This window comes from Chitinophaga varians (genome assembly GCF_014529945.1).
GTDB lineage: Bacteria > Bacteroidota > Bacteroidia > Chitinophagales > Chitinophagaceae > Chitinophaga > Chitinophaga varians.
The window spans coordinates 346,029-713,196 of sequence record NZ_JACVFB010000005.1; the positions used below are offsets into that span (position 1 = coordinate 346,029).

Annotated in this window: 296 protein-coding genes and 7 tRNA genes (1 of these 303 running past the window's edge); 166 read left to right on the forward strand and 137 right to left on the reverse strand. The window is 49.0% G+C overall.

Annotated features, from left to right (window positions below):
- The 3 genes from ICL55_RS24900 to ICL55_RS24910 form a co-directional block, all read right to left on the reverse strand.
- Nucleotides 1-422, reverse strand: partial view of a class I SAM-dependent methyltransferase gene (locus tag ICL55_RS24900; RefSeq protein ID WP_246496560.1) — the 5' portion only. The gene continues 520 nt to the left of window position 1, outside the view; the window shows 422 of its 942 coding nt (coding positions 1-422); the start codon lies at nucleotides 420-422; its stop codon lies beyond the left edge, outside the window.
- A gap of 120 nt (nucleotides 423-542) precedes the next feature.
- Entirely contained in the window at nucleotides 543-1,706 is a 1,164-nt protein-coding gene (gene dnaJ, locus ICL55_RS24905) for a molecular chaperone DnaJ (RefSeq protein ID WP_188102561.1), read from the reverse strand.
- A gap of 108 nt (nucleotides 1,707-1,814) precedes the next feature.
- Nucleotides 1,815-2,408, reverse strand: coding sequence for a nucleotide exchange factor GrpE (locus ICL55_RS24910; protein ID WP_246496569.1), 594 nt, complete (start codon nucleotides 2,406-2,408; stop codon nucleotides 1,815-1,817).
- A 238-nt stretch (nucleotides 2,409-2,646) separates the two neighbouring features.
- Here ICL55_RS24910 and ICL55_RS24915 point away from each other — a divergent pair, with 238 nt between their 5' ends.
- Complete coding sequence (locus ICL55_RS24915) at nucleotides 2,647-3,819, forward strand: class I SAM-dependent rRNA methyltransferase (RefSeq protein WP_188102563.1); 1,173 nt, start codon at nucleotides 2,647-2,649, stop codon at nucleotides 3,817-3,819.
- Between the two features lie 84 nt (nucleotides 3,820-3,903).
- Here ICL55_RS24915 and ICL55_RS24920 read toward each other — a convergent pair whose 3' ends face one another.
- From ICL55_RS24920 to ICL55_RS24940, 5 genes are all read right to left on the reverse strand, one after another.
- Nucleotides 3,904-4,257: a T9SS type A sorting domain-containing protein gene (locus ICL55_RS24920; RefSeq protein ID WP_246496571.1), complete on the reverse strand. Its 354-nt coding sequence runs from the start codon at nucleotides 4,255-4,257 to the stop codon at nucleotides 3,904-3,906.
- A 184-nt stretch (nucleotides 4,258-4,441) separates the two neighbouring features.
- On the reverse strand, nucleotides 4,442-5,473 hold the full coding sequence (locus ICL55_RS24925) for a PorP/SprF family type IX secretion system membrane protein (RefSeq protein WP_188102568.1): 1,032 nt from the start codon (nucleotides 5,471-5,473) through the stop codon (nucleotides 4,442-4,444).
- Nucleotides 5,474-5,488: 15 nt separating this feature from the next.
- Entirely contained in the window at nucleotides 5,489-8,341 is a 2,853-nt protein-coding gene (locus ICL55_RS24930; RefSeq protein ID WP_188102570.1) for a PKD domain-containing protein, read from the reverse strand.
- 108 nt (nucleotides 8,342-8,449) lie between these two features.
- Nucleotides 8,450-13,303, reverse strand: a complete 4,854-nt coding sequence (locus tag ICL55_RS24935; RefSeq protein WP_188102572.1) for a PKD domain-containing protein — start codon at nucleotides 13,301-13,303, stop codon at nucleotides 8,450-8,452.
- A 91-nt stretch (nucleotides 13,304-13,394) separates the two neighbouring features.
- Entirely contained in the window at nucleotides 13,395-18,230 is a 4,836-nt protein-coding gene (locus ICL55_RS24940) for a PKD domain-containing protein (RefSeq protein ID WP_188102574.1), read from the reverse strand.
- A 47-nt stretch (nucleotides 18,231-18,277) separates the two neighbouring features.
- Here ICL55_RS24940 and ICL55_RS24945 point away from each other — a divergent pair, with 47 nt between their 5' ends.
- Both ICL55_RS24945 and ICL55_RS24950 read left to right on the forward strand, forming a co-directional pair.
- Nucleotides 18,278-18,895, forward strand: coding sequence for a methyltransferase (locus tag ICL55_RS24945; protein ID WP_246496573.1), 618 nt, complete (start codon nucleotides 18,278-18,280; stop codon nucleotides 18,893-18,895).
- A gap of 6 nt (nucleotides 18,896-18,901) precedes the next feature.
- Nucleotides 18,902-19,588, forward strand: a complete 687-nt coding sequence (locus ICL55_RS24950) for a rhodanese-like domain-containing protein (protein WP_188102576.1) — start codon at nucleotides 18,902-18,904, stop codon at nucleotides 19,586-19,588.
- Nucleotides 19,589-19,656: 68 nt separating this feature from the next.
- On the opposite strand, the gene ICL55_RS24955 is transcribed toward ICL55_RS24950, so the two are convergent.
- Both ICL55_RS24955 and ICL55_RS24960 read right to left on the reverse strand, forming a co-directional pair.
- Entirely contained in the window at nucleotides 19,657-20,448 is a 792-nt protein-coding gene (locus ICL55_RS24955) for a DUF4382 domain-containing protein (protein WP_188102578.1), read from the reverse strand.
- A 254-nt stretch (nucleotides 20,449-20,702) separates the two neighbouring features.
- Nucleotides 20,703-22,214, reverse strand: coding sequence for a carboxypeptidase M32 (locus tag ICL55_RS24960; RefSeq protein ID WP_188102581.1), 1,512 nt, complete (start codon nucleotides 22,212-22,214; stop codon nucleotides 20,703-20,705).
- A 43-nt stretch (nucleotides 22,215-22,257) separates the two neighbouring features.
- Here ICL55_RS24960 and ICL55_RS24965 point away from each other — a divergent pair, with 43 nt between their 5' ends.
- From ICL55_RS24965 to ICL55_RS24985, 5 genes are all read left to right on the forward strand, one after another.
- On the forward strand, nucleotides 22,258-23,352 hold the full coding sequence (locus tag ICL55_RS24965; protein ID WP_188102582.1) for a Nif3-like dinuclear metal center hexameric protein: 1,095 nt from the start codon (nucleotides 22,258-22,260) through the stop codon (nucleotides 23,350-23,352).
- A 3-nt stretch (nucleotides 23,353-23,355) separates the two neighbouring features.
- On the forward strand, nucleotides 23,356-24,108 hold the full coding sequence (locus ICL55_RS24970; protein ID WP_168810381.1) for a zinc ribbon domain-containing protein: 753 nt from the start codon (nucleotides 23,356-23,358) through the stop codon (nucleotides 24,106-24,108).
- A 283-nt stretch (nucleotides 24,109-24,391) separates the two neighbouring features.
- Nucleotides 24,392-25,879 (forward strand): tetratricopeptide repeat protein, encoded by a 1,488-nt coding sequence (locus ICL55_RS24975; protein WP_188102584.1) that lies wholly within the window; start codon nucleotides 24,392-24,394, stop codon nucleotides 25,877-25,879.
- A gap of 39 nt (nucleotides 25,880-25,918) precedes the next feature.
- Nucleotides 25,919-27,565 (forward strand): DNA repair protein RecN, encoded by a 1,647-nt coding sequence (gene recN, locus ICL55_RS24980; RefSeq protein ID WP_188102586.1) that lies wholly within the window; start codon nucleotides 25,919-25,921, stop codon nucleotides 27,563-27,565.
- Between the two features lie 115 nt (nucleotides 27,566-27,680).
- The gene (locus tag ICL55_RS24985; RefSeq protein WP_188102588.1) at nucleotides 27,681-28,493 is read left to right on the forward strand and encodes an enoyl-ACP reductase FabI; all 813 of its coding nucleotides are present in this window, start codon (nucleotides 27,681-27,683) and stop codon (nucleotides 28,491-28,493) included.
- Nucleotides 28,494-28,664: 171 nt separating this feature from the next.
- Here ICL55_RS24985 and ICL55_RS24990 read toward each other — a convergent pair whose 3' ends face one another.
- On the reverse strand, nucleotides 28,665-28,886 hold the full coding sequence (locus tag ICL55_RS24990) for a DUF2795 domain-containing protein (RefSeq protein WP_012794455.1): 222 nt from the start codon (nucleotides 28,884-28,886) through the stop codon (nucleotides 28,665-28,667).
- 100 nt (nucleotides 28,887-28,986) lie between these two features.
- On the opposite strand from ICL55_RS24990, the gene ICL55_RS24995 reads away from it, so the two are divergent.
- Nucleotides 28,987-29,637 (forward strand): ABC transporter ATP-binding protein, encoded by a 651-nt coding sequence (locus ICL55_RS24995; RefSeq protein ID WP_188102590.1) that lies wholly within the window; start codon nucleotides 28,987-28,989, stop codon nucleotides 29,635-29,637.
- Between the two features lie 111 nt (nucleotides 29,638-29,748).
- Here ICL55_RS24995 and ICL55_RS25000 read toward each other — a convergent pair whose 3' ends face one another.
- From ICL55_RS25000 to ICL55_RS25010, 3 genes are read right to left on the reverse strand one after another with little or no spacing between them, the layout of a single operon-like run.
- Entirely contained in the window at nucleotides 29,749-30,651 is a 903-nt protein-coding gene (locus ICL55_RS25000) for a histone deacetylase family protein (protein ID WP_188102592.1), read from the reverse strand.
- Nucleotides 30,652-30,665: 14 nt separating this feature from the next.
- Nucleotides 30,666-31,331: a ligase-associated DNA damage response endonuclease PdeM gene (gene pdeM / locus ICL55_RS25005; protein ID WP_188102594.1), complete on the reverse strand. Its 666-nt coding sequence runs from the start codon at nucleotides 31,329-31,331 to the stop codon at nucleotides 30,666-30,668.
- 20 nt (nucleotides 31,332-31,351) lie between these two features.
- Nucleotides 31,352-33,802, reverse strand: coding sequence for a ligase-associated DNA damage response DEXH box helicase (locus tag ICL55_RS25010; RefSeq protein ID WP_188102596.1), 2,451 nt, complete (start codon nucleotides 33,800-33,802; stop codon nucleotides 31,352-31,354).
- Nucleotides 33,803-33,853: 51 nt separating this feature from the next.
- Here ICL55_RS25010 and ICL55_RS25015 point away from each other — a divergent pair, with 51 nt between their 5' ends.
- Nucleotides 33,854-35,176 carry an NCS2 family permease gene (locus ICL55_RS25015; protein WP_188102598.1) on the forward strand — a complete coding sequence of 441 codons (1,323 nt, stop codon included), beginning with the start codon at nucleotides 33,854-33,856 and terminating at the stop codon, nucleotides 35,174-35,176.
- On the opposite strand, the gene ICL55_RS25020 is transcribed toward ICL55_RS25015, so the two are convergent.
- Nucleotides 35,177-36,208 (reverse strand): S66 peptidase family protein, encoded by a 1,032-nt coding sequence (locus ICL55_RS25020; RefSeq protein ID WP_188102600.1) that lies wholly within the window; start codon nucleotides 36,206-36,208, stop codon nucleotides 35,177-35,179.
- Nucleotides 36,209-36,426: 218 nt separating this feature from the next.
- Nucleotides 36,427-37,008, reverse strand: a complete 582-nt coding sequence (locus ICL55_RS25025; RefSeq protein ID WP_188102603.1) for a porin family protein — start codon at nucleotides 37,006-37,008, stop codon at nucleotides 36,427-36,429.
- 196 nt (nucleotides 37,009-37,204) lie between these two features.
- On the opposite strand from ICL55_RS25025, the gene ICL55_RS25030 reads away from it, so the two are divergent.
- On the forward strand, nucleotides 37,205-37,789 hold the full coding sequence (locus ICL55_RS25030) for a hypothetical protein (RefSeq protein WP_188102606.1): 585 nt from the start codon (nucleotides 37,205-37,207) through the stop codon (nucleotides 37,787-37,789).
- Here ICL55_RS25030 and ICL55_RS25035 read toward each other — a convergent pair.
- The gene (locus ICL55_RS25035; RefSeq protein WP_188102608.1) at nucleotides 37,786-38,391 is read right to left on the reverse strand and encodes a hypothetical protein; all 606 of its coding nucleotides are present in this window, start codon (nucleotides 38,389-38,391) and stop codon (nucleotides 37,786-37,788) included. The two genes, ICL55_RS25030 and ICL55_RS25035, sit on opposite strands and share 4 nt — an antisense overlap.
- Before the next feature lie 42 nt (nucleotides 38,392-38,433).
- A complete protein-coding gene (locus ICL55_RS25040) occupies nucleotides 38,434-38,922 on the reverse strand; it encodes an Lrp/AsnC family transcriptional regulator (protein WP_188102610.1) in 489 nt (162 codons plus the stop codon).
- Between the two features lie 120 nt (nucleotides 38,923-39,042).
- On the opposite strand from ICL55_RS25040, the gene ICL55_RS25045 reads away from it, so the two are divergent.
- Nucleotides 39,043-40,434 carry an MFS transporter gene (locus ICL55_RS25045; RefSeq protein WP_188102612.1) on the forward strand — a complete coding sequence of 464 codons (1,392 nt, stop codon included), beginning with the start codon at nucleotides 39,043-39,045 and terminating at the stop codon, nucleotides 40,432-40,434.
- Between the two features lie 6 nt (nucleotides 40,435-40,440).
- Here the strand turns inward: ICL55_RS25045 and ICL55_RS25050 are convergent, their stop codons facing one another.
- The 4 genes from ICL55_RS25050 to guaA form a co-directional block, all read right to left on the reverse strand.
- The gene (locus ICL55_RS25050; RefSeq protein ID WP_188102614.1) at nucleotides 40,441-42,042 is read right to left on the reverse strand and encodes an ATP-dependent DNA ligase; all 1,602 of its coding nucleotides are present in this window, start codon (nucleotides 42,040-42,042) and stop codon (nucleotides 40,441-40,443) included.
- 4 nt (nucleotides 42,043-42,046) lie between these two features.
- Entirely contained in the window at nucleotides 42,047-43,054 is a 1,008-nt protein-coding gene (locus ICL55_RS25055; protein WP_188102616.1) for a ligase-associated DNA damage response exonuclease, read from the reverse strand.
- Between the two features lie 87 nt (nucleotides 43,055-43,141).
- A complete protein-coding gene (locus tag ICL55_RS25060) occupies nucleotides 43,142-44,452 on the reverse strand; it encodes an ABC transporter substrate-binding protein (RefSeq protein WP_188102618.1) in 1,311 nt (436 codons plus the stop codon).
- Nucleotides 44,453-44,576: 124 nt separating this feature from the next.
- On the reverse strand, nucleotides 44,577-46,115 hold the full coding sequence (gene guaA, locus ICL55_RS25065; protein ID WP_188102620.1) for a glutamine-hydrolyzing GMP synthase: 1,539 nt from the start codon (nucleotides 46,113-46,115) through the stop codon (nucleotides 44,577-44,579).
- 94 nt (nucleotides 46,116-46,209) lie between these two features.
- Between guaA and ICL55_RS25070 the strand changes: the two genes are divergently transcribed.
- The 10 genes from ICL55_RS25070 (at nucleotide 46,210) to ICL55_RS25115 (ending at nucleotide 55,802) form a co-directional block, all read left to right on the forward strand.
- Nucleotides 46,210-46,938: a head GIN domain-containing protein gene (locus ICL55_RS25070; protein WP_188102622.1), complete on the forward strand. Its 729-nt coding sequence runs from the start codon at nucleotides 46,210-46,212 to the stop codon at nucleotides 46,936-46,938.
- Nucleotides 46,939-47,221: 283 nt separating this feature from the next.
- The gene (locus tag ICL55_RS25075; protein ID WP_188102624.1) at nucleotides 47,222-48,142 is read left to right on the forward strand and encodes a dialkylrecorsinol condensing enzyme; all 921 of its coding nucleotides are present in this window, start codon (nucleotides 47,222-47,224) and stop codon (nucleotides 48,140-48,142) included.
- 181 nt (nucleotides 48,143-48,323) lie between these two features.
- Nucleotides 48,324-49,460 carry a dialkylresorcinol biosynthesis protein DarB gene (gene darB, locus ICL55_RS25080; RefSeq protein ID WP_188102627.1) on the forward strand — a complete coding sequence of 379 codons (1,137 nt, stop codon included), beginning with the start codon at nucleotides 48,324-48,326 and terminating at the stop codon, nucleotides 49,458-49,460.
- 24 nt (nucleotides 49,461-49,484) lie between these two features.
- On the forward strand, nucleotides 49,485-49,883 hold the full coding sequence (gene DarG / locus ICL55_RS25085; protein ID WP_188102629.1) for a flexirubin biosynthesis protein DarG: 399 nt from the start codon (nucleotides 49,485-49,487) through the stop codon (nucleotides 49,881-49,883).
- A 107-nt stretch (nucleotides 49,884-49,990) separates the two neighbouring features.
- Nucleotides 49,991-50,989, forward strand: coding sequence for a BtrH-related acyltransferase DarH (darH, locus tag ICL55_RS25090; protein ID WP_188102631.1), 999 nt, complete (start codon nucleotides 49,991-49,993; stop codon nucleotides 50,987-50,989).
- A 151-nt stretch (nucleotides 50,990-51,140) separates the two neighbouring features.
- Nucleotides 51,141-51,881, forward strand: a complete 741-nt coding sequence (locus ICL55_RS25095; protein ID WP_188102634.1) for an ABC transporter ATP-binding protein — start codon at nucleotides 51,141-51,143, stop codon at nucleotides 51,879-51,881.
- Nucleotides 51,882-51,898: 17 nt separating this feature from the next.
- Complete coding sequence (locus tag ICL55_RS25100; RefSeq protein WP_188102636.1) at nucleotides 51,899-53,191, forward strand: ABC transporter permease; 1,293 nt, start codon at nucleotides 51,899-51,901, stop codon at nucleotides 53,189-53,191.
- 92 nt (nucleotides 53,192-53,283) lie between these two features.
- Nucleotides 53,284-53,541 (forward strand): phosphopantetheine-binding protein, encoded by a 258-nt coding sequence (locus tag ICL55_RS25105; protein ID WP_168810432.1) that lies wholly within the window; start codon nucleotides 53,284-53,286, stop codon nucleotides 53,539-53,541.
- Between the two features lie 13 nt (nucleotides 53,542-53,554).
- On the forward strand, nucleotides 53,555-54,769 hold the full coding sequence (locus ICL55_RS25110) for a beta-ketoacyl-[acyl-carrier-protein] synthase family protein (protein WP_188102638.1): 1,215 nt from the start codon (nucleotides 53,555-53,557) through the stop codon (nucleotides 54,767-54,769).
- Between the two features lie 16 nt (nucleotides 54,770-54,785).
- On the forward strand, nucleotides 54,786-55,802 hold the full coding sequence (locus tag ICL55_RS25115) for a beta-ketoacyl synthase chain length factor (protein ID WP_188102640.1): 1,017 nt from the start codon (nucleotides 54,786-54,788) through the stop codon (nucleotides 55,800-55,802).
- Nucleotides 55,803-55,895: 93 nt separating this feature from the next.
- On the opposite strand, the gene ICL55_RS25120 is transcribed toward ICL55_RS25115, so the two are convergent.
- Together ICL55_RS25120 and rpsT are read right to left on the reverse strand one after the other, a co-directional pair.
- A complete protein-coding gene (locus tag ICL55_RS25120) occupies nucleotides 55,896-57,626 on the reverse strand; it encodes a M14 family metallopeptidase (protein WP_188102643.1) in 1,731 nt (576 codons plus the stop codon).
- Nucleotides 57,627-57,714: 88 nt separating this feature from the next.
- Entirely contained in the window at nucleotides 57,715-57,969 is a 255-nt protein-coding gene (gene rpsT, locus ICL55_RS25125) for a 30S ribosomal protein S20 (RefSeq protein ID WP_168810442.1), read from the reverse strand.
- Nucleotides 57,970-58,222: 253 nt separating this feature from the next.
- Between rpsT and ICL55_RS25130 the strand changes: the two genes are divergently transcribed.
- The 5 genes from ICL55_RS25130 to ICL55_RS25150 all read left to right on the forward strand — a co-directional run bounded on the left by ICL55_RS25130 (nucleotide 58,223) and on the right by ICL55_RS25150 (nucleotide 67,099).
- Complete coding sequence (locus tag ICL55_RS25130) at nucleotides 58,223-60,979, forward strand: 2-oxoglutarate dehydrogenase E1 component (protein WP_188102645.1); 2,757 nt, start codon at nucleotides 58,223-58,225, stop codon at nucleotides 60,977-60,979.
- A gap of 102 nt (nucleotides 60,980-61,081) precedes the next feature.
- The gene (odhB, locus tag ICL55_RS25135) at nucleotides 61,082-62,647 is read left to right on the forward strand and encodes a 2-oxoglutarate dehydrogenase complex dihydrolipoyllysine-residue succinyltransferase (protein ID WP_188102647.1); all 1,566 of its coding nucleotides are present in this window, start codon (nucleotides 61,082-61,084) and stop codon (nucleotides 62,645-62,647) included.
- Between the two features lie 69 nt (nucleotides 62,648-62,716).
- Complete coding sequence (locus tag ICL55_RS25140; RefSeq protein ID WP_188102650.1) at nucleotides 62,717-63,874, forward strand: RsmB/NOP family class I SAM-dependent RNA methyltransferase; 1,158 nt, start codon at nucleotides 62,717-62,719, stop codon at nucleotides 63,872-63,874.
- Between the two features lie 90 nt (nucleotides 63,875-63,964).
- On the forward strand, nucleotides 63,965-65,140 hold the full coding sequence (locus tag ICL55_RS25145; protein WP_188102652.1) for an ATP-binding protein: 1,176 nt from the start codon (nucleotides 63,965-63,967) through the stop codon (nucleotides 65,138-65,140).
- A gap of 3 nt (nucleotides 65,141-65,143) precedes the next feature.
- Nucleotides 65,144-67,099, forward strand: a complete 1,956-nt coding sequence (locus ICL55_RS25150) for an ATP-binding protein (protein WP_188102654.1) — start codon at nucleotides 65,144-65,146, stop codon at nucleotides 67,097-67,099.
- Nucleotides 67,100-67,107: 8 nt separating this feature from the next.
- Here the strand turns inward: ICL55_RS25150 and ICL55_RS25155 are convergent, their stop codons facing one another.
- Together ICL55_RS25155 and mnmA are read right to left on the reverse strand one after the other, a co-directional pair.
- Complete coding sequence (locus ICL55_RS25155) at nucleotides 67,108-67,650, reverse strand: GNAT family N-acetyltransferase (protein WP_188102657.1); 543 nt, start codon at nucleotides 67,648-67,650, stop codon at nucleotides 67,108-67,110.
- Nucleotides 67,651-67,729: 79 nt separating this feature from the next.
- Nucleotides 67,730-68,842: a tRNA 2-thiouridine(34) synthase MnmA gene (gene mnmA, locus ICL55_RS25160; RefSeq protein WP_188102659.1), complete on the reverse strand. Its 1,113-nt coding sequence runs from the start codon at nucleotides 68,840-68,842 to the stop codon at nucleotides 67,730-67,732.
- Between the two features lie 201 nt (nucleotides 68,843-69,043).
- On the opposite strand from mnmA, the gene ICL55_RS25165 reads away from it, so the two are divergent.
- The 5 genes from ICL55_RS25165 to ICL55_RS25185 are packed head-to-tail and all read left to right on the forward strand — an operon-like array spanning nucleotide 69,044 to nucleotide 74,927.
- Entirely contained in the window at nucleotides 69,044-70,534 is a 1,491-nt protein-coding gene (locus tag ICL55_RS25165) for a tagaturonate reductase (protein ID WP_188102662.1), read from the forward strand.
- Between the two features lie 10 nt (nucleotides 70,535-70,544).
- Entirely contained in the window at nucleotides 70,545-71,939 is a 1,395-nt protein-coding gene (uxaC, locus tag ICL55_RS25170) for a glucuronate isomerase (protein ID WP_188102664.1), read from the forward strand.
- Complete coding sequence (locus ICL55_RS25175; protein WP_188102666.1) at nucleotides 71,940-72,938, forward strand: sugar kinase; 999 nt, start codon at nucleotides 71,940-71,942, stop codon at nucleotides 72,936-72,938.
- 3 nt (nucleotides 72,939-72,941) lie between these two features.
- Entirely contained in the window at nucleotides 72,942-73,604 is a 663-nt protein-coding gene (locus ICL55_RS25180; RefSeq protein WP_188102668.1) for a beta/alpha barrel domain-containing protein, read from the forward strand.
- A 36-nt stretch (nucleotides 73,605-73,640) separates the two neighbouring features.
- Nucleotides 73,641-74,927 (forward strand): MFS transporter, encoded by a 1,287-nt coding sequence (locus ICL55_RS25185; RefSeq protein ID WP_188102671.1) that lies wholly within the window; start codon nucleotides 73,641-73,643, stop codon nucleotides 74,925-74,927.
- A 250-nt stretch (nucleotides 74,928-75,177) separates the two neighbouring features.
- On the opposite strand, the gene ICL55_RS25190 is transcribed toward ICL55_RS25185, so the two are convergent.
- Entirely contained in the window at nucleotides 75,178-76,824 is a 1,647-nt protein-coding gene (locus tag ICL55_RS25190; protein ID WP_188102673.1) for a UxaA family hydrolase, read from the reverse strand.
- A gap of 295 nt (nucleotides 76,825-77,119) precedes the next feature.
- Here ICL55_RS25190 and ICL55_RS25195 point away from each other — a divergent pair, with 295 nt between their 5' ends.
- The 7 genes from ICL55_RS25195 (at nucleotide 77,120) to ICL55_RS25225 (ending at nucleotide 86,915) form a co-directional block, all read left to right on the forward strand.
- Nucleotides 77,120-79,072: a heparinase II/III domain-containing protein gene (locus ICL55_RS25195; protein ID WP_188102675.1), complete on the forward strand. Its 1,953-nt coding sequence runs from the start codon at nucleotides 77,120-77,122 to the stop codon at nucleotides 79,070-79,072.
- 376 nt (nucleotides 79,073-79,448) lie between these two features.
- Entirely contained in the window at nucleotides 79,449-80,291 is an 843-nt protein-coding gene (kduI, locus tag ICL55_RS25200) for a 5-dehydro-4-deoxy-D-glucuronate isomerase (protein WP_188102677.1), read from the forward strand.
- Between the two features lie 27 nt (nucleotides 80,292-80,318).
- Nucleotides 80,319-82,532, forward strand: a complete 2,214-nt coding sequence (locus tag ICL55_RS25205; protein ID WP_223151587.1) for a DUF4861 family protein — start codon at nucleotides 80,319-80,321, stop codon at nucleotides 82,530-82,532.
- A gap of 9 nt (nucleotides 82,533-82,541) precedes the next feature.
- Nucleotides 82,542-83,303: an SDR family oxidoreductase gene (locus ICL55_RS25210; RefSeq protein ID WP_188102681.1), complete on the forward strand. Its 762-nt coding sequence runs from the start codon at nucleotides 82,542-82,544 to the stop codon at nucleotides 83,301-83,303.
- A gap of 26 nt (nucleotides 83,304-83,329) precedes the next feature.
- Nucleotides 83,330-84,382 (forward strand): LacI family DNA-binding transcriptional regulator, encoded by a 1,053-nt coding sequence (locus ICL55_RS25215; RefSeq protein WP_188102683.1) that lies wholly within the window; start codon nucleotides 83,330-83,332, stop codon nucleotides 84,380-84,382.
- 73 nt (nucleotides 84,383-84,455) lie between these two features.
- A complete protein-coding gene (locus tag ICL55_RS25220) occupies nucleotides 84,456-85,649 on the forward strand; it encodes a glycoside hydrolase family 88 protein (RefSeq protein WP_188102686.1) in 1,194 nt (397 codons plus the stop codon).
- Between the two features lie 9 nt (nucleotides 85,650-85,658).
- On the forward strand, nucleotides 85,659-86,915 hold the full coding sequence (locus tag ICL55_RS25225; RefSeq protein WP_188102688.1) for a DUF2264 domain-containing protein: 1,257 nt from the start codon (nucleotides 85,659-85,661) through the stop codon (nucleotides 86,913-86,915).
- Nucleotides 86,916-87,079: 164 nt separating this feature from the next.
- Here ICL55_RS25225 and ICL55_RS25230 read toward each other — a convergent pair whose 3' ends face one another.
- The 3 genes from ICL55_RS25230 to ICL55_RS25240 all read right to left on the reverse strand — a co-directional run bounded on the left by ICL55_RS25230 (nucleotide 87,080) and on the right by ICL55_RS25240 (nucleotide 92,288).
- The gene (locus ICL55_RS25230; RefSeq protein ID WP_188102690.1) at nucleotides 87,080-87,595 is read right to left on the reverse strand and encodes a GNAT family N-acetyltransferase; all 516 of its coding nucleotides are present in this window, start codon (nucleotides 87,593-87,595) and stop codon (nucleotides 87,080-87,082) included.
- Between the two features lie 9 nt (nucleotides 87,596-87,604).
- Nucleotides 87,605-91,561, reverse strand: a complete 3,957-nt coding sequence (locus tag ICL55_RS25235; RefSeq protein ID WP_223151588.1) for a Pls/PosA family non-ribosomal peptide synthetase — start codon at nucleotides 91,559-91,561, stop codon at nucleotides 87,605-87,607.
- A 307-nt stretch (nucleotides 91,562-91,868) separates the two neighbouring features.
- Entirely contained in the window at nucleotides 91,869-92,288 is a 420-nt protein-coding gene (locus tag ICL55_RS25240) for an SRPBCC domain-containing protein (RefSeq protein ID WP_188102692.1), read from the reverse strand.
- Nucleotides 92,289-92,788: 500 nt separating this feature from the next.
- On the opposite strand from ICL55_RS25240, the gene ICL55_RS25245 reads away from it, so the two are divergent.
- Complete coding sequence (locus ICL55_RS25245; RefSeq protein ID WP_188102694.1) at nucleotides 92,789-95,917, forward strand: SusC/RagA family TonB-linked outer membrane protein; 3,129 nt, start codon at nucleotides 92,789-92,791, stop codon at nucleotides 95,915-95,917.
- A gap of 11 nt (nucleotides 95,918-95,928) precedes the next feature.
- The gene (locus ICL55_RS25250) at nucleotides 95,929-97,392 is read left to right on the forward strand and encodes a RagB/SusD family nutrient uptake outer membrane protein (RefSeq protein WP_188102696.1); all 1,464 of its coding nucleotides are present in this window, start codon (nucleotides 95,929-95,931) and stop codon (nucleotides 97,390-97,392) included.
- A 177-nt stretch (nucleotides 97,393-97,569) separates the two neighbouring features.
- On the opposite strand, the gene ICL55_RS25255 is transcribed toward ICL55_RS25250, so the two are convergent.
- A complete protein-coding gene (locus tag ICL55_RS25255; protein WP_188102698.1) occupies nucleotides 97,570-98,400 on the reverse strand; it encodes a methylated-DNA--[protein]-cysteine S-methyltransferase in 831 nt (276 codons plus the stop codon).
- 230 nt (nucleotides 98,401-98,630) lie between these two features.
- On the opposite strand from ICL55_RS25255, the gene ICL55_RS25260 reads away from it, so the two are divergent.
- A complete protein-coding gene (locus ICL55_RS25260) occupies nucleotides 98,631-99,044 on the forward strand; it encodes a c-type cytochrome (RefSeq protein ID WP_188102700.1) in 414 nt (137 codons plus the stop codon).
- 270 nt (nucleotides 99,045-99,314) lie between these two features.
- A complete protein-coding gene (locus ICL55_RS25265) occupies nucleotides 99,315-100,583 on the forward strand; it encodes a DEAD/DEAH box helicase (protein WP_188102702.1) in 1,269 nt (422 codons plus the stop codon).
- Nucleotides 100,584-100,796: 213 nt separating this feature from the next.
- On the opposite strand, the gene ICL55_RS25270 is transcribed toward ICL55_RS25265, so the two are convergent.
- Together ICL55_RS25270 and ICL55_RS25275 are read right to left on the reverse strand one after the other, a co-directional pair.
- On the reverse strand, nucleotides 100,797-102,131 hold the full coding sequence (locus tag ICL55_RS25270; protein ID WP_188102704.1) for a DUF2252 domain-containing protein: 1,335 nt from the start codon (nucleotides 102,129-102,131) through the stop codon (nucleotides 100,797-100,799).
- 90 nt (nucleotides 102,132-102,221) lie between these two features.
- Complete coding sequence (locus ICL55_RS25275; protein ID WP_246496576.1) at nucleotides 102,222-102,473, reverse strand: KTSC domain-containing protein; 252 nt, start codon at nucleotides 102,471-102,473, stop codon at nucleotides 102,222-102,224.
- Nucleotides 102,474-102,584: 111 nt separating this feature from the next.
- On the opposite strand from ICL55_RS25275, the gene ICL55_RS25280 reads away from it, so the two are divergent.
- The 7 genes from ICL55_RS25280 to ICL55_RS25310 all read left to right on the forward strand — a co-directional run bounded on the left by ICL55_RS25280 (nucleotide 102,585) and on the right by ICL55_RS25310 (nucleotide 109,354).
- Nucleotides 102,585-103,592: a GlxA family transcriptional regulator gene (locus ICL55_RS25280; protein WP_188102706.1), complete on the forward strand. Its 1,008-nt coding sequence runs from the start codon at nucleotides 102,585-102,587 to the stop codon at nucleotides 103,590-103,592.
- 208 nt (nucleotides 103,593-103,800) lie between these two features.
- Nucleotides 103,801-105,633, forward strand: a complete 1,833-nt coding sequence (locus ICL55_RS25285) for a tetratricopeptide repeat-containing sensor histidine kinase (protein ID WP_188102708.1) — start codon at nucleotides 103,801-103,803, stop codon at nucleotides 105,631-105,633.
- A 14-nt stretch (nucleotides 105,634-105,647) separates the two neighbouring features.
- Entirely contained in the window at nucleotides 105,648-106,385 is a 738-nt protein-coding gene (locus ICL55_RS25290) for a LytR/AlgR family response regulator transcription factor (protein ID WP_188102710.1), read from the forward strand.
- A 131-nt stretch (nucleotides 106,386-106,516) separates the two neighbouring features.
- On the forward strand, nucleotides 106,517-107,098 hold the full coding sequence (locus tag ICL55_RS25295; RefSeq protein ID WP_188102712.1) for a hypothetical protein: 582 nt from the start codon (nucleotides 106,517-106,519) through the stop codon (nucleotides 107,096-107,098).
- Between the two features lie 35 nt (nucleotides 107,099-107,133).
- Nucleotides 107,134-108,117: a hypothetical protein gene (locus tag ICL55_RS25300; RefSeq protein WP_188102713.1), complete on the forward strand. Its 984-nt coding sequence runs from the start codon at nucleotides 107,134-107,136 to the stop codon at nucleotides 108,115-108,117.
- A gap of 5 nt (nucleotides 108,118-108,122) precedes the next feature.
- The gene (locus ICL55_RS25305; protein ID WP_188102716.1) at nucleotides 108,123-108,821 is read left to right on the forward strand and encodes a hypothetical protein; all 699 of its coding nucleotides are present in this window, start codon (nucleotides 108,123-108,125) and stop codon (nucleotides 108,819-108,821) included.
- Nucleotides 108,821-109,354, forward strand: a complete 534-nt coding sequence (locus ICL55_RS25310) for a hypothetical protein (RefSeq protein WP_188102718.1) — start codon at nucleotides 108,821-108,823, stop codon at nucleotides 109,352-109,354. The genes ICL55_RS25305 and ICL55_RS25310 overlap by 1 nt, the downstream gene beginning before the upstream one ends.
- 933 nt (nucleotides 109,355-110,287) lie before the next feature.
- Here ICL55_RS25310 and ICL55_RS25315 read toward each other — a convergent pair.
- Nucleotides 110,288-111,808: a TROVE domain-containing protein gene (locus ICL55_RS25315; RefSeq protein WP_188102720.1), complete on the reverse strand. Its 1,521-nt coding sequence runs from the start codon at nucleotides 111,806-111,808 to the stop codon at nucleotides 110,288-110,290.
- A 107-nt stretch (nucleotides 111,809-111,915) separates the two neighbouring features.
- Between ICL55_RS25315 and ICL55_RS25320 the strand changes: the two genes are divergently transcribed.
- On the forward strand, nucleotides 111,916-112,938 hold the full coding sequence (locus ICL55_RS25320) for a helix-turn-helix transcriptional regulator (protein ID WP_188102722.1): 1,023 nt from the start codon (nucleotides 111,916-111,918) through the stop codon (nucleotides 112,936-112,938).
- A gap of 62 nt (nucleotides 112,939-113,000) precedes the next feature.
- Here the strand turns inward: ICL55_RS25320 and ICL55_RS25325 are convergent, their stop codons facing one another.
- From ICL55_RS25325 to ICL55_RS25345, 5 genes are read right to left on the reverse strand one after another with little or no spacing between them, the layout of a single operon-like run.
- Nucleotides 113,001-114,041 (reverse strand): family 16 glycosylhydrolase, encoded by a 1,041-nt coding sequence (locus ICL55_RS25325; protein WP_188102725.1) that lies wholly within the window; start codon nucleotides 114,039-114,041, stop codon nucleotides 113,001-113,003.
- Nucleotides 114,042-114,044: 3 nt separating this feature from the next.
- Nucleotides 114,045-114,926 carry a PKD domain-containing protein gene (locus tag ICL55_RS25330; protein ID WP_188102726.1) on the reverse strand — a complete coding sequence of 294 codons (882 nt, stop codon included), beginning with the start codon at nucleotides 114,924-114,926 and terminating at the stop codon, nucleotides 114,045-114,047.
- A gap of 13 nt (nucleotides 114,927-114,939) precedes the next feature.
- On the reverse strand, nucleotides 114,940-116,028 hold the full coding sequence (locus ICL55_RS25335) for a PKD domain-containing protein (RefSeq protein WP_188102729.1): 1,089 nt from the start codon (nucleotides 116,026-116,028) through the stop codon (nucleotides 114,940-114,942).
- 18 nt (nucleotides 116,029-116,046) lie between these two features.
- Nucleotides 116,047-117,546, reverse strand: coding sequence for a RagB/SusD family nutrient uptake outer membrane protein (locus tag ICL55_RS25340; RefSeq protein WP_188102730.1), 1,500 nt, complete (start codon nucleotides 117,544-117,546; stop codon nucleotides 116,047-116,049).
- Nucleotides 117,547-117,558: 12 nt separating this feature from the next.
- On the reverse strand, nucleotides 117,559-120,774 hold the full coding sequence (locus ICL55_RS25345; RefSeq protein ID WP_188102732.1) for a SusC/RagA family TonB-linked outer membrane protein: 3,216 nt from the start codon (nucleotides 120,772-120,774) through the stop codon (nucleotides 117,559-117,561).
- 260 nt (nucleotides 120,775-121,034) lie between these two features.
- On the opposite strand from ICL55_RS25345, the gene ICL55_RS25350 reads away from it, so the two are divergent.
- From ICL55_RS25350 to ICL55_RS25365, 4 genes are all read left to right on the forward strand, one after another.
- Nucleotides 121,035-123,926 (forward strand): triple tyrosine motif-containing protein, encoded by a 2,892-nt coding sequence (locus ICL55_RS25350; RefSeq protein WP_188102734.1) that lies wholly within the window; start codon nucleotides 121,035-121,037, stop codon nucleotides 123,924-123,926.
- Nucleotides 123,927-124,352: 426 nt separating this feature from the next.
- Nucleotides 124,353-125,543, forward strand: a complete 1,191-nt coding sequence (locus tag ICL55_RS25355; protein WP_188102736.1) for an ROK family protein — start codon at nucleotides 124,353-124,355, stop codon at nucleotides 125,541-125,543.
- A gap of 125 nt (nucleotides 125,544-125,668) precedes the next feature.
- Nucleotides 125,669-128,782, forward strand: coding sequence for a SusC/RagA family TonB-linked outer membrane protein (locus tag ICL55_RS25360; protein WP_188102738.1), 3,114 nt, complete (start codon nucleotides 125,669-125,671; stop codon nucleotides 128,780-128,782).
- A gap of 19 nt (nucleotides 128,783-128,801) precedes the next feature.
- A complete protein-coding gene (locus ICL55_RS25365) occupies nucleotides 128,802-130,718 on the forward strand; it encodes a SusD/RagB family nutrient-binding outer membrane lipoprotein (RefSeq protein ID WP_188102740.1) in 1,917 nt (638 codons plus the stop codon).
- A 64-nt stretch (nucleotides 130,719-130,782) separates the two neighbouring features.
- On the opposite strand, the gene ICL55_RS25370 is transcribed toward ICL55_RS25365, so the two are convergent.
- Nucleotides 130,783-131,718: a LysR family transcriptional regulator gene (locus ICL55_RS25370; RefSeq protein WP_188102742.1), complete on the reverse strand. Its 936-nt coding sequence runs from the start codon at nucleotides 131,716-131,718 to the stop codon at nucleotides 130,783-130,785.
- Between the two features lie 105 nt (nucleotides 131,719-131,823).
- Here ICL55_RS25370 and ICL55_RS25375 point away from each other — a divergent pair, with 105 nt between their 5' ends.
- From ICL55_RS25375 to ICL55_RS25385, 3 genes are all read left to right on the forward strand, one after another.
- On the forward strand, nucleotides 131,824-132,945 hold the full coding sequence (locus ICL55_RS25375) for an alkene reductase (RefSeq protein WP_188102744.1): 1,122 nt from the start codon (nucleotides 131,824-131,826) through the stop codon (nucleotides 132,943-132,945).
- A 112-nt stretch (nucleotides 132,946-133,057) separates the two neighbouring features.
- On the forward strand, nucleotides 133,058-133,459 hold the full coding sequence (locus tag ICL55_RS25380; protein WP_188102747.1) for a hypothetical protein: 402 nt from the start codon (nucleotides 133,058-133,060) through the stop codon (nucleotides 133,457-133,459).
- Nucleotides 133,460-133,549: 90 nt separating this feature from the next.
- The gene (locus ICL55_RS25385; protein WP_188102749.1) at nucleotides 133,550-135,058 is read left to right on the forward strand and encodes a rhomboid family intramembrane serine protease; all 1,509 of its coding nucleotides are present in this window, start codon (nucleotides 133,550-133,552) and stop codon (nucleotides 135,056-135,058) included.
- A 35-nt stretch (nucleotides 135,059-135,093) separates the two neighbouring features.
- On the opposite strand, the gene ICL55_RS25390 is transcribed toward ICL55_RS25385, so the two are convergent.
- A complete protein-coding gene (locus ICL55_RS25390; protein ID WP_188102751.1) occupies nucleotides 135,094-135,822 on the reverse strand; it encodes a hypothetical protein in 729 nt (242 codons plus the stop codon).
- Nucleotides 135,823-136,138: 316 nt separating this feature from the next.
- On the opposite strand from ICL55_RS25390, the gene ICL55_RS25395 reads away from it, so the two are divergent.
- The 3 genes from ICL55_RS25395 to ICL55_RS25405 all read left to right on the forward strand — a co-directional run bounded on the left by ICL55_RS25395 (nucleotide 136,139) and on the right by ICL55_RS25405 (nucleotide 140,223).
- The gene (locus ICL55_RS25395; protein WP_188102753.1) at nucleotides 136,139-138,538 is read left to right on the forward strand and encodes a DUF5686 family protein; all 2,400 of its coding nucleotides are present in this window, start codon (nucleotides 136,139-136,141) and stop codon (nucleotides 138,536-138,538) included.
- Between the two features lie 244 nt (nucleotides 138,539-138,782).
- Nucleotides 138,783-138,986 carry a hypothetical protein gene (locus ICL55_RS25400; protein WP_188102754.1) on the forward strand — a complete coding sequence of 68 codons (204 nt, stop codon included), beginning with the start codon at nucleotides 138,783-138,785 and terminating at the stop codon, nucleotides 138,984-138,986.
- 121 nt (nucleotides 138,987-139,107) lie between these two features.
- Nucleotides 139,108-140,223, forward strand: coding sequence for a PDDEXK nuclease domain-containing protein (locus tag ICL55_RS25405; RefSeq protein WP_188102756.1), 1,116 nt, complete (start codon nucleotides 139,108-139,110; stop codon nucleotides 140,221-140,223).
- Nucleotide 140,224: 1 nt separating this feature from the next.
- Here ICL55_RS25405 and ICL55_RS25410 read toward each other — a convergent pair whose 3' ends face one another.
- From ICL55_RS25410 to ICL55_RS25420, 3 genes are read right to left on the reverse strand one after another with little or no spacing between them, the layout of a single operon-like run.
- Entirely contained in the window at nucleotides 140,225-140,671 is a 447-nt protein-coding gene (locus ICL55_RS25410) for a DUF1569 domain-containing protein (protein ID WP_188102758.1), read from the reverse strand.
- 2 nt (nucleotides 140,672-140,673) lie between these two features.
- Complete coding sequence (locus tag ICL55_RS25415) at nucleotides 140,674-141,081, reverse strand: VOC family protein (protein WP_188102760.1); 408 nt, start codon at nucleotides 141,079-141,081, stop codon at nucleotides 140,674-140,676.
- Nucleotides 141,082-141,138: 57 nt separating this feature from the next.
- The gene (locus tag ICL55_RS25420) at nucleotides 141,139-141,576 is read right to left on the reverse strand and encodes a helix-turn-helix domain-containing protein (protein WP_188102762.1); all 438 of its coding nucleotides are present in this window, start codon (nucleotides 141,574-141,576) and stop codon (nucleotides 141,139-141,141) included.
- Nucleotides 141,577-141,749: 173 nt separating this feature from the next.
- Here ICL55_RS25420 and ICL55_RS25425 point away from each other — a divergent pair, with 173 nt between their 5' ends.
- From ICL55_RS25425 to ICL55_RS25450, 6 genes are all read left to right on the forward strand, one after another.
- Nucleotides 141,750-141,986 carry a GlsB/YeaQ/YmgE family stress response membrane protein gene (locus ICL55_RS25425; RefSeq protein ID WP_188102765.1) on the forward strand — a complete coding sequence of 79 codons (237 nt, stop codon included), beginning with the start codon at nucleotides 141,750-141,752 and terminating at the stop codon, nucleotides 141,984-141,986.
- 441 nt (nucleotides 141,987-142,427) lie between these two features.
- Complete coding sequence (locus ICL55_RS25430) at nucleotides 142,428-142,925, forward strand: DUF4402 domain-containing protein (RefSeq protein WP_246496580.1); 498 nt, start codon at nucleotides 142,428-142,430, stop codon at nucleotides 142,923-142,925.
- 255 nt (nucleotides 142,926-143,180) lie between these two features.
- Nucleotides 143,181-143,912, forward strand: coding sequence for a fimbrial biogenesis chaperone (locus ICL55_RS25435; RefSeq protein WP_188102769.1), 732 nt, complete (start codon nucleotides 143,181-143,183; stop codon nucleotides 143,910-143,912).
- A 75-nt stretch (nucleotides 143,913-143,987) separates the two neighbouring features.
- Nucleotides 143,988-151,994: a hypothetical protein gene (locus ICL55_RS25440; RefSeq protein ID WP_188102771.1), complete on the forward strand. Its 8,007-nt coding sequence runs from the start codon at nucleotides 143,988-143,990 to the stop codon at nucleotides 151,992-151,994.
- A gap of 8 nt (nucleotides 151,995-152,002) precedes the next feature.
- A complete protein-coding gene (locus ICL55_RS25445) occupies nucleotides 152,003-152,515 on the forward strand; it encodes a DUF4402 domain-containing protein (protein WP_188102773.1) in 513 nt (170 codons plus the stop codon).
- Nucleotides 152,512-155,157 carry a hypothetical protein gene (locus tag ICL55_RS25450; RefSeq protein ID WP_188102775.1) on the forward strand — a complete coding sequence of 882 codons (2,646 nt, stop codon included), beginning with the start codon at nucleotides 152,512-152,514 and terminating at the stop codon, nucleotides 155,155-155,157. Before ICL55_RS25445 ends, ICL55_RS25450 begins: the two co-directional genes overlap by 4 nt.
- A gap of 62 nt (nucleotides 155,158-155,219) precedes the next feature.
- Here the strand turns inward: ICL55_RS25450 and ICL55_RS25455 are convergent, their stop codons facing one another.
- The 5 genes from ICL55_RS25455 to ICL55_RS25475 form a co-directional block, all read right to left on the reverse strand.
- Entirely contained in the window at nucleotides 155,220-155,633 is a 414-nt protein-coding gene (locus ICL55_RS25455) for a DsrE family protein (protein ID WP_188102777.1), read from the reverse strand.
- Between the two features lie 25 nt (nucleotides 155,634-155,658).
- Complete coding sequence (locus ICL55_RS25460) at nucleotides 155,659-156,594, reverse strand: c-type cytochrome (RefSeq protein ID WP_188102779.1); 936 nt, start codon at nucleotides 156,592-156,594, stop codon at nucleotides 155,659-155,661.
- Nucleotides 156,591-157,274: a hypothetical protein gene (locus tag ICL55_RS25465; protein WP_188102781.1), complete on the reverse strand. Its 684-nt coding sequence runs from the start codon at nucleotides 157,272-157,274 to the stop codon at nucleotides 156,591-156,593. Before ICL55_RS25465 ends, ICL55_RS25460 begins: the two co-directional genes overlap by 4 nt.
- Before the next feature lie 100 nt (nucleotides 157,275-157,374).
- Nucleotides 157,375-158,193 (reverse strand): AraC family transcriptional regulator, encoded by an 819-nt coding sequence (locus ICL55_RS25470; RefSeq protein ID WP_188102783.1) that lies wholly within the window; start codon nucleotides 158,191-158,193, stop codon nucleotides 157,375-157,377.
- A 302-nt stretch (nucleotides 158,194-158,495) separates the two neighbouring features.
- Nucleotides 158,496-159,707: a Gfo/Idh/MocA family protein gene (locus tag ICL55_RS25475; protein WP_188102785.1), complete on the reverse strand. Its 1,212-nt coding sequence runs from the start codon at nucleotides 159,705-159,707 to the stop codon at nucleotides 158,496-158,498.
- A gap of 130 nt (nucleotides 159,708-159,837) precedes the next feature.
- On the opposite strand from ICL55_RS25475, the gene ICL55_RS25480 reads away from it, so the two are divergent.
- Together ICL55_RS25480 and ICL55_RS25485 are read left to right on the forward strand one after the other, a co-directional pair.
- A complete protein-coding gene (locus ICL55_RS25480) occupies nucleotides 159,838-161,247 on the forward strand; it encodes a Gfo/Idh/MocA family protein (protein WP_188102788.1) in 1,410 nt (469 codons plus the stop codon).
- 18 nt (nucleotides 161,248-161,265) lie between these two features.
- Nucleotides 161,266-162,030, forward strand: coding sequence for a rhamnogalacturonan acetylesterase (locus ICL55_RS25485; RefSeq protein ID WP_188102790.1), 765 nt, complete (start codon nucleotides 161,266-161,268; stop codon nucleotides 162,028-162,030).
- A gap of 81 nt (nucleotides 162,031-162,111) precedes the next feature.
- Here the strand turns inward: ICL55_RS25485 and ICL55_RS25490 are convergent, their stop codons facing one another.
- The 4 genes from ICL55_RS25490 to ICL55_RS25505 form a co-directional block, all read right to left on the reverse strand.
- Nucleotides 162,112-163,881: a RagB/SusD family nutrient uptake outer membrane protein gene (locus tag ICL55_RS25490; RefSeq protein ID WP_223151589.1), complete on the reverse strand. Its 1,770-nt coding sequence runs from the start codon at nucleotides 163,879-163,881 to the stop codon at nucleotides 162,112-162,114.
- Nucleotides 163,878-167,138, reverse strand: coding sequence for a SusC/RagA family TonB-linked outer membrane protein (locus tag ICL55_RS25495; protein ID WP_223151590.1), 3,261 nt, complete (start codon nucleotides 167,136-167,138; stop codon nucleotides 163,878-163,880). The genes ICL55_RS25490 and ICL55_RS25495 overlap by 4 nt, the downstream gene beginning before the upstream one ends.
- A gap of 5 nt (nucleotides 167,139-167,143) precedes the next feature.
- Nucleotides 167,144-170,725 (reverse strand): T9SS type A sorting domain-containing protein, encoded by a 3,582-nt coding sequence (locus ICL55_RS25500; RefSeq protein WP_188102792.1) that lies wholly within the window; start codon nucleotides 170,723-170,725, stop codon nucleotides 167,144-167,146.
- A 317-nt stretch (nucleotides 170,726-171,042) separates the two neighbouring features.
- Entirely contained in the window at nucleotides 171,043-171,939 is an 897-nt protein-coding gene (locus ICL55_RS25505; RefSeq protein WP_188102794.1) for an archaemetzincin, read from the reverse strand.
- A 172-nt stretch (nucleotides 171,940-172,111) separates the two neighbouring features.
- On the opposite strand from ICL55_RS25505, the gene ICL55_RS25510 reads away from it, so the two are divergent.
- The 4 genes from ICL55_RS25510 to ICL55_RS25525 all read left to right on the forward strand — a co-directional run bounded on the left by ICL55_RS25510 (nucleotide 172,112) and on the right by ICL55_RS25525 (nucleotide 175,212).
- Entirely contained in the window at nucleotides 172,112-173,089 is a 978-nt protein-coding gene (locus tag ICL55_RS25510) for a gliding motility protein GldB-related protein (RefSeq protein ID WP_188102797.1), read from the forward strand.
- Nucleotides 173,090-173,203: 114 nt separating this feature from the next.
- Nucleotides 173,204-174,148, forward strand: a complete 945-nt coding sequence (locus ICL55_RS25515) for an FkbM family methyltransferase (protein ID WP_188102799.1) — start codon at nucleotides 173,204-173,206, stop codon at nucleotides 174,146-174,148.
- A 285-nt stretch (nucleotides 174,149-174,433) separates the two neighbouring features.
- Nucleotides 174,434-174,784 (forward strand): DoxX family protein, encoded by a 351-nt coding sequence (locus ICL55_RS25520; RefSeq protein WP_188102801.1) that lies wholly within the window; start codon nucleotides 174,434-174,436, stop codon nucleotides 174,782-174,784.
- 2 nt (nucleotides 174,785-174,786) lie between these two features.
- Entirely contained in the window at nucleotides 174,787-175,212 is a 426-nt protein-coding gene (locus ICL55_RS25525) for a hypothetical protein (protein ID WP_246496582.1), read from the forward strand.
- 44 nt (nucleotides 175,213-175,256) lie between these two features.
- On the opposite strand, the gene ICL55_RS25530 is transcribed toward ICL55_RS25525, so the two are convergent.
- From ICL55_RS25530 to ICL55_RS25550, 5 genes are all read right to left on the reverse strand, one after another.
- Nucleotides 175,257-176,261, reverse strand: a complete 1,005-nt coding sequence (locus ICL55_RS25530; RefSeq protein ID WP_188102803.1) for a metallophosphoesterase family protein — start codon at nucleotides 176,259-176,261, stop codon at nucleotides 175,257-175,259.
- Nucleotides 176,262-176,434: 173 nt separating this feature from the next.
- A complete protein-coding gene (locus tag ICL55_RS25535; protein WP_188102806.1) occupies nucleotides 176,435-177,394 on the reverse strand; it encodes a cyclase family protein in 960 nt (319 codons plus the stop codon).
- A gap of 13 nt (nucleotides 177,395-177,407) precedes the next feature.
- Entirely contained in the window at nucleotides 177,408-178,388 is a 981-nt protein-coding gene (locus ICL55_RS25540) for an aldo/keto reductase (protein ID WP_188102808.1), read from the reverse strand.
- Nucleotides 178,389-178,558: 170 nt separating this feature from the next.
- A complete protein-coding gene (locus ICL55_RS25545; RefSeq protein ID WP_188102810.1) occupies nucleotides 178,559-179,269 on the reverse strand; it encodes a hypothetical protein in 711 nt (236 codons plus the stop codon).
- A 68-nt stretch (nucleotides 179,270-179,337) separates the two neighbouring features.
- Nucleotides 179,338-179,949: a Crp/Fnr family transcriptional regulator gene (locus tag ICL55_RS25550; protein WP_188102812.1), complete on the reverse strand. Its 612-nt coding sequence runs from the start codon at nucleotides 179,947-179,949 to the stop codon at nucleotides 179,338-179,340.
- A 119-nt stretch (nucleotides 179,950-180,068) separates the two neighbouring features.
- Between ICL55_RS25550 and ICL55_RS25555 the strand changes: the two genes are divergently transcribed.
- The 3 genes from ICL55_RS25555 to ICL55_RS25565 all read left to right on the forward strand — a co-directional run bounded on the left by ICL55_RS25555 (nucleotide 180,069) and on the right by ICL55_RS25565 (nucleotide 184,958).
- Nucleotides 180,069-180,938, forward strand: coding sequence for an MBL fold metallo-hydrolase (locus tag ICL55_RS25555; RefSeq protein ID WP_188102814.1), 870 nt, complete (start codon nucleotides 180,069-180,071; stop codon nucleotides 180,936-180,938).
- 290 nt (nucleotides 180,939-181,228) lie between these two features.
- Nucleotides 181,229-183,592: a mechanosensitive ion channel family protein gene (locus tag ICL55_RS25560; protein ID WP_188102816.1), complete on the forward strand. Its 2,364-nt coding sequence runs from the start codon at nucleotides 181,229-181,231 to the stop codon at nucleotides 183,590-183,592.
- A 262-nt stretch (nucleotides 183,593-183,854) separates the two neighbouring features.
- Nucleotides 183,855-184,958, forward strand: coding sequence for a DUF2911 domain-containing protein (locus ICL55_RS25565; protein ID WP_188102818.1), 1,104 nt, complete (start codon nucleotides 183,855-183,857; stop codon nucleotides 184,956-184,958).
- Nucleotides 184,959-184,997: 39 nt separating this feature from the next.
- Here ICL55_RS25565 and ICL55_RS25570 read toward each other — a convergent pair whose 3' ends face one another.
- Nucleotides 184,998-186,221, reverse strand: coding sequence for an MFS transporter (locus ICL55_RS25570; RefSeq protein ID WP_188102821.1), 1,224 nt, complete (start codon nucleotides 186,219-186,221; stop codon nucleotides 184,998-185,000).
- 10 nt (nucleotides 186,222-186,231) lie between these two features.
- Nucleotides 186,232-187,158, reverse strand: a complete 927-nt coding sequence (locus ICL55_RS25575) for an NADP-dependent oxidoreductase (protein WP_223151591.1) — start codon at nucleotides 187,156-187,158, stop codon at nucleotides 186,232-186,234.
- Between the two features lie 87 nt (nucleotides 187,159-187,245).
- On the opposite strand from ICL55_RS25575, the gene ICL55_RS25580 reads away from it, so the two are divergent.
- The gene (locus ICL55_RS25580; protein ID WP_188102823.1) at nucleotides 187,246-188,196 is read left to right on the forward strand and encodes a helix-turn-helix domain-containing protein; all 951 of its coding nucleotides are present in this window, start codon (nucleotides 187,246-187,248) and stop codon (nucleotides 188,194-188,196) included.
- Between the two features lie 16 nt (nucleotides 188,197-188,212).
- Here ICL55_RS25580 and ICL55_RS25585 read toward each other — a convergent pair whose 3' ends face one another.
- A complete protein-coding gene (locus tag ICL55_RS25585) occupies nucleotides 188,213-188,764 on the reverse strand; it encodes a dihydrofolate reductase family protein (RefSeq protein WP_188102826.1) in 552 nt (183 codons plus the stop codon).
- Nucleotides 188,765-188,899: 135 nt separating this feature from the next.
- On the opposite strand from ICL55_RS25585, the gene ICL55_RS25590 reads away from it, so the two are divergent.
- Entirely contained in the window at nucleotides 188,900-189,835 is a 936-nt protein-coding gene (locus tag ICL55_RS25590) for a gliding motility protein GldB-related protein (RefSeq protein WP_188102828.1), read from the forward strand.
- Between the two features lie 49 nt (nucleotides 189,836-189,884).
- Here ICL55_RS25590 and ICL55_RS25595 read toward each other — a convergent pair whose 3' ends face one another.
- Nucleotides 189,885-190,259 carry a winged helix-turn-helix transcriptional regulator gene (locus ICL55_RS25595; RefSeq protein WP_188102830.1) on the reverse strand — a complete coding sequence of 125 codons (375 nt, stop codon included), beginning with the start codon at nucleotides 190,257-190,259 and terminating at the stop codon, nucleotides 189,885-189,887.
- A 96-nt stretch (nucleotides 190,260-190,355) separates the two neighbouring features.
- On the opposite strand from ICL55_RS25595, the gene ICL55_RS25600 reads away from it, so the two are divergent.
- Both ICL55_RS25600 and ICL55_RS25605 read left to right on the forward strand, forming a co-directional pair.
- Nucleotides 190,356-191,192: an MBL fold metallo-hydrolase gene (locus tag ICL55_RS25600; protein ID WP_188102832.1), complete on the forward strand. Its 837-nt coding sequence runs from the start codon at nucleotides 190,356-190,358 to the stop codon at nucleotides 191,190-191,192.
- A gap of 17 nt (nucleotides 191,193-191,209) precedes the next feature.
- Nucleotides 191,210-191,863, forward strand: a complete 654-nt coding sequence (locus tag ICL55_RS25605; RefSeq protein ID WP_188102834.1) for an NADPH-dependent F420 reductase — start codon at nucleotides 191,210-191,212, stop codon at nucleotides 191,861-191,863.
- Between the two features lie 99 nt (nucleotides 191,864-191,962).
- On the opposite strand, the gene ICL55_RS25610 is transcribed toward ICL55_RS25605, so the two are convergent.
- Both ICL55_RS25610 and ICL55_RS25615 read right to left on the reverse strand, forming a co-directional pair.
- A complete protein-coding gene (locus ICL55_RS25610) occupies nucleotides 191,963-192,637 on the reverse strand; it encodes a hypothetical protein (RefSeq protein WP_188102836.1) in 675 nt (224 codons plus the stop codon).
- A 34-nt stretch (nucleotides 192,638-192,671) separates the two neighbouring features.
- Nucleotides 192,672-193,445, reverse strand: coding sequence for an AraC family transcriptional regulator (locus ICL55_RS25615; protein WP_188102838.1), 774 nt, complete (start codon nucleotides 193,443-193,445; stop codon nucleotides 192,672-192,674).
- A gap of 114 nt (nucleotides 193,446-193,559) precedes the next feature.
- Between ICL55_RS25615 and ICL55_RS25620 the strand changes: the two genes are divergently transcribed.
- Complete coding sequence (locus ICL55_RS25620) at nucleotides 193,560-194,027, forward strand: hypothetical protein (RefSeq protein ID WP_188102841.1); 468 nt, start codon at nucleotides 193,560-193,562, stop codon at nucleotides 194,025-194,027.
- Nucleotides 194,028-194,144: 117 nt separating this feature from the next.
- On the opposite strand, the gene ICL55_RS25625 is transcribed toward ICL55_RS25620, so the two are convergent.
- The 3 genes from ICL55_RS25625 to ICL55_RS25635 form a co-directional block, all read right to left on the reverse strand.
- Nucleotides 194,145-195,113 carry a nitrilase family protein gene (locus ICL55_RS25625; protein WP_188102844.1) on the reverse strand — a complete coding sequence of 323 codons (969 nt, stop codon included), beginning with the start codon at nucleotides 195,111-195,113 and terminating at the stop codon, nucleotides 194,145-194,147.
- A 66-nt stretch (nucleotides 195,114-195,179) separates the two neighbouring features.
- Nucleotides 195,180-195,971, reverse strand: coding sequence for a helix-turn-helix domain-containing protein (locus tag ICL55_RS25630; protein ID WP_188102847.1), 792 nt, complete (start codon nucleotides 195,969-195,971; stop codon nucleotides 195,180-195,182).
- Nucleotides 195,972-196,173: 202 nt separating this feature from the next.
- A tRNA-Asp gene (locus ICL55_RS25635) sits at nucleotides 196,174-196,247 on the reverse strand.
- A 183-nt stretch (nucleotides 196,248-196,430) separates the two neighbouring features.
- Between ICL55_RS25635 and ICL55_RS25640 the strand changes: the two genes are divergently transcribed.
- From ICL55_RS25640 to ICL55_RS25655, 4 genes are all read left to right on the forward strand, one after another.
- The gene (locus ICL55_RS25640; RefSeq protein ID WP_343067882.1) at nucleotides 196,431-197,318 is read left to right on the forward strand and encodes a glutamate--tRNA ligase family protein; all 888 of its coding nucleotides are present in this window, start codon (nucleotides 196,431-196,433) and stop codon (nucleotides 197,316-197,318) included.
- A gap of 68 nt (nucleotides 197,319-197,386) precedes the next feature.
- Entirely contained in the window at nucleotides 197,387-198,583 is a 1,197-nt protein-coding gene (locus tag ICL55_RS25645) for a helix-turn-helix domain-containing protein (RefSeq protein WP_188102849.1), read from the forward strand.
- 155 nt (nucleotides 198,584-198,738) lie between these two features.
- Nucleotides 198,739-201,525 (forward strand): TonB-dependent receptor, encoded by a 2,787-nt coding sequence (locus ICL55_RS25650; RefSeq protein ID WP_188102852.1) that lies wholly within the window; start codon nucleotides 198,739-198,741, stop codon nucleotides 201,523-201,525.
- A gap of 20 nt (nucleotides 201,526-201,545) precedes the next feature.
- On the forward strand, nucleotides 201,546-202,733 hold the full coding sequence (locus ICL55_RS25655) for a Ca2+-dependent phosphoinositide-specific phospholipase C (protein ID WP_188102854.1): 1,188 nt from the start codon (nucleotides 201,546-201,548) through the stop codon (nucleotides 202,731-202,733).
- Here ICL55_RS25655 and ICL55_RS25660 read toward each other — a convergent pair whose 3' ends face one another.
- Nucleotides 202,734-202,979: a hypothetical protein gene (locus tag ICL55_RS25660; protein ID WP_188102856.1), complete on the reverse strand. Its 246-nt coding sequence runs from the start codon at nucleotides 202,977-202,979 to the stop codon at nucleotides 202,734-202,736. It lies immediately after the preceding gene.
- Between the two features lie 164 nt (nucleotides 202,980-203,143).
- Here ICL55_RS25660 and ICL55_RS25665 point away from each other — a divergent pair, with 164 nt between their 5' ends.
- Nucleotides 203,144-204,040: a DUF1266 domain-containing protein gene (locus ICL55_RS25665; protein WP_188102859.1), complete on the forward strand. Its 897-nt coding sequence runs from the start codon at nucleotides 203,144-203,146 to the stop codon at nucleotides 204,038-204,040.
- 1 nt (nucleotide 204,041) lies between these two features.
- Here ICL55_RS25665 and ICL55_RS25670 read toward each other — a convergent pair whose 3' ends face one another.
- The 5 genes from ICL55_RS25670 to ICL55_RS25690 form a co-directional block, all read right to left on the reverse strand.
- The gene (locus tag ICL55_RS25670) at nucleotides 204,042-205,271 is read right to left on the reverse strand and encodes an ROK family transcriptional regulator (RefSeq protein ID WP_188102861.1); all 1,230 of its coding nucleotides are present in this window, start codon (nucleotides 205,269-205,271) and stop codon (nucleotides 204,042-204,044) included.
- Between the two features lie 168 nt (nucleotides 205,272-205,439).
- Nucleotides 205,440-206,357 (reverse strand): bestrophin family protein, encoded by a 918-nt coding sequence (locus tag ICL55_RS25675; protein ID WP_188102863.1) that lies wholly within the window; start codon nucleotides 206,355-206,357, stop codon nucleotides 205,440-205,442.
- A gap of 21 nt (nucleotides 206,358-206,378) precedes the next feature.
- A complete protein-coding gene (locus tag ICL55_RS25680) occupies nucleotides 206,379-206,867 on the reverse strand; it encodes a hypothetical protein (protein WP_188102865.1) in 489 nt (162 codons plus the stop codon).
- A 109-nt stretch (nucleotides 206,868-206,976) separates the two neighbouring features.
- Complete coding sequence (locus tag ICL55_RS25685; protein ID WP_188102867.1) at nucleotides 206,977-208,335, reverse strand: sensor histidine kinase; 1,359 nt, start codon at nucleotides 208,333-208,335, stop codon at nucleotides 206,977-206,979.
- Nucleotides 208,319-209,038, reverse strand: coding sequence for a response regulator transcription factor (locus ICL55_RS25690; RefSeq protein WP_188102869.1), 720 nt, complete (start codon nucleotides 209,036-209,038; stop codon nucleotides 208,319-208,321). Before ICL55_RS25690 ends, ICL55_RS25685 begins: the two co-directional genes overlap by 17 nt.
- 97 nt (nucleotides 209,039-209,135) lie before the next feature.
- On the opposite strand from ICL55_RS25690, the gene ICL55_RS25695 reads away from it, so the two are divergent.
- Nucleotides 209,136-209,888, forward strand: a complete 753-nt coding sequence (locus tag ICL55_RS25695; protein WP_188102871.1) for a patatin-like phospholipase family protein — start codon at nucleotides 209,136-209,138, stop codon at nucleotides 209,886-209,888.
- Nucleotides 209,889-209,935: 47 nt separating this feature from the next.
- Here ICL55_RS25695 and ICL55_RS25700 read toward each other — a convergent pair whose 3' ends face one another.
- The 4 genes from ICL55_RS25700 to ICL55_RS25715 form a co-directional block, all read right to left on the reverse strand.
- A complete protein-coding gene (locus ICL55_RS25700; RefSeq protein ID WP_188102873.1) occupies nucleotides 209,936-210,361 on the reverse strand; it encodes an SRPBCC family protein in 426 nt (141 codons plus the stop codon).
- A gap of 221 nt (nucleotides 210,362-210,582) precedes the next feature.
- A complete protein-coding gene (locus tag ICL55_RS25705) occupies nucleotides 210,583-212,019 on the reverse strand; it encodes a RagB/SusD family nutrient uptake outer membrane protein (RefSeq protein WP_188102875.1) in 1,437 nt (478 codons plus the stop codon).
- A gap of 11 nt (nucleotides 212,020-212,030) precedes the next feature.
- Nucleotides 212,031-215,096: a SusC/RagA family TonB-linked outer membrane protein gene (locus ICL55_RS25710; protein ID WP_188102877.1), complete on the reverse strand. Its 3,066-nt coding sequence runs from the start codon at nucleotides 215,094-215,096 to the stop codon at nucleotides 212,031-212,033.
- 224 nt (nucleotides 215,097-215,320) lie between these two features.
- On the reverse strand, nucleotides 215,321-215,989 hold the full coding sequence (locus tag ICL55_RS25715; RefSeq protein ID WP_188102879.1) for a response regulator: 669 nt from the start codon (nucleotides 215,987-215,989) through the stop codon (nucleotides 215,321-215,323).
- A gap of 180 nt (nucleotides 215,990-216,169) precedes the next feature.
- On the opposite strand from ICL55_RS25715, the gene ICL55_RS25720 reads away from it, so the two are divergent.
- Nucleotides 216,170-216,907 (forward strand): DUF4397 domain-containing protein, encoded by a 738-nt coding sequence (locus ICL55_RS25720; RefSeq protein WP_188102881.1) that lies wholly within the window; start codon nucleotides 216,170-216,172, stop codon nucleotides 216,905-216,907.
- 5 nt (nucleotides 216,908-216,912) lie between these two features.
- Here the strand turns inward: ICL55_RS25720 and ICL55_RS25725 are convergent, their stop codons facing one another.
- Both ICL55_RS25725 and ICL55_RS25730 read right to left on the reverse strand, forming a co-directional pair.
- Entirely contained in the window at nucleotides 216,913-217,758 is an 846-nt protein-coding gene (locus ICL55_RS25725; RefSeq protein WP_188102883.1) for a carboxylesterase family protein, read from the reverse strand.
- Between the two features lie 87 nt (nucleotides 217,759-217,845).
- A complete protein-coding gene (locus ICL55_RS25730; RefSeq protein ID WP_188102885.1) occupies nucleotides 217,846-218,889 on the reverse strand; it encodes an ArsO family NAD(P)H-dependent flavin-containing monooxygenase in 1,044 nt (347 codons plus the stop codon).
- 202 nt (nucleotides 218,890-219,091) lie between these two features.
- On the opposite strand from ICL55_RS25730, the gene ICL55_RS25735 reads away from it, so the two are divergent.
- From ICL55_RS25735 to ICL55_RS25755, 5 genes are all read left to right on the forward strand, one after another.
- The gene (locus ICL55_RS25735) at nucleotides 219,092-219,682 is read left to right on the forward strand and encodes an RNA polymerase sigma factor (protein WP_188102887.1); all 591 of its coding nucleotides are present in this window, start codon (nucleotides 219,092-219,094) and stop codon (nucleotides 219,680-219,682) included.
- A gap of 46 nt (nucleotides 219,683-219,728) precedes the next feature.
- A complete protein-coding gene (locus ICL55_RS25740) occupies nucleotides 219,729-220,769 on the forward strand; it encodes a FecR family protein (RefSeq protein WP_188102889.1) in 1,041 nt (346 codons plus the stop codon).
- A 34-nt stretch (nucleotides 220,770-220,803) separates the two neighbouring features.
- Nucleotides 220,804-224,193 (forward strand): SusC/RagA family TonB-linked outer membrane protein, encoded by a 3,390-nt coding sequence (locus ICL55_RS25745; RefSeq protein WP_246496584.1) that lies wholly within the window; start codon nucleotides 220,804-220,806, stop codon nucleotides 224,191-224,193.
- 14 nt (nucleotides 224,194-224,207) lie between these two features.
- A complete protein-coding gene (locus tag ICL55_RS25750; protein WP_188102892.1) occupies nucleotides 224,208-225,806 on the forward strand; it encodes a RagB/SusD family nutrient uptake outer membrane protein in 1,599 nt (532 codons plus the stop codon).
- 113 nt (nucleotides 225,807-225,919) lie between these two features.
- Nucleotides 225,920-226,405: an anthrone oxygenase family protein gene (locus ICL55_RS25755; protein WP_188102894.1), complete on the forward strand. Its 486-nt coding sequence runs from the start codon at nucleotides 225,920-225,922 to the stop codon at nucleotides 226,403-226,405.
- Between the two features lie 96 nt (nucleotides 226,406-226,501).
- On the opposite strand, the gene ICL55_RS25760 is transcribed toward ICL55_RS25755, so the two are convergent.
- Nucleotides 226,502-227,605 (reverse strand): TIGR03118 family protein, encoded by a 1,104-nt coding sequence (locus ICL55_RS25760; RefSeq protein ID WP_188102896.1) that lies wholly within the window; start codon nucleotides 227,603-227,605, stop codon nucleotides 226,502-226,504.
- Between the two features lie 329 nt (nucleotides 227,606-227,934).
- Between ICL55_RS25760 and ICL55_RS25765 the strand changes: the two genes are divergently transcribed.
- The 9 genes from ICL55_RS25765 to ICL55_RS25805 all read left to right on the forward strand — a co-directional run bounded on the left by ICL55_RS25765 (nucleotide 227,935) and on the right by ICL55_RS25805 (nucleotide 240,254).
- Nucleotides 227,935-228,432, forward strand: coding sequence for an RICIN domain-containing protein (locus ICL55_RS25765; protein WP_188102898.1), 498 nt, complete (start codon nucleotides 227,935-227,937; stop codon nucleotides 228,430-228,432).
- A 53-nt stretch (nucleotides 228,433-228,485) separates the two neighbouring features.
- Nucleotides 228,486-229,454: a dimethylarginine dimethylaminohydrolase family protein gene (locus ICL55_RS25770; RefSeq protein ID WP_188102900.1), complete on the forward strand. Its 969-nt coding sequence runs from the start codon at nucleotides 228,486-228,488 to the stop codon at nucleotides 229,452-229,454.
- Nucleotides 229,455-229,697: 243 nt separating this feature from the next.
- Nucleotides 229,698-231,806: a tetratricopeptide repeat-containing sensor histidine kinase gene (locus tag ICL55_RS25775; protein WP_223151593.1), complete on the forward strand. Its 2,109-nt coding sequence runs from the start codon at nucleotides 229,698-229,700 to the stop codon at nucleotides 231,804-231,806.
- A gap of 219 nt (nucleotides 231,807-232,025) precedes the next feature.
- Nucleotides 232,026-232,958, forward strand: a complete 933-nt coding sequence (locus ICL55_RS25780) for an FHA domain-containing protein (RefSeq protein ID WP_188102904.1) — start codon at nucleotides 232,026-232,028, stop codon at nucleotides 232,956-232,958.
- A 35-nt stretch (nucleotides 232,959-232,993) separates the two neighbouring features.
- Nucleotides 232,994-236,584: a TOMM system kinase/cyclase fusion protein gene (locus ICL55_RS25785; RefSeq protein WP_188102906.1), complete on the forward strand. Its 3,591-nt coding sequence runs from the start codon at nucleotides 232,994-232,996 to the stop codon at nucleotides 236,582-236,584.
- A gap of 182 nt (nucleotides 236,585-236,766) precedes the next feature.
- Nucleotides 236,767-237,438 carry a hypothetical protein gene (locus ICL55_RS25790; protein ID WP_188102909.1) on the forward strand — a complete coding sequence of 224 codons (672 nt, stop codon included), beginning with the start codon at nucleotides 236,767-236,769 and terminating at the stop codon, nucleotides 237,436-237,438.
- Between the two features lie 41 nt (nucleotides 237,439-237,479).
- Complete coding sequence (locus tag ICL55_RS25795; protein ID WP_188102911.1) at nucleotides 237,480-238,502, forward strand: hypothetical protein; 1,023 nt, start codon at nucleotides 237,480-237,482, stop codon at nucleotides 238,500-238,502.
- A 29-nt stretch (nucleotides 238,503-238,531) separates the two neighbouring features.
- Nucleotides 238,532-239,077, forward strand: coding sequence for a hypothetical protein (locus tag ICL55_RS25800; protein WP_188102913.1), 546 nt, complete (start codon nucleotides 238,532-238,534; stop codon nucleotides 239,075-239,077).
- Between the two features lie 154 nt (nucleotides 239,078-239,231).
- Nucleotides 239,232-240,254 carry an endo alpha-1,4 polygalactosaminidase gene (locus tag ICL55_RS25805; RefSeq protein ID WP_188102915.1) on the forward strand — a complete coding sequence of 341 codons (1,023 nt, stop codon included), beginning with the start codon at nucleotides 239,232-239,234 and terminating at the stop codon, nucleotides 240,252-240,254.
- Nucleotides 240,255-240,321: 67 nt separating this feature from the next.
- Here the strand turns inward: ICL55_RS25805 and ICL55_RS25810 are convergent, their stop codons facing one another.
- Complete coding sequence (locus ICL55_RS25810; protein WP_188102917.1) at nucleotides 240,322-242,082, reverse strand: M57 family metalloprotease; 1,761 nt, start codon at nucleotides 242,080-242,082, stop codon at nucleotides 240,322-240,324.
- A gap of 654 nt (nucleotides 242,083-242,736) precedes the next feature.
- On the opposite strand from ICL55_RS25810, the gene ICL55_RS25815 reads away from it, so the two are divergent.
- A complete protein-coding gene (locus ICL55_RS25815) occupies nucleotides 242,737-244,104 on the forward strand; it encodes a DUF4236 domain-containing protein (RefSeq protein WP_188102919.1) in 1,368 nt (455 codons plus the stop codon).
- 89 nt (nucleotides 244,105-244,193) lie between these two features.
- Here ICL55_RS25815 and ICL55_RS25820 read toward each other — a convergent pair whose 3' ends face one another.
- The gene (locus ICL55_RS25820; RefSeq protein ID WP_188102921.1) at nucleotides 244,194-245,192 is read right to left on the reverse strand and encodes a hypothetical protein; all 999 of its coding nucleotides are present in this window, start codon (nucleotides 245,190-245,192) and stop codon (nucleotides 244,194-244,196) included.
- A 360-nt stretch (nucleotides 245,193-245,552) separates the two neighbouring features.
- Here ICL55_RS25820 and ICL55_RS25825 point away from each other — a divergent pair, with 360 nt between their 5' ends.
- From ICL55_RS25825 to ICL55_RS25855, 7 genes are all read left to right on the forward strand, one after another.
- Complete coding sequence (locus tag ICL55_RS25825) at nucleotides 245,553-245,702, forward strand: hypothetical protein (protein WP_188102923.1); 150 nt, start codon at nucleotides 245,553-245,555, stop codon at nucleotides 245,700-245,702.
- Nucleotides 245,703-245,808: 106 nt separating this feature from the next.
- Nucleotides 245,809-247,476 carry a tetratricopeptide repeat protein gene (locus ICL55_RS25830; RefSeq protein WP_188102925.1) on the forward strand — a complete coding sequence of 556 codons (1,668 nt, stop codon included), beginning with the start codon at nucleotides 245,809-245,811 and terminating at the stop codon, nucleotides 247,474-247,476.
- A 5-nt stretch (nucleotides 247,477-247,481) separates the two neighbouring features.
- Entirely contained in the window at nucleotides 247,482-248,147 is a 666-nt protein-coding gene (locus ICL55_RS25835) for a response regulator (protein WP_188102927.1), read from the forward strand.
- Nucleotides 248,148-248,254: 107 nt separating this feature from the next.
- A complete protein-coding gene (locus tag ICL55_RS25840; RefSeq protein WP_188102929.1) occupies nucleotides 248,255-248,464 on the forward strand; it encodes a hypothetical protein in 210 nt (69 codons plus the stop codon).
- Nucleotides 248,465-248,763: 299 nt separating this feature from the next.
- Nucleotides 248,764-249,168 (forward strand): hypothetical protein, encoded by a 405-nt coding sequence (locus ICL55_RS25845; RefSeq protein WP_246496586.1) that lies wholly within the window; start codon nucleotides 248,764-248,766, stop codon nucleotides 249,166-249,168.
- A 10-nt stretch (nucleotides 249,169-249,178) separates the two neighbouring features.
- Nucleotides 249,179-249,745 (forward strand): hypothetical protein, encoded by a 567-nt coding sequence (locus ICL55_RS25850; protein ID WP_188102931.1) that lies wholly within the window; start codon nucleotides 249,179-249,181, stop codon nucleotides 249,743-249,745.
- Between the two features lie 11 nt (nucleotides 249,746-249,756).
- Nucleotides 249,757-250,746, forward strand: a complete 990-nt coding sequence (locus tag ICL55_RS25855) for a DUF4407 domain-containing protein (RefSeq protein ID WP_188102934.1) — start codon at nucleotides 249,757-249,759, stop codon at nucleotides 250,744-250,746.
- Between the two features lie 75 nt (nucleotides 250,747-250,821).
- Here the strand turns inward: ICL55_RS25855 and ICL55_RS25860 are convergent, their stop codons facing one another.
- The 5 genes from ICL55_RS25860 to nfi all read right to left on the reverse strand — a co-directional run bounded on the left by ICL55_RS25860 (nucleotide 250,822) and on the right by nfi (nucleotide 255,154).
- Nucleotides 250,822-251,862, reverse strand: a complete 1,041-nt coding sequence (locus ICL55_RS25860) for a PDDEXK nuclease domain-containing protein (RefSeq protein ID WP_188102936.1) — start codon at nucleotides 251,860-251,862, stop codon at nucleotides 250,822-250,824.
- Nucleotides 251,863-251,895: 33 nt separating this feature from the next.
- On the reverse strand, nucleotides 251,896-252,546 hold the full coding sequence (locus ICL55_RS25865) for an ATPase (protein WP_188102939.1): 651 nt from the start codon (nucleotides 252,544-252,546) through the stop codon (nucleotides 251,896-251,898).
- A 183-nt stretch (nucleotides 252,547-252,729) separates the two neighbouring features.
- Complete coding sequence (locus ICL55_RS25870) at nucleotides 252,730-253,956, reverse strand: hypothetical protein (RefSeq protein WP_188102941.1); 1,227 nt, start codon at nucleotides 253,954-253,956, stop codon at nucleotides 252,730-252,732.
- Between the two features lie 323 nt (nucleotides 253,957-254,279).
- Nucleotides 254,280-254,353, reverse strand: a tRNA-Asp gene (locus tag ICL55_RS25875).
- Nucleotides 254,354-254,464: 111 nt separating this feature from the next.
- Nucleotides 254,465-255,154: a deoxyribonuclease V gene (gene nfi, locus ICL55_RS25880; RefSeq protein WP_188102942.1), complete on the reverse strand. Its 690-nt coding sequence runs from the start codon at nucleotides 255,152-255,154 to the stop codon at nucleotides 254,465-254,467.
- Between the two features lie 99 nt (nucleotides 255,155-255,253).
- On the opposite strand from nfi, the gene ICL55_RS25885 reads away from it, so the two are divergent.
- From ICL55_RS25885 to ICL55_RS25915, 7 genes are all read left to right on the forward strand, one after another.
- Nucleotides 255,254-255,517, forward strand: coding sequence for a UBP-type zinc finger domain-containing protein (locus ICL55_RS25885; protein ID WP_188102944.1), 264 nt, complete (start codon nucleotides 255,254-255,256; stop codon nucleotides 255,515-255,517).
- A gap of 119 nt (nucleotides 255,518-255,636) precedes the next feature.
- Nucleotides 255,637-256,218, forward strand: coding sequence for an RNA polymerase sigma-70 factor (locus tag ICL55_RS25890; protein ID WP_188102946.1), 582 nt, complete (start codon nucleotides 255,637-255,639; stop codon nucleotides 256,216-256,218).
- A 66-nt stretch (nucleotides 256,219-256,284) separates the two neighbouring features.
- On the forward strand, nucleotides 256,285-257,241 hold the full coding sequence (locus tag ICL55_RS25895; protein WP_188102949.1) for a FecR family protein: 957 nt from the start codon (nucleotides 256,285-256,287) through the stop codon (nucleotides 257,239-257,241).
- 46 nt (nucleotides 257,242-257,287) lie between these two features.
- Nucleotides 257,288-260,635, forward strand: coding sequence for a SusC/RagA family TonB-linked outer membrane protein (locus ICL55_RS25900; RefSeq protein ID WP_223151594.1), 3,348 nt, complete (start codon nucleotides 257,288-257,290; stop codon nucleotides 260,633-260,635).
- A gap of 30 nt (nucleotides 260,636-260,665) precedes the next feature.
- Nucleotides 260,666-262,471, forward strand: a complete 1,806-nt coding sequence (locus ICL55_RS25905) for a RagB/SusD family nutrient uptake outer membrane protein (protein ID WP_188102951.1) — start codon at nucleotides 260,666-260,668, stop codon at nucleotides 262,469-262,471.
- 32 nt (nucleotides 262,472-262,503) lie between these two features.
- A complete protein-coding gene (locus tag ICL55_RS25910) occupies nucleotides 262,504-263,469 on the forward strand; it encodes a BT_3987 domain-containing protein (RefSeq protein WP_188102953.1) in 966 nt (321 codons plus the stop codon).
- A gap of 9 nt (nucleotides 263,470-263,478) precedes the next feature.
- Complete coding sequence (locus ICL55_RS25915; protein WP_188102955.1) at nucleotides 263,479-264,312, forward strand: endonuclease/exonuclease/phosphatase family protein; 834 nt, start codon at nucleotides 263,479-263,481, stop codon at nucleotides 264,310-264,312.
- Nucleotides 264,313-264,376: 64 nt separating this feature from the next.
- Here the strand turns inward: ICL55_RS25915 and ICL55_RS25920 are convergent, their stop codons facing one another.
- From ICL55_RS25920 to ICL55_RS25930, 3 genes are read right to left on the reverse strand one after another with little or no spacing between them, the layout of a single operon-like run.
- A complete protein-coding gene (locus ICL55_RS25920; protein WP_188102957.1) occupies nucleotides 264,377-264,943 on the reverse strand; it encodes a hypothetical protein in 567 nt (188 codons plus the stop codon).
- Nucleotides 264,931-265,542, reverse strand: a complete 612-nt coding sequence (locus ICL55_RS25925) for a hypothetical protein (protein WP_188102959.1) — start codon at nucleotides 265,540-265,542, stop codon at nucleotides 264,931-264,933. Before ICL55_RS25925 ends, ICL55_RS25920 begins: the two co-directional genes overlap by 13 nt.
- Nucleotides 265,543-265,555: 13 nt before the next feature.
- Nucleotides 265,556-265,792 (reverse strand): hypothetical protein, encoded by a 237-nt coding sequence (locus ICL55_RS25930; protein ID WP_188102961.1) that lies wholly within the window; start codon nucleotides 265,790-265,792, stop codon nucleotides 265,556-265,558.
- Nucleotides 265,793-265,863: 71 nt separating this feature from the next.
- Between ICL55_RS25930 and ICL55_RS25935 the strand changes: the two genes are divergently transcribed.
- The gene (locus tag ICL55_RS25935) at nucleotides 265,864-266,601 is read left to right on the forward strand and encodes a c-type cytochrome (RefSeq protein WP_188102963.1); all 738 of its coding nucleotides are present in this window, start codon (nucleotides 265,864-265,866) and stop codon (nucleotides 266,599-266,601) included.
- A gap of 223 nt (nucleotides 266,602-266,824) precedes the next feature.
- Nucleotides 266,825-267,163, forward strand: coding sequence for a hypothetical protein (locus ICL55_RS25940; RefSeq protein ID WP_188102965.1), 339 nt, complete (start codon nucleotides 266,825-266,827; stop codon nucleotides 267,161-267,163).
- Between the two features lie 34 nt (nucleotides 267,164-267,197).
- Here the strand turns inward: ICL55_RS25940 and ICL55_RS25945 are convergent, their stop codons facing one another.
- Complete coding sequence (locus ICL55_RS25945; RefSeq protein WP_188102967.1) at nucleotides 267,198-267,752, reverse strand: carboxymuconolactone decarboxylase family protein; 555 nt, start codon at nucleotides 267,750-267,752, stop codon at nucleotides 267,198-267,200.
- Between the two features lie 198 nt (nucleotides 267,753-267,950).
- Between ICL55_RS25945 and ICL55_RS25950 the strand changes: the two genes are divergently transcribed.
- The 5 genes from ICL55_RS25950 (at nucleotide 267,951) to ICL55_RS25970 (ending at nucleotide 271,457) form a co-directional block, all read left to right on the forward strand.
- Complete coding sequence (locus tag ICL55_RS25950) at nucleotides 267,951-269,066, forward strand: hypothetical protein (protein ID WP_188102971.1); 1,116 nt, start codon at nucleotides 267,951-267,953, stop codon at nucleotides 269,064-269,066.
- Complete coding sequence (locus tag ICL55_RS25955; protein ID WP_223151595.1) at nucleotides 269,059-269,505, forward strand: DMP19 family protein; 447 nt, start codon at nucleotides 269,059-269,061, stop codon at nucleotides 269,503-269,505. The genes ICL55_RS25950 and ICL55_RS25955 overlap by 8 nt, the downstream gene beginning before the upstream one ends.
- On the forward strand, nucleotides 269,498-270,088 hold the full coding sequence (locus ICL55_RS25960; protein WP_188102975.1) for a hypothetical protein: 591 nt from the start codon (nucleotides 269,498-269,500) through the stop codon (nucleotides 270,086-270,088). The genes ICL55_RS25955 and ICL55_RS25960 overlap by 8 nt, the downstream gene beginning before the upstream one ends.
- Before the next feature lie 169 nt (nucleotides 270,089-270,257).
- Nucleotides 270,258-271,085, forward strand: a complete 828-nt coding sequence (locus ICL55_RS25965) for a hypothetical protein (protein WP_188102977.1) — start codon at nucleotides 270,258-270,260, stop codon at nucleotides 271,083-271,085.
- A gap of 54 nt (nucleotides 271,086-271,139) precedes the next feature.
- Nucleotides 271,140-271,457: a DUF1493 family protein gene (locus tag ICL55_RS25970; RefSeq protein WP_188102979.1), complete on the forward strand. Its 318-nt coding sequence runs from the start codon at nucleotides 271,140-271,142 to the stop codon at nucleotides 271,455-271,457.
- A gap of 121 nt (nucleotides 271,458-271,578) precedes the next feature.
- Here the strand turns inward: ICL55_RS25970 and ICL55_RS25975 are convergent, their stop codons facing one another.
- The 10 genes from ICL55_RS25975 to ICL55_RS26020 all read right to left on the reverse strand — a co-directional run bounded on the left by ICL55_RS25975 (nucleotide 271,579) and on the right by ICL55_RS26020 (nucleotide 281,426).
- Entirely contained in the window at nucleotides 271,579-272,025 is a 447-nt protein-coding gene (locus ICL55_RS25975) for a hypothetical protein (protein WP_188102982.1), read from the reverse strand.
- A 211-nt stretch (nucleotides 272,026-272,236) separates the two neighbouring features.
- Nucleotides 272,237-273,355: a serine hydrolase domain-containing protein gene (locus ICL55_RS25980; protein WP_223151596.1), complete on the reverse strand. Its 1,119-nt coding sequence runs from the start codon at nucleotides 273,353-273,355 to the stop codon at nucleotides 272,237-272,239.
- A 132-nt stretch (nucleotides 273,356-273,487) separates the two neighbouring features.
- Nucleotides 273,488-274,297, reverse strand: coding sequence for a hypothetical protein (locus ICL55_RS25985; RefSeq protein ID WP_188102984.1), 810 nt, complete (start codon nucleotides 274,295-274,297; stop codon nucleotides 273,488-273,490).
- Between the two features lie 12 nt (nucleotides 274,298-274,309).
- On the reverse strand, nucleotides 274,310-275,095 hold the full coding sequence (locus tag ICL55_RS25990; protein WP_188102986.1) for a hypothetical protein: 786 nt from the start codon (nucleotides 275,093-275,095) through the stop codon (nucleotides 274,310-274,312).
- Between the two features lie 29 nt (nucleotides 275,096-275,124).
- Nucleotides 275,125-278,592, reverse strand: a complete 3,468-nt coding sequence (locus tag ICL55_RS25995; protein WP_223151597.1) for a carboxypeptidase regulatory-like domain-containing protein — start codon at nucleotides 278,590-278,592, stop codon at nucleotides 275,125-275,127.
- Between the two features lie 109 nt (nucleotides 278,593-278,701).
- Nucleotides 278,702-279,715: a FecR family protein gene (locus ICL55_RS26000; RefSeq protein WP_188102988.1), complete on the reverse strand. Its 1,014-nt coding sequence runs from the start codon at nucleotides 279,713-279,715 to the stop codon at nucleotides 278,702-278,704.
- Between the two features lie 83 nt (nucleotides 279,716-279,798).
- Complete coding sequence (locus tag ICL55_RS26005; RefSeq protein ID WP_188102991.1) at nucleotides 279,799-280,353, reverse strand: RNA polymerase sigma-70 factor; 555 nt, start codon at nucleotides 280,351-280,353, stop codon at nucleotides 279,799-279,801.
- Between the two features lie 115 nt (nucleotides 280,354-280,468).
- Nucleotides 280,469-280,666 (reverse strand): hypothetical protein, encoded by a 198-nt coding sequence (locus ICL55_RS26010; RefSeq protein WP_188102994.1) that lies wholly within the window; start codon nucleotides 280,664-280,666, stop codon nucleotides 280,469-280,471.
- A gap of 542 nt (nucleotides 280,667-281,208) precedes the next feature.
- Nucleotides 281,209-281,291: transfer RNA gene (locus tag ICL55_RS26015), tRNA-Tyr, on the reverse strand.
- Nucleotides 281,292-281,352: 61 nt separating this feature from the next.
- Nucleotides 281,353-281,426, reverse strand: a tRNA-Asp gene (locus tag ICL55_RS26020).
- A gap of 172 nt (nucleotides 281,427-281,598) precedes the next feature.
- Between ICL55_RS26020 and ICL55_RS26025 the strand changes: the two genes are divergently transcribed.
- Nucleotides 281,599-282,552, forward strand: a complete 954-nt coding sequence (locus tag ICL55_RS26025; RefSeq protein ID WP_188102996.1) for an acetyl-CoA carboxylase carboxyltransferase subunit alpha — start codon at nucleotides 281,599-281,601, stop codon at nucleotides 282,550-282,552.
- An 81-nt stretch (nucleotides 282,553-282,633) separates the two neighbouring features.
- Nucleotides 282,634-283,509 carry a 4-hydroxy-tetrahydrodipicolinate synthase gene (gene dapA / locus ICL55_RS26030; RefSeq protein ID WP_188102998.1) on the forward strand — a complete coding sequence of 292 codons (876 nt, stop codon included), beginning with the start codon at nucleotides 282,634-282,636 and terminating at the stop codon, nucleotides 283,507-283,509.
- Nucleotides 283,510-283,629: 120 nt separating this feature from the next.
- Here the strand turns inward: dapA and ICL55_RS26035 are convergent, their stop codons facing one another.
- Both ICL55_RS26035 and ICL55_RS26040 read right to left on the reverse strand, forming a co-directional pair.
- On the reverse strand, nucleotides 283,630-284,538 hold the full coding sequence (locus ICL55_RS26035; protein WP_188103000.1) for a ribonuclease Z: 909 nt from the start codon (nucleotides 284,536-284,538) through the stop codon (nucleotides 283,630-283,632).
- 76 nt (nucleotides 284,539-284,614) lie between these two features.
- Nucleotides 284,615-284,989, reverse strand: a complete 375-nt coding sequence (locus ICL55_RS26040) for an STAS domain-containing protein (RefSeq protein WP_188103002.1) — start codon at nucleotides 284,987-284,989, stop codon at nucleotides 284,615-284,617.
- A gap of 304 nt (nucleotides 284,990-285,293) precedes the next feature.
- Between ICL55_RS26040 and ICL55_RS26045 the strand changes: the two genes are divergently transcribed.
- The 7 genes from ICL55_RS26045 (at nucleotide 285,294) to ICL55_RS26075 (ending at nucleotide 298,012) form a co-directional block, all read left to right on the forward strand.
- The gene (locus tag ICL55_RS26045) at nucleotides 285,294-287,828 is read left to right on the forward strand and encodes an ATP-dependent Clp protease ATP-binding subunit (RefSeq protein ID WP_168810692.1); all 2,535 of its coding nucleotides are present in this window, start codon (nucleotides 285,294-285,296) and stop codon (nucleotides 287,826-287,828) included.
- Nucleotides 287,829-288,527: 699 nt separating this feature from the next.
- Nucleotides 288,528-290,204, forward strand: a complete 1,677-nt coding sequence (locus tag ICL55_RS26050) for an autotransporter outer membrane beta-barrel domain-containing protein (RefSeq protein ID WP_188103004.1) — start codon at nucleotides 288,528-288,530, stop codon at nucleotides 290,202-290,204.
- A 99-nt stretch (nucleotides 290,205-290,303) separates the two neighbouring features.
- A complete protein-coding gene (locus tag ICL55_RS26055) occupies nucleotides 290,304-292,253 on the forward strand; it encodes a hypothetical protein (protein ID WP_188103006.1) in 1,950 nt (649 codons plus the stop codon).
- A gap of 9 nt (nucleotides 292,254-292,262) precedes the next feature.
- On the forward strand, nucleotides 292,263-293,840 hold the full coding sequence (locus ICL55_RS26060; protein ID WP_188103008.1) for a T9SS type A sorting domain-containing protein: 1,578 nt from the start codon (nucleotides 292,263-292,265) through the stop codon (nucleotides 293,838-293,840).
- Between the two features lie 74 nt (nucleotides 293,841-293,914).
- Nucleotides 293,915-294,604, forward strand: a complete 690-nt coding sequence (gene cmk / locus ICL55_RS26065; protein WP_188103010.1) for a (d)CMP kinase — start codon at nucleotides 293,915-293,917, stop codon at nucleotides 294,602-294,604.
- A gap of 638 nt (nucleotides 294,605-295,242) precedes the next feature.
- Complete coding sequence (locus ICL55_RS26070) at nucleotides 295,243-297,192, forward strand: tetratricopeptide repeat-containing sensor histidine kinase (protein ID WP_188103013.1); 1,950 nt, start codon at nucleotides 295,243-295,245, stop codon at nucleotides 297,190-297,192.
- Between the two features lie 52 nt (nucleotides 297,193-297,244).
- Complete coding sequence (locus ICL55_RS26075; protein WP_188103015.1) at nucleotides 297,245-298,012, forward strand: LytR/AlgR family response regulator transcription factor; 768 nt, start codon at nucleotides 297,245-297,247, stop codon at nucleotides 298,010-298,012.
- A gap of 310 nt (nucleotides 298,013-298,322) precedes the next feature.
- Here the strand turns inward: ICL55_RS26075 and ICL55_RS26080 are convergent, their stop codons facing one another.
- Nucleotides 298,323-299,546 carry a 4-hydroxy-3-methylbut-2-enyl diphosphate reductase gene (locus ICL55_RS26080; protein ID WP_188103017.1) on the reverse strand — a complete coding sequence of 408 codons (1,224 nt, stop codon included), beginning with the start codon at nucleotides 299,544-299,546 and terminating at the stop codon, nucleotides 298,323-298,325.
- 35 nt (nucleotides 299,547-299,581) lie between these two features.
- Nucleotides 299,582-300,448, reverse strand: coding sequence for a rhomboid family intramembrane serine protease (locus tag ICL55_RS26085; protein WP_188103025.1), 867 nt, complete (start codon nucleotides 300,446-300,448; stop codon nucleotides 299,582-299,584).
- A 348-nt stretch (nucleotides 300,449-300,796) separates the two neighbouring features.
- On the opposite strand from ICL55_RS26085, the gene rpsA reads away from it, so the two are divergent.
- Complete coding sequence (rpsA, locus tag ICL55_RS26090; protein WP_168869769.1) at nucleotides 300,797-302,692, forward strand: 30S ribosomal protein S1; 1,896 nt, start codon at nucleotides 300,797-300,799, stop codon at nucleotides 302,690-302,692.
- Between the two features lie 172 nt (nucleotides 302,693-302,864).
- On the opposite strand, the gene ICL55_RS26095 is transcribed toward rpsA, so the two are convergent.
- From ICL55_RS26095 to ICL55_RS26105, 3 genes are all read right to left on the reverse strand, one after another.
- Entirely contained in the window at nucleotides 302,865-303,626 is a 762-nt protein-coding gene (locus tag ICL55_RS26095; protein WP_188103028.1) for a cyclase family protein, read from the reverse strand.
- 29 nt (nucleotides 303,627-303,655) lie between these two features.
- A complete protein-coding gene (hxpB, locus tag ICL55_RS26100) occupies nucleotides 303,656-304,318 on the reverse strand; it encodes a hexitol phosphatase HxpB (RefSeq protein ID WP_188103037.1) in 663 nt (220 codons plus the stop codon).
- Between the two features lie 161 nt (nucleotides 304,319-304,479).
- Nucleotides 304,480-304,629, reverse strand: coding sequence for a hypothetical protein (locus ICL55_RS26105; RefSeq protein WP_188103039.1), 150 nt, complete (start codon nucleotides 304,627-304,629; stop codon nucleotides 304,480-304,482).
- A 605-nt stretch (nucleotides 304,630-305,234) separates the two neighbouring features.
- Between ICL55_RS26105 and ICL55_RS26110 the strand changes: the two genes are divergently transcribed.
- From ICL55_RS26110 to ICL55_RS26120, 3 genes are read left to right on the forward strand one after another with little or no spacing between them, the layout of a single operon-like run.
- A complete protein-coding gene (locus ICL55_RS26110; protein WP_188103042.1) occupies nucleotides 305,235-307,346 on the forward strand; it encodes a nitrite reductase in 2,112 nt (703 codons plus the stop codon).
- Between the two features lie 28 nt (nucleotides 307,347-307,374).
- Nucleotides 307,375-308,151 (forward strand): uroporphyrinogen-III C-methyltransferase, encoded by a 777-nt coding sequence (gene cobA / locus ICL55_RS26115; protein WP_188103044.1) that lies wholly within the window; start codon nucleotides 307,375-307,377, stop codon nucleotides 308,149-308,151.
- The gene (locus ICL55_RS26120) at nucleotides 308,152-308,733 is read left to right on the forward strand and encodes a precorrin-2 dehydrogenase/sirohydrochlorin ferrochelatase family protein (RefSeq protein WP_188103047.1); all 582 of its coding nucleotides are present in this window, start codon (nucleotides 308,152-308,154) and stop codon (nucleotides 308,731-308,733) included.
- Nucleotides 308,734-308,742: 9 nt separating this feature from the next.
- Here ICL55_RS26120 and ICL55_RS26125 read toward each other — a convergent pair whose 3' ends face one another.
- Nucleotides 308,743-309,084, reverse strand: coding sequence for a DUF488 domain-containing protein (locus ICL55_RS26125; protein WP_188103049.1), 342 nt, complete (start codon nucleotides 309,082-309,084; stop codon nucleotides 308,743-308,745).
- Nucleotides 309,085-309,137: 53 nt separating this feature from the next.
- Between ICL55_RS26125 and ICL55_RS26130 the strand changes: the two genes are divergently transcribed.
- On the forward strand, nucleotides 309,138-309,788 hold the full coding sequence (locus ICL55_RS26130; protein WP_188103051.1) for an HD domain-containing protein: 651 nt from the start codon (nucleotides 309,138-309,140) through the stop codon (nucleotides 309,786-309,788).
- Between the two features lie 149 nt (nucleotides 309,789-309,937).
- Here ICL55_RS26130 and ICL55_RS26135 read toward each other — a convergent pair whose 3' ends face one another.
- The gene (locus ICL55_RS26135; protein ID WP_168869759.1) at nucleotides 309,938-310,459 is read right to left on the reverse strand and encodes an acyl-CoA thioesterase; all 522 of its coding nucleotides are present in this window, start codon (nucleotides 310,457-310,459) and stop codon (nucleotides 309,938-309,940) included.
- A 338-nt stretch (nucleotides 310,460-310,797) separates the two neighbouring features.
- Between ICL55_RS26135 and pyrG the strand changes: the two genes are divergently transcribed.
- The 3 genes from pyrG to ICL55_RS26150 all read left to right on the forward strand — a co-directional run bounded on the left by pyrG (nucleotide 310,798) and on the right by ICL55_RS26150 (nucleotide 315,541).
- Nucleotides 310,798-312,450 (forward strand): CTP synthase, encoded by a 1,653-nt coding sequence (gene pyrG / locus ICL55_RS26140; protein ID WP_188103054.1) that lies wholly within the window; start codon nucleotides 310,798-310,800, stop codon nucleotides 312,448-312,450.
- A 238-nt stretch (nucleotides 312,451-312,688) separates the two neighbouring features.
- Entirely contained in the window at nucleotides 312,689-314,533 is a 1,845-nt protein-coding gene (gene yidC / locus ICL55_RS26145) for a membrane protein insertase YidC (RefSeq protein ID WP_188103056.1), read from the forward strand.
- A 75-nt stretch (nucleotides 314,534-314,608) separates the two neighbouring features.
- Nucleotides 314,609-315,541 (forward strand): M20/M25/M40 family metallo-hydrolase, encoded by a 933-nt coding sequence (locus ICL55_RS26150; RefSeq protein ID WP_246496589.1) that lies wholly within the window; start codon nucleotides 314,609-314,611, stop codon nucleotides 315,539-315,541.
- A gap of 13 nt (nucleotides 315,542-315,554) precedes the next feature.
- On the opposite strand, the gene ICL55_RS26155 is transcribed toward ICL55_RS26150, so the two are convergent.
- The 5 genes from ICL55_RS26155 to ICL55_RS26175 form a co-directional block, all read right to left on the reverse strand.
- Entirely contained in the window at nucleotides 315,555-316,175 is a 621-nt protein-coding gene (locus tag ICL55_RS26155) for a SprT-like domain-containing protein (RefSeq protein ID WP_188103058.1), read from the reverse strand.
- Nucleotides 316,176-316,181: 6 nt separating this feature from the next.
- The gene (locus ICL55_RS26160) at nucleotides 316,182-316,511 is read right to left on the reverse strand and encodes a hypothetical protein (RefSeq protein ID WP_188103060.1); all 330 of its coding nucleotides are present in this window, start codon (nucleotides 316,509-316,511) and stop codon (nucleotides 316,182-316,184) included.
- Nucleotides 316,512-316,567: 56 nt separating this feature from the next.
- The gene (locus tag ICL55_RS35670) at nucleotides 316,568-316,834 is read right to left on the reverse strand and encodes an AtpZ/AtpI family protein (RefSeq protein WP_425489545.1); all 267 of its coding nucleotides are present in this window, start codon (nucleotides 316,832-316,834) and stop codon (nucleotides 316,568-316,570) included.
- A complete protein-coding gene (locus ICL55_RS26170; RefSeq protein ID WP_168869752.1) occupies nucleotides 316,758-317,177 on the reverse strand; it encodes a bactofilin family protein in 420 nt (139 codons plus the stop codon). Before ICL55_RS26170 ends, ICL55_RS35670 begins: the two co-directional genes overlap by 77 nt.
- 158 nt (nucleotides 317,178-317,335) lie before the next feature.
- The gene (locus ICL55_RS26175) at nucleotides 317,336-317,668 is read right to left on the reverse strand and encodes a hypothetical protein (protein ID WP_246496591.1); all 333 of its coding nucleotides are present in this window, start codon (nucleotides 317,666-317,668) and stop codon (nucleotides 317,336-317,338) included.
- A 273-nt stretch (nucleotides 317,669-317,941) separates the two neighbouring features.
- Between ICL55_RS26175 and porW the strand changes: the two genes are divergently transcribed.
- The 3 genes from porW (at nucleotide 317,942) to ICL55_RS26190 (ending at nucleotide 325,046) form a co-directional block, all read left to right on the forward strand.
- Nucleotides 317,942-320,992, forward strand: a complete 3,051-nt coding sequence (gene porW, locus ICL55_RS26180) for a type IX secretion system periplasmic lipoprotein PorW/SprE (protein ID WP_188103064.1) — start codon at nucleotides 317,942-317,944, stop codon at nucleotides 320,990-320,992.
- A 337-nt stretch (nucleotides 320,993-321,329) separates the two neighbouring features.
- Entirely contained in the window at nucleotides 321,330-323,732 is a 2,403-nt protein-coding gene (locus ICL55_RS26185; RefSeq protein ID WP_188103071.1) for a transglycosylase domain-containing protein, read from the forward strand.
- A 156-nt stretch (nucleotides 323,733-323,888) separates the two neighbouring features.
- Nucleotides 323,889-325,046 carry a thioredoxin family protein gene (locus tag ICL55_RS26190; RefSeq protein WP_188103073.1) on the forward strand — a complete coding sequence of 386 codons (1,158 nt, stop codon included), beginning with the start codon at nucleotides 323,889-323,891 and terminating at the stop codon, nucleotides 325,044-325,046.
- Nucleotides 325,047-325,149: 103 nt separating this feature from the next.
- On the opposite strand, the gene sucC is transcribed toward ICL55_RS26190, so the two are convergent.
- A complete protein-coding gene (gene sucC / locus ICL55_RS26195; RefSeq protein WP_168869747.1) occupies nucleotides 325,150-326,361 on the reverse strand; it encodes an ADP-forming succinate--CoA ligase subunit beta in 1,212 nt (403 codons plus the stop codon).
- A gap of 127 nt (nucleotides 326,362-326,488) precedes the next feature.
- Between sucC and ICL55_RS26200 the strand changes: the two genes are divergently transcribed.
- The 7 genes from ICL55_RS26200 to ICL55_RS26230 all read left to right on the forward strand — a co-directional run bounded on the left by ICL55_RS26200 (nucleotide 326,489) and on the right by ICL55_RS26230 (nucleotide 333,889).
- Nucleotides 326,489-327,310: a purine-nucleoside phosphorylase gene (locus ICL55_RS26200; protein ID WP_188103075.1), complete on the forward strand. Its 822-nt coding sequence runs from the start codon at nucleotides 326,489-326,491 to the stop codon at nucleotides 327,308-327,310.
- A gap of 72 nt (nucleotides 327,311-327,382) precedes the next feature.
- On the forward strand, nucleotides 327,383-329,308 hold the full coding sequence (locus tag ICL55_RS26205) for a putative porin (RefSeq protein ID WP_188103077.1): 1,926 nt from the start codon (nucleotides 327,383-327,385) through the stop codon (nucleotides 329,306-329,308).
- A 182-nt stretch (nucleotides 329,309-329,490) separates the two neighbouring features.
- Complete coding sequence (locus tag ICL55_RS26210; protein ID WP_188103079.1) at nucleotides 329,491-329,886, forward strand: HYC_CC_PP family protein; 396 nt, start codon at nucleotides 329,491-329,493, stop codon at nucleotides 329,884-329,886.
- Nucleotides 329,887-329,966: 80 nt separating this feature from the next.
- On the forward strand, nucleotides 329,967-330,512 hold the full coding sequence (locus ICL55_RS26215; RefSeq protein ID WP_188103082.1) for a heavy-metal-associated domain-containing protein: 546 nt from the start codon (nucleotides 329,967-329,969) through the stop codon (nucleotides 330,510-330,512).
- 18 nt (nucleotides 330,513-330,530) lie between these two features.
- Nucleotides 330,531-331,385: a transporter family protein gene (locus ICL55_RS26220; protein ID WP_188103084.1), complete on the forward strand. Its 855-nt coding sequence runs from the start codon at nucleotides 330,531-330,533 to the stop codon at nucleotides 331,383-331,385.
- 6 nt (nucleotides 331,386-331,391) lie between these two features.
- Entirely contained in the window at nucleotides 331,392-331,961 is a 570-nt protein-coding gene (locus ICL55_RS26225; protein ID WP_317166536.1) for a helix-turn-helix domain-containing protein, read from the forward strand.
- A 254-nt stretch (nucleotides 331,962-332,215) separates the two neighbouring features.
- Nucleotides 332,216-333,889 (forward strand): L,D-transpeptidase family protein, encoded by a 1,674-nt coding sequence (locus tag ICL55_RS26230; RefSeq protein WP_188103086.1) that lies wholly within the window; start codon nucleotides 332,216-332,218, stop codon nucleotides 333,887-333,889.
- Between the two features lie 127 nt (nucleotides 333,890-334,016).
- Here the strand turns inward: ICL55_RS26230 and ICL55_RS26235 are convergent, their stop codons facing one another.
- On the reverse strand, nucleotides 334,017-335,246 hold the full coding sequence (locus ICL55_RS26235) for an NADP-dependent isocitrate dehydrogenase (protein ID WP_188103088.1): 1,230 nt from the start codon (nucleotides 335,244-335,246) through the stop codon (nucleotides 334,017-334,019).
- Nucleotides 335,247-335,575: 329 nt separating this feature from the next.
- Nucleotides 335,576-336,847 (reverse strand): NADP-dependent isocitrate dehydrogenase, encoded by a 1,272-nt coding sequence (gene icd, locus ICL55_RS26240; protein WP_188103090.1) that lies wholly within the window; start codon nucleotides 336,845-336,847, stop codon nucleotides 335,576-335,578.
- A gap of 191 nt (nucleotides 336,848-337,038) precedes the next feature.
- Here icd and ICL55_RS26245 point away from each other — a divergent pair, with 191 nt between their 5' ends.
- The 6 genes from ICL55_RS26245 to ICL55_RS26270 all read left to right on the forward strand — a co-directional run bounded on the left by ICL55_RS26245 (nucleotide 337,039) and on the right by ICL55_RS26270 (nucleotide 341,593).
- Nucleotides 337,039-337,644: an SGNH/GDSL hydrolase family protein gene (locus ICL55_RS26245; protein ID WP_188103093.1), complete on the forward strand. Its 606-nt coding sequence runs from the start codon at nucleotides 337,039-337,041 to the stop codon at nucleotides 337,642-337,644.
- Nucleotides 337,645-337,687: 43 nt separating this feature from the next.
- Nucleotides 337,688-338,356: an FAD-binding oxidoreductase gene (locus tag ICL55_RS26250; protein WP_188103095.1), complete on the forward strand. Its 669-nt coding sequence runs from the start codon at nucleotides 337,688-337,690 to the stop codon at nucleotides 338,354-338,356.
- A 296-nt stretch (nucleotides 338,357-338,652) separates the two neighbouring features.
- A complete protein-coding gene (locus ICL55_RS26255; RefSeq protein WP_188103097.1) occupies nucleotides 338,653-339,393 on the forward strand; it encodes a LiaF transmembrane domain-containing protein in 741 nt (246 codons plus the stop codon).
- A 46-nt stretch (nucleotides 339,394-339,439) separates the two neighbouring features.
- Nucleotides 339,440-339,793: a DUF4288 domain-containing protein gene (locus ICL55_RS26260; RefSeq protein WP_078671871.1), complete on the forward strand. Its 354-nt coding sequence runs from the start codon at nucleotides 339,440-339,442 to the stop codon at nucleotides 339,791-339,793.
- A gap of 20 nt (nucleotides 339,794-339,813) precedes the next feature.
- Nucleotides 339,814-340,878, forward strand: coding sequence for a sensor histidine kinase (locus ICL55_RS26265; protein WP_188103099.1), 1,065 nt, complete (start codon nucleotides 339,814-339,816; stop codon nucleotides 340,876-340,878).
- Entirely contained in the window at nucleotides 340,856-341,593 is a 738-nt protein-coding gene (locus ICL55_RS26270) for a LytR/AlgR family response regulator transcription factor (RefSeq protein WP_188103102.1), read from the forward strand. Before ICL55_RS26265 ends, ICL55_RS26270 begins: the two co-directional genes overlap by 23 nt.
- Here ICL55_RS26270 and ICL55_RS26275 read toward each other — a convergent pair.
- The 3 genes from ICL55_RS26275 to ICL55_RS26285 form a co-directional block, all read right to left on the reverse strand.
- The gene (locus tag ICL55_RS26275; protein ID WP_188103103.1) at nucleotides 341,588-341,977 is read right to left on the reverse strand and encodes a thioesterase family protein; all 390 of its coding nucleotides are present in this window, start codon (nucleotides 341,975-341,977) and stop codon (nucleotides 341,588-341,590) included. The two genes, ICL55_RS26270 and ICL55_RS26275, sit on opposite strands and share 6 nt — an antisense overlap.
- A 59-nt stretch (nucleotides 341,978-342,036) precedes the next feature.
- Nucleotides 342,037-343,908, reverse strand: coding sequence for an Nramp family divalent metal transporter (locus tag ICL55_RS26280; protein WP_188103104.1), 1,872 nt, complete (start codon nucleotides 343,906-343,908; stop codon nucleotides 342,037-342,039).
- 88 nt (nucleotides 343,909-343,996) lie between these two features.
- On the reverse strand, nucleotides 343,997-344,656 hold the full coding sequence (locus ICL55_RS26285) for a metal-dependent transcriptional regulator (protein ID WP_188103105.1): 660 nt from the start codon (nucleotides 344,654-344,656) through the stop codon (nucleotides 343,997-343,999).
- Between the two features lie 129 nt (nucleotides 344,657-344,785).
- On the opposite strand from ICL55_RS26285, the gene ICL55_RS26290 reads away from it, so the two are divergent.
- Entirely contained in the window at nucleotides 344,786-345,736 is a 951-nt protein-coding gene (locus tag ICL55_RS26290) for a hypothetical protein (protein ID WP_188103107.1), read from the forward strand.
- A gap of 126 nt (nucleotides 345,737-345,862) precedes the next feature.
- Here ICL55_RS26290 and ICL55_RS26295 read toward each other — a convergent pair whose 3' ends face one another.
- The 5 genes from ICL55_RS26295 to ICL55_RS26315 all read right to left on the reverse strand — a co-directional run bounded on the left by ICL55_RS26295 (nucleotide 345,863) and on the right by ICL55_RS26315 (nucleotide 349,268).
- A complete protein-coding gene (locus ICL55_RS26295; RefSeq protein ID WP_188103110.1) occupies nucleotides 345,863-346,525 on the reverse strand; it encodes a phosphate/phosphite/phosphonate ABC transporter substrate-binding protein in 663 nt (220 codons plus the stop codon).
- Between the two features lie 91 nt (nucleotides 346,526-346,616).
- A tRNA-Val gene (locus ICL55_RS26300) sits at nucleotides 346,617-346,691 on the reverse strand.
- A gap of 32 nt (nucleotides 346,692-346,723) precedes the next feature.
- A tRNA-Val gene (locus ICL55_RS26305) sits at nucleotides 346,724-346,798 on the reverse strand.
- A gap of 40 nt (nucleotides 346,799-346,838) precedes the next feature.
- Nucleotides 346,839-346,913: transfer RNA gene (locus ICL55_RS26310), tRNA-Val, on the reverse strand.
- A gap of 192 nt (nucleotides 346,914-347,105) precedes the next feature.
- Entirely contained in the window at nucleotides 347,106-349,268 is a 2,163-nt protein-coding gene (locus ICL55_RS26315; protein ID WP_188103112.1) for a cation:proton antiporter, read from the reverse strand.
- 168 nt (nucleotides 349,269-349,436) lie between these two features.
- On the opposite strand from ICL55_RS26315, the gene ICL55_RS26320 reads away from it, so the two are divergent.
- From ICL55_RS26320 to ICL55_RS26330, 3 genes are read left to right on the forward strand one after another with little or no spacing between them, the layout of a single operon-like run.
- A complete protein-coding gene (locus ICL55_RS26320; protein WP_188103114.1) occupies nucleotides 349,437-349,745 on the forward strand; it encodes an ATP-dependent Clp protease adaptor ClpS in 309 nt (102 codons plus the stop codon).
- Nucleotides 349,746-349,760: 15 nt separating this feature from the next.
- Nucleotides 349,761-350,399 carry a leucyl/phenylalanyl-tRNA--protein transferase gene (aat, locus tag ICL55_RS26325; RefSeq protein ID WP_188103116.1) on the forward strand — a complete coding sequence of 213 codons (639 nt, stop codon included), beginning with the start codon at nucleotides 349,761-349,763 and terminating at the stop codon, nucleotides 350,397-350,399.
- 56 nt (nucleotides 350,400-350,455) lie between these two features.
- A complete protein-coding gene (locus ICL55_RS26330; protein ID WP_188103118.1) occupies nucleotides 350,456-351,067 on the forward strand; it encodes a DinB family protein in 612 nt (203 codons plus the stop codon).
- A gap of 15 nt (nucleotides 351,068-351,082) precedes the next feature.
- Here the strand turns inward: ICL55_RS26330 and mtaB are convergent, their stop codons facing one another.
- A complete protein-coding gene (mtaB, locus tag ICL55_RS26335) occupies nucleotides 351,083-352,360 on the reverse strand; it encodes a tRNA (N(6)-L-threonylcarbamoyladenosine(37)-C(2))-methylthiotransferase MtaB (RefSeq protein WP_188103120.1) in 1,278 nt (425 codons plus the stop codon).
- A 104-nt stretch (nucleotides 352,361-352,464) separates the two neighbouring features.
- On the opposite strand from mtaB, the gene ICL55_RS26340 reads away from it, so the two are divergent.
- The 3 genes from ICL55_RS26340 (at nucleotide 352,465) to priA (ending at nucleotide 356,293) form a co-directional block, all read left to right on the forward strand.
- Nucleotides 352,465-352,914 (forward strand): DUF4258 domain-containing protein, encoded by a 450-nt coding sequence (locus tag ICL55_RS26340; protein ID WP_188103122.1) that lies wholly within the window; start codon nucleotides 352,465-352,467, stop codon nucleotides 352,912-352,914.
- 167 nt (nucleotides 352,915-353,081) lie between these two features.
- Nucleotides 353,082-353,855: a lysophospholipid acyltransferase family protein gene (locus ICL55_RS26345; RefSeq protein ID WP_188103123.1), complete on the forward strand. Its 774-nt coding sequence runs from the start codon at nucleotides 353,082-353,084 to the stop codon at nucleotides 353,853-353,855.
- Nucleotides 353,852-356,293 (forward strand): replication restart helicase PriA, encoded by a 2,442-nt coding sequence (gene priA / locus ICL55_RS26350; protein WP_188103126.1) that lies wholly within the window; start codon nucleotides 353,852-353,854, stop codon nucleotides 356,291-356,293. Before ICL55_RS26345 ends, priA begins: the two co-directional genes overlap by 4 nt.
- Here the strand turns inward: priA and ICL55_RS26355 are convergent, their stop codons facing one another.
- Entirely contained in the window at nucleotides 356,294-358,267 is a 1,974-nt protein-coding gene (locus ICL55_RS26355) for a hypothetical protein (protein WP_188103128.1), read from the reverse strand.
- Nucleotides 358,268-358,281: 14 nt separating this feature from the next.
- Nucleotides 358,282-358,938, reverse strand: coding sequence for an oxidoreductase (locus ICL55_RS26360; RefSeq protein WP_188103130.1), 657 nt, complete (start codon nucleotides 358,936-358,938; stop codon nucleotides 358,282-358,284).
- Nucleotides 358,939-358,980: 42 nt separating this feature from the next.
- Between ICL55_RS26360 and murB the strand changes: the two genes are divergently transcribed.
- Nucleotides 358,981-359,994, forward strand: a complete 1,014-nt coding sequence (gene murB, locus ICL55_RS26365; protein ID WP_188103132.1) for a UDP-N-acetylmuramate dehydrogenase — start codon at nucleotides 358,981-358,983, stop codon at nucleotides 359,992-359,994.
- Between the two features lie 103 nt (nucleotides 359,995-360,097).
- On the opposite strand, the gene ICL55_RS26370 is transcribed toward murB, so the two are convergent.
- The 5 genes from ICL55_RS26370 to ICL55_RS26390 form a co-directional block, all read right to left on the reverse strand.
- Nucleotides 360,098-361,060, reverse strand: a complete 963-nt coding sequence (locus ICL55_RS26370) for a YpdA family putative bacillithiol disulfide reductase (protein WP_188103134.1) — start codon at nucleotides 361,058-361,060, stop codon at nucleotides 360,098-360,100.
- Nucleotides 361,061-361,072: 12 nt separating this feature from the next.
- Entirely contained in the window at nucleotides 361,073-361,765 is a 693-nt protein-coding gene (locus ICL55_RS26375) for a type 1 glutamine amidotransferase (RefSeq protein WP_188103136.1), read from the reverse strand.
- A 79-nt stretch (nucleotides 361,766-361,844) separates the two neighbouring features.
- Nucleotides 361,845-362,732 carry a class I SAM-dependent methyltransferase gene (locus ICL55_RS26380; protein ID WP_188103138.1) on the reverse strand — a complete coding sequence of 296 codons (888 nt, stop codon included), beginning with the start codon at nucleotides 362,730-362,732 and terminating at the stop codon, nucleotides 361,845-361,847.
- 140 nt (nucleotides 362,733-362,872) lie between these two features.
- Complete coding sequence (locus ICL55_RS26385) at nucleotides 362,873-363,832, reverse strand: YeiH family protein (RefSeq protein WP_188103140.1); 960 nt, start codon at nucleotides 363,830-363,832, stop codon at nucleotides 362,873-362,875.
- Between the two features lie 96 nt (nucleotides 363,833-363,928).
- Nucleotides 363,929-364,768: a hypothetical protein gene (locus ICL55_RS26390; protein WP_188103142.1), complete on the reverse strand. Its 840-nt coding sequence runs from the start codon at nucleotides 364,766-364,768 to the stop codon at nucleotides 363,929-363,931.
- A 179-nt stretch (nucleotides 364,769-364,947) separates the two neighbouring features.
- Here ICL55_RS26390 and ICL55_RS26395 point away from each other — a divergent pair, with 179 nt between their 5' ends.
- Nucleotides 364,948-365,472: a hypothetical protein gene (locus tag ICL55_RS26395; RefSeq protein WP_188103144.1), complete on the forward strand. Its 525-nt coding sequence runs from the start codon at nucleotides 364,948-364,950 to the stop codon at nucleotides 365,470-365,472.
- A 3-nt stretch (nucleotides 365,473-365,475) separates the two neighbouring features.
- Here the strand turns inward: ICL55_RS26395 and ICL55_RS26400 are convergent, their stop codons facing one another.
- The 3 genes from ICL55_RS26400 to ICL55_RS26410 form a co-directional block, all read right to left on the reverse strand.
- Entirely contained in the window at nucleotides 365,476-365,853 is a 378-nt protein-coding gene (locus tag ICL55_RS26400; protein ID WP_188103146.1) for a hypothetical protein, read from the reverse strand.
- A gap of 105 nt (nucleotides 365,854-365,958) precedes the next feature.
- Complete coding sequence (locus ICL55_RS26405; protein WP_188103148.1) at nucleotides 365,959-366,534, reverse strand: hypothetical protein; 576 nt, start codon at nucleotides 366,532-366,534, stop codon at nucleotides 365,959-365,961.
- 55 nt (nucleotides 366,535-366,589) lie between these two features.
- Nucleotides 366,590-367,027: a phosphohydrolase gene (locus tag ICL55_RS26410; protein ID WP_188103150.1), complete on the reverse strand. Its 438-nt coding sequence runs from the start codon at nucleotides 367,025-367,027 to the stop codon at nucleotides 366,590-366,592.
- Nucleotides 367,028-367,168: the final 141 nt, after the last annotated feature.

Below are 367,168 nucleotides of genomic sequence, written 5' to 3' on the forward strand. Positions count from 1 at the left end.
CGATGATCGAGGAACAGGCCGGTGTCGAGATAATCGGACAGGTTGATCTTAAATTTCAGTCCGCTTTCATTTACCGTCATTTCCCGGCTCTCCGTGCTGAGTTTTTCGTATTGGCTCTGGCGGTTTTCTTTCCGTTGCCGTTGTTTCACCCAGATATGGGAGGGAGGCACGTTCAGTACTTTGCTGATCAGTTCCAGACAGGTGTCGAGCCAGGCTTCATGATCGGCTTCTTCCATGCCGTGGCGGCGTTGATATTCGGCGATATATACGTGGTCTTCATACATCTCGATGCTGAAGGGGAATTCGGGAATATCGTCATCATACACCCGGTAACAGGTGATGTTTTGTCGCTTGGCCAGTTTGGAAATATGCCGGAATACTTTGGTGAGCCGGTTCTCGAACATCTGCAGTTTGGAATCCATCTTATTTTGATATTTGGTTATTTGGCTATTTAATCATTTAAAAGCGAAGACCACAGCGAACAGAAATCCGCTATGGTCTTCGCTTTTATAACTAAATAAAAAAATATTCAAATAGTAAAATTAACTAAATATGTCTCTGACTTTTTCAAAGAAACCTTTTTCCGATTTTTCGGGATTAGGTTTGAAGTTGTCAGAAGACTGGAGCTTGTCGAGCATGGCCCGTTCTTCCGCGCTGACGTGTTGCGGCGTCCATACGTTTACATGTATAAGCTGGTCGCCTTTTTCGTAGGAATTGACAGAGGGGAATCCTTTGCCTTTGAGGCGGAAGATTTTACCGCTTTGTGTTCCCGCTGGTATTTTGATTTTCGCTTTACCGTCGATGGTAGGTACTTCCACCTGTGTGCCGTATACAGCATCGGGGAAGGAGATGTGCAGGTCGTAGGCTACATTGAGGCCATCGCGCTGCAGTTCCGGATGTGGCTCTTCTTCGATGAGAATGAGCAGGTCGCCGGGTGCGCCGCCTCTTTCGCCGGCATTGCCTTTGCCACTCATGCTGAGCTGCATACCTTCCTGTACGCCTGCCGGGATATCGATGCTCACCATTTCTTCGCCATACATGCGGCCTTCACCTTTACAGTGGCCACATTTGCTGGTGATGATCTGGCCTTCACCATGACAGGTAGGGCAGGTGGTAACAGTCTGCATCTGGCCGAGGAAGGTTTGGGTCACCTTTCTTACCTGGCCGGAGCCGCCGCAGGTGTTACAGGTCTGGAATGCGTTCTTATCTTTCGCGCCCAGGCCGCCACAATGCTGACAGGGAACGTATTTCTTTACTTTGATTTTTTTGTTGGCGCCTTTGGCGATTTCCTCGTAGGTGAGACGGATTTTCACGCGCAGATTGGAGCCACGGGTACCACGACCACGACGGCCACCGCCGCCGGCGCGACCACCTCCGAAGAAGCTGCCGAAAATGTCGTCATTACCGAAAATGTCACCGAAATTGGAGAAGATGTCTTCCATGTTCATGCCACCACCTCCAAAACCACCACGGCCGCCATTCATGCCAGCATGCCCGAAACGGTCATATTGTGCCCGTTTGTCCGCATCGCTTAATACCTCATAGGCTTCAGCTGCTTCCTTGAACTTTTCTTCCGCTTCCGTATTGTTGGGATTGCGGTCAGGGTGAAACTGCATGGCCACCTTCCGGTAAGCTTTCTTGATTTCATCCTGGGAGGCGGATTTGGAAACACCCAGTATTTCGTAATAATCTCTCTTGGTAGACATTATAAAATCACTTATAACCGGTGCCAGGCACCGGTTTTTTTCAGTAAAAAATATTGTTTTACATCTGCACAGGCGATCGCTGCGGGACATGCCACATCGTCACATCTCTTATTTACCTACTATCACCTTGGCATGACGGATTAGCTTGTCATTCAGGTAATAGCCTTCCTGTAACACGTCTACCACTTTACCCTGAAGATCTGGCGTTGGGGCCGGAATCTCCGTAATAGCATCGTGCAGGTCTGTATCAAAGGTGGCGTGCAGGCTTTCCATAGGTTTCAGTCCTTTGGCCTGCAGGGTGGTTTTCAACTTGTTGAATACCAGGTTTACCCCGTCTTTGAGAGAAGCGATATCGTTGGCAGTGCTCAGCTGTTTGGCAGCCCGCTCTGAATCATCCAGTACGTCCAGCAAAGATATGATAACTTCTTTACCCGCCGTCTGCAACAGCTCCAGTCTTTCCTTGGCTGTGCGCTTACGGAAGTTATCAAACTCAGCCTGCAGACGAAGGTATTTATCCCGCATTTCATTCAGTTGCTGATCTTTCTTGATCAGCTCCTCTTCAGGTTCTACCTCTAATGCATTAGTCATATGAGATGTTTCACTGATATTTTCTTCAGCATTGAAATCAGGCATGCCTTTTTCGTTTTCTCCAGCATTGTTTGCCTGTCCGTTTGTCTGCATGTCTTGGTCTTTTTCTGTCATAATTGTAATGATTATCTGCAATGGTGCTTAGTCAATTATTTTGCCAACCCGTGTTTTGCCGCCAAAAAGACAGCATCAATTACGAATGACGAATGATGAATTACAAATTCAGGGCTTTCTGAAAGCTTGTTTATATATTTAAATTTTTAAATATGAATAGCAGGGTATGCTCGGTTCGTAATTCGTAATTCGTAATTCGTAATTGTTTAGTGTAGTTTTGCGGTTCGAAATAATGTCAATGACCAAGGTTTTTTTAAAGAAACAGATACAAAACAGGGTATTACTGGGCCATCCCTGGATCTTCGGCAATGAAGTAGGCGAAATCAAAGGGGAAGTTGTTCCGGGTGATATCGTGGATGTGCATACGCATCAGGGCTCTTTTCTCGGCAGAGGGTATATCAACCCACAATCCCAGATCCTGGTACGCCTGCTGACACGCGACAAAAGCGAGGAAATCAATCCGGAATTTTTCTACCGTCGATTGCTCAAATGCTGGGAATACCGCCAGAAACTGGGATATGTGGAAAACTGCCGCCTCGTTTTCGGGGAAGCAGACGATCTGCCTGCACTGGTAATCGATAAGTTCAACGACTATTTTGTGCTGCAAACCCTGGCACTGGGCATAGAGAAATGGAAACCTGCCATCGTGGATGCACTGAACCGCATATTTTCCCCCAAAGGCATATATGAGCGCAATGACGTGCCGGTAAGGGAACTGGAGGGCATGGAACAACAGAAAGGCTTCCTCAGCGCGCCTTTCGATACCAATGTCATCATCAATGAAAATGGGCTGAAGTTCCATGTGGATATCGTCAATGGCCAGAAAACCGGCTATTTCCTGGACCAGCAGGACAACCGCCGCGAAATACGCCAGATCGTGAAAGATGCCAATGTGCTGGAAGCCTTCTGCTATACCGGCACCTTCTCCTGCCATGCGGGTTATTATGGCGCTAAAAGCGTACTGGGACTGGACATTTCGGAACATGCTGTGGAAACTGCGCGTCGCAATGCGGAGCTCAACAATCTGCAGGATGTATGTAAATTCCAGGCAGTAAACGCATTCGATCAACTGAAACAATATACCCGGGAAGATCGCAAATTTGATGTGGTCATACTGGACCCGCCAGCCTTCACCAAAAGCCGTGAAAATATCCGGAAAGCCGTTACCGGTTATAAGGAAATCAATCTCCGGGGCATGAAACTGCTCAATCAGGGAGGTTTTCTGGTCACTGCTTCCTGTACCAATCTGGTATCACCGGAACTGTTCCTGGAAACCATCGACGCTGCTGCAAAGGACGCCAAAAAACGCCTCCGCCAGGTCACTTTCCAGACACAGGCAAAAGATCACCCCATTTTGAGGAATATTGAGAATACAACGTACCTGAAATTTTTGATCGTAGAGATCGCGTAAAAAAGATAAGTAGAGTAGCTTTCGGTATAGGCTTTCTTTAGGATAAAGTAATCATCTGCTTGAGGGAAAGTCAATAGCTGAAAGCTATTTTACAACATTAAACTTGCCGGATTCCACCAGATTGCCCCGCTGATCGCGTAGCTGGAAGATATAAAGACCATTGTAGTAGTTGTCGAGATTGACAGTGGTACGACTGCTGATGCTCTTTATCTGATCAATTTTTTTCCCGAGAAAATTGTACACAATAAGATCGTATATGCGGTCGTTATTATGCTGTTGAATTTCAAAATTGATGAAGTTGGTGGCAGGGTTGGGATAAAGTTTTACAATTTGCCTACCCCCCTCCGGATTATTCGGTAGGGACCCGCTTTGAGCTTTACCCACAAGGGATAAGAGGCAGAAAACTGTAAGAAAAATGAGGGTAGAGGTTTTCCACATAGTATTATAAAAATAAAGTTTTTTTCAAATATTTCCCAATTTTTGTTTGTTAATAACAGCGCATTAGCCCTTTGTCTCACTCATAAAATTAACAAACTATGCGCCATTTTGTTAGGTTTACTGCTTTTTTAGAAAAAATTTAACGGTTTTAATTTGGTGATATAAATTATTGTTTATCAATGATTTAGAATCTTGGGCAATTCAGACGCTCTAAAGTGCTGTTCCGGCTGTTAAGGAAACCCTTGAAAACCAATGACACCTCAAATCCGCCAAAGCTCTGGCTGGCGGTCCGCAACTGCGAAATATTGGCATCATAACTCATGGCCACCTCAAATTTTTCCATATCTATTTTGATAGTGGGGATGATGGCATCGTTCCAGCGCAGAAATAACCCGCCATAAATAGCCCGGGTAGACTCCAACCCTTCGTTCATCAGGCCGTAACCAATCAGCGCGCCGCCAATATATTCGGAATAGCCGCCCTGATGCAACTGATTATAATGCGCAATCAGCTTTACCCGCTCTTCCAGCGGGATGGTAATACCAGCATTGAAGGTCAACTTAGGCGCCAGCTCGATATTTTTGTCGTTGTAGAAAGAAATCTTTGCCCGGTTAAAGTGATACAAGGCTGCCCCGATGAAGTAGGCCACATCTTCTCCGATCACGCTGTTATAGCTCAAGCCCACACCGGCATCAAGATAAGTATACCCCTTCAGCGCCAGTTTGCCCTCTTCACCGGTAGGCGCTGCCGGGTCAAAACGGCCACTGGTGTACTGGTTATTGAACGTCATATTGGTGGGATCAAACTGCCGCTGTACCAGGCCGCCCATAAAGCCCAGAGAGAGGAAACTTGTCTTGTCTTCGTTCAGTGACTTGTGATAGTTGACCGCCGGAAAGATCTGTGTGGATTGCAGTTTGGAAGTACCTGCCCGGTCATAGGTCAGCTGCAGCCCGGTGGTAATATAGTCGTTGCTGTTACCCACGGGGAACTTGATCTCACCGCTCATTGTGCCGGTTTGATAAGGAATGGTCACACTGTTCCACTGGTTGCGGTATACAGCCTGAAAGCGCACATCACCATTGAAAATACCGATCAGGGCCGGATTACGGAGTATCGGTGTTTCATAAAACTGTGACAGATGTATGTCCTGTGCCTTCAGCTGTAATCCACAGCTGAAGCAAATGACTGTCAATAAGACTTTATATACAGTTTTCATATAGACCGCTTTTTATTATCTGAGTAATGTTACGTTGCCTTTCAGGCGGAAAAATTCGTTGGCGTCGCAATAAGCTTCCACGAAGTAAATATATACGTCTGACCCCTGTGGCTGCCCGTTGAAGGTGCCATTCCAGCCGGCATTGACATCTTCCACCTGAATATTTTCCCGATGGAACACTTCCTGTCCGAGGCGGTTAAAGACGCGGAACGACTTCACCAGGCTGATGCCTTTACCGCGCAGGTAAAAGATATCGTTCACACCGTCCCCGTTAGGGGTGAAAGTATTGGGAATGAATATCAGGTCGGTATTGCAGACGAGATCGATTTTTACCACGTCACTCTTCGTACATCCGTATTGGTTAGTTCCTGTAATCGCGTAAGAGATAGATTTCCTGACCGCCGCACTGGTAAAGGGCGACGTTGGATTGTCGAGGTAATCTGCGGGTGACCATTGCCATTTCACGATATCGGCGCTGCCATTGGCCATGAGGCGGACAACATCTCCTGCCATCACGGTCTGGTCGTTGCCGGCGCTGATAGTGGGCACCTGTTTTACAGACACTTTAACAGATAGCGGCGCGCTCATGGGGCACAAGGCGTCGTTGGTGCCGGTTACCTGATAGGTAATATCTGCAATAGGCGTAGAAACCGGATTAGCGATGGTGTTGTTGGTCAGGCCGGTTACCGGCGTCCAGTTGTAGATGGCAGCACCGCTGGCTTTCAGCTGAACAGAAGAGCCATAGCAGGCGATCGTGTCTTTGCTGACAGTGAGATTTACTTTGGGTACCACAGCAATATCGGTGGAATCCCTTGTCGTGCAACCGTATACGTTAGACGCTTCCACGAGATAGCGGGTGTTGGTCACCGGAGAAGCTACCGGGTCAGGGCAGTATACACAGCTAAGGCTGGCAGCGTTGAACCATTGCACAGTGCCATCGGACTGGGCATGCAGGGTAACGTTGCTTCCTTCGCATATTTTGGGCTGCGCAGCAGAGGCGCGGACAAAAGGTGTTGCATTGATGTTGATATCTTTTGTCACAGAGTCCTGGCAGTTGCGCGCATCGGTGATAACCAGTTTCACCGGATATCCGCCGGAGGCGGAATAAGTGGTGGCAGGCGGTGTTTGCGCGGAAGACACTTTACCATTGCCAAAGTCCCATTGCCAGCCGGCAATAGGGATGTTCGGCGAAGGGGTGGAGTTATTGGCAAAAGAAACCGGTTGCCCTGCACAGGTAGTTGATGCAATAGTAAAATCTGCCTGTGGCGCCAGAATGTTGATATTATCCGTTTTGGTAACCACATCGTCGCAGTAGGCCGGGTCTTTATAACGGATGGTCAGCTGGTCGGTGAAAATGCCGGCGGTGGCCCATGTTTTCACAAACCGCTGATCGGTGGTGGTATAGGTGGAACCGTCGCCAAACTGCCAGGTGTAATCGGCCACCAGGTTAACGGGCACGTTCAGTACCTCGTAGGTAGCTTTACTGCCGCGGCAGATGCTGCTCACGCCGGCAGAAAAGTCCGCCTTGAAATAATATGCCGTCTGATAGCTGCTATGGCTGCAGTTGCTGCCATTATCGCTGATGGTCAGGCGTACGGTGTATTTGTCCGGCGTGGTGTAGGCGTGGGTAGCATTCAGACCGGTAGTCACCGGGGTGTTATCTCCAAAGTCCCACTGGTAGGTGGTGGTGGGAGTAGTGCCGGTAGAAGTGTTGGTGAAAATAAATTTGCTCTTATCGTTGCAATCCCTGGTAACGGTGAACTGTGATACCGGGCCTGTGATGTTGACCATGACCGGAGCTGCCGGTGTATAACAGCCGTTGCTGCCGGCTTTCATATTGATGGTGATAATACCGTTAGTGGTAAAGCCGTGGCGGATATCGTTGGTAAATACTTCTTCTTTGGTGCCGTCGCCATAATCCCAGCTGTAGCTGTCAGCATATTTGGCGTTGGCCAGCAGCCTTACGGGCGCTCCCACGCAGGCACTGGCGGGCGTAGCGGTGAAACTCACTTCCGAGGGAGGGTTGCCGGTGCGTACGTGTTTGTCGAATGTCTTGCTGATCTCACAGCCGCCATTGGTGCGGACGGTCAACACTACATTGTAGGTGCCGGTTTGCACATAGGCATGGGAGGCCGTGCCGGCGGTGGTGGTGGCAGAGCCGCCGTCGCCAAACGTCCATTTCCATTCGGCCACAGGATCATTGAGGTCGTTGGTGGAGGTGGCATTGAATGTAGCGGTATAAGGCACGCAACCGCTCACCGGAGCGTCTATGGATATTTGTGGCTGGGAGATGGTGATGTAGGCCGCTTTTTTCAACACAGACTGGCAACCGTTGCTATTGGTAACCGTGAGGGTGACATCGTACTTGCCTGCTTTCGTATAGGCATGTGAAATAAATGCGTTGCTGGTGGTAACAGGAGCCGTGCCGTCGCCAAAGTCCCAGATACGGGCCATAGCATTAGGAGTGGCATCTGTAAAGTTGGCGGTATAGAGCTTGCAGCTGTTGGTCACATCAGCGCTGAAAGCTACCTGAGGGGTAGCTCCCACCTCAAAGGTGCGGTAATAGGTGCTGGTGCCGTTGGCGAAAGTGGCTACCAGCGTCACTTTTTTAGGCCCCGGCGCCGTATAGGTGATCTGTGGATCGACGTCGTGAGAGGTCCTGCCGTCGCCGAAATCCCAGCTGTAGGCGGTGGGACTGCCGGTACTGTTGTTTTTAAACGTGAGTGTAACCGGATTGCATAATGTAGCCGGTGAGGAGGTATAGGAAAAGTCGGCCTGCTGTGCCAGCAAATAGTTGCCCGGCACGAGGAACATCAAAAGCAATACGATGCTCAGACATTTAACCTGGTGGTATTTCAGAGGATACATACCACAAATTAACTAAAAATATTATATATGTAATTTATTAATTTAAGCTTTTTTGAATTATTTCCTGTCTTTTGGCTGTCTGTGCGGCGTTGTAGCGGTCTAAACCGGTTACCGGAGCAGCGTGATATTTCCTTTCAAAATGGTTGATTCACCGTTGTCACAAATAATTTCTGCATAGTAGATGAACACGTCCGGGTTGAGCAGGACTCCTTTGTAACGTCCGTCCCATCCGGCGGAAACGTCATCGGTGGCCAGGCCGAAGCGTTCAAACATCACCTGTCCCAGGCGATTATAGATCCTGAAAACGCGCACGCTCTGCAAACCGGTTCCCCGGATGTAGAAAACATCGTTCATTCCGTCCCCGTTAGGAGAAAAAGTATTGGGAATGAAGATGTTGGCCCCATTACAAAGGGTGGTGATGTGGATATCATCCCCGGCAATGCAGCCGTATTGGTTCATCACGCTGATATGGTAGGTAATAGACGATTTGGGAATAGCCACCGGTGTCAGACAGTCGTTACAGCTCAGGCCTGTAGCAGGTTGCCATACTATACCGGTGATATCGCTGCTTCCTTTAGCGGTAATGGGCACTTTGGTGCCGGTAGACACTACCACGTCGGGTCCGGCATCTATCTGTGGCAACGGATTTACCGTGACGGTGGCAGAGGCGGTATCCGTGAAGCATCCTGCCTGATCAAATCCTACTACCTGGTAGGTGATGGTGCGGGACGGACTGGCAATAGGTTCGGCTATATCGGGGTGGTCCAGTCCTTCGGTAGGAGACCATTGATACCGGAAGGCACCGCCAGTCTGCATTTGTATGCTTTTCCCGAAACAGATACGGGCATCCAGCACAAACATTTTGAATGGCTGTATCACACTGACGGCGACAGAGGCTTCATTTTTACAACCGAATTCGCTGACTGCTTTCACCGTATAGGTGGTATCCTGGTCTGGTTTTACCACCGGTGTTTTGCTGGTGGCGCTGGAGATATTGTACGGCGTCCAGCTGACTGTGGCAGCAGGGTCGGTATTAGCAGACAGTTGGAGGGCGGCACCCTTACAGATAGTGGCTGTTGCCGGTGTAGGACGGAGGTTGGGCGCCGGATGAACAACGATATTGGTATTGGCCATTCCTGGGCATGATCCATCTGCATTGGTAATGGTGAGTGTCACCGGCGTAATACCAACAGTATTAAAGTTGATGTCTGGTGGACTGGGGACATTGAATTGCTGGCCATCGCCCAGTTGCCATTTCCACAGCGTGCCGGGCAGGTTCCTGTTGTCTGTGCCGCGAAGTTGTACCGTGCCGGCCACGCACAATTCCGGGATAGGCGTAATGATGGGTTGCGGTTGTGTAGGGACCAATACAGGCAATGTTTTGCTGTCTTTGCAACCGTAGTTGCTCGTCATTTCAAGCGTTACCTGATAGGTGCCGGTGTTGGCATAAGTAAATGCGCCATCTGTATTCGTGGAAGTGCTGCCATCGCTATAGGTCCATTTGCTGCTGTAAGGGAGATGGAGTAAATCGTTGGTAACGGAAGTGCTGGTGTTTTTAAACGAGACGTTTCCTCCGCCGCAGGCAGCGCTGTTGTCTACAGTGAAATTGGCCGTCATTTTATCTGCCACGATCTTGTAATTGCCGTCAGCTTTCACGGCGCAGCCTCTGTTGTCTACTAATGAAACGCGCGGGGTATAGATGCCGGGCTGGGTATAGGTATGTGGGGGTGCTGTTGGTGTTGGTGTAGTGAGTACAATGCCATCGTCGAAGTCCCATTGGTAGGTGACGGTTTTATTGGCCGTTGCTGTCATCGTTACCGGTAGCGGGACACAGCCATTCACAGGGGTAGCGGTAAATGACCCCACCGGGCCTTCTACTATCAGTGGCACCGTTTTGACGGACGAACAGTTGCCATCTGCATAAACGGTGAGGGTAACATTGTATGTTCCCGGTTTGACATAGATGTGCGCACCGGGATCGTTTTGGGCGGAAGTGCTGTTGTCGCCGAAATCCCATACTGACCTGGTAAAGCCGCTGGAAGTATTCGTAAACTGTACCTTCACCGGCGGACAGAGTTCCTGGATAGACGGAAAGGTGAAATCCGCTATCGGATTGGGCACCTGTAACACACCGGCCTTACTGACCTGGTCCGTACAACCTATACGGGATGTTACTTTCAGGGTAACGGTATAAGTACCGGGAGCGCTATAGGTTTTCACCGGATTAGCGCCTGTGCCGGTGGTGTTGTCGCCGAAATCCCATACATAGTCTACAATGTCGCCGGTTGACTTGCTGGTAAAGGTGATAGGGCTGTTTTTACAGGCTACGCCTGACTGAAGGGAGAAGTCCGCTTTAATAACTTCCACATTCACTGTTTGCTGCATTTTTGTTTGGCAGCCATATTGATCGGTAGCCGTCAGCGTGACGACGTAAGCATTAAAATCCGTGTATCGGTGCGTTGTCTGTAAAGGTTGTGTGGTGCTGCTTTCCTCCGGGCTGCCATCACCGAAGTTCCATGTCCAGTTGACGATGCTGTTGCCGGCATCAATGGTCGATTTATCCGCAAAAGTAAGCAGGTTGTTTTTGCAGGGTTGCCCGGTGACCGTGAAATTGGTCATGGCGCCGTGTACGGTGATGGTTACAGGCGTGGCAATCCGTTTACATCTGTTGGAATCGCCGAGGGTGAGCTGAATCACATAGGTGCCGGACTGTTGGTAGGTATGCGATAGTCCTTTCGCAGGATCAATATCGGTGCCTGCGAGTTCCAGTATTGTCCCATCTCCCCAATCCCAGAAATAGTATCTGATATTAGCAGGATTCACCGGCCCTATGCCCACATGCAGTGATTTGCCAAGACATATCTGAGTGGTGTCTGGTAGTAATACCGGCTTTTCATCGATGATATAGATGTCGGTAGACGTTGTTGATTTACAGACACCGTCGTATATCGTCAGGGTGACGGTTTTTTTGCCGGGAGTGGTATACCGGAAATCCGGACTTTGTAGTGTAGATGTGGCGCCATCCTCGCCGAAATTCCAGAGCCATTGCTTCTGGGCTACCGGCTCCGGCCCAAAACTGGATTGATCGGTAAACTTCCGGTGGTAGAAGTCATCACAATCGGGCGTAGTGGTAAACTCTGCTTTGGGAGGCTGAATTTTGATATACCGGGATTTGACGAGCTGGCTGATACACCCGTTGTTATTAACGATCAGGCGAATATCGTGCAGGCCGGGCTCCGTAAACCGATGCGCCGGATTTTCTTCCGTACTGGAGCTGTGGTCCTGCGGGAATATCCACAGATAGGTTACGCCCGTTCCTTTGGGGGTGGAGAGGTTCGTGAATTGTACCGGCTCCATAGGACAGGATTGCAGCGGTGACGCCGTGAAGTCGATGACTGGCGGCGTGCCCACGCGGAAAGCAACGGTAGCATTCACCACACAGCCCAGAGCCGATTTTGCCCGGAGGGCAACCGTATAAGTGCCTTGTTGTGTATAGGTATGGGAGGGGTTGGACAAAGTAGAAGTGGTACCATCGCCAAAATCCCATTGATAGTCTGTGATGGCTTCCGTGGGATTAAGGCTGCCGGTAAAGCTCACGTTATAGGGAATACACCCTGAGTCGCCTGAGGGTGTAATGGTAAGCGCCGGCAGTGAAATGTTGATGTAATTGGTACGGGTCACGGTAGTGGCGCAACCTACACTGTTGGCAGCTGTCAGCGTCACGGAAAAAGTACCGCTGCTGTTATAGGTGTGGAAGGGATCTTTTGCGGTAGCGGTAGTACCATCACCAAAATCCCATTGCCAGGAGTCGGCATACTGTGATTGTGCCTGAAAGGATGTTGTAAAAGGCGCCATACAGCCACGCAGGGGGGTAGCGATCGGGTCTATGACCGGACGGGGATCAATCACCACTGGCTGTTGAATTTCCCGGGAACAGCTACCAAACGTGAGTGCCATTTTCACAGTATAGGACCCTGGCGCACCGACAATAAAATGAGCGGTCGTTCCACTGGCAGTAGTGCCATCCGGCAGTGTCCAGGTGATATTGTCCGGTGTTGGCGTGGTGGTGCTGGTCAGTGTTACCTGATCGCCGGGGCATTTTGTTTGCGCTGAAAACCCCGGAACAATTCTCTGGATGATGATGTAGTCTTTTTTCTGCAGGGGTGTTGCACAGCTGTTGGGCGTTGTTGGTATCAGTGTTACAGTGTAACTGCCTTCTGCCGTATAGGTATGGCTGGCATCGGTACCCGTGGTGCCGTCACCGTAGTCCCATGTATACGAAATGGGCGTACCGCTATTATTGGTGGTCGTATTTTGGAACGTGACGGTGAATGGGGCAGAACAACTTTTGGTCTGGTCTGCCGTAAAAGATAACACGGGTATTTCTTTCACGGTGATGCTTACCGGATTGCCGGAGGCTTTGCAGCCCTGACTATTGGTGACCAGACTGATGACGTTATAAGTGCCCGGGGATGTGAACTGGTGGGTAACCGTTGTCCCCTGGTCAGCGGCGCCATCACCGAAGTTCCAGAGAATGTTGGCAATAGTGGTTCCCTGGCCGGGGTCAGATTGATCCGTAAAATGAGCAGTCAAAGGTGCACACCCGGTGGTATTGTCCACGGTAAACGAAACCTGTGGATTGTTAAAGACGTTAATGTCTACTGATTTGACTATTTGAGTTGTCGGATATTTAACGGTTAAGGTAACGTGATAGGTACCTGGTGTGGTGAATATCCTGGAGGGTGACAGGTTGCCGGTTACCTTCGCGCCTACACCAAAATCCCATTCTATGCTGGTATAACCCGGATCGGCTTTGCCGTTGAAATTCACCGTTAGCGGAGCGCAACCACTGGTTTTATCGGTAAGGATCTGCACACTTTGCGCTAACAGCGCGCTGGTCGGGACCAGCGGGATGAGGAAAGTGCTGAGAAGCACCATGAGGGGTATACTCGTGTTTTTCATCGGGGCAGTAGGTGTCAGTCGGCTTAAGTACCATAGTCATAACGCCTACGCCCCTATTATAGTTCAAAGGACCAGATAACGGGATGGCCTGTTACCTGATCAGTGTCACGTTGCCCTTCATGATGATTGATTCTCCGCTGTCACAGATGACTTCTGCGTAATACACATATACGTCCGGATTGAGCAAGGTGCCTTTGAAACGGCCATCCCAACCGAAGGAGGGATCATCGCCGGTGATACCGAAGCGTTCAAACATCACCTGGCCCCAACGGTTGTAGATACGGAACACACGAACGGTCTGCATACCACGGCCACGGATATAGAAGACATCATTCATGCCATCGCCATTGGGCGAGAAGGTATTGGGAATGAAGATATTACCCCCGTTGCAGATAGTTTTGATGTGGATATCATCGCTGGCGATGCAGCCGTAGCGGTTCATTACGGTGACGTGATAGATGGTGCTGCCTTTAGGCGTTACCACCGGAGCAAGGCAGGTGTTGCAGCTCAGGTTGTTGATAGGCGTCCATTCTACCTGCGTGATGTCGCTGCTGCCTACGGCGGGTATGGGTATAATGCTGCCGGCAGCAACTTCCATGTCCGGCCCGAGGTTGACCTGCGGCGATGGTTGTACCGTTACTTTGGCCAGCACGGTATCAGTAAAGCAACCGATATCATCATATCCTACTACCTGGTAGTTGGTGGTGGTAGCCGGGGTGGCCACCGGGTCTGCAATATTGGCGTTGTCGAGGCCGGTGGTGGGTATCCATTTATAACGATAGGCACCGCCTGACTGCATTTGTACACTTTTGCCGGCGCAGATGGTAGCGTCGAGTGCAAACATCCGGAAAGGTTGTATCACCGTAACGCGCACACTGCCAGTACTTTTACATCCAAACTCGCTGACGGCCTGTATGGTATAGACCATATCCTTGTCAGGTTTTACGGTAGGTGTTTTACTGGTGGCGCTGGAAATATTGTAAGGCGTCCAACTTACTGTGGCATTATCATCCGTATTGGCAAACAGTTGCAGTGAGGCGCCTTTACAGATGCTGGACTCCAGCGGCGTTGGTTGCAGGTTGGGAGCAGGATGTACCACGATGTTGGCGGTGGCACTAGCAGGACAGGAGCCATCCGCATTGGTGATCGTCAGTTTAACCGGCGTTACGCCAATGGTGTTGAAATCCATATCCGGTGGCGACGGTATGTCGAATTCCTGGCCATTGCCCAACTGCCATTTCCATTTGGTGGCCGGAAGGTTTTTGGTGTCGCTGCCACGCAGCTGTACTTTTCCTGCCACACATAACTCAGGGATGGCGGCAATAGCGGGCTGCGGCTGCGGTGGTATCACCACCGGCAGTGTTTTCTGGTCTTTACAACCGTAGTTACTGGTTATTTCCAATGTCACGTTGTAGTTGCCGGGCTGGGGATAATTAAAGGAGCCGTCTTTCCCGGTGCCGGTGTTGGTCGGTGTATAAGTCCATTTGCTGGCGAAAGGAAGTCCCAGCAGATCATTGGTCACAGCGGTGCTGGTGTTTTTGAACAACACATTACCACCACCACAGGCGGCACTGTTGTCTATCGTGAAATCAGCCACAGCATTGTCTGCCACTATCTTGTCGTCGCCTTCCGCTTTGACGGCACATCCTTTATCATCGATCAACGATACCCGTGGGGTATAAATACCTGGTTTGGTGTAGGTATGTGCGGGGGCAACAGGGGCTGTTGTTTTTAATACGGTGCCATCATCAAAGTCCCACTGGAAATTAGTGGTTTTATTGGCAACGGCTGTAATGCTTACTGCCAGCGGCACGCAGCCGGTTGCCGGCGTAGCGGTAAAGGAGCCGTCAGGTCCTTCTATCGTAACAGGAATTGTTTTGCTGGCGGGACAATCACCTTCTGAATATACGGTCAGTTTAACGTTGTATGTTTTGGCGCGCACATAGATGTGATTACCAGGATCATTTTTGGAGGAGGTGCTGTTATCACCGAACTCCCAGAGGGACTTCACATAGTCGCTGGACTTGTTGGTAAACGGTACGGTTACCGGAGGACAAAGTTCCAGGTTGGGCGGAAACGAAAAGTCGGCTACGGGATCGGGTATACGAAGTGCCTGTTTTTTGGTGATCTGGTCGGTACATCCTTCCCGTGTGGTAATTTTCAGCGTAACATCATAAGTGCCGGAAGCGGTGTAGGTCTTGGCCGGATTATCGCCGGTACCGGTAGTGTTATCCCCAAAGTCCCACGCATAGTCTACAACGCTGCCTGCGGACCTGCTGTTGAAATAGAACCGGCTGCCTTTGCACACCACGTTGGCCGGCTGGGAAAAATCAGCTTTCACGGCTTCGAGGTACACCTGCTGTTGCGCCGGAATGATACAGCCATATTGATCGGTGGTGGTGAGTGTTACTGTATAGGATTTGAAGTTGGTATAAGTGTGTTTGCTGTTGAGGGGCTGTATGTTGTTGCTTTCCACGGGACTGCCGTCGCCGAAATCCCATGTCCAGTTGACGATTTTGTTACCAGCATCGATGGTGGATTTATCGGTAAACGTAAGCTCATCTTTTATACATTTTCTGCCGGTAACAGTAAAATCTGCTACAGCACCATGTACATCCACTGTAACGGGAACGGCTGTACGTACGCAGCCATTTTTATCCACAATAGTGAGCTTGATGGTATAGGTGCCTGACTTCCGGTAAATATGAGACAGGCCTTTAGAGGGGTCCATCTCATAACCCATGAAGTACAGCTGCGTGTTATCGCCCCAATCCCATGCATAGGAGTTGATATTACCGGCAGTCAGCGGACCAAGGCTCACGTGCAATGATTTACCAATACATACCCATGGTACGTCCGGCATCAGTACTGGTTTTTCATCTATAATGTTGATGTTGATGATGGTATCGGATTTACAAACGCCATTGTCTACACGTAGTTTTACCGTTTTGCTGCCGGTAGTGGTATAGTGGAATTCCGGGTTTTGCAGCGTAGAGGTGGCGCCGCCTTCTCCAAAATCCCAGAACCATTTTTTCTGTGGCGCCGGTTCAGGCCCGAAATCGGAGGCATCTTTGAACTGCCGGTGATAAGGGTCCACACAGTCCGGAACGACGGAGAACCGGGCTTGGGGCGGTAATATCTGAATATATTTTGGTTTGAGCAGTTCACGGATACAGCCGTTGTTATTCACTACCAGGCGTACGTCGTGCTGGCCGATATGATTAAAGCTGTAGCTGGGGTCTTTGCCGGTGATGGTACCATTGTCCTGCGGAAAAATCCACATGTAGGTAACATAAGGCCCAACAGGTGTGGACAGGTTGGTAAACTGCACGGGGTCTATCGCACAGGATATGAGTGGCGTTGCCGTAAAGTCCACTACGGGCGGTGCTCCGGTATGGAAAGTAGTTTTAGCTTCTGCAGTACAACCACCAACGGTCGTTATTTTCAGTGTGACTATAAAAATTCCTTCTTTGTCAAAAACATGCGTGGGATTGGCCTCGTTGGAGGTGGTGCCATCTCCGAAGTCCCATGCATAGCTGGCCACGGCATCGATACTGGTCACCTGCGCGTTAAACGGAATGGTCATCGGTAGGCAGCCTTCCGTGCCGGCGGGGAAGATCGTGGCAGATGGCGGGGTGATGAGGATGTAGCCGTTTTTGCCCGCTGTTGTTGTACAATTGCTGCCATTGGAAGCCTGGAGCGTAATGCTATATGAACCGTAGCGGTTATAGGTATGTGTTGGATTTTCTTCCGTAGAGGTGGTGCCGTCGCCAAAGTCCCATAACCAGGAAGTCGCGTTCTGCGACTGTGCTTTAAAGCTGGTGGTGAGCGGGGCTGCGCAAGACCTGGTAGGAGTGCCTATGGGATCGATCGTAGGGCGTTCGTTGATATGTACTGTTTGTTCAATATCCTGAGAGCAGGTACCGATGGTGGCGCTCATCTTCACCTTGTAATCACCGGCAGCGGCAGCAAAAAAGGAAGAGTTGAAGCCGGTAACAGTGCTGCCGTCCGGCAGGGTCCACGTAATCTTATCAGGTACAGGGGTGGTAGTGCTGGACAATGTGGCCAGCGTGCCGGCACATCCTTGTTTCAGCTCGAAGCCGGGCGTTAGTTTTTTGATGACAACAAAATCCTTTTTCACCAGTGGCGCCGCGCAGCTGTTGGTGCTGGTGGGAAGGAGCGTGACGGTAAAACTGCCTTCTGTGGTATAGGTGTGAACGGCGTCTGTGCCCGTAGTACCGTCACCGTAGTCCCACACATACGAGATCGGATCTCCGGTGGTGTTGGTGCTTGTGTTCTGGAAGGTGACTGTTAGCGGCGCTACGCAGCTCTGTGTTTTGTCTGCCGTGAAAGAGAGTACCGGCGCTTCTTTGGCGGTGATGGTCACCGGATCGCTGCTGGTGCGGCATCCTTTGCTGTTGGTTACCAGGCTGATAACGTTGTATGAACCGGTTTCCGTGAATTCGTGGGAAACGGTGGGGCCTCCGTCAGCAGCACCGTCGCCGAAGTTCCAGATGATGCTTTCGATGGTGCCGTCGCCGGGGGTGGAGTGGTCGGTAAAATTAACCTTCAGCGGTTTACAGCCGCTGGTTTTATCCACCGTAAAGGAAACGACCGGTCTGTTGTACACGGTAATGTCTACTGTTTTGGTGATTTTTTTTCCTGAATAATCCACTGTGAGAACGACGTGATATACGCCCGGATCAGGGAATATTCTGGAAGGAGTGGGGTTGCCGGTCACCTTGGCGCCGATACCGAAATCCCATTCCAGGCTGGTATAGCCGGGATCGAGACGGGTATTGAAAGCAACCGTAAAAGGAGGACAATCGGCAGTTTTATCTGGTAAAATCTCTACGTTTTGCGCTAACAGGTCACAGGAAAATACAAGCAGGAGTAGCAAAACGATGGCAATCCTAGTGTTTTTCATCAGGCATAGGGTGGTCAATCGGGAAATAAAGTATAAAAATAACAATTATGTTTGTAAATAGCGATTTTAAGCGGAATGATAATATGGAGACTACAGACCCTCAATACTGGAATAACCGTTATTTGACAGGAGATATCGGTTGGGATATGGGCCGGGTGTCACCTCCCCTGCAAGCGTATATTGATCAGCTGGAGGACCGGGACCTGGAAATACTGATACCGGGCGCCGGCAACAGTTACGAAGCGGCTTACCTGCTGGAGAAAGGATTTCGCCGGGTAACGGTACTGGATATAGCACCGGCGCTGATCGGGCAATTGCGACAGACTTTTGCCGGTACAGCTTTGCAAATAGTGGAAGATGATTTTTTTCAGCATCAGGGAAAGTATGATGTGGTATTGGAACAGACCTTCTTTTGCGCGCTGGACCCCTCTTTCCGCCAGGACTATGTAACGCACATGCATACACTGATCAAGCCCGGTGGTCATCTGGCCGGCGTATTGTTTAACAGAAGTTTTTCACACGATGGCCCGCCTTTTGGGGGGAGTGAGGCTGAGTACCGGGAATTGTTTGCACCATTATTCAAACTGAAAACATTAGCAGCGTGCTATAATTCTCACCCTGCCCGACAGGGGACCGAAGTGTTTATTAATTTTTTACCGAAATAATCCAGTATGTACCGTTTTTTGATGGCCGCCCTGCTGTTGTGCACGGGTGGCGCTTTACAAGCCCAACAGCCGCAACAGGAAGATGCGACGACTTTTGCCAAAGACATTCAACAACCTGGTGTACAGGTATTTGATGTGCGTACGGCAGCAGAATTTAACACTGGTCATCTGCCTCATGCTTTACAGGCGGATTATACCAACAAACCGGAATTTAATGAGCGGGTGAAATATCTCGACAAACAGAAGCCCGTGTATATCTATTGCCTCAGCGGAGGGCGCAGCAATAAAGCGGCACAATGGATGCGGGAGAATGGTTTCAGCAAAGTAGTGGAACTGGAAAATGGCGTGAATGCCTGGAAACAGGCTGGTTTACAGTTGGAAGGCGTGCATGCTAAAAAGCCACAACTGACGATGGACGCTTACAACAAAGGAATCGCTAAAGGTGTGGTGCTGACAGATGTAGGTGCTGAATGGTGTCCTCCCTGTAAACAGCTGGAACCAATATTGGCCGCGTTTCTGAAAGGTCATCAACAGGTGAAGCTGGTGAAAGTAGATGGAGGCAATGATACCGAGGTGATGAAAGCTATAGGAGCCAAAGGATTGCCGACGCTGATCGTGTATAAAGATGGTAAAGAAGTGTGGAGGAAGCAGGGCGTTGCTACAGCAGAGGAGTTGGCCGCAGCCGTGAAATAAAGTAGAAAACAATATTCAAATAAAAACCCCGGGTCACTTTATTGCCCGGGGCTTTTTTATGTTATAAATTATAAATGAAGTGTGATGGCGTTGACAGTAGTTACCTGGCCGGTAGTGACGTTTACATTGGTGACGAGGGTATCTTTTACGGTACCATCACCCACAATGGAAACGTTATAAGCACCTGCGCTCAGGCCCGGGATCAGGTAGGTACCTGTTAACGGGTCGGGTTTAGCAGCTGCTATTGTATCCATATTTTGAATAGCATAAATGCCGGACACATGGAGCAGCGGTAATGCGATGCCTTTGATGGAGCCGCTGGTAGCCTGTGTATACGTGCGGATCACCGGTTTCAGCACGTAGCCGCCATTGCCGGTTGTTACCACAGAGCGGTTAGCATCGAAATCGAGCCAGAGACGGTATTCAATGCCGGCTGTCAGGGTAGCGTGCACATTGAGTTTCAGGCCTGACTGTTGCGCGGAAGGTGTAGACAACGGATAGGAGGTGCCTTTTACTACCACGCTGTTATTGGTACCCAGTATTAGTCTGATTTGGGAAATGTTGCCGGCCGGTATATCCTGTGACGCCAGCACGGTATCAAGGCCGTTGCTGAAATTCAGCAGGTTGTAAATACCAAGGCGCAGCAGATGGATGGATTGCCAGCCGTTGTCAGTATTGGAGGCGTTCACCTGTACGTCCTGAATGTCTATGTTCACCGCGTCATAGTTGGCGGGAGCGTCGGTAAGATATACCGTCATTTTAGCTTTACCACTGTTGTCAGAATCATTTTTGTTGCAGGCAGTAAATAACAGTGCAAGTGCAGGCAGGGCTACAATAGCGGCCCAGGTTCGGTTTTTCATGATTTAAATGTTTAGACAGAGATTGAATTGCAAAAATAATATAATCTATAAAGTATGGCGTTTCGACGATCTACTGGTATTCATTTGGCTGTCTGATGATTTGCATTCCAACATTCGTTTACGTTATAACAAACCACAGGCCAATTCCTGTGACTGCTTATCTGTAGGGAGGTTTAGCGATGTGGATAACTGAAACGGGCCCACTGAATGGCATCAGTGGGCCCGTTTTCGGGTATTGTCGTACCGGCGTGAATTTACCAGTTGTAAATACCGGCATATTTTTTCGCTGCGTAGTCGAGGAAATAACTGAATTGTAGTTCCTGGCCGGTCACTTTCTTACAGAGTTCATTGGAAGTATAGAACCGTCCGAAGGGATGGATATTGGCGCGCAGCCATTCGAGCAGCGAATGGTAGTTGCCCTGGCTGATCGCATTGTCCAGCCCTGGTACCTGCTTTTGGGCGGTGGTAAAGAACTGGGCGGCATAGAAGCTGCCGAGGGAGTAGGTAGGGAAATAACCGAAGCTGCCGTGTGACCAGTGGATGTCCTGTAAAACGCCCTGTACGTCATCCGGTACAGTTACGTGCAGGTATTGCCGGTAGTGCTCATTCCATACCTGTTGCAGATCGTTGACCGGAATACTGCCATCCATCAGTCCTTTTTCTATTTCATAGCGGATCATGATGTGAAAATGGTAGGTTAGTTCATCCGCTTCCGTACGGATCAGGGATGGCTGCACCTGATTGATGGCCTGATAGAATCTTTCCACTGATACGTTGCCCAGGTTTTCGGGGAAGAGCTGCTGTAGGCGGGCGTAGTGGAATTTCCAGAAGTTCAGGCTGCGGCCCACGTTGTTTTCCCAGAGGCGGGATTGTGATTCGTGGATGCCGAGGCTGGCAGCTTCTCCGCAGGGGAGGCCGTATTGTTCTGCCGGGAGGCCTTGTTCGTAGAGGGCGTGGCCGCCTTCATGGATGCAGCTCCAGGTCATATTGCCGAAGTCATTCTCATCGATGCGGGTGGTGACGCGTACATCGTGGGGGTTGAAGCTGGTAGTGAAAGGGTGCTCGGAGATATCCTGCCTGCCGGCCTGGAGATCGTAACCCATTTCTTTCAGCAGATCGAGGCCCAGCTGCCACTGTTTATCGCGATCATAGTGTTTTAGCAGGAAATCTTTTTCTACCTGTGGTCTGGCTTCAATTTTCGCCAGCAGGGGGGAGAGGGCTTTTTTCACGTCCTCAAAGATTTTGTCCAGCATGGTAGTGGTGGCGCCTTTCTCGTATTCGTTGAGCAGGGCGTTATAGGGATGGCCTTCATATCCCAGGATGGTGGTTTCCTGTTTTTTGAGGGCGATCATTTTGGTGAGGGCCGGCGCAAAGATGCTGTAGTCGTTGGCTTTACGGGCTTTGATCCAGGCGTGGTAGCATTCGTTGGTGGTATTGGACATCTCTGCCACGAACGATGCCGGATATTTTTTGTTTTTATCGTAGTCTTCCAGGGAGAGGGCGATGTTTTTCTGCTGGAGGGCGTCGAGTTCGCTGTGGTTGTGCAGTTGCCGGAGCAGGTCGCCGAGGGCGTCTTCGGTGAACAGTTCATGGGCGATGCCGCTGAGGGTGGTCAGTTGCTGGCCTCTGAAGGCGGCGCCTTTTTCAGGCAGGTATGTTTCCTGGTCCCAGCCCAATACAGCCATGGTGTTTCTTACGTCTGCAATTTTTTGCATCTTTGACTGGTACCCGGTATATTGTTCTGCAGTAGATTTGCTTCCTGTCATAACTGGATTTTTTGCAAATGTACAGGATACCAATTGCTTTGCTATGAAGATAAAAGAGATCATACAGGTACTGGAGGCCTATGCGCCTTTACCGTACCAGGAAAGTTACGATAACGCCGGCCTGATCTTCGGTGATCCGTCGTGGGAGGTGACCAATGTGTTGTTGACGCTGGATGCCACCGAGGCGGTGATCGATGAGGCGATGGCGCGGGGATGCAACCTGGTGGTGGCCCATCATCCTATTGTTTTCGGCGGACTGAAAAAGATTAACGGCCGTTCCTATGTGGAGCGGGTGGCTATTAAGGCTATCAAGCATGATATTGCCGTGTATGCAGCGCATACCAATCTGGATAATGTGCGTAACGGCGTATGTGCGCAGATGGCGGACCGGCTGGGGCTGGAGCGGTGCAGGGTATTGCAGCCGAAGACCGGTCTGTTGAAGAAACTGTATACTTTTGTGCCGGTAGCGGACGCGGAGAAGGTAAGGGCTGCTTTGTTTACCGCCGGCGCCGGACATATCGGCGATTACAGCGAATGCAGCTTTAATGCCGAAGGGCAGGGCACTTTCAGGGGAGGGGCAGGTACCGATCCGTATGTAGGCACCCCTGGTGAACGACATTTTGAGACTGAAATAAAGTTGGAAGTGATTTTTCCGGTATATTTGGAATCCGGGATTGTACAGGCCCTGTTGGCAAGCCATCCCTATGAAGAGGTGGCTTACGATGTGGTGACGCTGGACAATGCTTACCAGCAGGTAGGTTCCGGGTTGGTGGGCGAGCTGCCGGAGGCGATGGAGGAGCAGGCGTTCCTGGCGTGGGTGAAGCAGCAGTTCCAGACCGGTTGTGTGCGGTATACCCCGTTGAGGGGCCGTCCGGTAAAGAAGGTGGCTTTGTGCGGGGGAGCAGGTAGCTTTCTGCTAAAGCGGGCCATTGCGGCGGGGGCGGATGCCTATATTTCCGCGGATTTTAAATATCATGAATTTTTTGACGCTGATAATCAAATAGTTATAGCAGACATCGGACATTTCGAGAGTGAGCAGTTCACAGTGGAATTATTTTATCATATATTGACTGAAAAATTCCGTAATTTTGCGCCTCTTAAATCTACGATTAAAACAAACCCGGTAAATTATTTATAATACATGGCTACCGTAAAAGAATACTCCGTTGAAGAAAAATTAGCATCTGTGCTCAAGCTGCAGAAGATTGATTCCAAGCTGGATGAAATCCAGGTGTTGAAAGGGGAGTTGCCGATTGAAGTAAAGGACCTGGAAGATGAGATCGAAGGGTTAAATACACGTCAGTCTCATATCGAAAATGAGATCAAAGGTATCCAGGACTTCGTTGCCAGCAAGAAAACTGCTATTAAAGATGCAGAAGCGCTGATCAAGAAGTATGAGAAGCAGCAGGACAATGTGAAGAACAACCGTGAGTTTGAGGCGATCACCAAGGAAATGGAGATGCAGTCACTGGAGATCAAACTGGCTGAAAAGCATATCAAAGACGCGAACGAAGAGATAAAAGAAAAATCCCGCACCCTGGAAGTGGCTAAAAAGGCGATCGCCGACAAAGAGGCTAACCTGAAGCACAAGAAAGGGGAACTGGAGAAAATCGTAGCAGAAACGGAGAAAGAGGAAAAAGCTTTCCGCAAGGAAAGTGAAGACGCTAAAGCCAAGGTAGACCCCCGTTTACTGGCTGCTTACGAGAAAATCCGCAAAAACTACCGTAACGGCCTGGCCGTGGTAACGGTAGAGCGTGACTCCTGCGGCGGTTGCTACAACGCGATCCCTCCTCAACGTCAGGCAGAGATCCGTCAACACAAAAAAATCATCGTTTGTGAGCACTGCGGCCGTATCCTGGTAGACAACGACCTCGAGGCGACTGTTACCATCTGATGCGATCAGGCACACCGAAAACATTGAAAAAGGGCATCCATGGATGCCCTTTTTTCGTATAGGTGTTATCGTTATAAAAATATACTAATTTATTTAGCTTTGTTTTACTAAATATGTTAGCTTTGCCCCTGTACACCATACGCAGGTAGTTTGCGTAGCAGTTCTTTTAATTTGTGGCAGGAAATTGGATGGGGCATGCAACATTTAAAAAATGTGAATTGTTAATTTGGGATTTGTGGAATTGTTGTGTGAGATTTGAGATTATTCCAGGAATTTTGCCCTTATGCGTATTATTTTTTCTTTGATTCTTTTGCTGGGATTAGGATTTACCGTTGAAGCAAGACAGAAGACCTATGATTTCAACAGCCGTTGTGAACAGGCGTATGAAGCCATCATGGAATTACGGTTGAACGCCGGCAAGGCGCTGTTGGAAGCAGAAAAGAAAGAAAACCCGGACAACCTGGTGCCTTATTTTCTGGATAACTACGTGGACTTTTTCCCGTTGTTTTTCAATGAAGACCCGGCAGAATACGCCCGGAAAAGAGGCATGCGCTCCATCCGGCTGGATATGATGCTGGAAGGATCACCGGATTCTCCCTATTATCTGTATACACAGGCGGCCATCAAGTTTCAATGGGCGATGATCAAAATCAAGTTCAATGAAAAATGGGACGCTACCTGGGAGATCCGCAAAGCTTACATGACCCTGAAGGAAAACCAGCGCCGGTTTCCGGACTTTATGCCTAACCGCTTATTACTGGGAGCCATGCAAACGGTTTTCGGCACTATCCCGGAGGGGTATAAGTGGATTACCAACATTCTGGGAATGAAGGGAAGTATCCATCAGGGCATGGAAAATGTGAATGCTTTTATTGAAAGCAATGCGCCGGAAGCTAAACTGTTCAGGGAAGAATCCTATTATTACTATTGTTATCTGATGCTCTTTATTGTGAATAAACCCGAGGACACCTGGGCTTTTCTGCAAAAAAAGCAGCTGGATACCAAGAATAACTACCTGTATGCCCTGATGGTGGCCAACCTGTCACTGAACAACCAGAAGGCAGCCAATGGCATCCGGGTACTGGAAGAACGGCATGACTCCAATGAATATGCAGATATAGAATACTATAACTATGTGTTCGGATTGTTGAAACTGACCCGGCTCGACAGCGATGCGCACGTATACCTGGAGCGGTTCGTCAACGATTTTAAAGGGAAGTTCTATGTGAAGGAGTGCCTGCAACGGTTAAGCTGGTTCTATTACCTGGAAGGCAATCAGACCATGGCCAACAAATACAGGAACATGATCCTGAGCCGGGGCGGTACGGAAACAGATGCCGACAAACAGGCGCTGAAGGAAGCGGAAAGCGGCAAATGGCCCAATCCCTTCCTGTTGAAAGTGCGATTGCAGAGCGACGGCGGGTTCTTTAATGAGGCACTGAAACTGCTGCTGACAAAAAAAGCGTCCGATTTCCCTGCCATGGAAGACAAACTGGAATATGCCTATCGCCTTGGCCGTATCTATGATGAAACCGGACAAGACGACAAAGCCATTACCATGTACGAAGTGACGATCAAGGTAGGAGCTAACAGGCCGGAGTATTATGCCGCCAGAGCTTCCCTGCAATTAGGGTATATTTACGAAAAACGAAAAGATAAAACCAAAGCCATTCAATGTTATCAGCAATGTATGGACATGAAAGGCCACGATTATAAAAACTCCCTCGACCAACGGGCAAAAGCAGGCATACAACGTGTAAACGGCAGTTGAACGGGGAGGAAAATTGTGATTCAAGTTATTTCCTGACTTATGTTACAGCGACTAATCATTAAAAACTACGCCATTATTGACCACCTGGAAGTGGATTTTTCAGGTAACCTTAATGTCATTACCGGTGAAACCGGTGCCGGTAAATCTATCCTGCTGGGCGCCCTTTCCATGATCCTGGGAGAACGCGCTGATCCCGGAGTACTGTTCGATAAAACCGGCAAATGTGTGATTGAAGGCATCTTCAAGGTGAAAAAAACACAGGTGGCCGCTTTTTTTCAGCAACATGAACTGGACCTGGAAGACCCGCTGATCATCCGTCGGGAAATCAGCGCTGCCGGCAAATCAAGGGCGTTTGTAAATGATACTCCTGTTAACATATCCCAGCTGTCTGAGCTGGCAGGCTACCTGGTAGACCTGCACCAGCAATTTGATACCCTGGAACTGGGCAACGCCGATTTTCAGCGGGAAGTAATTGACGCACTGGCCAAACCATCTGCTTTACAGGTTTACCATAACCTGTTCCTGCAATACCTGCAGGTGCAGAAAAAATACAAACAGCTGCAGGATGACCGCGATCAGGCCAACAAAGAGCTGGACTATAACAAATTCCTCCTGGATGAGCTGCTGGAAGCGGATTTCAGTCCCAATGAAGTGGAAGAGCTGGACAATGAGCTGCAGCTGCTGACACATGCGGAAGAGATCAAAAATACCCTGAACCGGGTATTTTTCCAGCTGAAGGAAGATGAACAACCCATCCTGCAACAGCTGAAACAACTACAATCCTCCATTCAACATATTTCCTCGTTCCACAAAGACATGCCGGCCGTATCGGAAAGGATGCTGTCTGCCTATCTGGAACTACAGGACATTGCCGGTGAAGTAGACAGTATCAACGATCAGGTACATTACGACGCACAACGCATTGAGCAGGTAAATGAACGGATGACGCTGGGATATCGGCTCTTCAAGAAACACGGCGTACAGACCACCGACGAACTGCTGGTCATCAAAGACACGCTGGCTGCAAAAGTAGATGGTGTGCTGAACCTCGATGAGCAGCTGGCGACGCTGGAAAAAGAACAGGCGCAGCTATACGAGGCGCTGGTGAAGGATGCGGCGGCCATTACAGCCGAAAGGCAGGAGCAGGTGGCGCCTTTTGAGAAAAAGGTAAACTCGCTGCTGGCGCAGGTAGGCATGCCCAATGCGCGCCTTAAGGTAGATATTGTACAGGGAGAGCTGAACCCTTACGGACAAGATACCATCGAGTTCCTGTTTGATGCCAACCGCAGCAACCAGTTTGCACCGGTAGGCAAAGTGGCTTCCGGTGGTGAGTTGAGCCGTCTGATGCTCTGCATCAAATCACTGGTGGCGCAATCAGTTGCATTGCCTACCCTCATCTTCGATGAAATTGATACCGGTATTTCCGGTGAAGCTGCCAGACAGGTGGGCGTTATCCTGAAAGACCTGGCCAAGGCACATCAGATCATCTGTATTACGCACCAGCCGCAGATTGCCGGTAAAGCTGACGCACATTATTTTGTATATAAAGATGCCCGTGCGGAAAAAGTGACCACCAGCGTAAGGCTGCTCTCTATGGAAGAGAGAATAGACAAGATCGCGCAAATGCTCAGTGGAGAACGGCCTACAGCCGCTGCCCTTGAAAATGCCCGCGAAATGGTAAGATAACACAGGCGTAACCGTTATTGCTTCCCTGCCCGAATGCTAAAAAGCCATGGCAGGGAAGCAATAACTTTTTTTTTCAACTATAACGACTATTTTTGCCAAAATTAATTTTGACCAAATGGCTCATAACTTATTAAAAGGAAAGAAAGGTATCATCTTTGGTGCACTGGACGAAAAGTCTCTGGCCTGGAGAACTGCGCTCCGTTGTGTGGAAGAAGGCGCTGAAATAGTGCTCACCAATGCACCTGTCGCGCTGCGTATGGGTGAGATCAACAAACTGGCTGAAATCTGCAAGGCCCCTGTTATTCCGGCAGATGTAACCATCACGGATGACCTGAAAAATCTTTTTACCAAATCCATGGAGCATTTTGGCGGTAAAATAGATTTTGTACTCCACTCTGTGGGCATGAGCCTGAACGTTCGTAAAGGACGCTCTTATACAGACCTGGACTATGACTTTTCGCTGAAAACCCTCAATATTTCCGCACTGTCTTTACACCGTGTGCTGCAAACCGCTTATCAGATGGACGCCATCAACGAATGGGGTTCTGTAGTGGCACTCACTTATATCGCTGCACAACGTGCATTCCCTGACTATAGTGAAATGGCTGATGCTAAAGCGATGCTGGAATCCGTGGCCCGCAGCTTCGGTTACCACTATGGTATCAAAAATAAAGTACGTGTGAACACGGTATCCCAGTCCCCTACGCCGACTACTGCCGGCAGCGGTGTGAAAGGTTTCGGTGGTTTCATCGGCTACGCAGAAAAAATGAGCCCGCTGGGCAACGCTTCTGCTGACAACTGCGCTGATTACCTGGTGACCCTGTTCTCCGATATGACCAGAATGGTAACGATGCAGAACCTCTATCATGACGGCGGATTCTCCTTCACCGGTGTTTCCAATGCTATCATGGAAGCATTAGACAAATAATAACATTTAGCCATTTAGTTATTTGATTATTTAGGGATTTTCCCTTTCAGAAAATACTTAAATAATCAGATAACTAAATAACCAAATAAAAAAGCCGTTACAACAGTAACGGCTTTAATTTTTTATCAGGCACAGGGTGCCGGGGAGTAGTACACTATAAACGCTCAGGATCTAGTACTCATCTTCATTAAAGAAGAAGTCGTCTTGCGACGGATAATCAGACCAGATATCTTCAATCCCCTCATAAATTTCTCCCTCATCCTCCAGCTCCTGCAAATTCTCGATTACTTCGATCGGTGCACCGGAACGAATGGCGTAATCAATAAGTTCGTCTTTAGTAGCTGGCCATGGAGCGTCCTCCAGGTATGAAGCTAATTCTAATGTCCAGTACATCTTATTAAAATTTTTACTTTTTAATTTTCCGCAAAAGTATTATTTAATTTGAAATAAACAACTTTTACTATTTTATCGGTTATTTACTTTTCTTTGGGTTATGCTAACCGCTCGCAATGTTACCAAAAATTATTCCAACTTACCGATTCTCAGGGGAGTAGATATTACTGTCAGTAAAGGTGAGATCGTAACGATCGTTGGGTCGTCCGGGGCAGGCAAAAGTACGCTGCTGCATATACTCGGAACACTGGACCAGCCCACCCAGGGCGAGATCTGGCTGAATAATGTCAATCTGACGGGTTTAAGCGGCAATGAGCTGGCTGACTTCCGGAACCGACATATTGGCTTTATCTTTCAGTTCCATCACCTGCTGCCTGAATTCAGTGCGCTGGAGAATGTCTGCATCCCCGGTTTTATTGCCGGTACCCGCAGAAGCGAGGTAAAGGAAAAAGCAGCGTTTTTACTGAAAACCCTCGGCCTGGGGCATCGTTTGGAGCACAAACCAAATGCGCTCTCCGGTGGCGAACAACAGCGGGTGGCTGTGGCGCGTGCGCTGATCAACAACCCCGACGTGGTAATGGCCGATGAGCCTACCGGTAACCTCGACTCCCACAACGCCCGGGAGCTGCACAATATGTTCCTTCAACTGAGAGATCAGTTTCAGCAAACCTTTATTATCGTTACGCACAACGAAGAGCTGGCTCCGTTGAGCGACCGGCAATTACTGATGAAAGACGGACGGATCATTTAGAAATTCTGATATTTTGTCATTTTGATATTAATAGGGTTCTTAAACGGCATCGCCCTGTTATTCAGGGTTATAGCCGATAAAGGATCTGCTAAATATCAAAATCTCTAAATATCAAAATCCGTAAATGCTCAGTCCTGTTTTGAAGGTATGGCAATGCGCGTTCACAATATCGCTGATGCGGGTGGAATAACCGCCACCCATGGCCACAGCGCAGGGGATGCCGTGCCTGTGCAGCAGGCTGAAAACGATTTCGTCCCGCTGCCGGCAGCCTTCAGCGGTTAGTTTAAGTTTACCAAACCGGTCTGTTTCCAGCACATCCACCCCTGAGAGATAACATACGATATCGGGCTTTACCTGCTCTATCAGCCGTGGCAGCGCTTCTTCCAGCAGTTGCAGGTAGGTGCTGTCTGTGATGCCATCCGGCAGCGGGATGTCCAGATCGGAGGTCTCTTTATGGAAGGGATAGTTATGGGCGCCATGCATGCTGAACGTAAACACCCGGTCGTTGCCGGCAAACAAGGCAGCGGTGCCGTTGCCCTGATGTACGTCCAGGTCGGTGATCAGCACTTTTTTCACTTTCTTTTGTTGCAGCAGATAATTGGCCGCTATGGCGAAGTCGTTGAGCAGGCAGAAGCCTTCTCCCCGGTCGGCGAAGGCGTGGTGGGTGCCACCGGCCACATTGAAGCCGATGCCGTGGTCCAGTGCGTGCAGCGCAATATCGATGGTGCCCTGTGCGATAACGATCTCCCGTTGGGTAAGCCGGGGCGACTGGCGGAAGCCGATATGCCGTTGCTCTTTGTCCGACAGTGTTTGATCGCGCAGCTTCTCCCACCAGTCGGCGGTGTGGGTGGCCAGTATCACTTCTTCGGGGGCTGGTTCCGGCATAAACAGCTGTTCATGGCTGATAACGCCTTCCCGCAGCAACTGTGCCGGTATCAGCTCGTATTTTACCATCGGAAAACGATGATCGGCCGGTAACGGATGAGCATATATGTCGTGGTAAGCTATCTTCATGATGATCGGAAAACTTATTGCGTCCGGATAATCGATTTTCCGGCGATTACAAACACCGGTTCGTCCGGATAAGGGTCCAGGGTCGCCAGGCCGGTAAAGTCGCCAAAAGCGGGTAAAATGCCGCAATGCCGGCCAAAATAAAAGCAGGGTAGACGGAGCCGTTGTTTGGCAGGGCCGGCCATCACCACTGCAGGGTGCAGGTGGCCGGAAAACGTGTACTGATAACCGTTGTTGTCACCGCAAGGCTCATGGATAAAATGAATATCCCGGACGGTCAGGGTATCATGGGTATTTACCTCCAGCTGGCTGTATACTTCTTCGGCCATGATGTCATGGTTGCCCAATACCAGGTCTACCCGGATATGGGAAAACTGGCCGCGCCATATTTTGAAATACTGTACTTCGTTATTGTGACGGCTATGGAACATATCGCCGACAATAATGAGCCGTACCGGCAGATAGCGTGTAATCAGCTGTTGCAGCCGGAACAGGTCTTCCTGCATAATACCTGCCGGCACGGCAATGCCGGCTTTACGGAAATGGGCTGATTTACCCAGGTGCAGGTCAGAAAGGATCAGTGCTTTTTCTTCTTCCCAGTAGATCGCCTTTTCCGGCAACAGATGCCAGTGTTGTTGTTTGAACCGGAATATTTCCCCCGCCGCGGTGTCCTTGTTTTGCATGGGCTGCAAATTATTAATTCTTATCCGTTGACGGCAATCAATTTTTTAATCCTGTCTTCCAGTTTCTCGCTGGTCATGGTGTCCCGCAGGCTGTCTACCTTGATGGGGAAGCAGAAAGGCGTCAGTTTATCCGGCTCCGTGATCACGATATGGCTTTGTGCGATACGCTCCAGCGTTTCGCGGAGGCGCGCTTCTTCCATCTGGTAGAAAAAGGCTTCGTTGAAAGCCTGCTTCAGCAGCAGGTTCTGCGGGTCGTAGTCTTTAAACACATTGAACAATAACGAGGCAGACGACTGAAGGTGCCGATTCGCTTTGTGTTTGCCCGGATATCCCTGAAAGATCAGGCCGGCGATGACAGCGATATCGCGGAATTTGCGGCGCGCCATCTCTGTGGCGTTCACGCTGGTTTGCAGCTCTGTCAGCAGGTTGTCGGTCGTAAACAATGCTTTGGCGTTTTCTGCGGTCAGCGGTATCGGCTGGTCAGACAGCAACTCAAAGCCATAGTCGTTCATGGCGATGGAGAAGGTGATGGGCTGTATACGGCTGATACGGTAAGCCAGCAGGGCGGCCATTACTTCATGTACCAGCCGGCCTTCAAAGGGATATACGAAAAGATGGTAACCATCTTTGGTGGTAATTTTTTCGATCAGCAGCTCGTTGTCTTTCGGAATACGGGACAGCTCTTCCTGGCGGCGGAACAGCGGTTGCAAGGCTATCAGCTCCGGGTCTTTCGTCTTGCGGGAAAGCGCCTCATTGAATTTCTGGCGCAACATCCGGCCCAGGTTGGACGACAGCGGGATGCGCCCGCCCATATAACTGGGCACGATGGTCCGTTTGGCGTTGGACTTGCGCACCAGCACGGTCATGTCTTTGATCATCACAAACTCGAGGTTGCGGCCGGCGAGGGTGAAGCTGTCGCCCGGCGTGAGCCGGGAGATAAAGCTTTCTTCGATCACGCCCACATAGCCGCCGCTCATGAATTTCACTTTGAGCATGGCATCGCTGACGATGGTGCCGATATGCAGCCGGTGCCGCATGGCCAGCATACGGCTTTTGCAGTAGTAGTGGCTGCCTTGCCGTTCCAGTTTGCGGAATTCATCGTAGCTGCCAAGCGCATCGCCGCCGGTGGTGAGGAAAGCGAGTATCCACTGCCATTCATCTTCTGTGAGATGTTGATAGCAAAAGGTTTTACGGACTTCCTCGTAGATCTCCGGTGCATGGAAGCCGTCAGAAACGGCGAGTGTCATGAGGTATTGCAGCAATACATCGTATGCCAACAATACGGGCATGCGACTTTCTATCAGATCTTCTTCCATGGCTGCTTTGAGCGCAGCGGCTTCCACCAGCTCGAGGGCGTGGGTGGGCAGGAAAAAGATGCGGCTGATGGCGCCCGGCTGGTGGCCGCTACGGCCTGCCCGTTGCAGGAAGCGGGCCACCCCCTTGGGGCTGCCTACCTGTATCACGGTATCTACCGGGCGGAAATCCACCCCCAGGTCGAGGCTGGCGGTACATACCACCGCTTTCAGGATACCGTTGTGCAGCGCTTCTTCCACCCATATACGCAGTTCCATATCGATGGAGCCGTGGTGGAGCGCCAGCGCACCGGCCAGCATGGGCTCGTGCTTGAGCAGCGACTGGTACCATATCTCCGATTGTGAGCGGGTGTTGGTGAACACCAGGGTCGTCTGGCTATTGTCGATGATAGGCAATGCCTGCGGCAGCATGCGGATGCCAAGGTGGCCGGCCCATGGATAGTTTTCTATCTCATGAGGAATCACGCTTTGCAGGGCGATGTTCTTTTTCAGATCGGCGCGGATGATCAGCCCACCGTTGTGATAGGGGCCCAGCAGTACTTCCAGGGCTTCATCGAGATTACCGATGGTAGCGGAGATGCCCCATATTTTCAGCGATGGCCGTAACCCGCGCAGGCGGCTTAGTCCCAGCTCCACCATCACGCCTCTTTTGCTGCCCAGCAGTTCATGCCATTCGTCCACTACCACCGTGTGCAGGTGTTTGAAAACAGCGGGGTATTCCTTTTGGGCCAGCAACAGGTGCAGGCTTTCGGGCGTGATGATCAGCACCTCCGGCATTTGTAATTTCTGGCGGGCGCGGGTGGCCACAGGGGTGTCACCACTGCGGATGCCTACTTCCCAGGGGATGTCCAGTTCCCGCAATACCTCGTCCATGGCGCGCCCCAGATCTTTGGCCAGCGCACGGAGCGGTGTTACCCACAGCAGCTGCAGGCCATTCTTAGCTTTTTTCCGGTAGTCTTTTGGATGGGCATCAATCCAGGCGATCACGGCGCCGAGGAAGAGCGAGAAGGTTTTGCCAAACCCGGTAGGCGCATTCACGATCCCCGACTGGCCCTGCAGGTATGCCTCCCAGGCATCTTCCTGGAACCTGAAAGGCTGAAGGCCCTTCTCTGCCAGCCATCCGGTAATCACTTTCCATCCACGCGAATGTTGTTGCATGAAATGAAATTAGGATAAAATGATAAATCGTGAATCGCTTATTTTTGCAGCATGCTCGCAAAATTTTTCAGGCTCTCCGAAAACAACACTACGGTAAAGAAAGAAGTACTCGCCGGATTGACCACCTTTTCTACCATGGCATATATTCTTGCCGTGAACCCCAGCATCCTGTCCAGGACGGGGATGGATTTTAACGCATTGATCACGGCAACAGCGCTGGCAGCGGCCATTGGCACGCTGGTGATGGCACTGTATGCGCGCCTGCCCATTGGCGTGGCGCCGGGCATGGGGCTGAATGCTTTTTTCGCTTATACCATTGTATCGGGTATGGGCTATAGCTGGCAGTTTGCGCTGACAGCGGTTTTCCTGGAAGGGATCATTTTCATCATTCTATCGATGTTCCGGATACGGGAGGCAATTATCAACAGTATACCGGAAAACCTCAAACATGCTATCTCTGTGGGTATCGGACTATTGATAGCGCTGATCGGGATGGCCAATGCCGGTATTATTGAAACCGGTATGCGGCATGTAGGGGATGGCCGGCTGGAGGGCGTGATCCTGAAAATGGGGGATGTAACCAGTCTCGGGCCATTGATTGCGTTGATAGGCCTGATCATCAGCGCCGTGCTGATGTACCGGAAGGTAAACGCTGCTTTGCTGATCGGAATTTTGGCGGCCACGGTAGTCGGCATCCCATTAGGTATTACCCATCTGCCCGAAGGGCACCTGGTAAGCCTGCCACCCTCTGTGACGCCTATCGCTTTTAAACTGCAATTTGACAAGATATTCAGCCTGGATATGGTGATGATTTTATTCACCCTGTTGATGGTCAACCTGTTTGATACCGTGGGGACCCTGATCGGCCTTTGCAATAAAGCCGGACTGCTGGATGAAAATGGCCGGCTGCCCCGGGCCAAGCAGGCGCTGATGGCGGATGCGGTGGGTACTACTGCCGCCGGTCTGTTAGGTACCAGTGTGGTAACTGCCTACGTGGAAAGCGCCAGCGGCGTGGCCGCAGGTGGAAGAACGGGATTAACGGCACTCACCATATCCGTGATGTTTTTACTGTCGCTGTTTTTTGCGCCGGTATTTGCCATGATACCGCAGGCGGCTACAGCGCCGGCGTTGATCATTGTGGGCATGCTGATGATGGGTTCGGTGGTGAAAATTGATTTTAATGATGTGACGGAAGCCATCCCGGCGTTCCTGGCCATTGTGATGATGCCTTATACCTATAGCATTGCCGAAGGCATCGTGTTCGGTATGTTGTCTTATGTATTGTTGAAAGTGTTGACGGGCCAATACAAACAGATCAGTCCAGTGATGTATGTACTGGCCATTCTGTTTATCGTCACTTTTATGGTGAAATAGTTATTCCTTTAACAGCACCTTATCGTCCGCCACTGTCAGCGTATGCATCATGCCACATTTAAGGGCATAGTTGTTTTTCTGGTGTCCTGACGGGAAATTGAAGCACACCGGGTATTTGAAGTTTTTTACTTTTTCCATCACGATGTCGTATACCGTGCGACCGAATTCTTCGCCGGGATCATCTGGTTTTATTCTGTTGAAACCACCGATAATGAGCCCGGCGAGGTTGTCCAGTTTATGAGAGCGCTGCAGGGTGTTCAGCATACGGTCGATGTTGTAAAGATATTCCCCCACTTCTTCCAGAAAAAGAATTTTACCGTTGGTGTCAATTTCAGAATCAGTTCCTGAAATGCTTTGTATCACCGACAGGTTGCCTCCTATCAATACACCTCGGGCCGTGCCTTTGCGGTTGTTGGCATCCGTAGGTACTGTATACTGCATCTTCTTCCCGGTCAGCGCCTGATAGATAGACATGATCGTGTCCTGTATGATCGGTTCTGCTTTATTAAAATCGTCCGGGAAGCTATTACACATTTTGGAATGCAGGGTAGCAATACCAAAGTGTCGATTGACATGGCAATGCAAAGCGGTGATATCACTAAAACCGATGATCCATTTGGGATGGTGCTGAAAGCGGGAGAAGTCCAGCTGGTCCAGTATCCGCGCTGTTCCGTATCCACCGCGGCCGCACATGATGGCTTTTACGTTAGGGTCATTGAGCATGACCTGCAGGTCTTTGGTCCTCTCTGCGTCTGTGCCGCCAAAGGAATAATCCCGCATACCAACGGTATTGCCTATACGAATATTGAATCCCCATCTCTCCATCATACGCAGCGAGGGTAGTATTTCTTCTTTGTTGATATAACCGGCGGGGCAGGTGATACCAATGATGTCTCCGGGTTTAAGGTAAGGAGGGATTTGTGGTTCTTTAGCGGGGGCAGTACCGGTAATACCCATGGCAGCCAGACTTTGGGTGGCGGGTATACCGATACCGGCGGTCATCAGGGTGGATAAAAAATGTTTACGGTTCATGGAATTAAAATAGCATATTTTCTCGCAAAGCACGCAAAGATTTTTCACGCAAAGCAGCAAAGCAGCAAAGCAGCAAAGATTTTTTTAAGATTAATAAGAAAGCAAAGAAGTGGAGATCACATTTAATCTTCGCTCCTTTGCTTTCTCTGCTTACTTATATAGTCTTTGTTGCTTTGCTGCTTTGCGACTTTGCGTGAACAAACAATGGGAAAGGCCTGCTATTTGCCCTCAAAGGTATAGGTGATACCGACTTTGCCGGTGTTATTATAGAAGGTGGCATTTTCACGTGTTTGTACGCCGAGGGAGTACCGGGCATTCACGCCAAAGCCGCGGGGAAGCTGATAGCCAATGCCCAGGGAACCACTTACATTGAGCCGGTTGTAATGTCCGATAATGCTATGTGTGTCGCCATAGATATCTTCTTTGGCATCGATGAGGTAATTCACTTCAGGACCGGCTTCCACGTATAGTTTAGGTTTGGCGTAATATTTTACCATCAGCGGGATGCTGATATAGTCTTCTTTTCTTTTAGCTTGTGCTACATGATCATCCGGCGTGGTATAATACTGTCCCGGGTTCTGGTTACGGTAATATACCAGTTCCGGTTGTACCGCCCAGTGTTTATTCAGTTTAATTTCTGTAAAGCCGCCGGCATAGGCACCTGGCCGGAAGTTATCAAATCGTGCATCGTTGTTAGAAATATTCAGACCGCCTTTCAAGCCAAAGTTCACTTTTTTCTGGGCGTAGGCGCCCGCTGCCGCTGACATGGCTGCCAGCGATACAAATAGCATTTTTTTCATTTTACAGTGTTTGACAGGTGATGTAAATACGACTATATAGGTTGTGACAGTAACGCATTACGGTTGTAAAAGTAACCGCGCAAATGTTAAGGAAATCCTTACAACACGGTTTTTGATTTTTTTTAACGTAACTGATAAGTTGGCTTTGAAAACGAGCATGGCAACGTTTTTGCAGCGTATGGGCAAAACTTCGTATATGCGCTGTCTGTTTGCTTTAGTCGGATTGCTGTTCACCACGTGTGTTGTAAACGCTCAACAGGAAGCCTGGCAGATTGTGCCGGGAGCGTCTGTGGGGCATGTAAAACTGGAGATGCCCGCCAATGAGCTGGCATCGCTGGGTAAACCGGATGCCGGTGATGCGGCCATGATGAAAGCATGGCGCATATGGTATGGTCATAAGAAAGACGGTACAACGGATTCATCGTCTGTACTGGCAGTATTTACCGCCATGCGTACGCAGGATACCCAGTATGTGAAAGAGATCAGGGTTACCTCTCTCCGGTTCCGGACAGCCAAAAATGTAGGTGCCGGCAGTACCATGAGCGCTATCAGAAAAGCCTATCCCGGATTACATTTGGCTAAAGTATACGTATCCAAAAACAAGGCCCGCCGCATTGAAGTATATGATGATGAACAACTGGGGATAGCTTTTGAAACGGCTAATTCCCGCAGCAGCCGCGCATTGTGCAGCATGGTGGTGGTGCATACGCCGGGCGAAGCGCCGGGCAGTTACCTCGATTATCACATTGGTTTCGACAACCTGCTACCGTCAAAACGTTAAATACCCCTGCGGACAGCATGAATATTGTAGGAAAGCCCTGCGCTACCGATACCGTATATATCAGGATTGTATTGGTTACTGTTGAACAGATAGCTGAAATGAAGCCCCAGTGATGTATGGCCGATCAGAAAACGGCAACCGGTAGTAAACACCGGGCCGGACACATGCACCTGATCGGTAATGCCTTCTTCTTCGTCCACGTCATTGATATTGCGGCTGCCATTATGGAAGCCATAACCGGCACCGGTAAAGATGCCCAGCCGGGTATGTGCGCCGGACGTGGCAAAGGTGCCATAGTTGTAGGTCACGAGCAAAGGCACATCCGCCATAAAAAAGCTGGTGGAGTTACCGCCCGAATAACGGTTGTAGCTGGAGCGCAAGCTCCCGCCCAGCGCGAGTTGTGTGCCTATCGCAAAGGCGGAACGGCTGGAGATAACGCCGAAATTAAATCGCGGTGAATAAATAATGCCTCCGGCAAAATGATTGTTACCGGTATACAAGCCGGCGCCCACGGAATGCGCGAAATAGCGCGACTGCCCGCTGGCCGGCATAACGGTAAATAAAAGACATAGTGCATACAGCCATGTGTATAGCTTTAACATAGGTTCGCGGTGTAGGTTTAGGGTATGAATTACTGTCCACCACTAATATACGACCTGATGTGTTTCTTTTATAACAGAGATCACAAAAATACTTTGGGTATGACTCAAATTGTCTAATTCTCCCAGTTTATTCACATAAAACTCGCGGTATTCGTCCATGTCTTTTACCTGTACTTTGATCATAAAATCAAATTCCCCGGAGATATTGAGGCATTCTGTCACTTCCTGAAATGAAACGATTTCCTGAATGAATTTTTTGCCGTTTTTTTTGTTGTGCTCTTTAAGGGTGATGTACACCAGCACTGTCATTCCTTTATTGATTTTCCTGGGGTCCACGATGGCGGCATACTGTCTGATCACCCCTGCCTGCTCCATTTTGCGGATGCGTTCATACACCGGCGTTGTACTCAGATTCAGTTGCCGGGCAATATCGCGGATCGTCATTTTAGCATCCTGTTGCAACAGGCGAAGTATGCCCATGTCTTTTTCATCCAGTGTCAGTGGTGGCGTCTGTTCTTTTTTATGGTCCATTTTATGATGTTTTTAGAAAAATAATCTATCGGTAGATATAATTGTGTGTGTTTGTTCCAAAATTATTAAAATTGATCGATTGGTGTTCTAAAATTCTAGGTTTGTGGCGAAAATGGAACTATGGAAAAGCGAATTATTCTGACGGTGGCCTGCATGGCAATTTTTTTTGAAGCACTGGACGTATCAGTGTTGAACATGGCATTGCCGGGCATGCAGGCGTATTTCCATTTTGGTCCTGACGCCATTCAGTGGGTACAAACCGTATATGTATTGTTTTATGCGGGGTTTGTATTGTTGGGTGGCCGGTTGTCGGACACCATGGGAAGAAGGAAGATATTTATCACCGGCGCTATTCTGTTTGTGTTGGCCTCATTGGGAGCCGGCTTTTCCATGTCATTTGCCTGGTTGTTGTGTTTCCGCGCCCTGCAGGGCTTAGGTGTAGCGTTAGCCATACCTGCGGCCATGGCCATTATCAGCCATACCTTTACGGAACCGGCAGAGAAGAACAGGGCTTTCGGCATCTTCGGCGCGATGGCGGGTATCGGTTTCGCTACCGGACTGGCCATCGGTGGACTGATCAGCGCCTGGATGGGATGGCAGTGGGTTTTCTTTATCAATGTGCCGGTGATTGGCGGTGCTATTGTGTTGGCATTCCGGTTTATTCCGCGTGACCGGCAGCAGGAGCGGCAACAGGACAGCAACCTGCTAAGCGGGATATTGATTACCCTGCTGCTGATGCTGTCGGCCTGGCTGATACACGATCTGGGCCATATTGCGGCGCATCCTGCTGCTTTTGGGTTATCACTGGCATCGCTGCTGGCAGCCGGGATTTATTTTGTCCGGAGAGAACGCGTACATGCGTCGCCGTTAGTCGACTTTGACCTTTTCCGGTTGAAGGGAGTGGTGACCGGCAATATTGGCGCCACCTTGCTGGGTAGTACCTTCCTGCCCTATATTTTTCTGCTGACACTGTATTTGCAGGAAGTGCTGGGCTTTAGTTCCTCACAGGCGGGGTTATTATTGTTTCCCTTCAGTATCTTATCCGGACTGATATCCAAATATGTACTTCCTCATTTGTTTCATAAGCTGGGTATCACCCGCACCGGCATAACGGGCAGTTGTTTCATGTTAGGTGGTATCCTGTTTTTTGCGTTGAGTTATTTCACGGCCTGGCATGTACCGTTTATGCTGCTGGCGGTATTATGTATCAATTCACTGGGCATGTCTATCACCTTTCCTGCGATCACGATCCTGGCCATACAGGCTGTTCCGGAAACGCAGCATGGACTGGCTTCGGGCATCAATGGTACCTGCAATGCCATGGGTGGTGGATTGGGATTGTCGCTGGTAGGACTAATGATGCAATTGGCGGTTACGAATCGTTGGAACAGTTATGCCGCAGGGCTTATTGTACTGGCGCTGATAGCCATGGGGGCGATATTGCAGCTTTGTCGTTTCTGGTGGCGGGAGTCTTCCGTGGCCCAACCGCAGTTGGTAGAAGTACCGTCCTGATAAGGCTTATATTTCCATTCCGCCGCTTTGCCGCAGCAGTGCTTTCAGATCATCGAGGGTATTAATTTCTGCTACCGGTTTATCCTGCCTCCATCTGTTGATACGCGGGAAACGCAGGGCTACGCCCGATTTGTGCCGGTTGGAAGCCGCAATGCCTTCAAATGCAATTTCAAATACCAGCTGCGGCTGTACCGTACGCACCGGCCCGAATTTCTCCAGCGAATGCCGTTTGATCCAGTTGTCCACTTCTGCAATTTCTTTGTCCGTGAGGCCGGAATAGGCTTTGGTAAAGGGTACCAGCTGATCGCCGTCTTTTACGGCGAAGGTATAGTCGGTGTAAAGGTTGGAGCGGCGCCCATGTCCTTTCTGCGCATATATCATCACTGCATCGATGGTATATGGATCTATTTTCCATTTCCACCAGTCGCCACGCTTGCGACCTACCTGATAGGGGGCGCTTCTTTTTTTCAGCATGAGTCCTTCGCTGACCTGATCGCGCGCCAGTTCCCGTATCTGAGCCAGATTGTCCCATGAGGCAGCCGTTACTTCCGGCGACAGTAGCAGGGCTGGTTGTTGCTGCATATGGATCAGTTGTGTCAGTAATGTTCTCCTTTCTATCAGTGGTTTTTCTCTGATATCGGCGCCTTCCCATTCCAGCAGATCGTAGCTGAGAAAGGCCACCGGCGCTTCCTGCAGCTGTTTACGGGTGACATTTTTTCTGCCGATGCGTGTTTGCAGTGTCTGAAAGGGCAAGGGTCTTTCGTTGGCGTAGGTGAGGATTTCACCGTCTATCACCGTACCGTCGGGGAGGGTGTTTGTGAGTGGTATGAATTCAGGGAATTTATCGGTAATAAGTTCTTCACCGCGTGACCATACAAACAGTTGTCCTTCTCTTTTGATGATTTGTCCGCGGATACCGTCCCATTTCCATTCCGCCTGCCAGGCTTCGATGGGGCCGAGGCTGGCGGGAGCTTCCTCCAGCGCATAAGCGAGGTAGAAAGGGTAGGGCCGTGAGGCGTCTGCGCCGCTGGTGCTCTGGTGCAGCAGCGCTTCAATGGTCACGGTGCCGGGGTCCCAGCTGCCGCTGATCATATGCGAGAGGGTAGCGGCCGGGATATCGTAGGTTTTGGCGAGTGCGTTGACCATCATTTTCTGTGATACCCCGATGCGGAAACCGCCGGTGATCAGTTTATTGAAGACGAAGCGCTCTCCATCGTCCAGTGTGTCCCATGTTTGCAGGATGAAAGTTTGTTTTTCCGCTTCCGTCGCTTTCTCCAGCAGTTGCAGTTGCTGTAGCCAGTAATGTAACGGATGACTGGCGGGATGGGTACGTGGCGGCAACAGGAGGGCGATCGTTTCGGCGAGATCACCAACGGTGAGGTAGCATTCGTTGAACAGCCATTCGGGCAGTCCTGTGGCCTGTATGCACCATGTTTTCAGCTGTGTGCTGTTGACCGTGCGTTTAGGTCTGCGGCCGGAAAACAGTGCCAGTACCCAGGTTTTGTCTTTATCCGGGGCGGTGGCGAAATACTGGCTTAGTGCTTCCAGTTTTTCGTTGGTTTTGGTGCTGTTGCTCAGCACTTTGACGAGTTGGGCGAACTGCTGCACGGTATTATGTTTCCGGGTTAGTAATGGTTTCCTCGTCACCGTAGGCGGTGCTCACTTCTCTGGCGTCGATACCTTTTTCGCTGAGATAGCGGGCAAATACGCTGCTGAAGCCATGGGTGGCGTATACGCGTGTGGCACCTGTGGCGGCTACCGCTTCCAGCAGTCCGTTCCAGTCTGCATGATCTGATAGCGCAAAACCGGCGTCGGCATTGCGTCTGCGCATATGACCCCTTACCTGCATCCAGCCGCTGCACACGCCCAGCGAGTAGGGGTTGAAGCGGCGCATCCAGGCCGAATCATCTGCCGAAGGCGGTGCTATGATAACCGCATTTTTAAAAGCTGCTTTAGGTGTATCTGGTGTTATTCTTTCGATATGGGGTAATGGATACCCCTGTTCTATCAACAGGTCGTTTACGTTGGTGATGGCACCGTGGCCCATCATACGGGTAACTTTATCCTTTAGATGAAAGAGCAGCCGTTGGGCTTTACCGAGACTGTAAGCGGTGATGACCGATGCTTTGTTGGCCTGCTGATTTTCGTATATCCAGTTGGTGATTCGGGAGAACAGCTGCTGTTGCGGTTCCCAGCGGTAAATAGGCAAACCGAAAGTAGACTCTGTGATGAAGGTATGGCAGCGTACCGGTTCAAAGGGAGCGGAGATACCATCGGTTTCCAGTTTGTAGTCTCCGCTGGCCACCCATATTTCCCCGTTCAGTTCCACCCTTACCTGTGCAGAGCCGATCATGTGGCCGGCAGGATGTAACGACAGTCTGACACCGTTAAAATAAATACTTTCCCCATAGGCGATGCCCTGCACATGGATATCCGGGCCCAGCCGCAGTTTGAGCAGCGGGATACTGGTTTGCTCACAGAGGTAGTACTGGTTGCCCCAGCGGGCATGATCGGAATGCGCATGCGTGATCACCGCACGTTGTACGGGTTTCCAGGGATCGATATAAAAATCGCCTGCTGCGCACCAGATGCCTTTGTCGGTAAATTGAAGCAGCTCCATATACATGAATATACAAAAAAAGGCCATGGCTGCTGCCATGGCCGTGTTCGACTCAACAAGCTATCACCTGGACAGCTGTAAAAGCGTTTATTGATTCATTTTCACATCCGAGCTGTCGCCTTTCTGGATGATGAAGATGTTTTTGTTTTCGAAGTAGGAAGGTGTTTGTTCGCCATCGCGCACATACACCGGTTGGAAATTAAAGCGGGTGATGACAGACGGAGACGCTTCCACAGCGCTGTTGAAATATACGCCGTTGCTGTGCAGCAGCCGTACGAAATAGAAGGTGAGGTCAAAACCTTTGTACGCCATATCGGAAGGGCGTGCTTTGTATGTTCTGCGGAAATAGTCGCTCAGGTAGCGGCTATAGGAATCCGATTTGTCGTTGAAGTAGGGAGAAGAGTAGAATACCTGGAGGCTTTTGAATTCCGGCTCTTTCAGCTTCAGCACGTCCCAGGTAGGCATACCGAATATCTGCATCGGGTAGTTGGTATTGGCTGCCGCGAGTTTGCGCAGGATGCTTTTGGCGCCGGCTTCATCGAGTGCAGTAACGATCACGATGTTAGGACGGTCGGTGAGCAGGTATTTGGAAAGCTCTTCCGGGGTAGTGCTTTCGTTCCAGATAGCTTCGCGGATCCTGGACTTTTTCGGGCTGTTCATTTTGTCGTAGGAGCCTTTGAAATCGGCCGCGAGGCGGTTTTCAAAAGTGGTGTTCCGGCGGAGCAGCACGATATTTTTATTGGAGAAAGCCTCCTGTACGTAGTTGTGGATGGCTTCGCAGTGTGTTTTCAGGGTGCTGTTGGGAATAAAGAGGAAAGGATTGTCGCTGATGCCGGCATCATTGGGCAGTACCCCGGATACCAGGTTGATCTCTTTCTTTTTGGCGAAGTCGCTTGTTTCCTTCAGTTCCGGGTTGCTGAACGAACCGATGATGAGGTCGGTGGCATCGAGGGCTTTGCTGTTGATCAGTGAAGCAATGCTCTGGCGGCCTTTGGTGTCGTATACATTGACTTTCAGGTTATAGCCCAGTTGTTGGAGGCTGTCGAGCGCCAGTTGGGCGCCTTCATAAAATTCAAGGCCGGCCATTACATAGCGGGGCATGGTGCGACCGGGAATATCGTTGGAGTTGGCAAATACGGAGTCGAGATACAGCGGGGCAAAGAGCGCGATGTTATAAGTGGGTTTCTTCACCTCGCGGGCGAAGGCCGGTACGTTGAACGGGGCTGCCTTAGCAGTTTCGTTTTTGTTTTCCGGTTTCTTTTCCGGTGTAGGCTTGCTCAGAGAGGGTGGGGGACCGTCAACACGGCTGGTGCTCTTTCTGGAGGAAGAACAGGCTGTGAACAGTACCGACAGAGCCAATCCGGCCAGCAGGTTTTTAACAGATATCAATTGGTTCATAATGGGCGCTAATTTACAAAAATCATTCCGGGGTAGTGCACGCAAAGTAAAATAAGAAAGCAAAGGCGCAAAAAGATAAAATACATCCCTTGTGCCTTTGCTTTCGGTATTGTTCAGGGAAGTACTATTCCCATTCGATCGTAGCAGGTGGTTTGGAGCTGATGTCGTATACCACGCGGTTGATACCTTTTACCCGGTTGATGATGTCGTTGGACATTTTAGCCAGGAATTCGTAAGGCAGGTGAGCCCAGTCGGCCGTCATACCGTCGGTAGACGTTACCGCTCTCAGGGCCACGGTAAATTCGTAAGTACGTTCGTCGCCCATTACGCCTACGCTTTGTACGGGGAGGAGGATGGTGCCTGCCTGCCATACTTTATCATAGAGACCGGCTTCACGCAGTCCTTCGATATAGATAGCGTCAGCTTCCTGGAGCATGGCCACTTTATCAGGAGAGATAGCGCCGAGGATACGGATCGCGAGGCCTGGTCCGGGGAACGGATGGCGGCCGAGGAATACTTCGCTGATACCGATTTCGCGGCCTACGCGGCGTACTTCGTCTTTAAAGAGGAAACGCAGCGGCTCTACCAGCTGCATGTTCATTTTTTCCGGCAGTCCGCCCACGTTGTGGTGGGATTTGATGGTCACGGAAGGTCCGTTTACAGATACGGATTCGATCACATCAGGGTAGATGGTGCCTTGTCCGAGGAAGGAGATATCGGTCAGTTGCGCTGACTCATGCTGGAACACCTCGATGAAGAGGCGGCCGATGATTTTGCGTTTTTTCTCCGGATCGGTAACACCGTCGAGCTGGCCGTAAAACATGTCTTTTGCGTTGACACCTTTTACATTGAGGCCCATATGTTTGTAAGATTCCAGTACTGTTTCGTATTCATTTTTACGTAACAGGCCGTTGTCTACGAAGATGCAGAAGAGGTTTTTGCCGATAGCTTTGTGGATCAGTTCAGCAGCCACGGTAGAATCCACACCGCCGCTGAGGGCCATTACCACTCTTTTATCGCCTACCTGGGCTTTGATTTTTTCGATGGTTTCCTGCACAAAAGCTGCCGGGGTCCAGTCCTGCTGGCAGTTACAGATGTGTACGAGGAAGTTGCGGAGGATCTGTTTACCTTCCAGGGAGTGGGTCACTTCCGGGTGGAACTGCAGGCCGAAGATCGGATGGGCAGCGAGGGTAGTGCTTTTGAAGGCGGCTACCGGGATATTTTCGGTGGTAGCGATGATCTGGAAGCTTTCCGGGATACGTTTGATAGTATCGGAGTGGCTCATCCAAACCTGGCTTTTGCCGGAGATGTCGTATAATAATTTTTCCTCTTTGTCATTGTGCTCCATAAAAGCGCGGCCATATTCACGGATGTTGCTTTTGGCTACTTCACCGCCGAAGTTTTTGGCCATCAGCTGGGCGCCGTAGCAGATACCGAGTACCGGTACTTTGGCGGCGATGGCAGCGATGTCGAGGGTAGGCGCTTTCTCGTCGTTTACGGAGAAAGGACTGCCGGACAAAATAACGCCTTTGATGGAATCGTCCCAGGCAATTGGCTGGAGACAAGGTTTAATTTCGCAATAAACATTCAGTTCCCGGACGCTGCGCGCGATCAGCTGTGTGTATTGGGAACCGAAATCGAGGATAAGTATCTTTTCTGTCATGGTGGTGCAAAGATAAAGTCCTTCCTCCAATTTCGGATTCTGAAAATAGAAAATAGGAAATCTAGTTGTATCTTTCTCTTTATAATCTAAACTTATGCAAACCAAAATCACCCTGTGCTGCATGACAGTAGCCCTGTCCATAGCGGGCCTTTTCAGTGCCTGTATCGGCCAAAACCGCGTAAAAGGTAGTGGCAATGTTATCAAAGAAGAAAGAGAGGCCCCTTCCTTTCACCGAATCAAAATAGAAGGCAGTATGAACGTGTTTCTTTCTCAGGGAGCAGCCAAAAAAGCCGTGATAGAGGCGGAGGATAATATCGCGCCGCTGGTAGAGCTGGTGAATGAAGACGGCCGGCTGAAGGTGCGTTTCCGCCATAATACGGATGTTTCCACCCGCAAAGGCGTAAACGTATACCTCACTACCCCGGAAGTAGACGAAGTGGCGCTGGCAGGCGCCGGCGACGTGAAGCTGGTAGATAAGTTTAACAGTAAAGAGGAGATGAAAATCACCCTGTCAGGCTCCGGTAACCTGAACGGCACCATCAACGCGCCGGAAGTAAAAGCTTCCATTGCCGGTTCGGGTAATATGAATCTGCAGGGAGAAACAAAAGCAGTGAGGGTTTCCATTGCCGGTAGCGGCGATTATGTGGGTGATGACCTGCTGTCTGAAGAAGCGGAAGTAAAAATTGCCGGTAGCGGTGACGCCAGTGTACATGCGAGCGTAAAACTGGAGGCAAAGATTGCCGGGTCCGGTGATGTGAAATATAAAGGAAATCCCAATGTGTCCAGTTCTGTAGCGGGTTCCGGCTCTGTCAGGAAAATCTAGCCGAACAATATTTACAAATTTTTAACAGTTTTAAAATCATATCGAAAGCAGTTTTGCTGTTATTTACATTGATTTTCAAAAAAATCTAAAGTCCTTTTGTCCAGATACTGCCGCAGCAATAACAAGCCGGCTGAGGCAGTATCTGGCTGGGGCACAAGCCAACTGAGAATGCTCCCCCACCCCAAAGCTCAGCCTTACATCTGTCAAATTATTATTAAATGACATAAATAATACTCCTTTTTTGTATGTTTACAGTTTGGATTGTTGAACTCCTATTCCTTTTATGAACGAAAGACCGAAGGTCCTGGTGGTTTATTATACCCAGACAGGCCAATTAAAAAGGATTATTGATCATGTGTTGGCGCCACTGGCAAACACGGTGGATATTACATACGAAGAGCTGGTTCCTGAAACGCCTTTCCCTTTTCCATGGGGAAAGCAACAGTTTTATGATACAATGCCGGAAACAGTACAGGACACGCCGCGCGGCATCCGGCCGCTGAAGGTGGATGTGAATGCACATTTTGACTTGGTGTTGCTGGCATATCAGCCCTGGTTCCTGTCGCCCTCCCAGCCAACAGCCGCTTTCCTGCAAAGTGAGGCAGCGGCCCGCCTGTTGAAAGGTAAGCAGGTGATCACGCTGTTGGGCAGCCGCAACATGTGGCTCAATGCACAGGAAAGAGTAAAAGGATATCTGCACAGGATGGGAGCCAACCTCGTGGGAAATATTGTGCTGGTAGATAAATCGCCTAACCTGATTTCCCTGATCACCATTCTGCGTTGGGCTTTCAAAGGAAAAAAAGAAGCCACCCGTTTCCTACCACAGGCGGGAGTACAGGAAAATGAGATCGTCACCGCCAACCGATTTGCCGGTCCTATCTCCGCGGCGCTGGAAACACGGAAGTGGCAGGACCTGCATCCACAGCTGATGTCGCTGGATGCGGTAGAGTTGTTGCCTAATCTCGTACTGCTGGAAAATAATGGTATCAGCGCCTTCCGTTTCTGGGCCAAATTCATCAGTGCCAAAGGAGGACCTGGGGCTGAGGCTCGTCAGGGAAGAGTAACGATGTACAGATCATTATTGTTGGTGGGGATCTTTGTGTTAACACCGATCACATTGATTTCCTCGTTCATCAAACTCAACCTGAAACGAAACGAGTTGAAACGGGAGGTGGATTATTACAAGGGCATTACTTTGCGTTAACCTTTACCCGTACCGGAAGATCAGTGGTGGCGTGATAATTGTAATTCCGTTTAGAGTTATATATTTACGTCCGCTTAATAAGTATACAAAACAAAACATGTTTATCACCGCAGAAAGGCTGGCCATTAAACGGTTGTCACTATGGGATTGCATGCGGCCTTAAAAGACGAATTATTTTCAAATGAAGGAAGTTTATATTACCAGGCTATCTAAATTCTTACCCAACAAGCCTGTTGAAAATGAAGAGATGGAAAGCATCCTTGGCATGGTAGACGGAAGACCTTCCCGTGCACGGTTGAAGATTTTGGGCAACAACAAAATCAAAAACCGCTATTATTCTCTGGATCAAGACGGCAATTCCACTCATTCCAACGCTGAGATGACCGCCAACGCTGTCAGCGCATTGTTTGATGAAAAATTCCCCATCAGCAAATTACAATTACTGGCCTGCGGTACTACCTCGCCCGACCAGCTGCTGCCTAACCACGCCGCGATGGTGCATGGTCTGCTGAAATGCCAGCCTGTGGAACTGATCGCAGCTACCGGCGCATGCGCTGCAGGTATGCAGGCTTTTAAATATGCCTGGATGTCTATCCGTTGTGGTAACACTGCCAACGCGGTAAGCACCGGTTCTGAAAAATTCTCTGCCTGGATGCTCGCTCAGAAATTCCAGCCGGAAGCAGAGAACCTGAAAGCGCTGGATGAAAATCCGATCATCGCTTTCGAAAAAGACTTTCTCCGCTGGATGTTGTCTGACGGCGCCAGCGCTGCCCTTTTCCAGGACAAACCGAATGAAGAAGGCCTCTCCCTGCGTGTAGACTGGGTGGAGATCCTGTCTTATGCCAACGAGCTGGAGACCTGCATGTATGCCGGCTCTATCAAAAATCCGGACGGCAGCACCAAAGGCTGGATTGACATGACCCCCGACGAGTGGGCGCAACACAGCGTATTCTCCTTCAAACAAGATACCCGTCTGTTGGGTAAAAATATAGTGCCTTCCGGCGCTCAGATGTGGAAAGAACTGGTGGAAAGACACAACATCAACCTCGATGAAATTGATTTCTTCCTGCCGCATTTGTCTTCCGAATTTTTCCGTTTAAAGATCGACGAAGAAATTACCCGCCTCGGTGTTCCTATTCCGCTGGAAAAATGGTTCACCAACCTGGCCTGGGTAGGTAACGTAGGAACCGCTTCTCCTTACCTGATGCTGGAAGAGCTGATGAACGCCGGCCGCTTCAAAAAAGGACAGAAAGTGGTGATGATGGTACCGGAAAGCGCACGTTTTTCCTATGCTTATGCACACATCACCGTTGTATAGGCATTCACTTCTAAAACTGCAGTCATGAAAAAAGACGAAGTGCCACAGGATAGTGATAACCTGCACGAAGGCACATTCAAACAGATTATGTATGCGGTAGATAACACCGGGAATTATGTACAGGTGCAGAGTGCAGGGTGGGAACCGGAGAACATTGCCCTTACACAGGCCTGGGAGGAAGTAAACGAGAAAGTAGCAGCCGCCAAAGTACTGGTGCAGTCCGGCGAAATCAGCCCTGTTGCCTACTACATGGAAAAGAACCTCATGGACCTGGCCTTGCTGGCCAATTACGTAGGGAAGTTCCAGTGGCAGGTAAAGCGGCATATGAAACCGGCCGTATTCCGGGGACTGAGCGATAAAATGCTGCAGCGCTATGCAGATGCCTTTAAGATTAGTAAGGACGATTTATTGCATATCAAATAATGCATTATCACGCAAAGCAGCAAAGCAACAAAGCAGCAAAGATCATTGAACATACATTTCTTTGCTGCTTTGTTGCTTTGCTGCTTTGCGTGAACACATAAACAACTATGAATAGTCATCAATTTCATCATACGCAGACAGCCCACTGTGAAAGTGGTGTGATCTCCAATCTGCTGGGGCACCATGGCCTGAAGATCAGTGAGCCGATGGCCTTCGGTATTGGCGCCGGCATTTTTTTCGGACACCTGCCGTTTGTGAAAGTCAACGGTGTGCCGGGCACAACTTACCGCATCTGGCCCGGCGCTATTTTTCAGCGGGTATGTAAGCGGCTGGGCGTAAAAATGGAGACGGCCAAATTTTCCTCTCCGGAAAAAGGAATGGCGGCACTGGACCAGGTAATCGCCAACGGCACGCCTGTAGGCCTGCTTTCCAGCGTTTATTACCTGCCTTATTTCCCTCCTTCCTATCGTTTTCACTTCAATGCACATAACCTGGTTGTATATGGCAAACGTGAAGATCAATATCTGGTGAGTGATCCGGTGATGGACACCGTTACCGAAATAGATCCCGAAAGCCTGGCGCAGGCCCGCTTTGCCAAAGGTTTCCCGGCTCCCAAAGGGAAAATGTATTACCCGGTACATGTTCCCGGAAAAGCATCTTTCGAAAAACCGATCAAAGAAGGGATTGCGCAGAGCTGTCATTATATGCTGAAAATACCGCTCCCTATGTTTGGCGTAAAGGGTATCCGTTTTCTGGCCAATCGTGTAAAAGACTATCCGCAGAAAGTGGGAGAGCGCAAATCCGCGCTGTATCTGGGTAACGTTATCCGGATGCAGGAGGAGATCGGTACCGGCGGCGCCGGCTTCCGTTTCGTATATGCCGCGTTCCTGCAGGAATCGGCTGTGTTGCTGAACAAACCGGAACTGAGCCGTCTGGCTACAGAACTGACACAGGCGGGAGACCTTTGGCGTAATTTTGCCTTTGCAGCGGGCAGGGTATGTAAAAGCAGATCTGCCGACAACGTGTCCTACAAAGAGTTGAGCGAGATGTTAATGCAATGTGCGGCAACAGAAGAAACCTTTTTCAAAAAACTGGCGAGAATTTAGAAATTTTAATATTTAGCTGTTTTTTTATTGGATTTTGGAATTTTTTGATTTAGAGATTGAAACAACCCGGAGATAATGTTATGTCCATCTTCGCTTATTAAATCCCAAAATCCGTAAATCCAATAAAAAAATAACCCAATAACCAAATGATATGCTGGCAGTAAAGGAATTGTGCAAAACCTACAAAGGTGCGGCAGAAGCCACCCTTAAAGGGTTAACCTTTGCCTTTCCGGAAGGGAAAATCGGTGGGCTGCTGGGCCCTAACGGCGCCGGTAAAACAACCACTATCTCTATTCTGTGCGGCCTGGTACAGGCAGATAGCGGACAGGTGATGATACATGGCCTGCCACAGGACGCTGCCCACCGGGAACAGATCAAAAAAATCATCGGTATTGTACCGCAACAGATAGCCCTTTATCCCCAGCTGTCGGCTGTGGAAAACCTGACGTATTTCGGTAATCTGTACGGACTGAAGGGCAAAGCGTTGTATGAAAAGATCATGCATTATCTCGAAGTGTTTGGTCTGGAAAAGAGCGCTCATAAAGAAATTCATAAATATTCAGGGGGCATGAAACGCCGTGCGAACATCATCGCAGCTATCCTGCACGACCCCGATCTGCTGATCCTGGACGAGCCCACCGCAGGGGTGGACGTACAGTCACGCAGCATGATCCTGCAATTCCTGCGCCGCTACAACGAGCAGGGCGCCAGTATCCTGTACACCTCCCACCTGCTGGAAGAAGCGCAATCACTTTGTGATGAGGTGGCCATTATGGACGAGGGTAAAATGATACTCCAGGGCAAGCCTGAACTGTTGATCGACGAGCTGCCGGAGTGCCGCAACCTGGAAGATGTTTTTTTACACTATACCGGGCATGCGTTGCGGGACTAACAAAATGAAAGAAAGCTATGCTTAGATTACTGGCTACCATAAGAAAAGAATGGCAGCTGCTGTTGCGCGACAAAACGGGGCTTACGCTGCTGTTTGTGATGCCGGTGGTACTCATCACCGTGATGGCCCTGATACAGGACGCGCCTTTTAAGGACTATCAGGACGTGAAGTTTGATATATTAACGGTAGACAATGACCACGGGCGTTTGGGCAAATATATCCGGGAAGGACTGGCATCCGGCGGGCAGTTCAATATTATCGATACGCTGGACGGGCGTCCTGTCACCGAACAGCAGGCCCGTGAGCTGGTCAACAATGGCCGCTATAAAATCAGCATCATTGTGCCGGCTGGCTCCACGGCGGCGATTGTCAGCAATGCGAACCGGATCGTGAATGATATCACGCAGCGTATGGGCATGAGCGTGTCGCTACCGGTGAAACAACACGCCGACTCGCTGAATGTGGTCATCTATTTTGACCCGGCGGCCAAAAAGGCTTTTAAAGGTGCTATTCATCAGGCGCTGGACAATTTCCTGACGCAGGTGGAAACAGATATGCTGTTGGGGCGTATACAGCAACAGTTGCGCCGCAAAGACACAACAGCAACGCCCAATGACACCCTGCCCATCCGTTTACAGGCAGTGGGGCTGAAAGAGCATGCCACCGGTACCAGCAAACAGCTGGACGTGGTGTCTAACTCAGTACAACATAACGTGCCTGCCTGGAGCATTTTTGCGATGTTTTTTATCGTTATCCCTATTGCCGGCAACATGATCCGGGAGCGGGAAGACGGTAGTCTGTTGAGGATGAAGCTGATACCGGGCTCTTATCTGTTGATTCTGGCGGGAAAAATGTTGTTTTTCGTAGGTATCTGCCTGTTACAGTTTTACCTGATGATGCTGGTAGGTATCTATGCCATGCCTTTGCTGGACCTGCCAAAGCTGGTAATGGGGCACTACCAGGGCGCCACGCTGCTGGTGGCCGGCGCCATAGGATTGGCTGCCACGGCATATGGCATACTGATCGGCACGCTTTTTAAAACGCCTAATCAGGCCCTGAATTTCGGCGCTATTTCCATTGTGATCCTGTCGGCCATCGGCGGCATCTGGATACCATTGGAAGTGATGCCGGGCAATATGCAGGTGATCGGCCATTTATCGCCGCTCAGCTGGGGCCTGGACGCCATCAATGATCTTTACCTGCGTAACGGCGATATAGGATATGTGTGGAAGAATGTGTTGCGGCTGGTGTTGACAGGCGGGGTTATGCTGGCAGTAGCCGGATTTGTCGAAAAACGAAGAATGAACTGATAAACTATTTTCTAAACAACAGTAAAACTGTATTTTTACTCCCCACAAAGGGAATCTCCGTGTACAGCCGGGGATAAACCTACAACTTTATTATGGAAGATTTAAAAAGCAAACTCAAAGCGCAGATCATTGAAGCATTAAATCTGCAGGATACCAAACCGGAAGATATTGACGACAATGCCCCTTTATTTGGCGAAGGGCTGGGCCTGGACAGCATTGACTCGCTGGAGCTGATGGTGTTGCTGGAAAGACAATATCATATCAAAGTGGAAGATCCCCGCGAAGGACGTAAAATCCTGCAGTCTGTGCAATCCATGGCTGACTTTATCCAATCCAAACAGCCGGCATAAGTAAGAAGCTGACATGGCGGAAAGAGTGTTTATAACAGGGATGGGAATGATCACCGCCATAGGTGATAATGTGGCTGAAAATCTGGGGCAATTGCGGCAACAACGCAGTGGTCTCGGTTTTACCAGTTATATCGATACCATATACCAACAGGTGTTGCCGGTAGCGGAAGTGAAGCATAACAACGATGCTTTGTTTGCCCTTGCCGGCATCACTTCCCACGAAGGATATACCCGTACCACCCTGCTGGGGCTGACCGCCATGCGGGAAGCGCTGCGGCAGGCCGGTATTACAGATGTACAGACAGCTCCTACCGGTTTTATCAATGCCAGTACGGTAGGCGGTATGTGTGATACCGAAAAAGTTTATTTTGATATTGTTGATCCCACCAAAAGTGGCACTTTTCTGCAATATATTGATACGCTTGACTGTGCCGACTGTACACAACGTATCGCTGACACCGTGGGTTTCACTGAGCATATTGCTACTATCAGTACGGCTTGTTCTTCATCGGCCAACGCACTGATGTTTGGCGCCCGTATGATCAAACAGGGTTTCATGCCCCGGATGGTGTGCGGCGGAACAGAAGCGCTGACCCGTTTTACCCTGAACGGTTTCAACTCGTTGAAGAACGTAGACAAACAATTCTGCCGGCCGTTTGATCAGCAGCGAACAGGACTGAACCTCGGCGAAGGCGCCGCTTACCTCGTACTGGAAAGCGAATCATTTGCAAAAGCCAACAACAGCCGTATCCTGGCGGAATTCACCGGATACTGCAATGCCAACGAGGCGTTCCATCCCACCTCTCCCTCTCCGGATGGCGACGGTGCTTACGAAGCCATGAAAGCGGCACTGGCCATGAGTGGCAGAACGCTGGAGGAGGTAGATTATATCAACGTGCATGGCACCGCCACGCTCAACAATGACGTGTCAGAAGGAAAAGCGCTGGAACGGCTATTCGGCAACAACGTGCCGTTGTTCAGTTCCACAAAACCCTTTACCGGCCACACTTTGGCCGCAGCAGGCGCTATAGAAGCCATCTACGCTGTACTAGCCATTCAACAGGGATTGATCTTCCCGAATCTCAACTTTAAAGAAAAAATGGAAGAGCTGAACATCTCCCCGGTAACGGAGCTGATGGAAGGCGTTTCCGTGAACAATGTTATTTCAAACTCATTCGGCTTTGGAGGTAACAATGCCTCCCTGGTGATCAGCAAATATGAAGGTTAAGTGTTACATACAAGGAATGGCGGCTATTTCCCCGCAAGCTACTTTTGAGGGGGATGTTTTTTCTGCGCCGCTGGTGCATACGGACAGTAATCTGCTTACCTGTATGGAACCTGACTACAAGCCGTTTATTCCTGCTAATAGCCTGCGTCGCATGACGCGATTGCTGAAAATGGGATTGACCACCGCGTTGCAAAGCATTCGTGACAGCGGTGTGGAAGCCATCGGTCCTATCGTGACCGGCACCGGCAAAGGCAGTCTTCAGGACACCGAAAAATTCATCCGGGAGATAGAGCAGTACAAGGAAACAGCCCTGAATCCTACTCCTTTTATTCAATCCACCTATAATTCTGTCAACGGTCTTATTGCCCTGCAGGTAAAAGGTACCGCTTACAACAATACATTCGTGCACCGCGGCTTTTCTTTTGAAAATGCGTTGCTGGACAGTATGATGTTATTGGCTGAAGGCGCGCCCAATACCCTTACCGGGGCGCTGGAAGAAATGACGGCAGAACATTTCTACATCAAGAGCCGTATCGGTTTCTGGAAATCGACACCTACAGATAGCCGTCAGTTATACGTGCAGCAGTCGCCCGGCAGCATCGCCGGAGAAGGCGCTACCTTTTTTGTACTAACGGGAACGCCTACTGCCCATAGTAAAGCAGCCCTAACCGGCTTTAAAATGTTGTATAAACCCACGGAAGCCAAGGTGGCTGCCGGTTTGGCGGAGTTTAAAGAAAATGTTGATCTGGTACTGACCGGTCGGAATGGCGACAGTCGGTATGAACATTTTTACCGCCAGGTAGACACGCTGTTTCCCGGAGTCCCTCAGTTGCCGTTTAAACATCTTTGCGGTGAGCACGATACCGCCGGCGCTTTTGGTATGTGGCTGGCAGCGCAGATATTGCATACGCAGCAGGTACCAGCGCAGTGGTTTCCGATGTTGGAGGCGTTGCCTGCCAACATTAACAGGATATTACTCTACAATCATTTTTACGGAGAACAGCATACGATGATTGTGCTGGAGCGGGTGTAATCGTTAGACAATTACTTTATCAAAATAATGAAATAAAAAAAGGAGACACAACATCGTTGTGTCTCCTTTTTTTATTGAAACAGATTTTATCCGCTACAACACCCTATACACCGGATACCGCATGTATTCCGGCTCTGCGTAGGGCGTATTTTTGTAGACGAAATTCAGTTGAGCGCTGGCACTGTTGGCAAAAGCGGTATCAGCAGCTTTTTTCTTGTCCAGCAACGTTTGTAGTTCGGGGTGATTTTTCAGGTATTCGGCGGCGGTATCTTCGAAAACGTAGGGTGAGTAACCTTCTTTCTGACCCAGGACAGCATCAAAGAAATTCCAGGCGAAGAAAGAATCACCGCCGGTGGGCTCCAGTGTTTCCATGAGGAAGCGGTTGGCTGTCTGGTTCATGGGAATGTAGTAGTCGCCGCTGCGGAAGTGCATAGAGTCTTTGGTGCTGGTGACTTTGATGTCAGTATGGAGATAGTGTTTCTCATATGGCTTCGGATAGGTTTTGAAATCGCCGATATGATACACTTCCACATAGATGGTGGTGTCTTTTTGCAGTCGCCGCATCTGTATGTGATTATTTTTCAGCTGATCGATGACGGCCCACCAGCCTTGCGGAATGATGTATGCCTGTGGTTTGTCCACATAGTTTTCCGCGTTGGCGTAGTTGTAGAATTTTATCTGCTTTTCATAAGGTTTGCTACGATCGTAGTACAGACGTGGCAGCCCGGAGATAGCGCTGGGCTTGTGACCGGACGCGAACCCCCTGAAGGTGATGAGGCTGTATTTGTTCATATCAAACTCCCAGGAGAGGGGGAAGCTTTTCTGCGTAATAACGCTTTGTTTCGTTTGATCGCGCAGTTGTTTGATGGTGGCGCTGTTCTCGCTGGTGAACTGTATAAAGGCTTCCATCAGGGCGTAGGTGGCTTTTACGCGCTGTGGGTATGGTTTCAGCATATGTGTTTCCGGTACAAATCCGAAAGTATGGAAGAGGGTAGTGTAGCCGGAGGAGTAGCGGGGAAGGTCGGAGAATTCGACCCATCCGCTGTCGGGTGTTTCATCGAAGTGGTTCACGTAGGGGACCAGATCGTATCCTTTCGTCTTCATCAATTTATATAGACCAGGTTCGAAGGAGTTGTGCATGAACTCGCCCATGGGACCGCCCAATTTGTTGTACTGGGTGGAGAGGAGGGTGATGATATGTTGATAATCGGCGCCGTTGCTAACGTGGTTGTCGATAAACACGTCGGGGTCGGTGAGATGATATATTTCCTGGAATGCCTTCGCATTTTTGGAGTCGGTTTTAATAAAATCGCGGTTTAAGTCGAGATTTTGGCCATTTCCGCGGGAACCGAAGGCGTCGGGACCGTTCTGGTCTACCCGATAATAGGTTGAACGGTTGAGTGCGCCACCGATATTGTACACCGGAATTACTGCGAGAACGATGTTATCCGGTAATTTGGTTTTGCCTTGTGCAATATCGCGGAGCAACATCATGGAGGCGTCTATTCCATCTGGTTCGCCGGGATGTATCCCGTTGTTGATGAGCAGTATCCGTTTATTCTTACGGTGGAGGCTGTTAAAATCAAAATCTTTGGCAGGGGAGCAGATGACCAGGTGGAGGGGGAATCCGGCGTCCGTAGCACCTATCGTGATCATTTTCAGCAATTGTGGATAACGGGCGGTCAGTTGCTGGTAATATTGGATGACTTCGGGATAGGTGGCTGTTTCGTTGCCGTTTGTTTTTTCATAGCGGGTGGTGAACTGCTGGGCGGGTGTGGTGGCCCACGTCAGCATAAGCACTATGATAGTGAATAGCTTTCTCATAAGAAGAATATATATATGAAGGCAATAGGAAAAACAAAAAGCCCTTCCTTTGGTAAGGAAGAGCTGTAAATATTTGTTACTGAAAGGACTAAGCCAGGGTAGCTATTTTCTTAGCCAGCTTGCTTTTCAGATTTGCAGCTTTGTTTTTGTGGATAACGTTACGTTTAGCCAGCTTGTCAATCATAGATGCCACATCAGATAATTCTTTCTCAGCTTGCGCTTTGTCAGTTATCGCCTTCAGGTCACGGATGGCATTACGAGTAGTTTTACCGTAGTAACGGTTACGCTCATTACGCTTTCTGCTTTGACGTACGTCTTTTTTCGTTGCTTTATGATTTGCCATTTTTCAAATTTCAAGTTTCGGACGGCAAAGGTAAGGATATTCCAAATACCAAACAAACAAAAAACAACTTTTCCGTCCGACGACAAAAGTAAGGCATTGAACCATATTTACAATCAACCTAAATCATATGATATTTTCTCATTTTTTCCATCCTCTGTATTAAAAAACGTGCGATATTTGCAATCCCATATATTAATATATCGGGCACCAACAGAAAAGTATTTGAACTGAAGATCAGCAAAACTCGTTGTAAATGAAGGACTTCTCATTTGTCACTAACTCACATCCTGCTTACATTGAATCGTTATACCAGGATTTCCTCAAAGATCCCAATTCTGTAGACCCTGATTGGGTAAAATTTTTTGAAGGATTTGATTTTGCGGTTTCCAACGCAAATGGTAAAGCGGCAGGTGCGGCTCCGGCAGCAGGCGGCGGCTCTATGCCGGTGAGTGGTGATCAACAAGCCAGGGAACTGGGCGTATACCGCCTTATCCAGGCATACCGCAAAAAGGGCCATCTCATTGCTAAAACCAATCCTATCCGCGAAAGAAAAGACAGAAGGGCCAATCTCGATCTGGCCAGCTACGGACTGGGAGATGCTGATCTCAAAACCCGGTTCTATGCAGGCATCGTGGTAGGACTGAAAGACGCCACACTGGAAGAGATTGTGGCGCACATGAAAAAGATCTACGCCGGCTCCGTTGGTATTCAGTATACCTATATCAATGACCGCGATAAATCCAAATGGCTGGAAAAAGAATTTGAAGCCATTATGACCCAGCCGATGTCTCTGGAGCAACGCCGCAGGGTGTTACAGAAACTGAACCAGGGCGTTATTTTTGAAAAATTCCTGCATACCAAATATATCGGTCAGAAACGTTTTGGCCTGGAAGGGGGCGAGTCCACTATTCCGGCGCTGGACGCGATGATCAATGTGGCGGCCGAATATGGCGTGAAAGAATCTGTGATCGGTATGGCGCACCGTGGCCGTTTGAACGTACTGGCCAATATTCTGGGTAAAACCTATGAGCAGATCTTCAATGAATTTGAAGGCCTGGCCGTTCCGGATATGACCATGGGCAGCGGCGACGTGAAATATCACCTCGGTTTCCGTTCCCAGGTCAGCACTCCTTCCGGCAACACGGTGAACCTGCAGCTGATGCCGAACCCATCACACCTGGAAGTGGTAGACCCGATCGTGATCGGTTTCTCCCGCAGCAAGGCTGATGTGATCTATGACAGTGACTATGACAAGATATTGCCTATCCTGATCCATGGCGACGCTGCCGTGGCAGGTCAGGGCATTGTATATGAAGTGGAACAGATGAGCAAACTGAAAGGTTACTACACCGGTGGTACCATTCACTTTGTGATCAACAACCAGATCGGCTTCACCACCGATTTTGATGACGCCCGCTCTTCTGATTACTGTACCAGCGTTGCCTCTATCGTGCAGGCGCCGGTATTCCACGTGAATGGTGATGACACTGAAGCCGTAGTGAAAGTAGCCCAGCTGGCTGCCCGCTACCGTCAGGAGTTCAACGAGGACATCTACATCGACATGGTTTGCTATCGCAAACATGGCCATAACGAAGGTGATGAGCCTAAATTCACCCAACCCAGCCTGTATGCGCTGATCGATAAGCATCCGAATCCGCGTGAGGTATATACCCAGTATCTGCTCAACAACGGTGAATCCGATGCGCAGGCACTGGCCAAAGAAATGGAGACAGCCTTCTGGGCTGATCTGCAGGCCCGCCTGGATGAAGTAAAACAACATCCGCTGCCTTACTCCAACCAGAAGCCGGAAGAATGGTGGCAGGCGCTGCGTAAAGCGACACCACAGGACTTCGACAGCTCTCCGGTTACCGCCATCAAAGAAGAGGACTTCAAACGCCTGTTTGACGCCCTGATGAAATGGCCGGAAAATTTTGTGCCGCTGCGTAAAGTGAGCAAACTGCTGCAGGACAAAATCAAACTGTATCAGGAAGAAGGTAAAGTGGACTGGGCTACCGGTGAACTGTTGGCTTATGCCAGCCTGCTGATTGAAGGTAAAGATGTGCGCATGAGCGGAGAAGACGTGAAACGCGGTACTTTCTCCCACCGTCATGCTGTACTGTTTGATGAAAATACCAACGAAACGTATAACCGTTTAGGTGAGCTGGCCGAAAAACAAGGCAAGTTCAGAATATACAACTCCCTGTTGAGCGAATATGGCGTACTGGGCTTTGAATATGGCTATGCGATGGCCAACCCGAACGCCCTGGTACTCTGGGAAGCACAGTATGGCGACTTTGTAAACGGCGCGCAGACTGTGATTGACCAGTATATCAGCAGTGCTGAACAGAAATGGACGACCCAGAATGGTCTGGTGATGTTGCTGCCTCATGGTTATGAAGGTGGTGGCCCGGATCACTCCAATGCCCGTCCGGAGCGTTTCCTGCAGACCTGTGCGGAAGAGAACATGGTGATCACCAATATCACCACTGCTGCCAACTTCTTCCACGCGCTGCGTCGTCAGTTGACCTGGCAGTTCCGCAAACCATTGATCAATTTCTCACCGAAAGCCAACCTGCGTCATACCGGTGCTTATTCCACCATGGATGAATTCACGCAGGGTGGGTTTAAAGAAGTACTGGACGATCCGTTCATTACAGATGCTTCCGTGGTGAAGAAAGTGTTGCTCTGTACCGGTAAAATGTATTTTGACCTGAGCGACAAACAGATGAAGGAAGACCGTAAAGATGTGGCCATTGTAAGGCTGGAACAGCTGTATCCGCTGCCGGTAAAACAGCTGGAAGCGATTGCGCAGAAATACAAGGGCGCTACTTTCTTCTGGGTACAGGAAGAGCCGCTGAACATGGGCGCTGCAGCTTATCTGCAGATGAACCTGAAGCAGATCAACTATGGTGTTATCAGCCGTAATCCAAGTGCGTCTACCGCTACCGGTTATGCGAAAGTGCATGCCCGCGAGCAGCAGCAGATCATCGATACAGCTTTTAACATCTAACTAAAACAGCAAACAATAAACAGAAACGAGTGTTCAGCTGTTAGCCTTTAGCGACGAAGATTGTCAGCAGCTAAACACTGGTTCACCATCAACTGATAAAATATGGTTATCGAAATCAAAGTCCCTACGGTAGGAGAATCTATTAGCGAGGTAACAATTGCAAAGTGGTTGAAAAAAGACGGAGATTATGTGCAGCAGGACGAAGTGTTGTGTGAAATGGAATCAGAGAAGGCCACCTTTGAACTGAATGCAGAAAAAGCAGGTATCCTGAAAATTGCAGCACAGGAAGGAGCCACGCTGAAGATTGGTGATGTGGCTTGTACCATTGATACCGCTGCGGCAGCGCCTGCACAGGACGCAGCACCAGCACCGGCCGCACCGGTTGCCGCCGCCGCTCCGGCAGCAGCAGCTGAAGCGCCTGCAGCACCGGCAGTCAACAAAGGGGTCATTGAGATGAAAGTGCCTACAGTAGGTGAGTCTATCAGCGAAGTAACCCTGGTAAAGTGGACTAAAAAGGAAGGCGACTATGTGGAAAGAGATGAAGTGCTGTGTGAACTGGAATCAGAGAAAGCTACTTTTGAACTGAACGCAGAAGAAGCCGGTGTACTGAGCCTCGTAGCCAAAGAAGGTGATACTTTAAAAATAGGCGATGTAGCCTGCAAAATAGATACCGGCGCACCGCGTCCGGCAGGTAAAGCCGCGCCAGCTGCTGCGCCGGCCGCTCAGCCAGCAAAAGCTGCCGCGCCACAGGCCCAACAGGCCCCGGTGACCAGCATCCCGAATGATATCCGCACTACGCCGGTAGCGGCCGCAGTGATTGCCGATAAACAAGTAGATCCGGCTACCATCAAAGGTTCCGGCGCTCACGGCAAAATCATGAAAGATGATGTGTATGCTGCCCTGAAGAACCCGGGCGTAGCCATCGGCCAGGAAATGTTCTCCCGCAACGAACGTCGCGAGAAAATGAGCAACCTGCGTAAAACCGTTTCCCGCCGCCTGGTAGAAGCTAAAAACACCACCGCTATGCTCACTACCTTCAACGAGGTAGACATGACCAACATCATGGCGCTGCGTGCTAAATACAAAGACATTTTCAAAAAACAGCATGAGGTGAACCTGGGCTTTATGAGCTTCTTCACCAAAGCCTGCTGCTTCGCATTACAGGAATTCCCTTCCGTAAATGCCTATATCGATGGCGAAGAGCTGGTATACCACGATTACTGTGATGTTTCCATCGCAGTATCTGCCCCTAAAGGCCTGGTAGTACCGGTGATCCGTAACGCAGAAAGCCTGGACATGGCCGGTATCGAAAAAGCAGTGTTGGAACTGGCTACCAAAGCCCGTGAAAACAAGCTGACGATTCCTGAAATGACCGGTGGTACTTTCACCATCACCAACGGTGGCGTATTCGGTTCCCTGATGAGCACGCCGATCATCAACATCCCGCAATCTGCGATCCTGGGCATGCACAAAATCCAGGACCGTCCGATGGCTGTTAATGGTCAGGTAGTGATCCGCCCCATGATGTACATCGCGCTGAGCTACGACCACCGTATCATCGACGGCCGTGAGTCTGTAAGCTTCCTCGTCAGAGTGAAAGAAATGCTGGAAAATCCTGAGCAACTGCTGTTCGGTAAAGATCCGCTGAAAGCGCTGCTGAAACTCTAATAACAGCTTTAAAAAATATAGCGGGGCGAAGAGCAATCTTCGCCCCGTTTTTTTAGGATACCTTTGTATATGACCCGTTGGGAGAATTATGTAGCATCCGCTACCAAAATTATCGGCGCCTATCAGGGCAGCCTGCCATTGCATCATTTCCTGAAAGCTTTTTTCAAGGAACACCCTTATATGGGCAGCCGCGACCGGCGCTGGATTTCGCAGTTGGTATATCACTACTACCGCCTCGGCGACTGGGGCCGGGAATTGCCCACAGCAGAGCGTTTGACGGCAGGCACTTTTCTGTGCGAACATACCTCCACCGATCTGCTTAAAGCATTGAAACCTGAATGGGATGAACAGATTACCCTGCCGGTGGCAGAGAAAGCTGCCTTGTTGAAACTACCGGTAACGGCTACACGTATTTTCCCGTTGCTGGATGAATTGTCCCCCGCGATGGATGCAGAAGCTTTCGGACTATCGTTTCTGCAACAGCCACGGTTGTTTATCCGTGTGCGGAACGGCAGGCTGGACAAGGTATTGAAGCTGTTGAAGGAAGCTGCTGTGCCATACGAAGTAGCTGAAAACAATGCCACCGTGGCCCTGCCCAATGGTACTAAAGTAGAGACACTGTTGACCGAAAAAAGCTGGTACGAAGTACAGGATGCTTCCAGTCAACAGACCGGTACCTTATTCCACCCCGCGCCTAACCAGCGCTGGTGGGACTGCTGCGCCGCCAGCGGTGGTAAGTCCATCCTGCTGAAAGACCAGCAGCCCAATGTACAATTGCTTGTCAGTGATGTACGGCGGTCTATCCTCGAAAACCTGCAGCAACGTTTTACGGCCGCCGGTATCAAAAATTACGAAGCACGTGTTGCTGACCTTACCGCCGAGCGTTTTCCTGAAACGATGGGGCAGCAACGGTTTGACGGGATCATCCTCGATGCGCCCTGCAGCGGTTCCGGTACCTGGGGCCGTACACCGGAAAGCGTCAGTTTCTTCAAACGGGAAGAGATCGGCAAATATCAGCAGTTACAAAAACGTATAGCCCATAACGTTATACCCTTCCTGAAAAAGGGCGGTTCACTGATTTACATTACCTGTTCCGTGTTCCGGCAGGAGAATGAAGATGTGGTGAAATATATTGAAGAAAATAGCGAGCTGCGGCAGCAGGAAGGAGGCGTTATTGCCGGATATGGCAAGGGCGCGGATACCATGTTTGCCGTAAGATTTTCGTAATCAATCATTTGTATTTTTGACAATAGAAATTTTGTTAAATATTTTGACAATAGATTTTTTGTCATTTAATTTGACAAAAAATCCATTGTCATGAAAAACCTCATTGGTATCCCCGCCCGACTCGATAACTTTTATCAGCGTCAACGCGAAGTAGATCTCGTTGACCGCTCATTATCGAACGGGAATAATATTCAGATAGCCGCACCCCGCAGGGTGGGCAAAACTTCGATTCTTTGTTATCTACTGGATAACAGCGTTTCTGGTCGACATTATGTATACATTGATACGGAGAGTGTAACCGAGTCGTATCAATTTTATAAAAAGATGCTAGAGGCGATTGTGAGATCGCCGGTTATATCGAAAACCGTGAAACTTGCTGCCGGGTTAAAGGACAAAAGCGGCCGTTTTTTCAATAAAATCAAAAGCATCTCTATCCTCAATAATTCCGTGGAGTTTAATAACGATATGGCTCCAAGGGACTATCATGCGGAGTTTTACCATTTTTTGCTGGCTTATGCCGAAGCAGAGGAGACGCCACTGGTATTGCTGATAGATGAATTTCCGCAAACCATCCAGAATATTGGTAATACAGATCCTGCTACAGCTGTTGTTTTCCTGCAACAGAACAGGGAAATCAGGCTAGATCCGGTGGTTTCACAAAAAGTCCGTTTCGTATATACAGGGTCAATAGGCCTGAACCAGACCGTAGCTGCATTGAATGCTACTGCTACTATTAACGACCTGGCTTCGCTGGAGGTAAAGCCGCTTACTGAGGAAGAAGCGCTGGACTTATTTCATTTGTTGTTGCGCCAGGAACAGAGAACAGCTGATAATAGTGGGAACGCCGCTTTTAAGGAGATGGTACGGTGGTTTATTCCATTTCACATTCAGCTGGTGGTACAGGAGGCTCTGCTAATTAGCCAACCTGGAACGGTCATTACCCGGCAAAAAATTGTTTCCGCAATAAAAGAGGTGTTAAGCCTGAAACATAAAAATCACTTTGCACATTATCATACCCGGTTGAAAATGCACTTCAAAAATGGGGCTTTTCTTTATGCAGAAGAGTTTTTGAAACAACTAGCCACAAGAAAACGATTAGATAAAACTGCAGCCGCAGCATTGGCAACCACTTGCAGGGTAACTGATTATCGCCTGGTCATCGAAAACCTCATATATGATGGTTACATTGAGTTTGATGATGACTCACAAAACTATCTTTTTAATTCCCCCATTCTTATGCGATGGTGGGAGCTCCATATATGTTAGCTTATGAGCATCTTCTTATATAATCCTGACAAAAAGGACAAACCTGCGTTTTTGGACGAATTTGTTATCCGTACCCGCATATTTGATGATATGTTTCGGGAGATCAGCACGGATAAAATGATTGTACCCGAACAGCATTACATGATCGTGGGTCCACGAGGGGCAGGGAAAACCAGTATGCTGCTACGGCTGAAATATGCTGTGGAAGATGACCCTGTATTATCCAGACGGGTGATCCCGGTGATGTTTGGAGAAGAGCAGTATAATATTGGAGAGCTGGGGAACTTATGGGAACGTATTGCGGAATATCTTGAAGATTATCATGGTTTCGAAGATATTACGGGAGAAATAAGGAAGCATATTCACCGGGATGATTATGAGGAAGCTACTTTCAGAATATTGATCAAATATCTGGATCAACGACAGCAGGATAGAATCTTGCTGCTGATTGATAACATTGGTCAGCTGTTTGATAAGTTCGACATCAACGAAATCAGGCGTCTACGGGAGGTATTGCAGACATTTCCACACATTAGGCTGGTAGCGGGTTCTCCAACGATACTACACTATGTCGTTGATTACGATCAACCTCTGCATGAGTTTTTTAAAATCATACGATTAAACAGCCTTACTGATGAAGAAGCGACGATACTATTGCGTAAGCTAGGTGTTGTTCATCATGAAGAAGAAAAGATAGAACGGATACTTGCTCAAATGCCGGAACGTGTAGCAACGTTAAATACTTTATCAGGCGGAATTCCCAGAACAGTTGTTTTGTTATTTAAGGTGTTCGTAGACAATGAACATGGTAACGCATTAAGTGATCTGGAAAATATTTTGGATGCTGTAACGCCCTTATATAAACATAGAATGGATGACCTTCCACCGCAGCAACAGAAAATCGTTGATGCTGTAGCATTACATTGGGAACCGATAGAAGTGAAAGACTTGACAAAGGCGATTAGGTTGGAAAGTAAAGTAATATCAGCCCAATTGAGGCAACTGGAGAAAAACCAGGTGATAGAAAAGTACCGGACTAAAACCAAAAACCATCAGTACCAGTTGAAGGAGCGTTTCTTTAATATCTGGTATTTGATGCGTTATGGTCGGAAAATGGACCGGAATAAGGTAATATGGTTGGTGAAGTTTCTGGAGGCATGGTGTGAAAAAGGTGAAATAGAGAGGAGGATTAAAGATTATGTTAGGAAGGCCAAAAGAGGATTGTTGAATGATAATACGTTAGAGATATATGGATTGACTTATTCCTTTTTTGAGAATATCAAGACTGATACAAAATTATTGTTGAAGAACAATATCCCATCCCATCTTTCAAAGAATATAATAGTTAAAGATGAGGATTTGTTGATTGCCTTCGACCAAGAGGTAAGAAAGAAAAATGGAAGAAAAGCCTTTGAGATTGTAAAGAACTTTGATCTGACTAAAGAAAAAAACCGTGATAAAATATTGGCATATTTAATAAAGGCTGACGTGGATTACGTTGTATATTCTGCTAAGCAATGGCTTAAGATCAATGAACGTAATGAGAATGTATCAAGTCTGTTTTTTATTACAGGATTAATATTGGCATCTCATAACATCTTAAAGTACTTATATGAGGCTGACAATGAAGAGCTGTTTGATATGGTGAAAAGTCTTTCAAAACTTCTTAGTTTGAATCATGATAAAATAACGGTCGGGGCCAAAGGCCTCATTCTTGCATTAATTCAATTTTTGCTATGTGCCAATCACTTTGAAATGGTGATAGACTTCTTTGAGAATAATAGTTTTATAAAAGAACGAATGCAGTCTTTGCATCAACTTTCACTATATTATATAGCAATTGTTAATAAAGATGAAAAAAGGATTTATGCTATTTCCGCACAGCTGGAACAGACGGTTGGTTTAGAACGAATGGATAGATTTGTTAAAGAAGTAGAAGAAATCAAGCATATTAAATAAAATTGTATTCATTCCCGCACTAACGCCCACATATTAATATCAAACAATCTTCCTTCCCATTCCATCCATTTTTTGAGCGTGCCTTCCTGCCGGAAGCCGTTCTTCAGCAGCACTCTTTCGGAGGAAATATTGGCGGGCATGACTTCTGCCTCTATGCGACTGAGTTCCAGTTCGCGGAAGCCGTAGCGCACCAGTTCGAGGATGGCTTCGGTCATGTATCCCTGGCCCCAATAGGCGTGTGCGAGGGCGTAAACGATCACGCCGCGGTGCAGTTGTGGAAAACTGTTAAAGCCGATGGTACCGATGAGTTTTGACTGTCCCTGAAGGGTGATACCCCAACGGATACCCAGGTGGTCTTTAAATCGATGATAGAAATAGGAGATGACTCTTTCCGCGTCCAGTTCCGTTTTGAGCGGCATCACGTGGTAGTATTGCGTCACGAGGGGATCGCTGAAAAGTTCCAGCAGATCGGCAGCATGCCAGGGCTGTAGCTCTACAAGGTCCAGGCGGGGAGTGTGCAGTTGGGGAAATATGTTGGGTAACGGATGCATACAATCGGTGGTTATCTCTCTAAAATACAAAAAAAGAGCGGGATGGTTCCCGCTCTTATATGTTTATAGTGTATAAGATTTATTGGTGCAGTGAAATGGGGCCACGCTGGATGATACCACCACCGATCACATCATCGCCTTCATAGAAAACGGCTGATTGTCCAGGTGCGATACCTTTTACGTGCTCAAAGAAGTTGACTTTCACTTTGCCTTCTTCATTGTGCAGGATGCTCAGGGCGCCTGGATCTTTGTAGCGGATTTTAGTGATGGCTTCCATGCCTTCGGGGATAGTTTCATATTTACCCATGTTGAGGCCGCTCACGAACATTTCATTTTTCTGCAGTTCGTCTTCGTTGCCGAGTACGATGGTATTGGTTTCCGGGATGATTTCGGTGACAAATACCGGGCGTCCGAGGGCGATATCAAGACCTTTGCGTTGTCCGATGGTATAGAAGGGGTAACCTTTGTGTTTACCCACGATGGTGCCGTCGGCCAGCACGAAGTTGCCGCCGTTCACTCTTTCTTCCAGTCCTTCTACTTTCCGTTTGAGGAATCCGCGGTAGTCGTTATCGGGCACGAAGCAGATCTCATAGCTTTCTGCTTTTTTAGCCAGTTCGGGATAACCGAAGTCGAAGGCCATCTGCCTGATTTCCGTTTTCCGGTACTTCCCGAGGGGAAGGATGGTACGGGCGAGGACGTCCTGCTGGATGCCCCACAGTACATAGCTCTGATCTTTTGTTTCGTCGATTCCTTTGCTGATAACCATTCGGTCGTTGTCATGACGCCGGATCTGGCCGTAGTGTCCGGTGGCAATAAAATCACAGTCCATGGCATCGGCCCGTTTCATGAGGGCGCGCCATTTGATATGTGTATTGCACAGTACGCACGGATTGGGGGTGCGACCGGCAATATATTCGTCTACGAAGTTATTGATGACAAAGTCCCCGAATTCATCGCGGATATCCAGCACGAAGTGCGGAAATCCGTGATGCACCGCGGCAGCGCGGGCATCATTGAATGAGTCGAGGTTACAGCAGCCGGTTTCCTTTTTACTGGCACCGGCAGAAGCATAATCCCAGGTTTTCATGGTGATACCCACCACTTCATAGCCCTGCTCATGCAACATCAGCGCTGTAACGGTACTATCGATACCGCCGCTCATGGCCACCAGCACTTTACCATGCTTGCTCATTTTTTTAAAGTTTAAGGATGCAAAATTACTGATTTTCCGGGCAACCGCCTATTGATAGAATTAATGCCGCTATTGAGGCTACTTATGAGCTTGATAGCATTTTACCCGGTTTTAGCTAATATTTGTCCACACACTATAATTTGTAACAGCAAGATTATATATTTATTGGATTAAGTATCTATTTAGCCTAATTTAGACCTGATGCTACACATATTGAACAAAGAGTATGTATTAAATCATGCAAATTCCGGCGTTAATGAAAAAACCTTTCATTTTCCGGAGAAGATATTACAGTTTGGTACCGGTGTTTTGTTACGCGGGTTGGTAGATTATCTGGTGGACCAGGGCAACCGCAGCGGCTGCTACGAAGGCCGCATCGTGGTGGTGAAATCCACCGATGGCGATACCAGCGAATTCTCCAGCCAGGATAACCTGTATACCACGCATATCAAAGGTATCGCACAGGGAGAGCTGGTTGACCAGCTCCTGATCAATTCTTCTATTAGCCGGGTTTTGCAATCGAATGCAGATTGGGGAGAAGTGCTGGCAGCCGTAAGGCAACCGGCGATGCAGACGATTATTTCTAACACCACAGAAGTGGGGATACAATATGTACCGGAGAAAATCGGGGACAACGCGCCGGCTTCTTTTCCGGGTAAACTGCTGGCGGTACTGAAAGAGCGGTATGAATACTTCCGTGGCAGCAGCAACACCGGCTTTGTGATCGTTCCTACTGAACTCGTGGTGGACAATGGACGTTTATTGAAGGAAATCGTATTGAAGCTGGCGGCATACAACGAGATGCCGGCCGCTTTTGTGCAATGGATTGAAACGGAAAATCATTTCTGTAACTCGCTGGTAGACAGGATCGTACCGGGTAAGCCCCGCAATCTGGCGGAGCAGGAAGAAAAAGCGGGTTATACCGACAAATTGTGGATAGAAGTGGAGCCTTTCCTGTTGTGGGCCATCGAAGGAGATGCCCACGTACAGTCTGTACTGGGCTTCCATAAAGCAGATGAACGGATGCTGATCACCCCCAGCATCGTGCCTTTCCGGGAACAGAAACTGCGGCTGCTCAATGGCAGCCACACCGCCGCCGTACCGCTGGCCTACCTCTCCGGACTGAACACCGTATATGAATGTATGCAGGACGATTATATGCGTCAGTTCTTCCAGGAAGTGGTCCTTCGGGAGATACTGCCTACCATTGAACAAACCTGTCCACAGGCAGCCAGCTTTGCGCAGGACGTGCTGGACCGTTTTTCGAATCCGTTCATCGCGCATAAACTGATCAGCATCACCTTCCAGGAAAGCTCGAAGATGAATGCCCGCAACGTACGTACACTGACCCGTTACTTCGATCAGTTTAAGACGCTGCCGAAAGGCATGTGCCTTGGCTTTGCCGCGATGCTGTTGTTCCTGAAGCCCACCCGCGTGGAAGATGGCAAATACTTCGGTACACGGAACGAAGAAGAATATCAGATCACGGATGATAACATCGCCATTTTTGCTGCGTACTGGGACGCATATACTTCGCCTCAGCAACTGGCAGAGCAGGTATGTGCCGATGAAAGGCTCTGGGAGTCTAATCTGGCCGCTATTCCACAGTTCACCGAAACAGTGGCAGGCTACCTGAAAACGCTGATGACCAGTGTGAAGGATATTACACAACTCCAGCAACCAAAAAATTAATCATTAGTATATGAAGGGATTTCTGACGGAAGATTTTTTACTGCAAACAGAAACGGCTAAACGATTATATTTTGATTATGCGCAATCGATGCCGGTGATTGACTATCATAATCATCTGCCTCCCGATGAAATTGCACAGAACAAGGTCTTTAAGAATATGACCGATATATGGCTGCGCGGCGATCACTACAAGTGGCGCGCTATGCGGGCCAACGGTGTGGCAGAAACGTATATCACCGGCAGCGCGGACGACTTCACCAAATTCCGTCACTGGGCAGCTACCACGCCATATACCATGCGTAATCCGCTGTACCACTGGTCGCACATGGAGCTGAAAAACCCTTTCGGCATCACCGATCTGCTGAGCGAGGCGACTGCCGAAAAGATATGGGACGCCGGCAATGCGAGACTGCCACAGCTTTCCACCCAACAATTACTGCAACATTTCAGGGTGGAAGTAGTATGTACCACCGATGATCCCACCGATTCACTGGAGCATCATAAAGCGGTGGCCAATAAGCCTTTCGGCACCCGCGTGCTGCCTACCTTCCGGCCGGATAAAGCAATGGCCGTAGATACGCCGGCAGCGTTCAATGCTTTTGTGGATAAACTGGGGGCTGTCACCAATCGTGACATCCGTTCCTATCGTGACCTCGTGGAGGCGCTGCAAGCGCGTCATACCTATTTCCATGAAGCCGGTGGCCGGTTGAGCGACCATGGCATCACCACCTTCAGCTTTGCCCCGTATACACTGCAGGAGCTGGATACTATTTTCCTCAACGCCCGTGGTCATCAGGCGGCTACTCCTTATGAGAGCGAGCAGTTCAAAACCGCTATGCTGCTGCAGATCTGCGAATGGAACCATGAACGGGGCTGGGCGCAGCAATTCCATGCCGGCGCTATCCGGAATAACAATTCCCGGCTGTTACAGCAGTTAGGTGCAGACGCCGGTGTGGACTCCATCGGCGACTGGAGCATGGCCTCGGCCATGAGTGCTTTCTTCGATGCACTGGATAAGAAAAACAAACTGGCCAAGACCGTTATCTATAATCTCAATCCCGCCTGGAATGAAGTATTTGCCACGATGGCCGGTAACTTCCAGGATGGTACGGTGCCCGGCAAGATCCAGTTTGGGTCTGGCTGGTGGTTCCTCGACCAGAAAGACGGGATGGAGAAACAAATCAATACCCTGAGCAATATGGGGCTGCTGAGCCGTTTTGTAGGTATGCTGACAGATTCCCGGAGTTTTCTATCTTTTCCCCGCCATGAATATTTTCGTCGTATTTTGTGCAATCTCATTGGTCGTGATGTGGAAAACGGTGAACTCCCCAACGACATTCCATGGTTAGGGAAAATGGTCCAGGATATTTGTTACCACAACGCAAAAGCATATTTTGATTTTTAGATGAAGTCTGTAAAAGTTATCACTTTCGGAGAACTATTGCTGCGCCTGTCGCCCGACCTGGGCAACCATAGTGCTGCTATTTTTGTTGGTGGCGCAGAAGCCAATGTGGCCGCCGCATTGGGACGCTGGGGCACACCCGTGGCCTATATCAGTAAAGTGCCGGAAAACGGTTTTTCCCGGGAGGTGCTGCGGCAGCTGAACCACAGAGGCATTACGACCGACCGTATGTTGTGGGGCGGTGACCGTATTGGTATTTATTATCTGGCGCAGGGCAGTGACCTGAAACATGCGGAGGTGGTGTATGACCGCAAATATTCTTCTTTTAGTCAGATAATACCGGGAACTGTTAACTGGGACGAGCTGCTGGGCGATGCGGAATGGTTTCACTGGAGCGCTATCAGTCCCGCGTTGAACCCTGATGCGGCCGTTATCTGTAAAGAAGTGCTGGAAGCCGCTACCCGCAAAGGAATGACGATTTCCACCGATCTTAACTACCGCAGCAAACTATGGCAATACGGAAAGCAACCGCATGAAGTGATGCCTGAGCTGGTGGCTTATTGTGATGTAGTGATGGGCAACATCTGGGCAGCCAACACCATGCTGGCTACCACATTGGACGCCGCTGCGCTGGAAGCAGATACCAAAGAAGCATATCTGGAGCAGGCCATGAAGGTAGCAGTAGAGATTACCGCACGGTATCCACGCTGCAAGCGGGTCGCTTTTACTTTCCGTTTCAGCAAAGACGCTACCCATGCACAGTATTATACTTTCTATTATCATAACGGGCAGGCCAGTATTTCAAAAGAATATGAAACACGTGAAGTAGTGGACCGCGTAGGTAGCGGCGACTGTTTTATGGCCGGGCTTATCCATGCCCAGCTGGAAGGAAGGGACGATCAGGGTATCATCTCATATGCCGCCGCCGCCGCTTATTCCAAGTTTTTTGTGAAAGGAGATTTTAACACCACCTCTTACGAGGATATTATAAAATTGATGTAATCTATGGCACCACACCCGGAAACCATTATTGCTGCGTTTGAGCAGAGCGGTATTATCCCCGTATTTTATCATGATGATGCCGATGTTTGCTGCGAAGTGCTGCAAGCTTGTTATGACGGCGGTCTCCGCGTATTTGAATTTACCAGCAGGGGAGCGCAGGCGCAGCAGAATTTCTCCCGGCTGCTGGAGCTGAAGCGGGCTAAGATGCCTGATCTCTACCTGGGTATCGGTACTATCAAAGATGCCGCTGCCGCCGCAGCATATACCCAACTGGGAGCCGATTTCATCGTGTGTCCGATCACAGATCCCGAAACGGGTGCTTACTGCCGTTCACAGCAGATCCTGTGGATACCGGGCTGTATGACGCCTACCGAAATAGCCGTGGCAGAAAAAAATGAAGCCCGGCTGGTGAAACTGTTTCCCGGCAACGTGTTAGGGCCGGCTTATGTAAAAGCCATTAAGCCGCTGTTCCCGAACCTGAAATTTATGCCTACCGGTGGCGTAGAGCCTACCCGCGTGAGTATGAACGCCTGGTTTGATGCCGGTGTTGTTTGCGTAGGGATGGGTAGTAACCTGCTCGCTAAATCCCTGATTGACAGCCGTGACTGGGCATCGCTGAAAGAGAAAATTGTGCAAACGTTTGCATTTCTCGACGACAAGGCGTAAATTAAAGCCAACTTATAAATTTCCAAATCAGCCATAATGAATTCCACAACTTTAGGTAACTATCGCTGGCGTGTGTGCGCACTTCTCTTTGTAGCTACCACGATTAACTATATTGACAGGCAGGTGCTGGGTTTGCTGAAAAGTGACCTCTCCGGTGAATTCAACTGGACGGAGCAGGATTATAGTAACCTGGTCATGATTTTCTCTGCGGCCTATTCCATCGGTTTACTGTTTTTTGGACGATTGGTAGACAAAATGGGGTCCAAAAACGGATACAGCATTTCTATCGTTGTGTGGAGTCTTTCCGCGATGGCGCATTCGCTGGTGCGCTCTACCATGGGTTTTGGCATTGTGCGTTCTGTCCTGGGCGTGAGTGAAGCGGGCAATTTTCCGGCCGCCATCAAAGCTACCGCCGAATGGTTTCCTAAAAAAGAGCGTGCCCTCGCTACCGGTATTTTTAACAGCGGCTCCAATATTGCAGCTGTTGTTGGTCCGGTAATGGTATACTGGCTCGCCCGCAACCATGGCTGGCGCCATGCTTTCTTCTGGACCGGCGCCATTGGCTTCGTCTGGCTGGTATTATGGTGGCTTTATTATGAGATCCCTTCCCGCCAGAAACGGCTGGGCAAAGCAGAATTCGATCATATCCACTCTGACCAGGAAGTAGAAGAAGCGGCACCTCAACCAGTAAAATGGGGAAGACTGCTGGGCATCAGACAGACATGGGCTTTTGTGTTTGGTAAACTGCTCACCGATCCTGTATGGTGGTTCTTCCTTTTCTGGCTGCCGGGATATCTGGAATCCATTTTCCACGTTGACCTGAAAGCCAATCTGGGTCTGCCTATTATCATTATCTACTCTGTGACCAGCTTCGGCAGTATCGGTGGCGGATGGTTATCTTCCCACCTGATCAAAAGCGGCTGGCCTATTTTCAAAGCCCGTAAAGTATCGATGCTGATATTCGCATTGTGCGTGGCGCCGATTGTATTGATCCAGTATATCAACAACCTGTGGATAGCGATTGCATTGATCAGCCTTGCTACTGCGGCGCACCAGGCCTGGTCTGCCACCATCTTCACTACGGCTTCGGACATGTTCCCTAAACGTGCCGTGAGCTCTGTGGTAGGTATCGGCGGGATGGCCGGTTCTATCGGTGGCACGTTGTTCCCCATTGTGATTGGCTCTATGCTGGAGCATTATAAGGTGCTGGGCAATATCGGCATTGGCTATAACATTCTCTTTGTGATGTGTGGCGTGGCTTATCTGCTGGCCTGGACCGTGATGCATTTCTTTGCACCAAAAATGGAACAGGTGAAATTATGATGCCCGGAGTTCCAGGGCTAAAGCCCTGAGCTACGCTGTGCGGATGCTTCTGATGCGGGGAATATTAGTGATAATAGTGTGGTAGAGCGATACATTTTAACACAACTAAAATGCAATAAAACAGGAAGGCCGTCTGAATATTCAGACGGCCTTTTTATTATGACATTCTCAGAAATAAGCGAATTAGTAATGCAGTGTCTGCGCTGATTGTTCAGAACGTAGCCCGGGGCTTCCACCCTGGGGGCGGGGATTATAATGACACCCCTCTTTTCCACGGAATAAAGTCATCCTGGTTCAGTTGTTCGGCTTTGGTATGTACCTCGCCGCTGGCAGCTTTGATGACGTAATCGAGGATTTGTTCGCCCATTTCAGCGATGCTGTGTTCTCCGCTGATGATGGTGCCGGTATTGATATCGATGATATCTTTCATCCGGGTGGCCAGTTTAGTGTTGGTGGCCAGTTTCACCACAGGAGCGATCGGGTTGCCGGTAGGGGTGCCGAGGCCGGTGGTAAACAGCACAATATTGGCGCCGGAACCTACTTCCGCGGAGGTGGACTCCACGTCGTTGCCCGGTGTGCATAACAGGTTAAGGCCTGGTTTGGTGACATACTCCGTATAGTCGAGCACGTCAGTTACCGGTGAGGTACCGCCTTTTTTAGCAGCGCCGGCAGACTTGATCGCGTCGGTAATAAGACCGTCTTTGATATTGCCGGGGGACGGGTTCATATAAAAACCGGAGCCTACTGACTGGGCCTGAGTTTCATAAGCCCGCATGATCCGGATGAATTTATCGGAGATTTCTTCCGTCACGCAGCGGTTGATCAGCTCCTGTTCCACGCCGCACAGTTCCGGGAATTCGGAGAGGATAGAAGTACCGCCGAGTGCAACGAGCAGATCGGAGGTATGGCCTACCGCAGGATTGGCAGAAATACCGGAGAAGCCGTCGGAGCCGCCGCATTCCAGACCTATGACCAGTTTGGACAGCGGGCTGGGCTGGCGTGGCTGTTTGTTGGCTTCAATCAGTGCCAGGAAAGTGTCCTTGATGGCAGCTGATAACATCGCAAATTCAGAAGCGCTTTTTTGTTGCTCGTACACCAGCACTGGTTTATTGAATTGCGGGTTCAGTTTTTTCAGTGCTTCCTGGAGGATAGACACCTGTGCATGCTGACAACCCAGGCTCAGGATGGTAGCTCCCGCCACGTTGGAGTGGTGGATGTACCCGGCCAGCAGGGCGCACAGCGCATCTGAATCCTGACGGGTACCGCCGCAGCCACCTTCGTGGGTGAGAAACTTGATACCATCGATATTCGGGAATATAACATTACGTTTAGCCGTTTCCGTTACATTGCCTGCTTCGTATTGTTTAACCGCGTCTATGTTACCGCTTTTGTAGAGGGACACGAGGTCCTGCACCTGTTCGTTGTAAACCTCTGCCGGCGCAAATCCCAGCCCTTTTTCAAATGCTGTTTTAATCATGCCCACATTTCTGTTTTCACAGAAAACCAGTGGAATAACGAGCCAGTAGTTACGGGTACCTACCTGTCCGTCTTCACGTTGGTAGCCCATAAAAGTAGCATCTTTCCATTTGCTGATATCGGGCGCCTGCCATTGGATGGCGCCGTCTTTTTCATGGAAAGCATTGGCATCGTGTATAATGTTGTCGGTGGTAATGCTTTCCCCTTTTTTCAGCGGACGGGTAGACTTCCCTACCAGTACGCCGTACATGGTAATGGGAGCGTTGCCGTCGATATCGTTGATCAGGAATTTATGTTTCGCAGAAATATTTTGCTGAAGCTGTATGTCTTGGCCGTTAAATGATATATTGGTACCGGCGGGGATATCTTGAAGGGCCACCAGCACATTATCACTCGGATGAATTTGTAAGTAAGTGTTCATAAAAGCTAAAGTAGTAAATAACGTTACCGGCTGTTAATACTATAATGTTAATCCTTGATAAGATTTTGACTATTTGCCTGACACGCTGTAACGTTTGATGGTAGCAAGTTACGAATGATTTATCATTTCCCGTGAGCTGATGGATGGTTAAAAAATCACGTGTTTTTTCACTGATGTTTTTTAATCATAACCTGATATATTCTTGATAAAATAACTGTTTGCATCGCCTTCACGGTTGTGCACCCCGACAGAAAACATGCAGCATATTTTATATCTTACCCGAAATAATGGTCGTATGCGCATTTCGTTACTGTTGATTTTAATATGTTGTTGTTGTCGCCTGGCTGCTCAGCAGGAGCCCCGGAATTACCTGTATACCGCCTGGAAAGCGGCGGATGGTAATGCTGCCTTCAGCAATATGAGTTGGCGGGAACGGCAACGTAGCCATATCATTGAGGTGGTACAGCAATTACCGGCAGCTACGCGCGAGCAGATGCTGGCAGACGCGGATAAAGCGATGAGCTTTACCTGGCCTGCTTTACCAGCCTCTTTATATCTGCAATACCGTGATAATGGAAACCGGGTCAATTTTGAAAACGCGCAGTTTGAGCGGCGTAAGGTATTGTCGGTGCTGGTGGCAGGTGAGCTGGCGGGCGGTAACGGAAAATATATACCACAGATCGCAAATGGTTTGTGGGCTATCCTGGAGGAAAGCACCTGGGTGTTGCCGGCACATATCAGCGCCCAGAAAGCGGGCAACGGCCTGCCTGATCCTGCTGAACAGATCATCGATCTGTTTGCAGGCGAAACAGCGGCTACCATCAGCTGGGCGCAGTTTCTGATGGACAGGAAGCTGGATAAGTATTCGCCTGTGATCAGCAGAAGGATTGAGTATGAGTTGAACCGGCGTATTGTGGTACCCTTCCTGGAACGGACTGATTTCTGGTGGATGGGCTTTAGCGGCAAACCCATGAACAACTGGAATATCTGGATCAATACCAATATCCTGCAGACAGCCCTGCTGGCTGTAAATGAAAGGAATACACGTAATCAGGTCATAGAAAAAGCCATTCGCAGCGCAGACTTTTTCCTGAATAGTTATCCCGAAGATGGGGGTTGTGATGAAGGCCCCAGCTATTGGGGGCATGCCGGCGGTAAACTGATAGAATTCGTCAACTGGATGCGCTGGGCTTCCGCCGGTAAGGCTGATCTCAGTAAAAATGAACTGATACATCGTATTGGCACTTATATCTACAAGATGCACATCGATAGCAGCCGGTTTGTGAATTTCGCGGATGCTTCTGCCAGCACTATCCCGCCGCCGCATACGGTATTTATGTATGGAGAAATCTTCAAAGACCAGCAGATGAAGGAGTTTGCGGCTTATCTGTACCGGCTGGCCAACCCTGATACCAACCGCATCAAAACTAATTCGTTGTTGACGTTTGTGTATGACCTTGAAGGGCGTAAGTCTTTCCTCAGCACGACGCCGGCAGCGCCTTTTACTACGGTCAACTGGTTGCCCGATCTCCAGGTGTTGTCGCTTCGTTCCAAACAAGGGGCCTCCAGGGGCTTGTTTTTCGCCGCTAAAGGCGGTCATAATGCCGAAAGCCACAACCATAATGACATCGGCAATTTTGTGCTGTATATGGATGGCAAACCGGCGATCATTGACGTAGGCGTGGGCACTTATACCAAACAGACGTTCAGCCAGGACCGTTATCAATTATGGTATATGCAATCACAATGGCATAACTGTCCCACGGTGAATGGCGTACAGCAACGTGATGGCCGCAGGTATCAGGCGAAGGAGGTATCTTTTGCAGATAAAGGCGCCACCAAAATATTGGACATGGATATCGCAGCAGCCTATCCTGAAGCCGCGATGGTAAAGACTTTAAGGCGCACTTTCACGTTTATGCCGGCGGAATCCCGGCTGAAGCTGACCGAAGCCTATGAACTACAATCCTGGAAAGCACCTTATCTACTGCATTTTATGACTTGTTTGCCTCCGGATATCAATACCCCCGGAAAGGTGTTGTTGAAAGAAGACTTCGCTACGTTAGAGATGAGCTATGATGCCTCCCGGCTGGAAGCCTCCGTGGAGCGGCAGGCAGTAGATGACGGCCGGTTATCGCCTGTCTGGGGAGATGCCGTGTATCGTGTTACACTGAAGGCCAAAGGGCAGGCATTAAAGGAAAAGCATCAACTCGATTTTGTGATCAAACGCAGGCAGTATCCCTGGTAAAATAGCGGTTGAAAATACATTCTGTAATATTTTAATATAATAATGATGCAGACACCCGCACAATGCGGCAGTACAGTGGATTTGGTGGTATAATTGTCTTTTTAACAATTAATTTATGCTATCTTTTTCTATAAAAGCTTTGTATTTTGCAAACGTTTGCATTACTTTAGACCGGCTAATGAAGCAGGATGGTGGGTAGAGAAATGAAGCCATGAACAATGAAGTTATTACTGCCTGAGGGAAAGGCAGTTCCACGTTAGTGCGTGCCGTTATGCTACATAACCGGCAAAGCCGGACTGCGGACATCTTCCCGGGGCATCCGGAGAAATCAACATCGAAAAAATCAACATTCAGTATAACAGATAACCATAACGATATGAGCACACAGTATGAATCAAGGTATGCCAGCAGTCCTGCAGAGGTGAAGGGCATGGATACCGAAGCGCTGAGAAAGGCATTCCTGATAGAAAAGATCTTTGAGGCAGACCGTATTTCCTGGGTACACACGCATTACGACCGGTACCTGACAGCAGGGGCGATGCCTGTAAAAGGCGGCCTCGAACTGCAAACGATTGATCTGTTGAAAGCTACTTACTTCCTGGAACGCAGAGAACTGGGAATGATCAATGTTGGCGGTCCGGGTATGGTAGAAGTGGACGGAGAACAATTTGAGATCGGCTTCAAGGAAGCTTTGTATGTGGGAAAAGGCAAACAAAAAGTGGTTTTCCACAGTAAAGACGCTGCGCAGCCGGCGAAATTCTATCTTAATTCCACCCCGGCACATCACAGTTATCCTACCCGCAAAGTGTCTGGGAATGAAGCGGAAGTAGTAACGCTGGGCGCACTGGAAACATCCAACCATCGTACCATCAACAAGCTGCTGGTCAATTCCGTACTGGAAACCTGTCAGCTGCAAATGGGCATGACGGAGCTGAAGCCGGGCAGCGTATGGAATACGATGCCGGCGCATACACATGACAGGCGAATGGAAGTATATTTCTATTTTGAAGTACCAGAAGGGCAATCCGTTTGCCACTTTATGGGGCAGCCACAGGAGACCCGTCATATCTGGATGCAGAATGAACAGGCGGTGATTTCTCCGCCATGGTCCGTGCATTCCGGCGCCGGTACCAGCAACTATACTTTTATCTGGGGCATGGCAGGGGAGAATCTGGATTATGGCGATATGGACCATTGTAAGATCAACGAATTACGTTAAAACCCGATCATCATATTTATCATGAAAATGAAAAACATCATTGCAGGAAGCCTGCTGGGTCTTTCAGCCCTTCACTTCGGGCCGGATGCGGGTGCTGTTCCGCAGAAAACGGCTACTGTGACGCCTCCGATCAATACGGTGTCGGCGCAGTTTGTGCGTAACTACATGGAGAAAGTGGCCAACTGGCAATGGCAGTCCATTGAGCGGAAAGGGTGGGCCAATCCACAAACCAACTGGACTAACGGCGCCATGTATGCCGGCATGATGGCCCTGAGCCAGGTAACCGACAATCCGTTTTTTATACAACGGTTAGTACAGGTAGGCAGGGATAATAACTGGAACACAGGGCCGGACCGCTTTTTTGCGGATGAATACTGTATTGGTCAACTGTATGCCCAGCTATACCCTTACTATAAGGACCCCGTGATGATTGATAAATTCCGGAAGCTGGCAGACAGTATTGTGGCCGCTCCGCATACAGAGCCGCTCGACTGGAAAAACGGTATCCATCACCGCGAATGGGCCTGGTGCGATGCCCTGTTTATGGGGCCGCCGGCATTGGGCTATCTGTCTGCCGCCACTGGCGACCCGCGTTATCTGGAAACAGCCGACAAGCTGTGGTGGAAAACAACTGACTTCCTGTTCGACAAAAACGACAGCCTGTATTATCGCGATGCCCGCTACTTCGACCAGAAAGAGAAAAACGGCGCTAAAGTATTTTGGAGCCGCGGCAATGGCTGGGTGATGGGAGGACTGGCGCGCCTTCTGGACAACATGCCTGCCAACTATGCCAACAGGGCCCGTTTCGTGGACCTGTTCAAAAAAATGGCTTACCGCATTGCTCCCCTGCAAACAGCCGACGGTACCTGGCATGCCAGCCTGCTGGACCCCGACAGCTACCCTTCCAAAGAAACCAGCGGCACCGGTTTTTACGTGTATGCGCTCACGTGGGGCGTGAACAATGGCATCTTACCGGAGAAAGATTTTCTGCCCGTTATCCGGAAAGGATGGCAGGCACTGACAGACTGCGTACAGCCCGACGGTAAACTGGGCTTTGTGCAGGTAGTAGCGGCAGCCCCGGGAAAAGCCACTGCCGATGATTCTGAAGTATACGGCGTAGGTGCTTTCCTGTTGGCCGGCGCTGAATTGATAAAACACGATCTCCGGCAGAGCAGTCCCGGTGATATCACTATTACCAACACAACAGGACTGAACCGCGAAGGCGAGATCGTGGAGATTCCTTACGATCAGTTTACGGCGAAGCTGAATAAAGAAACACGTAAATCCTTCCGGGTAGTAGACCTGTTGTCCGATCAGGAAATTCCTTATCAACTGATATATGAAGGTGGGAAAACACCTAAAGCAGTATTACTGCAGGTGAGCGTAACGCCGGCCGGTAGCCGTCAGCTGGCAGTGAAAGCGGGTACGCCCGCTGTAGTAACACCAAAAGCATATGGCCGTTTTGTGCCCGAAAGGAAAGATGACTATGCATGGGAAAACGACCGGATGGCTTACCGCATGTACGGCCCCGCGCTGGAGAAAACGCCGAAGGAAATGGCTTATGGCATCGATGTATGGGCTAAACGTACCACCGACATGGTAATTGATACCTGGTATAAACTGGATAACTATCATCATGACAATGGCCAGGGTCTTGACTATTACAGTGTAGGTCTTACGCTGGGCGCCGGTGATATCGCGCCCTATGGTAAAGACACCATCTATTTCCCGAAAAACTACCGTCAATGGAAACGGCTGGACAACGGTCCGCTCCGCACCACTTTTGCGCTCACCTACGATACCTGGCAGGCCGGTAATATACCCGTTACCGTTACCAAGACCATCTCTCTGGACGCCGGTTCCCAGCTGAACAAAATGCAGGCGCAATACACCTTCAAAGGCGATCAGCTGCCGGTGATGACAGGCATTGTAAAACGGAAAGAGCCCGGCGCCGTGCTGCTGGACGAAAAGAACGGTGTGATGGGATACTGGGAGCCGCAGCATGGTGAAGACGGTACCCTCGGTGTAGGATGTGTTTTCCCTGCTTCCGTGCCCGGCATGAAAACGGATAACGTACATTTACTCAGTCCCGGTATGGCGGGCAGCCGGCAGCCGTATGTGTATTATTTCGGCGCTGCCTGGAACAAAGGCGGACGGATTGCCAATGCAGATGAATGGTTTAAATATTTAGAAGCATTTTCACAACGCATTAAAGAACCACTTAAAGTAACGATTCAATAAAGTTGACATATGGACCTGTTTCAATTGAAAGGAAAAACCGCGCTCGTCACCGGATGTAAGCGTGGCATCGGCAAAGCGATGGCGGTGGCGCTGGCCTCCGCCGGTGCAGATATCATCGGTGTGTCTGCCTCCCTGGAATTGCAGGGCAGCGACGTGGAAAAGGAAGTAACAGCGCTGGGCCGCAGTTTTAAAGCCTATCAGAGCGACTTCTCCAATCGCGCGTCATTGTATGCCTTTATCAGCCAGTTACAGCAGGAAGTAAAGGCCGTCGATATCCTCGTCAACAATGCCGGCACTATCCTCCGTAAACCCGCAGCAGAGCACCCGGACGAGTACTGGGACGAGGTGATCAACATCAACCTGAATGCGCAGTTTATCCTTACCCGTGAAATCGGTAAGGGGATGATTGAAAGAGGCGCCGGAAAGATTATCTTTACAGCCTCATTGCTTACCTTCCAGGGTGGGATCAATGTACCGGGATATGCCGCCAGCAAAGGAGCGGTAGGCTCACTGGTGAAAGCTTTCGCCAATGAATGGGCCGGCAGGGGAGTGAACGTCAATGCGATCGCTCCGGGCTATATCGCTACCGACAACACGGCCGCCCTGAGGGCGGATGAAAAACGCAGTACCTCCATACTCGACAGGATACCTGCAGGACGCTGGGGCGAACCGGAAGACTTTGCCGGACCCGTTATTTTCCTCGCTTCCAAAGCTGCGGATTATGTACATGGTACTATACTCACCGTAGATGGCGGCTGGATGGGCAGATAATTATATTTACCGTTAATGGCTAATACATGAGCAAACGTACAGAAAAAACAATCGTTGATATTGCAGAGGAACTGAAGTTATCGGTATCTACTGTATCACGCGCCCTGAACGATAATCCTAACATCAGCGCACGTACGAAAGACAGGGTAAAAAAAATGGCTCGCAAACTGGGCTACCGTCCTAACGCGCTGGCTGCTGGTTTACGTAACAACAAAAGCAAAACCATCGGCCTGATCGTTCCGCGTATCTCCATGTTTTTTCCGGCTACTATTAGTACCATTATCCAGAATAAATTACAGGAACATGGCTACAACCTGATCATATGTCAGTCCAACGACTCCTATGAACAGGAAGTAGCCCTGGTCAATACCCTGTATTCTGCCCGGGTAGACGGCCTGGTGGTTAGCACTACCCTGTATACCACCGACTTCTCGCATTTTGATGTTTTCAAAGACAACAACATCCCGCTGGTGTTTTTTGACCGCGTACCCAAAGATTACAACGTAAAGGTGATCAAGGGAGATGATTACCTGGGAGGGTTTACCGCCACCAGCCACCTGATAGAAAGAGGCTGTAAAGACATTGTGCATATATCCGGCCCGCTGACCTGTAATCTGTACCTGGAAAGGGTAGCGGGTTATAAAAGCGCTTTGCAGCAACATAAGCTGCCTTTCCGTAAAACCAGGGTTTTCTATCAGGAACTTACGCGCGACAATGCGTGGCAGGCCTGCGAAAAAATTTTCGCACAGAAGCCTTATCCGGACGGTATCTTCGCGTCCAATGATACTACTGCCATCACGATCATGGAGTACTGCCGCAAAATCAACCTGCGGGTGCCGGAAGACCTGAAAGTAGTGGGTTATTCCAATGATCCGAGAACCGAAATCGTTACACCGCCTATCACCAGTGTGGACCAATACCCTGCTATGATGGGCGAACGGGTGGTGGCCGCGCTGATGGAACTGGTGACCAGCCGTCAGACCGGTACCCCGCGCTATTCACAGGAGATCATTCCTACCCAGCTGATCGCCAGGGAATCCAGTGCCGGCACTACAAAAGCCGCCACGAAAAAGAAATAAGTCAACCTATCACCAGCTTACTGCTTTCCCGCAAAGCAGCAAAGAGCGCAAAGATCTTTTAAGTTTAAATATTATGAAAAAGAACCTGTTCTTTACCTTGCTGCTATTGCCTGCGATGTTTATGCAATCGTATGCACAGTCTGGTAAAGCCAACCAGGCATTGCTCCGCAAGGCCGACGAAACACTGCAATTTGCCGCCCGACAATATAAACTGATGATGCGCCACGTGCCGGACACCGTACTGCCCCGCAGCACCAACAAAGACGGTAGCCTGATGACCTCCAACGCTGTATGGTGGACATCCGGATTCTATCCCGGCACTACCTGGTTCCTCTACGAATACACGAAAGATCCGGCCTTTAAAACGGAAGCGCTCAAACGCATGGCGCTCTGTCAAAAGAACGAATTCAATACCCGTACGCACGACCTCGGATTTATGATGTATTGCCCCTTCGGCAACGCCTTGCGCATCACCGGGGACACCGCCTACAACCGTATTCTGCTCAACAGCGCCCGGTCGCTCTCCACCCGCTTTAATGCTACCGTAGGTTGTATCAAATCATGGGACCACGGCACCTGGAAATTCCCGGTGATCATCGATAATATGATGAACCTGGAACTGCTGACATGGGCCACCCGCCTGTCCGGTGATCCGAAGTTTGATCAGATAGCCCGCACCCACGCCAACACCACGATGAAAAACCATTTCCGTCCGGATTACAGCTCTTATCATGTGATTGATTATGATCCTGCTACCGGCGCTGTATTACAAAAGAAAACACATCAGGGACTGGCAGACAGCTCCGCCTGGTCGCGCGGTCAGGCCTGGGGCCTGTACGGTTACACCATGATGTACCGTGAAACCAAAGACAAAGCTTATCTGGACCAGGCGCGTCATATCGCTGAATACATCCTCCATCATCCGCATATGCCGGCAGATCTGATTCCTTACTGGGACTATGACGCACCGGAAATTCCAAACGCCCCGCGTGATGTTTCTGCGGGCGCTGTAGCAGCTTCCGCGCTGCTGGAGTTAAGCCGTTACACTAACAAAACCGAAGGTAAACGTTACTGGAACGCTGCGGAGACCATGCTCACCAGTCTTTGCAGCCCGGCATATCTGGCCAAAGAAGGAGAGAACAATGATTTTATTTTGATGCATAGCGTGGGTTCCCTGCCTCATCAATCTGAGGTAGACGTGCCACTGACCTATGCTGACTATTATTTTGTGGAAGCCTTGCTGCGTTACAAACAGTGGGCTAAATAGATCATCAACTTGAACAGACGTTTTTTTCTAAAAGCGGTACCGATGGCCGGCATTGCCGGATCGCTGAAGACAGATAAAAGTATGCTGGCAGACCTGGCGGCGGCGCCGCCGGTAAATGACCGTGCTTACAATCTCGACCTGCTGCTGCGTATATGCCGCCCCGTTATGACCCATCTCAGCAAGGGGCAACTGGTGGCCAATATGCCTACTGAAGTAGCGCCGCATTACGGTAAGCCGGTACGCAAGGTGACCTACCTGGAGGCTTTCGGCAGAACACTGGCCGGACTGGCGCCATGGCTGGAACTGGGATGGGACAATACGGTGGAAGGCAGCAAGCGCATTGAGATGCTGGCGCTTACTCACAAAGCGATGGCGATGGCAGTAGATCCTTCCTCTTCCGACTTTATGAACTTCACCGGACAATTTGATGCGCAGCCGCTGGTAGATGGCGCCTTTTTAGCCCATGGCCTGATACGTGCGCCGAAGCAGGTATGGAAACAGTTGTCAGACCGTACGCAACAGCAGACAGTAGACGCCCTGAAAAGCCTGCGCAGCATCAAAGCCTTTAGTACCAATAACTGGGTGCTGTTTGCCGCTATGATCGAAATAGCGTTGCTGCAGTTCGGTGGTGGCTGGGACCGCAAGCCGGTGGACTTTGCCGTTGAGAAAATCATGGAATGGTACAAGGGCGACAGCATGTATGGAGATGGTCCCCATTTTCACTATGACTACTACAATTCCTTCGTGATTCAGCCGATGCTGGTGGATGTGCTCAAAGTGCTGGCGGAGAAAGGCGAAGGCAGTAAAGAACAATACGAGCTGGCGCTGAAGCGCATGCAACGCTACGGCGCGATCCTGGAAAGACAGATCTCCCCGGAGGCAACTTTCCCCGTGGTAGGCCGCTCCATGCCTTATCGCAACGCTGCTTTTCAAGCGCTGGCGCAGCTGGCCCTCGAAAGAAAACTGCCGACAGAATTACAACCGGCACAGGTGCGTTGCGCACTAACGGCAGTGAATAAACGAATTTTTGAAGCCCCCGGCACTTTCGATAAAAACGGCTGGTTGCAGATCGGTTTCTGCGGGCATCAGCCGGAGATCGCTGATGTATATACTTCTACCGGCAGCCTTTATTTATGCACTACCGGTTTCCTGGATTTGGGATTACCGGCGAATGATCCTTACTGGAGCGCTCCTGCTGCTGAATGGACGGCGCAGAAAGTGTGGAAAGGGAAACCTGTTCAGAAAGATCATGCTATTGACATGTAGGGATTTTGTGATTTTCGATTTTTTGATTTCGGGGATTATGTAAGCGAATCATCCTGTACAATAAAAAAGACCGATGTGATGTTAATCACTTCGGTCTTTTGTTTTTATAATCTGTTCTATCAGAACGAAATCAAAAAATCGAAAATCAAAAAAATCTTACATAATCACGGAAACAATTTGATCCCTTCCTTCCCATCCGGCGTAAGCCATTTTTCATACACGATCCTGACGGGTTCATACTGTTGCGATGCCAGAAACTGCTGCATCCGCAGGTTGTTGCTGAGGGTATAACGTACGATCCTGCGAATACCTTTTTGAAGGTAGATGGCTTCCAGGGCATCGTTGAGCTGACGATAGATACCCATGCGGCGAAAGGCCGGCGCTACATAACCGTCGGAGACATAGAGGGTATCGCCGGTATAATCTTCGATACGGCTTTCGTCTGGTTCTTCTACATAGGCGAAGATAAAGCCTGCCGGGTCACCGTCTTTGGCAGCCAGCAGGCAGGTGCCGTCATTTTCCTCCTGTGTGGAGATGACATGCTGCATATAGTCTGTCTGTATATCTTCCCAGGCGGCTGTTTTAGGGAAGAACTCCAGTTCAGACAGATGGAGCTCCTTCAGCATGGCTGACAGGAGCTCGTAATGATCTTTTATGCGTATAGGCGTAATCGTTATCATGGCGTCAGGTTATTCCGGTCTGATAGGGCTGCCGGTCCAGTCGGTGCCGGGTTGCAGTTTCTCTCCTTTCATCACGAGCGACAGTGGCGCGATGTTCACGTCATCTCCAATCTCACTATCGTAGAGGATAATGGTGCGGGCGCCGATACTGGCGCGGTCACCGATTTTGATGGGACCGATTTTCATGACACGGTCTTCAAACAGGTGCGTCTGTGGTCCGCTGTCTTCATTGAGCGCGGAGTCAGTACCTATCTCCACCATGTCAAACTCGGTGATGTCGGTTGTGTTGAGCCATACGCGGTAACCGGTTTTTACACCCAGCATGCGCAGTAAAACGGGCAGCCATGGCGTACCCCGGAGGAAGTCGAGCAGGAACGGCACGGACAGTGCTTCGTAGGTGGAGGTGGTGCCTTCACTGCGCCACACTTTGGAAGTCCACATCGGGTTCTGTATGGCGTGATATCTACCGGTCAGTACCCATTTCATCATCACCGTGAAAAGGAAGGCGGGCATACCGAGGAAAAAGAGGTAGTAGAAAGGCAGTTTGAGAAGGATCTGCCACCAGGCTTGTTCGGTTACCAGGTCATGTCCGTAGGCAATGAAAAGGATGCTGCAACAGATAACCATTGTTTCCGGTATCAGGATGCGGATAAATTCCACGAAGCCTCTGGCCATCTTCCTTTGCGGAGAGGGATTGGTGGTCAGTTCCGGCGGAAAGAAACGGCTTTCCTGGCGGCGTGGCAGTGCGATGGCGGGAGAGCCGAACCAGTCGCGTGCCGTGCTGTTGGCCAGCTGTTCTGTTGAAGGCGGTGTGGACAACACGCCGATCAGCATGTTGGGCGGCAGGACATATCCCTGTGGAATAAGTGCGCTGTTGCCTACAAAGCTGGTATCGTGGATGATTGTTTTTTCGAGGATCAGTTGCTGTCCGCGTACATCGGATTCACCGAGTGTGACCGCATCCGCGATGAAGGCGCCGTTGCCTATTTCGAGCAGCGGGTGGGTAACGCTGCTGGCGGTAGATACTTCCGTGTTTTTACCGATACGGGCGCCCAGCGCGCGGAACAGGCTGGAGATATATACTGTCGCAAAAATAGGATGGATAACGATCAGCGTGAGTGACATCAGCTGATCTGCAAACCATTTGCGTACATAAAACAGGCTGTAAATAGGGTAAGTGCCGGGTTTGATGCCCCATTGCAGCACGCGGCTCAGCACAACGGTTTGCGTGGTGAACAGGATGATATAACTCAATGCCAGGGATGGCGTGATGACCATATAGTTGAAGTTATAATCCGGCGCGGCGTTGTCGAGCTGATTGAGGGTGATGATAGTAGGCAGCAGGGGCAGCAGGATGGTGAATGGAAATACGAGCAGGAACAGCGAAAAGATCAGGCTGTATTTCCGGCGGGTAGCTGCAGACACGGGTAATGGCTGCGGCATTTCGCTCATTTCTTTTTTCACTTTCAGCTGTGCGGGGCTGCCATACCATACTTCGCAGGTACCTATGCGGCTGTTGGCCGGCAGGTAGCTCAGGTCCTGCAGTTCGCTCCAGGGTTCCATAACGGTGTCGCCGGCGATGACAGCGCTGCTGCCGATGTAAGCGTGGTCGTCGAGATGTACGGAGCGCAGTTTGAGCCAGCCGTCTTCTACCCAGGCATTGTTGATAACCGCCTGGGAGCTGATGCTGACATCGCTGCCGATGGTGACCAGGTCTTCCGCGCCGATGGTGACAGCCGCCAGTTGTGCATCGGAGGCTATTTTCACGCCGAGTAGCCGCAGATAGGTGGGATACAGGGGCGTGCCGTTGAGGAACTGGGAGGGCATCAGCCGTTGCATGGTTTTCACCAGCCACCAACGGAAGTAATATTGTCCCCACAGTGGATAGTCGCCCGCTTTCATTTTGCCGATGATCAGCCATTTGGCGATGATAATCAGCGCGGAGAAAACGGGTGGCAGCAGGCAGAACATGCACAACGCGGTGATGATGGCATATCCGAGGTGACTGGTTTCCTGTTCTATGTAGTAGTATCCCAGATAAGGCAGGAATATCTGCATGGCAAACAATCCGAAGATCACCAGCAGGGAAACGCTCTGTGCTGCCCAGCAGGCGAGGTGGCGCCACCAGGGCACTTCATTAAAGCTGCGTTCTTTTTTCTTACTGCTTTGTGGTTGTACGTTCCAGGTATCCACGAGGGCCTGTAGCGGACGATGTATATAGATATCTTTCAGGGATGCCTGTGGCACGTTGGCTTCGCGGCGCAGGCGCGATACGAAAGCAGCGGCCAGCAGTGAATGGCCGCCAAGGTCCGTGAAAAAATCCTGTTGAAGGTGGATGTCCCTGTCGGGAAATACTTTGGAGAGGATGGCCATCACCCTGTCCTGTAGCGGCGCATTGGCATCTATTGCTTCATGGCTGACGGGCTGTGCGAAGGCTGGCGGCAGCGGCAATGCTTTACGGTTGATTTTGCCGCTGGGAAGGCGCGGCATGTCCTCCAGTTCGAGGATGGTGCCGGGTACCATATAAGGAGGCAATACCTTTGCCAGTTCAGCCCGGAAGAAACTTTCGTCGAAGGGTTGCGCATCTTCCATGACCACATATCCTACCAGCTGGTCTTGTTCGTTGTTATCTTTTTTCACTGCTACGGCAGCGGAGATCACGCCGATGATGGCATTGAGGCGGTTTTCAATTTCACCGAGTTCAATGCGGTATCCGCGTAGTTTTATCTGATCATCGAGACGGCCCTGGAAGTCGATGTTGCCATCGGGCAGGATGATGGCCGCATCGCCGGTGCGGTATACCATATCGCCGGGGACCATGTCCATGGACGCCGGTTTGGGAACGAACTTTTCCCGGGTAAGCTCGGGGCGGTCGATGTAGCCGTTGCCCACGCCGGGGCCGGTGATCACCAGTTCGCCTCTTTCTCCGAGGGGGAGAATATTGAGTTTGTCATCTACCACCGCCATATTGTAGTTGGGCAGGGGATGACCGATGGTGATGGCATCGCCGGGTTTGAGGGCAGCAAAGGTGGCGCTGACGGTTGTTTCAGTAGGGCCGTAGCTGTTGTAAAAAATTCTGGGAGGGGCGCCCCACCGTGCCAGTACCTGTGGAGTACAGGCTTCGCCGCCGGCGTTGATCAGGCGGAGGGAGGGTATATCGTCTTCCATGACGGCCAGCAGGCTGGGTACGGCATGGAGGATGGTAATTTTTTCGTTGCGCAGCACGCTGCCCAGTTCATCGATTGCTTTAGCTGTGGTGGCATCTGCTACCCAGAGGGTGGCGCCTGCGAAATAGCTGACCCATGTTTCTTCGCACCACATGTCGAAGGAGACGGAGAAGCCCTGGTACACTTTATCGTGGGAGGTGATTTTCAGGACGGTCTGTTCCGCTCTTACCAGATGACATATCTGGCGGTGTGAGATGGGGATGCCTTTGGGTTTTCCGGTGCTGCCGGAGGTATATAATACGTAGGCGATGTTGTCGGGGGAAGGGCCGGCTTTGAGCGTGAATGTTTGTGTGGCGTCCGGTACCGGCGGAACGGAGAGGATGGCAGCGTCCAGGTGCAGGGACGCTTCACTGAAGCAGGCGGCGGCCTTTACTTCCGTGAGTACGCCTTCCACTCTTTCGGCGGGCATTTCGCGGTCCAGCGGCACATAAGCCGCTCCGGCTTTTACGATGCCCAGGATGGCCGCATGCAGTTCCAGCCCGCGTGGCCACCATACGCCTACCACGCTGCCGGGGCCGATGCCGCGCGCCTGCAACATAGCAGCCACCGCATCGCTCCAGTGGTCCATTTCAGCGTAGGTGAGGGATTGGTGTTGAAAAATCAGAGCAGGATGATGAGCATGCTCTTTGACTGATTGTCTGAAGATATCCGCCAGTGTTTCCTGATGCAACAATTCCTGAAGCTGGGGTCCTTGTACTATACTATAGCCGTTCATAATTTTGCTTCCCGTAGTATTCATTGGTCTTGGTATTAACAAAGTTACAGGGTACAGTGATAGGTATGCCTTATAATTAGCTTAAAAATAAGTTATTATAGGCGAATTCAGATTTACGGGCGCTCAAAATGCCTTAACTGTCGGTGAATTCCCGTTGCCGGCGCCATGGAGGCCGGTTTTTCTCATTTTGATAGCGCTCCTTTTAACATTTTAGCCGGTCTGCCCTATGTGAAGCAGGCGGTTTTCGCCAATATGGTGGTGCATGGTAAAAGGTTTTTTCATAAGGGAAATGGTAGATAACGTTAACGGTTATACGATGTTTTAATATCGGTTAGCCGTTTTGTGATTTGCCGATTTCATCCAGCACGTGCGTCCAATAGGTTTTCATCGCTTCGCGCTCCTGGCCATTTGCCAGCCATTCGTGATGGAAGCTGATGGTGGTTTTGTCTTTTGCCGGGATGACTCTGATCTGTAAGGTGGAAGCAGCTGTCTGGCCTTTCTGTTGCCATTTCATCCGGATCACTTTTACCTCCGTAACACTGGTAACGGTGACGGTTATGCCAGCATCGGTGGTATAGGTATCGTTTTTCTGAAAGGCGATATCGGCCTTATTGTCGAGCCATACACCAAGAACAGGTTGACTGAAAAGCATTTCCCATGCTGTTTCGGGGGAGAGGGTGAAAGTACGTCTGACACCAATTTCCCAGCCCTGGGAGGTCGTATGTCCGGGTGCGTTTTCCTGTGTGCTCATTTTTTTATTTGGATAAAGATATAAAAAAATATTTTGGCAGCTTTTTAATATGTAATAAATTAGTTATCATTAATTTTAAAAGAAATCTTGTCTTGATAGAAAAGATCGGAAAAGAGAAAGTGTAGTGGGGTTCAAATTTTTTTTTACTTTTATTCTGACCTGTTTATTGGGTGATCGTAGAGGATAACGATAGTATTGCAACCAAAATCTAAATCAGTGATACATCTCGTGAAGACTGTAGCATAAAAAACCAAAATCGAACCGTTTTTCTTAACCAGTAAAACAAAAAAACTAAGCGAAGGAGAAATCTAAATCTAAAGACACCGACAGCAGTGCTGTGGATCTATGGCCAGAAATCATTAAAACTAAACTGCATTCTCAAATTCGAACGCTGCGAAATATATCATCATGACTGACCTCATGATGCTGGAGAAACTATGACCAAAATCTGATATGATCAGACTTCTTTTTAATTAATCTAAACCAAAATCTGCAATTACATGAGGAAGTTCTTACTCGTGGTAGCCAGCATGCTGTTCCTAGCATCAACTTTGTTGGCACAATCTCATCGTACGGTTACCGGGAAGGTCACTGATGAGCAAGGCGCTGCTTTGCCCGGTGTATCTATCAGCCTGCCCGGCGGCAAAACCGGTACTGTAACAGACGCCAAAGGCGCGTTCTCCCTATCTGTTCCTTCGGATGCAAAGACATTACGCATATCCTTCGTAGGGTATGAAGCGAAAACCTTACCTATTACCGGAGACAACATAGGGAATGTTAAATTAACGGCAGACACCAAAGCTATATCTGAAGTAGTAGTGGTGGGTTATGGTACACAAAGAAAAAGAGAAGTAACCGGTAACATCGCTTCGGTGAAAGGCACGTCACTGGCTAATTTGCCGGTACAGAGCTTTGAATCCGGTTTGGGTGGCCGTGCTGCGGGTGTACAGATCACCGTACCTAACGGTGTGGTAAACAACCCGCCGGTGTTCAGGATCCGTGGTGTCAACTCCCTGTCTATGAGCGCTTATCCGTTGATCGTTATTGACGGAGTGCCTACTTTCAGCGGCGACGTAGGATCTACCAACGCTCCGTTGAACCCATTGTCCAGCATTAATCCGTCTGATATCGAATCTATTGATATCGCGAAAGACGCTGCTGCTACAGCGATCTATGGTAGCCGTGCCGCCAACGGCGTGGTACTGGTAACCACCAAAAAAGGTAAAGCCGGCCGTCCGCGTGTTATGTATGATGGCTGGGTGGGCATGACTACGCCAACCCGTTTGCCTAAACTGCTGAATGCACAGCAGTACATCGATATTAAAAACGAAGGCCTGGCGAATGCCGGTGATGCCAGACGTTATGAGTTCAACAAAGATGCCAATGGCAATAACATCGATACCAAATGGCTGGACGTTGTATACCGTGACAGAGCGATCTCTCAAAGCCATAGCCTGAGTGTAGGCGGTGGTACTGAAAATACCAGCTACTATTTTTCTGCCGGTTACACCAAGCAGGAAGGTATCCTGAAACAAAATGATTTTATCCGTAAAAACCTGATGGTGAATGTAGACCAGAAGGTAGGCAGAATCTTCTCCGTGGGCACTAAAGTAGCCTACTCCAATGAGTCCAGCCTGATCTCCGGTTCTTCCGGTTCACTGGAAGGTGAAGCCTTTAACTCTGGTGGTCTGGCCCGTCTGGCGTTCCTGACTTCTCCGATCGTCGCTCCGTATAACAACGACGGTACTTACAATACCAACGGCGGTTCCGGTATCGGTGGTGCTAAAGGTGGCCTGAACGTGGGCATCTACAATCCCAAGATCCTGCTGGACCTCGATCACTCTAATACAGAAGCTAACCACATACAGGGAAGCGTATATGGCCAGTTGAAACCATGGGAATGGTTGACTTTACGTACACAATACGGTATCGACTATATCCTGATGAACAACGACGCTTACAGCAACAACAAAAACGGTGACGGTTACAGCAGCAATGGTGACGCTACCAGCACCTATACCCAGTATAAAAGATGGATGTGGACCAACACCGCGCAGTTTGATAAAACCTTTAATCAACATAGCCTGAGCGTACTGTTTGGTACAGAACAACAGCGCGATCAGCGTGAACGTTATGGTATCGGTCGTCAGAACCAGATGGACCCTTACTTTAATAACTCTGAAGGCGGTTGGTTGACTGACTTAAGCCGTAACATGTTACGCCGCAGCAACTATCTGCTGTCCTGGTTCTCCCGTGCGAACTATAACTATAAAGAGAAATATTTCCTGAGCGGAAGCATACGTCAGGACCAGTATTCTGCGTTTGGTGAAGACAAGAAGAAAGGTACTTTCTTCAGCGTGTCTGCCGGTTGGGAAATCACCAAAGAAGATTTCTGGGCAAACAGCAAACTGGCTAATGTGTTCTCTACCCTGAAACTGCGTGGTAGCTACGGTAAAGTAGGTAACTATGCCGGCCTGGGTGATTATGATGCGTTATCTCTCTACAGACCCGTACCTTATGGTGAAAGGCCTTCCCTGTATTTCAGTCAGGCAGGTAACCCGAACCTGGGCTGGGAAGTAAGTAAAAAAACAGATGTGGGTATCAGTTATGGTTTCCTGAACAACAGGATTACCGGTGAACTGAGCTACTACTATAACAATATCGACGGCCTGATCCTGTTTGTACCTCAAATCCCCTCCGCCGGTATTCCTTCTACTACTGCTATTGCCACCATTCCTGCCAACGTAGGCAAGATGTATAACAAAGGCGTGGAATTCAGCATCAGCGCAGCAGCGGTAACCAAGAAGGACTTTACGTGGAACACCTCCTTCAACATTGCTTACAACAAAAATGAAATCACTGACCTCGCAGGAGCCCTGGACAAAATTCCGTTTGTGACCAGCTCACTGGAACAAACCAGCGTAAACCAGGTAGGCTATCCGGCCAGTATGATTTATGTTGTTCGTACCAATGGTGTAGATCCGCAAACCGGCAGAAGGATTTTCGTTAACAAAGCGGGAGAACAGGTATACTACAATCCCGTAGGTGCCGTGTACTCTTACGCTGACGGCAAACCTGCGCCGGCTGTAGGTACAAAAGACGCGGTGGCCTACAAAAACACCAACCCTAAAGTGGTGGGTGGTTTTGAAAACACTTTCCGTTACAAAAACTTTGAATTGAACGTATTGCTGACTTATCAAACCGGTTTCTATGTTTACTATGGTAGCCTTGCCGGTATGAAAGACCAGCGTTACTGGAACAACGGTGTAGAAGTGCTGGACAGATGGCAGAAACCTGGCGATGTAAGTGAAACACCTAAACTGGTAAATGGTGATAACATCTCCAATGGTTCGTCCTTCGCTATTGCTGCTAACGTGTTCAAAGGAGATTTCCTTAAACTCCGTACCGTGGGCCTGACTTACATTTTGCCTGAAACAGCGCTGAAGTCTATTCACCTGAGCGGCGCCAAGGTATATGTAAGAGGCCAGAACCTGGCTGTTATGACCAAATACCCCGGCCCGGACCCGGAAGTATCTTCCAATGGTAACAACGCTTCCGGTCAGGGTATCGACCGTAACACACTGGGCAATGGTCGCACGGTGACTGTGGGTTTAAATGTTAATTTCTAAAACGATCGATGATGAATAAAATTAGTGCATATATACTGGCGTTAGGCATTGCGGCTTTGGGCACTGCCTGTCAGAAGGATCTGCTTACGCCAAAACCAACAACCGATATCCCCGACTGGGAGGCGTTTACACTGAAAGAGCGAATTGGCAACGAAGCTACCGGTTTGTATACCGTGATGAAAAACGGGAAGTTCCTGGGTGGTAAAGTGCTGATCGCAAATGATGTGAGAGGGGAAGATTTTGTGAACCTGACCACCAACAACGTAACGCTGAATGCCAGCTGGAAAATGACCGCCGTTGGGGAGTCTCAGGAGATCAAAGAGATCTGGTCCCAGGGATATATGGCCATCAACAACGTGAACGTTTTCCTCGCCGGTATGGCTGCCAAAGGCAATGCTGTAGCTGGCGACTCACTGGCAAAGATATACGCCGGCGATGCTAAATTTGTAAGGGGTCTTTCCTATTTTTCCCTGCTGCAGTTGTTTGCCCGTCCTTACTGGGATGGTGCTGGTAGTAAACCGGGCCTGATTCTTTTCTGGGAGCCGCATACCAAGCTGGGAGATTACTCCCGCGCGCGCAGCACCGTAAAAGAAACATATGACCAGATCATCCGTGACCTGGACTCTGCAGAAACACTGTTGCCTAAGTTAACAGCATCTACCAAGTTCTCTGCCAACAAGGGCAATTCCTACAATGCTGTTGCGCTGAAGATGAAAGTATACCTGCAAATGGGGCAGTATGATAAAGTGCTGACAGAAGGCGCTAAACTGATTGCCGGTTCTGGTCCGTTCACGTCTCCTGCCGGTTACGTGCTGGAGTCCGACTTGAAGAACCTGTACACCCCAAAGTATGCCGGTAAAGAAGCGGTGATATACATGCCATTCGGTGCTTCCCCTGGAGACTTCCCGGGTACGCAAACCCAGCTGGGATACTACTACAGCCCCGCTTCTGTTGGTGGCAACGCAGAGTATGCGCTGAACACTGCCACCGGTAGCATCGTAGCAGATGCATCCTGGAAATCTACCGATGCCAGAAGGCAGTTTATTTTACCGGTTGGCACACGTTCCTTCCTGGTGAAATATGCCGGTCCGAGCCCTTACCTGGACTTTGCGCCGGTGCTGCGTTGGGCAGAATTGCTGCTGATTGAAGCGGAAGCGAAAGTACGTGTATCCAATACCGTAGATCCTACCGCTATCGCTTTGCTGAATGCCGTGCGTGGCCGTTCAGATGCGACGACCGTGTTTACAGCGGCTAATTTCGCGACGCCCAACGATCTGATTGATGCTATCTTAAAAGAAAAACATATTGAATTACTGGGAGAAGGTAACAGAGCCATGGAAATTATCCGTCTGGGTATTCCGTTCCCTGCGAAGAGTGCTACTGTGCTGGCAGTACCGCCAACAGCTGCAGGTTACATCTGGCCTATCTCATCCGATGAGCTGGTGTATAACAAGCTGGCTGTGGATAACCAGTAATACCACATTATCCTCTAATAAACAGACAGGCACTCTCTAGTGCTGGTCCTCTTTCATAAGCAAATAAGGGCTGCCCTTCACGAGTGGGCGGCCCTTCTTTATTTACGGATTTTGATATTTTGATATTTTCCCGGTTTTGCGAATTGGGTGATTTAAATATTAAAATGATGAAATGACTCAATGATTAAATGATTGTGCAGATTCCCAGCCGATCATCGCCTGTTTGCGTACATCCCCCCAGTGATAGTGCCCGAATTCGCCGGTGGCTTTGATCACCCGGTGACAGGGAATGAGAAACGCCACGGGGTTCTGGCCTACGGCAGTACCTACCGCCCTGGAGGCTTTGGGATTGTCCACCGCTGCTGCCAGTTGCTGATAGGTGGTGAGATTGCCCATCGGGATTTTCAGCAGGGCTTCCCATACTTTCAGCTGGAAAGCAGTGCCTTTCAGGTGAAGTTTGATCTCTGACAGGCGATGCTGTTCTTTGGTGAAGATATACAGCGTGTTTTGCTGGATGAGGTCAGTCATCTGTGTGAACTGCGCATTCGGGAAATTGGCGGTCAGCTCTTGTAGCGCCGCTTCCCGGTCGTCGGCAAAAGCCATATAGCAGATGCCTTTGCTGGTGGAGGCCACCAGGATATTGCCAAACGGGCTCTCGGCAAAGCTGTAATTGATGTGCAGCGACTTTCCCCCATTTTTATATTCTCCCGGTGTCATGCTTTCTATGTTGACGAACAGGTCGTGCAGCCTGCTGGTGCCGGACAGGCCCGTTTCAAAAGCGGCGTCAAACAGGGTGGTTTTTTCCTGCTTCAGCAGCTGTTTCGCATGATGCAATGTGAGATATTGCAGGAATTTTTTAGGTGTAACACCTGCCCATTCACTGAATACCCGTTGAAAATGGAACGGGCTCATGTGTACCGAAGCTGCCATATCTTTCAGTTCCGGTTGTTCCTTGTAATTGTCGTTGATGTAAGCAATTGCCGTGGCAATTTTATCGTAATTGTTCATGGCTTTATCATTTTAAGACAAAGTTACCCCTGCGAAAGTCGGCAAAAAACCCGGAACTTGCGGACATCAGAAAAGATGGTCGCTACCGTCTGTTATCTTGCCGCTGACTAACGTTTTTGCCTGTACGAAGCCGCCGGCGCCTTGCCCATCTATCAAAAAAATTACTTTACATATATAATTTTTTGTAGATTCCGTATCAGGAAGCTTTACATACTATTAAATCCATGGTCATGAAAATGAAAAAAACATTCATGGTAGCGGCGGCGTTATCGGCGGCAGTTACCCTGTGTTCCCTGGCTTTGCCTCAGGAGCCGGAGAAGCCTAAAAACCTCAAAGTATTACCCAAGAACATCAGCCATGAAGAGCTGATTGCCACTATGCGCGGGTTCAATACAGCCCTGGGCGTAAAATGTGGCTACTGTCACGCATCACAAAAAGATGATCCTAAAAAACTGGATTTTGCCAGCGATGAAAATCAACACAAAGACATCGCACGGTCTATGATGAAAATGACACACCGCATCAACAAGAAGTTCTTCAAGGGAACAGAAGTGATGTCTGTGACCTGTTACACTTGTCACCATGGTAACGAAGAGCCAAAAACCAAACCTGAAGAAGCTGCGGCTCCCAAGCCTGGCCAATGACATTCCTGATGGGGGCCTCTCCTATGGGAGATAGCCCCTGTCTATGTGTAAGTAGTTGATTTGTAGTTTGTTTTATTATCATTATTTCCACATATAACCATTATCCGCGCCCTGACCGTTTGCTGACGGGAAAATCCGTATCTTTACGTTCGTTATGTTGAGTTAAAAGCATAAAGCTCTCTCCAGAATCTTTCTTTACTGCTCTCCTCAATGCTGAACGCCGGCTATTAAGAGGCGTTCAATTTTATTACCGAAGATTATAAATACAATATGCTATTTGAGCAATTAGGGTTGATTGAGCCCATTTTAAAAGCAATTAAAAAAGAAGGTTATACCCAACCTACCCCCATACAAGTACAATCTATTCCGATCGTTTTAGCAGGAAAAGACCTGTTGGGATGTGCACAGACCGGTACCGGTAAAACAGCCGCTTTTGCCATTCCTATTCTGCAACAGTTGTACAACACCCGCTCCGGTGTGGAAGGCGGTTATAAACATATCCGTGCCCTCATCCTGACACCTACCCGGGAACTGGCCTCACAGATTGATGAAAGTTTTGAAGCGTATGGCAAATTTACAGGGTTAAAACACGATGTTATATTTGGTGGCGTACCACAGCACCGGCAAACCATCGCGTTACGCAATGGCACTGACGTGCTCATCGCTACGCCGGGCCGTTTGCTGGACCTGATGAACCAGGGCTATATTTACCTGGACCACCTCGAGATATTTGTGCTGGATGAAGCTGACCGCATGCTGGATATGGGCTTTATCAATGATATCAAGAAAGTAGTGCGTGAGCTGCCGGAGCAACGTCAGACACTGTTCTTCTCTGCTACCATGCCTCCCAATATCGCGAAGCTGGCCAACTCTCTGCTGTACAAACCGGAGAAAGTGGAGATCACCCCTGTGTCTACTACTGCTGAGAGAGTGGAACAATGTGTTTTCTTCGTGAAGAAAAAAGACAAACAACAACTGCTGGACCACATCCTGCAAGACAAGGCGATCAAACGTACCATCGTATTTACACAGACGAAACACGGCGCCGACAGGATTGCCAAGAACCTGCGTAAACGTAATATCAATGCTGATGCGTTGCACGGCGACAAGTCGCAGGCTTCCCGGCAAACCACGCTGACCAACTTCAAGAGCGGTCGTTTACGCGTACTCGTGGCCACAGACATCGCCGCAAGGGGTATCGACGTAGAAGCGCTGGAACATGTGATCAACTACGACCTGCCTAACGTATCAGAAACTTACGTACACCGCATCGGTCGTACCGGCAGGGCCGGCGCTACCGGTTACGCGCTCTCTTTCTGCGCTACCGAAGAACGCCCTTTCCTGAACAGCATCAACAAACTGACGAAGCAGAAAATCCCTTCTGTGCGTCACCCATTTGAAGAAGCTGCGTTGATTGAGGCCAACAATGCCGATCCGGACGCGCCAAAAGCAGAACCGAGAAGACCGAAACCACGCAACCGTAACCGCTACGGACGCCAGGGCAAGGTGGACAAGCGTGATCAGAAAATAGATTTTTAATTTGCAGTTCCCCGGGAATTGTACCCCGGGGCTATATTCCTAGGCTGTCGTTATGTACAGCTGGCGAGAGGCTGAGAGGCCTCTTTTTTATTTTCCCGGATTTCCGGGTTGCGCGGATTGCCGTGGATTTCCCCGGTCCCCCGGCTGAAGCCCGGGGCTAAGATGTTTTTCTGGCTGTTTCTATAGCGGCCCGACAAGATATTGAGAAATCTTTTATGCTTTTTCCACGGGCAGCTTTCCATTGCGGATGGCTTTGGTGAATACTTCGAAATCTTTTTCCGTTTGATTGGCGTAGGCTACGGCGAATTTACCGATGGCGGTGTCCATCAGTTCACTCTTTCCCATATAGTCGCTGATTTGCTGGCCAGGCCCGGTTTTGGCGTGCGCACGCGCCAGCATACGGCCACAGAGACCGGCATATGCCAGCAACACCTCTTTATCGAAGCTTTCCACATCAGGGGCTATTTTACGGTCCCTTAGCTGCCGCAGATAATAATGGCGGCCGTCATTGGCGGTGCTCCAGCCGAGGAAGATGTCGCTGGCAGCCTGCACCAGGCGCTGCCCCTGTACTACCCGTTCCCCTGCATGTTTGTATTTGCTTTTGGCGGTAAAATTCTCCAACACACTGGCGCGCGCCTCTTTGATTTGCAGGAAGAGGGGTTCGTCTTTATCATTCATCAACAGCGCGATGAAGCAACGCGTGCCTACGCTGCCTACGCCGACCACTTTCAGGGCGATGTCTACCACATGATATTTGCTGAAAAGAAAACGGCGATCTTCCTGTAACGTACGCTGGTAGCTACTCAGGAAGGATTTGATATTGTCTTTCTCTTTTTCAGGGTCCAGCGGATGGTATATCAGCGGGTGCTGATCGGTAATTTCAAAGGTCCCCATCACGCTCTGCGTGATCTTATAAAACACCTGCTGAGGTGTTGCTTTCTCTGCTTTTTCAATCGCGTTGCGCAACAGGTTCCGCACTTCTTCACTGGTGGCTTTGTTCAGCAGCGCATGCATTTCAAATTTTTTGTACCATAAGTCCAGCACGGGCAGTTGTGAAAATTCGTACATGCTGTGCCGGTAGGACGTGGCCATGCTGATGGCCATTTCATGCGCATCTGTTTCGCGGAGCTGATTGTGCCGTGCTGCCAATACGAAGCTGGTGGCCAGCCGCTTAACGTCCCATTCCCAGGCTGCCGGCAGTGTTTCATCGAAATCGTTGGCATCGAAGATGAGGGTGCGCTCCGGGGTGGCAAAGCCGCCGAAATTACACAGGTGGCAGTCGCCGATGGCCTGCACTTTCAGCTGCGTATGCGGCAGCTCCGACAGGTCCTGCGCCATCAGTCCGGCCATACCGCGGTAGAAGGCGAACGGCGAAACACTCATGCGGCCGTGGCGGATCGGTATCAGGTTCTTTATCCTGTCCTGATTGGACAGGCGGATAGATTCCACCACACCGGGCCGTTGCGGAGATAGTTTAAAATCGCCTTGTGAGGTGCGGGGAACGGCAGCTCTGATTTTTTTTCCGGGAGTATCTTTTTCAACAGCCATAAGACAGGCCGGTCAGTGATTAGGATAGCGGCTGACCGGTAATTAAATATACGAATAAACGGCCGGAACCGCTAAGGGAGGGCGTATGGCTTATAGATCGTGATCGTGGTAACGGGAGAATTTGAATTTGTCTTTGATATACTGGTTGAAATACGTGCCTTTCGAGAAAGCGGATTTCATCGCCTGGTATACGGATTCCGGTACGGCCTCATAGTCGTATATAGCGCCCGAAACAAACACAATCCGAAGAACAGCATGCTGGGCGTCGTAGTAATATGAACGGATGACAGACGACGGCATGGTCTTTTTGCTGATTCCCTGGTTTTGCCGTTCAATTATCATACCCGGTGGAAATTAATTTACCGGAAACGGGAGGAAAGATTAACTTTATGCTATGGCAAAAACGACCTCTGAAAAGCTGATATTGCCATGTGAACAATAATCTTTAAGTGTATGCGTATTGCGATCCTGGATTATGAAAATGCTGTGCCCTCAAGCGTAGCAGGTCCCGCGGACATACTCGCCTCTATCATGCGGACCTCCCCGTTACTGACCGGCCACCCTGTCAGTGTACGGTTCGATATCGATTTTATTACAGAGAAAGATAACCAGCTGTGGCGTCAGACCAAGGGCACGGCGGTACCGGTCAAACTGCGGAAGCAGGAAGTATATGATCTGGTGATCGTGCCCGCCATGGAATCTGATAAGATACAGCTGGTATTGCAGCGGGAGCGGCGGCTGATCGACTGGCTGCGGCAGCAGCACCTGCAACGGGCGGAGCTGGCCAGCATCTGCGTGGGCGCGTTCATGTTGGGCGCCACCGGCCTGCTGAATGGTAAAGTAGCCACTACGCACTGGCTGTTTGTGGACCGTTTCCGGGCCATGTACCCGGAAGTGGAAGTACAGGACGATAAAATCATCGTTGACCAGGGCAGCATTTATACTTGTGGCGGAGCTTTCAGCTTCACCACCTTTATGATGTACCTCGTGGAGAAATTCTGCGGGCATGAAGCCGCTGTTGTAGCGTCCAAAATATTGATGATCAATATGCATCAGCAGCCCCAGGATGCCTTCTCCATCTTCCGGCTGCAGCACGATCACACCGACAGTATGATCAGCAAAGCCCAGCAGCACATCGAAAAAAATTATGCAGAAGCTATCAGCATAGAAGCGCTGGCGGTACAGCACAATATGAGCATCCGGCATTTCATCCGCCGGTTTGAACAGGCCACAGGCAATACGCCACTGGCCTATCTTCAGCGGGTGCGGATAGAAGCTGCCAAAAAGATGCTGGAAACCAGTCAGGATGGGGTAGAACAGATCGCTTTCCATTGCGGTTATGAAGACATGAGCTTTTTCCGGAAGATATTCAAGCGCCATGTGGCCATGACACCCAAGGCATACAAGGAAAAATACGGGCGTAACGGCCTGCGCCTGGTGACTACCACTGCGGTGTCATAGACGGATATTTATCATGTCTCTGCGAATATTAACCGGGCAGCCGCGGATATTATACCGGCCACCATCGAATCACTTCACCTCTTAATTTTGTACCTGTTAGCAATTGCTTATAAGGGTATCCGGATATACGATCATGATCAATCTGTCGAGAACACATAGATTATTACTTCCATTCTTTGTTGCCCTTTATTGGTGTGCCGGTTGCAGAATGCCCGATCAACAGACGAAGGACCCTGCTGATACCGGCACATCCGATAAAACCTATATTACTTTCATCCTCTCTGAGGATACGGCTAAAAAGAAGCCGTATGCCGACGGCCTCGGGGCTTTACTGGCCCGCCTGGAACCCACGCCGGACAAATCCTCCAACCCCTGGTACTGCTACCTGCGCGGCAATTTGTATTCGCTGGAGCGGAAATATGACAGCGCATCGCTGTATTTCCGTCAGATATCTCCCGCCCCGGAGCAGACAGACCTGCAAACCCTGAAAGATTATGCCACCCTGAACCGCGCATTGTCCGGTTCAGACATCGCTAAAGCTGATCTGGTGACCCGCATTCTGGAAGCAGTGAAGAGAGGAGAGCATCACCAAAGTGTATTCACCTACCGCCTGTACGATCTGCTGGCAAAATCCTATTACGTTAACCAGAATGTGGCCAAGTCGGTGGAGTATACACAGCTGTACTATGACCATCATCCTTTCCGTTCCCATCCGATTGTCCGCCAACGTTACTTCGATATTTCGTTTTTGCTGGCAGCGCAGCAGCTCAACAGTGCGGCGATGGAGCGGTTTCTGGACAGCGCGCGGCAGCTGGCCCTGCAAATAGACGACAGCATGGCGCTGGCCCGTACGTACGATTACGAAGCACAGCTCTATTCTGCCCGCCATGAATATGGTAAAGCCGTTGCCTCCGGCAAACGGTATTTTAATTATTTGCAGACAGAGCAGAAGTTGCACCTACAGGCGTTTAACAACCTCGCTACTACCTTTGTCCGCAATCATCAAACTGATTCTGCTATCCGCTATTACAAGGCTGCTATTTTATGGGCGGCAAAACAGCCGGAGACCATGAACCTGGTGAGCGAATATCAGGGACTGCATGAAGCCTATAAACAGAAAGGGGACTATAAAAATGCACTGGACGCTCTACTCACCGCATTCAATATTTATGGCCGTAACAAGGACGCTATTGAAGCTTCCAAAATAGAAGAGCTGCATACGCAATATCAGACAGAGAAAAAAGACCAGGCCATCGCTACCCTGCAAATGAACAATGAACTGAATAAAAAACTCATTGCTCAGCAACGCTGGATTTTTGTGGGTGTCTGTATGTTGTTGGCCATCATAGCGTTTTATGTGTACAACGTGTACCGTCAGAAATTGCTTCGCGAGAAAAACGAAAAGCTGGCCATTGAAAACAAACGACTGTTGCTGGAACAGAAGACCCGTCAGATGCAGCTGAACCCTCACTTTATTTACAACGCCATCGCCAATATGCAGGGCCTGATCAGCAGTAATAAAAAGGCAGAGGCCAATGCTTACCTGGTGTCTTTCTCCAAGTTAATGCGTAACGTGCTCGAGTTAAACCGTCATGACCTGATTCCGTTGGAAGATGAAATAAATTCACTGAAGAATTATATTGAACTGCAGCAGATGCGTTTTGAGCATGCGTTTTCCTACAGCATTGACACGGATGGTACAGACGTAGATGCCATCCTGATACCACCCATGCTGGTGCAGCCATTTGTGGAAAACTCCATTGAGCACGGCTTTAAGTCCATCGATTATCCGGGCATGCTGACGATCTCCTTCCGCCAGGAACAACAGCAGCTGGTCATTTGTATTGATGACAATGGCGCCGGCGCACAGGTGAAAACGCATGGTCCGCGGGAGAAAACATCCCTGTCACGTATTATCGTACAGGAGCGTTTAGATCTCCTGTTCAACAAAACAGCCCGTGTGGCATACTTTGAGGCGCAGCCCAAAACAGCAGAGCAGGGCTTCCGGGCCACCATCTATCTACCGTTATTAATTGATTAAAAAAAACATGTCCAATGACTGTTTATATACTTGAAGACGAAATCAATATCCTGAAACACCTCATGGCGCTGGTGAACGAGATGCCTTACCTGCAGGTAGTAGGCTATTCCGGAGAGGTGGCCAAGGCGCAGGCTGAAATACCCACCCTTCAGCCCGAACTGATCCTGGCAGATATACAATTGAAAGACGGTAACAGCTTCACGTTGTTTAGCCGCATCGATGTTTCCGCCAGTCAGATCATTTTTATTACCGCTTACGATCAGTATGCATTACAGGCATTAAACCTCGGTGCTTTTGCCTATCTGCTCAAACCTATAGAGACGGCTGTTTTTGAAGAAGCCGTAGACCGCTGTTTCAAAAAAAGCGAGCAACAGAAGTTTAACCAGCATCAGCTGGAAATTGCCGTCAATCACTATAAAGGAGGAACGCGGCCGAAGCGTATTGCCCTCAGAAGCGCAGAATATACGCAGATCATCGATATCGGGGATATCCTGTATTGCAAGAGCGATCGCGGATACACCACTTTTTACCTGAAGAACGGCAGTTCCATTCTCGTATCTAAAGTGTTGAAGGAGTATGAAGCCTTGTTGCCCGAAGAAACGTTTATCCGTTGCCATCAGTCTTATCTTGTGAATGGCAATTACGTCAGCAAATATTTCAAGGAAGGGTATCTTGAAATGTTTAATGGGGAAACAGTCCCTGTGTCTGACCGTAAGAAGGAAGTCGTACTCGGTTTTATTGATAAAATATAAGCGCGGATATTTTTCCACCACCTACAGATGTTAATCCACAATGCGCGGAAATTGATCTGCCCAACAGTGTGAAACAGTCCTTTGTTAACTTTAATCACTGAAACCTTATTTCAGGTAAAAACAGTGATTCCATGGCACAAATTGCAGGAAAAAGATTCATCGGGCTGTTACTGGTATTGGTATTAATAGGATGTTACACCGGGTATGAGTTATTGTTGAAACCAACGCTCAACGGGTCAACGTTGATTGATAATCCGACAGGCAGGGACATAACTGTTACGATAGACCAGACGCCGTATGTGGTACCGGCCAGGTCATTTCTGAGGATTGCACTGGCAGATGGGTTGCACAGTATCCGTTGTGAGGCATTAGGCCTGCCTCAGCAGGAGCTGAACCTGGAGCTGACATCCTACGGTGTGATTAACCCTTCCCGGGCGAAGTATGTCATTTACAACACCATCTATACGAAGAAAAACCTCAGTTCCCGGTATAAGCCCTACGCAGTGGAAGGCCGTGAAGTATATTCGCTGCTGGGGGAGCCGGAGGTGACCAATGCGTTGTTTATTCCCGACCGCACCCTTGGCAGAGGGAATCTGGATGTGGCGGCGCCGTCTGTGAGGAATTATCAGCAGGTAAATCAGGATTACGCGTATCTCACCCGTATTTTCCGCCTGCCTGATTTTTTTGAGTATTGTAATCAGCACAATTTATGAGCAGATTTTTATACATCATTTACCTATTTGGGACCATGACCATGCTAACTTTAATGAGCGACGGCGCCTCAGCGCAGTCTATTGCCGGCCGCTACGGCGGAGTGCAGGACGGTATCTGTATTTTCGACGGCGGCCGGTATTTTCTTTATGGCTATGCTACGCTGGCTCCCGGCACCTATCATGTGGAAAAAGACAGGATCCGGTTTGTTCCGGACAAACCGGCCAATACTTTTATCGTATTTGCCCGGGAGAATAAAAATCTGCATGACAGCGTACGGATGTATTTCAATGGCTTTGAGCGGGGACAAACCTTTTTACAGCTGGACAATGGAAAAACACGCCGCGTATTCAACGAAGGGGCGAATTGTTTTAACCCGCCCTACGTGTATGAAGATGCCGCCGTGCCCTCTCAGATCACGTTTTCCCACGTGACGGACGACTATGGTGTATTGAAGACAGATAAGAATACGGAGAGCTATCGTCCGGATAAAAAGTTCAATGATTTCGTATTCCTTTATCAGAAGCCGAACCGTTATCAGGAGCCTTTTGTAGGTGTTATCACTAAAGAAGAAGGAGAGACGGTGCTGCAAACAAGCCTCACCAGCCGAAAATTCGCAAAGGAACCGAATGACAAAGAGACCGAAGAGAAGATGGCCTATCTGAGCGAAGGGAAAGCAGGAGAGGAGGTGCTATATGCCAATCGTTTTTATAAACTGCTGACTGAAATTGATACATCTGAGTACACATACGACGCCGGGAACCAACAGTATACGGCACATGGCACAAAGCCGGAAGCGCTGACAGAGGAATACAATGATGTGCGTATCCTGTATAAGTACGAACCCCTGATGCCGGTATTGAAAGAATTCAGAAAGCCGGGGAAAATTGACCTGCCGCCTTTGTTTTATACCACCTGTGAAGATCCGGAGAAATCATACCGGTATAAACCACTGGAGAAGCCGTCTACCCCGCCGGACGCACCATTGCCTACTACCGCTGCGCCGGTAGAAATAAAGTAATCGCGATGACAGGTATTAATCAAAGGGAATTCAGTTTTCGGGGAGTTGACTACAAAACTGAGATATGGCTGGGTATCTCGATCATTCCGGTGCTGATGCTGCTGGGAGGCTGTGTGTATGGTCTTTCGAAGTTTTGGCAGATCGATTTTTTAAAGATACCCCGTGGACTGCTCATTCCTGCGCTGCTGGGTACCAGTTTGTTTTCCCTGCACTGGATGGTGAAGCTGGTGCGTAATAACAGATGGATAGTTAACGTAGATGACGAACGGTTGTGCCTTCAGTATGGAAAGCAGCGTTTTGAGATCCCATGGGACAACCTCCGTCGAATAGAGAACATGGGCAATGCGGAGTTAAGGTATCTGTCGTTTGTGGCCAAAGACGGGCTGAAAGTGCGGATACGGGTGGGGACCGGCGCCATGACGCCCTTTTCAGGGCCGGAAGACATAGCAGCTGTAGACGCGTTCATAAAACATCTCAGCCCTTATATTGACAAACATTTCAACAAAAAGATCCTTCGAAATAAAATCGACCAGAACCCTTTTCCCCATTATGGCGTATATGTTGTAAAAAGCGAGCCCCTTACTTATAACTTTTTACAGAAAATGACGCCCGGGCAGATCATGCTGCTTTTTATGACAGCGGGCATGTTGCTGGTTTTTTTGATGCTTCAGTTATTGTTTTATTATTTAGACAGTAAACACTAATGGAAAGAAGTTTTCGTATCGAATACTGGCTGGTAGCGAGGCCCAGGCGAAAGCTGATCCTGGCCCTGGCTGCTTTCTTCCTGTTGTCGTTGTTGTATGTAGTACTGATGCGGCCATATGAAGCCGGGTTGTCTGCTATGGGCATTCCCCGAACGCTTCGGATGATGCTGTTATTTATGCCTTTTTTCGCTGTGATACTGGTGCTGGGCAACTACGCGAGCGGTATGCTGTATCAATGTGAACAGCTGTTGTTTACGGAAGACCGTCTTGTATTTATTCGTCGCGGGAAGGCTATTGTTTTCAGGCTGGAAGACATTACCCGTTTTAAGATCAACGAGCAGATGGACAAGGGAATGATCACGAATTATTTTATTACGGCAAAAGGGGTAACGTATTCCGTTTACACCAATGGCACAGCCGTGATGCATGATTTCATTCATCAGGCGTTTGTGCATTTTTTTGAGTTGGACACTTATCAGCCGATGGTGGAAACGGTGAGTGGGATAGAAAAGCGGGAGTATGCCTTTAGATAACAATGTCAGGGCAAAAAGCGTAACAGGTATATTGTGTCTTATCCATTAGACGATTCCGGATTTCTCCGAAAGCAGGACTCGAACCTGCAATCCCAATCCCCTGCGGAAGTAACCCATTACTACGGCACCTGGCATTGTTAACACAGGGTAACAAATTGAATAGGATGGTCTACAATGAAAATGAAGTATCCCAGTCAAACGACACCTGTATATTTTTGAACATCGCCTTTCGCGATGTTTTTTGTTTTTGGAAGATATAACAACAGCAGGGCAAAAGGGCGCAACAGGATAATATGGATCTGCCCCCGGATTTCTCCGCTGCAGACTGCCTGCGTCCTGCCATTAGACGATCCGTGATTGCTCACGGAGCAGGAATCGAACCTGCGTATCAAACCTGGAAACGAAGTAGCCCGTCGCTACGGCACCTGCTGTTGTTATATCAGGGTAACTATTATGATAGGATGAGGTTTCATTGACAGTGAAGTATCCCATCATGACGACACCTGATAATTTGGATAACATAACAACAAGGCGATAAAATTAACAGGACTTTTTTTCTGATGTTTACCACTTACTACCCCGGGATGTGCTCACCGGGAGCAGGATTCGAACCTGCGCTTTCAGACTTGGATAGAAGTAACCCGTTGTGACGGCACCTGTTGTTATGTTATTGTATGTGTTGCCCGGACAGGAGTCGAACCTGTATTTTCATTGCTGAACAGTATGGCTGTAAATACGCTTCCCTACTAACGTTGAAGTGTTCGGTGCACTGTAAATTCTGATCATGGCAGGGCGTACTTGCCACGATATGTTCCATACACTCCGCGGTGTAGCATTTTACCGCAGCTTTGTCCGTCTTAAGCTACCGGGCCGGTAGGGCAGCGCGCCCTTTCAGCGCGCTGCGTTTTTTATGTAGTTAACAAAAACGGATGATTAAAGGGTTATACTATGGATGTGTTCCAGTGCGGTCTGTCCATTTTCTATGGCTTCCACCACATCGAATACTTTATCGCTCCAGCCACTGATCAGATATACATCATTTTGACGTGTATCCACCGGCGTTGTACCCAGCCCTTTCAGGTCAAAGAGGTACAGTTTGGCTTTGGGTGCTACCCGTTGTTTATAGGTGGCCCAGCTCTGGGCGAACGTGTTGTCGGTACCGTCGCTGTTCCACAGCTGGCAGTCGGTGAAGAGCATGATCTTATCGGCCACGTAGGCACGTTTGATCAGGTCTTCTATCACCAGGTAACCGTTGGTGGAGTAACCTACTTCTCCTTCTCTTTTGTAGAACGCGTCCACATTGGCAAGGATACTGTTACCCGGCAGCGCTACGGTTTTCCAGGTGTTTCCGAACATGCCGCTTACCACGTTTTTGCATTTATGCTGCAATAACATACCGAGCATCAGGCCGATGTCGTAGCCTTTGATTTTGCTGCGGGCAGACAGCGGGAACTGCATGGACCCGGACACGTCGCAGGCGACTACCACGCGGGTATTGACATCGAAACCTTTCAGGTGTTCCACGCTGGTTTTGACAGCGGTTTCCAGGGCCTGCATCAGTTGACCGGTAAGGCCGTGCGGTACTTCCTGCAGCTCGCGGTAGGCCGCGAGGTATCGGAACGGCAACTGTTTGGATTTCAATACAGCTGTCGGATTGGTCAGGTGTTCACACACCATGCTGATGTACACCGGGCTGATGTCGGCCTGCAGCATATTGCGCAGGTTACGCATGGTAGCCATGTATCCCAGCTGCTTGCTGGTGATCAGTTCTTCCCAGGCTTCCCGCATCGCTGCTTTTTTAGCGGCTTCGGAAGTGAAGGAACGCTGGCCAACGGCCGACAGGGTGGTTTCCCATGTATAGGGCACGGACAGGGTGTTGTTGACGATTTTGTTGAACACTTCCTGCTGTGTTTCGTTCTTTGCTTTCGGGTGTACCAGGAACAACGCGTCTCTCAGGGAGATGGCTGTTTTACGGTTGTATTTTGCAAACTGGTATTCATCGAAGTGGTTGAATGCCAAGGCCAGTCCCTTCTGTACCTGTTTGCTCAGCCTGTTCAGCTTTTTTACTTCCGTACGTTTGTTGGCCATGGTATAATAGGCCAGCATTTCCGTGATTTCATCCGCACGTTGTATTACACGCGCCACTGTTTTACCCACCAGCGCATTACCGTTGAAGCGTTTAGCCATTTCTACGGCCAATACCATCGGGATGCTGCGCAGATACATTTTTTCGCGGGCATAAACGGCCAGTCTGGCTACGAAGGCCGGATCGTTCTGGTCCATCAGGGTGCAGATACGAGTCAGCCTGTCACTGGCTCCTTCATAGAACTGGTCATTCAGCGATGCTGTCACCACGCTGGTGTACAGTTCCATTTCCGGGGTCATTTTGTACGCCGGTCCGCCTGCATGATTGGTTACCTTCTGGCTGCCTTTAGTGAAAAGATTGAATTTCATATCATTTTGTATTACTGTGTGATTGATGATACAAAGATGTCCCCCTATATGCGCAGTCTTTTTGCGCAGGTCCATTTTTTATTTATTTTTATTAAAATTTTTTCCGGATGCCTGTTAACCGTAACGCATTAATAAGATACAAGACCATTGATACCTGCCTTCGAAACCGCCGCCGGCGCTGGACTTTACAGAATCTGATCGATAAAGTATCGGACGCCCTGTATGACTATGAAGGCATGGAAAAAGGCATCAGCCGCCGTACCATACAGGCGGACATCCAGATGATGCGCAGTGATAAGTTGGGCTACAACGCCCCTATTATTATTGTAGAGAAGAAATATTACACCTACGAAGACGCTGATTATAGCATTACCAATATCCCGCTGAGCGAACATGACCTCACCCGTATGACAGAAGCCGTGGAAGTACTGAAGCAGTTCAAAGGCTTCTCGCATTTCCAGCACCTGAACGATGTGGTGCAGAAACTGGAGGGGCATGTGTACTCCTCTTCCCATGACCAGCGGACCATCATCGACTTCGAAAAAAATGAGCACCTGCGTGGACTGTCGCATCTCGGCACGATCTACGACGCTATCGTCCGGGAACAGACAATGCTGATAAAGTATCAGTCGTTTCGTGCTAAATCAGCCACTGATATGCATCTTCATGCATGGTGGCTGAAAGAATTCAAGAATCGATGGTTCGTGATAGGGACAAAAAATACTTCCCCCGGCATTATTACCCTGGCGCTGGACAGGATCATGTCACTGAAGGTTGATGACACCGAACCATACCGTCCTAACCTGGACGGGCACACGCCGGAGGACTACTATCAGCATGCCATCGGGCCTACTGTAGCCCGGGTAAGACCGCAGAAGGTGACTATTCTGATAACACCGGAGCACGCCCCTTATGTACTCACCAAACCGCTGCATCACAGCCAGCAGGTGGTGTCTGAAGGCGAGGAGGGAACAGTGATCACCATTGTGGTGGAGCATAATTTTGAACTGGAACGGGAGATTCTCGGATTTGCTGACGGCATGAAGGTGTTGGGCCCGGAGAAGTTGCGTAGGAGTATCCAATGGAAACTACGACGCGCAGCAGATACCTACGACATTCAGGAAGAATAAAGAAACAGCCGGCTTAACAAGATAAGCCGGCTGTAATTTTTTGCTGAATTCCAGTCTGTTGTTTAGTTTTTATACACTCTCACGTAATCTACTTCCATTGTTCCTTTGGTGAAGGCCGGGTCAATAGCGCCACCAAATGTTCCGCCCATGGCGAAATTGAGCAGGATAAAGAAATGATGGTTGAAAGGCAGGCCGGCAGCGTTGTTAAAAGTGAAATAGAGTTTATCATCCACATACCAGCGGAGCTGTTTGGGCGACCAGTCCAGCGTATATTTATGGAATGCGCCGGTTTCGTTGGCTACCATGGTACTGCCGCCGTCCGCATTACCGCCGGCATGGTCAGGATGATGCACCGTACCATATATTTTCTGTGGTTCGTTGCCTTTGTGCTCCATGATATCTATTTCCCCGCAGGCAGGCCACCCTGCTGTAGCGATATTGCTGCCCAGCATCCAGATGGCAGGCCAGGTACCGCCACCTACCGGCAGTTTAGCGCTTACTTCCACGCGGCCATAAGTGAAATCAAATTTGCCTTTGGTCAGCAGCCGGGCCGACGTGTACTCCTTGCCGTTATAGCTCTCTTTCTGCGCCGTGATTTTCAGCGTACCATTAGAGATGGTAGCATTCTGCGGGCGATCGGTGTAATACTGTGCTTCCGCATTGCCCCAGCCGTTGTCGCCGTTACCAATGTCGTAGCCCCATTTTTTCGGGTCGGGCACCCCGTCCTGATTAAATTCATCAGACCATAACAGGGCGGTAGACACCGGCACTGCTACAGACACCGATTTGACCACGGTAAGGCCGTCAGCGCTTTTAGCGGTAACCTGTACGGTATAGGTATTGGTACCGGGCGTGTTATAGGTATAACTCGTACTGCCGTTGGCGGTAGTTCTGATATAGCCGTTGCCGAAGTCGTAGTCATAACTCACCGCATGGTCTGCTGTTGCAGTGAAGATCACCGTCCCGCTGCTGTCTGTGCTCACGGTCGTGTTGACGACCAGATTCAGCGGCGCCACCTTTTCTGCCGGCTTGTTGTCGTTTGATTTTCCACAGCTGCTCAGGGCCACGAGCAGCGCCATCATCATTCCGGTTACATGTTTCATAAGCTATTGTATTGCGATTAGTTTAACATACCATGCACCAGGGTCCTGGACGCAGCGTAGCGTCATGTGCGTGTCTGTCCTTTCCAGCACCTGATATTTGTGTACTCCCAGATATAAGCCGAGATGACCTTTCACCGGGAAAGTGATGAACTCTTCGGTAGCGCTGCCGTCGTATCCGAATGTTTCCGTATAGTCGGCGGCTGTAGGCCCGGCAAGGGTATAGTCACCGGTGCCTGTCAGCGATGGGTCAAAGTCTTTGAGATACTCTTTTTTGCCGAACAGGTCGTTGTGGGTAGTGTGGGTGAACACGTTGCCGTTAGCACTGAAAGTATAGATGTCATCATAGATACCGAGACCATCTTTTTCGTTTGGCGCAGCGGCCCACCATGCCGGCGTAAATACGTCGGCGGAAGATACGCCCAGGTGGCCGGGCGCATCTTTGTCGACGCGCCATTTTTTAGTGCCGTTGTTCGTTAACATGCTGACCAGCTCCGGGTTGGGTGTGAAGGCGCGGTATATCTCCACTTCTACGGTATTGGTGCTGGTGATGCCGGCTTTACCGGAGGCATATACGATGATCGTGAATTTTTTAATACCGGTGTGTTTGTACGTATACGTATAGGCGTTCACGGTACTGGTCTTAGGTGTTTGTCCGTCGCCGAAATCCACTTTGTAGTTGTAGGCATGTTCGGCGTTGATGCTCAACTGTATCGTGCCCGTGCCGTCGCCATTGGGATGGGTAGCGTCTTTCCCGTTGATGGTGAGCGTGAGCGCAGGTTTGCCCGGTGTGGTGAGGTCACCGAATTTATAGTCGTCTTTGTTGCAGCTGCCGGCCAACAGGAGCGCGGTGGCGAACAGGAACGTTAGTTTAATATACTGGATCATACGTGGTGCGCAATTAGTTGGTTAATACGATGTCATCGAACAGGATGGTGTAGTTTTGGCTGCCATCGCCCTGTGTGCCATTGTCCAGGAAGAACAGGATGTTCTGCAGTTTCTTGCTGTTGTCCATGATTTTACCGCTGAAGTCGAAGGTCAGTTCTTCCCAGGTGTTGGCTTGTGTGGTAACGGCTTCTGTGTTTTCCATGAAGGAGTTGTCGCCGTTTCTTTCCAGCTGTAGCAGCACGCGCAGGCCGGGGCGCCAGGAGTATATTTTCACTTTGAACTTTTTGTTGGTGGTGAAATCCATCGGGCTGCTCATGACGATGTAGTTGCCAGCCCAGGTCTGGTCTTTTGTTTTGATGATTTTACCTACGGTGGCGCTGGTATTGATACCGCCTGCATAGGGGTTGGGGATGACGGTAGTAACGCTGCCGCCGAAATCGCCCCAGGCGTAGTTGACATCCGGTTGTTCAAATGTCATCGGCAGGGTGAGCGCATTATAGATCGTCACATCTTTGGTGGCGGCGGTGATGGCGGCGCCTCCGCTGAGGGCTTCCACCTTCACCTGGTACTTACCGGCCCTGGCGTAGGTATGTGTAACACTGGCACCTTCAGCGATCAATACTGGTACTTCATTGGCCGCATCGCCGAAGTACACTTTGTATCCTCCGGTCGCAAACAACGCTTTAGCCGACACTGTAAGATCATGCAGGCTGGCGTTGGCCGTGATGGTCAGGCTTTCAGGTGCCCGGAATGTTACAACAAGTTGTTTGGTGGTCTCGGCCTTCTGGCCGGTGATACCGCTGGCCACTACTTTCACCGGATAGGTACCTTCCTTATAGATGTGGGTGGTATTTTGTCCGGGAAGCACCCGTACCGGGTCGGTGGTGGCATCTCCAAAATAAATATCATAGGCGGTAGCGCCGGCGCTGTTAGGCGTAATGGAGACAAGGCCGGAGTTATCGTCGGTAATTTTAAAATTGATGGCTTCGTCGGTAGGCGCGGTACCTGTTTTCAGGAAGTCCGTATCGTCGAAGTTGTCTTTGTTGCAACTACTGCCCAGCGCGAGGAGCAGCAGGAGCGGTATATACGAAAGTTTGTTCATGCTGTTGGAGTTTGGTGGTTAGTAACCCGGGTTTTGTTGCAACTGTGAGATCTCTATTTCCCGCTGGGGGATAGGGAACAATTCATTCTTTCCTGCTTTGAAACCGGTGATGATGGTGGCAGCGCGGCCGGTGCGTACCAGATCAAAGAAACGGTCGCCTTCCATGGCCAGTTCCAGCCGGCGTTCATCCCAGATGGCCTGTCTCAGGGCTGTTCCGGAGGTGGCAACATCGTGTAGGTTGTCGCGGAAAGCGCGGCGGCGAACACGATTGAGGTAATCGCGGGCTTTGGCATCATTGGGCGTGGTGGCGCGGTTGTTGGCCTCTGCGGCCAGCAGCAGCACCTCTGCAAAACGGAGGGTGCGGTAGTTATTGAGATAGTTGAGTTCCGTCTGACCGGAAGTTTCTCCTTTACGCGGCAGGTATTTCTGGTTATACAGTCCTGTGTTTTTATAGGGAGCGGCCTGATAGGTGATAGTAAATTCCGGATGTGCTGTCTTATAGGCTTCAATGTCCAGGACGGTAACGTCTTTCCGTTGATCGCCGGCAGCATAGGCTTTGGCCAGCTCCTGGGTGGGCAGGTTAGTGCTCCATCCGGGGGCATAGGGACTGGTGCCGGTAAGGCCGCGAATACCGCATTGCTGTACGGCATAGTTGCCCTGGCCGCGGGTAGCAGCGCCCCAGTTCCAGTAAGGGAAAAGATTGGAATACTGGATTTCAAACACGGCTTCAGGTCCGTTCTCACCAGACTGTACGAAGATGTCCGCAAAGTTAGGCACCAGTGTAAAAGGACCGTTGGCCACATTTTCCAGGATGGAGGCAGCGGCATCGAATTTATTTTCGTAGATCAGCACTTTACCCAGCAATGCCTGTGCAGCGTATTTAGTAACCCGGCCTGCCTGTGGGTTGGAGTTAGGCAGTACGGCGATGGCGGCATTCAGGTCTTTTTCTATCTGTGCGTACACATCTGCTTTGGGAGATCTTTGCAGCTTCCGGGAGTCGGAAAGGTTTAATCGTCTTTCAAAAAACAGGGGTACATCTCCGAAAAATTTCACCAGCGTAAAATAGTAGTACGCACGTAGGAAATATACTTCTCCGTAAAGCGCTTCTTTGTTGGTGAAATTAATGGGGTTGCCGGAGATATTTTTGTCTTTGTACTGGGTGAGATAATTGGCGCGGTTGATACCTTCGTAGGCTGATTTCCAGATCTCGGTGAGATAATCGTTGGCCGGTGTATACGTATAGTCATCGATCTGTTGCAGGCCCAGCACGTCGGAGGCGTTTTCGCCGCCGGTAACGGCGTTGTCGGAAGCAATGTCGCCAATGGGAACGGTCTGGTTGAGCCATTGCAGCGGAGCGTATACGCTGATCACCATCGTGTTGTAATCATCGGACGACTGGAGGTAGTCTTTTTCGGTAACGAGAAAATCTTCATGCGCGTCATAGTCTACCCACTTCTTGCAGGAAGGGAGCAGCGTCAGGGTTACGAGCAATCCGGTTATATGCAGTAAGTTCTTCATGTTGTTGTTTTTTTACAGTTTGAAATCAACGCCTACAGACCATGTTCTGGCTTGCGGGTATGCGCCGCGGTCCACACCGGTGTTCATGATGAAACCGGATATTTCAGGATCGTAACCGGAATACTTCGTGAAGGTGAAAGCGTTTTTCACCTGTACGTATACGTGTACCTGTGAGAAGCCTGCCCGCTGGAAGAAAGTAGTCGGCAGCGTATAGCCGAGCAGGATATTTTTGATTTTCACGAAAGAGCCGTCTTCCACGTAGCGGTCGGATGCGCGGATGTTGCTATTGGCGTCGGTGAAAGAGTAGCGGGGATGGCGGGCGTCGTTGGTGCTGCCGGGGCCGGTCCATCTGTCCAGTACATCGCGGAATTTGTTGGTGTAGTTGGCGTTTCTTTCATAGGCGCGATAAACGTCGTTGCCTACCGAAGCGTAGGTGAATACATTGAGATCAAATTTTTTATAGGAGAGTGACAGGTTCCATCCGAGCGTGAATTTCGGGAAAGGGTTGCCGATTTCGGTTTTGTCTTTATCGTTGATAACGCCGTCGCCGTTTACATCCACGAAGCGGATGTCACCGGGCTGGGCGCCGTCTTGCCTGGGGGCTTTGGCGATTTCGTCGGTGGTCTGGAACAGGCCGGCGGTTTGGTAACCGTAAAAATAGCCGGGCGCTTTTCCTTTTTCAAAGCGGGTCACATTCTGAGACACGCCGTTGAAGTAGCCGCCGCCCTGTATGAAGGCGGTGCCGTCTTCGTTGGTGGCCGTTACAATATTGCGGGCAGTCGTGAAATTGAGGTTGGTGTTCAGTTTCAGGTCACGACCGATATTTTCATTATAACCTACCGTCAGTTCCACGCCACTGCTGCGGGTGGAGCCGATGTTGGACTCCGGTACCTGTGCAGTGCCCAGATACAGCGATGGTTCGGATACAAACAGCAGGCCTTTTACTTCTTTCCTGAAATAATCTGCTGACACGGAGAATTTGCTATTGTAGAAGGTGGCATCGAAGCCGGCGTTGAACTGTGTCTGTTTCTCCCAGGACATGCCGGGATTAGCATAAGAAGCCACGGTGGAACCAGGAAGGAACGTGTTGCCAAACGTATAGCCGTTGTTGTTACCATCGGAATAGTTAGGGCCGCCGGTAACGATTTTAACGGGGGATGGTTTTACGTTCTCGTTGCCTACCGTACCATAGCTGCCTCTGATTTTCAGGAAGCTGATAAAATTTGACCGGAAGAAGTCTTCCTGTGAGGCCACCCATCCGGCGGAGCCGGAGAAGAAGTTGGCATACGGGTTATTTAAGCCAAAGGCATAGGAGCCGTCCCTTCTGGCGGTAAAGGAAGCCAGGTATTTGTCTTTATAGTCGTAATTGATCCTGCCAAAGTACGACAGGTTACGCCGGAAGGAGTAATAGTTGCTGTTCGTGCGGGCGTTGAGGTTAGGCGCCACGTCGCCGCGCGGGTCGCGTACCTGCGTGGCCACCCCGTTGATCACCGTATCGCGGAAATAGATCACGCCGGCGGTATTATTGCCGGTGGCGGCGCTGAGGTCGGCGAAAGCCCAGGAGTTGAAAGGCACGTCCTGTGCGGTAGCGGTGATACCGTTGGCGGTGGTTTTATAGATAGTGCCGCCGGCTACCACATCAAAGTGGTGATCTTTCTTCACGTTAAAGGTATAGTTGGCGAAAGCCTCGGCGGTGAAACTGAAGTTACCTTCTTTGGTTTGGGAGACGTTGTTATGTGAACTGGAGGAAATACCGCCCAGTCCATTTTTGATGACTACCGGCGTACCATCGGCCGTCATGGTGTTTTCCACGTTGAGCGGGCCATAGAACACCAGCGGGGTGAAGGTTTTGCCGGTATTGTCCCAGTTGGTGTAGCCGAAGCGGCCGGTCAGTTTCAGGTCTTTGATTACTTCATATTGCAGTTCTGCTTTACCATACAGTTTGTTACCGTTGTTTTGGTTGTAGGTGTTTTCCAGTTTGGTAAGCGGGTTGAAGATCTCGGACAGCAGCAGGTTACTGAAGCTGTATTTGCCGGTGGTGTTGGGAACATTATTGTATACGGGCACGGTAGGGTCGAAGTTGAGTGCGCTACCGATGATGGAATTGAACGAGTTTTCCTGTATCCCTTTGCTTTTGATGTTAACGAAGCTGGTATTCAGGATGAACTTCAGTTTGCGGGTGATGTCTACGGAGACGTTGGCGGTAACGTTGATCCTTTTGAAATTGGACTTGTTGCCGCCGCCGGTGATACCATCCTGAGCGAGGTATCCGGCAGACAGGAAGTAAGTCATCCGGTCGCTGCCACCGCGGGAGCTGGCGTTGTAGCTCATGATGGGGGCGGAGTGGAAGATCTCTTTCTGCCAGTTGGTGCCTGCGCCTAACTTAGCCAGGTCGGGGAAGATGATATTGCCGCCAGAGGCAACGCTGCCTTCATTAATAATGGCGCCATATTCCGCCGCGTTCAGCACCGGGATGGTTTTCAGCACTTCCTGTATGCCGTAGTTGGCGTTGATGGTGAGGTCGGGCTTCTGGTTCTTTTTGCCACCGCGGGTGGTGACAACAATCACGCCGTTGCCGCCTTTAACGCCATAGATAGCGGTGGTAGCGGCGTCTTTCAGTACGTTGATCGATTCGATGTCGGCGGCATTGAGGGCGTTGAGGTCGTCGAGCGACTGCATGGCGCCATCGATGATCACCAGGGGATCGGTGCCGGTATAGGAGGGAATGCCTCTTATCAGTACCGTAGGTTTGGCGCCGGGGGAACCGCTCTGGATCACATTCACGCCGGACGCGCGGCCTTGCAGGGCTTCTTCCGGCCTTACCGGCCGAAGGGCAGCGATATCGTTACCTTTTACCGTAGATACCGCTCCCGACACCTTCGTTACTTTCTGGGTACCATACCCTACAACGAGTATTTCGTTCAGGTCACTGGGAGACGTTTGTAATCTGATGTGCAGCGGCGCTGCGGTGATGGTGACTTCCTGCTGTACAAATCCGATGGCGGATACGTGCAGGATTTTTTCGCCCTGGAGCACATTGATACGGAAGGTGCCATCGGCATTGGCGGCAACTGCCGTCTTACTATTGCGGGACACCACCGATGCCCCGGGGATCGCTTCCCCTTTTTCATCTGTTACTTTGCCGGTAACAGGGATGTGCTGCGCCCATGACATATTGGCAAAAAACAACAGTACAGGCATCAGCATGCATGGAAGAAATTTTTTCATACGTGAGTTCAGTTTTTACAGTTTCATACGGGAGGGTGTCCGGTAATGATGCTGATCTTTCGTTTCAATTTTTTTGAAGATTCCGTTTTGATTTTAGTTGACAGGGATGTTGTTCCGGATGCAGTAAAATTATAGGAAGCACTTTTCTGCCCAAACAAAACGGCTACATCTCTACTACATCACAAATCTTCAAAAGATTGATTTTCAATAAATATTGACTACATCATTACTACATCATCCGAATTGTATATCTTCATTTCATGAGAATATGGTGCTTGCTTATCCTGATATGCCTATGCACGTTGACCTGTGCCGGACAAAACACTATAGGGCTACCGCAGATCATCAATTACAATAAGAGTGACTTTAAAGCAGGGACACAAACCTGGGATATCCGGCAAGACAGCAGGGGCATGATGTACTTCGCCAATAATGAAGGGATGCTGACCTATGACGGCAGTCACTGGAACGTATATCCGTTACCGAATAAAACCATTGTGCGTGCCCTGGCGATGGACAGCAACGACCGGGTATATGCCGGTGGCCAGGATGAGATAGGGTATTTTGAAAGAGGGGCCAATGGGGTGCTGACCTATACTTCTTTGAAAAAATTGCTGCCAAAATCGCAGAACAGGTTCGCGGACATCTGGCGGATAGAGCTCTTCGGAGAGTCGGTTTTTTTCCAGGCATCGGACCGGCTCATGGAATTTCGTAACAACAGTATTAAAGTATACTCTACCACCAGCGAGTGGATGTACCTCCGGAAGGTGGGCAATAAATTATATGCACAGGACAAAGCAAACGGTCTGCTGCAACTGGACCGCCATGAGTGGGTACCGCTCCATACCAGGCAGCCGCTCAATAATGTACTGATATCAGGTATGATGGAGATAGGCCCCGACAGCCTGTTGATTACCACACAAACAGATGGACTTTTTCTCATCGGCCCGGATGGCAGTCTGCAAAAGCAGGACAGCCGTTTGCCGGCAGGCGTTAATCTTTCCGTATGTACCCGCATCAATGCCGGAGAGCTGGTAGCGGCTACCACGGCGGAAGGCTGTCTGGTGATGGACTTCGCCGGACGTATTGTGCAGAAGATCTCCCGGACAGAAGGGCTGCAGAACAATAATGTGCTCAGTGTCTTCCTGGATAAAGACAATAACCTGTGGGCAGGATTAAATAACGGGATCAGTTTTATCGCTTATAATGCAGCTATTAAATACATCAATCCCAGTAAGACCAACGAGGTATCGGGTTATTCTGCCCGGATCTTTAAGGGACAGTTGTATCTCGCCACCTCCGACGGCGCTTATTATGTGCCGCTGTCGGGCAGTGGCGACCTGAGTTTTTCCAAAGGAGATTTTGTGCGGATGGCTGGCAGTCAGCATGAAGTATGGCGGTTTGATGAGGTGAACGGCCACCTGCTGATAGGGCAGCATATTGGTTGTTTTGAAGTAGCAGAGCATCTGAGCAAGCCGCTGGCATATGGGCCGGGCACCTGGCTCTTTAAGCCGATGACGGCTGTGTATCCCGCCGCCGAAGTATTGGCCGGTACCTACGCCGGCGTGCGGATGCTGGGGTTTGAACAGGGGCGTTTTGTGGACCGGGGCATGGTACAAGGGTTACAGGAGTCCATCCGTTTTCTGGAGATAGACAACAATAACATGATATGGGCCTCGCATCCGTACCGGGGCGTATACCAGCTACAGCTGTCGGCCGATCGTAAAACGCTCGCTGCTCATTTGTTTACCGACAGTGCGGGGCTGCCATCAGCGCTGAATAATTTTGTGTTTAAAGTAAAGAACCGGGTGGTGTTTGGTACCGCGAAGGGGGTATACGAATTTGATGCAGCTACCGGGAAGTTTGTCCCTTCTGCTTTCCTGCAGCCTGTTTTCGGCACCATGGACATCCGTTATCTGAATGAAGATACGGATGGTAACCTCTGGTTCTGTAGCGGTAAAAAGATCGGGGTAGTGGATTTTCGCCGGTCGTCGGGAGGAAAGCCTTTTACCATCACCTATATTCCTGAGCTGGATGGGAAGATCTTACTCGGATTTGAGAACATCTATCCTTTTAATAAAGAGAATATTTTCATCGGGTCTGAGAAAGGCATGATCCACCTGAACTATGAAAAGTATACGGGCAACCAGCAGCAGGTGCGTATTATGATGGGGCAGGTGCGGGCACTGGGTAAATCAGACAGCCTGATTTTTGGCGGTTACTTTAACCGTACTGCCACGGGCTATGTGCAGGAAGAGAAAGAAGCGCCGGCGTTGCCTAAAAGTTATAACTCTTTCCATTTCGAATATAGTTCCCCGGCTTATGGGTTGCAGAACAATATAGAGTACAGCTATCAGCTGGAAGGGTATGATGGGCGCTGGTCTGCCTGGTCGTCGAGACCGGAAAAGGATTATACCAACTTACCTGACGGCCAATATGTGTTTAAAGTGAAGGCCAGGGATAATCTGGGGCATGAATCTGTGGAGTTGCGTTATCAGTTCAGTGTGAAGCCGGCATGGTATAAAACCGTATGGGCGTACCTGTTATACAGCCTGTTGCTGGCGGGGTTGTTATACCTGTTATATCGCTGGCAGGAGCGTAACCTGGCCGTGCAGCAGCGTAAGTTTGACGAAGAGCAGGCCAGGCTGAAATACATTCATCAGCTGGAGTTGGAGAAGAATGAAAAGGAGATCATTGAATTGCAGAATGAGAAACTGGCCAATGAAATCCGCTTTAAGAACAATGCACTGGCCGACGCCTCGTTGCATCTGGTGGAGAAAGGAGATGCGCTGGTGAAGGTAAAGGATATTCTGGCCAGTGTGTATAAGAAGAATGACAATAACCCTGAGATCCGCAATGCGTTGCTGTTGCTGAATGATGTAGAAAAGAACAATGCCAACTGGGAGCAGTTTGCCTCTCACTTTGATGAGATCAATAATAATTTTCTGAAGAAGCTGAAGGACCGTTATCCGGTGTTGACCAATACCGATCTGAAGTTGTGTGCTTATTTACAGCTGAAGCTGTCCAGCAAGGAGATCGCGCAGCTGATGGCGATATCCGTGCGTGGCGTAGAGATCAAGCGTTACCGGTTGCGTAAGAAGCTGAACCTGCCTACCGAACAGCAGATGACTGATTTCTTTCACACTATCTAGCAATTTCACGCAAAGAAAAATTAAAAGACCTACCGTGTTTTGTAAGAGCGCAAAGGAGCGAAGATCGCAGTTTGTCGATTATACTAAGCCTATGGCTAAATGTTGTTTTTAACAAACTGCGATCTTCGCTCCTTTGCGCTCTTACAAGTTATGATGGGCCTTTGCTGCTTTGCGTGAACATAAAACGTTTTACCTGCTTTTACGTTTTAGCTGATTTTTACGAGCTGATTTTTGCTTTTTTCTGATACAGAATTAACATTTTCATAATAACTTCACGCATTTTTTTGATAATTATATCGAACTAATTAAAATTTTCATGGAAGTTCTTGTTTAGTTTTAGAAAGTTTGGCTATCTTGAACCGGAATTAAGAGATTCGCTGATTCACTTGTTATAAAATCGAGACCAGACAAATATTATCAATCAAAATGGTGTCTGACCGCCAAGAATTATTCAAGAAGACAATACTGAAACACCTTTACTTCAACAAGGAGTTATCCTGTACCGACCTGACGCAGTTGACCGGCAGAAGTTTGCCGCATACAACGAAAGCGCTGAACGAATTGGTGAAGGAAGGGTTAGTGATAGAGTCGGGATATGCGATATCTACAGGAGGGCGTCGTCCGCAGGTATATTCTGTACGACAGGACTATCTGTATATATTATCGGTGGCGATGGACCAGTTCATGACCAGCATTTGTATTCTGGACATGAGCAACCGGATGGTTGGTGAGGAGCATGTATTGGAGCTATCATTATCAGCGCACCCTGATGGGATTTCAATCCTGGGGCAGGAATTAAAAAAGGTGATAGCAGTATCTGGTATTCCCAAAGAAAAATTTGCAGGTATTGGTATTGGTATGCCGGGTTTTGTGGATGTGACAAAGGGTGTCAATTATTCTTTCTTTGACATACCGGCGAAGAGCATTCATGAATATCTGGAGATGGTGACCGGGGTACCGGTGATGATTGACAATGATTCGAGCCTGATAGCATTGGCGGAGTGGAAGCTGGGCGAAGCCCGTCAGCGGCAGCACGCGCTGGTGATCAATATTGGTTGGGGCATAGGACTGGGGATGGTGTTAAATGGTAGTCTTTTCCGTGGTGAGAACGGATTTGCCGGTGAGTTCAGTCACATTCCTTTGTTCACCAACAATAAGATATGCAGTTGTGGAAAAATGGGCTGTCTGGAAACAGAGACCTCACTTTCCGTGATCGCAGAAAAAGCGATTGCCGGTATTCAGGCCGGAAGAACCACGGTGATGAAAGGCTTGTCTATGGAAAACAGAATTGCCACGTATCATCAGATAATGGACGCCGCTATTAAGGGCGACAAATACGCCGTAGAATTATTATCGGAAGCAGGATATCATATCGGCAGGGGGATCGCTATACTGATTCATTTATTTAACCCCAAGCTGGTGATTTTGAGCGGCAGAGGCACAAAAGCAGGAAAGCTTTGGTTAGCGCCGGTTCAGCATGCATTGAATGAGCATTGTATTCCAAAAATCGCGGAAAATGTAGAAATAAAAATTTCGTCCCTGGGATATGCTGCAGAAAGACTGGGAGCAGCAGCACTTGTTATGGAAAATTTGGATAGGGGCCAACTAAGAGGATAATACAAAAATTTTAAAGCATCAATCAAAAGGATAAACAGCACTGCCTGGGCTGTACAAGGCTTCGTGTGCTGTAACTGTAACAGTAACGTGTCATCATTTATTATTTAAATTCAAAATTTACCGCAATGAAAAGGTGGTTAGGCTTTGCGCTGCTGGCTTGTCTGGTAGCCCTTTGCTGTCAAAGCGCTTATGCGCAGGAGAAAAAATGGGTATCCGGTACCCTGAAGGATGGCTCCGGCGCCCCTATAATCTATGCAACCATTGTTGAAAAGGGTACCACCAATGGTGCTACTTCCAACGAAAAAGGTGCTTTCCGCGTACAGGTAGGCCCCAATGCTACCCTGGTCATCACAAGTGTAGGATTCACCAAACTGGAAGTGCCTGCCAACGGTAACCTGGACCTGGTCATGCAGGATAATTCCAAAGGTTTAAATGAAGTGGTGGTAACCGCTTTAGGCATCAGCCGTGAGAAAAAATCACTCGGCTATTCTATGCAGGAAGTAAAAGCTAACACACTGGTGGAAGCGCATGAAACCAACATCACCAACGCACTGACAGGCGTGGTGGCTGGTTTGCAGGTAACCCGCGCCAGCGGCGGTCCTGCTGCATCTTCTAAAATCAACCTGCGTGGTAACACTTCCCTGAATGGTAAGAACCAGCCGCTGATCGTAGTAGATGGCGTACCTATCGATAACTCCACCGGCGTTGGTACCGATGGTACCAATGACTACTGGAACCCTTCCCTGGACATGGGTAACGGTTTGTCTGACCTGAATGCCAATGACATCGCCAGCGTTTCTGTGCTGAAAGGCCCCGCCGCTGCTGCATTGTATGGTAGCCGTGCCGGTGATGGCGTACTCCTCATCACTACCAAAACAGGCAGAAAGAATTCCGGTGTTGGTATTACGGTTTCCTCTTCTCTGGGCGTGGAAACTTTCTTCACTCGTCCTGACAGACAAAAAACTTTCGGACAAGGTGCTAACGGCGTGTTCAACCCGATCGACGGCAACAGCTGGGGCCCGAAAATCGAAGGCCAGGAAGTGACCAACTGGGCCAACAAAAAAGAAAACATGCGTTACTTCGATAACGTCAATGCTTTCTATGGCACTGGTATCAACCACAATCAAAATATCTCTTTCCAGCAACAGCTGGATAAAACGGCTGTATTCACCTCACTGAATTATCTGAATGATAAAAGCATGATCCCGGGCGCTAAACTCTCCCGCGTGAACGTGACCAGCAGGATCACCAGCAAGTATGGCGCAAAAGACCGTCTGTCTACAGACTTCAAAGTGCAATACTCCAATACCAACGCAGTAAACAGGCCTGCTACCGGCTCCAATGCCCGTAACTACGCCACATTGCTGTACACCATGCCTGTTTCCATGGACATCACCCAGTTCAAAGATCCGCTGAACGAATTCGGTAAAATGCGCTGGTATTCCAATGGTAGCGACATCAACCCTTACTGGGCCACCAAATACCTGCAAAACCAGGATATCCGTAACCGTTTCATCCTGAACGGCGCCGTGAAATATCAGTTCACCGACTGGTTGAACGCTGAAGTAAAAGCAGGTGGTGATATGTATACCACCAACACAGAAACTAAAACATATGCCGGCAGCCCTGCCGCTACCAATGGTGGTTACAGCACCGGTAAATTCACTTTCTCTGAGCTGAACTACAGCGCATTGGTGACTGCTAAGAAAGATAATCTGGTAGGTAAACTGAGCGGTAATGTCAGCGTGGGCGGTAACCTGATGAAACAGAAATCTTCCCGCCTGGCCAGCAGCGCTGGCAACCTCGTGGTACCGAACCTGTTTTCCATCAACAACGCAGAAGGTAACCCGGGTATCGTTGACCAGGTGTCTGAGCAACGTATCAACTCCCTGTATGCTACTGCCGGTGTGAACTGGGACAGCTACCTGTTCCTCGATGTTACCGGTCGTAACGACTGGTCTTCTACCCTGAGCCCTGAAAACCGCTCTTTCTTCTATCCGTCTGTGAGCCTGTCTTACCTGTTTACAGAACATATCAAAACACTGCCGTCCTGGTTGAGCTATGGTAAACTGAGAGCTTCCTACGCCGCTGTAGGTAACAGCTTGCCTGCTTATCAACTGTACAACAACTACGTGATCGGTAAAGATCCTAATGGTAACATTACTGCTTCCCGCGATAAGATTTTCTTCGACAAAACGGTGAAAAGTGAGTTGATCAAATCTCATGAGTTTGGCGCAGAATTCCGTTTTGTGGACAACCGCTTCGGACTTGATTTCACGTACTACAAATCCAATGCGACCAATCAGTTAATCGATTTACCAATGGACCCTGCCAGCGGTTACAGCAAACGTAAGATCAACGCCGGTAACATCCAGAACAGTGGTTTTGAGATCATGGCGGATGCCAAAATCCTGACCAGAGAGAAAGGACTGCTGTGGAACATCTCCGGTAACGTATCTATCAACCGCAACAAGATCATCGACATCAGCCATGCAGAAGGTGTAGACATCTATCCGCTGGGTGGTTTTGACGCAGTATCCATCCTGGCTAAAACAGGTTCCCTGTATGGTGATATCTATGGTTCTCAGTTAAAACGTGTAAAAGACGAAAAAAGCCAGTACTACGGTCAACTGATACTGACAGCTGATGGCCGTCCGCAGATCGACGGTACCAACGTATATCTGGGCAACCAGGGCGCTAAAGCGCTGGTGGGCGTGACCAATACCTTTGCTTACAGAAACTTCACCCTTGGCTTCCTGATCGATGCCCGCATTGGTGGTGAAATGTACTCCGTAACGCAACTGATGATGCAGAAAAGTGGTACCGCAGCCGTAACGGCGCCAGGTGGAGAAAGAAATGATCTGGTAGTGCCCGGTGTTATCGATAACGGTAACGGTACTTATGCAGCCAACAACAAATCCATTACACAGCAGCAATACTGGAAAGCCGTTACCAACGGTAACCTCGGTGCTTCTGATATCAACGTGTACGATGCTACCAGCATCCGTCTCAGAAACGTACAGCTGAACTATAGCGTGCCAAGAAGCGCATTGGGCCGCCTGCCGGTACAGTCCGTGAAAGTAGGCCTGGCCTGCAACAACGTATGGATGATCTCCAGCCATATGCGCGGCCTGGACCCTGAGTCTGTATTCGCGATCGGTTCCAACGCTACCGGCTTTGAAAACGGTGCACCTCCCACCACCCGTACATTCCTGGTGAACCTTAGCCTTAGTTTCTAACCATTAATTTGCAACTGACATGAAAAAAATATTCATAAAATCAGGTTTGGCTTTGGCGGCGTTTTCTATGCTGCTGACCGCCTGCAGTAAATTTGATGATATCAATCAAAACCCAAAGTCAGCCAGTGAAAGCCAGGTGCAGGAAGAATTCCTCATCAACAGCGCTATCATTGCTGCACAGATGGACCCGGATGTGGCCGAACGTTCTTTCGTGCTGTACTGGAAATCCGCTGCCCACCAGGATTTAGATGACGGCTTCACTGCTGGTCAGGTAAATGACGGCTGGAGCTCCGCTTACTACAACCAGGTGACCAGCTGGCTCACCAGCATCAACGCTGCAGTGCAGATGTCAGAAGGGAAAATTCAGAAAGGCGCCGTTAATGAATATACGAACAACCTGTTGCAGGTGGCCCGTATCTGGAGAGCGTACCTGCTGACAGAAATGTCTGATAACTTCGGACCGGTGTCTATCGATGGTTATAAAGGCACTACGCCCACCTTCGCGAGCGTAAAAGACGTGTACTATTTCGCATTGGCCGAATTGAAAGATGCCAGTGCCAAACTGAACCTGGACCTCGCACCTACGGAACCACTGAAAAAGCTGGACCCGTCTTACGGCTATGACTTCAAAAAATGGCAGCGGTACGCTAATTCTATGCGTCTGCGCCTGGCTATGCGTTTGTCTGAAGTAGATGGCGCCAAAGCAAAAACGGAGTTTGAAGCGGCTGTTTCCGGCGATCTGATCACGGACATGAGCCAGACTTTCCAGGTACAGGAAAAACCAGGATGGGATGCACTCACCGGTGTGATGAGCCGCGAGTGGAACGAACAAATTCTCTCCACCACCATGGAAAATATCTATAACGGCCTGGGGGGTGTGAAAACAGCTGATCAGCTGACAGACGCCGTGTATCAGCCTTATATCAGACCTGCTGACTGGGCGGGTTTACAGTTGACAGACCACTTCCCGACTACTTCCAACGATCCGCTGGCAGGTTTCTGGTTTGATGGTTTGCCGCAAACAATCGACCCACGCGCTTACAAGGCGTTTATCCCTGGTGGTGATTTCTCCAATCCTAACTTCTGCCGCTATCCTTCCTGGAACGAATCTGCCTGGAAACAGACCGCCCGTGCGCTGATCAAAAATGGCAAAGACACGGCTAAACTGCTGGATGGGAAAATGGCATGGAACGGTTCTACCGGTGGTGACTGGGGCGATAAAGGCACCAACAACCGTTGGTACTACTGGCCTGCAGCTTCTCCGCGTATGAGCCAGCAGTTCCGCAGCAGCACCAGCAAACGTATCTTCTTTGCTCCGTGGGAAACTTACTTCCTGATGGCGGAAGCCGCTGTTAGAGGATGGAACGTACCAATGGCGGGTAAAGCAGCGTATGAAAAAGCGATCACGCAGAACTTTGAATACTGGAACGTTTCACAGTTCCTGGGCACTTACCTGACTTCTACTGATTTCAATACCGTAGGTACTTCCGTAAGCTGGGACCACGTTGCTGAACCACCAGCTACCCGTACGATGAACTTCAAAAACGGTTACACCGATGCTCCGGGCACCGTTGCCGTTAAATATCCGGTTAACAACCTGTATAAAAATGGCGCAGTGAAAAATGACCTGCTGACCAAGATCATCACGCAGAAGTACATCGCGAACATGCCATGGCTGCCATTGGAGGCCTGGAGTGATCAGCGTAGACTGGGACTGCCTTTCTTCGAAACGCCGAACGTAGAACAACCATTGCCTGGTTTGCCTGCCCTCACCAACAGCAATTATATGACCAGCAGCATCAAGTTCTTCCCGCAGCGTTTGAAATATCCTTCCGTGGTAAGAAATACCAATGCACAGGGATATGATCAGGCTGTGAAAGCGCTGGGTGGTACTGAAGAAGCGACCACGCCGCTGTGGTGGGCTAAACAACAGTAATTATTTGCTTCACCATAACTGTCACGTCAGCCGTTAGTTGGAAACAATTAACGGCTGACTTTTTTTACAGTGCTCCCATTTCTTTGCGGAAGATATCTTCCACCATTTTGATTTCTTTGCTGTAGATAGTTTTTTTACGAGACCCGAAATACAGGGTGTTCTCCACTTTGATATCGCCTGCCCATACTGCTTTCACCTGCCCTGATTTGATCTCATCGCGGCAAAGGAAATCGGGAATGATCGCAAAACCCTCATTGCCGCTCAGGCAACGAACAATGGAACTGATATTAGGTACGATGTAGTTGGGCTTGAAGTCGATGTTCTGCCGAAGGTTCATTTTCCAGAACCGTTTCAGATGGTCCATATCTGCCGCGGTACTATACCACACCTGTTGTTTCAACCAGCTTTCCAGCGCGCCGATTTTAGCCGCTTTTACTTTCTCATCTTTTACTTCGAGCTCTTTCAACAACGTTTTCAGCGGTTTGATATTCGTGCGTTCACCACATACCAGGAGGATTTTCTCGCGGGAGAAAGGTTTGAATTCGAGGTTGGTCTGCTCGCCTTTTTCCGGTGTCACGATCAGGTCCAGCACACCTTTATCGAGGTCATGTATCATTTCCTGATACAGGCCGAATTTCACGATCACATTGAAGGGTAGTGTGGAGATATATCTTTCCAGCGTAAACTGGAACGTTTCAAAGCACATGCCGATGCTGATGGTAGAGCGGCCTTCCCGGCTGCTGCGGTGAAATACCTGTTCCGCCATTTCCAGTCTGCCCATCGGCTCCTGAATGAAGTTGTAGAGTACTTTGGCCCTTTCCGTAGGCACCATTTTCTTCGCGGAGCGATCGAACAGTTTGTAGCCGGTAGCCACCTCCAGTGAGTTGAGATGCAGGCTAACGCCCGGTTGCGAGATATATAACGCCTGCGCTGCCGCAGTAAGGGTACCTTTCTCGTAGATGGTTTTGAAGGTACGTAACCATTCCATATTCAGATTCATAACCTATCATTTTTCTGATACAAAAGTACAACTTAACTTATTTGTATGATGATTTATTTAGTAGGAAATTTGCCTTATCGAATGAACGACCTAAAACAGAAGACAATGCTTTTCACTAAACATACTATCGGAAATATCGTACTGAATAACAGGATCGTGATGCCGCCCATGACCCGTTCCAGGGCTGGCGCCGGCGATGCTGCCACCGATCAGATGGCGGAGTATTACCGTCAGCGCGCCACTGCCGGACTGATCATTACAGAAGGTACGCAGATCAGTCAACAAGGGCAGGGATATGCCTGGACGCCGGGCATTTATACCGCCGCGCAGGTAGCAGGCTGGCGAAAAGTAACGGAAGCGGTACATCGTGAAGGCGGGAGGATATTTGCCCAATTATGGCATGTAGGACGTGTGTCACACGTATCTCTACAACCCGGCGGCGCTGCTCCCGTAGCTCCGTCTGCCATCCTTGCCCAGGGGGTGAGCGTGGTGCTGGATGCCACCGGCGCAGGCCCGGCTGGTGGCGGTTTCCGTAAGGAGCAGCACTCCATGCCCCGTGAGCTGGCCATCCCGGAAATCAAGGCTATCATCAACGATTACGCCGTTGCCGCGGAAAACGCCATAGCTGCCGGATTTGACGGTGTGGAATTGCATGGCGCCAATGGTTATCTGATAGAACAGTTCCTCGACTCACAAACCAACCATCGTACAGATATATATGGTGGTAACCTTGAAAACCGTTTGCGTTTCCTGAAAGAGGTGACAACGGCCGTTGTTGCGGTCATCGGAAAAGACAGGGTGGGCGTGCGTCAGGCGCCGCTCACTACCCTCATGGGCGCAAAAGATGATCATCCGGAAGAAACGTACATCGCTGCTGCCCGGCTGCTCAACGAGATCGGGGTGGCGTATATCCACATTGCGGAAGCCGACTGGGAGGATGCTCCTGTGATGTCTCCCGACTTCAAGGAGGCTTACCGGGAAGCCTTTAAAGGCACCCTGATCTATTCCGGTAAATACAACAAGGCCAGAGCAGAAGAAGCGCTGCAGAAAGGCTGGGCCGACATGGTGGGATTTGGCCGTCCTTTTATCGCTAACCCCGATCTGCCCTACCGCCTGCAACACGATCTGCCACTGAACACACCAGATCCCTCTACTTTCTTCGGAGGTACCGCCAAAGGCTATACGGACTATGCCTGTTGCCCGCAACCTGCCACTGCTTTATCATAAAATATACAAAGGCTGGATATCCTTATCCAGCCTTTTTTTGCGCTTCTTTGCTGCCACTATTTGCGTTATATTTGGATACAACCAATTTTCGTTAATCCAAAATATCGACTCCATGAAAAAATCCCTCATTGCCTGCGCCGCTATTGTATTGTCCCTCAGCGCCGCCACTTCCCGGGCCAGCCATTATGGGCCATCTCCTTTGCCGGTAGCCGCCGGAAAAGCTTTTATCAACATGACCGGTTCTAATACCATTAGTCTGTCTTCCGGCGTGTATGACTACTCCGTTAACCTGTTTGGCCAGCCGCCGGCTTCGGATGCCAGTTGGGTGATTACGCACAACGGTACGGTGGTGGCACGGTACGATGTGAGCCTGATCGTAGATGGGAAAGCGCTCATCTCATTAACGGGGGCTAATTTTGGCAGCACCGGCTCTTTTACGCTGATGCTGGCAGGTACTACCGAAGATGGTTTTGGAATGATTTACGGCTCTAAAGGCATCACGGTGACACCGTAAAGCATGATGGTCAGGTCATGGGCTTCAGCCGGCGACCTGACTGTTTTCAGCGCGGAGATGTTTTATCTTTACTGAAAGTACGGATGCCCTATGCAAAACAATGTTGTTGCGCGGATAAAGACTTTCTTCCTCCCTTTTATGGTTGCATTGTTGCTGTTTACAGCCGTGTATAGTTTGTTGAACTGGTGGCTGTTCACACATCTGGCCATTTTCCCGGTGGAAGAAGATATACTGGATAAAACGCTCCCTTTGATATTAGCCTTTGTGCCGGCCTGGTACTGGGTGTGGCCACGTATTGCCTTGCTGGATATCTGGCACGACAAATCCGACTTTTTATACTACCTGATAGTATACATGGGGCTGGCGCTGCCGGCGATACTAACGCAATACTATATACGAAATGAGCGGAAGACGTTGGTGCAGCTGCAAACTATGGCAGAGATCAGCCAACGGTCAGCCGAAGCTTATCAGGTAAAGCAATGGTATGTTGGTAAGGAGTATGCTTCTGTATGGACGCAGGTTTCCATAGAAGGGAAACATAGCAATCTTTTTGTTTTTAGTATGTATGTGACAGCGCCGGTATTTAATACTGCCAGTGATACGGCTGTCGGTAAATGCCTGGCGTGGTATGGCGCTAAATACCGGACCTCTATGAGTAACAAGTTATCTGATGAGGAGAAAAGCACGCGTTGTGATGACTTCTTCCGGCATAGCTGGCAGTTGTTTCAGGAGAGAACGGTATATGACTGTTCTTATCTGGAGCGGCAGGGACATACCTGCGAACGCGCTAATTTTCTGCGGGCGGTTTATCAGAACAACAGGTATAATAATAACACCGATATACTCCTGTTGCCGATGACACGGCCGTTTAGCGCAAGAACGGGCAGCTCGTTGTGGTGGTTGCTCGGCACCCTGTTGCTTTTTCCGGCTGTATGGTTGATGGTGTGTTTGAAAACGCCGCTGAAACAGCCGGAAGGTAAGCCCGTTATTTCGCTGAGGCGGCGCTGGAATCCTGTCACCGTGATACTTTGCTGGTGTATCGGATCTTCATTGCTGATCGCGGGACTGAGCCGTCCGGGGGCCGATGAACTGACGTTTTGGGGAGCGGTCTCCCGCCCGCTGCTGGTCCGTGGGCAGTGGTGGCGCCTGTTGACCAGTTTGTTCCTGAACATTGCGCCATTACTGGGTTTGTATACGGCTATCCTGTATCTGGCCGGTTACATACTGGAGCCGGTGATTCGCGGAAAACGTTTCCTGTTTGCCTGGTTGCTGAGTGGTATGGCCGGCAGTTTACTGAGTATCATCGTATATCCTGACCGTCTGAGCTTTGGCGCGTCTGGCGCTATTCTGGGCATATGGGGCGTGATGTTGATGTTTATTCTCAGGAGAAAATTCTCACAGGACCTGGGTGTGGTCCTGCTGTATGTGATGGCCGTAGCCGGGTTGTTGGTCCTCTTCCTGATATTGGGATTCAAAAGTGCTGGTGATTCCGTAGCAGATATCGGCGGATTGACAGCGGGTTTGGTGATAGGCTGGATATATGCCCGGAAGCTTCCTGATCAGCAACAGGAAGAGCTCCCGGAGCATAAAAGTGCATAATCAGTGCCGGCCTGATGTCCGGCGTCAGTGCATTATCATGGCAGATGTGGCATGGCGTTGAGCAAAATATACTGTCGTTGTTGTCCGCTGAAATGTTGTTCTCCGGAAGTGAGCAATACCGGCCTTGTCACCAGCAAGGCGTCGCTGATAACGATACCCTGGCGGAAGGTGGTGTAGCCTGTCCAGTGGGAGGTGCCCGGTTTTACCTCCACGCGTAGTTTTTTCCCCTCTGTGGTGGCGATCTCCATTTGTTTGGCGTCATTGTCATAAAACCCTTCGCTAAAGCCTTCTCTTTTCAGCGTCACAGTTTGATGCTCCTTATCTAATGCGACGACCGTGATTGTTTGTGTGCCAGGGCCCCCCAGCTCCCAGGGGACGCCGATGGTGTGTTGCCAGGTGTCGCCCTCATGCAATTGTGCCGGCGCCGGCCCCCAGATCAGTGTATTGTACATCAGTCCGCTGGCGCTGGTATTGGCATAAGGTTTATCCTGCCAGATATTATTACCATCCAGGCCGATGACGGTAGCGGAGCGGTTTTCCGGGCGCCCGTCGTACCGATCAGTTTCCACAAAGGCCGGTCGGAGCGGATGGTTGTCGGTCACCTGATAGAAGCTGCTACCGCTGATGCGGAATACGAGCGGAGCAAAACCCTCGCCGGTCATGGCGATCGTCCGGGAGTAAATATTTGTCAGCGTGTCGCCTTTGGCCAGGTGAGGGGAGAGACAGGAGCTACCGGTTTGACCGTGGGCTAAACAGGGTATCAAACCTATTATCATGATTAAGAATAAAAGCGGTTTCATATTTGTTTTTTTGTGTACTAAAGGTGGTTATAAAGCGGTTGCGGGAAAAATCAATTAAACAGTTATAGGAAGATTTTCAATGACGGGTACTTCCTTTTCAATAATTCTGTTGGAGCAATGGGGGGTGGCACGAAATTTTCCGTCTTATTAGTACTACAACTGTTAATTGATGCTGCAAACCTTAGTCTGTACTTTGAAGGGATGGGTGGTGTTATTTTGTTTGCTATTGTCTGCAAACCAGGTTTGGGCTCAGCATTCCGCTACGACAAGCGGGAGGGTGGTGAACAAATTTACTGAAGAGCCGTTACCATTCGCTACTGTATATTGGAAAGCCGCCGGCTACGGCGTGATGACGGACAGTGCCGGTTATTTTAAACTGGCCAGAAGTTCCCGTCGGGAAGATACGCTGGTAGTGCGTTATGTGGGATATGATCAGAAAATGGTTCCACTGGCGGCTACTGAGGTGTCCTCATTGCTGGTGCAGCTGGAGGCCACCATGAAACTGGGGGTGGAGGTGAAAGCAAAGATGGACAAAGGGCTGGTATGGTGGCGGCAGATAGTGGCGCATAAAGGAGCCAATGCGCCCGGTCATTATGATAGTTATTATGCCGAACTATATAACAAACTGGAGATCGATGTCTCTAATATCAACAAACAACGCTGGGAGAAATCACGTCTCATGAAACCATATTCGTTTGTTACCCGGCGGATAGATTCTACTTCCGAGCAAACACCTTTTCTACCGGTATTCCTGAGTGAGTCAGTATCGGATTATTATGTGTCCGGCAGCCCGTCCAGAGTGCGGGAAGAGATCCGTGCCGTGAATAGCAGTGGCATCAAAAATGAGTCTGTGATGGAATATATGGGCGGCATCAATCAAAAAATCAATACTTATCACAACTCCATGTTGGTTTTCGGACGTGAGTTTATCAGTCCGCTCAGCAGCATAGGTGACCGCTACTACAACTACAAGGGGCTCGATACGGTTACCCAACACGGAGAACAATTCTACCATCTTGCTTTTACGCCAAAGCAGGAAGGTGAAAACCTGTTTGCCGGCGATTGCTGGATACAGGCCTCCACCTGGGCCATACAGAAAATCAGTTTGTCGGTGGTGGGCGCCGTGAATATCAACTTCGTAAAACGGCTGGACATCATTCAGGAGTTCACACAACAACGGGAAAAAGAGTGGGTGGTCACGAAAGATCGTTTTGTGGTGGAACTGGCCCCTTTGGGAAAATCCAGGACTACCTTCATCGGCCGTAAAACAACCTTGTACAGTCATATTACGACCAATCAGGATTTTATTACCGCTAAGCTTAATACCAACCGCAGAAATGAAGAAGTGGTGATTCCGGACAGCGCGACGACAGGCGGTAAAGCATATATGGAGCAGCATCGGCCGGAGACACTGACGCGCAACGAGAAACATGCTATAACGTTAGTGGATACACTGAAATCGCTGCCTTCCTTCCGGCGGTTGAGTAATACCATTACTTTTTTGGTAGATGGGCATATCAAACTGGGCAAGGTGGAGATCGGGCCATGGTACAAATGGGTGAGCCGCAACCGGGTAGAAGGGCCGCGGGTGCGGTTTGATCTGGGTACTACCGCTGAGTTCAGCCGTAACTGGCGATTGAATGGTTACCTTGCCTATGGTATGAAAGACGAGTCGCTGAAAGGTAAGATGGCCGTGTCCTATACCTGGCCTAAAGATAACGGATGGCAGGTTTTTGCTTCTTATAAAGATGATCTGGATAATAATCAACGTGGATTTAACGGCGAGGAAGTGTCGTTAGACAATATCTTCGGCCAGCTGGTGCGGCGCCGTGGTATCCCGCAGAAGTTTATCCGCGAGGCGGATATGCGGGTATCCGCCATCAAACAGTTTCCACAGGAGTTCTCCTTACAGGGTACTGTTTCCCGTACCTGCTATACCACATTTGAACCGTTGCCGCCGCATAAGATCTTCCTGTCGGGAGAGCATGAAAAGGTCGTTAATACAGAATTTCAGCTGAAATTCCGCTATGCGCCCGGAGAGAAGGAAGTGCGTACTTTCCGTAAAACAAGGCGGGTGCGGAGCAATCTGCCGGTCACCGAAATCGCTTATTCCCTGGCGCCATCAGGAGTGCTGGACAGCAAATACCAGTATCATAAGGTGAGTATGAGTGTGCGGCAGCAGTTTAATCTGACCGGCTGGGGGCGTATCAACTACATGGTATATGCCGGGCAGATCTTTGCGGACAAGCTGCCTTTTATGTTGCTGCAGGTACATCCGGGCAATGAGACCTACTATTATAACAAAGAAGCTTTCAGCCTGATGAACAAATATGAGTTCTTCAGCGACCGTTATGCAGGTGTCAATATAGAACACAATTTCAATGGTAAGCTGCTGAACCTGTTGCCTTTCATGCGCAGAACGGGCGTGCGTCAGTTCTGGAATGTGAAGTCAGTGATTGGTGATTTATCACATAGGAACCGTGTATATAACCAGATGGAATATAGCCGTTATGGTATGCGGTCTCTTAACGGTAACATCTATACGGAGGTGGGCACCGGCTTTGATAATATTTTCCGCTTCTTCCGGGTGGATGCTGTATGGCGATTTTATCCGCAGCCGTCGTCGACGAAACATAACGCGGATTTTGGTGTGTTCGGAAGTTTCAGGTTGCAGTTTTAGCCGGGTGTGATGATTGAATTTTTTGTAGTATTTTATTTTTATCATATTGATTTGTAATAAATCAAAATTTTACGGACAGCGTGAGAGGGAATGTTTTGTATGTAAGATCTGTGGCTGTTTTTCTTGTGTCTGGCCTGTGGTGTTTTATCGAATTGTATTTGGTGTGTTTTTTTAGTAAGGTGTGCTTACTAAATTTGAAAAGTAAAAAGTGAAGGGATATATTTGCTTATGCAACCATTTTACAATGAGTGATGCAGAATTTAATGCACTAATGGAATTGGCAGAAGAGCAGCTCAGGGAAGATGTTACACCGGAGGAAGCGTTGCGTTCGTTTGTGGGCGCAGGTATCCTTGACTGGGATGGTAATTTTAGAGAGCCATATACTGAACTGGAGGGAGTTTTTGCTGAGTTGTTCCTAAGAAAAAAGGTTGACCCCAATAATCAATAGTCATATACGATGTTGAACCCCAATACTGTCGTCGGCTTCCACGTGTGTGAGGCTTAGGGTGCTATATATTTATCTGATACGTTAGCATAAAATCTGTGTACTATATTCCTGATAAGTAAGTATGGAAACAACGCTCAATATTGAAAAACTGGTTTATGACATTCGGGAAACCAATCAATATTTTTTAAGTCATATTCAAAAGCAGGTAAATACTGCGTTGACTTTACGTAATCTAATCATAGGATTTTATATTGTTGAATATGAGCAAAAGGGCGAAGATCGTGCAGGGTATGGTCGTGGGTTATACAAAAACATCATTTTAAGGCTAAATGAGACAGGTGTTTTGTCAATCAGAGAACGTCATTTGTATCTCTGCAAGGACTTTTATAAAGCCTATCCGCATTTTTTTCAAGGAACCGTCTTTGGTTATTATTATGCTGATTTACAACGGATTGGAATTTTGCGGACACTGTCCGCAAAATCTTCCGGGAGCGCAAATACTGCTGTTGAAGTAGATTCCCTGATTACACAACTGAGTTTTTCTCACTTTATAGAGTTACTAAAGCTCGACATGCCATTGAAACGCTGTTTTTATGAGCAGGAGGCCATAAAAAACAATTGGAGCGTGCGTGAGCTACAGCGGGCTATAAACAGCTTGCTGTATGAACGAACAGGATTAAGCCTGGATAAAGAGTTTGTTATGAAAGGGCAGATACGGGAACAAGTGTTAAAGCCTGAGCATGTTTTTAGAGATCCCTATATGCTGGAGTTTCTGGGATTGGAAGAGAAAAACGCATACTCGGAAACTGATTTGGAAGAAGCGATTATTAACCACCTCCAGACATTTCTATTGGAATTGGGACGAGGATTCTGTTTTGAGGCCCGACAGCGACGTATAACTTTTGATAATACTCATTATCGTATTGATCTGGTTTTTTATCACAGGGTATTGAAATGCCATGTATTGTTAGACTTGAAAATAGGTGAGTTTACGCATGCCGATGCCGGGCAAATGAATGTATATCTAAACTTTTTCAGAGAGCATGAAATGAGTGAGGGCGATAATCCGCCTGTAGGTATTGTTTTATGTGCCAGTAAAAACGAGAATCTTGTCAGGTATGCGACGGCGGGTTTATCTCAACAAGTATTTGTTTCAAAATACATGATTAATCTGCCAAGTGAGACAGAACTTGCCAGGATCATTGAAGAGGAGCAGGAGAAAATGGGGATGATTTAAATCACCCCCTGAACTGCCTCAAATGATGATCAATATGTTTATATGCCAGCTGCCCCATCTGGTCACGGGTCATTTTGCCGAAGAAAGGATGGTTTACTGACTGAACAGCTGCCTGCGCATAAGACTGTAGCAGTGTTATCCATTTTGTTTTTTCTTCGGAGATATCGCCGTCCGGCCCTGTGATTTTCATGGCCGCAACGGTAGATGCGCCACGCATCATCGGTTTCTCGTCTTTGAGTATTTGTTTCAGTATCGTTTTACCGAAAAGGAAACTTATCAGTTTGCGCTTGTAGGTTTTGTGGCCCAGTGCCATTTCTTCCCAGAGGCGGCAGTGTTTGAGCATCTGGTAAAGGGTCATGTGGCCCCATTCGGGGCTGGCATCGGGTGGAAGGGCGTTGATACGCCGGATGATTTCTTCCCGTACTACGGGGTCAAGGAGTGTTTTCATATTCAGGTGAGTTGAGCCAGGGAAAACCAGTTACCGGAATCGTCTTTGAAAATAGCCTCGGTGCCATAGAATTCTTTTTTGGGTGCTTTGGTGAATTCCACGCCTTTGGCGGTCATTTCCTCGTAGGTAGCGTAGATATCGTCGCAGGTGAGTACGGCTACGCCGAAGGTGCCTTTGCTGACAAGGTCTGTCATAGCATCCACGGTTTCCTGTTTGAACATCGCGGTGGAAACGGGGGAGAGCACGATTTCGAGGCCTGGTTGCTGTGGCGGGGAAACGGTGAGCCAGCGGACATCTTTGCCCATGGGCACATCGGTGACCACGCGGAAGCCGAGTTTATTGGTGTAAAAATCCAGCGCACGGTTTTGGTCCAGCACGTAAACCGTCATGTGTGTTACTTGTGTGATCATCGGGATATCTTTAGTTTTCTGTTACAAAGGACGATGATGCTCCGCTATTTCATTTGTTCAAAATTGCTGTTTTGGGAGCCATCCGTATTTTTCGGCGAAGCAGCCGGGTATATATGCCAGCGGAGTGGCGGCTACCTGTGCTTTGAGTGCCTGGTGTTGCTGAAGATAAGCGGAGGGTGCCATGCCGGTGGCGCGTTTGAAGAGATGGCTGAAAGAGCTGATACTTTCAAAGCCGACGGCATAACAGGTATCTGAAACGGGGGTGCCTTCCTGTAGCAGCTGCCGCGCTTTTTCTATTCTCACTGTTTTGAGGTACTGGTGGGGCGTCTGGTGATAAATCGCTTTAAACTGCTTGATGAAATGGAATTTGGAGAAATAGGCTTCGTCGGCGATACAGTCGAGGTCTATAGCCTCAGCATAGTGCCGGTCAATAAAAAGTTTGGCCTGGACCAGCCGCCGGTACAAATACATTCTCGGATATTGCGGGCCTGTCATAGACTACCGGTTTTTACGAAGTCCCCGAAAAATAGTCATTTCGCAGGATAAATTATTACAAATTAATTATTTATTATCTGTAAAGATCTACTCTGTAGTATGTATTAACAAAAAATAACAAATAAACATGAAAATTTTGCTGTAAATTGATGAGTACATTAAAACTCATCATTATGATCTGGACTATTATTATCGGAGGCATCGCTGGCTGGCTGGCCGGTAAAATTATGCGTGGTGACGGGTTTGGGATTATTGTAGATATTATTGTGGGAATCATTGGCGGCTGGCTGGGAGGCTGGATTTTCGGTAAACTGGGGCTGCATATGGGCAATGGCCTGATCGGTTCGTTGATCGTAGCGCTGATAGGCTCCATTATATTGATCTGGCTGATACGCCTTGTCAAGCGGTAATCATCTTTGATAGCGAAGAAAAACGCCGGTAAGAAAATACCGGCGTTTTTTATTTTCTCTCTTTGAAAGATATAACCGTAACGGACATATGAAATCGCGGTGTGGCGCAACGGCATACAGGATAAGGATCATGTTTTTTAGTGTGGAGTTTGCTATCATTTATAGACGATATTCCAGAACGTAGATACGTAATAGTTATAGCATACAAACCGGAACATTTGATGGATCATGGCTTGAAAGTTGATAGAAAAAAAACGTAAATTGGAATAGTTGTTGTTTTTTTTTATCTTCATAACAACGATATGCGAACGTTAAGACCGGATACTATTTAGCACCTCGTGCAGCCTGGAATAAGGCGTGGGCAGTAACCAGCGAACATTTTATTTTTGATAACCATAATCTTTGTCCCCTCAACAAGATCGTATGAAAACACCAAACCTTATGGCAGCGTTATTGCTGGCCTCCGCTTTTTCTACCGCAAATGTCTATGCGCAGGAAACTGCTTCCGCAACTGCAACCGCCACTATTGTAACGCCTATCAGCATTACGAAGGACGTGGACATGAACTTTGGTAATGTGGCCGTACAGTCTACTGCCGGAGGAACCGTAGTGCTTTCCCCGGCCGGCGTGCGCACAGTAACAGGAGGCGCCACATTACCCAGCACGGCTACCGGAACAGTTACTGCTGCGTCTTTCACCGTAACAGGGACCGGCAATTACACTTACAGTATTACACTGCCTTCCACAGCGCTCACTATTACCAGCGGCTCCAACACCATGACGGTAACCAATTTCGTCAGTAACCCTTCCGGCGTGGGACAGTTGTCATCCGGTACACAAACCCTTACGGTAGGGGCTACACTAAATGTGAGCGCAGCGCAACCTGCAGGCACGTATGTGTCCGGTACTCCTTTCGATGTAACGGTTAATTATAATTAATTCAGCCATGATATGGTATTGAACAGGTGTCTCAAAAGAATATGCGACACCTGCAAGCAGCCAATTGTACTGGCTGTGGGTGTGTAGATATGTACATAATCGTCGTTTATCTCAGTGGAAAAAAATCAACAAATTATGGAGTTGTTGCCGGCACAACCAAAATCCAGGTCTATCGCTTTTTTTACTTTTATTTTTTCAGTTGCCTTGTTGTTTCACAAACCTGTAGTTGCCCAGGGGAATCTGTTGATAACTCCCGTGAGAGCCGTTTTTGAAGGAGCACAACGTTCGGTGGAACTCAATCTTGCCAATGCGGGAAAGGATACCGCCAGGTATGTAATCTCCTTTTTGGAAATCAGAATGAATAAAAACGGAACATTTGAGCAGATCACTGAACCGGATTCAGGTCAGTTGTTCGCCAGCAAATATCTCCGGTTTTTCCCCCGTAGCGTGGTACTGGGCCCGAATGAAGCGCAGGTGGTAAAACTACAGTTGACTGGTGTGGCGCAACTTGCCCCGGGAGAATACCGGTCGCATCTCTATTTCAGAGCGGTGCCGGATGAAGGCCCGGCGGACAATCCTGATAATGCAGGTCACAGTGATATTAATGTGAAACTTACACCGGTATTTGGCATCACCATACCGGTGATCGTGCGGGCAGGCAATACCACGGCAAGTGTACAACTGTCAGATCTTTCGCTGGACATGGAAAAAGGCCCGCGGTTGACCATGCTTTTCAACCGGACAGGCAATGCATCCGTTTACGGCGATGTGACGGTAGATTATATTTCACCGCAGGGAAAAAAGATACAGGTAGCAACGGCCAATGGGCTTGCTGTATATACCCCCAATCAACAACGGTATTTGCATCTTCCACTGAATAATGCGCCCGGGACAAATTTCCACACAGGAAAACTTCGTGTAACATACTCCGTTAGTGCTCAATCAAAGACTTCACAACTGGCAGCAGCAGAACTACCATTAAGATAAGGCCCCGATATCGCCGGCAAAGCCGGAAAGCCATTGCAGACCGGAACAATCAACCCAGTAATCTTTTATGAGGTGATGGTACATTTAATCATACAGCTATGGTACGGCAGGAAACATACGCCGGGCGTTAAGTCCCGGTGTTTCGGATGGGGGATGCTGGCCGGCTGGTTGTTGCTGCCGTGTCTGTTGTTTGGGCAAACCAGCTGGACAGGATTGTTCAGCAGCTCTTGGTCCAACAGTTTGAACTGGACAGCAGGCGTGCCTAACAGCAATGTGGATGCGGTGCTCGGCGATGCCAGTTTTGTCGGACTTTTTTATCCTACTGTCAATACAAGTTCCGCCTGTCGGTCGCTGACAGTGGGTGCCGGGCAAACGGTATATCTCACCATCAGTAAAAATCTCACGGTAGCCAGAAACCTGTCGATTAGCACGGGAAGTACTATTTCGCAAGGCGGTGTTACGCTGACGGTGCAGGGCAACTGGACCAATGCGGGCACCTACAGCACTACCAGTACCAATGCCAAGGTCATTATGGCCGGTACCACACAGGCTATCGGAGGGAGTGCTACCACTACCTTCCGGCGGCTTACCATTGGCGTGGGCAGCGTCACAACGCAGAATGTGAACATGAACGTGTCTCTTGCCTTCAGCGTAAATGGCACATTTATTCCCGCTGACGTGGCCACCCCGCCGGTCGTCTCAGGAGCGGGCACCCTCTCCGTAACAGATGGTGGCGTGCTCCGCGTGAATGCGGCCACTATGGCCGGTAACTATGCAATTACCGGTACGGTTAGTTTAACGCAGGGCAGCATTGTAGAATACAGCGGCACACTGGTGAATCAGACTATCAGAAACAATTTGACATACGGAACACTCCGTGTAAGTGGCAGCACCATCAAAACGCCTGCGGGCAATCTCAATAGCCTCAACGCCACTACGGCTACTGCCGGTAATATCGTTGTCTTATCCGGCACGCTGGACCTTTCTTCTTATACGGCCAACAGGGGCACTACCATCACCGGAGGGGCGCTTACGGTAGCCAACAATGCCACGTTGAGGATTGGCGGTACCAATACCTTTCCGCTCAACTACAGCACGGTATCGCTCAGTCTGACCAGCACGGTGGAATATTACGGGACCAGTCAGGTGGTCGGGCAGCAAACGTATGGTAACCTGACCTTGTCGTCCGGTAGTGGTGCCGCTGTGAAAACATTGCCAGCCACGCCATTTACCGTGGCTGGCAACCTGACGTCCACCATAGGAAGCGGCACTTCCGTTACCTATACCGCCGGGGCAGATATGACCGTGAGCGGTAATGTGGTGATAGGCGCCTCTACTACGTTTAATGGTGGTAGTTATAACATTACCGCTGCCGGTAACTGGACTACTAACGGCACCTTTAATGGCAACACCGGAACGGTGACAATGACGGGGGCAGGCAGTAGTATCAGCGGCTCAGGCACGCAGAATTTTAACAACCTTACTGCTGCTGCCACAAATATCACCGCTGCTGCAGGTACTGCTATTACCATTACCGGAAACCTGGCCACATCGCCTCCGGGTACTTTTACCCATCTCACGGGCGGCACCATCACCATGAGCGGCAGCAGTAAAACTATCAGCGGTACAGGTATCTCGCTGGAAAACCTGATTGTCTCCGGTGCTGTGACTGCTGCTTCCGGTGTTACGCTCACCGGCAACCTTACTGTCAACGGGAGTTTCAATGGTACCGGCGGAACAGTGATCATGAGCGGCGCCAACAAAACATTTTCGGGCAGCGGCACCATCACCTTTGGTACGCTTTCCGTGGCCGGCTCCGTGACGTCTTCCACCAGTTTTTCTTTGAATAACACACTCGATATACAAGGTGCTTTTACAGCCAGTGCAGGTACGGCTACCTTTGCCGGCAGCAGCTTCCTCAATGGCTCCGCCAATCTGTACAACGTAACGCTGAATGGCACTTCGCTGCAGCTATCGGCCAATGCCGTGCTGGGAATAGCCGGTACATATACCATTACGGCCGGCACGCTGAACGTTACCACAACGGTGCCGAATACGGTGAACTTCAACGGGGCAGGTACACAAACTATTCCTGCCGGCACGTTTTATAATCTTACCGTGAGCAATGCCAATACTAAAACATTGGGTGGTACGGTGACCGTGAATAATGATTTTACCATCACCACAGGAACTACTTTCAACGGAGGCACTTCACAATCACTGACTATCCTGGGCAACTGGATCAACAGCGGCACCTTTACTGCTGCTACCGGTACTGTCACCCTGGGAGGGGGCAGTAATACCACCCTTACAGGGGCCAGTACCTTTAATACGCTGGTGCTTAATAAAACTGCGGGTACCAACCAGGTGACATTGCAAAACAATGTTTCGGTGCAAACATTGACCATGACCAGCGGTACCATGCTTACCGGCAGCAATACAGTGACCATCACCGGTAACAGAAGCGGTAATGGGATCATACTGGGTAATATCCAGCACTCCCATGCATTCTCGCTGGGAGTGGCTTATGCCTTTGAAGGTCCCTACAATACCATCACCCTCACCGGTGTGACGCTGACCGGCTCTATTACAGTATCCGTTAACCCACAGGTAGTGGCCGATTTCCCCTCCGGTACCGCCGTTAACCGCGAGTATAATATTACTTCTTCAGGAATCACATTGGCGGCCACAACATTGCGTTTTCATTATGAAGATGCAGAGCTGAACGGCAACAATGAATCCAATCTGAGCATCTGGCGGAACACCGGTTCCGGCTGGGCTATATATGGCAACACGGCCAGCAGCACCACCAACAATTACGTAGAGCAAGCCACGTTACTGTCAGCCAGTTTTACCGGCAGATATACCCTGGCCGCTACTTCCAATGTAGTAAGATGGAATGGGTCGGTCAGCAGCGACTGGAATACCGCCGCTAACTGGACGGTGGCGCAGGGATCTCCTTCCCGTCCTCCGGGAACAGGGGATGTGGTGGAAATAGGAACGATCGCTTTTACGAACCAACCAACTATCAGCAATAGTGTGACCGTTGCCGGCATCTCTTTTGGCAGCGTCCAGGCCGCCACCGTTACCCTGGCAGCAGGAGGCTCCCTGACTACACAGGGAAATATAACCGGTATATGGTCGGCTAACGTTACACATACTATCAATGTTAATAATCAAAACCTGACGGTAAACGGCAACCTTTCGTTGAGTGACGGCACGACAGGACATAACATACAACTCAATATCGGTAATGGCAACGTTACCGTAGGCGGAGCATTAACGCAATCCGGCAATGCCGCGATCACCTGTTCGGGTACCGGTGGACTGACTATCGGCGGCAACTTTAACTACACCAACGGCGCTTTCAACGCAGGGTCCGGCACCGTGACTTACAATGGCAGCAGCAATCAGACTGTGGCCGGTCTTACCTATAATCAGCTGAACATCACCAAAACCGGCGGCAGCGCGCTGATCGGCAGTACTACTACTGCTAATGGAAATGTGACTGTCAATAGCGGTGATCTTAGTATCAATGCGGCTACCACCATCAACGGTGATTTTAACATCAACACCGGGGCTACCGCCAAAGGAGGCTCGTCTTCGCTGACCGTAGGGGGCAACTGGAATACGAGCGGAGTATTTACACCCGGCTCCGGTACCGTCACCCTTACCGGCGGCAATAACCAGAACATCTCAGCCACCACTTTTAATAACCTCATCGTTAATAAAGCCGGTAATGCAGCCACGCTTACCGGTAATGTAATTGTCAGCGGTAACCTGACTGTTAATGCCGGTACGCTTTCTCTTTCTACGTATAACATTAACCGCAATGCACCCGGTGGCATTTTTACACTGGCCAATGGGGCTACCCTGAATGTAGGCGGCGCCGCTAACTTCCCATCCGGTTACACACAATACCAGCTGGGTAACAGCAGTACCGTGGTGTATAACGGTACCGCACAAACGGTGACGGGCGGCATCGCTTATGGTTATCTGACATTGGCAGGCAGCGGTACTAAAAGCCTGGCGGCCAACATTACTGTCAATAGCGATCTGCAGATCGGCGCAGGCGCTACCCTGAGCGCAGGTACCTATACTACTAGTCTGTACGGCAACTGGAACAATGCCGGTACTTTCAACGGCGGTAGCGGAACGGTGACGCTGAATGGCAGCGGAAAAACCATCACCGGCAATACCACTTTCAACAGGGTGACCGTATATGGAAGTTACAGTGTGGCCGGTAGCAATATTGTCTACAACGGGCTGCTTCAAATCCTTACCGGTGCCTCGTATAACGGCGGTAGCGGGTCCGCCACCGTTAACGGTGATTTGATCAACAACGGGTCGCTGATCAGTAATGGTGTCACTACCTTCTCCGGTACCGTTGTGCAAACAATACGCTTTGTAAACGCTGTAGTATCCAATTCCAGCGGGGTGATCAATTTTAACGGCAGCGTGGCGCCGATATTAAACTCCACCAGTTCCCCCACTTACGCAACACTGAACATCAACAACACTGCAGGAGTGACCGCAAGTGTGGGCTGGATTGTACTGGTAGCATTTAATATCAGCAGTGGCGCGACTTTCAATGGAGGTGTTTCCACGCATACCATCAGCGGCAGTTTCACCAACAACGGTACTGTCACCAGCAGTGGCATACTGAACTTTAACCCATCAGCAGCACAGAATATTCAGTTGACCGGTACCAACTTCACCAGTACCGGTACCGTGATATTTGGCGGTACTGCGGCAATGACGGTAACAGGTACGCCTACCAGCCTGAATGCGGTCACCATCGCCAATACAGTAGGTGTTACTCCCGGCGCGGGGTGGACCGTTGGCGGAGACCTGTATATCAATGGGAACGCAGTATTAAATGCTGGTGGTAATAGTTATACCATTGGGGGCGATATCGAGAGTAATGGCACGCTGCATGGTGGCACATCTACTTTTACCATGACAGGCGCTGGTGCTGACCTGACGGGTAGCGACAGCACTTCTTTTTACAACCTGGTCATCAACGGCAATACAACGGCCAATTCCAACTTCAATGTGATGAGCAACCTCACCCTGAACGACACGCTGGATGCTTCTGTTGGCACACCGGTGATGACAGGCGCCAGTGCTTCTGTTATCGGGGGGACTGTCAATCCTTTTAATCTGGCTACGCTGGAAGTACAAAAATCGAACAACGCCGTGGTCTCGTTGGGCCGGTCTCTTTCTCTGATGACGGTGCTGGACATCCTTTCGGGCGTGCTGGATACCAAAGATTCCACCATTACGGAAGATGCCGTTAACGGAGGTGCGCTGACTATTAACAACAGCGCCCGACTGATTGTACGAGGTGTCAACAGCCTGCCCGCTTTTGATACTTATTCACTGGACACTCTAAGTTTTGTGGAATACGGTGGTACCACACAAGCCGTTTCCGCTGCCACACCATATGGCAATTTGGTCATTTCCACCGCCGGCACCAAAACTGCATCGGCGCCGTTAACCATCCTGAATGATTTCTCCCTGAGCAACGGCACGTTTGTCCCTGGCAGTTATACCGATACACTGTTAGGAAACTGGACGATGACCAGTGGTGCATTTACCAATACCGGCTCCACTATCTATTTTGCCGGATGGGCCAATCAACAGGTAACGTCTACAGGGGCCTTTAATAATATGCAGGTTAATAAACTATCGGGACAGGTGGTATTACAAACCAATGTCACCGTTAGTGGAAAGCTGACGTTTACCGCAAAAAATATCAAAACCGGTAGCAACACCCTGATCATGCCTGCCGGAGGGACCGTGACAGGCGCCGGTCAAAATACAGGCTGGGTATATGGCCGTTTGCAAAAGAACGTAGCTGCCGGTTCATCGGTATCGCGGACGTTTGAAATAGGAGACAGCCTCGTTTATTCACCGGCGACAACTTTGTTTGCCAGCGTGAGTACGGCCGGCAATGTAGTAGGGGTGACTACTCCGGGCAATCATCCCAATATAGCCACCTCCGGTATCGATACTGCGAAAGGGGTGAACCGTTATTGGTCGCTTGTTAACAGCGGTACGGTGTTCACGACTGTAAATATTACGCTCAACTGGGCGGCCGCCGACGTAGATGCAGGTGCCAATACCGCTAACTTTAAAGTGGCCCGGTATGATGGTACCAGCTGGTCGCTGCCGGCAGTCAGTACTCCTTCGGCTACCTCCATTCAGGTTACCGGGCTCACTGCTATGGGTGATCTGATAACAGGAGAGCTTTCACTGGGCACTGTCTGGACAGGAGCGTTGAGCACCAACTGGTTTACCGGTGGCAACTGGTCGACCGCCATTGTGCCACTGAGCAATACCAACGTCACTATTCCTTCCGGGCTGGTGAACTATCCGCTGGTGGGCACAGGAACAGCCAATGCCAACAACATCACGATACAAACAGGAGCCACCGTCACCGTGGCCAGTGCCACGCTTCAGCTGGGAGGTGTTATCAGCGGCCCCGGTACCATTATCGCTACTACCGGCACCATTGTATTCAATGGTAACGCCGCGCAGGTGGTGCCGGTGGGCGTTTTTTTCAACAAGACATTGCAAAACCTGACCATCAACAATACTGCTGGTGTAACGTTGTCGGATACACTAAATATCAGCGGCATACTGAAGCCGACCGCCGGGCAGTTCAATGCCGGTGGATTGCTGACGTTACTTTCCACCGCAACGGCCACCGCTTTGATTGACGGCAGTGGCGCCGGACAGGTGACCGGCAACGTTACCTTACAACGTTATTTGTCCAGCGCCTTTGGCTACCGTTACCTCAGTTCACCTTTTCAGGCGGCCACCGTCCATGAACTGGCAGATGATATTAACCTGAATGCCTCTTTCCCTTCTTTGTACCGTTATGACGAAAGCAGGTCTTCATCCGGCTGGGTAGCCTATACCAGCGCTGCCAGCCCGCTGGTGCCCATGCAGGGTTATACCGCACAGATGGGGACATCTTCGGCGCCATTCACAGTAGACATGACCGGTGTGGTGAATAACCAGTCCGTTACCTCGCCGGTGCTCTCCAATAACCATCTGCCCTATACGCAGGGCTTCAATCTGATAGGCAATCCTTATCCTTCTCCGATAGACTGGAACGCGGCCTCCGGCTGGACGCGTACCAATGTGGACAATGCCGTGTACTATTTTAATCCCGGCATTTCTGACCAATACACCGGTACCTACAGTACTTATATCAACGGGGTATCCAGCGACGGGGTTGCCAACAACATCATCGCATCTATGCAGGGTTTCTTTGTACATGTGACAAACGGTGCTTTTCCGGTGACGGGCAGTATTACGATCAACAACAATGCTAGGGTCAACACACTGACGCCGGTCTTTCACCGGGTGTCACAGGAAACGCCGGTATTAAGGCTGAGTGCCGCTTTTGCAGATAATGGGCAGCCAGGTGACCCACTGGTTATCTATTTTGATGCGGAGGCCGCCCCGGCATTTGAAACGCAGCGGGATGCTGTCAAACTGATGAACACTGATCCGGCAGTGCCTAACGTATATGCGCTGGCAGAAGACAGTTCACGGCTCTCCATCGGAGCATGGCCTAACACCTGGGACTCTACCATGGTGATCCCGGTGGGCATTAACATTGCGCAAACCGGCTGGATCACTTTTCAAACGATGAGTCGTGACCGTATTCCGGATAACCAACCGTTGTACCTGAAGGACGCAGTTACCGGAGCATATACTTCCCTGTTGCCCGGCAATAAATACCGCCTGTATCTGGAGGCCGGCAGTTATAATCGCCGCTTCTCCATCGTGTTCCGGAAAGAAGGGGGAAGTACGCCCTCTTCCGGTGAGCCGGTATTCAATGTATATAACAAGAGCGGCTCGCTGTATGCCTATTTTGATAAGGTGCCGGGAGAGCAGTGTTTTATCAGCGTTACCAATATTGTAGGACAGGTATATAGCCGGAAATTATTTACCGGCAATGGTTATCATTTACTCGGGTCGCGATATGGAAATGGTATTTATATCGTGTCATTTCTGGCAAATGGTAAGGTCACGTCCCAAAAGATATTTATCGGAAACCCATAATCGCTTTTATGTCAGATAGCAGGACCCATCGCGGAAGGCCGTTTTTTTTGTTGCCGATGCTGTTGCTGGCGGCGCAGGCGGTGGTGGCACAGGAGTCGCCTCCCCGACCAATTGCCGTGTATGTGAACCCTGCACAGGGACTTATTTTCGGGGCTTTCTTTCAGGGCTTGTCGGGAGGTACGGTGATCGTTTATCCGGATGGCTCACGGGCAGTTACCGGCAGCGTAATACAGGCGAACATGGGTTATCCTTTTTCCCCTGCCATCTTTGAGATCGTAGCCAATCCCGGAACAGTAGTATCCATCTTAAACGGGCCGGACGTACTGCTTACCGGCAGCAATGGCGGCACGGTGAGGCTGCATATAGGTGCCGCCAGTACAGGCAGCTCATTTGTAACTACCGTAGTGCCACCGGCACGAAATGAAGTAAGGATAGGAGGTACGCTTACCGTAGGACCTCCGGCTGCGAACCCTTCCGGCTCTTATAGCGGTGTGTTCACCATCACGTTTGTTCAGGAATGAAGTTAGCAGGCGTACATATAACCTATTGTGACCTGGCCGGTCTGATGCGGGTGTTGATCATCTGTACGTTGGTGGGACTGTTGTCCTGTTTTGCTGCAAAGGCAGCCGGACCCGGCGAGCCAGATCCGGTATTTTATGAAACGTCGATATTTGTGATCGTACAGGGAATTGGCGGAAAGGAGATACCTGCCGTTGTTAACAACGATTCCGCTTATTTATCTGTCAGGGATATTTTTGATTTTTTGAAGATAAGAAACACGGTGGCGCCGGGGATGGATACTGTCACTGGTTTTTTTATCACCGAAAAAGCACCTTTTCTCATCGATGCTAAAAATTATGCGGTGCAATATCAGGGGAAAAATTTCCCGCTTAAAAAGGAAGATATCATTGTCACCAATAGCGCTTTGTATCTGCGGACGGCCTGCTTTGGCACCATATTCGGGCTCGATTGCCGGTTTAATTTCCGGTCGCTTTCCGTCAGGCTGCATACACAACAGGAGCTGCCGGCCATCAGGGAAATGAAGCAGGAGCTAATGCGCCGCAACATTGGCCTTTTGAAAGGACAACGAAAAGCAGATACGATCATCGGACCGCGGCATCCTATATTCCGCATAGGCACCGCCGACTGGTCTGTTGTTTCCACGCAACGGCCGGAAGGCGGTGGAAATGATACCTGGCTGAACCTGTCGCTGGGAGGGATGTTGCTGGGAGGGGAGACCAGTGTCTCCCTGAATTATAATAACTATGCGGAGCAACAATGGGCCTATGTTCATGACAGTGCGCTGATAAGACCCTTTGACCAGCGCAGGCAATACTACCGCTGGCGTTATGTGAACAATGATAACAAAGCATTACGACAGATCATTGCCGGTAAGATCTTCGTGCCTTCCATCGCATCTATATTTGATCCTATTGTGGGTGTTCAGCTTACCAATACGCCCACTTCCTACAGGCGTTCCTTCGGCGCCTATACCATCAGCAATTATACAGAGCCGGGATGGACCGTAGAACTGTATGTGAATAATGTGCTGGTAGATTACACGGTGGCTGATGTGGCCGGTTTTTATACTTTTCAGGTGCCGCTGGTATATGGTAATTCAGTCGTGCGGCTACGTTTTTTCGGGCCATGGGGAGAGGAGCGTTTTCGGGAAGAGAATATTTCCATTCCGTTCAACTTTCTGCCGAAACAGGAATTTGAATATACGGCCAGTGCCGGTATGGTAGAGGACGGGCACAACAGCTTCTTCTCCCGGCTGCAGGCCAATTACGGCGCTACCCGCCATCTCACAGTCGGTGCAGGTGTGGAATATCTGTCTTCCATTTCCAGGGGTAAAACGATGCCTTTTGTCATGGCGTCTGCCCGGCTGGCGCCTAACTTATTATTGTCCGGAGAATATACCTACGGCGTAAGAGGCCGCGGGATACTAACCTACAGAATGCCGTCCAATCTGCAGCTGGAATTATATTACACTAAATACAAAAAAGGGCAGCAGGCCATCATCTACAATTATCTGGAAGAAAGAAAGATTGTATTGTCAAAACCTTTTCTGACAAGGAAGATAACGATGTTCAACAGGCTGACCTTCAACCAGATCATTTTACCGGAAACGCAGTATGCCACGCTTGACTGGCTGTTGTCTGGCGCTATCCAGCGGGTAGGATTCAATATCAATACCTACGCTATCTTCATCAAACCAGCGCCGGCTTTTGTATATACCAATTTCGCCGTTACCTACCGGGCGCCCTGGAACCTGCTCGTCACCCCGCAGGTGCAATATGAATACAACACCGCCAGTCTGATGACCGTGCGGGGAGAAGTAGGTAAATATGTGTTCCGGCATGGTTATGTGAACGCTTTCTTCGAACACAATTATAAGAGCGAGATCACCAATGTGGGGCTGGGCCTACGGTATGATTTTTCTTTCTCGCAGATTGGTTTTTCTGCCTGGAAGGGCACCAATATGTCCACTTTGGTGGAATCTGCCAGAGGTAGTCTTGTTTATGACGATGTTTCCCGTTCTGTTGGTTTCAGCAACCGCATCAGTGTAGGGACAGGCGGGATACTGCTGGTGCCGTTCCTGGATATGAACGGCAATGAGCAGCGTGATCCGGGAGAACCTAAAGTGCCGGGCCTCAAAGTAAATTGTACCGGTGGCAGGATATTACATCAGGCGGGCGACACCACGGTACGTATCATCAACCTGGAACCCTATGAATATTATTTTATAGGGTTGGTGAAAAATAGTTTTGATAATATCGCCTGGCAAATCCGTAAACCAGCGCTGAGCGTTGCAGTAGACCCCAACCAGATGAAGCTGGTAGAAATACCGATCAGTGTGGTGGCTGAAGTGTCTGGTCGGCTTCGGCTGGAAGGAGAAGACAGCAACAGGGGACCGGGACGTATTACGCTCCGTGTTTTCAGAAATGATACGGTGCCGGTAGTTAATATAGAAACCGAGGGTGATGGGACCTTTAATTATATGGGTTTGCAGCCCGGATCTTATACGATAAAACCGGATGCTGCACAACTCAACAGGCTGGGTTTGAAGGCGGAGCCGGCGCAGCTTCCGCTGAAGATACGGTTTAAAACAGATGGGGATGTTGTGGACAAGCTGGATTTTATATTGAAGAAAACGGAATAGGCACAATGCAAACGCCGGCGTGTGGCGCCGGCGTTGTGTATAACATAGATGAATATACGAAATTAATGCGCCACTTTAATGTAGCCCCATCCTTCCCGTTGTTTGGTAATGATCTCATAAATGGCGTCGGGTACTACCTGCACGCCAGGGAGCAGTTCACTGGCGTTTTTGTTGTTCCTTTTCATGGTGGCGCCGCATACTTTGAAGTTCACATTTTTATGATTATTGATTAACTCGCTCAGGGCTGGTGCTACGGTGGATTTATCTTTCAATACCATATCCAGCGCATCGCCGTATACCGCTACTTCCAGTTGTGCATCGGGAGCGCCTTTCAGGATGCCGTTCAGCTGACGGAGCAGGGTTTGCTGGGCTTCCGGCGTTTTACTGGTGATATCGAAGATCACTTTATAATCGGCTTGTGCAAAGCAGATCATACTGGTCAGTAAAAACGTGAGGATGATAAGCAGCTTTTTCATAGCAGATTGTTTTAGGTGAAACGGATTATTTTTTATGCTGTCGCGCAATAGGAGCAAAGGGCCCGTATTTATGCTGCGTGGCAGGGAAGGTGTCGCTGAAAGGGCCGAAGGGGTGATCAGGCGGTTTGGTGCGGATATCGGGCCAGTCGGCCGGAAAGGCTTTCACTGGCCGTGGCTGTGAGTTGACATATGCGGCCACATTCCACGCGTCTTCATCGCTGAGTATCGGATGCTGATAATCGGTGCCCAGCGGCATGTTATATTTTACGTACCCTGCAAATCGGGACAGCCGGTATAGTCCGGCGCCGGTGTTATAGCTGCCAGTCCCCCACAGCGGCGGATACTGGTATTCCGAAGCGCCGGCCAGCCGCAGACCATTACCGTTGGCGCCATGACATCGCTGGCACTGCTGCAGAAAAACAATGCTGCCTTTGCCGGTATCGGCGGCCACCGGCAGGTAAGGCAGATCACGGATGCCGCTGCCGGGTGTTTTATAGCCTTTAGGCAGGTCTTTTCCCAGCCACCGGATATAAGCGATGATAGCCTGTAATTCGCGGCTGTTACTGTCGAGGGCAGCGCCATTGAGACTTCTTACAAAACAATCATTTACTTTTTTGGCGATAGATTCCACGGTGCCACTCCTTGCCCTGAATTTGGGATAGGTAGAGGCGGTGCTGCCGTAGTTATTACCCCACGGCTTGGTGCCGGCATCGAGGTGGCAGTTCTGGCAGTTCATGCCGTTACTTATTTTGGCAACGCTGCCCTGAGGCCCGAGATATTGCGCGGTATGGGCTATCAACGACCGGCCATACCGTACCATATCGCCTGCCGACGTGTGTGGAATGGTGGTGGTATCCGGTGCCTGCCATAATTTTTCCTCCAGCGTGCCTGCCCGGCGGCAGCTATACAGGGCGGTGAACAGCCCCATCAGAAAAGTAAGATGCCATTGTTGGTTTGTCATCCTGCAAAACAGTAACCGCAGTTTTTTTCCTGTGCCCGTCCGATAGCCCACATGCCTGACGGCACTACATCTACACCCGGTAAAACACCTGCCAGCCATTCATTCTTAACCGCCACAGGGTCGAGCGACATTTCTTTGGCAACGACAGCGCTGTACACGGTGATGGCCATATTGCACACGGCAAACAATACACCGCTGGCCTGTAGCTGGTTAATACCGATGTCCACGTTACCAATGCCCGGCACGTTAAAATCCCCCGGCTTAGGCATCCAGAAAGGATTGCGGACAGCCGGTGCTTTTGTTTTAGGGTCATCCACTTTAAACAACTGACCGAACTTGTATTTTTCCCACAGCTCATCTTTCATAGCGTAAGGAATAGCTTCATGTCTTAATATCATCACAGCGCAACAGTCTTTTTCCGGCGTACCGGTGGCCTGGTTGGTCAACAGAAAAACTTTTGCCCAGGCAAAAGGAAAAATTTCATGCGGCCGCGGAACATCTATTACGATCCGGTGCTTGCCCTTGATCTTGTTGGTCCATGCATCCGTATTACTGGTACTCATATGCTTGCTTTCCTGCGCCAGTCCTGCGAAAGAAGGAATACTCAGTATCGTGGCGCCTGCCAGCATTTTTCCGAGGAAGTCGCGGCGGTTGGTACCCCCGTTTGGTGTATGGTTCATAACTTTAAATTTTGAGGTTATCGTTTGGCTTCAACCAGGATATGGTTAAAAATACCTGAAGAGAGATACTATAAATGTAAAAAAACACACCAGGCACTTATCAGATAAAAGTGACAAAATCGGAGGGGTGTTGCGGAAGAAAATCAGAGAACTGATGCGGTAAACGGTGCGTGAAATAACGAAACTCGTTGATGAAATGTGTCTGATCGCAGTATCCTGCTTTATGCGCCAGCAATCTCCATTGTGGATACCGCATCCGCACCATGTAATCGATCGTTTTTCTGAAGCGGACCAACCGGCAGAACATCTTCAGATGCAATCCTGTCTGATCGATGAAGGCTCTTTCCAGCGTGCGTTTGGTGAGGAATACCTGTGTTTCCAGTTGCCGGATGGTAATATTGCCATTCGCGGCAAGGATGAGCTGCATGGCCTGTTCGAGGTTACAAATATTTTTCGGCGTGCCTGTCAGCTGCTCCAGCAGCCAGGCTTCCAGCAACTGTACCTGCTGCCGGGGATGGTCGCAGGCATGGATGTTTGTCAGCAGCGCGGCTACACCGGCACCCAACAGCGATGATAAATCGAAGCAACGATCGCAAAATAAGGCTGCGGGGATGTTGAACAGCCTCGACCAGCTGCCGGGTCGGAAATGCGCTGCAAGCAGCCGCATATCGCCGCTAATGCGCCATTCGCTGACACTGCTGCGCGGGCCGGTGAGCACGGCGGGCGATAAATACTCCTGTCCGATCACATCATACAGGGTACGGTCCGGGCCAGCATTGAACCACATGCTTTGAATAAAATGCGGGAGAACAGTCAGATATCTGACTTCTTCTGCGGGAAAATCACACGTGATCATCTGCCATGGAAGCAGGTAGTCGCCAAGCCGCTGATGAGGCCGGAATGTTTGCACCTTGAACATAGGTATCGGTTTCTTTGGGGCACAGTGAGATCTGGTGCAAAGATCCGATTTTTTTCACGCAAAGAAGCAAAGGGAGCAAAGCGCGCAAAGAATTTTTTTCACGCAAAGAAACAAAGGGAGCAAAGCGCGCAAAGAATTTTTTTTCACGCAAAGAAACGAAGGGAGCAAAGTGCGCAAAGAATTTTTTTCACGCAAAGAAATAAAGGGGGCAAAGTGCGTAAAGAATTTTTTTCACGCAAAGGAACGAAGGGAGCAAAGCGCGCAAAGATTTTTTTTCGTGGAGAAGAAGGGGAAAGGCTTTATTACGCATGATCGTATGCCGGCTGCCACGATTGACTAACGCCCGTTTCTATGGCCTTGTTGGCCATATGTACGGCTATGGCGGCTATCTTACCCGTCTCCGCATTAGAGGCGGGAGGAATATTTTTACGGATACTTTCTGCAAAAGCCAGCAGCGCAGAAGTGGTGGGTTCCGGCTGTGGTTGCCCGGGAACACCGAATTTCAGTGGCACACCTTCTCCCGTCTGGTCCGTTTTGGTGGCGCCGGTAACGCCATCTACCACGGCCAGCTCCTTCTTTCCTTCTTCACTGTATACAAATGCTTTGTCCCGCTGTATTTCGATAGTGCCACGATTGCCCAGCACCCGGATGGAATAGCCCTTGTAAGCATTGCTGAGGATGGAAGAAACACTGGCTTTCACACCATCGGGATATTCAAAGACCGTCCGCACATTATCCCACGTTTCCCTGCCGTCTTTCCAGTAGTCGATGCCGCCCATGCCCACTACGCGAAGCGGATGCGCATCCAGCAGATAATTCACCATATCGATCTGATGCCCACACAATTCCGCTATCAGGCCACCGGAGTATTCGCGGTACATGCGCCAGTTGATCAGCCGCTCCATGGCCGGATCGGTAACAGGATTTCTCCAATCGGCATTGCGATGGTACTGACATTCAAAATGGGTGACTTTCCCCAGCCAGTTTTGTCCGATCACTTCTTTTACCCGGTGATAGAGATCGTAATAGCGGTATTGGTGACCTACCTGTAAAACCAATCCGCTTTTCCGCACCTGAGCGGCCAGCTGCAATGCCTGTGGAATATCATAAGTCATGGTTTTTTCGAGATATACATGTTTACCTGCATTCAGTGCATCTTTGGCCATAGGGTAATGCAAAGAGAGCGGTGTGGCGATGATCACGGCTTCCACCTTTTTATCTTCCAGTAGCTGCCGGTAATCGGTATACGCTTTGGCGCCTTTGGCGGCGAGCGACAGGCCATGTTGTAAATGCGCAGGTATCACATCGCAGCAGGCTATCAGTTCCATACCGGGCATTTTCTGCAATAGTTTGGCGATACCGCTGCCGCGGTTGCCCGTGCCGATCATGCCGATTTTTAAGGGGGCTGCGACTGTCTGCCCTATGACAGGCAAGGCGTTGGTTAACATGGCACCGGATAGTGCCACAGCGCCGGTATATAAAAACTTTCTACGGGTAAAATGGTGGTCTTGCATATCCTACAAAATAATCAATTAAATACCCTGTGGGAGATAAAAGAGCGAGAACGTTCTCGCTCTTTTATCTGGCGGGGGACTGGCATTGCTCTTCGCCAGTGATTATATTTAATGTGAAAACAAACCACCCATGCAAGCGAACCGCAGAAATTTCCTGAAACTAACCGGCCTGCTGGGCCTTGGCTTTACCGGCAGTGGTATCACCAAAGGCTATGCCGATGCAAAAGACGCGTATACCGCCTATGAGAAAAGCAGCTATTCCCAAACGTTTAATATGTCCGGCTACGCTGCACCGAAGCTGGACAAAGTTCGTATCGGCTTCATCGGATTGGGCAACCGGGGCCCTGCCGCTGTAAAACGGATGGCCCATATTGAAGGGGTGGACATCAAAGGCCTTTGCGATCTGCGCCCGGAGAAAGTAGACGCCGTCCGGAAACAACTGGCATCTGTGCCGGGGTTCAAACCGGATGTTTATACCAGCCAACCGGAAGCCTGGAAAAAAATGTGCGAGCGCCCGGACATCGACCTGATATACATCTGCACACCATGGGCTTTGCATACGCCTATGGCAGTTTTTGCCATGGAGCACGGTAAACACGTATGCGTGGAAGTGCCGGCCGCCAAAACGGTGGATGAATGCTGGCAACTGGTGAAAACATCAGAACGTACCCGCCGGCATTGCATGATACTGGAAAACTGCTGTTATGATTTCTTTGAACTGCTGACCCTGAATATGGCCCGCCAGGGCTTCTTCGGTGATATCATACACTGCGAAGGCGCCTACATACACGATCTGCTGGAAGGTAATTTCTCCAAAGATAAATACTGGGAGATGTGGCGACTGAAAGAGAATGTGCGGCATGGCAATCTCTACCCTACCCACGGCCTGGGCCCGGTGAGCCAGATCATGGACCTTAACAGGGGCGATAAAATGGAATATCTCACTTCTATGTCCGGCAACGATTTTATGATGGGTAAAATGGCAAAAGAACTGGCGGCAACTGATCCCTTTTATCAGCCTTATGTGGGTAAGTCATTCCGGGGAAATATGAACACCACTACTATCCGGACGAATAAAGGACGCACCATCATGATACAGCATGATGTGACTTCCCCGCGGCCCTATTCCCGCATCCACACGGTCAGTGGTACCAAAGCCACCGCCCAGAAATACCCGCTTCCCGAACGGATTGCCATCGGCGACAACTGGGCTACTGCGGAAGAATACAAGGCGCTGACGGAGAAGTTTGAACCCGCTATCACCCGGCAGATAGGGGAGATGGCCCGTAAGTTTGGCGGCCATGGCGGCATGGATTTCCTGATGGACTGGCGCACGATCGACTGCCTGCGTAACGGGCTGCCGCTGGATATTGATGTGTACGACGCTGCCTTATGGAGCGTTATCGGTCCGCTCAGCGAATGGTCGGTAGCGCATCGCTCCAATTCCATCGACGTGCCGGACTTCACCGGTGGATCATGGAAAACCAATCAACCGGTGGACATTACACTCGCGAAAGGAGGCACTACCAAAATCATCTGATCAACAAAAATATACTTCATGCGATTCACCAAGATCACAAGGGCTATGCTGGCGGCTATGGGGCTGCTGCTCTGTAGTTTCCTGCCTCAGCAAAAGAAAGTACGCATCTTCTCCATCGGTGATTCTACCATGTGCGACTATGATCAACAGTACCTTACCGGATTTGGGGGCGACAGCCTGTATCCCATCCGCGGCTGGATGCAGATGGCGCGTACCCTTTTCCCGCCATACGTGGAAGTACATAATGCGGCCCGCAGCGGCAGAAGCTCCAAAAGCTTTCGCACAGAAGGATACTGGCAAAAGGTGATCGACAGCGTACAACAGGGCGACTATGTGTTCATCATGTTTGGACCTAATGATCAGAAGCCGGATACCGCCCGGCATACCGATCCCCATACTACCTTCCGTCAGAACCTGGTCAATTATGTAAACGAAGTAAGAAACAAAAAGGGCCTCCCTGTTCTGTTTACCTGCATCGTTCGCCGGAAATTTGACAGCAACGGCAAAATAGAAAATACACACGGCGATTACCCTGCGGTGGTGCGGGAGATCGCTGCTGAAATGAAAGTGCCCCTGGTAGACCTGAATAGAAAATCCGCAGCACTGCTGGAAAGCTATGGACCGGAAGCCTCCAAAAAATTATTCCTGCACATCCAACCGGGTATCTTCCCCAAACTACCGGATGGTAAAAAAGATGATACCCATATGAGTGAATACGGTGCTACGAAAGTAGCGGAAGTGGCTTTGGCAGAACTTAAAAATTTAGGGATTTTTTCATTTTGATATTTTTTTATTGATGTACGAAGACCAAAGCGATTTTATTCGTTTCTATCTTCGCACATCAATAAAAAAATATCAAAATGATTAGTATCCGTAATCCTGTGTTAGCTTGTGATTGGCTTCGATTGATGTTTGTGGTATCGGTAACAACTCACTGCGATTGGGTGTGAAAAGCTGTGCCACGTTGGTTATCCAGCTGGTGGTGATGGAGCTGGTCCAGTTGGCTTTTGCATACCCGGTAGGAATGGTAGCGGGGGTAGGCTGGTACAGAGAGTTGCCCCATATCACAGTGGCAGAACCGGTTTTGTAATACATTACCTGTGGAAGATTGTTGTAGGGTGGTTCGCGGTTCATCATCTTCGTATAGTTGGCCCTTGTTTCCTGTATTTTTTGATAGAGAAGATTCCAGCGGATGAGATCATACTTGCGGATGCCTTCTCCTCCAAATTCAAAAGAGCGTTCGGCCACCAGTGCCTGAAAGAAAGTTTCTTTGGTGCCCGGTGTCAGTCCGATTTTATTTTCATTGCCTTTAAAGCCCCTTTTTCTTACTTCCTCGTAAGCCGCTATGGCAGCACCTGTAGGGCCGTTGTTTAATTCATTCTCTGCTTCCGCGAACATCAGCAGTACATCGGAAAAGCGTAGTACGGGCCAGTTGATACCCAGCTGCTGAGCGGTGGTAGTGGGCGCTGGTGTGATCCAGTCGGCGCGGAATTTTCCGCTGACCATATTCACGATCGTTTGCACCGTTTTCGTTTTGTCTGCGTTGTTGTAATAAGGCGCCGCAGTTACATCCCGGCGTGTATCCAGCGAATCAAAGGAATAAAAATAGGTGGGGATAATGCGGATAGAACTGTTGCCCAGTTGACCGGTATTGCCGGCCACAAAAAAACGTGGACCGTCATAATAGCCGAGGTTGCCTGTCAATCCCACTGCCATGGCTATTTCAAACATCACTTCTCCGTACGGGTCCTGTTTGTAGGCATCCAGTCCGTCTTTGAATACGGCCTGGAAGACAGGGTTGAGGGTATGTTTGTCGCGACGCTGCATGATGTCAGCGCATTCGTCGCGTGCCATTTTGTAGTATTCCGGATAATCTGCGGTACGTTCCATTTTGCGTGAAGCACGACGCAGGGAATAGCCTCCCCTGAACAACGCTATCCTTGCGCGTAAGCCTTTCACGGCTCCTTTGGTGATTCTTTCGTCTGCCGCCACGCCTGGCTCGTTACGCCAGGGTACCAGTTCCGCGGCCAGTTTCAGGTCGTTGAGGATACGGCGATAGATGGTATCCCGGTCCGTTTTGGGAAGGAACAAATCCGGCTGGTCGATAGACGGTTCAAATTGTGCGGGCACATCTCCCCAATTCCGGATCAGTTCAAAGTAGTACTGGGCGCGAAGGGTAAGCGCTTCACCATGCAGCCGGCGCAACTGCTGCTGTTCGGTGGCGCTGCCTTTGCTGTACAGGTCCATGGCCGGAATGTTCCGGATGCAGGTATTAGCGCGTTCAATGCCAACGTACAGCTGCTGAAAAGGGCCGGGCAATTGTGCATTGGTGGCTTGCAGGTTGTAGCGGGAAAGATCGCGGGAGCTGTTGTCCGGCGCGGAGGTGTTGGTGACACCGATCATTTCATCATTATCGTAGGGATACATGAGGCTCAACCTACTGCCATAGGCCTGCTGGTGGGTGAGAGGCTCATAGGCGCCGATAACGGCGCTGGTGGCGTTGGGCACGTCGCTGAAGATATACCGCTCGTCGAAAGCGGAGGAAGGTTCCTTGTCGAGGAATTTCTTGCAGGAAACGGTCATTGTCAATATGGCGATACATCCTGTGTAGTAAGCTATCTTCATCATCTTCATAATGTCAGATTTAAACCAAAAAAGAAAGAGCGGCTGCGCGGATATGCGGCATAATCTACTCCCGGCGTAATAGGTGTGGAACGACGGGAATTGACTTCAGGATCGTAACCGGTGTAACGGGTAAGCACGGCCAGATTGTTGCCGGTGGCGTAAATCCGCAGGCTGCCGATCTTCGCCCTGCTCAACCATCTGGACGGAAACGTATAGCCGATGGTGATATTATTTATCCGCAGGAAGGAGCCGTCTTCCACGGCCCAGGAGGTAGGATAGAAAGCGCCGGCGCCGGAGATGGGCATCCAGATATTGGCGCCGCTGTTCACAGCGGCCAGCTCCTCAGGGGACGCGCCGGTGACTACCTGTTTGCCACCTACGGTGATCACCTGCTGTATTACTTTTCCGTTGTTGTCGATGGTGCGCCAGCGGTCTTCCATGATGCCCAGCATGTTGGTATGGCGTGAGTAGGCATTGGTAAATTCCACTTTGTTGGCATTGAGGATACTATTACCGACCACAAAGTTCAGGAAAACGCTCAGATCAAAATTTTTGTATACGAACTGCTGATTCAGGCCGCCGCTGTATTGGGGATTGGCATTGCCGATAATGGTTTTGTCGCTTTCATCGATGATGCCGTCGCCGTTGAGGTCTTTTAGTTTCATCCAGCCGGGCTGGGCGACGCCGATGGCGGAGGATACGTCTGTGACGCCTGGTTTCAGGCTGTATATTTTCGTACTGGCGTCATAGTTAAAATCATTCAGCGTGTAGAAGCCATCGTTTACGAACCCATACATCGAGCCCACCGCCTCTCCGGTCCTGACAATGAAATCGGCCGGCTGTCCGGAGATGCCCCAGCCGGAGTTTTTATAGAACTGTGTCAGGTAACCGGAAAGTGATTCCACCTTGTTGCGGTTGAATGCGATGTTGAATGTGGAAGTCCAGCTGAAATCATTTTTCTGTATGATCGTGGCGGCCAGTTGCAGCTCTATGCCCCTGTTGGATGTGGTACCTACGTTCTGCAATTGTTCCAGATAACCTGAGCTGGTGGGAATACGGATGGGGATAAGCAGGTCTTTTACTTTGTTGTCATATACATCTGCGGTGAATTGCAGCCTGTCTTTGAAGAAAGCTGCATCCAGCCCGATATTGCGTGACACGGTAGTTTCCCATTTCAGGTTTTTGTTAGCCAGACTGTTAGCGGCATAACCAGGGGTGATCTGTTCGTTGAGCGCATATTGCGCATTGGCGGCGTAGGTGTTCAGGTAGAGGTAGTCGCCGATACGGTTGTTGCCGGACAGGCCATAACTCACACGCAGTTTCAGGTCGGAGATGACATGTACCTCGCGCATAAACGCTTCCTGTGATACCCGCCAGGAGAGCGCTGCCGACGGGAAGTATCCCCAGCGTTTGTCGGGCGCGAATTTAGAGGAACCATCTGCACGGAGGCTGGCGCTGAATAGATATTTGTCCTGATAGTCGTAGTTGATTTTTCCAAAGAAAGACAGCAGGCTGCTTTCGAGCACCGTCGTTTTAGGAAAGAGCGGTACCGTCTGCCCCAGGTTGAACTGCGCGAAAGCCTTCTCCGGCGTGATGCCCGCGGGGAAGTAACGCAACTCGTTGTCCAGCATATTGGACGTGGTGGTGTAGGTTTCTTCTCCGAGCAACACATTCACATGATGACCACTTTTTGCTCTGTTCGCGTAAGTGAGTACGTTAGCGTTGTTCAGTGAGCTGCGATGGGTGAGTATATTGCTGATAAGCGGCAGGTTGGCGCCATTGAGCCTCGAATTGGAGGTGACGGAGCCATCGAACGCATTCAGCTCCTGGCTGTTGCGGTCGTAGCCGATCGTGGAACGGAAAGAGAAATTTTTGCTGAAGGTGTAGTTCAGGTAACCGCCGATGTTGAATATGCGGGTATATCTTCTCCGGTATTGCGCATTGCTGAGCAGTACGGGATTAATAATACCCAGACCGTTGCCGGCGTTGGTGTCGTTGTAATAATCCACGTCGTCTTCTTCTTCCGCGTTGCTATTATCAAGTTTAAAAGGACGGTATTTGATGGCGTGTCGCAGCCCGTTATATGCGGATGCGCCTTCGTTGGAAGAGCCGGCGCCGCTGATAGTTTCATCGCTGTACCTTACGTTGAGGCCTATACGTAATTTGTCGTTGGCTTTGTGGTCCAGTTTAAAGTTGAGGAGGTTACGTTTTAATCCTGCATCGAGCATGATACCTTCTTCCTGATTGTTGGTATACGAGAGGTTGAACCGTGTGCTGTTGGTACCACCGGCGATGCTGACGTTATGCGTTTGCATCAGTGCTTTGCGGCCGAAGACATTTTCCTGCCAGTCGATGGTGGGAATGGACTTGTATTTCTCCAGATCTTCCCCGTAGATATTGGCGAAAGAGAGGCTGTCTGCCGAGAGGCCGCGGCTTCTTTCATATTGATAGAGCACAAACTCATAAGGAGAGAGTACTTTCAGCGCTTTAGGCAGGCGTCGTATACCGACGGTGCCGTTGTAGCTGACGATTGTTTTGCCTTCTTTCCCGTTTTTGGTGGTGATGATCACGACGCCGTTGGCGCCGCGGGCGCCGTATATGGCCGTAGCGGAAGCATCTTTGAGTACATCTACAGATTCGATGTCCTGTGGCGCGATGCCGGCAAATCCGTCTTCCACCTGCACACCATCGATGATGTAAAGTGGCGCATTGTCTTGTGTAACGGACCCGCCGCCCCGTACTTTAATGGTGAAGTCTGAGCCGGGCTTACCTTCTGAGGAGGTGATCTGTACGCCGGCCAGGCGGCCGGTGAGCGCTTCCGCCGCGGAGTTGACCGGGATGTCTTTCAGCTGTTTGGCATTAACGGAAGATACTGCGCCTGTCAGGTCTTTTCGTCTGACAGTAGCGTAACCTACTACCACTACATCGCTGATGTTTTTCGTTTCCATCGCCAAAGACACATCAATCACCGCACGGCGATTAATAGTCTCTTCCCGGCTGACATGGCCGGTATAGGAGAAAACCAGCTTGTCGGCGACAGCTGGTAGCTTCAGTTTATAACGGCCTTTTTCGTCGGTGATAGTGGCTGTTGGGGTGCCTTTCCATCTAACGGTGACGCCTATGAGTGGTTGGTGATCTTCTGCTGAAGTAACCGTTCCCGTTATGGTGCTTCCCTGCGACTGTGCTGTGGCGGCGGGCGCCAGCCACAGCATCATACAGACGAACACGGCGGTGAGTTGTTGGGTAAAATCCTTTTTATACATCATGACAATCATTTAAAAATGATGAACACCTTTCCTGTCCTTGTTCCTCCGTTGTCCATTACCAGCAGATAGGTGCCATTGCTTAGTGCTCCTGTGTTGATTCGTGTTTCCGTAGTGCCGTGGGCGGCGATGAAGGTTTTTACCCGTTGCCCGTCTATGGTGTACAGGGTGATGCCTGCCCTGCCTTTTACAGCCGGATGGCCTACTACCAGTCTGTCGGCGACAGGATTTGGGTAGATGGTGAGGCCATTGTTTTTGTTGTTTACGGGAGATGACAAAGCCTGCATCAGCGCTTTGTTGGCCTGTTGGCGCATCATCAGCGCGTTGCCGAGGGTGATGGTCTGGCTGTACACCGTGTCGCCGGTGCCATCGAGACGGTAGCTGCCGATTTTGTAGTAACAGGTTTGTGCCGGCGCTGTGGCATCATCCGTCACGTAATGTGTTTGGTTGATATTGGAAGTAATGGTGGTGATCTTCGTGAAATGTGTGTTATCAGTGGAACGGAAGATGCCGAATGCAAACACATCTTTGGCCCAGTCGATGTCGAAGCTGATGCGTGCGGTATCTCCACCTGTGCGGATGCCGGCAGCCTGTGTAAATGTTACCGGTTGATCAGGTGAAGGGATAGCGTTCAGGTATTGTTCCAGCATGGTAAAACCGTCGCTGTCGAGGCTATTGGCCGCCACGCCGAGGGAGTCGCCGCCTGTCATTTTCTCCCACCAGTCAGGTAGCCCGTCGTTGTCGGTATCATTGGGGTAGGTAGAAGAGGTGAGGGTAGGCCATCCGCCAACGGTGTTCTGGCTGTCGATGATGCCGGAGGGGTTGCCTGCGCCGGGCGCATGATAGCTGGTGTCGCCGAAGGTCGCCGTGCCGGTGCGTGTTTCCCGGACGATGCGTCTGTCGACTGTATCTCTGCGGGGAAGGATGGCGCCTACGCTGTTGGTGACGGCCGTATAGGCGTCCTGTGCTGTTTGTGTGGCCACCGGGGCATAGGGGAACGGCGTATTGACACGGGCCGTGGCCAGCGCGGCTGCTGCACCGGGTTGTCCATCAGGATGCACGCCATAGGTCCAGTTGTTGGACGATGTGTCGGTGGTTTCTTCCACGCAGGAATAGCCGGGGACATAATTGCCTTTGATATAAAATTTCCCGCCGGGAACGGTGTCTCCCGAGAGCGATAGGCTAAACGTCGTATACATCAGGATACGATGACGGCGGTTACCGGTAGCGCAGGCAACGTCGCCGGTGGTGGCCGGACCGGGTTTGTAGTAGTTGTTGACCATATTCTGATGGCCACCGGCGCCGCCGTAGCTTGACCCTACCCAGTTGTAGATCACATTGTTCCGGAAATCGACATACTCCAGTTCCGGTTGCCCGGTGGTGGCGCTGCCGGCGAAACGCGGATTGCGGTTGCTGTGGCTGGCCAGCAGGTTATGATGGAAAGAAGAAGATTGCCCGCCCCAGATGCCGCCATAGCCGTGCGGTGTTTCTTTCACGTGTTTAGACTTGTACAGGCTTTCGCTCAGCAGGCTCCATTGCAGCGTAAAATTGGAGATAGCGTAGAAGGAGCCGGCTTCGTCGGTAGACCAGCTCAGGGAACAATGGTCCACGATGATATTGGAATACGGTTTGGTAATCGGTGTCCCGAAGTTGTTGTACATGGCGTCCACTGCTTTGGCGGTATCATTCGGGTTGAGGATAATATCGCCGGGACGGCTCCGGATATAACGTACGATGATGTTGTTGGCCCGGATGCCCAAGCCATAGTTAGCCAGACAGATACCGTCTCCCGGCGCGGTCTGTCCCGCGATGGTGACGTTGTCCTGTGTGAGCACCAACGCGCTCAGGAGGTTGATGGTGCCGGAGACTTTGAACATGACAGTGCGGTTAGGTTGACTGACAGCGTCGCGGAGGCTGCCCGCTCCGGAGTTATTGAGATGGGTAACGTAGTATATGCTGCCGCCCCTGCCGCCTTTGGCGAACCTGCCTGCGCCTTCAGCGCCGGGGAAAGCGATCTGGCGGAAAGGATAGGTGGTGCCGCTGATCATCACGTTTTTAGTGACGAGGTATTTATTGGGGATGGTGCTGGTGGTCCATGGGTATACCCGCAGGTAAAAGGTTTTGCCTTGTGGCACATCGATATTGAGATTACCAAAGGAGTAGGCTACCGGTGTGGAACCGGCTGTCAGTGACTGATTGGCGGTGAAGTCGGTGAAGGAAGCACCATCTGTGGACCACGCGATGCGTGCATGTGCATAGTCGGAGGAATTAAACGAAAGCGGAACGGTGACCTGTTGCACCACGAAACTGTTGCCCGTTATGGGCGATACAGTGTATTGCACGTATCGTCCGTTATCCGGACCGGTGGCTGCCGGCCAGGTGCTGTCCGGCGGTAGTAGCCGCTGGCCGCCGTTGCCGGCGAGGTAGTTGTTTACTTTCAGGCCGGCGAGGGTTTGTGCAGTAGCGGTAACATCGCCGGATACTGTCGCTGACGGGTCAGTAGTGAGCGCCCAGGTGATAGCCGGTACGATGTACGTATAGCCGGCAACGTTCACATCACTCATAGCGAGCGTGGTATTAGCTGCCGCGGTGCTCCACGGAGATACACGGAAGTAGAGCGTTTGGCCGGTGGTGACGGTAATATCGGGTGTATTTAGCGTATAGGTGTTGACGGTAGTACCCATGGAAAGCGTTGTGTCCAATTCCGTATAGTCTGTACCGTTAACGGACCACGACACCCGCGCCTTGCCGATGGTAGCGCCGAAAGCGAGTGATAAGGAAAGCTGTGTGGCCGTGAAAGCATTGCCGGTGGTAGGTGTGATTGCAAACTGTGCATGCCTGCTGTTCGCCGGGCCGGTTTCCGCTGGCCAGCTGCCGCCGGCGGGCAATAGTTGTTGCCCACTGTTGTAGCTACTGACAGACAGATCGTTGAGTGTCTGTGCTGCTACGGAGATATTGCCGGTGGCGCTGCCCTGCTGGTTCGTGGTGAGCGGCCAGGTGGCCACCGGTGCGGTGGTCGTCAGTCCTTTAATGACCACATTTTTTGTGATGAGATATTTCCCGGTGACAACCCCCGTGGTCCACGGGGAAATCCGGAAGTACAGCTTGCCGTTGTTACGCACGTTGATATTCAGTCCGGTGAAGGTATAGGCCGTTGGTGTGGAAGAAGACACCAATGCAAAGTCGGTGGTGACATCGGTGAAATGTATGCTGTCCGTAGACCATGACAGCTTTACCCTGCCGGTGCCGGAGCCGTTGAAGCTGAGGGATACGCCTATTTCCTTTACGGTCAGGGTGTTGCCGGTAGCGGGAGATACGGTATACAGCATATTGCGCGTACTGTCGGCGGCTGTTTGCGCGGGCCAGGAGCCGGCTGTGGGGATGGTACGCTCTCCGCCGGCAACGTAGTCGTAATGCACGAGGCCATAGAGCTGTTGGGCCGTGGCGGAGATGCTTCCTGTGGTGACGACCTGCTGGTTGGCCGTGAGTGCCCAGGTGGCGGTAGCAGAAGTTTGCGAATAGGCGTTGCCGTTAGTGACAGTGGTGACAAGCAGCGTTGCCGGCAATAAATGAAGTAGCCATTTTTTCATAAATATTCCCCCGGATATTAGTTAGACAAATATTTGCGGTGTTTGCCGGAAAGCGCTGCCCGCCGGCCGTGTGGCCGGATGGGTCATGCTTATCTCCACGTTACATGGAAGACGCTGTCAGTATATGAAAGACGTGGTGAACAGGCTTCTTCTGCTTCTCTACTTCCCTGATGCTATAGTATAATGCTGGTTGATACAGTTTCTCTAAACAAATTACGCCCGAAACCGGTTACTTTGCAACCATTCGGGCATATAAATCACCGAGAACGTTACCGGAAAAAGGAGTAGTCCGGGGGGAATGGAATATTATTGATGTGTTATCCGATGGCGTCGAGGTCTTTTTGCAGTAGGTACAGGTCCCGCTGTAGCTGCTGCTGACGGCAGTAATCCACCAGTTCCTGCAGTCTTTTTTGATTATCATATCGAAGGTTCCAATACAGTTTTTGCTGACAGGCAGAACAGAGGCGGTTGGGTGCCCTGTCCGTTTCACCAAGGTTGTTAGAGCCGTTCATGGCACATTGGGCATGGAGGCAGTGATGCAGCGAAAACATATGGCCAATTTCATGGGAGGCGACTTTATTGAGCCTTTTTAAGCAGGTGGTATAGTTGGCCGTGTCCAGTGTTTCGTTCTGTAGCCGGTAAATGGAGGTCACCCCTACCTGGTCCACATAGGAGGCGAGGCCGAACACATAATTCCAGTCGCTTTTCGGATACAGGTCCTGTGCACTGATGGCCATCAGCGTGATGCCGTCGTTCGGAATATGGCCTTTTAACAGGCTGTCCAGTATGTAAGGCGCCAGCACCTGGATATGACCATCTTCCCGCTGGCGGAAGGTATTGGGAGGAAAAGCATCATCTGAACGGGCCGGCAGGAGCACTGTTTTCAGTTGAAAAAAAATAGCGGTATACTCCCGCATGGCTTCCAGTACTTTCTCCTGTAGCGGCGTGAATTCACCCACCGGCAACAAATAGATCACCGATCGGGCGGCCGTTGTTTTGACCGGCCGTGCAGCCTTATAGGCTTCAAAGGTTTGTTCTTTTTCTTTGTGTGCCGCACGCCAGTCTCCTTCCTGTGGTGGACCGAGGGGGATATCATTCCGCGCAATGCCGTTGAAATAAGCTTTCCGGGCGGCGATCACCGGGTCGGCATGTCTGTAGTTGCAGGAAAAGGACGCAGCAACAAATAACAGCAGGAAAACAGCAGTTAGCTTCATATCGTTGAACATTGTAAATGGAAACTTTAGTCCCGCAGTAATTTTGGTCTCCCCTATAGGATGAAATAACCCGGGGATTCCATAACACAAAATACTATTTCCCATAATTGGGGAGATGACCGTTTTTCTTTATTTTACCCGATAAATCCTCCGCCAACAAATCGAACCTTACATGAAAAGAAAAACCGGTTTTCTACACAATATCCCTGTATACTGTTTGGTCATCATCGGGATGCTCACCTGCTCCGCCCGCGTTCAGGGACAGGATTCCCGAGTATTCACGTCCGATGTTGATCACTTCTGGACTGCCTTTGATAGTGTGAAGACAGTGAATGATACCACCCGGCAGATCGCCTTTATGCAGGCGCTGTACATTGACAAGGCTACAGAAGGGCTCCGGTTGTTCATGAAACTCAGAAGGTTCGATGCCGCCAGACTGGTAACGGCTATCAATAAGTATCCTAAATTCTGGGCTTCTATCCGGGAAAATACGTTGAAGATAAAACCCAAAATTCCCGCTATCGAAGCACATATCCGGGAGTTTAAAGCACTGTATCCCGATCTTCGTCCGGCTAAACTGTACTTCACGATCACGGCCGTACGCGCGGCCGGCACCGTACAGGATTCGCTGGCGCTGATAGGAACGGAAATCGCTACCGGAAATAAAAATACCGACGTATCTGAGTTCCCGGACAAAAGGCTGGCGAACTTCTTCCAGACGCAAAGCACAGACAATATCATTCCCGTGGTGGTACATGAATATGTGCATACCCAGCAACGGTCGGAAGCCAAAATACTACTGGGACAGGCGCTGAACGAAGGCGCCTGTGATTTTATTACGGAGCTGATCCTGAAAGAACCGTTGATGAATTCTTATCTGCAATATGGCAGGAAGAACGAGAAAGAGCTGAAAGAAGCTTTCAAAAAAGAAATGCTGGGGGAAGATTTTTCCAACTGGTTGTACAACGGTTCCACCACCAAAACAATGGGCGACCTGGGTTATTTTATGGGATATACCATTTGTAAATCTTACTACCAACAGGCCAAAAATAAAAGTCAGGCGATAAAAGACATCATCACGTTGAATTATGGTGACCAGGCGGCCGTAGTGGCATTTTTAGAGAAATCCGGATATTACGACCGGATGTAGGCCGCCTGTGGCCGGTAAGAGATGGCCATTGTTATTTTTATATATTGCGAATGGTGCTTATATTTACAAGTATTTCAGCGGGTTATCCGCATCCAATTAAACAGGAGAACACAGATGTCATTAATAGATAAAGTACTCAATACACCGGAATTAACGAATCAGCCGCCTGTTTTGGTGGATATCGGAGCATCGGGCGCCATCCATTTCAGATGGAAGAAGATCGCTAAATATGCTGTCTGTATTGCGTTCGATCCGGATGACCGGAAATACGGTTACATCGTCAAAGAGAATGATAATTACCGGAAGCTGTATGTTTTTAACTGCGTAGTGGCGGATACTTCCAGCGACGGGCAGCCGTTCTATCTGACGCAGTCGCCTTACTGCTCCAGTTTTCTGGTGCCCCGCACAGAGGATTTAAAACCCTATGCTTTTGCGGATAAATTTGAGGTGGAAAGGGAAACCAGGCTGATGACCCGCACCATCCCGGAAGTGTTGCAGGAGCTGAATATTGGGTACATCGACTGGTTCAAGACCGATTCACAGGGACTGGACCTGCGTATTTTCCAGTCGCTGGATGATAAGATGGCCCGTGATATTAAAATAGCAGAATTTGAACCGGGCATCATGCATGCCTATCATGGCGAAGATAAGCTGCACGCGGTGCTGCGGCATATGGACAACCTGCCGTTTTTCCTCAGCGAAATCACGGTGAAAGGGCCTAACCGCATATCACAGGAGCAGCTGAAGAGCATTAGCTCCAGCCCCTTTATGCAGAAGCTGCTGGCCGCCTCCCACCGGGAAACTGCCGGATGGGGCGAAATGGTGTACCTCAATAACTTCGATGCACGCGCCCATCGCTCACAACGCGACCTGCTCCTGGGATGGGTAATAGCTACGCTCAATGAAGAACACGGTCTGGCTTTGCAGATCGCATCACAAGGGGCGGAACAATATAAAACGCCCATTTTTGAAGAGCTGCGCCGTGGCAGTGTGAAGAACATCCGCCGTAGCTTGTGGAAGCTCCGCTTCATGAGCCACGTGTGGCGTAAACTGTTTTAATAATCTGTTTTGTATAAAAAAGGACCGCCCGCTCAGATGAGCGGGCGGTCCTTTTTTAGGTTATATTTAAGATAAAATATCCCGGTATGAAACCATATGCGGCAAGCGTAGATACGATACCGTCAGGGATGTCTATTGTCGAAATAGCCTCCGGGAAGTTCCATTGAAAAAAACGAAAAGTTCACCATAATTCAGTAACTTATATTGTCGAGCTTTGTTACCATTAGCCGTGCATGAACTATCATACACTGGTTTCTCCCATTGATTATACTAATACTGTTTGTCATGGTCTTAAAAATCATCAATATTGTATTGATTCTTTTTGCCGTATGTATGGGCTTAAAACAAGGTTATGCCATGTTTTCAGGAAAACCGGAAATGCTGGAGATGTTTGGTAAATGGGGTATTGGAAAAACCGGTGTGATGATCAACGGGATCATTACGATGGTGGCGGCGGTGCTCATCCTTTTTCCGAGAACTTTTGTCTGGGGAAATTTTCTGATGGCATTGGGCATCCTGCTGATTATCTGTTTTCACCTGATGGATAAAGATCTGAAAGGTGTGTTGATAGAACTGCCTTTTCTGTTACTCAATCTGGTGATCATCTACCTGCAATACCCGCTCAAAAAAGCTTAGTCATGTACAGGATCATTTTCTTCATAGCGCTGGGTTTGCCGGTGGCGGTGAAAGGACAAAATCATCCCCGGCAAACAGCGGAACAATCATCTTCAAAAAAACAAACTATGGATGTCGCTAAAATAACCCATCCGGCTGTACGAAAAGCCATCGAGGCGTTGCAGGCCGGTGATAAAAGTTGGTATTCATTTTTCACAGACCATCCGGCTATGACCGATGACGGTAATGCGGTCGATTTTAAATCTTTCTTTGGTAAAGCGTTGGGGAATGAAAAATTCCTGTCTATCGATAAAGTGGAAAACGAAGGCAAAGACGTGTATGGCAATTTCAAGGCTGGTAGCTGGGGCACTTTTAAAGTGTTCTTTAAGTTCCACGAGGGAGCAGGTGGGAAGTTCGACCGGCTGGATATCGGGCAGGCAACCTACTAAAGCAGTGAATAAAAGAAACGCCCGGCCATTGCCGGGCGTTTCTTTTATGACGAGCGTTTACTCAGTTTTATGGTGCGATTGGAAATGTAAGGCACGGCAGGATAGGTCCAGTCATTTTCCGGCATGCCCAGCGCTGTCGGTGTTTTGCCGATGAAGCTGCTGCTGCGGCCGGTTATTTTCGTGGTGCCGTCAGCGTGAATTTCTACCAGCGCCCACAGCGGGTCGCGGTAGAAAGACATGTATTTCATCAGTGGATACTGTTTGTGGATGGCGGCATCAAATGGTTCATCCATATAACGGGTGCCCCGCCAGAAGTACGTGGCGCTGTTGATTTGCACGTGATGTACGTCATTGATGCAGTTATAATAATCCTGGTGAAAGTGACCAGAGAAGGCCATCTGCACTTTACGGAAGCCTGCTTTTTTGTTGACGTGTTCAAACAGCAACCTTACCTGGGCCGCGTTTTCTACGGCATTGTCATTATCAAATCCCTGATGGCAAAATACGATGACCGGCAATGATGTGCTGTCAAGGTCTTTTGCCAGCCACTGTAACTGTTCTTCGCCGATGAAACGTTCGTATTTCCATTTGGGTTGGTGGGCAGGATTCGTGTCGTTACCGTCGAGCACAATAAAATGATATCCTTTCAGATCGAACGAATAGTAAGTGTTGGGAATTTTCCAGTATTTCGCCGCGTCGGCAGGAGTGAAGCCGCCGTCGGTTTCGTGATTGCCTACTACGTGGTAAGCCGGACCGTTGAACCGGTCCCAGATATCCATGATCGCTTTGTTTTCCTGCTTAGGCTGACAGAAGTCGCCCAGCTGGATGATCATATCCGGTTTAAGCTGCTGCATATCGCTGATAAAAGCTTCCAGCCGCGCGGGCGCATCGTGGGTAAAGTCCTGATGCAGATCGCTGATGATACCAAAGCGTATAGGCGTGAAGGTATCTTTTCCTGGTAGCGGTGGCATTGCGGAGGTGAGCAGGGGCGTGCCTAAACCTGCTGCCAGTGATAACGAGGTGTTTCTGAGAAAATGTCTCCTTTTCATGATGATGTTATTTTTTCTGGCCGTGTTGGATGGCGATCAGAAAACAGTTGGATAGAACGGGTTTTAAACTACAAATAAAAAGGACAAGCCACAAGTGATTTGTCTGTAATCAGTATAAAAAAGAAAACCCACGCATCAGCGTGGGTTTTACAAATACGTTTATCCGTAATGCGTTAGTAGATGGCAACAGGGTTGATGTTTACCTGTGTGGACCCAACATACAGCGGCTGTCCTAATACAAACAGAAATTCCCATACTTTATCGCGCACCAGCGGGCGGCTGTCGATCAGCTCCAGATTGTAGATGCCTTTTTTCGCCAGCATAAACTGGTTAATAGGAAATTCTTCTTTGGTGCCGGGGTTGGGGTATACTTCAGATGCCCAGGTGTCTCCGCCAAAGGCAATGATACCCTGATCAGCAAGCCATTTGGCCGCTTCCATACCGATGCCTGGTTCTACTTCCAGGAACTGTTTGTTGTCTTTTCCGATCAGTTCCAGCCAGCCGGTATTAAAGAGCACTACATCGCCTTTACGCAGGGTGAGGCCTTCTTTTTTCAGCACGGCCTGTATATCGGCAACGGTAAACTCTGTACCGCCGGGCACTATTTTTTTGCCGTAATATGCTGTCATGTCCAGCACTACGCCGCGTGTGACCATGGGCGGCACTTTCTCGATGCCCAGTTTTTTCACGCCTTCCACGGTAACGAAATCCACGGCTTTGTTGCCGTTATAATACACGTTGTCGATGCCGATGTGACCAATGCCGTTGAGCTGTGTACCTACGCCTGTCCAGGCATTCACCAGTTCATCGTTGAAGCTGAATTTGTTGGGGCCGAGTGTTTTTCCGCCCTGTTCGCCTGGTTGGATGTTGTACAGGTGGAAACTGCGGTGACGGAATGCCGGCAGGTTTTTGTCGACCGGAACGGCCAGCGGCAGTGTTTTACCTGTTTTTACCAGTTTTATGGACTGCATCACTATTTCCGGTGTCAGCAGGTTAGCGGCGCCGATTTCATCCTGGTGGCCGTAGGCAGAGTGGTACCAGCTGGTATCTGCCTTTTGTCCGAGAGAAGGCAGGGCGGCTATCATAACGGCGCCTGCCAGTATGGATATTTTATGGAAAATTGACGTGTTCATGTTGTATATACTTTTATTTTGCGAGTGCCTGCTGCATAAATTGCAGCTCCTCTGCTGTTAACGTAATGTCTGTGGCCTTGGCATTGCTTTCGGCCTGAGCTGCATTTCGTGCGCCTGCCAATACTACGGAGATGCCTTTCTGCAGGGTTGTCCAGCGGAGCACCAGTTGTGCCAGCGATACGTTTTTGCTTGCTGCCAGCGGCTGAAGGGCTGCTAATAAAGCTTTCACTTTTTCGGGGTTGAACTGCCCAAAGTAGCCGTTGCGATGATCATCCGCTTTTAACTTTGCATCAGCAAAGTATTTACCGGATAACAAGCCTCTCTCCAGCGGACTGTAAGCGATGATACCGATGTTGTGCGCCGTTGTATAAGGCACTATGTCCTGTTCGATACTTCTGTTCAGCATACTATAAGGCACCTGATTAGAAGCAAGGGCGATTGTTTTGGCCGCAGTTTCCATCTGTTCAAGGCTGTAGTTGCTCACCCCGGCCGCTTTGATCTTCCCCTGCCGGATTAACAACTCCAGGGCTTCCATTGTTTCATCGATGGGAGTGGTGGCGTCCGGCCAGTGCAACTGTAGCAGGTCGATGTAGTCGGTCTTCAGCCGTCGAAGGCTTTCCTCTACTTCTTTGATCACGTTTTGTTTTGCTGCGTATTTATATACCGGTATCGTCTTTCCGTTTTCTGCTGCGTCGAAGAAAAATTCACCTTTGCCTTGGTTGCTGCCGTCCCATACCAGGCCGAATTTGGTCAGTATCTGTATTTTGCTGCGGTCTTTGCCCACCAGGGCCTCACCAATTATTTCTTCACTGAGCCCGAAGCCATAAAATGGCGCGGTATCAAGGGATGTAACGCCATGATCGATAGAAGCATGGATCGCCGCAATCGAGTCCTTCCGTTCATTGCCTCCCCACATAGCGCCTCCGATGGCAAATGCACCATAAGTAATGGCGGATAATTCGAGCGGAGACTGTCCTAACTTTCTGTATTCCATTTTTCTGTTTTTTTGATTTGACAATGCAAAAGTCCGCCCTTTTACACTATTCTTAAAATAGTATAAATAATGTGTTTGTATCAGAAAAATGATGATAAAAAGCAGGGCCCGCTTCGCAGATAGCGGGGACAGCAAAGGAGGGGCTCGGATTTCCTTATCCTATCCTCAGGCTATACGGAATGTGGGTGATACGATGCTGAAGAATGGGGGAGTAATTCTTTTAGCAGCTGCCTGATCGCGGCCATATGTGAAAACAAAACCAGCGGTACCAGGCACGTAGGAAGCAGCAGGAAAGGAAAATACGCAAGGGCGATGGTAGGCAGCGCAAGCCCGGCAGGCGGTACTTTCGCGCTGACCGTCACCATGGCAATAGTGACGATATTCAGTAACAGGCCCAGGCTGACCAGGTTCCATATCAAAAGCATTGTCTTGTTCAGGCTTCCGCTCACAAACGCAAAATACCAGACCAGTGGGGCCGATAAACCAGCGAGGATATCGAAATTCCTGCCCTCAAAAGTCATCACCTGGGGAATGACTTTGTGCAGGAACAACCAGTACAAGACCATCTCTACCGGTATCCTGATAGTGTGTAAAATGGTTAGGGTCCTGATGTGCAGGCCGTCGATAAATCGTCTGCCGGCAGGGACCATCAGGGTGATCAGGAGTAACAGCACCGGCGGCACTACGAGCAATAAGAACCGCGGAGGTGTGGTGTCGACCGTATAAAAGTCATTCATGCCCAATATGGACTGAAAAACGGCCCAAAGGGAAACAATGACCAGGAACCGTTTTGAGCTGTTAGCAGCCTTATAAAACAACGCAATGGTCGCGATAACGGTCAGATCAAAAATGATATAAACGTAAAACGGTAAAGGTTGCATGGATAGAAGGTTTGGTCTACTACGCAAAGAACGGCTATCGTAGCAACAATCCACTTGCCATATGGCAACTAATGGCCGTCGGCCTTCTTTTTTGAGAACTCTTTGCGGATACGGCTCAGAGAGGAATCGGTGATGCCCAGGTAGGAAGCAATGTACTTAAGTTGTACATGCCGGAATATTTCCGGGTTGGTATTGATCAGATCACTATACCGCGCTTCAGCCGTTTGGTTGATAAGCGATAACGTTCGCTTCTTATAGGCGGTAAATTCTTTCACCAGCATAGCGCGTCCGAATTCACGGAACTCGGGCACCGAGTGGAATAACGTGTTTAACTGCTCGATGGAAAGGAAGAATCCATGACAGGCCGTAACGGCCTGGATGTTTTCCATCGACCGGGTCCGCGTGAAAAGAGAGGTGATCTCAGAAACGTGGTGGTTGCTATTGTAAAAGTAGGTAGTCACCTCTTCCCCTTCAGGGTTGCGTGTAAACGCCCGCATAAACCCTTCCGTCATAAAGAAGCTGCCGGTGCTGACCTGTCCTTCCCGGACAAACAGTTCATCTTTCTCAAAGCTTTGAGGTTCGAAATAACCCGCTATCTCTTCCAGGACCTGCCTTGAAGGGGAAAGATGGGATGACGAGAGCGTGTCCCGGACAAATATGATGAGGGGTTCCTTATCCATTTGGTAATAAATATAGTGAGATTATGGGGATATTGAATTGTCCATGCAATTGTCAGGATTGTCTATGTTTTCTGTGTCTTTGTCGCCGTAGCTTTGACCTATCAAAATCAACAGATACAATGAAATCCTTTAAAATCTACCTGTTTGTCCTTGGCGTCTTATTCGCAGGATCAGCAGCGGCCCAGCACCAAAAAACATTCCAATGGATAGGCGGACCAACTTACGTTTTACAGCTGGGGAATTTCAAAATACTGACCGACCCCATGTTTAGTCCCAAGGGAGATTCTGCCTTTATGATCAAAAAACATCCTTCTACCGGAGCGGCCAACGCTTATATTCAGCGTTATATTGCCCCTGCGGCATTCGATACCTCGAAGATAGATATCCTGCTGGTGAGCCACCCGCATGCGGACCACTTTGACCGTGAGGCCAGAAACACCCTGAATAAACAACTGAACGTAGTAGCGCCGGCTGCTAATATATCCACCCTCCGGGACTGGGGATTTACCCATATTGCCGGGCTTAAATGGGGCGATACGACCGAATTTAAGAAAGGAAATGAAACGCTGCGTATCATCGCTGTGGAAGCCATGCACGCCAAAGACGATCCATTAAAAACGGAACTGGGGAAAGGCAATGGTTATATCGTTGAGTATACCGTTGGTAAAAAGGTGTACCGGGTATACTGGACAGGCGATACCGTTTGGTTTGATGACATGCAGCAGTACGCCCGTTATGGAAAAATCAACCTGTTTATCCCGGATATGGGCGCGGTAGGTGCTGATGGCAGTATCGGCCGTCGCGGATTAAATTCACCGGACTGTTTAAGGATCATTGAAACCCTGCATCCTGATGTGATTGCGCCGGTGCATCACTCCACCTTTTCTATGTATGTAGAGCCTATTGCCACGCTGCAGCATACACTGGACACTACAGCCTATGCGAAGCGATTGAAAATCGTTCCGGCCGGAAAAGTAGTGACGTTGTAACTGCATGCCAATGATAAAATAAAAAGCCTTCAGGTACTGATACCTGGAGGCTTTTTTGTGGTATCAGGCAAAAAAGGATTTCCTGCCCGGTACGGGTATATCTTCACCAGTTATTTCCGGATATTGAAGAACAAAGAAAATGTACAATTGAAAAAATATCATTATATTTGTCCTGCTTTTTTTAATTGATCCCATAACCCGTCACCTCTTTTACGGCTTGTTTAACTTTCCCGTCAGCGCGTATGCTTGTTGAACGGGACATTACTCCTGATATACACATGACAAAACCAATGCATGGCACATGCACGAAGTGGATACCGGTATTACTGGTTTTCCTGTGCTGGTTTAATTTTTTGGGAAACCCGGCTAACGCGCAATCCGGAAAAGACTCCGTTGCCACCGCCACACCAGGCCCCGCGAAGCTCAGCGCCGACAGCCTGTTGATACGCATGGAGGAACTTCACAACACCCTGAACCGCATCAATGACATCACATCGCGGGGATTTGATACACGCGGTATGGAAGCAGAGCTGCCGGAAATAAAATCCAACCTGCAAACGATTGAAGATAACCTGAAGCTGTACAATAAAGTTTTAAATATCCGCAACCTGCAAATGTTCCACGTATTGCTGACCGATATGCGGGAACATCTGGACGACTGGCGCTCCCGGTTGTTCGACTATAACAAGGAACTCGTGCGAATGAATGCCGAGATGATGGCTTTTACCAAAGACTCCTTCGTCCGGCAAATCAAAGCAGATACTACTTTCCGGAAATTTTATCTGCCCGAATTAAAAGAGCTAAAAGGTAAATGGGATGAGGCAAAGAAAGCTACTACACTGCATTTGGATAAAATTACCGTATTGCAGGCCGGCGTTTCGGGCAGCTATTTTAAAGCGATAGAACTGGAAAACAAGGTCAATGAACAATTGCGGGTTTTCAGCATCAAATCTCTCAGTAAAGAATATAACTACCTCTGGGAGGATAAAGGCCGCAACGATTCCTCCGCTGCCACACTGACGCAGCAATCTTCCAAATCATTTGAAGGACTGGGGAAAATACTGAATTATTACACCCGCACCCATTCCGATAACTGGTTATGGATGTTGTTGATAGGACTGGTGTTTTTCTTCCGGGTAAATAAACAATTCAGAAGAATAAAAAAGGCCGGCAAAAGCGAATTGCTGCAGCCGCCGTATATCAGGTACCTGCGGGCGCTTCCTTTTTCCGGTACGCTGGTGATCATACTGAATATCGCCTCTTTCTTTGACCTGCATGCACCGGCAGCTTATATAGACGGATTACAGTCTTTTTTACTGATTTTGCTCACGGTGTTGTTCTGGCGCAAGTGGGAACGCCGCATGTTTGTTTACTGGATCGCCATTGTGGTGTTATACCTGCTGACCACCGGAACTGCGGCGGTGGTGGTGCCTGATGTGCGTGTCCGGATATGGATGCTGGTACTGAATGGCTTGTCTGTGGTAACGGGTTTGTTTATTTATTTCCGTATCTACAAAACTTTATCTGCCGGAAGGCTGGTCAGGATCGTATCCATGGTCTTTGTTGTATTAAACGTACTGGCGGCACTGTTCAACCTGTATGGTCGTTTAAGTATCGCGCAGGTATATAGCACCGCCGCGATCGCCGGGTTATTGCAAATCATTGGCCTCACCGTATTTATACAGATCGTGGAAGAAGCTTTTTACCTTCAGATGCAGGCCAGCCGCATTGCCGGTGGCATCACTGCCCGCTTTGATTTTGAAAAGATACGCGGAGGACTGCACAAGCTGCTGGTGATACTGGTAGTGGTATTATGGCTGATGGTGTTTACCACCAATCTGAATATCTATAATGATTTATACAGTGGTATCAGCAGCCTGATTACCGCTCCCCGCATTATTGGCAATACTTCTTTCACGCTGGGTAATATCCTGTTGTTCTTTGTGATTCTGTTAATATCCAATCTGTTCCAGAAGTATATCGGTTATTTTTTTGGGGAGACAGATGATGACATGGTCGGTGAGGTAAAGGAGAAAAGTTCCCGGCTGCTGCTGTTGCGCCTGTTGGTGCTGGTAGCTGGTTTTCTGATTGCCATCGCAGCTTCCGGTTTACCGATGGACAAAATCACCGTAGTACTGGGCGCCCTGGGCGTAGGTATTGGTTTGGGCTTGCAGAACATTGTCAACAACCTGGTATCAGGCGTGATCCTCATCTTTGAACGACCGCTGAAGATTGGCGACTATGTGGAGGTAGCCGGACAGAAAGGCCGGGTAAAAGACATCGGTATCCGGTCCAGCAGAATGGTGACTACAGAAGGCGCGGAAGTCACCGTTCCCAATGGTGATCTGTTATCTTCCAAACTGATCAACTGGACACTGAGCAATAATCATATCAAAACAGAATTGTTAATCACTATCGCTCCCTCTTCAGCATTGCCGCTGGCAAAAAAAATTATCCTGGAAGAGGTGGCCGGTTCAGATGCCATTCTCGGCAAAGTAGCGCCCGAATTATTGGTGAAGAGTATTAATGACAACAACGTAGCCCTGAAGCTACAGGTATGGATCCAGAATGTACACCAGGAGGAAGCATTTAAGAGCCGTATGTTACAACAGATGTATCAGCGATTGAAAGATAATGAGATTACGATGTCCTAACAGGCAATCTTATGATTCACTAAAAATGAAACCCGCCATCATGGCGGGTTTTTGCTTTTGCCAAAGAGAGTGGAAGCCTGGCTGTTTCCCTGATGCAGTAGCTATTATGATGAATGGTCAAAAAAGGACAATAACAGACAAAGCAGTATGCCTGAATAGTGTTAACTTTTCTGTACGTTATTGAATCACTATCTACCGGGCTTAGCTTCTGTAGATGTATAAGCCCCATAGATACCTTTTTTGCTTACCTAAATTTCATGTAATGAAAAAGACTGTCATCACCCTTATGGCCCTTTTGATGGCCGTTACCCTTCATGCCCAGTTCAATACGGTACCCAGTGGCGGTAACAAAACGGCCTCCGTCAGCGAAGGTATCGGTATTACAGAGGTGACCATCCACTACAGTCGGCCCGGGGTCAAAAACAGGGAAGGTCATATCTGGGGAGAGGTGGTCCATAAGGGGTTCGCTAATCTTGGCTTTGGCACCTCCAAAGCGGCACCCTGGCGGGCCGGCGCCAATGAAAACACCACCATCACTTTCTCCACTGATGTGAAGATAGATGGACAGCCGCTTCCTGCCGGCACCTATGGCTTCTTTGTGGCCTACGATCCCACTGAATGCACGCTTATCTTTTCCAGAAACGCCAGCTCGTGGGGGAGTTTCTACTACGATCCTGCGGAAGATGCCTTGCGTATAAAAGTAAAACCTGTTGCCACGGATAAAAGTGTGGAATGGCTCAAATATGAATTCACCGATCAAACGCCCACCAGCGCTACTGTTGCCCTGGAATGGGAGAAGCTGGTGATTCCTTTTAAAATAGATGTAGACCTGGTAAAAACGCAGATTGCCTCTTTCCGCAATCAGCTGCGCGGTAGCAGTGGCTTCATCTGGCAAACATGGAATGCCGCGGCCAGCTTCTGTCTGCAAAATAATACCAACCTGGAAGAAGCCCTGCTATGGGCCGATACCGCCACCAGCGTCAGCACCGGTGGTACCAAAAGCTTCCAGGCCTGGAGCACCAAAGCCGCTATCCTCGATAGTCTCGGCAGAGGACAGGAAGCGATGGCCGTGATGAAAAAAGCGCTGCCCTTCGGCGATATGAATGAACTGTATTTCTACGCGAGGAATCTTGCACATCTCAAAAAAGGCAAGGAAGCATTCGACATCTTTAAAATAGATTACGATCAACACCCCAACGAATTCCTGACGAACGCAGGTATGGCCCGCGGATATTCAGCACTCGGCGACTACCGGAAGGCGCTGGGCTATGCCCTGAAAGCGCGGGAACAGGCGCCCGATCTGCCCAACAAAGACCGGCTGGAGAAAATGGTAAAGACGCTTCAGGAAGGAAAAGATATCAACTGACGATTTCATCGCTGATATAAAAGTCAAAGCCTTCAGTGTTTATCTGAAGGCTTTTTGCTGCGGAAGGAGTGACCTTATTTTTACTGCGGGTATCAACTTAATATAGATGAAAGCGGCCAGGAAGATAACGGCTGTAGCAGCTACGTATAACCAGCCTGCACTGTAATAATAGATGGCTCCGCCGCCGATAGGCACCAGAATATTGGTAAGGGATTGCAGACTTTGATTCACGCCCTGCAATTTTCCCTGCTGTGTTTCATCCACCGCTTCGGAGAGTTTGCCGGTATAGGTTGGCTCAAACAGCCCTTCTCCGGAAATGATCAGGATGACGGCCAGGGCAATCAACAAGGCGGTATGGACATACACGCTGAACAGGATCAATGCCAGTCCCGTAGCCAGCAGGAGCAGGCCCGCAATACTGATCTGTTTACGGGGAAGGCGTTCCAGCAATCGGGGCAGCAGCACTGCCCGTACTAAAATATCGCAGATGCCGACGAGGGTCAGTAAACTGCCGATCTGTGCAGGTGTCCACCGGTACACGTCTTTGAGGAAAAGGGTGAAGTTGAACTGGAAAATACCTAATCCGATATAGAACAACACGCCTATACTCAGTAATATGGCGACACCCTTAAGACTGAAAATACTGTTGAAATGGGAAAACACGTTGAAGCTATTGAAAGCAACACGTTTGGTCCTCTTATGTGCCTCGAGGGATTCCGGCAATAGAAAATAGACCATCAGCGCGGAAAGGAATATCAGAAAAGCCGTGATGTAAAATGGCAACGCCACGGAGATACTGCCTAACAGCCCGCCCAGGGCAGGCCCGCCGATTTTACCAATGCCCATGACAGACCCTACGTAACCAAACCATTTCGTACGTTCTTTCGCATCTGTCATATCTGAGATGTAAGAGAAGATGGCACTGATGTTTCCGGCAGTAAGCCCGTCAATGAGCCGGCTCAGAAAGAGGACCCATAAAGCTCCGCCAATGCCGAACAAGACAAAGCCTACAGCTGATCCCAGCAAGCTAATGATTAAAATGATTTTGCGGCCAAATCGATCGCTCAACGCACCGAGCACCGGGGCAGCAAAAAAGGTGCAGGCAGCATATACAGACAGCAATGTGCTCATGCCGACTACTACCTGTTGTTGGGGTAAGTACTTGCCGACCAAAAAAGGCAGCAGTGGCAGTACGATGGAAAATCCTATTGAATTCAGGAGCACAATGGCCAACAGGATAAATAAGGGGGTTTTTCTTTTCATAAAAAAGGAGTTAGTTCACAACAATCACCAGTTTGCCTCTCACTTGTTTCTGAGAGCTGATAGTCTGGGCTTTGACCGTTTCTTCCAGTGGGAAAACAGCCTGTATATGCAACTGGTATAACCCTTTCGCATATAGGTTGGCCACTGTTGTCAGCACGTGATGGATATTTCTCGGAGGACCGTCTGAAAAGCGCGCGCCATATTCCGTGGCGGAGAAATCGGCTACTGATACCACTTTTGAAGGATCGCCCGCGATGTCGATCAGTTCAGGGATAATGCCGGAACCCGCGATATCCAGCGCGCCGGCTATTCCATCATGAGCAAGCGCTTTTACGCGGTCCTTCAGTCCGTCGCCGTAAGTAGTAGGTGTAGCGCCCAGTGCCCGTAAATAATCCTGATTGCGGATACTGGCGGTGCCAATTACCTGTAGCCCGCGCCTGCGTGCCAGCTGCACTACGGCAGAGCCAATCCCGCCCGCTGCGCCGCTCACCAGAATAGTGCTGCCTGCGCTGACATGTAAATCGTCCAGACAGCGCCAGGCCGTCTCTGAAACAACCGGGATAGCCCCCGCCACTTCAAAAGGAACACCTTCGGGCTTTTTTACCCAATGTGATAAAATCGCATATTCGGCCATGGTATCGTTACCGTAACCAAAAACGGCATCGCCGATATGGACACCGTCTACGCCTTCGCCAATCGCATCCACAATACCGGACGCTTCTACGCCCATCCCGGAAGGGAAAACGACTTCCTCAAAACCCTCGTACTGTCCTCCCATCCGTTTCCAATCGGATGGGTTAACACCGGCAGCACGGACTTTTATGCGTATCTGTCCGGCCAAAGGCCCGGGTACAGGGATGTGAGCAACTGCAAGCACCGCTTCAGGCGTGCCATAGGCATGGTATTGGATCGCTTTCATGAGAACATTTGCATTCATGTCTATTACATTTAATGATTCGATGAAGCAAAGTTCAGATAATGATTGGGGATAAAATAGCTATATTTAGCTATAAAATAGTCGTAAATGACAAATTCGAAATTGTCCAATAATGTTACGCCGCCCATCCTGTTCCGCCTGGCCAAATTATTAGGCGTAAAAGTTAAGAACGGGAGGGTCGACATTCCTGCGTTATATGGGAAAGGATATTGTGCGGGCTGTGTGTTCAACGAAAACATCCGGATACTTATTCTGAACTACGGATTGAATGAAGAGATCACCATGGACAACCCAGAAGTGAATACGCCGGGGAAAACGATATTGTTCAAGTTTCAACATATCCAATCGGATCTTTTCGTGCAACAAAGTCCCTCGGTGCTGATAGCCACCAGCCGGTTTAATACCGATGAGGTAATTTCTATCCGGGAAGACACTTCTTCCATTAATATTGAAGTGGGGTCATCATATTTAGAGGAGCTTTTTGCGCTTTCCCAAAAGTCTCCGGTGTTGCAAAGTCTATCCCAAAATACCCAGCCGTTGTTATTTGAACAGATGATTTCACCAGGCATCCAAAAGATCCTGGACGAAATTATCTCCGAAACGGTGGACGAGCATTTTAAATGGGTTTTCAGAAAAATCAAAGCGGAAGAGCTCATCTGCATGTTACTGATGAAGCTGGAAGAAAGACCGGAGAAACAGCTGTATCCTGTGAAAGGGGCCGATGCGCAAACCATCTATGCCATTAGAGAACGCATGCTTGCAAATCTTGATGAACCGCCGGTACTAAAGGATTTGGCCACAGAAGCCAATATGAGTGCCACTAAACTAAGGACATTGTTCCGGCAAATTTTCGGTGACAGTATTTTCGATCACTATCAAAAGAGCAGAATGAAAGAAGCCGCGCGACTGTTAAGAGAAGGCCAGCTCTCCGTTTCGGAAGTAGGCTATCAACTGGGTTTTTCCAACCTTAGCCATTTTTCACGGGTGTTTGAAGCGCACATGGGAATGAAGCCGAAAAAGTTTTCGGTGAAAAAATAATCTGATCAGGCGGTAGCTACCGTTTCTGGTAATGATGTGCTACGCATCCGGATTTGAAGGTGATGGTATCTACCAACTTTAAATGGAGGTTTTCCTGCAGGCTGCCGGCGTCGATCAATCGTCTGCCTCTCCCTACTATCACCGGATGGATCACCAAACGGAATTCATCGATAAGGCCTGCTGTGATCAATTCCGGAAGCATGCTGACACTGTCTACCGAGATTTTTTTGCCAGGCAGCTGTTTGAGTGTCAATAATTCTGCCGCGGGATTGCTACGAATAATCCGGGTATTGTACGGTGCATTTTCTAACGTTCTCGACACAACCACCTTATCGATAGAAGTCAGTTTCTCCGCAAAACTGATTTCATCTGCTGTGCCCGATTGGTTCTTTGCCACATCAGCCCAGTAGGGAAACATGAGTTCATACATCACACGACCGAAAAAGAGCAGGTCTACATCTTCCATCATACTGGTGAAATAGTCGTAAAGCGCTTCTTCGGGCGTAAAAGTAGTGTGGTCACAATAGCCATCCAGGCTAATGTTCATACCGAATGTTACCGTTCTCATGTGAATGGTTTTTAAAGATTTACATCAAAAATAAATGATAGCATTCACTATAGTGAGGGGGATTTACGACAAAAATAGAAGGCAATAAAACGGAAACATGCCTATATTTATACACCCTTTTCAACCAATTATCGTATGCACTTTATTAGAAACACTGTCCTGCTGTTGCTGACATCTTTTGTAACGACCACACTTAGCGCACAAACGAATATTTACGATGCAGACATTGATCTGTTTTGGAAAACCTTCGATAGCGTACATACGGTGAAGGATGCCGGACAGCAATTACAACTCATACAGACCATGTATCTTGATAAAGGCACCAAAGGGTTAAAAGAACTGGCCCGCATCAGGAACTGGACACCGGAAAAATTTCAGAAGAGTTTTGCGGCTCATCCCGAATTCTGGGCATCTATCAGGCCCAACACCCTGAAAGTAAAAGCGCGTAAACCAGATATTGAAAAGTTAATAGCGGCCTATAAAAGGCTATATCCCTCCTTTAAGACACCGGCCATTTATTTCACCATCGGATATATGGGAACAGGAGGGACGACTACACAAACGGAGGTGCTGATAGGGACAGAGATCGGGTCATCAGACAGCACTACTAATGCGGTGGGACTTAATCCTTTTCTGCAAGGCTATTTCAAAGACAATCAGGGCATTTTGCAGATTGTGGCCCATGAGCTCTCGCATACGCAGCACAAGGGCGGGGATATGGAGGATAAAGCCCGTACCAACCTGCTTGGGTTTTGTATAGCAGAAGGCTTATGCGATTTTATGGCGGAATTGTTGTTGCAGCACCCTTTAAAAACGCCGTATATGCGTTATGGTAAAGAGCATGAAAAGGAAATATGGCAAAAATTCAAACAGGAGATGCATGGAACTAACCTGAAAGACTGGTTGTACAATGGCGTTGACCTCGGGTACTTTGTAGGATACGCCATCTGTAAGTCTTATTATGAGCATGCCACAGACAAGGCTAAAGCCATCGACTATATGATAAAACTGGACAATGAGCAGCTAGCCGGGTTGGATAAGTTCCTGGCTGCTTCCGGGTATATGCAGTAGTACAATTAAACGCCCTGTTTTAAATATTAACTTGTGTGGAAGTGTTCTATTAGTCCATTTCTTCAACAGTGCCTTCTGTTTCTCCCAGCTCCCGTCCCCATCTGGCAATACTTTCGAGAGGTTCAATAAGGGTTTTTCCAAATGGGGTTAAAGAATATTCCACACGAAGTGGTGGTTTGGCACCGAAAGACTCCCGCTGGATCAATCCGTCCTCTTCCAGCGCCTTTAACTGAAGGCTTAACATTTTCTCGGTAATATCCGGCATTCGCTGACGTAGCTCCGTAAATCGCATGGTACTATTTCTCAGGTACCACAGAATGACGCTTTTCCATTTACCCCCGATATAATCCATCGTAATATCCATCGCACAGTGGTAGGTTTTTCCCCGGAGCTTGAATCCGAATTTTTTTCCGTTGATAATCATATTGTTTTTTTTGCACCTGTCAGAATTGACAGTTATTGTGTACGATGCCGAAGCGATTTACTTTTGGTGCTCTTAATAATAATTCAAAAGTAAAAAATGAAAACAAGAATTCATACTTATAGCTCACAAGAGCCGATGCTGAAGGTAAATGCTTTCATCGTGGAAGGAGCAGACGAGCTGGTAGTGGTAGACACCACACTTACCAGAAGCGACAGCCTCGCATTAAGGCAACAGGCCGATGCACTGGGAAAACCGGTTGCAGGAATCATTCTCACACATGGGCATCCGGACCACGTGGCGGGTACCTATCACGTTAAACAACAGCAGGATATTCCGGTGTTTGCCGTACCAGCGGTAAAACAGTTAATGCAGGATACTGAACAAGTCAAACATGCACAGTGGTCGGGTATGTTTGGAGAAGAATGGATACCGCAATGGTCATATCCCACGGAGTTGGTCAATAACGGTGACCAGGTACGTATTGGCAGCATGACATTTTCTGTGATGGATATCGGAGCAGGAGGGGATTGTGATGCCAACTCTATCTGGTTGTTGGAAGATGAAAATAAAGCTGCTTTCGTCGGTGATCTGTTATACAAAAACAATCATACCTATATGAACGACGGTGGTATCCTGCGCTGGCTAGCCAATCTGGAAACATTGACTCCTGCGTTGAAAGACTTCCACTCCTTTTATGTAGGACACGGACCGGTATGTGACATCCGGGATTTCGGCAAACAGCGGGAATACTTCCTGCGGTATTGTTCAGCAGTACTAAAAAATACCAATGGCACCGGCATTTTTGATGATAACAGCAGAAAACAATTTGAACAGGTCATGTTAACTGCCTTCCCGGATTATGGTTGTCAATTTATGGTAGGGCTGTCAGCAGACCGGGTAGGGAAGGAACTTACAGGCATTCATCAACACTAAAAAAATCAATGGGATATATGAAAAATATAGGAGTGCTCGGAACGGGCATGGTGGGTAATACCATCGCCACAAAGCTCATCCGGCTGGGATATAAAGTAATGATAGGGTCAAGAACGGCCGATAACGAAAAAGCTGTTGCCTGGGCAAAAGAAAACGGCGATAATGCCAGCGCCGGCACCTTCGCGTCTGCTGCTGCCTTTGGTGATATCATTTTCAATTGCACGCTGGGTGAAATATCACTGGAGGTGATGAAGCTGGCGGGTATTGAGCATCTTCGTAATAAGATACTGATAGATGTGAGCAATCCGCTTCAATTCGCCCCCGGTCAGCGTCCGGTGCTTATTCCCGAATTATGTAATACGAATTCATTGGGAGAGGCCATTCAACATTTTTTGCCTGATACCCAGGTAGTAAAAACACTGAACATCGTGAACTGCGAGGTAATGGTAGACGCCGGCAAATGCGGAGGCGAGGCTACTATGCTGCTGGCGGGGAATAATGGGGAAGCCAAGGCCGCTGTAACTGAAATTTTACACCAGTTCGGATGGAACGATATTATTGACATGGGCAATATTGAACATGCCCGGTCCACAGAAATGATGCTGCCGGTTTGGTTGAGCGTGTTTATGGCAACAAAGAACGGACATGTGGCATTTAAAATAGTGCGGTAGTTATGCAATAAAGCAATATGAAAATTAAAAAAGGAAACACCGTTCATGGAGCGGTGTTTCCTTTTTAGTTTGACTCTTTTTCATGCTATAGCAATGATGTTATCTGTGATGAGGATTCAATTTAAACTTATTCACCGGTTGCTGCCCGCCTTTCGAAGTGGCGTAACGGTATACGAAATACCAGGTAATCAGTATCTGAAATAAGATGACCGATGGCAACAGAAATGGATAATGCATAAAAGGAGTCAGTGCATCACCATGTGCTAACATGATCGGCAGATCTATTACATTGAACACGATGATGACCCAAAGTAATGCCTTGCCCCCTTTAAAATACCACCAACAAAACAGGCCATAGGCAAATTCAACGGCGAAATTCAGAAAAGGGTGATCGATAATGCCCAATCCGAAAACCGGCGTGGTGGAAAACGGCGACAACTGAATATCTTTTTCATGGAAGACCAGGTCAATGAAGACATGCGACATAACGCCGATAGCAAAGGCTACGGCGAGCTTCCTGTTGTGATAACCCCGGCTGATCACACAAAATGAAAGCGCCGCGGCCACCACTCCTGAAAAAATTGAATGTGAATAAGGCAGGAAGTCGAGATGAACTGCGCCGCCGGAAATGGAAAAATGCTCCCAGCCCAGGTAATTAAAAAGTACCCATAATATTTCCACCAATTGCACGGAGATCAACAGCGGAAGCAGAGGGAGTGTTGATTCTTTTTTTCTTAACAGCAAAGCTGTTGCAGCATGGTTAATAGCATACATAAAATAAAGTTTGGATCTTTTTTAGGCAAAGATCCTACTGTTGCTTTACGTAGGCTTGTATGATCTGGCTATTCTTCAATAAAAACGAAGGGGCTATCCCGAACATTCGTTTGAACGTCCGGTTGAAGTGCGGAGCGTCGGAGAAACCTGCTTCCAGGGCCGCATCCGTGATGTCCCTGGCGTTAAGGATGTACTGCAGGGCTGCTAATAGCCTCACCCACAGCATATATTTCCTGATAGGAATACCGACCTGTGTCGTAAATAAGTGGATAAGCCGACTGGGAGAAAGATAGGTTATTGCTGCTAAATCTTTGATCTTTAGCGGTATAGGTTCCGGCTGTTTAAGGACTTCCAGCACTTTGACAATCCGGTCGTCCATATCCTCCTGTTCGCCTGTATGCGACAGTTCCCGGAGAAACCGGAGCGTAATATTAAAAATGCGGTCGGCAGTTGTGGTATCCGACAGCAGCGGCTTGATCCCCTCCAATAATTCTTCCACAACCGCTTCCGGGAGCGGCACCACCTTTTTACCGGCGAGGCAACTCTTCTTAAGGCCTCGCCCTGTTCTACATTCCGGGTCGATATTGATCAGCAGAAAAGTGTTGTTGTAGGTCCTGCACTCATGAGGCTCATCAGAGTCGATGATAACCGCCTGCTGTTTCATCACCGCATCCGCGGTGATGATCTCTATTTTATCCTCAAAGCTGATGGCAATCTGTAAAGCATGATGCTCATGAATAACCGTGTCAACAGCATGGCCTATATAGATAAAATACCCGGTAGAAAAAAATAATAGCGGCTGTTTCATCCCATGTAGGTTTATGTTTGGAGGGTGCCCTGATAAAGTTACATCAATGCTGCTAAATAGGATCATCAAAATCCAATTTGAGTTATATATTGCGTAACTAATTCTTGTCAACCTATGAGATACATGTTTACTTTTCTGGTCCTGCTCTGCACGATGTCTGCTTTGGGGCAAGCGGTTTTTCCTAAAGGTTTTAAGTTAATAAAAGCGGATAATTTAACGGGAAGCGATGACAGATACTCCAATGGAAAGGAGGTTTTTCAGATGCATATGTATTTTAGATCTTACGACGGCGACTACAACTGGAACGATGATAAATATAAACAACACATTGCAGAAAGCACCGGATACCCCATGTATCGGACCAAAGACAGTCTCCTGTGGGGAACGGGAAAAGTAGATGGATATTACTCCTATACAGTAATAGACTGGCATGGTGAAACCTTTGAGCTGTTTTCCCAAAACAATGATGCAGGTTTCTCCTATTACTCGAAATGGCTTATTGAAGCGATAAGGGACTATCGTAAAAGAGGAAAGGTGTTTATGTTTGAGCGAAGGTTTCGTATGCTTTATACAACTAAATAGTCAGGATGCGCTGAGGTACCCGGAAGGGGGAAAACAAATTTCTTTTAACTAACTAAAAAGCCTTTAAATCGAAAGATTTAAAGGCTTTAAAGCTTGAGAGGAGAAGGTTACACTTTCTTATATTTGAGACGAAGGAGGCGCATCGGACATCCATGCGACTTTCTGTTCCGACTGATGCTCCTGTCCAATGATGTCCCGATAGAGTTCAGGACGGCGGGCCTGAATATAACGATATCCTCCGGCCATCCGTAGTTTTTCGCGCGTGAGTGTGGCTGTGACCAATTGATCGCCAAGTTCGGTACATTCTGCCAGAATATCTCCAAAAGGATCGATTATCATAGATCGGCCGTTCCTGAGTTGATCGTGATCTACGCCAATGGGGTTAGAAAAGATGCAATAGATGGCATTATCATAGGCCCTTGCCGGTAGCCATTTCATTAACCAGTCGCGCCCTTTCATTCCTTCAAATTCCAGCCGCAAAGAAGTAGGGTCATTCTCTTTATTTTCCCATAGCCGGAGATCCACAAAACCCGCGCCTGGACGAGGTGAGGGAGTACACATGGTGGCATGTGGCATGAAAATGATTTCGGCGCCCAACAACCGCGTTGCCCTGACGTGCTCGATGATATTATTATCATAACAGATCAAAATCCCGCATTTCCAGCCAAAGAGGTCGAAAATACAGTACTCATTCCCGGGACTGATATGGGGGTTAATAAAAGGGTGTAGTTTTCTGAATTTAGCAACGAGCCCATTTTTATCCACGCATACATAGGCCTTATAGAGGCGCTGTTGTTCATCTTTTTCAAAGAGACCGGCAAGGATTACAACATCATAAGTTGCAGCAATAGCTGCCAGCTTTCTGATGGAGGGGCCTTCCGGGATCAGCTCTGCCAGGTCAAGCATTTGTTCTTTGGAAAGCTTGCTTGCAAATGTATATCCCGTGATAGAACATTCATGGAAGGCGATGACCTTTGCGCCCTGTGCGGATGCATTTGCAGTCATGCGTTCGATCGTGTCAAGATTGTAGGCTTTGTCTCCGCTGCGGTGTTCAAATTGAGCGGTCGCCATGATAAGTTTTTCCATATGGCAAAATTGCACATCGTCATTTGGAAAAAATTGTACAAACGCGACAGCTCCTTTTTTTTAGCATCACAGCCGGAGGAGATTTACCGCCAACGGTTCGGAATGTTTGTAATACTGAGACGGCGTGAGTCCTGTAATCTTCCTGAATTCCCGGATCAGATGAGCCTGATCATAGTATCCACTATCGTAGGCGCAGTGGGTGAGGTTGGGTTTGGGTGCGGCGTTTTGCAAAGATTTGACGAAGCTGAGGGTGCGCACGATGTTACAAAAATGTTTGGGGCTGAGTCCAATGGCGGTGTTGAATTTACGCTCAAGCTGTCGGGAGTGACAACCGATGCTATCGGTCAGCTGCTGAATGGTAAGCACTCCTTTGTGCCTGTGGATCAAATCCAGGGCGGTATTGACTAAAGGGTCTCCCATGAAATGATGGGTGCTGAGCATCTTCCGAAAATAAAACTCAATATGCTCTAATTTTACACTTAAACTATCGGTAGCCGCTACCGCACTTTCCAAAGCCTGACCAACGCCGGCGAAAATGTCGGAAAGAGAAATGATTTTATCGTTTAACTCGCTGGCAGGAACGTTGAGGAGGCGATAGAGGCCATGGGGATGAAAGACAATAATAATCAACCGGGCATCGCCTTGACAGCATATTTCTTTGTATTCCGTTATCTGTCCGTAACAAAAGGCAGCGGGAAGGGGCAAAGCATCAAGAAACAGCGTTTGATGAGAGGCAAGTACGATTCCGCTGCTGCCGTCCGAAAACAAACGGAGCTTTCGGCTATGATTTCCTGCTATGTTGAGGAAAAGATAATGCCTGATAAAGCCAGATAGATCTGAGGAAGGAGATACTTGCATGGGCAAACACAGGGAAAATCTTTGTCCCCGCAACTTAAAGGTAGGGTATTTAATATCAAGGCAATGAAAAAGAGGAAAACAAGGACGTCCCGACCCCTGGAAATAATTGACAGGTAATCTACGGAATAAAGAAGGGGCCAGTAAGAAAATTCTCGAAACTAAAAAGCCTCCAAATCTTTCGATTTGAAGGCTTTAAAGCTTGCGGACTGGACGGGACTCGAACCCGCGACCTCCGCCGTGACAGGGCGGCATTCTAACCGACTGAACTACCAATCCTCTTCCCCTAAGGGAGTGCGAAGGTAAAGATTTCTTTTTTTATTTTCCAACAAATCGGCAAGATTTTTTTTACGCATATCATTTTAAGAGAGCAAGGGCAAAGAATACTATTTTTGTGAAAACAGGTTCCACATAGAAAAGATACTGCACCGTCACGACTATCCGGCGCATCGTAAAACCCGTATCGCGCCCACGCCCAGCGGCTTTCTGCATCTGGGCAACGTGTTTTCTTTTGTGCTGACGGCCACGCTGGCACGCCGTTGTGGTGCTTCCATTCTCCTCAGGATAGACGATATGGACCAGCAGCGGGTAAGACCGGAATATGTGCAGGATATCTTCGATACGCTGCATTTCCTGGAAATACCCTGGGAGGAAGGGCCCCGTACGCCGGAAGACCTGAAGCGGGAATGGTCGCAGCTGCATCGTGAAGCGCTCTATCAGCAGGCACTGGAAGCGTTGAAGGCAGGAGATAAACTTTTTGCCTGCGACTGTAGCCGGTCGCGGTTACAACACACCGGCGGCGTGTATGATGGTCATTGCCTTCACCGCCAACTGCCATGGGACGCTCCTGATGTTTGCTGGCGCATCAACACGGCCACGCCATTATCCCTGGACATGCGTACGGCCAAGGGGGTGCTATCGGCCACGCTGCCAGCTGAACAGCGGTATTTTGTGGTGAGGAAAAAAGATGGCCATGCTGCCTACCAGCTGGCATCAGTAATAGACGACGATTATTTCGGGGTAGACCTGATCGTCAGAGGAGAAGACCTCTGGGATTCCACGCTGGCACAGTTATACCTGGCCCAACTGGCAGGGATGGACTGCTTCGGGGATACTACCTTTTATCATCATACCCTCCTGATGGAGACGCCCGATAAAAAACTCTCCAAGTCGGAAGGTGCTACTGCTGTACGTTACCTCCGACAGCAAGGCAAAACAAAAGCTGACGTCTTTGCTGCCATTGCCGGTATGCTTGGCATCCGGGAACACGCGGCGGACTGGCAAACGCTGGGCGGCCTGTTGCTGGATCATTACCCGGTGTTGCGGCAGCCGGTGCCAACACAATATTGAACCATTGGTAATGATTTCTTAATAGTGGTTATGTAGCTTCACACCCGAAATCATTAAACAGGGGTGTTATGAAGTATATTATTTTACTGGGAGCTTTTCAGGCATTGGTTGTATTCAGCATCTTCGTTATCAGCCATAAGAAAAGATCTTCCGATAATATATTGAGCTGGTTTTTAATGTTGGTGTTTGTCCATCTGGGCGCAGGTTTTATGCTGCATACGTTGTTCCCCCATGCGGAAATCCACAAACAGTATTACACATTTATCACGTTGATGTATGCGCCGGTGTTGTGGATGTATACTACCCACCTCTCCGGAAGATGCCAGCAGGCCCGGCGGAGCAACTACCTCCATTTCCTGCCGGCGATAGGCGCTGCGATCGTGTATTTTGCGATTGCCGGTTATATCATTGCCCACAATGGTAAAACACCGCCCGCCATCATTTATTATAACCAGACGGTGGGGTACATAGCATTGGTATCTTATCCGTTGTATGCCATACTATCGCTGTGGGAGGCCCGACGGATCCCGGCTTTCTGGCAGTCGGAAAAACAGCTGGTCCGTTTTATGGCGATCATGTTTCTGGCCACCACGCTTTTTAGCTGCCTGCTGACGGTCAATAATACCCTGTCCCCGGCTTCCCGGTTTATTATTGATACCCACCTCTGGGGTAGAATCATTACCTACATCTCACTGTTGAGTATCTGCCTGGCGATTGGCCGGGTGAGAATTTTATTTTTGATGGATACCGGCACTTCACTGCCGCTGCTGGAAAACGCCCCTCCTGTGGCTGCTGTGACAGAAGAGCCATTAGAAGAAGGGGGAATGCCGGATACCTCCTCGCTCCCGCGGAAATCTGTGCTCTCTGCCCCGCAACAAGCTGCCATCGCCGCTCAGGTGAAACAATGGATGTACGAGAAAGCACTTTATAAAGACCCTGAACTGACGCTGGATAAACTGGCCGCTGTCATGGAAATATCCCGGCATCATCTTTCAGAGGCGCTGAATCAGTACCTCGGACAGTCTTTTTATCAGTTCATCAACGAATACAGGATCCGGGAAGTGGTGAAGCTGTTAGACAAACACCGGCAGGACAAAGAAATCCCCAACATCCTTTCTCTGGCGTTTGAAGCTGGTTTCCATTCCAAGTCATCGTTTAATCAGTACTTCAAAAAAGTGACCGGTACTACCCCTTCCGCCTATATGAAAAGTAAAAATACGGTGGTAATAACCGCGCAAAGTACGGTGAATGGCGCCCTGACATGATCAGCTTAACAATTCCGTAATATTTTATAACTAATTGATTTTAAATTGATAATAATAGTCTTTGTTTGTCCCGATCGATAAAATCGTACGTCTTTATCTAGAAGGACGACTTCTGCTGACCTCCTGCTCAACTTTGCGGAAAAATATTTTTCGCCATGAGCAGCCGGCTTTTATTATTGATTTTACTCCTGCCTGTTTTCTGTACGGCACAGCAGATCAGGGGAAGTATTTTATCCAAAGAAGGTCCCTTGCCTTCGGCCACCATTGTCATCGATGGTTCCGGAACACAAACAGATCTTTCGGGGGTTTTTAACATCACCCTCCGGAAAACAGGGAAAGTGACACTGAAGATCAACTATGTGGGGTTTGCCGTTAAAACACTGGAGGTCGATGTTAAACCGGGATTAAACCAACTGGGCGCCATTATGATGGAACCTGCCAACGATGTACTGGGAGAAGTAGTGGTGAAAGGCGCTTCTGCCGGTTCACAGATACGGGCCATCAGCATCAAAAAGAATGCGCCGGGAATTATGGAGGTGCTGGCGGCAGATGCTATCGGTAAGCTGCCGGACCGTAATGCGGCGGAAGCGGTACAACGCATCCAGGGTGTTTCCATCGAGCGCGATCAGGGCGAAGGACGGTATGTGTCTGTACGCGGTACGCCTATCCAGTGGAGCGCCACCCTGCTGAATGGGAACCGCCTGCCTACGGCCAGCCTGGATTACACCGACCGCCGCATTCAGATGGATATCTTCCCATCGGAGCTGATAGAATATGTACAGTTGTCCAAAGCCATCACGCCGGATATGGAAGGCGATGCCATCGGCGGGTCTATCAACTTCATCACCAAAGCGGCGCCGCAGTCAAGGATGCTGCGCGTCAATGCAGCCGGCGGATATGGCGACCAGGCCCGCAAAGGTTCCTATAATGCGTCCATCGTTTATGGCGATCGCCTGCTGAAAGGCAAACTGGGCTTTGTATTATCAGGCGTCATTTGGGACCGTACCTCCGCCCAGGACCGTTATAACATGAACTACGATTTCGCCAATCCTAACGTAAAACAGTCCTATTCCATTACCGACCTGCAACTGCGTGATTATATTGCCCACCGCAAAACCATCGGTCTCAACGCCGGCCTGGAATACAAATTCAACGACCGGCACAAGATACAGTTCAGAGGCATCTACAGTTCTTTCCTCGACGGACAGAACGTACGCGAAACCTATTTCTATTTCAACAATAAAAACGCCACCATCACCGACAGAGCCTCTAATTACTTCACGGACCTGTATTCGGGAGAATTGAGCGGTCAGTCGGTCCTCTCCGGAAAACTGACGCTGGACTGGGCAGCGGGCATGGATAAATCGAAATTCCGCTTTAAAGACCCGGGATACTATCCCATGGCCACTTTCCAGCAGGCGGTCACCTACGAGGGACTGGCTGCTGACGGTAAAAAATACCTGGCCATGGATGCTCCTGATGGAAAAGGAGACGTGATAGACGCCGTATTACCACATATATCGGTCAACACGCCCATTACTGCCGATGCCATGAAGCTGTCGCAGGTGATTATGCTGCGCGCCACCAACTGGGAAGAGAACAAACGTTTCAGCTTCAATTTAAAATACACCCCGTCGGAAAAACTGATGCTGAAGTTCGGTGGTAAGTTCATCCATAAAGACAAGGTGGTGCAGTCTCCTTATAATATATACCTGGCGGGTATGCAGGGGGCGGCGCCTTCCATGGCCAGCCTCGGCACCGAGCCATTCCCTTACAACGGCGGTTTCCTGTCGGAAATCCATTCTCCCTATAACAATGTGGTCATCGATCAGATGGCGCTGGGAAACCTGAGATCGCTCGTAACACCGGAAGGTATCCAACAGTATAAGCTGTATCCTTTCCAGGTGGATTCCGCTACCAATGCGTCTGGCGCTACCAAATACTTCAGTGGTGTGGAAAACGTATATGCGCTTTACGTGATGGGAGAATATAAGGTCTCCGAAAAAATCACGCTGACCGGCGGTATCCGCAACGAGTACAATAAAGTAACATTTAACGGCAGCAAAGTAAATGGCAAGCAGGTGACGGCTATCACGCAGGACAATAGTTACAATGCTTTTCTGCCCATGCTGCACATGAAATACAATGTAACGGACAAGGATATACTCCGTATAGCGTATACCCGCAGCTTCGCCCGGGCGGATTTCAATAATCTGAATCCCGGTACCACACAGGATGACGCCAATAAACTGATCACCCGGGGCAATGCCGGCCTGAGACCTACGTTCGCCAATAATTTCGACCTGATGGCCGAGCATTATTTCGGCGGTATCGGTATGGTCAATGTGGGTGCTTTCTACAAAAAACTTACGGATCTGGTATATACCAATCAATCTTCCGAAAACATCAACGGCATACAGTATACGGTAAGCGAGCCACAGAACCTGCAAGGGGCCTGGCTGGCAGGCTTTGAGGCTGGTTTTGTAAAAAGATTCACCGGCTTGCCGGGCTTATGGAAAGGATTGGGGGTAGATGTAAACTATACCTATACCGATTCCAGAGTAAAAATCCCCCGCTTTGTGAATAACGAGAAGATCGAAGACAACAGCGTGATTCCTAAACAGGCCAAACATATCTTCAACGCTTCGCTGCTGTATGAATACGGGAAGTTCATGGCCAGAATCGCTGGTAACTACAAAGGCAAATACCTGGACGTGATCCGTCAGGCTGCCGGCCCCGACCACTACCGCTGGTATGCGGAGAATTTTACGGTCGACTTTTCCGCGTCCTATGCTATCACGCCAAAGATCCGGACATTCCTGGAGCTGAACAATATTACCAATGCGCCGGTGCGCTACTATCACGGCACTTTTGATCGGGTGGAGCAGGCCGAATGGTATGCTCTCCGTGGACAGCTGGGCGTGAGCGTGAAAATTTTCTAACAACAAAAAATCAATTGACGATGCAGACAACTATCACCCGTGCGTTGGGAACAATGCTGATGGCCTGTGCTACCACTATTTGCGGGGCACAGTCGCTGGACACACTTAAGATAAATCAGGTACAGGTACTGGGCACGCACAACAGCTACGCCCGCCCTGTGGATTCTGCGGTACTGGCTTTGGTAGATCCTATTATTGAAAAGGTGGGCCAGACCTTTATGAAGAGCATGTCGAAGGAACAGCTGGCATCTTTTCAGGAGTTTCATCCTAATTCAATGAAGTTGGGTGAAGGACTACGTTACAACCATCCTCCGTTTGACGTGCAGCTGGACGCGGGTATAAGAAGCATCGAGATAGATGTGTATAACGATCCTACCGGTAACCGTTTTAATGATCCAGCCACTTATCGGATACTGCGTCAGAAAGGGGTGACCAACCTGGCGCCTTTTGATACCAAAGACCTGGACAAACCGGGTTTCAAAGTGTTGCACATGGCGGATATTGATTTCCGTACCCACTATACCACGTTTAAAGCCGCGTTGTCGGCCATGCGTTCCTGGTCTGACGCACATCCGGGTCACTTCCCTATCTATGTGATGATTGAAGCGAAAGACAAAGGCATTCCGTTATTCCCCGGCTCCGCGGTGGTGCTGCCTTTCGATGAGAAGGCCTTTGATGCGCTGGACCAGGAAGTGATTGCTCAGCTGGGCAGGGACAAACTCATCACGCCGGATGATGTACATGGTAAATATCCTACGCTGCGTGATGCCGTGCTGGCTAAAAACTGGCCAACCGTAAAAGCTGCCAGCGGTAAATTCATTTTCCTGTTGCTGCCGTCTACTGCGGGCATGAACCTGGTGTCTGACTATGCTAAAAACAGGCCTAACCTCGAAGGCCGGGTGATGTTCATGCAGTCGGCGCCACAGGACAGCTATGCCGCGTTCTTGCTGTTGGACAACGCCATCGTGCGCCAGCAGGAGATACAGCAGGCCGCGCAACAGGGTTTTCTGATCAGGACCCGTTCTGATATTGAAACGTACGAGGCGAAAGTAAATGATCATACCCGCGCCGAGGCAGCGTTTAAAAGTGGCGCGCAGATTATCTCCACCGACTTTTTCCGTCCGGGAAATAGTTATGGTACACCCTATTTTGTAACCCTGCCGGGTGGCGGGGAGGCAAGACCTAATCCCGTGAATACTGCGAAGTAATCAGGGTTTGTTTCTATGCAGCAGCATCACTTCTTCAGCGGTGATGCTGTTGTTTTTTTTGGGGGAATAATTCGCAATAGGCAGCGCTGTAAGTTTGCCCGATGCAACGAGTATAACGGAGATGCCTATATTATCAAAAGCGACGGTCGACCCTGGCGCCGGCGAAAGTGATAGCCATGGTATTATTGGCCAGGAAGGACGTCCTTTCGGGGATCTTCCCTGTAATTCCTTGCAGGTAAGGGGCATAAGGATATGGTTATTTTGTGTTATATCGACTCAAGTGGTTGGTAGTCAAATAATAAGGTAAGGTTGCCTCACAAGATGGTTTTTTGGTTATAATAACGGGAATGCCTATCTTGTATCAGAATACGAATACAACCAAACCAAACCATACCCAAAAACCATTTCCCATGAATTCCCAGCAGTATATGGAACTGTACTGGCAGCAATTGAAGGATCTGGGTCTGAGCAATGAGATGATTAACCTGTACCGCCAGCAGATGGAACAGTCGATGAACACGACGGACCAATTATTACCGTTTGCTGAAAATATCAAACAGTTTAATCAGTTTTTCACCGGCGACGATGCTGATGAAGAAGCGCTTAGCCGGGAGCCAGAAGCCGTTTTGCTGAATAAAACCAGCCTATTAACCCAGGAGCAACAATGGGCCGTCGCTTGCGGGGCCGATCTGGCTTTCCTCAATGGCCAATACCTTAACGACATTACAACAGGCATCTCTAAGCAGGACTGCCGACAGTTACTTTCCGAATGGTGGGACATCGATAGCCCGGAGGAATTGTACGACATGTTCGCCTGGCTCCGTGAAAGCGGCCACCGGATTGACTATGACATCATCCTTCAGGCGATCAACAGCGTATCCATGAAGGAAAGCAAAGCCTTTCTGCGGGAGTATATCGCGGCCAACGAGCTGGAAGAAGCGGTGGTGATGGAGCGCCTGCGTAATACCCGCGATGCGCTGGAGCTGTTCCGCAGCAAACAACTTATCCACGACAAGTTGCAGCCGGATATGCTGATATGGGATTTTGCCCGTATCATCAATCTCTCCAGAGCAGGATTTGACGCGGGCCACATCGGGTATGAAGCGGCCATAGAGCAGATCATGTCCTGCGTGCCGGTGATACGGCGTACCTATAGCTCCTGGAAACACCTGTCCCTGTCCTATCAGTTTGCCCGCTGCGTATGGAACGGCGTGGAGGAAGACAGCTTCCAGGCGTTGCAGAACAATATGAATTATCTGTTGCAGACACCGGACAGCCCCTGGGTGGTGCTGCCGTGGAAGGCATAGCCTATAACATATCAAACAACTTATTACGGGCCAGCAGGGAGGCGCCAATAACGCCGGCCCTGCTGCCCAGTTTGGACAGCTTGTACTGCGTGTCGTTGTTCACCAGGCTCAGGGAATATTTATTAATAGCGCTTCTCAGCGGGAGGAAAATCGTTTCTCCCGTGGCCGACAAAGCCCCGCCTAAAATAATCAGCTCCGGATTATACAGGTTGATCAGAATGGCAATACCCTTGCCCAGTTTCTCTCCGATAGCGGCAATCAGTTCTATGGCCAGCGTATCGTCGTGGTTGGCGGCGTCCAGAATGTCTTCCAGTGTGATATCCTTTACCGGTACTTTTTTGGTGATGCCGGAAGTGGCGCCTTCAGCGATCCGTTGTTTAAACTGCCGCACCAGGGCCTGACCGGACGTTTCAGTTTCGAGGCAGCCTTTTTTACCACAATGGCAGAGGATCTCGTTCTCAAAAAAGGGAATATGGCCAAACTCCCCGGCAAAACCGGACTTACCGTAATACAATTCCCCGTTGATCATAACGCCAAGGGCTATACCGTAATCGGCATTGATGAAAATCACGTTCTTCTCGTTTTTCACCACTCCGTTGCAGAACTCGCCATAGGCCATAGAGCGGGAGTCGTTTTCCACATAGGTTTTGATGCCCAGTTTACCTTCTATGATACGGGTGAGGGGTTCTTCATTAAAATAAAAGTAGCTGTAGCTGTAGCCGGTGCGGTAGTTGATACGGCCCGACAGGTTGATGCAGATACTGGAAATTTTTTTGGAAATGCCTTTCAGCTCTTTGATGAACTGGTTGATCAGCCGGCAAAGCTCATCCAGGGAGGCGGCCGTGTTGCTCAGCTCATAGGGGATCTTTTCCTGGAATTTGACCAGTTCCTTCTGAAAATTGAGCAGGCCGATGTTAATATGATTGTTTTTTACTTCCACTCCCAGAAAGAAGAGGGAATTGGATTCCAGCCCATACAGGTTGGGCCGGCGGCCAACGGTAGATTCCGTTTTGCCATAATCCTTTACCAGTCCGGCTTCCATCAGCTCATTGATCAGCTCTGCGATCTTAGGCGAACTTACATTCAACACTTTGCTAAGGTCAGCGATGGTGGTATTGCCCTGGTTGGCAAACCACGACAGGATACTTTTCTTCAGCTGCAGGTTTTTATAAGCAACGCCGGTTATCTCCTCGTTATACAGATCACTGAGAAATGAGTTATTTCTTGCCATGTATGGTTGATAAAGGATTTGATAGATGATACCAAGATAATCAATTTCCCCCATTTGCTCCATCTGGCTACCAGACAAGAAAAACCCCCGGTGTAGACCGGGGGAACTCATAACGCTATAAAATTATCGTCCTTGTCTTAGACGTTAACTGACACATGAGCGGATTGTCTATAGTACATAATACCTTCTTTCTGTTTCCAATACTTCCTCCTGTGGTTCGTATTGTTCCTGTAACATCTGCCGCAGATCTTTTTCAATATTGCGGGCAATGGTAGTTACCGGCGTATCTGTCGGTTTATTTTCAAATGGGTCCTGTAAGTTGATGCCCATCTTTTCTATCAGCAGGAAAGAAGAGGCGATGGCGATCACCAATGGTATCTCCATAAAGCCCAACACATCTATCAGGGCAAAAGGCAACAACAGGATAAAAAAGATCAGGGTGAAGTGGGTATACAGGCTGTAAGTAGCCGGGAATACCGTGTTTTTGATCCTTTCGCATTTACCCATGGAATCACACAGGCGTGATAAGGTCTGGTCTATGCTTACCTGCTGGTACTGGTTGATCCAGCCATTGTTCAGCGCTTCTTTCAGGTCTTTACCATGTAAAAGCAACAAGGCAGCCGGTACATTATCATACTTCATCAAGTGGTTTAACTCCCTTCTTGTTATTAACCTGTCCAACCCTTTTACCGGATCCGTTTTTCTTAATGTCTGGCCAAGACTGTAACACCAGGCTGCCTGCCGCTTTACAAACCGTTCCTGAAAATGCTGCAGTTCTTCTGATTGATACGTTGCATCCATCAAACTTAAGACCTGTCTTGTCAGGGAACGGGAATCGTTAACGATAGCGCCCCATATGCTCCGGGCTTCCCACCAGCGGTCATATGCCTGGTTGGAACGGAAGGCCAGCAGCAGCGATAACACGGTGCCTAATACCATGGGTACGGCTATCGGGATAACGATGAATGTCAAATCAAATCGGTAATAAAGTGTGCTGATGACCATGGTATACACCGCTACCAGCAGCATCTCGTATTTAATTTTACCGAATACATATTTTAAGGGGATATTTTTCTTTAGTAACATAGCACCCTGTTTTTTAGCGGTTTATTCTGTAGCCATCAACAATGCGGAGATCGTTGATTTGGCGATTATCTTCCGGGTAGAGCCGGTCAATGTTGTTTTGATTAAAGGATATTTGGAAGCAGCAATCAGCTTCGTCGGATTGTAACTTCTCTTCGATGGGCAAACAAAATCGTTGTCCGTAGGCTGTAAAATCACATCGATGTTCTGTGCCAGGCAGAAATTGCGGAATGCCACTCTGGTATTGCCGTGGAAGAATTCCACTTTCAGTTTGTTGACAGAAGAAGCATATTTATTACGGATGATCTCACAACCATCTTTAAAATCGGCGGTGATCAATTCGATATGCCTACTGTTACGGGTATACGTAATAAAGTCAAACAATGAATCAGGCATATGCAGGGCGTGCATAAAAATGATATTTACAGACTCGTTGGGGTAGTGTGCTACAACGCTGTGCACATATCCCAGTGAACGTATGGAGAAGTCGGTCGGAATGAGTATATTTTTCATAGCTGTTGCTTTTATGATCACAAAACTACCAGCCTGCGGTTAGGAAGCGGTAAGAAGGGGGTTAAAAGGTGGTAAGAATGTGGTAAGAAAACGGTAAGAATAGCGAACGCTACAGTGGAAGTTCAACCCTGATCTCGGTTCCCACGTTTACATGGCTCTCTACGAGGATATCGCCTTTATGCATCCGGATGATGTTCATGGCCAGCGGCAATCCGATGCCGTAGCCTTTAAAAAGGCCGGTATTAGAGGCGCGGAAGAAGGGGGAGAAGATATATGGGATATCAGCGGGGGGAATACCGATACCCTGATCTTTTATATTGATGATCACTTTCTGGTCGGTAGCGGCGAGCGCAATGGAAACGGGTTGGTTGTTGGAATACTTGATGGCGTTCATCACAATATTGCTCAGTGCCAGTTCCAGCAGTTGTTCGTTGCCGTTGACAGACAGTTTCTCTTCCTCTTCGGGGAACAGGCTGTAGTCTATCTCCACTTTGTTGCCGGGGTGAATTTTGTCAACGGTGCTTTTGATGGTAAACAACAGCTCGTCCATGCGTACAAGGCCCCAGTCCTGCTTTTTGCCGTCGAAGCCGGTCTGTGCCAGGTGTAGCAGGCTTTTGGTGATGTGTTCCAGCCGGCCTGCCTCGCTGAGGATGCTGCGCAGGGCGGCCATATAATTTTCGGGCGTTCTGTTTTTATTGAGGGCCAGTTCTGCTTCCCCGATGATGGCGGTCAGCGGGGTGCTCAGTTCATGGGAGGCATTGCTGACGAAGTTGTTCTGTGTTTCAAAGGCGGTCTCCAGCCGGTCCAGCATATTGTTGAAGGTGGTGGCCAGTTCATCTATTTCGTCGCGGCTGTCTTTGGCATTGAGCCGCAGGTGCAGGTTGCGCGAGCTGATGCTCTTTACCTGATGCATGATGTCCCGGATAGGCCGGAAAATATAGCGGGAGAAGAAGATGCCCACGGTGATCAGGATGGCCGACGATACCACAAAGCAGATCAGCAGGATTTTACGTAACCATCCCAGGTATTCGCTGCTGTACTGGTTAATCGCCGATACGATAACGATATACAGTCCCTGTTTGCTTTTATACAACACCCCTTCATAGAAGCGGTTGCCATCCCGGTGGGTGGCCTTACTGTTGGCCAGTACCTGCTGATAGAAGCTGACAGGCAGTTTCAGGCTACTGTCCTGTTGTACATGGTCGGTACCGGTTACCTGCAGCAGGTATTCTTTTTCCGCGGGAAGTTTTTCCAGGTGTTCGTCCCGTATCTCGTTGTAGATCACGGAATCGGCCTCATAGTAGGGGAGGGAGGCCCGGGCGGTAAGGTAGGCGCGTATTTCGAGCCGTTTATAAAAATCTTCGAAGGAATGTTGGTTGGCAAAATAATACACAAGAACGCTCATCACCATAATTGTAGAGATGGTGAGACCGGCAAAGATGAGCAGTATTTTAGTGCGTATTTTCATCCGCCGTTTGTTCCTTTAACATATAACCCAGTCCTGTTACGGTTTGTATCAGTTCAGGGAGATTGTTTTTGTTGATTTTTTTCCGGAGATAGTTGATATAGACGTCCACCACTTTGGTGTTCATATTAAAGTCGATGCCCCACACCTGTTCCAGTATTTCCATGCGGGATAATACTTTGCGGGGATTTTTCATCAGGTATTCCAGCAGGCGGTATTCCGTGGCGGTGAGCTGTATGGTTTTACCCTGTCTGCTGGCCGCTTTAGTGTCGGTATTCAGCTCCAGGTCGCCTACCTGTAGCACGCCCTGTTGTTCAGGGACGGTAACGGGAGCGGCTATATTATTTTTCCGTCGCAGCAGGCTGCGGATACGGGCTTCCAGTTCTGCCAGCTTGAAAGGCTTTACCAGATAGTCATCTGCGCCGCTGTCGAGGCCCATCACGATGTTTTCGGTGGTGCCCAGCGCGGTGAGCATGAGGATGGGCGTGGCTACCTGCGCAGCACGCAGGGCGCGGCATACCTCTATGCCGTTCATGTTGGGGAGCATCACGTCCAGTATGATCAGTAAGAAAGAGGGGTTGTCGAGCGCCATACGCAACCCGCTGGCGCCATCAGGCGCTACGCTCACTTCATAGCCTGCTTCCGCCAAACCGCGCGTGATCACGGATACTACCGCCGGTTCGTCCTCTACTAATAATAATTTCATACACGACAAATATAGGGCATGTCGACTAAAGTGCGTCTCCTCCCGTTTGTTTTTTTGGCTATCTTCGGACATGCATTAAACCGCATCCCATTAGCCTATGTTACGTCCGTTTGTATTGTCCGGGGGCGGCGCCCGGGGGTATGCCCACCTGGGAGTATTGAAAGCCTTTGCCGAACGGCAGATTTTTCCGGAAGCCATTGCCGCTACCAGCGCGGGTTCTATCGCCGCCGCATTTATCTGCGACGGATTTCATACCGATGAAGTCAGGGAGATATTCCAGCAACAGAAGCTGGGATTGTCGATGGAGTGGAAAAACTGGCGCGCCGGTTTCCTTTCGCTGAAGAAAGTGGAAGATGCATTAAAGAAAAACCTGCGACATACCACCTTTGAAACGTTGCCCCTGCCGCTGTATGTGACTGCCACTAACTTCGCCAGCGGGGAACAGAAAGTATTTGATCGCGGTCCGCTGATACCGGCCGTCCTGGCTGCGTCTACTGTTCCGTTGTTATTTCGGCCGGTGGAGATAGACGGCGTGCCGTATGTAGATGGAGGGCTTTCAGGCAACTTACCTGTGGAGCCGCTGTTGGCAAAATATGAGCGTGTGATAGGCGTGCATGTAAACCCGCTGACGCCGTACAATCCGGCGGGCAGCTTCTTCGCTAACATGGAGCGTACAGTGCACATGGCCATCCAGGACCCGGTGCTGAAAAGCAAACAACAATGTGCATTTTTTGTAGAGCCGGAGGGACTGGGAAAGTATGGGATCTTCGATTTTAATAAATTTGACGCGATCTATACTATCGGTCTCGACTATACGCGAAAGTTGCTGGAAGCAACCATGGAAGATTAAAAAAAATCAGGCCGGAGCGCTTGCGCCCCGGCCTGGTATATATGGAGTTAATTGTTTTCTGTGTACTTGCGGAAGTTGTCCAGAATGGCCTGCCATCCGGCATGCTGCATTTCCAGGGAGTTGGTGCTTTCCGGGTCAAAAGTTTCCGCGATGTGCGTAGTGTCACCGTAGCTGTTGAAGATGATCTTCACCCTGCGGCCATCACCCAACACATAAGCGATCAGCTCATGTTCTTTTACTTCCGTGTATTCACCGCCGAAATCGAAGCTGAAGCTGCCGTCTTTTGCGGCCATGGTAGTGCTGAATTTGCCACCGGTACGCAGGTCGTTGGTGGCTTCCGGAGCATGCCAGTCGTCAGATGCTGCGCACCATTGGGTGATGTGTTCCGGAGCGCTCCAGTATTGCCATACTTTTTCAATAGGAGCATTGATCGTGCTTTCAACGGTGATGGTAGTCTGATTTGCGGTTGTCATGATAAATATTTTAGATTATTTTTTGACTGTTGTTAACGATACAAACTTACGGCGACTTCGCCGGACGGAACGTGTGTGATCACGGCAAATAGGAGGCGTTTTGCGCCAACGTTGTTTTTTGTTTTATGGCGCTTTATAAAACAACAAGGGGCAGTAGAAAACTGCCCCTTTCTTTTTGTTGATGGTTATCAAGCCCCATTTTTCGATTACGTCCGTTGTGTTTACCACCCTTTATTGTTGGGTTTTATATTTGGATTGCTCAATATTTCTGATTGTGGGATAGGAAGATAATAATACAGCGCCGCAGGCGGCAGGTCTGTTTGTGTGTCTCCCTGTTGCAGATCGGCCTCGTCCCTTTGTATGGGCAGTCCCAGTCTTTTTAAATCATAATAACGATGCCCTTCAAAAGGCAGTTCCAGAAACCTTTCCAGCAGGATGGCTTTGAGCAACTGCTGCACGTTGCTGAACGCGGGCGCCTCGTATCCCTGTATACGGGCATGGCCGATGGTATTCAGGTCTGCTGCGGCTTCCGGCAGTTTGCCGAGGTGCATGTTGGCTTCTGCGCGGACCAGGTACATCTCTGATATCCGGAATACTTTCACGTCATTGCGGTTTTCGGCTCCTTCTTCCCCTGCATATTTCCGGACCACATCTATGAGCTGTCCGTCGGCGGCCAGGGACGCGTCCTGGGCGAAATAGCTGCTGTAGCGGATATCATGCTCTTTGTCGTAAGCCTTTAATAGTTTTTGTGAGGGCGCAAAATAAACGATGCCGATAGACGGGTTTTTCCAGATATCGCCGGGACGCAGTGTGCTCAGGTTGGTCCGTTTCAGCTTAAAGATCACTTCGGCGTTACTCTTATCGGTCCAGATGGCGGGAAATTCTTCGCGGCCCGCCAGTGTCAGCCGGCCGATGGCCCGGGTGGCGCTTTCCGCTGCCACGGCCCAGTTGCCGGTGTAGAGGGCTACTCTTGCCTGTAGGGCATATATGGCCTGTGTATTCATGCGGGTAACGTCGTCGGTTACACGCTCTCCTGATAAGGTGAGTGCTGCTTCCAGATCGCTTTGCAACTGTCGGAAAAAATCGGCGGCAGCAGGGCGGGATGGTTTGTTGTTGATGTCCGCGCTGGTCACATAAGGTACGGCGGGCGCATCGGGCTGGTATACACCGGCGTAACTGTAATTGCGGTACAGCTCAAAGTGCTCAAAGGCACGGATGGCCAGCAGTTCTCCACGCAGCTGCTGCTTCTGCTGCTCTTCGGCGGTATTGTTGGCGGGCACGCGGCCTATGCCTGCCAGGATACGGTTCGCACGGTTGATCACCTGATAGGCGTTGGTCCACGGTGCGGAAATTTCTGCGTCGCCGCCGGCAAAAGCCCATCTGAACAGGTTTTGGGCAGACCCGTTCACGCCGGCATTTTTTAATCCGATGCGGCATTCGTCTGCCATCACGGAACCAATGCGCAAAGTGTGTTCGGGTTCCCATCCGGCGTAAACGCCCAGCACGGCCCGGTTTACGGTGGAAAGCGATTGGAAGATATCTTCACCATCTACCTGATCGGTGGGTTTTACCTCCAGCATGTTATTGCACGAGGTGTTATAAACGGTAAGAGTGGCGGCGCAGCAAACGACTGCTATCTGTTTGATGATACGGTTCATGTCGGGAAAATTTAGAAGGTGACGTTAATACCGCCGGTAATGGTGCGGGGCATCGGGTATTCGTATTGTGCGATGTCGTTGGCATCTTCTGGGTCGAAGCCGCGCCATTTCATGATGGACAGCAGGTTCTGCCCACTGGCAAAGACTTTCACGTTTCGGATGGCGCCGGACATACGCTGCGGTACAGGGATGTTATATCCCAGCGTGATGTTGCGCAGCTTCACATAATCAGCGCTGGCGACATCGCGGGAAGTGAAGTAGGTGGCATATTGTGCACCAGGGTATCGACTGATATCGCCGGGCTTCTGCCAGATATTGAGCATGTCTCTGGACTGACTGTACCGGCGATAATTCGGGCTGCCGGAATGGGCATACAGATCAGGGTAATTGAGGCGTGACATGCCGTGGATAAAGCTGACAAGCATAGATAAATCGAAACGTTTGTACCGGATGCTCATCGTGGCGCCACCAATCAGCGGCGGATCATAGGTTGCTTTCAACGGCACGGCATCATCGGGATTATAGGTGTTGGTTTCTTTTCCTTCTTTGTCGAGATAGATCGGCGCACCTGTCTGCGGATCTACTCCTTTCCAGCGTACGGCATAGAAGCTGCCCAGTGGCCGGCCTACCATATTCATGGTGGCTTCGTCCGCAAAGATCTGATCTTCCCCGCCCAGGCTCAGGATCTTGTTTTTATTGTAAGCCAGGTTCAAACCGAGGGTGAGCGAGAAATCCCTGCTTTTGATGGCATCGCCTTCCAGCATCAGTTCTATCCCGCGGTTACGCACCTTGCCGGCATTAGCGGCGATGGTAGGGAAACCGGTGGTATGTGAAAGATTGCGGTTCACAAAGAGTCCTTCGGTAACACGATTGTACAGGTCTATTTCACCCCGCAGGCGGTTATGGAAGAAGCCGAACTCCAGCCCTATATCGCTGATACGGTTCATTTCCCAGTTGTAGGCAGGGTTGCCGGGTGTGGTGGGAACGAGCGTTTTATTGCCGTTGTAGTCAGCAGGACTGTACAGTGTTCTGAAACCATAGTCGCTGGTGAAGCCGCCGGCATTGCCGGTAAGGCCGTAACTGGCGCGCAGCCGCAGGGTGCTGAAGGCCTGCTGGTCTTTCAGGAAATCTTCTGCCAGTATGTTCCAGTTACCGCCGATGGCATAGAAGAATTTGTAGCGGTTGGCGGCGGGTACCTGAGATGAGCCATCACGGCGCAGGCTGGCCGAAATCGTATATTTGTCACCGTAGGAATAGCGGAACAATGCAATTTGAGATATCAGCAGCCGGTTGGGAGTTGTTTGTCCACTTACCAACGGAATGAAGTTGTTGTCAGGTGTACCGGGCGTAATACCGCCAGGTGTGCCGGGCAGCTCAGGTACGAGACCATAGCCGGTAAAACCAAAACCATTGCCTTTTATTTTGTTGATTTCAGACAAGAGATTAGCTTCTACTTCGTGATGTTTTCCCCACTGTTTGTTATATCGTATGCCACCGGTGGCAACCAGTCCCAGCCTGTTTGTCAGTCCCCGCTCATAAGAGCCCTGATTGCCGTTGCTCACCAGTTTACCATACCATGAATCCGGATTCAGGTAATTGGTGGCGTTGTTCTGCTGAAAGTCCATGCCCACGGTGCCGGTCAACTGAAAGTCTTTGGTCAGCTCCACCGTTTCATTCAATGACAACACGGCTTTTATCTGGTTGTCTTTTTTCAGGCTGTTGGCATAGGCATCCAGCGCGTTGGCGCCGTAGCGGCCCGGCCCTGGTTTGCCGTAGGGCGATTCATATGGCAAGGCATAATATAATGCCGCGATGGGATTTTTTTCAGTGATGCCACCGCCGCCTACAGCAGCGCCGCCTTCTTCAGCCACGCCTTCGTCCTGTATGTATTTGATGGTGGCGGTGGAGATGCCCATATTGAGCGTAGTTTTAAACCTGCCGCTGCGGTTTTGTACATTGGCGCGCAGGCTGTAGCGTTCCATGCCCGAGTTGAGCGCAATACCTTCCTGGTTAAAATAACCGCCGGAGAGATAGAAAGTGGTTTTCTCGTTGCCGCCGGAAACATTCAGTGCGTGCGTCTGGATACGTCCCTGCCGCAACAGGTGTTTGCGCCAGTCGGTGTTGATCTGCCGGAGGCTGTCGAGGTACTGACTGCCGAAAGTATAGTCTTCCGCAGTTTTAGGTACCAGGGTACCGTTTACCAGTTTGTTGGGGTTGTTGCGGGAATAAGCCCATCCCGGCAGGGTGGGGTCCTGGAGTATCTCTTCAAACTGCAGGCGCTGGCTGGTGTTCATCATATCCCATTTGCTGCTGTTGAGACCAGACACGCCAAACTGGCCACGATAGTTCACGCGTACTTTTCCGTCTTCCCAGGCTTTTCCTTTTTTAGTGGTGATAACGATCACGCCGTTGGCGGCGCGGGAGCCATATTGTGCGGTGGCAGCCGCGTCTTTGAGTACGTGGATGGTTTCAAAATCTTCCGGGTTGAGTGCCGCGAATGAGTTGTTGGCGACCGGTACGCCATCTACGACGTATAGTGGGTTCACATCACCGTTGATAGAGCCGAGGCCACGGATGGACACACGGCCGGCTTCTCCCGGCTGGCCGGTAGGAGTGCCGACATACAGGCCGGGGGCGCGTCCCTGCAACATCACATCGAAGGAGGCTACCGGCGCCTGTGTGGTAACGGCCGTAGGCAGACTGGTAACGGCGCCGGTTGTACGGGATTTGCTTTGTTGCGTATAACCTGTGATGACTACGCTGTTGAGTGACTGCGATACGGACGAAAGGGCCGCATGTAGTTCGTCATTGCCCGGCGTTGTTTTGAGGGATAGGTCACTGTAACCTATATACGAAAATCGAAGGATGTTCTTTCCGTTGGGCAGAACGATGGTGTAATGACCATTAGCGTCGGTCACTACGCCGGTGGCGGTGCCGGGCACTGCTATGGTGACACCGATCAAAGGTTGCTGTGTCAGCGAATCGGTGACCGTTCCCCGGATAGTCCGTTGCTGTGCTATGCCGGCAAGCGATACTGCCAGCAGTGCTACAAACAGGAGAATAGATTTGATGTGCATAATCAGTTGTGTAATGAATAAAATGAATAGGCTGTTGAATACGGATGCAAAGCTAGCAGCAGTGTATTAGAGCGGAGTTAAGAGGGAGTGGGTAACTGTTAGAAGGCAATTAAAAAATTACGAATTACGAATTACGAATGGAGGACCTCTCCGTGGGAAGTTCAATTAGTAACCTCTCTATAAAGAAACGCTTAATTCGTAATTCGTAATTCATCATTCGTAATTTATCTCAGGACATAGCCTACACCAACAACAGTATGGATAAGCGGTTGGTTAAAACCTTTATCAATCTTGGCGCGCAGGTAGTTGATATATACATCTATGAGGTTGGTTCCCCTGTTGAAATCGATGCCCCATACGGTTTCGGCCATATAGGCGCGGGACAGTACTTTGTTGTTGTGGGTGATGAGTACTTCCAGCAGGGAGAACTCTTTTACGGTAAGGATAATTTCTTTGCCGCCCCGGAAAACAGTGCGGTTATAGCAGTTCATTTCCAGGTCGGCCACGCGGTATATGGCGGCCGGCGTATTGGTTTGCCTGCGGCGATGCAGCGCCTGGATACGGGCCAGCAGCTCCTCGAAATGGAAAGGCTTGGGCATATAGTCATCTGCGCCGCTTTCAAAGCCCTCTACTTTATCTCTTACGGTCCCTAAGGCAGTCAACATCAGTACAGGCAGGCCTTTTTTAGCAGATTTGATGCGGCGGCAAACTTCGAGTCCATGAAGGGAGGGCAACAGCCGGTCCAGTATTACCAGGTCGTAATCATATTGTATGGCCACATGGCAGCCGTCTCGTCCGTCGTATGCTACCGTGACCGTATGTTGATGTGCTTCCAGTCCTTTTCTGATAAATGCTGCTACACTGGGTTCGTCTTCTATCAATAAGATATTCATAATTGTAAGGTGATGGCTAAATTAAGCCACCACACGCATTCTCCGCGGGTGATTAAAATATTCTAATCCGCCAATGCCTGTTTTTAATCACAAAGGCCTGTTAATTTTACATTACCCGGTAGGGGGTGTTGTTTTTTTTAATGTCTTATCAATAGACATCTTTTATTTTTGCGATTTTTTATGACGAATTGGAAGACCTTGCTGCCGGCAGTATTGACTGCATTTGTTTTTGTTTCCTGTGAGGACGACAAGAGCAGGCCTGCTACTCAACAGGCTTTGCTGATGGCGGTAAACGCGGCGCCCCAGGCAGGCCCCGTCAGTGTGGTGTATAATGAGAGAAGAAGGGTGAATAAATTATCCTATGGTAGTTACAGCAACCGTTATGGCAGCGCCTACCGCAGCGTTAATACACAAGACACCGACGACCTGATGGTGGAAACAGCCGATGGTAAAGTCGTCATCGCAGATAGCCTGCGCATAGAACACGGAAAGAAATATTCCCTGTTTATTTATGATACCCTCCGGGGAAGCCCGTCAAGACTCAATTATACCCTTGTTCCCGATAATATCCCTGTGCCGGCTGCAGGCAGCGCACAGGTACGTTTCCTTCATCTTTCTGCGGATGCAGCACCGGTGGTGGTAGACCTGTTCATGGAAGCAGACAGTATCCGGCTGACCGGCGCGGCAGTGCCTTACCTGGCCTCCCAGCGTAATCCTGCGGCCATAGCGGCTTTTAAAGCTGTAAAAGGAGGAGTGTATCAGGTAAAGGTGAAACAGTGGAAAGACGATGTACTGGAAACCCTGTTGGACATCCCCCGGGTAAAGCTCAATGAAAGAGGCACTTTCACCCTTTATCTGCAGGGTCTCATGAAAGGCCAGCCTCCTTATGCGCTGGCCCTCGGGCAGATCCGTCACTGATCATCCTATTGCTGCATGCTGCTTTGCCAGGTGAACCAGCGGGAGTGGCTGAACAACCATTCCGGCAATATGTCTGTGGTATATAAATCACTGAATATTTCATGTGGCAGTTGATCAATCTCCCAGGCCCGCAGCTGGCGCCCCTGTAAAGTGCGGATCAGCATGGAGTCGGTGCGGTAGGGGTTTTCTGTATCGGCATTACCATGGACCACCCATAGGGGAGTAGCTTCCAATGCAGGCAGGTGATCGAAATCGGGGATGCCGGAAATGGCCACACCGGCAGCGAAAAGGTCGGGCCGCTGGCCGATGCTGTTGAAAACACCGGAAGCTCCCATAGAAAAACCAATCACATATATGCGTCTGCCATCTACCGGCAGTACTTTCTTTAAAGAGTCCACCAATGCCAGCACCGTATTGATATTAGGACCAGGCACAGATACCAGCGTGTGCCGGCTGCTGTCCATCACATAGTTGGAGGAGCGTTCGGGAAATTGCGGCGCCACCACAAATGCCGGGTAACTTCGCCGGACGCGGGGCTGCGCCCATAGTTTGGCGAGAAGGCCCAGCTGACTGATATTGTCGGTGCCTACCGCACCGGAGCCATGGAGCACCAATACCAACGGATAACGTTTATGCTTCTGTAAAGCGGCGGGCTTCATCAGACGATAACGGACCGTCCGGAAGGACAAGGCCTCAAAGGGATGAGGGTCCATTTCCTTAAGAACGTTTTTGATACTATCGGCTTTGCCTTTGTCCGGCATGATACGGATGAGGGAATAACCGGTATTTTTTTGCGCGTTGGCCATCCATGACGACAGCCCGCATATACAAAGGAACAATAGCTTTTTCATACAAAAGGGCCTACTACCATAAGTTGTACCAATCTTTGACGGCATCGGGAAAAAATAAACGCAATTTATCTTGAAGCGTGGGTTCTGTTATTGCAGATAGGCGCTGACCTCTTCCACGGTCTTACGGGCGGTCCTGCCTACGCCTATCAGGGTGGCGGAGGCGAAGCCGGTCCATTGTCCGTAGCCTACCAGCCATAATCCCGGCATGTCCGTGGCGGCAGTGCCGCGGGTGTTGATTTTGCCGTTGGGCTGCATAATGCCCAGCGGTTGCAGGTGTGCCAATGCGGGCCGGAAGCCGGTACAGAAGATAACGGTGTCGACGGTTTCTTTTTGTCCGTTCTCCCAGGCAATGCCATCTTCATAAAAATAATCGAAGGCAGGCAGGTAATGTTGATAAACGCCTTTGTCCCGCGCTGCCTTCACCGGCGGCACCATCACGATCTGGCCGAGGGAAGGCCGCTGGAAGTCTTTGCCTTGTTGCATGGCCTCATACTGCATGGTGGCGGCGTCAAAAAGATATTTACCGTCGATATGGTCGGGCAGGAAGGTGGGCGGCTGTCGGGTAATCCACAGGGTATCGGCCACGGGCCACAGGTCTGCCAGTATCTGCGCGCCGGAGTTGCCTTCCCCGACCACGGCTATACGCTGGTCCCTGAATATTTCCGGCGACTGATACGAGGAGGAATGAAGCAGGGCGCCACGAAAACGCTCTTTCCCGGGGATGTCCGGAATGTACGGATTCACGAAGCTGCCGGTGGCGCTGATCACAGCACGGGCATGGTAGCTGCCCGCGGTGGTATCCAGCCGGTAGCCGCCGGCCTGTTTTTCCACGCTCAGCACCTTTACCGGCCTTTGTACCGGAAACTGATAGCGGTTTTCATACTCTTGTAAATAATGGATGGTTTCATCGCGGGTAGGGTAATACTGTTGACCGCCGGGCATCAGCACACCGGGCAACGAGCTCCATAATGCCGGCGAAAAAAGGGAGAGCGAATGCCATCCATGCTGCCAGGAGCCTCCCGGATGGGCTTCGCCGTCGAGCAGCAGATAACGCAGAGAGGTGCGCCGGAGATAATAAGCCACAGAAAGCGCACTTTGGCCACCACCAATGATAATTACATCATATTCCATGTATGTAGTTTACGATAATATGTTCAGCCGGCCAAACAGGTATTTCTTTTTTCAAAAAACAGGATTATATTCGGTATAACGACGTGCCGACCGTACAGCAGGTGTTGCAACATTTATTGAGCGCGCGCCAGCCCTGCTGAGAAAATTAATATCCACGTAATATTGAACGATTACTTTTGTTGAGACTGTTATATTTCCTTTTATGACCGTGCATAAACCAATCAATTCCTGTAAAGTCGGCGCTGTGGCGGATTTTGAGCAATCTGTGGGTGTTTACTGGAACAAGCTGCTGGCCATTGCTGTGGCCAAAACGAATGCACACGACGCGTTTGATATCGTGCAGGATGTTTTTCTTTCCCTCTGGGAGAAATGGGAAACTGCTCCTAAAGATGAAGGTCTTGAGTATTATCTTTTGCATGCCCTTAAGCTCCGTATATTTAAGTATTACCGTACAGCAGGCCGTTATCAGGCCCATCTGAAGCACCTGGAATTATTATTAAATGATTCGCTGGAAACGCCGGGTACTTTTGCCCAGGAAGAACTGTACGGGTTGCAGGAAGCCATTCTCAATAAAGCACTGGACACCTTATCGCCCAGCCAACAGCAACTGATGACCCTACGGGTGCGTCATCATTATTCCTACCAGCAGATCGCCGGCATCCTCGATATAGATGCGGCATCCGCCCGTGTGTTATACTGCCGTGCCCTGAAGCAGGTAAAGACACATATTAAAGCCAATCCATCGCTGGCAGTTAGCCTGGTATCTGCCTGGATGTTGTTTACAATTTCTTAACGTTGGCGTAGTTAACATTTCTTTCGCATCGGGTATTCTCTAGTAGATGACACCGCAAAATTATCCCGGGGCACAAGCCCTGTTAGAAAAATTTCATGCAGGGAAATGCACCCCTGAAGAACTGGCGGTCCTGGACAAATGGTATAACAGTCTGGGAGCGGGAACGCCTGTCGATCTGGAAGGACTGGAAGCAGACCTCCGGCGGCAGCAGTTCCTGGCCGGCTTCCGCAGCGCATTGCCGGTGGATACCTCCGGGTTGAAGGCGGTAGACCGCACCTTCGGACAAAAACCTTCAGCTACCGGACCTGAAACACAACGTAGCCCGGGGCTTCAGCCCTGGGGTTGGCAACGATGGGCCGCTGCGGCCAGTATCGTATTGTTGGCAGGGGCAGGCTGGTTATGGCGGCAACAAACGGTTACACCACATCCATCACCTGTATTGATCGGTATGGTGACGGTCACCAACGAAACAGCCGGCATCAAACAGGTAACGCTGCCCGACAGTTCACGGGTATGGTTAAACGCACATGCCACCCTCGCGTGGAAAAAAGATTTTAACCGCCATGAAAGAGGGGTGACACTGATCGGTGAAGGTTTCTTCGATATTCATGCCAGCGAAAAAAGACCATTTGTCGTTCATACGCGTGATATGGCCATCAAAGTACTGGGCACCCGGTTTAATGTGGAAGCTTATGCCGGCGAGAAGATCACCCGCGTATCGCTGTTGCAGGGAAAAGTACAGGTGAAAGCACATCCGGAAAATGCCAGGACGTTGATATTGCAGCCAGGTTATGCCGCTGCCTGCCATGCCGACGATACCCTGATGCAGGTCAACGAAACCGATGCCGCTAAAGTGGCCGCCTGGAAAGAAGGCGTTTTCACCGCTGCCGACATTTCACTCAAAGACGCCGTGGAAAGGCTCTGCGACCGCTACGGCTATTCCGTTAGCTGGAAAAACAAACAGGATATTGAAAAGAATATTACCGTGATGTTCAAAACAGATAGTTTCACGGGAATGCTGGACAACATATGTTATATCAGTCGTAAACAGTATAAAATTTCCGGTAGAGAGGTGACGATTTTTTAAAAAAGCTACAACACTCCGAAAAACAATTTTTATTATGAAAAGGAAATCTACAGTCTCGGACCATCGGGTCCGCAGCGGCGGGCTTGCCATGTCAGGGATGAAACGCTTCCTGTTGCTGGGGTGCTGCCTGCTCCCCGCCACCATCGGTTTCGGCCGGCAAAACAGCCTGAACGAAAAAGTGAAACTGGACATGTCCAACGCTTCTTTGTCACAGGTGCTAAAAGCATTAAGCAACCAAAGCAGCTTCACTTTTAACTATGTCAAACAGGATTTTGACAACATCATCATCCGCGATTTCAAAGCCAATAACATTACCCTGAATGAAGCACTGCACCAGCTTCAGGATCAGTCAGGCATTGAATACAGCGTGAATGATAAAGCTATTCTGCTGCGTAAAACACAACAGCAGGACGCCCCGCAGAGCGGCAAACAGATTGTAGCCCGCCGTATCTCCGGCCGTGTAACGACTGAAAACAACGAACCTATCCCCGGTGTGACCGTATGGGTGAAAGGCACTAAAAACAGGGCCATCACCGATCCTGAAGGACGATATGAAATCACCATCGATACAGAAAACCCGATCATCAGCTTCAGCTATGTAGGTTATCAGACCACAGAGCTCACGCCCGGCAGCGGTAACACGCTCAACCTCGTGATGAAAAACGGGAACACGGCGCTGGATGAAGTGGTGGTCATCGGTTACGGTACCGCTAAAAAAAGTGACCTCTCCGCCGCTGTGGCAACAGTGCCGGACATGAAACAAATCAAGGAACGCCCGGTAATGGACGTGGCCAATATGATCCAGGGTAAAGTACCCGGTATCACCGTTGTCAGCAATGGTGGCCATACCAAAGATGCCAACAGTGTGGTGATCCGTGGCGTAGGCTCCCGTGGCAAAGAAAGCGTGTTATACGTAGTAGACGGAGTGCCTAATGCTCCTTACAACCCGGCCGATGTGGAATCCATCACCGTACTGAAAGATGCGGCATCTTCCGCTATCTATGGTGCTTTCGCCGGCGCCGCAGGTGTTATCCTCATTACTACCCGTCAGGCTACCAAAGGGGTGCCGCAGGTGCAATACACCGGTTTCGTAGGTGCTAAACAGGCCTGGCGTACGCTCCAGTCCCTGAGCGCCGAAGATGAAGCGAAAGTATCTAACCTGGCTTACAAAAATGCGGGCAAACCACCGTTGCCAGGATGGGACGCTTCTCTCAATCCCTATGCACAGGTAACCCGTACCAACTGGATGAAGGAGATATTCCGCACCGGCATGATACAACGCCACAACGTAAGCCTGAATGCAGGATCAGAGAAATTCTCCACCCTGTTGCAGGCACGTTACGAAAATGAAGAAGGAACACTGCTCAATACCTACAACAAGAACATTTCCCTTCGCTTCAACGCTAACTATGAGTTGTCGAAGAACGTAAAACTGCGGCAGGACATCTTCTGGAACAACAACGATAACCGCGATGCGGAAACTTCCAGCGGTTATACCGGCGTTATCCTTTCCGCTATCTACATGCCCCGCTCTGCTACCCCTTATTATGCTGATGGCTCCTTCGGCGGCGTAGGCCCTGCCGATTCCAAATACCTCGGTGTCCATGGCGACGTGGTGAACCCTGTTGCTGCCCTGCTGCGTAACCAGCCTTTCAACAAAAAGAGCGATCTGCAGTCAGTGACGGAACTGACTGTCTCCGACATCATCCCCGGCCTTACTTATTTAACCCGCTTCTCTTATCGTCAAACCAATGCTTTCTGGAAGAATTTTGAACCCAGAAGACTGGAGCCAGGTAAAGCCAACGCGCAAAATAAATTGTCTTACTCTACAGACAGAGATTACAACTGGCTGTGGGAAAATACGCTCAACTACAACAAGATCCTGAAGAGACACAACATCGGCGCTATGCTGTCCATGACAGGACAGGAGGCTGGTAACCGCAACTTCGCGATTGCTGCCAGAGGTTTTGAAAACGAATCTGACTGGGCCCGTTTTATGTCACTGGCGTCTGTATTTGACCAGGACCGTCCAACAGATGGTGAATGGAAAGACAGAAACGTTTCTTACGTGGGAAGAGTTTCCTATAGCTGGGCCGATCGTTATTTCCTGACCGGTAGCTACCGTTATGATATCGCCGGCAGGCTGCCTTCCGGTTTCCGCGATAAAGGTTTCCCTGGTGTGACCGCCGCGTGGAAAGTAAGCTCTGAGCCGTTCTTCCGGGTACCGGCTGTTGACCTGCTGAAAATCAGGGCCAGCTGGGGCCGTATCGGTAACATCGCTTCTGTGGACCGCTACTATGGTTATCCGCTCCTGGCCAACGACTACACCTACCAGGTGGGTAATGGTGCACCACTGTCCAATGCGCTGTTTATCGATAAACGATTTAACCCTACCCTTACCTGGGAAACATCTCAGCAAACAGACATCGGTATCGATATCGCGCTGCTGAAACAACGCCTGACAATAACAGCTGATTATTTCGACAAGCAGACCTACAACCTGATCAAACAACAGGATACTTACTGGCCTAAAACCTTTGGCCTTACCGCTCCGTTGATCAACCAGGGTAAAATCGGCAACAAAGGTATCGAAGTAGCGGTGGGCTGGCAGGATAAAATCGGTCAGGTAGGTTATAACCTGAGCGCTAACATGGCCACCCTGAAAAACCGTGTGCTGGAAATCGACGAGAACCCTAATTCTGTATGGACGCACAGCGACAACTGGAGAACAGTGCTGACCCCTTACCGTTCCAAAGTAGGACAGCCTTATTATTCTTATTGGCTGATACAGTCTGCCGGTATCTTCCAGTCAGACGCAGAAGCCAATGCTTATCAGAAAAACGGACAGAAGATCCAGCCTAATGCCAAAGCCGGTGACCTGAAATTCATCGACGAGAATGGCGACGGTAAAATCGATGATGCTGACCGTGTATACATGGGTGCTGCTTTCCCGAAACTGACTTATGGTTTCACTGCCAGCTTCACCTGGAAAAACTTTGATCTGAGCCTGTTCCTGCAGGGTGTGGGTGGTGTGAAGCTGTTCAACGCTTTCAAACAATCTACCCTGAACGGTGCAGAACAAGGATACAACCGCTGGGACAAAATCCTGGACGCCTGGTCTCCTGAAAATACCGGTTCCAATATCCCCCGTATTTCTGCGGATGATACCAACAAAAACTTCCAGACGGCTTCTGATTGGTACCTTGAAAATGGTAACTACCTGCGCCTGAAAAACCTGCTGATCGGTTACACCTTCAGCAAGATGCGCTGGAACAACGGTCTGCGTGTATACTTCAGCGGTGACAACCTGCTCACCTTCACCAAATACACCGGTATGGACCCTGAAGTGGGCGGTATCGGTCTTGATGGCGGACAGTTCCCTGTTTCCCGCACCTATTCCCTGGGCCTTAATGTTAAATTCTGATCAAACTGACAATCATGAAAAAGAAATATATCTATATACCCGCACTGATGGCGCTGATGGCCGGTTGGAGTTCGTGCGCCGATAAATGGGTAGACACTAAACCCAATGGTTCGCCTTCCACCGCTTTTTTCTGGCAGAGCGATAACGACCTGCGTAAAGCTACCGCCGCCATGTATGTGGAAATGAAAGATGAATATACCTGGGGCCGTGACCTGTTCTGGGTGCAGGATGCCAGCGATGACCTGATCGTAGGGCGTACCAAGGCTGATGGTGAAAACATCAAGAACTTCATTCCCAGTGGTCGGGAAGGTTATCTGACCAATGGTTGGGAGAAGTTGTACAATATGATCAACAGGGCTAATCAGGCGATTGAAAATATTCCGAAGGCGGTGAACGTATCGGAAGAGGTACGTAAACAATCCCTGGGAGAAGCTTATTTCATGCGTGGTTTCGCGCATTTCTGGGTAGCCTACATCTATGGCCACAAAGATCAGGGTGTTCCATTTGACGGCCCTGAGAATCCTGAATATGGCAAACGTATACCACCACAGCTGCCTTCAGTAACGGACAATTATACGCAGATCATCAGCGACCTGCAAAAAGCCGCTGACATGCTGCCGCTGTTCGAAACGTATAAAGACGGCGATAAAGGCCGTGCGCACAAAGCTGCAGCATGGGGTTATATGGTGAAAGTATATGCTTACTGGGCACAGTATGATAAAACCAAATGGCAACTGGTGCCGGCATTGTGCGATAAAATCCGCGATGAAGGCCATCGTGCACTCATCAGCGGACAAGCCAGCAGCCGCGAAAACTACCAGGCTGTTTTCCGTGTGGCCAACAACTGGTCATCTGAATATATCTGGTCTGTTAACTCCAGCATCCAGGGTGGTTCTGAGTTTCCCGGTGTAGTACTGGAAAATAAAGGATGGACCAAATACAATGGATGGGGTTACTTCCAGCCAACAGAAGAGCTGTATGAAGAATATGAAGCCAACGACCCGCGCAGGGAAGTAACGATTCTGAAGTTTGGTGATCCGTTCGTGTATATCGGTCAGGCGAGACAATATTTCTCTACCAACAGTCTGTCCGGTTTCCAGATCAATAAATATATGGAGCCCTACAGCTACGGTTCCAACGGTGACATGGCCAGCAACGTTTTCGCCAGCTCTAACCCGGACTATCCTACTACGGCGCTTAACCTGCCGCTGATGCGTTATGCGGAGATACTGCTGTTTAAAGCGGAAGCCATGATACAGCTGGGCCGCAATGGTGAAGCCGCAGCGCCGCTTAACGAAGTAAGGGCGCGGGTGGGGCTGACACCGGTAACCAATCCTACCATCGCTGATCTGAAACATGAGCGTCGGGTGGAACTGGCCTGTGAGTGGACAGATCGTTTCCATGACCTGAAAAGATGGGGCGATTATGACAAGATCAACGCACCGCTGCATGGCCGTATCCATGCTAACCGCCAGGACCCTGCTTCTCCCTATACCATCAAAGAGGTTTGGCCAGCGCGTAATTTTAATCCGGCCAAACATATGGCATGGCCTATCAGCCCGGATGAGATTGCCCGTACCAACGGCCTCTACAAACAAACACCCGGCTGGTAATCTTCCGGTTACGAAGTCATGATAACAAACAGCGGAATTTTTCCTGTTACCGGAAAAATTCCGCTGTTGTTTTTACAGGTTACCTATCTTTAGGTACAACCTGATCTGTTACTATGCTATTCTTTTTATTACTGATAACGGCCGTTACGGCGGCGTTGATGGGAGGCCTGTTCTACGCCTACTCCTATTCTGTCAATCCCGGCCTGGGCCGTTTGTCGGATGCTGCTTATCTGGCAGCCATGCAGTCTATCAACCGGGCGATCCTCAATCCGGTATTTTTTGTCGGATTTATGGGGCCTGTTTTTTTGCTTCCGCTCAGCAGCTGGCTGATGTACCGCGAGGGAATGCCGCCAGCGGGGGGATGGTTGCTGGCAGCTGCCCTCACTTACATAGTGGGTGTTTTTGGCGTTACTGCAGGTGGCAATGTGCCGTTGAATAATGCGCTCGACAAGGTGTCGTTGCAGGACGACAGTGAGGCACTGGCCGCGCACCGTGCGCGTTTTGAACGGCCCTGGAACAGGTTGAACGCCATTCGTACCGCAGCAGCCATTGCTACGGTGACGATGGTCATCATCGCCTGCCTGAAGTCATCAGTTTAACATGACGTTCTTCATAGATGTAGCCGGGCGCAGTAATACGCCCGGCTTTTTTGCTGACGTTGCAGTTGCTCGTCGCTGTGCTGATATAAGTGGATGTTAGTTTTTACGGAGATAACCAAACAAACCATGTGACTCGTCATCAGGACCTGCAGTGAAGAACAGCTGATTCGGGGCTGAAGGCACATTGCTTTCCAGTGCCCATAAGCCATCTATGATAACCGGACCATTACCTTTCTGCAACTGTCCGAGATAAGTTCCTTTTTCACTATATGCGTTGATATGCCCGTCGCCGAAATTGCCGATGAGGATCACGCCATCTTCCATACCGGAGCAGCCCTGTGTGATGCCCCATGGTGAATTGAGTGTGCCTTGTGTGGCAAACCTTCTGATAAGGGTGCCATTAGGTCTGAAGAGGTCTACATATCCATTGCCTGGGCCTTTTTGATCGTCTTTCCCGCCAGGCGCTTGTTTGGCATAGGTAACAAAAAGAACACCTTCTATATTCCGGATATTGAACGGCGCAAAGCCTGCCGGGATAGCCGGATCATGGAATGGTTTGGTGGAAACGTAGTGATAGGCGGAGTCAAATACATCGATGGTGCCATTGTGGAAATTGGTGGCATAAATGTAGTTTTTGCCACTGTCGCTGGCCAGTGCAATGCCTTTGTAAACAGCATTGAAAGAGGAGCGGTTGGCCTCAATCACACCCGTGTTGCCTGATGTCCAGGATACAATGGTGCCGTCTTCTGTAGCAAAAATAAAGTGAGCGCCCTTGAAGCTGGTGGTACTGTTGAACACCTGTCCGGTAGGAGTGCCGGGGTCTTTACCTCCTGGTGAAGGGATGGTTACGGGCGGTCTCAGGGTGACACCGTTTTTGTCATAGATCACGCTGGAGCCGTCACCATTGGAGGAAATCCAGAAGGCCCCTGTAGGCCCTACGGCAATGCCCCAGGCATTCAACAGATGCGGATCAATGAGGGATGCATTGAAACCGAGGGTGTCAGCTACCAGATTGGTTTGTTTGTAAGTTTTGCCCAGACAGTCACACTGGTCACAGGCATGGAAAGGGTCATTCTTATGGCAGCTGGTTACCGCCAACATAAAAGTGATGACCGTCATCGCGATGCCGGCTCGAATAAATTTGGGGGGCGTTCCGACAGGCTTTGATACTGCCGGCATTTTTTTAAACAATGCGCTCATGTTGATACATTTTAAAATGTGAAAGATAATAGTATAGGTGAAGCGCTGTCATGCGACAACCTTCGGTGAAAAGGGGTTTCTGCCAGTCTTAGTAATCATCAATACCAAACACGATGAACACGATTTCTCTTTGGGGTGATTTTTTTTCAGGAGGTGAGATGAATAAATAAGGATTAACCAGCAGGAAATGTTGTGCGAATGTTAAAAAAAATATTGTGGTGGCTGGGTGCGGTTACATGCAACATTCGATTGTTTTTACCACGCATAGATTATATTTGATGAATCTGCCTGGACTTCCGAAATTTCATCGTAACAAACTGTTGAGCCTTATGAAACCAATGTTGCTTTTTCTTTTGATGACCACCGTCACTAATACTGTTTTTTCTCAGCACATTTCCGGGACGTATGCTATCTGTAATGTGCAAACCGGCATCCTGCTGCGCATCAAAGATGCTGATACCCGCAATGGTACGCCCATTGTAGCGTATTCGCCGGTCAACTGGAAATGTGTGACCTGGGATTTTAAACAGGTGGCAGACAATACATATCAGCTGGTGAACCTGTACTCCGGCAAAACATTGCAGCCGCAGGTTACAGCAGCGGGAACAACACTGGAAGAGCAACCCTTGGAGAGCGGCAAAGACACGCAGCAATATGAATTTCTTCCCGCCGGTAAAGACCAGTATCTGGTGCGACTAAAAGGAACAACACTTTATCTGACGCCCGCCGATGACAAAGGAGCGGTGAACGCCCCTGTGGTACTGGCGCCTGCCAATAATACCGCATTACAACACTGGACATTGAAGGAACAACATCCTGCTATGTAACAAAAAATAATTTTTCGTTGTTGATTGTTTACCCACTAAAATGCCGTTGTCTTATGATCTTTGTTGAAAGCGAATTTGCGCCACTGCGCACCGTCGTACTGGCCGAATCAGAATTTGGTATGCCTAAGGTGCAGCGGGAAGAAGACCTGAAATTCCTGACGCCGGAAGCACGCGCCGACCTGCACACTAAAACAGGTATGGACTACGGTGACGCCTATCCGGAGAATCAACAGGCCTGGATAAAAGAACGCGAGTCTTTTAAAACGGTACTGCTCAAACATGGTGTGGAAGTGCTGCGTCCACGGCGCCTCACCGCCGCGGAGAAAAAGGCCGGTGGTGATGACGGCTACGCTAATTTTTTCTCCCGGGACCCTTTCTTTACGGTCGGTAATCTGGTGATAGAAGGGTCCATGCGTTTGCTGCACCGCCGTATGGAAGTACTGCCCATGCGCGACATAATGCAGGAACGGGTGTATCCGGAAGATAGTATCTACGTGGCAGCACCACGTGCAGCAGTAGCATCTCCCGATGATGCGACGCACGGCCCAGGCCCTTTCATTGAAGGTGGCGATGTGTTGGTGCTGGACAAACATATTTTTGTTGGCAGCTCCGGGCTTGCCTCCAATGCGCTGGGCGCCCGGTGGCTGGAAAAGCTGCTACGCCCCCACGGGTATACACTGGAGATCGTGCGGCTGCAACCTGATATCCTGCATCTGGACTGTGCCCTTGGCCTTATCAGAGATGGACTGATGGTAGTATGTGCAGCTGCCTTCAAAGATGGCATCCCTGATAAACTACGCTCGTGGGACCGTATCGATGTGACTTATAAAGAAACCACCAACCTGGCTACGAACGGACTGCCGCTTAGCCCGGAGGTATATGTGACCGATCCGGTGTTCCGGCATATCGGCGACCGGATAGCCAGCCGCGGTGTAGCGGTGGAATATGTGGATTTCCATATCACCCGCAGCCTCGGTGGCTCTTTCCGTTGCAGTACCCAACCGCTGTTACGCAAAAGCTGAAGCAGACACAGCAAGAAGAAATCTATCCTTTCCCGTAAAAATACCTTTCTGAAAAAAGGCTTCCTGTGGTTGGAAATGTCCTGCCAGTGAAGTTTTTAACTATATTATCCCGCCTGTTGTGAATGTCTTTCCTGATCATTATATTTGGTAGAGAATGTTCGGAGGACTTACAGATTTTGTTACCCTGGTTTTATGAAGCATTGGACAGATGAACACTGTTTTTTGGTATAATAATTATTTTGAATGCGTTTTTTCCCTGTGTATTGTGATCATCGCTTTAATGGAAAAATAAAAATATGGTGTTGGTGGGTCCCCTTGTTATGCTGTTTGTCGATGGCCTGTAACCATGCTGATAATGATAACGTAGATCATCCGGCATATTTTGAACCGGTTTTTCAGAAAATAGATCTTCTCGCCCCCGGCCGGAAGTCGGAGGCTTTCCGCATATTGGATTCTGTGTACGCAGGCTTCCCTAAGCCGGGACCGATGGACCTGGCATGGAAATACCGGTATAAGCTCGATTACTACTGGCTTAGTCAAAACGACCGCTTTCATACGAGACTATATGCAGACAGTATATTGCGCGTGTTGTCGGGAAAAACCGACAGGCCGGGGTATGCCGTAGAATATGGCAGGGCATTGATGTACATCGGGGATATATGCCGGGATGAAGGAAAACTGGACAACGCCGTGTCGTTATATTACGAAGGCAGAACATTTATTCAGCGGGCCGGTGATTCCTGTGATATGGGAGAATACAGCCTGAGACTGGCGATGGTATATTACCGGCAGCGAAAATATAACCTTGCGATTCCTTATTTCAGGGAGATGTTTGGGGAGCTGGCAGCCTGCAATGCCAAGCCGTTTTATCGCTTTTGTTATCAACAGGGGCAGCTGGATAATATCGGATTGTGTTTTGATCATCAGGATCAAAAAGACAGTGCGATGTTTTACTACGACAGCGCTATGCGTTATATCCGGCAATACAAAGCCCCTTTTATGAAATTGCCCAACCAGGTGATGTATACACTGGCTGCGGAAGCGGTAATTCTGGGTAATCAAGGGAGCCTGTTCTTACGGACCGGCGATACAGCTGCGGCGGAAAAACTGCTGAACGAAAGTGTCCGGATCAATCTCTTACAGGGTACAGAATTCAGGGACGCGCTGATGACGATGGGCAAACTGGTGAAGCTGCAACTGGCACAAAAAAGATTCCCGGAGGCACGGGAGGGATTGCTGAAAATGAGAACAGCCCTCGATTCCTTACCTGTCAGCGCGGCTGAGCTGTCATGGCGGGAATTACAGTCGGCATATTATGAAGCTATCGGTAGGCACGAAGATGCGCTGGCATTCCTGCAAAGTTATCAGCGCATGAAAGACTCACTGGCATCCCTGGATGATCCTTTTCAGGCGGTGGATATCAATACACAGTTTAATTATCTGTCTGGTGAGATGGAATTGGACCTGCTGAAAAAACAAAACGAAATCAAAAATATCTACCTCAGCGTCATGCTGCTCTTTACATTGATGGTGGTCATCATTGGCGTGCTTATCTGGCAATACTCCAAGCGTTCCAAAAAGCAGGCGGCCAAGCTGGAAAGCCTCAATCGGGTGATCACCCGGCAGAATGAACATCTCGAAAAAGGCCTGCGGGCGCTGGAACACAGCCAGCAGGATAACACCCGCATGCTCAAAATTGTAGCACATGACCTTCGCAACCCGGTGAGCAATATGATTTCCATGGCCGACTTCCTACAGCATTACGGCGATGTGACGGCAGAGCAGCATAACGAAGCATTACACCTTATTCAGCAATCCGGGCATATGGCACTGGAGCTGATCAGTAATCTGCTGTACATGAATATACGCGGAGACATCAGGAAAGAGCAGGTGGAAGTAGATGTGGCCCTGCGTTATTGTGTGGATCTCGTCAAAGCGAAAGCCAGCGAAAAACAACAACAAATTATTGTTCATCTTTTTCATGCTACTATATGGGCCAGCCGCGAGAAGATATGGCGTGTGTTCTCCAATCTAATTACCAATGCAGTTAAATTCAGTCCGGTAGGCGGTGTGGTGGAAGTGTCCATGCAAATGGCAGATGCTGTTGTCCGCATCACGGTACGGGACAATGGCATTGGTATACCAGATATGCTGAAAGGCAGTATTTTTAATCTCTCACAGGACGTAAAACGCCGCGGCACCATGGGAGAAGAATCTTTTGGTTTCGGACTGGCGATCTCCAAACAAATTGTAGATGCCCACGGAGGCAGAATATGGTTTGAAAGCGAAGAAGGAAAAGGTACTGAGTTCATTGTAGAACTGGAGAAATACAATGAGGCAAATCATCATTGAAACGGTCGCTATCGGACCATACACCTAAAAAAATGCAACGGAAAGCCGTATAGCCATGCTATATGGCTTTCTGTTTTTTGAAAAAAAATAGCTTATTTTAGCATGAGAGGTATTATTGATTACCTATATCTACCCTCTTTTTGACCGAAATCTCTGCCATCCCCATCTGATCTGAATATCGCCATATCGTTGTCGACATTTAAATGAAACTGACTATCCATGGCAAGTATGATCAATGTTGTAACAAAAGAACTGATTGTATTAACACCCTATTATGCCTTCGGACGCAATGCGTCCATCGTTCACACTACGATACCGCAGCAGGATGTGTCCCAATCCCATGCTACTATTTTCTGGAGCCGGGAAGGCTGGTACCTGCGGGATCACAGCCGTAACGGCACTTTGATTGATAATGAACTGCTGTGCCAGTCGACCCGCAAGCTGAGCAAAAAACACCAGATACGATTTGGCAGCACGGAAGGTACCTGTTGGAATATCATCGATCTGAAACCTCCTGCTCCTTATCTGAAGTCGGTGCAGACAAAAGACCGGGTCCTGCCATTGCCAACCGGAACGGACGCACGGATATATTGTTCGCCCCATCACGGATGGGTATACGAAACGGACGGACATATCACGTATCTGGCGGATGGCAGCCGCTTGTTTTTCCGGAATGAAGAGTGGCTGTTCGTGGCCAACGGTTATCTGGATGATACGATCGATCATCAACATCTGGTGAACAACACCGTTTTCCTTTTCACGTTGAGCAGTAATGAAGAACATATCCGGTTACAGTTGCGGGTATCTGATGACCAGCTCATTGATCTGGGGAGCCGCACGCATAATTACCTGTTGCTGGCACTGGCGCGCAAACGGCTGGCAGACCATCTTTCAGGGCAAAGCCCGGAAGAGCAGGGCTGGATTTCTCTCGATGAACTCATGAAAGACATCTCCAAAGAGATGCGAAAAGACATAGATGTGTATTTTATCAACCTGCAGATTTTTCGCTTACGGAAACAGCTATACGAACAACTGTCCTTCGGGCAAATGTTTGCCAACGTTGTGGAAAGACGTATGGGAGAAGTCCGTTTAGGGCATCCTTTCTTCAGCATCAGCAAAGGAGCTGAAGAGCTGGGCGGTATATTGCCCTGATGGGAGGGATGCCCGAAAACAGCAAAGCATTCCTTATGGAAGAACCCTCAGAACATCACCCGTTTCCCTCCATGGAATATTACAACATCGTGGAAGTGTTGTGCGATGGTATGCACAGCAGTGTGTATAAGGCCGTGCAAAAGGCTACCCGTCAGTATGTGGCCATTAAACTGATAAAAGGGCATTTATTGTCAGGCAGGCAGTTGCAGGAACGATTTGACAGAGAAGTACGGATCTGTGCAGAAATCAACCACCCTTATATTGTAAAATTACTGGATACCGGTTATACCGGTGACCACCTGCCTTTTGTTGTTTTTGAATACATTGCCGGTATTACCCTGAAACAGTTCCTGCAACAGGAAGGTGCCATCAACCTCCCGCTGGCAGTAGAACTGATGGGGCAGGTACTGGACGCGCTGGCCTGCGCGCACGGCATGGGCATTGTGCATCGCGACCTGAAGCCGGAGAATATTATGATCACACAACCCGGCGCCAGACCCTATGCCAAGGTGTTGGATTTTGGCATTGGTGCTTTTATGGGAGATAGTTTTCCGGTAGATGATACCGCCGGTACCCCTGCCTATTGTGCGCCGGAGCAGTTGCGGGGAGAACCGCCCACCACACGGTCCGATCTTTATGCCTGGGGGTTATTGCTGACAGAATGTATCACCGGTACGCCTGTTGTGAACGGCCTTACCGCCGCCGCCGTATATGCGCAACAGTTAAGCCCCGACCCTGTGCCGCTGCCGGATTTCATCGTCGGCCATCCATTGACCGGATTGCTACAAAGGGTGCTGGAGAAAAAAGCAGTTAACAGAGCAGGGGACGCACATCAGTTGCTGCAGGAACTGGCCGCCATGGACTTCATAGGTCCGCCGCTGACGGCGCCTGTGGATAACCTGCTGAAATCCTCCCACACCGGAACAATGAATAACATGCTGGCATGGAACTATGAAAAACGGGAAAAACGACTGATTACTGTACTGTGTATAAAACTGGATGTACCGGGCTGTTTGGGTACCCATCCGGAGGAGGAGATGCTGGAGGAATTACAACACCGGCAGCTAAGCACCTGTGCTGCTATAGCAGCTCGTTTCGGCGGTTTTGTGAAAGGCATGATGGCCGATCATCTGCTGATTTATTTCGGTTATCCACATACAACAGATAATGATGCACGCATGGCCTGCCGGACCGCACTGGAGGTATTGGGCAATATGCAGCAATGCAGCCTGGCGCTATATGAACAAAAGAGAGTCGTGTTGGAGACCAGACAGACCATACATACCGGCACCATTATTTCGCGGCGAAACAGAGTGCCGGAAGGCACTACCGCCAATACAGGATTCAGGTTGCTACCCTATACGCCGGCCAATCGTATACTCGTTACCGGTAGTACCGCTGCCTTGATCGCCACCTTTGCAGAACTGGAAAAGGGCCATGCGGTGGCAGGAGAGGCGTTTTTGCCGGTGCAGGAAACGTTCTACGTACTGAAAGAGCGCCGCGCGGAGGCATTTTCGCAGCTATACGCCGTAGCGGCCAACCGCTCCATGCATGGCCGGACTGCCGCGCTGGATACCATTATCCGGCATTTTGAGCAGGTGGATGTTGTCAGGAAAAAGATCGTGTTGGTCACCGGTGACGCCGGCATCGGCAAATCGAGGTTGCTGTTGGAAGCCCGGAAAAAAATGACGGCCGTTACCCTGATGGAGCGTCGCTGTTTGCCAGAGCATCGGCATATCGCCTTGTTTCCTTTCATGGAAATTATCCGTCAGTATTATGGGTTATATCAGCACGCGGGAGATCGGATTGTGCCGCTGCTGGAACAGCTGTTGGCTGTTGCCGGTTGCGACCCGGCCGTTACCTTGCCGGTGCTGTTATCGTATCTCGGATTCCCTTTTACCGACAAATATCCACCGCTGCAGACAGCGCCGGCAGAGCAGAAAAAGATCCTCTTTCAGGCGTTAAAAAAAATGATGGGAAATATCTCCCGAAAGAAAAAATATGTATTGCTGTTAGAAGATCTGCATTGGATGGATCCCAGCAGCCGGGAGTTGCTGGCGGACATGATTGCCGGAAAAGAAGAGAACGGCGGACTGTTCCTGCTTTCAGCCAGAACAGCATTTACACCCGAATGGGACAGTACTTCGTTTACCCAACTCTCACTGGGCCCCCTGGATGTATGTGCTGCGAGAGACATGATAGAGGAGCAGCTGGGGGAAGGAAAAAAGATAGCCACCGCTTCGCTGCATTATGTGATGCAGCATACAGACGGCGTACCGTTTTTTATTGAAGAGCTGCTACAGCTGTTACTGGCAGAAGGGTGGCTGGTGGCGATGCGGGACACTTATCATCTTGTGGATGATGGCCGGCAGCCCGGTGTGCCGCTGACGCTGAAAGAGCTGTTACATGCAAAGCTGGACCAGGCCGGTGGCGCCAGAGAAACGGCGCAGCTGGCCGCAACGATAGGACGGGAATTCTCTTCCCGCCTGTTGATGAAAGTCGCCATGAAAGAAGTCTGTAGTGTATGGAATGACTTGCAGACACTGACAGCCGCCGATATCATTGTTCCTTTACGGACGGAGAAAGGGTTGTGGTATGTGTTCCGGCACATGCTTTTTTGTGAGGTGACGTATGACAGTCAGCCGGTACCGGCGCGGGAACAGGCGCACGCCCGTATTGCAGAGGAGCTGATAGCGGCCATAGATCCCGACGGGCAGCCGGATGTGCTGGCGGTGAATGCCCTCGCGCAACATCTGTATGGTGCAGGAAATGTGGCCGCGGCCATTGAGTGGCAATTGACGGGTATTCAGCAACTGATCAGCACATCGGCCAACCGGGAATGTATCCCGCTTTGTGAACAGGCGCTGAAATGGCTGCGGGAGCTGCCCGACGATCATATCACTGAACTGGCTATCCGGCAATACCTGCTTTCCAATCTGGTGATTGTGGAAGGATATGGGGCTACTACCGTAGGCGAGCAACTGGATATCATGTACCGGTTGTATGAACAGGTGCCCGCACAGGAGCAGCTGCTTCCCGGCATGTTTATTTATACGAGTTACTACGCCATGCGGGGCGACTGGAAAATGGCCGCCATGGTGGCACAGCGGTTATATGAGCAGTCGTTGGCGTTGCAGGACATAAAATACGCGATCGTTTCTGCTGTTTTTCTTGGGCTGCAATTGTTTAATGATGGCCGGTTTAAGGAGGCCGCTGCCGTACTGGAGAAAGCGCTGGCGTTGTATGATCCGGCCAGTCAGGATGAGCGAACCGCTGCCGGCACAGCGACTGTCCGCAGTTGCTGGGATGCTGCCATGGCTGCCATGGAAGCGGTTTTCCGGCATTATGCCACCGCAGAAAGCCGGGTACAGGATTGTTTGCGTTTCGTGAACAGTTCGGATGGACAATCATATATCACCGAAACCTATCGTTTGTTATCGCTGGCAGGCGCCGGTAAGCAGGCCTATGCCATTGCCCGCAAATACCTGGCCTTATCGCAGCAAATGGCGGAAAAACAGCAGGGGATGGTGATGCGGCGTATCGCTCCCCTCCGCCGGTCTTTTTATATCAACAGCACATCAGCTACTGCTATCAATCCTTTCCCCACCACTACCTGCCTGCCATAGCGCGTTTCAATTTTTACGGATGAAGCTGTTCTGCGGTATCGACTGAAATATGTTGAAATAGGAATTTTTTATACCGCTGGTTAGCTTTGAAACAGCAAGTCAATGGAGCTCCGGATTGACTATCAGCAGGCGGATACCGAAAAGCCTGAAAAGAGTAGGTAATACTTTAAAATTTTAATAAGATGGCTGATTATAGTTTATCAGTGCAGTTTACCCAGGCACAGCTGGATATCCTGTACGCTACTGGTAGTAATGTGGTAGTGGCAAAACCCACCGGAGGCTCTAGTCCCAATGTTGCCTGGCAGGTATTTAGGCCCATGCGCTCCAACAAGCTTGGCTGGGGTGAAGAATATGGTATCTATGCTTCTACTTCCAAAGTAGAAAATGGTGCCAAGCTGGAGCAGTTATCTGCTACACCGATAGGTGCTGCCAGGAACAAGTTGTATACCCTGGAACCTTCTGCTAATATCAAAGGGCCGGTGAGTGGCGGTAGTCCGGACGCATATGCCCTTTTGAATAAATATGATCCACAACCCTACATGACGGTAGGTCTGTACCAGGATGCTACTGTCAATGGAACCGACATTATAGGCAATGCGCTGTCTGCAGTTCCTGTACTGCTGTCCAGTACTGCCACTATGACTCCCTTTACCACGGTTTATATCTGGCTCCAGTCTCAGGTAATCAGCAATACTGTTGTTTCGCTGGTAACATCTCCCATGACCCAGCTCAAATATGGTGATGGGGTGAACAGTTTGTCTGTAGCGTATGACAGTAACTCTGGTAAGTTCTTGTCTACCGACAATATCAGAGCCACGGAAGCCCTTATTTCGTTTATTGAGCCTATTTTGTAAACCCCATTGCCGGGGCCTTTTCTCCGGCTAAAAGAAGCACTATGGAAACTGTATGTGGTACTGTTACGATGCAGTCCCTGTTACTAGCCATGCAACAAAGAAACCTTGTCTATAACTACGATTTCCGGTATTACAGCAATAAAGTCATAGTAGGGAATGACGTCACTTACAATTCCCCTGATGGCTGGATATACCTTGATCCCGGAAGGAATGGCAAGATCGGCTTTGACCCGGCCAATAACACCTGTATCATTACGAAAAGCGAGGATAACAGCCCAATGCGTTTTGCCCAGGCTCTCCATGAATTCCCGCGCTGGCAATCCGTGCTCGCTGGCAGGCAGGTAACGGTAAAGGCTATACTGAATATTCCTTCGGGGGCGGAAGTGACGCTTTCGCTGACAGACGGAATAGACGCCGGCACAATTGCCCGTAAAGGCAGCGGTCTGACGGAGATGGTAGTACAACTGACCATCCATCCTAAGTCCACCGCTGTACTTGTGACCGTGGGTTGTGCCACGCCTTTTGCGAAGATCGCGGTGTACAGCATGTGTGCCAATGTAGGTGCGGTGGCGCTGGACAATCTTCCCTGCACGGTGCAGGGAATTATCGGAGAGCGAAGACAATATATCGCTACCGATAGTCCTCCGGCAGAAGAATTGTCGCTCTGTAATCCGGCGGCGGAACTGGGCCTTGATTTTTCCCGGCTGAACAGCGTCATCAACGGCCGTTTTGGCACCGGCCCCAACAAGCGGTCGCTCTTACCCGATATGCGGGGATACTTTAGCAGAGCCTGGGACCATGGTGCGGGCGTCGATCCGGATGCCGGTCAACGTAAGCCCCTCGGCGGTACGATCAAAGGCGATAACGTGGGAACCCTGGAAGAAGATGAATTCCTCAAACATGACCATCCGTTGTCATTCTCCACAGACAAGCCTATCCTGACCGGTAAAGAAGGACCGGCCACTATTATCAACACCGGTAATACCTCCAATACCAAACCCGCCGGAGGTAAAGAAACAAGGCCTAAAAATTTGTCGGAGTTATTTACGATCAAATGGGCCTGAAATTTTTAACCCTTTAATCCCAATTAATTATGGCAAACTTCATCCTTAGATGGGCTAACAGATCCCAATCCACACAGGACTGGATGGTCGATGTGCCGGATCAATTTACCCTGGCGCCGGACTATGTACGGACCGTCAACGTAACCCTTAACAACGATTATACTTTTCAGATAGCGGTGAGCACCGAAGGAGGATTTGCAGCCGCCACGCTGAACTATCACCATGGTTCAGGCAACTGGACCCTCCATAGCAACACGCCCAACGAATGGCGCCTGAGCACAGGCAACGGTTATGTTACCGTGGCTTGTATGCTGGAAGATGTATATGTGGGCCGGAACCGCCTCGAATACTTCGCTGCAAGGCCGGAGGCCGACATCGCCAGTACTAAAGACGGATATCCGGCTTATCAGCTGTATCAGGACGATACCGGAACAATTTATTGCACACCTACCAAAGTTAAAAGTCACCAGGTAGGCGCCATGTGGATTAAAGCCTGCCTGGCAGCACATCCCGGCACCAGCTGCGATGGCAAGCCCTGGATCAGCGAAGACCAGGAAGGGGTTATCTGGCCGTGATAGATGTAGTATGTATGCGAAAGCGCGCGCCGTATTCCTTCTTCGGAAGGAATGCGGCGTATTGTTGTCGTGTGTAAAAAAATGTTGATACGTGACAGAGGGTTTTAGATGTTTCCATCGTCATATATCCGGAAAACCTAAAACCCTTTACACCATGCGTTTATTTTGTAGTATCCTCACCTTTGCCATGATGGGCCTATTGAGCTTTTCATCATGCAGTAAAAAAGAACAATCAGAAGACAACAAAACTGTCAGTAAAACATCACCTAAAGTCAGTACAGAACAGATCAATTACCGGCAGGAATTACGCAACTTCATTCAGGAAATCAGCGCCTGGGCAAGAACGCGTAAACCCGGATTTATAGTGGTAGCACAAAACAGCACAGAACTGCTGACGACCACCGGCGACACGTCTGATCCTATTGTACCGGACTACCTCAACGCGCTCAATGGTATTGGCAGAGAGGAGTTGTACTACGGCTACGAGAACAAGGACAATGCCGTTACGCCTGCTGCTGTTACCCAGGAATGGGTACGATTTGGCAAACGGGCTACCACCAACCACCTGACCGTGCTTGTTACCGACTATTGCAGCCAGGCGCCGTTGATGGCTGCCTCTTATCAAAAGAACGAAGCCAACGGATTTATCTCTTTTGCCACCGCCAGCCGTCAACTGCAAACTATTCCTGCCGGTGCGCCCAATCATGAAAACGCGAACAACATCAACACATTGGCAGACGCTAAAAATTTCCTTTACCTGATCTCTCCTGATGATCAGTATATCGCCAAGCTGAAAGCAACCAACTATGATGTGCTGATCATCGACGCTTTCCCGCCGGCGGGAGGAAAAAATACCTGGACTGCCGCGCAGATCAACTCACTCAAAGTGAAAAAGAATGGTGGCAAACGCTTAGTACTGGCTTATATGAGCATGGGACAGGCAGAAGATTACCGCTGGTATTGGAAGCCGGAGTGGAATACACAGCATCCGGCATGGATGGCCGCACTGGACCCTGAATGGGAAGGTAATTACTATGTTCGTTACTGGATGCCGGAATGGAAAGCCTATATCTATGGTAACGCTGACTCCTATACGCAAAAATTACTGGACGCCGGTTTTGATGGCACCTACCTCGATCCGGTGGATGCTTCCGGATATTGGGAAAATCCGCAATGAAAATAGTGGATGATAAAAAAAGGCGAATCGACAGGATTCGCCTTTTTTAATTTGCTCCGACACCAATTTAAATATTTCCCCAGGCAGACCATCCGCTACCACTTATCCAATAAGTGGTGGTCATGATCGTAGCATTAGCAGCAAATACATCAACAAAGTTAGGTCCCCTTGAAATAGCTGCAGGGATGGCATTAATAGGACCGCCGAGGTTGACGGAAGATGACCAACCGGTGCCGGTCCGGTTGAAATTGATCAGGGCGCTGCCATTCCTGGCAAAGACCTGCAGATTATTGGCATCCCTGGCTACTACAACAGGATCGGAGGACAGTGTGCCTCCCAGGTCGCTCCAGGCACTCCATCCCGTACCTTCTACCCAATTCAGCGTAACCAGGCTGTTGGTACTACTGCGGGCGAAGACATGTAGAAGTTGCGTTGTGCTGGCATTGACCGCCGGAGCACCGGCAATATTACCGCCAAGATTATTCCATGTAGACCATCCTCCGGTAGTAGACCAGCTTATCTGCGTCAGATTGTTATTGGTTGTTTGGGCGAATACATGCAGGATATTCGCGCCGCTGGAAGCCACCGCGGGTTGCGAGGTGAGTATACCGCCCAGGTCTTCCCAGGCAGACCATCCGGTGCCGCTGGTCCAGGTCCTGGTAACGAGGGTGTTACCGGCGCTTCTGGCAAAGACACTGATCACGCCGGGTGTTCTGGCATTCACTACCGGCGCATCGGCGATACTGCCGCCCAGGTTTTCCCAGGTAGACCATCCTTTGAAGGCTGTCCATGAGATGTGTATCAGATTATTGGAAGGTCCTTTGGCAAAAACATCCATGTAGCCGCCAGCCCGCGCTACCGCCGCCGGGATAGAGGAGACAGGTCCCAGTGGTTGCCATCTGGACCATTTGCCGGTGTTGTTCCAGGATTTGTGCATCAGGTTACCGGCAGGACCAATGGCAAAAACGCTCATGTTATTCGCATCTCTGGAAATGGCCACCGGAGGGGAATAACAAGGAGCATCCACCGGAACGCGATAGAGGTATTCCAGGGCGAGGCGATCGTTGGCGGTAAAGCTGCCACTGGGGTCACCGGTGGTGCCCAGGCTGTAACACGCCAGCATAAAAGAGCCGGCATCGGGGCCCGTAGGTGTACCCGGAATAGGGATAGCGCCGGCAGTACCAGCTCCCTCGTTGCTGCCACTACCGCAGCTGTAGCTGGAATTGTTCCAGTCGGTATGCCGCAACCCAATGGTATGGCCCATCTCATGTTCCACCACATGCCTGATAAAATCCACGTTGTTGCCCAATTGCGATGAGCAGGTATTGATGGTAATAGTCGGATAAGGGTGACCGTTAACCGGGAATCCCGAAAAACCCAGTTGACCTGCGCTAAGGCAAGCGCCCTGCACGGTAATGTCCGCCGTAGTGGTGGTTACGTATTTAAAAGTGAGGTCGAGGTTCAGCGCGTTGTAATTATTGATGGCCTGCTGCACCGCCGCGACATACACACTGCTGAGGTTTACGGTACGTACCCTCAATTCACGTGGTAAACCACCTACCAGTTGCGTTGTTCTGTACTGCTCTGTTGCTGCCACCCGGAGAGCAGGGCCTGCCGGTCCCAGGTCGCGTTCATACAGCAGAATATCCCGCTCTACGAGATAACCACTGTCGATACGTTGCAGGTCTTTGGTATTGAAGCCTAATGCCCTGATACGGGCAAGAACGGAAGCATCGACAGGGCCGGAGTTACCTGGATCATCACGTTTACAGGAAATGCTCTGAAAAATGAGCAGACAACATAGGAAGAAGATGAATTTTTTTTGCATAAGGGACAGATTTTTAGCTACATGAAATGAAGAGGAATACAGCGCCAGGCTTTTGGGTTATACTTTAGGGAAAAGCTTTATCGGGATAGTGGCGTAAATATAGGCGGGATGGGTGCTACGGGGTCACAGGTGGGGAGCATGGCTATCTCGCAGACCAAATCAGTAATATGGATGCTGGGAAGCGAAAATAAAAGAGGGACCAATCATCTCCGGGATGATTGGTCCCTTAAAATTTCTCCAAAGACGGTTTCCCGTAATGATCGGCATTTTTCATTATCTAGTTTTGATGTGACACTAAATGATGTTTATGAAATTAGAAGAAACTAAGTGGAGTTTTATGAAAACGAAGTATTACGTATCCTTAATTCAACAAGCTAATGGAGATCAGGAAGTCCATTGTGAAACCTGCCGAGCGCTCCCTAAGCCGGAACACAGAGTGTTGCTCGGAGAGTTTTATGCCTGCCAGGATGCAGTAAGGGCAGCACGAAAAATCTATCTAACAGCCGATGGCTGTAAAATATGTTCCCCCACATGTCATTCGAGGTAATACAAGAACGAATATATATTGCCATTTTCCTTCCGCCATTTTTAAATATCCTTTGTTTTGTAAACCTCAAAATGTAATTCCTTTCTCCAAAAGAAAAACGATTTATTATGGGTTGGTCATTCCGTAAATCTATTAGCGCCGGACCATTCAGGATGAACTTTTCCAAAAGTGGCGTCAGTTATTCCGTAGGGGGTAAAGGAGCGCGCATCAATACTGGTCCCCGCGGAACATACGTCAACCTGAGCGCGTATGGTATCAGCTACCGGCAGAAGGTGTCTGCTCCTGTTTCCCCCTTATCTCCTCCCTCCTTTGAGACATCACCAGGTGAACGACATAATAATATAACTTCTGCCGCAGTAGAAGAGTTGACAGATACAGATTCTCAGTCATTCATTACTGAACTGAACCAGAAATGTGCAAAAGTCTCCTATGCAAAGGGGGCAAAATTACCATTACTTCTTTTATTGGCAGTATTACTATTTAGCTCCTGGGGTAAACGGGACAGAATAATACAGCCGGCAACAGATACTACTTTTGTAAGAGTAGTGGCCGTAAACGGCGCTAATATCCGAAAAGAGCCCAATGTAAAATCCAGGATTTTAGAAACAGCTACCTATGATCAGAAATATATATTGCTGGACACTTCCAATCGACAATGGCTTAAGGTAGGGGTGTCGGATTCTTCCGGTTATGTCAGCCGTGATCTGGCTGAAATTAGCCATCTTTCTTATGATGAGGTAAAAGAGGAAGAATCGTATCTGGTGAATGAGTATCTGGGATATGAAATTGTTTTGTGGATACTTGGTTTTGTTTTTCTTATTCGCTGGTTGAAAAGGGTAGATAGGAAAAGGTTTACGATGGAACTGCATTACGCCATGGATGATAAGTACGAACAGGTATACCAGCAATTCAAGGCTCATTTTGTTACCTTTTCCCGGTCTTCCAGAATCTGGCAATATCTGAATACCCAGCGTACAACAGATTATAAGCGACATGCCGGGGCGGGTAATCTGATTAGAAGACTGAGGATAAGGGGCATATCTGAGAATAAGATACCGATTCCTTATTTTGTTACCAATGTGGCTATTCCCTATATCTCACTTCACAATCTGGAACTATATTTTTTACCGGAGCGGTTGCTGGTAAAACGTGGAAGCGCTTTTGCTGCCATATATTATAAGAATTTGCATATAACTGGTCGTGTTACTGACTTTATCGAATCGGATATGTTGCCTGGTGACGCAAGAGTGGTTGACTACACGTGGCAATATGTCAATAAATCAGGGGGGCCGGACAGGCGGTTCAATAATAATCGTAAGCTTCCGGTATGTGCCTATTCGGAGTATACGTTTACATCAGATACCGGCGTGTTTGAGACGATAGCCACTTCAAAACAGTCTGCTATGGATGATTTTGCTGGTTTTATTCTAAAAATAGGTGCTTTGCAGGAGAGGGTGGGAGCTTGTTACCAGTAAAAAAATGGTTACCCAAAAGAAAAAGCCTTCAGATCATTAGGTCTGAAGGCTTTTTCTTTTGGCAGAGATAAAAGGCCTGACCTCCGGGTCTATTTCGCGCTCACGCCCGATAGAATGTGTGCTTCGATCATATGAGCAGTAATGGGTCTCAACTGATAGCCAAACACCACCGGATGTTCGCCGGGTAAGGTATAATACTCCATTTTGCCTTTTATTTTAGAATACCAGACTTTTCCTATGGCCTGATAGGTGATCGTGTCCGGGCTGGTTATTTTCCTGAAATATTTCAACTTCATGGAATCTAACGGTACGATCCTCACATTCGGCATGGCCTTGTTACAGGCAACAGGCTCATAATGATCTTCCTGCCAAAACATGCAGGTGCCTGAGCCCGGTGGCTGAATTTTATCCTTCCACCACCACATGCCCCCCGTTCCCACCACCAGCGATAACATTACTGCTGCTGCCAGCGTTTTCGTGGATTTCTCCCTTGTTTTCCGTGGAGCATTGGTTTCTACGATTTTAATGTCTGTACGCTCCCTCCTTTTTGAATCATCTATCCTGATCGGAATTATCGGATTTTCCGGAATTACCGGATTTTCAGTTGGTTTATCCACTTCCGTTGCAGATATATCGATGGGGTGGATTGGCCTTGACACCTCGTTTTCTATTACCGGGCTGGTATTATCTAACGCCGGGTTTTCCTCTATTCGTTCATCACCGGAAATCGTTTTCCCGTTTTCCCAGGGCCTGCCTGGAAAGTCAATTAACCAGGCCAGGAGCTCAATATTCTTCTCACCGGGCTTTTCAGACTTTCCCTTTAGGTAATTGACCAACGGCCTGAACTTATCCGTGTCGCATCGTTGAAGGATAACATGACAGCTTTTCGATTCATTCAAATCTCCACAAAAATCCCTGATGGCCTTTTCATCTCGCTTGCTTACATCATTAGTACATCTCTTCACGCATTCGTCTTTGAGTTTCGCAGGTGTCAGGTGCATCAGACCGTGGGGTAGTGCATTGTTTGCCTTCTTTCGTTCATAGGCTTGCATGACCAGTTGCTGGTAGTCAATAAAAAATGTCGCCATAAATGAAATTATAGAACTGAATAATCGGAATCAGATCCGCATTCCCGGAATTAAAAGTGGAATACCAGGAATTACTGGAATTATTGGAATTGTTTGTAAATCAACCATTTATCTCAATCTATCTTTGTTTTGCAATCGGGTAAATACCTCCTTAGCTAAGAGGTTCTCTGTACAGGACCGGTTCACCCAGGGTTAAGAAAGCGGAAGCCGGTTACCGGCTTGGGAAGCGGTCAACAGCTTCCGTAATCCTCACCCATCCTTCCCAAAAAGCAAGAAGCGCTTCTTCACTATTTCAAAACTCTGCTGCCGGCAGCCCCGGCAACCGGCAGCCTATTGCTTCACAATTCAAAAACTAAAACAATGTTTACTATTATAATAAGCCTTTTCCTGGCATTCCTGCATCCCGGTCATTCCAATAACGGTCATCATAACAATGGCGAACAGGTTACTACTTTGGATGATACCGGTGGCGAAACCGGAACAATTCCTCCAAGGAAACCCAATCCATAATTTTCCGTGAGGCAAGAAATTTCTTGCCTCACTTTTTTTTATTACCCGTCAATAATAATGCTCTCAAAATGAAGAAATTCGATACTTTTAAGAGAAATAATCCATCGTGCGTCCCTCAACCATCATCCTGCCCATACTCCTCGGCAGCCTTTTAGCCTGCACATCCAATCGGGAGCACCCGCAACCCATCTCTGCACCCACGTTGGAAAAAGGAGAATCTTTTTTCAATAAGAATAACGATTCTGCCTTTTATTACTTTAATCTCGTTGCAACATCAGCTACAGACAGCCTGAAAATTGCCATGGCCTATACTTATATGGGAATCATCCAGGCATATGAGGGCGACCATTACGGGGGACAGGAAAGCCTGTTGAAATCCCTTACTTATCTGGATGAACACAAAACGAAAGACCAGGAATGTCTGATGTCAAATTATCATGAACTGGGTAATATCTGTCTCGATCTCAAAAACTACGAAGCAGCTATCGACTATTATCGTCAGGCGCTTAAATATATTAAGCAGACAGGTGACGAAACCATTGCCTTAAACGGTATCGCCCTTACTTACCAGAAGAAAGGCGACTATGATCAGGCCATCGATATGTACAAATCCCTGCTGGCTAAGAGTAAGGATAAGAAAAAAGAATATGCCCGGGTACTCTCCAACTATGCCAAAACCAAATGGTTGAAAGATTCCACGTATCCTGCCGGGCCTGAGCTGCAACGGGCGTTACAAATCCGTAGGGATTCAAACGATATCAGGGGACTTAATGCCAGCTACGCACATCTGTCGGACTATTATTCGCTATCCTTACCTGATTCAGCACTCTATTATGCCGTGAGAAGATACGAAATTGCCAGGGAAATGAATAGTCCGGACGACGAAGTAGAAGCCCTTTCAAAACTTATTACACTTAGTCCCGCCAATTTGTTGAAACCTTATTTTATCCGCTACCAATACCTGACGGATAGTATCCAAACGGCAAAGAACGCAGCCAAAAACCAATTTGCATTAATCCGGTACGAGGCCGCAAAAAGTAAAGCCGATAATCTCCAGCTCCAAAAGGATAATGCACAAAGGAAAACCCAATTGGTCATACAACGGTTCGTATTAGTACTTACCATCCTGTTTTTCAGCGCCGGTGGAATTGTTTTAATCCTTAGGTCCCGTAGGCGCCGGCAACAAATAGAGTTTAAATCCCGGCAGACGATACAGGAAAATCAACTTAAAACCTCCCAGAAAGTGCATGATGTGGTGGCTAATGGCTTGTACCGCATCATGGCAGACCTTGAGTATAAAACGGCTGTAGACAAAGAGGAATTGATCGATAAGATTGAGGTGCTGTATGAACGATCCCGCGATATCTCCTATGAAACCCCCACTATCTCAACGATTCCTTTTCCTGATAAAATTGACAATTTGTTGGAGTCATTTAGCTCCGATCATATCAAGGTCCTGATCTTTGGCAACGGTCCTGTGCTCTGGAACCGGATCAATACGCAGATACAGCACGAAGTGGAACATATTCTGCAGGAATTGATGGTTAATATGAAAAAGCATAGTCAGGCCAGTTCCGTGATGATAAAGTTCGAATCTCAAAACGACCAGGTTCAAATCCTCTATACCGATAATGGTATCGGTATTCCTGCGCAAGTTACGTATGGGAATGGACTGAAGAATACGGAAACCCGTATTAAAAGAATTGGCGGGAAATATAGATTTGAACATCCTGTTAAAGGAGTAAAAATTCATATTTCCTTCCCAATAGCTTAGTACATATGATTACAAAAATACTTATTGCAGAAGATCACGAAAGCGCTAATATCTCCGTACAGAAAACGCTGGAAGAATTGGGCATCACTGATATAGCATACGCCTATTATTGTGATGATGCTTTGAACAGGATAATACAAGCAGTTAAAGCCGGAAGCTCTTTCGATCTTCTTATTACCGATTTGTCTTTTGAGCCAGATGGCCATAAACAGACACTGGCCAATGGTATGGAGTTGATTACTGCCGCCAGGAAGGAACAGCCAGATCTGAATGTCCTGGTTTTCTCGGCAGAAAACAGGCCAACCGTTATCGAGCAGCTTTACAATAACTATGAAATCGACGGCTTTGTACGCAAAGCCCGAAACGATGCGCGGGAGCTTAAAGAGGCCATTCATGAAATAGGCCGGCACCGGCGTTATTTTCCGCGTCATATCAGCCAGCTGATCGATAAAAAGAACACTTACTCATTTTCCGATGTTGATATCACGATCATACAGCTGCTGGCACAGGGGACGCTACAGAAAGATATCCCTGTGTATCTTCAGCGTAAAGGGATAACGCCATCTGGCTTAAGCAGCATAGAAAAAAAGCTTAATCACATGAAATCAGTACTGGGCTTTACTAAAAATGAGCAGCTGGTGGCTTATTGTAAAGACATTGGTGCTATATAAGCATCTTTGAAAAATTTCAACGGAAAATACCAGATTACGGTTTTCCGTAAAAAATGGTAATTGACCTGATATATTTTTGTCTCATAAATTTTAACAACAACAACTTTATGAAGCAGAAATACTATGTAAACAACAACGCTCAATCCAACGGCGATCATGAAATTCATGTTGACACCTGTTACTATTTTCCCATGATGCATAACAGGACTTATCTGGGTGAATTTGAAACTTGTCAGGAAGCTGTTCGGGAGGCAAAGAAACGTTATGAAAAATCGAACGGCTGTGTAGATTGTTGCTGGCTATGTCATACCAGCTAAAGGATAATGTCAATTTTTTTGTAACCCCCTTTCTTCAGAATCAATCGAACCATGAAACTCCTATATGCCTGGCTGCTCATAAGCCATGTCCACTGCAACCAGGTAATGGTATATATCTGTGACAGCAGGGGTGCTACAAGATATCATTATAATTCGAACTGCCGCGGACTAGGTAATTGCAAACATCAGATTATCCGTGTTTCTCTGGAGGAAGCAAAGATCACCAGAACGCTTTGTAAGTGGGAGCAATAAATCAGCGGCAACCGGCCCCCTATTTTCATAAAAACTCATCCTGTGTTATGATGACAACTCCCAACAACGTACCACATAAGTATTTGCAGTTTAAAGGAGACCACTCCTACAGCAGATATATCCGAAAGGGTATTCCTTCAAATTCTCTCCCGGCGGAACCTCAGAAGGTAGGTTTCCAGGAGGGTAAATCTCACGGCAGTTACGGCGCACTTTTATTTCATCCCAACTGGAAGACGAAACGAAAGGAAATCCTGCACCGTGATGGGCATCGGTGTATCCATTGCCATAGCGATAAAGATTTGCAGGTGCATCACCGGCAATATCACTTTATAGCAAACCTGCAGCAGTTCCGCCTCCCGTGGGACTACCCCGGCCATTTACTCATCACGCTTTGCGAACCCTGTCATACCAAAGGGCATAGTAAATATAAAGTGCCAACAATCACCATTTAATAAAACATGTATGGGCTTATTTGATATTTTCAATCGGAAACGCCAAAATGGGCATACCCACACCATGATGATCGACAACGCAATACCGGATATCCCGGAGACAACTTTCATTGAAAAAGATGTCCCGGAAAAAGAAGAACCCGTCGAAAAATCGGTTGCGCCGCTCAATGGTGGAATACATCTTTTATACGAATTTCTTGACAAAAATTATGAGTCCAAGGGATATGAGGATGCACTGATAAATCCCGATGCAACTCACCTGGACCAAAATGTGATAGCCTTGAAGAATGACCTGGAAAGGTCTATCCGAAAGGTGAAAACATTTTACGAGGACTTTATCCGACAAATCAATTTCCACATCTCGAGCAGGAGCAGAAGTGGAATGATAGATACCGTTGAGGAGCTTACCATCAAGAAAGAAATTGCCGAGAGTCATATCCATCAGGTGAAGGAAATTGAAGAACAGGCGAAGATTAACGAAGGAGTAGGGCATGGCATCATCATCAGTTACACCCGTGGATTCAGAAATGGTCTGGCGGCCATTTCAAGTCACCTCATTCTGAATAAAAACTTTTAAAGTCAAGTGTTATGAAACATCTATGGATCCGTTTCGGCTGCTTCATGACCGGATATAACTATAATATTTTGCGAAATTGTAGCGAGGCTGCTTTTAAATCTGTGAAGAAGTATACGGCAGCGATGCTGATCGTTTGTATTCTGTGGTTTTTTATAGGATTCACTTTTGCGCAGCGATACTTGTCACTCAGTGTGCCGGGTTGCCTGCTGGCGGCAGGGCTCTCCACTGTGATTATTGTGCAGGTGGAAAAGCAGATCGTCTTATCCGTTAAACCGGGTTGGTTGCTGCGAATTTCGAGGATATTGCTGGCTTTCGTGATGTCTTTTCTGGGTGCTGTGATCATTGATCAGATATTGTTTGCAAAAGATATTGAGGTCGAGAAGAACGTCTACGTTTCAGAAAAAGTAGATAGGCTATTGCCTTCTAAAACAGAAGAGTTGAGGAGACAAATTGCCGCACTGGACACGACGATCAATAAAAAGGAACAGGAAAAAGAGAATTACGTGGCGGATATAAGCAAACGTCCAACCACAACTGTTTCAACCACGCAAACTGCCAGGAAACAGGTGCCTGAACGGAGAGTATCTGCGTCAGGCAGGGATACGACTATCTGGAAAACGGTAGTGGAAGGTACGGTTGCTACTACGCTGGTGCCAAATCCCAAAATAACCCTGATACCGTCCCTTGATTCTGTCATTGGCGCCATGCGGTTGCAAAAAAGCCAGAAGGAGGATGAGCTGCTTCACATCAAGCCTGCACTTGAACAGGAAATGAAAGCGAGTACTGGTTTTTTGGACGAGTTAAAGATCATGTGGCAAATAATAACCGAATCCGGTGTTGCATTAACATTCTGGTTGCTTTGGGTGTCGTTTTTCTTTTTTATAGAGATGTTGGTGTTGTTCGGTAAAATGAGCGACGGGCCTAATGATTATGAAAAGGTGGTATTACACCATATGAACTTGCAGATGCGGCGGCTCGATGCGCTTGCAGAAAGGATTTGAAAGTTGGGTAGTATCTAAATAAAATCAAACTGAAGCCGTACAAGCCTTAAGGTCTTGTACGGCTTTTGTATCGTCTCATTCAATTATCTTTTTCAGTTCTGCCTTGGTAGGTAGATATAATTTATATTCCTTTGCAAAGATGGTTTTATTATCCTTGGGTAAGGTGATTTCAATTATAGCATCACTTTTGTCCTTGCAAATGATAATTCCCACGGTGGGTTTTTCATGAGAGACTTTTATGTACCTATCGTAATAATTTACATACATCTGCATTTGACCAATATCTTGATGTTTTAGTTTTCCTATTTTCAGATCAATCAATACGAAGCATTGTAAAAGGCGGTTATATAGCACGAGATCCACAAAGAAATTTTCTTCGTCAAAGGAGAATCTGACCTGCCTGCCCTGAAAAAGAAACCCCTTTCCCATTTCTAGCAGAAAATGCTCAATTTTATCAATGATGGCTTTTTCCAGATCAGACTCGGTATAGCAATTTTTATCATCCAGCCCTAAAAATTCCAGTATATACGGTGTTTTAAGTATATCCTCCGGTTTTTCAACAATTTGGCCTTTTTTTGCGAGTTCCTGTATTTTTCTTTTGTCTTTACTTAGTATGAGTCTTTCGAAAAGGTTACTGTTGATTTGACGCAGCAACTCCCGCACACCCCAGTTGTTATGGGTAGCTTCTATTTCATAGAATGAGCGTTCATTATTATCCTTTATTCTGCATAACAAAACATAGTGTGACCACGACAAAGGGAATACTTTGGTGGCAGGACGTTCCAGCCGTATTTTGACAGATTCCGCAGACGCTGTCTGCGGAATTGCCAATTGTTTCTGACGATTTTTATACATTATAAAGAATGCCCTTATTTGTTCGAGATTTCGTTCAGAGAAGCCATTCCCAAATTTTTTACAAAGTGCTTTACTCAGATGTTTGATCGTTGATGCACCGTAAGTGGCTTTGGATTGTCCCTTTTGCTCATGTTCAACGATCAGGTAGCCAAGATAGAAATAGGTAAGTGCCATCAGACTGTTGGTCTGTTTTACTGCCTGATGTCTGGCTGCTTCCAAAAGGCTCACAGCTTGCTTTATTAATAGTGTGTTAGCAGTCATAGAAAATACTGGATTTTAAATTTAACTGAGCGGCTAGTTTCTTTTATCTCTTGTGTTAACATCGAATGCTATCATATTGAACATGGTTCTTATTCTGCTGGATAGCTGAAGACCATAGGTATCCTCCAGTTTCTGACTATTTAAGTTAGTAGTTACATGAGTAAGCATTTTTTTGCTGATGAATAACTCATACCGGGATAGTAGAATTTCAGCAACTGCATTACAGGTATTTCCTCTATGGATTGTATTGGCTTCTAATCCCCAATCATCGAAGCAGTATACCTTTGGCATATTTGAAGAGCGGTGGAATGCGTTATGGCTATATTTATAGATGATGTCAAATCCAATTTTGCCGAATTCAAAGCTAATATCCCGACAGGAAACAATATGATACTGATGAACATCTGTACATAATGGCTGCATAAGTGTCATGAGAGTCGTTTTGCCGCAACCAATTTTGCCGGTAAGTAGAATTCCTTTATGAAGGTCTATTCCTTCGTTCGCAGCGCTTACTTCATCTTGCAGGTGGTATATCAGCAGTTTGTGTACTACAGGATAATCTATTTTATCTATTTGGAAATGTGGGCCGTAGATACGTTTTCCGCATTCTTCAAGCAAATGAGTGATTTGGGTATAGTCATAAAAAGGATGGATAGTTTTACTTTTGTTTGGTGTTTCTGCCATTTTTTTATTTTGGAAAATGAATAATTTGAACTACTATGACTTTGTTCATAATAGCTGATTTTGATTGACGGCAGCAAAGGAAAAGAAATAATCAATGTGAGAACAGTCACGAGGGTAGCGATACCCATTATAACTATTTGATAATTAGTGTATTAATTTTATATAATTTTTTCTTTAATATATTTATAATGCGACTAATGTTTTAGCTTTATTTATCAGGTCAATTAGGATACTCGTTACGCCTTTTATTGTTGCTGCATCTGGTGTATAAAAATCACTCCGTAGGCTGCCGGCTGAAATATTTTTCTGTTGGGGAGTTGAGAAGTAATACGAGAAAAAGTCCAGCGTTTTGGTTCTTTGTCCGGTTTTAATTTGGAAAATACCTTGGTCCACACACAATCTGACCAATAGTCCCAGTTGCGCTACGGTAAGTGTGGTATTGACCTTAAAATCTTTCCAACGGGCAAGTTCGTCCGGAACTGTGCCGCTGCCGTCAAGTGTTTCCTTGTTTGTTTGATAACTTATTTCTACAGATAGCCATGTATTTAATTGGTTTTGGAGAGAAAAGTATGTTTTGCAGAAAATTGCGTCAGATTTAACAACTATTTGGTTGATCTGCTTTTGAAGGAATAGAAGTTTGTCAAGTTTTTCACGGACTGTTGGCAACTCTTGAATTTCGGTATGGACTAAATCCGTCCAATACCGGAAATAATGTATATCATTAAAGTTGAGGTAATGTAGTATATCCTGTAGCTTTTCGGTGATAGTTATATCACATTTATGGTATGCCACTAGTTGAACAAGATTTCGTTCAAATTCCTGTAGATAGAAGAGCTGATGATAGCTGATGTTATGACCTCGGTAATCAGTTTTTATCAGATCGTGGAAAGGGAGAAGTGTAATTAGAAGCAGGTTTTCATCGACTTGACGTTTTTTTAATTCATTTTCAATAAAATCCAATTTGACCGTAAAAGATTCCTGCGCAGCCAGCAACGTTGTAACGGGAATTTTACAGTCAGTGTCCAGATAATGTTTAAAGTGGTGTTCTATAAAGGTTAGTAGTTCTTTAAGATAACCGTGGATAATTTTGATGAGATTTGTCAGGGTTGCGTTCGTTGACGGTTTTTCGATGTCGGTGAAGGCTTCTTCCTGCAGGTACATCGTTGTTTGATCTAGTAATGATACCAATTGACGCTGATATTGCCGGATGTGCTGTGTAGTTTGTTTTTGATCGCCAAGGTTATGCAGTTGCCCAAAGAAAAGTAATATGTCTTCCTTTTGGGAGGCTATATCATTGGTAATAAAAAAGAAGAAATTTCTGTCTGGTTGTTTTTGCTGTAAGCTCAGTTCTTTTAAGTCTATGCGTACTACTTTTTCGAGTTGAGAAAAAGGATAATGCTGTTGCATCATAATACTGTAGTTTAAATGTTTTACATAACTATGTACATAGGCGCTAGGTATCTATGCCCATAGGCGTTCTGAAGGGTATGTGTTTTGTGTGAGCAGTTATGGGTTTTATCTAAAAAGAGGCTCGCAAAATAAAGAAGAGGAATTCATAACAATGGGTTTTTGAGGAAATGGCAGGTGTTAATTAGTTGTTAATCAGTTTATTGTGTAAGATAGTAAAAATGATGAGCGCCGAACGGGAAAGGCTATACGGAAGTGAGTAGTTACATTCTTAATTTCTAAAACGCAAAAAGCCTGTACTCATTGTACAGGCTTTTAATTTTTTGCGGACTGGACGGGACTCGAACCCGCGACCTCCGCCGTGACAGGGCGGCATTCTAACCGACTGAACTACCAATCCTCGCTGTGGTTCTGCTTTTCAGCCAAACCGTTGGCCCCGTTTGGGGTTGCAAATATAGAAATATTTATCTGAATCAACCAAATAATTATTCAAATTATTTCGAATAATTATTCAGATGCTTGCTGGTGGCTTGTTTGGCCGCGATTTATATTCCAATAACGCCAGCCGCGCATAGTGATCTGCCAGCCGGGTCGTCTCCGGAAGACGGTATTGTGTGGCCATTTTCAGCACGATATCGGTGGCGGTAGGCAGACTGATTTTATGACCTACGGAGACAAACACCGGATTGATGCCGTCACGGGTACGCAGGGCGTTGCCGATCAGCGCCTCGTCTTCTTCGGCTGTCAGCGGAGCGATACTGCCACGTGCCTCCCCCAGATGGTCGTACCGGCCGCACAGGCGTGTTTTGCCGCAGCCGATCACGGGCTTGTTGAGCGTTACCCCAAAATGACAGGCCAGCCCGAAGCGGCGCTGATGAGCCAGCCCCTGGCCATCGCAGATGATGACGTCGGGCTCCACCTCCAGCTGACGATAGGCTTCCAGCAGCGGTGGCATCTCCCGGAAAGAAAAAAGGCCGGGGATATAGGGGAAAGTGACTTCCATGCAGTGAGCGGCCACGGCTACTACGGACAAAGTGTTGTAATCCAGTACCACCACGCTGCCGGCAATGAGGTCGGTGGATGTGTCATACTCTACGTCGGTACCGGCAATGGTACGGATAGGGTGGGGGAGCATATCGGTGGTGATGACTTGCGCCCTCAGCTGCTCCTGAAGGGTAATGGCATCGGCGGGTGTGATCATGTACTGCGTTGTTTAAGCTACAATATTAACTATTTGTATATTTGATTACCATATCGCGTCACCGGGGCATATTTTTCAACCAGTATAAATGATCTCATCATGACACTTTGCTCGCATCTGAAAGCCATCACCGACATTAAAACAGCTAAGGCCTACGTCTGTGAAGAATGCATCAAACAGGATGGTACCTGGGTACACCTGCGTACCTGTCAAACCTGCGGCGCCACCCTCTGCTGCGATGACTCTCCCGCCAGGCATATGACGCAACATTTTCACCAGACAGACCATCCGGTCGTCTCTTCGGCTGAACCGGGAGAACAATGGCTCTGGTGCTATAAAGACGGAGTTTTTGCTGAATACTGAATAAATTTTTATTAATATTGACGGAATACAAATTCCACCGGATGAACAATGATGATCCACGATACGATAGCCGCGGCGTAACCTTGTGTTAATAATAGCATGTTAATTTTGTCTCCGTCATGGACAATACAACCAATCTGATTTCACCGAAACTGTTGCAGCGCCTCCGCCACGGAGAGGAAGACGCTTTGCGCTCCCTGCTCGATCTGCTCGGGCCGAAAGTGCTGGCATACTGTAAAAAGAAGGTGGGCAATGAGGAAGATGCGGAAGAACTGCTGCTGGACATCTTTCTGAAACTGTGGCATTTCAGGGAGAAAATCGACCAGACTGCCGATGTGCAGGTATTGCTCTTTACCATCGCGCGCAACCATCTGCTGAATTTTATCCGTAACAAAGCTACGCGTCAACTGGCCACCATCGAGCCTGCGGAGACGTTACCACAACAGGAAGACCATATCCGCCAACGGATGGATTATAACGAACTGTTCAGTCAATATCAGCTGGTGCTGGAAAAACTGGGAGAAAAACAGCGCGCCGTCTTCCGCATGAGCCGCGAAGAAGGCCTCTCCCACCGCGAGATAGCAGATAAACTGGGCATCTCCATACGCACGGTGGAAGCCCATATCCACAGTAGCCTGAAAACAATCCGTACAGAATTAAAAGATGCCTATATATTAATCGTGTTACTGTTGATCCGATAAATTTATTTCACTCCACTAAGTAGTCCCTTCTTTTTTCGTGTATATAAGGGAAAGAGCCAGTTAAATATGACGAAGTACGATGCCTCGGACATGCAGGAACTGATCCGGAAAATACAGGAACATACCGCTACTGCGGAAGAATTGCGGCGTTTCCTGCACATGACGGAACAACCGGCGTTAGACGACCTGCTGCCGTATACGGAATGGCAGCAAAGTCAGGAGGAGGCATTGCCATCCGGACTCAAAGAGAAAGTGATGCAGGCGATACCCCGAAACGGGCTACGCTCGCTACAACATTATCTCCGGAAGTCATGGCCCTATGCGGCTGCCGTAGCCCTGCTGCTGACACTGCACCAGCTGCTGCCCCATATAGGGCACCACCAGCCTGCACTACTGACAGCCGCCACCAGGGATGGCGAAATAAAACGTATAACCCTGCCCGATAGTACCGCCGTGGTGCTCAACGCCCGCTCCGCTATCCGGTATGCGTCATCGTCCGATGCCATCCGCGAAGTGTTTCTCGAAGGGGAAGCCTACTTCGATGTCCGGCAAAATGAAAACAAACCTTTTGTGGTACGCTCCGGCGCCCTCAGCACCCGCGTACTGGGCACTACCTTCAACATCCGGGCATACCCCGGTGAAACACAACAGCTGGGCGTGGTGTCAGGGAAAATACAGGTGTCATCCCCGGAGGGTAAATCACTGGTCATGATCAAAGGCGATCAGGTGACCTATGATGCTACGGCCACTTTCGTCAGCATCACCGCCGATCCGCAACAGATAAGCAGCTGGCAGAAAGGCATCATCGATATGAACAACCTGACGCTGCAACAGGTGACGGCTATTCTGGAAAGATGGTACAGCGTTAAAATTGTCCTGTTGACACCAGGCATCGGCCAACACGTACTGTCCGGCACACAAACCAATACTTCGTTAACGGCTACACTGGAATCCATCTGTTTTGTATACAACCTCCAATACCAACAAGAGGGACAGATCATTAAAATCCGCGAAAAACAATAACTGGATGATACTGTCACTCCTATACGACGCTTACAAAATTTAAGCTATGAAACTATCTTTATCCACTATCCGTGGCCTTACGGGAAAGGTCATGCTAAATTTCCTGTGCCTGCTGCTGGCAATAGCGCCTGCTACGGCCCTGATGGCACAGGCTTCCGGGCCGGACAACCAAACGGTCAATATTGCTGTTAAACAAGCCCCGGTGGTGGAAGTATTCCGCATCGTGGAAAAACAAACTCCCTTCCGCTTTCTATTTGATAAATCCCTGGAATCTTTTGGTGCCAGGGTTTCCCTCCAACACAAAAACATCACGGTAGCACGACTGCTGGAGGAGATGGACAAACAAACCGGCCTTCAGTTCAAAACATCCGGTACAACTATTTCTGTGGCTGTAAAAAATAAACCTTCTCAGGTGCACCCGGGCGTGGACGCCCCAAAACGGGAAATCACAGGTATTGTTCTGGATACTTCCGGGCAGGCTATGGTGGGTGTGACCGTCGCCGTGAAAGACAGCCGCATCGGCACCGGTACGGACGTGAACGGCCGTTATATCCTCTCCGTGCCAGATGACGCCATACTCGTGTTCAGCCTCCTCAGTTACCGCAGGCAGGAAATACCGGTGGCGGGAAAGGATAAAATCAACGTGATCCTGCAAACAGCTTCTTCTGCATTGGAAGAAGTAGTAGTGGTAGGCTACGGCGAACAGAAAAAGATCAGCCTCGTAGGTGCACAGGCTACTATCTCCCCCAAAGACCTGAAACAACCAGTGTCTAACCTCACCAACTCCCTCGGCGGCCGCATCGCCGGTATGGTGTCTGTACAACGCAGCAGCGAACTGGGCTACAACGATGCCAATATCTATATCCGCGGTATCTCCACCTTCACCAAAGGCCTCAGCGCGCCGCTCACACTGGTAGACGGCGTACCCAGAAATATTGCCAACGTAGACCCGGAAGACATCGAAAGTTTTTCTGTGCTGAAAGATGCATCGGCAACGGCTATCTATGGTGTTCGTGGGGCCAACGGCGTTATACTCATCACCACCAAATCAGGGAAAGCAGGTAAGCCATCTTACAATATCCGCTATACGGAAGGCTTCACGCAGTTTGCGAAACTGCCTTCTTTCGCAGATGGTCCTACCTATATGCAGCTGTCCAATGAAGCCCTGAAAACACGCGGCAGCGCGCCGATCTATACCGACGAAGCTATCCGGAAAACACGCGACGGCAGCGACCCTTACCTGTATCCCAATGTGGATTGGTTCAAAGAACTGTTCCGCGATCATGGTAAAGTACGCAACGCGAATGCTAATATCAGCGGCGGTTCTGAAAAAGCAGTGTATTATATCGGCCTTGGTTATTATGATGAACTGGGCCTCTACAATGTAGATGGTCTCTCTAAATACAACTCTTCCATCTATTCCAAACGTTACAATGTAACGTCCAACATCACGCTCACACCGTCAAAAACAACGACAGTCAAACTGGGTATTCAGGGATATCTGAACAACGTTAACCTGCCGGCTACCGGCGTATCAGATATTTTCTCCGACGCCTACTACCTGACTTCTGTGCAGATACCCACCCGTTACCCTGACGGCAAAATAGCGGACCTGCGCGGCGGCGGACTGAAGAACCCCTGGGCTTCCCTGACACAAAGCGGTTATGCCAATCAATGGAGAAGCCAGCTGTACTCCAACCTGCGCCTTACCCAGGAACTTCCTTTTATCACCAAAGGCTTGTCTGTTACCGGTATGTTTTCGTTTGATACCTATAACTATACCAGTAACCGCTATACGAAAACACCCGATACCTGGTACGCTACCGGCCGCGATGCCGATGGGAAGCTAATCTATGAACAAACAGCTATCGGTACGGAATATCTCGCGTATGATAAATCCAATGTGGGAGAAAGGTCCTTCTATAACGAACTGGCGGTAAACTATAACCGGAGCTTTCGTAAACACGATGTATCGGGTATGCTGCTGTACAACAAAAGTGATAAGGCCAATACTTATGCAAGCAGCCTTGAAACATCCTTGCCATACCGCTTTCAGGGACTCGCGGGTAGATTTACCTACGGTTATAACAACAAATATTTCGCGGAACTCAACTTCGGGTACAACGGCGCTGAAAACTTCTACCCGGATAGACGTTATGGTTTCTTCCCTTCTGCGGGCCTGGGTTGGGTATTATCGGAAGAGAAATTTTTCAAACCTCTTAAAGATTACGTTCAACTGTTTAAAGTGCGCTTCTCCCATGGTCTTGTGGGTAACAGTAATATCGATGGCAGAAGGTTCGCTTACCTGGCTACGGTGGCTAATACCGGAGATTATTATTTTGGTAAAAATATGGACCAGAAGTTTACCGGTAAAGAAATTGGAGAATATGCGGTGGACGTACAATGGGAAACCTCCAAAAAGACGAACCTCGGTTTTGATATACAGGTGCTGGATGAAAGCCTTGCTTTGCAGGTGGACCTCTTCAAAGAATACCGCAGTGGTATCTTCCTGCGCCGCAAGTCCCTGCCCGGTTACATCGGTATGATCAATGCTCCTTTCGGCAACGTTGGTATCATCGACAACAAGGGCATCGATGCATCGGTGACTTACAACCGTCACTTCGGTGAACTGTCTGTGCAATTGCTGGGCAATTTCACCTACAATAAAAACGAAGTCATCGAAAATGATGACCCGGCATGGAAATACCCGTGGCTGGAACGAAAAGGCCACAAGGTAGACCAGCGCTTCGGTTACATCGCGCTCGGCCTCTTTGAGAGCGATGAAGAAGTGCGCAACGCCCCCCGTCAGCCCGGTGATGTCCGTGCAGGCGATATCAGATATAAAGATATCAACGGAGACGGTGTAATCGATAGCTACGATCAGGTTCCGATCGGTTACGGTGATATTCCTGAAATCATCTACGGATTTGGGTTCACACTGGGATATAAATCCGTAAGCCTTTCCGCGTTGTTTCAGGGTGCTGCCCATGTGGACGTGCTCCTCAGCGGTGAAGGCACCATGCCTTTCCAGCAAGGCCTGGCAAGAGGTAACCTCTTCAGCAATATCACGGATCGCTGGACAGAAGAAAATCCACGTCAGGATGTATTCTATCCCCGCCTGATGGCCGGCTCGCTGAACGATAACTACGCTGCCAGCTCCTGGTGGGTGAAACGCAGTGATTACCTGCGCCTGAAAACGTTGCAATTTAGCTATAGCCTGCCGCAACGTCTTATGAAACGTATCGGTTTTAAATCATCCAGCATATTCCTGCAGGGTGTCAACCTGTTGACGTTCTCCCCGTTCAAATTATGGGATGTGGAAGTAGGCAACGGCAGAGGTGCGGCCTATTCCAGCAACAAATCCTATACTGTCGGCGTAGCCGTGAATTTCTGATGATTCGCTAACAACAATAATCTCCTTCGGATGAAAATAAAAAGACTCGCTTACCTGGCACTGGTAAGTACTTCGTTTCTGACAACGTCCTGTAATAAGGATTTCCTCAATCAGGTCCCCGATGACCGTATCACCATCGAGCAGGTGTTTGCCCGCAGACGTTATTCGGAAGAATACCTGGCCAATATTTATTCAACGATACCCAACGAAGCATACCGTAATACCTCTCCCTGGGAAGGCTGTTCCGACGATGCGGATATCACCTACGACCGTCCGGGCTCGGGTTATGACACGTATCCCATCAATCTGGGCAACTGGAGCGCGGCTTCCGGTTATATGGACACCTGGTCCAAATATTACCGTGGTATCCGCTCAGCGTCTTATTTCATGCAACACATCGATGAAAACAAAGAGATAAAGGAGTTGCCCAACGGTCAGGACCTGATTGATAAATACAAGGCAGAAGCCCGCTTCCTCCGTGCCTTCTTTTATTATGGCCTGTTGCGTCAGTATGGGCCAGTGATCCTGCTCGGCGATACACCTATCGCCGGTGACCTGGAGCCTTCTGATGCGGAAATGCAGAAACCACGTAACAGCTACGATGAATGTGTGAACTACATCGTAACTGAACTGGATCTCGCCGCCACGAAGTTGCCCAAACACTTCACGGAACAAGCCGATGCGGATTATGGCCGCGCTACCGCCGCCACCTGTAAGGCCATCAAAAGCCGCGTGCTGCTGCTGGCCGCCAGCCCCCAATTCAACGGTAACACTGACTATGCCGGTTTCTCTAACATCGATGGTAAACAGCTGATCAGCTCCACCTTCGATAAAGAAAAATGGAAACGTGCAGCCGACGCGGCAAAAGACGTGATCACCGGCTTTAACTTCTCCCTGTATCGCAAAAACGATGCTGCCGGAAAATACGATCCTTACCTTTCCTGCCGCGACGTGCTCCTCGATCCATGGAACAGCGAAGTGATCTTTGCCCGTACCACCAACAACCTGAAAGACTGGGAAAGATCTACCAGCCCCCGTCTGGCCAATGGTTATGCTGCCGTGGCAGTTACCCAGCAACTGGTCGATGAGTTCGAAATGCAGAATGGTAAAGGTATTCGCGAAGCCGCTTCCGGTTATGTGGAGACGGGCTTTTCTACCGCTGCCACCAAATACACCACCGCCGGTACTTACAATATGTATGTCAATCGGGAACCCCGTTTCTACGTGAACGTTAGTTACAACGGCAGCCTCTGGATCAATACCAGCGAAGGCAACAAGGTGATAGAAACATTCTTTACCGGCAACACCGGCAAAAAAGGGTCATGGGATTTCCCCCGTACCGGCTATATCGCGCGCAAAAACATCCATCCCAACAGCAATCCAAGGATTTCCCAATATATCGCCAGACCGTTTGTACTGGTACGTTATGCGGAAATACTGCTCAATTACATAGAGGCGTTGAATGAATATGCGCCCGGTGATCCGGATATCGCAAAATACCTCAATGAGATCCGTAACCGCGCCGGTCTTCCGGAAGTAACGCCTGGACTCGGTCAGAGCGAAATGCGCAGCAAAATACGTCATGAGAGAAGGGTGGAACTGGCCCTGGAAAGTCTGCGCTACTTCGATACCCGGCGCTGGAAAATTGCCGAACAAACTGACGGCGGCAACTTCTACGGTATGAACGTGGACGCAGGTACGAAACTGACAGACCTCGTGTTCTATCAACGTACGGTTTTCGAAAGAAGGATATTCCTCAAAAACTATTACCTGTTTCCTATCCCGCAGTCGGAAATGGACCGCGACCGTAACCTGGTGCAGAATCCAGGCTGGTAATCACTTTTATTGATCTTAAAATGACTGACATCATGAAAATAAAAATAGGATCGGCCTGCGGAATGGCATTGTTGATGCTCGCCAGCTGCAGCCGTGACAGGGATCTGCTCAGCAATATTTCGGACAGTACCGCGGTGGTGTATATGCCGCAGGCGGTGAACAGTCCGGCTACGTATAGCTTTAACCGTACTGCCGCCACAGACTCCATTATCTATGGCGCCTGCTATGGCGGCCCGCATTCCCCCGCATCGGATATTCAGATACAATTCAAAACGGATGCATCGCTGGTGGATAAATTCAATGCGAAGAACTATACTAATTATCCCATACTACCCGAAGGGAGCTACGAGCTGGAGCAATCCGGCTCGGTGATCCCCGTCGGCAAATTCAATACGCCACCGCTGAAGCTGCGCGTACGCTTCGATAAACTGGACGGCGTGGGTAACTACCTGCTGCCGGTGAGCATTACCACCGACGCCAGGGTAAATGAAACATTGCGTACAACGTATTTTCTCATCAATGCTAAATATAACAGCAATCCCTTCCCGCTGTTCGACCGTAATACCTGGAAGATAACAGGCTTCTCCTCGGAAGAGCCTACCGGTGAAGGCGCTACCAACGGGCACGCCATCCATGCACTCGACGGTGACGATAATACGTTTTGGTCTACCCAGTGGAAAGCGGCCAAACCAGGCCCGCCTCATATCATCACCATTGACATGCAGACGGCGCAGAAACTTCATGGCCTCGCCTTCACCGGCCGTACAGACAAAGCCACCGGCGAAGTGAAAGCGACCGGCAATCCTAAAAACATCGTTGTGGAAACAAGCCTGGATGGTAACGTATGGGACTATACGGAGTCTTTCACACTGGATAACAACAAGCTCAATACCATCTTCCTGGCTTATGCCCGGCAGACAAGGTTCTTCCGGTTGACGATCAACACCAGCCAGGGAGATACCTATCTGACAAACATCGCTGAACTGAATGCCTTTTAACCTGTATATATGTCCAGATATCTCGTAGTAAGTCTGTTGCTGTTGCTGTATGCCTGTAGTAAATCGGATAATAAAACGGAGGAGCCACCTGCACCGGTAAAAGAAAAAGTCCGGTTAAAGGTGATGACTTACAACATCTATGGAGCCCGTGCCAGTACCGGCGCGCCGGCTGACCTGTCCCAACTCGCCAAAGTGATCAATGAACAACAACCGGACCTGGTGGCCTTACAGGAAGTAGATGTATTCACTAACCGCACCGGCACCACCGTACATCAGGCAAAAGAACTGGCCGCGCTCACAGGCATGGAATGGTTCTTTACCAAAGCCATTGATGTCAGCGGAGGGCAATACGGCGATGCCGTGTTGTCGCGGCTGCCCATTAAGGAAAGCAAACGTTATGCGCTCCCGGTAGACCCCAATGTGAGTGGTGAATTCCGCTCTGTGGCCATGATTAAAGTCAATAAGGAAGGGAAGGATTTTTATTTCGCCTCTACACACCTCGATCATCTGTCGCAGGAAGACAACCGTTTGGTGCAGGCTGCTGAATTGAAGAAGATAGTGGCGGGTCTGGACCTGCCGCTCATCATGGCCGGCGATCTCAATGCAGTACCCACTTCTCAGACGATGAACATTATCCGGAGTTTTATGAACCTGGGCTGTACGCAGCAATGTCCGCTGACGTTCCCTTCCAATAAGCCGGACCGCACTATCGATTATATCATGACAACACCCAATGCTGGTTTCTCCGTGAGCACCTACCAGCCGTTGACTGGATATGTGGCTGATAAAAACGTCTATGCGTCAGATCACTGTGCGGTGATCGCTACCATCAGTATAAACTAACAAAAGACGATAAACGATGAATGCAACGACGGCTGTTTTCCTTACGGGGAGCAGCCGTTGTGTTTTAAACGGTTTTGTTACGGTAATGGGTAATCGCAGTGGATATCTCTGCTGCGCTGTTGCCAACAGCGGCAAGGCGGTCCAGCTGGATATAGACATTTCTGCCGTCGCTCAGTGCAAGCGTAAGATCGCATTCAATTCTTCTCCCCATTTTTCTTGTTATAATGAAAGTGCCGATGATTTCTTCCCATGCATAAAATTGGCTGGCAGTAATACCCCGGCTGTCGATCTGCACACCACGTCTGGATGACCGGTACGGTTTCAGTATCAACAAGGTAAGTACCCATGTTAACACTGCCATGCCGGTAATAGCCAACAGCGGATGTATTGTCTGTGCCAGCAGAACAGTAAACACCATCATCGAGAAATAAAACGGCATCAGGATGGGAGCCGGTGATGAACGGAATACAAATTGTGCTTTGTCCAGCCTGATCATCCGGGTGAACAGGCTCTTATCACTGGTCGGCCGGATATGAATATGACGGGGAAAAAACGAAGCGGTATTCTCCTGGTCATATACCTGCTGATATCCGGGTACGTCTTTGTATTTTTCTGCGTCTATGATGGGCATGATAATGAATTGTTATTGCTGAAGTAGGTAATTGTGGTGGCGAGTTCAAAGGCTTTGCCAGCAACCTTGTCAAGCGGGTAAATGACCGTTTTTTGATTGATGAGCGTAAGGACCAGAAAGTCATCACCGGATTTGCTGCGAGGTGTCCGCCGTTTTTCTATAAGGGCGATTACAATAAAAGTATTGACAATGGTGTCCCAGGGGTAGTTTCCTGAATCAAGTGTGATACCTTGTCTGTCCACCATGATAATAGGTTTGAGTTTCCGGGCGGCTGCCCTGGCCTCGCGAACAAAACCCCATATGGCAAGGGATAGGATGGCTATCACGATTCCTGCATATAAAGGCTTCGGCTGTGCAAGAATGACTGCTATAAAAGCGGTGAATCCTAAAATGAGCAGGGGATTGAAATAATCTAAGGATCTGTGCACTAAAAACGGGCGCCCGTCCGGTTTGATCGTAAAAGTATGAAAACACCTGTCGGCTGTAGGTATTATTCGGACAATCCTGCCATTGTTGGAAAAATGTTCGATAGTTTTGTCGCTGTATACCTGTTGATATCCGGGTGCGTCTTTATATTTTTCTGTGTCTGTAATAGGCATGGCTACAATGGATTTAAACTGTTTTACCGGAGATTTTACTAAAATGATCTATAGCGGTTGCCAGTCTGGGGATACCATTCAGGGACATGGCGCTTACCTCAATGTATTGGTGCTGTTGGGCTGGTGTGATCAGTACAAGAAAGGATAGGAGTGATTTTCCCTGAATTCGCTGTACAATAAAGGTATTGGCCAGATTTTTCCACGGATAAGTTGTTCCCTTTGTGTATTTATGTTTATCTATAACAGGCATGGGAATACGATATTATTTAGATATAGGTCTAAAAATCACTAAATTAGTAAATAATCATGACCCTCACTGCTATGAAGTACCTATGCTACGTTTGGTTGTGTTGCCTGATGTTTGCCTGCCGGTCGACCACTCACACAGATTGGAAAACGATCGACTACGGTCCGTTTAAGCTGAAAGCGCCACAGGAATGGAAAAAAATAACCTTTAAAGGAATAGATAGTTACGTCGGTGGACTATCCAACGGAAAAGACACGCTCTCATTTGATTATGGCATCTATGGCGTAGATATGGACCTGGATTCTTCAGGTACTTATCAGGAAGATACTATCAACGGGTTGCAGGCAGTAATTGCTATGTCCGGAGAGGAGCGTAATAAGCATGTGGCTGTCGACATCTATCTGAAAGATCAGGAGCACCATTTTTTTATGAGTGGCTTTAGGCTGGATGATGTGCCAACCGTATTGCAAATTTTTAAGTCCATTTACTTCCCCTATAGTGACACCACCATCAATCCACCCATTGTGATGACGAAGTTTCAGCGTGGCCCCCTGGCTACCGGGAAATGGCTGTTCCAGATGAATTGTGCGGCCTGTCATCAGCTGGGGAAAAAAATGATGGGCCCCGCTATGGCGGAAATCGGTAGGTATCGGGATAAAGACTGGATATATCAATTCCTTACTAACAGAGACGCTATACAGCCAGACAGCCTGACAATCGCCTACCAGAAAGAGGCGGGAAGTATAACATGTGTGAGATTTCCCGGCCTTACTAAAATGGAAGTAAATCGAATTCTTGGGTATGCAAAATAGGTCCCGGTTTATTCCCCCTAAAAAACAGCCACCGATACAGGATATTCGGTGGCTGTTTTAATTTTATTCCTATATTCGATAACTGTTTGTTATTTGTTAAACCCGTTTGCAGGCCCCCTAAAACATGTTTCCCTTCAGGGGCGACAAGCCGAAAAAGCCGGCACGGAAGTAGCGGAGATAAATGCTGAATGAATAGCTGTTGTTCTCCACCATGCGTATCAATATGAAAGAATCACTTAAAAAATATCTGGAATATATCGATTCCGACGAAGATTTCTCCTTTAAAGTAAGGATGGAAGCGGAATGGGATGATCATGCCTATCAGGAATTCAGCCGGCTGATGACCGCCGTCATCCATGATTACAAAGACAGCGGCCTGATACCGATACCGGTGATGCTGTTCTTTACTTCCGGTCTGGATCAGCTGATCGGTATTGTGACGAACCCGCTGTTCTTTAAAACCGCCTCCAGAGAATACGAAGACCTGGTCCGGGGCCGCGTGGCTGAACTGGAGGCATGGCAGAAAAAATTCCTCTCCGGCGAACTCTTTATGCAATCATAGCATCTAAAAAGCGCTCTTAACGTAGTCCAGGACTTCAGCCCTGGGACCTGCGCAAATCGCACAGCATATCAGAGTGGATATTCAGCCCTATGTTGGTCATGTTATACAGATGCTCACTGGCAACCAGCCACACCACCTCACAGATCTGTGTTTCGTTGTAAAACATGGCCATACGGGAGAATGTGTCCGGATGCACTTTTTTATGCTGCGTCAGCTCTGTGACATAATCCAGCAATGCTTTTTCTGCCGGGGTGAACAAAGCACTGGTGGCGTATTCCGGCAGTGCGTCGAACTTGGTACTGTCCATGGAAGTACGAATAACCTCCCAGCGGGCGATGTCCATGCAGAAAAGGCAGATGTTCAGTCGGGCTACCTGTTGCCTTACCAGCAGAATGGTTTCCGGGTTTAAGGTCAGTTTTTTGTCCAGTTTGTTCACTTTCCCGTAGAACATGCCGAAAGCTACGGGCAGCCTTACAGAGTGTACTTTTAGCGGTGCCAGCACTTTACCGAACTGCTTACGGGTAAAATAATAAGCCAGTTTCATCATCAGGCCTTTGGGCTGCTCAACAGGGGCGAGAAAAGTGTCCATAATCATGTGTTTTATCAGGGTGATAGATTGTTTTTGAATGTTATACCCTTATATCAACTGAACTTCCCCGAATAGGACAACAGGCGAAAACTTTTTTTAGTACCTTTCCTTTTTAAAAAACAACGATTGATTGTCAGTCCTTAAAACATATTTGGTAACCCCCATTGGTGTACCTGATGGAATTTAACCGTACCCTGAATGAACAATAACATCACCGTAGAACCATTTCAGATTGAAACCACCCGTACTGCCATAGCAGTAGTTACCCGCCTGACGACCGCAATGGGCGTGTCTCACCACAGCAACATCACGTATGGCGAACAGACGCTCATGGCCAATTATGTGTACAACAGCCGTTCTTATAAGACAGTGTATACCCTGATTGACGCCGATGGCGCCGTTATGAACAGCTGTGAGGAAGAAGATGGCGTACTGCCGACGCTGTTTACCAGCCCGTCAGGAGAGGCATTCGTGTCGGTTGTTCCCTATCACCCGGACAAAGAACTGGAAATCAGCATACCTGTTTTCAGCCGGGAGCAAACGGAAAAACCCAAAGGCAACCGCCCTTTTACCGGCAAGTTCATGGGCATCGTACAGGATGCTGCCGTTTTCTATGACAAGGACCAATGGTCCAGTGCAAAACCAGACAAAATGCTCACCATCGTGTTTAAAGACGGGGTGATCAAAAAGAAGAACAATATCAAAATAGCACCACCCACGCAGAATAAAGTGTATGTGGCAGACAATGAAATTCATCTCCTGAAAAAGATGAATGACCTGTGGATACACCGGCAAATCAATGAAAAGGGCGAGGAGATAAAGCGCCGGGAGCTGGACCTCGGCGGCCACCACGCACGGGATATCATCACCTGCTCTTTTAAAGAAGTGTCCTGCCTGCTGGCAGATGATGACAATGGCCGACTGGCCCTCCTGCTGGTAGATACCGCCGGAGCGGTGACCCGCAAGGAACTGTTTAACCTGGGCGACCCTATTTTTAATACCTGGCAGGCAGTTCGCATCGGTCCGGATACCTTCGCCATTCGTTTTAATACAGAATTTGGGAACGGCTGGATGGTGGTCCGCAACCACCAGCTGGTGGAATTGTTTTACAGTAAAGGCGTACAGGGCTATAAAAACCTACTGGCCGGCGACGTGATCAGCATCCCGGCGGAAGAAAAACTGATCCTTTCCGGGCTCAATAAAACCCGGGAAAACGCGCTGGCCGTTACGGTCTACCTCAAATCAGATAAACCCAAAGAACAGAAAACATTGTTTATTATCAACAGAACAATAACAACAGATGGCAATGGATGAACAAAGACAGGCTTTTGAAGATTATTCCTTTGAAATAACAGGACGACTCTTCGATCTACATGGTGGTAAACTGGAACTGCTCACCGAAGAAGAACAGGAGGTAGTACGGATATGGAGGCTGGAAGCAGATATGTACAATGGTGGCTTCCTGCAGTACTTCTGCAACTGGGGCTACGAAAATTTTGAGAAAACACAGCAGATATTGGCTAAACTCGGCGCAGTAAAAAGTCTGGCGATCATCACAGAATATGAAAAAACAATCGCTGTGTTGAAAGAGGAGGAGAGAATTAAGGAATTATGGGACATTCCCAAATACCTCGATGAATATCTTAATGAAGACCAACAGCAACGGCTCAACGAACTGGATGAACTGTACTGGGAAAACCCGGATGATATCCAATTATTAGGTTACAACTATTATTTAAAACAAGATGCGTAAAAAATCGATATTACTAAGCCTGCTCCTGGTATGGGGAGCTACCTGCGTAATGGCGCAAACTAAAGTCAACGACTATCTGAATATACCGGGACCGCTGCAGCTGAACAATGCCGGTTATCAGCTGGTATGGTCTTCACATCCCAACAATAACTATTACAAGCAGGAATACCTGCTACCGGGAGAGACCCTGGAGAAATTTAATTCGCTGATTACCATCGACTTCCTGAAGGGAGATTTTCAACCCGCCGACTTGGTAAGCCAAAAGGTGGCGGAACTGAAGAAACTACAGGCTTCCAATCCGCTGGTAAATTATAATGTGTATGAAAAAGACCAGCAGTATATTCTTGATTTTCTGATGAGCCAAAGTTCCGCTGATGGCAAGCAGCTATTGATCGTGGAACGAAATGTATACCGCTACCAGCGTAATGCCAACCCTCAGCAGCCGGGTATTTTATTGCTGTCTGCCAGTCAGCGGGCCTATGGCAATGGTATCGAACCATTCCTCAAAAAGCTGAAAACAGATAAAGAGAAACTGGTGAAGGCGGTGGCCGAATATAAGTTGCCAGCCGTTACTGCCAAATAATATCCGTGCATTCTTAAAGGCGTGTTAAAATTTTCTTGTATGCCCCCTTACACCCTGTTGCGGCATAATAACCGGGTAGGATATACGTTTTTCACCTAAATTTGAATCTGAAAAACTTATAGCCAACAAATAATCCGGATGCTCATAAAGCCGCCGGGCCCATAGGAGTATGAAGAAGAATATAATTACGGCTGCAGCATTGCTGCTGGCTGCCTGCGCTTTCGGTCAAACTAAACCGCTCATTGGTATTGTTTTCAAAGGTACTGACAGTACCGGTCAGCAGGCTGCTATTCGGAATACCGTGGAAGACGCCTTCCTGCGTGCCAAACGTTTTGATTTTGTAGAACGGGGCGAGATGAACGAGATCAAATCCCAGCCAACTGAAAGTGCGCAGCTGGAGGCTATGAAGGAGCTGAAAGCCCAATATCTGCTGGTAGGCAATGTAGTGAGCGTGATGGAAGACCAGAAACAGGCCAAGCTGCCGGTATTCGGTAATTCCGTGACCCAGCAAACGGAAGTCATCTTTAACGTGAAAGTATTGGACGTGAACTCCGGTGAGCTGGTAGCTGCCGGCAACTTCTCCAATACAGGCAAAGGAAAGAACGGATTCCACGATGCGCTGGCCGGTACCCGCGGCCGCCTCGACAAATTCGTAAAGGACAACTTCAGGCTGGTGGCCACCATCGCTTCCGTAGAGGAAAAAAATGCCTACGGTGACGCAGTGAAGGTGTTGCTTTCTGCCGGCAAAGCAGTAGATCTCCGTGAAGGCGACGAGTTTAAAGTCTATGAAGCGGTAGAAGTGAACGTAGATGGTAAAAAAATCACCCGTAAAAAAACCGTGGGAAAGATCATCGTTTCCAGAATAGAGGATGAACACTTCAGCGTCTGCTCCGTGGTGGAAGGCGCCGGCGAAATCACCAAACTGGCCGGCAACGGCGCTACCCTTCGTTGTGAACTGACTGCGGAAGCTCCCAAAAAATTATTTTTCCAGAAATAAAGTGTACTTAAAAAGCGGTTACCTTCAGACAGCCGCTTTTTTTTAAGGTAAGTCATGAGTGATCAACTGACGATATTAATCTCCTTTTTGCGGCATGAGATCGGCGAAGATAAATTGCCAATGACGCGGGACACATTGATTGAAGATGATCTCGGCGTGACTGGTGACGATGCTGAAGACCTGATCATTGCCTTTGGTAAAGCATTTAATGTAGACATCAGCAATTTTAATTTAGGTGCCTATTTCGGTGATGAGCCTGGCGGTTTTTTGATTTGGTGGAGAAAACCCCGTGAGCTGAAACCTTTCACTATCGGTCACCTCGAGAAAGCTATGTTAGCCGGACGGTTAGATGATACCGTCATCAATTCCTGAAAATAACTACCGGATAACTTCTCTAAGCCGCTATCGCCGCCATACCTTCTGTTATCTTCTGCCGGGATATAAGCCGCCATGCTTTGCTCCCTTTATAACAAATGACTCCCTGAATACTTTGTTAATCATTAGGAGTGAAGCAGGGGAAATTAGAGGATACAGTATAGGTACCGCTGGTTGTTCCATCACTGAATACATAGTGATAATAACAATAGTAACGGGTACCTGCATGGCTGCTTCCCGTCCACTCTTTCGTTCCTCTTTCACAAATACCGTTCACTATTTTGTAGCCTTCGCCCACGCAAGGCGACGTACCATCCCGATATTGCAGGGCGATATTATTATTGTAATGAAAAGTGCGTGGTGTGGCACCCGCATAAGCCAGCATCCATCTATCCGCATCTGCAGTACCGGGGGTACCCGAAACATTGATAGCCCCAATATTGTTAGGATCATGTTGTGTAATGGCTTTATCTTGCCGGGCTGAAGAAGAATTACTTTGTTTACTGGATACGTAAACTAAACCGACAATAAGAACTGACAGTAATAGAGAGACAAAAGTTTTCATGGTGTTGTTTTAAGGGGTGATTGAAAACGGGTTACCAGGTTATGTATTCAGGGAGTATTAATAACAGGCTACTGTAACATGAAATGCTGACTTAGTTGACATAACTAATTTAAATAAATTAATCTCAATTATTGTAGGAAATATAAACATGATAACATGAACAGCATTTAATAATCAATCACCCCATGGGCAACGTTTGAGGGCCCTCTTTTTATTTTAACTCCTCCAGCGCTATCGCCGCCACATCTTCTGTTACTTTGGTCGGCGAATTACAGTCGCAGTTACTTAACCCTACCACGTAAATATCTTCCCCCGGAATATAAACCGCCATTGACTTGTACCCGAAGATATGGCCCCCATGCACCCTGGCTGGTGCTCCTTTGATATCTTTGAATTGCCAGCCATAACCATACATATGTGCCTCACCGTTATTCAGGGTGTAATGTGTAAAGGCTTTCTGCATCGCTGTGTTGTTCAGTAGCAGATGTTGGTTGAGCGCATTTTGCCATTTCAGCAGGTCTGCTACGGTAGACATCAGGGCGCCGGCGGAATAGGCAATGTCATAACTGATTCGGGTTTTATTCACATAGACGGAGTCTTTTTTATGATAACCGTATGCTCTGTTTTTGATGATCTGCCGATCGGTGGCATAATAGGTGTTGTGCATACCCACTTTGTCGAGGATATTTTTCTGAATAAAATTTTCATAATCCACCCCGGAGACCTTTGCTATTACATATCCCAGCAGGAAGTAACCCGAATTGTTATACGAATATTTTTCCCCCGGAGCGCTGTCAACTGGTTCGTTTTTAAAGAAGTCGATCACCATTTCAGGCGTCATTTCCTTTTGTCCGATAGTGGAAAGATTTTTCATGCGGGTAAAATCCTGAATGCCGGAAGTATGGGTGAGCAGATGATGCAGCGTTATCTTGTCACCGGAAGGATAGTCAGGGAGGTACTTTGACAGTGGATCTTTCACGCTTAACTTCCCTTGCTGCTCCAGTAGGAGAATGGCTACGGCGGTAAACTGCTTGGTCATGGAGCCTATCTGGAACACATCGTCTGTTTTAATGGGTACATCCAGTTCCAGATTAGCTTTACCCCAGGCTTTCTGATAGATCGGTTTACCCTTCCGGGCGATCATAAATACGCCGCCAGGGCCATTGGGGTCTTTAAAGAGGGTCGAAATCAGGCTGTCAGCACGTGTTTCGAGATGCTGGGCGGAAATAATCCGCGTGGGACTACAGAGGGTCAGCAACAGTAACAGTAATAAGGGATAGCATTGTTTGAAAGGCATCATGGTGGAGAAATAGATTTTGATGTCTTTCAAAAGTACAGGCGATAGGGGTGTCGGGGATGTTGCCTGTTGCGGAAACTGACATATTTGATGCGAAAGCCCGGATTTTTGTGATAAAACAGGAATGCCCCGCCGGACCGGCAGGGCATTCGCAGGAGGAGGGATTTACCAGGTCCTGTCAGGGTAAAAATACAAACGGGTCATTTCCAGCCGGAACTGCCCATGGGCCAGGAAGTATGGCTGTACCAGGCCTTTTTCTCCGGCAAGCGGCAGGTTCATGCCAAATGCGCTAATGCTGCTGTTGTCTTCACTGTCGCCCAAAGCCCACTGATCTGTTGTGCCGGCTTTTGTAAAATAGATGAAGGCGCCATCCAGCTCGTTTTTAGTATCAAAGTCCGGAGAAGAAAGATAATCTGCGTATACCCAGGTGTTCGGTTTTACGTTTTTGGCGATATACGTCCTGTATTCGGTGCCCTCGGTGGCATCTTTCCGGTAAAGGAAAATATCGAAAAGTGCATCGCCGTCGGTATGGCGGACATAAAATCCCAGTTTATTAGTCGCGGCCTCGGCTGCGGGCGGGTTTATCTCCAATGCTTTACCATCGAAATAGATGAAATTAAAAGCGGCTTTGGTGCCACTGCCGGGTAGCGGTTGACTGAAAATAACTGCCTTGGTGGAAGTATCTGTCAGTGTCAGTGTCGGTGTGGCCTGCTGATGTAACGGTGACGTATAAACGGCATTGAACCCAATCATCTCTGCCGGTTTGATGATGAACTTGCCGTAGGCTGTAGCTATGTCATAGTTGGTGGTGTCAATGGATACCTGCCATGCGTGGTCGCTGCCGTTATATCCATTGATGACTACCTGCATCACTTTTCTGGCCTTCAGATCTTCCTTATTGCAGGCGGTAAATAGCATACAGAACAGGATGCCCGTGATGGCGGTGGTAATGATATGTTTGAATAAAGACTTCATGATGTGTTGTTTTTATAACTCCAGATTTTTGTTAAACCTTATGCTGCGGTCTATTTCACTTTCACTGAAAATATAGATAGTGGAAGAGGGATTCGGAGCTGCGGGAGTAGGGGCGCTGGATGAGGTAGGATGCCAGCTATACGCCGTTCCCTGTGTGTAATACTCGTTGGTGCCGGCCTTGTAGATATAGGCTTTGAACAGCACGGGGGTATTCTGCCCGTTATATTGTTGGCCGGTGGTGGGAAAGGTGGATAATGTCACCGTTTCGCTGAATTCGTTGGGCTTTACATTTTTAATACGGGTGATTTCTTCGAACACTTTCGGGGTGAAATAGTATTTCCCTAATACGATGTCTACCGGTTCACTGTAGTGGGTCAGCGTGGGCATGAACAGGTAGGAAATTTTGATTTTTCCGTCTTCTTTGGCCTCTTTTTGTGGCATGTTCATCACCTGACCGTTCATATAAAAAAAGCTGATAACGGCTTTCCCTTCCTCTTTTTTCAGTTCTTTTTCCAGTACAATTTTTCCTGTTTCCTGCCCGGAGATGGTCAGTTTTACGGTGTGCTGATTCTCCCGGAAGGTATAGGCTTCGCTTTGGTTAAAGTTGCCGCTGTTCAAATTGTATTTGAATTTAAAAGTGTCCACTTTTACCTCCAGATCTTCGCTGCCTCCGTTGTATCCTTTGACGGTGATGGGCAGCATTTCGCCTTTGTAGAGGAAGTCTGTTTTTTTGTTACAGGCGGCTGTTGTCAACAACATGACTCCTGCTATCAACGTAAATATTTTCGCGTATGTCATTTTTCTTTTTTTAGATGATCAGGCATAGATTAGAAAGTGTAGGAAAGGGACAGGCTGAAAGACGTTCCTACTTTGCGAATGAAGGTGTCCTTGTCTCCAATCCGGGTTTTCGTTTTTCCATCTGCGGATGTTTCATAATGACCTTCTTCATATTTCTGCGAGAAACCTTCTTTCCATTCATAGATATCACCCCATTCTGTAGCCGGGATTTGAGACAGGGAAAGGCCATTCCATTTGTCCTGGTATTTGTAGGTGTCGGTGCTGTTGATATAAAAACGATAAGCGGTGTTAGTGATGTTGCTGACGTTCAGTCTTACATGCAGTTTTTTGTCCTTCAGGAAAGCGTAACTTAATTGTGCGTCCAGCTGGTCGCGAGGCCGTTCGTATTCTACGATGTTGGGTGTCATGCCGGCGGTAAAGGTTTTATAGCCCATGTGATTGAAGGCTACGTTGGCGCCTAAACGGTTACCGGTATATTGGAGGCCAATATTGTACAATACGGGTACCTGTCCGTATAAGGGTCTCTTTTCTTTTTGCAGGGTTTTGGTACGGTACTCATATCGAATACCATATTTATCCTCGGTAAGGCCTTTTCCCTGAAAGGCGCTGGCTTGTACTTCAGAGCTTTGGAGCGTGAGGTTGCCGTTCAGGAAAATATTGTTCAGCCATTTCCAGCCGGGGTTCATGAACCCGAGCCGTTTGCGTATATCCAGTTCCCAGCCTTTCACCTTTGCCCACTCTGAGTTTTGAGTAGTCACATATACCCTCATGGTGGCATCGGGTTGCATGCGGTATATCTCTACTGGTTTATCAAAATATTTATAAAAGAATCCTGCGGAGATGACTTCACCCGGTTGCGGATACCATTCAAAACGCAGATCGTAGTGGTCTATTAGTGTGGATAACACGCCTTCATTACGGCGGTAGGCGCCAATGCCGGGGTCATAGCGTATCATGCGGGAGTTTTCAATCAGGGCTGGCCTTACTACAGATTGTGCATAGGCTGCTCTGATATTGAAATCCCGGAGTGGGGTGGCGGTAAGACTGGCGGAAGGAAGATAACGCCATTTTTTTTCTTCTGAGGTGGGGTCGGCGAAAGGAGAGACTACTTTTCCTGTTTCAGGGTCCACGTATTTAAGTTTTTCTCCCTGGTCTATCATCGTGGAAATGGTGAGGTCATTGGAGCCGTTTTTCAGTCTTTCGTATTGATAGGATTCTGCCCGGATCCCCCACACCAGCCGTAGCCAGCTGGTAATACGATTGTCCATCATGCCATACACCGCCTGGTTGATATTTTTGCCTTCGTAGCTGTTCCGGGAGAAAGAGGCCGGATAATACAGGAGGTCTTTTAAAGGATCGTTGAAATCCAGGTATTTGGTCCATTCCTGTACCGGCACAAAAGGATAGACGCTACCCTGAGGTTCAACAGAGCCAATAGGTAATACCATCCAGTCATACAACCCTTGGCGTTCCATAAATTGATAACCGGCTTTGATGGTTTGTTTTTGCCCCAGTGCTTTGAAATGATAGCTAAGGGCTGCTTCTGCCATTTTATTGGTTTCCTCATACAGGTATTGTGCTCTGTTGAAAGTACCGTTACCGGGATTGGTAACACCGCTCGGCATGACATTGTGCGTGGTATTGTTGAGCGTGCGGGTAGGTACCAGCCAGGCCTCTACGGCATCCTTTTCCAGATTGGTCAGCTTATTGCGGGAAAGGTTCCAGTCAAATTGAAAAGCGCCCAGCGTATGCTCGCCACTGATACGGTTTTGTAGCAGGTCAATGAATTTAGGACGGTCATACTCCCGAACCGCAGGCGCATCATCAGAACCAATTTCATTACCCCAGCCTACAAGGCGGGAAAACTGATTGTTGAACACGCGGGAATAGAAATTACGCACGGTAATTTTGTGGTGCTTCATGCTCCAGCCCATATTGAGTAGAGCTCCCCAGGTGGTGTTAAAATTATAATGTTTGGAATAGGTGGGCAGCAGTTCCTCTCCGGTGGCTGCATCATAGCTGGGTGCGCCTATTTTCTCCCAGTCTCCCCGCTCAAAGTGAGAGATATCATCAATAGACTGTTCATTGCGATAGCTGATGGAACCAACAAAACCAAGGCGATGCGCTTTCAGCTGATAGCTGCGTCCCAGGCTGAATTGGTAATTCTGTCCGGGCGCCGTGCGGTAAATTCTGGTGCCCATTCTTTCCAGTCCGCCTATTCTTTTATTTTGTTCAGCGATCATCGCGGGTGTTATGGGCGTAACACCAGGGGTGGGCGCTGCATTAGGATTTTTAGGGTTATAGTTTAGGTTGTTAAAAGTCAGCAGATCATCAGGGAAATGCTCTCTGCTGCCATCATCAAAACCCAGATAGTCTTTGGTGCCACGGCCATAGCCCAGGAATTCTTTGCCGGTGCTGCCGACTGTATATTTCCCGCCAATACCGATCGTGGTGAAGTTCTGTTGGGGGATAGCGAAGGTGTTCACCTGTATCAGGCCACCGCCAAAGCCAAAACTCATGTCCGGTGTGGAGGTCTTGGATACGATCACATTGTCGATCAGGTTGCTGGGGATAATATCAAATTCAAAATCGCGTACCTGTACGTCTGTGCTGGGTAAGATCGCGCCGTCCATCATGGCGAGATTGTACCGTTCTGCAATACCGCGTACGACTACACGACGGTTGTCGTTGGTGCTGATACCGGAAATTCTTTTTAATGTTTCACCTACATTTTTGTCAGGCAACGCGGCAATCTGTTCTCTGCTGATGCCATTAGAGATACCGGCTTCGTTTTTTTGCCGGATATAGAGTGCATTGACACTCTCTTTTTTTACGGAAGAAGTGACCACCACACCCGCCAGTGTTTTTTTCTCTCTCTTAAGGGTGATGTTTAGGTCAAAAGTCTGTTCGTCTTTTATTTCGATGTCGGTCACCAGTTTGGAGACATAGCCGATGGAAGATACCTCTGCCTGATACGTTCCTTTAGGCAGAGCGAGGACGAATGAGCCGTCTTTTGCACTGGTGGCGCCTTTGTTGCCGATGCGGATGGTGACGTCGGGCAATGGGTCGCCGTTTCCTTCGTCAATGATTCTGCCTGTCACGCGCCCGGGTGCTTTCTTCGCGGGATCGGTGGCTGCCTTGTAAACAGGATCAGGAAGGAGGAAAATCAGTTTGCCTTTAATAGTATAGGTAATAGGACTTTTGTCGAAGATACCGCTCAAAACGTTGGTTAATGAGGCATCTGACAAAGAGAGTGTAACGTTTTTGCCATAGGCTGCCAGTGAGTTTTCGGAATAGGAAAAACTAAAGCCTGTTTGTCGTTCAATATGAGTACATGCTTCGCGCAGCGGGGTGTTCCTGAATTGTACGGATATTTTTTTAGCTGCGTCCTGCGCTTGCAGGGCGATGCTCCATATGAGCAGGCATCCCAGGAAAATGATGCGGAATGCATTTCGGGGCAGCATTCGTCTCCCATGCCCCGTTCGATTTTTTTTCATACTTTTAATTGTTGTTTGTGTTATGGAAATGGCCACCATTGGATTCCCGTCCCCCGGCGGCTTTCATAGCGCATGTTCATCTCCGCTTCTCTCAACAGAAGCGGATTTTTTATTTTATCAATACTGTTTTTCCGGATCGTGTGGCTGTTACGCCGGCAGTCATGGAAACAATATCCAGTGCTTCATCTACCGTCGAATGGTGAAGGGTAGTGGTGATAATGCCGTTGCCTGCTTCCGGATGTACAAACCGGATGCTGATACCATAGTACCGTTCAAGCTCCGCGGCCACTTCTTTCAGGGATTGTTTACGGAATATCAGGACACCATGCCGCCACGCCCCGATGCCGGCTGTATCTGGCAACATTTGCACGGTGGCTTTTCCGGTGTTGGTGTTAAAGAGCAACAGCTGTTGTTGGGTTAACGTCGCTATCGGGCTTACCTCCGGTTGTTGGCTCTTCATCACGTTTACCACGCCTTGGGCAACAGCTACCTTGATGGAGGATTCTGTGTTGCGGTAACGGACGTTAAAAGCAGTACCTACATCCACGGTGGTAAGGCCGGCTGTCTGCACGCTGAAAGGATGGGTGCCGCCATGCTGAACAATAAAATAAGCTTCCCCTTCCAGGATGATTTTCCGGTTGGTAATACCGAAATTTTGATTGTATTGCAGGCTGCTGAGGGCATCGAGGTACACCAGTGAACTGTCTGGCAGCATGATTTTAGTTCTCTTCCCGGCTTCATTATGCAGTTGTACCCATTGATGTTCCTGTGCATCCCGTTGCCACCGGGTTTGCTGCCATCGCCAGCCGGCCAGGGCTACAACACTGATGAACGCAGCGGCGGCTGCTACTTTCCACCAACGGAACGGTGATAATTGTTTCACGGGTGTTGCTGGCGCAGGCCGTACCAACGCAAGATATTCCTGGTACTTCTTGCCGGCATCAGCTTCGGGCGTATAGGTTTCGCCGGAAACCTGCTGCCAGTCCAGTAACAGCCATTCCCCGAGGCTTTCCTGGTAAACAGGATCGTGCAGGTACTGCCGGATCGAGCTCAGTTGCTCCGGGGTACAACGGTCATTTATATATATCCTGATAAGTTTTTTATCAACGGGTTGTTGCTGCATACAGACAGGCGTTTGGTGCCTTTACCTGCGTATATCCCTGGGCGTTAATATTCCCCTATGGCATAACAATTTGTTAACACTGACTATAAAATAATGGAGGCTAAATGTTGGGCGAGTTGCGTGCGTAATTGCTTTAATGTGGCAGAGATCTGGTTTTCCACAGTTTTAGGGGAGATGTTCAGTTGTTGGGCAATTTCTTTATAAGTAAGATTTTGTTCCCGGTGCAACAAAAATATCCGGCGTCGTTGTTCGGGTAAGCCGGCGAGGCTTTCCTGATAATGGCGCATGAGCTCTCCGTATAATACAGGGTCCGTCGCCGCGGCAGGGTCGGTAGGCTCTCCGCCTGCTTCGAGCGAAAAAAGGTGGTCCACTTTTTTCTGCCATGATTTGATGACACGATGGCGGGCTATGGTAAACAGATAGTTCTCAAAGGTGGCGGAGTTGTTGACCGACTGCCTGCATTGCCAGACTTTTACCAGTATTTCGGTGGTGAGGTCTTCAGCATCAGCCTCATTTTTGAGATAACGGAATGTATAGCGTAGCAACCTTTGGCGGTAATAATGGAATACCGCTTCAAAAGCGGTATCATCCCCTTGCAGCCAGCGGTCTATTGGGCCTGAAATATCTTCATGAGGCATAGTGTTGTCGTGCTGTTGACTGCAAAGAAAAAGAATTTTGTATTAAGGGAGTATTAAGAAAAACAGGTAATGCCTTGGGGAGCATTACCTGTTCGGACGCACAAATGCCGGATGGTTATACCCTGTTTTTACCCTTAAAACGTTTTCGGATACTATAACCCAGGCTCATGGCAATACAAGCAGGACATACGCCAAACCTGAAAAAAGTAAGGGCCGCTTTTTTATACCAGGGTAAATTTGCGGGAATAATGGGACAGCTTACGCCATCACCTTCGTATTCCTGAATACCCCATACATTGATACTTTCCTTCATGGTATCTGATTAAAATGATTTAACCCAGAAAATGATAGAGGCACCATCCTGTGAGTGTAACTGAAATGATACAGAGAATAATTTTCGTTTGTTTTTTCATGTTTGCAGCAATTAATTATTGACAAATGGGTGGATGCATTTGAATGATTAATGCCTGTTTCTTTTAATAATCACCCGGAGAGGAAATTTTTTCACCGCATTTTTTGTATCAAAAAAATGCATAGCCTTAATTGTTGCCAAAAATCAACTAAGAAATCATTTTTGTTCTAAGGTTCAATAGCGTTTGTTAGTATGCTTAACCTTTATTCCACCTGCAGCAGCATTTTGGCCACTGAGAACAACCTTTTACAGAAAAGAGCAACGATGGACAGATGCCTGTTCCGGGAGAGGAGGATAAAACGTATAACGGATACCGTTAATACAGATTGATTTTTTATCGATTACTGGTCGGAGTCTGTATGACTATGAAGAAAATAAAGCTGGGTAAATTATGTATAAAACTGAAAAAGCCTCCGGAACTGACGTTCGGAGGCTTTTTTGCGTGGGCAGGATAGGATTCGAACCTATGAAGTCGAAAGACAGCGGATTTACAGTCCGCCCCATTTGGCCGCTCTGGAACCTGCCCTTCGATGTTGAAAAGAGAAAAGAAAAAGGAACAGACTTGCGTCTATTCCTTTTCATCCTTGCGGACTGGACGGGACTCGAACCCGCGACCTCCGCCGTGACAGGGCGGCATTCTAACCGACTGAACTACCAATCCTTTTCAAAAAAAAATTGCTGTTTGACCAGCTATCTTTCTGTATCCCAAGACGTTGTGTTGTTCCGTTTTGGGATTGCAAAGATAGCAACAAAGTTCCCAATTAAGCAAATCTTTTTTAAAAAAAATTTTCAGCACTATCTTTACACCCGATCTTTAACCAATTAAACTATTTATGCAATTCCTGGATTTCGAAAAACCTATCGCGGATTTATATGAGCAGCTGGCTAAGCTGAAGGAGAATGGTGAAAAGTCCGGGGTAGATGTTTCTGCTACAGTGAAGGAATACGAGCAGAAAATTGAAGACACCCGTCTCAACATCTACACCCATCTCACCGCCTGGCAGCGTGTACAGCTCAGCCGCCATCCGGATAGGCCCTATACTTTGGCGTATATCGAAAAAATGTGCACCAACTTTATGGAACTGCACGGCGACCGGAATGTGAAAGACGACAAAGCCATGGTAGGTGGCTTTGCTGACCTGGATGGGGAAACCGTGATGTTTATCGGTCAGCAGAAAGGGGTGAACACTAAAATGCGCCAGCTCAGGAACTTCGGGATGGCTAACCCTGAAGGCTACCGCAAAGCGCTCCGCCTCATGAAACTGGCGGAAAGATTCAACAAGCCCATTGTAACCCTCATCGATACTCCCGGTGCTTATCCGGGCCTGGAAGCGGAAGAAAGAGGCCAGGCAGAGGCCATCGCCCGCAACCTCTTTGAAATGGTAAAACTCCGCGTACCGGTTATCTGCATCATTATCGGTGAAGGGGCCTCTGGTGGCGCACTCGGCATCGGTATCGGCGACCGTGTGCTGATGCTCGAAAACAGCTGGTATACCGTTATCTCTCCGGAAAACTGCTCTACCATCCTCTGGCGCAGCTGGAACTTCAAAGAAAAAGCCGCAGAAGAACTGAAGCTGACTTCCGACTATATGAGCCAATTTGGACTGGTGGACGGCCTTGTCCGCGAACCACTGGGCGGTGCTCACGTAAACCCGGATGAAATGGCGTCTATCCTGAAAACAAAAATCAAGGAGACACTGGCGGAATTGAAGAAGATCGACCCCGATGTTCGTATCGAACAAAGGATCGATAAGTTCTCCCGCATGGGCTTTTACGAAGAACACTAAAAAAAATTTAGAGATCACAATAAAAAATTAGAATTTCGGCCTTCGGAATTCTAATTTTTATTTTTTCCCGTAAAAACACACATGGAACAGTTAAAAGGCACCGGGGTGGCTTTGGTTACACCCTTTAAAGCAGATGAAAGCATAGACTGGAATGCTTTGGAAAAGCTCATCAATTATGTAATTGAGGGTGGCGTAGACTATGTGGTAACATTAGGTACCACCGGCGAAACGCCCACGCTTTCTGCAGATGAAAAGCTGGATTTGATGAAATTCACTTTTGAAAAGGTGTCGAAGCGGGTGCCGGTAGTGGTCGGCATCGGCGATTATAATACCCGTGATGTGGTAAAAAGACTGGAAAAATGCCCGCTGGACGAGGCCGCGGCTATCCTCAGCGTGGCGCCTTACTACAGCAAACCAACACAGGAAGGTATCTACCTGCACTATAAAACCATCGCTGCTGCTTCTCCGAAGCCCATTATCCTCTATAATGTGCCAGGCCGTACCGGTCGCAACATGACGGCGGAAACCACCCTGCGCCTGGCGCACGAAGTGGAAAATATCGTGGCCATGAAAGAAGCTTCCGGCGATATGATGCAATGCATGCAGATCATCCGGGATAAACCGAAAGATTTTCTCGTGATCAGCGGCGACGACGCCCTGGCCCTGGCACAGCTGGGCTGCGGTATGGACGGCGTTATCTCTGTAGCGGCCAATTATTTCGCGAAAGACTTCTCTGCACTGGTAAAAACAGCGCTGGAAAATAACTTCCCCGCCGCCCGCACACTGCACTACAAGATGATGCAGGGCTTCGACCTGATGTTCTCTGAAAACAACCCTTCAGGCATCAAAGCGTTTCTGAGCCATGCCGGTATCATCGGTAACTATTTCCGCCTGCCGGTAGTTCCCGCTACCGACGCGCTTTATCGTCAGATTGGTGAATACCTGAAACAATACTAGTAATTACAAATTACGAATTACGAATTACGAATTGAGGGCTTTCTCATGGAACGGTTAGTTAATAGCCGCGCTATAGGAAAGCCCTCAATTCGTAATTCGTAATTTGTAATTCGTAATTGATTAAACGTAGTAGGTAACGCCTTCTTCGGCAATGTCCGTGGCCGCAAATACAGGCCTCGTCTCTTCGAGGAAAGGTTGCAAATCCGTGTATTTCGACGAAAAATGCCCTATCAGCAGCCTTTTGGCAGCGGCTGCGGCGGCAAGGGAGGCGGCTTGCACCGTAGTGCTGTGGTAGCGCTCTGCGGCACGGGCTTCCAGATCATGCAGATAGGTGGTTTCATGATACACCAGGTCTGCGTCTTTCAGCCAGGGGAGGAGCTCCGGATCGTAAATAGTATCAGCACAGTATACGTACCGCTTGCCTTTGGCAGGTGGTAAAGTCACCCAGTCGTTCTTCACCACGGTGCCGTCTTTTCGCGTATAATCAGCGCCCTCCTGTAATTTCCCGTAGTAAGCGGCAGGTATCTCGTAAGCCTTGGCCTGTTCAGGGATCAGTTTCCGTTTCTTTTTCTGCATCGTGAAAGAGAAACCAAAACAGGAAATCCGATGCTGCGTAGGAAAACAATGTACGGTCAGCTCCTTGTCTTCCAGGATAATACCGCTGTAACCCGGTTGCAGCGGCACAAAAGACAGCTCATAATGCAACTGTGTACCGGAGCAGTCCAGCTGCAGCTGGATAATCGGCTCCAGCTCCGGTGGCGCATATACGCTGAGGGGGTCTGTCCGCCCCATCAGGTTGAGCGTGTTCAACAGGCCAATCAGCCCGAAATAATGATCACCATGAAGATGGCTGATGAAAATATACCTGATTTTGGTGCGTTTGATGCGGTATTGGGCGATGCGAAGCTGAGTGCCTTCACCACAGTCTACCAACAGCAATTGTTCATCACAGGTAACGATCTGTGCGGTGGGGTGTCTGTCCAGCGTGGGGATAGCAGAGTTATTACCTAATATTGTAACTGCAAACATATTGTGAAACGTTTCGCTGCCTGCTTCTGGCCCTAACCGATTATACGGCTACAGGCGGAAACGGGGCCGCTTTTTATCAATCCAGTCCGTTCAGAAGCTCTCGCTCCAATTCTTCCATCATCACAAGATCTATGGCTTCAGCCATGGTGGGAGCGATATTGAGCATATCGCCGCCTTCCGCTTTCAGCTCCTTTGTTAAAGCACTGTTAACGCCGGTGAGCGCGCAGGAACGGCCTTTGTCATACATATCTTGATACACTGTTAAAATGGCTTGCATGCCCGCAAGGTCATTTTTTTCGACCAATGTCAGGTCCAGTATGAGGTTGCGGGTTTCCAGCTCCGGCAATGAGGCCAGGGTGGACATCAAATCGGCTGACAAATTAGCATCCAAAGCAGGTTCTTCAGGACAAAAAACAACAATTTTTTCTTTGGTATCAATTTTGAATTTCATGCGTTGGACGTTGTTTTATACATTTAGTTAAAAAATCAATTTAAAGAGGGAAACCCAGCCTATAAAAACTAAAATAAAAAGGAGATAAAAACAAAAGCCGCTTTTTCCTCGTAAGTAATTTTGAACGCTATCCCCGCTTTCAACACAAAAATAAATCTTATACTATTAAAGTGTAAGTTGTTTGAGTGCAAAAAAGGAATAACTTCATCTAAAGTAAATAGCTGATAATCTAAGTTCAGAATTATTCGTTATTATTGTATAAGCAAGCCCCCGTAAGGGTTTTTGATCATTTAATATTCTCACAATGGACCAGAATTTTTCACCGCAAGTTAAGGAGATCATTTCGTTCAGCAGAGAGGAAGCTTTACGCCTGGGGAATGATTTCATCGGTACTGAACACCTGCTGTTAGGTATTATCCGGGAAGGCGAAGGCACGGCCGTAAAGATTCTGCAGGCTTTAAACGTAGACCTATACGAATTACGTAAAGAAGTAGAATTAGCTGTTAAAGATAAGACTGGAAAGAATATTGCCAATATCAACAGTCTACCCCTCACCAGACAAGCTGAGAAAGTCATCCGGGTAACGGTACTGGAAGCAAAAGCGCTGAAGAGCGCCACCGTGGAAACCGAACACCTCATGCTTTCCATACTCAAGAACAAGGAAAACGTTTGTACTCAAATCTTACAACAATTTGACGTGGATTACGATACTTTTAAAAACGAACTGGGCTTTGTAAAATCTGCCGATCCTAAATCCGAATTCGACGATCCGGGTGAAGAAGAGTTTGAAGACGAACGGAAGAGTTTTGCATCGAAAGCCAAACAGACCAACACCAAATCCAAGACACCCGTACTGGATAACTTTGGTAGAGACATCACCAAGCTCGCCGAAAGCGGCAGCCTGGATCCGATAGTTGGCCGCGAGCAGGAAATCGAACGCGTTTCGCAGATCCTGTCCCGCCGTAAAAAGAACAACCCCATCCTGATCGGTGAACCCGGCGTGGGTAAAACAGCCATCGTGGAAGGCCTCGCCCTGCGCATCGTGCAGCGCAAAGTGTCCCGCGTACTGTTCGACAAACGCGTGGTAAGCCTGGACCTCGCCGCACTGGTGGCCGGTACTAAATACCGCGGCCAGTTCGAGGAAAGGATGAAAGCGATCATGAACGAACTCGAAAAAAACAGAGACGTGATCCTGTTCATCGATGAAATTCATACCATCGTAGGCGCCGGCGGCGCTTCCGGCTCCCTGGACGCCTCCAACATCTTTAAACCCGCTCTCGCAAGAGGCGAACTCCAATGCATCGGCGCTTCTACCCTGGACGAATACCGCATGTATATCGAAAAAGACGGCGCACTGGACCGCCGTTTCCAGAAAGTAATGGTAGAACCACCCAGCGTGGACGAAACCATACAGATCCTCAATAACATCAAGCCCCGTTATGAAGAATACCATAACGTAAGCTACTCCGACGCTGCTATCGATGCCTGCGTGAAACTGAGCGACCGCTACATGACCGACCGTCTGCTGCCCGACAAGGCCATCGACGTGCTCGACGAAGTAGGCGCCCGCGTTCACCTCAAAAACATCAATGTGCCGCAGAATATCCTCGATCTGGAAAAACAGATAGAAGATATCAAACAGGAGAAAAATAAAGTCGTTAAAAGCCAACGCTTCGAAGAAGCCGCTGCACTGCGCGATACGGAAAAGAAACTGGGTGAAGACCTGGAACGCGCTAAAGCCATGTGGGAAGAAGAAGTGAAGCATAAACGCTACCCGATCGATGAAGAAGCCATCGCAGAAGTAGTGAGCATGATGACCGGTATCCCTGTTAAAAGGATGGTACAGGCCGAAACTGAGAAACTCCGCCGCATGGGCGAAGACCTCAAAGGCGCCGTGGTGGGACAGGACGATGCGATCAGCAAAGTCACCAAAGCCATCCAGCGTAACCGCGTAGGCCTGAAAGACCCGAAAAAGCCAATCGGTACCTTTATCTTCCTCGGCCCCACCGGCGTAGGTAAAACCGAACTGGCCAAATCCCTGGCCCGCTACATGTTCGACTCCGATGAAGCCCTCATCCGTATCGATATGAGCGAATATATGGAGAAATTCTCTGTAAGCCGCCTCATTGGCGCGCCTCCGGGATATGTAGGCTACGAAGAAGGTGGTCAGCTGACAGAAAAAGTACGCCGCAAACCTTACTCCGTGATCCTGCTCGATGAAATCGAAAAAGCACACCCGGATATCTATAACCTCCTGCTGCAGGTGCTCGATGACGGTATCCTCACTGATGGCCTCGGCCGTAAGGTGGACTTCAAAAATACCCTCATCATCATGACCTCCAACATCGGTGCCCGCCAGTTGAAAGACTTCGGTGCCGGCGTAGGTTTCACCACCTCTGCCAAGGCGATGAGCGAAGAGGAAAACACCAAATCAGTGATCGAAAAAGCACTGAAAAGGACCTTCTCTCCGGAATTCCTGAACAGAATCGATGATGTGATCATCTTTAACTCTCTGAGCAAAGAACACATCTACACCATCATCGATATCACCATGAAGAGCGTGCTCAAACGCCTCAACAACCTGGGCTTCAGCCTGGAACTGACAGACGAGGCAAAAGGCTTCCTGGCAGACAAAGGCTACGACCAGCAGTTCGGTGCAAGACCGCTCCACAGGGCCATCCAGAAATACCTGGAAGACCCGCTGGCAGAAGAAATCCTCAATATGAACATCCATGACGGAGACATCCTCGTCGCTGACCTCGACAAGGAAAACCAGAAACTGGTGTTCACACTGAAGAACAACTCTTCTAAAAGCAAATCAGAAAAATCTGAAGCGTAAGTAAACAACGCATATAATTATCCAAAAACGGCCGCCTGTAAAAGGCGGCCGTTTTTATGCTCTTTACCGGCCCTCTTCTGATCCACGCTCCTCAACCCGGTTTGGCCACACCTTCGCACGGCCCTTTACATCATGCCCCCATCTTCGTCCATCATTTACTGTCTCACTCAGCCCTTTTCCCCGGCTAATTCTCCCGTAAATGACCTTTTCCCGCCTGTTTCTTCCACCTATTCTCTCTAATTCTCCATCGTTTCCCGCTTTCATTCTTCCGCCCGCCATTTCCCCATATCCATTTTGGCGCAATGCCCCCTTTTCTCACATGAAAATGTTAACTCACCCCGTTTCAAGATAAGTTAATGGGCCGGCAGCGGTTTTCCGCGTCCCGCCTGTCTTTGGAAATCGATGCCAAAGCCGGCAGGATGCACAAAAATCAGGTATAAGAAATATTATTAAAATATAAAATATAGCATAATAATGTCATTTTTGAAAAATTACTAATACATACCTTTGTCACATAAAATAATATCTATCTCTATTATTTTTTGTATGAGAATAAGATATATATCGGACCCTTGTACATATTATAATTTTGCCTATATCTTTATTCTGACTTCCTTGTAACTGAATACACAACGATAATAAAGTCCGCTCCCATGCGCGGCCTACTGGAAGATCATTTTAACTATTTATCCTTATACCATGACTAAATCTCTACAAGTCGCGTTCCGCGGTGTTTTACTGGGAAGCCTTGCCTTGTTGGCTACAGATACCTACGCTCAGCTCAAAGTAGGTGACCACCCGACGAAAATCAACAAAGCTTCCGTACTGGAACTGGAATCCGACAAACAAGGTCTCCTGCTCCCACGCCTCACCTCTTTTACCGGTATCGACGCGCTGACGCCTCCGGACGGTATGATCGTGTATCTGGAGTCTACCGATGTTACCCAGAGAGGGCTCTACATCCGGAAAAACGGCGCCTGGGAGAAAATGGCAAACGATAAAGATGCTACTGCTAACTGGAAACTGACCGGCAACGACGCGGTAGCCGGTAACTTCATCGGTACCAACGCAGGCAGCGTGCCATTGGTATTGAAAGGACAGGGCGTGGAAGGGCTGATCATCGATAACGGTTATGCTTTCCTGAAAAAACTGGATGTGGTAACTGCCGGTGTAGATGTACTCCTGGTAGATCCTACCAGCGGAAAGGTATCTTCCCGTAAAATCAGCGAGACAGCCTTTACTTCTGCAATCAACTCCATCAACGGGCAGACAGCTCCCAGCCAGACGGTGACCACCGCCGGCGGTACAGATTACTACTTTACTCCTTCTGGTAATGCTACCACCGCCGATCACAAACTGACCATCGAAAAGCAGGATGGTAACAGACCTTTAGGCCTGCTGACGCAAAATGACTGGATACGCTTCGACAAGGCAGCGAAAGCCATGGTAATAGCTACCTTCAATACAACTCCTACAGCAGCTGGTCTGAGCATCGGTACAGACGCCTCCGGTAATCCGGCCCTGGCGCTCCATGCGGCTGATGAAACCAACCCCGGTGCACTCACTGCGGTTGCCCAGAACATCGGCGGTAATAAAACCTTCAAAGGCAGCATCACCGTAGAAAATGGTGGTACCATCAGTTCAGGCCTCACCGTGAACGGTACTTCCAACCTGAAAGATGACGCGGTAATCGGTAAATCCTTACAGGTAGGTACTACCACCGAACTGAAAGGCAAAGTAACCCTCGGCAGCGTAGCTACCGGTACAGACGCTAACACAGACGTACTGATGCTGGGAACCGGTGGTGAAGTAATTAAAAAGACATTACCTACTGCTGCTTTCAGAACGTTCAAAAATGGCGCTGATGGCCCGGATGTACACTATGCTGAAGATGCTGTTGCCAACACGCTCACCCTCCACGTTCCTTCTGCTTCCCTCGTAGCCGACAGAGGTCTGGTAACCAACATCGGCCAGACTTTCAAAGGCGCTAAAAAATTCAACGACGACCTGGCTGTTCGCACAAAAGTAATTGTTGGCGACACCACGGTGGCGGCCAATTCTACCCTCCAGGTAGCCGGCTCCCTGTCCCTGAACATCGTTTCACAGAACGCCAGCTACACCATGACGGATAACGATAACACCATCCTCATGAACTGCGCCAGCGGCGATCTTACCGTAACCCTGTTAAGCGCGGTGAACAGAAAAGGAAGAGTGATCACCGTTAAAAAAATTGGCGGTACACTGGCTAAATCCCTGAAGATCGTTACTTCAAACAGTGAAACCATTGAAGATGGTACAGACTACTTCATCTATAATGACTGGACTTTCGTAACCCTGCAATCTGACGGTGCCAACTGGTTTATCATCAGACACTAAGAATATAACGGTCATGGTTGCACGCTCATATGCGTATAACCATGACCGTTATCTGCCTTTTGCCGGCCCTGCCCATTTCCATGTAATTAATTTATGAAGATGACTGTTTTAAGATATTTACCCGTACTGGGTCTGGGACTCCTGTTTTCTGTCCGGGCCACTGCACAACAATTGAAACTGGGGCTTCAGCCAACACTGCTCAAAAAGGAAGCTTTGCTGGAACTGAACAGCGATAGCCAGGGGCTGTTGCTGAACAGGGTGCCTAAAAGCGCTATCAGCACAGGCGGGGCTTTGTTCAATGCCACCGACGGTATGTTTGTGTATGTAACCGATCCGGGAGAAAAATGTCTTTACATCAAAGCAAATGGGACATGGAAAAAGCTGGCCGATTACTCGTCCATCACAACGGATAATATTGCCGAAGGCACTACCAACCTGTATTTTACGCAGGCCAGGGCCAGAAGCGCCTTTTCTGCCGGCAATGGTATTAATATCAACGCCGCTGGCGTTATCAGTAGTGCATTGACTTTCAACGGCCGCACCCCTGATGCTGCCGGAAATATTGCACCAGCCGCCGGTGACTATGCTACCTATTATCTGCCATATGCCAGTCAGCTCACCCTGACCGCCGGCACCGGCATGAAAGCTACTACTACAGCGACTAAAAACCTGAATACCAATCCTTCCTTTACCATCGATGCCGACAATGGCTCGGCTATCTGGAATGCCAACAAACTTTCTTCCGTAGCGGTGGCCACCACCGCGCCAACTGTCAATCAGGTATTGACTTTCAATGGTACGCAGTGGGAACCTAAAGCGCCAACCGGTGCTACCGGTAACTTCATCAATAACGGTACTGCCATGCAAACTGCTGCCAACTTCAATATTGACGGCTATGGAGATATCGGAAGGGATGTAAGAGTCGGAGGGGGCGTAGTGGCTGCGACTGCAACACTGGCGTCAAAACTTACTTTAAACAGTCTTACTGCCGGCTCGGTTCCTTTTATTGATGCAACCAAGGCTGTCGCAGAGAATAACGGCCAGTTCTTCTGGGACAATACCAAAACTGCACTGGGCCTGGGTACTGCTGCCCCTAAAAACAAACTGGAAATTGCTGGTCAGGCCACCGGCTTGGGTGAAACTGCTTTCACTTCCGGTTTGCGTCTGTCCAACCTGGCCACTGTTACACCCGGTGCCCCCAACTCAAAAGTATTAACAATCAATAATAATGGTGATGTGATCGTGACCCTGAACCCACTAGCGAATAACTGGCTCGTAACCGGTAATACCGGTATCGCTGCAGGTTCTTTTCTGGGTACCAATGATGACAGGGCAATGGTCATTAAATCAAATGCCACCTCTTTCCTCGAATTTGGTCGCCGCCAGACGGTAGGATTAGTAGATTCCAAATATACTGACCCTGATCAGCCGATTACATACGTTCGGTCTGCTATGCAATTTGAAGCACCAGGCGCCTCTTTCTACAAACCGATATTCTATGTAGACGCTGATGGCAACTTCCGTATGAAAGGCAGTTCAGCAGGAACAGACCTCTTTGAATTCGGTGCCACCGGCTCCGCTAACAACGGCGGCTTCGACTTTATCGTTGGAGACGATGGTGATGAACCTTTTGTTTTCAAAAGTTGGTACCACGCCACGAACACCTATACTGAACTGATACGAATTGACCGAAATGGACTTGGGATTAACACCAATGGCAGTGCGCCAGCTGCTAAACTCGATGTCAGAGGAACTTTTAAACTGGGCACCAATGGCTCTACGCTGAATAACATTATCGAAACACAGGTAAGTGTAACCACGTCTAATATGAACAATAATACTTCCAGGATAGTCAGCAACATTTATCTGCCTGGGGTCAAGGTAGGAGATACGATTATTTTAAATCCGGCGTCTGACCTCTCGCTCGGGTTGGCTATATCCTGGGTAAGGGTTTCCGCCACAAACTATATTAATGTGGCTTTTGCAAATCTTGGTGGTGGCAATGGTCTCAATCCTTCAGGAACCTACAACGTGGTTATTATCCAGTAAACAGTATTGATGAAAAAAGCCTTATCAGTTATCGTGTTATTGCTGTTAGCGGAGATTGGTTTCGCACAACAGGGTGTCTTCATCCCTGATGGCGCTTCTGTATGGCTTTCCGGTAACTCAGGTGTTTTTTCAGATTTGACCAATAACGGTATCCTGGGCTCTAATCCTACGGCTACCTTGTATTTCCTCAGTAAAAAATGGACTAACGGCAACGCTGCTACGTTGCCCGATGAAAGTGCCGATGGCCGCTCCGGTATCGGCGGCAAATTTCTCTTCATGGGCCAGAACCCGCTGTATGGCAATGTTGGCCGGCAGCTGGTATTCGGCAACTACAGTCTCGCCACCCGGCAGGGATGTAGCTTCCCTAACCTCGAAATCAATAACAGCGCCGGACTGCTCCTCGATGATCTCAGCGATCTCAAAATCAGGAACAACCTGCATTTCACAGACGGACATATTTTCCTCAACGGCTGGAACCTCCTCGTTGGTGAAAATAATCCCGGCACCATCACAGGTTACAGTGATCAAAGTTTTGTGGTGAACGGCACCGGCGTGGCTGGTGGCGCGCTCTACCGTGCAGGCATCAACGATGTGGCCAATAAAGTGGTGTTCCCGGTAGGTACTACCATCAACAGTTATTCACCCGCAGCGATCCTGCTGGACGGCGCTACGGACATATTCAGCGTCCGTGCATACGACAGCGTATATAGCCTGGCTATCGGCGGCCGCGCTTACCCGGACAGCTTTGTCAACAAAACCTGGCAGATCACCCGCGCCGGTTCGGGCGGCAATGCGACGGTTATCCTGCAACACATGGATAGCGATGAATTGCCGGCTTATGCCACGGCGCGCGATAGTAGCTATATTACCCGTTTTACCGGCGGCGTGTGGGACCAGGTGCCTTACCTGGCTACCCTGCCTAAACCCGGCACACTCACTACTAACGGCCTCGCCACCCCGGCAACGATGCATATGCGCGTGTTCACCAGCTTAGGCAACAATGAATATTTCACCAAGACAACGCTGATCAGCAAAGCTAAACCTGCTATTTTCCTCAGCTTTGAAGCATATCGCATCGCACCACTTATGGTGCAGCTCGATTGGACCACCAGCCGCGAAGTCAATAATCTGCTGTTTGAAGTGGAACGCCGTTATGAAAGGGAGGAAACATTTTCCCGTATAGCCACCGTGCCTACCAAAGCGCTCAATGGCAACAGCAACGTGCCATTGAGTTATACGCTGCAGGACCTCAACGATTACGACGGCTGGACCTACTACCGCATCAAAGCCGTTTCCCGCAACGGCAAGGAAGTATATTCCGAAATACGCGCTGTACCACCGTTTGTACAGATCGACGTATTCCCCAACCCGAACAACGGCAAGTTCAAAGTACGTATCCGTGGCATAAGAGGCCCGCTGATGATGCAGCTCCGCGATACCTGGAGCCAGGTGATGCGCGAGTATGACGTACGCCTGGATAATGACCTGAGCGTGAGCGACCTGCCTGCCGGTACCTACTTCATGGTGCTCTATCATAAAGACACCCAGAAAGTAGCCTATACCTGCAAAGTGATAGTGATACCGTAGGTTTGTTTTGCTTTTTTCGCATAATTCCCTCAATTTTGTGGGGTTATCTCTGTAGGCGGTTTAAATAAATAAGGTTGAAAAAAATTATCATCACGATAGATGGCTACTCTTCTTGTGGCAAAAGTACGTTGGCAAAACAACTGGCTAAGAAGTTAGACTATGTCTATATAGACAGTGGCGCCATGTATCGTGCGATTACACTTTATTTCCTGCAAAACCGCGTGGACTGGACTTCCCAGCCGGCTGTAGTAGCTGCGCTGGCAGACATACACCTCGAGTTTGAATACAACCCCAAGTCCGGCGCCAGCGAAATGCATCTCAACGGAGAAAATGTGGAACACCTGATCCGCGAAATGCTCGTGGCAGAAAAAGTAAGTGAAGTGGCCGCCGTGAAAGAAGTGCGCGACTTTGCCGTAGCCCAGCAGAAAAAAATGGGCACCCGCAAAGGCATCGTCATGGATGGTCGCGATATCGGTACAGTAGTATTCCCACATGCAGAACTAAAAATCTTCATGACCGCTGATATCGCCATCCGCGTGGAACGCCGCTTCAGAGAACTCTACGAGAAAAATAAAAACATCTCCATAGAAGAGGTAAAAGAAAACCTGGAACTGCGGGACTATATCGATGCGAATCGTGAAATCAGCCCACTTCGGAAAGCAGAAGATGCTATCATACTGGATAACAGCCAGTTAAGCAGGGAAGACCAGATGGACCTCGTGATGCAATGGGTGGAAGATGCCACATTGGCCCACACTTCGTGAAATAATATTTTCTTTTATTAAAAGTCTTTTATACATTTGCCTTGTCCCTGCCTAACCACCAGCGGACCATCCCAATAATTTTCCACATCCTGAAGAATTTCCTGCTATTTATTTGTATGCAAAACTATGTCACCAACTGACGGGGTTTTCCATGCTTTAACCTTATCTGACCTGAAATATTGCCAAGGTATTGAATGTGGGCAATGTTTTTGCGACCGGCTGATGCCTGCCCGCATAAACATGCAGTAAGACAACCATTGAAATTGTGATCGCGGAAGCGTAAAGAGATATAACTGTCTTTATGAAAGTCTTATTTGTAAACTATATCCACAAAACCTTTGCTATTAACCGATTATTGAACTTAACTATAAATAAATTCCGCCCGGCATGGCCTTTTAGCGCCCCTGTCTGGCATAAAGAGAAATGTGGGATGGCATGGCTTGCCATGGCCGTTCCATATTTTCAGTAGGTGTATTCGGTTAATAGGAAGAAGGGGCGAATTCTTTCGCCCTTTCGCTTTTTTTAAACACCATACAACTGAGCATGCGGTAATTTAGCGGTAAAACAATCCGGAATCAGTAATTCATCGTTTGTAATGCGTAATTCTTCTTAAATTGTGTGGTCAGATCGTTCAGCCAATGTCTATTAAAAGTCTGTGTTTTTTAGGCTTGCTCCTGATTGGAGCCTGTTGGGCCGCTGATGCGCAGGATTCCCTGCGGATTTATCACACCCTCGATTCCATCCGGACACTGCCCAATGATACCGCCAAGGTGTCTTTACTCATCAGAGGCGGTAAACAATACGGCCGCTACTTCGATAACCACAGGTCAGAAAACCTGTTCTGGCAGGAAGCCCTTCCATTAGCCCATAAACTGCGCTCCTCCCGTAGCCTGGCCCTCCTCTACAACGAACTGGGTACCTTCAAAAGAAACAAATCCCAGTACCTCGTGGCGGAAGACTACCACGAAAAAGCGATCAAATACGCGGAAGATGCCAATGATACCCTCCTCATGTGCCTTTCGTTCAATAATACCGGGGTCGACTGCCGCCGCCAGGATAAACTCCAGCAAGCGTTCGACTATCATCTGCACGCGCTGCAGCTGGCAGAAAAAATCAACGATACCCGCAATATCTGCGTGGCGACCAACAGCATCGGCAATATCCAGCTGACAGCGGAAAATTATGAAGACGCCATCCGCCATTTCGACCGGGCACTGAAACTGGAAGACGACAGCCATAATGACCTTGGCGTGGCCATCAATCTCGGCAACCTGGGATATGCCTACCAGGCCCAGAACAAACTGGACCTCGCTATTCAATATTATCACCGCTCCCTGGTGGTAAACCAGAAAATAGACAACCCCACGGGAATGGCTATATGTTACAATGCGCTCGGTACTGCCTATAAAGAAAAAAAGGATTATGCTACCGCCATGGAATACCTCCAGAAAGCCCTGGCGGTAAATGGCAAGGTGGATGATAAAATCCATGTGGCGGAAAGTTACCTCAACATCGGCAAGCTCCTCAGCGCACAAAATAAACACGACGAAGCCCGTAAGTATATGCAGCAGTCCATAGACCTCAGCATATTCTGGAACTTTAAATCCATGCTGATGGAGGCTTATAAGGCCCTGTCGGCAGATTATAAGGCCAGTGGCGACTTCCGGCGCTCGCTGGATGCGGCCGACAAATCCCTGTTGTACAAAGACAGTATCCTCAATGAAAAATCTGCCATGGCGCTAAAACAAATGCAGACTATCTATGAGGTGGACCGGAAAGACAATCAGATTAAAACACTGGAGCATGATAAAACAGTAGGGGAACTGAAGACTAAACGCAATGTGGTGTTCATCTTCGCACTGGCAGGCTTCCTGCTCATGGCCATCATAGGGGGCTTTTTTTATATCCGTCACCGTAATCTGGAAGCCAATAAACAAACCCTTCTGCTGGAACTGAAGTCACTGCGCTCCCAGATGAACCCGCATTTTATCTTTAATTCCCTGAGCTCTATACACCGCTATATCTGGAGTAACAACCAGGAGGAAGCCTCTGATTACCTGACCAAGTTCTCACGCCTGATGCGCCTTATCCTCGATAATACGCAGCATACCTTCGTGACGCTTAACAAGGAACTGGAGTCGCTGCGGCTATACCTCGACCTGGAATCCCTTCGTTGCAACGGCATCTTTGAATATACGATCCGTATAGGTCCGGATATCAACGATGAGGAAGTGCTCATACCACCCATGATCCTGCAGCCATACGTGGAAAATGCCATCTGGCACGGCCTGGTACATAAACACGATGACAAGGGCCGCCTCGATATCGATATTGTACTGAAAGACAGAAGCCTGGTGTGCACCATCACCGACAACGGCATCGGCCGCCAGAAAGCGATGGAGATCAAGGAAAAGAAAGGAAAGGGACACAACTCCGTCGGCATGAAAGTAACCGAAGGAAGGATCGATCTTATCCGGAAAATCAATAATAAGGAAGCGAAAGTAATGGTCACCGACCTGGAAGATACTGCCGGACAACCAGCGGGTACCATGGTGACTATTATTTTACCGGCCGAATTCATATTTTAGCATAATAAAAAAACGGACGGCCAGTTTGCCGTACCGCTAAACCTACCACAGCATGAGCGACATAAGAGCTATCATCGTAGATGATGAGCAACATTGTATTGATGCCTTGCAAACCATGTTAGTCAGGAAGTGCCCGGGAGTAGAGGTGATTGGATCAGCCAAAGGAGTAAAAGAAGCAAAGGAACTGGTGGATGAACTTCACCCCGATCTGGTTTTCCTGGATGTGGAAATGCCTCACCAGAACGGGTTTGAGTTACTGAAACAGTTCGAGAAGATCGGGTTTGATGTCATCTTTACCACTGCCTATGAACAGTACGCCCTCAAGGCCATCAAATTCAATGCACTGGACTACCTCCTCAAACCCTTCAGTGTAAAGGAGCTGCAGGATGCCCTCGACAAATGCAGGGAAAAACAGCAACAACGTCAGCGGGACACCAACAGCCTCTCACCGATGGACGTGTTCCTGCAAAACATGAAAACCCTGCAGCAGTCACATAAAAAAATTGCGCTGCCTACTATCAACGGACTGGTGTTTATGCCCGTACAGAACATCGTACGCTGCGAGTCTACCGGCAACTATACCCGTATCTTTTTCACAGACAAAAAGAACCTGATGGTGTCGCGCCCACTGAAAGAGTTTGAAGAACTACTGGCAGATGTGGATTTCTTCCGGGTGCATAACTCGCATCTCATCAACCTGCAACAGATGCAGTCCTATATACAGGGCGAAGGCGGCTTTGCACTGATGAGCGATGGGGCCCAGGTGGAAGTGTCCAGACGCCGTAAGGCAGATTTCCTGAAACGGGCCATGCAGTTTTAACAGATAATGGCGTATGCCGGTAAGGGTGGGGCTTCTATGGAAAACGATTGCTTTTCATTTTCGCCAAAAAATGCTTTCCGATTTTAGGCTTTTTTATGCCACTTATGGTCAATAAACTACCAGATAATAAATGGCTGTTGTATGCCTTTTCAGGAAGATTTACTTTTGAATTACGATTTCAATTTTAGCGCTATATATAAATTTTATTCTCTGCATTACTAGCGTGATTAGCCCCAAAGAAAAAAGACACCTTCTGGTGTCTTTTTTGTTATAAAAACTTTCTGCGTAATCTTATTACAGATGACCTTTATTAGTCAACTATTGCCAATTCATCCGCTTTGTGCTCCAGCCCGTAAAAGGACAATAACCGACGAATGACCCCTTCCACCAAAGCGTCGGGGCAGGATGCACCGCTTGTCAGCAAGATGGTCACCTGGTTTTTTTCTGGTAAAAAAGTATTACTGTGGATTTCTTTCTTATGATGGAAATCCCAGTGGTCAACCTGGTTGGTACTGTGCATTTGCTCCGGTGCGCTGATAAAGTAAGTGGGCAGTTTCTCTTCACATAGTTCTACCAGATGCGATGTGTTGGAGCTGTTATAACCACCTACCACAATGGCCAGGTCGGCTGCTTCTTCCAGCATGCCGATAACGGCACTTTGGTTATCGTTGGTGGCGTAACAGAGCGTGTCGCGGGTATCGGCAAAACGCTCCTCTGCATTAGCCTCGGTAAGGCCATAGTGAGCTACGATCACCTGGCGGATATAGTCGGCGATGGCCTGTGTTTCGGTGGCCAGCATGGTGGTTTGGTTCACTACCCCTACACGTTGCAGGTCTTTGGTGACATCGAAGCCGGGAGAATATTGGCCTTTGAACACTTCATAGAAACTCTCGGCCGGTGTTTCGCCGGTGATGTAACGGGCCAGCTTTTCCGTTTCGGCCATATCTTTTACCACCACGGTCGGGGTATTGGATTGGCTATGGGAGAAAGTGGCGCGTGTTTCTTCATGCTTAGGTTTACCGTGAACGATCACGGTATAGGACTTTTTCCCGATCTGTTCGGCCTTGTTCCATACCCTTTCCACAAAAGGACAGGTGGTATTGTATTTCAGCGGTTCAATACCGAGAGAGGCGAGTTTATTTTCTGTTTCGATGGTCGTACCGAAGGCAGGAATGATCACAATATCGTCGGACTGCAGGGTTTCCCAGGGTACCAGCTGATTGCCGGCGGTGTCCATGATAAATTGTACGCCTCGTTCCAGCAGGTCGTTGTTGACATGCGGGTTGTGTATCATTTCACTGAGGAGGAATATACGTTTGTCCGGGTTTTCGTCTACCGTTTTAAAAGCGATCTCGATCGCGTTTTCCACGCCGTAACAAAAGCCGAAGTGGCGTGCGAGCAATATTTTAAGCGGACCAAAATCAAGCGTGGTGGGCGTGAAGTCCTTTTTCATGCGGTCCTGCTGCTTGCGTTGATTTTTGATGGCGCTGATCAGCGGACTACGATATATGACCGGAACGTTAAAAGTTTTCATGCGTAAAAGGGCGAAAAATTGAAAGGCAAAGGTAATCAGTTTTCTTTGCTCACTTTATCCAACCAGGCTTTTTCTTCTGCGCTGAGGCTGTTATAGCCTTTTTCGTTGATTTTGTCGAGCAGTTGGTCCAGGCGTAGCTGGTTGTTGTCATCCGGTTTTTTTACCACTTTGAGGGGAGATTTCTTGGGTTTGGACCTTGCCTGTACCCGTTTGTTTTCCCGGCGTGTTTCCGCGTCGAAAAGCCATATCAGTGGTTTGCAGATATCGGTGCCGCTTTGCAGGGTACGGATGTAGACGAAGCCGAAGAGGGCGCCGCCCATGTGGGCAATGATGCCGCCGAGGTTGCCCCGCGGGATGGATATAATACCCAGTGCGATCAGGGCGATGGCCAGCCATTTCAGTTTCACGTTGCCGAAGAACAGCAGCCCGATTTCGTAATTGGGCATGAGGGTAGCGCAGGCTACCAGGATGCACATCACGGAGGCGGAAGCGCCGATCATGGTGGAGGCCATACCGGGAAACAGCAGATTATAAGAAAGCATGTACAAGGCTGCGCCGGTGATACCGCCCATCAGATACAGCGGCAGTACGCGTTTGTTGCCCAGAAAGCCACGAAACAGGTTTCCGAACCAGTAGAGGTTCAGCATATTAAAAAAGACGTGGAAGATCTCTACGTGGGTAAACATGTAGGTGATCAGTCCCCATGGTTTTCTGATAAAGGTGCCGGGCAGGGAGTGAAGGGTCAGCTGGTCAAATGTCCAGGCAAAAGCAGTATTGGGAGAAATGAGATACAACAGGTTGATCCCGATAAAAATGACAATGTTCCAGATAAGCAAATGATTGACCGTGTTGCCTTGTCTGAGCCAAAAGCGAATATCCGATTGAAATGAGGTCCCGTTCATATACACAAATTAAAATAAAAATCCGGGATTTAAAACCCTTTACAGGGCAGATTTTCAGTTGATGAAATTTAACTTTTTTTACTGCAGATAATTATCAATTGGACACTAAATAGATAACAAATTTTTGCTATTCTGGTTGACGGCGACCGGTAAAAAATAGCCGGAATCCTGCCTATGTAGTAAGTTAAATTCAAATATGATTAAAAAATATCCGAAAGGAACGTTAAAGGAGGGGGTGGAAAGGTGATTTCTTCCGGAAAAATGAGGTAAAACGGGTATTTTTTTGTATTTTTGCCGTCCCATAAAACAGGGAGTCCGGGTATTCCGGATTTAAAATTTCAATTTTTTATGAGCGAAAACAACATTATTAACGAACAAAACGCAGAGCAACAGGCTCCGCAGGCAGCTGCGGCAGAAACTGCGACAAAAAAGGCTCCTGTAGTAGCAACTGCCCACGACGATTTCGATTGGAGCGTGGACAAACGTAACGTTTCTTCTTACAGCAAAGAAGAAAAAGAAAAGTATGATCAGACTTACGACAGCACCTTCAAAGTGTTTGAAGAAAACACGCTGCTGAGCGGTACTGTAGTAGGTATTACCAACACTGACGTGGTGATCAACATCGGTTTCAAATCTGACGGCCTGATCTCCCTGAACGAATTCCGTGACTTACCGGGTCTGAAAATCGGTGACGAAGTGGAAGTGCTGGTAGTAGAAAAAGAAGACCGCGACGGTAACCTGCACCTGAGCCGTAAACAGGCTCGCCAGAAACGTGCATGGGAAAAAATCGTGGAAGTTTACAAAACAGGCGAAGTGGTTACTGGTACTGTTACCAGCAAAACCAAAGGCGGCTTGATCGTGGACGTTTACGGTATGGAAACATTCCTGCCAGGTTCTCAGATCGACGTGAAACCGGTTACCGACTACGACCAGTTTGTAGGCAAAACTATGGAGTTCAAAGTGGTGAAAGTAAACGAAACCATCCGCAACGCCGTAGTTTCCCACAAAGCGCTGATCGAAAGCGATATCGAACAACAAAGAGTGGATATCATCTCCAAACTGGAAAAAGGCCAGGTATTGGAAGGTACCATCAAGAATATCACCGACTTTGGTGCGTTCATCGACCTGGGCGGTCTGGACGGTCTGCTGTACATCACAGACATCTCCTGGGGCCGTATCTCCCATCCGAGCGAAGTGCTCCAGATGGACCAGAAAATCAACGTGGTGGTACTGGACTTCGACGACGAAAAACGTCGCATAAGCCTGGGCTACAAACAACTCACTCCGCATCCGTGGGATACTTTACCAGCTACCATCACCGAAGGTGCTAAAGTTAAAGGTAAAGTGGTTAACATCGAAGACTACGGTGCGTTCCTGGAAATCATGCCGGGCGTAGAAGGTCTGGTACACGTTTCTGAAATCTCCTGGGCTTCTACTCCTATCAACGCTAAAGAATTCTTCAAATTAGGCGAAGAATACGAAGCAGTGGTAGTTACCCTGAGCAAAGAAGAGCGTAAAATGTCTCTGTCTATCAAACAACTGACAGAAGATCCATGGTCTACTATCGAAACTAAATTCCCGGTTGACAGCCGTCACAAAGGCATCGTTAAAAACATCACTCCTTACGGTGTGTTCGTTGAACTGGAAACTGGTATCGGTGGCATGATCCACATCTCCGACCTGAGCTGGATCAAACGTTTCAACCACCCATCTGAATACACTAAAGTAGGCAACGAAATAGATGTAGTAATCCTGGGTATTGATAAAGAAAACCGCAAACTCAGCCTCGGTCACAAACAGATCGAAGAAGATCCTTGGAACACTTTCGAAACTATCTTCCCGATCAACTCCGTACACGAAGGTACTGTTGTGAAGAAAGATGAGAAAGGTGCTACTGTTCAACTGCAATACGGCCTGGAAGCTTACGCTCCTGCCCGTCACCTGAGAACAGAAGACGAAAAACCAATCAACGTTGAAGACGTGAAAGAATTCATGATCATCGAATTCGATCGCAGCGAAAAACGTATCCTGGTTTCTCACACCAGAGTATGGGAAAAAGCACAGGCTGAAGAAAAAGAAGCTGTTGTGAAAGAGAAGAGAGCTGAAGCTGACAAAACCCGTAAAGCAGTGAAAAACATTCAGGGTAAAGTAGAAAAAGCTACTTTAGGTGACCTGGGTGCTTTAGCTGAACTGAGAGAAAAACTGAAACAATCTGAAGGTGGCGAAGAAAAAAGCGCACAATAAGATCCGTTTTGGAAAATAAAAGAAAACCGTTCTGAGTAATCAGAACGGTTTTTTTATTTGAGCATTTGACTATTTTGGTATTTAGATATTTAAAATGCTACGATGACCACCAGCTTATTCGGGTAAATCTTCGCTGCATTTTAAATATCTAAATATCAAAATAAAGAAATAATTAAATCATGGCTACTACCCGCGCGGGCGCTGCACTGGCGCCTTTGATCTTCAGCGGGAAAACGGCTACTTTAAAGCCATGCGACGGCAACGCGCCCAGGTTCACCAGCTGCTCCATATGACAGTATTCTTTCTGCTGGCCTACGAGGTGTGCCTGCCAGAAATAATCGTCCTTTTCTTCCGCTTTGGCTTTCTGCACCATATACTTCAGCGGAAGATCAAATCCCCACTGATCAATACCCATTACTTTCACGCCCTGGTCTATCAGCCAATGAGTGGCCTCCGCGCTCATGCCGGTACCCCGCATCGGGTATTCACGGGTGCCAATGTATTGGTCGCGGCCTGTATAAATCAACACAATCGTGCCTGGCTGAATAACCGCCCCTGTCTGCTGCAGATTTTCCCGTATATCCGCCAGCGTTATCTCCTCGAAATCCGCCTTGTGTGTCATGTTGATCACTACGCCATCACCATAGCACCACTCCAGCGGTATCTGGTCGATGGTCTTGGCGGGCTGGCCGTTGACTTCCGGGGCATAGTGCCAGGGCGCATCAATGTGCGTAGCGGCATGAACGCCCATGCTCACGATCTTGTCGTCTGCCCAGCCTTCAAAACCTTTGGGGAACAGCTTCGCCGGCAGGCCCAGGAAAAAACGGATCAGCGACCGGCTTTGCCGGTGCGCCTTGTGTTTGATACGAATACGCATAAACCAGGGGTCCTGTTTATTGTATTCGATCGTCTTAGACAGGTCAATGATTTTCATGGAATAAGGGGTTGATATGATGAACAGATTTAGTGTTGCATGAGTAAGGACAACCGCTGATCGTTGAAGTCCAGCAACGAATCCAGCTGCATGTTGGCCAGTGCATAACGCGGATCGTGCCGGTTGTGCGGCTCCGGTACCACCACCGTGGTCATACGCGCGGCCTTGGCGGCTGTCATGCCGGTAACGGAATCTTCAAAGGCGATGCAGTCCAGCGGATCACTGTTGAGCGCTTTGGCACAGGCCAGGTACACCGCCGGATGCGGTTTGCCGTAATCCTCAAATTCTGCGGAGTATACCGCCTGAAATTTTTCGCGGATATGTAAATGCGCCAGCACCGCTTCTATCAGCCGCAGGGGAGAAGACGAGGCCAGTCCCATTTTAAAACCTTTCGCTTTGAAAAATTCCAATATGTAGGAAAGACCTTCCATCGCTTTACCTTCTGCGATGATTTTATCCGTAACGCTGTCAATGATTTCGTTGGTTACCTGCTCGGTGCTTTTGCCTTCCCATTTAAAGTAGCTGTGCCAGTAACTCACTACTTCCCGGGTACGCAGCCCGGTGGTTTTGTGTGTCAGTTCAGATGAAAGCGTAACGCCCACCGTTGCAAAAACTTCTCTCATCGCGATGCCCCACAGTGGCTCTGAGTCTACCAGCAGGCCATCCATATCGAATATTACCGTATTGATCATAAGTCCATTTTACGCCGCAAAGATAATAACGGGAAGATGACCACCGCCGAATTCTTGCGGTGTGAAGTGGTGTTTATCCGTGAAAGGCGGCAGGGGAGCGGATTTTGTGGGGAAATGCCAGGCCGCTATCGACGTAGCAGCCTGGCAGGAAGAAGTACTTTTTATCCATGTACAAGGGGGCCGGCCAGTCCCACGGTTACCGCCGTCAATATCTGAGCGATGCCATGGGCCAGCGCTGGCCGGGTAATGCCGGTCACCACCGCCACCGAGCCCATACACAGGAACACCGTCACCAAAAGCATTATCGGCAAAACCGCCAACAAGTAACTAATCACGATCCGTCGGGGAGCAGGTTTTCTGATTTCTTTCATAGGTAACAATATTTAAATAAATGATCAGGGTAACGGGAGTTAATCTGTATAACAAAAATAGTAATTTATTTTAATGTGTTTGCCGGCGATCTGTGTTTCGGCGAACCTGCCGGAAATAGCATTCCCGGTGGGGGCCCCATAACAAAATGTTATACCAGATAAGCGGAGGTTATGATGAATAAGTCTATCCTGAATTATATCTTGTTGATTTTGAATGATTAAAACGAGTTTTTATCCATTTTGACGCATTCCCGCCTGCTGAATGTTCCCCCTTTTCACCCTAAAAAAATTTTTGGAAAGACGGGTGGCATTTCTATCTTTGTATTACTCTACTAAAATTATAGGGAATATGGGTAATAGAATACGGAAGGTGATGAACGGCCACTATAATTGTTGTTGCATGAGAGCAGCAGCGGAACGCGTGTAGTATGAAACACTGATAAGTTAATAATACTAATCTCAGTTATACGACAGCCTCCGCACATAGCGGAGGCTTTTTTACAACCAATACCAGCGATTTTTACCACCACCTGAAAATACTTTATATGCAAAGCTTCAGAACAGAACTTGAAAATCCCATAGTACAGCAGGATATCATCGACCTGGAGAAGAAGATCCGCCTGTTCCGCGAAGGGGCTATCACGGACGAGAAATTCCGTAGCCTTCGTCTGGCGAGAGGGGTGTATGGTCAGCGTCAGCCCGGTGTGCAAATGGTGCGCATCAAATTACCGTATGGTAAAATGACGCTGCAACAGTGGAAACGTATCACAGAAGTATCCGACGAATATGCTACCAGCAACCTGCACCTGACTACCCGTCAGGATGTACAGATACACTATGTAAGCCTCGACAGAACACCCGAATTGTGGCATACGCTGGAGCAGGATGAAATCACCATCCGCGAAGCCTGCGGTAACACTGTCCGTAACATCACGGCTTCTGACCGCGCCGGCATAGACCCTGAGGAGCCATTTGATATCACTCCCTACGCTGATGCTACCTTCCGCTATTTCCTGCGCAACCCGGTGAGCCAGGAGATGGGCCGTAAAATAAAAATCGCTTTCTCCTCTTCTGAAAAAGATACTGCCTGGGCTTTCATGCACGACTTCGGCATGATCCCCAAAGTAAAAATCATCGACGGCAAAGAAGTGCGCGGATTCAAAGTACTGGTAGGCGGTGGCCTGGGTGCACAGCCCTTCCTCGCCAAACCGGTATACGAGTTTCTGGAAACAGACCTGCTCATTCCCTATATCGAAAACGTATTGCGCGTATTCGACCGCCACGGTGAAAGGACCAGCCGTAACAAAGCCCGCATGAAATTCCTCATCCAGAAAATAGGTATGGAGGAATTTGAACGCCTCGTGAAAGAAGAATACAAAGCAGTGAAAGTGAAAAGCGTGCCGGTAGATGCTGACGCCTGGCCACAAACGACGCCACCGGTGATTGGTGAAATACCAGCCTACGAAATCAAAAATCCGGCGAAATACGAAGCGTGGAAAAAGACCAACGTGTTTGAACAAAAACAAAAAGGTTACTACGGCGCTTATGTGAAAATCACCCTGGGCAATATTGGTTCCGCTGTCAGCCGCCAGCTGATCGAAGCGCTGCGCCCGGTGATCGCGGATGACGTAAGAGTGACCGCCAATCAGGGCCTGTTGCTGAAATTCATCCTGCCGGAGCATCTGCCTTATGTGTACAGCGCACTGGAAGCAGCTGGCTTCGCTGAACCGGGATTTGACAGCATCGCGGATATCACCGCCTGCCCCGGCACAGATACCTGCAACCTCGGTATCTCCAACAGCACCGGTATCGCTAAAGTACTGGAGTCTGTTATCGTTGACGAATTCCCCGACCTGATCTACAACAAAGACATCAAAATAAAAATCAGCGGCTGTATGAACTCCTGCGGCCAGCATGGTATCGCCAGCATCGGCTTCCATGGCTCGTCCATGAAGAGCGGTGGTAAAGTATTACCTGCCCTTCAGGTACTGCTGGGCGGCGGTATCGTTGGCGACGGCGTAGGGCGTGTAGCCGATAAGGTGATTAAAGTGCCCAGCCGCCGCGGCCCCGATGTATTGCGCAGCCTCCTGCATGATTACGAAATCAACGGCGCGGAAAATGAACTGTTCAACGAGTATTACGACCGTCAGGGTGAAAAGTACTTCTATGAACTGCTGAAACCATTGGCTGATCTCACTACCATTACGCCCGCAGATTACATCGACTGGGGCCAGGTGGAAGACTACGCTACCGCGATTGGTGTAGGCGAGTGCGCCGGTGTTATCATCGACCTGGTGGCTACCCTGCTGCTGGAAGCGGAAGAAAAAATTGAGTTCGCCAATATCGCCATCAGTAAAGGTGCTTACGCAGATGGTATCTATCACGCTTACTCTTCCTTTGTACAGGGCGCCAAAGCACTGTTGCTCGGCGAAGCCGTAAGCGGCAATACCCAGATCGGTATCATCAACGATTTCGATAAACATTTCGTGGCAACAGGCAAGTTCAGCTTCGAGACAGATTTCAAAACACAGGTATTGCAGATTAACGGCAACGAGCCTACGGAAAGTTTCGCAAAAACCTATTTCCAGCAGGCACTGTCTTTTTACAATGCAGCACAGGCTTATCGGCAGAAATCCGCTGAACCGGCGCAGGCATAATTTTGATCATCTTTTAATACTACACGTCATGCAACAGATACAACCGAAACTCACATTGGTAGGCGCCGGTCCCGGCGATCCGGAACTGATTACCGTGAAAGGAATGAAAGCCATTCAGGAAGCGAAGGTCATCCTCTATGATGCCTTGTCCAGCAATGAACTGCTGGATTACGCACCTGCCGGTTGCCTCCGCCGTTTTGTTGGAAAACGGGCAGGCATGCATGTGTATTCCCAGGATGAAATCAACCGCATGATTGTAAAATATGCGCTCAGCTACGGCAGCGTGGTAAGGCTCAAAGGCGGCGACTCTTTTGTGTTTGGCCGCGGTCAGGAGGAAATAGCATTTGCCCAACAATTTGGCATCACGGCAGAAGTAGTACCGGGTATCTCCAGTGCTATTTCTGTCCCGGGTGTCAATAAAATACCGGTAACCGCCCGCAACGTCAGCGAAGGCTTTTGGGTGATCACCGGTAATACCCGCAACGGTAACCTCTCCCGCGACCTCGAATATGCCATCCAGGCCAACACCACCGTGGTAATCCTCATGGGTATGAGCAAACTGGCGGAAATAGCGACTATCTTCACCAACAGCGGCAGAGGTGATACCCCCGCCGCTATCATTCAGAACGGAACGCTGCCCAACCAGCAAATCGGTATGGGCCGCGTAGCGGACCTGCAGGAGATCGCTGCGCAGCAGCAGCTGTGCAATCCAGCCATCATTGTGGTAGGGGAGGTAGTACGATTTCATGAAGATTTTGCCGCCCTGCAGACCAAAGTAGCCGAAGAACTTAAAATCGCTGTATAAATGGAAAATCAGTTGTTTCCGGTTTTTTTTAAGCTCAACCGCCTCCACGTCCTCGTGGTAGGCGGTGGCCATATTGGGCTGGAGAAAGCGAACGCTATCCTGCAAAACTGCGCGGAAAGCAATATCACCATAGTGTCGCTGGACTTTCTCCCCGAGCTGGAAAACATTGCCCGGCATTACCCTAACGTGGAACTTATCCGCAAACCCTTCTCCTGCGGCGACCTGCTGGGGAAAGACCTGGTTATAGCCGCCACCAATGATAAAGAGTTGAACTATAGCGTCTGGGAAAAAGCGAAAGGAGCAAAGGTGCTGATCAATGTGGCAGACACGCCGGAACGCTGTGATTTTTATCTGGGATCTATTGTGCAGAAAGGTAATCTGAAGATTGCCATCTCCACCAATGGTAAATCACCCACCGTGGCCAAGCGGCTCAAACAAGTACTACAGGAGGCTATCCCTGATACCCTCGACGAAGTATTACATAAATTACACATCATCCGTGACAAACTGAGAGGTGATTTTGCTGCCAAAGTAAAACAGCTGAATAACATCACGGATATTCTGGTGAAGCCGGAAAACTAAAACGCCTGATTACCCCTTTAGTACTTCCAGCAATATCTGCGCCTGGTTGTGGACCGTGTCTTTAGCCCCATATAATAAAGTTACCCGGTGATGTTTAGCTCGCTGCCGGACATCTTCCAGCAAATCTTTTTTCTCTTTCAGCTCCGCAAGATAACGGGTACGGAACTCCGCAAATTTGCCGTCCTCATGATGAAACCATTTCCGGAGCGCTTCACTTGGCGCAATTTCCTTCAGCCATTCATCCACATGGGCTTTGTCTTTAGACAGTCCCCGCGGCCATAAGCGGTCTACCAGAATACGGTATCCGTCACTTTCAGAAAAATCTTCATATACACGTTTAATCTGTATCATATCCTGATAACGGCCGGATGGCCGGAAAAGTTTTACGTATTATCTTTACCGTTATGCAAAATAATCAGGAAATCATCGATGCTACCGTAGCGTATGTGAAGACATCGCTGGAGGGAGCAGAGGGAGGCCACGACTGGTGGCATATTTACAGGGTGTGGCAGTTGTCGCGCCAAATTGCTGCCCGGGAAACAGCAGATCTGCTGATCGTAGAGCTGGGGGCTTTGTTGCACGATATCGCCGATTCCAAATTCCATCATGGCGACGAGAATATCGGTCCGGCCCGTGCCCGTGCTTTTATGACATCACAGGGGCTGTCAGAAGAAATCATCGTTCACGTGGAAAACATCATCCGTTATATTTCATTTAAGGGTGGTCACAACGACAATGCTTTCCGCTCTCCCGAACTAAGCGTAGTGCAGGATGCTGACCGCCTGGATGCCATCGGCGCCGTTGGTATTGCCAGGGCCTTCAACTACGGCGGATTTAAGAACCGGGCCATTTATGACCCCACCATAAAACCCAATATGGTCATGACGCGGGAAGAGTACAAAAGCAACACTGCGCCAACTATAAATCACTTCTACGAGAAACTGTTACTGCTTAAAGACCGTATGAACACCGATACGGGCAAGGCCCTGGCAGCAGAGCGGCATCAGTTTATGGAGGTGTTCCTGGAACAATTTTACAAGGAGACGGGCTTCTAATCTAAAAAAGCGATCTAATCAAAAGGTGATATGCCGGACACTAAACTGAAAATAACAGATCGCTGAAAAAATTCATGCCTGAACAACACATTAATATATCAGGGGCCGGCATATCATATGCCGGCCCCTGATATATTAAAAATGATAAATTATTTATCGAAGAACAGTGCTTTCAGCTCATCAGCGTCCTCTGGTTTCATTTTACCCCCCAGGATGAGGCGGAGCTGGCGGCGGCGGAGGGCGCCGTCATATAATCTTTTTTCTTCTTCCGTGTCGGTGATGATGCCGGGAACAGGGCGGGAGTTGCCGTTGGGGTCGAGGGCTACGAATGTCATGAAAGCTTCATTGGATTTGTAGCGGTATTGTTGTACCGGATCTTCTCCCCATACGCGCATGTGCACTTCCATGGAGGTATTGAAGGCGCGGCTTACTTTGGCCTCGATATGTACCACGTTACCCAGTTTAATGGGATTCTCGAAAGAAATATTATCTACGGAGGCGGTGACCACGGGGGCACTGCAGTGTTTCATACAGGCCAGTGCAGCAGCGATGTCCATCCAGTACATCAGGCGGCCTCCCATGAGGTTGCCGAAAGTATTGGTATCGTTGGGCAGAACCAGTTCCGTCATCTGTATGAGCGAGTCCTGCGCTCTCTTAGGCGTTAAAGTCATCTTTATATTTATGTATTTCGGACGCAAATTTACAGTTTCTATTTGTTAGGAACGAAAGTCTCTGTATTAACAAATGATGTTAATGCAGGTTTTTAACAAATAATTTCCCTCACTTGAAAATTCTTTAAAACCCACTGTGGTTCAATGATAAGAGCTGAACAGAAACCCGCAAAAATTAACAAACAAATAAAGCCACTGCGTAAAAAACTTGGGAGCGAAGCAAATTTGTGTAACTTTGCATGACCTCCGGAAGTAGTTTACTTGACAGGTATAACACCAAACGCAATCTGGCACTTCCCCCATTTAGGTCAAGTATTTTTAGCTGAATTTTAGTTTTTATGGCAAAATATATCTTCGTTACGGGAGGTGTTACTTCCTCTTTGGGTAAAGGAATTATAGCTGCTTCGCTGGCAAAACTCTTGCAGGCTCGTGGCTTTAGAGTGACTATTCAGAAGTTCGATCCATACATCAACGTGGATCCGGGAACGTTAAACCCTTATGAGCACGGGGAATGTTACGTAACAGAAGATGGCGCCGAAACCGATCTGGACCTTGGACACTATGAGCGTTTCCTGAACACGCCTACATCCCAGGCCAACAACGTTACCACTGGCCGTATTTATCAGACTGTTATCAACAAGGAAAGAGAAGGTGCCTACCTGGGTAAAACCGTTCAGGTAATTCCGCACATCACCGATGAAATCAAACGTCGCATCCTCCTGCTGGGTAAAGATGGTAAATATGATATCGTGATTACCGAGCTGGGTGGTACTGTGGGTGATATCGAATCACTCCCTTATATTGAGGCAGTACGTCAGCTGCAATGGGAACTGGGCGAAGAAGACTGCCTGGTAGTACACCTCACCCTCATTCCTTACCTGCGTGCAGCGAAGGAACTGAAAACCAAGCCTACACAGCACTCTGTACGTTTGCTGAGCGAATATGGTGTTCATCCGGATATCATCGTTTGCCGTACAGAAGAACCCATGTACCGCGATCTGAAAAAGAAAATCGCCCTGTTCTGTAATGTACAGGTAGATGCGGTAATTGAAGCGAATGACGTACCGACTATCTACGAAGTACCGCTGGAAATGATGCGCGAAAAACTGGACGTGTCTGTGCTGAAAAGACTGAACCTGCCAGTGGAAAAAGAGCCGGAACTCACTAAATGGCGTGAATTCCTGGATAAACTCAAATATCCGAAATCCAAAGTGACCATCGGTCTGATTGGTAAATATGTAGAGCTGCAGGATGCTTACAAATCTATTCTCGAATCATTTATACATGCCGGTTCACTCAACGAGTGCAAAGTAATTGTACAGAATATTCACTCTGAACATATTACACAGGAAAATGTGTGCGAGAAACTGAAAAACCTCGACGGTCTGCTGGTAGCGCCTGGCTTCGGTCACCGCGGTATCGAAGGTAAAATCGTGGCTATTCAGTATGCACGCGAAAACAACCTGCCTTTCTTCGGTATCTGCCTTGGTATGCAGATGAGCGTGGTGGAATTCTCCCGCAACGTACTCGGCTGGAAAGATGCGCACTCTGTGGAAATGAACCCTGATACATCCCATCCGGTGATCAACCTCATGGAAGAACAGAAAAAAGTGACCGCTAAAGGTGGTACCATGCGTCTGGGCGCTTATACCTGTGACCTGACACCGGGGTCCAGAGCTTCTGAGATCTATGGCGGTGCTACTACCATCAGCGAAAGACACCGTCACCGCTATGAGTTCAACAACGAATACCTGGAGCAGATCGAGAAAGCTGGTATGATCCCTTCCGGTAAAAACCCGGAAAGCGGCCTCGTGGAAATGATCGAAATCCCCGGACATCCGTTCTTCGTGGGCTCTCAGTTCCACCCCGAGCTGAAAAGCACGGTGGAAAGCCCTGCTCCGCTCTTCGTGTCATTTATCAAAGCCGCTAAACAATACGCGGAAAATAAAAATGGTAAAACGAAGGTGGCAGAGGAAAAAGTCGCACAATAATTTAAATATTTAGATATTTTGTTATTTATGTATTTGGAATGCAGCGGATATATTTATCTGCTGCATTTTTATTAAATCGCAATGATTTAATAAGAGTCAGAAAATCCTGAAATCAAAAAATCAGGAAATAACAAAATTTAAAATATATAAATAACCAAATAATCAAATAATCAAATAAACGGGGGTGCAAATGATAAATCCTGCTTACCTTTGCTGCCTAAATTTTTAATTGCATTTCATGGATAGAAATTCGGTTATTGGGTTTTTACTGTTAGGTGTTTTACTGGTAGGATATATTTTCTATAACCAGAAACAACAGGGAACTATCGCCAGGGAGAAAGCCCGGCAGGATTCCATTGCAAATCTGAACAAGCCTAAAGCGCCTGTTGCCGATTCACTGACTGCCGCTGCTAATGGAGGAACACTGGATTCAGCCCACCAGGCTCAACTGGCCGGCGAATTCGGACTTTTTGCCACTGCTGCTGTAGCATCAGTGCAGACAACAGTGATGGAAAACGATGATGTTAAAGTTACTTTCTCTAATAAAGGTGGTCAACCGATCAGCGTTCAACTGAAAAAATTCAAGACCTCTGAAGGTGGCCCATTAATGCTGGCGCAGGGATCTTTTAACCGTCTCTCTGTAGAAGTACCTGCCAGCGCCACTAAAGTGCTGAACAGTGCTGACCTGTTTTTCACTGCCGGTCCGGTACAGAAACAGGCAGACGGCGGACAGTCTATCAGCTATCGCCTGAATACGTCCAATCCTGCTGTATACCTGGAGTTTGTTTATGGTATTAAACCTGGCAGCTACGTGGTAAATTATAATGTGCACGCGGTTGGTTTCCAGAATATCCTGCCCGGCAATCAGAACTACCTGACGCTGCAATGGAACAGCCAGAACGACAAACAGGAGCATGACATGGAGAACGAGCGCCTCAACAACCAGGTGCACTACATGTTTGCTAATGATAAACATGACTATTTCACGCTGCAACGTACCAGCCACGAAAAACTGGACAACAAGCTGAAATGGATCAGCGTAAAACAACAGTTCTTCAACACTACCCTGATCGCTAAAAGCGGCAGCTTCGACGCGGCAGACGTGAACACCAAAGTGCCACAGAGCGGTAACATCGTAGGACAGGCTTTCACCTCTATTACGATCCCTTACAACCGCGCCAATGATTTCTCTTTCCCGATTGACATCTACTATGGCCCTAACCACTACAAAACACTGAAGTCTTTCGATCTGGGCCTGGAAAAAATCATTCCGCTGGGCTCCGGTATCTTTGCCTTCGTAAAATATGTGAACAAATGGATCATCATCCCGGTGTTTAACTTCCTCAGCGGATTTATCAGCAACTACGGTGTGATCATCATTCTGCTTACTATCTTCATCCGTTTACTGATTGCGCCTTTCACTTACCAGAGCTATGTGTCTCAGGCTAAAATGAAAGTGCTGAAACCGGAAATCGATGAGCTGCGCGCTAAACACGGCGATGACCAGCAGGCTTTCGGTATGGACCAGATGAAACTGTTCAAGAGTGCCGGGGTAAACCCGCTGGGCGGCTGTTTACCAGCCCTGCTGCAGCTGCCTATCCTCGTGGCCATGTACAGCTTCTTCCCGTCTTCCATCGAGCTGCGTCAGGAAAGCTTCCTGTGGGCGAAGGACTTGTCTACCTACGACTCTATCCTGAACCTGCCGTTCAACGTGCCTTTCTATGGTAACCACGTGAGCCTGTTCACCATCCTGATGACCATCACGAGCCTGATCCTGGCCTTCTACAACCGTGGCATGACCGATCAGAGCAATCCGGTAATGAAGTACATGCCTTACATCATGCCTATCATGCTGCTGGGTATCTTCAACCGACTGGCTGCCGCGCTTACCTTCTACTACTTCCTGTCTAACGTGATCAGCATCCTGTTGCAATGGGTACTCCAGACTTTTGTCATCAACCACGACAAAATCCACGCACAAATCCAGGAAAACAAGAAAAAGCCTGTCTCCAAATCCAAATGGCAGGAAAAGCTGGAAGAAGTGCAGCGCCGCCAACAGGATATGCAACAGCGCAAAAAATAAAGTTGCCGACAGATATTCAAAATAAATAGTAAACCCCTGGCAGTTTGCCGGGGGTTTTTTACAACTGATAGTGATATGATGAAGAAAAGCTTGTTATTGATGTTGACGCTGGCCGGAGGCGTGTCAGCCGCCTATGCACAGGACACCATCCCTGATGCGCGCCGTATTCAGGAGACCGTGAATTATCTTGCTTCCGACAAACTGAAGGGGAGAGGCACCGCCGAAAAAGGAGGCCGCACCGCCAGTCGTTATGTGGTGCGGCAGTTGAAGAAACTGGGCCTGAAACCCGCCAATGGCGCCAGCTATTTCCAGGATTTTACTTTTGACCGCAACGCGCACAAGGATATCCCGAGCCGCAACGTAGCTGCTTTCCTGGATAACGGTGCCGCCCGTACGATCATCATTGGTGCACACTACGATCACCTGGGTACCGCCGGCCTTTTTGATGGTAAATACCCGATTGGCCAGATACACAACGGTGCCGACGACAACGCATCCGGTGTGGCAGGACTGCTCGAACTGGCCCGTCATTATGTGAAAAATGCCGAAAAAGAGCCCTTTAACTTCCTTTTTATCGCTTTTGGTGGTGAAGAGCTGGGGTTGCAGGGGTCCAAATATTACACTGCACACCCATTGATGCCGCTGGATAAAGTTCATTTTATGCTCAATATGGACATGATTGGCCGTTACAATCCGGAAAGAGGCATCGGTATCGGCGGTTATGGCAGTGCGCAGGAGTGGCCGGAAGTATTTAAAGAGGTGCAGCAGTCAAGTATAAAATATTTCACGGATGCTGCCGGTAAGGGAGCTTCAGATCATCACAACTTTTATATCAATAAAGTTCCGGTGCTGTTTTTCCACACAGGAGGGCATGACGATTACCATAAGCCAACAGATGATGCGCCCAAATTGCAGGCAGCATCCGAGGCGGGTATTTTACAGCTGGGTATTCAGCTGATCAATAAAGCCATGCGTTTTCCGGAATTACATTACGTAGGAGACAAATAACAGGATATCAACGTCAGTTGAGGACTTCCACCTCATACACGGGACTGAACAGATAAATACGTTTAGACGCTACCTCTTCACAGCGGTAGCGTTTTCTTATTCTTTCCCCTTTGCGGAAGATGCGGCCGTCTTTTGTTTTGAAGAGTTGGTGAAGGGGCAGTTGTTCTACGAGGAAGTGCGTGTCTTTGCGGTCGTCGTAATTGCGGAGCACGCGCATCAGGTTTTCGTCGGCGCAGCTGCTGGCGGCGGGATTGGTCATACTTTGGCGTACGGCCTGTTCCACGTCATGGGGCAGGTAACCTTTGCCTACAAAACTGTGGAGGATGGCCGAGAACTCCTGTTTCCACTCTTTGCCATGTGCCGGAACGCGGTTGGCGTATTTATTAAAGGTGGTGAGATGGGCGATCTCGTGTAGTAAAGTGATAAGAAAAGAATATTTGTTCAGCGATCCGTTGATGCTGATCCGGTGTCCTTTTCCATTTCCGTCGGGGTGACGGTAGTCGCCCAGTATGCTCTGCCTTTCCCGGGTGATGGTGAGATGCACTTTGTAGAGGAGCAAAAACTCCATCACCTGGTCAAAGGTGCCTTCGGGCAAATAGGACGCTAATGCATGCAGGGGCGCCTCTTTTTTCACTGCCAATTACTTTTTAAGCCTGGTAAGCCGGAAGAGGCTCCATGTTTCAAATACGGTATACAACAGGTACAGGGACAACAGCAGGAAGATGGTCACTTTACTGACATTGGGCCGGTAAACGAGTACGTAAATGGCGATGCCAAGTACGCACAGCATCAATTTGCTGAGTGTGGAACCGTATACAGCGCGAATGAAGGCATTGTGGTTGGCAGAAGCGAGCCCTTTGCGGCTCATCAGATAGGAGGCCAGGGAGATAAGCGCCATAGCCAGATTGCCGGCCAGCAGCACATAGAAGTGTATACCGGATTCCAGCAATCTGGGCTTGAAAAATATCATCAGGCCGTTTAATACTCCAAAAATCGAAAATAATCTGATTAAAAATCTATCGCTCATTACCGACGGGTGTCTTTTATAATTTGCCACAAAAGTATGGCTAAAGCCAATAAAGAAAAAATGATCAGGAACACGGGGAACCGCCAGCCAATTTTCTGGTCCAGTTTGTACCCCGCAAATACTCCTAACCCTAATGTGGTCATCATTTGAAACGCCAGTCCGGCATAGCGCATGACCGGATTATTACGTTTATTCGGCTTCCTGGAGGACGGATTTTCCATGTTTCTGCGTTTCTGGCTGCTGATCATCCATGTAGCAACGGCCATTGAACTTGGCGGTAGGCTCCATTTCAAAATGAGCAGTATACACATCTCCCTTTACGAGCGCATTTCCTTTCAGGAACAGCAACTCTTCTACTTTGATAATACCGGTCACTTTACCCAGAATGTCTGCGCTCTGGCATACCAGGTCGCCGGTAATGTCGCCTTCCGGACCTACCACGATTTTAGCTTTGGTGGATACCAGCCCGTTTACCTGGCCGTCTATCCGGATATCCCCTTCACATACGATATCGCCCTGGATAGAAGTGCCGCTGCCTATAATGTTAATAGTCGACGTGGGTAACAGATTCTTGCTATCACCCTTAGAGTTTGATTTGTTATTAAACATAGGTTTTCAGGTTTTTCAGCTTTAATAATGTAAATATATTTAAATATTTTATTATTTGACTATTTGGTTATTGGGCAGAGATATGGATATGGCTATTCTGAACAATCCATCGCAATCAATCAAATAACAAAATTCCTAAATGACAAAATTTCTAAATTCTAGTACGTGCTGTTATCTACTTTCGGCACTTTTAACATGGTGGTATCCAGTTTGCCGGTAAACTCCCCATTGATCACTTGCTTGATATTCTTCAGGTAAAGGTCCCGCTGATTAATGGCTGTCTCCAAAGAATCCGCCCTCATTTTCAGATGAATGAATTCCTTGCGCTGTTTCAGGTCTCCATAGCCGGGGATATAATAACGTAATGGTGTAAATACGACCGTCGCTACCGTAATAGCTACCAGTAATACAAACAGGGTGCTCAAAGCGATATAAACACTCATTCTGGACAGTTTGAAGGAGGTCACTTCTTCATAGGTGTCGTCATTCATAATCACCAAACGGTATTTATGACTGAGTTTTTCAAGGTTTCGTCTGTTGTTTTTTTTCCCCTTCTTGGCCATTTTTTTGGTGTGCTTATAGAGATTTATTCGTTTTCAGGCGGCTAAAGTTAATCAATCCCCCCAATCAATCCACTATTTTATCCTATCTTTAAAATATTTTTTCAAACTTACAGTTATATATACAGCCTATACACCCTGGCATCCATGAATCGCTATAAATCGCTACGTCATTATCCGGTATTAATTTTTTTATTGTTGTGCATGGCTCCGGCGGTTTTGGCTCAAATCAAGCCCCGCAACCAGGCGCAGCAGCAGCAACCACGACAACAGGACCCTCAAAGTCAGTCCCAAAAGCCGCTACTCAACAAGCCGCTCTTCAAGCCAAAAGAGCCGCGCATACAGGACAGGCGGCCACCTTCCGAAGTGATGCTGGAGAAAAAACACTGGAATTTCAAACGCAGGTTCTTCCAGAACCTGGCGACCCGCTATAACTATTACTTCCATGCCCGCGTAAAACTGGACAAGGTGGTGAAAACTGTCAACCGTGACGGGCAGGACAACTACAACGTACTGCTGCCTTTTTACCCTACCAGCCTGCAAAGTCAGGGATTCAGCAAAAAAGAGCTGGACTCCGTGATCGAAAAAACCAATATGGCCATCCAGTTGCACGACCCCCGCGGAAAATGGATCGATGACTGTTTCCTCCTGATGGGACGGGCCTACTTCTATGAAGGCGACCTGGAAAATGCCAATAAAACCTTTCAGTATATCAACCTCACGTTTGCGCCCAAGAAAAAAGACGAATACAAAACGGTCGTAGGCGCCAGCGAAAATGATCATATCTCCATCGCCACCCGCGAAAAGCGGAAAGGCATCCTCGGTCGCTTCAAACACATTTCCGCCCGTAACGACGCTTTCCTCTGGCGCGCTAAAACCCTGCTGGAACAAAAGGAATACGATGAAGTACAGGCGCTGCTCAATATCCTCAGTACCGATCCTAACTTCCCGAACCGCCTCGACGGCGGCCTCGCAGAAGTGAGGGCGTACAGCAACTATATCCAGGGCCGTTATCCGGAAACAATCGAACCGCTGAAAGTAGCAATCGATAAAAGCCGCGACCGGGTAGCGAGAGCCAGGATGCACTTTATCCTCGGTCAGCTGTACCTACAGCAGCACCATGCCGATTCGGCCATGGACAAGTTCCGGGACGTAATTGCCAGCAAACCAGATCCAATGATGGACTTTCAGGCCCGTCTTCAGATCGCTAAAATCAATGCAAAAGAAGAAGGCGGCCTGGCCCGTAGCCAGGAAGGCCTGCGCCATATGCTGAAAAAGGAACGCTTCAGCCGCTTCCGGGATGCGATCCTCTATACCATGGGTACGCTCGCATACCCCGCAGATGCAGAAGCAGCCCTCGGCTACCTGCAGAAATCACTCAAAGCCAACAGCGACAATATGGTGCAGCGCACGCTCACCTACAAAGCCATCGCGGACATCTACTACGATCAGCGCCAGTACCTGGACGCTAAAAAATATTATGACAGCACCGCCGGCGCCATGACGCCCGACTTTGTGGACGCGGCCACCGTCAATGTTCGTAAAGCAGTGCTTGCCGATGTTGCGGCCAAACGAACCGTGATCCTGCGGGAAGACAGCCTGCAACGGATTGCTGCCATGCCGGAATCCGACCGTAATATTTTCCTCGCTAAAATGGCCGCCACCCTTAAAACAGCCGCCGCGGAAAAGAAAAAGCACGATGCCATGCAAGGCGCCAATTCGTACGACAACCCGGCCTTCGGGATGAACAACAGCGGCGCCTACAGCCCCAAAGAAGAAAAAGGAGACTGGTACTTCTATAACCCCGCCAGCAAATCAACCGGTTATTCTGAGTTTAAGCGCCGTTGGGGCAGCCGCCAGGTGGCGGACAACTGGCGCCGTAGTCAGTCAGGTAACCTCCACGTGGCCAATAATAACGATGCGCCGGTACAGATGGGTACCGACGCCACTACCGCTGCGGCCACACCGGAAAACCTGCCACCGGACAGCATCACCGGCGAACGGCTGGCACAGGGACTGCCATTGACGCCGGAGAAACTCGCCAACTCCCATAAACTGGACCAGGACGCCCGCTTTGAACTGGGTAAACTGTATTATGATAAACTGGAAAACTATCCGCTGGCAATAGAAACCTACGATTCGCTGCTGCTTAAATACCCCGACCATCCCCGTAAACCGGAGATACTCTACTCCTTATACGTATGGCACGGAAAATTGAACCATGCAGCTGATGTGGCCCGCTTAAAAGACATCATCCTGAAACAATACGGTAACACCAACTACGCAGATATTATCCGCTCCGGCGGTAACCGCGATACGGACCTGGCCCGGAAAAAAACCATCAGCGCTACTTACGATTCCGCCTATACGGCTTTCCGCAGTGGCGACGTAGCAGGCGCACTGGCCATCAAACGCCGGGCTGACAGTACCTATGGCGTCAACTTCATGCAGGGCAAATTCGACTTGCTGGAAGCTATGGCCATCGTGAAGCAGGATACCCTGATTGGCGTGGACAGCACACAGGCTTCCCGTAAAGCCGTGCTGGCCGTGATGAACAAATACCCCGGCGATGAAGGTATCCACCAGCAGACCCAAGCCCTGCTGGATGCACTGGACCACCGCAATGAACTGGTGAACTATCTCGCTAAACTGGAAATACGGAAAGATGATAATGGCGGCCCGCTGCTGGATGAAAACGTTTCTATGCGGTACCCCTGGCAGAACCCGCAACCAGTGCTGGTAGACAGGATCAACGGCGCCAAAACACCTGCCGCACTGGCAGATTCAGCGCATGTCTCCAACCAGATAGCCGGTAATGTGCCCACTGCGCCCATTGCCACGGTAGCGCCACCGCCGCCACCCAAACCGGTTACGCCTTATAAACTTTCTGCCGACAATCCGCACTTCGTGGTGCTGGCCTTCCAGCGCGTGTCCAAAGAGCTGATGGATGAAGGGTTGAACCAGTTTACCCGTTATAATGCCTCCAAACATGCTACCGATAAAATCGAGGTGGGCAGCTTTGTCCTGTCGCCTTCTGAAACAATGCTGATTTTCAGGATATTCCCGAATGAAGACAAGGCGCTGAACTATTTCGATGAAATCCGGGAAGAAGCCGCTGTGAGCATTATCCCCCGGATAAGGCCCGCCGATTATTCCTTTTTTGTCATATCAAGAGATAATTTCATATTGCTGAACAGCACGAAAGACCTGATCGGTTACAGGAAGTTTTTTTCGGATAATTATGTAACACAGTGATATTTAAGGGATTTAATGATTTTGAGATTTTTTGATTTTGGAGGCTGCAGTGCGTCCTTTAAATTTAAAAAACCTTAAAATTGATAAATCCCTGATATATTTAACAGATTTTTAGATTTGAGATCTATTGATTTGTGGTGACGCGTGCATCCTGTAAATCAAAAAATCTCAAAATCAGTAAATCCCTAAATATTTAATAGATTTGTGGGTCAAACTGTTAGTAAACGGGCCTGTTTATTGCTGTTAGCGGCTGTTTATTAAATATTTATTTTAACAGCCAACGATAGCAACTGTCCAAAAAACTCGGCGTACGCCGCAAATCAAATTAATATAGCGCATGAAAAAATCGGTGAAAATATTGTGGCGTGTAGCGTTTGGTATTTTAGCACTGTTTGTTCTTTTAATCTTACTGGTCAACTTCAGGATCATTGGTAATATGCCTTCCATGGAGGAACTGGAAAACCCGCGCGCTGCGCTGGCTTCCGAAGTGATTGCAGATGACGGGACCATATTAGGTAAATACTATCAGGTTGACCGCTCCAGCAGCGACTTCAATGAAATCTCCAAAAATGTGATCAATGCCCTGATCGCTACCGAAGAAACCCGCTTTTATCAGAACTCCGGTATCGACGCCAAAGGCACGCTGGCGATTCCTTTTTACCTGCTGATCGGTAAAAAACGTGGCTCCAGCACCATTACCCAGCAGCTGGCCCTTAACCTGCAAACCGATAACCTGGGAAAACAACGTGCCACCAATCCCGTTAGCAGGGCCTTCCAGAAACTGCAGGAATGGATCATTGCCGTGAAACTGGAAAGAAACTTCACCAAACAGGAGATTCTGACGCTTTACCTGAACACCGTCGCTTTCGGCGATAACGTATATGGTATTGAGAATGGCGCCCGTACCTTCTTTAGTAAAGATGCCGGTCACCTTTCCATCGAAGAAGCGGCTATTCTGGTGGGCATGCTGAAAGGCAACACCCTCTATAATCCGCGCCGTAACCCGCAGCTGGCACTGGGCCGCCGTAATACGGTGATAGACAACATGGTGGACGCCAACTTTATCACTCCTGCAGAAGCCGCCGCCGCCAAAAGCAAACCAATCGTATTGCACTATAATAAGATAGACCATAATAAAGGTCTGGCTCCTTATTTCCGCGAAGTACTGCGCGACGAGGTGAAAGCGTGGTGTAAAGACCATAAAAAAGCAGACGGTACACCGTATAACATTTACCGTGACGGTCTGAAAATTTATACGACCATCAACCCACGTATGCAATTGTATGCAGAAGAGGCGGTGTCCCGTCACCTGCAGGCCCTGCAGAAATACCTGTCTAACCAAAATGATGTAAAAACAGGTAACGTGTGGAAAAAATGGCCACAGTACCTTGACAAATACACGAAAGAGTCTGACCGCTATCGTAATATGAAAGAGGCGGAAGCTTCTGATGAAGACATCACCAGGTCCTTCAACACACCCACCAAAATGAAGGTGTTTGCCTGGAAAAGCTTCACAGAGCCGGACCTGAACGAGATTGATACTGTGATGACACCGCTGGACTCCATCAAGTACATGCGTGCTGTATTGCAGGCCGGCTTTATGGCCATGGACCCGGAAAGCGGCGAGGTGAAAGCCTGGGTGGGCGGTCCGGATTTCCGTTACTTTAAAAATGACCACGTCGCTAAAACCCGCCGTCAGGTGGGTTCTACCTTCAAGCCGTTCCTGTATTGTTTTGCGATCATGAACGGAATGTCGCCTAATACCATGCTGCCTAACGAACCGATCACCATCGGTAACTGGACACTGACCCGTAACTCCGAAGGTAGTGTAGGTGGCAGCATCTCCATGGCAGGAGCGCTGGCCAGATCGCTTAACCTGGTGTCGGCTTATCTGATCAAACAGATCGGCGCCAAAGCGTTTGCGGATTTTGCACAGAACAAGATTGGTTTCACCAGCAAAATTGAGCCTTATCCTTCTATCGCACTTGGGGTATCTGAAATATCCCTGTACGAGATGTTGCAGGCCTATACCATGTTCCCAGCCAGAGGCATCAATACTAAACCGATCTATATCACCCGTATAGAAGACCGTTATGGTAATATCCTCGAAACCTTTGCTCCGGTGAAACGGGAGGTGATCAGTGAGAAAGAAGCGTATACCATGGTGAAGATGATGGAAGGCGTATTACAGCCCGGCGGCACCGGCGCCCGTATGCGCGGGGCGTATAAAATGCAGGGTGAAATGGCGGGTAAAACCGGTACCACCAACGATAACACCGATGGCTGGTTTATTGGTTACACGCCTAAACTGCTGGCAGGCGCCTGGGTAGGTTGCGAAAACAACTTTATCCACTTTGCCACCACCGGTATCGGTCAGGGTGCCAATACTGGTCTGCCTATCTGGGCTTACTTCATGCAAAAAGTATTTGCGGATAATACACTGAAAGTGACCAGCAGCGATAAATTCCCGGTACCGGCCAATATGACCGATGAAACGTATTCCAACTTCGACACCAACGTGAAACCCGGTGCGGAAGCGGAAGACATTGGCAATGGTTCCGAGTCCGACTACCAGACCAATGAAGAGGACATGTACTCGCCAGGGGCTGAAAAGCCGGCGCAGGAGACGACCAAACCGAAAGAAGAGAAGCCGGCGCCACCCAAGCCTAAAGAAGACAACAAAGACAAAGGAACACCTGCCACACCTAAAGCAGTATATCCTCCTAAAAAAGATAGTTAAACAAAACAAGGGCTGACCAAACAGGTCGGCCCTTTGTTTTACACGTATCCCAGGGATTGCCGTTTATCCAATATCCTATAGGATTACCGGGATATTATTTACTATTGCAGCCTTAGAAAACCAAACCAACCAACAACCAAACCATTAAAAAAGCGTATGCAAAAGCTAACCAAAGCCTTGCTGGTAGCTGCGTTATTGCCTGTTATGGCCATTGCGCAGGACAGCACTCAATTCATCAAAGGCACCTGGGAAGATCTCACCGCCAGGGCTCAGAAAGAACACAAACCCATTTTTATCGACACCTATTTTGAAGGTTGCCACGCCTGTAAAGACATGGAAGTAAAGGTGTTTCCACGGCCGGAAGTAAAAAAATACATGGAGGAAAACTTCATCTGTACCGGTTATGACGTGTTCAAAGAACAATTCGGGATGGACATGTGCCGTAAGTACTTTATGCGTGGATTTCCCACCTATCTGGTCATTTCCGGCGATGGCCAGTTGCTGGACCGCAGCTCCGGTTATCAGGAACCCGACAGGTTTATGGCCTTCCTGAAAAACAACATTGCCCGTTACAAAGCAGGCAAAACGTTGGCCGGCTTTGGCAACAGCCTGTCGTCCAAAGACCCGGAGTTCTACAAAGCCATGTGGAACAAGGATTACAAAGGAGGGGACAAGGAAGAAATTGTAGGGTATCTCGCCAAACAAAAAGACAAACTGGCCGAGTCCACCTTTAAGGTGATGCAGATGGCAGCCATACTGCCGGACGACTACCGGACATTTTACCTGAAGAACCGGGGGGCGTACCTGGAGCATTTCGGCGAGGAGCTGAACGGTAATATCATGGACAAGCTGCTGAAGCAGGACATGGCTGCCCTGCCAGCCACCCTGGACAAAGCGGTGTTTGATGCATTCCTGCAGCAACAACAGGTGGTGTATCGTCCGGAGGATTGGAGTTATGCACAGATGTATTACGCAGAGAATTATCTCTTCAGAAAATGTAAAGACACCAGGGCTTTCCTCGAATTTGCTACAGCGCATCCCGACCGGAATGAGAACAGGGTGCGGTATATGCAGTTTTACCTGGGAGCAGACCTGGCCAAAGATGCTGCTTTAAAGGCGCAGTACCTGAAGTGGGCAGAGGTGGTGGTGACCGCCAATGCCAGTCTGGAAAACCTGGAAGGGCTTGTGCGGATGAGCAGGGGAGTAGACCCGGCGAAGACCAGAAAGTTCCTGGGCTGGGTGATCGACAAAAAGAAATCCTGGGGAGATGATACCGGGAAAGAAGAGGCGGAGCTGAAGAATTTGAATATTTAATTATTTAGTCATTTAATCATTAAAAAAGCGGAGATCACATCATACAATGTGATCTCCGCTTTTTTTAATATCTAAATAATCAAATGATCAAATAATCAAATAATTAGTTCAGTGCTTTGTTTACCAGGTCAGCAGCTTCGCTGAGGAGGGTCGCAGACTGTACTTTCAGGCCGCTGGCTTCGATCAGTTCTTTTGCTTCTTTAGCGTTGGTACCCTGTAAGCGTACAATGATCGGAACGTTGATGTTGCCGATGGATTTGTAAGCGTCGATAACACCCTGAGCAACCCTGTCGCAACGAACGATACCGCCGAAGATATTGATCAGGATAGCTTTTACTTTAGGATCTTTCAGGATGATACGGAAGCCTGCTTCAACGGTTTGTGCGTTGGCAGTACCACCTACGTCCAGGAAGTTAGCCGGATCACCGCCGCTCAGTTTGATCATGTCCATGGTAGCCATGGCCAGACCAGCGCCGTTTACCATGCAACCTACGTTACCGTCGAGTTTTACGAAGTTGAGGTTGTATTTACCAGCTTCTACTTCGGTAGGATCTTCTTCGGTGATGTCGCGAAGTGCTTCCAGATCAGGATGACGCATCAGGGCGTTGTCGTCCAGGTTTACTTTGGCGTCAACGGCAATGATTTTCTCATCGCTGGTTTTGAATAATGGATTGATTTCCAGCATGCTGCAATCCAGTCCTACGTAAGCGTTGTACAGGTTGGTAACAAATTTTACCATGTTTTTGAACGCTTCGCCGCTCAAACCGAAGTTGAAAGCGATGTTACGGGCCTGGAATGGTTGCAGGGCCATGTTTGGTTTTACCCACTCTTTGTATATTTTTTCAGGAGTACTGTGAGCTACTTCTTCGATATCCATACCGCCTTCGGTAGAATACATGATCACATTCTGGCCCTTAGCGCGGTCCAGCAGGATAGACAGGTAAAATTCCTTTACCGGATTAGGGCCCGGATAATAAACGTCCTGTGCTACCAGTACTTTGTTTACCAGTTTGCCTGCTTCGCCGGTCTGGATAGTTACCAGTGTGCCACCCAGGATGTTACCAGCAATGGTTTTCACATCCTCCGCATTTTTACCTACAGCTACACCTCTCTGCTCAGTTCCACGGATTTTACCTTTACCGCGTCCACCAGCGTGAATTTGCGCTTTAACCACTGCAAACTCATTACCGTATTGCACCTTCAGTTGCTTGTAAGCTTCGGCCGCTGCTTCCGGTGTTTCTACCGGAATGCCTTCCTGAACCGGTACATTATATTTTTTCAACAGTTCTTTAGCCTGGTACTCGTGTAAATTCATCGCAATAAAATTTGGCGCTAAAATAGGTCATTATGATTTAAATATAAAACCGCATTCATTTGTGAATTAAAAAATAACTTTGCGCGGTTTGATTTTTAAATCCGACTTTTAATTAATGCATAAACAGATGAGTGAATTAACGGACCAGATAAAGGCAGCTGGTGATTATATCCGGAAACACTGGCAGGAAACGCCTGTGGCAGGGGTGATATTGGGGAGTGGACTGGGTAACCTGACCAAAGAGATAGAACGAAGCATCGAAATATCTTATCGTGATATTCCACATTTTCCGGAATCTACGGTGGAAGGGCATTCCGGGAAACTGATCCTGGGATATATGCAGGGCAAGCCTATTGTGGCCATGGCCGGCAGATTCCACTATTATGAAGGTTTTTCCATGAAACAGGTCACTTTTCCGGTAAGGGTGATGAAAGAACTGGGCATTCATACCCTCTTCATATCCAACGCCGCCGGTGGTATGAACCCACAGTTCAAGGTGGGCGACCTGATGGTGATAAAAGATCATATCAACCTGCAGCCGGAGCATCCGCTGCGTGGCCGTAATGAAGACACGCTCGGTCCCCGTTTCCCGGATATGAGCGAACCTTATTCCAAAGCATTGATACAGTCGGCCTATCAAATTGCCACTGCCAACAATATTGCACTGCATACCGGCGTATATGTAGGCGTACAGGGCCCTACTTTTGAAACCAGGGCTGAATACAAGTATATGCACATCATCGGCGGCGATGCCGTAGGCATGAGCACTGTACCGGAAGTGATCGTAGCAGCACATGCCGGTCTTCAGGTGTTTGCCATGAGCGTTATCACCGATATCGGCATCCGTGAGGAAGAAAATGTGATCACCCATCAGGAGGTGCTGGAAGCAGCTCATGCGGCAGAACCCAAGCTAACGCTTATCTTTAGTGAATTAATCCGGCAACTATAAACGTTTTGTCATTTTCGGATGAGGCAACTTCTTATTATCATAGCCCTGCTGTTAGCAGGTAGTCATTCCTTAATGGCACAGTTCAATACCAATCGTTTCGGTAATACCGGCGGTGGTGGCGGCTCCAGCAAAATGCAGCGCGACACGATGCATCACCATGAGGAACCAGACACCCTTACGCTGACTTACCGTTACCTGGGTGAGCCGACGGATTTTACCATCGACTCGTCTGTGGCCGATTTCAATATCGACTTCCTGAAAGTGCCGGCCAACTACATGACGCTGGGCAACAGCGGCGCGGCAGCCCGGAACATCATCTTCACACCGTTGATGAAACCCGGATTTGACGCGGGCTTTCATGCTTACGACATCTATGGCTTCAGCCACGCGAATGCCAGGTTCTATAGCACCAACCGTCCCTATTCTGAACTGAACTATCTTGTAGGTAGTAAACAGGAACAGGTGATCGGCGTTAGTCACACCCAGAACCGGACGGACCGTTTTAACTTCGCCTTTGACTATCGTAAGGTAAATGCTCCCGGTTATTACCGCTCGCAGACCACCAACCACGATACCTACCGGCTTACCGCCCGCTACCAGAGCAAGAATAAACGAGCCAATACTTATTTCAGCTTCTACTATAACAAACTCAATGGCGGGGAAAACGGTGGTATCAAAAGCGATACCTTTCTGGCAAACAGCCGATTCAAAAACCGCCAGAGTATTGATGTAAACCTCGGTAACCAGGAAGTTACCCAATATGCGTTCTTCGGTACTAAAATCCCCGTGAAATCACAATACCAGGAAACCGGATTGCTGATCCAGCAACAGTACGACTGGGGCCGCGGTGACACCATTCACATCAACGACACAACGGACTACTTCCGCTACCGGCCTATTTTCCGGGTGCAGTACACGTTCAACTTCCAGAATAACAACTACCAGTTCCTCGACAATAGCCAGGATACTTTTTTCTACACCCGGCATTATGGGTTTGACTTCTACAAAGCCGGCGATACCATCCAGGCAAAACATCAATGGAAAACAATATCCAATGACCTGTCACTGGTGCAGTTCCCCGTACTGGGCAACCTGGGGCACTTTATTAATCTCGGTGCCCGCTTCGAAAGTATTACCGGTACTTTCCTCGATGCAGACATCAACTTCACTAATCTGGCCCTGCATGGGGAATACCGCAACAAAACCCGCAACAAGCAGTGGGATTTCGCTGCCCGTGGCGAGTTCTATGTAGTGGGGCAGAATATCGGGGATTACAGTATTTATGGTAGTTTACGACGGCATATCAATGATCTGTTGGGCGATGTGAAGTTGTCGGTCAGCAACGTAAACCGGGAACCGTCCTACGTGTACAAGTTCTTCAATAGTAACCGTGACACCTGGTACAATAGCACTACCGCCAAGGAAAATACCACCCAGCTGCAGTTTGTGGCGGAAAACCCAAAACTGAAATACAGCCTGGCAGTGAACTATTTCCTGTTCACCAACTACACGTATTTCCAGGATTATTACCATAGTGCGCAGTCGCCCAACCTGTTTAATCTGCTGCAGGTGGTGTTCAGCAAGAAATTCACTATCCGTCCGTTCTCCTGGTATGCCGAAGTAGCCTTCCAGCAGCGCCACGGTGAAGGGCCGCTGAACGTACCGGCCATCTGGACACGGCACCGCTTTGCATTCGAGAAACTGTTGTACCGCAACCTGAACCTGATGACAGGCCTGGAATTCCGTTACAATACCTCTTATAATGCCGACGACTATTCACCGTTGCTCGGTCAATTTGTTTACCAGAACACTACCAAAGTGAAATACAACGCACCTGACATCGCTGCGTTTGCCCATTTCCGGATTAAGTCTTTCTCCGCGTTTGTACGCGCAGAAAACCTGAACGTGTTCTTTACACAAAACAATCATTCCGCTCCGCTGTATCCTTACAACAACTTCGATTTCCGATTGGGACTGCGTTGGTGGTTTATCAACTAATAAAGCTGCACCTTGTATCTGACAAAAGATACAAGGTGCGGGTATACCCTGTATGAAAGTTTGTGTTAGCCTGTCCCAGATCCTCCCTCCCGGGTTAATTGAATGTTAAAATAGCTGACGCTTCCGGAATTTGACAGCCGTCATGGTGAAAAACAATTTATTGTAGTATTTTTGTACTTGACATGAAACGTTTTTTCGCCATATTTTTTGCTGTCCTGTACACGCTGCTTACCAGCGGGTTCACGGTCAACGTGCATTATTGCATGGGCAAACTGGCATCCGTAAAACTGCAAAACGTCCCTGATGAGGACCAGTGCAAGCGATGCGGGCGGCCGGTAAAAAGTATGGACTGCTGCAAAAACGAGGTCAAATTCTGCAAGGTGACCACCTCCCATCAGGCGGCCAAAGCCCTGCAGCAGGATGCGCCGGTGACAATTGATCTGCAATTGCCGGTAAAAATCCTGCACACACCTTCGCTCTCCTCCTTACAGCTGCCTCCAGGCGGCTATCCGCATGAACCGCCGGATATAGGCGCTACTACGCCTGTTTTCCTCCGCAACTGTGTTTTTCTGATCTGATAACAGCTCCCTGTTACTGTTTTCCGCTGCGCGGAAACTTATAGGTATTGCTGTATTATTTTATTTATAAACTTCAGATCATGAAACTGTTATCCATTCTTTTAGTAGCATTTGGTATATCTTTTGGCGCTCAGGCGCAATATAAAAAAGCCAGTCTGCAGGCTTCCGGCCTCACCTGCGCCATGTGTTCACGTGCCACACTGGAATCTCTCCAGACACTGCCATTTGTGGACAAAATAGACACCGACCTCGACAACACTACTTTTATCCTGCATTTCAAACCAGATGCGGCTGTTAATATCGACGCGATCAAACAGAAAGTAGAAGACGCTGGTTTTTCTGTCGGTAAACTGGTGGTGACCGCCAGCTTCAGCGATGTAAAGGTGCACAACGACACGCATGTGCCTTTTGCGGGCAGCACTCTGCACTTTATGCATGTGAAAGACCAGGTATTGAACGGTGATAAAGACATCACCGTGATTGATAAAGATTTTGTTTCTGCCAAACAGTTTAAAAAATACGCAACTGAAACCACCATGTCCTGTTATAAAACAGGGGTAATGGCTGACTGCTGCACACCGCATGATGCCAAAGCATCCAAGAGGATCTATCACGTTACTATTTAATCCTTACGGTTTCAGTATATGCGCAAATTTTTAATGATGGCTGCGGCGCTCTTTGCCTTCAGCCAGGGAACAAAAGCACAGGAATTATACGTCAACACAGAGCCGGCCAGTAATATGCCGGCCAACTCGCTGGGCATCCGGCTGACCAACAAGTTCTTTAAAATGGAGCATGATGGTACCACCGGTATGCGGTTTGAGCCGGAGATCATGTGGGGTGTCAACAAAAAACTGATGGTGCACGCCATTGGTTATGCTGCCAATATGATGCAATCTTCTATCCGGATGGAAGGAGGCAGTGTCTATGCTAAATACCGCTTCCTGTCGCTCGACCAGCAGCATGCACACTTCAGAATGGCAGCCTATGTGAAAGGCTCCGTGATCGATAATCCTTATCTGCCGTCTACGCCAGCCACCAAAAAGCCGTATGCCAATACGGACATTGACCTGGAGGGCGCTACTTCCGGCGTGAGCGGCGGTATCATCGCCACACAGCTGCTGCATAAGCTGGCGCTGTCTACTACGTTGGGATATTCCCGTTATATGAACAATATAAAGGACAATATCCCGGAGGGATTCCCGAAAAATTCTGTAAATTATAGCCTGTCCGCAGGATATTTGGTGCTTCCGGTAAGATACAAGAATTTTAACCAGACCAATCTGAACCTGTATGTGGAGCTGTTGGGCAAAACCAATACAGACGCAGCAGGAAAAGGTTCCTATCTGGATATCGCGCCGGCGGTACAGTTTATTTTCAACAGCACTACCCGATTGGATCTTTCTTACCGCACGCAGCTCACCGGAGATATGGCGCGTAATTCATTCAATTCATTTATGGTACGTATAGAGCACAATATTTTTAACATTAAAAAATAAACCTGCGTGAAAACAGATCTGTTCATAAAAAATATGGTTTGTCCGCGCTGTATTAAAGTAGTCAAATCAGTGCTGGAAGCGGTTCCGCTGACCGTAGCCGACATTCAGCTGGGGAAGGCCACTGTGGATGGAAAGGTTACTGAACAACAATTGCAGGCAGTTTCAGTTGCTTTGCAGGCGGAAGGCTTTCTACTGATAGACGATAAAAAGCAGCAGCTGGTGGCTGCCATCAAAAACATCGTTGTAGAAACTGTCCACTATTCAGAGTTGGATGACATGAGAGAAAATTTCTCCTCGCTGTTGGCTGGCAAATTGCAAAAGGATTATCATTACCTGAGCAGCCTTTTTTCTGAAATGGAAGGGGTGACCATCGAGCAGTATATCATTCAGCAAAAAATTGAACGGGTGAAAGAACTGCTGGACTACAACGAGTTGAGTTTAAGTGAAATCAGTTATAAAATGGGGTACAGCAGTGTGGCGCACCTGTCGGCACAGTTTAAAAAAGTGACCGGCCTTACGCCCAGCCAGTTCAAGCAACTGAAAACACCCAAGCGTATTCCCCTTGATAAACTATAATTGTTAGAAGTTAGTTGTTTTAGTTTTAGTTGAAAGAGAGGCTACTGCTCACCGTAGCCTCTTCTTTAAAAATCCTTGGGAGATGAAAAAAGTATTATTGTCTGTCCTGAAATTCATACAGTCATTGTTCACCAAAAAAGAGTGTTGCCGTTAACAACATAGCTGGTGCCGATAGTCATTGTCCCGGAGCCATTGCTCCGGGATTTTTATTTTTGGCATGGAAATTATATATCTTTACCCATCGATTTTTTCAGATGAAGTACAAGATTCTTATTTTTAGTTTGTTGTGCGGCTCCGGAATGTGTTTGTTGTTAGCCTGTGGACATGGAAAGAAGCACGCAACCCCCAAAAAGAAACAAATTGTCGCCAACATCCGGCAGCTGGACGAAGTGGTAAAAGAGAGCATCACGGAACGGCTGTCCGCCATTCAGGACAACGATGGTTTGATGGAAGACAGTCTTCCCGCCTTCCGGCCTCAGGCCCTGCAGGACTTTTACAAGGAAAAGGAAAATGCCAGCCGCTGGTCGAAAGACGGTGTGCCCAACGCTGCTGCCGCCACCCTGATAGATGCTATCAAACAGGCGGAAGACGTAGGCCTCCTACCGGCGCATTACCACGAACCGGCGCTGAATACTGCCTGGCAGCAACTCAGCAACGACCCTGCGGCTAAAAAAGATGCCGCCTTGTGGGCGCGGATGGACGTAATGCTGACCGACGCCTTTATGAGAATGGCGTCTGACCTGCGTTTCGGAGCTGCGCCGCGCGACAGCGTGACGCTAAAAGCCGATTCCCTTTTCACCGACACACAGCTGACAGCCAAACTCCATCAGGCGCTGGAACAGGGCGAGGTAACAACCCTGCTGCACGACCTTGAACCTACCCATCCGGGGTATGTGGCACTGAAAGAAGGTATTCGTTCTTTCAAGGAAAAGTATGCGGCCTATCATTGGGATACGCTTCCGTTAAACTATACAGACACCCCTGCTTTCCGGCTGTTGGTGGTCGATCGGCTGGTGCAAAGCGGCCATCTGGACACTACCGGCAAACAGATAGACAGCACCCTGCTGAAAACCGGTGTAAAAGCTTTCCAGAAAGAATTTAACATCTACCCGGACGGCGTGCCTGGTAAACGGACCGTGATGGCGATGAACCGCTCGGTACACGACTGGGTGATGCAGGCGGCCGTAAACCTGGACCGCTGGCGCAAACTGCCGGATACGCTGCCCCGTCAGTATATCATGGTTAACCTGCCCGGCTATACGCTGCAGGTAGTGGATAGCGGCGAGGTGAAACTGGAATCGAGGGTGATTGTTGGTACACCCCGTACCCGCACACCCATCCTCAATTCCTATATGACCAACTTCATGTTGTATCCTTACTGGCGTGTGCCTTACAGCATCGTGTTTAAGGAAATGCTGCCTGCTATCAAGAAAAATGTCGGTTATCTGGCCGCTAAAAACCTTGAGGTGATCGATGCGTCCGGTAACGCCGTAGATCCGTCAACGATAGACTGGAGCAAGCTGTCCAAAGGACATTTCCCTTATGTGCTGCGGCAAATGGACGGACTGGACAACTCACTCGGCATTATGAAGTTTAACTTCCGTAATAAATACAGCGTATACCTGCATGATACCAATAACCGCGGGCTGTTTAAAAACTCCATGCGTGCCATGAGCCATGGTTGTGTGCGGGTGCAGCAGTGGGACAGCCTGGCGCAGTACCTGGTGGCATCGCCGGATACTTCCAATCACAAAGGAGACAGCATTCGGGTATGGATTGAGCGGGAGGAAAAACGACAGATAGACCTTACCCGTCGTATCCCGATTTATTTCCGCTACTTCACTGCAGAAGGTAAAGAAGGCACACTGGTATTTTACGATGATATCTACGGAGAAGATAAGGTAGTGCGTAAACAAATGAAACTGTAGATATTTAGGCATTTAGCTATTTTATTATTTTGATATTAAAAACGCAGCGAAGACCATCCGATATAAGGTGATCTTCGCTGCGTTTTTAATATCAAAATAATAAAATGAAAAAATAACTAAATGATAGTTATTTCGCCAGTTTCGCTTTCAGGGCTTTGTCCAGCTCTTCCAGGAATTCTTCTGTATAGAGGTAGTGTTTGCCGTGTTCCACTTTGTTACCGTGGATACAAACTGCGAGGTCTTTGGTCATTTTACCACTTTCCACCGTTTCGATGCAAACTTCTTCCAGTGCCTGACAGAAGTTGATCAGTTCCTGGTTATTGTCCAGTTTACCACGGAATTCCAGACCGCGGGTCCATGCGAAGATGGAAGCGATAGGGTTGGTGGAAGTTGGTTTACCGGCCTGGTGGTCGCGGTAGTGGCGGGTAACGGTACCGTGAGCCGCTTCAGCTTCCATGGTTTTACCATCAGGGGTAACCAGGGTGGAAGTCATCAGACCGAGGGAACCGAAGCCTTGTGCAACGGTATCGGATTGAACGTCACCATCGTAGTTTTTACAAGCCCAAACAAAGTTGCCGTTCCATTTCAGGGCAGAAGCAACCATGTCATCGATGAGGCGGTGCTCATAGGTGAGACCTGCAGCATCGAAAGCAGTTTTAAATTCCTGCTGGTAGATTTCTTCAAAAATATCTTTGAAACGACCATCGTATTTTTTCAGGATGGTGTTTTTGGTGCTCAGGTACAGCGGCCATTTTTTCATCAGGGCCTGGTTGAAACAAGCGCGGGCGAAGCCTTTGATGGATTCGTCGGTGTTGTACATCGCCAATGCCACGCCGTCGCCTTTGAAGTTGTATACTTCGTGTTCGATCACTTCACCGTTTTCACCTTCAAATTTGATAGTGAGTTTGCCTTTGCCTTTGGTCACAAAGTCAGTAGCGCGGTATTGGTCACCGAAAGCGTGACGGCCGATGCAGATAGGAGCAGTCCAGTTAGGCACGAGGCGCGGCACGTTTTTCATCACGATGGGCTCACGGAATACAGTACCATCCAGGATGTTACGGATAGTGCCGTTCGGTGATTTCCACATTTGTTTCAGGTTAAATTCTTTTACGCGGGCTTCATCAGGAGTGATAGTAGCGCATTTAATCCCTACGCCTGTTTCGCGGATAGCGTTAGCTGCATCAATAGTTACCTGGTCGTTGGTCGCATCACGATGTTCCATGCCCAGGTCAAAATATTTGATTTCTACGTCCAGATATGGAAGTATCAGTTTGTCCTTAATGAATTTCCAGATGATCCGTGTCATCTCGTCTCCATCCAGTTCTACCACCGGATTAGCTACTTTAATTTTTGACATTACGGTTTTTTTTAAAAAATTAGATTAAAAGCAACAAAAACGAACAACTATTCAAGCAAGTCCCTAAAAGGGATAATCACGAAAAATACAAATAGCTGGGAAAATTACAAAACATTTTCATAAGATGGGCACGCAAAGGCGCTAAGCAGCAAAGCAGCAAAGGGAAAAATAATGATAAAATAAGAAAGCAAAGAAGAGAAGACCACTTTTGTTGATGATGTTATTATATAATATAACCAACAAAAGAGGGTCCGCTTCTTTGCTTTCTTAATTAGTATTATTGTTTAAAAAACCTTTGCTTCTTTGCTGCTTAGCGCCTTTGCGTGAAACTAGTGTTGCATTTGTTTGATCACTTCGTCCGCGAACTCGCTGGTTTTTACCAGGGTGGCGTCGTCCATCAGGTTGTAGAAGTCGATGGTAACGCGTTTGCGGGCGATGGCAGTGCTCAGGCCATGCACGATAATTTCGGCAGCTTCTTTCCAGCCCATGTATTCGAGCATCATTACCCCGCTGAGGATAACGGAAGACGGGTTCATGGTGTTGGTGTTAGCGAAGCGTGGTGCAGTACCGTGGGTAGCTTCGAACACGGCGTGACCGGTGAGGTAGTTGATATTAGCGCCGGGAGCGATACCGATACCACCTACTGCAGCAGCCAGTGCGTCGGAGATATAGTCACCGTTGAGGTTCAGGGTAGCTACTACAGAGTAATCCTGAGGAGCCAGCAGTATCTGTTGCAGGAAGTTGTCCGCGATCACGTCTTTGATCAGCAGTTTACCTTCTGCGATAGCTACTTTCAGCGCTTTATTGGCAGCTTCTTCGTTCTGTTCTTTTTTGGTTTGTTCCCATTGTTCCCAGGTGTACACTTTATCACCAAATTCTCTTACCGCCAGTGCATAGCCCCAGTTTTTGAAGCCACCTTCGGTGAATTTCATGATGTTACCTTTGTGTACGAGGGTAACGGAAGGACGTTTGTGCTCGAGTGCATACAGGATGGCAGCGCGTACCAGTCGCTCGGTTCCTTCGATAGACACCGGTTTGATGCCGAGGGAAGAAGTTTCCGGGAAACGGATTTTTTTCACGCCCATTTCATTCTGCAGGAAGTTGAGCAGTTTTTCACATTCAGGCGTACCTGTCATGTATTCGATGCCGGCATAGATATCTTCAGTGTTTTCGCGGAAGATCACCATGTCTACTTTCTCAGGATGTTTCACCGGAGAAGGTACTTTGTTGAACCAGCGTACAGGCCTTACACAGGCGTACAGGTCCAGCTCCTGGCGCATAGCCACGTTCAGGGAACGCATGCCACCACCTACCGGGGTAGACAGCGGGCCTTTGATAGACACCAGGTAATCTTTCAACGCATCCAGCGTTGCAGCAGGCAACCATTCGCCGGTTTCCTGGAAGGCTTTTTCGCCTGCCAATACTTCTTTCCATTCAATTTTCCGCTCGCTACCATAGGCTTTTTCCACAGCTGCGTCGAATACACGGACGCTGGCTTTCCAGATATCCGGACCAATTCCGTCGCCTATAATAAATGGTATGATTGGGTGGGTAGGGACCTGTAACAGGCCATTGTTCATCGATATTTTTTCTGCCGGCATAAAACGGTTTCTTTATGCGTTAACTTAATTGTTGTAATCGGGTGCAAAGGTACGGCATTCCGGTTTAAGGCGGGTGAACTTTCTGCTTAATTCTATGTGAAAAAGAGGGTGTATATAACTTTTTGCTTATGTTAAGATTAATGTTATTTTGCTGTTCTTTTTTTTATCATCACAAAACCGCAGATACCCTTATGGTCCCATATTCTTTCCTGGCGCTGGGTGACAGCTATACTATCGGTGAAAGCGTAGCGGAAACGGAGCGTTTCCCGGCGCAGACCGTTCAGTTGCTCCGGGCCAAAGGCATCACGATCAATGACGCTAAAATAGTGGCGACCACCGGCTGGACAACAGACGAACTGGAGAAGGGGATCCGGGAGGCCCGTATTACCGGTACTTTCGACCTGGTGACATTGCTCATTGGCGTGAATAACCAGTACCGTGGCCGTAGCCTGGAGGAATACAAGGCACAGTTTACCCAACTGCTGCAGCAGGCCATTGATTTTGCCGGTCACCGCCCGTCACATGTGGTGGTGCTTTCCATCCCCGACTGGGGTGTGACGCCTTTTGCGGCAGACCGTGACCAGGCCGCCATTGCCCGGGAAATAGATGCTTTTAATGCTGTCAATAAAACCATTGCGGCCGGGCTGGGTGCCCACTGGCTGGACATTACCCCCTATACGCGCGAAGCTGCGCAGGATGCCTCCCTGGTGGCTACCGATGGTCTGCATCCTTCCGGGAAAGACTATGCCCGCTGGGCCGCAGATCTGGCGAAGCTGTCTGCAGTGATACTGCGTTGAGCAAAAAATATCCTATATTCATATCTAACTGAAAACCTACTCTATGGAAAGCCATATCGTTAAAGTATTATCGGTAACCCCTGTCACGCACAACGTAAGACGCTATAAGGTAGAAAAACCTGAAGGATACACGTTTGTCCCCGGTCAGGCTACAGAAGTGGCCGTGAACAAGCCCGGATGGGAAGATGAACGCCGTCCCTTTACCTTTACCAGCCTGAATGAATGGGACCACCTGGAATTCACCATCAAAAGCTATCCCGATCATCACAGCGTAACCGACCTGCTGGGGCATATTCAGCCGGGCGACAGCCTTATCCTGCACGACGTCTGGGGGGCTATCCAATATAAAGGTGAAGGTATTTTTATTGCCGGCGGCGCCGGCGTTACCCCTTTCATCGCCATTTTCCGCGACCTGCAACATAAAGGACAACTGGGCAACAACAAGCTGTTTTTCTCCAACCGTACCTACGCTGATATCATTCTGAAAGAAGAATTTCAGGAAATGCTGGGTAACAACTTCATTAATACCATTACCCGGGAAGAAGTGCCCGGTTATGACCATCATATTATAGATGAAGCATATTTGAAACGGAAGATTTCCAATTTTGATCAGCATTTCTATATCTGTGGCCCTGATCCGATGGTGCAACAGCTTCGGGAAGTGCTGGAAAAACTCTCCGGCAAGGCCGATCTCGTAACAGTCGAAATCTAGCTTCTCCAGGTTCCCCGGGACTAAAGTCCTGGGCTACAATTAATATTCTGATGGAGAGATGGCAACGATTAAATTTATCATTAATACCTGATGAAATTCTGCCACATGTGAAATCCTGCAACACGGCTCAGGACTTAGTCCTGGGGGTTCCCGGGATGGCCGAGGCCACTTTCGCCGGTCTTTTCCTGCTTTTTACCGGTAAAACCGCATTTTTAGCCTAATGGAGCTTTTACAGCCGCTTCTGTCGTCCTACTTTTGCATTGTTAAAACATTCCAGCAATGAAAACAACAAGACAATGATTAAAGATGATTTTGTCGCCAGAAGAAAAAGAGGACGCGGTATTGGCGGTATTATCCTTATCCTCATAGGTACTTCCCTGCTGTTGCAGCGGTTAGACCTGGATATCCCGGGCTGGGTGTTCTCCTGGCAGATGATCCTGATCGTAATTGGCCTGGCATTGGGCTTCAAACATAATTTCAGAGGTGGTCCCTGGTTTGCCATGATGGCGGTAGGCGGCATCTTCCTCGCCGGTGAAATCCTGCACTGGCCTTACAACACCGCCAAGTTTATCTGGCCGGTTGTATTGATCGCCATCGGTATCACCGCATTGTTTAAGAGACACAACGACGGGTATTTCACTGATGCAAGATATTTCGCGAAAGACCGCACCAGCAGCGACATTTCTGCCGATGACGATACCATCAACATCTCATCCTGTTTCAGTGGCCTCGAAAAGGTGGTCACCTCCAAAAACTTCAAAGGCGGCTATGTCTCCAATGTATTTGGCGGTACAGACCTCAACCTGATGCAGGCGGACATCAACGGCACCGTGACACTTGAAGTGACCGCTATCTTCGGCGGATGTGAAATTGTAGTACCGGCCAACTGGACCGTGAAAGTAGACATCTCTACCATTATGGGCGGCGTAGAGGAAAAACGTCCTTCCGCTCTGCTGGGAAGTATTGATAAAGACAAAGTACTGCTGCTGAAAGGCTCCTGTATTTTCGGTGGAGTGGAGATCAAAAGCTTCGCCTAAGGAACTTTACAGCGCATTATCTTACCAACTTTTTAAATCTTATTGTATGTATTGGTTTGTTGCTAAAGTAGTTTATCAGATCATTTGCGGTAATGGCAGTCATACACCGCAATTCGATGAACAGTTGAGACTGATCAGCGCCATCTCTAAAAAAGAGGCCTGGCAGAAAGCAAGGGAAATCGGAATGCAGGAACAATATGCCTTCAAGAACCAACAACAGGAACTGGTACAATGGAAGTTCATCAATGTACCTGAAGTATATACCCTTGATCAACTGACAGACGGCATGGAGCTGTATTCCCGCATAGAAGAGCCGGGAGATCCCAATTCCTACATTGCCTGGTTGCAGATGAAATCTGCCCAGCTGCAGGGACAACAGTATATTGAAGTGAACGTTTAAAACGGACAAAAAGCGCGCTTTTGGCAAAAGAATTATACAAAGGGAACTCCCGGTGGAGTTTCCTTACCTCATTCCTGATATGGCTGGTATTGTATGCAGCCTTGCTGTATTACTGGTTTGATCTGACCGCATGGCAGGCTATTTCAGACAGTTCCGTGCACGTTGTCTTACTGGGCGGCGCCGGTTTCCTGATCAGCCGTAATCTGTCGTACTACCGTCCGGGCGCGGGTGTCAACAAGTTCCTGTATGTAACGGTGGTGAGTTCGGTGATGGCGGCCCTCTGGGTATTTTTCACCCACTGGCTGTTAGAGACCACCTTCGATAACGACCCGGTGTACCTGCGCTGGCTGAATAGTGCCATCCCCATCCATTTTATCGTAGGATGTATGATCATCGCCGGTATTGGCTACCGCAGCCAGTTGTGGTACGATGAAGAAGAAGAACAGGGCGAAAGGGAAAGGAGAGAGGCCAACGAAGCCATTATCCGGGAAGCGGAATTGTACAAGCTGCGGCAGCAGTTACAACCGCACTTTCTGTTCAATAGCCTCAACTCTATTAATGCACTGATCATGCTGCGCCCGGAACAGGCCCGTGAAATGGTGCTCAAGCTGTCCGACTTCCTCCGTGGGTCGCTGAAACGGGAAGATGACCATTGGATATCACTCAAAGAAGAACTACAGTACCTGCAGTTATATCTGGATATCGAGAAAGTGAGGTTTGGTCATCGTTTATCCACCAGCGTTAGTTATGATGAAGCGGCAGAGGCTATGTATATGCCACCCATGCTGCTGCAACCGGTAGTAGAGAACGCTATTAAGTTCGGGCTCTATGATACGGTAGGAGATATCTGCATCACTATCAGGGCTTATGTGGAAGACGGGATGTTGCTGCTGGAAGTGAAAAACCCGTTTGATAATGAATTGCAGCAGCCCAACAAAGGCACCGGGTTCGGGCTGACCTCCATCAGACGTCGGCTGTACCTGCTGTTTGCACGGCAGGACCTGATGGAAACAGGTGCACAGGAAAATATTTATACCACGCTGATTAAAGTACCACAAACACATGATAAAAGCAGTAATAATTGATGATGAACCTCTGGCACGTGAAGTGGTAAAGGAGTTCCTGGCAGGCTACCCACAGGTACAGCTGATGCAGGAATGCAACGATGGTTTTGAAGGATTAAAAGCTATTCAGCAACACCAGCCGGATATTATTTTCCTCGATATCCAGATGCCGAAGATCACCGGTTTTGAAATGCTGGAACTGGTAGAAACCATGCCAGCCGTGATATTCACTACCGCTTTTGAAGAACATGCACTCCGCGCTTTCGAAGTACACGCAGTGGATTATCTGCTGAAACCTTTCTCCCGTGAACGTTTTGACAGGGCCTTTCAGAAATGGCTGGAACAACATAACAGCAATGCCGCCGCTACGGCCGCACTGCTGGAAACAGCCGCTGCTACGCCATTGCAGAACAACCGCGTGGTGATTAAAATCAACGGGAAAATAAAAATCATCCCCGTACAGGACATTCACTACCTGGAAGCGGCAGATGATTATGTGAAGATTGTAACGCATGAAGGTAGTTTCCTGAAAAACAAAACCATGTCGTTTTTTGAGCAGACGCTGGACCCGCAGCAGTTCACCCGGGTGCACCGTTCGTATATACTCAACGTTAATCAGGTAACGCGTATCGATCCTTATGAGAAGGAAAACCACCTGGCGATCCTGCGCAGCGGCGCCAGGGTGCTGGTGAGCAAAACTGGTTATCCCCGGCTGAAAGCGGCGCTGGGCTTATAAAGCAGCAAAACGCCGTTCGAGTTTTTCTTTGAGCAATATTTTCTGTCCCTGAGTGCCCCTTGCAATAAGCCGGTTACCCACATGGGCTTCATAACTACAAATAATTTCATTTCCCTGCAGCGCTGTGATGGTAGCGGTAAAATGTACTTCACTGCCCTGCAGGGCCGGTGAAAGATGTTCCACGGTCAACATGGTACCGATACCTTCCTCTTCTTCCGTTTTCATTTCCAGCACAAACAACCGGCAACACCATTCCGCATCACGTCCCAGTGCAAATGTGGCATAGACGGGATGTACCCGACCACTGTCAAAGGCAGCACAGTCTTCTGCCCGTACATGACGGGTAAAGTGTTTCACATCGCCGGGCTGAAAGGTGGTTTGCATAATCCGCTTTTTTAGCTGTTCAAGTTAAGCTGTAATTATCAATCGTATAGTTATCTCCGTTATTGCACCACCAGCACCGGTACCTTCACAAAGTGGCGCACCTGATTGGCTGTTTCTCCATATATCCAGTCCTTGATGCCTTTGTGGCCATGGCCGCCAAGTACGAGAAAATCAGCTTTTTCATGGTTGACGATGCGGGCAATTTCTTTGGCGCGATGGCGGAAGCCCAGCATACCACGGGCTTTGATGCCACGGCTGTTTAACAGCGCCAGGTAAGTGTCCAGCTGTTCCTGGTCTTTCCGTGTTTCGAAGTCATCGGATTCTGTACCGAAATATTTGGCAGAAGCACTTTCCACGATGTGTATCAACAGATACTCCGTATGCTCGTTACCGTGAGCAATGGCGTTGGAGATGATTTGTTCGTCTTTTTTGCTGAATTCCAGCGCCATGGCGATGCATTTGTATTCCGGCTTTTCCAGTTCACCGAGAGACACCTGCGGCGTGTGGATGCCGCCGGATGCTTCCTGGCGGTAGCGGCTGATCAATGGATATACCACGGTGACGATCAACAGCACCACAAAGCCGAGAGAGGCCAGGATGATGATACCGTCCACGAAGACATTACCGTTGCCGGAAATGTAGCCCATTGCTTCTGTATATACCATGCGCATATTCAAATATACCAACAAAGCGGTGATGGCCCAGCTGAGCACTTTAGTGCCGGGTTTGATGGCGAATTTGCCCATGGTATGTTTATCGCTCACGAAGTGGATCAGCGGGATGATAGCGAAGCCCAGCTGCATGCTCAGCAGTACCTGGCTGAAGACGAGGAGGGCGCCTACCTGGTTTTCTCCGGCGATCAGGATCACGAGGAATGCCGGTACGATGGCCAGCAAGCGGGTCAGCAGCCGGCGCAGCCATGGATTGATACGCAGGTGCAGATAACCTTCCATGATGATCTGCCCGGCGAGGGTGCCGGTCACGGTGCTGCTCTGTCCGGCGGCAATCAACGCCACGGCGAAGAGGATGGGGGCGAGTTTGCTGCTCAGTAATTGCTCCAGCAGCTGGTGTGCGTCCTGAATTTCTGCAATGTCTGTACGGCCGGTTTTGAAGAACACGGCCGCTGCCAGGATGAGGATAGCAGCGTTTACCAGAAAAGCGAGATTGAGTGCGATGGTGCTGTCCACAAAATTGAGTTTCAGCGCCTGTTTGATGCCGGCATCGTCCCGTTTGATTTTGCGTGTTTGTACCAGTGCCGAGTGCAGGTAAAGGTTATGTGGCATTACGGTGGCGCCGATGATGCCGATGGCGATATAAAGGGCGGTGTTGTCCGGGATGGAAGGGATGAAGCCTTGTGCTACTTCCCGCATATCGGGTTTGGCCATGACCAGCTGTACCAGAAAAGAAATGCCGACGATGGCTACCAGCGCTACAATGAAGGCCTCCATTTTTCGGATACCGTACCGTTGCAATATCAGCAGGAGGAAGGTGTCCAGTACGGTGAGGCTCACGCCCCATATCAGGGGCAGGCCGGTGAGCAGTTGCAGCCCGATGGCCATGCCCAGCACCTCAGCAAGGTCGGTGGCGGCGATGGCCACTTCCGCCAGGAGGTACAGGATGAAGTTAACACTGCGTGGATAGGTTTCCCTGTTGGCCTGCGCCAGGTCGCGGCCGCGAACGATGCCCAGCCGGGCGCTGAGGCTTTGCAGCAGCAGGGCCATCAGGTTGCTCATCAGCAGTACCCATATCAGCTTATAGCCGTATTGGCTACCACCGGCGAGGTCGGTGGCCCAGTTGCCCGGGTCCATATACCCTACGCTGACAAGGTAGGCCGGCCCGAAAAAGGCGAATAGTTTTCTCCACTTCGATTTATTGCTCGTATCTATGCTCTGATGTACCTCACTTAGTGACGTTGCGCGATTGTAGTCCATAATAAATTCAATTACGAATCACGAATGACGAATGACGACTTACGAAAGAACCCGGAATTCGTAATGCGTCATCTGTCATTCGTAATTTTTAAACGGGTCTTACCATGATATTTTTAGCTACCTGCTCACTAATGGTGAGGGACGGTGCATGTTTCATTTTGATTTCGATGGAATTGTCATATTCGTAGTGGGCGACAATTTCCAGTTGGGTGCCGAGGCGGATGCCTTTGGCATTAAGGAAAGCCAGCAGGGCTACCGACTGGTCCGTAACGGCCGTGACCACCAGCCTTTTGGCGTTGGCCTGGTCCAGTGATGTTTGCGGGCGTGGTTTGGCCATCCGGCCATGGGCATCGGGGATGGGATCTCCATGCGGGTCTACGGTCGGATTGCCCAGATATTCACTGAGACGGTTGGTCAGTTTCTCGCTGCGCACATGCTCCAGCTCTTCAGCCAGCTCATGCACTTCTTCCCAGCTAAAAGCCAGCTTATCTACCAGAAAACATTCCCACAGCCGGTGACGGCGTACAATCTGCAAGGCAGTTTTACGGCCTTCAGCGGTAAGCGTGATACCTTTATATTTTTCATAGTCGATCAGTTGTTTGTCTTTTAACTTTTTCGCCATGTCCGTTACAGAAGCCGGTTTGGTATCCAGTTCATACGCCAGGGCGTTGGTTGTTACGGCTGTATCCCCTTCCTGGAGCTTATATATGGCCTTCACGTAGTTCTCTTCTGCAATAGATAAGTTCATGTCGTCTAAAATATTGTTTAGACAAATCTAAATAATTTAGTTGAACTTTTCCTCATCCGGTATGTTTTTTGATTTTAGCTGCGCACATATAAAAATTATATCTAACTTTTCGCCCTGAATCAACTTTTCATGAAGCGTTACCTGTTATTATTATTGACAATTGTTGCACTGGCAGCCTGCAAATCTAAAAAGACACCTGGCAGAGGCGCTGATGAGCCCATGACATTCGAAGACTTCCAGGAATTGTTTACACCCGGAACATTACCGTATAAACTGAATGCAGACTCCCTGCAGCTGAAACAGTCCGACTCGCTGGCTGTTGCCGTAGCAGACGTGAGCCGCTTCCTGACGGATACCCTCATGAAGGGAGATTACGGTAAAACAGAAAAAGTAAAACTGTTTCCCCTGACCCGTATACAGGGAAGTGTGACCAACTACATGGTCATTAAAGCAGTAGGCCGGACACAAACCACCGGTTACCTCTGTATACTCGATAAAAAAGGAAAATACCTGAACCGTTTGCGTATAGCCAACACCGGTAGTGCTGATGGTACGGTGATTTCTACTTCCATCGATAGTAAAAATGTGATCAAGGTAAGCTCTGAGAAAAAGCTGAGCGGCAGCAATACTGCATTGAAAGAAGATTTTTATGCGGTGAACAAAGACGGGTCTGTCCAGTTGATCATGACTAACTCCAACGGACCTACTACGCCTGGTCAGATCTTCAATCCTATCGATACCCTGCCCCGCAAGCATAAATTCTCTGGTGACTATACCTCCGGTGACATGAGCCTGATCTCTATCCGTGATGGTGAAGACGGCAAAACTTTCCAGTTCTTCATTACTTTCTCCAAAGACAATGGCAACTGTAAAGGTGAGCTGAGTGGAAAGGGCCATTATATCGCTGGTAACAGAGGTGAGTATAAAGACAAGGAATCATCCTGTGGCATTGCCTTCCAGTTCTCATCCGGCAGGGTTAATATCCGCGAAATAGGTGGTTGTGGTGCTTACCGTGGCATTAAATGTTTCTTCGAAGGAAACTATGTCAAAAAAGCGGAGAAGAAGAAAAAGAAACCGTAGTTATTGAGAGATTTTTTGATTTACGAATTTTTTGATTTCGCAAATAAAAGAAGAGAAGACCGAAGCGGGTAATCACTTGCTTCGGTCTTCTCTTTTATAGATCTACAAAATCAAAAAAATCGTAAATCAAAAAATTCCGAAATTTTCCAGTATTTCCTTTACCACTCCGGGATTGGATTGCACATTCAGAAACCGGTAGTAGGATGCGCGTGTGACCCCTTCCAGGGCGCTTTTATGATTGCCGGTATAAACGATATCAGAAAAATGTGTTTCCGGGTTACTGATGCCTGCGGCGCTGAGTGCCAGGCGGGGAATAAGGTTGCCGGAAGTAGAGCCTTTGTTGACAAAGGCAAAGGTGCTTTTCCCTGTCACGGTTTGCAACGACCGGATATCGTTGCCGGAAAAGTCATGCCGGGCCACAATACAGGATTTATAGTGGTCGCTGCCGGTATCAGTGGGAAATTGCAGTGATACAGCGGGGACATAGTTTTGCTGTGATTGCTGATCGTAGAGCAGGTATCCCATGGTGCTGATAAAAACGATATCTGCTTCCTGCCGGGACAGTCCTTCGATCAGTTGCTGTACGGAGGGATAACTCACTACTTTTACGCTGCAGCCCAGTTGTTGTTGAAGTACGATTGCCAGTGGTTGCAGGTTCGCGGTCCTGGTGTTGGTGCTGTACTGATATGTGGCCAGTACCAGTGTGTCAGGTGGATGGCCTGCCAAGGTAGGGAAGGAATACAGGTTGCCGGTGATCAGCAGTGCTGCCAGCCATATAAGCTGTTTCATTTGTGGATGTTTATGGGTGGGGAAATGTATGGGGCTAAGGTAGGTATTAAAACAAAAAAGCCACTCAGTAGTACTACTGAATGGCTTTGTGTGGGAGCTACTGGATTCGAACCAGTGACCCTCTGCTTGTAAGGCAGATGCTCTGAACCAGCTGAGCTAAGCTCCCGGAAAAAGATCTTTTAAAGACGATGAAGTGTGTGGGAGCTACTGGATTCGAACCAGTGACCCTCTGCTTGTAAGGCAGATGCTCTGAACCAGCTGAGCTAAGCTCCCTAAAAAAGATCCTTTCAATAATTCAAAAAAAACTAAAGTGTGGGAGCTACTGGATTCGAACCAGTGACCCTCTGCTTGTAAGGCAGATGCTCTGAACCAGCTGAGCTAAGCTCCCTCTTTCTTTGTTTACCGTCGAGCCTTTCGTTCGATGGGATTGCAAAGGTATAAACTATTTTTATTCTACCAAATATTTTTTAAAACTTTATAGAGATGATTGCTTCAAACCCTTTGTTACAAAGGGTTTGAAGCGGGTGAAAAATATTTATCGTTCCTGATATGAATGATGAATTGTATACATAATGTACGATTATGACCCTTTGTTTTTGGGTCCTTTGAAGATACGTTTGAACGCTTTTCCAAGTTTGTTCAGATTGGCCAGTTGTTCCTGTATCGGCGCCAGGGTAAGGTCATCCGGCTGCAGCCCGGCTTCCAGGTAGTCTATTTCTGTTTGTTCCGGATACAGCAGAATAACGTTATTGTCTTTAAAATGGCGACTTACTTTAGCAGGAATATTTTCCAGATAAGCGTGATAGGAGAGGGTGCCTTTGCGGGCGGTCACTACTACTACCAGGTCATCACGGGTTACCTCGCGGGAAAGGATCAGGAAGTCTTCGATGGTTTCGAATTGTTTGAAGGTGACTTCCACGCTTAATTTGGACTGTGTGATAAAAGCTTCTGTGAGCGATTGTGTTCTGGCATTGGAGAACACCAGCAGTTTGGCGCCGGCCTGTTTGGCCAGCAAAAACATTTTCTGCATATAGTGCAGGAAGCCCAGTTCATATTCTGTATTGGGCGGCAGTACCAGCACCATTTTTTTAGTAGTGTTGAGCGGGTGCAGGAAGTTGCACACATATACCGTTTCCCATACGCTCTGCAATACGTTGTCCATGGTAGTACCGAAGATATTGCCGAAGAGACGGTCCGTAGTGCTGGTTTTGTCTGTCCAGCCGAGGATCACGTCGCTGATCATCAGTTCTTTGGCTGCGCGGGCAATGCCGTCAGACACGTTGAGATCGATGCGGGTGACTACCTGCACATTGCTTTCGGTGGCCGCTGCATGTATGATGGCTTTTTCCATCATTTTATTGGTGAGATGGATTTTGTCGCGTGCTTCTTCGTTGTCCTGTACCACCGCCAGCGGATAGATAGGCGTAGGCGCTTTGGCATCTTTGATCATCACGGCAAAGTCCAGCAACGCTTCGATACGTTCGGGGTTAGAAACGGGCACCAGTATACGTTCCGGCTGGTCCGGCAGCTCCGGTTTTTGTTCTGCTTCCTGTAGTGCCAATCGGCGTCCGGCATTTTCTGTAACGAAGGAGCCTACCAGGCAGGTTATGAGAATGAGCACCACGGTGCCATTGAGCACATGTTCATCTACGATGCCCATATTAAAACCGATCAGGATCACCGCGATGGTGGCGGCCGCGTGGGCGCTGCTCAGGCCGAAGATCACATTCCGTTGGGTGGGACTGTATTTGAAGATCAGCTGTGTGAAGAAGGCGGCAAACCACTTACTGCTAAGGGCCATGATGGTGAGCGCGCCTGCAATAATGAGCGCTTCGGGCCCTTTGAGCAGCACACGGAGATCTACCAGCATGCCTACACTGATCAGGAAAAACGGAATAAAGAGCGCATTACCTACAAACTCGATACGGTTCATCAGCGGCGAAGTATGCGGGATCAGCTGGTTGAGCGCCAGCCCGGCGAGAAACGCGCCGATAATGCCTTCTACGCCGGCCAGTTCCGCGAGAAAAGCTGCCGCAAACACGAGGGCCATCACGAAGATAAAGTGGGAGGTTTTATCGTCCTTGATCTTCTTAAAAAACCAACGTCCGAGCATGGGCATCAGCCACAGGATGATCAGCGCGAATATCGTCAGGGAAATGCCCAGTCTCACCCAGAAAGCGGTGTTGAGGTTGCCGGCCTGCGCCCCGGTGATAACAGCCAGTATCAGCAGTACGGCGGTATCGGTAATGATGGTGCCGCCTACAGCAACGGTGACCGCTTCATTTTTGGTAATGCCAAGCCTGCTGGCCAGCGGGTAAGCTACGAGCGTATGGGTGGCAAACATGCTGGATACCAGCAGCGTGGCCTTGAAGTTAAAATGCAGTACATAGGTACACACCACAAAACCGAGCAGCAGCGGGATGAAGAAGGTCAGTGCCCCAAACACCATACTGCGGTAACGGTTCTTGCGAAACTCTGTCATGTCCAGCTCCAGACCGGCCAGAAACATGATATACAGTAAGCCCGCCTTGCCAAACAGATCGATACTGCCTTTTTCGATTATACCGAAACCGTGATCACCAATAGCCATACCGGCGAGTATCAGCCCGATGATACTGGGGATACGGAATTTGCGGAGGATAATCGGGGCCAGCAGAATAATAAACAGTACCAGCGAAAAAATAGGTACCGGATCTTTCAGGGGCAGATGGGTATCCATCAATAAAACCAAGCTATGGACCATATAACACATTGTTATTTTGTTTATTGTCTGTTTACCATTCCTGCGCCGGATAGCGGCGTGAAGCAGCGAATATGAAAATAAACAAATCTTAAATAATCAATTCTCTGGGTCAAATATGAAGAAATTAACGAATAATCCATGTAATTTTGCGTAAAGCTTTATTTAAAAATGAGCGAAAGAACTAATACACAGGTATTTACGGAAGAGTTGGAGGACATCCTGGTGGCTGAAGATGAGCAATTTCCCTTCAGTCTGGTGGTGTGGAATGATGATGTCAATACCTTCGATTGGGTGATCGCTTCCCTGATTGAAGTCTGCGGCCATACCCACCAGCAGGCGGAGCAATGTGCCCTTATTATACATCACAATGGTAAATATGCTGTGAAGGAAGGGGAATACCACAAGCTGCGCCCTATGTGGGAAGCGCTGGTGGAAAGAGGTATCAGCGCCACTATCGAAGAGATGGCGGACCGCTAACCGATTGTATTGTCCATGCCCGTTTTCCGTCTCAATAAACAACTGCTTTTCCCTCCGGTGCATCTCGCAGAGCCGGATGGCCTGCTTGCCGTAGGTGGTGACCTTTCTGTGGAAAGGCTACTGCTGGCCTACCGCTCCGGTATCTTCCCCTGGTTCGACGAACGCCCTATACTCTGGTGGAGCCCCGATCCCCGTTTTGTATTGTTTCCGGCCGACCTGAATGTGTCTTCCAGTATGAAGCAGGTGCTACGCCGTCAACAGTTCCGTATTACCTACAATGCAGATTTTCCTGCTGTCATCGAGCGTTGCAGTCGTATTGCCCGCCGCGGGCAGGACAGTACCTGGATTACGGATGAGATGCAACAAGCCTATATCCGCCTGCATCAGGCAGGCTATGCCATGTCTGTGGAGGCCTGGCTGGATGACCAGCTGGCAGGCGGTCTGTATGGGGTGAAAATTGGTCACTGTTTCTTTGGGGAGTCCATGTTTTCGGATGTGAGCAATGCTTCCAAAGCAGCTTTCATCACTTTTGTACAGGCTTATGCAAAGGAGCTGAAGCTGATCGATTGCCAGGTGGAAACGGAACATCTCGCCTCACTGGGCGCAGGTTTCATCTCTCGTGAAACCTTCCTGGAACTGATAGAAATGCCCTGATTTTTGTAGCTTTGTGGTGCTCACCGACCCCATTTTTCCACTTAAACTTTACTGCCATGAAAAAAGTGATTTTATCTTTGGCCGTAGTACTGTTTTCCAGCTTTATTGCCCTTCCGTTGCGCTTTACAAAGGATGATGAAACCAAAGCGCAGTTGATTACCCGGCTGAAAGACTCCAAGAGTGATTTGCTGAAAGCGGTGGCAGGGCTTACCGATGCCCAGCTGGAATACAGGCCGGCGCCCGATCGCTGGTCTATCATTGATTGTGTGGAACATCTTACTATCATTGAAAAGGCCATGACAGACGCAGAGAAAAAACTGGTAGCAGAAACGCCTGATCCGGAGAAAAAGAAAAACCTGAAATATACAGACGAGCAGTTGATCAAGATGGTGGAAGACCGTAGCCAGAAACAGAAAACACCGCCATTTGGGATGCCTAAACACAACTATGCATCTCCTGCAGATGCCATCAATGCTTTTGTGGCACAAAGAGACCAGGTGATAGATTATGTGTCCAATACCAAAGACATGCTGCGGGCGCATATTTACAATGATCCCGAATTAGGCTACGTAGATGCGTACCAGTTATTGCTGTTTAACGCTGCCCATACGATGAGGCATATCAAACAGATCGATGAAATAAAGGCTGATCCGGGTTTCCCGAAATAATTGCGCCGTTGAAGACTAGCGCAGTTCCCAGTCCACCAGCTGATTGACCCATTCCTCGCGGAAGTGGGTAGTGACGCGGATGTAGTTGTCGGTATAGCCTTCCATCATGCCGTCTTTGCCGTGACTTTCAAACAGTACTTTGCGGGTTTGGTCCAGGTGTTGTTCCTGGAAGTACTGTTGTTTTTTGTGGCTGAGGTTACGCAGTTGTTTATTGCGTTCATGGCGAATGTTGACCGGCACTACAGGGCTGATGTCGAGTGCGGGGGTATTGGCCCTTTCGGAGTAAGTGAATACGTGCAGATAAGACACGTCGAGATCGTGGAGGAAATCGTAGGTGTCCTGGAAATGAGCATCGCTTTCAGAGGGGAAACCAACGATCACGTCCACGCCGATAGCGCAGTGTGGCATCAACTGTTTGATGAGCGCTACTTTTTCCGCGTACAGTTCGCGGCGGTAGCGGCGGCGCATGAGGCCCAGTATTTCGTTGTTGCCGCTCTGGAGCGGTATATGGAAATGAGGCATGAACCGTTGGCTGTTGGCCACGAATTCGATGATCTCATTGCTGAGCAGGTTAGGTTCAATGGAGGAGATGCGGTAACGTTCGATACCTTCCACTTTGTCCAGCTCCTGTATCAGTTCAAAAAATGATTCTTCTCTTTTTTTGCCGCCGGTGAGGCCTTTGCCGAAGTCGCCAAGGTTAACGCCGGTGAGGACGATTTCCTTTACGCCGTTGGCTGCCAGCTGAACAGCATTTTCCACTACGCTGGTAACACTATCGCTGCGGCTTTTGCCTCTGGCCATGGGGATGGTACAGAAAGTGCAGCTGTAGTCGCAGCCGTCCTGTACTTTCAGGAAGGTACGGGTACGGTCGTTCACGGAGTAGGAGGCGTGAAAAGTGTTGACATCTTCAATGTCGCAGGAGCAGATTTTAGCGCTGTTGCCTTTGGTGAGCGTTTTCAGGTGCTCGGTAATATTGAATTTTTCGGCGGCGCCCAGTACCAGGTCCACCCCTTCGATAGAAGCGATTTCCTGTGGTTTGAGCTGGGCATAGCAGCCGGTGATCACCACCATGCTTTCCGGAGCGCGGCGCTGGATACGACGTACCAGTTGCCGGCATTCCTTATCGGCATTATCCGTTACAGAGCAGGTGTTGATGACATACACATCTGCCGTATTCTCAAAATCTGTCTTTACAAACCCATCCTGTTCCAGCAACCTGCTCAAAGTGGAGGTCTCTGAAAAATTCAGCTTACAGCCGAGTGTATGAAATGCTACTGTTTTAACCTGTTCCATAAAGGAGGGCAAAGGTAGGAACTTTTTATGTCATAGTTTGGTAAGTAATTATTAAGTAATTTAGGGCCGCTTTTCTTAAAAAGGTGAGTCCTGTTTAATCGTATATGAGATCATTGCAAAAGTATCTGCCCGTTATTTTACTGGGATTATTATTATTGGCCGGCTGGCATCAGGAATGGTGGAAAGGGAGCGATAAAAAAGCTTCTGCGCCTATTACGGACAAGCCCGTCGTAACACCTTCCGGCAGGATGTCCGCCCATGTATCTGAAGGAGCGCTCAACCGTCAGGCACGGCTGGAATATACCAAACATGCCATTTGTCGGATGGACTGCCGTCATGTGACTAAAGAAGAAGTGCAGGAAATCCTGTCCACCGGTATGATCAATCCGGAAAAATCCAATCCGAACGACCAGCCATGCCCTACCTATGCCCTGGAAGGCTATTCCCACGAAGGGCAGCACCTCCGTATTGTATTTGCCCCCTGCGACCAACAGCACGCGAAAGTGATCACCTGTATTGATCTGGAAAAAGACTGGACCTGCTCCTGCGAGTAGTGCACGCAAAGGAGCAAAGCAGCAAAGGCGCAAAGTATTTTATTTTTTTATTTTATGATCAGGTGGTTCTTGGCGCCTTGGTTGCTTTGCGCCTTTGCGAGAAATAACCCCTTTGCGAGAAAAAAGTCGTAGTTTTCCGCCATCATTCACATTTCTACAAGGCGTTTATGAATTTTCTACTGAAACCGTTGCGTGTAATCTATGTTGTGTACGCCGCTATCGTTTTCCTGTCCATCATGTTCCTGATCCTGCCGCCAATTTTTCTGGCGTCTTTGCTGGGGAAGGAAAAGGGTGGAAATATCATCTTTTATTTTCTCCGTTTCTGGGCCCATGTGTGGTTTCCGGCGGTAGGCATGCGGGTTACCCGTAAATATGATTGTGAGAAGGAGAAAGATAAAGAACCTTGTATCTATGTGGTTAATCACCGTTCCTATCTGGACGCGGCCATCGCGGTAAAAGTGATGCGTTTGCCGTTCCGCCCGCTGGGGAAAGTGGAAATGGCCAAAATCCCGGCCTTCGGATTTATTTACAAAAACTCTGTGGTGTCAGTTGACCGGTCCAACGCATCGGCCCGCGCACGGAGCGTAAGGGAAATGATGAGCGCCCTCAAGGCCGGCATTTCCATCCTGGTGTTCCCTGAAGGAACGACCAATGAGTCCAATGAGCCGCTGCGTCCGTTCCACAACGGCGCCTTCCGGATGGCCATTGAAATGCAGATTCCTATCAAACCTGTGTTATATGTTGATGCCGGAGACCGGTTACCTCATACCGGCCCTATGCACCTGAACCCCGGCAAATGCCGTGTGGTGTTTCTGCCAGCCATTCCGGTGGCAGGGCTTACCCTCGATGATATCAACACGCTGAAACAACAGACCTATGAAATCATGGACAGGGAGCTCCGGAAATACCGTCATTATCCAACATTGCAACCCGTAGGATGAAGTACGCTGATGTAATACTGCCGCTGGCCCTTCCCAAAAATTACACTTATTCAGTCCCTGAAAGCATGGAACATGCTTTACAGCCGGGAAGTCGTGTGGCAGTACAGCTGGGAAAACAAAAAAAATATGCAGGCATCGTGAAAGCGGTGCATGAGCAGGCGCCTGCCTATAAAACCAAGTCGCTGCTGGATATGCTGGATAAAGATCCTGTCGTATATCCTACACAGTTAGCCTTCTGGTCATGGATCGGCAGCTATTATATGTGTAGCGAAGGAGAAGTGCTCAACGCGGCGCTTCCTGCACACCTGAAGCTTTCCAGCGAAACACTGTTGTTATATAATGATGCTTACGGCGACGATTTTACCGCGCTCGATGATGATGAATATCTCATCGCGGAAGCGCTGCATATCCGGAAAGAACTGCGCATCGAAGAAGTACAATTAATCCTCGATAAGTCGGAAGTATATTCGGTCATCAAAAAACTGATCGAGAAAAAAGTATGTCTGATCTATGAAGAACTGAAAGAAGTTTATCGGGAGAAAAAAGAAAACTTCGTACAGCTGCATACAGACTACCACGATGAAGAACAGCTGGCAGCGCTCTTCAATGATATGGGCCGCGCGCCCAAACAGATGGAGCTTTTGCTGGCTTATCTGCATCTGCAGAAAACAGAAGGAAATGTAAAACAAAACGACCTGCTGAAGAAGTCAGGGGCTACCACAGCTCAATTGAAAGGCCTGGTCGATAAAAATATCCTCTGGATAGAAAAAAGGACCGTCGACAGGATCCGCACCGGTAAAGTAGATGCGCAGATCGACTTTAGCCTGAGTCCTTCACAGGAAGTGGCCTTACACGCTATCCGCCGTCATTTTGAAGATAAACAGGTAACCCTGTTGCATGGTGTTACCTCCAGTGGCAAAACACAGATATACGTGAAGATGATGGAAGAGTGCCTGGCCTCCGGCCGGCAGGTGCTGTATCTGTTGCCCGAAATAGCGCTCACCGCGCAGATCATCACCCGGCTGCAGAAACATTTCGGCAGCAGCATCGCCATCTATCACTCCCGCTTCAGCAACAACGAACGGGTGGAGATATGGAACAAAGTCAAAAACGGCGACGTACAGATTGTGCTGGGCGCCCGTTCCAGCCTGTTGCTGCCCTTCCGCGACCTGGGCCTGATCATCCTCGATGAAGAACACGACGCTTCCTATAAACAGCAGGACCCTGCACCGCGTTATCATGCGCGGGATGCAGCCATCTATTATGCCAGCCTCTTTAAAGCCAAAGTGCTGCTGGGTTCCGCCACACCGGCACTGGAATCCTATTACAACGCACAGCAGGGCAAATATGGGCTGGTAGAGCTCAATGAGCGTTTCGGTGGTATACAGATGCCTGCCATCGAAGTGGTGGACATCAAACAGGAGATGGCCGAAAAAACCATGGACGGTAATTTCACGCAGGCATTGAAAACAGCCATCACCCAAAGCCTCACAGAGAAAAAACAGGTGATCCTTTTTCAGAACCGGCGCGGATATGCACCCTTCCTGCTGTGTACTACCTGTGGCTGGATACCGCATTGCAAACAATGTGACGTATCACTGACCTATCACCGTAACCAGGATAAACTGCATTGCCACTATTGCGGCACCCGTTATCCTTACGTGTATACCTGTGAGGCCTGCGGCTCCCAGTCACTTATTCCGAAAAGTTTTGGTACCGAAAAAATAGAAGACGACCTGCAACAGCTGTTCCCTGAAGCGCGTATTGCACGTATGGACGTGGATTCTATCCGCAACAAGGACAGTCACAACAAAATGATCCGTCTACTGGAAGAGCAGGAGATCGATATTTTGGTGGGCACGCAGATGGTGGTAAAAGGGCTGGACTTCGATAATGTAAACCTCGTAGGCATCCTCAGTGCCGACAGTTTGTTGAGCTATCCCGATTTCAGGGTAAATGAGCGGGCGTTTCAGCTGATGGAGCAGGTGAGTGGCCGTGCCGGCCGTAAACACGGCATGGGTAAAGTGTTGATACAAGCCAGCAATACCCGTCATCCTATCCTGCACTTTGTAAAAGAGCACGATTATAAAAGCATGTATGAAGCCGAAATAGCGGAGCGGCAGCAGTTTGGCTATCCGCCGTTTTTCCGTGTGCTGAAGCTGACGTTGCGGCATAAGAACCAGCAGGTAGTGGAGCAGGCCGCGCAGATCCTGGCCAGCTGGCTGCAACCGCATATCGGTGCGCAACTGGTAGGACCGGCAGCGCCGCTGGTGGCAAGGGTCCGGAACAACTACCTGCAGGAAATGCTGATTAAACTGCCGCGTGACGGTAGAGTGATCGCTCACGTAAAACAGGTGCTGCGTGAGTTCTTCGTGCAGTTGCTGGCAGAGAAACGTTTCCGCTCCGTGGTAATTGTGCCGGACGTAGATTGTGTATAACTATTGTTTCTTCACCAGTGTCAGCTGTTGCAGTTGTAATTTTCTGAACCGGTCGAGAATATTTCCCAGTGTTTTTTTGTCTTCCCCTTTTAACTCGCTCTGGCTGTACCATTCGATAATAAAGATGTGCAGCCGGCTATTTTCTTCTTCACATCTCATTTTAAGTCCCAGCACATTGTTATGGGTGATGTCTGCCGTGAAGGCGGCTTTGTCTGCCAGGGTATATCCTGCCGGCAGATCGATGTGTATGCGTTTCTCCTGATAATAGGGGAATGCCAGTTGCACCGGCTTGTCGCCCTCCGGAAGCTGGTATTTATAGTTTTGCACGCCGGCTAATAACGGCCCGATGCTCAGCAGGTAATGATTGCCGTCCTGTACGATGAGACCCGGTGTTTCCAACGTGCTGTTCACCACCACGGGCTTGTCGAGCGGGGCGTTGGTGAATTTTTCATTCTGCGCTTCAACAGACACTACGGTGCGGGCGCCGGGAATGAAAGGCAGCAGGGCGTTGAAGATATTGTTGCGTTCTTCTGTGGTGGTGGCTTGTATGAAGGCGTTTTTAGCATTGCTGCCGCCGTAGCCGCCGAAGGACTGTGTTACCTTCCAGACAGGATGACTTATGGAACTCAGACTGGCTTCCAGCGTGCTGTTGCTAAAGGTATACTGTGGCTGTGGTGTCATGATGAAATCAGTGAGCACCTTACTTTCCGCACCTACGAGGGTATCGCGGCAGCGCAGCGCGAGCGTATTGCTCCAGATGGGCGGGTAACATGGATAACGTGTATTCATCTCCGTAGGAGCCAGCGCCTGTTGCTGAGAGGGGAAATACAGCAGGATATTGTTAGCTGCGGCGCGGTTCACCAGATCTTTCTGTAAAGGGATGGTATCCCGCGAAGCGGTAGCCAGCAGCTGTACAGGGATATTCAGGGTGTAATATGCGGCCATCATCAGTTTTACCATACCATTCCTGTCCGTTTGTTTGGTGCGGATGATGGTGCTCAGGTCCTGAGCTTCAAAGAAATCGCTGGCAGGCCGAAGGCTATAGTTTGTTTTAATGTGTTGTTCTACCAGGTAAATCAATTGCGGAACCGGAACGCGGTATTTCAGAAAAGGCCAGCGGTCCAGTTCCTTTTCCAGTTGCCGCTGTTCGTTTTTGCTGACAGACACATACGGAATATAGAGGTCCTGCCCGAACTGTTGCCAGGAAAGGCGGGTAGTATCCCTGCCTTCCACGGCGGAGCTCAGCGCGAAATCAATGCGTTGCAGCTGCGGCAGGAAATAATAGAAATCGTTGTTTCTCAAGGCAGGCACCTGATGCAGGGCTACTTGATGGTAGTAGTTGTTGCCGGCTACGCTGTCAGTAACGCCCGGTACGCCGTTGGCTGCGTGAAAGTTGAATTGCAGGTTGCGGGGCGCTACCAGCATAAACTGTGTCTGTCCGCTGGCGATGCCCGACTGGAGATAATCTGCGCCGGCGTAGTCGAACATTTCTTTGAGACTGAGTTCATATTCCAGTTCGCCGCCGGACTGCACCTGAATATTGTTGACTACCACGGCTGTGCGGCCATCATTGAGTTTGAGCGATCTGGTCTGATCTGTCAGGTTGATGATTTTTCCGTCGGGGAGAAGCGACCGGATACGGAAGCCACGCAGCAATTCGCCGTTTTCCAGCGTCAGCGCCAGCTGGGTAAGGCTGTCGGCAGCGGCGGTGGTATTGATGTGTATTCTTTTGTAAACTGTTTTATAATGTGTGATGGCTTCCGCTTTATCACGGCTGGTGATATTGAAGTCGCGCGCTATCTTATAGCGGGTGATATAGTAAGGTGCTTCCGCTGCTGCGCCGGTAAGGGTGACTGTTTCCGGCTGTGCATTGTCTTTCCAGGTATCAGGATAGTAGTTGTTAATCTGGGCGGATGTTAACAATGGCAAGCTGGTGATGCATATAACGGAGAGAAAGAATATAAGTCGTTTCATGATAGCGAAGGTATCTAAATTCCTAAATTTTGTATGGCATCGGACTCAAAGATATGTATCCCCGGGTCAAACTGTTTGGCGACTCTTGCCATGGCATGGGCCACGGTAGCGGCTTTGATGCCCCGGTATTTCTTCCAGCGTCCCTGTAACAGGAAATAGAACAACTGGATAAGATACTTGCCCAGCCATTCTCCGAAACGGAATTCTTTTCGCTCACCGATGAGAAAAGAGGGCCGGAAAATATAGGTGCCTACGAAGCCCATGGCCAATATGGCTTCTTCGGTCTGACCTTTGGTGCGCAGGTAGAAATTGGAGGATTTGGGATTGGCGCCGATGGAAGAGATCATCAGGAACTGTGGTATGTCCTTGCGGCGGGCGATGGCGGCACATCTGGCCGTGATGCCGTAATCCACTGCGCGGAAGTTTTCCTGTGTACCGGCTTTTTTGATGGTAGTGCCGATACAGGAAAAAAACACGTCTCCTTCAATGGCTGCTGTCAGGGCTGGTTCGTCATTGAAGTCAACGATGATGCTTTCCAGTCCCGGATGCTGATGTGCCCAGGGCTGCCGTACCAGCACTTTCACTTTGCTGAAGTAGTTGTCCTGTAACAGCGCGGCTACCAGATGAGTACCGGTAAGGCCTGTTGCTCCGATAACGATGGCTGTTTTCATACAATTTCTGATATATTTGCTTCCATATAAAGTTAAGCTATTATGGTATCAGAAAATGTGTTGCTACAATCCTATAATACATTTGGCATCCCGGCAACGAGCCGTTATTTCGCTTCCTTCGATAGTGAAGTTGCGCTGCAGGCCTTGCTGGATGAGCCTCGGGTAAAGGATTTGCCCCGGATGATCCTCGGCGGTGGCAGCAATATCCTGTTTACGAAGGATTTCGATGGGCTGATGCTCAAAAATGAAATCAAAGGCATGAAGGTGGTGGATGAGGATAACGACCACGTATATGTGAAAGCCGGCGCCGGCGAAAACTGGCATGGCTTTGTACAATACTGTCTGGCCGCTGATATGGCCGGTCTGGAAAATCTGTCGCTGATACCAGGCAATGTGGGTGCCAGTCCCATGCAGAACATCGGGGCTTACGGTGTGGAAATAAAAGACACTTTCCACTCACTGGAAGCGCTGCATCTGGAAGACCGCAGGGTCGTTACTTTTACTAACAATGACTGCGCATTCGGGTACCGCGAGAGCGTCTTCAAAAAACAATACCGTCATCAGTTTGCTATTCTGAGTGTTACTTACCGGCTCAATAAAACACCTCGTTTTAATACCAGCTACGGCGCCATCAATGAGGAGCTGGAGCGTATGGGTGTAAAAGAGCTGTCTATACAGGCGATCAGCCAGGCGGTAATCAATATCCGCTCTTCCAAGCTGCCGGACCCGGCTAAAATCGGCAATGCGGGTAGCTTCTTCAAGAACCCGTCTGTAGATGCGGCTAAATACGAGACGCTGAAAGCGGCGTTTCCGCAGATCGTGGCGTATCCGTTGGCCGACGGGCATTTCAAACTGGCCGCAGGCTGGCTGATAGAGCAGTGTGGCTGGAAAGGTTATCGCGAAGGGGATGCCGGCGTACATGCCAAACAGGCACTGGTGCTGGTCAACTACGGACATGCAAAAGGCAGTGAGATCTATGCCCTGTCGCAGCGGGTGGTGGATAGTGTGAAAGAGAAATTTGACGTGGAGCTGGAACGGGAAGTAAACATCGTTTAATGACGAATTAGGAATGACGAATGACGAATTGAGGGCTGTTTATTGGGAGAGTTTATTAAGTAACCTGACCATAAAACTGCCCTCAATTCGTCATTCGTCATTCCTATTTTTTAATCGATTGTATGATCTTATCTGCATGTTCACGTGAGTTTTCGATAAACCACACGTGCGTGTCCATGCCACCGCAAACGACGCCGGCCAGATAAATATGCGGCATATTGGTTTCCATAGTCAACGGATTGTACACGGGCAGTTTTTTGCGATCATCGGAGAGCTGTACGCCTGCTTTCTGTAATAGTGTAAAATCAGGCTGGTAGCCGGTCATGGCTATAACGAAGTCGTTTGCAATGGAGACTTCCCCTTCCGGTGTGTTGATCGTCACCGTTTGTTCTTCGATGCTTTTGATGGTAGAATGGAAGTAGGCTTTGATAGATCCTTCCTTGATCCTGTTTTCAATATCCGGTTTCACCCAATATTTTACTCTTTTACCGATCTCATCTTCACGGACCACCATCGTTACCTGTGCGCCTTTGCGATAGGTTTCCAGCGCTGCGTCTACCGCAGAGTTGTGAGCGCCTACCACCACTACTTTACGGGTAGCATAGTAATGCGGGTCTTTATAGTAGTGGGTGACTTTAGGAAGATGTTCACCGGGTACGTCCAGCATATTGGGGATATCATAGAAGCCGGTAGCGATGATCACGTGCCGGGCATGATAGGCCATTTTGGTGGTGGTGATGAAATACTCGCTGCCATTGGGCTGCAGCTCCCTCACTTCTTCAAACAGATTGATATTAAGCGCTTCAGAAGTGGCCACACGGCGATAGTATTCCAGTGCTTCCGGCCGTGATGGCTTGGGATTGATGGACACAAAAGGAATACCACCTATCTCCAGTCTCTCTGACGTAGAGAAGAAGGTCATGTACAGGGGGTAGTTATAGAGCGAGTTGACAAGGCAACCTTTTTCGATGATGACATAGCTGAGCCCTGCTCTTTTTGCGGCCAGGCCGCAGGCTATTCCGATGGGTCCTCCTCCTATTATCAGTACGTCGTAAGCAGCGATCATGATGTCTTTATTTTATAGTCCGGCCAGGTAATCCAGCAGTCGGAACATGGTTTGATTATTTTCGTTGGCCAGGTGCAGGTATTGTTCTATTTTCTCCGGGTTTTGCACAAAAGGCGCGCTATGTTGAAAAACGTCGGGATTGCAGCGTAATATTTCCAATATGGCAGCGCTATTCATTTCCATATGGAACTGCAGCCCGATGATACGGTCGCCGTATATGAAAGCCTGATTGCTGCAGGCGGCCGATGCAGCGAAGCGGGTAGCGCCGGTGGGCACATCGAAGGTATCGCCATGGAAATGGAAAGTATTCAGGCGATGAGGCAATACTTTTTCGAGTGGTGCAGCCTGTCCCTGAAAAGTGATATCTATCGGAAACCAACCTATTTCAGGTTGTGTATGCGGATATACATTAGCACCCAGTGCATGGGCCAGCAGTTGTGAACCAAGGCATATGCCAAGTATTTTCTTTCCACTGTCAATTGCTTTCTGAATAAGCTTTGTCTCGGTTGGTATCCACGGATAGGGTTCATATACACCCATGGTGCCTCCTACGATGATGAGCAGGTCGGCCTCTTCCAGCCCGGTGGCGTCCGGCGCCTCATCATACCAGCGGGTATGGCTGGTGGTATGCCCATTTTGGGCTATCCAATCTGCAATGCTGGCCAGGCCTTCAAAAGGCACATGTTGAAAATAGTGGATATGCATGGTTGTGCGGTAAATGGTTATTCAAAGATACGTTGCAACCGGGAAGTTTGATAACCCGAATTTACCAGCGGGGAGATGGTTATTTTAGTTCGCTTTTCACCACCCGGAAGTATTCATAGCCTTTCATCTTTTTGCTTTTCTCGCCGAAGTATTGCCGGCGGTACTTGTCGGCGCCACCATCATAGCGGACGATCATATTACGTTCATGCATAAACGCGGTGATGTTCCTGGGATCGAGGCCATAGTCCCAGTTTTCGCCGGCGCGGCGCAGGGTGTCGTTGATCCGGGAGAAGCCCGGATATTGTTTAGGGTTCTCCAGTACTGCCTTGTCGGGATAGGTGACGATCACCTGTGTGCCGGGAGGAAAGCTGCGAATAAAGCTGAACATAGCATCTGCGTGGCGGGCTTCCAGCCGTGTGGAGAGATTTTCCCAGAGAAAGAGTGTTTTATTGTAATGGCGTTGGTTGAGAAAATAAGGAGAGATGACGTCGGCGAGGAGTTGTTTGTTCATATCCAGTTTCACATAATCAGGATGTACGACCGGCGATTGGATCAGTTCCCAGAGGCGTGTTTGTTTGAACCGTTGCGTGTCCGGATGGTCTACTTCCACAAAACTGACCGGTTTATCAATGTGGAGGCGATAGGCTCTGGTATCGAAGGTGGCGCTGAGAATGATGACCTGATTGATTCCTTCTTCGCGGACCGCCTGTATCACCATATCGTCTATCAGTTTGGTGCGGGCGATGGCAGCGGTGTGCGTGCCGGGCCATCGAAGCTGGATATAGGCGGCGAGCAGTTTCCGGAAAAAGGGAATACGACAGCCGGAAACCAGCGTTTGATGATAGCCCGATAAAAAGGCTGCTGCGTACGGATCATGAAATAGCCGCTCTTCAGCTGGTTTGGTACTCTCAATGGCCCGGAATATCGCCATATAGGTCCCGGACTTGGTAGATGGCGCCTTACTCATAAGGACTTTGACTTGGTGGTTGTATGGTGAATAAGATCTTCGGGGAGGTCTCGGTCGTCTGTTGGTTATTTTTTCACTTGACTTGGGTATCAAATATATCATAAAATAATCAATTTGAATCCGGGAAAATCACCCCCTTATTATTTTACCAGTTGGAGGATGGCCATCAGGGCGCCCACACTGATACATACCCAGAGTAAAACACCTTGTAGCAGCGGCTGCCAGCCGATGCCGCGGAAAGCCTGGCGGGTAAGGCCGGCGCCAATCAGGAAGAGGGTCAGGGAGAGCGCGGTTTTGGCGCTGTGCACCAGCAGCGGGCCTACGGTGCTGATGGCAGGCACCCATGTGTTGAGCACCATGGCCAGCAGGAACAGACCGATGAACCAGGGGATTTTGATTTTACCGTTGCTGTTACGGAAAAGCAGGGTGGTCACAAAAGCTACCGGCATAATCCAGAGCGCGCGGGAGAGCTTAACGGTAGTGGCTATCTGTAAAGCGGTTTCTCCGTATTTATTGGCGGCGCCTACTACGGAACTGGTGTCGTGGATGGCAATAGCGCTCCACATGCCAAATTGTTGCTGGGAGAGGTTTAACCAGTGACCCACCGCGGGAAATACAAACAGGGCGAGGGAGTTGAGCAGGAATATGATGCCCAGTGCCACAGAGATCTGTTTTTCTCCTGCTTTGATCACCGGGGAAATGGCGGCGATGGCGCTGCCGCCGCAGATGGCCGTTCCGCAGGCAATCAGGTGGGAAGTTTGTTTTTCTATTTTCAGCAGCCTGCCGGTGATAAGGCCCAGCAGCAGGGTGCCGGCGATGGAGATCACGGTGAACAGAAAACCGGCTTTGCCGGCCTGTAAGGCAGCATGTACGTTCATGCCAAAGCCCAGCCCTACCACAGAAAGTTGCAGCAGCCAGTGTGTTATTTTAGGAGTGATATGTGCAAAGGGATTGCCGGTGGTTTGTGCCAGCGCCAGCCCGAGCAACAAAGCGATGGGCGGTTGCACCACCGGCAGCAGCGTGGCAGCTGCTGCGGCGATAAAAATAACTTTGGATAAAGGAAGGTCTTTGTGGGTATGTCCGGTCTTTTGTAATTGCATAACAGCATTGATTTTTCAGACACAAAGGTCTGTTCATTTGCTGCCGGAGTCAAATGGTCAAAAGTGATCTTCCATAACTTTTGGTTATGACCTCAATTAATCCACGGAAAGGATAAACTTATTGAATTTACCTGCAAAGTCTTCCTGGAGGCTTTTTTCGATGCCATTGAAGTAGTGGATGGTAAAGTTGCGTTGCAGCCTGCGGGTGGTAGTACCCGGTAGTTCCAGCGGACGGGAATGAATTACGCCGATCAGCTGTTTACCCTGGCAAACCAGCACCAGTCGATACAGCGGACTGGGATCATCGATACCGCTTTCGTAGTTGAAATACAGCGTGTACGGACGCAGCGACTTATCTTCTTCCAGTTTAAAATTGTGGATAAAGGCCTGCATGTCTTCTTCGCGGTGATCTTTGTGTTCCCGGAGATAATTGACCAGCGCTGTTTCTATGACGGTGCCGCCGCGGATGTTTTTCTTTTCCGTATAGCCGCTGAGGTTAGCCCACATCCTTTCGCCGTTGGTGGCTACCGGGAGGCGTATATCTTTTTCCAGCATGCCTGCGTCTTTACCGTTGACTGTCAGCTTGCGGCCTTTGCGGAACAGGGGCTTGGTGTATTCTGCGGAAGTGATGTCAATATCTACGCTGACCGGGTACCAGCCGTCTTTCAGCGGGGCGCAGTGGACCGGTATGTAGTCGGCAAGAGTGGCGATGACATCTCCTTTGGGGCCGGAGCGGATAACCGTGCCGGGAGATACTCTTTCTCCGATGACCGCTGCAGCCACGCCGGCTGCGAGTTTTTTGTTGGCAGGTTTCTTTTTGGCAGTAGTGGTGGCAGCGCCGGTATGGGTTTCGTCTTCATTACCAAACCTGCTGTGTTTATCTGAATGGCAGGCAAACAACACCATCGTCAGCGCCAAATAATAAAAATTCTTCATAATTGATTGGTACACAGAATGTAAGATAGCTAAAATTATCCAATCAGGCGTAAGGTCCGGTGGTGTGATGGAATTGGATAATTTTACGCTGAACAATTTTTGGGATGATGATACCTGACGAACTATTGAATTTACTGGATTTATATGCAGAAGATGAGTATAGTTTCCAATTGCAAAAAATGGATTTTACTGTGGAAAAGCCGGTTATTGCTATAGCCATTACCGTTAATGCAGAAGAGGTGGACCCTTTTACGCAGCATTGGGAAGTGGTGGTGGACGGGTATGTAAAAAGCAGTTGTACCCGCCGTTATTTTGACGGATTGTATTGGAATGATGATCATCCGTTGTTGTGGGAATACACGGAGGAATCAGGATCGTTGTATTTCAACGGTGCGGCAGCTGATGTGCCGGCGTTATTTATGGACTTATGGGAGGCGCATCAGGAAGAAACGGAGGGATGGCTGTCATTCGATCAGTATATCGGGAAGGACAGGATTGGTGCATTGAAGCATGGCGCCGGCTTGTTGGCAACAGGGCCGGTGCGGTTGCTGCAGGTGTATGCAGCCTGCCTGGACAGGCAGGGAATAAGTTACTCCATAATCGGGCGATGGCGCGGGCATGACTTTATCAAAAAGGGAAAAATATTATTTATGGACGGAGATTACATCATCGCCCGAAGCTTTGACTTTCGTCGTTTGTCCTGAATACTAGTATTCGGAGAAGATAACGTTGTCGCCTATCTGAAGCCGGCGGATTTCTTTCATGCTGGAGAAAGGATCGAGGGGCGACCATGCGGAGGCGGTGAACAGTTGCACGGAGCGGCCATGCAGTTGTTGTTCCAGACTGGTCATGGTAGCCGCTGGCATAGAAGCGGGTTTGATATAGTAGATCCTTGGATCGTCTTTGAGATGGATAACGTAGCCGGGAGTACTTTTCGTGACTTCCAGCACCTGGCCGGTAACGGGTTTGCAAGTGGCTTTACTAATCCGGCGGACGGACGGGATGCCGGAAATGAGCAGTATCAGCACAAAACAGGCTACAATTAACAGCGTAGCCGGACCTTTAGTGTTGGCTTTGTTATTCATCAGTTGGCAGTGTGTTGTGGTGGTGGTATAGGTAATGCTCTAATGTACGAAAATATATGAATAAAAAAAGCAGGCTGTAAGCCTGCTCTCTATCAATAAGTTGATTTATTTTTTCTTCGTGTCGGTATCGTCTTCCCATTCTTCGCTTTCATCCCAGTCTTCATCTTCATCTTCATCCCAGTCGTCTTCATCTTCTTCGATCAGGAGGCTTTCATCGGAGCCTGGTTCGATGTTGTTGGCGCGCCAGTGGGCTACTATTTCATCGTTCTTTTTCTGTACGGCCTCGAAGCTGGTGATTTTTCCTTCTTCGAAGCGGACTTCCACATCGGGGAGTGCTTTGATGGCGTTAAAGCATGTTTCCAGGAGGCTGATGTTAGCGGGTGCATTACGCAGGGCGCTATAGGAAAGCCGGATGGCATCAAAAGGGCCGCTGTTGTGAAATACTTCTTCGCCGTTAAACATCGGGAAAAGCCAGATCAGAACGTCGTCTCCGGTTTCTTCGTCATTCAGGATACCAAAAAAGTCGTCCAGCTGCTCAAATCCGAGTGGGGCCAGTTGGGCAAAAGTCTGGCTCCGGGCGGGAAACTTTGGATGCTCTTCCCCGGTGATCAGGAACAATTCGCTGAAGCGGGGTTTCTCTTTGGCAATAAACCGGAAGTCAATGAGGATATCGTTTTCCATTGATGGCTTTTCGTTTATACTGTAATTTAATGGTTTAATTGGAAAGGTATTCAAATTATTTCTCCTGGATAAGTGCTGCAGCTATCTTGCGGTATGCGTTCAGGTACTTATTCAGCCGGGGAACATCTTTGTCCTGTACGGTTGTCATCCGGCGGATGTCCATGTTGTCTGTCAGATCGTTGAGTTTAACGGTAGCGGCCAAACGGTTTTGCAGGGTACGGTTTACAAAATGTTCGTAGTCCTCTTCTTCAGATTGTTTGGTGACACAACGGAGTGCTTCGAGCAGGTGAGGCGCCAGGCCTTCACGGGCAAGGTCCTCAAAGGTCCAGTGGCTGTCTTCCACCACATCATGCAGTACGCCGACGATTTTCTCATCGTTGGTACGTCCCATTTGCATGACGCGGAGTACATGGGTGATGTAAGGCTGACCATATTTATCCACCTGGCCCTGGTGGGCCTCAGTGGCAATAGCGATTGCACGGGTTAGATCCATGCGGTAAATGTAGTATTTTTTTCACGCAAAGGAGGCAAAGGGAGCAGAGAGTGCAAAGGATTGCATAGAACCAAAGGGGCGAAGATCAATTTTTCACGCAAAGGCGCTAAGCAGCCAAGTCGCAAAGGATATTAAGCGAGC

Bases quoted from the DNA above. Each gene is read 5' to 3' on its own strand.
- dnaJ (WP_188102561.1), bottom strand. From the start codon at position 1,706: ATGTCTACCAAGAGAGATTATTACGAAATACTGGGTGTTTCCAAATCC.
- ICL55_RS24910 (WP_246496569.1), bottom strand. From the start codon at position 2,408: ATGACAGAAAAAGACCAAGACATGCAGACAAACGGACAGGCAAACAAT.
- ICL55_RS24915 (WP_188102563.1), top strand. From the start codon at position 2,647: ATGACCAAGGTTTTTTTAAAGAAACAGATACAAAACAGGGTATTACTG.
- ICL55_RS24920 (WP_246496571.1), bottom strand. From the start codon at position 4,257: ATGTGGAAAACCTCTACCCTCATTTTTCTTACAGTTTTCTGCCTCTTA.
- ICL55_RS24925 (WP_188102568.1), bottom strand. From the start codon at position 5,473: ATGAAAACTGTATATAAAGTCTTATTGACAGTCATTTGCTTCAGCTGT.
- ICL55_RS24930 (WP_188102570.1), bottom strand. From the start codon at position 8,341: ATGTATCCTCTGAAATACCACCAGGTTAAATGTCTGAGCATCGTATTG.
- ICL55_RS24935 (WP_188102572.1), bottom strand. From the start codon at position 13,303: ATGAAAAACACGAGTATACCCCTCATGGTGCTTCTCAGCACTTTCCTC.
- ICL55_RS24940 (WP_188102574.1), bottom strand. From the start codon at position 18,230: ATGAAAAACACTAGGATTGCCATCGTTTTGCTACTCCTGCTTGTATTT.
- ICL55_RS24945 (WP_246496573.1), top strand. From the start codon at position 18,278: ATGTTTGTAAATAGCGATTTTAAGCGGAATGATAATATGGAGACTACA.
- ICL55_RS24950 (WP_188102576.1), top strand. From the start codon at position 18,902: ATGTACCGTTTTTTGATGGCCGCCCTGCTGTTGTGCACGGGTGGCGCT.
- ICL55_RS24955 (WP_188102578.1), bottom strand. From the start codon at position 20,448: ATGAAAAACCGAACCTGGGCCGCTATTGTAGCCCTGCCTGCACTTGCA.
- ICL55_RS24960 (WP_188102581.1), bottom strand. From the start codon at position 22,214: ATGACAGGAAGCAAATCTACTGCAGAACAATATACCGGGTACCAGTCA.
- ICL55_RS24965 (WP_188102582.1), top strand. From the start codon at position 22,258: ATGAAGATAAAAGAGATCATACAGGTACTGGAGGCCTATGCGCCTTTA.
- ICL55_RS24970 (WP_168810381.1), top strand. From the start codon at position 23,356: ATGGCTACCGTAAAAGAATACTCCGTTGAAGAAAAATTAGCATCTGTG.
- ICL55_RS24975 (WP_188102584.1), top strand. From the start codon at position 24,392: ATGCGTATTATTTTTTCTTTGATTCTTTTGCTGGGATTAGGATTTACC.
- recN (WP_188102586.1), top strand. From the start codon at position 25,919: ATGTTACAGCGACTAATCATTAAAAACTACGCCATTATTGACCACCTG.
- ICL55_RS24985 (WP_188102588.1), top strand. From the start codon at position 27,681: ATGGCTCATAACTTATTAAAAGGAAAGAAAGGTATCATCTTTGGTGCA.
- ICL55_RS24990 (WP_012794455.1), bottom strand. From the start codon at position 28,886: ATGTACTGGACATTAGAATTAGCTTCATACCTGGAGGACGCTCCATGG.
- ICL55_RS24995 (WP_188102590.1), top strand. From the start codon at position 28,987: ATGCTAACCGCTCGCAATGTTACCAAAAATTATTCCAACTTACCGATT.
- ICL55_RS25000 (WP_188102592.1), bottom strand. From the start codon at position 30,651: ATGAAGATAGCTTACCACGACATATATGCTCATCCGTTACCGGCCGAT.
- pdeM (WP_188102594.1), bottom strand. From the start codon at position 31,331: ATGCAAAACAAGGACACCGCGGCGGGGGAAATATTCCGGTTCAAACAA.
- ICL55_RS25010 (WP_188102596.1), bottom strand. From the start codon at position 33,802: ATGCAACAACATTCGCGTGGATGGAAAGTGATTACCGGATGGCTGGCA.
- ICL55_RS25015 (WP_188102598.1), top strand. From the start codon at position 33,854: ATGCTCGCAAAATTTTTCAGGCTCTCCGAAAACAACACTACGGTAAAG.
- ICL55_RS25020 (WP_188102600.1), bottom strand. From the start codon at position 36,208: ATGAACCGTAAACATTTTTTATCCACCCTGATGACCGCCGGTATCGGT.
- ICL55_RS25025 (WP_188102603.1), bottom strand. From the start codon at position 37,008: ATGAAAAAAATGCTATTTGTATCGCTGGCAGCCATGTCAGCGGCAGCG.
- ICL55_RS25030 (WP_188102606.1), top strand. From the start codon at position 37,205: ATGCGCTGTCTGTTTGCTTTAGTCGGATTGCTGTTCACCACGTGTGTT.
- ICL55_RS25035 (WP_188102608.1), bottom strand. From the start codon at position 38,391: ATGTTAAAGCTATACACATGGCTGTATGCACTATGTCTTTTATTTACC.
- ICL55_RS25040 (WP_188102610.1), bottom strand. From the start codon at position 38,922: ATGGACCATAAAAAAGAACAGACGCCACCACTGACACTGGATGAAAAA.
- ICL55_RS25045 (WP_188102612.1), top strand. From the start codon at position 39,043: ATGGAAAAGCGAATTATTCTGACGGTGGCCTGCATGGCAATTTTTTTT.
- ICL55_RS25055 (WP_188102616.1), bottom strand. From the start codon at position 43,054: ATGGAGCTGCTTCAATTTACCGACAAAGGCATCTGGTGCGCAGCAGGC.
- ICL55_RS25060 (WP_188102618.1), bottom strand. From the start codon at position 44,452: ATGAACCAATTGATATCTGTTAAAAACCTGCTGGCCGGATTGGCTCTG.
- guaA (WP_188102620.1), bottom strand. From the start codon at position 46,115: ATGACAGAAAAGATACTTATCCTCGATTTCGGTTCCCAATACACACAG.
- ICL55_RS25070 (WP_188102622.1), top strand. From the start codon at position 46,210: ATGCAAACCAAAATCACCCTGTGCTGCATGACAGTAGCCCTGTCCATA.
- ICL55_RS25075 (WP_188102624.1), top strand. From the start codon at position 47,222: ATGAACGAAAGACCGAAGGTCCTGGTGGTTTATTATACCCAGACAGGC.
- darB (WP_188102627.1), top strand. From the start codon at position 48,324: ATGAAGGAAGTTTATATTACCAGGCTATCTAAATTCTTACCCAACAAG.
- DarG (WP_188102629.1), top strand. From the start codon at position 49,485: ATGAAAAAAGACGAAGTGCCACAGGATAGTGATAACCTGCACGAAGGC.
- darH (WP_188102631.1), top strand. From the start codon at position 49,991: ATGAATAGTCATCAATTTCATCATACGCAGACAGCCCACTGTGAAAGT.
- ICL55_RS25095 (WP_188102634.1), top strand. From the start codon at position 51,141: ATGCTGGCAGTAAAGGAATTGTGCAAAACCTACAAAGGTGCGGCAGAA.
- ICL55_RS25100 (WP_188102636.1), top strand. From the start codon at position 51,899: ATGCTTAGATTACTGGCTACCATAAGAAAAGAATGGCAGCTGCTGTTG.
- ICL55_RS25105 (WP_168810432.1), top strand. From the start codon at position 53,284: ATGGAAGATTTAAAAAGCAAACTCAAAGCGCAGATCATTGAAGCATTA.
- ICL55_RS25110 (WP_188102638.1), top strand. From the start codon at position 53,555: ATGGCGGAAAGAGTGTTTATAACAGGGATGGGAATGATCACCGCCATA.
- ICL55_RS25115 (WP_188102640.1), top strand. From the start codon at position 54,786: ATGGCGGCTATTTCCCCGCAAGCTACTTTTGAGGGGGATGTTTTTTCT.
- ICL55_RS25120 (WP_188102643.1), bottom strand. From the start codon at position 57,626: ATGAGAAAGCTATTCACTATCATAGTGCTTATGCTGACGTGGGCCACC.
- rpsT (WP_168810442.1), bottom strand. From the start codon at position 57,969: ATGGCAAATCATAAAGCAACGAAAAAAGACGTACGTCAAAGCAGAAAG.
- ICL55_RS25130 (WP_188102645.1), top strand. From the start codon at position 58,223: ATGAAGGACTTCTCATTTGTCACTAACTCACATCCTGCTTACATTGAA.
- odhB (WP_188102647.1), top strand. From the start codon at position 61,082: ATGGTTATCGAAATCAAAGTCCCTACGGTAGGAGAATCTATTAGCGAG.
- ICL55_RS25140 (WP_188102650.1), top strand. From the start codon at position 62,717: ATGACCCGTTGGGAGAATTATGTAGCATCCGCTACCAAAATTATCGGC.
- ICL55_RS25145 (WP_188102652.1), top strand. From the start codon at position 63,965: ATGAAAAACCTCATTGGTATCCCCGCCCGACTCGATAACTTTTATCAG.
- ICL55_RS25150 (WP_188102654.1), top strand. From the start codon at position 65,144: ATGAGCATCTTCTTATATAATCCTGACAAAAAGGACAAACCTGCGTTT.
- ICL55_RS25155 (WP_188102657.1), bottom strand. From the start codon at position 67,650: ATGCATCCGTTACCCAACATATTTCCCCAACTGCACACTCCCCGCCTG.
- mnmA (WP_188102659.1), bottom strand. From the start codon at position 68,842: ATGAGCAAGCATGGTAAAGTGCTGGTGGCCATGAGCGGCGGTATCGAT.
- ICL55_RS25165 (WP_188102662.1), top strand. From the start codon at position 69,044: ATGCTACACATATTGAACAAAGAGTATGTATTAAATCATGCAAATTCC.
- uxaC (WP_188102664.1), top strand. From the start codon at position 70,545: ATGAAGGGATTTCTGACGGAAGATTTTTTACTGCAAACAGAAACGGCT.
- ICL55_RS25175 (WP_188102666.1), top strand. From the start codon at position 71,940: ATGAAGTCTGTAAAAGTTATCACTTTCGGAGAACTATTGCTGCGCCTG.
- ICL55_RS25180 (WP_188102668.1), top strand. From the start codon at position 72,942: ATGGCACCACACCCGGAAACCATTATTGCTGCGTTTGAGCAGAGCGGT.
- ICL55_RS25185 (WP_188102671.1), top strand. From the start codon at position 73,641: ATGAATTCCACAACTTTAGGTAACTATCGCTGGCGTGTGTGCGCACTT.
- ICL55_RS25190 (WP_188102673.1), bottom strand. From the start codon at position 76,824: ATGAACACTTACTTACAAATTCATCCGAGTGATAATGTGCTGGTGGCC.
- ICL55_RS25195 (WP_188102675.1), top strand. From the start codon at position 77,120: ATGCGCATTTCGTTACTGTTGATTTTAATATGTTGTTGTTGTCGCCTG.
- kduI (WP_188102677.1), top strand. From the start codon at position 79,449: ATGAGCACACAGTATGAATCAAGGTATGCCAGCAGTCCTGCAGAGGTG.
- ICL55_RS25205 (WP_223151587.1), top strand. From the start codon at position 80,319: ATGAAAAACATCATTGCAGGAAGCCTGCTGGGTCTTTCAGCCCTTCAC.
- ICL55_RS25210 (WP_188102681.1), top strand. From the start codon at position 82,542: ATGGACCTGTTTCAATTGAAAGGAAAAACCGCGCTCGTCACCGGATGT.
- ICL55_RS25215 (WP_188102683.1), top strand. From the start codon at position 83,330: ATGAGCAAACGTACAGAAAAAACAATCGTTGATATTGCAGAGGAACTG.
- ICL55_RS25220 (WP_188102686.1), top strand. From the start codon at position 84,456: ATGAAAAAGAACCTGTTCTTTACCTTGCTGCTATTGCCTGCGATGTTT.
- ICL55_RS25230 (WP_188102690.1), bottom strand. From the start codon at position 87,595: ATGATAACGATTACGCCTATACGCATAAAAGATCATTACGAGCTCCTG.
- ICL55_RS25235 (WP_223151588.1), bottom strand. From the start codon at position 91,561: ATGAATACTACGGGAAGCAAAATTATGAACGGCTATAGTATAGTACAA.
- ICL55_RS25240 (WP_188102692.1), bottom strand. From the start codon at position 92,288: ATGAGCACACAGGAAAACGCACCCGGACATACGACCTCCCAGGGCTGG.
- ICL55_RS25245 (WP_188102694.1), top strand. From the start codon at position 92,789: ATGAGGAAGTTCTTACTCGTGGTAGCCAGCATGCTGTTCCTAGCATCA.
- ICL55_RS25250 (WP_188102696.1), top strand. From the start codon at position 95,929: ATGAATAAAATTAGTGCATATATACTGGCGTTAGGCATTGCGGCTTTG.
- ICL55_RS25255 (WP_188102698.1), bottom strand. From the start codon at position 98,400: ATGAACAATTACGATAAAATTGCCACGGCAATTGCTTACATCAACGAC.
- ICL55_RS25260 (WP_188102700.1), top strand. From the start codon at position 98,631: ATGAAAATGAAAAAAACATTCATGGTAGCGGCGGCGTTATCGGCGGCA.
- ICL55_RS25265 (WP_188102702.1), top strand. From the start codon at position 99,315: ATGCTATTTGAGCAATTAGGGTTGATTGAGCCCATTTTAAAAGCAATT.
- ICL55_RS25270 (WP_188102704.1), bottom strand. From the start codon at position 102,131: ATGGCTGTTGAAAAAGATACTCCCGGAAAAAAAATCAGAGCTGCCGTT.
- ICL55_RS25275 (WP_246496576.1), bottom strand. From the start codon at position 102,473: ATGATAATTGAACGGCAAAACCAGGGAATCAGCAAAAAGACCATGCCG.
- ICL55_RS25280 (WP_188102706.1), top strand. From the start codon at position 102,585: ATGCGTATTGCGATCCTGGATTATGAAAATGCTGTGCCCTCAAGCGTA.
- ICL55_RS25285 (WP_188102708.1), top strand. From the start codon at position 103,801: ATGCCCGATCAACAGACGAAGGACCCTGCTGATACCGGCACATCCGAT.
- ICL55_RS25290 (WP_188102710.1), top strand. From the start codon at position 105,648: ATGACTGTTTATATACTTGAAGACGAAATCAATATCCTGAAACACCTC.
- ICL55_RS25295 (WP_188102712.1), top strand. From the start codon at position 106,517: ATGGCACAAATTGCAGGAAAAAGATTCATCGGGCTGTTACTGGTATTG.
- ICL55_RS25300 (WP_188102713.1), top strand. From the start codon at position 107,134: ATGACCATGCTAACTTTAATGAGCGACGGCGCCTCAGCGCAGTCTATT.
- ICL55_RS25305 (WP_188102716.1), top strand. From the start codon at position 108,123: ATGACAGGTATTAATCAAAGGGAATTCAGTTTTCGGGGAGTTGACTAC.
- ICL55_RS25310 (WP_188102718.1), top strand. From the start codon at position 108,821: ATGGAAAGAAGTTTTCGTATCGAATACTGGCTGGTAGCGAGGCCCAGG.
- ICL55_RS25315 (WP_188102720.1), bottom strand. From the start codon at position 111,808: ATGAAATTCAATCTTTTCACTAAAGGCAGCCAGAAGGTAACCAATCAT.
- ICL55_RS25320 (WP_188102722.1), top strand. From the start codon at position 111,916: ATGCCTGTTAACCGTAACGCATTAATAAGATACAAGACCATTGATACC.
- ICL55_RS25325 (WP_188102725.1), bottom strand. From the start codon at position 114,041: ATGAAACATGTAACCGGAATGATGATGGCGCTGCTCGTGGCCCTGAGC.
- ICL55_RS25330 (WP_188102726.1), bottom strand. From the start codon at position 114,926: ATGATCCAGTATATTAAACTAACGTTCCTGTTCGCCACCGCGCTCCTG.
- ICL55_RS25335 (WP_188102729.1), bottom strand. From the start codon at position 116,028: ATGAACAAACTTTCGTATATACCGCTCCTGCTGCTCCTCGCGCTGGGC.
- ICL55_RS25340 (WP_188102730.1), bottom strand. From the start codon at position 117,546: ATGAAGAACTTACTGCATATAACCGGATTGCTCGTAACCCTGACGCTG.
- ICL55_RS25345 (WP_188102732.1), bottom strand. From the start codon at position 120,774: ATGAAAAAATTTCTTCCATGCATGCTGATGCCTGTACTGTTGTTTTTT.
- ICL55_RS25350 (WP_188102734.1), top strand. From the start codon at position 121,035: ATGAGAATATGGTGCTTGCTTATCCTGATATGCCTATGCACGTTGACC.
- ICL55_RS25355 (WP_188102736.1), top strand. From the start codon at position 124,353: ATGGTGTCTGACCGCCAAGAATTATTCAAGAAGACAATACTGAAACAC.
- ICL55_RS25360 (WP_188102738.1), top strand. From the start codon at position 125,669: ATGAAAAGGTGGTTAGGCTTTGCGCTGCTGGCTTGTCTGGTAGCCCTT.
- ICL55_RS25365 (WP_188102740.1), top strand. From the start codon at position 128,802: ATGAAAAAAATATTCATAAAATCAGGTTTGGCTTTGGCGGCGTTTTCT.
- ICL55_RS25370 (WP_188102742.1), bottom strand. From the start codon at position 131,718: ATGAATCTGAATATGGAATGGTTACGTACCTTCAAAACCATCTACGAG.
- ICL55_RS25375 (WP_188102744.1), top strand. From the start codon at position 131,824: ATGCTTTTCACTAAACATACTATCGGAAATATCGTACTGAATAACAGG.
- ICL55_RS25380 (WP_188102747.1), top strand. From the start codon at position 133,058: ATGAAAAAATCCCTCATTGCCTGCGCCGCTATTGTATTGTCCCTCAGC.
- ICL55_RS25385 (WP_188102749.1), top strand. From the start codon at position 133,550: ATGCAAAACAATGTTGTTGCGCGGATAAAGACTTTCTTCCTCCCTTTT.
- ICL55_RS25400 (WP_188102754.1), top strand. From the start codon at position 138,783: ATGAGTGATGCAGAATTTAATGCACTAATGGAATTGGCAGAAGAGCAG.
- ICL55_RS25405 (WP_188102756.1), top strand. From the start codon at position 139,108: ATGGAAACAACGCTCAATATTGAAAAACTGGTTTATGACATTCGGGAA.
- ICL55_RS25410 (WP_188102758.1), bottom strand. From the start codon at position 140,671: ATGAAAACACTCCTTGACCCCGTAGTACGGGAAGAAATCATCCGGCGT.
- ICL55_RS25415 (WP_188102760.1), bottom strand. From the start codon at position 141,081: ATGATCACACAAGTAACACACATGACGGTTTACGTGCTGGACCAAAAC.
- ICL55_RS25420 (WP_188102762.1), bottom strand. From the start codon at position 141,576: ATGACAGGCCCGCAATATCCGAGAATGTATTTGTACCGGCGGCTGGTC.
- ICL55_RS25425 (WP_188102765.1), top strand. From the start codon at position 141,750: ATGATCTGGACTATTATTATCGGAGGCATCGCTGGCTGGCTGGCCGGT.
- ICL55_RS25430 (WP_246496580.1), top strand. From the start codon at position 142,428: ATGGCAGCGTTATTGCTGGCCTCCGCTTTTTCTACCGCAAATGTCTAT.
- ICL55_RS25440 (WP_188102771.1), top strand. From the start codon at position 143,988: ATGGTACATTTAATCATACAGCTATGGTACGGCAGGAAACATACGCCG.
- ICL55_RS25445 (WP_188102773.1), top strand. From the start codon at position 152,003: ATGTCAGATAGCAGGACCCATCGCGGAAGGCCGTTTTTTTTGTTGCCG.
- ICL55_RS25450 (WP_188102775.1), top strand. From the start codon at position 152,512: ATGAAGTTAGCAGGCGTACATATAACCTATTGTGACCTGGCCGGTCTG.
- ICL55_RS25455 (WP_188102777.1), bottom strand. From the start codon at position 155,633: ATGAAAAAGCTGCTTATCATCCTCACGTTTTTACTGACCAGTATGATC.
- ICL55_RS25460 (WP_188102779.1), bottom strand. From the start codon at position 156,594: ATGACAAACCAACAATGGCATCTTACTTTTCTGATGGGGCTGTTCACC.
- ICL55_RS25465 (WP_188102781.1), bottom strand. From the start codon at position 157,274: ATGAACCATACACCAAACGGGGGTACCAACCGCCGCGACTTCCTCGGA.
- ICL55_RS25470 (WP_188102783.1), bottom strand. From the start codon at position 158,193: ATGTTCAAGGTGCAAACATTCCGGCCTCATCAGCGGCTTGGCGACTAC.
- ICL55_RS25475 (WP_188102785.1), bottom strand. From the start codon at position 159,707: ATGCAAGACCACCATTTTACCCGTAGAAAGTTTTTATATACCGGCGCT.
- ICL55_RS25480 (WP_188102788.1), top strand. From the start codon at position 159,838: ATGCAAGCGAACCGCAGAAATTTCCTGAAACTAACCGGCCTGCTGGGC.
- ICL55_RS25485 (WP_188102790.1), top strand. From the start codon at position 161,266: ATGCGATTCACCAAGATCACAAGGGCTATGCTGGCGGCTATGGGGCTG.
- ICL55_RS25490 (WP_223151589.1), bottom strand. From the start codon at position 163,881: ATGAAGATGATGAAGATAGCTTACTACACAGGATGTATCGCCATATTG.
- ICL55_RS25495 (WP_223151590.1), bottom strand. From the start codon at position 167,138: ATGATGTATAAAAAGGATTTTACCCAACAACTCACCGCCGTGTTCGTC.
- ICL55_RS25500 (WP_188102792.1), bottom strand. From the start codon at position 170,725: ATGAAAAAATGGCTACTTCATTTATTGCCGGCAACGCTGCTTGTCACC.
- ICL55_RS25505 (WP_188102794.1), bottom strand. From the start codon at position 171,939: ATGAAGCTAACTGCTGTTTTCCTGCTGTTATTTGTTGCTGCGTCCTTT.
- ICL55_RS25510 (WP_188102797.1), top strand. From the start codon at position 172,112: ATGAAAAGAAAAACCGGTTTTCTACACAATATCCCTGTATACTGTTTG.
- ICL55_RS25515 (WP_188102799.1), top strand. From the start codon at position 173,204: ATGTCATTAATAGATAAAGTACTCAATACACCGGAATTAACGAATCAG.
- ICL55_RS25520 (WP_188102801.1), top strand. From the start codon at position 174,434: ATGGTCTTAAAAATCATCAATATTGTATTGATTCTTTTTGCCGTATGT.
- ICL55_RS25525 (WP_246496582.1), top strand. From the start codon at position 174,787: ATGTACAGGATCATTTTCTTCATAGCGCTGGGTTTGCCGGTGGCGGTG.
- ICL55_RS25530 (WP_188102803.1), bottom strand. From the start codon at position 176,261: ATGAAAAGGAGACATTTTCTCAGAAACACCTCGTTATCACTGGCAGCA.
- ICL55_RS25535 (WP_188102806.1), bottom strand. From the start codon at position 177,394: ATGAACACGTCAATTTTCCATAAAATATCCATACTGGCAGGCGCCGTT.
- ICL55_RS25540 (WP_188102808.1), bottom strand. From the start codon at position 178,388: ATGGAATACAGAAAGTTAGGACAGTCTCCGCTCGAATTATCCGCCATT.
- ICL55_RS25545 (WP_188102810.1), bottom strand. From the start codon at position 179,269: ATGCAACCTTTACCGTTTTACGTTTATATCATTTTTGATCTGACCGTT.
- ICL55_RS25550 (WP_188102812.1), bottom strand. From the start codon at position 179,949: ATGGATAAGGAACCCCTCATCATATTTGTCCGGGACACGCTCTCGTCA.
- ICL55_RS25555 (WP_188102814.1), top strand. From the start codon at position 180,069: ATGAAATCCTTTAAAATCTACCTGTTTGTCCTTGGCGTCTTATTCGCA.
- ICL55_RS25560 (WP_188102816.1), top strand. From the start codon at position 181,229: ATGCATGGCACATGCACGAAGTGGATACCGGTATTACTGGTTTTCCTG.
- ICL55_RS25565 (WP_188102818.1), top strand. From the start codon at position 183,855: ATGAAAAAGACTGTCATCACCCTTATGGCCCTTTTGATGGCCGTTACC.
- ICL55_RS25570 (WP_188102821.1), bottom strand. From the start codon at position 186,221: ATGAAAAGAAAAACCCCCTTATTTATCCTGTTGGCCATTGTGCTCCTG.
- ICL55_RS25575 (WP_223151591.1), bottom strand. From the start codon at position 187,158: ATGAATGCAAATGTTCTCATGAAAGCGATCCAATACCATGCCTATGGC.
- ICL55_RS25580 (WP_188102823.1), top strand. From the start codon at position 187,246: ATGACAAATTCGAAATTGTCCAATAATGTTACGCCGCCCATCCTGTTC.
- ICL55_RS25585 (WP_188102826.1), bottom strand. From the start codon at position 188,764: ATGAGAACGGTAACATTCGGTATGAACATTAGCCTGGATGGCTATTGT.
- ICL55_RS25590 (WP_188102828.1), top strand. From the start codon at position 188,900: ATGCACTTTATTAGAAACACTGTCCTGCTGTTGCTGACATCTTTTGTA.
- ICL55_RS25595 (WP_188102830.1), bottom strand. From the start codon at position 190,259: ATGATTATCAACGGAAAAAAATTCGGATTCAAGCTCCGGGGAAAAACC.
- ICL55_RS25600 (WP_188102832.1), top strand. From the start codon at position 190,356: ATGAAAACAAGAATTCATACTTATAGCTCACAAGAGCCGATGCTGAAG.
- ICL55_RS25605 (WP_188102834.1), top strand. From the start codon at position 191,210: ATGAAAAATATAGGAGTGCTCGGAACGGGCATGGTGGGTAATACCATC.
- ICL55_RS25610 (WP_188102836.1), bottom strand. From the start codon at position 192,637: ATGTATGCTATTAACCATGCTGCAACAGCTTTGCTGTTAAGAAAAAAA.
- ICL55_RS25615 (WP_188102838.1), bottom strand. From the start codon at position 193,445: ATGAAACAGCCGCTATTATTTTTTTCTACCGGGTATTTTATCTATATA.
- ICL55_RS25620 (WP_188102841.1), top strand. From the start codon at position 193,560: ATGAGATACATGTTTACTTTTCTGGTCCTGCTCTGCACGATGTCTGCT.
- ICL55_RS25625 (WP_188102844.1), bottom strand. From the start codon at position 195,113: ATGGAAAAACTTATCATGGCGACCGCTCAATTTGAACACCGCAGCGGA.
- ICL55_RS25630 (WP_188102847.1), bottom strand. From the start codon at position 195,971: ATGCAAGTATCTCCTTCCTCAGATCTATCTGGCTTTATCAGGCATTAT.
- ICL55_RS25645 (WP_188102849.1), top strand. From the start codon at position 197,387: ATGAAGTATATTATTTTACTGGGAGCTTTTCAGGCATTGGTTGTATTC.
- ICL55_RS25650 (WP_188102852.1), top strand. From the start codon at position 198,739: ATGAGCAGCCGGCTTTTATTATTGATTTTACTCCTGCCTGTTTTCTGT.
- ICL55_RS25655 (WP_188102854.1), top strand. From the start codon at position 201,546: ATGCAGACAACTATCACCCGTGCGTTGGGAACAATGCTGATGGCCTGT.
- ICL55_RS25660 (WP_188102856.1), bottom strand. From the start codon at position 202,979: ATGCCCCTTACCTGCAAGGAATTACAGGGAAGATCCCCGAAAGGACGT.
- ICL55_RS25665 (WP_188102859.1), top strand. From the start codon at position 203,144: ATGAATTCCCAGCAGTATATGGAACTGTACTGGCAGCAATTGAAGGAT.
- ICL55_RS25670 (WP_188102861.1), bottom strand. From the start codon at position 205,271: ATGGCAAGAAATAACTCATTTCTCAGTGATCTGTATAACGAGGAGATA.
- ICL55_RS25675 (WP_188102863.1), bottom strand. From the start codon at position 206,357: ATGTTACTAAAGAAAAATATCCCCTTAAAATATGTATTCGGTAAAATT.
- ICL55_RS25680 (WP_188102865.1), bottom strand. From the start codon at position 206,867: ATGAAAAATATACTCATTCCGACCGACTTCTCCATACGTTCACTGGGA.
- ICL55_RS25685 (WP_188102867.1), bottom strand. From the start codon at position 208,335: ATGAAAATACGCACTAAAATACTGCTCATCTTTGCCGGTCTCACCATC.
- ICL55_RS25690 (WP_188102869.1), bottom strand. From the start codon at position 209,038: ATGAAATTATTATTAGTAGAGGACGAACCGGCGGTAGTATCCGTGATC.
- ICL55_RS25695 (WP_188102871.1), top strand. From the start codon at position 209,136: ATGTTACGTCCGTTTGTATTGTCCGGGGGCGGCGCCCGGGGGTATGCC.
- ICL55_RS25700 (WP_188102873.1), bottom strand. From the start codon at position 210,361: ATGACAACCGCAAATCAGACTACCATCACCGTTGAAAGCACGATCAAT.
- ICL55_RS25705 (WP_188102875.1), bottom strand. From the start codon at position 212,019: ATGAACCGTATCATCAAACAGATAGCAGTCGTTTGCTGCGCCGCCACT.
- ICL55_RS25710 (WP_188102877.1), bottom strand. From the start codon at position 215,096: ATGCACATCAAATCTATTCTCCTGTTTGTAGCACTGCTGGCAGTATCG.
- ICL55_RS25715 (WP_188102879.1), bottom strand. From the start codon at position 215,989: ATGAATATCTTATTGATAGAAGACGAACCCAGTGTAGCAGCATTTATC.
- ICL55_RS25720 (WP_188102881.1), top strand. From the start codon at position 216,170: ATGACGAATTGGAAGACCTTGCTGCCGGCAGTATTGACTGCATTTGTT.
- ICL55_RS25725 (WP_188102883.1), bottom strand. From the start codon at position 217,758: ATGAAAAAGCTATTGTTCCTTTGTATATGCGGGCTGTCGTCATGGATG.
- ICL55_RS25730 (WP_188102885.1), bottom strand. From the start codon at position 218,889: ATGGAATATGATGTAATTATCATTGGTGGTGGCCAAAGTGCGCTTTCT.
- ICL55_RS25735 (WP_188102887.1), top strand. From the start codon at position 219,092: ATGACCGTGCATAAACCAATCAATTCCTGTAAAGTCGGCGCTGTGGCG.
- ICL55_RS25740 (WP_188102889.1), top strand. From the start codon at position 219,729: ATGACACCGCAAAATTATCCCGGGGCACAAGCCCTGTTAGAAAAATTT.
- ICL55_RS25745 (WP_246496584.1), top strand. From the start codon at position 220,804: ATGAAAAGGAAATCTACAGTCTCGGACCATCGGGTCCGCAGCGGCGGG.
- ICL55_RS25750 (WP_188102892.1), top strand. From the start codon at position 224,208: ATGAAAAAGAAATATATCTATATACCCGCACTGATGGCGCTGATGGCC.
- ICL55_RS25755 (WP_188102894.1), top strand. From the start codon at position 225,920: ATGCTATTCTTTTTATTACTGATAACGGCCGTTACGGCGGCGTTGATG.
- ICL55_RS25760 (WP_188102896.1), bottom strand. From the start codon at position 227,605: ATGAGCGCATTGTTTAAAAAAATGCCGGCAGTATCAAAGCCTGTCGGA.
- ICL55_RS25765 (WP_188102898.1), top strand. From the start codon at position 227,935: ATGAAACCAATGTTGCTTTTTCTTTTGATGACCACCGTCACTAATACT.
- ICL55_RS25770 (WP_188102900.1), top strand. From the start codon at position 228,486: ATGATCTTTGTTGAAAGCGAATTTGCGCCACTGCGCACCGTCGTACTG.
- ICL55_RS25775 (WP_223151593.1), top strand. From the start codon at position 229,698: ATGCGTTTTTTCCCTGTGTATTGTGATCATCGCTTTAATGGAAAAATA.
- ICL55_RS25780 (WP_188102904.1), top strand. From the start codon at position 232,026: ATGGCAAGTATGATCAATGTTGTAACAAAAGAACTGATTGTATTAACA.
- ICL55_RS25785 (WP_188102906.1), top strand. From the start codon at position 232,994: ATGGAAGAACCCTCAGAACATCACCCGTTTCCCTCCATGGAATATTAC.
- ICL55_RS25790 (WP_188102909.1), top strand. From the start codon at position 236,767: ATGGCTGATTATAGTTTATCAGTGCAGTTTACCCAGGCACAGCTGGAT.
- ICL55_RS25795 (WP_188102911.1), top strand. From the start codon at position 237,480: ATGGAAACTGTATGTGGTACTGTTACGATGCAGTCCCTGTTACTAGCC.
- ICL55_RS25800 (WP_188102913.1), top strand. From the start codon at position 238,532: ATGGCAAACTTCATCCTTAGATGGGCTAACAGATCCCAATCCACACAG.
- ICL55_RS25805 (WP_188102915.1), top strand. From the start codon at position 239,232: ATGCGTTTATTTTGTAGTATCCTCACCTTTGCCATGATGGGCCTATTG.
- ICL55_RS25810 (WP_188102917.1), bottom strand. From the start codon at position 242,082: ATGCAAAAAAAATTCATCTTCTTCCTATGTTGTCTGCTCATTTTTCAG.
- ICL55_RS25815 (WP_188102919.1), top strand. From the start codon at position 242,737: ATGGGTTGGTCATTCCGTAAATCTATTAGCGCCGGACCATTCAGGATG.
- ICL55_RS25820 (WP_188102921.1), bottom strand. From the start codon at position 245,192: ATGGCGACATTTTTTATTGACTACCAGCAACTGGTCATGCAAGCCTAT.
- ICL55_RS25825 (WP_188102923.1), top strand. From the start codon at position 245,553: ATGTTTACTATTATAATAAGCCTTTTCCTGGCATTCCTGCATCCCGGT.
- ICL55_RS25835 (WP_188102927.1), top strand. From the start codon at position 247,482: ATGATTACAAAAATACTTATTGCAGAAGATCACGAAAGCGCTAATATC.
- ICL55_RS25840 (WP_188102929.1), top strand. From the start codon at position 248,255: ATGAAGCAGAAATACTATGTAAACAACAACGCTCAATCCAACGGCGAT.
- ICL55_RS25845 (WP_246496586.1), top strand. From the start codon at position 248,764: ATGATGACAACTCCCAACAACGTACCACATAAGTATTTGCAGTTTAAA.
- ICL55_RS25850 (WP_188102931.1), top strand. From the start codon at position 249,179: ATGGGCTTATTTGATATTTTCAATCGGAAACGCCAAAATGGGCATACC.
- ICL55_RS25855 (WP_188102934.1), top strand. From the start codon at position 249,757: ATGAAACATCTATGGATCCGTTTCGGCTGCTTCATGACCGGATATAAC.
- ICL55_RS25860 (WP_188102936.1), bottom strand. From the start codon at position 251,862: ATGACTGCTAACACACTATTAATAAAGCAAGCTGTGAGCCTTTTGGAA.
- ICL55_RS25865 (WP_188102939.1), bottom strand. From the start codon at position 252,546: ATGGCAGAAACACCAAACAAAAGTAAAACTATCCATCCTTTTTATGAC.
- ICL55_RS25870 (WP_188102941.1), bottom strand. From the start codon at position 253,956: ATGATGCAACAGCATTATCCTTTTTCTCAACTCGAAAAAGTAGTACGC.
- nfi (WP_188102942.1), bottom strand. From the start codon at position 255,154: ATGATCACACCCGCCGATGCCATTACCCTTCAGGAGCAGCTGAGGGCG.
- ICL55_RS25885 (WP_188102944.1), top strand. From the start codon at position 255,254: ATGACACTTTGCTCGCATCTGAAAGCCATCACCGACATTAAAACAGCT.
- ICL55_RS25890 (WP_188102946.1), top strand. From the start codon at position 255,637: ATGGACAATACAACCAATCTGATTTCACCGAAACTGTTGCAGCGCCTC.
- ICL55_RS25895 (WP_188102949.1), top strand. From the start codon at position 256,285: ATGACGAAGTACGATGCCTCGGACATGCAGGAACTGATCCGGAAAATA.
- ICL55_RS25900 (WP_223151594.1), top strand. From the start codon at position 257,288: ATGAAACTATCTTTATCCACTATCCGTGGCCTTACGGGAAAGGTCATG.
- ICL55_RS25905 (WP_188102951.1), top strand. From the start codon at position 260,666: ATGAAAATAAAAAGACTCGCTTACCTGGCACTGGTAAGTACTTCGTTT.
- ICL55_RS25910 (WP_188102953.1), top strand. From the start codon at position 262,504: ATGAAAATAAAAATAGGATCGGCCTGCGGAATGGCATTGTTGATGCTC.
- ICL55_RS25915 (WP_188102955.1), top strand. From the start codon at position 263,479: ATGTCCAGATATCTCGTAGTAAGTCTGTTGCTGTTGCTGTATGCCTGT.
- ICL55_RS25920 (WP_188102957.1), bottom strand. From the start codon at position 264,943: ATGCCCATCATAGACGCAGAAAAATACAAAGACGTACCCGGATATCAG.
- ICL55_RS25925 (WP_188102959.1), bottom strand. From the start codon at position 265,542: ATGCCTATTACAGACACAGAAAAATATAAAGACGCACCCGGATATCAA.
- ICL55_RS25930 (WP_188102961.1), bottom strand. From the start codon at position 265,792: ATGCCTGTTATAGATAAACATAAATACACAAAGGGAACAACTTATCCG.
- ICL55_RS25935 (WP_188102963.1), top strand. From the start codon at position 265,864: ATGAAGTACCTATGCTACGTTTGGTTGTGTTGCCTGATGTTTGCCTGC.
- ICL55_RS25940 (WP_188102965.1), top strand. From the start codon at position 266,825: ATGAAAGAATCACTTAAAAAATATCTGGAATATATCGATTCCGACGAA.
- ICL55_RS25945 (WP_188102967.1), bottom strand. From the start codon at position 267,752: ATGGACACTTTTCTCGCCCCTGTTGAGCAGCCCAAAGGCCTGATGATG.
- ICL55_RS25950 (WP_188102971.1), top strand. From the start codon at position 267,951: ATGAACAATAACATCACCGTAGAACCATTTCAGATTGAAACCACCCGT.
- ICL55_RS25955 (WP_223151595.1), top strand. From the start codon at position 269,059: ATGGATGAACAAAGACAGGCTTTTGAAGATTATTCCTTTGAAATAACA.
- ICL55_RS25960 (WP_188102975.1), top strand. From the start codon at position 269,498: ATGCGTAAAAAATCGATATTACTAAGCCTGCTCCTGGTATGGGGAGCT.
- ICL55_RS25965 (WP_188102977.1), top strand. From the start codon at position 270,258: ATGAAGAAGAATATAATTACGGCTGCAGCATTGCTGCTGGCTGCCTGC.
- ICL55_RS25970 (WP_188102979.1), top strand. From the start codon at position 271,140: ATGAGTGATCAACTGACGATATTAATCTCCTTTTTGCGGCATGAGATC.
- ICL55_RS25975 (WP_188102982.1), bottom strand. From the start codon at position 272,025: ATGAAAACTTTTGTCTCTCTATTACTGTCAGTTCTTATTGTCGGTTTA.
- ICL55_RS25985 (WP_188102984.1), bottom strand. From the start codon at position 274,297: ATGAAGTCTTTATTCAAACATATCATTACCACCGCCATCACGGGCATC.
- ICL55_RS25990 (WP_188102986.1), bottom strand. From the start codon at position 275,095: ATGACATACGCGAAAATATTTACGTTGATAGCAGGAGTCATGTTGTTG.
- ICL55_RS25995 (WP_223151597.1), bottom strand. From the start codon at position 278,592: ATGAAAAAAAATCGAACGGGGCATGGGAGACGAATGCTGCCCCGAAAT.
- ICL55_RS26000 (WP_188102988.1), bottom strand. From the start codon at position 279,715: ATGCAGCAACAACCCGTTGATAAAAAACTTATCAGGATATATATAAAT.
- ICL55_RS26005 (WP_188102991.1), bottom strand. From the start codon at position 280,353: ATGCCTCATGAAGATATTTCAGGCCCAATAGACCGCTGGCTGCAAGGG.
- ICL55_RS26010 (WP_188102994.1), bottom strand. From the start codon at position 280,666: ATGAAGGAAAGTATCAATGTATGGGGTATTCAGGAATACGAAGGTGAT.
- ICL55_RS26025 (WP_188102996.1), top strand. From the start codon at position 281,599: ATGCAATTCCTGGATTTCGAAAAACCTATCGCGGATTTATATGAGCAG.
- dapA (WP_188102998.1), top strand. From the start codon at position 282,634: ATGGAACAGTTAAAAGGCACCGGGGTGGCTTTGGTTACACCCTTTAAA.
- ICL55_RS26035 (WP_188103000.1), bottom strand. From the start codon at position 284,538: ATGTTTGCAGTTACAATATTAGGTAATAACTCTGCTATCCCCACGCTG.
- ICL55_RS26040 (WP_188103002.1), bottom strand. From the start codon at position 284,989: ATGAAATTCAAAATTGATACCAAAGAAAAAATTGTTGTTTTTTGTCCT.
- ICL55_RS26045 (WP_168810692.1), top strand. From the start codon at position 285,294: ATGGACCAGAATTTTTCACCGCAAGTTAAGGAGATCATTTCGTTCAGC.
- ICL55_RS26050 (WP_188103004.1), top strand. From the start codon at position 288,528: ATGACTAAATCTCTACAAGTCGCGTTCCGCGGTGTTTTACTGGGAAGC.
- ICL55_RS26055 (WP_188103006.1), top strand. From the start codon at position 290,304: ATGACTGTTTTAAGATATTTACCCGTACTGGGTCTGGGACTCCTGTTT.
- ICL55_RS26060 (WP_188103008.1), top strand. From the start codon at position 292,263: ATGAAAAAAGCCTTATCAGTTATCGTGTTATTGCTGTTAGCGGAGATT.
- ICL55_RS26070 (WP_188103013.1), top strand. From the start codon at position 295,243: ATGTCTATTAAAAGTCTGTGTTTTTTAGGCTTGCTCCTGATTGGAGCC.
- ICL55_RS26075 (WP_188103015.1), top strand. From the start codon at position 297,245: ATGAGCGACATAAGAGCTATCATCGTAGATGATGAGCAACATTGTATT.
- ICL55_RS26080 (WP_188103017.1), bottom strand. From the start codon at position 299,546: ATGAAAACTTTTAACGTTCCGGTCATATATCGTAGTCCGCTGATCAGC.
- ICL55_RS26085 (WP_188103025.1), bottom strand. From the start codon at position 300,448: ATGAACGGGACCTCATTTCAATCGGATATTCGCTTTTGGCTCAGACAA.
- rpsA (WP_168869769.1), top strand. From the start codon at position 300,797: ATGAGCGAAAACAACATTATTAACGAACAAAACGCAGAGCAACAGGCT.
- ICL55_RS26095 (WP_188103028.1), bottom strand. From the start codon at position 303,626: ATGAAAATCATTGACCTGTCTAAGACGATCGAATACAATAAACAGGAC.
- hxpB (WP_188103037.1), bottom strand. From the start codon at position 304,318: ATGATCAATACGGTAATATTCGATATGGATGGCCTGCTGGTAGACTCA.
- ICL55_RS26110 (WP_188103042.1), top strand. From the start codon at position 305,235: ATGCAAAGCTTCAGAACAGAACTTGAAAATCCCATAGTACAGCAGGAT.
- cobA (WP_188103044.1), top strand. From the start codon at position 307,375: ATGCAACAGATACAACCGAAACTCACATTGGTAGGCGCCGGTCCCGGC.
- ICL55_RS26120 (WP_188103047.1), top strand. From the start codon at position 308,152: ATGGAAAATCAGTTGTTTCCGGTTTTTTTTAAGCTCAACCGCCTCCAC.
- ICL55_RS26125 (WP_188103049.1), bottom strand. From the start codon at position 309,084: ATGATACAGATTAAACGTGTATATGAAGATTTTTCTGAAAGTGACGGA.
- ICL55_RS26130 (WP_188103051.1), top strand. From the start codon at position 309,138: ATGCAAAATAATCAGGAAATCATCGATGCTACCGTAGCGTATGTGAAG.
- ICL55_RS26135 (WP_168869759.1), bottom strand. From the start codon at position 310,459: ATGACTTTAACGCCTAAGAGAGCGCAGGACTCGCTCATACAGATGACG.
- pyrG (WP_188103054.1), top strand. From the start codon at position 310,798: ATGGCAAAATATATCTTCGTTACGGGAGGTGTTACTTCCTCTTTGGGT.
- yidC (WP_188103056.1), top strand. From the start codon at position 312,689: ATGGATAGAAATTCGGTTATTGGGTTTTTACTGTTAGGTGTTTTACTG.
- ICL55_RS26150 (WP_246496589.1), top strand. From the start codon at position 314,609: ATGATGAAGAAAAGCTTGTTATTGATGTTGACGCTGGCCGGAGGCGTG.
- ICL55_RS26160 (WP_188103060.1), bottom strand. From the start codon at position 316,511: ATGATATTTTTCAAGCCCAGATTGCTGGAATCCGGTATACACTTCTAT.
- ICL55_RS35670 (WP_425489545.1), bottom strand. From the start codon at position 316,834: ATGGCCGTTGCTACATGGATGATCAGCAGCCAGAAACGCAGAAACATG.
- ICL55_RS26170 (WP_168869752.1), bottom strand. From the start codon at position 317,177: ATGTTTAATAACAAATCAAACTCTAAGGGTGATAGCAAGAATCTGTTA.
- ICL55_RS26175 (WP_246496591.1), bottom strand. From the start codon at position 317,668: ATGAATGACGACACCTATGAAGAAGTGACCTCCTTCAAACTGTCCAGA.
- porW (WP_188103064.1), top strand. From the start codon at position 317,942: ATGGCTCCGGCGGTTTTGGCTCAAATCAAGCCCCGCAACCAGGCGCAG.
- ICL55_RS26185 (WP_188103071.1), top strand. From the start codon at position 321,330: ATGAAAAAATCGGTGAAAATATTGTGGCGTGTAGCGTTTGGTATTTTA.
- ICL55_RS26190 (WP_188103073.1), top strand. From the start codon at position 323,889: ATGCAAAAGCTAACCAAAGCCTTGCTGGTAGCTGCGTTATTGCCTGTT.
- sucC (WP_168869747.1), bottom strand. From the start codon at position 326,361: ATGAATTTACACGAGTACCAGGCTAAAGAACTGTTGAAAAAATATAAT.
- ICL55_RS26200 (WP_188103075.1), top strand. From the start codon at position 326,489: ATGAGTGAATTAACGGACCAGATAAAGGCAGCTGGTGATTATATCCGG.
- ICL55_RS26205 (WP_188103077.1), top strand. From the start codon at position 327,383: ATGGCACAGTTCAATACCAATCGTTTCGGTAATACCGGCGGTGGTGGC.
- ICL55_RS26210 (WP_188103079.1), top strand. From the start codon at position 329,491: ATGAAACGTTTTTTCGCCATATTTTTTGCTGTCCTGTACACGCTGCTT.
- ICL55_RS26215 (WP_188103082.1), top strand. From the start codon at position 329,967: ATGAAACTGTTATCCATTCTTTTAGTAGCATTTGGTATATCTTTTGGC.
- ICL55_RS26220 (WP_188103084.1), top strand. From the start codon at position 330,531: ATGCGCAAATTTTTAATGATGGCTGCGGCGCTCTTTGCCTTCAGCCAG.
- ICL55_RS26230 (WP_188103086.1), top strand. From the start codon at position 332,216: ATGAAGTACAAGATTCTTATTTTTAGTTTGTTGTGCGGCTCCGGAATG.
- ICL55_RS26235 (WP_188103088.1), bottom strand. From the start codon at position 335,246: ATGTCAAAAATTAAAGTAGCTAATCCGGTGGTAGAACTGGATGGAGAC.
- icd (WP_188103090.1), bottom strand. From the start codon at position 336,847: ATGCCGGCAGAAAAAATATCGATGAACAATGGCCTGTTACAGGTCCCT.
- ICL55_RS26245 (WP_188103093.1), top strand. From the start codon at position 337,039: ATGGTCCCATATTCTTTCCTGGCGCTGGGTGACAGCTATACTATCGGT.
- ICL55_RS26250 (WP_188103095.1), top strand. From the start codon at position 337,688: ATGGAAAGCCATATCGTTAAAGTATTATCGGTAACCCCTGTCACGCAC.
- ICL55_RS26255 (WP_188103097.1), top strand. From the start codon at position 338,653: ATGATTAAAGATGATTTTGTCGCCAGAAGAAAAAGAGGACGCGGTATT.
- ICL55_RS26260 (WP_078671871.1), top strand. From the start codon at position 339,440: ATGTATTGGTTTGTTGCTAAAGTAGTTTATCAGATCATTTGCGGTAAT.
- ICL55_RS26270 (WP_188103102.1), top strand. From the start codon at position 340,856: ATGATAAAAGCAGTAATAATTGATGATGAACCTCTGGCACGTGAAGTG.
- ICL55_RS26275 (WP_188103103.1), bottom strand. From the start codon at position 341,977: ATGCAAACCACCTTTCAGCCCGGCGATGTGAAACACTTTACCCGTCAT.
- ICL55_RS26280 (WP_188103104.1), bottom strand. From the start codon at position 343,908: ATGGACTACAATCGCGCAACGTCACTAAGTGAGGTACATCAGAGCATA.
- ICL55_RS26285 (WP_188103105.1), bottom strand. From the start codon at position 344,656: ATGAACTTATCTATTGCAGAAGAGAACTACGTGAAGGCCATATATAAG.
- ICL55_RS26290 (WP_188103107.1), top strand. From the start codon at position 344,786: ATGAAGCGTTACCTGTTATTATTATTGACAATTGTTGCACTGGCAGCC.
- ICL55_RS26295 (WP_188103110.1), bottom strand. From the start codon at position 346,525: ATGAAACAGCTTATATGGCTGGCAGCACTGCTGATCACCGGCAACCTG.
- ICL55_RS26315 (WP_188103112.1), bottom strand. From the start codon at position 349,268: ATGGTCCATAGCTTGGTTTTATTGATGGATACCCATCTGCCCCTGAAA.
- ICL55_RS26320 (WP_188103114.1), top strand. From the start codon at position 349,437: ATGAGCGAAAGAACTAATACACAGGTATTTACGGAAGAGTTGGAGGAC.
- aat (WP_188103116.1), top strand. From the start codon at position 349,761: ATGCCCGTTTTCCGTCTCAATAAACAACTGCTTTTCCCTCCGGTGCAT.
- ICL55_RS26330 (WP_188103118.1), top strand. From the start codon at position 350,456: ATGAAAAAAGTGATTTTATCTTTGGCCGTAGTACTGTTTTCCAGCTTT.
- mtaB (WP_188103120.1), bottom strand. From the start codon at position 352,360: ATGGAACAGGTTAAAACAGTAGCATTTCATACACTCGGCTGTAAGCTG.
- ICL55_RS26340 (WP_188103122.1), top strand. From the start codon at position 352,465: ATGAGATCATTGCAAAAGTATCTGCCCGTTATTTTACTGGGATTATTA.
- ICL55_RS26345 (WP_188103123.1), top strand. From the start codon at position 353,082: ATGAATTTTCTACTGAAACCGTTGCGTGTAATCTATGTTGTGTACGCC.
- priA (WP_188103126.1), top strand. From the start codon at position 353,852: ATGAAGTACGCTGATGTAATACTGCCGCTGGCCCTTCCCAAAAATTAC.
- ICL55_RS26355 (WP_188103128.1), bottom strand. From the start codon at position 358,267: ATGAAACGACTTATATTCTTTCTCTCCGTTATATGCATCACCAGCTTG.
- ICL55_RS26360 (WP_188103130.1), bottom strand. From the start codon at position 358,938: ATGAAAACAGCCATCGTTATCGGAGCAACAGGCCTTACCGGTACTCAT.
- murB (WP_188103132.1), top strand. From the start codon at position 358,981: ATGGTATCAGAAAATGTGTTGCTACAATCCTATAATACATTTGGCATC.
- ICL55_RS26370 (WP_188103134.1), bottom strand. From the start codon at position 361,060: ATGATCGCTGCTTACGACGTACTGATAATAGGAGGAGGACCCATCGGA.
- ICL55_RS26375 (WP_188103136.1), bottom strand. From the start codon at position 361,765: ATGCATATCCACTATTTTCAACATGTGCCTTTTGAAGGCCTGGCCAGC.
- ICL55_RS26380 (WP_188103138.1), bottom strand. From the start codon at position 362,732: ATGAGTAAGGCGCCATCTACCAAGTCCGGGACCTATATGGCGATATTC.
- ICL55_RS26385 (WP_188103140.1), bottom strand. From the start codon at position 363,832: ATGCAATTACAAAAGACCGGACATACCCACAAAGACCTTCCTTTATCC.
- ICL55_RS26390 (WP_188103142.1), bottom strand. From the start codon at position 364,768: ATGAAGAATTTTTATTATTTGGCGCTGACGATGGTGTTGTTTGCCTGC.
- ICL55_RS26395 (WP_188103144.1), top strand. From the start codon at position 364,948: ATGGATTTTACTGTGGAAAAGCCGGTTATTGCTATAGCCATTACCGTT.
- ICL55_RS26400 (WP_188103146.1), bottom strand. From the start codon at position 365,853: ATGAATAACAAAGCCAACACTAAAGGTCCGGCTACGCTGTTAATTGTA.
- ICL55_RS26405 (WP_188103148.1), bottom strand. From the start codon at position 366,534: ATGGAAAACGATATCCTCATTGACTTCCGGTTTATTGCCAAAGAGAAA.
- ICL55_RS26410 (WP_188103150.1), bottom strand. From the start codon at position 367,027: ATGGATCTAACCCGTGCAATCGCTATTGCCACTGAGGCCCACCAGGGC.